At 68.7% G+C, this 384426-nt stretch carries 361 protein-coding genes and 3 tRNA genes (1 of these 364 only partly in view); 223 read left to right on the top strand and 141 right to left on the bottom strand.

Going from position 1 to position 384426, the window contains the following annotated elements:
* The 3 genes from BST38_RS00795 to BST38_RS00805 all read right to left on the bottom strand — a co-directional run.
* Nucleotides 1-1373, bottom strand: partial view of an AMP-binding protein gene (locus BST38_RS00795; RefSeq protein ID WP_083141326.1) — the 5' portion only. 196 nt of this gene lie to the left of the window's left edge; only the first 1373 of its 1569 coding nucleotides appear in the window; its start codon is at nt 1371-1373; the stop codon falls past the left edge of the window.
* 70 nt (nt 1374-1443) lie between these two features.
* Nucleotides 1444-2874 (bottom strand): FadR/GntR family transcriptional regulator, encoded by a 1431-nt coding sequence (locus BST38_RS00800; protein WP_083141327.1) that lies wholly within the window; start codon nt 2872-2874, stop codon nt 1444-1446.
* 4 nt (nt 2875-2878) lie between these two features.
* Nucleotides 2879-3727, bottom strand: a complete 849-nt coding sequence (locus BST38_RS00805; protein WP_083141328.1) for an enoyl-CoA hydratase/isomerase family protein — start codon at nt 3725-3727, stop codon at nt 2879-2881.
* 118 nt (nt 3728-3845) lie between these two features.
* On the opposite strand from BST38_RS00805, the gene BST38_RS00810 reads away from it, so the two are divergent.
* The 5 genes from BST38_RS00810 to BST38_RS00830 are packed head-to-tail and all read left to right on the top strand — an operon-like array spanning nt 3846 to nt 10788.
* Nucleotides 3846-5072, top strand: coding sequence for a cytochrome P450 family protein (locus tag BST38_RS00810; protein ID WP_083141329.1), 1227 nt, complete (start codon nt 3846-3848; stop codon nt 5070-5072).
* A gap of 19 nt (nt 5073-5091) precedes the next feature.
* On the top strand, nt 5092-6363 hold the full coding sequence (locus BST38_RS00815; protein WP_083141330.1) for an FAS1-like dehydratase domain-containing protein: 1272 nt from the start codon (nt 5092-5094) through the stop codon (nt 6361-6363).
* A complete protein-coding gene (locus tag BST38_RS00820) occupies nt 6360-7220 on the top strand; it encodes an enoyl-CoA hydratase-related protein (protein ID WP_083141331.1) in 861 nt (286 codons plus the stop codon). The genes BST38_RS00815 and BST38_RS00820 overlap by 4 nt, the downstream gene beginning before the upstream one ends.
* A complete protein-coding gene (locus BST38_RS00825; protein WP_083141332.1) occupies nt 7217-8656 on the top strand; it encodes a phosphotransferase family protein in 1440 nt (479 codons plus the stop codon). Before BST38_RS00820 ends, BST38_RS00825 begins: the two co-directional genes overlap by 4 nt.
* A complete protein-coding gene (locus BST38_RS00830; RefSeq protein WP_083141333.1) occupies nt 8620-10788 on the top strand; it encodes an acyl-CoA dehydrogenase family protein in 2169 nt (722 codons plus the stop codon). Before BST38_RS00825 ends, BST38_RS00830 begins: the two co-directional genes overlap by 37 nt.
* Here the strand turns inward: BST38_RS00830 and BST38_RS00835 are convergent.
* On the bottom strand, nt 10781-11218 hold the full coding sequence (locus tag BST38_RS00835) for a Zn-ribbon domain-containing OB-fold protein (protein ID WP_420872529.1): 438 nt from the start codon (nt 11216-11218) through the stop codon (nt 10781-10783). The two genes, BST38_RS00830 and BST38_RS00835, sit on opposite strands and share 8 nt — an antisense overlap.
* A gap of 50 nt (nt 11219-11268) precedes the next feature.
* On the opposite strand from BST38_RS00835, the gene BST38_RS00840 reads away from it, so the two are divergent.
* The 7 genes from BST38_RS00840 (at nt 11269) to BST38_RS00870 (ending at nt 21374) form a co-directional block, all read left to right on the top strand.
* Entirely contained in the window at nt 11269-12429 is a 1161-nt protein-coding gene (locus tag BST38_RS00840; RefSeq protein WP_083141334.1) for a thiolase family protein, read from the top strand.
* On the top strand, nt 12423-13967 hold the full coding sequence (locus BST38_RS00845; RefSeq protein WP_083141335.1) for a class I adenylate-forming enzyme family protein: 1545 nt from the start codon (nt 12423-12425) through the stop codon (nt 13965-13967). Before BST38_RS00840 ends, BST38_RS00845 begins: the two co-directional genes overlap by 7 nt.
* A gap of 26 nt (nt 13968-13993) precedes the next feature.
* A complete protein-coding gene (locus BST38_RS00850; protein WP_083141336.1) occupies nt 13994-14848 on the top strand; it encodes a mycofactocin-coupled SDR family oxidoreductase in 855 nt (284 codons plus the stop codon).
* Nucleotides 14849-14855: 7 nt separating this feature from the next.
* Nucleotides 14856-15860 (top strand): LLM class flavin-dependent oxidoreductase, encoded by a 1005-nt coding sequence (locus tag BST38_RS00855; RefSeq protein ID WP_083141337.1) that lies wholly within the window; start codon nt 14856-14858, stop codon nt 15858-15860.
* On the top strand, nt 15857-16882 hold the full coding sequence (locus BST38_RS00860; RefSeq protein ID WP_165761539.1) for a spirocyclase AveC family protein: 1026 nt from the start codon (nt 15857-15859) through the stop codon (nt 16880-16882). Before BST38_RS00855 ends, BST38_RS00860 begins: the two co-directional genes overlap by 4 nt.
* A 2-nt stretch (nt 16883-16884) precedes the next feature.
* Nucleotides 16885-18405, top strand: a complete 1521-nt coding sequence (gene fadD4 / locus BST38_RS00865; RefSeq protein WP_083141338.1) for a fatty-acid--CoA ligase FadD4 — start codon at nt 16885-16887, stop codon at nt 18403-18405.
* Between the two features lie 125 nt (nt 18406-18530).
* Nucleotides 18531-21374: an MMPL/RND family transporter gene (locus BST38_RS00870; RefSeq protein WP_083141339.1), complete on the top strand. Its 2844-nt coding sequence runs from the start codon at nt 18531-18533 to the stop codon at nt 21372-21374.
* On the opposite strand, the gene BST38_RS00875 is transcribed toward BST38_RS00870, so the two are convergent.
* The gene (locus BST38_RS00875; protein ID WP_083141340.1) at nt 21358-22053 is read right to left on the bottom strand and encodes an HAD family hydrolase; all 696 of its coding nucleotides are present in this window, start codon (nt 22051-22053) and stop codon (nt 21358-21360) included. The two genes, BST38_RS00870 and BST38_RS00875, sit on opposite strands and share 17 nt — an antisense overlap.
* A gap of 5 nt (nt 22054-22058) precedes the next feature.
* Entirely contained in the window at nt 22059-22484 is a 426-nt protein-coding gene (locus tag BST38_RS29295; protein ID WP_237160624.1) for a hypothetical protein, read from the bottom strand.
* A gap of 155 nt (nt 22485-22639) precedes the next feature.
* Here BST38_RS29295 and BST38_RS00885 point away from each other — a divergent pair, with 155 nt between their 5' ends.
* Complete coding sequence (locus tag BST38_RS00885; RefSeq protein ID WP_083141342.1) at nt 22640-23572, top strand: DUF808 domain-containing protein; 933 nt, start codon at nt 22640-22642, stop codon at nt 23570-23572.
* Here the strand turns inward: BST38_RS00885 and BST38_RS00890 are convergent, their stop codons facing one another.
* Both BST38_RS00890 and BST38_RS00895 read right to left on the bottom strand, forming a co-directional pair.
* Nucleotides 23573-25399, bottom strand: coding sequence for a DUF1214 domain-containing protein (locus BST38_RS00890; RefSeq protein ID WP_237160625.1), 1827 nt, complete (start codon nt 25397-25399; stop codon nt 23573-23575).
* A 75-nt stretch (nt 25400-25474) separates the two neighbouring features.
* Nucleotides 25475-25669 (bottom strand): hypothetical protein, encoded by a 195-nt coding sequence (locus BST38_RS00895; protein ID WP_083141344.1) that lies wholly within the window; start codon nt 25667-25669, stop codon nt 25475-25477.
* Between the two features lie 30 nt (nt 25670-25699).
* Between BST38_RS00895 and BST38_RS00900 the strand changes: the two genes are divergently transcribed.
* Nucleotides 25700-26125 (top strand): hypothetical protein, encoded by a 426-nt coding sequence (locus BST38_RS00900; protein ID WP_083141346.1) that lies wholly within the window; start codon nt 25700-25702, stop codon nt 26123-26125.
* 34 nt (nt 26126-26159) lie between these two features.
* Complete coding sequence (locus BST38_RS00905) at nt 26160-26759, top strand: GNAT family N-acetyltransferase (protein ID WP_083141348.1); 600 nt, start codon at nt 26160-26162, stop codon at nt 26757-26759.
* A 52-nt stretch (nt 26760-26811) separates the two neighbouring features.
* Here BST38_RS00905 and mbtN read toward each other — a convergent pair whose 3' ends face one another.
* The 6 genes from mbtN to crcB (BST38_RS00935) are packed head-to-tail and all read right to left on the bottom strand — an operon-like array spanning nt 26812 to nt 31690.
* Complete coding sequence (mbtN, locus tag BST38_RS00910) at nt 26812-27993, bottom strand: mycobactin biosynthesis acyl-ACP dehydrogenase MbtN (protein WP_083141354.1); 1182 nt, start codon at nt 27991-27993, stop codon at nt 26812-26814.
* Complete coding sequence (gene mbtM, locus BST38_RS00915; protein WP_083141356.1) at nt 27990-29570, bottom strand: long-chain-fatty acid--ACP ligase MbtM; 1581 nt, start codon at nt 29568-29570, stop codon at nt 27990-27992. The genes mbtN and mbtM overlap by 4 nt, the downstream gene beginning before the upstream one ends.
* Complete coding sequence (gene mbtL, locus BST38_RS00920; protein WP_083141357.1) at nt 29567-29845, bottom strand: mycobactin biosynthesis acyl carrier protein MbtL; 279 nt, start codon at nt 29843-29845, stop codon at nt 29567-29569. The genes mbtM and mbtL overlap by 4 nt, the downstream gene beginning before the upstream one ends.
* Before the next feature lie 50 nt (nt 29846-29895).
* Nucleotides 29896-30930: a putative PII-like signaling protein gene (locus tag BST38_RS00925; RefSeq protein ID WP_083141358.1), complete on the bottom strand. Its 1035-nt coding sequence runs from the start codon at nt 30928-30930 to the stop codon at nt 29896-29898.
* Nucleotides 30927-31295: a fluoride efflux transporter CrcB gene (gene crcB, locus BST38_RS00930; RefSeq protein ID WP_083141359.1), complete on the bottom strand. Its 369-nt coding sequence runs from the start codon at nt 31293-31295 to the stop codon at nt 30927-30929. Before crcB (BST38_RS00930) ends, BST38_RS00925 begins: the two co-directional genes overlap by 4 nt.
* Complete coding sequence (gene crcB / locus BST38_RS00935; RefSeq protein ID WP_083141361.1) at nt 31292-31690, bottom strand: fluoride efflux transporter CrcB; 399 nt, start codon at nt 31688-31690, stop codon at nt 31292-31294. Before crcB (BST38_RS00935) ends, crcB (BST38_RS00930) begins: the two co-directional genes overlap by 4 nt.
* Before the next feature lie 63 nt (nt 31691-31753).
* Between crcB (BST38_RS00935) and pgm the strand changes: the two genes are divergently transcribed.
* The 9 genes from pgm (at nt 31754) to BST38_RS00980 (ending at nt 40637) form a co-directional block, all read left to right on the top strand.
* A complete protein-coding gene (gene pgm, locus BST38_RS00940) occupies nt 31754-33388 on the top strand; it encodes a phosphoglucomutase (alpha-D-glucose-1,6-bisphosphate-dependent) (RefSeq protein WP_083141362.1) in 1635 nt (544 codons plus the stop codon).
* Nucleotides 33385-34653, top strand: a complete 1269-nt coding sequence (locus BST38_RS00945) for an MFS transporter (protein ID WP_083141363.1) — start codon at nt 33385-33387, stop codon at nt 34651-34653. Before pgm ends, BST38_RS00945 begins: the two co-directional genes overlap by 4 nt.
* A gap of 53 nt (nt 34654-34706) precedes the next feature.
* Nucleotides 34707-34782, top strand: a tRNA-Ala gene (locus tag BST38_RS00950).
* Between the two features lie 90 nt (nt 34783-34872).
* Nucleotides 34873-35130, top strand: coding sequence for a DUF3297 family protein (locus BST38_RS00955; RefSeq protein ID WP_083141364.1), 258 nt, complete (start codon nt 34873-34875; stop codon nt 35128-35130).
* 73 nt (nt 35131-35203) lie between these two features.
* Nucleotides 35204-36319: an LLM class flavin-dependent oxidoreductase gene (locus BST38_RS00960; RefSeq protein ID WP_083141365.1), complete on the top strand. Its 1116-nt coding sequence runs from the start codon at nt 35204-35206 to the stop codon at nt 36317-36319.
* Entirely contained in the window at nt 36316-37467 is a 1152-nt protein-coding gene (locus BST38_RS00965) for a sulfotransferase family protein (RefSeq protein WP_083141366.1), read from the top strand. Before BST38_RS00960 ends, BST38_RS00965 begins: the two co-directional genes overlap by 4 nt.
* Entirely contained in the window at nt 37467-38711 is a 1245-nt protein-coding gene (locus BST38_RS00970) for a DUF1214 domain-containing protein (protein ID WP_083141367.1), read from the top strand. The genes BST38_RS00965 and BST38_RS00970 overlap by 1 nt, the downstream gene beginning before the upstream one ends.
* A 1-nt stretch (nt 38712) precedes the next feature.
* Nucleotides 38713-39210, top strand: a complete 498-nt coding sequence (locus BST38_RS00975) for a VOC family protein (protein WP_083141368.1) — start codon at nt 38713-38715, stop codon at nt 39208-39210.
* Nucleotides 39207-40637, top strand: coding sequence for a carboxylesterase/lipase family protein (locus BST38_RS00980; protein ID WP_083141369.1), 1431 nt, complete (start codon nt 39207-39209; stop codon nt 40635-40637). Before BST38_RS00975 ends, BST38_RS00980 begins: the two co-directional genes overlap by 4 nt.
* Before the next feature lie 10 nt (nt 40638-40647).
* Here the strand turns inward: BST38_RS00980 and BST38_RS00985 are convergent, their stop codons facing one another.
* From BST38_RS00985 to BST38_RS00995, 3 genes are all read right to left on the bottom strand, one after another.
* Nucleotides 40648-42111: an HNH endonuclease signature motif containing protein gene (locus BST38_RS00985; RefSeq protein WP_083141370.1), complete on the bottom strand. Its 1464-nt coding sequence runs from the start codon at nt 42109-42111 to the stop codon at nt 40648-40650.
* A gap of 86 nt (nt 42112-42197) precedes the next feature.
* Entirely contained in the window at nt 42198-44078 is a 1881-nt protein-coding gene (locus BST38_RS00990) for a S9 family peptidase (RefSeq protein ID WP_083141371.1), read from the bottom strand.
* A 97-nt stretch (nt 44079-44175) separates the two neighbouring features.
* Entirely contained in the window at nt 44176-44811 is a 636-nt protein-coding gene (locus tag BST38_RS00995) for a TetR/AcrR family transcriptional regulator (protein ID WP_237160626.1), read from the bottom strand.
* Between the two features lie 122 nt (nt 44812-44933).
* Between BST38_RS00995 and BST38_RS01000 the strand changes: the two genes are divergently transcribed.
* Entirely contained in the window at nt 44934-45458 is a 525-nt protein-coding gene (locus BST38_RS01000) for a DUF2243 domain-containing protein (protein WP_083141372.1), read from the top strand.
* Here the strand turns inward: BST38_RS01000 and BST38_RS01005 are convergent.
* On the bottom strand, nt 45404-46834 hold the full coding sequence (locus tag BST38_RS01005; RefSeq protein ID WP_083141373.1) for an NAD(P)/FAD-dependent oxidoreductase: 1431 nt from the start codon (nt 46832-46834) through the stop codon (nt 45404-45406). The two genes, BST38_RS01000 and BST38_RS01005, sit on opposite strands and share 55 nt — an antisense overlap.
* Before the next feature lie 90 nt (nt 46835-46924).
* Between BST38_RS01005 and BST38_RS01010 the strand changes: the two genes are divergently transcribed.
* A complete protein-coding gene (locus BST38_RS01010; RefSeq protein WP_083141374.1) occupies nt 46925-47650 on the top strand; it encodes a TetR/AcrR family transcriptional regulator in 726 nt (241 codons plus the stop codon).
* Nucleotides 47651-47678: 28 nt separating this feature from the next.
* Here the strand turns inward: BST38_RS01010 and BST38_RS01015 are convergent, their stop codons facing one another.
* Nucleotides 47679-48020, bottom strand: coding sequence for a DUF6319 family protein (locus BST38_RS01015; RefSeq protein ID WP_083141375.1), 342 nt, complete (start codon nt 48018-48020; stop codon nt 47679-47681).
* A gap of 214 nt (nt 48021-48234) precedes the next feature.
* Between BST38_RS01015 and BST38_RS01020 the strand changes: the two genes are divergently transcribed.
* Nucleotides 48235-49683 (top strand): aldehyde dehydrogenase, encoded by a 1449-nt coding sequence (locus tag BST38_RS01020; RefSeq protein WP_083141376.1) that lies wholly within the window; start codon nt 48235-48237, stop codon nt 49681-49683.
* Between the two features lie 9 nt (nt 49684-49692).
* Nucleotides 49693-50172: a MaoC/PaaZ C-terminal domain-containing protein gene (locus tag BST38_RS01025; RefSeq protein WP_133057201.1), complete on the top strand. Its 480-nt coding sequence runs from the start codon at nt 49693-49695 to the stop codon at nt 50170-50172.
* Here the strand turns inward: BST38_RS01025 and BST38_RS01030 are convergent.
* The 8 genes from BST38_RS01030 to BST38_RS01065 form a co-directional block, all read right to left on the bottom strand.
* Nucleotides 50169-51689, bottom strand: a complete 1521-nt coding sequence (locus tag BST38_RS01030) for a class I adenylate-forming enzyme family protein (RefSeq protein WP_083141378.1) — start codon at nt 51687-51689, stop codon at nt 50169-50171. The two genes, BST38_RS01025 and BST38_RS01030, sit on opposite strands and share 4 nt — an antisense overlap.
* Before the next feature lie 33 nt (nt 51690-51722).
* Complete coding sequence (locus tag BST38_RS01035; RefSeq protein ID WP_083141379.1) at nt 51723-52889, bottom strand: thiolase C-terminal domain-containing protein; 1167 nt, start codon at nt 52887-52889, stop codon at nt 51723-51725.
* Entirely contained in the window at nt 52886-53641 is a 756-nt protein-coding gene (locus BST38_RS29840; RefSeq protein WP_083141380.1) for a Zn-ribbon domain-containing OB-fold protein, read from the bottom strand. Before BST38_RS29840 ends, BST38_RS01035 begins: the two co-directional genes overlap by 4 nt.
* Complete coding sequence (locus BST38_RS01045; protein WP_083141381.1) at nt 53638-54534, bottom strand: hypothetical protein; 897 nt, start codon at nt 54532-54534, stop codon at nt 53638-53640. The genes BST38_RS29840 and BST38_RS01045 overlap by 4 nt, the downstream gene beginning before the upstream one ends.
* Nucleotides 54535-54541: 7 nt before the next feature.
* Nucleotides 54542-55723, bottom strand: coding sequence for an aromatic ring-hydroxylating oxygenase subunit alpha (locus tag BST38_RS01050; protein ID WP_083141382.1), 1182 nt, complete (start codon nt 55721-55723; stop codon nt 54542-54544).
* Nucleotides 55724-55727: 4 nt separating this feature from the next.
* Nucleotides 55728-56990 (bottom strand): cytochrome P450, encoded by a 1263-nt coding sequence (locus tag BST38_RS01055; RefSeq protein ID WP_083141383.1) that lies wholly within the window; start codon nt 56988-56990, stop codon nt 55728-55730.
* Between the two features lie 18 nt (nt 56991-57008).
* Nucleotides 57009-57875, bottom strand: coding sequence for an SDR family NAD(P)-dependent oxidoreductase (locus BST38_RS01060; protein ID WP_083141384.1), 867 nt, complete (start codon nt 57873-57875; stop codon nt 57009-57011).
* 174 nt (nt 57876-58049) lie between these two features.
* Complete coding sequence (locus BST38_RS01065; RefSeq protein ID WP_083141385.1) at nt 58050-58244, bottom strand: ferredoxin; 195 nt, start codon at nt 58242-58244, stop codon at nt 58050-58052.
* Between the two features lie 193 nt (nt 58245-58437).
* Here BST38_RS01065 and BST38_RS01070 point away from each other — a divergent pair, with 193 nt between their 5' ends.
* The gene (locus BST38_RS01070) at nt 58438-60006 is read left to right on the top strand and encodes an aldehyde dehydrogenase family protein (RefSeq protein ID WP_083141386.1); all 1569 of its coding nucleotides are present in this window, start codon (nt 58438-58440) and stop codon (nt 60004-60006) included.
* A gap of 86 nt (nt 60007-60092) precedes the next feature.
* Nucleotides 60093-60746, top strand: a complete 654-nt coding sequence (locus BST38_RS01075) for a TetR family transcriptional regulator (protein WP_083141387.1) — start codon at nt 60093-60095, stop codon at nt 60744-60746.
* Between the two features lie 14 nt (nt 60747-60760).
* On the opposite strand, the gene BST38_RS01080 is transcribed toward BST38_RS01075, so the two are convergent.
* From BST38_RS01080 to BST38_RS01120, 9 genes are read right to left on the bottom strand one after another with little or no spacing between them, the layout of a single operon-like run.
* On the bottom strand, nt 60761-61225 hold the full coding sequence (locus BST38_RS01080; RefSeq protein ID WP_083141662.1) for a CAP domain-containing protein: 465 nt from the start codon (nt 61223-61225) through the stop codon (nt 60761-60763).
* A gap of 50 nt (nt 61226-61275) precedes the next feature.
* Entirely contained in the window at nt 61276-62718 is a 1443-nt protein-coding gene (locus tag BST38_RS01085) for an MCE family protein (protein ID WP_083141388.1), read from the bottom strand.
* A gap of 1 nt (nt 62719) precedes the next feature.
* Nucleotides 62720-63862 (bottom strand): MCE family protein, encoded by a 1143-nt coding sequence (locus BST38_RS01090; RefSeq protein ID WP_083141389.1) that lies wholly within the window; start codon nt 63860-63862, stop codon nt 62720-62722.
* Nucleotides 63859-65103 carry an MCE family protein gene (locus BST38_RS01095; protein WP_083141390.1) on the bottom strand — a complete coding sequence of 415 codons (1245 nt, stop codon included), beginning with the start codon at nt 65101-65103 and terminating at the stop codon, nt 63859-63861. The genes BST38_RS01090 and BST38_RS01095 overlap by 4 nt, the downstream gene beginning before the upstream one ends.
* Nucleotides 65100-66380, bottom strand: a complete 1281-nt coding sequence (locus BST38_RS01100) for an MCE family protein (RefSeq protein WP_083141391.1) — start codon at nt 66378-66380, stop codon at nt 65100-65102. The genes BST38_RS01095 and BST38_RS01100 overlap by 4 nt, the downstream gene beginning before the upstream one ends.
* Nucleotides 66377-67408 (bottom strand): MCE family protein, encoded by a 1032-nt coding sequence (locus BST38_RS01105; protein ID WP_083141392.1) that lies wholly within the window; start codon nt 67406-67408, stop codon nt 66377-66379. The genes BST38_RS01100 and BST38_RS01105 overlap by 4 nt, the downstream gene beginning before the upstream one ends.
* Before the next feature lie 22 nt (nt 67409-67430).
* Nucleotides 67431-68783 carry an MCE family protein gene (locus BST38_RS01110; protein WP_237160627.1) on the bottom strand — a complete coding sequence of 451 codons (1353 nt, stop codon included), beginning with the start codon at nt 68781-68783 and terminating at the stop codon, nt 67431-67433.
* Between the two features lie 9 nt (nt 68784-68792).
* Nucleotides 68793-69647 carry an ABC transporter permease gene (locus BST38_RS01115; RefSeq protein WP_083141394.1) on the bottom strand — a complete coding sequence of 285 codons (855 nt, stop codon included), beginning with the start codon at nt 69645-69647 and terminating at the stop codon, nt 68793-68795.
* Nucleotides 69644-70354: an MlaE family ABC transporter permease gene (locus BST38_RS01120; RefSeq protein WP_083141663.1), complete on the bottom strand. Its 711-nt coding sequence runs from the start codon at nt 70352-70354 to the stop codon at nt 69644-69646. Before BST38_RS01120 ends, BST38_RS01115 begins: the two co-directional genes overlap by 4 nt.
* A 786-nt stretch (nt 70355-71140) precedes the next feature.
* Here BST38_RS01120 and BST38_RS01125 point away from each other — a divergent pair.
* Nucleotides 71141-71413, top strand: coding sequence for a fibronectin-binding protein (locus BST38_RS01125; RefSeq protein ID WP_133057202.1), 273 nt, complete (start codon nt 71141-71143; stop codon nt 71411-71413).
* A 61-nt stretch (nt 71414-71474) separates the two neighbouring features.
* On the opposite strand, the gene BST38_RS01130 is transcribed toward BST38_RS01125, so the two are convergent.
* Entirely contained in the window at nt 71475-72815 is a 1341-nt protein-coding gene (locus BST38_RS01130; protein WP_083141396.1) for a hypothetical protein, read from the bottom strand.
* 304 nt (nt 72816-73119) lie between these two features.
* Between BST38_RS01130 and BST38_RS01135 the strand changes: the two genes are divergently transcribed.
* Nucleotides 73120-75927 (top strand): helix-turn-helix transcriptional regulator, encoded by a 2808-nt coding sequence (locus BST38_RS01135; RefSeq protein ID WP_083141397.1) that lies wholly within the window; start codon nt 73120-73122, stop codon nt 75925-75927.
* On the opposite strand, the gene BST38_RS01140 is transcribed toward BST38_RS01135, so the two are convergent.
* Both BST38_RS01140 and BST38_RS01145 read right to left on the bottom strand, forming a co-directional pair.
* Nucleotides 75884-76561 (bottom strand): Crp/Fnr family transcriptional regulator, encoded by a 678-nt coding sequence (locus tag BST38_RS01140; RefSeq protein ID WP_083141398.1) that lies wholly within the window; start codon nt 76559-76561, stop codon nt 75884-75886. The two genes, BST38_RS01135 and BST38_RS01140, sit on opposite strands and share 44 nt — an antisense overlap.
* A 120-nt stretch (nt 76562-76681) precedes the next feature.
* Entirely contained in the window at nt 76682-77248 is a 567-nt protein-coding gene (locus tag BST38_RS01145) for a hypothetical protein (protein WP_083141664.1), read from the bottom strand.
* Between the two features lie 61 nt (nt 77249-77309).
* On the opposite strand from BST38_RS01145, the gene BST38_RS01150 reads away from it, so the two are divergent.
* Nucleotides 77310-78077: an endonuclease/exonuclease/phosphatase family protein gene (locus BST38_RS01150; protein WP_083141399.1), complete on the top strand. Its 768-nt coding sequence runs from the start codon at nt 77310-77312 to the stop codon at nt 78075-78077.
* A 30-nt stretch (nt 78078-78107) separates the two neighbouring features.
* Here the strand turns inward: BST38_RS01150 and BST38_RS01155 are convergent, their stop codons facing one another.
* A complete protein-coding gene (locus BST38_RS01155) occupies nt 78108-79268 on the bottom strand; it encodes a sulfotransferase family protein (RefSeq protein ID WP_181792017.1) in 1161 nt (386 codons plus the stop codon).
* A gap of 112 nt (nt 79269-79380) precedes the next feature.
* Here BST38_RS01155 and BST38_RS01160 point away from each other — a divergent pair, with 112 nt between their 5' ends.
* Both BST38_RS01160 and BST38_RS01165 read left to right on the top strand, forming a co-directional pair.
* Nucleotides 79381-79956 carry a TetR/AcrR family transcriptional regulator gene (locus BST38_RS01160; protein WP_083141401.1) on the top strand — a complete coding sequence of 192 codons (576 nt, stop codon included), beginning with the start codon at nt 79381-79383 and terminating at the stop codon, nt 79954-79956.
* On the top strand, nt 79953-81062 hold the full coding sequence (locus tag BST38_RS01165) for a DUF1214 domain-containing protein (protein WP_083141402.1): 1110 nt from the start codon (nt 79953-79955) through the stop codon (nt 81060-81062). The genes BST38_RS01160 and BST38_RS01165 overlap by 4 nt, the downstream gene beginning before the upstream one ends.
* On the opposite strand, the gene BST38_RS01170 is transcribed toward BST38_RS01165, so the two are convergent.
* Nucleotides 81034-81726, bottom strand: coding sequence for an alpha/beta fold hydrolase (locus BST38_RS01170; protein ID WP_165761540.1), 693 nt, complete (start codon nt 81724-81726; stop codon nt 81034-81036). The genes BST38_RS01165 and BST38_RS01170 overlap by 29 nt on opposite strands.
* Nucleotides 81727-81969: 243 nt before the next feature.
* Here BST38_RS01170 and BST38_RS01175 point away from each other — a divergent pair, with 243 nt between their 5' ends.
* Nucleotides 81970-82854: a universal stress protein gene (locus BST38_RS01175; protein ID WP_083141403.1), complete on the top strand. Its 885-nt coding sequence runs from the start codon at nt 81970-81972 to the stop codon at nt 82852-82854.
* Nucleotides 82851-83501, top strand: a complete 651-nt coding sequence (locus BST38_RS01180; protein WP_083141404.1) for a hypothetical protein — start codon at nt 82851-82853, stop codon at nt 83499-83501. Before BST38_RS01175 ends, BST38_RS01180 begins: the two co-directional genes overlap by 4 nt.
* Here the strand turns inward: BST38_RS01180 and BST38_RS01185 are convergent.
* Both BST38_RS01185 and BST38_RS01190 read right to left on the bottom strand, forming a co-directional pair.
* Nucleotides 83470-84612, bottom strand: a complete 1143-nt coding sequence (locus tag BST38_RS01185; protein ID WP_083141405.1) for an acyl-CoA dehydrogenase family protein — start codon at nt 84610-84612, stop codon at nt 83470-83472. The two genes, BST38_RS01180 and BST38_RS01185, sit on opposite strands and share 32 nt — an antisense overlap.
* Complete coding sequence (locus BST38_RS01190) at nt 84613-85845, bottom strand: acyl-CoA dehydrogenase family protein (protein WP_083141406.1); 1233 nt, start codon at nt 85843-85845, stop codon at nt 84613-84615.
* A 204-nt stretch (nt 85846-86049) separates the two neighbouring features.
* Here BST38_RS01190 and BST38_RS01195 point away from each other — a divergent pair, with 204 nt between their 5' ends.
* On the top strand, nt 86050-86820 hold the full coding sequence (locus BST38_RS01195) for a hypothetical protein (RefSeq protein ID WP_237160628.1): 771 nt from the start codon (nt 86050-86052) through the stop codon (nt 86818-86820).
* 28 nt (nt 86821-86848) lie between these two features.
* On the opposite strand, the gene BST38_RS01200 is transcribed toward BST38_RS01195, so the two are convergent.
* Genes BST38_RS01200 through BST38_RS01210 form a run of 3 tightly spaced genes read right to left on the bottom strand, consistent with a single transcriptional unit; the run spans nt 86849 to nt 91573 of the window.
* Nucleotides 86849-88669 (bottom strand): putative bifunctional diguanylate cyclase/phosphodiesterase, encoded by a 1821-nt coding sequence (locus tag BST38_RS01200; protein WP_272818835.1) that lies wholly within the window; start codon nt 88667-88669, stop codon nt 86849-86851.
* 34 nt (nt 88670-88703) lie between these two features.
* Nucleotides 88704-90824 (bottom strand): Rv1355c family protein, encoded by a 2121-nt coding sequence (locus tag BST38_RS01205; protein ID WP_083141408.1) that lies wholly within the window; start codon nt 90822-90824, stop codon nt 88704-88706.
* Nucleotides 90821-91573, bottom strand: a complete 753-nt coding sequence (locus tag BST38_RS01210) for a hypothetical protein (RefSeq protein WP_083141409.1) — start codon at nt 91571-91573, stop codon at nt 90821-90823. The genes BST38_RS01205 and BST38_RS01210 overlap by 4 nt, the downstream gene beginning before the upstream one ends.
* 837 nt (nt 91574-92410) lie before the next feature.
* Here BST38_RS01210 and BST38_RS01215 point away from each other — a divergent pair.
* From BST38_RS01215 to BST38_RS01225, 3 genes are all read left to right on the top strand, one after another.
* Nucleotides 92411-92863 (top strand): MaoC family dehydratase, encoded by a 453-nt coding sequence (locus tag BST38_RS01215; RefSeq protein ID WP_083141410.1) that lies wholly within the window; start codon nt 92411-92413, stop codon nt 92861-92863.
* Nucleotides 92864-92959: 96 nt separating this feature from the next.
* Nucleotides 92960-94300, top strand: a complete 1341-nt coding sequence (locus BST38_RS01220) for a flavin-containing monooxygenase (RefSeq protein ID WP_083141667.1) — start codon at nt 92960-92962, stop codon at nt 94298-94300.
* Entirely contained in the window at nt 94297-95187 is an 891-nt protein-coding gene (locus tag BST38_RS01225; protein WP_083141411.1) for an alpha/beta hydrolase, read from the top strand. Before BST38_RS01220 ends, BST38_RS01225 begins: the two co-directional genes overlap by 4 nt.
* Here BST38_RS01225 and BST38_RS01230 read toward each other — a convergent pair.
* Both BST38_RS01230 and BST38_RS01235 read right to left on the bottom strand, forming a co-directional pair.
* Nucleotides 95181-96002: a mycofactocin-coupled SDR family oxidoreductase gene (locus tag BST38_RS01230; RefSeq protein ID WP_083141412.1), complete on the bottom strand. Its 822-nt coding sequence runs from the start codon at nt 96000-96002 to the stop codon at nt 95181-95183. The genes BST38_RS01225 and BST38_RS01230 overlap by 7 nt on opposite strands.
* Nucleotides 95999-97222, bottom strand: coding sequence for an acyl-CoA dehydrogenase family protein (locus BST38_RS01235; protein WP_083141413.1), 1224 nt, complete (start codon nt 97220-97222; stop codon nt 95999-96001). The genes BST38_RS01230 and BST38_RS01235 overlap by 4 nt, the downstream gene beginning before the upstream one ends.
* A gap of 125 nt (nt 97223-97347) precedes the next feature.
* On the opposite strand from BST38_RS01235, the gene fabG reads away from it, so the two are divergent.
* From fabG to BST38_RS01260, 5 genes are all read left to right on the top strand, one after another.
* Nucleotides 97348-98097 carry a 3-oxoacyl-ACP reductase FabG gene (gene fabG / locus BST38_RS01240; protein ID WP_237160629.1) on the top strand — a complete coding sequence of 250 codons (750 nt, stop codon included), beginning with the start codon at nt 97348-97350 and terminating at the stop codon, nt 98095-98097.
* Complete coding sequence (locus BST38_RS01245) at nt 98094-99308, top strand: acetyl-CoA C-acetyltransferase (protein WP_083141414.1); 1215 nt, start codon at nt 98094-98096, stop codon at nt 99306-99308. The genes fabG and BST38_RS01245 overlap by 4 nt, the downstream gene beginning before the upstream one ends.
* A 33-nt stretch (nt 99309-99341) precedes the next feature.
* Complete coding sequence (locus tag BST38_RS01250; protein ID WP_083141415.1) at nt 99342-100535, top strand: acyl-CoA dehydrogenase family protein; 1194 nt, start codon at nt 99342-99344, stop codon at nt 100533-100535.
* Between the two features lie 4 nt (nt 100536-100539).
* Entirely contained in the window at nt 100540-101208 is a 669-nt protein-coding gene (locus tag BST38_RS01255) for a GntR family transcriptional regulator (protein WP_083141416.1), read from the top strand.
* 79 nt (nt 101209-101287) lie between these two features.
* Nucleotides 101288-102472: a CaiB/BaiF CoA transferase family protein gene (locus BST38_RS01260; protein ID WP_083141417.1), complete on the top strand. Its 1185-nt coding sequence runs from the start codon at nt 101288-101290 to the stop codon at nt 102470-102472.
* Between the two features lie 33 nt (nt 102473-102505).
* Here the strand turns inward: BST38_RS01260 and BST38_RS01265 are convergent, their stop codons facing one another.
* The 7 genes from BST38_RS01265 to BST38_RS01295 all read right to left on the bottom strand — a co-directional run bounded on the left by BST38_RS01265 (nt 102506) and on the right by BST38_RS01295 (nt 110497).
* Entirely contained in the window at nt 102506-103057 is a 552-nt protein-coding gene (locus tag BST38_RS01265; RefSeq protein ID WP_083141418.1) for a DUF5994 family protein, read from the bottom strand.
* Nucleotides 103058-103573: 516 nt separating this feature from the next.
* A complete protein-coding gene (locus tag BST38_RS01270) occupies nt 103574-105082 on the bottom strand; it encodes a class I adenylate-forming enzyme family protein (protein ID WP_083141419.1) in 1509 nt (502 codons plus the stop codon).
* The gene (locus tag BST38_RS01275; protein ID WP_083141420.1) at nt 105075-106634 is read right to left on the bottom strand and encodes a class I adenylate-forming enzyme family protein; all 1560 of its coding nucleotides are present in this window, start codon (nt 106632-106634) and stop codon (nt 105075-105077) included. Before BST38_RS01275 ends, BST38_RS01270 begins: the two co-directional genes overlap by 8 nt.
* On the bottom strand, nt 106631-108073 hold the full coding sequence (locus tag BST38_RS01280) for a class I adenylate-forming enzyme family protein (RefSeq protein WP_083141670.1): 1443 nt from the start codon (nt 108071-108073) through the stop codon (nt 106631-106633). Before BST38_RS01280 ends, BST38_RS01275 begins: the two co-directional genes overlap by 4 nt.
* On the bottom strand, nt 108073-108855 hold the full coding sequence (locus BST38_RS01285) for an enoyl-CoA hydratase/isomerase family protein (protein ID WP_083141669.1): 783 nt from the start codon (nt 108853-108855) through the stop codon (nt 108073-108075). The genes BST38_RS01280 and BST38_RS01285 overlap by 1 nt, the downstream gene beginning before the upstream one ends.
* An 8-nt stretch (nt 108856-108863) precedes the next feature.
* The gene (locus BST38_RS01290; protein WP_083141421.1) at nt 108864-109676 is read right to left on the bottom strand and encodes an enoyl-CoA hydratase/isomerase family protein; all 813 of its coding nucleotides are present in this window, start codon (nt 109674-109676) and stop codon (nt 108864-108866) included.
* A 14-nt stretch (nt 109677-109690) separates the two neighbouring features.
* Nucleotides 109691-110497: an enoyl-CoA hydratase/isomerase family protein gene (locus tag BST38_RS01295; protein ID WP_083141422.1), complete on the bottom strand. Its 807-nt coding sequence runs from the start codon at nt 110495-110497 to the stop codon at nt 109691-109693.
* A gap of 162 nt (nt 110498-110659) precedes the next feature.
* On the opposite strand from BST38_RS01295, the gene BST38_RS01300 reads away from it, so the two are divergent.
* The 3 genes from BST38_RS01300 (at nt 110660) to BST38_RS01310 (ending at nt 113526) form a co-directional block, all read left to right on the top strand.
* Nucleotides 110660-111385, top strand: a complete 726-nt coding sequence (locus tag BST38_RS01300; RefSeq protein WP_181792018.1) for a FadR/GntR family transcriptional regulator — start codon at nt 110660-110662, stop codon at nt 111383-111385.
* An 11-nt stretch (nt 111386-111396) separates the two neighbouring features.
* A complete protein-coding gene (locus tag BST38_RS01305; RefSeq protein ID WP_083141423.1) occupies nt 111397-112272 on the top strand; it encodes an enoyl-CoA hydratase/isomerase family protein in 876 nt (291 codons plus the stop codon).
* 78 nt (nt 112273-112350) lie between these two features.
* A complete protein-coding gene (locus BST38_RS01310; protein ID WP_083141424.1) occupies nt 112351-113526 on the top strand; it encodes a thiolase family protein in 1176 nt (391 codons plus the stop codon).
* Between the two features lie 78 nt (nt 113527-113604).
* Here BST38_RS01310 and BST38_RS01315 read toward each other — a convergent pair whose 3' ends face one another.
* Nucleotides 113605-114342 carry a TetR/AcrR family transcriptional regulator gene (locus BST38_RS01315; protein WP_083141672.1) on the bottom strand — a complete coding sequence of 246 codons (738 nt, stop codon included), beginning with the start codon at nt 114340-114342 and terminating at the stop codon, nt 113605-113607.
* 253 nt (nt 114343-114595) lie between these two features.
* Between BST38_RS01315 and BST38_RS01320 the strand changes: the two genes are divergently transcribed.
* From BST38_RS01320 to BST38_RS01360, 9 genes are all read left to right on the top strand, one after another.
* Nucleotides 114596-115357, top strand: a complete 762-nt coding sequence (locus BST38_RS01320; RefSeq protein WP_083141425.1) for a crotonase/enoyl-CoA hydratase family protein — start codon at nt 114596-114598, stop codon at nt 115355-115357.
* A gap of 18 nt (nt 115358-115375) precedes the next feature.
* Entirely contained in the window at nt 115376-116173 is a 798-nt protein-coding gene (locus BST38_RS01325) for an SDR family NAD(P)-dependent oxidoreductase (protein WP_083141426.1), read from the top strand.
* Between the two features lie 21 nt (nt 116174-116194).
* Complete coding sequence (locus tag BST38_RS01330) at nt 116195-117202, top strand: dihydrodipicolinate synthase family protein (RefSeq protein ID WP_083141427.1); 1008 nt, start codon at nt 116195-116197, stop codon at nt 117200-117202.
* 76 nt (nt 117203-117278) lie between these two features.
* Nucleotides 117279-118127, top strand: coding sequence for an enoyl-CoA hydratase (locus tag BST38_RS01335; RefSeq protein ID WP_083141428.1), 849 nt, complete (start codon nt 117279-117281; stop codon nt 118125-118127).
* On the top strand, nt 118124-119350 hold the full coding sequence (locus tag BST38_RS01340) for an amidohydrolase family protein (protein WP_083141429.1): 1227 nt from the start codon (nt 118124-118126) through the stop codon (nt 119348-119350). Before BST38_RS01335 ends, BST38_RS01340 begins: the two co-directional genes overlap by 4 nt.
* 31 nt (nt 119351-119381) lie before the next feature.
* On the top strand, nt 119382-121007 hold the full coding sequence (locus BST38_RS01345) for an acyl-CoA synthetase (protein ID WP_083141673.1): 1626 nt from the start codon (nt 119382-119384) through the stop codon (nt 121005-121007).
* Nucleotides 120956-121843: an amidohydrolase family protein gene (locus BST38_RS01350; protein WP_420872530.1), complete on the top strand. Its 888-nt coding sequence runs from the start codon at nt 120956-120958 to the stop codon at nt 121841-121843. The genes BST38_RS01345 and BST38_RS01350 overlap by 52 nt, the downstream gene beginning before the upstream one ends.
* Nucleotides 121844-121845: 2 nt before the next feature.
* Nucleotides 121846-122895: an acyl-CoA dehydrogenase family protein gene (locus BST38_RS01355; protein ID WP_083141431.1), complete on the top strand. Its 1050-nt coding sequence runs from the start codon at nt 121846-121848 to the stop codon at nt 122893-122895.
* A gap of 3 nt (nt 122896-122898) precedes the next feature.
* Nucleotides 122899-124068 carry an acyl-CoA dehydrogenase family protein gene (locus tag BST38_RS01360; RefSeq protein ID WP_083141432.1) on the top strand — a complete coding sequence of 390 codons (1170 nt, stop codon included), beginning with the start codon at nt 122899-122901 and terminating at the stop codon, nt 124066-124068.
* A 48-nt stretch (nt 124069-124116) separates the two neighbouring features.
* Here the strand turns inward: BST38_RS01360 and BST38_RS01365 are convergent, their stop codons facing one another.
* Nucleotides 124117-125262: a thiolase family protein gene (locus tag BST38_RS01365; protein ID WP_083141433.1), complete on the bottom strand. Its 1146-nt coding sequence runs from the start codon at nt 125260-125262 to the stop codon at nt 124117-124119.
* Nucleotides 125263-125281: 19 nt separating this feature from the next.
* Nucleotides 125282-126091 (bottom strand): thioesterase family protein, encoded by an 810-nt coding sequence (locus BST38_RS01370; RefSeq protein ID WP_083141434.1) that lies wholly within the window; start codon nt 126089-126091, stop codon nt 125282-125284.
* Between the two features lie 88 nt (nt 126092-126179).
* On the opposite strand from BST38_RS01370, the gene BST38_RS01375 reads away from it, so the two are divergent.
* On the top strand, nt 126180-127406 hold the full coding sequence (locus BST38_RS01375; RefSeq protein ID WP_083141435.1) for a cytochrome P450: 1227 nt from the start codon (nt 126180-126182) through the stop codon (nt 127404-127406).
* Here the strand turns inward: BST38_RS01375 and BST38_RS01380 are convergent, their stop codons facing one another.
* Nucleotides 127407-127781 carry an NYN domain-containing protein gene (locus tag BST38_RS01380; protein ID WP_083141436.1) on the bottom strand — a complete coding sequence of 125 codons (375 nt, stop codon included), beginning with the start codon at nt 127779-127781 and terminating at the stop codon, nt 127407-127409.
* 46 nt (nt 127782-127827) lie between these two features.
* Between BST38_RS01380 and BST38_RS01385 the strand changes: the two genes are divergently transcribed.
* Nucleotides 127828-130023 carry a molybdopterin-containing oxidoreductase family protein gene (locus BST38_RS01385; protein ID WP_083141437.1) on the top strand — a complete coding sequence of 732 codons (2196 nt, stop codon included), beginning with the start codon at nt 127828-127830 and terminating at the stop codon, nt 130021-130023.
* A gap of 79 nt (nt 130024-130102) precedes the next feature.
* Here the strand turns inward: BST38_RS01385 and BST38_RS01390 are convergent, their stop codons facing one another.
* Nucleotides 130103-131314, bottom strand: coding sequence for a CaiB/BaiF CoA transferase family protein (locus BST38_RS01390; RefSeq protein WP_083141674.1), 1212 nt, complete (start codon nt 131312-131314; stop codon nt 130103-130105).
* A 119-nt stretch (nt 131315-131433) separates the two neighbouring features.
* On the opposite strand from BST38_RS01390, the gene BST38_RS01395 reads away from it, so the two are divergent.
* Nucleotides 131434-132975: an aldehyde dehydrogenase family protein gene (locus tag BST38_RS01395; protein WP_237160630.1), complete on the top strand. Its 1542-nt coding sequence runs from the start codon at nt 131434-131436 to the stop codon at nt 132973-132975.
* A 57-nt stretch (nt 132976-133032) separates the two neighbouring features.
* Here the strand turns inward: BST38_RS01395 and BST38_RS01400 are convergent, their stop codons facing one another.
* On the bottom strand, nt 133033-134238 hold the full coding sequence (locus BST38_RS01400) for a cytochrome P450 (protein ID WP_083141439.1): 1206 nt from the start codon (nt 134236-134238) through the stop codon (nt 133033-133035).
* Nucleotides 134239-134385: 147 nt separating this feature from the next.
* Between BST38_RS01400 and BST38_RS01405 the strand changes: the two genes are divergently transcribed.
* Both BST38_RS01405 and BST38_RS01410 read left to right on the top strand, forming a co-directional pair.
* Entirely contained in the window at nt 134386-135189 is an 804-nt protein-coding gene (locus tag BST38_RS01405) for a coniferyl-alcohol dehydrogenase (protein WP_181792019.1), read from the top strand.
* Nucleotides 135176-136648 (top strand): coniferyl aldehyde dehydrogenase, encoded by a 1473-nt coding sequence (locus tag BST38_RS01410; RefSeq protein WP_083141441.1) that lies wholly within the window; start codon nt 135176-135178, stop codon nt 136646-136648. Before BST38_RS01405 ends, BST38_RS01410 begins: the two co-directional genes overlap by 14 nt.
* On the opposite strand, the gene BST38_RS01415 is transcribed toward BST38_RS01410, so the two are convergent.
* Together BST38_RS01415 and BST38_RS01420 are read right to left on the bottom strand one after the other, a co-directional pair.
* Nucleotides 136635-138287 (bottom strand): medium-chain acyl-CoA ligase Mig, encoded by a 1653-nt coding sequence (locus BST38_RS01415; RefSeq protein ID WP_083141442.1) that lies wholly within the window; start codon nt 138285-138287, stop codon nt 136635-136637. The two genes, BST38_RS01410 and BST38_RS01415, sit on opposite strands and share 14 nt — an antisense overlap.
* A 95-nt stretch (nt 138288-138382) precedes the next feature.
* The gene (locus BST38_RS01420; RefSeq protein WP_083141443.1) at nt 138383-139399 is read right to left on the bottom strand and encodes an aromatic ring-hydroxylating oxygenase subunit alpha; all 1017 of its coding nucleotides are present in this window, start codon (nt 139397-139399) and stop codon (nt 138383-138385) included.
* A gap of 91 nt (nt 139400-139490) precedes the next feature.
* On the opposite strand from BST38_RS01420, the gene BST38_RS01425 reads away from it, so the two are divergent.
* The 6 genes from BST38_RS01425 (at nt 139491) to BST38_RS01450 (ending at nt 145673) form a co-directional block, all read left to right on the top strand.
* Nucleotides 139491-141131 (top strand): flavin-containing monooxygenase, encoded by a 1641-nt coding sequence (locus BST38_RS01425; protein ID WP_083141444.1) that lies wholly within the window; start codon nt 139491-139493, stop codon nt 141129-141131.
* Nucleotides 141128-142258 (top strand): alpha/beta hydrolase, encoded by a 1131-nt coding sequence (locus BST38_RS01430; RefSeq protein WP_083141445.1) that lies wholly within the window; start codon nt 141128-141130, stop codon nt 142256-142258. The genes BST38_RS01425 and BST38_RS01430 overlap by 4 nt, the downstream gene beginning before the upstream one ends.
* Nucleotides 142255-143307 carry a phosphotransferase gene (locus tag BST38_RS01435; protein WP_083141446.1) on the top strand — a complete coding sequence of 351 codons (1053 nt, stop codon included), beginning with the start codon at nt 142255-142257 and terminating at the stop codon, nt 143305-143307. The genes BST38_RS01430 and BST38_RS01435 overlap by 4 nt, the downstream gene beginning before the upstream one ends.
* A complete protein-coding gene (locus BST38_RS01440) occupies nt 143304-143678 on the top strand; it encodes a nuclear transport factor 2 family protein (protein WP_083141447.1) in 375 nt (124 codons plus the stop codon). The genes BST38_RS01435 and BST38_RS01440 overlap by 4 nt, the downstream gene beginning before the upstream one ends.
* On the top strand, nt 143675-144724 hold the full coding sequence (locus tag BST38_RS01445) for a TIGR03857 family LLM class F420-dependent oxidoreductase (protein WP_083141448.1): 1050 nt from the start codon (nt 143675-143677) through the stop codon (nt 144722-144724). The genes BST38_RS01440 and BST38_RS01445 overlap by 4 nt, the downstream gene beginning before the upstream one ends.
* 91 nt (nt 144725-144815) lie before the next feature.
* A complete protein-coding gene (locus BST38_RS01450) occupies nt 144816-145673 on the top strand; it encodes a type IV toxin-antitoxin system AbiEi family antitoxin domain-containing protein (RefSeq protein ID WP_083141449.1) in 858 nt (285 codons plus the stop codon).
* Between the two features lie 44 nt (nt 145674-145717).
* On the opposite strand, the gene BST38_RS01455 is transcribed toward BST38_RS01450, so the two are convergent.
* A complete protein-coding gene (locus BST38_RS01455; protein ID WP_083141450.1) occupies nt 145718-147214 on the bottom strand; it encodes an acyl-CoA carboxylase subunit beta in 1497 nt (498 codons plus the stop codon).
* Between the two features lie 80 nt (nt 147215-147294).
* Here BST38_RS01455 and BST38_RS01460 point away from each other — a divergent pair, with 80 nt between their 5' ends.
* Together BST38_RS01460 and BST38_RS01465 are read left to right on the top strand one after the other, a co-directional pair.
* A complete protein-coding gene (locus BST38_RS01460) occupies nt 147295-148332 on the top strand; it encodes an LLM class F420-dependent oxidoreductase (RefSeq protein WP_181792020.1) in 1038 nt (345 codons plus the stop codon).
* Entirely contained in the window at nt 148329-149567 is a 1239-nt protein-coding gene (locus BST38_RS01465) for a cytochrome P450 (RefSeq protein WP_083141451.1), read from the top strand. The genes BST38_RS01460 and BST38_RS01465 overlap by 4 nt, the downstream gene beginning before the upstream one ends.
* Before the next feature lie 16 nt (nt 149568-149583).
* Here BST38_RS01465 and BST38_RS01470 read toward each other — a convergent pair whose 3' ends face one another.
* From BST38_RS01470 to BST38_RS01490, 5 genes are all read right to left on the bottom strand, one after another.
* The gene (locus tag BST38_RS01470) at nt 149584-150990 is read right to left on the bottom strand and encodes an MFS transporter (RefSeq protein WP_110781471.1); all 1407 of its coding nucleotides are present in this window, start codon (nt 150988-150990) and stop codon (nt 149584-149586) included.
* 63 nt (nt 150991-151053) lie between these two features.
* The gene (locus BST38_RS01475; RefSeq protein ID WP_318268588.1) at nt 151054-151191 is read right to left on the bottom strand and encodes a CstA-like transporter-associated (seleno)protein; all 138 of its coding nucleotides are present in this window, start codon (nt 151189-151191) and stop codon (nt 151054-151056) included.
* Nucleotides 151191-153497, bottom strand: a complete 2307-nt coding sequence (locus BST38_RS01480; protein WP_083141453.1) for a carbon starvation CstA family protein — start codon at nt 153495-153497, stop codon at nt 151191-151193. The genes BST38_RS01475 and BST38_RS01480 overlap by 1 nt, the downstream gene beginning before the upstream one ends.
* A gap of 99 nt (nt 153498-153596) precedes the next feature.
* A complete protein-coding gene (locus BST38_RS01485) occupies nt 153597-155159 on the bottom strand; it encodes an ATP-dependent DNA ligase (RefSeq protein ID WP_083141454.1) in 1563 nt (520 codons plus the stop codon).
* Nucleotides 155160-155260: 101 nt separating this feature from the next.
* Nucleotides 155261-156790, bottom strand: a complete 1530-nt coding sequence (locus BST38_RS01490; RefSeq protein ID WP_083141455.1) for a molybdopterin-dependent oxidoreductase — start codon at nt 156788-156790, stop codon at nt 155261-155263.
* Nucleotides 156791-156906: 116 nt separating this feature from the next.
* Between BST38_RS01490 and BST38_RS01495 the strand changes: the two genes are divergently transcribed.
* The 3 genes from BST38_RS01495 to BST38_RS01505 all read left to right on the top strand — a co-directional run bounded on the left by BST38_RS01495 (nt 156907) and on the right by BST38_RS01505 (nt 160635).
* Entirely contained in the window at nt 156907-157677 is a 771-nt protein-coding gene (locus BST38_RS01495) for an SDR family NAD(P)-dependent oxidoreductase (RefSeq protein ID WP_083141456.1), read from the top strand.
* Between the two features lie 82 nt (nt 157678-157759).
* Nucleotides 157760-159496, top strand: coding sequence for a ubiquinone-dependent pyruvate dehydrogenase (gene poxB / locus BST38_RS01500; RefSeq protein ID WP_083141677.1), 1737 nt, complete (start codon nt 157760-157762; stop codon nt 159494-159496).
* Nucleotides 159497-159582: 86 nt separating this feature from the next.
* Nucleotides 159583-160635 (top strand): phosphotransferase family protein, encoded by a 1053-nt coding sequence (locus BST38_RS01505; RefSeq protein ID WP_083141457.1) that lies wholly within the window; start codon nt 159583-159585, stop codon nt 160633-160635.
* Here the strand turns inward: BST38_RS01505 and BST38_RS01510 are convergent, their stop codons facing one another.
* Nucleotides 160636-161397: a sulfite exporter TauE/SafE family protein gene (locus tag BST38_RS01510; RefSeq protein ID WP_237160632.1), complete on the bottom strand. Its 762-nt coding sequence runs from the start codon at nt 161395-161397 to the stop codon at nt 160636-160638. It abuts the gene before it with no gap.
* 272 nt (nt 161398-161669) lie between these two features.
* Between BST38_RS01510 and BST38_RS01520 the strand changes: the two genes are divergently transcribed.
* Nucleotides 161670-162140, top strand: coding sequence for a 2-isopropylmalate synthase (locus tag BST38_RS01520; protein ID WP_083141459.1), 471 nt, complete (start codon nt 161670-161672; stop codon nt 162138-162140).
* 75 nt (nt 162141-162215) lie between these two features.
* On the opposite strand, the gene BST38_RS01525 is transcribed toward BST38_RS01520, so the two are convergent.
* Entirely contained in the window at nt 162216-163697 is a 1482-nt protein-coding gene (locus tag BST38_RS01525) for a cytochrome P450 (RefSeq protein WP_083141460.1), read from the bottom strand.
* A 117-nt stretch (nt 163698-163814) separates the two neighbouring features.
* On the opposite strand from BST38_RS01525, the gene BST38_RS01530 reads away from it, so the two are divergent.
* A complete protein-coding gene (locus BST38_RS01530; protein WP_181792022.1) occupies nt 163815-164435 on the top strand; it encodes a TetR/AcrR family transcriptional regulator in 621 nt (206 codons plus the stop codon).
* 33 nt (nt 164436-164468) lie between these two features.
* Nucleotides 164469-165341, top strand: coding sequence for an SDR family oxidoreductase (locus BST38_RS01535; RefSeq protein WP_083141462.1), 873 nt, complete (start codon nt 164469-164471; stop codon nt 165339-165341).
* A 3-nt stretch (nt 165342-165344) separates the two neighbouring features.
* On the opposite strand, the gene BST38_RS01540 is transcribed toward BST38_RS01535, so the two are convergent.
* Genes BST38_RS01540 through BST38_RS01555 form a run of 4 tightly spaced genes read right to left on the bottom strand, consistent with a single transcriptional unit; the run spans nt 165345 to nt 168972 of the window.
* The gene (locus tag BST38_RS01540; RefSeq protein WP_083141463.1) at nt 165345-166511 is read right to left on the bottom strand and encodes an AAA family ATPase; all 1167 of its coding nucleotides are present in this window, start codon (nt 166509-166511) and stop codon (nt 165345-165347) included.
* A gap of 4 nt (nt 166512-166515) precedes the next feature.
* Nucleotides 166516-167229: a GAF domain-containing protein gene (locus BST38_RS01545; RefSeq protein WP_083141464.1), complete on the bottom strand. Its 714-nt coding sequence runs from the start codon at nt 167227-167229 to the stop codon at nt 166516-166518.
* A 52-nt stretch (nt 167230-167281) separates the two neighbouring features.
* Entirely contained in the window at nt 167282-168355 is a 1074-nt protein-coding gene (locus tag BST38_RS01550; RefSeq protein WP_083141679.1) for a DNA polymerase IV, read from the bottom strand.
* Nucleotides 168352-168972: a TetR/AcrR family transcriptional regulator gene (locus tag BST38_RS01555; protein WP_083141465.1), complete on the bottom strand. Its 621-nt coding sequence runs from the start codon at nt 168970-168972 to the stop codon at nt 168352-168354. Before BST38_RS01555 ends, BST38_RS01550 begins: the two co-directional genes overlap by 4 nt.
* A gap of 85 nt (nt 168973-169057) precedes the next feature.
* Here BST38_RS01555 and BST38_RS01560 point away from each other — a divergent pair, with 85 nt between their 5' ends.
* The 5 genes from BST38_RS01560 to BST38_RS01580 all read left to right on the top strand — a co-directional run bounded on the left by BST38_RS01560 (nt 169058) and on the right by BST38_RS01580 (nt 173537).
* Nucleotides 169058-169609, top strand: a complete 552-nt coding sequence (locus BST38_RS01560; protein ID WP_083141466.1) for an NAD(P)H-dependent oxidoreductase — start codon at nt 169058-169060, stop codon at nt 169607-169609.
* Between the two features lie 581 nt (nt 169610-170190).
* The gene (nrdH, locus tag BST38_RS01565; RefSeq protein ID WP_083141467.1) at nt 170191-170445 is read left to right on the top strand and encodes a glutaredoxin-like protein NrdH; all 255 of its coding nucleotides are present in this window, start codon (nt 170191-170193) and stop codon (nt 170443-170445) included.
* A gap of 80 nt (nt 170446-170525) precedes the next feature.
* Complete coding sequence (gene nrdI, locus BST38_RS01570) at nt 170526-170972, top strand: class Ib ribonucleoside-diphosphate reductase assembly flavoprotein NrdI (RefSeq protein ID WP_083141468.1); 447 nt, start codon at nt 170526-170528, stop codon at nt 170970-170972.
* Nucleotides 170939-173107: a class 1b ribonucleoside-diphosphate reductase subunit alpha gene (gene nrdE / locus BST38_RS01575; RefSeq protein ID WP_083141469.1), complete on the top strand. Its 2169-nt coding sequence runs from the start codon at nt 170939-170941 to the stop codon at nt 173105-173107. Before nrdI ends, nrdE begins: the two co-directional genes overlap by 34 nt.
* Nucleotides 173108-173297: 190 nt before the next feature.
* Complete coding sequence (locus BST38_RS01580) at nt 173298-173537, top strand: hypothetical protein (protein ID WP_083141470.1); 240 nt, start codon at nt 173298-173300, stop codon at nt 173535-173537.
* A 118-nt stretch (nt 173538-173655) separates the two neighbouring features.
* Here the strand turns inward: BST38_RS01580 and BST38_RS01585 are convergent, their stop codons facing one another.
* Nucleotides 173656-174039: a DUF5997 family protein gene (locus BST38_RS01585; protein WP_083141471.1), complete on the bottom strand. Its 384-nt coding sequence runs from the start codon at nt 174037-174039 to the stop codon at nt 173656-173658.
* A 28-nt stretch (nt 174040-174067) separates the two neighbouring features.
* On the opposite strand from BST38_RS01585, the gene BST38_RS01590 reads away from it, so the two are divergent.
* The 7 genes from BST38_RS01590 to BST38_RS01620 all read left to right on the top strand — a co-directional run bounded on the left by BST38_RS01590 (nt 174068) and on the right by BST38_RS01620 (nt 178691).
* On the top strand, nt 174068-174772 hold the full coding sequence (locus BST38_RS01590; protein ID WP_083141472.1) for a LysR family substrate-binding domain-containing protein: 705 nt from the start codon (nt 174068-174070) through the stop codon (nt 174770-174772).
* 101 nt (nt 174773-174873) lie between these two features.
* A complete protein-coding gene (locus tag BST38_RS01595) occupies nt 174874-175368 on the top strand; it encodes an MTB12 C-terminal domain-containing protein (protein ID WP_083141473.1) in 495 nt (164 codons plus the stop codon).
* On the top strand, nt 175365-176066 hold the full coding sequence (locus BST38_RS01600) for an ABC transporter ATP-binding protein (protein WP_083141474.1): 702 nt from the start codon (nt 175365-175367) through the stop codon (nt 176064-176066). Before BST38_RS01595 ends, BST38_RS01600 begins: the two co-directional genes overlap by 4 nt.
* Nucleotides 176063-176845, top strand: a complete 783-nt coding sequence (locus BST38_RS01605) for an ABC transporter permease (RefSeq protein ID WP_083141475.1) — start codon at nt 176063-176065, stop codon at nt 176843-176845. The genes BST38_RS01600 and BST38_RS01605 overlap by 4 nt, the downstream gene beginning before the upstream one ends.
* On the top strand, nt 176838-177638 hold the full coding sequence (locus BST38_RS01610; RefSeq protein WP_083141476.1) for a class I SAM-dependent methyltransferase: 801 nt from the start codon (nt 176838-176840) through the stop codon (nt 177636-177638). Before BST38_RS01605 ends, BST38_RS01610 begins: the two co-directional genes overlap by 8 nt.
* 12 nt (nt 177639-177650) lie before the next feature.
* Nucleotides 177651-178322, top strand: a complete 672-nt coding sequence (locus BST38_RS01615) for a helix-turn-helix transcriptional regulator (RefSeq protein ID WP_083141477.1) — start codon at nt 177651-177653, stop codon at nt 178320-178322.
* Between the two features lie 24 nt (nt 178323-178346).
* The gene (locus BST38_RS01620; protein WP_083141680.1) at nt 178347-178691 is read left to right on the top strand and encodes a cupin domain-containing protein; all 345 of its coding nucleotides are present in this window, start codon (nt 178347-178349) and stop codon (nt 178689-178691) included.
* Between the two features lie 3 nt (nt 178692-178694).
* Here BST38_RS01620 and BST38_RS01625 read toward each other — a convergent pair whose 3' ends face one another.
* Nucleotides 178695-179111 carry a VOC family protein gene (locus tag BST38_RS01625; RefSeq protein ID WP_083141478.1) on the bottom strand — a complete coding sequence of 139 codons (417 nt, stop codon included), beginning with the start codon at nt 179109-179111 and terminating at the stop codon, nt 178695-178697.
* Nucleotides 179112-179188: 77 nt separating this feature from the next.
* Between BST38_RS01625 and BST38_RS01630 the strand changes: the two genes are divergently transcribed.
* Both BST38_RS01630 and BST38_RS29300 read left to right on the top strand, forming a co-directional pair.
* Nucleotides 179189-180559 (top strand): OFA family MFS transporter, encoded by a 1371-nt coding sequence (locus BST38_RS01630; protein ID WP_083141681.1) that lies wholly within the window; start codon nt 179189-179191, stop codon nt 180557-180559.
* Nucleotides 180556-180705, top strand: coding sequence for an MFS transporter small subunit (locus tag BST38_RS29300; protein ID WP_165761541.1), 150 nt, complete (start codon nt 180556-180558; stop codon nt 180703-180705). The genes BST38_RS01630 and BST38_RS29300 overlap by 4 nt, the downstream gene beginning before the upstream one ends.
* Here the strand turns inward: BST38_RS29300 and BST38_RS01635 are convergent.
* The gene (locus tag BST38_RS01635) at nt 180677-181231 is read right to left on the bottom strand and encodes an SMI1/KNR4 family protein (RefSeq protein ID WP_083141479.1); all 555 of its coding nucleotides are present in this window, start codon (nt 181229-181231) and stop codon (nt 180677-180679) included. The two genes, BST38_RS29300 and BST38_RS01635, sit on opposite strands and share 29 nt — an antisense overlap.
* 1 nt (nt 181232) lies before the next feature.
* The gene (locus BST38_RS01640; RefSeq protein ID WP_083141480.1) at nt 181233-182414 is read right to left on the bottom strand and encodes a geranylgeranyl reductase family protein; all 1182 of its coding nucleotides are present in this window, start codon (nt 182412-182414) and stop codon (nt 181233-181235) included.
* A 153-nt stretch (nt 182415-182567) separates the two neighbouring features.
* Between BST38_RS01640 and BST38_RS01645 the strand changes: the two genes are divergently transcribed.
* The 4 genes from BST38_RS01645 to BST38_RS01660 all read left to right on the top strand — a co-directional run bounded on the left by BST38_RS01645 (nt 182568) and on the right by BST38_RS01660 (nt 185809).
* Nucleotides 182568-183308: a TetR/AcrR family transcriptional regulator gene (locus BST38_RS01645; protein WP_083141481.1), complete on the top strand. Its 741-nt coding sequence runs from the start codon at nt 182568-182570 to the stop codon at nt 183306-183308.
* Nucleotides 183309-183376: 68 nt separating this feature from the next.
* Complete coding sequence (locus BST38_RS01650) at nt 183377-184189, top strand: Atu4866 domain-containing protein (RefSeq protein WP_435404607.1); 813 nt, start codon at nt 183377-183379, stop codon at nt 184187-184189.
* Nucleotides 184190-184265: 76 nt separating this feature from the next.
* Nucleotides 184266-185228: a class 1b ribonucleoside-diphosphate reductase subunit beta gene (nrdF, locus tag BST38_RS01655; protein ID WP_083141482.1), complete on the top strand. Its 963-nt coding sequence runs from the start codon at nt 184266-184268 to the stop codon at nt 185226-185228.
* Between the two features lie 104 nt (nt 185229-185332).
* The gene (locus BST38_RS01660; RefSeq protein WP_083141483.1) at nt 185333-185809 is read left to right on the top strand and encodes a glucose-6-phosphate dehydrogenase; all 477 of its coding nucleotides are present in this window, start codon (nt 185333-185335) and stop codon (nt 185807-185809) included.
* A 4-nt stretch (nt 185810-185813) separates the two neighbouring features.
* Here the strand turns inward: BST38_RS01660 and BST38_RS01665 are convergent, their stop codons facing one another.
* A complete protein-coding gene (locus tag BST38_RS01665) occupies nt 185814-188039 on the bottom strand; it encodes a glycoside hydrolase family 3 C-terminal domain-containing protein (RefSeq protein WP_110781446.1) in 2226 nt (741 codons plus the stop codon).
* A gap of 162 nt (nt 188040-188201) precedes the next feature.
* Between BST38_RS01665 and BST38_RS01670 the strand changes: the two genes are divergently transcribed.
* Complete coding sequence (locus BST38_RS01670; RefSeq protein WP_083141682.1) at nt 188202-189002, top strand: PTS sugar transporter subunit IIAB; 801 nt, start codon at nt 188202-188204, stop codon at nt 189000-189002.
* Between the two features lie 7 nt (nt 189003-189009).
* Nucleotides 189010-190602 (top strand): PTS ascorbate transporter subunit IIC, encoded by a 1593-nt coding sequence (ulaA, locus tag BST38_RS01675; RefSeq protein ID WP_083141485.1) that lies wholly within the window; start codon nt 189010-189012, stop codon nt 190600-190602.
* Nucleotides 190603-190854: 252 nt separating this feature from the next.
* Here ulaA and BST38_RS01680 read toward each other — a convergent pair whose 3' ends face one another.
* The gene (locus BST38_RS01680; protein ID WP_237160633.1) at nt 190855-193062 is read right to left on the bottom strand and encodes a PAS domain-containing protein; all 2208 of its coding nucleotides are present in this window, start codon (nt 193060-193062) and stop codon (nt 190855-190857) included.
* 72 nt (nt 193063-193134) lie between these two features.
* Between BST38_RS01680 and BST38_RS01685 the strand changes: the two genes are divergently transcribed.
* Nucleotides 193135-193506 carry a response regulator gene (locus BST38_RS01685; protein WP_083141486.1) on the top strand — a complete coding sequence of 124 codons (372 nt, stop codon included), beginning with the start codon at nt 193135-193137 and terminating at the stop codon, nt 193504-193506.
* Here the strand turns inward: BST38_RS01685 and BST38_RS01690 are convergent.
* Nucleotides 193484-194137 (bottom strand): response regulator, encoded by a 654-nt coding sequence (locus BST38_RS01690; protein WP_083141487.1) that lies wholly within the window; start codon nt 194135-194137, stop codon nt 193484-193486. The genes BST38_RS01685 and BST38_RS01690 overlap by 23 nt on opposite strands.
* Nucleotides 194138-194235: 98 nt before the next feature.
* Nucleotides 194236-195825: an APC family permease gene (locus BST38_RS01695; protein ID WP_083141488.1), complete on the bottom strand. Its 1590-nt coding sequence runs from the start codon at nt 195823-195825 to the stop codon at nt 194236-194238.
* Nucleotides 195826-196040: 215 nt separating this feature from the next.
* On the opposite strand from BST38_RS01695, the gene BST38_RS01700 reads away from it, so the two are divergent.
* A complete protein-coding gene (locus tag BST38_RS01700) occupies nt 196041-196379 on the top strand; it encodes a DUF3349 domain-containing protein (protein WP_083141489.1) in 339 nt (112 codons plus the stop codon).
* A 3-nt stretch (nt 196380-196382) separates the two neighbouring features.
* Here BST38_RS01700 and BST38_RS01705 read toward each other — a convergent pair whose 3' ends face one another.
* Nucleotides 196383-197429, bottom strand: coding sequence for an NAD(P)-dependent alcohol dehydrogenase (locus tag BST38_RS01705; protein WP_083141490.1), 1047 nt, complete (start codon nt 197427-197429; stop codon nt 196383-196385).
* Between the two features lie 173 nt (nt 197430-197602).
* Nucleotides 197603-198754, bottom strand: a complete 1152-nt coding sequence (locus tag BST38_RS01710; protein ID WP_083141491.1) for an iron-siderophore ABC transporter substrate-binding protein — start codon at nt 198752-198754, stop codon at nt 197603-197605.
* 205 nt (nt 198755-198959) lie between these two features.
* Between BST38_RS01710 and ctaD the strand changes: the two genes are divergently transcribed.
* Nucleotides 198960-200705: an aa3-type cytochrome oxidase subunit I gene (gene ctaD, locus BST38_RS01715; protein WP_083141684.1), complete on the top strand. Its 1746-nt coding sequence runs from the start codon at nt 198960-198962 to the stop codon at nt 200703-200705.
* Nucleotides 200706-200743: 38 nt separating this feature from the next.
* Nucleotides 200744-202024: a phosphoserine phosphatase SerB gene (serB, locus tag BST38_RS01720; protein ID WP_420872531.1), complete on the top strand. Its 1281-nt coding sequence runs from the start codon at nt 200744-200746 to the stop codon at nt 202022-202024.
* Nucleotides 202025-202039: 15 nt separating this feature from the next.
* Here serB and yczR read toward each other — a convergent pair whose 3' ends face one another.
* Nucleotides 202040-203482, bottom strand: coding sequence for a MocR-like transcription factor YczR (gene yczR / locus BST38_RS01725; RefSeq protein WP_083141492.1), 1443 nt, complete (start codon nt 203480-203482; stop codon nt 202040-202042).
* 54 nt (nt 203483-203536) lie between these two features.
* Here yczR and BST38_RS29305 point away from each other — a divergent pair, with 54 nt between their 5' ends.
* The 8 genes from BST38_RS29305 (at nt 203537) to BST38_RS01760 (ending at nt 209780) form a co-directional block, all read left to right on the top strand.
* Nucleotides 203537-203698 carry a hypothetical protein gene (locus BST38_RS29305; protein ID WP_165761542.1) on the top strand — a complete coding sequence of 54 codons (162 nt, stop codon included), beginning with the start codon at nt 203537-203539 and terminating at the stop codon, nt 203696-203698.
* A 65-nt stretch (nt 203699-203763) separates the two neighbouring features.
* Nucleotides 203764-204402 carry a membrane protein YczE gene (yczE, locus tag BST38_RS01730; RefSeq protein WP_237160634.1) on the top strand — a complete coding sequence of 213 codons (639 nt, stop codon included), beginning with the start codon at nt 203764-203766 and terminating at the stop codon, nt 204400-204402.
* Nucleotides 204374-205249 (top strand): ABC transporter ATP-binding protein, encoded by an 876-nt coding sequence (locus tag BST38_RS01735; RefSeq protein WP_083141494.1) that lies wholly within the window; start codon nt 204374-204376, stop codon nt 205247-205249. The genes yczE and BST38_RS01735 overlap by 29 nt, the downstream gene beginning before the upstream one ends.
* On the top strand, nt 205246-206097 hold the full coding sequence (locus BST38_RS01740) for an NUDIX hydrolase (RefSeq protein WP_083141495.1): 852 nt from the start codon (nt 205246-205248) through the stop codon (nt 206095-206097). The genes BST38_RS01735 and BST38_RS01740 overlap by 4 nt, the downstream gene beginning before the upstream one ends.
* Nucleotides 206094-206810 carry an enoyl-CoA hydratase gene (locus tag BST38_RS01745; protein ID WP_083141496.1) on the top strand — a complete coding sequence of 239 codons (717 nt, stop codon included), beginning with the start codon at nt 206094-206096 and terminating at the stop codon, nt 206808-206810. The genes BST38_RS01740 and BST38_RS01745 overlap by 4 nt, the downstream gene beginning before the upstream one ends.
* Before the next feature lie 9 nt (nt 206811-206819).
* Nucleotides 206820-207797 carry a class I SAM-dependent methyltransferase gene (locus tag BST38_RS01750; protein ID WP_083141497.1) on the top strand — a complete coding sequence of 326 codons (978 nt, stop codon included), beginning with the start codon at nt 206820-206822 and terminating at the stop codon, nt 207795-207797.
* On the top strand, nt 207755-208960 hold the full coding sequence (locus tag BST38_RS01755) for a class I SAM-dependent methyltransferase (protein ID WP_237160646.1): 1206 nt from the start codon (nt 207755-207757) through the stop codon (nt 208958-208960). Before BST38_RS01750 ends, BST38_RS01755 begins: the two co-directional genes overlap by 43 nt.
* An 85-nt stretch (nt 208961-209045) precedes the next feature.
* On the top strand, nt 209046-209780 hold the full coding sequence (locus BST38_RS01760) for an esterase (protein WP_083141498.1): 735 nt from the start codon (nt 209046-209048) through the stop codon (nt 209778-209780).
* Here BST38_RS01760 and BST38_RS01765 read toward each other — a convergent pair.
* Complete coding sequence (locus BST38_RS01765) at nt 209770-211317, bottom strand: alanine/glycine:cation symporter family protein (protein ID WP_083141499.1); 1548 nt, start codon at nt 211315-211317, stop codon at nt 209770-209772. The two genes, BST38_RS01760 and BST38_RS01765, sit on opposite strands and share 11 nt — an antisense overlap.
* Before the next feature lie 120 nt (nt 211318-211437).
* Nucleotides 211438-212727, bottom strand: a complete 1290-nt coding sequence (locus BST38_RS01770) for a BamB-related PQQ repeat family beta-propellar protein (RefSeq protein ID WP_083141500.1) — start codon at nt 212725-212727, stop codon at nt 211438-211440.
* A 115-nt stretch (nt 212728-212842) separates the two neighbouring features.
* Here BST38_RS01770 and BST38_RS01775 point away from each other — a divergent pair, with 115 nt between their 5' ends.
* Entirely contained in the window at nt 212843-213583 is a 741-nt protein-coding gene (locus tag BST38_RS01775) for an acyltransferase (RefSeq protein WP_083141501.1), read from the top strand.
* Between the two features lie 18 nt (nt 213584-213601).
* On the opposite strand, the gene BST38_RS29310 is transcribed toward BST38_RS01775, so the two are convergent.
* Genes BST38_RS29310 through BST38_RS01795 form a run of 4 tightly spaced genes read right to left on the bottom strand, consistent with a single transcriptional unit; the run spans nt 213602 to nt 217437 of the window.
* Nucleotides 213602-213850, bottom strand: coding sequence for a hypothetical protein (locus tag BST38_RS29310; protein ID WP_165761543.1), 249 nt, complete (start codon nt 213848-213850; stop codon nt 213602-213604).
* A 7-nt stretch (nt 213851-213857) separates the two neighbouring features.
* Nucleotides 213858-215084, bottom strand: a complete 1227-nt coding sequence (locus BST38_RS01785) for a glycosyltransferase family 4 protein (protein WP_181792118.1) — start codon at nt 215082-215084, stop codon at nt 213858-213860.
* Nucleotides 215085-215086: 2 nt separating this feature from the next.
* A complete protein-coding gene (locus tag BST38_RS01790; RefSeq protein WP_083141503.1) occupies nt 215087-216664 on the bottom strand; it encodes a 1,4-alpha-glucan branching protein domain-containing protein in 1578 nt (525 codons plus the stop codon).
* Nucleotides 216661-217437 (bottom strand): class I SAM-dependent methyltransferase, encoded by a 777-nt coding sequence (locus BST38_RS01795; RefSeq protein ID WP_083141504.1) that lies wholly within the window; start codon nt 217435-217437, stop codon nt 216661-216663. The genes BST38_RS01790 and BST38_RS01795 overlap by 4 nt, the downstream gene beginning before the upstream one ends.
* A gap of 207 nt (nt 217438-217644) precedes the next feature.
* Between BST38_RS01795 and BST38_RS01800 the strand changes: the two genes are divergently transcribed.
* The 6 genes from BST38_RS01800 to mnmA all read left to right on the top strand — a co-directional run bounded on the left by BST38_RS01800 (nt 217645) and on the right by mnmA (nt 223613).
* Nucleotides 217645-218436, top strand: a complete 792-nt coding sequence (locus BST38_RS01800) for an electron transfer flavoprotein subunit beta/FixA family protein (RefSeq protein WP_083141505.1) — start codon at nt 217645-217647, stop codon at nt 218434-218436.
* 41 nt (nt 218437-218477) lie between these two features.
* Nucleotides 218478-219434 carry an electron transfer flavoprotein subunit alpha/FixB family protein gene (locus BST38_RS01805; RefSeq protein ID WP_083141506.1) on the top strand — a complete coding sequence of 319 codons (957 nt, stop codon included), beginning with the start codon at nt 218478-218480 and terminating at the stop codon, nt 219432-219434.
* A 158-nt stretch (nt 219435-219592) separates the two neighbouring features.
* On the top strand, nt 219593-220429 hold the full coding sequence (locus BST38_RS01810; RefSeq protein WP_083141507.1) for a GNAT family N-acetyltransferase: 837 nt from the start codon (nt 219593-219595) through the stop codon (nt 220427-220429).
* The gene (locus tag BST38_RS01815; RefSeq protein ID WP_083141508.1) at nt 220426-221286 is read left to right on the top strand and encodes a lysophospholipid acyltransferase family protein; all 861 of its coding nucleotides are present in this window, start codon (nt 220426-220428) and stop codon (nt 221284-221286) included. The genes BST38_RS01810 and BST38_RS01815 overlap by 4 nt, the downstream gene beginning before the upstream one ends.
* 51 nt (nt 221287-221337) lie before the next feature.
* Complete coding sequence (locus tag BST38_RS01820) at nt 221338-222537, top strand: cysteine desulfurase family protein (protein WP_420872532.1); 1200 nt, start codon at nt 221338-221340, stop codon at nt 222535-222537.
* A 2-nt stretch (nt 222538-222539) separates the two neighbouring features.
* Nucleotides 222540-223613, top strand: coding sequence for a tRNA 2-thiouridine(34) synthase MnmA (gene mnmA / locus BST38_RS01825; RefSeq protein ID WP_083141510.1), 1074 nt, complete (start codon nt 222540-222542; stop codon nt 223611-223613).
* Nucleotide 223614: 1 nt separating this feature from the next.
* Here the strand turns inward: mnmA and BST38_RS01830 are convergent, their stop codons facing one another.
* Nucleotides 223615-224253 (bottom strand): sensor domain-containing protein, encoded by a 639-nt coding sequence (locus BST38_RS01830; protein ID WP_083141511.1) that lies wholly within the window; start codon nt 224251-224253, stop codon nt 223615-223617.
* Nucleotides 224254-224288: 35 nt separating this feature from the next.
* Here BST38_RS01830 and BST38_RS01835 point away from each other — a divergent pair, with 35 nt between their 5' ends.
* Both BST38_RS01835 and BST38_RS01840 read left to right on the top strand, forming a co-directional pair.
* Complete coding sequence (locus BST38_RS01835; protein ID WP_083141512.1) at nt 224289-225299, top strand: uroporphyrinogen decarboxylase/cobalamine-independent methonine synthase family protein; 1011 nt, start codon at nt 224289-224291, stop codon at nt 225297-225299.
* A gap of 99 nt (nt 225300-225398) precedes the next feature.
* Entirely contained in the window at nt 225399-227147 is a 1749-nt protein-coding gene (locus BST38_RS01840; RefSeq protein WP_237160635.1) for a sensor domain-containing diguanylate cyclase, read from the top strand.
* Here the strand turns inward: BST38_RS01840 and BST38_RS01845 are convergent.
* Both BST38_RS01845 and BST38_RS01850 read right to left on the bottom strand, forming a co-directional pair.
* Nucleotides 227144-228772 carry a 4-coumarate--CoA ligase family protein gene (locus BST38_RS01845; protein WP_083141514.1) on the bottom strand — a complete coding sequence of 543 codons (1629 nt, stop codon included), beginning with the start codon at nt 228770-228772 and terminating at the stop codon, nt 227144-227146. The genes BST38_RS01840 and BST38_RS01845 overlap by 4 nt on opposite strands.
* A gap of 37 nt (nt 228773-228809) precedes the next feature.
* The gene (locus BST38_RS01850) at nt 228810-229211 is read right to left on the bottom strand and encodes an MmcQ/YjbR family DNA-binding protein (RefSeq protein ID WP_083141515.1); all 402 of its coding nucleotides are present in this window, start codon (nt 229209-229211) and stop codon (nt 228810-228812) included.
* Between the two features lie 115 nt (nt 229212-229326).
* On the opposite strand from BST38_RS01850, the gene ligA reads away from it, so the two are divergent.
* A complete protein-coding gene (gene ligA / locus BST38_RS01855; protein WP_420872568.1) occupies nt 229327-231417 on the top strand; it encodes an NAD-dependent DNA ligase LigA in 2091 nt (696 codons plus the stop codon).
* On the opposite strand, the gene BST38_RS01860 is transcribed toward ligA, so the two are convergent.
* Complete coding sequence (locus BST38_RS01860; protein WP_181792026.1) at nt 231414-232082, bottom strand: ACT domain-containing protein; 669 nt, start codon at nt 232080-232082, stop codon at nt 231414-231416. The two genes, ligA and BST38_RS01860, sit on opposite strands and share 4 nt — an antisense overlap.
* A gap of 147 nt (nt 232083-232229) precedes the next feature.
* On the opposite strand from BST38_RS01860, the gene gatC reads away from it, so the two are divergent.
* The 5 genes from gatC to BST38_RS01885 all read left to right on the top strand — a co-directional run bounded on the left by gatC (nt 232230) and on the right by BST38_RS01885 (nt 238100).
* Nucleotides 232230-232568 carry an Asp-tRNA(Asn)/Glu-tRNA(Gln) amidotransferase subunit GatC gene (gatC, locus tag BST38_RS01865; RefSeq protein ID WP_083141688.1) on the top strand — a complete coding sequence of 113 codons (339 nt, stop codon included), beginning with the start codon at nt 232230-232232 and terminating at the stop codon, nt 232566-232568.
* Nucleotides 232565-234049 carry an Asp-tRNA(Asn)/Glu-tRNA(Gln) amidotransferase subunit GatA gene (gene gatA, locus BST38_RS01870; protein ID WP_083141517.1) on the top strand — a complete coding sequence of 495 codons (1485 nt, stop codon included), beginning with the start codon at nt 232565-232567 and terminating at the stop codon, nt 234047-234049. Before gatC ends, gatA begins: the two co-directional genes overlap by 4 nt.
* Before the next feature lie 18 nt (nt 234050-234067).
* Nucleotides 234068-235099 carry an ATP-dependent 6-phosphofructokinase gene (locus tag BST38_RS01875; protein ID WP_083141518.1) on the top strand — a complete coding sequence of 344 codons (1032 nt, stop codon included), beginning with the start codon at nt 234068-234070 and terminating at the stop codon, nt 235097-235099.
* A 101-nt stretch (nt 235100-235200) separates the two neighbouring features.
* Nucleotides 235201-236712 carry an Asp-tRNA(Asn)/Glu-tRNA(Gln) amidotransferase subunit GatB gene (gatB, locus tag BST38_RS01880; protein WP_083141519.1) on the top strand — a complete coding sequence of 504 codons (1512 nt, stop codon included), beginning with the start codon at nt 235201-235203 and terminating at the stop codon, nt 236710-236712.
* 17 nt (nt 236713-236729) lie between these two features.
* Nucleotides 236730-238100 (top strand): sensor histidine kinase, encoded by a 1371-nt coding sequence (locus BST38_RS01885; RefSeq protein WP_083141520.1) that lies wholly within the window; start codon nt 236730-236732, stop codon nt 238098-238100.
* A 19-nt stretch (nt 238101-238119) separates the two neighbouring features.
* Here BST38_RS01885 and BST38_RS01890 read toward each other — a convergent pair whose 3' ends face one another.
* Complete coding sequence (locus BST38_RS01890) at nt 238120-239241, bottom strand: PQQ-dependent sugar dehydrogenase (RefSeq protein WP_181792027.1); 1122 nt, start codon at nt 239239-239241, stop codon at nt 238120-238122.
* Nucleotides 239242-239328: 87 nt separating this feature from the next.
* Here BST38_RS01890 and BST38_RS01895 point away from each other — a divergent pair, with 87 nt between their 5' ends.
* Nucleotides 239329-240222 carry a DoxX family protein gene (locus tag BST38_RS01895; RefSeq protein ID WP_083141521.1) on the top strand — a complete coding sequence of 298 codons (894 nt, stop codon included), beginning with the start codon at nt 239329-239331 and terminating at the stop codon, nt 240220-240222.
* Between the two features lie 3 nt (nt 240223-240225).
* Here BST38_RS01895 and BST38_RS01900 read toward each other — a convergent pair whose 3' ends face one another.
* A complete protein-coding gene (locus BST38_RS01900) occupies nt 240226-240621 on the bottom strand; it encodes a PH domain-containing protein (RefSeq protein ID WP_181792028.1) in 396 nt (131 codons plus the stop codon).
* 275 nt (nt 240622-240896) lie between these two features.
* Between BST38_RS01900 and BST38_RS01905 the strand changes: the two genes are divergently transcribed.
* The 4 genes from BST38_RS01905 (at nt 240897) to BST38_RS01920 (ending at nt 245092) form a co-directional block, all read left to right on the top strand.
* Nucleotides 240897-242759 (top strand): acetolactate synthase large subunit, encoded by a 1863-nt coding sequence (locus BST38_RS01905; RefSeq protein WP_083141522.1) that lies wholly within the window; start codon nt 240897-240899, stop codon nt 242757-242759.
* A 64-nt stretch (nt 242760-242823) separates the two neighbouring features.
* Nucleotides 242824-243324, top strand: coding sequence for an acetolactate synthase small subunit (gene ilvN / locus BST38_RS01910; protein WP_083141523.1), 501 nt, complete (start codon nt 242824-242826; stop codon nt 243322-243324).
* A 38-nt stretch (nt 243325-243362) separates the two neighbouring features.
* The gene (ilvC, locus tag BST38_RS01915) at nt 243363-244376 is read left to right on the top strand and encodes a ketol-acid reductoisomerase (RefSeq protein WP_083141524.1); all 1014 of its coding nucleotides are present in this window, start codon (nt 243363-243365) and stop codon (nt 244374-244376) included.
* Between the two features lie 92 nt (nt 244377-244468).
* A complete protein-coding gene (locus BST38_RS01920) occupies nt 244469-245092 on the top strand; it encodes a DUF3159 domain-containing protein (RefSeq protein ID WP_083141525.1) in 624 nt (207 codons plus the stop codon).
* Between the two features lie 45 nt (nt 245093-245137).
* On the opposite strand, the gene BST38_RS01925 is transcribed toward BST38_RS01920, so the two are convergent.
* Nucleotides 245138-246568, bottom strand: a complete 1431-nt coding sequence (locus BST38_RS01925) for a phytoene desaturase family protein (RefSeq protein WP_181792029.1) — start codon at nt 246566-246568, stop codon at nt 245138-245140.
* 32 nt (nt 246569-246600) lie between these two features.
* Here BST38_RS01925 and serA point away from each other — a divergent pair, with 32 nt between their 5' ends.
* From serA to BST38_RS01940, 3 genes are read left to right on the top strand one after another with little or no spacing between them, the layout of a single operon-like run.
* Nucleotides 246601-248187 (top strand): phosphoglycerate dehydrogenase, encoded by a 1587-nt coding sequence (gene serA, locus BST38_RS01930; RefSeq protein WP_083141527.1) that lies wholly within the window; start codon nt 246601-246603, stop codon nt 248185-248187.
* Nucleotides 248184-249194, top strand: a complete 1011-nt coding sequence (locus tag BST38_RS01935; RefSeq protein WP_083141528.1) for a 3-isopropylmalate dehydrogenase — start codon at nt 248184-248186, stop codon at nt 249192-249194. Before serA ends, BST38_RS01935 begins: the two co-directional genes overlap by 4 nt.
* 38 nt (nt 249195-249232) lie before the next feature.
* Nucleotides 249233-249784 carry a hypothetical protein gene (locus BST38_RS01940; protein ID WP_237160636.1) on the top strand — a complete coding sequence of 184 codons (552 nt, stop codon included), beginning with the start codon at nt 249233-249235 and terminating at the stop codon, nt 249782-249784.
* A 40-nt stretch (nt 249785-249824) separates the two neighbouring features.
* Here the strand turns inward: BST38_RS01940 and BST38_RS01945 are convergent, their stop codons facing one another.
* Complete coding sequence (locus BST38_RS01945; protein ID WP_083141529.1) at nt 249825-251006, bottom strand: MFS transporter; 1182 nt, start codon at nt 251004-251006, stop codon at nt 249825-249827.
* Nucleotides 251007-251147: 141 nt separating this feature from the next.
* Here BST38_RS01945 and BST38_RS01950 point away from each other — a divergent pair, with 141 nt between their 5' ends.
* From BST38_RS01950 to BST38_RS01965, 4 genes are all read left to right on the top strand, one after another.
* Nucleotides 251148-251936 carry a fumarylacetoacetate hydrolase family protein gene (locus tag BST38_RS01950; protein WP_083141530.1) on the top strand — a complete coding sequence of 263 codons (789 nt, stop codon included), beginning with the start codon at nt 251148-251150 and terminating at the stop codon, nt 251934-251936.
* Nucleotides 251933-253408: a glutamate--tRNA ligase gene (gene gltX / locus BST38_RS01955; protein ID WP_083141531.1), complete on the top strand. Its 1476-nt coding sequence runs from the start codon at nt 251933-251935 to the stop codon at nt 253406-253408. The genes BST38_RS01950 and gltX overlap by 4 nt, the downstream gene beginning before the upstream one ends.
* 127 nt (nt 253409-253535) lie before the next feature.
* Nucleotides 253536-253610: transfer RNA gene (locus BST38_RS01960), tRNA-Gln, on the top strand.
* Nucleotides 253611-253672: 62 nt separating this feature from the next.
* Nucleotides 253673-253745 (top strand) — tRNA-Glu (locus BST38_RS01965).
* An 84-nt stretch (nt 253746-253829) separates the two neighbouring features.
* On the opposite strand, the gene BST38_RS01970 is transcribed toward BST38_RS01965, so the two are convergent.
* A complete protein-coding gene (locus tag BST38_RS01970) occupies nt 253830-254531 on the bottom strand; it encodes an IclR family transcriptional regulator (protein WP_083141532.1) in 702 nt (233 codons plus the stop codon).
* A 38-nt stretch (nt 254532-254569) separates the two neighbouring features.
* Here BST38_RS01970 and leuC point away from each other — a divergent pair, with 38 nt between their 5' ends.
* The 3 genes from leuC to BST38_RS01985 all read left to right on the top strand — a co-directional run bounded on the left by leuC (nt 254570) and on the right by BST38_RS01985 (nt 257490).
* Entirely contained in the window at nt 254570-256015 is a 1446-nt protein-coding gene (leuC, locus tag BST38_RS01975) for a 3-isopropylmalate dehydratase large subunit (RefSeq protein WP_083141533.1), read from the top strand.
* 20 nt (nt 256016-256035) lie between these two features.
* Nucleotides 256036-256629: a 3-isopropylmalate dehydratase small subunit gene (gene leuD / locus BST38_RS01980; protein ID WP_083141534.1), complete on the top strand. Its 594-nt coding sequence runs from the start codon at nt 256036-256038 to the stop codon at nt 256627-256629.
* A gap of 201 nt (nt 256630-256830) precedes the next feature.
* Nucleotides 256831-257490, top strand: a complete 660-nt coding sequence (locus BST38_RS01985; RefSeq protein ID WP_083141535.1) for an HU family DNA-binding protein — start codon at nt 256831-256833, stop codon at nt 257488-257490.
* A gap of 124 nt (nt 257491-257614) precedes the next feature.
* Here the strand turns inward: BST38_RS01985 and mutT1 are convergent, their stop codons facing one another.
* From mutT1 to cofC, 3 genes are all read right to left on the bottom strand, one after another.
* Nucleotides 257615-258514, bottom strand: coding sequence for an 8-oxo-(d)GTP phosphatase MutT1 (gene mutT1, locus BST38_RS01990; protein WP_083141536.1), 900 nt, complete (start codon nt 258512-258514; stop codon nt 257615-257617).
* 39 nt (nt 258515-258553) lie between these two features.
* Nucleotides 258554-260731 carry an RNA degradosome polyphosphate kinase gene (locus BST38_RS01995; RefSeq protein WP_083141537.1) on the bottom strand — a complete coding sequence of 726 codons (2178 nt, stop codon included), beginning with the start codon at nt 260729-260731 and terminating at the stop codon, nt 258554-258556.
* Nucleotides 260732-260807: 76 nt separating this feature from the next.
* The gene (gene cofC, locus BST38_RS02000) at nt 260808-261452 is read right to left on the bottom strand and encodes a 2-phospho-L-lactate guanylyltransferase (RefSeq protein ID WP_083141692.1); all 645 of its coding nucleotides are present in this window, start codon (nt 261450-261452) and stop codon (nt 260808-260810) included.
* 53 nt (nt 261453-261505) lie between these two features.
* Between cofC and BST38_RS02005 the strand changes: the two genes are divergently transcribed.
* Genes BST38_RS02005 through BST38_RS02015 form a run of 3 tightly spaced genes read left to right on the top strand, consistent with a single transcriptional unit; the run spans nt 261506 to nt 264749 of the window.
* Nucleotides 261506-262501, top strand: a complete 996-nt coding sequence (locus tag BST38_RS02005; protein ID WP_237160637.1) for an NAD(P)H-dependent glycerol-3-phosphate dehydrogenase — start codon at nt 261506-261508, stop codon at nt 262499-262501.
* Nucleotides 262502-262505: 4 nt separating this feature from the next.
* Nucleotides 262506-263633 (top strand): cystathionine gamma-lyase, encoded by a 1128-nt coding sequence (locus tag BST38_RS02010; RefSeq protein WP_083141538.1) that lies wholly within the window; start codon nt 262506-262508, stop codon nt 263631-263633.
* A gap of 12 nt (nt 263634-263645) precedes the next feature.
* Entirely contained in the window at nt 263646-264749 is a 1104-nt protein-coding gene (locus tag BST38_RS02015; protein WP_083141539.1) for a D-alanine--D-alanine ligase family protein, read from the top strand.
* Here the strand turns inward: BST38_RS02015 and BST38_RS02020 are convergent.
* Both BST38_RS02020 and BST38_RS02025 read right to left on the bottom strand, forming a co-directional pair.
* Complete coding sequence (locus tag BST38_RS02020; protein WP_083141540.1) at nt 264746-265294, bottom strand: DUF3515 domain-containing protein; 549 nt, start codon at nt 265292-265294, stop codon at nt 264746-264748. The two genes, BST38_RS02015 and BST38_RS02020, sit on opposite strands and share 4 nt — an antisense overlap.
* A 10-nt stretch (nt 265295-265304) precedes the next feature.
* On the bottom strand, nt 265305-265547 hold the full coding sequence (locus BST38_RS02025) for an Lrp/AsnC ligand binding domain-containing protein (RefSeq protein ID WP_083141541.1): 243 nt from the start codon (nt 265545-265547) through the stop codon (nt 265305-265307).
* A gap of 75 nt (nt 265548-265622) precedes the next feature.
* Here BST38_RS02025 and BST38_RS02030 point away from each other — a divergent pair, with 75 nt between their 5' ends.
* Both BST38_RS02030 and BST38_RS02035 read left to right on the top strand, forming a co-directional pair.
* Nucleotides 265623-266582 (top strand): thiamine-phosphate kinase, encoded by a 960-nt coding sequence (locus BST38_RS02030; RefSeq protein WP_083141542.1) that lies wholly within the window; start codon nt 265623-265625, stop codon nt 266580-266582.
* Between the two features lie 25 nt (nt 266583-266607).
* Nucleotides 266608-267285: a uracil-DNA glycosylase gene (locus tag BST38_RS02035; RefSeq protein ID WP_083141543.1), complete on the top strand. Its 678-nt coding sequence runs from the start codon at nt 266608-266610 to the stop codon at nt 267283-267285.
* Nucleotides 267286-267315: 30 nt separating this feature from the next.
* Here the strand turns inward: BST38_RS02035 and rpmB are convergent, their stop codons facing one another.
* Nucleotides 267316-267510, bottom strand: a complete 195-nt coding sequence (gene rpmB / locus BST38_RS02040; protein ID WP_083141544.1) for a 50S ribosomal protein L28 — start codon at nt 267508-267510, stop codon at nt 267316-267318.
* A gap of 247 nt (nt 267511-267757) precedes the next feature.
* Between rpmB and BST38_RS02045 the strand changes: the two genes are divergently transcribed.
* The 3 genes from BST38_RS02045 to BST38_RS02055 are packed head-to-tail and all read left to right on the top strand — an operon-like array spanning nt 267758 to nt 272392.
* Nucleotides 267758-269413 (top strand): fatty acid kinase ATP-binding subunit FakA, encoded by a 1656-nt coding sequence (locus tag BST38_RS02045; protein WP_083141545.1) that lies wholly within the window; start codon nt 267758-267760, stop codon nt 269411-269413.
* Nucleotide 269414: 1 nt separating this feature from the next.
* Nucleotides 269415-271685, top strand: a complete 2271-nt coding sequence (gene recG / locus BST38_RS02050) for an ATP-dependent DNA helicase RecG (protein WP_083141546.1) — start codon at nt 269415-269417, stop codon at nt 271683-271685.
* Complete coding sequence (locus BST38_RS02055) at nt 271682-272392, top strand: HNH endonuclease family protein (RefSeq protein ID WP_083141547.1); 711 nt, start codon at nt 271682-271684, stop codon at nt 272390-272392. The genes recG and BST38_RS02055 overlap by 4 nt, the downstream gene beginning before the upstream one ends.
* A gap of 5 nt (nt 272393-272397) precedes the next feature.
* On the opposite strand, the gene BST38_RS02060 is transcribed toward BST38_RS02055, so the two are convergent.
* The 5 genes from BST38_RS02060 to BST38_RS02080 all read right to left on the bottom strand — a co-directional run bounded on the left by BST38_RS02060 (nt 272398) and on the right by BST38_RS02080 (nt 277045).
* The gene (locus BST38_RS02060) at nt 272398-273591 is read right to left on the bottom strand and encodes a Dyp-type peroxidase (RefSeq protein ID WP_083141694.1); all 1194 of its coding nucleotides are present in this window, start codon (nt 273589-273591) and stop codon (nt 272398-272400) included.
* Nucleotides 273584-274087: a copper chaperone PCu(A)C gene (locus BST38_RS02065; protein ID WP_083141548.1), complete on the bottom strand. Its 504-nt coding sequence runs from the start codon at nt 274085-274087 to the stop codon at nt 273584-273586. The genes BST38_RS02060 and BST38_RS02065 overlap by 8 nt, the downstream gene beginning before the upstream one ends.
* Nucleotides 274080-275507, bottom strand: coding sequence for a PepSY-associated TM helix domain-containing protein (locus BST38_RS02070; protein ID WP_083141549.1), 1428 nt, complete (start codon nt 275505-275507; stop codon nt 274080-274082). Before BST38_RS02070 ends, BST38_RS02065 begins: the two co-directional genes overlap by 8 nt.
* A 150-nt stretch (nt 275508-275657) precedes the next feature.
* Nucleotides 275658-276197, bottom strand: coding sequence for a hypothetical protein (locus BST38_RS02075; protein ID WP_083141550.1), 540 nt, complete (start codon nt 276195-276197; stop codon nt 275658-275660).
* Between the two features lie 8 nt (nt 276198-276205).
* Entirely contained in the window at nt 276206-277045 is an 840-nt protein-coding gene (locus BST38_RS02080; RefSeq protein ID WP_083141551.1) for an aldo/keto reductase, read from the bottom strand.
* Between the two features lie 155 nt (nt 277046-277200).
* Between BST38_RS02080 and BST38_RS02085 the strand changes: the two genes are divergently transcribed.
* The 5 genes from BST38_RS02085 (at nt 277201) to rsmD (ending at nt 283853) form a co-directional block, all read left to right on the top strand.
* A complete protein-coding gene (locus BST38_RS02085) occupies nt 277201-278313 on the top strand; it encodes an alpha/beta hydrolase (RefSeq protein WP_083141552.1) in 1113 nt (370 codons plus the stop codon).
* A 32-nt stretch (nt 278314-278345) separates the two neighbouring features.
* Nucleotides 278346-279116 (top strand): DsbA family protein, encoded by a 771-nt coding sequence (locus tag BST38_RS02090; protein WP_083141553.1) that lies wholly within the window; start codon nt 278346-278348, stop codon nt 279114-279116.
* Complete coding sequence (locus tag BST38_RS02095) at nt 279113-279748, top strand: vitamin K epoxide reductase family protein (protein ID WP_083141554.1); 636 nt, start codon at nt 279113-279115, stop codon at nt 279746-279748. The genes BST38_RS02090 and BST38_RS02095 overlap by 4 nt, the downstream gene beginning before the upstream one ends.
* 92 nt (nt 279749-279840) lie before the next feature.
* The gene (locus tag BST38_RS02100; protein ID WP_083141555.1) at nt 279841-283287 is read left to right on the top strand and encodes a pyruvate carboxylase; all 3447 of its coding nucleotides are present in this window, start codon (nt 279841-279843) and stop codon (nt 283285-283287) included.
* Nucleotides 283284-283853 (top strand): 16S rRNA (guanine(966)-N(2))-methyltransferase RsmD, encoded by a 570-nt coding sequence (gene rsmD, locus BST38_RS02105; protein WP_083141695.1) that lies wholly within the window; start codon nt 283284-283286, stop codon nt 283851-283853. Before BST38_RS02100 ends, rsmD begins: the two co-directional genes overlap by 4 nt.
* Here the strand turns inward: rsmD and BST38_RS02110 are convergent.
* Nucleotides 283843-284934: a helix-turn-helix transcriptional regulator gene (locus BST38_RS02110; RefSeq protein ID WP_083141556.1), complete on the bottom strand. Its 1092-nt coding sequence runs from the start codon at nt 284932-284934 to the stop codon at nt 283843-283845. The two genes, rsmD and BST38_RS02110, sit on opposite strands and share 11 nt — an antisense overlap.
* 126 nt (nt 284935-285060) lie before the next feature.
* On the opposite strand from BST38_RS02110, the gene BST38_RS02115 reads away from it, so the two are divergent.
* The 10 genes from BST38_RS02115 (at nt 285061) to smc (ending at nt 295044) form a co-directional block, all read left to right on the top strand.
* A complete protein-coding gene (locus BST38_RS02115) occupies nt 285061-286428 on the top strand; it encodes a cytochrome P450 (RefSeq protein WP_083141557.1) in 1368 nt (455 codons plus the stop codon).
* A 40-nt stretch (nt 286429-286468) separates the two neighbouring features.
* Nucleotides 286469-286951, top strand: a complete 483-nt coding sequence (gene coaD, locus BST38_RS02120; RefSeq protein ID WP_083141558.1) for a pantetheine-phosphate adenylyltransferase — start codon at nt 286469-286471, stop codon at nt 286949-286951.
* 89 nt (nt 286952-287040) lie between these two features.
* Nucleotides 287041-287607, top strand: a complete 567-nt coding sequence (locus tag BST38_RS02125) for a hemerythrin domain-containing protein (RefSeq protein WP_083141696.1) — start codon at nt 287041-287043, stop codon at nt 287605-287607.
* Between the two features lie 112 nt (nt 287608-287719).
* Nucleotides 287720-288457 (top strand): cell division protein SepIVA, encoded by a 738-nt coding sequence (sepIVA, locus tag BST38_RS02130; RefSeq protein WP_083141559.1) that lies wholly within the window; start codon nt 287720-287722, stop codon nt 288455-288457.
* A 32-nt stretch (nt 288458-288489) separates the two neighbouring features.
* Nucleotides 288490-289080, top strand: a complete 591-nt coding sequence (locus BST38_RS02135; protein WP_083141560.1) for a YceD family protein — start codon at nt 288490-288492, stop codon at nt 289078-289080.
* Entirely contained in the window at nt 289077-289781 is a 705-nt protein-coding gene (rnc, locus tag BST38_RS02140; RefSeq protein WP_083141561.1) for a ribonuclease III, read from the top strand. Before BST38_RS02135 ends, rnc begins: the two co-directional genes overlap by 4 nt.
* The gene (mutM, locus tag BST38_RS02145) at nt 289774-290637 is read left to right on the top strand and encodes a bifunctional DNA-formamidopyrimidine glycosylase/DNA-(apurinic or apyrimidinic site) lyase (protein WP_083141562.1); all 864 of its coding nucleotides are present in this window, start codon (nt 289774-289776) and stop codon (nt 290635-290637) included. The genes rnc and mutM overlap by 8 nt, the downstream gene beginning before the upstream one ends.
* A 111-nt stretch (nt 290638-290748) precedes the next feature.
* Nucleotides 290749-291165, top strand: coding sequence for an OsmC family protein (locus tag BST38_RS02150; RefSeq protein ID WP_083141563.1), 417 nt, complete (start codon nt 290749-290751; stop codon nt 291163-291165).
* Nucleotides 291152-291433, top strand: a complete 282-nt coding sequence (locus tag BST38_RS02155; protein WP_083141564.1) for an acylphosphatase — start codon at nt 291152-291154, stop codon at nt 291431-291433. The genes BST38_RS02150 and BST38_RS02155 overlap by 14 nt, the downstream gene beginning before the upstream one ends.
* Nucleotides 291434-291459: 26 nt before the next feature.
* Nucleotides 291460-295044 (top strand): chromosome segregation protein SMC, encoded by a 3585-nt coding sequence (gene smc, locus BST38_RS02160; protein WP_083141565.1) that lies wholly within the window; start codon nt 291460-291462, stop codon nt 295042-295044.
* A gap of 6 nt (nt 295045-295050) precedes the next feature.
* On the opposite strand, the gene fni is transcribed toward smc, so the two are convergent.
* Nucleotides 295051-296079 (bottom strand): type 2 isopentenyl-diphosphate Delta-isomerase, encoded by a 1029-nt coding sequence (fni, locus tag BST38_RS02165; RefSeq protein WP_083141566.1) that lies wholly within the window; start codon nt 296077-296079, stop codon nt 295051-295053.
* Between the two features lie 28 nt (nt 296080-296107).
* Between fni and ftsY the strand changes: the two genes are divergently transcribed.
* The 6 genes from ftsY (at nt 296108) to BST38_RS02195 (ending at nt 304780) form a co-directional block, all read left to right on the top strand.
* Nucleotides 296108-297523: a signal recognition particle-docking protein FtsY gene (gene ftsY / locus BST38_RS02170; RefSeq protein ID WP_083141567.1), complete on the top strand. Its 1416-nt coding sequence runs from the start codon at nt 296108-296110 to the stop codon at nt 297521-297523.
* 186 nt (nt 297524-297709) lie between these two features.
* Nucleotides 297710-299062, top strand: a complete 1353-nt coding sequence (locus BST38_RS02175) for an ammonium transporter (RefSeq protein ID WP_083141568.1) — start codon at nt 297710-297712, stop codon at nt 299060-299062.
* A gap of 33 nt (nt 299063-299095) precedes the next feature.
* Nucleotides 299096-299434: a P-II family nitrogen regulator gene (locus BST38_RS02180; protein WP_083141569.1), complete on the top strand. Its 339-nt coding sequence runs from the start codon at nt 299096-299098 to the stop codon at nt 299432-299434.
* Nucleotides 299435-299515: 81 nt separating this feature from the next.
* Nucleotides 299516-302002 carry a [protein-PII] uridylyltransferase gene (locus BST38_RS02185; RefSeq protein WP_083141570.1) on the top strand — a complete coding sequence of 829 codons (2487 nt, stop codon included), beginning with the start codon at nt 299516-299518 and terminating at the stop codon, nt 302000-302002.
* A gap of 124 nt (nt 302003-302126) precedes the next feature.
* On the top strand, nt 302127-303692 hold the full coding sequence (gene ffh / locus BST38_RS02190) for a signal recognition particle protein (protein WP_083141571.1): 1566 nt from the start codon (nt 302127-302129) through the stop codon (nt 303690-303692).
* 2 nt (nt 303693-303694) lie between these two features.
* Complete coding sequence (locus BST38_RS02195) at nt 303695-304780, top strand: metal-dependent hydrolase family protein (RefSeq protein ID WP_083141572.1); 1086 nt, start codon at nt 303695-303697, stop codon at nt 304778-304780.
* Nucleotides 304781-304819: 39 nt separating this feature from the next.
* Here the strand turns inward: BST38_RS02195 and BST38_RS02200 are convergent, their stop codons facing one another.
* Both BST38_RS02200 and BST38_RS02205 read right to left on the bottom strand, forming a co-directional pair.
* Nucleotides 304820-305599 (bottom strand): D-alanyl-D-alanine carboxypeptidase, encoded by a 780-nt coding sequence (locus BST38_RS02200; protein WP_420872569.1) that lies wholly within the window; start codon nt 305597-305599, stop codon nt 304820-304822.
* Between the two features lie 141 nt (nt 305600-305740).
* Nucleotides 305741-306631 carry a D-alanyl-D-alanine carboxypeptidase family protein gene (locus tag BST38_RS02205; protein WP_083141574.1) on the bottom strand — a complete coding sequence of 297 codons (891 nt, stop codon included), beginning with the start codon at nt 306629-306631 and terminating at the stop codon, nt 305741-305743.
* 45 nt (nt 306632-306676) lie between these two features.
* On the opposite strand from BST38_RS02205, the gene BST38_RS02210 reads away from it, so the two are divergent.
* The gene (locus tag BST38_RS02210; RefSeq protein WP_083141575.1) at nt 306677-307102 is read left to right on the top strand and encodes a nuclear transport factor 2 family protein; all 426 of its coding nucleotides are present in this window, start codon (nt 306677-306679) and stop codon (nt 307100-307102) included.
* Here BST38_RS02210 and BST38_RS02215 read toward each other — a convergent pair whose 3' ends face one another.
* Complete coding sequence (locus tag BST38_RS02215) at nt 307103-307597, bottom strand: nuclear transport factor 2 family protein (protein ID WP_083141576.1); 495 nt, start codon at nt 307595-307597, stop codon at nt 307103-307105. It lies immediately after the preceding gene.
* Between the two features lie 103 nt (nt 307598-307700).
* On the opposite strand from BST38_RS02215, the gene mgtE reads away from it, so the two are divergent.
* The 5 genes from mgtE (at nt 307701) to trmD (ending at nt 311215) form a co-directional block, all read left to right on the top strand.
* The gene (mgtE, locus tag BST38_RS02220; protein WP_083141577.1) at nt 307701-309059 is read left to right on the top strand and encodes a magnesium transporter; all 1359 of its coding nucleotides are present in this window, start codon (nt 307701-307703) and stop codon (nt 309057-309059) included.
* Between the two features lie 164 nt (nt 309060-309223).
* Complete coding sequence (gene rpsP / locus BST38_RS02225; protein ID WP_083141578.1) at nt 309224-309700, top strand: 30S ribosomal protein S16; 477 nt, start codon at nt 309224-309226, stop codon at nt 309698-309700.
* Nucleotides 309697-309939 carry an RNA-binding protein gene (locus BST38_RS02230; RefSeq protein ID WP_003928628.1) on the top strand — a complete coding sequence of 81 codons (243 nt, stop codon included), beginning with the start codon at nt 309697-309699 and terminating at the stop codon, nt 309937-309939. The genes rpsP and BST38_RS02230 overlap by 4 nt, the downstream gene beginning before the upstream one ends.
* A 19-nt stretch (nt 309940-309958) precedes the next feature.
* Nucleotides 309959-310495, top strand: a complete 537-nt coding sequence (gene rimM, locus BST38_RS02235) for a ribosome maturation factor RimM (protein ID WP_083141579.1) — start codon at nt 309959-309961, stop codon at nt 310493-310495.
* A gap of 3 nt (nt 310496-310498) precedes the next feature.
* Nucleotides 310499-311215 (top strand): tRNA (guanosine(37)-N1)-methyltransferase TrmD, encoded by a 717-nt coding sequence (gene trmD / locus BST38_RS02240; RefSeq protein ID WP_083141580.1) that lies wholly within the window; start codon nt 310499-310501, stop codon nt 311213-311215.
* Here the strand turns inward: trmD and BST38_RS02245 are convergent.
* The gene (locus BST38_RS02245) at nt 311212-312150 is read right to left on the bottom strand and encodes a serine hydrolase (RefSeq protein WP_083141581.1); all 939 of its coding nucleotides are present in this window, start codon (nt 312148-312150) and stop codon (nt 311212-311214) included. The two genes, trmD and BST38_RS02245, sit on opposite strands and share 4 nt — an antisense overlap.
* Nucleotides 312151-312501: 351 nt before the next feature.
* On the opposite strand from BST38_RS02245, the gene rplS reads away from it, so the two are divergent.
* From rplS to BST38_RS02265, 4 genes are read left to right on the top strand one after another with little or no spacing between them, the layout of a single operon-like run.
* Complete coding sequence (rplS, locus tag BST38_RS02250) at nt 312502-312843, top strand: 50S ribosomal protein L19 (RefSeq protein WP_083141582.1); 342 nt, start codon at nt 312502-312504, stop codon at nt 312841-312843.
* Nucleotides 312844-312903: 60 nt separating this feature from the next.
* A complete protein-coding gene (gene lepB / locus BST38_RS02255) occupies nt 312904-313749 on the top strand; it encodes a signal peptidase I (protein WP_083141583.1) in 846 nt (281 codons plus the stop codon).
* A 16-nt stretch (nt 313750-313765) separates the two neighbouring features.
* Complete coding sequence (locus BST38_RS02260; RefSeq protein ID WP_083141584.1) at nt 313766-314515, top strand: ribonuclease HII; 750 nt, start codon at nt 313766-313768, stop codon at nt 314513-314515.
* Nucleotides 314512-314817 (top strand): DUF2469 domain-containing protein, encoded by a 306-nt coding sequence (locus BST38_RS02265; protein ID WP_011895015.1) that lies wholly within the window; start codon nt 314512-314514, stop codon nt 314815-314817. Before BST38_RS02260 ends, BST38_RS02265 begins: the two co-directional genes overlap by 4 nt.
* A 33-nt stretch (nt 314818-314850) precedes the next feature.
* Here BST38_RS02265 and BST38_RS02270 read toward each other — a convergent pair whose 3' ends face one another.
* Nucleotides 314851-316194: a TetR/AcrR family transcriptional regulator gene (locus BST38_RS02270; RefSeq protein ID WP_083141585.1), complete on the bottom strand. Its 1344-nt coding sequence runs from the start codon at nt 316192-316194 to the stop codon at nt 314851-314853.
* Nucleotides 316195-316252: 58 nt separating this feature from the next.
* A complete protein-coding gene (locus BST38_RS02275) occupies nt 316253-317224 on the bottom strand; it encodes an SDR family NAD(P)-dependent oxidoreductase (protein ID WP_083141586.1) in 972 nt (323 codons plus the stop codon).
* A gap of 172 nt (nt 317225-317396) precedes the next feature.
* On the opposite strand from BST38_RS02275, the gene BST38_RS02280 reads away from it, so the two are divergent.
* The 9 genes from BST38_RS02280 (at nt 317397) to BST38_RS02320 (ending at nt 328197) form a co-directional block, all read left to right on the top strand.
* Nucleotides 317397-319040: a nitric oxide reductase activation protein NorD gene (locus BST38_RS02280; protein ID WP_165761547.1), complete on the top strand. Its 1644-nt coding sequence runs from the start codon at nt 317397-317399 to the stop codon at nt 319038-319040.
* Between the two features lie 51 nt (nt 319041-319091).
* Nucleotides 319092-319952, top strand: a complete 861-nt coding sequence (locus tag BST38_RS02285) for a CbbQ/NirQ/NorQ/GpvN family protein (protein WP_083141588.1) — start codon at nt 319092-319094, stop codon at nt 319950-319952.
* 94 nt (nt 319953-320046) lie between these two features.
* Nucleotides 320047-321162 carry an ABC transporter substrate-binding protein gene (locus tag BST38_RS02290; RefSeq protein WP_083141589.1) on the top strand — a complete coding sequence of 372 codons (1116 nt, stop codon included), beginning with the start codon at nt 320047-320049 and terminating at the stop codon, nt 321160-321162.
* Nucleotides 321163-321167: 5 nt separating this feature from the next.
* Nucleotides 321168-322295 (top strand): spirocyclase AveC family protein, encoded by a 1128-nt coding sequence (locus BST38_RS02295; protein WP_083141590.1) that lies wholly within the window; start codon nt 321168-321170, stop codon nt 322293-322295.
* Nucleotides 322292-323293 carry an SDR family oxidoreductase gene (locus tag BST38_RS02300; protein WP_181792031.1) on the top strand — a complete coding sequence of 334 codons (1002 nt, stop codon included), beginning with the start codon at nt 322292-322294 and terminating at the stop codon, nt 323291-323293. The genes BST38_RS02295 and BST38_RS02300 overlap by 4 nt, the downstream gene beginning before the upstream one ends.
* Nucleotides 323286-324776, top strand: coding sequence for an aldehyde dehydrogenase family protein (locus tag BST38_RS02305; protein WP_083141592.1), 1491 nt, complete (start codon nt 323286-323288; stop codon nt 324774-324776). The genes BST38_RS02300 and BST38_RS02305 overlap by 8 nt, the downstream gene beginning before the upstream one ends.
* A gap of 27 nt (nt 324777-324803) precedes the next feature.
* Nucleotides 324804-326030 carry a cytochrome P450 gene (locus tag BST38_RS02310; protein ID WP_083141593.1) on the top strand — a complete coding sequence of 409 codons (1227 nt, stop codon included), beginning with the start codon at nt 324804-324806 and terminating at the stop codon, nt 326028-326030.
* Nucleotides 326027-327322 (top strand): cytochrome P450, encoded by a 1296-nt coding sequence (locus tag BST38_RS02315; RefSeq protein ID WP_083141594.1) that lies wholly within the window; start codon nt 326027-326029, stop codon nt 327320-327322. Before BST38_RS02310 ends, BST38_RS02315 begins: the two co-directional genes overlap by 4 nt.
* Nucleotides 327319-328197 carry a mycofactocin-coupled SDR family oxidoreductase gene (locus BST38_RS02320; protein ID WP_083141595.1) on the top strand — a complete coding sequence of 293 codons (879 nt, stop codon included), beginning with the start codon at nt 327319-327321 and terminating at the stop codon, nt 328195-328197. The genes BST38_RS02315 and BST38_RS02320 overlap by 4 nt, the downstream gene beginning before the upstream one ends.
* Nucleotides 328198-328203: 6 nt before the next feature.
* Here the strand turns inward: BST38_RS02320 and BST38_RS02325 are convergent, their stop codons facing one another.
* Complete coding sequence (locus tag BST38_RS02325) at nt 328204-328863, bottom strand: TetR/AcrR family transcriptional regulator (protein WP_083141596.1); 660 nt, start codon at nt 328861-328863, stop codon at nt 328204-328206.
* Nucleotides 328864-329014: 151 nt separating this feature from the next.
* Between BST38_RS02325 and BST38_RS02330 the strand changes: the two genes are divergently transcribed.
* The 5 genes from BST38_RS02330 to BST38_RS02350 are packed head-to-tail and all read left to right on the top strand — an operon-like array spanning nt 329015 to nt 333873.
* On the top strand, nt 329015-329803 hold the full coding sequence (locus tag BST38_RS02330) for a spirocyclase AveC family protein (RefSeq protein ID WP_083141597.1): 789 nt from the start codon (nt 329015-329017) through the stop codon (nt 329801-329803).
* Between the two features lie 12 nt (nt 329804-329815).
* Nucleotides 329816-331009 (top strand): cytochrome P450, encoded by a 1194-nt coding sequence (locus tag BST38_RS02335; RefSeq protein WP_083141598.1) that lies wholly within the window; start codon nt 329816-329818, stop codon nt 331007-331009.
* A 47-nt stretch (nt 331010-331056) separates the two neighbouring features.
* On the top strand, nt 331057-331830 hold the full coding sequence (locus tag BST38_RS02340) for an HAD-IIA family hydrolase (RefSeq protein ID WP_083141599.1): 774 nt from the start codon (nt 331057-331059) through the stop codon (nt 331828-331830).
* A gap of 25 nt (nt 331831-331855) precedes the next feature.
* On the top strand, nt 331856-333064 hold the full coding sequence (locus BST38_RS02345; RefSeq protein WP_083141600.1) for a CoA transferase: 1209 nt from the start codon (nt 331856-331858) through the stop codon (nt 333062-333064).
* Complete coding sequence (locus BST38_RS02350) at nt 333061-333873, top strand: acyl-CoA thioesterase (protein ID WP_083141601.1); 813 nt, start codon at nt 333061-333063, stop codon at nt 333871-333873. The genes BST38_RS02345 and BST38_RS02350 overlap by 4 nt, the downstream gene beginning before the upstream one ends.
* Here BST38_RS02350 and BST38_RS02355 read toward each other — a convergent pair.
* The 7 genes from BST38_RS02355 to BST38_RS02385 form a co-directional block, all read right to left on the bottom strand.
* The gene (locus tag BST38_RS02355) at nt 333828-336329 is read right to left on the bottom strand and encodes an AMP-binding protein (protein ID WP_083141602.1); all 2502 of its coding nucleotides are present in this window, start codon (nt 336327-336329) and stop codon (nt 333828-333830) included. The two genes, BST38_RS02350 and BST38_RS02355, sit on opposite strands and share 46 nt — an antisense overlap.
* Nucleotides 336330-336366: 37 nt before the next feature.
* Nucleotides 336367-337212 carry a DUF1206 domain-containing protein gene (locus tag BST38_RS02360; protein WP_083141697.1) on the bottom strand — a complete coding sequence of 282 codons (846 nt, stop codon included), beginning with the start codon at nt 337210-337212 and terminating at the stop codon, nt 336367-336369.
* 99 nt (nt 337213-337311) lie between these two features.
* Nucleotides 337312-338013: a DUF4344 domain-containing metallopeptidase gene (locus tag BST38_RS02365; RefSeq protein ID WP_165761544.1), complete on the bottom strand. Its 702-nt coding sequence runs from the start codon at nt 338011-338013 to the stop codon at nt 337312-337314.
* A 314-nt stretch (nt 338014-338327) separates the two neighbouring features.
* Nucleotides 338328-339104 carry an aquaporin Z gene (gene aqpZ, locus BST38_RS02370; RefSeq protein WP_083141604.1) on the bottom strand — a complete coding sequence of 259 codons (777 nt, stop codon included), beginning with the start codon at nt 339102-339104 and terminating at the stop codon, nt 338328-338330.
* 126 nt (nt 339105-339230) lie between these two features.
* Entirely contained in the window at nt 339231-340049 is an 819-nt protein-coding gene (locus tag BST38_RS02375) for an HTTM domain-containing protein (protein ID WP_133057203.1), read from the bottom strand.
* Nucleotides 340040-340609: a hypothetical protein gene (locus tag BST38_RS02380; protein WP_133057204.1), complete on the bottom strand. Its 570-nt coding sequence runs from the start codon at nt 340607-340609 to the stop codon at nt 340040-340042. The genes BST38_RS02375 and BST38_RS02380 overlap by 10 nt, the downstream gene beginning before the upstream one ends.
* Before the next feature lie 25 nt (nt 340610-340634).
* Nucleotides 340635-340931, bottom strand: a complete 297-nt coding sequence (locus tag BST38_RS02385; RefSeq protein WP_083141607.1) for a hypothetical protein — start codon at nt 340929-340931, stop codon at nt 340635-340637.
* A 205-nt stretch (nt 340932-341136) separates the two neighbouring features.
* Here BST38_RS02385 and BST38_RS02390 point away from each other — a divergent pair, with 205 nt between their 5' ends.
* The 7 genes from BST38_RS02390 (at nt 341137) to BST38_RS02420 (ending at nt 348059) form a co-directional block, all read left to right on the top strand.
* Complete coding sequence (locus BST38_RS02390; RefSeq protein ID WP_083141608.1) at nt 341137-341508, top strand: YraN family protein; 372 nt, start codon at nt 341137-341139, stop codon at nt 341506-341508.
* Nucleotides 341508-343016 (top strand): YifB family Mg chelatase-like AAA ATPase, encoded by a 1509-nt coding sequence (locus BST38_RS02395; RefSeq protein ID WP_083141609.1) that lies wholly within the window; start codon nt 341508-341510, stop codon nt 343014-343016. The genes BST38_RS02390 and BST38_RS02395 overlap by 1 nt, the downstream gene beginning before the upstream one ends.
* Complete coding sequence (dprA, locus tag BST38_RS02400; protein WP_083141610.1) at nt 343016-344143, top strand: DNA-processing protein DprA; 1128 nt, start codon at nt 343016-343018, stop codon at nt 344141-344143. The genes BST38_RS02395 and dprA overlap by 1 nt, the downstream gene beginning before the upstream one ends.
* Nucleotides 344144-344206: 63 nt before the next feature.
* Nucleotides 344207-345052: a siderophore-interacting protein gene (locus tag BST38_RS02405; protein WP_083141611.1), complete on the top strand. Its 846-nt coding sequence runs from the start codon at nt 344207-344209 to the stop codon at nt 345050-345052.
* A gap of 36 nt (nt 345053-345088) precedes the next feature.
* Complete coding sequence (locus BST38_RS02410) at nt 345089-346249, top strand: lactate 2-monooxygenase (protein WP_083141612.1); 1161 nt, start codon at nt 345089-345091, stop codon at nt 346247-346249.
* Between the two features lie 32 nt (nt 346250-346281).
* The gene (locus BST38_RS02415) at nt 346282-347184 is read left to right on the top strand and encodes a tyrosine recombinase XerC (RefSeq protein WP_083141613.1); all 903 of its coding nucleotides are present in this window, start codon (nt 346282-346284) and stop codon (nt 347182-347184) included.
* Nucleotides 347181-348059 carry an alpha/beta fold hydrolase gene (locus BST38_RS02420; protein WP_083141614.1) on the top strand — a complete coding sequence of 293 codons (879 nt, stop codon included), beginning with the start codon at nt 347181-347183 and terminating at the stop codon, nt 348057-348059. The genes BST38_RS02415 and BST38_RS02420 overlap by 4 nt, the downstream gene beginning before the upstream one ends.
* Here BST38_RS02420 and BST38_RS02425 read toward each other — a convergent pair.
* Both BST38_RS02425 and BST38_RS02430 read right to left on the bottom strand, forming a co-directional pair.
* Nucleotides 348043-349005, bottom strand: coding sequence for a TIGR03621 family F420-dependent LLM class oxidoreductase (locus tag BST38_RS02425; RefSeq protein ID WP_083141615.1), 963 nt, complete (start codon nt 349003-349005; stop codon nt 348043-348045). The genes BST38_RS02420 and BST38_RS02425 overlap by 17 nt on opposite strands.
* Nucleotides 349006-349033: 28 nt before the next feature.
* Nucleotides 349034-349522 carry a peptidoglycan DD-metalloendopeptidase family protein gene (locus BST38_RS02430; protein ID WP_083141616.1) on the bottom strand — a complete coding sequence of 163 codons (489 nt, stop codon included), beginning with the start codon at nt 349520-349522 and terminating at the stop codon, nt 349034-349036.
* Nucleotides 349523-349819: 297 nt separating this feature from the next.
* On the opposite strand from BST38_RS02430, the gene rpsB reads away from it, so the two are divergent.
* The 9 genes from rpsB to BST38_RS02475 all read left to right on the top strand — a co-directional run bounded on the left by rpsB (nt 349820) and on the right by BST38_RS02475 (nt 361194).
* Nucleotides 349820-350638 carry a 30S ribosomal protein S2 gene (gene rpsB, locus BST38_RS02435; protein ID WP_083141698.1) on the top strand — a complete coding sequence of 273 codons (819 nt, stop codon included), beginning with the start codon at nt 349820-349822 and terminating at the stop codon, nt 350636-350638.
* Between the two features lie 33 nt (nt 350639-350671).
* The gene (gene tsf, locus BST38_RS02440) at nt 350672-351499 is read left to right on the top strand and encodes a translation elongation factor Ts (RefSeq protein WP_083141617.1); all 828 of its coding nucleotides are present in this window, start codon (nt 350672-350674) and stop codon (nt 351497-351499) included.
* A gap of 384 nt (nt 351500-351883) precedes the next feature.
* Nucleotides 351884-353371, top strand: a complete 1488-nt coding sequence (locus BST38_RS02445) for a sugar transferase (protein WP_083141618.1) — start codon at nt 351884-351886, stop codon at nt 353369-353371.
* 20 nt (nt 353372-353391) lie between these two features.
* Entirely contained in the window at nt 353392-354798 is a 1407-nt protein-coding gene (locus BST38_RS02450; RefSeq protein WP_083141619.1) for an amidase, read from the top strand.
* Nucleotides 354799-355208: 410 nt separating this feature from the next.
* Complete coding sequence (locus BST38_RS02455; protein ID WP_083141620.1) at nt 355209-356384, top strand: ABC transporter permease; 1176 nt, start codon at nt 355209-355211, stop codon at nt 356382-356384.
* The gene (locus BST38_RS02460; RefSeq protein ID WP_083141621.1) at nt 356384-356965 is read left to right on the top strand and encodes an FtsX-like permease family protein; all 582 of its coding nucleotides are present in this window, start codon (nt 356384-356386) and stop codon (nt 356963-356965) included. The genes BST38_RS02455 and BST38_RS02460 overlap by 1 nt, the downstream gene beginning before the upstream one ends.
* Nucleotides 356966-356967: 2 nt before the next feature.
* Nucleotides 356968-357693, top strand: coding sequence for an ABC transporter ATP-binding protein (locus BST38_RS02465; protein ID WP_083141622.1), 726 nt, complete (start codon nt 356968-356970; stop codon nt 357691-357693).
* Nucleotides 357694-357715: 22 nt separating this feature from the next.
* Complete coding sequence (locus BST38_RS02470) at nt 357716-359227, top strand: APC family permease (RefSeq protein WP_083141623.1); 1512 nt, start codon at nt 357716-357718, stop codon at nt 359225-359227.
* A complete protein-coding gene (locus BST38_RS02475; protein ID WP_083141624.1) occupies nt 359224-361194 on the top strand; it encodes a primary-amine oxidase in 1971 nt (656 codons plus the stop codon). Before BST38_RS02470 ends, BST38_RS02475 begins: the two co-directional genes overlap by 4 nt.
* Nucleotides 361195-361209: 15 nt before the next feature.
* On the opposite strand, the gene BST38_RS02480 is transcribed toward BST38_RS02475, so the two are convergent.
* Nucleotides 361210-361632 (bottom strand): carboxymuconolactone decarboxylase family protein, encoded by a 423-nt coding sequence (locus BST38_RS02480; RefSeq protein WP_083141625.1) that lies wholly within the window; start codon nt 361630-361632, stop codon nt 361210-361212.
* A 265-nt stretch (nt 361633-361897) separates the two neighbouring features.
* On the opposite strand from BST38_RS02480, the gene pyrH reads away from it, so the two are divergent.
* Genes pyrH through rlmN form a run of 4 tightly spaced genes read left to right on the top strand, consistent with a single transcriptional unit; the run spans nt 361898 to nt 365242 of the window.
* Nucleotides 361898-362641, top strand: coding sequence for a UMP kinase (gene pyrH, locus BST38_RS02485; protein ID WP_083141626.1), 744 nt, complete (start codon nt 361898-361900; stop codon nt 362639-362641).
* Nucleotides 362642-362672: 31 nt separating this feature from the next.
* Nucleotides 362673-363230 carry a ribosome recycling factor gene (gene frr, locus BST38_RS02490; protein ID WP_083141627.1) on the top strand — a complete coding sequence of 186 codons (558 nt, stop codon included), beginning with the start codon at nt 362673-362675 and terminating at the stop codon, nt 363228-363230.
* Between the two features lie 2 nt (nt 363231-363232).
* The gene (locus BST38_RS02495; RefSeq protein ID WP_083141628.1) at nt 363233-364111 is read left to right on the top strand and encodes a phosphatidate cytidylyltransferase; all 879 of its coding nucleotides are present in this window, start codon (nt 363233-363235) and stop codon (nt 364109-364111) included.
* 33 nt (nt 364112-364144) lie between these two features.
* Nucleotides 364145-365242 (top strand): dual-specificity RNA methyltransferase RlmN, encoded by a 1098-nt coding sequence (gene rlmN / locus BST38_RS02500; RefSeq protein ID WP_083141629.1) that lies wholly within the window; start codon nt 364145-364147, stop codon nt 365240-365242.
* Here rlmN and BST38_RS02505 read toward each other — a convergent pair.
* The 4 genes from BST38_RS02505 to BST38_RS02520 form a co-directional block, all read right to left on the bottom strand.
* Nucleotides 365233-365682, bottom strand: a complete 450-nt coding sequence (locus BST38_RS02505) for a nuclear transport factor 2 family protein (RefSeq protein WP_083141630.1) — start codon at nt 365680-365682, stop codon at nt 365233-365235. The genes rlmN and BST38_RS02505 overlap by 10 nt on opposite strands.
* A 4-nt stretch (nt 365683-365686) precedes the next feature.
* Nucleotides 365687-367174 (bottom strand): aldehyde dehydrogenase family protein, encoded by a 1488-nt coding sequence (locus tag BST38_RS02510; protein WP_083141699.1) that lies wholly within the window; start codon nt 367172-367174, stop codon nt 365687-365689.
* A gap of 52 nt (nt 367175-367226) precedes the next feature.
* Nucleotides 367227-367772 (bottom strand): TetR/AcrR family transcriptional regulator, encoded by a 546-nt coding sequence (locus BST38_RS02515; protein WP_083141631.1) that lies wholly within the window; start codon nt 367770-367772, stop codon nt 367227-367229.
* Between the two features lie 97 nt (nt 367773-367869).
* Nucleotides 367870-368985, bottom strand: a complete 1116-nt coding sequence (locus BST38_RS02520; protein WP_110781452.1) for a phosphotransferase — start codon at nt 368983-368985, stop codon at nt 367870-367872.
* 95 nt (nt 368986-369080) lie between these two features.
* Between BST38_RS02520 and BST38_RS02525 the strand changes: the two genes are divergently transcribed.
* The gene (locus BST38_RS02525) at nt 369081-370271 is read left to right on the top strand and encodes a CaiB/BaiF CoA transferase family protein (RefSeq protein ID WP_083141633.1); all 1191 of its coding nucleotides are present in this window, start codon (nt 369081-369083) and stop codon (nt 370269-370271) included.
* Here BST38_RS02525 and BST38_RS02530 read toward each other — a convergent pair.
* Complete coding sequence (locus tag BST38_RS02530) at nt 370247-371476, bottom strand: sulfotransferase family protein (protein WP_083141634.1); 1230 nt, start codon at nt 371474-371476, stop codon at nt 370247-370249. The two genes, BST38_RS02525 and BST38_RS02530, sit on opposite strands and share 25 nt — an antisense overlap.
* A 74-nt stretch (nt 371477-371550) precedes the next feature.
* On the opposite strand from BST38_RS02530, the gene BST38_RS02535 reads away from it, so the two are divergent.
* On the top strand, nt 371551-372699 hold the full coding sequence (locus BST38_RS02535) for a DUF1214 domain-containing protein (protein ID WP_083141635.1): 1149 nt from the start codon (nt 371551-371553) through the stop codon (nt 372697-372699).
* On the opposite strand, the gene BST38_RS02540 is transcribed toward BST38_RS02535, so the two are convergent.
* Nucleotides 372692-373306: a TetR/AcrR family transcriptional regulator gene (locus BST38_RS02540; RefSeq protein WP_083141636.1), complete on the bottom strand. Its 615-nt coding sequence runs from the start codon at nt 373304-373306 to the stop codon at nt 372692-372694. The genes BST38_RS02535 and BST38_RS02540 overlap by 8 nt on opposite strands.
* A 9-nt stretch (nt 373307-373315) precedes the next feature.
* Nucleotides 373316-373858: a TetR/AcrR family transcriptional regulator gene (locus BST38_RS02545; RefSeq protein ID WP_181792032.1), complete on the bottom strand. Its 543-nt coding sequence runs from the start codon at nt 373856-373858 to the stop codon at nt 373316-373318.
* 44 nt (nt 373859-373902) lie between these two features.
* Here BST38_RS02545 and BST38_RS02550 point away from each other — a divergent pair, with 44 nt between their 5' ends.
* Nucleotides 373903-374094 carry a ferredoxin gene (locus BST38_RS02550; protein WP_083141638.1) on the top strand — a complete coding sequence of 64 codons (192 nt, stop codon included), beginning with the start codon at nt 373903-373905 and terminating at the stop codon, nt 374092-374094.
* 16 nt (nt 374095-374110) lie between these two features.
* Here the strand turns inward: BST38_RS02550 and BST38_RS02555 are convergent, their stop codons facing one another.
* Nucleotides 374111-374917 carry a thioesterase family protein gene (locus tag BST38_RS02555; protein WP_083141639.1) on the bottom strand — a complete coding sequence of 269 codons (807 nt, stop codon included), beginning with the start codon at nt 374915-374917 and terminating at the stop codon, nt 374111-374113.
* 22 nt (nt 374918-374939) lie between these two features.
* The gene (locus BST38_RS02560) at nt 374940-375779 is read right to left on the bottom strand and encodes an SMP-30/gluconolactonase/LRE family protein (protein WP_083141640.1); all 840 of its coding nucleotides are present in this window, start codon (nt 375777-375779) and stop codon (nt 374940-374942) included.
* 75 nt (nt 375780-375854) lie between these two features.
* On the opposite strand from BST38_RS02560, the gene BST38_RS02565 reads away from it, so the two are divergent.
* The 7 genes from BST38_RS02565 to BST38_RS02595 are packed head-to-tail and all read left to right on the top strand — an operon-like array spanning nt 375855 to nt 382659.
* On the top strand, nt 375855-376559 hold the full coding sequence (locus tag BST38_RS02565) for an NIPSNAP family protein (RefSeq protein WP_083141701.1): 705 nt from the start codon (nt 375855-375857) through the stop codon (nt 376557-376559).
* A gap of 26 nt (nt 376560-376585) precedes the next feature.
* Entirely contained in the window at nt 376586-377758 is a 1173-nt protein-coding gene (locus BST38_RS02570; RefSeq protein ID WP_083141700.1) for a cytochrome P450, read from the top strand.
* Between the two features lies 1 nt (nt 377759).
* Complete coding sequence (locus BST38_RS02575; RefSeq protein ID WP_083141641.1) at nt 377760-378728, top strand: zinc-binding dehydrogenase; 969 nt, start codon at nt 377760-377762, stop codon at nt 378726-378728.
* A gap of 1 nt (nt 378729) precedes the next feature.
* A complete protein-coding gene (locus tag BST38_RS02580; RefSeq protein WP_083141642.1) occupies nt 378730-379485 on the top strand; it encodes an HpcH/HpaI aldolase family protein in 756 nt (251 codons plus the stop codon).
* Nucleotides 379485-380210 carry an SDR family NAD(P)-dependent oxidoreductase gene (locus BST38_RS02585; protein WP_083141643.1) on the top strand — a complete coding sequence of 242 codons (726 nt, stop codon included), beginning with the start codon at nt 379485-379487 and terminating at the stop codon, nt 380208-380210. The genes BST38_RS02580 and BST38_RS02585 overlap by 1 nt, the downstream gene beginning before the upstream one ends.
* A gap of 8 nt (nt 380211-380218) precedes the next feature.
* Nucleotides 380219-381730 (top strand): flavin-containing monooxygenase, encoded by a 1512-nt coding sequence (locus BST38_RS02590; RefSeq protein WP_083141702.1) that lies wholly within the window; start codon nt 380219-380221, stop codon nt 381728-381730.
* Nucleotides 381730-382659: an alpha/beta hydrolase gene (locus tag BST38_RS02595; RefSeq protein WP_165761545.1), complete on the top strand. Its 930-nt coding sequence runs from the start codon at nt 381730-381732 to the stop codon at nt 382657-382659. The genes BST38_RS02590 and BST38_RS02595 overlap by 1 nt, the downstream gene beginning before the upstream one ends.
* Here the strand turns inward: BST38_RS02595 and BST38_RS02600 are convergent.
* Nucleotides 382651-383136 carry a polyketide cyclase gene (locus tag BST38_RS02600; protein WP_083141645.1) on the bottom strand — a complete coding sequence of 162 codons (486 nt, stop codon included), beginning with the start codon at nt 383134-383136 and terminating at the stop codon, nt 382651-382653. The two genes, BST38_RS02595 and BST38_RS02600, sit on opposite strands and share 9 nt — an antisense overlap.
* Nucleotides 383137-383231: 95 nt before the next feature.
* Here BST38_RS02600 and BST38_RS02605 point away from each other — a divergent pair, with 95 nt between their 5' ends.
* Nucleotides 383232-384371 (top strand): acyl-CoA dehydrogenase family protein, encoded by a 1140-nt coding sequence (locus BST38_RS02605; protein WP_083141646.1) that lies wholly within the window; start codon nt 383232-383234, stop codon nt 384369-384371.
* The last annotated feature ends 55 nt before the right edge of the window (nt 384372-384426 follow it).

The raw sequence follows: 384426 nt of genomic DNA on the forward strand, positions 1-384426 counted from the left end.
ACCACCGCCTTGACCTGCTCACCCCACTCGGGGTCGGGGATGCCGATGACGGCCGCGTCGGCGATCGCCGGGTGGCTCGAGAGCACCCCCTCGACCTCGGCGGGGTAGATGTTGACCCCACCGCTGATGATCATGTCCTTGGCGCGGTCGCAGATGAACAGGTAACCGTCCTCGTCGAGATAGCCGACGTCGCCGATGGTGAACGCGGCGCCGCGGTGTACCGACGCGGTGAGCTCGGCGTCGTCGCGGTACTCGAACCGCTGCCCGTCGGTGCGCTCGATGTAGACGTTGCCGACCGTGCCCGCGGGTACCTCCGCGCCGTCGTCGTCGAGGACCGCGACCCGCACCCCGCGGACCGGGCGGCCCACCGTGCCCGGCTTCTCCAGCCAGCGATGCGGTTTGGCGATGGTGGCCGCGCCCTCGGTGCCGCCGTAGGTCTCCCAGATCACCGGGCCCCACCACGCCAGCATCTCCTTCTTGACTTGCATCGGGCACGGCGCTGCCGAGTGCACCACCGAGTGCAGGGTGGACACGTCGTAGCGCTCCCGCACGGCCGCGGGCAGTTTCAGCATGCGCACGAACTGCGTCGGCACCATGTAGGCCGTCGACACGCCGTGGTTTTCGATGGCGGCCAGCGTCTGCTCGGCGTCGAACTTGCCGAGGATCGCCAGCGGCTGCCCGACGTGCAGCGCACCGAGGTAGAACGTCTGGCAGCCGGCGTGATGCATCCCGGTCGAGACCAGGTGGGCACCGTCGAATGGGCGAAAGTCGAAGGCACGCCCGAAGATCGCGAGGGCGTTGGCGGCCACCGACGGGTCGCGGCCGTCGAGCGGACGGACGATGCCCTTCGGTTTGCCGGTGGTGCCCGACGAATACCGGATCGCGTCGCCCTGGCTGCGGCGCTCCGGTGGTGTCGACGCAGACCCCGCGAGGAACTCGTCTTCGGGGACGAAGCCCGGCGGCAGTGATGCGCACTGCCCGACGGCGATCCGCAGCCCGGCCCCGGGCGGCGGCGACGGAAACCGGTCCAGATAATCGGCGTGGCTGACCAGCGCCACGGCCCCGGAGTGGTCGAGGATCACTGCGAACTCGTCGGCCGACAGCGCGGTGTTCAGTGTCAGATGGCGCAGCCCGATCTCGGTGGTGGCCAGCTGCCAGATCACCGTGTCGACACCGTTGGGCAGTGCGTAGGCCACCACGTCGCCGTCCTGTAAGCCGTGGCTGCGCAACGCATTCGCGACTCGGTGGGCAGCGGCGGCCAGCTCGCCGAACGTGAGGGTGCGTCCGTCGGGCGAGGTCACGATCGCCGGCGCGTCGGGATGGTCGTCGGCGATCCACCACACCCCGAGGCGGCGGTCCCACGGATGCTGCATCTGCTCTCCTGCACGTCGTCGAATGAGATAGAACAGTATCCTCAATCAACGGTGCGCAAAAGGCCACCAGTCAGGGGCCGGTTGCCGCCATGTGCGCCCGCATCCGCATCACCGCGAGCTCGGTGTCCCCCGCGAGCAGCGCGTCGGCGATCCCTTCGTGCGCGGGACCGACCTTGGCGGCCAACCCCTCGGAGAATGCCGCGACCTGCGGGTCGTCGGCGGCGACCTCGGTGAAGAACTGCCAGCCGACGCGCATCGTGACACTGTGCACGAGCTGCAGAGCCCGGTTGCCGGTCAGGCCCGCCAGCACGGAGTGGAAGTCGTTGCCGTGCCCGAAGGCCAGCGCCATGCCCTCCTCGGTCTCGGCCCGCAGCGCATGTTCGACGGCGCCGGCGTCGTGCTCGCCCGCCCGCAACCGGGCCGCGGCGCGTTCGACGACCGCGAGCTCCAGCCCGGTCCGCAGCTCACCGAGGTGAGCAGGGGTGACACCACGACGGCGCAGGTAGATCACGATGATGTCGACCAGCGCCGAAATGTCCGGTTCGGTGACGAACAGTCCGCCGCCCGGTCCGCGGCGGGTTACCGCGATCTGGTGGTACTCCAGGATGCGGGTGGCCTCCCGGACGACGGCGCGGCTGGCCCGGTGCTTCGACATCAGCGTCGCCTCTGAGCCGACGAAACTGCCGGGCTCGGCACCGGACTTCACGATCTCGGTGAAGATCTGGCGCGCAAGGGCTTCGCCACGTTTGTCGCCCAGGGTGCCCGCCAGGGCGACCGCGGGATCGAGATGCTGGACGGTTGCGGGCTGCCGGGAGATGAAATCCGCCTCGGCGCGCAGGTGCCGTCGCATGCGTTCGCGTGCCAGCCCGGCGTTGTTGGTCATGATCGCCTTGGCGATGCTGTCGTGGGCGCGGCCGACCTCCCGGTCGAACGACTCCGGCAGTGCGGCCGCGTCGTTGAAATGGAAGTTCGCGACGCGGGTGAAGGTCTCTACGAACAGCTCCAGGATCGGGTTGGCGGTCAGCTCGGCGAGCTGGATGTGCAGCAGCCGGAAGTTGGAGATGGTGCCCGCCGATTCGCGGTCCAGGGTCTCGCGGATCGCGGCGATCCCGGCCTCGCCGACCCGCTGTGAGGCGACCTCGGCGACCAGTTCCTCGAGCACGATCCTGGTGTCGAAGATTTCGTCGAGCGTGGCCTCGACCCGCAGCAGATAGATCACCGCCGGGCCGATCACCGCGTCGACATCGGGTTCGTCGATGACCAGGCCGCCGCCGGTGCCGCGGCGCATCCGCGCCACCCGCTGATGCTCGACGAGGCGGATCGCTTCGCGAAGCACCGCGCGGCTGACTCCGTAGCGGGCCAGCAGCTCGCTCTCGGAACCGAGCACCTGGCCGACCGGCCAGCCCAGTTCGATCACGTCGGCGATGATCTGCTCGGCGGCGCGGCCTGCGAGTTTGGCTTGGCGCGAATCGACGCGCGGCGCGATGACCTCGGGGTTCACCGCGTCACCGGTACACCGGGGGGCCGTTGCGACGCGGTGCGCTGCGACGCTCGGCCAGCGGCGGATTGCCGATGTGGGTGTAGGCCATCCCGTTCTGCAGCGCAGTCGACCGGGTCATGTCCAAAGACTCCCATATCGCGCGGATCGTGCCTTGGATGGCCACCGTGTTGCGTTCGGCGATCGACTCGGCGATCGCCTGCGCGCGGTCCCACAACCGCTCGCGCTCGACGACCTCGGACACCAGACCGATGCGCAGTGCGGTCTGTGCCGAGATGCGCTCCTCGGTGCCCATCAGCGCCCACCGCAGCACCTCGCCCAGGGGTACGCCGCGGTGCAGCATGCCGATCGGCTCCAGCGCCGACACGATCGACGCGTTCGCGTGCGGATCGAAGAACGCCGCGTCGTCGGAGCAGATGATGATGTCGGACTCGTTGAGCAGGTACTGGGCCCCGCCGGCGGCCAACCCGTGCACCGCGGTGACCACGGGCTTCCAGCAGCGGTGGTGGACCTTGGGGGAGATGATCATCCCGGGGTCGAAGGTGTTCCACACGTTCGGCCGGAAGAACCAGCTCCCGTCGCCCTTCACGTCGACCCCGGTGCAGAATGCGCGGTCCCCGGCCGCGCGCAGCACCACGGCGTGGATGTCGTCGGTGTCCCGGACGGTCTGCCACGCCCACGCCAGTTCGGCCGCCATTCGGCCCGAGATCGCGTTCAATGCGTCCGGGCGGTTCAGCGTGATCGTCGCGACGTGCCGGTCGTCGACTCCGAACGCGATGTCCTGCAAGCGGACTGCCCCGTCGACGTCGGTGTCGAGATTTCCGGCGAGGTTTCCCGAAGGGCTAGCGAGAATCATAGAAATCAGTGTACTAATAAAGCGGACTTGCAATGGACTAAAGAGGAAGTCGACATGTGCCGTCTCGACCGACACGCTCCGGGGCGTGAGCCGGGCGTGAGGATCGATGGGAGCCGCGATGTCCAAAGTCATTGAGGCGCTGCAGCGGACGAACCTCGGCACCCGGCAGATGCTCGACGACCCGTACGCGCGGTTCGCCGACCTGCGGGCCAACCAGCCGGTGTCGTGGGCGACGGCCAAGGGCCTCCTCCAGGGCAAGGGCGGCTATCTGCTCACCCGCCACGACGACGTGATGCTCATCCACAGCGACGACAGGTTCTCGACCGATGTCGTGAAGCACTCACCGGCGGGCAAGTTCATTCTGCTGCTACCGCCGAGCCTGCGGATGCTGGCCCAGACCATGGTGTTCAAGGACGATCCGGACCACAAGCGGCTGCGGACGCTGGTGCACAAGGCGTTCACCCCGAAGCTGGTCTCGACGATGGCCGCCGACATCGTCAAGATCGCCGAACAACTCGCCGACGAACTGGCGGCTGAACGCGAAGCCGACCTGGTGCACGCGTACGCCGTCCGGCTCCCGCTGACCGTGATCGCGACAATGCTCGGCGTCGCGGACTCCGACCGCGACATGTTCCACGTGCTGGTCGAGCGGATGGGCAACCAGCAGAGCAACATGGCCCGCCAGTACTTGACCGCGCGCAAACTCGGCAAGCTGTTCGAGGAGCTGATCGAGGACAGCCGGCTGCATCCTGACGAACGGTTGATCTCCGAACTGGTGCGCGCCAACGAGGGCGGCGACCGGCTCAGCCACCGCGAGCTGGTGTCGATGGTGTTCCTGTTGCTGCTGGCCGGTCACGACACCACCGCGAACCTCATCGGCAGCAGCGTGCTCACGCTGATCGAGCACCCCGACGAGCTCGATCTGCTGCGGGCGCGACCGGAGCTGCTGGAATCCACCGCGATCGAGGAGCTGCTGCGGTTCACCTCCCCGGTCGCCGACGGGGCGGCCCGCTTCGCCCTCGAGGACCTGGAGATCCGCGGCGTCCCGATCCCGCGCGGCTCGCAGCTGCTCGGCTCGATCACCTCGGCCAACCGCGACGAGGCCGTCTTCGACGATCCCGACGCGCTCGATCTGACCCGGAAACCGAACCGGCACTTGGCGTTCGCGTTCGGAATCCACTACTGCCTCGGCCACCAGCTGGCCCGCCTGGAGGGCCGGATCGCACTGCAGACGCTGCTGGAGCGGTTCCCGAACTGGGAGCTCGCCGCACCCAGGGAGTCCCTGCACTACAAGCCCACCATCTCGCTGCGCGGGCTGACCAAACTGCCGACCCGGATGTACTGACGACAGGGAAGTTGCGACGATGACACAGACCGACCAGACCCACGACTTCGACCACGCGATCAAAGACGAGGACATCGAGCGGTCCAAGCTGCTGCTGGGCATCGACGCACCGATCAGCATCGACGAGCACCACCGCGAGTGCAGCGTCGACACCATCCGCCAGTTCGCGATCGGGTACGGCGACGACAACCCGCTCTACGTGGACCCCGATTACGCGGCGGGCACCCGGTGGGGAGGCCCGATCGCGCCGCCGATGATCCACAGCTCGCTGTCGCGCAAGATGCTCGGTGACCCGATCCCCGAGGACATCCGCAAGGCCACCAGGGGCCTGTTCTCCGGCATCCACCTGTTCGTGTCGGGCCAGGACACCGAGTGGTACCAGCCGGTGCGTCCCGGCGACGTGCTGTACGGATTCGGCGGCATGGAGTCGACGGAGGTCAAGACCAGCGAGTACGCCGGGCGCTCGGTGATCCGGGTGCGGCGCGCTTTGCGGGTGAACCAGCGCGCCGAGATCGTCGCGATCGAGCGAACGATCCTGATCTCCACCGAACGCAAGCGGTCGCGCGAGCGCGGCAAGTACATGGATCTCAAACCGGCCAGCTACACCGACGAGCAGATCGCCGAGATCGATGAGATCTACGCCAACGAGGGGCCGCGCGGTGCGCAACCGCGGTGGTGGGAGGACGTGCAGGTCGGTGACACGCTGCCGAAGATGGTCAAGGGGCCGCTGACGCTGACCGACATGATCAGCTTCCACGCCGGCGGTTACGGCTTCGGTCCGTACGGGATCGGCGGTGCCCGTGTCGGTTACAAGAATCGGCAGCGGGTGCCCAAGTTCTACATCAAGAACGCCGCGGGAATCCCCGATGTCGCGCAGCGTCTGCACTGGGAGAACGAATGGTCCCAGTCGATCGGCAACCCGATGGCCTACGACTACGGCATCATGCGGGAATGCTGGCTGACGCACTACCTCACCGACTGGATGGGTGACGACGGCTGGCTCGTGCGCCAGCACGACGAGATGCGCAAGTTCAACTACATCGGCGACACCCAGTTCATCACCGGCGAGATCGTCGGCAAGCGCGTCGAGAACGGCAACGGCGTCGTCGACGTCGAATTCCGCGCCACCAGCCAGCGCGGCGAGGTCACCGCGCCGGCCACCGCGACCGTCGCACTGCCCAGCCGTGAGCTCGGCATGGTCGTGCTGCCGCAACCCGACGGGGAACTGCGCCGCAAGTCCGTCGCGATGATGGCCCGGCACAACGAACTGGTCCGCGGTCGGAAACGGTGACCGGGGCCGGCTCCGTGCACGTGGACACCGGCACCGACACCGTGCTGGCAGCGGTCACCGACGGTGTCGCGGTGCTGACCTTGAACAGGCCGCAGCGCCGCAACGCGTTGCATCCGGAGATGTACGAGGCGCTGCCGCGACTGCTGGAGCGGTTCGCGGCGGACGACGATGTCGGGTGCGTGCTGCTGACCGGCGCCGGGGGCGTGTTCTGCGCCGGCGGCGACGTCCGCGACGGCGGATCCGCACGCGGACTGCCCGACGGCGACCGCGAAGCCCAGATTCGTTACCGTGCAGGACTTCTGACGGAGAACGCGCGCATCGTGACGTTGCTGCACACGATGCCCAAGATCACGGTGGCGGCGCTACCGGGCGCGGCCGTCGGCGCGGGTATGAGCATCGCGCTGGCCGCCGATCTCCGTATCGCGGCGCGCTCGGCGCGGTTGATCCCGGGCTGGGCCGCGCTGGCGTTCTCCGGGGACTTCGGCGGTGCATGGTTCCTGAGCGGGCTGGTCGGTCCGGCGAAGGCCCTCGAGCTGCTGATCGCCGACAAACCCGTCGACGCGGACACCGCGCTGGGCCTCGGTGTGTTCAACCGGGTCGTCGACGACCCCGACCTCGCCGCCGCGGCGATGGACTGGGCGCGCGTGATCGCGGCGGGTCCGACCTATGCGTTCGCCGGTACCAAGGCCAATGTCGCCGATGCGCAGCGACTTCCACTGCCGGAGGCGCTCCTGTCGGAGAGCGAGCGAATGGTGCGCTGCAGCCTGACCGAGGAACACCGCAACGCGGTCAAGGCGTGGTTAACCGCGGCGAAGACGCGCAGTGGCGTGAACCGCGAAGTAAGCGAACTGACATGAGCGGCGAGCGTCCCGAGGTCACCGCCGAGGTCCGGCAGTGGATCACCGACGTGACCGGGGCCGACGACCTCACCTTGACCCAGGTGTCCGGCGGGGCCAGCAGGCAGGCCTGGTTCGTCGACGCGCACACCGGCGCCGGAAGCCGCGAGCTGTTCCTGCGCTACGACCCGCGAGAACCCGACCCGCACAGCGTGTTTCACCCGTTGCAGGTCGAGGCCGAGATCATGGCCGAACTGCATCGACACGGGGTGACCGTGCCGAAGGTGATCGCCGCCCATCCGGTGCGGCAGGCGGTGCTGCTGGAACGCGCCGGCGGCGAGACCTGGTTCCGGCTCATCGAGGATCCCGACGAGCAGGTCCGCACCGCCCGCGACTTCATCGCGAAACTCGCGGCGCTGCACCGCATCGACGCCGCCGACCTGACGATCCCGAGCCTGGGGACCGCCGGCCCGGTTGCCGGGCACGTCCGCGATGAGATCGCCGCCATGCGTCGCCGCGTCGCCGCCTACCCGAAACCCGCTCCGCTGCTGACGTTCTGCATCGACTGGCTGGAGCGCAACATTCCCGACTACGACGGTCCCGCGGTGATGGTGCAGGGGGACACCGGACCCGGCAACTTCATGTACGCCGACGGCATCGTCACCGCGGTCGTCGATTGGGAGCTCGCGCATTTCGGGGACCCGATGGACGACATCGCATGGCTGTCGCTGCGCACGGTGCAGGACACCTTCACCGACTTCCCGGCGCGACTGGCCGAGTACGCGCAGCTGTCCGGGCACCCGATCGACGAGGGCCGGGTCTGGTACTACCGGCTGTTCGCCGAGACCCGGCTCGCGTCGATGAGCCCGGGCAGCATCGATACCAGGGCCTCGGTGCCGCCGCGCTCACCGGACGCGGGCAACAGCCTGATCTACGGCATGCTGCACCGCCGGTTGCTGGTGGAGGCGCTCGCGCACGTCGTCGGGATCCCCGAGGTGCACGTCGACCTGCCCGACGACGGCACCGCCTCGCAGTACTCCCATGTCTACGACGCCACCGCGGCGGCGCTGTCGGCTTCGGTGGACCGGAGCTCGGATGCGCTGGCCCAGCGTTATGTCAAAGGTGCCGCGCGGCTGGTGAAGTACCTCGCCGAGGTGGACCGCGCCGGCGCGATCGTCGATGCGGAGGAGATCGCCGAGATCGCCGCGCTGCTCGGTGCGACACCGGCGTCGGTGCAGCAGGGTAGGGCCGCGCTCGCCGATGCCGCCGGGCGCGGCGCCGTCTCCGAGGCGGACTACGTCGCGGCGGTGTGGCGCGGCATCAAACGCGACGACTACCTGACCCGGACCGCATCGGGTGCACTGGCCCGGCGCACCTGGCCGGCCCTGACTCACCCCACCGACGAAGGAGGCCGAGACCGTTGGGTATCGCCATCAGTGACGACCACCGGGAACTAGCCCGCGTCGTCCGTTCCTTTCTCACCGCCCGCGAGGCGCGCGCGGCGACCCGCGCCCTGCTCGACGGCGGCGGTGACGCGCGCCCGCCCTTCTGGGCCGAGACGGCCGAACTGGGCTGGCTCGGTCTGCACGTCCCCGAAGAGCTCGGGGGATCGGGATGCGGGCTGCCCGAATTGCTGGTGGTGGTCGAGGAACTCGGCCGCGCAGTAGCACCCGGACCGTTCCTGCCGACGGTGATCGCCGCGGCTGCGATCACCGCCGCGGGCAGCGACGCACAGCGGCGGCGCTGGCTGCCGACACTGACGGACGGGTCCAGGACGGCGGCGTTCGCGGCCGGCGGGGACCTCGTCGCCGATGGGCGGACGGTCACCGGTGACGCCGGAGTGGTCCTGGGCGCGGGCGCGGCGGATCTGCTGGTGCTGCTCGCGGGCGACGACGTCCTCGTCGTATCGGCGGACACCCCCGGGATCACGGTCGACGTACCGCCCAACCTGGACCCGAGCCGTCTGTCGGGGCGGATCACCCTCGACGGTGTCGAGGTGGCCGACGACGATGTGCTGCCGGGCGCGGCGGCACTGGCGCTGGCCTACGCCCGCGCGATCGCCGCCGCGGAAGCCGTTGGCGGAGCGCAGGACTGCCTGGAGGCCGCCGTCGGCTACGCGAAGGTGCGGGAGCAGTTCGGCCGCACCATCGGCACCTTCCAGGCGATCAAACACCATCTGGCCAACATGCTGGTCGCCGCGGAGTCGGCGACCGCGACGGTGTGGGACGCGGCGCGCGCGGCTGCCGACGACGAGGACCAGTTCCGGCTGATGGCGTCGTGCGCGGCGAGCCTCGCGTTCGACGCGTACGTGCACAACGCCGAGCTGAACATTCAGGTACACGGCGGCATCGGGTTCACCTGGGAACACGACGCGCACCTGCATCTGCGCCGGGCGCTGACGCTGCGCGGCCTGTTCGGCGGCAGGGGGGCGCCGGCCGACGTCTTCGCGCTCACCGCCAAAGGGGTGGTGCGGCAGAACTCGATCGACCTGCCCCCGGAGGCCGAGGCGCTGCGCGCGGACATCCGCGCCGAGATCGCGACGTGGTCGGGCCTCGACCCGAAGGCATTGCGGGAGCGCATGATCGGCACCGGATACCTGATGCCGCACTGGCCGAAGCCGTGGGGGCGGGCCGCCGATGCGGTCGAGCAACTGGTGATCGAACAGGAGATGGCCGCGGCCGAGGTCAAACGGGTGGACCTGGGGATCACCAGCTGGGTGGTACTGACCCTGATCCAGCACGGCACCGACGACCAGATCGAACGGTTCGTCGAGCCCGCCCTGCGCGGCGACCAGGTGTGGTGCCAGCTGTTCTCCGAACCCGGCGCGGGCTCGGACGCCGCGGCCGTGGCGACCAAGGCCGTCCGTGTCGACGGCGGCTGGACGGTCACCGGACAGAAGGTGTGGACCAGCGGCGCGGCGCACTGTCAGCTCGGACTGGCCACCGTACGAACCGATCCGGACGCCCCCAAGCACGCGGGCATCACCACGGTGATCGTCGACATGTCCGCCCCGGGGGTCGAGATCCGGCCGCTGCGGCAGATCACCGGGGCCTCGGAGTTCAACGAGGTGTTCCTGACCGACGTGTTCGTGCCCGATCACGACGTGGTCGGCACGCCGAACGACGGATGGAAGGTCGCCCGCGCCACGCTCGGCAACGAGCGGGTCAGCATCGGCGGCGGCGGGGTGTCGGCCAGCCGGGGTGCCGTGAACACGATCGTCGACCTGACCCAGCGGTTCGGGGACCGGATCGCGGGGGGACCCGAGCGGGCGGGCAGGTTCCTCGCCGACGAGCACGCCCTGCGGCTGCTGAACCTGCGTCGCGCCGCACGAAGCGTGGCGGGCGGGGAACCCGGACCGGAGGGCAACGTGACCAAACTGCTGATCGCCGAGCACGTGGTGAACCGGGCCGCGCTGTCGGCCGAACTTCTCGGCGCCGACGTCGCGCTGCTCGCCCCGCCGGCGAAGGTGGCCGGACTGCTGGTGCTCGGCTCCCGCGGGATGACGATCGCCGGCGGTACCTCGGAGGTGACCCGCAATCAGATCGCCGAACGCATCCTCGGCCTGCCGCGCGACCCGCTGATCAAGTGAGTGCGGGTGCGAACACCGGCACGAACACCGGTGTCTCGCCGCGTCGGTGCTCCTCGAAGCGCACCCGCAGCGCCATGCCGCAGGCCAGCGCCTCCGGGTCGCAGTCGACGATGTTGGTGACCAGGCGCAGCCCGGGCTGTTCGGCCAGCTCCACCAGTGCGATCACGAAAGGTGTTGGCACGGCGGGATTGAACTGTTGATGCGCGACGGTGTAGGTGAACAGCGTCGCATCGCCGGACACCGCGCGGAATTCGAGCGGCCCCGCGCAGTCCGGACATTCGGGGCGGGGCGGATGAATATAGCGACCGCAGGCCGCGCAGAACGCGATCCGCAGCTCGCCGTCGGCGCCTGCCGTCCAGTACTGCCGTGCCGTGTCGTCGATCTCGGGAAGGATCCTGGGCGGAGTGCCGGAAACCGGTGTCTGCGTCACCGCGTAATAGTACACTCATTAAGCGATTTGATGAGCGGAAGGCGGACGTAGTGGCAGGTGACGCCAGGGCGGTGATCTCGGGTACTGGTATCTCCCAGATCGGCCGGCGCACCGGTGTTCCGGCCGTCGAGTTGACCGAACAGGCCGCGACCGCCGCGATCGCCGACGCCGGGCTCACGCCGGCGGACATCGACGACGTGATCTCCCTCGGTGACGTGCCGCCCTCCGAGGTCGCCGCGCACCTCGGCGTCACCGCGGTCATCGATCGCGCGACACCTTTCGGCCCCCGTGGCCTTCTGGAACCGGTCGCGCTGGCCTGTGAGGCGGTGCTCGACTTGCGCGCCCGCCACGTGCTGGTCTACCGCACCGTGCAGATGATCGGCGGCACCGTCGAATCCACACCGGACAGCCCGCCGCGGAAATCGAAGGGTGCCCCGAGCGTGATGTCCGATCCCGAGATCGGGCACCTGCTCGCCGCGCACGCATACTCCGCGGCGAACTGGCTGGCGATGCACTGCCGTCGGCACATGGACCGGTACGGCACCACCAAGGAGCAGCTCGGCTGGCTGGCACTCACCGCGCGCCGCAATGCCGGCCGTAATCCTCGTGCGGTGTACCGGGATCCGATCACCATGGACGACTATCTCGGGGCCCGGCCCATCTCGTCGCCGTTCGGGTTGCTCGACTGCGACGTCCCGGTCGACGGATCGATCGCGATCGTGGTGTCGGCCGCGGGACACCGGCCCGACGCCCCGCACGGCGTCGTCGCCGTCGAGGCCTACGGCGGTGCCTCCGGTGCGGGTGGCTGGACCCGCCGCCCGGACTATCCGACGATGGCCGCCGCCGACGCCGCGGCCGACATGTGGTCGAAGACCGCACTGACCCCCGCCGACGTCGACGTGGCCGAACTGTACGACGGCTTCAGCTTTCTGACGCTGTCCTGGCTGGAGGCGCTGGGTTTCTGCGACGAGGGGGAGTCCGGTCCGTTCGTCGAGGGCGGGCACCGCATCGCACCGGACGGCGAGCTGCCGCTGAACACCTACGGAGGCCAACTGTCCGCGGGCCGTATGCACGGCTACTGGGTGCTGCACGAGGCATGTCAGCAGCTGCGCGGACTCGCGGGCCCGACCGCGCTGCCCACCCGCCCCGAGGTCGCGGTGGTGTCGGCAGGCGGTGGCCCGATCGCCGGATGTGTGCTGCTGACATGCTGACCGGAACCGTGTGTGACGAGATCACCGCGGCGGTGCGCGCCGCGCCGGACACCCGCGTGGTGATCAACAGCGACACCGCGCCGGATTCGACGACGGTCGGCGAGCTGTTCGACGAAAGCTCCCGCGTCGCAGCGGGTCTGCGGGCCCTCGGCGTGGGCCCCGGTGACGTGGTCGCGGTGCAGTTGCCGAACCGGCGCGAGTGCTTCACCGCGCACGCGGCGATCTGGTTGTGCGGTGCGGTGGTGCTGCCGATCGTGCCGATATACGGGCCTGCCGAGGTCGCGTTCATCGCTCGCCAGTCCGGGGCCAAGGCGATCGTCCTGGCGCGGTCCATCCGGAACCGCGACGCCGGCCCGACTCTGACCGCGTTGGCCGACATCCCCGGGCTGGACCTCGTGATCCTGGCCGGCGACCCTCTGCCGGGCACGGTGTCCTACCGCGAACTCACCGACTCCGCCGCACCCGGGTTCGCACCCGCCGCGACAACTGCGCGGGACCGCTGCCTGCTGGTGTACACCTCGGGCACCACCGCGCAGCCGAAAGGAGTGCAGCACAGCCACGCCGGGCTGCTCGGCGAGATGGCGTCGATGGACGAGATGCGCGGACACCCGTCCGAGACGCCGATGCTGTCGGTGTTCCCGGCGGGCCATATCGCGGGCACCCTCGGGATCCTGCGGATGTTCTGCCGTGCCGGCACCACGGTCACGATGGACGCGTGGAACCCCGAACAGGCCGCCCGGCTCATCGCGAAGTACGGAGTCGGGTCGTCGGCCGGTGCGCCGATCCACCTCGGCGGGATCCTCGACGTCGCCCAACGTGACGGGCTGGACCTGTCCTGTCTGGCCGAGTACACGACCGGGGCCGCCGGGGTGGCCGGCGCCCTGATCCGCCGAGCCGCGGACTTCGGCATCGGCGCATTCCGCTGCTACGGGTCGTCCGAACACCCCACGATCAGTTCGGGCCGGCCCGAGGATCCGCTGGACAAGCGTGCCGACACCGACGGCCGCATCACCCCCGGAACCGAGGTCCGCATCGTCGACGACGACGGCCGCGACGTCGAAGCCGGTGCCCCGGGGGAGATCTGGACGCGAGGACCGGAGCTGTTCGACGGCTATACCGACCCCCGGCACACCCGCGCGGCGCTGGCCGACGGCTGGTTCCGGACCGGCGACGTCGGCCGCCTCGACACCGACGGCTACCTGACCATCACCGACCGCAAGAAGGACATCATCGTGCGCGGCGGCGAGAACATCTCGTCCAAAGAGGTCGAGGACGTGCTCAGCACCCACCCGGCGATCGCCGAGGCGGCGGCGGTCGGAGCCGCCGATGAGACCTACGGCGAGCGGGTCTGCGCGTTCGTCGTGGTCAGAGACGGTGGCCACTTCGACCTCGCTGCCGCCGCGGCGCATTTCACGGCCGCCGGGCTGGCCCGGCAGAAGACCCCCGAACGGATCGTGATCGTCCCCGAGCTGCCGCGCACTGCCAGCGGCAAGGTGCAGAAACACGTTCTGCGTGAACGGCTCGGCGAACACCACTGACAGGGCAGGCGACGAAAGGAACAGGCATGGGCCGGGTAGAGGGCAAAGTGGTTCTGGTCACCGGGGGAGCCCGCGGTCAGGGTCGCAGACACGCGGTGCGGCTCGCCGAAGAGGGCGCCGACATCATCCTGTTCGACGTGTGCGGCGACATCGAACACAACAGTTATCCGCTGGCACGCCAACACGATCTGGACGAGGCCTGCCGCGAGGTCGAGAAGTCGGGGCACCGCGTGGTGTCGGCCGCGGTCGACGTCCGCGACCGTGCTGCCGTCGAGGCGGCACTGGCGTCCGCCGTCGGCGAACTGGGCAGGCTCGACGTAGTGGTCGCCAACGCCGGCATCTGCCCGCTCGGCAACGAGCTCCCGATCGGCGCGTTCGTCAACGCGTTCGACGTCGATTTCGTCGGCGTGGTCAACACGGTTCACGCTGCACTGCAGTACCTTTCGGCCGGCGCCTCGATCATCACCGTCGGCTCGGTGGCCGGGTTGCTGGCCGAGAAGGCCGGTCCCGGTGGCGCCATGGGCCCGCAGGGCGCAGGCGGCGCCGGGTACAACCTCGCCAAGCAGTTCATCGACCGCTACACGATGGCGCTGGCCGGCCAGCTCGCACCACAGTCGATCCGCGCCAACGTCATCCACCCCACCAACGTCAACACCGACATGTTGCACAACGAGGCGATGTACAAGATGTTCCGCCCCGACCTGGAACATCCCGCACTCGACGACGCGCTGCTGGTCTTCCCGATGATGCAGGGCATGCCAATCCCGTACGTCGAGCCCGACGACATTTCGCACGCCGTCACCTACTTGGCGTCCGACGAATCCCGCTATGTCACCGGGGTCCAGCTCAAAGTCGACGCCGGCGCCACCCTGAAGTTCTGAGTCCGTGATGCGATGGGGAATGCCCTGGCCCGGAGTCGAACTCGCGCACCGCTGCGAGGACGCCGGCGCCGAGGCGTTCTGTGCCGGCGAGTTCGCCGACACCGGCGCGTACGTGACGGCCTCGGAGATGGCACACACCACCACCCGGGCGAGCTCCGGGCCGGGAATCGCCTACGCGTTCGCCCGGTCCCCGTTCGTGCACGCCGCAGCGGTGCGCCACCTGAACAAGATCGCGCCCGGCCGGATCTTCCTCGGGCTCGGTGCGGGCACCGCGCGGATGAACCGCGACTGGTTCGGCGTGGACTCCTCGCATCCGGCGCGGCGGATGGCCGAGCTGGTCACCTGTATCCGGACCTTCCTCGACGCGCAGGACTACCAGAAGATCAGCTTCTCCGGCGACTTCTACTCGATCGACGCCGACATCCGCGCCCCGGTGATGGGACCGATCGACGTGCCGATCCTTCTGGGCGCGTTCAACATCCACATGATCCGCACCGTCGGCGCGGTAGCCGACGGCATCCTGGGCCACGGCCTGTTCACCGACCGGTGGTGGGACGAGGTCGTCGGCCCGCAGCTGAGGATCGGCGCCGAGCGGGCGGGGCGCGACCCGGCCGGCCTGCTGCGCTGGGGCTGGGTGATCACCGCGATCGACAACGAGAACCCGCAGCGCGCGGTCGAGGAGGCCAAGCGCCAGATCGGTTTCTATCTGACCGTCAAGACCTACGACGCGCTCGTCGATCTGCACGGCTGGCAGGACGAGGTCGCCGCGATCCGCGCCGAGTTCCGCGACGGCAATCCGCGCAACCTCGGCGACCACGTCACCGACGAGATGCTCAACGCGATGGCGGTCTGCGGTGACTTCGACCAGGCGCAGGACATGCTGGCCGCGCGCCGCTGCCTGCCCGACCTCGGATTCGTCTCTCCACCAGGATTTCTGGTGAGCCCGCGGCGCCGTCACCACTACGGCACGCAGATCGCCGAACTGTTTCCAACGATGGGAGCCCTGTTGTGACCGCAGATCAGAGCACCAGGACCGAGTCGGAGAACTTCGACCGGCTCTGGACCGGTGCCAAGGATTCCCCACCGATCGTCTGGCTCGCCCGCCTCGGCGCGGTGTTCGTGGTCTTCCAGGCCTACGTGTACCTCCGCTGGATCTTCTCCGACAGCTTCGCACCGTCGCCGAACGGCCCCGACGAGATCCCGGGCTCCACCATGGCCTGGATCCGGTTCTGGGAGATCGGTTGTCTGGTGCTCGGGGTGGGCTTGTTCTGGTTCATCATCGCCAAGATGCGCCGCGAGCGGCAGTTCCCGACGCTCGGGGTGTTCGTCTTCGCGTGGCTGCTCGCGGCCTGGCAGGACGTCGGGGTCAACGCGGTACGGCCGGTATTCGGCTACAACGGCGGCTTTTTCAACATGGGCACCTGGGGCGAGTTCATACCCGGCTGGGTGGAGAAGGGCTCGGAGAACCCGCAGCCGATCATCTACTTCCTGGCCAGCTACATCGTGTTGACCCCGCTGGCGATCGTGGGCATCGACAAGCTCATCGAGACGGTGCGTAAACGATTCCCGCGGATCAACAGGGCCGGCGTCATCGTGTTCATGATCGGGCTGTTCACCTTCCTGTGCATCACGCTCGAGCAGTTCTTCCACCGGATCGGCGCGTGGCACTATCTGCGGGTCAACGAAGACTGGTCGATCTTCCCCGGCACACTGCACCAATTCCCGCTCTACGAAGGCATTTTCTTCGGCGGCGTGGTCACCGTGTTGTCGATCGGCATCTACTGCTTCCGGGACAACAACGGTCTGATGATCACCGACAAGGGCATCGAGAAGCTGCGCCCCACCAGGTGGCTTCCGGTGATCCGCATCCTGGCGCTGACGGCGGTGTTCAACCTGATCATGATGGTGTTCATGCTGGGCTTCAACTTCGTCAACGTGCACGCCGACGTCCAGCCCGCCGAGAGGGTGCCCAGCTATGTCCACCACGGCATGTGCGGCATCGACCCGAATCCACCCTGCCCGCCGCCGGCGTAGAGGTGGAGATCCGACAGTGGGCCGACTCGGGGCGGCCGGCGCTGATCATGCACCCGTCCGGGATCCGGATCAGCTTCGCGGAGCTGGAATCCGCGGCCAACCGGCTGGCGCACCACTTCCGCACCGCCGGGCTGGGCGAAGGCGACGTGGTGGCGGTGCTGATGGACAACACCGAACACAACCACGCCGTGCTGTGGGCGGCGCGCCGGGCCGGGCTCTACTACGCGACGGTCAACACCCACCTGACGCCGGCGGAGGCGGCCTACATCATCGGCGATTGCGGAGCCAAGGCCATCGTCGCGTCCCGGACGCTGCGCGACGTGTGCGTCGCGCTCGAACCGCACTTGGGTCGCGGTCTGCCGGCACTGCGGCTGATCGCCGACACCGATGTCGATGGGTGGCAGCGCTATCCGGACTGCGTGGCGGACTGCCCGGACACGCCGCTGCCCGACGAGCGCGAAGGCGACCTGCTGCAGTACTCGTCGGGAACCACGGGTAAACCGAAGGGCATCCGCAGGCCGCTGCCGGCGTGTTCCCCGCGAGACGCCGGCGTGATGCTGGCACCGTTGCTCCGTGCGATCGGAGTCGACGACCGCGCGGTGTATCTGAGCCCGGCGCCGCTGTACCACACGGCACCGTCGTTCTGGTCGATGTCGGCGCAGGCGCTGGGCGCGACCGTGGTGGTGCTGGACAAGTTCGATCCACTGGCCACACTCGAGGCGATCCAGACCCACCGCGTCACCCACGGTCAGTTCGTCCCGACCATGTTCGTGCGGATGCTCAAGATGCCCGCCGAGGCGCGCGCCGGATATGACGTGTCCAGTCTGCGGCGCGTGGTGCACGCCGCCGCGCCATGCCCGCCTGAGATCAAGCGCCAGATGATCCAGTGGTGGGGGCCGATCGTCGACGAGTTCTACGGCTCGTCCGAAGGGGTCGGGGTCACGTTCATCCGCGCCGACGAATGGCTGGCCCATCCCGGGTCGGTCGGCCGCCCGGTCGCCGGCGTCGCGCACATCGTCGGAGACGACGGTCGCGAGCTTCCGCCGGGGACTCCCGGCGACATCTACTTCGAGGGCGCGGGATCCTTCTCGTATCTCAACGACCCCGTCAAGACCGCCGCCGCGCACAACGACCGCGGCTGGGTCGGCGTCGGCGACATCGGCTACCTCGACGACGACGGCTATCTGTACCTGACCGACCGTCGCCACCACATGATCATCAGCGGCGGGGTGAACATCTACCCGCAGGAAGCCGAGGACCTCCTGATCAGCCACCCCCGGGTGCTCGACGCCGCGGTGTTCGGGGTCCCCGATGCCGCGATGGGGCAGACCGTGAAGGCCGTGGTGCAGGCGCTCGATCCGGCCGAGGCCACCGATGCGTTCGCCGACGAACTGATGGGTTGGCTGCAGGACCGGCTCGCGCACTACAAATGTCCGCGGTCGCTGTCGTTCGCACCCGAGCTGCCCCGCACCGCGGTCGGCAAGCTCGACAAACGTCACCTCATCAGGCACCACAGCCTGTGAAAACGCTGTCAGACCGCGATTGACAGCGAAAGGTTTGACGGACTAGATGTATGACACGCGACACTACAAGTGTCGCGCGAAGTGTCACGCCCGCGGCTTCTGACGGGCCGATGTCGGGGGCGGGGATGGCAGCAGCGGGGCGGTCCGGTATCGCCAGGATGATCCGCATCCTGGCGGTGCCCATCGTGGTGGCCTGGGTGCTGCTGACCGTCGTCACCAATGTCGCGGTGCCGTCGCTGGAGAAGGTCGGCGAAGACCGCACCGTCGGGATGAGTCCCAAGGACGCCCCGTCGATGATGTCGATGGCGCGCGTCGGGGCGAACTTCGAGGAGTTCGACTCCGACAGCAGCGCGATGGTGGTGATCGAAGGCGACCAGCCGCTCGGCGACGCCGCGCACCGCTACTACGACGAACTGATCGACAAGCTCGAGGCCGACACCGCCCACGTCCAGCATGTCGCCGATTTCTGGGGTGACCCGCTGACCGCGTCGGGTGCCCAGAGCACCGACGGCAAGGCCGCTTACGTCCAGGTGTACCTACAGGGCAACCAGGGCGAACCGCGCGCCAACGACGCCGTGGCCGCGGTGCGCGAGATCGTCGACGCGACCCCGGCGCCGCCGGGGATCGAGGCGTTCGTCACCGGAGGTGCGCCGCTGATCGCCGATCAGCACAACGCCGGCGACAAGAGCGTCCTGCGGGTCACGCTGATCACGATCGCGGTCATCGCGATGATGCTGCTGATCGTGTTCCGGTCGGTGGTCACCATGGTGCTGATCCTGTTCATGGTGTTCGCCGAACTCGGCGCCTCGCGTGGGATCGTCGCGTTCCTGGCCAACGCCGAGATCATCGGGCTGTCGACGTTCGCGACCAGCCTGCTGACGCTGGTGGTGATCGCCGCGGGCACCGACTACGCGATCTTCGCGATCGGCCGTTACCAGGAGGCGCGCGGCGCCGGCGAGGACCGGGAGACCGCGTACTACACCATGTTCCGGGGCACCGCGCACGTCGTGCTCGGCTCCGGGCTGACCATCGCCGGCGCGATGCTGTGCCTGAGCTTCACCCGGTTGCCGTACTTCCAGACGATGGGCGTGCCGTGCGCTGTCGGCGTGCTCGTCGCGGTGCTCGCGGCGCTGACGCTCGCCCCGGCGGTGATCGTGATCGGCAGCCGCTTCGGGCTTTTCGACCCGAAGCGCAGCATCAGTTCCCGCGGCTGGCGCCGGATCGGCGTGTCGGTGGTGCGCTGGCCGGGCCCGGTGCTGGTGGCGACGCTGGCGCTCGCGCTGGTCGGCCTGGTTACGCTGCCGGGGTACAAGACCAACTACGACGCCCGCGACTACCTGCCCACGGACACCCCGGCCAACATCGGGTACGCCGTCGCCGACGAGCATTTCGGTAGCGCCCGGATGAATCCCGAGCTGCTGATGGTCGAAAGCGACCACGACCTGCGCAACCCGGCCGACTTCCTGGTCATCGACAAGATCGCGAAGGCGATCTTCCGGGTGCCGGGGGTCGCCCGGGTGCAGACGATCACCCGGCCCGACGGTAAACCGATCAAGCACACGACGATCCCGTTCCAGATGAGCATGCGGGGGACCACGCAGCGGCTCAACGAGAAGTACATGCAGGACCGGATGGCCGACATGCTGATCCAGGCCGATGCGATGCAGACCAACGTCGAGACGATGACGAAGATGCAGAGCGTGATGACCCAGATGTCGGCCACCACCCACGACATGGTCCTCAAGACCAAGAAGACCGCCGTCGACATCACCGAGGTGCGCGACTACCTCGCCAACCTCGACGACTTCATCCGCCCGGTGCGCAACTACTTCTATTGGGAGCCGCACTGTTACAACATCCCGGTGTGCTGGACGGTCCGGTCGGTCTTCGACACGCTCGACGGCATCAACCCGCTGACCGAGGACATCCAGGAACTCATCCCTGATCTGGAACGCCTCGACGCGCTGATGCCGCAGCTGATCGAACTGCTGCCCAGCCAGATCGAGACCATGCGCAACATGCAGTCGATGATGCTGACGATGTACCAGAGCCAGCGGGGGATGCAGGACCAGATGGCGTCGCAGTCCGAGGACTCCGACGCGATGGGCGAGGCGTTCGACGACTCGATGAACGACGACTCGTTCTACCTTCCGCCCGAGGCCTTCGACAACGAGGACTTCAAGCGCGGTATCGAGAACTTCATCTCTCCGGACGGCCGATCGGTGCGCTTCATCATCGCCCACGAGGGCGATCCGGCCACCGTGGAGGGGATTTCGCGGGTCAAGCCGATCAAGACCGCCGCCAAGGAGGCCATCAAGGGCACCCCGCTGGAGGGGTCGCGCGTGTATCTGGCCGGCACCGCCGCGACCTACAAGGACATGAGCGACGGCGCGTTCTACGACCTGCTGATCGCCGCGATCGCCGCGGCCACACTGATTTTCGTCATCATGCTGATCATCACCCGCAGTGTGGTGGCGGCCGCGGTGATCGTCGGCACCGTCGTGCTGTCGTTGGGCGCGTCGTTCGGGCTGTCGGTGTTGGTGTGGCAGCACATCATCGGGTTGCCGCTGCACTGGATGGTGCTGCCGATGGCCGTGATCCTGCTGCTGGCCGTCGGCTCGGACTACAACCTGCTGCTCGTGTCGCGGTTCAAAGAGGAACTCGGCGGCGGGCTCAAGACCGGCATCATCCGCGCGATGGCGGGCACCGGCTCGGTGGTGACCTCCGCCGGGCTCGTATTCGCTTTCACCATGGCGTCTTTCGCGTTCAGCGACCTGAAGGTGATGGCGCAGGTCGGGACGACGCTGGCGATGGGTCTGCTGTTCGACACGCTGATCGTGCGCTCGTTCATGACACCGGCCGTGGCGGCGCTGCTCGGCCGCTGGTTCTGGTGGCCGCAGCGGGTCCGCAGCGCGGCGTCGCAGCGCCGGCTGGCCCGCATCCGCCCGGTGGCTACCTCGGATTCGTGAGCCGCGCGGCCAGATCGCCGATCAGCGTCGACTCCAGGTTCGCCAACAGGTCACCGGCGTTCTCGAACACATCCGACGCACCGGCCTCCCGTAGCTCGCCGCGCGACACGCCGCCGCTGAGCAGCCCGATCGACGACAGCGAGGCCCGTGCCGAGGCCTCGCAATCCCACACCGCGTCGCCGACGAACACCGCGTCCGCGGCGCTCACCCCGGCACGTTCCAGCGCGACGTTGACGATGTCCGGTTGAGGTTTCGCGGTGTCGACGTCGGACGACGACGTCATCGCCGCCACGACGTCGTCGCAGTCGAGAACCTCACGCAGGATGGCCAATTCGTCCTCGGGGGCCGACGTCGCCAGCACCACCTGAAGCCCCGTTCCCGCGACCCGCCGCAGCAGGTCGCGGGCACCGGGCAGTGGGGCGAGCAGCGACGTGGTCTCCTTGTAGAACCGGCTGTGGGCATCCTTCAGGCGGTCCAGCACGTCCTGATCGGCGTCCTCGGCGAGGCTGCGCACCAGCGTGGCGCCGTCCATCCCGATGCACCGGTGAATCCGCCAGCTTTCGACGTGCAGCTTCTCCTCGTCGAACGCGCGCAGCCACGCGTACACGTGCAGGTAATTGGAGTCGACAAGGGTGCCGTCGATATCGAAAAGGACGGCCGGAGTGACGTTTTCGCTCACGGAGGTCAGGGCGCCGGGATGTTGATGGTCGGCCCGCCCGGGATCATGCCGCTGCCGCCTTCGGGTCCGCCGCTGCCGGTGGGGCCGCCCGGGATCATGCCGCCGCCGCCCTCGGGTCCGCCGCTGCCGGTCGGCCCGCCGGGGATCATGCCGCCGCCGCCCTCGGGTCCGCCGCTGCCGGTGGGGCCGCCGGGGATCATGCCGCCGCCGCCGGGGGCCTCACCCGGCGCGGGCTCGCCCGTCGGCGCGGGCTCGCCCGTCGGCGTCATCGTCGTGGTGACGACGCTGGTGGTGGTCTCGCTCGTTTCTGACGTCGTGGTGGATGTCGTCGTGGTGGACGTCGTGGTGGACTCGTCGCCGCCACTGCCGCCGCAGCCGACCGCGAGCACCAGCAGGGCCGCACCGCTCGAGGCGATGAGCGTTCTTCTCATGGGAGAGTTCATTGATCAACCTGACTGTCGAGGAACCCTCGGCTTTTACCCGCGGCCCGGATGCCCAAACGTCGCGGCCGCAACCGGCTGCGACCTGGTATGCCCCCCGGTGTGGCGTTGTACCCTTCGGGCATGACCGCCGACGCGAGCGCCCGATGAGCGGGGGCCTATTCGCGCTACTCGATGATGTCGCCATGCTGGCGCGCCTTGCGGCCGCGTCGATCGACGACATCGGCGCGGCGACCGGCAAGGCCACCGCGAAGGCGGCCGGTGTGGTCATCGACGACACCGCGGTGACCCCGCAGTACGTGCACGGGCTGGCGGCCGAGCGGGAACTGCCGATCATCAAGCGGATCGCGATCGGCTCGCTGCGCAACAAGATCGTCTTCATCCTGCCCGCGGCACTGCTGCTGAGCCAGTTCCTGCCCGTGCTGCTGACCCCGATCCTGATGCTGGGCGCGACCTATCTGTGCTTCGAGGGCGCCGAGAAGGTGTTCGGGATGTTCTCCAAGGGCGGGCACGACTCTCACGCCGCGCCGGCCGCCGCGGGCGAGGACGCCGAGAAGTTCATGGTCACCGGCGCGATCCGTACCGACTTCATCCTGTCTGCCGAGATCATGGTCATCGCCCTCAACGAGGTGGCCGACCAGCCGTTTGTTCCGCGGCTGATCATTCTGCTGGTCGTCGCGCTCGTGATCACCGCCGCCGTCTACGGCGTTGTCGCGGCGATCGTCAAGATGGACGACATCGGGCTGCGTTTGGCCCAGCGGTCGTCGGCCTTCGTCGCGAAGATCGGCCGCGGTCTGGTGGCCGGAATGCCGAAGCTGCTCTCGGCGCTGTCGGTGATCGGCACCGTCGCGATGCTGTGGGTCGGCGGGCACATCCTGCTGGTCGGCACCGACGAACTGGGCTGGCACGGGCCGTATTCGCTGGTGCACCACGCCGAGGAGCTGGTGCACCATGTGGCCGGGGCAGGGGCGATTCTGGCCTGGCTGGTCAACACCGCCGCCTCAGCGGTGATCGGCCTGGTGGTCGGCTCGGTCGTCGCCGGCGTCGTGCACATTCTGCCGTTCGGCAAGAAGCACTGATCAGACCGGGAAGCGCTGCCCGAAGCCCGCTCTCCGGATCGCGAGCAGTTCCTGACGCTGCTGTTCGGTGACGTACGGCGTCGTCGGTGGCAGCACCGCGTCCAATTCGGCGAGAGCCACCCGCCGCGCTGTCACGGTCGGTGTCACCGGCGAGCTCAGATCCAGATCCTGGAACCGGATCGACACCGTGCCGCGGTTCAGACCGCCCGTCGACACCCAGTTGCGCACGCCCGGATCGGTCGGCGACAGCACGAACGTGAAGCTGCCGTCCGGATTGGCCACGGCCTGGGCGTTGTTGAGGCTGGTCTGGGCGTCCCAGTAGTCGTCGGTGATGGTCCACAGGTTGGTGACCGGCACGACGAAGTACCGCGCGTTACCCGGTGTGATGGTGACGACGAGCGCCTCGTCGTCGGTGAGGTCGAAGTACCCGGCGCTCTGTAGTTGGGTCGCGAGGAACTCGGCGTTTCGCGTCGGCGGGCGCAACGTGTTCGCAGCGGTCCGCTCGCCGGTGTCCGGGTCGGTCGTCGCGACCTTGATGTACTTGGACTCCATGCCGAGCCCGAGCGCCATCACCACGGCGGTGAACGCACCGCGCAGCAGTATCGGGGTGCGCGACATCGGCGGCAGCGCCGACGCCAGCGCCGTCAGCACGGGGCTCTTGGTGACCGCGGGCCCCAGACCCGGGATCGCGAAGCCGCCGAGCTGGCTGAACAAACTGTTCCGCGGGCCCGACAGCCGTTCGATGGACAACGTCATCGGCGGCTGGGTGGTCCAGTCCGACAGCGTGTTGCGCGCCGCGATCAGCGTGGTGTCCGCGGTCAGCTGCAGATGGTTGCGCTGCCCCGGAGCGGGCGCCTGGTCGCTGACGGTGATGGTGAACGAGCCGTCCTCGTCGACGACGAGATCGCGACCGCTGAGGTTGTCGGCGGTGATCCCGGACAGCCCGGTGAGCACGCTGAAGTTGGTGTCGGCGGGCATCTCTCCGGTGAACCGGCCGTGGATCACGTAGGTGGAGGTCATATTCACGCCCATGAACCGGTAGACGGTGTCGGGGTTGTCGTAGAGGATCCGCGACCCCGCGACGTGCTGTCCGCCCCAGGTATGCGGCGGGGCGACCTGCGTGACCACCGTCGGCTGCATCGGGTTGAGCAGCTGCTGCTGGAACGCGGCGCCGAGGGCGTACTCGTCGACCGCCCGCTTCAGTTGCGCCCGGTTCTCGTCGTCCACCCCGCCGATCTCGCTGTACTCGCGCTGCGCGGCGGCCAGCCAGCCGGCGCGCAGCACCAGCTTCATCAGCCGCACCGGCCAGGTCTGGACCGTCGCGGCCGCGATCCGCTCGGCCTCGAGCTGTTCAGGGGTGGCGAGCGGGCTGGTCGCCGGGGCCGGCGTCTCCTGCGCCGGCGGCGGTTTCACGGGGGCGGCCGGCGTCCTGGACTCGGCTGGCGCGGTCACGGGCACATCGGGTTCGGCGTCGGGCAGGTCCTCCTCGGCGTCGACGCCCGTGTCGACCTGCGTATCGACCTTGATCCGGGTCGACCCGGACCTGCGGGTGGCCGGACGGTCCGCGGGCTCGGCGGTGTCGCCGGCTCGCGCGGAGCGTTCTGTCCGTGTCGCGTCGACGGCCGCGCGCGGCGGTTTGCGCGGACCAGCGCTGGTCTCCGATGCCGACGACGACGCGGCACCAGGGGTGTCCTCCGCCGCGGCGACGGCGGAGTTCTGCGCGATCGCCGCCCCGATGCCCAGCCCGACGGCGAGTGCGCCGACGCGTCCGATGAAGCGGGCGTGTGTGGCCACCGGGCCGACCGGTTGTGAGGGCCTGGTTGCCAAGGGCCTGTCCTTCCGTGCGTCCCCCGACCCGTACGGTAGCCCCGCCGGTGCGGCACGCACGCCGTTTCGGCGGAGTCAGTCCAGGTTGGAGGCACGTCCCCCGACGAACGCGAGCAGCCCCGGGTCGTTGCTGGTGAACCGGCCGACCTCCTCGCCGCCGTCGCAGGTCATCAGCGCCACGGTCAGCGTCGACGCGGTCCGCCCGACCACCCGCCACACCGCACCGGAGTCCTCCCAGCGCCGCAGTTCGGCCACCCGGTCCACGTCCATGGACCCACGATGTCACCTAAGCTCCGGCTGATGCAGGCAGCTCTGGCGGTCGCCGTCGCGGCGACGTGGGTCTGGTTGGGGATGGTGCTGGCGATCTCGTTCCTGGAGGCGCCGCTGAAGTTCCGCGCACCCGGGGTGACGTTGCAGCTCGGGTTGGGCATCGGCCGGCTGGTGTTCCGCGCGCTGAACACATGCGAGGCCGTGCTGGCCGTCGTCGTGGCCGCGGGGCTGGCCGTTGGCGGCGGGTCGGCGGGCACGTGGGTCGCGGCCGTGGTCGCCGCCGCGATGCTGGTCGGCCAGGTCGTGTTCGTCCGGCCTGCGTTGACCCGCCGCTCCGATCAGGTGCTCGCGGGTGCGGACGGGCCCAGGTCGCGCGCGCACTACGGCTACGTCGCGCTGGAGCTGGTCAAGGTGGTCGCGCTCATCACGACCGGCGTGCTGCTGCTGACAGGTTAGGCTCACCTACACTCCGGTAGGCTCTGCGCTCACGATGACTGATGTGCTGCCGATCCTGCCCAGGGAACTCACCGAGATCAGCGACGAGGTGCGCGCGGTGCCGGCGCCGCCGATCCCGCGGCTGGCCGACCCGTACTCGATCCGGCTCGTCGATCCCGACGCCGACGCCGCGATGATCTCGGAGTGGATGAACCGCCCGCACCTGGCCGAGGCGTGGGAGTACGACCGGCCCGTGGAGTGGTGGCACGGCTATCTGCGGGCGCAGTTGGCGGGCAACTACTCCCGGCCGTTGATCGGCACGTTCAAGGGTGAGCCGCACGGCTACGTCGAGGTCTACCGCGCGGCCAAGGACTCGATCGCGCCGCGGTATGACGCCGACCCGTGGGATCTCGGGTTACACGCCGCGATCGCGGATCTCGACATCGTCAACCGCGGATTCGGGCCGCTGCTGCTGCCCCGGCTGGCGGCCAGCCTGTTCGAGATCGAAGCGCGGTGCCGCCGCATCATGTTCGACCCGGACCACCGCAACACCGGTGCCCGGCGACTGTGTGAATACGCCAGGTGCGAGTTCCTCGGCGAACACCAGATGTCGAACCGCCGGATGGCGCTGTACGCGCTGCACCGGCCCGCGTGACTGTGGGGCCTGTGCACGCCACAGGCGCACACCGCGTGCACAGGGCCCACATTCAGGGCGCCGTGCCGCCGACCATCTCCGCGTAGCCGTCGAAGTCCGGCTTCATCGCCGCGGCGACGAGCTCCCACAGCACCTCGTCGGTGCCGCCGCCGACGCGTGCCAGCTTCATGTCACGCCACCAGCGGCCCAGCGGCGTCTCGTCGACCAGATACCCCGAGCCGCCGAAGATGTGCATGCACTCCGACAGCACCTCCTCGCCGAGCCGGGCGGCCGTGACCTTCACCGCGGCCGCCGCGCGCAGATCCAGACGTCCCTGTGCGGCAATGCCGTTGAGGCCGTGGCGGAGCAGATCCACCCGGGCCTGCAGATCGGCCATCCGCAGCCGCAGCGCCTGATGCTCGAACAGCGTGGCGCCGAACTGCTTGCGCTGCACCATCCTCGCGTGCGTGATGCCGAGGGCGCGCTGACACGACGACGCGACCTGACCGGCCACCGACATGCGTTCGTGCGCGAGGCCCCACGAGATCGCGGCCAGCCCGGTGCCCGCGCGCGCGACCAGATGGTCGGCGGGCACCCAGGTGTCGATGTGGACGGCGGCGGTGTCCAACGGCGCGGCGCCGACCTTGCGCCACGGGGTCTGCACCTGCACCTGTGACGTCGGCACCGCGATCACCAGCACGTTGCCGTGCCGACTGGACGGGTCGTGGTCGACGCTGCGGGCCACCACCATGATGTGGTCGGCGATCGGGGACAGCGACACGAACTTCTTCACTCCGCGGACCTCGAAACCGTCTCGCGCCGAACGGACTTCGGTCTCGACGATCTGCAGGTCGGATCCGCCGGACTCCTCGGACGCGGCGATGCAGAGCACCGCCTCGCCGTCGATGGCCTGTTCGCAGATCGTCTTGAGGTGCTCGGATTTGCCGAACCGGCGCAGGACCGCGATCGCCGAGTCGTGCAGGCTGACGCCGACGCCGATGCCCGCCGATCCGAGGTGGCCGAGCCGGAACGCGAGTTCGTTGAGTTTGGCGACGTCGGGATGCTGACCGCCCGCGGGTCCCCACTTGCTGCGGAACACGCCGCGGCTCCCGAGGTGTTCGATCAGCTTGCGCGGAAATCGTTCGGAGGCCTCGGCTTCGGCGGTCCAGTCGACCACGGTCTGGTCGAACACGTCGTCGAGCAGCGCGCGGTAGCCGGCGATGTCCTCGGTATGTGCGTCGATGGGTGCGGTCATACCCGCGTGGCCTCCAGATCTCGTTTGACGTCCAGGCGCCGCAGCTTGCCCGAACTGGTGCGCGGCAGTGATCCGGGGGAGAGGAACACCACATCGGCCGGAACGACACCGCACTGGGACGCGACCCGTTGCACGACCTCGCTGCGCGCGCCGGCCTCGTCGGGGCCGCGGAACTCGGCGGCGATGACGAGACCTTGCCGCGCCGAACCGTTTTCGCTGCCGACCGCGACGACGGCGCCCTCCCGGACACCACGGACCTGTGCGGCGACGCGTTCGACCTCGGTCGGGAAGATGTTGCGTCCGGCGATGGTGATCAACTCCTTGATCCGTCCGCACACCACCAGGCCGCGCTCGCTGCGGTACCCGAGATCGCCGGTCGGGAACCACTGTCCGGGCTCCAGCGGAGCCTCACCGAGGTACCCCGACATCATCGAGGTCCCGCGGATCTGGATCTCGCCGACCTCGTGGTCACCGGAGCGCCCGGCGTGCTCGGACGCCACGATGCGCAGCTCCATCCCCGGGATGGGATCGCCGAGCACGGCGTGGCGACGGACGGTTTCGGTTGCGGGATCGGCGACCTCGTCGATGAGCAGGCCCGTGCCGGGGCGCGGGGAGGTCACCGCGCATGTCGATTCGGCCAGTCCGTACGACGGGGCGGCCACTCCGGGGTCCAGGCCGAAGCGGGCCAGCTCGCGCAGGAATGTCTCGAAACCGTCGCAGTCGATCGGCTCACCGCCGTTGAGCGCGAACCGCAGATGGCTCAGATCGACCTCGGGCACCCGGCGGGCGTACTTGCCGATCACGGAGTACGCGAAATTCGGTGCGGCCGTGAGGCTTGCGCGACTCTGCGACAGCCACGTCAGCCACCGGAACGGCGATGCGGCGAACGCAGCCGTCGGCGCCAGCCACATCTCACCGCCGGTGATGAACCCGGTCAGCAGGAAGGTCAGCCCCATGTCATGGTAGAGCGGCAGCCAGGTCAGGCCGCGGTCGGCGGCCGGGTCGGTGCCCGTGTGCTGCAGCAGTGCGGTCACGTTGCTGCACACCGCCTCCGGGGACAACAGCGCGGTGCGCGGTGTCCCGGTGGACCCGGCCGTACCCTGCAGCACCGCCGGGGTGCCCGCGGGTGTCGGAACCAGCGGCAGCGTGGTGGAACGCCGCGCATGCCCGACCGACGCGACGTCGTGGACGGTGACGTCGAACATGTTGTCGCGCAGCAACTCCAGTAGCTCACCGTGTGAGAAGACCTGGGTCACCCCGATCGTGGCGAACCGCTCGGCCGTCGCGTGCGCCCACTGGCGCTCGTCGGCGCCGCGGACCGGGCTCGGCAGGATCGACAGCGAGCGCCCGGCCAGCCATGTGCCGTGGATCGCGGCGACGAACTCCGCGGTCGGTTCCCCGACCAGGCCGACGGCGCCGTCGCGAGTGTTCAGCACGCGGTCGGCGATGTTCTCGGCGCGGGTGTGCAGTTCCTGCCACGGGTGCCGGATCCACTCCCCGCTGGACCGGTCGAGCAGCACCAGGTCGGATGTCGACGCGGTCATCGCCTCCGACAACGCGGTCGCGAGCACGCTCACTGTCCTGCGGGGACCTTCGCCAGGATCGCCGCCTCCAGGTCGCCGACGGTGTCGCAGGTGAGCAGATCCTCTTCGTTCAGCGCCACCCCGAGCTTGTCCTCGATCGCGACCATACCGACCGCGAACGCCACCGAATCCAGGCCGACGTCGTCGATCAGGCGCGACTCCCGGGTCACCCGGCTGATGTCGACGTTCAAGTCCTCGCGCAGGATGTCGGCCAGCGCCGCGCTGATGCTGTCGGGGGTGGGCGCCGACGGTGCCGGGGATGTGGTCATGGCGGCAGAGGTTACTCGATCAGCTAAAGGTAGGCTACCCTCACCACCTGTCAGGTGGATGTGCCATCGCCGAGGTCAAGCGTGCCGTGCGCCTGCCCGGAGTGCCGTTCGAGCATGCCTGCCAGCGCACCGATGGTGACCAAACCCTCCTCGGCGGTCAGCTCGTCGACGATCGGATACGTCGCGGCGATGTTGGCCGCCGTGTCGACGATCACCGTGGTGACCGGAACGTGCCGCACCAGCTGCCCCAGCCGGTCGCCGTGCGGAGGCTCGGGGGCGCGGAACCCCCAGATCGCGCGCAGCGCGGTGGCCCCGCTGGCGTGATCGGACTCCTTGAGCCGCTGGATCAGTGCGCGGTGGATCGGGCGCCCGGCGTGGCGTGACGACTCCGAGGTGTGCACGGTCAGTGCGTGAAACGGGCCCTCGATGACGGGTTCGGTGACGGCGCGACCGCCGGTCTTGCACACGACCAGCGGTTCGGCGGTCCACGACGCGGCGGGCAGCAGTGCCGCCAGCTCGTCGACCACGGCGGCGGCCTGCGCGCCGGTGCCGACCCCGACAATCGACAACGGCACCTCGGCGTTGCGGCTGAAGAACCGGGCGCGGCGGCGCTCGTCACCCACCGTGCCGTCGACCCCGAGATACGCTTCGGCGCCGACGAACCCGTGCCGGTGCATCAGCTCGCACACCACGACGTATCCGGGCACCCCCGCGATGCGGTGACGCCGGGTCAGCTGTAGCGACAGCCGGACGGCGCCGTCGCCGCCGAGACCCGCCGGTGGTGCGAATCCGCGCTGCACCGTGACGACGCCGCGGCCGATCAACGTGGCGACCTCGTCGGCCACCGCCGTGATCCGGTCGGCGGTGTCCACCGCGGTGATCGTGACCGGGGGATCTTCGGACAGGCTCAGTGACCGGTCGCTGCGGCTGACCTGGGTGGGCCCGAAACTCGCGATGCCACGCAGCATCACGCTGGAGCCGACCCGGCGTCGCTCGATCAGGTCGAGGACCGCGTCGGCCAGGAACCGGTCGCCGCTGCGCTCCCGTTCGGCGAAGTACGCCGTCAGCGTCAGGACTGCGGTCACAGCAGGGCCCCCAACGTCTGGCCGAGCAGCGCGGCGCCGAGACCCAGCACCACGCTGACGACGATGTTGGCCGCCGCCGGCCAGAACTGGCGCTCCTCGGCAAGCCGGTGGGTCTCCAGCATCCACGTCGAAAACGTCGTATACGACCCGACGAACGCGGTGCCCGCGAGCAGTGCGACATGCGCGGGTAGCGCCAGCCCGGCCAGGAAGCCGAGCAGCAGCGCGCCGCTGACGTTGACCGCAAGCGTCCCGAACGGAAACGCGCCCCTGCTCCGCCGGGACACCGCCTTGTCGACCGTCAGCCGGGTCACCGCGCCCAGCCCACCGACCAGGAACACTCCGACCCAGACCAGGACGCCCGTCATGACCGGCCCACCCGGACCCGCCGGACCAGCACCGTGCCCAGATAGACCGCGCCGAAGCCGACCAGGATGCTGGTCACCACGTAGCCGACCGCCAGACCGTAGTGCCCGTGCTCCACCATCCTGAGGGTCTCGACCTGCATGGTCGAGAACGTCGTCAGCCCGCCGCACAAGCCGGTGCCCAGGAACGGCCGCCGGTAGCTCGACACCGGCAGTCGCTCCAGCAACCGCGTGACGAACACGCCGAGCAGGAACGCGCCGACGATGTTGACGGTGAACGTCGGCCACGGCCAGCGACCCGGGTCGGCGGCCGCGAGTTCCTCGAAGCCGGACCGCGCCAGGGTGCCGATCGCGCCGCCGGCAAAGACTGCGGCCAGTTCCCGCCGGTCGAGCGCCATGCTGTGAAAGTATGCCGACCCCAGGGCGTGCCGTGGGGGAGGTGGGCGAGCACAATCGAGGCCATGGCGGCGAATCCCCGAGCCGGTCAGCCGGCACAGCCCGAAGACCTCATCGACATCGCGTCGGTGGTGACGGCGTACTACGCCGTCGAACCGGATCCCGAGAACGTCGATCAGCAGGTGGCGTTCGGCACGTCGGGACACCGCGGGTCGAGCCTGGACGCCGCGTTCAACGAGGCGCACATCCTGGCCACCACGCAGGCCATCGTGGAGTACCGGGCCGCCCAGGGCGTCACCGGTCCGCTGTTCATCGGCCGCGACACCCACGCCCTGTCGGAGCCGGCGTGGGTGTCGGCGCTGGAGGTGCTGGCCGCCAACGACGTTGTCGCGATGATCGATTCGGCCGACCGCTACACTCCGACCCCGGCCGTCAGCCACGCGATCCTGACGTTCAACCAGGGGCGCGACAGCGACCTGGCCGACGGGATCGTCGTGACCCCGTCGCACAATCCACCCCGCGACGGCGGGTTCAAGTACAACCCGCCCAACGGCGGCCCGGCCGACACCGACGCGACCGGGGCCATCGCCAAGCGGGCCAACGAGATCCTGCGCGGTGGGCTCAAGGACGTCCGACGGGTGCCGCTGGCCAGGGCGCTGGGCATCGCGCAGCGCCACGACTACCTCGACGCGTACGTCGCCGATCTGCCCAATGTCGTCGACCTGCACGCGATCAGCGCCGAGGGCATCCGGATCGGTGCCGACCCGCTCGGCGGCGCGAGCGTCGATTACTGGGGCGCGATCGCCGAGCGGCACAACCTGGCGCTGACCGTGGTGAACCCACTGGTGGACGCCACGTGGCGGTTCATGACGCTCGACACCGACGGCAAGATCCGGATGGACTGCAGCTCGCCGAACGCGATGGCCTCCCTCATCGCCAACCGCGATTCCTATCAGATCGCCACCGGCAACGACGCCGACGCGGACCGGCACGGCATCGTCACCCCCGACGGCGGTCTGATGAATCCGAACCACTACCTCGCGGTCGCGATCGACTACCTGTTCGCGCACCGGCCGGAGTGGGCGGGCTCGACCGCCGTCGGCAAGACCGCGGTGAGTTCGTCGATCATCGACCGCGTCGTGGCCGGGCTGGACCGCAAGCTGGTCGAGGTGCCGGTGGGCTTCAAGTGGTTCGTCGACGGGCTGATCGGCGGCACGATCGGGTTCGGCGGCGAGGAGAGCGCCGGTGCGTCGTTCCTGCGCCGTGACGGCTCGGTGTGGACGACCGACAAGGACGGCATCATCTTGGCGCTGCTGGCGTCGGAGATCCTGGCGGTGACGGGGTCGACGCCGTCGCAGCGGTACGCGGAGCTGGCGGGGAAGTACGGCGCGCCGACGTATGCGCGCATCGATGCGCCGGCGAACCGGCAGCAGAAGGCGCGACTGTCGAAGCTCTCACCCGAGCAGGTGACCGCGACCGAGCTGGCCGGCGAGCCGATCACCGCGAAGCTCACGGCGGCACCCGGCAACGGGGCACCGTTGGGTGGTCTGAAGGTGACGACCGAGAACGCGTGGTTCGCCGCGCGGCCCTCGGGCACCGAAGACGTCTACAAGATCTATGCCGAATCCTTCCGTGGCCCCGAACATCTCGCCGAGGTCCAGGACGCGGCCCGCGAAGTGGTGGCGGCGGTCATTTCTTGAGTTCCACGAAAGAGGGCGACTGTCCGACGCGCGAGAAGCGTCGGCTGCCGCGCGAAGTCTGGGTCCTGGTCGTCGCCAACGTCGTCGTCGCACTCGGCTACGGCGTGGTGGCCCCCGTATTGCCGCAGTACGCCCGCCACTTCGGGGTGAGCATCGCGGCGGCGACGTTCGTGATCACCGCGTTCGCGGTGATGCGATTGGTCGGCGCGCCGCCCGCGGGGTTTCTGGTGCAGCGGATGGGGGAGCGGCGCGTCTACACCAGCGGTCTGATCATCGTCGCGGTGTCGACCGGGGCGTGCGCATTCGCCGAAACCTATTGGCAGCTGCTGCTTTTCCGATCGCTGGGCGGTATCGGATCGGCGATGTTCACGGTGTCGGCGCTGGGCCTGATGATCCGGATCTCGCCGACGGATGCGCGCGGCCGGGTGGCGGGATTGTTCTCGTCGGGTTTCATGATCGGCTCGGTCGGCGGTCCGATCCTGGGCAGCCTGACGGCCGGGTTCGGGCTGTCGGCGCCGTTCCTGATCTACGGGGCGGCGCTGCTGGTCGCCGCGACGGTGGTGTTCGTCAGCCTGCGGCACTCGCCGGTGGTGGGCCAGCCCGACGACGAGGCGCAGACGCCGGTGCCGTTCCGCACGGTGTTCCGGCACCGCGCCTACAAGGCGGCGCTGTTCTCGAATTTCGCGACGGGGTGGGCGTCGTTCGGACTGCGCATCGCGTTGGTGCCGCTGTTCGTCGTGGAGGTGCTGGGCCAGGGGCCGGGCGCGGCCGGGCTGGCGCTGACGGCGTTCGCGGTGGGCAACATCGCGGTGGTCATCCCGAGCGGGTACCTGTCGGACCGGTTGGGCCGACGGCTGTTGCTGATCGTCGGGTTGACGTTGGCGGCGGTGTCGACCGCGCTGGTGGGCTTCACCACATCGCTGCCGGTGTTCCTGGTCGCGGCGGTGGTGGCGGGCGCGGCGACGGGCATCTTCGTGTCGCCGCAGCAGGCCGCGGTCGCCGATGTGGTGGGCAACAAGTCGCGCGGCGGGACCGCGGTCGCGACGTTCCAGATGATGGCGGACTTCGGCTCGATCGGCGGATCGCTGCTGGTCGGCCTGATCGCGCAGTACACGTCGTTCGGGTGGGCGTTCCTGACCAGCGGCGTCATCCTGGGCGTCGCGGCGTTGTGGTGGGTTTTCGCGCCCGAGACGCGCCCGACGCCGTCGACCGAGCACACCCCGGCCCGTCCGCTCGGCCCCGAGGCGGGCGGGGAAGTCCCGTGACCAGCGATTTTGAGCGGCCACCCCTCGTGGTGTAATTTCGATGAGCACGACGAGGGGCTATGGCGCAGTTGGTAGCGCACCACACTGGCAGTGTGGGGGTCAGGGGTTCGAATCCCCTTAGCTCCACCACGAAACGAGCAGTTCAGGAACTCGGGACCGCGCCGGGTAGGTTCACAGCGATTCACGCCGAGACCGACGAAGGATCTAGCGAAAGCCATCATGTCTGAAGACCAGGTCGCCGACGTTCCCCCGAATCACCTCTCCATCGACCCGCGTAGCCCGTTCTATGACGAAGAGGTGCTCGTCCGCGACGTCGGAATCCGCTTCAACGGCTCCGAGAAGACCAATGTCGTCGAGTACGACGTGGCCGAGGGCTGGGTGCGTGTCGAGGTGCCCACGGCCAAGGATCGTCGCGGGAACCCGATGGTCATGAAGCTCAGCGGCACGGTCGAACCGTACTTCCGCTCGGCTGAGTAGCCGGCCCCGCGCGCTGAGCGAATGCTCAGCAATCTGAGGACGCGAGCCGCGTCCCCGGTGTAGCTTCCGCTGCATGCCCCTGGAGCTGGCCTCGTTCTTCCGGACGACGTTGCCGCTCGATCTCACCAAGCTCGACGCGGTCGATGACGGCCGCTACCACTCACTTTGGCTGCCCGACCACCTCGTGAGCTTCTGGCCGGACTCGATCTGGACACCCGAGTTCACCGACCTCGCCGCGGTCTCACCGTCACCGCATCGCTACCTGGACACCGTCGCGCTCGCCGGTGCCGTCGCGGCCCGCACCACCCGCGTCCGGCTCGCCACCAGCGTCCTCGACACGGTTCGCCGCCACCCGGTGATGCTGGCCCAGTCGGCGCTGACCCTGAGCCACCTCTCCGACGGCCGCTTCATCCTGGGTCTCGGCGCCGGTGAACGTGAGAACCTGGCCCCGTACGGCTTCGACGATCAGCGGACGGTGAGCCGCTTCGCCGAGGCGCTGCGGCTCATCCGGCTGCTCTGGAGTGCCGACGGACCGATCGACTTCACCGGACAGTTCTTCACCCTGGAGCGCGCCCGCCTGGACACCGATCTCCACCCCACCGGTCAGCCGCCGATCTGGATCGGCGCCAACGGCCCGCGCATGCTGCGTCTGGTCGGCGAGTACGGCGATGGGTGGTGGCCGACGGGCAGTGCAGGGCCCGAGACCTACGCGCGCCAGTTGGCCTGCATCCGGGAAGCGGCCGAGCAGGCCGGCCGCGATCCGGACGCGATCACCCCGGCCAAGATGGTGGTCTGCCTGATCGGCGAACCCGATGAACTGCGCGAGATCCTGCGGCGCCCGCTGGTGAAATCACTGGTGCTGCAATTGACCGCCGACGCTTTGGCCGCCGCCGGCCACCGCCATCCGATGGGCGAGCACTGGCGCGGTATCCAGGACATCGACCCGCGCGTGCTGACCCGCGACCGATTGCTGCGGCTCTTCGACCAGGTCGACCCGGCCGCGATCCTGTCCGTCGTCCCGCACGGAACGCCTGCGCACGTGGCCTCGCAGATCGCCGCATTCGGGGAGGCCGGGGCCCGCGTCGTATCGGTGCTCGACTACAGCGGGATGGCCGGGCAGGCCTACGCCGCCGACTCGGCACGCAAGGTCCGCGAGGTCGAGGCGCACCTGACAGGAAGTGCCGCATGACAATTCTGGATGCCGACGTCCTGATCGCCGACGCGCGGGAATCCACCGGGCTCACCGATTTCGGCGACGACACCCTTGCGGGCCGGGTCGGGCTGGTCGTCGACCGGGTGAACAGCGCCGGACTCGGCGACACCGGCGTTCGGGCCGCCGCGGACACGGCGTGCGGACTGCTGGCGAATCGCCTGCGGTTCATCGCCGACCGCGACCGCCTTCCGCTCGCCGAAGAACGGATCACCGCACCGCTTTTCGCCACCGGTGAGCCGCGGTCGGGGACGACGCTGCTGCACGCGCTGCTCGCCGAGGACGAGGACTCCCGCGCGCTGCGGTTCTGGGAGGTGATGTACCCGTCGCCGCCACCCGGTCCTGCCGCCGCCGACGACCCGCGCCGGGCGCAAGCCGACGCCGACTGGCGAGAGATCCTCGATCGCATTCCGCCGTGGATCGTCAGCCACCCGTACAACGATCTGCTCGGCGCAGGACTGCCCGAGTGTGAACGCACCTGGGCATTCGACTTCCGCGCGATGAACCCGAGCGCGTGGTGGCGAGTTCCCATGAAAATCCAGAACTTTCCGCAGGATCATCACGCGCAGTACACCCTGCACCGCATGATGCTGCAGCACATCCAGTACACCCGTGCGCCGAAGCGGTGGGTACTCAAGGGATTCCACGGGCGTCGGCTGCGGGCGTTGTTCGACATCTACCCCGACGCCCGCATCGTGTGGGTACACCGCGACCCGGTGCAGGTGCTCGCGTCGCAGATCGTCGCGTTCGGGCAGATCAATGAAAGCCTGGCCGGAACGCTGGACTGGACTAAGTACGCCAAGGACACGATCGAGGGGTCGCGAGCCAATTTCCATGCCTACCTGACCGACCCGCTCGTCGACGATCCGCGCATCCACCACATCCGCTACCGGGACTTCGTCGCCGATCCGGTCGCGACGATCGGCGGTTTCTACGACTTCGCGGGAGTTCCGTTCACTGCCGCCGCGGAGAAGGCGATGCGGGACTACCTGTCGACGAACCGCGGCGATCGCTACGGCAAATTCAGCTACTCCACCGACGTGCTGCCGGTACCCGTGGAGGAGTTGCACAACGAATTCGCGCCCTACCGGCAGAGATTCGGCATCGACATCGAGACGAGGCGCTGATGGCCTTCGGGGACTGCGCGGACGACGAGACGCTGCGTGCGGCGTGGCACGAGTTCTGCGACCGGCTCAAGGCCGCCGGTGACCTCGCGTTCAAGGACACTTCGCCGGCGAATGCGTTGCAGCGCGCCGACGCGTTCCGCTACCTGACCCAGAACCTCGGTCAGGCTTACGATCTGGCGCTGGAGACCAAGAACACCCGCTACCCGATGATCCACCCGTTCTGCGGACCGGCCCGCAAACTCGGCGGCGACAACGCCGATTTCGTGTATCTGCAGGCGTGGATCGACGGGGCGTCGACCTACCGGATCACCGGCGACCGTGGCACGGCACGGTTCATCAACTTCACCGTCCAGGGTGCGCGTCCCGACAAGGACGTGTACTACGGCGCCGATCACCCGAACCTGCACGAGCCGTTCGGTGACACCCCGGAGGCGAACATCACCGGCGACGAGCTGGTCACCGAGCGCGATGGAAGCTTCGAACTCTATATCGGGGGTTCGCGGCGCGGACCGAACTGGTTGCCCACCACGGCGGATTCCCGAAAGCTGTTCATGCGCCAGGGCTTCGATTCCTGGGCGGAACGGTCGGCGCAGTTCGGCATCGAGCGCATCGACATGGACGACCCGCGTCCGGTGCCGACGCCCCACGATCTGGTCGCATCCATGCGGTGGGCCGGCGATTTCCTGACCGGGGCGATGACCGACTGGCCGGACCGTGAACTACAGATCGGTTCGCTCTACGGCGAGCCCGAGCCGAATGTGTTCCCCGGCGCGCGTTTCGCCGGTACGGCCGAACAGCGCGACGCCCGCCGCGGCCGGTTGATCGTCACGATGCCGTGGCGGCTCCCGCCGGACGAGGCGCTGATCTTCGAGTTCCCCGACGGCGGGGAGTTCTGGATGCTGACCAACATGGGCGCGTTCTGGAACAGCATGGACTACCTGTATCGCCCGGTGAGCTACACGCCGAGCCGGTCAGCCGTCAACGCCGACGGCCGGGTACGGATGGTGCTCGCGCACGACGATCCGGGCGTGCACAACTGGATCGACACGCAGCGGTTCAGCGAGGGCTACCTGACGATGCGCGTGATCGGGAGCCGGGAGCTGCCCGAGGTCAGCACCCGGGTCGTTCGGTCAGCCGAGTTGGACGCTGTGCTGCCCGCCGACACCAGGCGCGTGACGCCCGACGAGCGGGCCGCGCACCTGCACGAACGCTTCGACGCCATCCGCCGCAGATACAGGATCTGACATGGACCCGAAACTCGAGACACTCGCCGCGTCAGCCTTCGACAACGTGTACCACGTGGGCCACGTCGTCCCGGACCTGCTGTCCGCCATGGCAGCTTTGACGGGCTCCCTGCAGATCACGTGGGCGGCGCCGTTCGAGATGCGCAGCGGGTTCACCCGTCCGGACGGCTTGCTCGACGATCAGCCGGTCCGCATCGCGTTCTCGATGTCCGGCCCGCCGTACCTGGAGCTGATCGAGGTCGTCGCCGCGACCGACTCGATCTTCGCCGAACCGGGCATCCATCATGTCGGCTACTACGCGCAGCGCTGGCGCGACGACACCGCGCGGCTGCAGAGCGAGGGTTGGGAGCTGGAGCGCACGGGCTCCGGCGTCGCGTTTCTGCGCGACCCCCGCAGCGGGCTCCGCGTCGAGGTGGTGAGCTTCAGGGGCCGCGACTTTCTGACGCAGGTGCTCAGCGGTGAGATGGGACGGCAGTGCCCGTTGACCGAGCGGCCATGACCGCGCTCGCGCACACGTCCTATGGAGTCCTTCGCGGCGCCGCTGGTGAAGGCGCCGCCGTCTTTCGTGGGGTGCCGTACGCGGCGCCGCCGACCGGCGAGCGGCGTTGGCGCCCAGCACAACCTGTGTCGAACTGGAGCGGCGTGCGGGACGCGACCGCGTTCGGGCCGATCGCCCCGCAGGACATCGCGCCCGTGCGGCTTGCCAAGCGGGGCCTCGCGATGGGCGAGGACTGCCTCACGCTGAACATCTGGACGCCCGCGGCCGACGACGCGCGTCGGCCGGTGCTGGTGTTCCTGCACGGCGGTGGGCAGGCGCAGGGCCACGGGTCGGCGCCGCTGCTCGACGGTGCGCGGCTGGCCTGCCGCGGCGACATCGTGGTGGTGACCGTCAACTTCCGGCTCGGTGTCTTGGGTTCGCTCTATGCGCCGGACTGGCACGGACCGGATTCCACGAATCTGGCGCTGCGCGACCAGAAGCACGCTCTGGGGTGGGTGCGCGACGAGATCGCCGCGTTCGGTGGTGACCCCGGTGCGGTCACGGTGGCGGGACAGTCGTCGGGGGCGGTCGCGATCGCGGCGTTGCTCGCCGGTGGGTGCGACCTCTTCGACCGGGCGATCCTGCAGAGCGGTGGCCTGGAGCGGGTGCGATCGCGCGAGGCGGCCTCTGCGGTGGCCGCGCAACTCGGGGCGCTGCGGTGTGGCGGTGAGCCCGGAGTCGACGAAATCCTCGCTGCGCAACGGGGTATCGACACCGGGTTCGTGCCGCCGCAGGGCCCGTTTCACCCGTGTATCGACGGCGATGTGATCGCCGAGCATCCGCTGGTGGCCGCGCGGACGCGCGCGATGCCGGCGATCCCGGTCCTCGCCGGGACGACGCGTGACGAGTGGCGGATCTTCGACGCGGCGCTGGACGAGAATGTGTTCACCGAGCAGTACGTGCGGGACCGGGCGCGGGCACTAGCCGGGGACGCGTGCGACGTCGACGCGGTGGTGACGGCGTACCGGGCGGGTCAGCAGACGTTGCGCGATGTCGCGAGTGCGATGGTCACCGACTACCACTTCACGGCGCCGACCGAGCAGTTCGTTCGCGCGCACGCCTCGCGTGACAATCCGGTGTTCCGTTACGAGCTGCAATGGCCCTCTCCGCGAATGGGATTCGGGGCCTGCCACGATTCGTGCCTGGCCCTGGTGTTCGGCAATCTGGAGGCGGCGCCCGCGCTGGCCGGTGCCGACGCGGCGGCGCGCCGGATGTCGGATGCCGTGCAGTCGCGGTGGCTGGAGTTCATCCGTGGGGGAGAACCCTGGGAACGCTACGACGGTGTCGGCGGTCCCACCATGCTGCTCGGCGCCGACAGCGCAGCCGTCCGCGACTACCGCGTTGAGCAACTCGCCCTGTGGGAGAATCGGTACCCCGCGTACGGTTGACCGTCGGACGTCAGGCCGCGTGGTCTTCGGGTGGTGCGGGGCCGCCGGGTTCGCCGGGGCTCGTATCGCGGTCCTCGGGTTCGGCTGCCGGACTGCTGTTTTCGGGTTCCTCGGGTGGCCGGAGTAGCCGTTCGGGGCGGTGGTAGGTGTTGACGCGGGCCTGGCCAGTGTCGAGGTGTTCGGGTGGGATCCATTCGACCTCGCCGCGGGTGTTCATCTGGGTGGTCCAGGCGGTGGGGTCGTTGTTGTTGACGCTGCGGTTGTCGGGTGGGCAGGCCAGGCCGAGGTCGTTGATGTTGGTGTTTCCGCCGCGGGCCCAGTCGTTGACGACGTGGTGGACCTGGGTGCCGTAGGCGCCGACGGGGCAGCATGGTTTGGTGCAGCCGCCGTCGCGGGCGATCAACATGATGCGTTGTTCTGGGGTGGCGATGCGTTTGGTGCGGAACAGATCCAGCGCCGACCCGGTGGCCTTGTCGAACACCGCCAGGTAGTGGTTGGCGTGTCCGGCCATCCGGATGACGTCTTTGATGGGCATCCTGGTGCCGCCGCCGGTGGTGCCGACCCCGGCGCGGGATTCGAGGTCTTGGAGGGTGGTGCGGATGATGATCGACACCGGCAGCCCGTTGAGTTTGCCCAGTTCGCCGCTCATCAACGCGATCCGCCCGACGGCGATCAGCGCGTCATGTTGGCGCTGGGCCAGGCTGCGGTCATCGCGGTCGATCTGGGCCTGTGACGGCGTGCCGCTGGTGCAGGGTTGTGGGTCGGCGGGGTTGCACATGCCTGGGGCGGCGTATTTGGCGAAGATCGCTTCCCAGACTGCGCGGGCTTCCGGGGTGAGGTGTCCGGTGATCGCGCTCATCGCATCGATGCCTTGGTTACCGAGCGAGACCCCGCGGCGGCGGGCACGTTCGGCGTCATCGGGTTCGGGGCCGTCCTGATCCAACAGAAACAAGGTCAGCTCGGCGGCGTCCTTCACCTCCTTGGGCCCGACCCCGACCGCGGTGCGCACCAGATCGACCTCGAACTGCTCACGAGTCACGGCATCGACCCAGGTAGGTAGTTTGTCGACCGCTTTGCGGATCACCTCGACGTGTTCGGGGTTGATCAATCCCCGCGACTGGGCGACCGCGGTCGCGGGCAGCAGCGGCGGCAGCGCCGGCCCGCTCACCGACGGTCGCGGCGCCAACACCGCAGCCTCGGTCAGCCGTCGGTTGGCTTCACTTGCGGAGATGCGCCACCGGATCCGCAGCACGTCTTTCCACGATTTCGCGCCCATCTCCCGGGCGGTGGTTTCGGTCTGCAACCGCGCCAACAACCGATGACCCAACCCGGGCAGCTGACACCCCAGGGCTTCGAGCTCGTCCATCACCTCGACGAGCTCATCGCGGGTCAGCAGGTCCAGATCGCAGCCGGCGACGGTGTCGAAGGCGGCGCGCAGCGCGCCGACCGCGTCCTGCAACTCCGCCCTCGCCATGCTTCGAACATACGTGCGACCACTGACAAATCCGGGCCCGAAACTCGCCAACAAGTTCAGACTCGACGCCGATCAGCGCCCAAACGTCACGCCCGTCCACCCAGATGCTTGGCGAAGAAGCGGGAGACCGCCTCCCACATCTCGACGACGTTCTCCGTGTTCACCGCACCGTGGCCCTCGTCGGCCTGCACCAGGTAGTCCACCTCGACGCCTCGCTCCCGCAACGCGTTCACCAGGTTGTCGGATTCCGCCTGGACGACGCGGACATCGTTGGCGCCCTGGATCACCATCAGCGGCGTGCGGATCCGGTCCACCATGGTGATCGGGGAGCGGGCCATCATGTCGGCGAGCTGCTCGGGGTCGTCGGGGTCTCCGACGTACGCATGCCAGTTGTTCGCCAGCTGCGGTCGAGCTATCGGCGGCAGCGTCCGCATGAAGTTCGCCAGATTCGAGATACCGACGTAATCCACTGCGGCGGCGAAGACATCGGGTGTGAACGTCACGCCGACCAGCGCGGCGTACCCGCCGTACGACCCGCCCAGGATCGCGACCCGGTCCGGGTCGGCATACCCCTGGTCGACTGCCCACTGCACGCCGTCGATCAGGTCGTCGTGCATCTTGCGGGCGAACTCGCCGATCGCCGCTTTCAGGAACGCCTTTCCGAACCCTGTCGACCCGCGAAAGTTGACCTGTAGCACCGCATAACCCCGGTTTGCCAACACCTGGACATGCGCGTCGAAGCCCCAGCTGTCGCGGAACCACGGACCGCCGTGCACGACGAGAACCAGCGGAAGCCCCTTCGGTTCCACCCCGAGGGGCAACGTCAGATACGACTGCAGCGCCAGACCGTCGCGCGCGGTGATCGTCACCGGGTGCATCGGCGCCAGGTGTTCGGGATCGATGTGCGGCAGCGGCCGATACAGCAACCGGCTCTCCCCGCTGCGGTGGTCGTACAGGTACGTCACACCGGGTTCGCGGTCGTGGTTGAACCCGACGATCCAGCGTTCGCCAGCCTCGTCCGACGACAGCATGCCGATGTCTCCGTCGGACAGCTTCCGCAGTTCGGCCAGGATGTCGCCGAACCGGGGATCGAGCGCCCGGATCTCCTGGCGCTCACCGTAATAGCGCACGGCCAGCAACTCGCCGGTGCGGCGGTCCTGGATCAACGGCGACGGGGCGACAGGGTTGACGCCTGCGCGCGGATCGACGTCGAACGTCGGGTGGCTGTCGACCTCGGTCTCTTCTCCGGTGGTCAGGTCCACATGAACCAATCGGGTCCGGTCGGAATCCCGATTGGATCCGATCCACACGCCGGTGCCGTCAGGCGTGATCACCATCGGATGGATGCCGACGGGGTAGTCGCTGCCATCGAATCGCGCGATCGGGCGCAGCGTCTCGGTGGCGACGTCCCACCGCGACAGCTCCAGGGCGCCGTCGGGCGCCAGCGCGGTCGCGAACACCTGTCCGTCGTCGGATGACAGCCAGTTGTTGACGTGGCCCGGATTCTTCGCGATCAGCGTGAGATACCCGGTGGCGACGTCGAGTTCGTAGATGTCCAGCAGTGTGACGTCGCGGGTGTTGAGCATCACCGTGGTCCTGCCTTGCTTGATCTCCCGCACGGGGAAGGCCATCGCGCCCGGGAACGGGGTGAGGTCGACGGCAGGCGCGTCGGGATCGTCGAGGTCGACGCGGTGGATGTGCCAGTTCTCGTCCCCGTTGGTGTCCTGCAGATAGATCAGCCACCGGGGATCGTCGGTCCACTCGAAGTGCAGGATGCTGCGGTTGCTGTCGTCGGTGACGCGCCGAGCGCCGGGCGACCCGGGATCGAGGTCCTCCACCCAGACGTTGAGACGCCCTTCCGACGGGCTCAGAAACGCGATCCGGGTGCCGTCCGGAGAGATCTTCGCGGCCGCGCGCGTCGGCGGGCGGAACAGATCCTCGACGGGGATCAAAGGGGGCAGTGTCATATCGGATGCCATGTCGGTCCTTCCGTGGTGCGGGCAGAGTTCATCGCACCGCCAGTCGCGGGGACTCGCAGTGGGATCGGTTGTCGGGCTTGTTATCTCACGGTGTGACTGGTCCGCCCAGCCGGCCGTTGGTGGCATCGCGTATCGCGCGGTCGACCAACGCGAGTGCCTCCTGCTGGGTGATCTTCTCTTTCTCGACGATCGCGCGGCGCCCGACGTCCTCGTCGACCACCCGAAACGCCGCGGTGACCGCCGCGGCGCACAGGCGCGCGGTGAGGTCGTCGTCGGCCAGTCGCAGGCGCTTGGCGACGACGGGCACGAAGGCTCGCTCCATCTCGTCGTGCACCATCAGGTACGCGGACCGCAGGGCCGGCTCGGTCGTCGACAGGGTGGCGATGCGCAATGCGGCGATCTCGTCGGCGATCTCCTGTTCGGTCAGCGGATTTCGCGCCATGTCGTCGGCCATGTGTTCGGCCAGGGAGAGGTCGTCCGGCCAGCGCTCGGCAAGCGCGATGAAGCGGCTCGCCGAGCGCGCCAGCACCGGTTCGACGCAACTTTCCTTGCAGCGGAAGTACCGCCATATCGTCCTGGTCGACAGACCCGCCGCCGCGGCGATGTCGTCACCGGTCGTCGCCGCGACACCCTTGTCCCAGAACAGTTCACAGGCATGACGCGACACCCGCAGGCGCGCCTGTGCCTGCTTGTCGTCCGCCGTGTCTGTCATCGTCGTCATGACGCCTCCGTACCTCCTGTCACTTAGTGACAGAACCACAGTGTCACTAAGTGACATCGCGGTCAAGCGGCCCTGGTCAGCGGCCCGCGTTTCCCGCCGATCTCGCCGGGTACCTGAGCGCGATGACCACTGCGACAGACAAGGACACCGTCACCGCGAAGATGCCCAGCGTTGCGCCGGGGCTGCTACTCGGCCTCGGGTTTGGTGGATTCATCGACGGCATCGTGATGCACGAGATCCTGCAGTGGCATCACATGGTCAGTCACGTCGACGAATATCCGACCGACACCGTCGCCGGCCTGGAGGTCAACGTCCTCGCCGACGGCTTCTTCCACGCCGTGACATGGCTTCTCGTCTGGGCGGGCACCATCACCACCCTGGTGTCTTGGCGACGTGGCCGCCTCGCGCCGAGTTGGTCGTTCCATATCGGCCTACTGCTCACCGGCTGGGGGATCTTCAACGTCGTGGAGGGAGTGATCGACCACCACATCCTGCAGATCCACCATGTCCGCGACGACCTCGGAGGCCCGCTGGTGTGGGACATCGGTTTCCTGGTGTTCGGCGCGTTCCTGGTGGCCGGCGGTTGGTTACTTCATAAGCGTGGTGCGCGCGCCATGGTCGCGGTCCCGGCCGACGCCGGGCCATAGTCCTGCGCCACCCGCGGTTCCGGTTCGTCGAAACACTGACGGTGTGACTGCGCCTTCCGGTGCTCGAACCTCCGGAACTCGGCGATGCGCTGGACCTCGCGGCCGACATCCCGGCGCAGTGTGCGCATCAGTGTGCGCCGGTCCACGCGCGGGTCGCGGGCGGCGGTGCTCACCCAGCGCGCCAGCCGCGCGGGCGTGAACACCTCTGTGGCAGACCGTTTGCGCGAGAACACATCCAGGATCTCCGTCGGGCCCCCGGGGCGTGACGCGAACCACCGGTACGCGACGTCCTCGATCGGTGACACGGTGTCGTCGCGGCCAAGGCCGTTGGCCCACTGGTACATCGGGAGGCACTGCCGGTCGCGGTCGTCCTCCCATGCCGCCAATGCCGAGTCGAGCGCGTGCTCGTCGTCGAGATACGGCGCGGCGGCCTCTCCGAGAAGTCGGCCGAATCGCAACGCGTCCCGGATTCCCTGCGCGGTCACGGGGTCCTTGAAGTGGCCGGCGTCCCCGGCCAGCGCCCACCCCGGACCGTGCGAATGCCGGAAGTACGACGGGTGCGATACCGACGTCCGGATCTTGCTCACCCGGGTGCATCCCCGCAGTCGTGCGCCGAATGCGGGAATGCGGTCGATCGTCGCGTCGAAGGCGGCCTCGGCGCCCGCGCGGAATTCGGCGGCCCTGCGCACCGGCGGCATCAACAGGGCGATCAACTGCCCACCGTCGCAGGGGAATACCGTGACCAGGTCGTCATCGGCGCGCCACTGCATCGCCACGTGCCGCTGGTCGAGATGGGTGTCCTCGTAGTACGCGTAGGCCATCATCCGCTGGTTCTGCCAGCTGTGGTGCTCGGTGGTGCCGACGAGGCGGGCAATGGTGGATCGCCGTCCGTCGGCTCCGATCACCAGCTTCGCCCGGATTTCTCCGGTCCCGCCGTCGCGGCCCGCGAATCGCACCCCGGTGACGCGGCCGGACGGTGCGGTGAGCAGGCCGGTGACCCTGACGCGCTCCCGGACCTCGGCGCCGGCCTCGCGCGCGGTTTCCACCAGCGCCAGATCCAGGCCCGGACGGCGCACGCAGCTCCCGGCGGCGATGCCGTCGTATGCGCTGTAGTCACCGACGACCTCCACGCCCGGCGAGCCCAGCCCGCCGCGGGTGTGCAGCGGGGGATCGAGCGCGAGGACGCGGTGCCGGGCGCCGAGCCGTTCAAGTTCGGCCCAGTGCGGAGGAAAGAACAGGTGGGTCGACAGGGTGTCGGACGGAAACGCCGCGCTGTCGAGCGCGACGACTGTGCGGCCGCGACGGGCCAGGGCGATCGCTGCGGCCGAGCCGGCGCATCTGCTGCCGACGACCACGACATCGACGTGTTCGGACATGGGGCAAAGTTTGACACCGGTGCCACGTTTTTAGAAGCCGATTCATAAAATGAACGAACATCAAAAACTGTGGCGTCCTATCCTTGGGCGATGTCCACCGGTGACGACTCTGTGCAGCGGCATCCGCGGGTCGACCGGCGCCGCGCCCGGACCCGCGCCGCGATCCTCGACGCCGCAGAGATCGTCTTCACCCGCGACGGCTACGACGGGGCGCGCATCGAATCGATCGCCGAGACGGCCGACATCTCGGTCGGCTCGATCTACATCCACTTCGGCGGTAAGCGCGACGTGTACCTGCACCTCGTGGAGCGGTCGCTGCAGCTGTTCGCCGAATACATGGCCCGCAGTGAGGATCCCGCACTCAGCCCGCTGCAGCGTGTCCTCGCCGGCGGCGACGCGTACCTCCAGTTCCACCTCGACCACCCCGGCGCGTTCGACTTCCTGGCGATGCGCAACGACGCCGGCTCCGCGAAGAGTGCGGAGATCGAGTCCCGCATCCAGGAGCGCGTCGGAGAACTGCTGTCCCGCTTCGCCTCCCATGTGCAGGCTGCCGTCGAGGCGGGGGAGGCCCGCCCGGTCGACGCGATGCGGCTGACCCGCTACCTGTGGGGTGCGTGGAACGGGGTGATCGCGTTGCGGCACCAGCCCGACGGACTGCGCGCCTCGGACGCGGAGATCGAGGATGCGCTCGAGCTCGCGCGATGGCTGTTGCGTGAAGGTTTGGCGACCGCGGCACTGCGCGACGCCGACGGTGAGGTCGGTGACCGTGTGCCACTGCCGCGGATCGCCCGGCCGAACCGGGATGCGGGCGGCTGACGCCGCGGCGCGCCGCCGGTGACAGTCCTCAGTCCAGGTTCGCCAGTGCCCGGCGGGCGGCTTCGAGCTCGGCCTCCAATGCGGCGACCTTGGCCGCCTGCTGGGCACGCGCTTCCTCGATGACGGCGTCGATCGGGGTGGCGAGGTCTTCGTGCAGTTCGGCGGCGGCCCTGGATACCGCGGCCGCCGCGACCGCGAGGTTGCGGACCAGGTGGGTGCTGCCCTGTTTGAGGTCGGCACGCCATTCGCCGTCGGCGGTACCGCTGACCGTGAGTGTCAGCTCGAGGGTCCTGGTCCTCTTGCCCGCCGAGCGTTTGGCGGGAGCCTTCGTAGCCGTATCGTCAACGACCGTCAGGGTGTCTACTGTCATCTCTGTCGGGCCTCCTCTCCATCCCGTCCGCCGAATGCGGACAGTCCACGAAGTAGAACACACGTTCGACTGCGGGATCAACGTCCGCCGTGCGCCGGAGTGGCTTAAACCTAACGAGATAAGGTAATCGTGGGCGGGGCCGTCGGCTGGTGACGGCGTCTGGTCTACTGGTAGCCGTGCGCACCTCGGCACCGATCGCGAAGGGTGACAAGCTATGACGCAGATCATCGACACCGGCCGGCTGTTCATCGGTGGGACGTTCCGCGACGCCGGGCAGACGGTCCCGGTGATCGAGGCCGCGACGGGCGAGGTGCTCGCCGACGGACCCAGTGCGACGATCGCCGACATCGACGACGCCGTGGCGTCCGCCCGGGGTGAGGGTGCGGCCCAGTGGCGCGCCGCCTCGGTCGACGAGAGGGCCGACGGGCTGAAGCGGTTCGCCGCCGCGCTGCGGGCCCGCGGACAGGACACCGCGACGCTGGTGAGCCGCGAGAACGGCATGCCGATCAGCCTGTCGCGCGCCGTGAACGGTGCGTTTCCGGCGGTGCTCGTCAACTACTACGCCAAACTGATCAGGGGCTGGCAGGCCGAAGAGGTGCGTCCCGCCCTGATCGGCCACACCATCGTGCGCCGCGAACCGATCGGCGTCGTCGCCGCGATCACTCCGTGGAACTATCCACAGGCCCTGGCTGTCATGAAGATCGCGCCGGCACTCGCCGCCGGATGTTCGGTGGTGCTCAAGGCATCCCCGGAAACCGCGCTGGACGCGCTGGTGTTCGCCGACGCAGCCGCCGAGGCAGGCCTGCCCGCGGGCGTGCTCAACGTGGTACCCGGTGATGCCGCCGCCGGGGCGCACCTGGTGACGCACCCGGGCGTCGACAAGGTCGCGTTCACCGGGTCGACCAACGCCGGCCGGGTGATCGGCGCCGAATGCGGCCGGCTCATCCGTCCCGTCACCCTGGAGCTCGGCGGCAAGAGTGCGGCGGTGATCCTCGACGACGCCGACCTCGGCGCGACCATCGAAGGCCTGCGCGCGGCGTCCTTCGTCAACAACGGGCAGACCTGCCACCTCAGCTCCCGGATCTTGGTGCCGACCTCCCGGTACGCCGAATTCGTCTCGGCGATCGGCGAACTGGCCGACAGCCTGACGGTCGGGGACCCGCTCGACGACAAAACCGAGATCGGACCGCTGGTCAGCGAGCGTCAGCGTGAGCGGGTGCTCGACTACATCCAGATCGGCCGGGACTCCGGTGCCCGGCTCGTCGCCGGCGGATCGGTGCCCGCAGACCTGGCCCGCGGGTGGTTCGTCGCGCCGACGGTGTTCGCCGACGTCGACAACAACGACCGGCTGGCGCAGGAGGAGATCTTCGGACCGGTCATCACCATCACCCCCTACGAGGACGAGGCCGACGCGGTGCGGTTGGCCAACGACACGGAGTTCGGGCTGGCCGGCACCGTCTGGTCGCAGGATCCGGCGCGGGCCACCGAGATCGCCCGCGCGATGCACACCGGATCAGTGGGCGTGAACCACTATCAACTCGACATCCAATCGCCTTTCGGCGGAGTGAAATCCAGCGGTCTCGGGCGCGAGCTCGGCCCCGAGGGCCTCGACGCGTACCTGATCACCAAGTCCGTCTACCGAGCCGACCCGATTCCGGAATAGCCGGTGGACGTGACCGAAGTGACAGGCGGGGCCCGAAACCTGAGCGAACTCGCCGACCAGAGTCCCTGGTACGCCGAGGATCTCGCGGTCGGCGACTGGATGGATGTCGGCAGCGTGCGCGTCGAGCTCGACGAGATCACCGAGTTCGCCGCCAAATACGATCCGTTGCCGATCCATCTGGACGCGACGGACTCCCCGTTCGGGCAGGTGATCGCCAGCGGCATCCACACGATGGCGCTGTTCTCCGGCATGGCGTCGCGCACGTTCATTCCCCGGCTCGCGCTCGTGGCGGGCAAGGGGATGGACCGGATGCGGCTGCCCGCGCCGGTCTATCCGGGCTCGACGCTGACGGGACGGGTCGAGATCACCGGCATCACGATGCGCGAGCGCCGCGCGGATCTGCTGCACCGGTCCACGCTGGTCGACCAGAACGACACCGTCGTCCTGAGTTTCGACGGCGTCGTCGTGATCTCGCGGCGAACCCGCTAACGCACCTTGTCGAACCGCGACGCCAGATCGCGGTACTCCGTGCGGATCGTCGGCTTGTCGAGCTTGCCGCTGGGCAGCCGCGGCAATGGGCTGTCGCGCAGCACGACATAGCGCGGCACCTTGTAGTCCGACAGCTGCGTCTCGCAATGCGCGATCACGGTCGACTCGTCCAACGTGGCGTCCGCCGGGGTGATGATCGCCGCCGGGGTCTCACCCCAGCGCTCGTCGGCGACGGCGATCACCGCGACCTCGGCGACCCCTGCCAGGGTGCCGATCACGCCCTCGAGTTCGACCGGCGAGATGTTGATCCCGCCCGAGATGATCAGATCCTTCTTGCGGTCGACGAACTTGACCCGGCCCTCGGCGTCTGTGACACCGAGATCGCCGCTGTGCAACCAGCCGTCGTGGATGGCCTGGGCGGTCGCGGCGGGATCATTCCAGTAGCCGGGGGTCACCAGCGGGCCGCGCACGACGATCTCGCCCAGCTCGCCGGGGCCGGCCAGTGTCCCGTCGTCGTTCATCACCCGGACCTCGGTGAAGATCGAACCGCTGCCACAGGAGTCCGGATGTTCCAGGGCTTCGGATTTCAGCGTCGCGGTCGCGACCCCGCCGGCCTCTGTCATCCCATAGATCTGGCGCAGCAGAACACCTTTGGCCGCCCAGCGGTGCAGCAGGTCGACCGGCACCGCGGCGCCGCCGACGATCGCCGTCTGCAGCGAGCTGAGGTCTGCGGTGTCGAACTCCGTTGCGCGAGACATGGCTTCGAAGATCAGCGGCACGCCGAACACCGTCTGGACGCCGTACTTCTCGATCAAGGTGACCGCGCGGGACGGGTTCAGCTCGGGCTCGACGATCAGCGAACCACCCAGGATCGTCGTCATCAGGACGCCGTACACCAGCCCCGGCGTGAAAGCCAAAGGCAACACCAGCAACGAGACGGCCCCGGGCCGGAACCCGTCTTCGATCAGCGTGTTCTCCAGCACGATGTTCAACAACGTCTGCGTCGTCAGGATCACGCCCTTGGACAGGCCGGTGGAACCGCTGGTGAAGATCACCGCGATCGGTTCGTCGGCCGCGCGGTCGATGTGGAAGTCGTCCGGGTCGCCGGCACGCAGACTGTCGACGACGGCGAAGCCCAGAACCGCGAAAGGCGCCCCGAGCCCGGCCGCGCGTTCGGCCGACTCCCGGAAGTCGGGGTGGGCGAGCACGACGGTGATGCCTGCATCGTCGGCGACCTTGCGGATCTCGGCGGGCTTGAGCCGGGAATTCAACGGCACCAGTACCGCCCCCGCCTTGATGACCGCCAGCGCTGCCGCGGGCCACTGGATCGCGTTCGGCGACAGCACGCCGACCCGGTCTCCGGGCCCGACGCCGCCATCGGCCAATCGGCGCGCCAGCCGGCTCGACCAAGCGGCGAGCTCGCGATAGGTCGTCACATCGTCGACGACCCGCACCGCCGGCTCGTCACCCTTGGTGCGTGCCCACCAGGTCAGCGCGGACCCCACGGTGGCGGCCATGTTCCTCCTTCGAAGACAGAGATGCGGCGAGGATCAGACCGTCGCCGGAGAACCGAAAATCGTCGAGCTGACCAGCGGTGCCATCGGCCCGCCGATGAGCAGCGAGACATCGGCGCGGGGAACAGGATTGGCTGAGTCGCCCCGGATCTGGCGCACCGCCTCGAGGACCAGGCCGATCCCGTGCACGAAACCCTCGGCGATGTTGCCGCCCGAGGTGTTGATGGGCAGCTTGCCGCCGGGCAGGGTGAGGTTGTCGACGGTGAGGATCTCACCGGCGGCGGGTCCGGGCGGGCAGAGGCCATGGTCGATCATTGCAGCCACCGCGGGCCCGGTGAAATTCTCGTAGACCTGAGTCACGTCGACGTCGTCCGGGCCGACGCCCGCGCCGTTCCAGAGACGCTGGACCAGCGCCGGATGGAATCCGGCCGAGGTGTAGTTCTGCTCGTTCTCGACGGACTCGGTCCAGCCTGCCGCGGCGCCCTGCACACCGGCCAGGATCACCGCCGGTGTGGTCTTGTAGTCGCCGACGCGATCGGAGCTGACCACCAGGACGGCCGCCGCACCGTCGTTCTCCCGTGAGCAGTCGTAAAGGCGCAGCGGCTCGGAGATGGGTCGGCAGCCCTGGTAGACCTCGTGGTCGATCGGCTTGCCGTAGGCGACGGCGTCCGGGTTGTTCTGGGCGTGGCGGTAACCCGCGAGCGCGATGGCCTCCATCGTGGACGCCGGGACGCCGTCGACCTCCAGCAGGCGTTGCGTGCGCAGCGCGCACACCTGTGGCGGCGTGAGGATTCCGTGTGCGGTGTACAGGGATCCGAGGTGGCCCTTGGAGAAGGCGCGCCGCCCGTCGTCGGCCTCGTTGAGCGCTCGATAGACGGCCACACACTCGGCCTGCCCGCTGTAGACGGCGGCGGCCGCGGCGTTGACCGCTGCGGCGATGCCGCCACCACCGCCACCCCAGATCTGCGTGGACCACCGCACCTCGTGGACGCCGAGCGCCGCGGCGACCCCGAGGCCCGCGTTCGCGTCGTCGCCGTAGGACACGAACCCGTCGACCTTGCGCGGGTCGGCGCCGGCGTCCTCGCAGGCGCGCAGGATCGCCTGCAGCACAAGCTGTGCCGAGCTCAACGGGCTGGTACCCCGCTTGTAGTACTCGGTGGTGCCGATACCGACCACAGCGGTGGCGCCGCGGAATCCGATCACGACGGGTGTCCTTCCAGATGCCACCGCATCAGCGGCCAATGCTCGTCGTCGGGCGGTTGTTCGATCTCTCCGTGCACGGTGCTGCCGATGCGCGGCGTGACGCCGTCGGCGTCGGCCAGCACCCCGAGTACGCGCCGGTTACCGGCGCCGGGCAGCTCCACCAACACCACCACGTACGGCAGGTGGCCGGTGGCCTCCTTGGTGAACGGTTGCCACGTCCGCGTCCATGAGTACACGGTGCCGACGGGATCGACTTGCTCCCAACTCATCTCGAAGCAGTGGCAGGCCGGACAGATCGGCCGAGGGGACCACACCCAGGTGCGGCAGTCGGAACACCGCTGCAGCAGCAGCTTTCCGGTGCGCAACCCGTCCCAGTGTGGCGCGTCCAGCCCGTCCGGTGACGGGCCGGTCAGATCCATCCACGGGGCAGTGTCCGGGATGTTGCGCACGCTGAACGTCCGCCAGACACCCTCGCCGTCGCGCACCCAGCGGCTGCGCAGCTCGAAGCACTCGTCGTCGGGCCTGGTGTAGCGGATCACCGCGTCGAAGAAGCCGTCTCCGGCGTCGGTGATCGACTGCACGTCGGAGCTTTTCAGCGATGTGGGCACATCGGCCGAGCCGATCAGCTGACCCACCCGGTCGGGTAAGAAGTCGGCCAGCACCGCGAGATTGTCCCCAGCGGCGACCGCTTTGCCATGGGCCTCAACGATACTGGCCAAATCTGCGGGCACCGAGGAATCGGTGCGTGTCATTGAGGTCCACCTATCTGGTAGCACACGTCGGTGCGGTCATGTTGGAAGCCGACCAGTCGGCAGGCGTTGACCAGCCGGGCATCGCCGGAGTCGACGTGCACGATCAGGCCGGTCAGGCCGTGCTCGAGCACGATCGCGGCGGCGCCGTCCAGCAGTTGGCGCAGGTCCGCGGGATCCGCGCCGGGGGTGCAGAGCACCTCGGTGGCCGTGGCGCACGCGCCGAACTCCTCGGAGTTGCGCGGGGCGAAGTCCAGGGCGACCAGTCCGGTGACGGACCCGCCGACGCGCAACGCGTAGATCGAGTCGGTCGCGGCCAGCGATCGTGGCCACTCCAGGTGGTCCAACGAAGCGGGGTCGATGGGCTCGAGAACCGGTGCCCCGGCGGTGAGGTGCACGGAGTCGCATGCGCGGATCAGCTTCCAGATCCGTCGCGTACGGGGGATCAGGAACCGATTGCTCAGCCGTCCCGTGGCGGGATGGTTGCCCAGCGCCCAGGCCGTGATGGTCCGAGCACCCGTGCCCAGCCATCCGTCGGGACCGCTGATGTCGAGTCCGACCTGCTCGACGAACAGGGTGATGATGCCGATCGAACGGAACCTGGGGTCCACCACCAGATATGCCCTCGCGGCACCGTCGTCGGCGATCTCGAGCCGCAGCAGTGCCGCGATCCGCTCGGGCTCGTCCGGTGCCACCATTGCCGTGGCGTGCGGCAGCATCCAGATCAGCAGGTGCCGGATGTGTGGATCACGACGCTCCAACGCCGCGGTCACGTCGGCGAAATCGATGGTGCTGTACTCGGGTTCGGCGTCGTAGGCCGTCGCGCGAGCCAGCATGTCTGCCAGCTCGGCGGCTTCCCGCGAGTCGATCTCGGTACGCCATTCGTACTTGATCACGATGCGATCACTTGGCGGCGGCTCGCCCCTCGGCGAGCAGTTTCTTGGTCTCCCGGCGGAAGAGCTGGTTGGCGGTCTCGTTGCGGCCCAACAGCATCTTGCCCGCATCGGCGCTGCCCATCCCGGTCTGCGAGTTACGCAGCAGTGGGAAGTCCTCGTTGTGCAGAACCGCGAGCAGGATGTCCCAGTTCTTCTCCCAGCGCCGGTTCCAGCGCTCCTCCTCCATGCCGGACTCCTCCAGCGGCGGCACCATCAGGCGCTGCTCCATGCGGGACTTCGTCGGATCTGTGGGATGCGGGCGGAACGTCAACAGCTGGAAGTGATCCGGTTGTCGCAGCAGCGTGCTGTTCGGCAACAGGAAGTGCGTCTCGGTGACATAGTCGTCCAGCGGGGTGTCGCCTGGATCCTCTTCGAGCCAGCGGTCGATCGTCTTGCGCGGGGCAATGAACCGCAGATGCCGGCCGAAGTCCTCGAACGCCATCACGTTGGTGTGGATGACCTTGCCCGCGGTGTTCGGGTGCGCGTACTGGATGTGGTAGCCGTCCAGGAACGCGTCCTGCATGATCTTCCAGTTGGTGGGCTCGTCGAAGCCCGCCGCGCGGAAGCTCACCAGCTTGTCCAATTGGTACCCCGCCAGGATGGCATCCATCTCGGGACCCAGCCACGACGCGACGTCGATGTCGGCGTGCGCGTTGTCGACGACCCAGATGAATCCGTGCCGTTCCTCGCAGGGGATCTCGACAAGACCGTGCTCGGTACGGTCGACCTCACCGAAGGTGTTGTCGCGGGTGATCGTCCGCAGCTTGCCATCGGGGTCGTACGACCACCGGTGGTACGGGCACGAGAAGAACCGGCAACGGCCCTTCTCCTGCGTCTCCAGCATCGCGCCGCGATGCCGGCACAGGTTGACGAACGTCCTGACCGAGCCGTCCTTCTGCCGCACCGCGATGATGTTGTTGCGCGGCATCGCGATGGTGATGAAGTCGTACGGCTTACCGATCTCGGTGCTGTGCGCGATGATCGACGGCACCCGGCCGAAGATGAAGTCGCGCTCCTCCTGCGCGAGCACCGGGTCGGTGAACTCGTGCGCCTCGAAGTCGACAACCTCGTCGAACTTGTCGGTGGTGTCGTTGCGCAACAACTCGATGGCGCGGCGGATCCGGTCCTGCCGCGGCAGCGACGTCGTCATGTCGTCACTTCCCTTCGGGGGTGAACTGAATGGGCATTCGATGGCAGCCGCGCACCTGGGTGGAGTGCCACGACGGCGGATCGCCGTCGACGAGGCGGTAGTCGGGGATGCGGCGGTGCAGTTCCTCGAGTGCGATCGTCAGCTCGATCCGGCCGAGATGCGAACCGAGACAACGGTGCACGCCCGCACCGAAGGACAGGTGCCGGTTCGGGTGGCGGTTGATGTCCAGGGTGTGCGGATCGGCGAACTGCCTGAGATCGCGGTTCGCGCCGCACAGCATCAGGATCAACTGGTCGTCCTTGGCGATCTGCACGCCGCCGATCTCGACGTCGCGGGTGGCGCGGCGGCCGGGGACGACGGCGGCCTCGATGCGCAGGATCTCCTCGACGGCCTTCGGGATCAGCGTCGGGTCGGCGATCAGCGCGGCACGCTGCTCGGGATTGCGCGACAGGTGCCACACGGTCCACGCCAGCGAGCCCTGCACGGTGTGCAGCCCGCCCATCAGCAGCAGGAAGAACATCCGGAACAGTTCTTCGTCGTTGAGCAGCCGCTTGCCGTCGGCGAGTTCGACCTCGGTGTGGATCAGCTTCGAGGTGGCGTCCTCACCCGGGTTGGCGCGCCGGTCGGCGATGACGTTGTTGAAGTAGCCGGCGACCGTCATCGCCGCCATCATCATGACCTGGTCGGACTCCTCCTTCGTGCCGCCGGGCTTGCCGAACAGCACCGCGTCGGTGACTTCGGTGAACATCGGGGCGTCCGCCAGCGGCCAATCCATCAGGGCCAGGAAGACCCGGGCGGGCAGTTCGTGGGCGAACGCCGAGATGAACTCGACCTCACCCTTGGCGGCGAATGCGTCGATGAGTTCGTTGACCTGCGACCGGATCTCATCGCCGAGCTTCTTCATGCGCTGCGGGCTGAACAGTGGCTGCAGTGCGTGCCGGTAGGAGGTGTGGTCCGGCGGATCCAGCTCCAGCGGGATGAAGCGGCCGAAGTCGGCGGGCGTCACCAGGTTGTTCGGGTAGCTGGAGAACGTCTCGGCGTCGGTGAGGATCTGGTGGATCTCGTCGTAGTGGGTGACGATCCAGTGCCCGCCGTGCGCGGTCGAATAGACGATCGGGCCCTTGGCGGCCAGTTCGGCGATTCGTTCCGGCATGACGTCGACGGGGCTGGCCAGCGCTTCGTCGTAGACGTCGAAGTCGACGGTGAGCGTGGCCGGTGCAGGATCGATGGAGGCCGGTTCAGTGGTGGTCGGTTCGATGGTGGTCATGGCGTGCTCCTGCGGTTCTCAGTTGGCGGCTTCGGGATTGAGGTCCTCTTCGAACCACATACCGACGCGCGCCAGGGTGCCGCCGTCGGCGGATCCGATCGTGGCGCCGGAGATGTACGCCGAGTCGTCGGAGACCAGGAACAGGGCGACCTTCGCGTTGTCCGACAGGGATGGCGGGCGCTGCAGTTTCAGCGGGATGGGCGACACCGTGGGGTTCCACGGGCCTGCGACCTCTTCGTAGGACTGGCCGACGACGGGGGTGCCGGGCGGCATCAGGAAGTTCGGGGACATTCCGTGGGTGGGGGCGATGGCGTTGACGCGGATGCCGTGGCGGCCCAGGTCCAGGCTCAGGCCGCGCACCAGGCCGTTGACTCCGGCCTTGGTGGCCGAGTACATCGCGATGTTGTGGTAGGCCACCATGGAAGCCGCCGACGAGGTGGCCAGAATCGTGCCGCCGCCGTTGGCCTTCAGGTGGGGGACAGCGGCCTGCGCCGTGTAGACGACGCCGGACAGGTTGACGCCCAGCACGTTCTGCCAGTCGGCCTCGGTCAGATCCTCGAACGCGACGAATTCGCCGCCGGCCACCGTCGGAACGCCGCCGCGCGAGACGATTCCCGCGTTGGCCCAGGCGATGTCGAGCTTGCCGAACTCTTTGACCGTCGCATCGACGGCGGCGGTGATCTGATCACGCTGCGCCACATCGGCGGTCAGGGCGATGGCCTCCCCGCCCTGTTCCTGCACGAGCTTGAGGGTCTGTTCGGCGCGGTCGGTGTCGATGTCGACGATGGCGACCTTGGCGCCCTCCGCGGAGAACAGCGCAGAGCAGTGGCGGCCCAGGCCGGAACCGGCACCGGTGATCAACGCGACTTTGTCCTTGAGCTTCATGCTTCTCCTTCAAAGGATGGTTCGAGGTGCGGGGCCGCCGATCATCGGTGCCCGGGCTGTTGGCGTGGCGGTGTGCTGTGACGTGTGCCACCCTGGCGCTAAACCTTACGACAATAGGTATAAGAGGTCAACGACGGATCTCGGGATGTGCGCCATCTGCCGTGGTGCGGGGCGTCAGTCCTCGTCGAGGATCAGTGCCAGCTCGGGGCACGCCGCGACACCAGCGCGCACCGTCTCCTCGTCGGCGGGGTCGACCGCGTGGGGCTCAAGGATCGAGTAACCCTCGTCGTCGATCGGGAACAGGTCGGGGTCCACTCCGTAGCACAGTGCGTGGCCGGCGCACTTCTCCCGTTCCAGGCGAATCCTCATCCGGGGTGACCTCTCGTCTTCTGCGAAATAACCTACTGTCTTTAGGCTAACTGGACTATAGGGCCCCGGTGCCCGGTGGTCCAGTACCGCAGCCGGTGGCCGTGCCGGCCAGGCCCGCCATTGCGGACGCCCGGAAGTAAATCTTATGGTGATAGATAAATGTTCCCCCGTGGTTCCCGATCGAGGAGATGCGATGACGCTCGACCACGCTGCGATCGCCGGTCAGCCTGACGGCTCCGACCTCGACAACCGCCGTATCACCGTGCGGTGTCCGGCCGACGGCCAGGTGGTGGGCGAGGTCGAGGCGCTCGGCGCCGACGAGGTCGCGGTCGTCTGCGATCAGTTGCGCGCCGCCCAGCCCGCCTGGGAGGCGCTCGGTCCGCGGGGGCGCAGCGCCCACCTGCTGCGCTGGCTGGACTGGCTGCTGGACAACGAGCGGCGGCTGCTGACCCTCGTACAGCGCGAGACCGGAAAGTCCTGGGCCGACGCGTCGCTGGAGATGTCGGTCGCCGTTGACGTGATCAACTACTTCACCTCCAACGCCGAGACCTTCCTGCAGGACCGCAACGTCAAGCCCGCGGGCCCGGCCAACGCCGTGCGTCGTCTGCGCGTCCAGGCCCGCCCGTATCCGCTCGTCGGGCTGATCACCCCGTGGAACGGGCCGTTGGCCGGTCCGATGATGGATGTGGTCGGGGCGCTGGTGGCGGGCGCCGCCGTGGTGTCCAAGCCGTCCGAGGTGACGCCGTTGACGTGGCGTGAGGTGGTGCGGGGCTGGCGCGAGGAGATCGGCGCCCCGCCGGTGCTGGCGGCGGTGACAGGTGGCGGTGCGACAGGTCAGGCCGTCGTCGACACGGTGGACATGGTGATGTTCACCGGCTCGGTGCGTACCGGCCGGGCCATCGCGGTGCGCTGTGCGCAGCGGTTGATCCCGTGCAGTCTGGAGCTCGGTGGCAAGGACGCCATGATCGTGCTCGCCGACGCGGACCTGGAGCGGGCCGCGAAAGCCGCTGTCTGGGGCGCGATGACCAATTCCGGCCAGGCCTGTATCAGTGTCGAGCGGGTGTATGTCGAGTCGCCGGTCTACGACCGGTTCGTGGAGCTGGTCACCGATCAGGTCGCGGCGTTGCGTCAGGGCACCGACGCCCCCGGCAGCTACACCACCGATATTGGGGCGATGGTGACCGGTGCGCAGCTCGACATCGTCGCCGACCACGTCGCCGACGCGGTGGCCAACGGCGCCCGTGTGCTGACGGGAGGCCAACGCGCAGAGGGCAACTGCTTCCAGCCGACGGTGCTCGTCGACGTCGACCACAGCATGCGGTGTATGCGGGAGGAGACGTTCGGGCCGACCCTGCCGATCATGCGGGTCGCCGACGAGGACGAGGCGATCGCACTGGCCAATGATTCCGAGTACGGCCTCAGCTCCAGCCTGTGGACCAGCGATCGGGCCAGGGCCGACCGTCTCTCACGCCGCATCGAGGCGGGTTCGGTCTCGGTCAACAACGCTTTGGTGGCGACCTTCCAGCTGCCGATCCCGATGGGCGGCTGGAAGAGTTCCGGTATGGGCGCGCGATTCGGTGGCGCGCACGGCGTCTTGAAGTACTGCAGGCAGCAGTCGGTGGTGGAGGAGAAGTTCTCGCTGAAGTCGGAGCCGCTGTGGTACCCGGTGGTGCCGGCCAAGTCCCGATTCATGTCCCGGGCCGTGCGGTTCCTGGGTGCGCACGACTGGCGCCGGAAGCTGGGACTGCGTGGCCGGGACTGAGGTACACGCCGGTAGGGGCTGCCGACTCTATACTGGCCGAATGTGCTGTGGTCGGAACCGCGTCGGCAGACGGGGAGGTTTCTGACATGGCTCGTCCGTCGAAGCCGCTGATCAGCAAGACCGCGGCGGTCGAGGCGTCGATCGAGATCATCGACGCCGAAGGCATCAACGCGTTCAGCCTCCCGAAACTGGCCGCGCACATGGGTGTGCGCGCGCCGTCGCTCTATCACCACTTCGCCGACAAGAACGAGATCATGACGGCGATCGCCCGGCACATCGCGGGCAAGTCGGTGATCAAGCCGCGGCGTACCCCGGGACCGGACTGGCCGGAGTACTTCGTCAGCCTGGCACTGAACTTCCGTCAGTCGGTGCTGCGGCACCGCAACGCCGCGACGGTGCTGATCGAGCACCTGCCGAGGGAGACGCTGGTCGGCAGCTTCGAAGATGCCGCCCGCTTCCTGCGCGATTCGGGGGTGCCGACACATCTGCACGTGCAGATTCTCGACGGTATGGAGACGCTGTGCATCGGTGCGGTGCTCGCCGAGGCCGCCCGCAGGCCGCGTAGCCGCTACGCGTTGTTCCCTCCCGTCGACGCCGAGGAGTATCCCTATCTCACCGAGGCTCTGGAACAGAACGAGTTCTCGGTCAAGGAACTGTTCGCCGCGCGGATCCGCAACTTCCTCTACGGCGTGATCCTCAGTGACGGCGGGATGCCCGAGATCGAAACCTCCTCTGCCTGACCGACGTTCCCGGATCAGTCAGGCGTCGGGCGCCCGTATACCGCGACCACCACGCTGCGGTCCAGGCTGTTCTCCGACCAGACCCCGATCTCGGTGTGCGCGCAGTCGGCCATGACCGCGTAGCTGACGGGGTCGAAGTACCACTGGCGCAGGATCTCAAGGCCGTTGATGGCCAGCGCGGGGTTGACCGCGACGGTCTGTGCGACGACGCCGGGGTAGCCCGCGGCACTGGCCCGGTCCTGGGCGGTGGACCCGTCGGAACCCAGGTCGCCGTGCAGACCGCGGTTGGTGAGGACATCGCGGGCATGCCATTCGGCCGCGAGTTGGAGCCGGGGGTTCTTCTTGACGTCGTTGGTGCAGCCCGCTTGGTGCTGCAGTGTGTAGACGTTGGTGACCACGCTGTCGTTGAGCCGTTTGTTGTCGGCGGTGGCCGGCGGTGAGGACGCCAGCATCGTCAGCGTGACGGCCGTACCCACCATGAGCACGGAAAACCGTTGGGGCATCGAGTATTCACCCACCTGTCGTGTGTTCACGGGCCGTAGGGTGCGGTCAGCATGCTCTGCCACGACCTGTCTCCGGCCGCGGTGGCGAGGTCGGCTTGTTGGTGGACCTGCCCGTCCGGTGCGAGGTACTTGCCGGTCGCGGGGTCGTAGAACGCGGTGCCGATCGCCGCGGGTGCCGTGCTCGCGGGTGGTGCCTCCGGGGGTCCCGGCGGGCGCTGCGGCACGTCCTGGCCGGACAGCGTCGCGTTCGGATCACCTTTCCAGTTGAACCCGTCGTTGAGCGGGACGTACTCTTCGTCGCTCCGGCACATCTTGGCGGTGGGTGCGCGCTTTCCCGGCTTCATCATGCAGGGCAGGTTGCGGGCGCCGCGGACGGCCATCCAGGAGTCCTGGGGGATCCGGCAGTACAGATCATCGACCGGCCGTTCGGGGGAGTCCACCATCGACGGGATGCGTTGTTGCTGTGCGGGAAGGTAACCGGTGGTGCACGGCGGAGGCAGGTTCAGGTTCAGGTTGAACGAGAGCACCAGACCGGGGTGCTTGCTGTCCCGGTTGGCCACCGTGCCCCCCGCCATCACCTGCACGCCCATCGGGATCAGCACCAAAAGCTGTTCGATGCCGGGGTGGTAGGTGAGCGCCAGTTGACCGATGCCCGCGAGGTTGGACATCAGGACGGGCAGCGTGGGCCGTACCCGGTCGATGAGCTGCCTGGCCTCGTCGGCGGCCTGCGGACCGTCGCGCAGGATGCCCGCGACCGCGGCATCGTTGTCCTTCACCTGACGGGTCAGGTCGGCGACGTCGGCCGCCCACGACTGGATGTCGGCGGCGGTGTCGCCCTGTGAGTCCATCAGAGGGCCGGACTTCTCGATCAGATCGATGATCGGGCCGATGTTGGCGCCCGCGTCGATCGCGAGTTCGGTGGAGCCCTCCACCAGCCGGGACAGCTCGGGCCCCAGACCCCCGACGGCCGTATAGCTTTCGTCGATCACGGTCTTGAGATTCTCGCGCGGGATCGCCTGCAGGCCGCGGTCCGTGGCGTCGAGCAGTTCGCCGATGTCCGGCGGAACGGAGGTGTCCGCCGACGCGATGACATCGCCGTCGCGCAGCGGCGGGGCGTCGCCGCTGCGCGGGATCAGCGCGACGTACTGCTCGCCGATCGCCGAGGTGGAGTGCACTTCCGCCTCGAGGTCCGACGGGATCTTGACACCGGAGCGCAACGACAGCTCCGCCTCGACCCCGTTCGGGGTCAGCCGGACGGCGGTGACCTTGCCGACCTCGGTGCCGCGGTAGGTGACATTCGCGGTGTCGTACAGGCCGCCTGCCCGGGGCAGCTGCATCGTCACGGTGTAGTGCCCGATCCCGAGCATCGCGGGGACCTTGATGTAACCGAACAGCATCACGAAGCCGGCCACCACCGCCACCGTCGCGAAGATGGACAGCTGGATCTTGATCCCTCTGGTCAGCCGCATGTCAGCGCCCCTGATCCAGTCGGTACGGCGCCACAAGGGGATTGCCCGCGGTGTACGGGCTGGGCAGCTGGCCGATCGTGCGGCCCCACTGCATCTCCAGCTCGGTCAGGTCGCCCTCCCACCGTGTCCCGGTGAACAGCGTGTTGTCGATGCGGCTCAGCGTCAGGTCGAGGATCGCGGTGATGTTCGCGTAGTCACCGCGGATCCAGTTGTCCAGCGGGCCCTTCGGCCACGGGAACGTCCCGATGAAGTCCAGGGAGCGGGTCAGGGCAGGACCTGTGTCGGCCAGTGACTGCAGGACAGGGCCGAGGTGTTCCAGCTCCTTGACGAGGTTCTCCTTGCTCCTGGTGACGGTGTCGGTGGTCAGTGCGCTGAACTTGCTCAGAGCGTCGGCAACCTCGACCAGGTGACCGCGCTGTTCGGCGAGCACCTGCAGCGCGTCGGGGATGGTGCGGATCGCGTTGTCCAGTACCGGTTTCTGGTCGGCGACCTGCCCGACGAGACTGTTGAAGCTCTCGGTGGCGGAGATGATGTCGCCGGTCTGCGCATCGAGGCGCCCGGCGAACTCGTCGAGCCCGCCGATCAGGCTCCGCAGATCGGCCTCGCGGTTGGCCAGCGCGTTGGCGAAAGCGACGGTGATGTCCTGCATCTCACCGATCCCACCACCGTTGAGCACCAACGACATCGCCGACAGCGTCTGGTCGGTGCCCGGATAGGAGCCCGCCCGGTCCAGCGGGATGAGGGAACCGTCGCCCAGCCTGCCGCGCGGCGGTTCGTCGGTGGGCGGTGCGAGCTCCAGGTGCAGGGAACCCAGAAGGCTGGTCTGGCCGACTTTGGCGGTCGAGTTGGCGGGCAGGTCGACGTCGGCGTTGAGGGTCATGGTGACCAGCGCATGCCAGTCCTGACGGTCGATCCTGGTGATCGTCCCGACGTTCGCGTCACCGACCCGAACCCGGGAGTTCTGCTGGATGTAGCCGACATCGGGGAGTTGTGCCTGCACGACGAACGAGCCCGGACCGCCGCCCTCCGTGCCCGGCATCGGCAGCGAGTTCAGCCCGCGCCATTCGCATGCCGACGTGCCCGCGGCGACGACGGCGAGGGCAGCGGCCACGATGGCCCGGCGACGTCGGGGTGCGCGCGTCACGATCCTGCGCCCGGGATCATCATGCCCGACAGCCCCGCCGCCGGGTCGGTCTGCTCTGCGGGCGGCGTCGGCCGGAAATCGGGCCGCAACCGGTCCTCGGAGTAGGTGAGTTCGTTGGGCCGTGCGCTTTCGCCGACGACGTAGTTGGCGCCGAGCGGAGGGAAGTTCCACTGCCGGTTCTTCACGATCGGGGCCAGGTACTGCACGCACAGCTTGGCCGCCTGCTCGCTGTTCAGTCGCGACGCCGCCTGGATTCCACCGCACAGGAACGAGATCGGATTCGCGAAGTTCTGCATCGTGAGCGCACCGGTGATGCCCTGTTGCGTGGGCTGGTAGATGTTGACGAAGTTCTGCAGCGTGTTCGGGAACAGGTGCAACGCCTGCTCGACGTCGTCGATGCTCTCGTTCACCGCGGTGGTGACCGATGCGAGCTGCGCGGTGGCGGTGCCGATCGACTCTTTGTTCTCGGCGATGAAGGTCGTGGTCTCGCCGACGATGTCGTTGACGTCGGTGAGTGCAGCGCCCACGGCGCCGGGGGTGGAACTGAGGGCCGCGGTCGCGGCGGCGAAGTTGCCGTTGAGCGCACGGAGCAGCGCGGAGCTGTCCTGGAGCGCGTTCACCACCACCGACAGGTTCTTGATGGTCGAGAACATGTCGTCGCTGTGGTCCCCGAGTGCCGAGAACGCCTGCGACATCGTCAGGATCGTGTTCCGCAGGTCCGGGCCTTGACCGCGCATGTTCTCCGCCGCGGTGTCGATGAACGCGCCCAGGGTGCTCACACCGCCGGGTTCGGTCGGCTGCAGGGCCGAGGTCAGTTCGGCGAGTTGATCGCGCAGGTCGTCCCATTCCATCGGAACCGCTGTGCGGTTCAACGGGATGACGTCGCCGTCGGCCAGCGCGGGCCCGCCGGTGTAGGCGGGGGTGAGCTGAATGGCCCGGGCCGTGACCAGTTGCGGTGCGATGATCGCGGCGCGGGCCTCGGCGGGCACCCGGTATCTGTCGTCCACCCAGAACGTGATCTTGACCTGCTCGGGTTCCGGTTCGATCGCGGTGATGCGCCCCACCCGCACACCGAGGACGCGGATCTCGTCGTCGGTGAACAGCCCGTTGCTGTCGTCGAAGTACGCCACCAGGTAGGTGCGGTGGAGGGTGCCGATCAGACCCGCCTGCACGGCGACCCCGGCGACCAGAAGCAGCGTGAAGGAAACGGCCAACGCGGCCCGCCACGTTCGTGACTTCATCGAGGCCCTCCGTCGGTGGGTTGCGCCTGCGCAGGCGGTCCGGGCGGGGGACCACCGGGAGGCGGCGCAGGCAGCGGCTCGCGGTACGGGTAGCAGCCCGGGCCGGGCGCCGGGGCGCCGGGAGGACCGCACGGTTGATCTCCGGGATTCCCGGTGATCGCGTCCGCCACCGTCATCCGAGGGGGACCACCCTGGCCGGTTCGCGGGAACGGCACCGGCATCGGCGGGGTCGCCTGCTGGCCGGTCTGCGGATCCGTCCGTTCGGACGGCAGCAGCACATTCGGGTCGAGCCCGAGGTCGGAGAACGCGGAGTCGATGAACGGCTGGATGAACTGTCCGGGAAGCAGGTTGGCGATGTAGGCCTTGAAGAACGGGCCGGAGGCGACCGACTCACCCAGTGACATCGCGTACTGGTTCAGGTATTTGATGGCCTGCTGGAGCCCGGCCTTGTGCTTGTCGACGATCGACAGCACCACGTTGAGCTTGTCCAGGGTGGGTTTGAGCTGGGCGCGGTTGTCGTCGATGAATCCGCGGATCTGGTGCGCCAGCGCGGACAGATTGGTCGAGATCTGCGCCAGCGCGTCGTTCTGGGTGCGTAGTTCGGCGAGCAGCGCGTTGCTGTTGGACACCAGTGTGGCGATATCGGCGGCGCGCTCGGACAGCACCGTGCTGGCGGTGTTGGCGTCGGCCAACAGGTTTCGCAGCGCGGCGTCGCGAGTGCTCAAGGTCTCGGAGAATCGGCCCACACCGTCGACGGCGGCGCGCAGCTGCGGCGGGGTGTCCTTGAAGGTCTCGGCCAGGGTGGCCAGTGAGCCGGACACGGTGTCGGTGTCGAGGTCCTCGATCGTGGCCGTCAGGTCCCCGAGGGCGTCGGGCAACTGGTACGGGGCCTTGGTGCGGTCGACCGGGATCGCCGCGCTCAGATGTCCGCCGCCGCGCGGCGTCACCTCCAGGACCTTGGCACCCAGCAGGCTCTTGGTGCGGATGTTGGCTTCGGTCTGCTCACCGAGGCGGATGTCGTCCTCGACGTCGAAGGTGATCAGCACACGGTCGCCGTCGAGGTCCACGGAGGACACCTCGCCGACCTGGTAGCCGGCCACCTGCACGGCGGCTCCCGCCTGAAGGCCACCGGATTCGCTGAAATAGGCTGCGTAACTGCGTGACCCGCCGAGAAACGGCAGGTTGTCGTATTGCAGTGCGGCCAGCACAGTGCCGGCGAGTGTGAGTACGCCGATCCCGCCGATGATCACCGGGTTGCGCTCGGAGAACGATTTCACTTCGGTTCGCACCGTCCCGAGTCCTGGCCCGCGAGTTTCACGTAGACCGGTTGTCCGCCTTTACCGTTGACCTTCAAGACCAGATCGCACAGGTAGAACGTGAAGAAGTCACCCATGATCCCTAGCCGGCTCAGCGTCTTGTAGGACTGCGGGATCGTCCGCAGGTAGTCGTCGACCCATTCGTGGTCGGCGGCCACGATCGAGGCGACACGGTCGGTCTGGGTGACGGTGTGTTTCAGCGGTTTCCGGGCCTGGTCGAGCATGTCGGCGATCGACGCGGCCGCGGCGTTGGTGTGCGCGACGGTGTCGGCGATGTCGCTGCGCCGCGCGGCCAGCCCGTCGATCAGTTGCGACATCGAGTCGACCGCCTTGGCGAATTGGGTGTGTTCCTCGCCGAAGGTGCTCATCACCGCGGTGAGGTTGTCGATCACCTCGCCGATCAACTCGTCGCGGTCGGCGAGAGTGCCCGTGACCGACGCGGCCTGGCTCAGGAACGAGTTGATCGTCGCCCCTTCACCCTGGAAGGCCCCGATCAGCTGGCTGGACAGCGTGTTGACCTGCTGCGGATCCAACGCCCGGAACAGCGGGCGGAATCCGCCGAGGAGGGTGTCGAGGTCCAGTGCGGGTTCGGTGTGAGAGACCGCGATGGTGCCGCCCGGGTCGAGGGGGTGCCGGCTTCGGCCCGGTCCGTCGGTGAGCGCCAGGTAGCGGTCGCCGATGGGGTTCTCCCAGCGCACCGCGGCGCGGGTGGCCGACGTCAGCACCACGGTCGGATCGACGGTGAACTCGACCAGCGCGATCGAGTCGTCGGTGACCGAGATGCCGCTGACCTTGCCGACTTCCACGCCGGCGATGCGGACGAAGTCGCCGTCGCCCAGGCCGCTGACGTCGGTGAACTCGGCCCGGAACGTCTGGGTTCCCGCGAACCGGTACTGCGAGAAGATCGCCAGCAGTGCGAACGTGCCCACCAGACAGACGATGACGAAGACCGTGAAGCTGATCGTGGCGCGGCGGAGATTGTCATTCATGTGCAGACCTCCTCCTTCGTGCTCATGGCGCCGGGGCCGCCGGCGCCGGCGGCGGTGGTTCGGGCAGGCCGGGGTAGAGCGGTGTGCCGTCTGCGGCGTACCAGGGCGCGCCGTACGGCGGGCCACCCGGGTACGGGGGAGGGGGTCCGGGCGCGGGTCCGGGCATACAGCGTCCGACGTGCGGGGGTTCGGGGACCGCGCGGGTGACGGGGAAGTAGTCGGCAGCGCATATCTGCCCGATCCCGGGATTCGGGCGCCAGTCCAGCCCCGACCCCCACCCGGTGTCGGTGATCAGTTGGCGGACAGGGAAATTCTTGGCGACGTCGGGCAGCGACCCGCAGCCGGGCTTTCCGCCGGGTCCACCCTTGGCGGCGACCTTCGGCAGGTTCTTCGGGTACTCGTACAGGTCGTCGCCGAATGCGATGCCCGCATCCAGATAGACGGTGCGGCCGTTGCCGCCGAACCATTCGTTGCCGGCCTTGTCCAGGAAGACCTTCGCGCCGTTGATGGTGCAGGCGTATTCCGGGTTGTACTTGAGCAGCAGTGCCGTGGTCGGCTCGAGGACGTTGACGGCGTCGACGAAGGTGTCGTGGTTTCCGGCCAGCAGGTCGGTGCCGCTGTCGGCGAACCCGGTGACGTTGAGCAGCAGTGTGTCGAGGTCGTCGGCCTGCGCGCTGATCGTGGTGCTGGTGGTGCTCGCCGCGTCGAGGGCCGCGAGGATGTCGGCGGCCGCGGGGCTGTACGCATCGCTGAAGCCGCGCAACGAGCGCCAGTCCGCGGCGATGGTGTCCATGCGCGGGTTCACCTCGCGCAGCACATGATCGGCAGCGGTGATGGCCTCACCCATTCGGTCGCCCTTGCCGCGCACGCCTTCGGCGACCGCCGAGAGCACCGCCTTGAGCTTGGGCACCTCGATCTGGTCGAGAATGCTGACCAGGCTGTCGAACACGGTGTTGACCTCGGTGCCGACGTTGCGTGACGCCAGCACCGCACCCGCGGTCAGCCTGGCGGGGCTCGGCTCGTCGGGCACGACGAAGTCGACGTACTTGGCGCCGAACGCGGTGGTGGCCTTGATCTCCGGCTCCACGTTCTCCGGGATCATGCCGACCTGATCGGGATAGATCTCCAGCCTCAAGCTGACGTTCTGCCCGCCGCCGGTGATGCCGGCGACACGACCCACCTCGACGCCGCGCATCTTCACCTTCGCGCCGGACTCCATCACCAGGCCGGTGCGTTCGGAGGTCACGGTGACCGGAAGGTAGTTCTGGAATGCCCCGGCGAACGACGCCGAGCACACCGCCACGAAGACGGCGATCGCGGCGAACAGCGCCGCCGCCCACCACATTGGGTGGATCCGGTCGATCCGCGGCCTCATACCCATGCGCTAACCCGACAGGTTGAAATTGCCGGACTGGCCGTAGATCGCCAGCGAGACGAACAGCACGACGAAGACGGCGGAGATCATCGAGGTGCGGACGGCGCGGCCGACGGCCTCGCCGACACCGGCGGGCCCACCGGAGGCGTTGAAGCCGTAGTACGTGTGCACGAGCATGATGACGACGGCCATCAGCACCGCCTGAAAGAAGGACCAGATGATGTCGGCCGGGTTCAGGAACGTATGGAAGTAGTGGTCGTACACGCCGCTGGACTGCCCGTAGATCACCGTCGTGCCGAACCGGGCCGCCAGAAACGCGGTGATCATCGCGACGCAGTACAGCGGCATCACGACGACCACACCGGCGATCACCCGGTTGGACGCCAGGTAGGCCACCGATCGCACGCCCATCACCTCGAGTGCGTCGATCTCCTCGTTGATCCGCATCGCCCCGAGCTGCGCGGTCGCGCCCGCACCGATGGTCGCGGCCAGCGCGATCCCCGCGATGACCGGGGCGATGAGCCGGACGTTGAAGAACGCCGATGCGAAGCCGGTCAGCGCTTCGACACCGACGTTGGCGAACTGGTTGTATCCCTGCACCGCGACCAGTGCCCCGGTCGACAGCGTCAGGAATCCGACGATCACCACCGTCCCGCCGACGATCGCCAACGCGCCTGTGCCCAGGCTCATCTGAGCGATCAGCCGCACGGTCTCGCCCTTGTAGTGGACCAGTGCATCGCGGATACCGGTGATGGTGGTGAAGTAGAACTGGGACTGGGTGCCGATCCGGTTCAGGCCTTCGATGCGCTTGCCGTAGGCGCGGCGCCACCGCGGGTGCAGCCCGGCCGGGATGCCCGCGCTCACAGGGTCGCCTTCACGCCCACCGCCGTGGCGATGATGTTGATCGCGAACAGGGCCATGAAGGTGTACACGACGGTTTCGTTCACGGCGTTGCCGACCCCGGCCGGCCCGCCGCGTACGGAAACGCCCTTGTAGCAGGCGATCAGCCCCGCGGCGAGCCCGAACAGGCTCGACTTGACCAACGAGATCACCACATCGGGGGCCTTGGTGATGACGGTGAGGCCACCGACGAATGACCCGGGCGTGACGTGCTGGATGAAGACCGCGAAGATGAAACTCCCGATCAGGCCGACCAGGATCACGACCGACGACAGCAGCGTGGCCACCACCGTCGCGGCCAACACCCGGGGAACCACCAGGGCCTGAATCGGGTTGACGCCCATGACTTTCAGCGCGTCGAGCTCTTCACGGATGGTCCGTGCGCCGAGGTCGGCGCACATCGCGGTGGCGCCGGCGCCCGAGACCACCAGAACCGTGACCACCGGACCGATCTGGGTGACCGTTCCGTAGGCCGCCCCGGTGCCGGAGTAGTCGGCGGCGCCGAATTCGACCAGCAGGATGTTGAAGGTGAAGACCATCAGCACCGTGAACGGGATGGCGAGCATCAACGTCGGCATCATCGACACACGTGCGACGAACCAGGCCTGCAGCAGGAATTCGCGCCACGCGAACGGCCGGCGGGGTATCAGCATCAGCACATCGAGCGCCATCGCGAAGAATCCGCCGAACGCGCGCAACGGCTTCGCGGCGGGGGTGGCCGAAAACCGGTTCAGTCCGTCGTCGAACCTGCTGCGGGGTGCCGCGCTGTCGGGCATCACCACATCCGTCTCCTCGGGCGGTGTCTGCCCGGACCGCGCGGGTGGGCACCGGGCCGCGGCGACGCGTCGCATCGTCCCACTCCGAGCATGGGGCGCGCCTCCATCTATCGAGCATGCGGTCGTACCCTCGGCCGTCGGTGGGCCGCGGGGAGCAGCGGAGCTGTCGTGTCCCGGGTGCGGATACCGAGCTACTGTGATCCAGGCCACCGGGGTGCGCAAACCTTACCCCTATAGATATAGATGGGTCAATCACTGCGACGTTCACACCCGTGTGGCGGCGTCCGAGCGGCGGGACCGTGGTGATCGCGCGCATCGATGTCCGTCGCTGTGGCAGCAGATCCGGCCTGGGTACGGTCGGGGTGCCGCGAGGGGTGGGCCGGCAGTTCTCGATGGTCGCCCGAGTGCGCTCAGATGGGCGATCCCGGGCAGATCTGCTGGACTGCAGCGATCATCGTGATGATCACGGCGCGTCGCCGCCTACGCCTCCGGCGGCGGCGCGGCCTCGGTCGTGCCGGCGGGCGGGAGTCGCCGCGTCTTCCGTCCTGTGGTTGCTGTGCGCCTCACGGACGGGGTTGGCATCGTACGGCCGGCGGAGTAGTTTCCTGGCGAGATAAACCGTGTGGTTATAGGTTTGTTGTCGGTTTGGCGGCGATGCCGCAGACGGTCAGGAGGGGTCACGTGACGTCATCGCAGCGACGACGCCGGATTTCCCGTGCGTTGGCCGCGCTGGGGGCGATCCTGTGCGGCGCGGTGAGCCCGGTTCCCGTCGCGCTCGCCCAACCGGGGGACGACCCGTGCCAACTGGGTGTCACGTTCCTGTGCCACTTCATGCCGATCGCCCCGGACTGGGAAGGCGACATCGACCTGACGCAGAACGCGCCCACCGACGCCGCCGCGGTGCGGCCCGACGAGCGCAAGCCTGCCGACTATTGCTTCAACGGGTGTATATGACGCTCGGCGACGAAAACGGGGCCCCTCCCAGCAATGGGAGGAGCCCCGCCGGCGACGCCGACTAGTCGTCGGCGCCCGCCTTCGACTCGTGGTGCGAGCCGGATTCGTCGCGGCGTGCGGTTCTCGGCTTGTGCGGCGCCCGGGACTCGCCGCCGGAGTCGGCCTTGCCGGAATCCGACTTCCCCGAACCGTCCGTCCCGGCACCGTCGTGTCCGGCGCCGTTGTTCGAGGCACTGTCGTGTGTAGCACCGTTGTTCGCGGCACCGTCGTTCCCGATGCTGTCTGCGTCGGTACCGTTCCCGGCGGCGTCGGACTCGGCTTCGGTCGAGTCCTCGACTGCCGCCGGGGAATCCTCGGTCGCCCCCGTGGCCGACTCCGAGGCAGCCGGCTTCGAGGGGGCCGGCTCCGACTCCGAGGCGGTCGGCGCTTCGGCCGTGGCCAAGGTGACGGTCGCCGATGCCGGCGCGGGGAGGCTGGCGACGGCTGCCGTCGACACGACGGCGGTGGTCGGCGCGGCCGGGGTGATCGCATCGGTGATCTTCGTGATGAGCTGCTGGAACGCGGCCAGCGGTCCGCCGGTGTTGACGAAGAAGCTGCCGTCGGGCAGGAACACCACGCCGGCCGAGCTCAACAGCCCACCGGCCTTGACGGGCAGTCCCGGGGATACCAGGGCGCCGAGATCGGGCCCGTACCCGCCGTTGAGGAAGCCGTCGATGATCGTCGCGGGTGCGGTCAGCAGCGCATCGACCACCGCCGACGGCGAGGTGCCGAACGCGTCGACGACGTTCTGGACCGCCGCGAAGATCGCGGCGGGTGTGCTGATCAGCGGTGCGATGAAGCCGCTGAGCAGCAATGTCGTCCCGAGGGTATCGGTGGCGAACGAGTTGACGATGTTCACGATGTTCTTCAGCGGTTTGGTGAGCACCTCCTGGAGCGCGGGCACCAGATCGGTGATCGGCAGGGCCACCGCCAGCGGAATCTGGACCAGATTGTCGAACGCCTCCGACAACTGTCCGGCCGCCAGCGCGGTGACCGCGGCCTGCAGCAGCTGGGGCACCTCCGTCTTCAACGCGTCGGCGATTCCGGATGCGGTGCCGCCGAGCCCGGCGGCCAGCGCGGTCGCACTCGCGATCTGGTTGTCGATGAACTGCTTGGGCAGTTGGCCGGGTTCGGCGTTGGCGATCAGGGCGTCGAGCCCGGCGCCGGCGTCGGCGAAGACCTTCTGGTAGACGGCCAGCACGTCACTGGACGCGAGCAGGTCGACCCCCGCCGAGTACAGGGCCGGCGGGTTGAGGGTGGCAAGCGAGAGGTCTTGTGCGGGCGTGACCGGCGAGATGGCGATCGCGCTCGCCCCGAGAAGTGCGACACCCGCGGCGACGGGGCGGCGGACGGCAGTGGACATGGGAACTCCTGGCTGGTGTGAGCAGTGACGCGCGGAACTTACTGAGGAGTAATGTCGCGCCGGGATGACTCAACCACCGCACGCTCCCGCTGCCCATCGCATGAACAGGTGAAATTTCCCCGTGCGTCAGGACGCCGACGAGCGGCGCGGCCCACCGGTTGTGCGGCGGCCATCACGCGTTCGGGCGACACGCGGCTGTGGCGCGGGTCACACTGACGAATACTTTCACCGCGCATCGGCGTTCTCTCCAGCGCCGACCCGCCCCGTTCTGGGCGCCGGTGATCGTGAGACGACAGGACTGGACATGACGCGGATCGTGCTCAGGGGGCGTGCGGAGGCGATGTCGCGCGCGTTGCGTGCGCTGCGGGACGCCGGGCGTACCGGGCAGGGGTCCGTGGTCGTCGTCAGCGGCGAGCCGGGTATCGGCAAAACGGCGCTGCTGCGCGAGATCATCGAACAGGCCACCAGGACGGGCTTCCGGGTGGGCAGCGGTAAGGCCGAGGATGGTGACCAGATCGCGCCGGGGGCGCCGCTACTCGTCGCGTTGCGGTCCGGTCCCGATCCGCTGCTGACCGGTGACGCGTTCGGCAGCCTCGCCCCGCTGTACGACAAACCGCTGTGGCTGGTCGACCGCATCGGCGCTCTGCTCGAGGAACTGGCCGCGGGCGGCCCGGTGCTGGTCACCGTCGACGATGTGCAGTGGGCGGATCGGTTGACCCGCTTCGCGTTGCGGGTGCTGCCCGCGCGGTTGTCCGGTTCGCCGGTGGTGTGGCTGGTCGCCAGTCGGCGGGCACCGGGAGAAGCGCTCGCCGAGATCCTCTCCGGCACCGACGATGTCACGGCGGTGACGCGTATCCCGCTCGGTCCGCTGACAGCCGCCGACATCGCCGCCATCGCCGCGGATCGGACCTCCGCCGAGCTCTCCCCGACGCTGCGGGAGCTTCTCGACGACACCGGTGGCAACCCGTTCTGGGCGGTGCAGATCGTCGACGGCCTCGCCGGCCGGCCGGACGCCCCGGCGAGCACCAGGAACTTCTACGCCGAACTGGGCCTGGGCATCCGGCGCAGGCTGGGTGCACTGTCGGTAGGCGGCGCGGAGCTCGTCCGACTGGTCGCGGTGTGGGGCAGGCCGCTGGGCATGTCCGACGCCGCAGCGATTCTCGCCGACACCTCGGAGAGCGAATTATCCTCTCTTGCAAGGGAAGACGTCGATCACGGGCTGCTCGCCGGCGACGACGGCGAGGTGCGCTTCCCGCACGATGTGCTGCGGGAGGCCGTCTACGCCGACATCGCCCCGGAGCGCCGCCGACTGCTGCACCGCGCGTGTGCGCGCCGTATCGTCGCCGCCGGAGGCGCCGCGCAGACGGCGGCCGGACATTACCGGTGCGGTGCGGGAATCGACGACGACGAGGCCATCTGCGCCCTCGTGCAGGCGGTGCGCGACGGTGCATCCCTGCCACTGCAGGCCGTCGACACCGCCCACGCCGCGTTCGCGTTGACGACGCCGGGCCACCGGCTGTGGTTCCTGACCGGAGAGGTCACCGTCGAAGCCCTGCTCGACGCGCAGCGTGAGGCCGAGGCGCTCGTTCTCGCCGACAGGCTGCGTGCCGCCGCGACCGACCCGGAGACCGTCGCCAGGCTCGAACTGCTGGCGTGCCGCGCGCTGTGGGTCACCGAGGACATCGTCGAAATGGACAGGCGCGCCTCGGTCGCGATGACACTCGACGGTGTTTCCGCGGTCATGCATGCCCGGCTCCGCTCGGCGCAGGCGCTCGCGGCGTCGCGGACGCTGCCCGCGAGCGGCACCCACGAGCTGGCCCGGCACGCACTTGCCGAGGCGGAACGACTCGGCGACCTGCCGGCTCAGCGGCTGGCAGTGCTCGCATCGATCGAAGGGGCCCGCAACGAGGGGCGCCACACGGTCGCGTTGGAGCTCTTCGCCGATCTGCGGCGGCTCTCCGACGACGGTCATCTCGCCGAGGAGATCCGCACGCTGCAGCATCTCGACCGTTTCGACGAGGCCGACGCCATGCTGACCAAGATCCGCGAGGCGGTCCACGACGTCGACCGCCAACTCCCGTCGATGCTGTACGCGCAGATGTGGCAGGACCTCGCCCTCGGCCAGTTCGACGCGGTGGAGGCCGGCGCGCGGACGCTGATACGCCTGACCGAGGAGACCGGCAACCATGCCTACCGGCTGAACGCGCGGATGGTGCTGGCGGTCGTGGCCGCCTACCGGGACGAGATCGTCACCGCCGTCACATTGTTGCGTCCCGGGGCCCGAGACGAGTCACCGCACGAACGTCGGTCCGCCCGTCTACGCCTGGTGCGCGGATGGCTCAGCGCGGCGACCGGTGACTACGACACCAGCCTGGCTCTGCTCGCCCCGCTACTGGACACGGCGGGGGAGTACCGCGATGCGTGGCCGTGGTCGCCGCCCTGGATGCGGATACTGGCCAGCATCGGTCTGCTCGCCGGCGACAGGACGTTCGCGGCACGTGCGGGCCATCTTGCCGACCTTGCCGCACAACGTAATCCGGGTGTGGCCAGCTTGCAGGGCGCCGCACTGCACATCCGGGCGTTGCTGGACGGCGACGGCGCGGTGATGACCGAAGCCGTGGCGGTGCTGCGAGAGTCGCCGCGTCCCATGCTGGTCGCCGATGCGCTGCGAGATCTGGGATCGCTGAACCTCGACCAGGGTTCGGCCGGCGCCGGGGTCGTCGCGCTGACCGAGGCGGCCGAGATCTATCACCGGATCGGCGCGGTGGCGGGCACCCGCGCGGTATCGGCGGTGCTACGCCGCCACGGGGTGCACGGAGTGCGGATCGACGCCCCGTCCCACCGCCCGGACAGCGGGTGGGAGTCCCTGACGCCGACCGAACTGCGGGTGGTCGGACTGATCAGTTCCGGGCATACGAATCGTTCTGCCGCAACCGAGTTGAGCGTATCTCCGAACACCGTGAACACGCACCTGCGATCGGTGTTCCGGAAGCTGGGCGTGCGGTCCCGCGTGCAGTTGACCAACGCGTTCCGGGAGCACTCCGGCTCGCAGCACTCGGGGTCGGGCGCTACCTTTGCGCGCGGCGTGCCAAGCGGGCGGGATCGTGGATGATCGTCGTCTTGCCGCGCTGCTCGATCCACCCGCGTTGTGCGAAGTCGGCCAGTGCCTTGTTGATCGTCTCCCGCGACGACCCGGCGAGTTGAGCGATCTCCTCCTGGGTCAGTCCGTGGTCGACACGCAGTGACCCGTCCTGCTGGGTGCCGAATCGGCGCGCCAGATCCAGCAGCTGCTTGGCCACCCGCCCCGGGACGTCGGTGAAGATCAGGTCCGACAGCGTGTCATTGGTGCGGCGCAGTCGGCGTGCCAGCACGCGCAGCAACTGCTCGGCAATCTCGGGCCGCTCGGCGATCCAGAACCGCAACGCGTCACGGTCCATCATCACCGCGTTCAGTGCCGTCAGCGTGGTGACCGACGAGGTCCGGGGGCCCGGATCGAAGATCGCGAGTTCGCCGAACATGTCGGCCGGGCCCATCAGTGTCAACAGGCTCTCCCGGCCGTCGGGCGCCGTGCAGCCGATCTTCGCACGGCCCGCGGTGATGATATAGAGAGCGTCGCCTAGATCGCCCTCGCTGAACACGCGGTGTCCGCGAGGGAACGACACCTGTTGAAGCTGGCTGCACAGCGCTGCCACGGCGCCTGGATCCACGCCCTGGAAGATCGCGGCGCGCGCCAATACCTCGTCCACATAGTCCTTTCTGGGCGCCCTTTCAGGCTCCGCGTAGCCGGTCTCAGCCATCCCGGCCGGCCAGGCTGTACGCGATGTTCAGCATGCGTAAATTATCAGTTGCCGTCCTGCCGTGTGCGCTCAGGCGGTGATGCCCAGGCTGTCGCACAGCGAAAGGAACGCCACCGCGAACGGGTTCTCGGCCGTCATCTGCCGCAGCCGCGGCCAATCCAGTTGCTCACGTACGGCCCGTACCGGGGGGAACAGCGTGGCGAAGTCGCAGTGGTGTTCGTGCAGCGCGCGCAGTTTCTGGGTGAGCACCTCGGTCGGGGGCAGCACCGGGATCGCCAGGGCCAGCACATCCTGGGTCTCGGCCCGTTCCAGCAGCGCCCCGTCCACCGGTACCCGGTTGATCTGGTGCAGCACGTCGATCACGACGGGACCGTCGACGGACAGCGCCGCCTTGAACAACCACTCCTCGCGGGGCCGACGGATGTCGAAACCCGCCTTCGACAACGTCGCCACCGCGGCCTCCGCGTCGTGTTCTGCCACCACGAAGTCCACGTCGTGCACGGGCTCCGGGGCGCCGTGCACCCACAGCGCGTAACTGCCGGCGAGCGCGAACGGCGGGCCGTCGGCCTTGAGGGCCGAGGCCGCACGTTTGAGCGCCTCACGCAGGACGTCATGAGGCAGGCTCGGGTGGGACATGCTCACCGCCGTCGGTTCGGTCACAGGATGGGTTTCGGTCCAGGATGGGTAGTGCGTACCCATGAAGTTGGTGACGTTCAACATTCTGCACGGGCGCACACCCGGGCACGGGGTGGATCTGGACCGCTTCGCCGACTGCGTGGCCTCGCTCGACGCCGACATCCTCGCGCTGCAGGAGGTCGATTCCATCCAGCAGCGATCCGGGCTCGCCGACCTCACCGCACTGGCCGCCGAGGCGATGGGTGCCAGGAGCCACCGCTTCGTCGCCGCGATCGCCGGTACCCCTGGGGCGACCTGGATGGCCGCCACAGGTGAGGAGCAGCCGGGGACGGCCGCGTACGGGGTCGCACTTCTGTCTCGCTACCCCGCGGTGAGCTGGCAGGTGCTGCGGCTGCCGCGGATACCTTTCCGGTTCCCGCTGTACCTGCGCGAACCCGGGAAGGTGGTGGTCGTCGACGAGGAGCCGCGTGCGGCCGTGATCGGAGTGTTCGACACACCGATGGGCGAGCTCACCGTCGTCAACACCCACCTGTCCTTCGTCCCGGGGTGGAATCGATTCCAGCTGCACCGGTTGATGCGCGACGTGCGCGCGCTGCCCTGGCCGCGGATCGTCACCGGAGACCTGAACATGCCGGCGAAGCCCGCGCGGCGGTGGTCGCGGTTACGGCAGCTCGCGGTCGCGCCGACGTTCCCGGCCGACCGTCCGACCCGCCAGCTCGACCATGTGCTCACCGACGATCCCGCCCTCACCGTGCGGGCCTTCGAGACCCCGGAGCTGGCGATCTCGGACCATCGGCCGCTGGCCGTGCACCTGGAGCGTCTCAGCTGAGGGAGTGTGATCGGTTGTGGGCGAACGAATTCAGCTCAGGAATCGGGTGGTGTAGGACGCGAAGCGCTGCCGTAGGTCGTCGGGATCCAGGCCGAACATCTCGGCGGAGGTGTGTACCCGGCCGTGCCTGCCGCGCCGGTGGCTTTCCAGATAGTCCGACACCGCCGCGCGTGATGGGTCGTCGAACGTTTCGCCGGTCAGGCTGTAAATGGACTCGGCGACACCCATCTCGTCGGACATGAAATCGTCGAAACGGATGTCGAGTGAGCGGTCGGCGGCGATGACGTCGCGGTCGCGGACACACGCGGCGAGCATCTTCTCCAGCCGGTCCACCCACGCCGCGGCGACGGTCGCAACGTCGACCTTGTCGCGGTGCATCCGTTCGGAATACGTGATCATCGCGATCATCGACAGCGCGACCGGCACCGGATCGCGGTGTGTGAAGACGACTTTGGCCCCGGGCAGCACATTGTCGATCACCGGCAGCTGGGCCAGGTGCTGGGGTGATTTCAGTACCCAGCGACCGCCGCCGCGCAGGAACTGCAGGGCCTTGAGCTGGGTGGCCAGATACCGGTAGGTCGACGTCTGGTCGTGGCTCCAGTAGTACTCGGTCCAGCGCGGCACATGTGCGAGGGTCTCCATCAGCATCGTGGAGAAGTCGTTGGCGAGCAGCTGGATCTCTTCGTGCGCGTGGTCGGTGGTCATCTCGTGCATCAGCGCGAAATGCGGCATCAGCAGGTCCATCGTCTGCACCGCGAGATCCATTCGGCCGATCCTCGGATCAGGTTCGATGCCGGCCTCCGACGGCAGCGGGAACGGCTCGACGCTCTCCCAATACGGGAGGCTGCGGAAGGTGGGCGCGGCGGCGAGCAGGTTGTGCAGGTGGGTGGTGCCCGAGCGGGGGAGCCCGGCGATGACGACCGGCGCGACCAGCTCGATGTCCTCGATCTCCGGGTGGCGGGTCAGCAGATCGGTCAGCAGCAGCCGGTTCTTCAGCCACTGTTGAAGCTGGGCGTGGAAGTTCACGATCCCGGGGGCGTGCATGTCGATCTCGCGCAGCTCGGCCAGGTACAGGTTCAGGCGCTCGCGGTAGTCGTCGGGACCGAAGTCGTCCAGCCCGGTCGCCTCGCGGGCCCGCGCGTGCAGCACGTCGGCATCGAGCGGGCAGTCTGCGGCCAGCACCGCCATCATTTCCCGAAGCTGTTGTGCCTCAGTTGAATACCGCGGCTCTGCGAGGTCGTCTAGGTGAACCAGTCCGTCTGTGGTGTCCGTCACATCGGGTTATGTTACTTTGAGTATCGTAATGACGGCAGAGGTGGGACGGCCCCGGAATCAGGCGATCGCCGACGCGGTGCTGCACGCGACGACGGAGATGCTCGGCGAGTCGTCGTACGCCGAACTGTCGCTGGATGCCGTCGCCGCACGGGCGGGTACCAGCAAGCCGGCCATCTACCGGCGCTGGCGCAGCAAGGCCCACCTGGTGCACGAGGCCGTGTTCCCGATCGACGCGACCACCGAGATACCCCAAACCGGTTCCCTCGAAGGCGATGTGCGAGAGATGGTGCGGCGCACACACGCGATCCTGAACACGCCCGCCGCCCGCGCGGCGCTGCCCGGCCTCGTCGGGGAGATGGCCTCGGACCCGACCCTGCACACCGCTCTGCTGGAACGCTTTTCCGACATCCTGGTGCGGGATCTGGCCGGATACCTCGAGTCGGCGGCCGGGCGCGGTGAGGTTCGGCGCGAGGTTCTCGCCTCCGAACTGGCCGAGGTGATCGCCGGAATCACGCTGCTGTCGTTGATCACCCGCGGGGCAACCGCGGACGAGGACTGGATCGACCGGACCGCACGGCTCATCACGAAAGGAATCAGTGCATGACCGAAACCCACGAAGCGACAACGGCGTGGCGGGAGTTGCTCGACACGCTGCGCGAGCTCGATGCGTCGTTCATGACCGGGCCGAAGGCGGTCACCGACGATCGGCATGTCGCCGACGGCTACCGCATGCTCGCCACCACGCTCGGCGTCGCGTTCGACACCTATCTGTTCGCCGATCCGAGCCGCCCGCGCTGGGTCGAGGTGAACTCGCCGTTCCGGCCCGACCGGCGCTGGGGTGGCGACAACACCGACGCGCTCTACTTCATGTGCCCGGTCGATCCGTCCCGGCGATACCGCATCAGCGGCAATCGTGGTGACAGCGTGTACTTCTCGATCACCGCGTACAACGAGCCGTCGCCCGGGGCGTGGTCGGACCGCATCGTCGCGCTCGTCCGCGACGACGACCTCGACATCGACGAGGACGGCAACTTCAGTTTCGAATTCGGTCCGCAACCCGACGCCGCGGTGCTGATGACGCGGGACTACCAGGCCGATCCGCTGACCGGCAGGCCGGTCAGCTGGACTATCGAGGCGTTGGAACCGCCGGATCCGTTCCGGCACAGCGAGGCCGAGACCGCTGCCGCGCTGCGGGCCGGCGCGGCGTGGCTGCGGACCATGTTCGCGATCCTGCCGCTGGCGGTCGGCGTGAAGAACTCCGATGAGCACGAGTTCGGCCATGAGACCGCGATGGCGGCCAACGATTTCGCCGAACCGTATCAGGTGCCGGACGCCAACTTCGGGTGGTCTGCCCGCGACGCGTGCTACGCGTACGGCAGTTTCGACCTTGCTGAGGACGAAGCCCTGGTGATCACCCACCGCCCGCCGGCGTGCCGGTTCTGGAACCTGGTGGTGTGGAACCAGTTCATGGCGGTGCCCGGTGTCTCCGACGCGCGCAGCTCGGTCAACGGATTCACCGCGGCGCCGAACTCCGACGGTTCGGTGACGGTGGTGCTCTCCCGCGGTATGACGGCGCACCCGAATTCGCTGACCACGCTCGATTACCCGCGCGGAAATCTGGCGTTCCGCTGGTTCCTGGCCGACCAGGTGCCCGCCCGGCCCGAGGTGTCGCTGGTGAAAGTCACCGAGGCGCCGACGGAGCTGACGTAGTTTTCGTCAGCAGCGATCCGGTCAGCAGATCCGAGAGCAGCGCGGCCAATTCCGTTGGCTTCGACCACATCACCATGTGACCGGCGTCGATCTGTCTGCGGTCCACCGGCCCGGGCAGGTGGCGGGTCATCTGATCCCACAGCGTCGCGGGTACGGCCACATCGTCGGTCAGGCCGACGTAGGTCGTCGGTATGCCGTTCGGGTAACCACTGAGCCGAGCGTTCATCAGCCGCGGCGCCTCGGGGACGAAGCTGGGCCACCATGTCGCCCACTGGTCGTCGGTGAGGTCATTGCCGAACATGGCCCTGGCGACAGCCTCGTCGATCGTGGCGATCTCACCGGCGGGCCAGTCGGCCCCGTACGCGAGCCCGCACCCGCCCTGACCTGGCCCTGGGATCAGCGCGCCGACATACACGAGGTGGGTGATGCGGTCGGGACGGCGGTTGGCGGTCTCGGTGACGGTCACCCCGCCGAGCGAGTGCCCGACCAGGGCGAAGCGTCCCCATCCGGCGTCGTCGGCGTACTCGAGGACGGTGCGGACACAGTCGTCGAGGGTCACCTCCAGAAGGTCGCAACGCCGGCTTCCGCGGCCGGGCAGGTCGACCGCGATCACCGGCAACGCGAGACGCGCGGTGACCGGGCTCCAACACTGATCGGGCTCCAACGCGGCGACGTGCACATACCGCCGTGCACGAGCAGCACCCCGCCGTCCATGTGTCACCGCCTCCGGCGCAAGGATCGATGCGGCAAGTATCCGGGCCCGGGCGCGTGCGCACGGGCGTTCCACCGAAAAGGACTTTGGTCCTCGGGCCGCGTGACCGTCGACCACTGATGTGCGGGGCGCTCGGGGGGCTAGCGTGGAGTCATCGGGTGGCGCCGTTGCCACCCGCCGGTAGGAGGCTGCGACATGTCCACCACACCTGCACCCCTCGGCATCGTCGTCGGTGTCGACGGCTCGGCCGCATCGCGAGTGGCGATCGATTGGGCGGCCCGTGACGCCGCGATGCGGGAGGTACCCCTGACCCTCGTGCATGTGCTGCCCAGCGCGTCGATGCAATCGTGGGTCCAGGTGCCGTTGCCGGCCGCGTTCTACGAGGACGAGAGGAAGGAAGCGACACGGCTTCTGGCCGAGGCGCGCACCGTCGTCGAATCGGCCGTCCCCGATGCCCTTCCGGCCATCACCGAGAAGATTCTGTCCGGCCAGCCGGTGCCGACGATCGCCGACCTGTCGAAGGACGCCGCGATGATCGTCGTCGGCAGCCGCGGTCTGGGCAAGTGGGAACGCCGGTTGCTCGGCTCCGTCAGCTCGGGCCTGGTCCACCACGCACACTGCCCGGTCGTCGTCGTCTACGACGAGGACCCGCTGATCCCGCACCCGGCGCAGGCTCCCGTCGTGGTCGGGATCGACGGCTCTCCCGCCTCCGAGCACGCCACCGCGATCGCGTTCGACGAAGCCAGCAGGCGAGGTGTCGATCTGGTCGCGGTGCACACCTGGAGCGATGCCGGATACGAACTGCCCGGCACCACCTGGAGCGAGGTCCAGCCCGAAGAGGACATGCTGCTCGCCGAACGGCTGGCCGGGTGGCAGGAGCGCTATCCCGACGTGACCGTGCACCGGGTGGTCAAGCGTGACCAACCCGCGCGGCGGCTGCTCGAAGAGGGCGCGAAGGCGCAGTTGCTCGTGGTCGGCAGCCACGGCCGCGGCGGTTTCGCCGGAATGCTGCTCGGTTCGGTGGGCTCACAGGTCGTGCAGTCCTCCCGGACCCCGGTGATCGTGGCCCGGTCGTCGTGAACAGATACCGCGCCGTCGTCGCCGGAACCGCGGCGGCGGCGCTGGTGATCGCGTACCGCACCCGGCTGCGACCCTGGATCTACCGCTGGGGTGCGACCCACGAGGAATCGGTGGCCGGGCTACCGGGTGACGAACTCGTCGCCGGGGGAGCACGCACCACCAGGGCGGTCACCATCGACGCAGGTCCGGAAGACGTCTGGCCGTGGCTGGCGCAGATCGGCGAGGACCGCGGCGGGTTCTACAGCTACAGCGGGCTCGAACGGGCGGTGGGCGCCGACATCCACAACGCGACCACCGTCCATCCGGAATGGCAGGACCTCGCCGTCGGCGACACCGTGTGGCTGGCCCGCCGTGGCGGCGACCGCGGTCGGCAGGTCGTCGCGGCGCTGGAACCGAAGTCCCACCTCGTCCTGATGTCACCGGACGACTACGCACGCGTTCAGCGCGGCGAGAAGGCTTCGGGCAGTTGGTCATTCCACCTCAAGCCGACCGGGACCGGCACCCGGCTGCTGGCCCGGGGCAACGGCGGTTACGGCGGCAACGTGCTCTACGACATCGTGCACTTCGTGATGGAGCGCCGGATGCTGCTCGGTGTCCGGGAGCGCGCTGAGCGCGCTACCGCGTGGTCAGCCGGCCGTAGCGCGTGACGTGGTGGTCGGTTGACCCGAACTCGAACTGCAGCGCGGTCAGCCGCTTGAAGTAGTGGCCGATGGCGAGTTCCTCGGTCATCCCCATGCCGCCGTGCAACTGCACCGCCTGCTGGCCGACGAACTGGGCCGCCCGACCGATGGTCGCCTTGGCCGCCGACACCGCCCGCGCGCGGGTGGCCTCGTCCTCGTCGAGCTTGAGCACCGCCAGAAGTGCTGCGGCGGCGGCCTGTTCGACCTCCATGTACATGTCCACCATGCGGTGCTGGAGCACCTGGAAGCTACCGATCGGCTGACCGAACTGCTGCCGCTGCTTGCAGTATTCGACCGTGTCGGCGAGCACCTTGCGCATGCATCCGACGGCTTCGGCGGCGACCGCCGCGGCGCCCTCGTCGCGGGCGCGGGCCAGCGACGACCACGCGCCGCCCTCGGAACCCAGCAGCGCCGACGCAGGCAGCCGCAGGCCGTCGAGCACGATGTCGGACGCCCGGCGGTCGTCGATGGTGCGGTAGTGGTGCACCGTGATGCCGGTCCCGGCCGCGGCGAGATCCACCACGAACAGCGAGATCCCGGTGGTGTCGGTGCGTTCGCCGGCGGTACGCGCGGTGACCAGGACGTGCCCGGCCAGTGGCGTGGCGGAGGACACGATCTTCTCACCGGTGAGCACCCAGTCGTCGCCGTCGCGGACCGCCCGGGTGCTGACGTCCTGCCAGAAGTCCCCGGACGTCGGCTCGGCCGCTGCCAGCGAGACGATCGCGGAGCCGGCCACGATCTGCTCGAGCAGCGCGTCGGCGACCGCGCCGCCGGCGCGCAGCAGCAGCCCGGCCGCGACGACGGCGGTGTCCACGTACGGTTCGACGACCAGCGCGTGTCCCAGCGCCTCGGCGATCAGCATCATCTCGACCGGACCGCCGCCGATCCCGCCGTTGTCCTCGGGCAGCGTGGCGCCGAGGATGCCGAGCTCCTCGGCGAATGCGCGCCACACCTCGGGCTGCCAGCCCGCACCGGTTTTCGCTGCGGCGCGGCTCTTCTCGAGGTCGTAGCGAGTCGCGAGGAACCGGGTCAGGCCGCCGCGCAGCAGTTCCTGTTCGTCGGTGAGTTTGAAGTCCATTTAGAGCCCCAATGCTGCCTTGGCGAGGATGTTGCGCTGAATTTCGTTGCTGCCGGCGTAGATCGAGCCGGCCCGGTCGTTGAAGTACCGCAGCGGGGCGACGGCCTGCCAGGGCTGGCCACTGACGTAACCGTCGTGGGGCGGCTCGAACTCGGCGATCGGACCGCCGGGGAACGTCGCGTGGGGTTGGTACACGCGGCCGCGCGGTCCGGCCGCTTCCATCGCGAGTTCGGTGATGGTCTGGCTCAATTCGGTGCCGAGCACCTTGAGCATGGAGGATTTCGCCCCGGGGTTGCCGCCGTCGGCGACCACGGCGAGCACCTGGTACTCCAGGATCTCCAACACCTCGGTGCGGATGCGGGCGTCGGCCAGCTTGCGCGCGAACGCGGGATCGTCGAGTAACCGGCCGCCGTCGGGGCCTGGCTGTCCGGCGGCGACCTCGGCGATGTTCTCGGCCATCACCTGAAGGCCCGCTGCGACGGCGCCGCCGCCGCGCTCGAACTCCAGGAGATACTTCGCCACGGTCCAGCCGTCGTCGATCTGGCCGATGACGTTCTTCTTGGGCACCCGCACCTCGTCGAAGAAGACCTGGTTCTGCACCTCTTCGCCGGACGTCATGACCAGCGGGCGGATCTCGATGCCCGGGGTGGACATGTCGATGAGGAGGAACGTGATGCCGCGCTGCTTCTTCTCGTTGCGGGTGGTGCGCACCAGCGCGAACATCCAGTTGGCCTCCCGCGCGTGGGTGGTCCAGATCTTGCTGCCGGTGCAGACCAGGTGATCGCCGTCGTCACGGGCGGCCATCGACAGCGCCGCCAGGTCCGAGCCGGCTTCCGGCTCCGAGTAACCCTGGCAGAAGAACACCTCGCCGGTCAGGATCCGGGGCAGGAAGAAGTCCTTCTGCTCGTCGGTGCCGAACTTGATGATCGCGTGGGCTACCATCCTGATCCCCATCGGCGACAGCGACGGCGCTCCGGCCAACGTCGATTCCCGGCTGAAGATGTAGTGCTGGGTCAGGCTCCAATCACAGCCGCCGTGGGCCACCGGCCACGCCGGAGCCGCCCAGCCGCGCTCGTGGAGAATGCGCTGCCACTCCATGCTGGCGTCGTGGTCGGCGTACACGCTTGTCATCAACCGCCCGGCCCGCCGGAGTTCCGGGGTCAGCTTCTCGTCGAGGAATGCCCGCACTTCGTCGCGGAACGCGAGGTCGGTCGCAGACCAGCCCAAATCCATCGATCTCTCCTTTCCGCCACGCGCTACAGACACAGTAAACCTAGTTAGTTAAGTGGAAGCTACCCCAGGTTCCCTGCCAGAACCGCCGCACCTGGGCACGGCCGCCGGCGATTTTGGTCAGGTATCGGCGATGCCATAGCCTTGACCGGCCGGGAAAGTCCAGGTCGGGCTCTCTTTGCGGCATCTACAGCGAGGCAACTGAGCGTGAACGATCCCGAATGGGACGACGAAGTCGACGTCGTGTGCACCGACACCGGGCTGGCGGGTCTGGCCACGGCGATCTCGGCGGCCGACCAGGACGGCGAGGTCTTCCTCGCCAGTGCCCCGACCCCGGCGCGGCACGGCTGGTTCACGTTCGACTCCACGTTCGACGATGACGAGGCGACCGCTGACTACATCGGTTCGTTGACCTCCGACATCGACGTCTCGGCGCTCAGTCAGCACGACGCCGACCTGCCGGTGCGCGCCGCCGGCGAACCTGTTCCGGTGCGCCGCAGGCCGATTCCGGCATTCGACGGCGCGCGGCTGCGTGACTGGGCGGCGCGCTGCATCCCGTCACCCACGGGCTACCTCTACACGCAGGTCACCGACTGGACGTCGGCGACCATGGATCGCGGCGACGGTGACCTGGTCAAGGTGACCGAGATCGGGGAGGTGATCCCCGACATCGCCGACCCGATCGGTTCGGTCCGGCGATGGCTCACCGCCCAGGCCGAGGACCGGGACCTGTGGCCACAGCCGGTGACGCGGTTCGAGCGGTTGGTCTTCGAGGACCATGTGGTCACCGGCGCGGTCTTCGCCACCGCCGACGGGCCGCTGGCGGTCCGCGCGCGTCACGGAGTGCTGATCTGCCGCCATGAGGACGTCACCCGCGGACCGGCCAGCGACGGGCTGACCGGGCAGGATCGGCTTCGGGTCGCGCTCGTCGGCAAGGAGGCCAGCAGATTCGGTCGCGTCGAGCTGCTGACCGACTAGCGGTCAGTCGGTCCTGACCGGCCGGCGGTCAGGACTTCGAGAAGCTGACGGGGATGCGCCCTTGGGAGAACAGGGTTTCCATCGCCGCGCCGGGGATCGGGCGCGAGAGCAGGAAGCCCTGTGCCCGATGGCAGCCGTGCCGAAGCAGGGTCAGCGCCGCGGCGTCGGTCTCGACACCCTCGGCGACCAGTTCGAGGCCGAATGCCTCGGCGAGCGCGATGATGGCCCGCACGATCGCGAGATCGCCTGGGTCCGAACCGAGTTCACGCACGAAACTCTTGTCGATCTTCAGTGTGTCCACCGGCAGTGACTTCAGGTGCGACAGCGCGCTGTAACCGGTTCCGAAATCGTCGATGGCAACCAGCACACCGGCCTTCTTCAGCCCGTCCAGGGTCACCCGGGTCGTCTCGATGTCCTGCACCACCACGCTCTCGGTGATCTCAAGACAGACCGAACCGTGGTCGAGGCCGAACTCGTCGATGATGCCGGCCACCGTCTCGACGAAACCGTCGGTGACCAGTTGCACCGGGGAGACGTTGATCCGCATGATGGCGTCCCTGCCGATGCCGCGGGCCCGCCAAGCGGCGAACTCCGCGCACGCCGTCCGCATCACCCAGCGGCCCAGTTCGCCGGCGAAGTTGATCGACTCCGCCACCCCGATGAACGCGTCGGGGGACAGCAGACCGCGGGTCGGGTGCTGCCAGCGCACGAGCGCCTCGGCGGCGAGGATGTCGCCGGTGCGCATATCGATTTCGGGAAGGTAGTGAAGAAGCAGCGCACCGTTTTCGATCACGCCCTGCAGGTGCAGTTCGATGTCGTTGTCGAACTCGTTCTGCAGAGACATGTCCTCGGTGAACACGGTGATCTGGTTTCCGCCGGAACCCTTGGCGGCCAGCACCGCCTGGTCGGCGCGCCGGAGTAGATCCGACGTGGTGTCGCGCCCCGGAATGCCTTGTGCCACACCGATACTGACGGTCCTGGACAGGGTCTCGCCGTCGATCGAGACGCGTTCACGCAACGTCGACTGCAGCTGGTGGGCAAGCGCTTCGGCGGCGGCCACATCCATCGGTTCGGTGGGCACGACGACGAACTCGTCGCCGCCGAGGCGGGCGATCATGTTCGGGGTCTCAGCGCTCTCGCGAAGCCGCTCGGCCAGCACCCGGATGAACCGGTCGCCCGCGGTGTGACCGAGATAGTCGTTGATCGCCTTGAGCCGGTCCAGGTCGAAGAACAACGCGGCCACCGGACCGGGCTGGTCCTCGGCGAGACGCTCGTCGAGGTGGGCGAGCAGCGCGCGCCGGTTGCACAGGCCGGTCAGGTCGTCGTGCTCGGCGAGGTACCGGAGTTGCTCCTCGGCCTGCACCCGCGCTTGCACCTGGGCGAACAGGGAGGCGATCGCCTGGAGCGCGTTGAGTTCCTCTTCGGTCCAGTCGCGGTCGCCGAACTTGATGAAGCCGAGTACCCCGGTGGTGTCGTCCTCGGACAACAGCGGAACGCATGCCATCGACACCTGGGGAACCTGGCGGCTCTCCTCGATGGTCTTCTGATACTCGTCGGTGGCCGGTTCCGGGCGGAACACCAGCGGTTCCTTCTGGTGTTCGGCCAAGGCGAACACCGGATCGGCGTCGGCGAAGTAGACCACCGCGAGCGGATCGGGATCGGGGGTCTCGGGCCGTACCGGCCATTCGGCGACCAGGATCGATGCCCGGATCGAATGATCGTTACGCCGCAGGAAGCTGACATCGACGTCGAAGTGGGCCACCAGTTCGGCGAGGACACCCCGGCTGGCCTCCACCCAGGAAGCGGCACCGGCGCCCATGAGTTGTGCCGCCACCGACGTGACGAGCATGTCCAGACTCTCGGACACTGACCTCCGATCCAACCTAGGTCGGTGTCGAACGACCGGGTATCTGCCTTCGTCGGCTCGACACCGAGGGCCGGGGCGCGCGACAGATCCTGAGGATCAGGATCAGCGACTCGTCCGACTCGAGGTCGATCAACGTGTGGAAAGAGTATTGCAGGTCGGCGAGCCGCTTCGAGAACGCCGCGGACATGGCCTGCAGTTCACCGGCGCTCCGCGCGTACAGGAACGCAGGTGAGATGGGTTGGACGGCCTGACCGTGTTCTTGCGCACTGATCCAGATCGCCTCGACCGCGGCGCCGCCGCGGGCGTAGTCGACGAGCGTGTCCCCGCGCACCGACACCACGGCCAGCGCGGACGCGTCGCTGACCGCGGCCCGGGTGGGTTCGCCGAGCGCGGATCCGGCGTCCCACTCGGCGAGGTGGGCCATCACCGCACCACTGCGGAGCAGATCGAGCGACGCGAGGTTCGCCGCGTCGAGTTCGAGGCTGCGCACATCGATCCCGGTGTCCGGATCGGGGTCGCCGGGCCGGCGCAGCTCGCTCATCATCTGGGAGTGCAGCATCGGGGTCAGGTAGCGGATGCGGTCGGCCTCGGCGAACAGCGCCGCGGCCTTGTCGAGGCGGCCCGTGTCGGTCACCAGCCGCAGCCGGGCGCCCTCGGCGGCGGCCATCCGCTCCCACTCGGCGATCACCTCGGCGGGAATCTGCTCCGCGGTGCCGCTGTGCCGGTTGGTCTCGCGGGCCAGCATGGCCTCGTAGCGCTCGGCGAGGTCCGGGTCGCCACCGGTGGCCGCGGGGGCGGTGGTCACGACGGCGGCCAGTGGTGCCGATGACGGGGCCTCGCTGAACCTGACCTGCGCGCTCAGGCCGCGGGCCGCGGCGGCGACCCTGGCGTTGAACGTGGCCGCACCGACGGCGACCGCGCTCCCGCGGTACCCGACGTCCATCGCGGACGACAGGGTCGGATCGATCCGGATCGTCAGGGCGGTGTCACCGACGTCGATGCTCCACGGTTGGGTGTTGCCGCCCGACGGCGCCCGCGCCGCGGCCGCGGCGATGGTGGCGAGGTCACCGCGCCCGGGATCGGCGGTGACGGTTTCGGTGGCAGCCGGCGCGGACCGTTCGTCATCCGGGTGTGGGCGACGCGCGTCCCACGGATCGTCGACGTCGTCGAGCAGCGCCGGAACGTCGACCCGCACCCGCCCGGACCCGAGGTCCTCACCGAGGCCGATCCGGCGCACTGCCTCGGCGACGGTCGCGGCACCGATGGCGACCTCGGAGGACAACTGAGGCCACGTCGTGAGCGTCGCCCCGACCTCGATCAGCGACGCCTGCATCCGGGGCCGCAGCAGCGCGGCGTCGATGATGCGCATGACGTGCGGCACCTTCTCTTTGGAGCTGAGCCTGCCGAGTTCGTCGGCGTCGACATCTCCGAGCAGCCCGTGGAACACCGGCCGGTGCGGCTGCTGGTCGAACCGCTCGATGTCGAGCAGTCCGCCACTGCTGGTGGCCATCAGTACCGGCAGCCCACGGGCGCGTGCGCGCTCGCGTACCAACACCTTGACGTCCAGCGAGTCACATTCCTCGACGACGACGTCGAGCCCGTCGAGGAACGTCTCCACGTTGTCGGCGGTGACACCGTCGGCGACGACCTCGACCGGAAGATACGGATCCAGTTCGGCGATCCGCCGCGCGCACGCCACCGCTTTGTTCAGCCCGAGGTCGAGCACCGAGGCCGGCACCCGATTGAGGTTGGACAACTCCAGGACGTCGTAGTCGGCCAACCGCAGCAGACCGCAGACCCCTTCTGCCGCGAGCATATGGGCGATGGCGTGACCGACGCTCAACCCGACGACACCGACCCGCAGACCGGCGAGCCGGCGCAGTTCGTCGCCGGTCATCAGATTCCTGTTGCGGTCCAACCGGACCCGCCGGAACTCCTCGGGCACAGGCACATCGACCACGGCGCGCCGCCACGGATAGTGCACCCACCGGTGCGCGCCGGCCCCGTCGGGCGGTTCCGGCGCGCACTCGATGGCGGGGTCTGCCCGAAGCTGAGCCAGCCTCTGCTGGTGGGCGGGGTGGGCAGGGTCCAAGACCTCGGCCCGATGGTCGGCGGGCCGGTCGTCAGCGTCGGTCATCGAGCGGGTACGTCTCCTGCGACGGGAGCGGTCAGCTCGGGCAGCATGTCGGCGATCTGGCGCTGCTCGGCGAAGTACGACGAAACCTGGCTGGGATCAGCGTGGTTGGCGAAGGTGGTGCGATCCCACCACGCGAGCCGGGTGTCGTAACGCTCGTCGGGATAGGGCGTGGCGGGGATCTTCGAGGCCAGCACACCGCCCGAGGACAGCCAGCGCTTGAGGACATACGACGCCGCGGTCGCGACGATGAACTGGATGTCGAGGAGCGTCATCGCGTGCAACGGGGTACGCGCGATCGCCGTCGTCAGACGTCGGCTCTCGTCGGGGTCGTCGGTCACCCACGCCGTCTTCATTTCGGCCACACCGAAGGGTATGCGGTCGGCGACCATTTTGTGCACCGCGGCCTGGCCGGGCTGACCGTCCCACTCCCGGACCGCATGGCAGTCGTCGGCGGACAGGTACGGCCCGCGCGCACGCAGCCCACCGACCACCGCCCCGGCATCGTTGACGCACGCGGCGAACAGCACCGTGTCCTCGCCCGTACGCAGGGCGTCGAGATCCAGGGCCGCGGCGACGCCGTGCTTCTCGTAGTTCGTGATCGCGCCGCGTACGTAGTCGCGCCACAACTCGCGCTCGCCGGACGGCGTCGCGTAGACGACCGTGCATTCCGTTGCCGGGTCCCAGTAGCTCGGGCTCGCGGTCAGCGGGGCGTAATCGAGGGCGGAGGGACGGAACTCTGGCGTGGTCATATTTCATCCATTCATCAGGTGACAGCGTGGGTATTTAGCTGTACTTCGTTGGGGGATGCGTGTTTGTTATCTGCACGCAGATCGAGTATCTCGCCGCGTTCCGATCGGGATCGGGGATTTTGAACTCGTGATCGTTAATTCGAGAACAACAATCCATTCGCAAGAACGGCTGTCGAATGACGACAATGACGGGCTATCGACCGCCAAGATGTTGTTGCAGGTCAAATTGCTTTTAGCGGATCATCAGCGAACATCTGGGATCGTCTCGCCGATCAAGGTATTTGCCCGGCACGAAGTGACTATTGGTAATGGGTACGGCGGGAAAGGACCGCAAACGAAGCCTCAGGAGCGGTTACCGGCTGGTAACCCCGAATTGCCGGACCGTCCTAGACCCCCGGGAGAACGAGTGGCTGTATACCTAAAGTTGGACACCGAATTTGCTGAAATTGCAGCGGCGTGCAGAGTTCGGGCGTCTTCAGCGGTGCCGGCGCGCCCGCTGCGCGGCGGGTGGCGCGGTGCGTCGACGCGGGTTCCGCGGCGCTATTCATCCGGGCGGCGCACCGGCCGGCGCTATCGGGTGATTCGAATTCGCGCGGTGAATTGCCTCGGGGTAGCGCAGGCAATTGCCGGTGCGGCCCGGCCCCGCGGAGGTCCCGCGATTCGGGTGGGGGGTGCCCCCGAGGTTCGCGCCGGTGCGGTGAGGGTGGTATGGCGGGGATGGTGGTGTGGCACAGTGTGGTGGCGCCGGACTCTCGTGTACTGCAGTGTCGGTAACGACGGGGTCGATCCCGCGGGCCGTCCGGCACCAAGCAGTGATCACCCGAGGAGGATTCTGGCGTGAAGAAGTTCGAAAATCTGGCTGAACTCGTTGCGGCTCAGGGCACCCAGCTGGGCCCCACGGAGTGGATGGAGATCACCCAGGACCGGGTCAACCTGTTCGCCGACGCGACCGACGACCACCAGTGGATCCACGTGGATCCGGCTCGCGCCGCCGACGGGCCGTTCGGTGGCACCATCGCCCACGGCCTGCTGACCCTGTCGCTGCTTCCGCACTTCACCCATCAGCTGTACACGGTCGGCAACATCGCCATGGCGATCAACTACGGCTACAACAAGGTTCGGTTCATCACCCCGGTGCGCGTCGGGGCCAAGCTGCGGGCGCGTGCCGAGATCTCCGAGGTCAAGGAGCTCGACAACGCGGTTCAGGCGACGGTGACCACCACCGTCGAGGTCGAGGGCTCCGAGAAGCCTGCGGCCGTCGCCGAGTCGATCGTGCGTTTCATCGGCTGAGTCGCCGCCGCACGCGGGCGTGCCGTGGTAGAACAGGCGTCAGCGATTTCTGACAGACGTCAAAAGCGTGAACGTCCCACGGCGTGAGGAGTGACGGTGAGGCATGCGCAGCCGTATGTGGCGGTGATCGGCGCCGGTATCAGCGGGCTCACCGCGGGCAAGATGCTCAAGGACTACGGGGTCGACTACACCACGTTCGAGACCTCGGACCGGATCGGCGGGAACTGGGCGTTCGGCAATCCCAACGGGCACAGCAGCGCCTACCGGTCCCTGCACATCGACACGTCCAAGCACCGGTTGTCCTTCAAGGACTTCCCGATGCCGGAGCACTATCCGTCGTTCCCGCACCACTCACATGTCAAGGCCTATCTGGACGACTACGCCCGCACGTTCGGTCTGCTCGACCACATCGAGTTCGAGAACGGGGTGGTGCGCGCCGAGCGGACGGACGACGGCCGCTGGATCATTCGGGACCAGTCGGGCGCGGACCGGCATTTCGACATGCTGGTCGTCGCCAACGGGCACCACTGGGATCCGCGCCTGCCGGATTTCCCCGGGTCTTTCGACGGCGAGTCCATCCACTCGCATTCCTACATCGATCCGAGCACGCCGCTGGCCCTGACCGGCAAGCGCATCCTGGTGGTCGGCATCGGCAACAGCGCCGCCGACATCACGGTCGAGCTGTCGTCGAAGGCACTGGACAACCAGGTCACGTTGTCGACCCGGTCGTCGGCGTGGATCGTGCCGAAGTACATCGCGGGCCGGCCGGGGGACACGTTCTGGCAGACCTCGCCGTACCTGCCGCTGAAGTGGCAGCGCAAAGCGGTGCAACTGGTCGCCCCGATGCTCGGCACCGACCCGACGATGTACGGCCTGCCGCCTGCTGACCACAAACTGTTCGAGGCCCACCCCACGCAGTCGGTGGAACTGCCCCTGCGGCTGGGGTCCGGTGACGTGGCGCCCAAGCCGAATATCGCTCGGCTGGACGGTCATACGGTGCATTTCGTCGACGGCACCCACGACGAGTTCGACGTGATCGTCTACGCCACCGGCTACAACATCACCTTCCCGTTCTTCGATCCGGACTTCATCAGCGCCCCGGACAACGCGATCCGGCTCTACAAGCGGATGTTCCTGCCGGGCATCGAGAACCTGGTCTTCATGGGGTTCGCCCAGGCCGTGCCGACGCTGTTCCCGTTCGTGGAATGCCAGGCCCGGCTGCTGGCCGCCTACGCGATCGGGCGCTATGCGCTGCCCTCGGTCGACGAGATGGAACGCGTGATCGACGCCGACCAGCAGCTGCACGCCGGGCACTGCACCGACCGTCCACGCCACACCCAGCAGGTGGACTACTTCGTCTACGAACACGACATCCGCAAGAAGGAGATCCCCGCCGGTATGGCGCGGGCGCAGCGCGCGGCGGTGGTGGCGCGATGACGCGGACCGAGGTCGACTTCGCCAGCGGTGAAGACACCTGTAGCGCTTGGCATTTCGCCGCCGAGGGGTCCCGGCGGCCGGTCGTGGTGATGGCGCACGGGTTCGGCGGCACCAAGGACTCGGGTCTGGAACCGTTCGCGCAGCGGTTCGCCGCGGAGGGCTTCGACGTGTTCGCGTTCGACTACCGCGGGTTCGGCGCCTCGGGTGGGCAGCCCCGGCAGTCGCTGTCGGTGCGTCGACAGATCGACGACTACCATGCCGCCGTTCACGCGGCCAAACAACTCGACGGGGTCGACGCGGACCGGATCGCGCTGTGGGGAGCCTCGTTCTCGGGTGGGCACGTGCTCCGGGTGGCCGCCGACCGTCCCGACATCTCGGCGGTGCTCGCGTTGACACCGCTGACCAGTGGCCTGGCGGTCAGCCGTGCCGCGATGGCCTCGCGTGATCCGGTGTCGTCGCTGCGCTGGACGCTGACCGGGCTCAAGAGCCGGATCTCGGCGGCGCGCAACGCATCCCCGACCCTGATGCCGCTGGTGTCAGCGGTCGGCGGGAACGGTGCGCTCGCGCTGGAGGGCGCCTACGAGAGCTACACCGCGCTGGCGGGGCCGACCTGGCGCAACGAGATCGACAGCTCGATCGGCCTTGAGGTCCTCGGCGTGCGGACCACCGCGGCCGCCAAGAAGCTGCGCTGTCCACTGCTGGTGCAGATCGCCGATTTCGACCAGTACGTGCCCGCCGACGCGGTCGCCAGGACCGCGGCCCACGGCAGGGCGCAGGTGCATCACTACCCGTGTGACCACTTCGACGTGTGGCCGGGCAACGACTGGTTCGACAAGACGCTGACCGACCAGGTCGCATTCCTGCGCCAGACGCTGGCCGGTCAGTAGTGCGTCGAGCCCTGGTCGATTGAGATCGCGCTCGCGGTGACGAATTTCGACTCGTCGCCGGCCAGCCAGCACACCGCGTCGGCGATGTCCTCGGGTTCGACAGCCCAGGTCGGCAGGAACGGCGTCATCATGTTCTGCAGCTGAGGGTTGGTCTCCATCGCCTTGCCCAGCGCGGCGACCATGTCGCCGGTGCCCATCGCGGTGACCACGGGTCCGGGATGCACGCTGTTGACCCGGATCGAGTGCTTGCCCAGCTCCGCGGCGAACGCGCGCGCCATACCGGTCACCGCGTGCTTGCTCGCGGTGTAGTGAACCATGAACGGCTGCAACTTGATTCCCGCTGCCGAGCTGATCAGGATGATCGATCCACCGCGCCCGCCATCGATGATCCGATGTGCGCCCGCCATCACGGTGTTCCATGTTCCGGTGACGTTGATGTCCATCACGTCACGGAAATCGTCGGCGCTGATGTCGTCCCACGCCTGCGGGGCGGTGACGCCCGCGTTCGCGACGATGACGTCCAACCTGCCGAACTCGGCGACGCCGGCCTCGACGACCTCCTTGAGCTTCTCACCGTCGCGGGTGTCGGCTTCCGCGGCGACGATGCGGCGCCCTGTCTGCTCGACGAGCTTCACGGTTTCGGCGAGGTCGTCCGGGGTGGCGTGATCGTAAGGGACACAGGGCGGTAACGGCCCGGCGATATCGACGGCGATGATGTCGGCGCCCTCGTTGGCCAGTCGCACCGCGTGCGCCCGGCCCTGCCCGCGGGCAGCCCCGGTGATGAACGCGACGCGTCCCTGCAGTCTGTTGCTCATTTCTGGGCCTTCTGTGCTTTCTGGGCCGCCTTGACCAGACCGCCGCCGATGATCAGCCGCTGGATCTCGCTGGTGCCCTCGTAGAGTCGTAACAGTCTGACGTCGCGATAGATCCGCTCCACCGGCACTTCGCGCATGTAGCCGCTGCCGCCATGGATCTGCACCGCGAGATCGGCCACCTTGCCTGCCATCTCGGTGCAGAACAGCTTGGCGGCCGACGGCGCGAGGCGGCGGTCCTGCTCGGTGATCCACTGCTGCGCGGTGTCGCGGACCAGTGCCCGGCCCGCCATCACACCGGTCTGCTGATCGGCAAGCATCGCCTGCACAAGCTGGAACTCGCCGATCGGCGTGCCGCCCTGGGTCGCGGTCGCGGCGTAGGCCACCGACTCGTCGAGCGCGCGCTGCGCGGCGCCGACGGCGAGCGCGGCGATGTGCACCCGACCGCGCGCCAGCGAGGTCATCGCCGCGCGGTAGCCGATGTCCTCGGACCCGCCGACCAGCGCGCTGTTCGGTACCCGGACGTCGGTGAAGTTGACGTCGGCCGTCCAGGCGCCCTCCTGACCCATTTTCTTGTCCTTGGCGCCGACCTCGACCCCGGCGGTGTCGGCGGGGACCAGGAATACCGCGATCCCGGCGCCCAAGGCGTCGGCCGGGCGGGTCCGCGCGAACGTGACGAACAGATCGGCGTTCGGCGCGTTGGTGATGAATCGCTTCTGGCCGTTGATGATCCAATCGGGTTCGGGCCCGTCGCCGTCGCGGACGGCTTTGCTGCGCAGGCCCGACGGGTTCGATCCGGCGCCGGGTTCGGTCAGCGCGAACGACGCGACCACGTCACCGGACGCGATCCCCTCCAGCCACGTCTTCTTCTGCTCGTCGGTGCCGTAGCCGACCAGCACCTGACCGGCGATGCCGTTGTTGGTGCCGAACATCGAGCGCAGCGCCAGCGAGGTGTAACCGAGTTCCATCGCGAGCTCGACGTCCTGTGCCAGGTTCAGGCCAAGGCCGCCCCACTCCTGCGGGATCGCGTAGCCGAACAGGCCCATGGACTTGGCCTGTTCGCGCAGGTCGTCGGGAACCTGATCGGTGGCCAGGATCTCCTGTTCGCGTGGGACGACCGCGGTACGGACGAACTGGCGTGTCGCGGCCAGGATCGCCTGGAAATCCTCAGCGCTGACTTCGGTGGCGTTGACTTCTGTGGCGCTGACCTCGGCTGGTGCCATCGGGTGGTGCTCCTCGGGAAGGACGTCGGGAGGGAATGGTCGGCAAGTATGGCGGACAGGCCGCGAGCCAATATCGTATATGAAATACGATAGCGTGCCGATAGTTCCCGTCGACGTGAGGATTGGTGAATCAGGTGTCATTGCTGACTGGTCGGACCGCGGTAATCACTGGCGGAGCCCAGGGTCTGGGGTTCGCGATCGCGGAGCGTTTCATCGCCGAGGGCGCGCGGGTGGTACTCGGCGACGTGAACCTGGAGGCGACCCAGGCGGCCGTCGAGATGCTCGGCGGCGCGGACGTCGCCCACGCGGTGCGCTGCAACGTCACGGACTCCGGTGAGGTCGACGCGCTCGTCGCCGCGGCCACCGATGTCTTCGGCGGGCTGGACATCATGGTCAACAACGCGGGCATCACCCGGGACGCGACGATGCGCAAGATGACCGAGGCCGATTTCGACCAGGTCATCTCCGTCCACCTGAAGGGCACCTGGAACGGCCTGCGCGCCGCCGCGGCGGTGATGCGCGAGCAGAAGCACGGCGCGATCGTGAACATGTCCTCGATCTCGGGCAAGGTCGGCATGGTCGGACAGACCAACTACTCGGCGGCCAAAGCGGGCATCGTCGGCATGACCAAGGCGGCATCCAAGGAACTGGCCTACCTCGGCGTGCGGGTCAACGCGATCCAGCCCGGCCTCATCCGCTCGGCGATGACCGAGGCGATGCCGCAACGCATCTGGGACTCCAAGGTCGCCGAGGTCCCGCTGGGCCGCGCCGGTGAGCCCGCCGAGGTCGCCAACGTGGCGCTGTTTCTGGCGTCGGACATGTCGTCGTACATGACCGGTACGGTTCTCGAGGTCACCGGAGGTCGGCACCTGTGAGCCGCGAGGCGGTCATCTGCGAGCCGGTACGGACACCGATCGGTCGCTACAACGGCATGTTCACGTCCCTGACCGCCGTCGAACTCGGCGTCGTCGCCCTGAAGGGGCTGCTCGCGCGCACCGGCGTCGCCCCCGAGGCGGTCGAGGATGTGGTCGTCGGGCACTGCTACCCGAGCATGGAAGCGCCGGCGATCGGCCGCGTGATCGCGCTCGACGCCGGCCTGCCGGTCACCGTCGGTGGCATGCAGATCGACCGCCGCTGCGGATCCGGGCTACAGGCGGTGATCCAGGCCGCGATGCAAGTGGCAAGCGGCAACAACGATCTCGTCGTCGCCGGCGGTGCCGAGTCGATGAGCAACGTGGTGTTCCACTCCACGGACATGCGGTGGGGCGGGGCCAGGACCGGCATCACCGTGCACGATGCGCTGGCCCGCGGCCGCACCACCGCAGGCGGCAAGAACTACCCGGTGCCCGGCGGCATGCTGGAGACCGCCGAGAACCTGCGCCGCGACTACGCGATCTCCCGCGAGGAGCAGGACGAACTCGCGGTGCGCTCACACGCCCGCGCGGTGAAGGCGCAGCAGGACGGCTTGCTGGCCGAGACGATCATCCCGGTGACGGTGAGCAGCCGCTCCGGTGATCAGGTGATCGACACCGACGAACACCCCCGCGCCGACACCTCGATGGAGACACTGAGCAAGCTGAAACCTGTTCTCGGCAAGTCCGATCCGGACGCGACGGTGACGGCGGGCAACTCCAGCGGGCAGAACGACGCCGCGTCGATGTGCCTGGTCACCACCCCGGAGAAGGCCGCCGAACTCGGCCTGCGCCCTCTGGTGCGGATCGTGTCGTGGGGGGTGGCCGGCGTGGCCCCGAAGATCATGGGCATCGGCCCGGTCCCGGCCACCGAGGTCGCGCTGGCCAAAGCAGGCCTGGCATTGGCCGACATGGACCTGATCGAGCTCAACGAGGCGTTCGCCGCGCAGGCCCTCGCGTGCCTGCGGGAGTGGAAGTTCGCCGACGCCGATCTGGAGCGCACCAACGTGCACGGCTCGGGCATCTCGCTCGGTCATCCGGTCGGGGCGACCGGCGGACGGATGCTGGCCACGCTGGCGCGCGAGTTGGTGCGCCGCGACGGCAGGTACGGCCTGGAGACGATGTGCATCGGCGGCGGCCAGGGTCTGGCCGCGGTATTCGAGAAGGTGGCGTAATGACATTCAGCGAGAAGCGAAGCGGGATCGCGCATGAGTAGGCTTGCACAGACCCTGGGACTGACCGAGTTCCAGACCGAGATCGTGGCCACCGTGCGGCAATTCGTCGACAAGGAGGTCATCCCGACCGCCCAGGATCTGGAGCACTCCGACATCTATCCGCAGGCGATCGTCGACGCGATGCGGGAGATGGGCCTGTTCGGGTTGATGATCCCGGAGGAGTACGGCGGGCTGGGGGAGTCGCTGCTCACCTACGCGCTGTGTGTCGAGGAGCTGGCCCGCGGATGGATGAGCGTGTCGGGGGTGATCAACACCCACTTCATCGTCGCGTACATGATCCGCCAGCACGGGACCGACGCGCAGAAGAGTCACCACCTGCCGCGGATGGCCACAGGGGAGACCCGCGGCGCGTTCTCGATGTCGGAGCCCGAACTCGGCTCCGACGTCGCGGCGATCCGCACCCGCGCCCGCGACAACGGCGACGGCACCTACACCATCGACGGCCAGAAGATGTGGCTGACCAACGGCGGCAGCTCGACACTGGTGGCGACGCTGGTGCGTACCGACGAGGGCGCCGACAAGCCGCACCGCAACCTGACCGCGTTCCTGGTCGAAAAGCCCACCGGGTTCGGCGAAGTCGTTCCGGGCCTGACCATCCCGGGCAAGCTCGACAAGCTCGGCTACAAGGGCATCGACACCACCGAGCTGATCTTCGACGGATACCGGGCCAAGGCCACCGACATCCTCGGGGAGGCGCCCGGCCAGGGCTTCTTCCAGATGATGGACGGCGTCGAGGTCGGCCGCGTCAACGTGTCGGCGCGGGCCTGCGGTGTCGGGATCCGGGCGTTCGAGCTCGCGGTGCGATATGCCCAGCAGCGCAGCACCTTCGGCAAGCCGATCGCCGAGCATCAGGCCATCGCCTTCCAGCTCGCGGAGATGGCGACCAAGGTCGAGGCCGCCCATCTGATGATGGTCAACGCGGCCCGGCTCAAGGACTCCGGTGAGCGCAACGACGTCGCCGCGGGGATGGCGAAGTACTTCGCCAGCGAGGTGTGCGCCGAGGTGACCCAGCAGAGTTTCCGCATCCACGGCGGATACGGGTACTCGAAGGAGTACGAGGTGGAGCGGCTGATGCGCGACGCGCCGTTCCTGCTGATCGGCGAGGGCACCAGCGAGATCCAGAAGAACATCATCAGCAAGCGATTGCTGGCGGACTACCGGATCTAGGGCGTTGAGCATCCCCGACTTCGCGGCCAGGCCGCAGCTCGCCGAGGACGTCGCCCGGTTCGTCCGGCGGCGGATCTTCGAGGGCACCTACCCGCCGGGCCGCTACATCCGGCTCGAGCAACTGGCCGCCGAACTCGGCATCAGCGTGACCCCGGTGCGCGAGGCGCTGTTCGGGCTGCGTGCCGAGGGACTGCTGGCCCAGCAGCCGCGGCGGGGGTTCGTGGTGCTGCCGATCACCGAGCGTGACATCGCCGACGTCTCCGACGTGCAGGCCCACATCGGCGGGGTGCTGGCCAGCCGGGCGGCCGAGCTGATCACCGACGAACAGCTCGCCGAACTCGAACGGATCCAGGACGAACTCGAATCGGCGTATCACGCCGTCGATCACGAGGCCGCGGTGCGGCTCAACCACGCGTTCCACCGCGGGGTCAACCTCGCGGCCGGCTCGCCGAAGCTGGCCCAGCTGATGGGCCAGATCACCCGGTTCGCGCTGGAATCCGTGTACCCGACCGTCGAGGGGTGGCCCGCACACTCGATGCGCGACCACCGGCAGCTCCTGGACGCGCTGCGCAAGCGCGACGGTGCGGCGGCCAGGGATGCGATGTCGGAACACCTGTGCGCCGCCGCCGGTCCGCTGATCGACCACCTGACCCGCCGAGGCGTGATCGGATGACTCGCGAGCAGACACAAACTCGCACCTTTTCGCGCTGAATCGTGCGAGTTTGTGTCTGCTCGCCCAAGGGGAGGTAGGCATGGGGGTTCTCGACGGGATCCGCGTACTCGACTACGGGCGGTTCATCGCGGCTCCGTGGTGTTCGGCGCTGCTGGCCGACATGGGCGCCGACGTGATCCGGGTCGAGAAACGCGAAGGCGGCGAGGACCGCTGGGTGCAGTCGATCGCCGATACCGGTGAGGGCGGCACGTTCCTGCAGTGCAACCGCAACAAGCGCTCGCTGACGCTGGACACCACCACCGCCGAGGGGCAGGAGGTCACCCGCAAGCTGGTGGCCGGTGCCGACATCGTCGTCGCGAACATGCCCGCTGCCGGAATGCGGGCCAGCGGACTGGATTACGACACGCTGCGGGCGATCAGACCCGACATCATCCTGGCCAGCGCGACCGCGTACGGCGAGGGCGGACCGTACAGTGACCGGATCGGGTTCGACGGTGCCGGGCAGGTGATGTCCGGTGCGGTGTACCGGCAGGGTCTGCCGGAGCAGCCGATCCGCACCGTGGTCCCGTACGCGGACTTCGGCACCGCGCTGACGTTGACGATCGGGGTGATGATGGCGCTCTACCACCGCGACCGGACCGGGGAGGGCCAGCACGTCGAGGGTGCGCTGCTGCCGACCGCGATGATGCTGTCCAACGCATTCCTGATCGAGCGTGACCTGCTGGGCACCGACAAACCACGGATGGCCAATCAGGGCACCTCGGTGGCGCCGTGTGACCTGTACCGGACCGCCGACGACGGCTGGGTGCTGCTGCAGATCGCCGGGCCGTCGATGTTCAAGCGGTGGTGCAGGTTAGTCGGACGGCCGGAGTTGTTCGACGATCCGCGGTTCGCCGACGACGATCTGCGCTGGCAGCACGGCGACGAGCTGAACGCCATCATGGCGCGGTGGTGCGCCGACAAGACCAAGGCAGAGGTACTCGGGCTGTTGGAGGCGGCGAAACTGCCTGCCGCGCCCATGCATTCGACACAGGAAGCGCTCGACGACCCGCATGTGCGGGCTATGGGCTATCTCAAGCGGGTACCGTTTCCCGGCACCCCGAAGGAGGTGCCGCTGATCGAGACCCCGTTCCGGCTGTCGGCGACTCCGGGGGAGATCCGCCGGCGCGCCCCGCTGCTCGGAGAGCACACCGACGAGATCCTCGGTGAGGTCGGATACACCGCAGAACAGATCGACGGTCTGCGTGAGCGCGCGGTGGTGTGAGTGGCGCCTGCGCCCGCAGCGCCTCGGCTTGTTTCAGCAGGAGATCGGCGTCGGTCTCGGGAAAGTCGTCGTTCCGCCTTCGGACTCCCAGCGGTCTTCGGCCACGGTCGCCTGGGTTCGTCGGTCGCGTTCTCGTGGGCTCATCATGAGCAGCCCGTCGAGGGTGGCGGCGTTCTCCGCCTCGGCCGCCGCCATCATCGTGGTGTGGGCGTCGTCGGGATCGGTGCGTGGCGGGATCACCAGCAGGGTGAGGCGGGCGTGATTGCCGTCGAGGCCGAGAACTGTGATCGAGTTGAGCGGCTGAAGCCGGTATCCATCCAGGCGTACTGCCCGGCCGCCGGTCGTGAATTTCCGGGGGGCGTTCGCCCAGGCGCCCAGGTGGTACAACACTCGGTCGATGCGGCCCAGGCGTACCGACAGCACCGCCAAGAGGTCAGGCAGCTCCGTGGTGAGATCCTCGGTGCGCGGCCACCAGGCGCCGTCGACGTATCCGGTTCGTGGTGCCTTGCTCTTCAACCGTAGCCGCGGTGTGCGTGCAGGGACGGTCGTGTTCTGATCGTTCTTGCGTGTCATCTGTGGCGTCATGCGACGCTCCCGTCCCGGCCGCTAGGCCCCAATCCTGGAATCAGCAATGACATGCGCAATATGGTCGCGTGTACGAAAAACCGCTGATAGTCACCACTGTACGCGGATGTGTGCCCATGCGTTCGGCGAATCCGAGGTAGGCCTCAGGGATCGGTCGTCGGGCCGCCCCTGTCCGGGTGATCACACCGCTGTTGGTGTGCGAGCCTGGTGTCGCGGGAGCAGTCCGCGAATCGGTTTCGGCGGCGAATCCTGTCGATGGCCCACCGGCCGCTGGCGGCACGGCTGGCCGCAGGTTCTCCTGCCCTGAGCAGGTTCCGGATCGCGGCGGCGGGACCCATCACGGCCTCGCGCTCGCACGAGCCGAGGCATCAACATCGGCACTGGCGTCATGGACAATCATTGTGTGACCTCGTGATCTTCGAAGTCCAGTACACGCCCGTTCCGCAGGTCTGTCAACACAGCTCGCGAGGAGGTTCAGCTGATGCGCCGCAGCGGTTTTCGCGGCGCGTATCAGTACTAGCCGCCGCAACCGCACTCGAGAAGTTCCCGCAGCCGGACCGCGTCCACCTTACCCGTCGGACCGCGCGGGATCTTGTCCTCGTCCTCGACGAGCACCCACCCCGAAGGCACCTTGAAGCTGCTGAGCACCTCGCGGGCGGCCCGGTGCAGCCGGTCGGCGGTGATCGACGCATCGCACACCACCGCGGCCGCGACGCGATCACCTTCGGGGCCGGGCAGATTCGTCACAAACGCCGCGCGCACCCCGTCGAGGCTTCGCAGCGCCTCCTCGACCTCCGACGGGTAGACGGTCGCGCCGCGCACCTTGAACATGTCGTCGGCGCGGCCGTGCGAGAACAGGAACCCGTCGGCGTTCAAACGGCCGAGATCACCTGTGCGGTAGTAGCCGTCGGCGGTGAAGACGTCCTCGCGAGCGCGCCCGCAGATGCCCTGCATGACGGTGCGGCCGCGGATCTCGATCATCCCGATCGAGTCCGCAGGCAGCGCGGTGCCGGTGTCAGGGTCGGTGATGCGCACCTGCACCCCGTCGAACGGTCGGCCGCAGCTTCCCCATGCGGTGGCGGGCATATCGGTGTCGGCGCGGTAGCCGCAGTACGGGCCGAACGACTCGGTCATCCCGAACAGGTTCGCCCGGGCGCCGGGGGTGGACCGCAGATCGCGGGGGAGCAGGGCTTCCAGGCTGCCGGGGCGCAGCTCGAGCTGTACGCCGGAGCCGGGCAGGTGCCGGGCCAGCGCCACCGCCTGGTCGGGCCAGCCCCGGAACAGCGTCACCCGCTCGTCGGCCAGCAGCCGCAGCGTCGACGCGGGTTGGGGGACAGCCTCGGTGATCAGGGTCGCGCCGGCCACCAGCGCCGAGAGCAGCCCGCCGCCGAACCCGCCGACCCAGAACAACGGCATCGGCAGGTACAGGCGGGTCTGGGCGTCGATGCAGCGCTCGGCCAGGCCGGCACGGACGGCACCGATCGCGTTGCCGTGCGAATGCCGGACACCCTTGGGCGGGCCGCTGCTTCCCGAGGTGAACAGGATGGCCATCGGGTCGGCAGGTCTGACGCCGCGGGCCATCGCGTCCGCCACCGCTGCCGGGCCGGGCGGGAGCGCGTTTGTCTGGTCGGGTGTCCACACCGCACGCAGCGCGGGAAGATCCGCGGACAAGCGGTCGAGGTAGCGGTGCCCGCGGAACTCTTCGACCGCGATCAGGTACTGCACCGACGCGGTACGCAGCTGCGCATCGAGCTCGCGCGGGGTCAGCAGCGTGCTCAGCGGGACGAGCACCGCGCCGATGCGCATCAACGCCAGTGCGGTGCGCGCCCACCGCACACCGTTGGGCATCAGCAGTCCGACCCTGGTGCCCTTGCCGATGCCGACCGCGATGAGGGCGGCGCCGAGTTCTTCGGTGGCCGAGTCGAGTTCACCGTAGGTGATGCGCTCGCCGGGATCGATCACCGCATCCTCGGCGTGATGGGCGGCAGCGTGCTCGCGCAGCAGCGCGTCGATCGTGTCAGTCATCGAACAGCCCTCGCAGCGCGGCAAGATCGAGCTTGCCGCTGGACATGGTCGGGACGTCGGTGGGGCGAACCGTCACCACGCGGCGAGGAATCTTGTAGGACGACAGGGTGTCCCGCAGCGCGGAAGCGACGGTGCTCTGATCGAATACCGTGCCGCCGTCGGTCGCGATGACGGCCGCGACGATCTGTCCGCGCTCGGGATCGGGGAGGCCGACGACGTGTACCGCCACGTTCGGGTCGACGGTCGCCAACGCGGCGGTGAGCGCCTTCTCGACCTCGGCGGGCGCGACGTTGGCGCCGGCGGTCTTGATCATCGAACCCGCCCGGCCGGCGAAGTAGAACACCCCGTCGCCGTCGCGGCGCACCAGGTCGCCGGTGTGGAACCAGCCGTCGGCGTCGAAGCAGTCCTCCCGGGGGCGGCCGTGATAGCCCTGCATCAGATGTGGTCCGCGCAGCAGCAGTTCCCCGACCGCGCCGTCGACATCGCGCCCGGTCTCGGGGTCGACGATCCGGGCGTCGAAGCCGGGTGCCAGGAAGCCGTAGGAGCCGCGCCGGGATTCGGGCTGATCGGTGTCGTCGCCGGACAGCAGCACGACGCCGCCCGCCTCGGTCATGCCGAGCATGTTGTGCCGCAGCTCCGGATCGGCGGGCCGGGCGCCGGGGGCCATGATCGGGTACAGGTTGCCGCGCCGCATCGAGGACAGATCGCGGGTGGGAAAGCTGGGGTGACGGGTCAGGTGCGCGACGGCGGCCACGAATCCGTTGGTGACCGTGGGCTTCTCGGCTTCGAGCAGGTCGAGGGTCTGCCCGGCGTCGGTCGCGTTCGAGCAGATCAGCGTCGCGCCGGCGACGAGGGTGGCCAGGAGCCCGAACGCGAACCCGCCGATCCAGTAGAACGGCGAATTGCAGAACAGCCTGTCGTCCTCGGTGAGCCCACGGATCTCGTTGAGGTTGCGCTGGTGTGCCAACAACGACGCGTGCGTATGCACGACACCCTTCGGGTCGCTGGTCGAGCCCGAGGTGTAGATGATCGCGAGGACGTCGGATCCGTCGACGTCGTCTTCCAGGGCTTTCACGTCTCCGGCTGCGGGTGCGGGATCGACCACAAGGTCGAACACGATGCGGCGCAACACCGGAACCTCGGTGGACCACAGCGGTCCGTCCGGCACCGGTGCACCGACCGCGTCGCCGAGGGCCGCGACATAGTCGTGGGTGCGGTAGGTCCGGGCCGCGAGCAGCACGCCGACGTCGCTGTCGGCCAACTGTCTACGTAGCTCCGCGGCGGTGCTGAACGTCGAGAACGGTACGACCACCGCGCCGATGCGGGCCGCGGCGAGCATCGCGACGACGAACTGCGCCCCGTTCGGATACAGCAACCCGACGTGGCTGCCCTTGCCGACCCCGAGGGTGACCAGGTGTGCGGCCAGCGCCGCGGACCGGGAATCCGCGTCGGCGTAGGTGAGCCGCTCGTCGTCACAGATCAGCAGCGGCTTGTCGGCGTACCGGCGTTGCGCGCGCAGCACCTCGGCGACGGTGACCGGCGCGGTGCTCATCGTTGCGCGAAGTGTGACCGCACGGCGGTGAGGTCAGGCTTGCCCGACGGGGTGCGGGGGATCGCGTCGGTGAGCACCAGTGTTGTCGGGATCTCATACCGCGCCAGCCGGGTCTGCAGGTAGTCTATCAGCTCCTGCGGCGTCGCGGAATCGCCGGGGCGCAGTTCGACCAGCGCCGCCGGGGTCTCGCCGAGGCGCGGATCCGGCACCCCGACCACGGCCGCGCCGGCCACGGCGGCATGGGATTCCAGCGCCGACTTCACGTCGTCGGGCATCACCTTGAACCCGCCGCGGATGATCGCCTGGTCGGCGCGTCCGAGGATCCACAGGAACCCGTCCTCGTCGATGCGTGCGAGGTCGGTGGTCTGCATCCATTGGCCGGTTTCGGCGAGTTGGGCGGGGATCACCTCCAGCAGGCCGGCCTGGCCGGGTGGAACGGGTTCGCGGTGGTCGTCGACCACCCGCAGCCGGGCTCCGGGGTTGGCCCGCCCTACGCTGCCGCGCTTCTGGTGCCAGAACTGCTGGTGGTCGGCCAGCGTCCAGCTCGCCACACCGCCGCCGAATTCGGTGGCCGCGTATGAGGTGAGCACCGGGATGCCGAACTTCTCGGTGAACGCGTCGGCGTCATCGGCGGACAGCGGCGCGGTGCCGGACGTGACCACCTTGATGCCGGTCAGGTCTTCGCGGGTCAGGTCGGAGTGCAGCACCATGCGCAGTGCCGCGGGCACCAGGGACACCGCGCTCGGCCGGTGCTCGCGCACTGCGTCGGACCACCGCCCGAGATCGAACTTCGGCAGCAGCACGAACGGGCGGGCCTCGGCCAGGCACAACAGGATTCGGAACACTCCGCCGACGTGCACCAGCGGGGAGTTCACGATGGCCACGCCGCGCCGGAGCTCGGTGGGTGGCGGCGACGAGGCGGGGTCGCGGCCCATCACGCTGCGGGCCAGCATCTCGTAGGTCAGGTCGACCCGCTTCGGCGGGCCGGTGGTTCCGCTGGTCAGCATCCGCACCGCGACCCCGGGCCGGTCGTCGCAGGCGGCGGCGGTGCCGACGCTCACGCGCGGTGCGTCATCGAGGCCGCCGAGTGCCACCGTGGTCGCCGAGGTCTGCGGCGCCAGCGCCGCCAGATCCGCGGAGGTTCCGATCAGGATCGGCACCTGCAAGGCCGCGATGTCGGCGCGGGTGCGTTCGTCGCCGCGGGCCGGGTTGATCACCACCACGGTGCCGCCGCCCGCGAGCACACCGAGCAGTGCGGCGACGTGGACGGGCGTGTTGCGCAACATCATTCCGGCGGAGGCGGTGCCGACCTGGTCGCGGATCCGGTGGGCCAGCGTGCCGATCTGTCCCCAGCTGCTCCACTGCCCGTCGAACTGAATCGCCCGCGCCGACGGGTCCAGCGCCAGCACGTCGGTGATCCGCCGCGACAGCGGGTGCATCACCGGATCCTCGGCGCCGACTTCGGCACGGGGCGTTCGGCGAGTTCGTCGGTCGCGATGGGGTTCCCCAGCCGGGTGTAGATCAGCCCCTGGTCCATCGCGGCGCGGTAGGGCTTGTCGAGGGATTCCCAGATCGCCTTGACCGTGCCCTGGGTGGCGGTCGGCGGTTTGTTCGCGATCGTCCCGGCGATCTCGTGCGCGCGGTCCCACAGCGTGCTCTCGGGGACCACCTCGGTGACCAGGCCGATGCGCAGCGCGGTCTGGGCACCGACGCGTTCGTCGTTGCCCATCAACGCCATCCGCAGGGTGTCGCCGAGGCCGACCCGGCGCATCAGGCCGATGGGTTCGAGCGCGCTGACCAGACCGGCGCTGACGTGGGAGTCGAAGAACGTCGCCCCTTCGGAGCAGATCACGACGTCGGACTCGTTGACGAAGTACAGCGCACCCGCGGTGCACATGCCCTGGACCGCGCACACCACCGGCTTCCACATCTTCTGCCACTTCGGGCTCAGCAGCTCACCGGGATCCTCGTGGTTCCACACGATATCGGGTTGGCCGTAGCGAGATTTCACGTCCAGGCCGGCCGAGAAAGCCCGCTCGCCGGCGGCCCGTAGCACGACGGCATTGATGCCCTCGTCATCCTTGACGGTGTGCCAGGCGTCGCGCATCTCATGGCACATCGTGCGATTGAACGAGTTCAGTGACTCGGGCCGATTCAGGGTGATGGTCGCGACCCGGACGTCGTGGTCGAGGTCGAGCAGGATGGTCTCGAATGCGGTCATCGACATCCTCAGCGGCACTGCCAGTTCGGTGCGCGCTTCTCGATGAACGCCCGCGGGCCCTCCTGCGCGTCCTCGGTGCGCACCACGCGTTCGCGGAACGTCTCGGCCAGGATCTCGCCTTCGAGCAGCGGCAGGTCCAGCGTCTTCTGGATCGCGAGCCGGGTGCCGCGCACCGCCAGCGGCGCGTTCGAGTTCACCATGTCGGCGATCTCGTGAGCACGTTCCATCAGCTTCTCGTGCGGCACCACTTCGGTCACCATGCCGAGTTCGTAGGCTCGCTCGGCGCTCATCCGTTCGTGTTTGCCCGCCAACGCCATCCGCAGCGCGACCGTGCGGGGCAGCACCCGGGCGAGCCGGACCATCTCGCGCGCGGCGACCAATCCGATGCTGACATGCGGGTCGAAAAACGTCGCCTTGTCGGAGGCGATCACGATGTCCCCGGTGGTGACCCAGTCCAGCCCGGCGCCGCAGCAGATGCCGTTGATCGCCGCGAGCACGGGTTTGGCCATCCGCCGGAACGGGGGAGTGCCCTCCTGGGGCGCCTCCCACTGGTCGTAGGTGGACAGGTAGGGGCGTTCGTAGATCACCTTGCCGTCGTCGGGAATCTCCTTGACGTCGGCCCCCGTGCAGAACGCCCGGCCGGTGCCGGTGACGATCATCAGCCAGATGTCGTCGTCGTTCTCGGCCTCGTCGTAGGCGGCCCGCAGCTCGTCGATCATGTGCGGGGACAGCGCGTTGAGCGCGTCCGGCCGATTCAGCGTGATCGTCGCCGTGTGGCCGTCGACGTCATAGCCGATGGTGTCGTAACGGTGGGAACTCACGTGCCTTCTTTCGTCTATCTGCCGTGGAAGTCCGGTGCCCGGCGGGCGCGGAACGCCGCCAGGCCTTCCTTGAAATCAGCGGTGCGGCAGGCCAGTTCCAGATCGGCGAGCTCGTGGGCCATCGACTGCGGCAGCGTGGCGGTCAGCCCGAAGTTCACGGCCTGCTTGGCCAGCCCGATCGCCACGGTCGGTCCCGCGGCCAGCCTGCGCGCGAGATCGTCGGCCGCGGCGGTGATCTCGTCGGTTGCGACGGCCTGGTGGATCAGCCCCCAGTCGGCGGCCTCGGTCCCGCTGACCTTCTCACCGAGCAGCAGCATGCGTTTGGCCCGCGCCACCCCGGCGAGCCGCGGGAGCAGCCAGGTCGCGCCCGAGTCGGGGCTGAAGCCGCGGTCGATGAACGGCTCCCACAGGTTGGCGTCCGCCGCCGCGACGGTGAAGTCGGCGGCCAGCGCGAGGTTGCAGCCCAACCCGACGGCCCAGCCCTGCACGGCGCACACCACCGGGAGGTGGATGGTGGTGATCAGTTCGACGAGCCGGTTGGCCTGATGTGGGACGCGGCGGATCAGATTTCCCGGGCGGGGTTTGCGGTCACCGCTGTTGGTGGCGACCCAGTCGGCGCCCGAGCAGAAGTCGCGTCCCGCGCCGGTGAGCAGCACCGCGCGCAGCGAGTCGTCGGAGGCGGCCCGGGTCAGCGCCTCGACCAGGTCGTCGATCATGCTGTGGCTCAACGAGTTCCGTCGATACGGGCGGTCCAGGACGATGCGCAGCACGGAGTCGTCTGTGGTCAGCCGCACCGCGCCTGCGTCCGCGTCATCGCGCACAGGACACCGTCCTCCCGGGCCGGCAGAGGGCTATACAGATAGCCATACAGTTGGTACTACGATTACTATCCTGTACAAGTTAGCAAGGAAAGGCCGTCGACGGAACACGTGTCGTCTCAATCGCCGCCACCGCGTATACGCCAGCCCCGGGTCGCCGACCTCGTGGCGTCTCGGCTGCGCGAGGACATCCTGACCGGGCGACTCAAAGAGGGCGACGTACTACCGTCGCAGGAGGCGCTGTTCGCCGAGTTCGGGGTCAGCCCACCCGCGGTGCGCGAGGCGATCCACATCCTGGAGTCCGACGGCCTGATCTCGGTGCGGCGCGGCAACGTCGGAGGCGCGGTGGTGCATCTGCCGTCGGCCGAACGCACCGCGCAGATGATCGGCATGGTGCTGCAGACGCGCGCGGCGACCCCGGGAGACGTCAGCGAGGCACTGCTGCATCTGGAGCCGATCTGCGCGGGGATGTGCGCGGCCCGCGAGGACCGCGCAACCGAGGTACTTCCGTACCTGCGGGGGGCGATCGACGCGCAGGCCGAGCAGTTCGACACCCCGTCGCGGTACGTCCCGAACGCCCGCCGGTTCCACGAGGCCATCGTCTCCCGCTGCGGCAACGAGCCGATGATCCTGCTGATCGGTTCGCTCGAGGTGATCTGGTCGGCGCACGAATCCGCGGTCTGGAGCGACGAATTCCACCCCGAGGACCCGATGAGGCCTACGACGATGCGCGCGGCCCTGCGTGACCACCACCGACTGCTCGAGGCGATCGCCGACGGGAACTCGGCCAAGGCCGTGCGACTTGCCCAGGATCACCTGGCGGCCGCTCGCCGCAACACACTCGCCGCCGGGTCGGACAAAACCATTGACGCCAAACTGATCTCGACCTGAAAGGCTCACCCATGACCACCACCGCCGACGACCGCGTGTTGTTCGAGGTCGACCGCGACAAGCGCATTGCCACCATCACGCTGAACAACCCCAAGCAGCGCAACTCCTATGACGCGTCGATGCGCAACCTGATGGGCCGCTACCTCGACGAGGTCGCCGAGGATGACGACATCACCGTGGTGCTTCTGCGTGGCGCCGAAGGAGTGTTCAGCACCGGGGCCGATATGAACAACGCCTACGGGTGGTACGGAGAGGGTGAAAAGCCCGCCGCGAAGTCCCGGCCCAGTCAGCGGCGGCGGTTGACGGTGGACCGCAAATCGTTCGGCTTCTACCACAACCTGATGGGCTTCCCGAAGGTCACGGTCGGCGAGATCAGCGGGTACGCGCTCGGCGGCGGGTTCGAGATGGCGCTGATGACCGACATCTCGGTGATCGCCCGCGACACCCGCATCGGCATGCCCGCCACCCGGTTCCTGGGTCCCGCGCTGGGCAGCCTGCACATGTTCTTCCACCGGCTGGGTCCGGTGCAGGCCCGCCGGCTGCTGCTCACCGGCGACATCATCCCCGCCGGCGACGTCGAGCACCTCGGCGTGTTCACCGAGACCTGCGAGCCGGGGAAGGTCACCGCGCGCGCCCGGTATTGGGCCGAGAAGGCGGCCAAGATGCCCGCCGACGGCGTGGTGATCGCCAAGGAGGCGTTCCGGCTCGTCGAGCAGAGCCAGGCGTACCAGGGCGAGGAGGTGGCGAGCTATCTGTTCCATGCGTACGGCACGAACCTGCAGTTCGCCGACGGCGAGTTCAACTTCGTGAAGACCCGCGCCCAGCACGGCACCAAGGAGGCGTTCCGGCTGCGTGACGAGCATTTCTTCGTGCCGGAGCCGGAGTGACTCGGGTCACTTGCGGTCGGCGCTACATTATCTGTTAGTTTTGTAACGTTCGTCTGTCGAGAAACCGAGGTCGAGAGCATGCCTACACCCGTCATCGTCGGTGCTGCCAGGACGGCCATCGGCCGCTCGTTCAAGGGCACACTGGTCAACACCCCGCCCGAGACGCTGATCACCACGGTGCTGCCCGAGGTCGTCCGCCGCTCCGGCGTCGACCCTGCCGACATCGACGACATCATTTTCGCCGAATCCCATTACGGCGGCGGCGATCTCGCGCGCTATGCCGCCGATGCCGCGGGCCTGCAGCATGTTCCCGGACAGTCGGTGAACCGGCACTGCGCGGGCAGCCTGACCGCAATCGGCAATGCCGCGGCGCAGATCGGCTCCGGGATGGAGCGCGTGCTGATCGCCGGCGGCGTGCAGTCGCTGTCGATGACGCCGCTGACCAACTGGCGCATCCCCGGTCCCGAGCTGAAGTTCGAGGAGCGCTGGATGCCGCCCACCCACGTCGAGACGCCCGACGCCCCGACCAAGGACATGTCCATCACCGTCGGCTGGAACACTGCGCAGGCCGCGGGCATCACCCGCGAGGACATGGACGCCTGGGCCGCCCGTTCCCACCAGCGCGCCGTGGCCGCCCAGGACGCCGGCAAGTTCCTCGACGAGATCGTGCCGCTGAAGGTCGAGCAGTTCGACGGTTCGGTGATCGACTTCAGCGTCGACGAGCACCCGCGCCGCGACACCACCGTCGAGAAGCTCGCCGGCCTGAAGGTGTTGCACCCCGAGATCGAGGGCTTCTCGATCACCGCGGGCAACAGCAGCGGCACCAACGACGCGGCGGCCGGTGTGGCGCTGGTGGAGGCCGACTACGCCGCGGCGAACAACCTCACCGTGATGGCCAAGGTCCGGGCCTGGGGCGCGGTCGGCGTCGCCCCGCGCGACACCGGGCTCGGTGGTGTCAAGGTCATCGGCCGGGTGCTCGACAAGGCCGGCCTCAAGCCGTCCGATGTGACGCTGTGGGAGATCAACGAGGCGTTCGCGTCCGTGCCGATCGCCGCGGTGCGCGAGTACGGCATCGACGAGGAGTTGGTGAACTTCTCCGGTAGCGGCTGCAGCCTCGGCCACCCGATCGCGGCGTCCGGCGCCCGGATGGTCACCACCCTGATCTACGAACTGCAGCGTCGTGGCGGCGGCATCGGTGTCGCCGCGATGTGCGCGGGTGGCGGTCAGGGCGGCGGCGTCGTCATCGAGGTCTAGTCACCACCCATCGCCGAAATTGCGTTCCAGCAGGGATCTACTCGAACTTCTGCTGCTGGAACGCAATTTCGGCGGGGACTAACGCTTACGCGCAGGGGCCTTGCGGGCCGGCTTCTTGTTCTGCTCGATCAGCCGGGCGGCGTTCTCCAGGATGCAGTCCAGCCCGAACTCGAAGTTGCGGTCGTCGGACGCGCTCAGGTGATGACCCTGCTGCGTCACCGCCGCCAGCAGCGGGGCGGTCTCGGGGTCGAACGCCATCGTGTCGTCGATGTCGCCGTGGCCGTCCTCACCGGCGAGGTTCTTCTCGCGCAGTCGCTGCAGCACCACCGATCCGCGGACGTGCACCGACATCGCCGAGTAGGTGTCGAACGCGTCCTCGGGGGACAGCCCCGCCTCGACGAGGCTGCTGATCGCCTTCTCGACCTCCTTGACGCCGACCTTGGCCGCGCGCGGGCTCAGCGCGGAGCGGATCAGGATCAGGTCGCACAGGATCGGATTGCCGTTGAACGTGTTTCGCATCGTCCGCGCGTGGTTGGCCAGCGTTTCGCGCCAGTCCTTGGCCTCCACGTACGGGGTCGCGAACGCGTACTGGCGCAACGCCCGATCGGTCATCGCGTTGAGCAGATCGTCCTTCTTGCGGAAGTACCAGTAAATACTCGTGACGCCGACGCCGAGATGCTTGCCCAGCAGCGGCATGCTCAGGTTGTCGATGCCGACCTGTTCGGCGAGTTCGAACGCGCCCTTGATGATGTCATCGGGGTTGATGGAACCGCGTTCGCGGCGTTGACGCTTCTCCGCGGTCGCCTGCTTTGCCACTGGAGGCACCTCCATCATCTCGACGGTGTCCACGGAGCCCGCCGAGACGGAATCGTGGTCGTGAATGTATCGGCGGCGCATACTCTGAACTGCGTCTTTGCATCGTTGCCGGAGTATCGCCGTGAGCGCGACCTTACCGTCTGGGCTGCGGTGGGCCGTCGCCACGGTTGTTTCACCCTTTTACTGTAAGTCCTATAGTAAGCTTTTCCACCGTTGGTCGGCGATATCCCACACGAAAGGTGAAGGGCGACAAGTGTCTGACGAGGTTCTGGTAGAGCGCCGAGACCGGGTGCTGATCATCACCATCAACCGTCCCGAGGCGCGCAACGCCTTCAACCTCGCCGTGGCCCAGGGGCTGGCCGACGCGATGGATCAGCTCGACGACACCCCCGAGTTGTCGGTGGGCATCATCACCGGCGCGGGCGGCAACTTCTGCGCCGGAATGGACCTCAAGGCGTTCATGGCCGGCGAGGTCCCGGCCATCGAGGGTCGCGGCATCGGCTTCACCGAACGCCCGCCTCGCAAGCCGCTGATCGCTGCGGTCGAGGGGTACGCGCTGGCAGGCGGCACCGAGATCGTGCTGGCCACCGACCTGATCGTGGCCGCCAAGAACGCGAAGTTCGGTATCCCCGAGGTCAAGCGCGGGCTGGTCGCCGCCGGCGGTGGACTGCTGCGGCTGCAGAAGCGCATCCCGTACCAGAAGGCCCTCGAGCTCGCGCTGACCGGCGACAGCTTCACCGCCGAGGAGGCCTCGGCGTGGGGCTTCGTCAACGTGCTCACCGAGCCGGGCGGCGCGCTCGACGGCGCGCTGGCCCTCGCCGAACGCATCACGGCCAACGGCCCGCTGGCCGTCGCGGCGACCAAGGAGGTCATCGCGAAATCGGCGGACTGGACCGAGGCCGAGATGTGGAAGAAGCAGGGCGAGATCGTGTTCCCGGTGTTCTCGTCCAAGGACGCGATGGAGGGCGCGACAGCCTTCGCCGAGAAGCGCAAGCCGAACTGGACGGGATCCTGACCCGGAGGATCGGACGCGATGGACCTGGGTCTGCGTGACGCCACCGCCGTCGTGGTCGGCGGCGGCCGCGGGATGGGCCTGGCGGCCGCGCACTGTTTCGCCGACGACGGGGCGCGGGTGGCGGTCATCGGCCGGACCCGGCAGGTGCTCGACGACGCCGTCGCGCAGCTGCGCGAGCGCGGCAGCCCGGACGCGGTGGGTCTGGTCGCCGACTGTGCCGACGACACCGCCGTGCAGCAGGCATTCGCCGAGATCGCGCAGCGGTGGGGCGGGGAGCTGAACATCCTGGTCAACGCGGTCGGCCCGACCGTGCGCGGCACCTTCGACGAGCTCAGCGACGCGGACTGGCGCCAGGCCGTCGACGAAGGCGCGATGGGGATGGTGCGCTGCGTGCGCGCTGCGCTGCCGCTGCTGCGCGCCGCGGGATGGGCGCGCATCGTGAACTTCTCCGCGCACTCGACCCAACGCCAGAGCGTCATCCTGCCCGCCTACACCGCGGCCAAGGCGATGGTCACCAGCATCTCGAAGAACCTGTCGCTGCTGCTGGCCGCCGACGAGATCATGGTCAACATCGTCTCTCCCGGCAGTATCGCGTCGGAAGCCCTTGTCGGATGGGCGGATTCGGTCGGTGTCGACGGGAACGACCCGTATGCACTGATGGCCGCGATCGACGAGCACTTCGGCCATCCCGCGCATCTGCCGCGCGCCGGGCTGCCCACCGAGATCGGGCCCGTCGTCGCGTTTCTGGCGTCGCGGCGCAACTCGTACATGACCGGCGCCAACATCAACGTCGACGGCGGTAGCGATTTCACCTGAGCCCGTCTGAAGGGAAGCGTCATGGCGACAGCTGCAGAAGCCCGAGACTGGGCGCGGGTCGCCCTGCGCGGCATCGGCGACTCGCTCTACACACCGTTCAGCGGAGCCGACGGTGACGACATCGACTGGGACGCCTACCAGGCGCTGGTGCGCTACTGCGTCGGCGATCTGGGTCACCCGCTGCTGTGGTGCACCAGCGGCGTCGGGGAGTTCTGGGCGCTGACGCTCGACGAGCGAAAACGACTGCTGGAGATCGCAATCGAGGAGGGTCGCGCGGTCAACCCGGACGTGGTGATCCAGGCCTGTACGGCGGCGATGTCGGTGAAGGACTGTCTCGAACTCACCCGGCACGCGCAGCAGGCGGGCGCGGACATCGTCTACATCCAGACCCCGATGATGGAGACCCACGGCGGCGAAGGCGTGCTGCGGTTCTTCCGCTACATCGCCGAACGCACCGACATCGCACTGGGCATGTTCAACTCGCCGTCCTCGGGATACGTGCTGACCCCGGCCGAAGGTGCCCGCATCTACGACGAGATCCCGGCGGTGTGCGCGACCAAGGAGGGCGCGTTCCGGCCGGCCGCCAGTCGCATGCTGCATGACCTCGCACCGGACCTGGTGCTGTGGGAATGCGACAAGACCGTCTACCGCGCCGGCTGGTTGCGCGACGGTATCGTGTGCGCGGCCCAGCTCGGTACCGCCGGCTACCTGTTCGAGACCCCCGAGCGGCCAATCTTTTCCGAGTACTGGGACCTGATCGTGGCAGGCGAGCTGATCGAGGCCATGGACCATGCGCGCGAGTCCGGGCTCGACCGGTTCGACATGGACATGGGGTCCTGGTTCACCTGCTATCCCGGCCGTGCGGACTACTTCACGCACTGGGGTGGGACGTTCAAGTTCGCGGCGTCGGTACTGGGTCTGCCGATCGGTTCGCATCCACACTCGCGACCACCGCAGGCGGAGCTTCCTGAGTTGGCGCAGAAGCAGATTCGCGCCGCGTACACCAACCTCGGGCTGATCGGCCGGTAGGGGCTCCGCGGCATTGCAAAAGCCGCTACCGATAGGTGTACAGTATGGGCATCCATGAAGGTGAGGAGGTTCGCCGGTGAGCGCTGTCGGACACACCGTCGATCGCTCTGCCGAGCCGGTCCTGTTCGACGTGCGCGACAGTGGCGTCGCGGTGGTGACGCTCAACCGGCCCGACCGGATGAACGCGTGGGGCGGCGGTCTCGCTCAGGCCTTCTACCGATCGATCGACCGTGCCGAGGCCGACCCGGACGTCCGCGTGATCGTGTTGACCGGCAGCGGCCGCGCGTTCTGCGCCGGGGCGGACATGGGCGATCTCGACTCGATCAGCGGAGCCTCTGAATCGTCGGGAGAGACCGACGTGACCCAGCTCGTCGGCGAACGTCATCCGCACTTCCTGACCCAGCTGCGCAAGCCGCTGATCGCGGCGATCAACGGGGCCTGCGCCGGCATCGGGCTCACGCACGCGCTGATGTGCGACGTCCGGTTCGCCGCCGCCGGCGCCAAGTTCACCACCGCGTTCGCCCGCCGTGGCCTGATCGCCGAATACGGCATCTCCTGGATCCTGCCGCGCATCGTGGGCTGGGGTGCCGCGCACGATCTGCTGCTGTCGGGGCGCACGTTCTATGCCGAGGAGGCCAAGACGCTCGGCGTGGTCAACGACGTCGTCGCCCCCGATGCGCTGATGGCGCATGCCCTGGCCTACGCCGAGGACATGGCCCGCAACTGCGCACCGAGCTCGCTGGCGGTGATCAAACAACAGATCTACCGGGATGCTTTGCGAAACGTGCCCGAGGCCAGCGCCGAGGCGGAGACACTGATGCACGAGTCGATGCTTCGGCCCGATTTCATCGAGGGCATCACCGCCTTCTTCGAGAAGCGCCCGCCCAGCTTTCCGCCATTGAGCACTCAGGAGGAGACGCCATGACGATCCAGCACGAGGAGCGCATCGCGCCACAGCGCCTGGACTACCGCGCGATCGACGTCGACAACCACTACTACGAGCCGATCGACGCGTTCACCCGGCACCTGCCCAAGGAGTTCCGCAGCCGCGGCGTGCAGATGCTCACCGACGGCAAGCGCACCTACGCGGTGTTCGGCGGCGTGATCAACCACTTCATCCCGAACCCGACGTTCGACCCGATCATCGAGCCCGGCTGCCTGGATCTGCTGTTCCGCGGGGAGATCCCCGAGGGTGTGGACCCCGCCTCGCTGATGAAGGTCGACCGGCTCGCCGACCATCCCGAATACCAGAACCGCGACGCCCGGGTGAAGATCCTCGACAAGCAGAACCTGGAGACGGTGTTCATGTTGCCGACGTTCGCGTGCGGCGTCGAGGAGGGCCTCAAACACGACATCGCGGCGACGATGGCCTCGGTGCACGCGTTCAACCTGTGGCTCGACGAGGACTGGGGATTCAACCGTCCCGACGGGCGGGTCCTGTCCGCGCCGATCATCTCGCTGGCCGACGTCGAGAAGGCCGTCGAGGAGGTCGAGTTCGTCCTGAGCCGGGGCGCGAAGATCGTCTGCGTGCGGCCCGCCCCGGTGCCCGGCGAGGTCCGGCCCCGCTCGCTCGGCGACCCGGTGCACGACCCGGTGTGGGCGCGGCTGGCCGAAGCCGGTGTCCCCGTGGTGTTCCACCTGTCCGACTCGGGCTATATGGCGATCCCCGCGCTGTGGGGCGGCAGCGCGGTGTTCAAGGGCTTCGGCAAGCGCGATCCGCTCGACATGGTCATCATGGACGACCGCGCCATCCACGACACCATCGCGTCGATGATCGTGCACCAGGTGTTCACCCGGCACCCCACGCTCAAGGTGGCCAGCATCGAGAACGGCTCCTACTTCGTGTACCGGCTGATCAAGCGACTCAAGAAGTCCGCCAACAACGCGCCGTACCACTACAAGGTGGATCCGGTCGAGCAGCTGCGCAACAACGTGTGGATCGCGCCGTACTACGAGGACGACGTGAAGCTGCTCGCCGACACGATCGGTGTGGACAAGATCCTGTTCGGATCGGACTGGCCGCATGGCGAGGGCCTGGCCGATCCGACGTCGTTCACCGCCGACATCCCGCAATTCCCGGAGTTCAGCTACGAGGACACCCGGATGGTCATGCGCGACAACGCCCTCACCCTCCTCAGCGGCGCCTGACCCGCATGACGCGGACGCGAGGAGCATGACGGTGTCAGAGTGGACCATCGGCGGTGTCGTCGACGCCATCGCCGAGGCGATACCGGACCGGCTGATGACGGTCTGCGGTGACCGGCGGAGCACGTACGCCGAGACCGCCGAGCGTACCCGGCGACTCGCGAACTTCTTGAGCACCAACGGAATCGGCGCACACCGGGAACGCGACGGCCTCGACGGCTGGCAGTGCGGGCAGGACCGGGTCGCGCTGATCATGCACAACGACCTGTACCCGGACATGGTGATCGGCGCGCTGAAGGCCCGTGCGGTGCCGGTGAACGTGAATTTCAACTACACGCCGCGCGAGGTCGACGAACTGCTGGCGTACCTACAGCCCCGCGCGGTGATCGTGCATCGCTCGCTGGGCGCGAAATTCGCCGATGTACTGCCCCGTGCCGGGGTGGAGGTGGTGATCTCGATCGACGACGGCAGCGATGCGCCGGAGCCGACCGGCGCGATCAGCCTCGACGACGCACTGGCCGCCGGCGACGTCGACCAGCCCATCACGCCGTCGCCCGACGACGTGATGATGATCTGCACCGGCGGCACCACCGGCCGCCCGAAAGGCGTGATGTGGCGCCAATCCGACACCTATGTGGTGTCGATGAACGGTGCCGACCACGACTCCGTCGACGAGATCCACGCCAAGGTGGCGCACGCCGGGCCGCCCTGGTTCGCGGTGTCCCCCCTGATGCACGCCGCCGGCATGTGGACCGCGTTCGCGGCGCTGCTCAACGGCCAGACCGTGATCCTGTACGACAAGCCGACACTCGACGCCGCCGCGGTGCTCCAGACCGCCGAACGCGAGAAGGTCGGCCTGATGACGATGGTCGGTGATGCCTACGCCCGGCCGTTGATCGCCGAACTGCGCCGCCGTCCCTACGATCTGTCGTCTCTGTTCGCGATCGGCACCGGTGGTGCGGCGACCAACCAGCGCCACCAGGATGCGCTGCTGGAGCTGCTCCCGCAGATCACGCTGATCAACGGCTACGGGTCCTCGGAGACCGGGAACATGGCGTTCGGCCGCAGCCTGCGCGAGGACCGCAAGGACACCTTCGAACGGCGGGACGGGGTGGTGCTGCTCTCCGAGGACCGCACCCGGTTCCTGGAACCCGGTGACGACGAGATCGGTTGGGTCGCGCGCGAGGGCCGGATCCCGTTGGGCTACTTCGACGATGCCGACGCGACCGCGCGGACGTTCCCTGTGGTCGACGGCCGGCGGGTGGTGATCTCCGGGGACCGCGCCTCACTGGAGGCCGACGGCACCATCCGGCTGTACGGCCGCGACTCACTGGTGATCAACACCGGCGGGGAGAAGGTGTTCGTCGAGGAGGTGGAGGAAGTGCTGCGCGCCCACCCCGGTGTCGCCGACGCGCTGGTGATCGGCCGCGACAGCGAACGCTGGGGTCAGGAGATCGTCGCACTGGTCCAGAGGCAACCGGACAGCGACGTCGACCCGGATGCGCTGCGGCAGGCGTGCCACGCCGCGCTGGCCCGCTACAAGGCGCCCAAGGAGTTCCTCTTCGTCGAACGGGTGCGCCGGCTGGGTAACGGAAAGGCCGACTATCGATGGGCGAAAATCCAAGTGGCGCCGCAGGACACGCTGGCGGGTCAGCCGTGACCCACCGAGCGATTGATTGTCTGGTCAACGTGCACTTCGGCGAGACGGCCAAACAACCCGAGTTCATGCTCAAGGTCCGCGACGACTACTTCAAGGGCCCGAAGTCGCTCTACGACCAGGTCGAACTGCCGGAACTGCTCGACGAGATGGCCGAGCACGGCGTCGAGAAGGCCATCCTGATGGACAACCTCGTCAAACCGTCGATGACCGCCCGCAAGTTCGTCGAGGAGCGGCCGGACAAGTTCGCGCTGGCGATCGGCGGGGTCAACCTGCTGCGCCCGATGCCGTCGCTGCGGGAGCTGAGCGCGGTCGTCGCCGACCTGCCGGTCGCGTACGCCGCTGTCGGACCCAGCTTTTGGGGCGACGGTATGTACCCGCCGAGCGACGCGGTGTACTACCCGCTCTACACCAAATGCGCCGAACTCGGCCTGCCGCTGTGCATCAACACCGGTCTGCCCGGACCGCCGATCCCCGGTGAGGTGCAGAACCCGATCCACCTCGACCGGGTCTGCGTGCGCTTCCCCGAGCTGAAGCTGTGCATGATCCACGGCGCCGATCCGTGGTGGGATGTCGCGATCCGCTTGCTGATCAAGTACGCGAACCTGCGCATCATGACCTCGGCGTGGTCGCCGAAACGGCTGCCGGACAGCCTGCTCCACTTCATGCGCACCCGCGGCAAGAACAAGGTGATCTTCGCTTCAGACTGGCCGGTGCTGCGGCAGAGCCGCGTCGTCCCCGAGGCCCTCGCGCTCGACCTGCCGGCCGACGTCCTCGACAACTACCTCTACAACAACGCCAACGACTTCTTCTTCGGCACGGACGAACAGGAGATCTGACCGTGGACCGGTACGAACTGCGCAGGCTGGACTACAGCCTGTCCGAGGATCACCAGGCGCTCCAAGCCGCCTACAAGGACTTCTTCTCGACCCGCTGCACCATCGACACGGTGCGCGCGGCCGAGGAGTCCGGGTTCGACAAGAACCTGTGGGAACGCCTGTGCGCCATGGGTGCGACGACGATGGCGCTGCCGGAGTCCGTCGGCGGTGACGGGGCGACGCTGGTCGACCTGACGCTGGTCGCCGAGGAGATCGGGCGCTCGCTGGCTCCGGTCCCGTGGATCGATCACGTGGTGGCCGCTCGGCTGTTGGCCCGGCTCGGCGCCATCGATGCGGACATCGACGCCGACATCGTGAATGGCAAGCAGCTCGTCGCGCTGGACCCGGCGCTCGACAGCACCGGCGTGCGGTTGATCCCGGCCGGGTCGATCGCCGACCGCCTGCTGGTACGTGACGGTGACCAGATCGTGGCACTGAGCTTCGCGTCGCGGCCCGCGCGCGTCGACAACATCGGCAAGCTGCCGATGGCGTGGGTGGATCCGGCCGCCGCCGACAACCGCACCGTGCTGGCCGAAGGCGCCTCGGCGGTGGCCGAATACCAACGGGCGCTCGACGAATGGCGGCTGCTGACCGCCGCGGCCCTGGTCGGTCTGGTCGAGGAGACCATGACGATCGCCGCCGAGTTCTCGAAGACCCGCTACACCCTGGGCGTGCCGATCTCGACGCTGCAGGCCATCTCGCATCCGCTGGCCAACATCGCGATCGTCGTGCAGGGCGGCCGCAACCTGGCCCGGCGGGCGGCGTGGTTCGCCGACAACGAACCCGACGAGCGCCGCGAACTCGCGCCGTCGGCGTTCGTGTTCATGGCCGAGGAGGCGGCCAAGGCCGCGACGATGGCGGTGCACGTGCAGGGTGGACTCGGGGTGTCCGCGGAGGCGGCCGCCACCGCGTATCTGGTCCGCGCCCGTGGCTGGGCGATCGCCGGCGGAGATCCCGGCGTGACGGCCACCTACCTCGCCGGGATCGTCGCCGAACGCGAAGGACGGAGCTAGACAATGGATTTCTCACGGGTCGAGCTGTCCGACGAGGAGCACAAGTTCCAGGACGAGGTCCGGACGTTCCTGCGCGAGATCGTCACCGAGGAGGTGATCCGGCGCGATCGCGAGACCGGCGACAACTTCGACGAGGGTGTGCACCTGGCGCTCGGCGCGGCGGGCTATCTGGACCGGGACTGGAATCCGGCCACCGAGAAGCCGTTCTCGCGGGTGGAGCGGCGGATTTGGGAGCTGGAGAAGCGCCGCGCCCACGTGCCGTGGGTGACCTCGGGCACCACGGCGATGATCACCAAATCGGTGGAGAAGTTCGGCTCGCCGGAACTCAAAGAGGAGGTGCTGCCGCGGGTCTACAGCGGGCACGTCCGGTTGTGCCTCGGCTACACCGAACCCGAGGGCGGCTCCGACGTCGCGACCTGCAAGACCCGCGCCGTGCGAGACGGCGACCAGTGGGTGATAAACGGGTCGAAGATGTTCACCACCGGCGCGCACAACTGCCAGTACGTCTTCCTGATCACCAACACCGACCCGAGCGCGCCGAAACACAAGAGCCTGACCATGTTCCTGGTTCCGCTCGACACCCCCGGCATCGAGATCCAGGGCATCCGCACCGTCGACGGCGACCGCACCAACATCGTCTACTACAGCGACGTCCGCATCGACGACCGCTACCGCCTCGGCGAGGTCAACGGCGGCTGGACCGTGGTGCGCGAACCGCTCAACGCCGAGCACGGTGACGTCGCCGCCGCCGACGACGGCCTCGCCGACGTGTCGATCATGATGCACCAGGCGATGTTCATGGCCAAGGCCGTCGACACAGCCGCCGAGAAGTCGGCCATCCCGGATCCCAACGGCCGCAGGCTGATCGACGACGGGGCCGTCGCGTACCGGTTGGGCCGCAGTGTCGCCCGGCTGGAGGCGTCGCTGTCTGCGCCGAGCATCTTCGGCCGGGTCGCGCTCGCCCAGACCATGCGCGACATCTCGCCCGACCTGATGGACATCCTGGGGACGGCCTCGGCGCTTCCGGTCGGCACCGACGGCGCCGCCGACGACGGGGCGTCGGAATATGTCTACCGGTTCGCGCCGCTGGTGGGCATCTACGGCGGCACCCTTGAGGTGTTCCGCAACATGATCGCCCAGTACGTGCTGGGCCTGGGCAAGCCGAGCTATTGATTTCGGCGTAGTTGGTCACACCTGGGTTGACCAACTACGCCCAAATCGCTAGGTGGTGACGATCGTCGCGCCCGCGGTGCCGGGGGCGCCGTAGAGCTGGGCGAAGCCCACCTTCGGCTCCCCGGGGATCTGCCGGTCGCCGGCCTGCCCGCGCAGCTGCAGCACGATCTCGTGCAGCTGGCGCAGCCCGGACGCGCCGATCGGCTCACCGTTGGCCAGCAGGCCACCGTCGGTGTTGACCGGCATGGACCCGCCGATCTCGGTGGCGCCGTCGGCGATCAGCCGCTCCTGATCGCCGTCGGCGCAGAAGCCGGCCTCGGCCATGTGGATGATCTCGGCGCCGGCGTCGGTGTCCTGCAACTGGATCACGTCCACCTCTGACGGTTCGATACCGGCCTTCTCGAACGCCGCGCGCGACGCGTACACCGTCGGCGCGACGTCCTCGTCGACCGGCGCGAACGTCGTGTTCACCTCGTAGGCACCGTACTTGCGGGTGCGGACCTCGACCGCGCGGACGTAGACCGGCTTGTTCGTGTACCGGTGCGCGATGTCGGCCCGGCACATCACCACCGCGGCAGCCCCCTCGTCGGGGGAGCAGAACATGTACTGCGTCAACGGGTAATTGAGCATCGGCGAGTTCAGGATCGCGTCCTCGTCCATCGGCTTGCGGCGGAACGCGTTCGGGTTCAGCGCCCCGTTGCGCAGGTTCTTGTTGACCACCTTGGCCAGGGTGCGGTGGTCGATGCCGTGGTTGTGCAGGTACCGGTTGGCCTTCATGCCGAAGAACTGGGTGGTCAGGTACTGCCCGTTCTCGGCGTACCAGCTCGGCATCCCGACCAGACCGGGGTCCTCGGTGAACGCGCCGCGCGGATGCTTGTCGAGACCGACGGCGATACCGATGTCGTAGTCGCCCAACCGGATTCCGTCCGCACACGCCTTGGTGGCGCTGGCCGCGGTCGCGCACGCGTTGAACACGTTGGTGAACGGGATCCCCGACAACCCGACCATGCCGACGATCGCGTCCGGGTTGGCGACCGTCCAGCTGCCGCCGACGCCGAACTGGATGTCGTTCCACGACACCCCGGCATCGGCGACCGCGGCGGTGATCGCGTCGACGCCCATCTGCATCGCGGTCTTGCCCTCGAACCGCCCGAACGGGTGGATCCCGACCCCGATGATCGCCACATCGTGCATGTTCAGTCCCTTTCCACGGTTACCGGCGCGGCCGTACCAGCTGCGCCTGCTGGATCGCGGCCACCGGTCCGTCCTCGTCGAACAACGTCCCACGCGACACCCCGACACCGTCGGCGCCGTAGTGACTTTCCGAACGCACCCCGATCCAGTCACCGTCCGGCACCCGATGGATGTGCACGGCGAGATCGGTGTTGAGGAACGTGAAGTCGGCCGGGTCGAGCCGGCTGCCCATCCCGTTGGCGATGTCGGCGACCGCGAACAACCGCTGCGTGGGTGTCATCTGCTCGCCGACGACCAGGTCGACCAGTGGGGTGGCCCAGCACTCGGCCTGGACGCTGTGCAGGATGTCGTTGAGCCAGAGCCAGTCCAGGCTCTGGATGTAGGTGCGGTCGGCGCCGTCGTCGGGCATCCGGCGGGTGCCCTCGGCGACCGGCCGCATCGGCTCCACCGGGGTGTCGGGCAGGGTCTCGGTGTGGGCGCGCTGGAAGCGCCACGTCGACGCGGTCGCGACGACCCGGGGCGTCCCGTCCGGTCCGGGTGCGGTCATGTCGGCGCCGAGCAGCTCGATCTGTTTTCCGGGCCGGGCCACGTGGGCCCGCACCCACAGCTGATCGGTCATCGGTACCGGTCCGAGAAGGTCCACCACCACCCGGCTGATGCGGGTGTCCTCGCGCGGCGCGCACCGCTCGATCGCGCGGACCAGCAGCGCCGAGACAGGCGCGGCGTTCTGCATCGACGCGCCCCAGGTGCTGATGACGTGGTCGGACGGCGCGAACCTGTCGCCACGGGGATCGCCGGCGTCGACGAGTTCGTAGTAGGCGTCCGTCACGTCCGTCCTGTCTTGTGCCGCGGGTGGCCATCAGCAGGATATGGTGACTCTTATCGAAAGCACAACCGGATGCCTTACAGGAGTGAGAATGGATGTCGCGGGGCAGTCGGTCGCCGAGGTTCACTTCGATCCGTTCTCGGCGGACTTCTACGCCGACCCGCACGCGTTCTATCCCCGGCTGCGCGCCGAGGCGCCGGTGTACTACAACGAGACCTACGAGTTCTACGCGCTGAGCAGGCATGCCGACGTCGCCGCCGGGCTCAAGGACTTCGCGACCTACTCGTCGGCCTACGGTGTCGACTTGGCGATGGTGCGGCGCGGTAAGCCGGTGCCGGCCAAGATGATCATCTCGATCGACCCGCCCGAGCACCGGGTGATGCGCAGCCTGGTCAACAAGGTGTTCACCCCGCGTGCGATCGGCGCGTTGCAGGCGATGATCACCGAGACCATCGACGGCTTCCTGGCCGACGCACTGGGCGGGGGCACCGAGTTTGATGTGGTGCAGGACTTCTCGGTGTACTTCCCGGTCGACGTGATCACCAAGATGCTCGGGGTGCCCGCCGAGTACCGCCAGCAGGTGCGGCTCTGGATCGACGAATCGCTGCACCGTGAGCCCGGGCAGATCGAGATGTCGAAGTCCGGTATGCAGGCGATGACCGAGATCTGGCTGATGTACTACGAGCTGATCAAACAACGCCGCGCCCATCCGCGCGACGACATGATCAGCGCGCTGATCGCCGCCGAGGTGGGCCGCGACGACGGATCGACCAGCACGCTGGACGACGCCGAGATCGCCGGCTTCGCCACGCTGCTCGGCGGGGCCGGGGCCGAGACGGTGACCAAGCTGATCGGCAGCGCCGCGGTCACCTTCGCCCGCCATCCCGAGCAGTGGCAGCAGTTGCTCGACGACCGCGGGCTGGTTCCCGTCGCGATCGAGGAGCTGTTGCGCTACGACGCCCCGGTGCAGTACAACGTCCGCCGGTCCAACACCGACGTGACGTTGCACGGCGTCACCATTCCCGCGGGGGCGCCGGTGTTCCTGCTGGGCGCCTCGGCCAACCGGGACCCCGACGCGTGGACCGCCCCGGACGTCTTCGACATCAACCGGGACCGGACCGAGGCGCAGAACCTGGCGTTCGGGTACGGCATCCACAGCTGCCTCGGCGCCGCGCTGGCGCGGATGGAGGCCAAGATCGCCCTGGAGCGGTTACTGGAGGTGATGCCGCGCTACGAGGTCCGCTGGGACGGCTGCCAGAAGGTCAGCATGCAGAACGTCGCGGGCTGGTCCCATGTCCCGGTGCGGATCCTGACGTGATCAGCGGGCTTCGATCATCTCGCGCAGCCGCTCGGCCGCGCACACCGTCGCGTGTGCCGAGCGGGCACGCTCGGCGAGCGTGCGATCCGAGGTCGCGACCACGATCTGCTCGGGATGCGGGTCGGAGGCGATCAGCCTGACGATCTCGTCGTCCGCGGAATTCGGCGCCGGCGCGGCAGCGTGGGCGACGGTGATCACCGCCGAGGTGATCGGCGGGGTCGGCGGACGTTCGAAAACGACTGCGACGTCGGCTTCCTCGGTCAGCGCCCAACGCTCCAGACGGCGCACCAGCGTCGTCATCGCCGCATGTCGGTCCCGCCACCAGCCGTCGGGCCGGCATCCGATCACGTTCATCCCATCGACAATCCAGCGCACCCGCCGCAGACTAGCGAACTAGTGCCATGAGAAAGGCAGCTCCGCGATGGTGACCACCGAACACACCGGGATCGAACACAGAGCGACGTTCTGCAGGATCTGCGAACCGCTGTGCGGCATGATCGCCACCGTCGAGGACGGCAGGCTGGTCGCGCTGCGTCCGGACAAGGACCACCCGCTGTCCACCGGGTTCGCCTGCCAGAAGGGCATCGCGTTCAGCGAGGTGGTCAACGACCCCGACCGCGTCACCACGCCGCTGCGGCGCACCGCCGACGGATTCGAACCGGTCAGCTGGGACGACGCGATGAGCGACATCGCCGACCGGCTGGACCGGGTGGTGCGCACACACGGCCCCGGCGCGGTCGGCTGGTACATGGGTAACCCGGGCGCGTTCAGCTACGCCCACGTGATGGCGATCATGGCGTTCATCAAGGGCATCGGGCCCGGCACGCACTTCTTCACCGCGTCCTCGCAGGACACCAACTGCCGGCTGATGGCCAGCCAGCTGCTCTACGGCACGCCGACGTCGGTGCCCATCCCGGACCTGACCCGCACCGACCTGCTGGTGATGATGGGTGCCAATCCCGTGGTGTCACATGGCAGTTTCCTGACCGCGCCCCGCATCAAGGACCGCATGCACGACATCGTCAAGCGTGGCGGCCGGGTGGTCGTGATCGATCCGCGTAAGACCGAGACCGCCGCACAGTTCGAGTGGTGCGGCATCGTCCCCGACACCGATGCGCTGTTGCTGCTGTCGCTGTTGCAGGTGATGTTCGCCGAAGGCCTCGCGCACACCCGCGAGATCGACACCGTCGCCGACGGATCGGGCTGGCTGCGCGCGCAGGTCGCGCCGTTCACCCCGGAGGTGACCCAGGCGCACACCGGGGTGGGCCCGGACACGGTGCGGGATCTGGCCCGCGACCTGGCCACGACGCCGCGCGCGGCGGTCTACGGCCGGCTCGGCACCTGCGTCGGCCGCTACGGGACCCTGACCTCGTATCTGATCGACGTCGTCAACCTGGTTGCCGGCAACCTGGACAAACCGGGCGGTTCGGTCATCGTCGGGATGGGGATGCCCGCGCAGCGGCTGGTGAACATCGGGATGGGCGCGGCGCTGCGGCGCACCTACCAGCGCACACGGTCACGCATCGGAGGATTCCGCGCGATCATCGGCTCCGAACCGGCCGCGCTGATGGCCAAGGAGATGACCACACCGGGACAGCGCCAGATCCGGGCGATGTTCGTCAGCGCGGGCAACCCCGTGTTGTCGGTGCCCAATGGTGATGAACTGGAGGACGCGCTCGATTCCACCGACCTGGCGGTGGGGCTGGACTTCTACCTGACCGAGACGACGGCGCACTGCGACTACGTGTTGCCGGTGACCACGATGTACGAGCGCGACGATTTCGCGTTGGTCTTCCAGCAGTTCCAGGCCACCCCGTTCCGCCAGGTCACCGACGCGGTGATCGCGCCCGTCGGGCAGGCACGGCAGGAATGGGAGATCATCGGCGAGCTGATCACCCGGATGGCGGGGCAGTCGCGGGTGTTCTCCGGTCTGACGGCGGCCGGAAAAGCGCTGCGCCGCTTCGGGGTTCCGTTCACGCCGCGGATGTTCGCCGACGTGGTCATCCGCACCGGCGCGGGCGGGGACTGGTTCGGGCTGCGCCGCGGCGGCCTGAGCCACCGCAAACTCGCCCGCGACCTCCCGCACGGGAAGGTGCTGTCACCGCACCTGGCGACCGGCACGCTGAAGTCCGCGATCGCCTATCTGCGGGGCCGGATCCGGTTGGAACACAGCGACATCGCCACCGAGATCGCATCACTGCTGCGCACCGACCAGCCGGACTCGTACCCGCTGCGGATGATCGGGATGCGCGAAGCTCGTTCGGAGAACTCCTGGATGCACAACTCTGCGCTGCTGATGCGCGGAGACCGCGGACACCACGGGTTGATGAACGCCGACGATGCGGCCGAGCTGCAGATCGCCGACGGCAGCGAGGTGTGCGTCAGCTCGCCCCACGGCAGCATCACGGTGCCGGTGACGCTGACCAAGGACATCATGCCGGGGGTGATCGCGGTGCCGCACGGCTGGGGGCACAAGGGAACCGGCGGATGGCGGCTGGCCAACCAGGCCGGCGGCGCGAACGTCAACCGGCTGACCTCCAGCGATCCCGACGACGTCGAATCGCTGGCGGGCATGGCCTGGCTGACGGGGGTGCCGGTGCGCGTCGAACCCGTCTAGGGGCGGCCGCCGAAATTGCGTTCCAGCAGACGTCCACTCGAAGTTCTTCTGCTGGAATGCAATTTCGGCGAGAAAAGGGTCAGGCGATGGCGCCCTTGTCCTTGAGCTCCTCGATGCGGTCCCACTCTAGGCCGAGCTCCATCAGCACGATCTCGGTGTGCTCGGAGGCCTGCGGCGCGCGGGTGGTCTCCAGCGGTTCGTGGTTGAACTGCACCGGACCGCGGACCACCTTGAACGGCTCGCCGCCGTCGGCGGCCTCCACCTCGACGACCATGTCGTTGGCGAGGGCCTGCTCGTCGGTGGCCAGGTCGACGAGGCTCTGGAACGGCGCCCACTGACCCTTCATGGTCTTGAGGTGCCGGCGCCAGTACTCGAAAGGCTTGGCGGCGATGGCCTCGGTGATCAGTCGCACGCCTTCTTCGGCGTTCTGGATCAGCGGCATCACATCGGAGAAGCGAGGATCGTCGGCGAGTTCCGGCAGCCCCAGATGCTCCCACGTGTCGCGGATGTAGCCGGTCGGGCTGACGATGCACAGGTTGATGGTGCCGCCGTCGGAGGTCTGGTAGTTCGCCATGAACGGGTTGACCGACGTGGTGGTGCCCGGCATCAGCGACCGCATCGTCTCACCGGTCTCCATGCCCTGCGTGACGCTCGCCCCCGCCGCCCACCATGCGGTGCTCAGCAGCGACACGTCGAGCTCGACCGCCTCGCCGGTGCGCTCGCGGTGGAACAGCGCCGCGGAGATCCCGCCCGCGATGTTCATCCCTCCGATGGAATCACCGAATGCCGGAATGCCCTGGGGGAGAGCGCCACCCAGCTCCTCCGGGGTCAGTGCGTGGCCGACGCCACTGCGGGTCCAGAACGCGGTGCCGTCGAACCCGCCGACCAGGCGCTCGGGGCCCTTGTCGCCGTAGGCGCTGCCGCGGGCGTAGATGATGTTCGGGTTCACCGCGCGGATGTGCTCGATGTCGAACTTGTTCTTCTGCCGCGCCTGTGGCATGTAGTTGGTCAGGAACACGTCGGCGGTCTTGGCGATCTCGTAGAGCACCTCCTGCCCCTCATGGGTGGACACGTCGATGCCGACGCTGCGCTTGCCGCGGTTGGGGTGCTCGATCAGCGGGTGGCGGTTCGGGTCGAGCTGGAACCCGCCCATGTTGATGAACCCGCGCTGGGCGTCGCCCCGCACCGGATGCTCGACCTTGATGACGTCGGCGCCCCAGTCGGCCAGGATTGCGCCCGCCGCGGGCACGAAGGTGAACTGTGCAACCTCGAGGACTCGCACGCCCTCCATCACCTTGATCAAGTCTGGTACCCCTTCCGCTGGCCGGCTCTTGTCGGGGAGTGTAGCGGAGCGTTAATACTGTAATGTTTACCGTTGATCATCCGAGAAAATGCCACCGGAGGTGTCAGGTGAGCTCCACCGCCGCGGAACGTGCCGACACGAGCGTGCAGTGGGGCGAGCGCGCGGCGCGGCACGCCGAAAGCCGCATGCTGATCGACGGGGAACTGGCCGGGGCCGCCTCCGGTGCGACGTTCGACAACCACAGCCCGGCGACGGGGGCACTGCTGGGGGTCACGGCCGCCGCGGACGGCGACGACATGGACCGGGCGATCGCCGCCGCCCGCCGTGCGTTCGACACCACCGACTGGTCCACGAACAGGGAGTTGCGCAAGCGCTGCCTGCAGCAGCTACAGGCAGCCATCGAGGGTGAAAAAGAGGACCTGCGAACCGAACTCGTCGCCGAGGTCGGCTGCCCGGTGATGACCACCGAGTCGGCGCAGCTGGATTGGCCGCTGGCGGAATCGCTGCGCTATCCGGCGGGTCTGATCGACGACTTCGAGTGGGAGCGCGTCCTCGACGGCGGCGGCCTGTTCGGGGACCGGAACGTTCGCACTGTGGTCAAGGAGGCCGTCGGGGTGGTCGCGGCGGTGACACCGTCGAACTTCCCGATCGAGGTCATCCTGAACAAGCTCGGTCCCGCGCTGGCGGCGGGCAACACCGTCGTCCTCAAACCCGACCCGCACACACCGTGGAACGCGACCCGGTTGGGACGCCTGATCGCCGAGAAGACCGACATCCCCGCCGGTGTCGTGAACGTGGTGACGACGCCGTCCAACGATGTCGCCGGCCTGCTGGGCACCGATGCGCGGGTGGACCTGGTGTCGTTCACCGGCTCGACGGCCGTCGGGAAGTTGTTGATGCGCCAGGGCGCGGAGTCGATGAAGCGGATGTTCCTCGAGCTCGGCGGGAAATCGGCGGCGATCGTGCTCGACGACGCGAACCCCGCCGTGATCGTGCCGACCGCGGTCGGGGTCTGTGTGCACGCCGGGCAGGCGTGCGCGGCGACCAGCCGGATGCTGGTCCACCGGTCGCTCTACGACCAGGCCGTCGCCGAGATCGCCACCGCGTATCAGTTTGTGCCGGTGGGGGATCCGGTGAACTCGGGTACGCTGGTCGGGCCCCTCATCAGTGCCGCGCAGAAGGAGCGGGTGTTGGCCGCGATCGACGGTGCCCGCCGCGACGGCGCCGAGATCGTGGCGGGCGGGGGAGAGGTGGCCGGGCTGCCGGAGCATCTGGCCGGCGGGCACTACGTCGCGCCCACCGTGATCACCGGAGTCGACAACAGCGCCGCGATCGCACAGCAGGAGGTGTTCGGACCGGTGCTGGTGCTGTTGCCGTTCGACGATGACGACGACGCGGTGCGACTGGCCAACGACAGCGCGTTCGGCCTTGCCGGAGCGGTGATGTCGCGCTCGGCCGAGCGCGGTATGGCGATCGCGCGGCGGATTCGCACCGGCGCGTTCGGCGTGAACGGTGGCATGTTCTACGGCGCCGACGCACCGTTCGGCGGCTACAAGAGCAGCGGTATCGGACGTCAGTGCGGCATCGAGGGGTTCGCGCAGTATCTGGAGACCAAGACCATCGCGCGTCGTGAACGGCGGCAGGGCTGAGCCCCCGCGAGTGTGAAGCCAGGGTGGTGATGTGGGGTCCGAGCGCAACCCGGAATGCTATTTCGCGGGGGTGAACCGCACCGGGATCGCGGTCGGGGACCGGAATGGCTGACCGTGGATGTGCGGATCGCCGTCGGTGCGCAACTCGATGTCGGTGAGGCGGGTCAGCAGCGTCTCGACGGCCACCCTCGTCTCCATCCTGGCCAGGTGCAGCCCCATGCAGGTGTGTTCCCCCGCGGCGAACGAGAGGTGCGGCACGCGCGTGCGGAAGATGTCGAACCGCTCGGGATGTTCCCAGCGCGCGTCGTCCCGGTTGGCCGCACCGATGCACACATCGATCACCGAACCAGCCGGGATCTCGACGCCGTCGATCTCGGTGGCCTCGGTCGCGAACCGCTGCACGGTGGTCAGCGGCGTCTCGTAGCGCAGCCCCTCCTCGATCGCGGGTGCGATCAGTTCGTGGTCCGCGCACACGGCGTCGAACTGATCGCGGTGCGTCAGCAGCAGATACAGCAGGTTGCCCGACGACCGGTAGGTGGTCTCCAGGCCCGCGGGCAACAGCAGTCGCAGGAACGAGTAGATGGCCTCGTCGGACAGTCGTTCACCGTCGATCTCGGCCGACACCAGGTCGCCGATGATGTCCTCGGTCGGTGCGGACCGGCGTTTGTCGATCTGCGTCAGGAAATACTCCTTCAGCGCCGCGGACGCCTCGAACGCGCGCTTGTACCTGACCGTGTAGCTGATCAGCTCCACCGCGCGCTTGCGGAACCACGGCAGATCCTCCTCCGGCAGCCCCAGCAGCCGGGAGATGACGCGGGTGGGGAACTCGAAGGTGAAGTCGCGCACCAGGTCCGCTTCACCCTTGTCGATGAACTCGTCGACCAGGCCGTTGACGACGGGGCGCACGATCTCGGGTTCCCAACGCGCCAGCGAACGCGACTTGAACGCCGCCGAGACGAGGTTGCGGTGCTCCCAGTGCGGTTTGCCCTCCATCGCGAGGATCGTCGGCCCGATGAAGAGTCCGATGGTGGAGTCGTAGATCTTCGAATTGAACGTCTTGCCGTCCCGGAAGACCCGGTTGACCGCATCGAAGGACATTGCGGCATAGAGGTTCTCGGGTTTGAGAGACTCGGGGGTCTTCGACCAGTCCATCACCGAACCCCGGAACACACCGCCCTCGCCGCGCCGGCGGGCGAACATCGGGTAGGGGTCGCGCAGGTCGATGGGCTCGTCCTTCGCGACATCCTGAACCGGAGTCTCCATCCCGATACTGTAACGCTTACAGTATTGGCTGTACAGCGCTGTTTCAGCCTGCCGAACCATCCCGGCGGCAAAACTGTAAGAATTACAGTAGAAGTCACTAGACTCTGCTGCGGCCGCTGCGCAGCGGATCGGCAGGAGGGCTCAACGATGTCCGTAGAAGCGTTGTCCGCAGATGCGCGCCGCGTCGTGGTGGTCGGTGCCGGCTCGGGAATCGGCGCCGCGACGGCGCGGTGGTTCCAGGCCCGCGGCGATCACGTGCTGGCCGTCGACGCCAGGCCCCGCAGCCTTCCCGTCGCCGAATGGCTGGTCTGCGATCTGCGCGACCACGACCAGGTCGACGCGGCGCTCGCACAGATCGGCACCGGCTGGGATGTGCTGGCACACGTCGCCGGGATTCCCGGCACCGCCGATCCCGGTGACGTGCTGACGGTCAACTACCTGGGCGCCCGGCTGATGCTCGACGGCATGCTGCCACGGATGAACCGCGGCGGCGCCATGGTCGCGGTGGCCTCGACGGCGGCGCTCGGCTGGGAGAGCAACACCGACCTGCTGGCCGGACTGCTCGACGCGAAAGACGCCGCGTCCGTGCAGCGTTGGCTCGCCGCGCAGGAACCTGCGATGGCCTATTACCTGTCCAAACAGGCGTTGGTGCTGTACGCCAAGCGCCTGTCCGGCCTCGCGTGGCGCGAGCACGGGGTGCGGGTCAACACCGTCAGCCCCGGCCCCACCGAGACACCGATTCTCGGTGATTTCGAGAAGGCGATGGGCAAGGAGATGCTCGACGGCGTGCGCGCCACCATCGGGCGGCACGGCACGGTCGACGACATGACCCCGGCCATCGGCTTCCTGGCGTCACCGCAGGCGCGCTGGATCAACGGTCAGGACATTCAGGTCGACGGCGGATTCAACACCGCACTCGTGCATCCGATGCCGGTGGATGCGCGGGTCTGAGATGGCCGACCCGATGGCAGCGGTGCTGGCACGCCAGCGGGCGGCGTTCCTGGGCGACGGACCCCCGGATGTCGCGTTGCGGCGCAACCGCATCGACCGCCTGCTGGCGCTGGTTCTCGACAACGCCGACGCGTTCGCCGACGCGATGGCCGAGGACTTCGGCACCAGGCCGCGAGCCGCGACCCTATTCACCGAGATCATGGGCATGATCTCGGTGATCGAGCACACCAGATCCCATGTCCGGCAATGGATGAAGCCGACCAGGCTGATGCGCCCCGCCGGCCGGCTCGGCCTGCGCGCCGAGGTGCAGCCGTGCCCGCTGGGCGTCGTCGGCATCATCGGACCCTGGAACTTCCCGCTGAACCTGGTGATCCTGCCCGCCGCGGCGGCGTTCGCCGCGGGTAACCGCGTGATGATCAAGATGTCGGAGGTCACCCAGCGCACGGCCGGGCTGATGGCCGAGTTGGCGCCGACGTATTTCGACCCGGCCGAACTGGCCGTGATCACCGGCGATGCACAGGTCGGCGCCGCGTTCGCCGCGCTGCCGTTCGACCATCTGTTCTTCACCGGTTCGCCGACGGTCGGGGCCCTGGTCGGACAGGCCGCGGCGGCCAACCTGGTGCCGGTGACGCTCGAACTCGGCGGGAAGAACCCGGTCGTGGTCGGCCCCGACGCCGACATCGGCCGCGCCGCGACCCGAATCGCCCAGGGCCGCATGATCAACGGAGGCCAGGTGTGCGTGTGCCCGGACTACGTGTTCGTGCCGGCGAAACACGCCGAACTGTTCGTCGCCACGGTTCGCGACACCTGGCGGGCGATGTTCGCGACCGTCATCGCCAACGACGACTACTGCTCGTCGGTGAACGAGGCCAACTTCGACCGTGTCGTCGGGCTGGTCGAGGACGCGCGCGCCAAAGGCGCACGGGTCGAGACGGTTTCGCCGCCGGGGGAGACGCTGCCCGACCGGGCCACCCGCAAGATCGCCCCGACCCTGGTGCGCGACGTGGACGACGGCATGCGCCTGGCCGACGAGGAGACGTTCGGGCCGGTGCTGACGATCCGCACCTACGAACGGCTGGCCGAGGTGGTCGACTACGTCAACGCGCGGCCCGCACCGCTGGTGGCGTACTGGTTCGGGCCCGACAGCGCCGATTTCCGGTCGTTCGTCGCCCGTACCCGCAGCGGCGGCGTCGCGCGCAACGACTTCGCCGCGCAGATGATCCCGTCGGCGGCACCGTTCGGCGGGGTGGGCCGCAGCGGGATCGGGGCCTACCACGGCAAGGCGGGATTCGACGCGTTCAGCCACTACCGCACGGTGGTCGGCAGCGACCTTCCGTTCACCATCACCGGCCGGGCGGCACCGCCGTTCCCGCCGTCGATGCGGTTGACCACCGCGTTGGCGCTGCGCATGGCGCACCGCCGGACGCACAAAAGGCTCAGTCGGCTCAGGAGGCGCTGACCGCCTGTTCGCGGGCCCACCGGTAGTCGGCCTTGCCTGCCGGGCTGCGCTCGATGACCGGCCGGAACACCACGGCTTTCGGCAGTTTGTAGCGCGCGATCACCGTCGACGCATGCTCGATGAGGTCCTCGGCGGTGGCCTGCGCGCCGGTGGCCAGTGCGACGACGGCGACCACCTCCTGTCCCCAGCGCTCGCTGGGGCGGCCCGCGACCACCACGTCGGCGACGGCCGGATGCGACGCGATCGCCGACTCGACCTCCTCGGCGAAGATCTTCTCGCCGCCGGAGTTGATCGTGACCGAGTCGCGGCCCAGCAGTTCGACGGCCCCATCGGCGAGGTGGCGCGCGCGGTCGCCGGGGATCGAGTAGCGCACCCCGTCGATGACGGGGAACGTCGCCGCGGTCTTCGTCGCGTCACCCTTGTAGCCGAGCGGAACGTACCCGCGCTGCGCCAGCCATCCCATGTCCTCGTGACCGGGGCTCAGGATCGAGCCGAGATCCTCTGCCGCGACGAAGGTGTCGGGGCCCGCGGTGAACTTGCCGGTCGACACCGCACCGGGGGCCGACAGGTGCGTCATCTGCGCGCCGGTCTCCGAGGAGCCGACGCCGTCGACCACCATCAGGTTCTCCTTGACGTCGATCAGACGCTGTTTGGCCGTCGGGGTCAGTTGGGCGCCGCCGTTGGCCACCACCGCCAGCGACGACAGGTCGGCGCTGGTGCGCTCGAACGCGTCGGCCAGTGGGCGCGCCATCGCGTCACCGACCACGGTCACGGCCAGCACCTTCTCCCGCTCGATCGTCGCGACCACGTCGTCGACGTCGAGATGGTCGGCGACCGCCGAGAACACCACGGTCTGGCCGGTGTTCATCGCGGTGAAGACGGCCCACTGGGCGGCGCCGTGCATCAGCGGCGGCAGCACCATCAGTGTCGACGTGGGAGCGTCGGCGCAACGGGTGGCGATGTCGTCGAGGGTCGAGACGAGCTCGCCGGTGTAGAGGCTGCGCCCGCCGAACGAGGTCATGAAGATGTCGTGCTGGCGCCACAGCACGCCCTTGGGCATGCCGGTGGTCCCGCCGGTGTAGAGCACGTACAGATCGTCGGGGGACGGCTCCACCGGCGGCGGGTCGGTGGGCCCGTCGGCCACGATGGATTCGTAATCGACTGCGCCGGGCAGCAGTTCGTTGCCGGAGTCGTCGGCGATCTGGATCAGCACCTTGAGCGCGGGAAGGTCGGGCAGCACCTCGGCCAGCCGGGGTGCGAACGCGGCGTGGTAGAGCAGCGCGGTCGCGCCGGAGTCCGACAGCAGGTACTGCAGCTCGCTCTTGACGTAGCGGTAGTTCACGTTGAACGGCGCGACGCGGGCCCGCCAGGCGCCCAGCATGCCTTCGACGTACTCGGGGCCGTTGTGGGCGTAGATGCCGAGCAGGTCCTGCCCGGTCTCATGCCCCTGCAGCGCGCCGCGCTCGACATGGCAGCCGAGGCCCTGGGCGTGCAGGAACGTCGCCAGCCGATTCGAGCGCTCGATGATCTGCGAGTAGGTGAAGCGGCGCGATCCCTGGACGATGAACTCCCGATCGCCGATCACTGCGGCGATGGCATCGGCGGCGGCCGGGACGGTGAACTGAGTCGGCTCGGTCATGCGATGGACTCTAGACTGCCGCGTGCACGCCAGGTAGACAGATAGCGCAAAGTTGTATGGTCAAGGGCGCGCCCCGGGCTGGGCGAGCGGAATGCTCACCGGGTGGCCACGGGATCGCCGACCGGCGGCACCTCGTAGAACTGCTGGGCCCACTTACGCATCGCCATATAGGGTTTCGCGTCGATCTTGGCCAGCGGCGGGTTCTCGATGTACTTCTGGTGCTCCCAGATGTCGACGTCCTCCCACACCGTCTTGAGGAACTGGCGTTCGACCTTCTCGCGGACCTCCGGCGGGGGCACGTCCGACGTCTCGCCGGCCACCTTGGGCCACCAGATCGAATAGAACATGTCCGACACCTCGTCGTCGACCGGGGTGCACGCGAAGATCAGGCGGTGGTTAGACGAGCCCTCGAACGCGCTCATCGCGAACCCGAGACCGCTGTAGTGGCTGTGGATCTTCAGCGCCATCTTGTCCGGGTCGTCGCTGCGTACATCGGGCCAGCCGGTCAGGAACCGCCACTCCTCGTCGACGTGCTCCCAGTGCAGACACACCGGGGTGACCGTCGCCTTGTGCACATACCGGAAATGCGAACTGTCCGGGCCGTTCTCGGCGACGATCTGCGGGTGCACGGGGATTCCGTCGGCACGCCGGGAGAACTCCGGGTACGGGCGGTAGTACGCGGCGGGGTCGGTCTCGAACTGCGGGAACTTCAAGAAGATGTCCGGCATCTCCCACCGCGGCGGGTCACCGTTGGGCTGGTACCAGATGAAGATGCAGCCGTACTGCTCCCTGACCGGATAGGACCGAAGTCTGAGGCCCTTGTTGGGCCGGTCGGGCTGGTACGGGATGTAGGTGTTGTCGCCGTCGGGGCCCCAGCGCCAACCGTGGAACGGGCACTCGACGCAGTCGCCGACCACCGTGCCGCCGTGCCCGATGTGCGCGCCGAGGTGCTTGCAGTGCGCCTCCAGCACATGCAGAACGCCGGATTCGTCGCGATAGACGGCCAGATCCTCACCGAAGTACCGGAGCGCCTTGACGTCGCCGACCTCGTACTCGGCGGACCACCCGATCATGAACCATCCGGTGACCTTCCACGTGAACGGGACTTTCATGTCGACTCCTCGCCGATCGGCCGGATCTACTCACGCGTATCTGCGGACATCGTTACTGTAACAGCGACAGTATGTCGAGCCCGGAGGAACAGTGACGATCGAACCAGGCCCTGCGCGTTACGACGCGATCGTCGTCGGCGCCGGTTTCTCCGGCCTCTACGCGCTGCACCATCTGCGTGGACTGGGCCTGCGCGTCCGGGTGCTCGAGCGCGCGCACAACGTCGGCGGCACCTGGCTGTTCAACCGGTATCCGGGCGCGCGCTGCGACATCGAGAGCATCGAGTACTCGTACAGCTTCTCCGACGAGATCCAGCAGGAGTGGGTGTGGACCGAGACCATGCCGACCCAGCCCGAGATCGAGGCGTATCTGAACTTCGTCGCCGACCGGCTCGATCTGCGCCGCGACATCGCGTTCGACACCGACGTCGTCGCGATGACCTTCGACGAGACCGCGTGCGAATGGCTGGTGGCCACGGCGGCGGGCGAGTCGTACGCGGCGCCGTTTCTGATCGCGGCCACCGGCATCCTGTCCGTCCCACTGGAACCGACGATCCCCGGCATGGACACCTTCGCAGGCACGTCGCTGTTCACCAGCCGCTGGCCCGAGGCCGGTGCGGACCTGCGCGGCCGGCGTGTCGGCGTGGTCGGCACCGGATCCACCGGGGTGCAGCTGATCCCGGTGGTCGCCGAGGAAGCCGGCCACCTCACCGTGTTCCAGCGGTCACCGGCCTACACGCTGCCGTGGACGGTGCGTCCCTTCGCCCCGGGTGAACTCGACGAACTCAAGGCGCAGTACCCGCAGATCCGGGCCGCCCAGCGCGAACACCCGGTCGGCGCCGCCCGGCTCAGCGCGTTCTCGGTGCTGCTGGAGATGCTGGCCAAACCGCCGCTGAAATCCGCATCGCGCGAGGACCGGATCCGCGCCGTCGAGGAACGCGGCATCATGGGCGCGCTGGACTGGGGCGATCTGTTCTTCGACATCGAGGCCAACCGGATGGCCGCCGAACTCTACGGCGAAGCGGTCGCCCGCATCGTCACCGATCCCGCCACCGCGCGGGCGCTGACCCCGAGCCATCCGTTCGCGTGCAAGCGGCCGATCATCGACCAGGGCTACTACCAGACCTACAACCGCGACAACGTGACGCTGGTCGACCTGCGCACCGACCCGATCGTGTCGGTGTTGCCCACCGGCATCAAAACCGGCAGCGAAATCGGGAGCGGCGTCCACGAACTCGACGTGATCGTGTATGCGACCGGCTTCGACGCGATGACCGGTGCGCTGAGCCGCATCGACGTCCGCGGACGCGACGCCGCATCGCTCGGCGAGTTCTGGGCGACCGAGGGGCCGTTGAGTTATCTCGGGTTGGCCGTCGCCGGCTTCCCGAACCTTTTCACCATCCAGGGGCCCGGGAGCCCCTCGGCGGCAGCGAATTTCGTCGCCGCGATGGAGCAGAACGTGGAGTGGATCGGCGCGTGTGTCTCCTATCTGCGCCGGCACGGCTACCGGACCATCGAAGCGCAGCCCGACGCGCAACAGAACTGGATGGATCAGGCTGCCGCGATCGTCGAATCCACCGTGCTGGTGCATCCGTCGTGCAACTCCTGGTACAACGGCGGCAACGTGCCGGGTAAGAAGCGCCGGTACATGGGCTACACCGCCGGCATACCCGAATACCGCAGGCAGTGCGACGAGATCGCCGCGCAGGACTACGCGGGGTTCACCCTCGCGTGAAGACCTCCGAGCGTCTCTTGCGGATCGGCGCCGACCTCGCAGGGGTGCTGCCCCGCGCACACGGCGCAGTCGTCGCATCCGGATCGTGGAACCCGTTGTCGGTGGCGGGAATCCGGCAACTCGGCGAGGTGGCCCTCGACGAACTGGCGCTGACCGGGATGACGTTGACCGCACCGCCGCCGAAACTGGAACGCTCGGTCGCCTCGTGTGCGGCGGCCGCAGAGGAGCTGGCCGCCCTCGGCGTGGCCGGCGCCAACGCCGAACCCGATCCCGTCGACATCGGGTCGCTGCGCCGGCGCCGGTTCGGCCGGCACCGCTACGAGCAGCTCACGTTCGACCACGATCCGCACCTGCCGGGCACGCTGGCCGCGGAGGGATTCGGCGGCAAGGCGACGGCGGTCGTGCACGTGTGCCGCAGCGACTCCGAGCGCAGACCCTGGTTGGTGTGGGTGCATGGTGCGGGTCAGGGCCAGCCCTTCGATCTGCTGGTCTCACGCGCCCGGTGGATCCAGCAGGAACTCGGCTTCAACGTCGCGCTGCCGGTACAGCCCGGCTGCGGGGTGCGCGCGAACGCGTGGCCGGAATACCCGAACATGGACCCGCTGGCCAACGTCGCCGGCATGCTGCGGGTCGTCTCCGAGGTGCGGGCTCTGGTGCGCTGGCTGCGCCCGCAGGCCACCGCGCTCGCCGTCGCCGGGGTGTCGATGGGAAGCCCGGTGGCCGGGCTGGTCTCCCACCTCGAGCCGGTCGACGCGGTCGCGGTGTACACGCCGATCTTCGGGCTCAACGCGATGATCGCCGCGCATCTCGGCCGGTGGGGAGCCGCGGTCGACGACACCGTCGCGCTGCTGAGCTCTGACGTCGTCGCGCGGTTGTCGTCAGCCGTCGACTACCAGGCCGTCGAGCCGTCGGCGGCCCCGCGGCGGCGGCTGATCGTCGGCGCCTGGCACGATCAGATGGCGATGCGCGAACCCGCGCTCGCACTGCACGAGCGATGGGGTGGGCAGCTGTACTGGCACCAGGGCAGCCACGTCGGGCATCTGTTCGCACCGGGCGTGCACGCGGCCTCCTCGGAGTTCCTCCGCGGAGTCGCTGCGCGCCAGCCGGATTCGGGAGGCGGGCGGTGACGGTGCCCGGCGGCGTCGACGACCTGACGCCGGACTGGCTCACCCAGGCGCTGCGCGGCGACACCACGCTGCCCGCCGACCTGTGCGTGTCCGGGGTGCGGGCCGAACGGATCGCCGCCGACTCGGGGTTCTCGTCGCTGCTGTACCGGCTGCACCTGACCGGTGACGGCGTGCCCGAGACGATCATCGCCAAGCTGCCCGCCGAATCCGAGGCGCGCGGCGCGATGGAACTGCTCGGCGGATACCGGCGCGAGCTGGCGTTCTACCGACACGTGGCCGGCCGCGCCCCCCTGGACACCCCGCATGTCCACGTGGCGCGGATCGCCGAGGACGCGGTCGACTTCGTGCTGTTGCTCGAAGACCTGAGGGAGTGGGACAACGCCGACCACCTCGCCGGGCTGACCATCGAGCAGACGCGGATGGCCGTCGCACACCTGGCAGGCTTGCACACCTGGTCCGTCGACCCGGCCAACTGCGCTGCACTGCAGCACTTTCCGAGCCTGTCGACGCCGATCGTGCGGGACCTGCTGGTGCCAGCGTTCGCGGCGGGCTGGCAGATCTACCGCGACAAGTCGGGCGCGTCGGTGCCGCGGCGGGTCGCGCGGTTCGCCGACCGGTTCGCCGAGCTGGCCCCGCAAGCACTGGCGGCCCTGGTGGAGCACTCGATGCTGCTGCACGGCGACATCCGCGCGGACAACATGTTCTTCGCCGGTGACCGGCTCAAGATCGTCGACTTCCAGTTCGCGTCCGTGGGCAGCGGGGCCGCCGACATCGCCTATCTCGTCAGCCAGGGGTTACCGACCGGTGTGCGGCGCGGTCACGACGAGGCCCTGGTGCGCGAGTACCTCGGATTGCTCGGCGTGCCTTACCGGTTCGACGACGCGTGGCGGCATTACCGCTTCGCGGTGGGGTACCTGATGGTGCTTCCGGTGATCACCCTGGTCGGATGGGACGCGCTGCCGGAGCGGTCCCGGGCGTTGTGCCTCGAGCTGACCTCACGCGCCATCGCCGCCGCCGACGACATCGATACCGTGGAGGTGTTCGCATGACCCGCACTGCCCGTGAGGTGGTCGAGCAGTACAACCTGGTGGTCTGGAACGAGCGCGACTTCGCCCTCGCCGACGAACTGCTCGGTGACACCGTGATCCGCCACGACGTGGGGGAGTCCACGACACTGACCCACGAGCAGGCGGTGGCCCGGGTGGTCGACCACTGGGCGATGTTCGAGTCCATCCGCTTCGACCTGAACCTGGTGGTCGCCGGCGACGACGGTGAGCACGTCGCGATCGTGTACCAGTCCCCGATGAAGCTCAAGGACGGCACGGAGACCACGATCGGCAGCATGGAGATTTTCCGGGTCGTCGATGGCAGGATCACCGAGGTCTGGAATTGCGGCTACAAACAAGGGATCTGGGCATGACGCGCAGCGGCGTGACGAACACATTGGACGAACTGGGCTACTACCTGCTGGCCGGCGCCGGAGGTGAGGGCCCGGCAACGCTGATGGACGAGGCGCGCCGCGGTGAGGAACTGGGCTTCGGCACCGGTTTCATCTCCGAACGCTGGAACGTCAAGGAGGCGTCGTCGCTGACCGGCGCGGCACTCGCGGTCACCAGCCGGATGCGGATCGCGACCGCGGCCACCAACCACAACACCCGCCATCCGCTGATCACCGGCTCCTGGGCGACCACGATGCACCGGCTGTCGGGCGGGCGCTTCACCCTCGGCATCGGCCGGGGTATCGGCGCGATCTACAACGCGTTCGGCATCCCGGCGGTGACCACCGCGCAGATGGAGGACTTCGCGCAGGTGATGCGCAAGCTCTGGCACGGCGAGATGATCTTCAACCACGACGGACCGCTCGGCAAATACCAGATATTGTTCCTCGATCCCGAGTTCCGCGAGGACATCCGGCTGGCGATCGTCGCGTTCGGTCCGCAGACCCTGGCGCTCGGCGGCCGCGAGTTCGACGACGTCATCCTGCACACCTACTTCACCCCGGAGACACTGCAGCGCGCCGTCAAGACCGTCAAGGACGCGGCCGAGAAGGCCGGCCGGGACCCGGCGTCGGTACGGGTGTGGTCGTGCTTCGCGACCGTCGGCGACCACCTGCCCGAGGAGTTGCGGCTGAAGAAGACCGTGGCCCGGCTGGCCACCTACCTGCAGGGCTACGGTGATCTGCTGGTCAACACCAACGGCTGGGATCCCGCTGTGCTGCAACGGTTCCGCGACGACAAGGTAGTGCAGTCCGTCCCCGGCGGCATCGACCACAAGGCGACCGCCGAGCAGATCGAGCACATCGCGACGTTGATCCCCGACGAGTGGCTGGAGCCCTCGGCGACCGGTTCAGCGCAGCAGTGCGCCGACCGGGTGCGCAAGGAGTTCGACTACGGTGCCGATGCGGTGATCATGCACGGCGCCACCCCCGACGAGCTGGAACCGATCGTCGCCGCCTATCGGGCGTGATTTGGGCGTAGTCGGTCAACGTCAGATTGGCGAACTACGCCGAAATCGCGAGGAACGGAACCTGCCGGCTCTGTCGCGCGTCTGATCCGGTGTGCTCAACGAATTGCTCCGCTCCCACGACGGGGTTATCACCTTGGCGCAGGCGAACCGGGCAGGCCTGAGCAGGCAGTCGGTGCACCAGCGTGTGAACGCCGGGGCGTGGCGCCGGTGTGCGCGTGGTGTCTACTTCGTCGACGACCGCCCGTTCACCGACGCGGCGCGTATCCGGTCCGCGGTGTGGTCCTTCGGCGAATGTGCAGCCGCCAGCGGACTGGCCGCAGCGTGGTGGCACGGGCTGACCCGCTTCGCGCCCGATGTCGTCGAGGTGACGGTACCCCGCAGCAGCAGCGGGCGTCAGCGTGACGGTGCGCGCCCGCGCCGACGCGATCTCGCAGCAGCCGACGTGGTCGAGCGCAGGGGACTGCGGGTGACGTCGCTGCCCCTGACGGCGATCGAGGCGGCGGTGCGTGGCCGCGGCAACCGCGGACTCATGGACCGCGCGCTCCAGGGTGACTCGACACTGCCGCAGCTGTGGACCGCCCACCTGCGCAACACGGGGCGCCACGGTTCGCCGGCGGCGCGCATCCTGCTGCGGGCCGCCGCCGACGGCGCACACTCGGAAGGCGAGCGGATTCTTCTGAAACTGTTGCGAGCAGCCGATATCAGCGGATGGCGCAGTAATGTGCGACTTGGGAAATATGTCGTCGATGTGCTCTTCCGCGATGCACGGGTGGTGATCGAAGTGGACGGCTGGGCTTTCCACGTCGACCAGACGACCTTCCACAGCGACCGAACACGACAGAACGCCATCGCGCTGAACGGCTGGCAGGTGCTGCGCTTCACCTGGCTGGATCTCACCGAGTATCCCGAACAGGTGATCGCCACGATCCGTGCCGCGATTCGGGCGTAGTTGGTCAACCAGCCGTTGGCGAAGTGCGCCGAAATCGCAACGGGCTAGGGCGTGATGACGGTGCGGGCGACCGGCTGCGCGACCGCCTGACGGCTGTAGAGCCCCCGCTCCAGTGCGTCGATCAGCACGTCGCGGGTCTCCTCGGGATGGATCAGGTCGTCGAAGCCGAGATGGCCGGCAGACCGGAACGACGCGTCCACCTCGGCCTGGCGCAGCTTGGCCTCGAGATCCTCGGTGGCGTGTGAGGCCTTGCTCAGCGCCGCGGCGCTCATGGCCCCCATCGTCGCCCCCGGATAGGCGAACGTCGCGCTCTGGTTGTCGAAGCCGAGCAGCGACATCACCATCGAGCCGAAGCCGTACGCCTTGCGCAGCGTCACGTGCAGCTTGATCGTCGTCGCGGCCGTCTGGGCGGCGAACATCCTTGCGCCGCTGCGCAGTACACCGGTCTTCTCGGAGCGGCTGCCGGGCAGCATGCCCGGGTTGTCGGCGAGGAACACGATCGGCAGGTGGAACGCGTCGGCGACCGTGATGAAATGCGCGGCCTTGTCGGCGGCGTCGGCGTCGATGGACCCGGCGAGCACCTTGGGCTGGTTGGCCACCACCGCGACGGGGTGGCCGCCCAGATGCGCCAGCGCGGTGATCATCGCCGGGCCGAACTTCGGCTGCACCTCGAACCAGTCGGTGTCGTCGAACACGACGTCGAGCACCTTGCGGATGTCGTAGACCTGACGGTTGCCGCGCGGCACGATGTCGAGCAGTTCGGGGGTGGCCCGCCGGCCCGCGGTCTCATCGGTGGGCGCCGGGACCGGATACGACCACGCACTGGACGGGAAGTACGACAGGTAGCGGCGGATGTCGTCGAGCACCGCGGCGTCGTCGGCGCCCAGGTTGTGGATCACGCCGCTGGCCAGCGCCACCGACGGGCCGCCGAGGTCCTCCTTCGAGATCTCCTCGCCGGTGGACTCTTTGACCACCGGGGGACCGGCGGTGAAGATCGCGCCCTGGTTGGTCATGATCGTCCAGTCGCAGACCGGGGCGACGAGCGCGCCGTGCCCGGCCGACGGCCCGAACAGGCCCCCGACGGTCGGAACCTTGCCCGAGCACTGCGCCTGGGCCAGCAGATCGGTCGGGGTGCGGCCGTAATGCTCACCGCTGGGCCGGAACCCGGCGCCCTCGAGCAACATCACCAGCGGGATCCGGTCGCGCAGCGCGAGTTCGGCCAGCCGGTAGCGCTTCGCGTTGCCGCCCGGGCCGATGCTGCCCGCGAGCGTGGTGAAGTCCTCGGCGCCGACCATCACCGGGCGGCCGTCGATCAGTCCCGAGCCGGTGACGATCCCGTCGGCGGCGATGTCACCGCCGACCAGCGTGCCGAACTCGCGGAACGAGCCCTTGTCGAGGAGATGCTCGATGCGGCCGCGGGCGTCGAGCTTGCCCTTGCCGTGATGCTTGGCAAGCCGTTCGTCGCCGCCCATCGCGCGCGAATGGTCACGGCGGCGCGTCAACTCGTCGAGGGTTTGCGCCCAGTCCTCGGCCTTGGCCATCCACGGTCTCCTGTTCTGTAGCGACGCGCGACGCTCGCAACGTTGACCTTACTGAATTGCTTACTGTAGCTTCATCCAGCATGGGTGCGGGAGGTGGCCTCAAGGTGGACGCTGCCGTCGTCAGCCAACTTTCCCACGTTCCCGCCGCCGCGAGAACCCTGGAACAGCGCGGCTACGACGGCTGCTGGACGGCCGAGATCAACCACGATCCGTTCCTGCCGCTGACGTTGGCCGCCGAGCACACCGAGCGCATCGAACTGGGCACCAGCATCGCGGTCGCGTTCGCGCGCAACCCGATGACCGTCGCGCAGATCGGCTGGGACCTGCAGGACTATTCGCAGGGCCGGCTGCTGCTCGGACTCGGGTCGCAGATCAAGCCGCATGTCGAGAAGCGGTTCAGCATGCCGTGGAGCCGTCCGGTGGCCCGGATGCGCGAGTTCGTGCAGGCGCTGCACGCGATCTGGGCGTGCTGGCGCGAGGGCACCCGGTTGCAGTTCGACGGCGAGTTCTACACCCACACCCTGATGACGCCGATGTTCGTACCGCAGCCGCACCCCCACGGCGACCCCAAGGTGTTCGTCGCCGCGGTCGGTGACCGGATGACCGAGATGTGCGGGGAGGTCGCCGACGGGCTGCTCGCACACGCGTTCTCGACGCAGCGCTACGTCCGTGAGGTCACCATCCCGACGCTGGAGCGCGGCATCGCGCGGGCCGGCCGCGCGCGCGGCGACGTGGTGGTGTCGAGCCCGCTGTTCGTGGTCACCGGCCGCGACGAGGACGAACTCGCGGCCAACGCGGTGGCCACCCGCAAGCAGATCGCGTTCTACGCGTCGACCCCCGCCTACCGCGGGGTGCTCGAGCTGCACGGCTGGGGCGACCTTCAGACCGAGCTGCACCGGCTCTCGCGCGAGGGCGAGTGGGACACGATGGGCACGCTCATCGACGATGCGATGCTCGCCGAATTCGCCGTCGTGGCACCCGTCGACGAGGTGGTGCACAAGATCCGTGCCCGCTGCGACGGTCTGATCGACCGTGTGCTGGTGGGTTTTCCGCCGTCCATCGACGAGTCGACGGTCGTCGGCATCGTCTCGGAACTGCAAGCTGAGGAGACGTCATGAGCGTTCGAGTTGCCGACGAAGCCGGCAAGGTCTTCGCCGACCCGACGGCCTACGCCGACGAGAAGCGCCTGCACGCCGCCATGACCCACCTGCGAGCCAACGCGCCCGTCTCGTGGGTCGACGTCGAGGGCTACAACCCGTTCTGGGCGATCACCAAGCACGCCGACATCATGGCGATCGAGCGGGACAACGAGGTGTTCACCAATTCGCCGCGGCCGGTGCTGACCACCGCCGAGGGGGACGCCCAACACGCCACCATGGGGGTCAGCACGCTGATCCACATGGACGACCCGCAGCACCGCAAGGTGCGCGCCATCGGCGCCGACTGGTTCCGGCCGAAAGCCATGCGCGCGTTGAAGGTCCGCGTCGACGAACTCGCCAAGACCTTCGTCGACCAGATGTACGACCGCGGCGGCGAATGCGACTTCGTCCAAGAGGTCGCGGTGAACTTCCCGCTGTACGTGATCATGTCACTGCTGGGCATCCCCGAATCCGACTTCGGGCGGATGCTGACCTACACCCAGGAACTGTTCGGCAGCGACGACGCCGAACTGCAGCGCGGCACGACCATGGAGGAGCGTGGGCTCGCGCTGTTCGACATGTTCACCTACTTCAACGAGCTCACCGCGGCCCGGCGCGCGAACCCGACCGAGGACCTGGCGTCGGCGATCGCGAACGCCCGCATCGACGGTGAGCCGCTGTCCGACATCGACACGGTGTCCTACTACCTGATCGTCGCCACCGCGGGACACGACACCACCAGCGCGACGATCTCCGGTGGCCTGCAGGCACTGATCGAGAACCCGGACCAACTGGCGCGCCTGCAGCAGAATCCGGATCTGCTGCCGCTGGCAGTCGAGGAGATGATCCGCTGGGTCACCCCGGTCAAGGAGTTCATGCGAACCGCCCAGCGGGACACCGAGGTTCGCGGTGTCCCGATCGCGGCGGGGGAGTCGGTGCTGCTGTCCTACCCGTCCGGAAACCGTGACGAGGAGATCTTCACCGATCCGTTCACCTTCGACGTCGGCCGCGACCCGAACAAGCACGTCGCGTTCGGCTACGGCGTGCACTTCTGCCTCGGTGCGGCGCTGGCGCGCATGGAGATCAACAGCTTCTTCTCCGAGCTGCTGCCACGCCTGACATCGGTCGAGCTGGCCGGAAAGCCCGAGCACATCGCCACCATCTTCGTCGGCGGGCTCAAGCACCTGCCGATCCGCTACCAGCTGACACGCTGACCTTCGGCGAGTTCGGCTACGGGGTGGGCTCGACGCGGTCCACGCTGTCGAGGGAGGCGTCCCTGGTCTCCCGCATCACCAGGATCGCGACGAACGTCAGCGACGCCGCGATGAACAGGTACAGCCCGACCCACGAGACACCGTAGGACGTGGCGAGCCACGTCGCGATGAACGGGGCCACGGCCGCACCGAGGATGCTCGACGCGTTGTAGGCGATACCCGATCCTGTGTAGCGCACATTCGTCGGGAACATCTCGGGAAGCACCGCGCTCATCGGGGCGAACGTGAACCCCATCAGCGTCATGCCGATGATCAGGAACACCAGCATGGTGCCGAACGAGGTGTCGGACGACCCCAGCATCGGCGCGAACAACGCGCCGTAGGCCATGATCCCGGCCGTGACGAACAGCAGCAGCCGCCGCCTGCCGACCCGGTCGGCCAGATAACCCGACAGCGGTAACGCCGCGGCGAAGAACAGCACCGCGATCAACTGCATCTGCAGGAAGTCGACGTACGGGAACCCGAGCCCGGTGCCCTCAGGTGGCTTCTTGCCGGTGCCGAAGCTCAGCACCCACGTGGTCACGATGTAGAACAGCGTGTAGGTCGCCAGCATCACGAACGTGCCGATGATCAACTGCCGCCAGCTGCTCCGGAACACCTCGGCCAGCGGCGTTTTGACCTTCTCGCCGCGCTCGACGGCCCGGGTGAACACCGGCGTCTCCAGGATGCGCAGCCGCACGTACAGGCCGATGATCACCATCACCGCGCTCAACAGGAACGGCACCCGCCAGCCCCAGGTCAGGAACGCGCCGTCCAGTTCGGGGCTGACGTTGCTGTGGCCGAGGATCAGGATCAGCGTGATGAACAGGCCGTTGGCCAGCAGGAACCCGAACGGTGCGCCGAGCTGCGGCCACATCGCGGCCCAGCCGCGTCTGCCCGGGGCGGCGGTCTCGGTGGCCAGCAGCGCCGCGCCGCTCCACTCGCCACCGAGCGCCAGGCCCTGGCAGAACCGCATCAGCGCGAGCAGAGCGGGGGCGATGATGCCGACCTGCGCGTACGTCGGCAACAGCCCGATCGCGAACGTCGCGATCCCCATCAGCAGTAGCGAGGCCACCAGCGTGGTCTTGCGGCCCGCGCGATCACCGAAGTGCCCGAACAGGATCGAGCCCAGCGGGCGCGCCACGAACGCGAGGCCGAACGTCGCCAGCGAGGCCAGCAGCGCGGTGGTGGAGTCGCCCTTCGGGAAGAACAGGTGCGGGAACACCGACACCGCCGCGGTCGCGTAGATGTAGAAGTCGTAGAACTCGATCGTCGTCCCGACCATCGACGCGACGACGATCCGTCGGCGCGGAACCCCGTCGACGACATCGTGCGCTGTGACCGCGTTGCTCACGGCTGAACCCCCTTTTTCGGCAGGGGTCATCATGCCAGCGCCGATCTTGTCGCGCCGGTTGTGCACGGAGAAGTGCTCAGTGCGCGTGTCGGGTCAGCAGCAGCGAACCCCCGGCGCGGCATCGGCCTGGGCGTGGCGGTGCCGCCAGTACTCACGCTCCGTCATCGGGGTCCCGCCGTCGTGCACCCGGGCGTGGTGTTCCAGATAGCGCTGGTAGTGGTTGTCGCCCATCAGGGATTTCCAGTACCAGCCGATGTGGCCGAGGACCCGGCGGGTGTTTTCGGTCGCGCGTCCCATTGCTTCTGCACCTCCTTCTCGGCTGAGGTCATCAACATCCCCGACGGGGCGAACATCCGCGACGGCACCGGGTCGTCCTCGGACAACGGGCTGCCCTGTCCGCGCAGGACGCGCACCGCGACCACCACGCCCGCGGCGAACACGATGATCACCAGTACCGCGAACACGATCGACAGCGTGCCCTGGATGAACGTGTTGCGGATGACCGCGTCGAGCTGCCCGGCGTCCTTGGCCGCGCCGAAGCTGGTCTGGCCGGCGTCGCGGGCGTTGCGGTACTGGAAGTGCTGGGTCCAGTAGCCCACCTTGGGATCGCCGGAGAAGATCTTCTGCCAGGACGCCGTCATCGTGACCGTGAGGTCCCACAGCAGCGGAATCCCGGGTATCCACGCCCATTTCAGCAGTCCGCGTTTGATCACGACGACGGTGACCACGGTCAGCGCGATCGCGGCGAGCAGTTGGTTGGCGATGCCGAACAGCGGGAACAGCGTGTTGATGCCGCCGAGCGGATCGGTGACGCCCATCAGCAGGATCGACCCCCACGCCGCGACGACGATCACGCTGCAGATCCACGCGCCGACACGCCAACTCGGGTTGCGCAGCTTCTTGAGCGGACCGCCCAGATTGGCCAGGCCGTCGGAGAGCATGAAGCGCGCGACGCGGGTGCCGGCATCGACCGTCGTGAGGATGAACAGCGCCTCGAACATGATCGCGAAGTGGTACCAGAACGCCTTGAGGCTTTCACCGCCGAAGACCTTGTGCAGTACCTCCGACATCCCGAACGCCAGTGTCGGGGCGCCGCCGGTGCGCGAGACGATGGAGTTCTCGCCGACCCCGCGGGCGGCGTCGTCGATCTCCTGCGCGGTGATCGGCGCCCCGGACAGCCCGAGCCCGTTGACGTAGTCGGCCGCGCTTTGGGCGGTGGTGCCCGTCGACGCGGCCGGGGCGTTCATGACGAAGTACAGGTGCTGGTTCAGGATCGCGGCGGTGATCAGCGCCATGATCGCGACGAACGACTCGGTCAGCATGCCGCCGTAGCCGATCAGCCGCATCTGGCTTTCCTTCTCCAGCAGCTTCGGGGTGGTGCCCGAGGAGATCAGCGCGTGGAATCCCGACAGCGCGCCGCACGCGATGGTGATGAACAGGAACGGGAACAGCGAGCCGGCGAACACCGGCCCGGTTCCGCTGGCGGCGAACTGCGAGATCGCGGGGGCTTCCATCACCGGGCGGGCGATCAGGATGCCGACGGCCAGCAGCGCGATCGTGCCGACCTTCATGAACGTCGACAGATAGTCACGCGGGGCCAGCAGCAGCCACACCGGCAGCACCGACGCGGCCAGGCCGTAGATGATGATGCACCACGACAGCGTGACCTTCGAGAGGGTGAACCACTCGGTGCCCCAAGAGGTCCCGGCGACCCAGCCGCCGGCCACGACCGCCAGCAGCAGCAGTGCCACCCCGATCAGCGACACCTCCGACACCCGGCCGGGCCGCAGGAACCGCAGGTACAGACCCATGAAGATCGCGATCGGGATCGTCATCGCGATCGAGAACACGCCCCACGGGCTCTCGCCGAGCGCGTTGACGACGACCAGCGCCAGCACCGCGAGCAGGATCACCATGATCACCAGCACGCCGACGATCGCGGCGATGCCGCCGACCGCGCCGAGTTCGTCGCGCGCCATCTGCCCCAGAGAGCGGCCCCGGCGCCGCACCGAGATGGCCAGCACCAGGTAGTCCTGCACGCAGCCGGCGACGACGGCGCCGATGATGATCCAGATCGCGCCGGGCAGATAGCCCATCTGGGTGGCCAGCACCGGTCCGACGAGCGGACCCGCCCCGGCGATCGCGGCGAAGTGGTGGCCGTAGAGCACCCTGCGATCGGTCGGCAGATAGTCGGTACCGTTCTCGAAAACCTCTGCGGGCGTTGCGTTGTCGTCGCGGGGGCGGACGATCTTCATCTCGATCAACCGGGCGTAGAACCGGAAGCCGAGCACATAGGTGCAGATCGCGGCGATCACGAACCACACCGCGTTGACGGTCTCCCCTCGGAAGAACGCGATCATCGCCCACGCGACGGCGCCGAGCACGGCGACGACGCCGAAGATGATCCGGTGTTTGACGGTGATCGGCGATCTGTCGATGATCGCGACCGGCGGCAGGTCCTTGTCGGTGCGGATGTAGGTGATGTCGCCGACCGTCTCTTCGATTCGGTCCGATGACGCGGCGGTGGGTGTGGCCACGGTTCTCCCTCGTCGGCTTGACTGTGTGCCCTGGATCACATGCCTCTAGCCGATACTTCCACCGCGCAAACGGCGGGTGTGGGAAATTCCGGGATCGATTCAGTCGGCGCTGGTGTAGAGCTCGCGGACCGTGTCGATGGTGTCGGCCTCGGCGGCGGTCTTGTCGTCGCGGTAGCGCAGCACCCGTGCGAAGCGCAGTGCCATCCCGCCCGGATACCGGGTCGAGGTCTGCAGGCCGTCGAACGCGATCTCGACGACCTGCTCGGGGCGCACCGTCACGACGTACCCGTCGGCGGGGGTTCGACCTGCGGTCGCGCCCGGAGCCGCTCCGTCGGCCAGCTCGAGGAACCGCTGCGTCTGCCATGCCAGCATCTCGTCGGTCATCCCCTTGAACGTCTTGCCGAGCATCACGAAGCCGCCGGTCTCGGGGTCGCGGGCGCCGAGGTGGATGTTCGACAGCTTGCCGGTGCGCCGGCCCGATCCCCACTCCACGGCCAGCACCACCAGGTCGAGCGTGTGCACCGGTTTGATCTTGAGCCAGCCGGCGCCGCGCCGGCCCGCCTCGTACGGCGCTTCAGGGGATTTCGCCATCACCCCCTCGTGGCCGGCGGCCAGCGTGCGCTCCACGAACGCCTGCGCGGCCGCCGCGTCGGAAGTGAGGAGACGGTCCACCCGCTGGGTGTCCGGCGTGACCGCCTCGAGCCGGGCGATGCGTTCGTGGGCCGGCAGGTCCAGCAGGTCGTCGCCGTCGAGGTGCAGCAGGTCGAAGAAGAACACCGACAGCGTGTGCGTGGCCGGACCGGTCGTGGCGCCGCGGCGGCCGAACCGGGACGCGGTGATCTGGAATCGGTGCGGGCGGCCGTCGGGGCGCAGCGCGATGGTTTCGGCGTCGGCGATCAGGTCGGTGACCGGCAGCGCCAGCGTCGCGTCGACGACCTCGGGCAGCCGCGCGGTGACGTCGTCGAGGCTGCGGGTGTAGACCGACACCTCGTCGCCGCGCCGGTGGATCTGTACGCGCGCGCCGTCGAGCTTGGCCTCGAACATCGCGGTGCCGCCGAGCCGGTCGAGCGCATCGCCGACGCCGGTGGCGGTCTGGGCGAGCATCGGCCCGACCGGGGTGCCGACCCGCAGGGTGAACTCCGCCAGCGCCGCCTCGCCGCCGCGCAGCGCCGCGCGGGCCACCGCGGGAAGTTCGCCGCCGAGCATCGCGGCCCGGCGCACCGCAGCGACGGGAACCTCGGTGGCCTTGGCGACCGCGTCGGCCATCACGCCGAGCAGGGCGCCCTGGCGCAGCTCACCGGTGAGCAGCCGGCGCAGGAACGTCTGTTCGCCGTCGGTGGCCGCCGAGAACAGTTCGGCGAGCAGTTCGGCGCGGCGGGCCTGTGACCCTGTGCCGGTGGTCGCCTTGATCTCGTCGAAGCGCCGCTCCACGTCGGCGACGGCCAGGGTCGGCTGGGTGGCCGGGGCGGGGACGGCGCGCAGCGACGCCCAGCCGACCCCGATCTGGCGCTGGGTCAGCACGCCCGACAGCCAGGACACCACCGTCGGGACGTCCTCGGGTCCGGCGGAGCGCAGCAGGTCGGCGAGCCGCCCGATCTTGGCCGACCGGGCAGACGTGGCGGCCACTTCCCGGGAGGCATCGGCGACGTCGACGAGCAGCACGTCAGAATCCTCTCAAACCCGTCTACCGCTCAAGCCCGGCGAAATTGCATTCCAGCAGGGAAAGTTCGAGTGAGGACCTGCTGGAACGCAGTTTCGGCGGATCACTTCACCGCGAAGGTGACCGAATGCCAACCGGTCGCGCCGTCGGGAACGGGATCGGCGCGATCGGGCGTCTGGGTGTAGCCGCTGTTGTCGGTGGCGCGGACGGTGATGGTGTGCATGCCGGTCTCGGTGGCCTCCCACGGGAAACTCCACAGCCGCCAGGTGTCGTCCGAGTAGCTCTGACCCAGCGTCGCGCGCTGCCATGCGGTCGTCCCGCCCGGACCTTCGATCTGCACTTCGACGTCGCGGATCCCGCGGCGCTGGGCCCACGCGACCCCGCCGAACGTCACCGGGCCGACGGCGACGTCCTGGCCGCTGCGCGGGACGTCGATCCGCGATTCGGTCTTGATCGGCCCGCGTGCCGACCAGCCCAGCCGTGTCCAGTACGCCTCGGCGCGGTCGAAGCGGGTCAGCTCCAGCCCGGTGACCCATTTGGTGGCCGAGACGTAGCCGTACAGCCCCGGCACCACGAGCCGGGCCGGGTAGCCGTGCTCGACCGGCAGCGGCTCGCCGTTCATGCCAATCGCCAGCAGTGCATCACCCGCGGTGAGCGCTTCGACGGGGGTTCCCGCCGTCCACCCGTCGACCGAGCGTGACAGCACCATGTCGGCGTCGGCGTGCACGCCTGCCCCGGCGAGAATGTCCGCGACCCGGTAGCCGGTCCAGACCGCGTTCGAGATCAACTCACCGCCAACAGGATTGGACACACACGTCAAAGTGACGGCCTGCTCGACGACCTCGAAGCGGTCGAGATCGGAGTAGCTGAGCGTGATCTCGCGGTCCACCATGCCGTGGATACGCAACCGCCAGTCGGCCCGGCTCAGTTGGGGGACCGTCAACGCGGTGTCGATCCGGTAGAAGTCGGCGTTGCTGGTCACGAACGACGGCAGCGCGACGCCCTCGGGCTGCACCGTCGGTGGGATCGGCGGGGCCGGTTCGGCGATGCGGGGCAGCGCGTAGGCGTCGCGGTCGCCGGCCACCGAGGAGGCCAGCCGGCTGATCACCACCCCGACGACCCCACCGGCCACGCCCACACCGAACAGTCCGAGGGTCACCAGCGAGCGCCGCCGGTCCGGATCGGTGCCGCGTTCAGGCGTCTGGTCGTCGAGCCGGTGCGATGTCAGCAGCCGTAGTGCCGCGACCCCGCACGCCGCACCGATCACCGTCGGGATGACATCGGCCGGGCCGGCGCCGGCGCGCGACAGCACCGCCGCGCAGCCGACCCCGCCGGCCACCACGATGATCGTGGAGCCGATCGGCCTGCGCCGGGACTCCGCGATACCGGCCAGCGCGGCGATCGCGGCGATCGCCAGCAGCACCATCACGGTCAGGAAGAGCTTGTCGGCCGTGCCGAACGTCGCGATGGCCCATTCCTTGACCGGGCCGGGGGTGTTGTCGATGACGGCCGATCCGACGGCGGTGCGCACGTCGGCCTCGGGTCCGAACGCGGCGCCGACGAGCTGTGCGACCCCGACGGCCACGGCCGCGGCGGCGACGCCACCCAGGGCCTTCGTGCCGAGTGGGGTCATAGAGCCAAGTTACCGCCGCACGGAGCCCGAAATCCTTACCGAACGATGTCATCGGCTAGGTTGCATGTGGGCTTTACACATCGAGCGCCAATTGGAAAGTTGCGAAAGGGAGGCAGATGGAGATCGAGGGCAAGAAAGCCATCGTCGTCGGCGGGGCATCGGGCTTCGGCCGGGCGACCGCGGAGGCGCTGGCCAAGCGCGGCGCGAGCGTCGCGATCCTGGACCGTCCGCAGTCCAAGGGCAAGGAGGTGGCCGACCAGATCGGTGGCTCCTTCCACGAGGTCGACATCACCGATTTCGACGGCACCGAGTCGGTGCTCGGCAGCGCGGTCGAGGCGCTGGGCGGCAACCTGCACATCGCGGTCACCACCGCGGGCGGCGGCATCGCCGAGCGCACCGTGAAGAAGGACGGGCCGCACAGCCTGGAGTCGTTCCGCAAGAGCATCGACCTGAACCTGATCGGCACCTTCAACATCAGCCGGCTGGCCGCCTGGCAGATGAGCAAGAACGACCCGGTCGACGACGAGGCCGAGGAGCGCGGCGTCATCATCAACACCGCGTCGATCGCGGCGTTCGAGGGCCAGATCGGCCAGCTCGCCTACACCGCGTCCAAGGCCGCCATCGCCGGCATGTGCCTGACCATGGCGCGCGACCTCGGCAGCCTGGGCATCCGCGCGCTCGCGATCGCGCCGAGCCTGTTCGCGACCGGCCTGACCGAGGGCATCCCGGACGAGTTCGCCACCGTGCTGACCAAGGACGCGGCGTTCCCGAAGCGTCTCGGCAAGCCGGAGGAGTACGCCAAGCTCGCCGTCGCGATCGTCGAGAACCCGATGCTCAACGGTCAGTGCCTGCGCCTGGACGCCGGGCAGCGCTTCGCCCCGAAGTGATTCACCGGATCGGGCGCGTCAAGTGACGATGAGAGTCGCTTGACGCGCCCGATTCGCCGTTTTCGCCATTACGGTGGTGAGCATGGCCACCGTCGCAGACCACGTCATCGCGACCCTTCGAGCCAGTGGGGTGCGGCGGGTCTACGGCCTGCCGGGTGACAGCCTCAACGGGTTCACCGATGCGCTCCGCCGCTCCGGCGCGATCTCGTGGGAACACGTGCGCCACGAGGAGACCGCGGCGTTCGCCGCCGCGGCCGACGCCGCGCTGACCGGCGAGCTCGCCGTGTGCGCGGGCAGCTGCGGGCCGGGAAACCTGCACCTGATCAACGGGCTGTTCGACGCCCAGCGCAGCCGGGTGCCGGTGCTGGCGATCGCCGCGCACATCCCGCGCACCGAGATCGGCTCCGGATACTTCCAGGAGACGCACCCACAGGACATGTTCCGCGAGTGCAGCGTCTACGTCGAACTGGTCAGCACCCCGGAGATGCTGCCGCGCATCCTGCACATGGCGATGCGCGCCGCCGTCGAAGAGCGCGGCGTCGCCGTCGTGGTGATCCCCGGCGAGATCTTCTCGGCCAAGGCCGATCCGACGCCCTGGCAGACCAAGCCCGTCGTCGCGACGCGTACGCTGGCCCGCCCCGACGACGCGTCGCTGCGCGCGGCCGCCGCGATCCTCAACGACGCGCACGCGGTCACGATCCTCGGCGGTGCGGGCGTGGAAGGTGCGCACGACGCGCTGGTCACCCTCGCGGCGACCTTGAAAGCGCCTGTCGTGCATGCGTTACGGGGCAAGGAGTTCATCGAGTACGACAACCCCTACGACGTCGGGATGACCGGGCTGCTCGGTTTCGCATCCGGCTACAAGGCCATCAAAGAGGCCGACACGCTGTTGATGCTCGGCACCGACTTCCCGTACCAGCAGTTCTATCCCGACCACGCCAACGTCATCCAGGTCGACATCCGCGGACGAAACCTGGGCCGGCGCACACCGATCGACCTCGGTCTGGTCGGCACCGTCGCCGACACCCTGGCCGCGTTGCAGCCGCTGCTGCGGCCCAAGAGTGACAGCGCCCATCTGGATCGCGCGCTGCGGCATTACCGCAGGACCCGCAAGACCCTCGACGACCTCGCGGTCAACGACCGCGACCGCACCCCGATCCGGCCGGAATACGTTGCGGGACTGGTCAACACGCTGGCCGCCGACGATGCGGTGTTCACCGTCGACGTCGGGTCGCCGGTGGTGTGGGCGGCGCGCTACCTGTCGATGAACGGGCGGCGCCGGCTCATCGGGTCGTTCAACCACGGCACGATGGCCAACGCGCTGCCGCACGCGATCGGCGCCCAGACCGCGTACCCGCGCCGCCAGGTCGTCGCGCTGGCCGGTGACGGCGGGCTGACGATGCTCTTCGGGGAGCTCATCACCCTCGTCCAGAATCGGCTGCCGGTGAAGATCGTGGTGTTCAACAACTCGTCGCTGAACTTCGTCGAGCTGGAGATGAAGGCCGCCGGAATCGTCAACTTCGGCACCGACCTGACCAACCCGAACTTCGCCGACGTCGCCCACGCGTTGGGCATCTTCGGGCGCCGGGTCGAGCGACCCGACCAGCTCCAGGCCGCGCTCGCCGACGCGTTCGCCGTCGACGGACCGGCCGTCGTGGACGTGGTGACCGCCCGCCAGGAGTTGTCGATCCCGCCCGCGATCACGGCCGAACAAGCCAGGGGTTTCTCGCTGTACGCGATCAGGACGATCCTCGCCGGGCGCGCGGACGAACTGCTCGACCTCGTGACCACCAACGTCGCCCGGCGCATCCTGGACTGATCCGGCGACGCGGCATGACAACGTGGATGATGTTGCAACCCTGGGTTCTACGACCACCGGCGCTCAGAACCTGACACGATGACGGCATGCCTGTCGACGTGACCCTGACCGACGCCGAGATCGACGCGCTGCAGACCTGGGTCCGTACGACACGGATCGGGTCGACGGTCACCGACGTCGAGCCGTTGACCGGCGGTTCGCAGAACATCGTCGTGCGTCTGCTGCTCGACGGGCGTCCGGTGGTGCTGCGGCGCCCGCCCGAACATCCGCGCCCCACCAGTGACAACACCATGCGCCGCGAGATCGCGGTGCTGAAGACGCTCAAGGGCACCGACGTGCCCCACCCCGAACTGATCGCCGGCTGCGAGGACCTCGACGTGCTCGGCGTCGTGTTCTACCTGATGCAGGCCGTCGACGGGTTCAATCCCGGCACCGACACCGCCGAGCCCTATGTGCGCGATGCGGGCATGCGCCACCAGGTGGGGCTGTCGTACGCCGCCAGCCTGGCGCGACTGGGCCGGGTGCCGTGGGAGGGCAGTCCGCTGGCGGCCATCAAACGTCCGGGATCCTTTCTGGCACGCCAGGTTCCGCAGTTCATGAAGCTGCTGGAGAGCTACCGCCACGACAACTACGCACCCGAGTCGTTCCCATCGGTGCACACGTTGGCCGACTGGCTGGACTCGCACCGGCCGCCGGACGACGAACCGGGGATCATGCACGGCGACTGCCACCTGAACAATGTGCTGCTGCGTCGCGAGGTTCCCGAACTTGCCGCGTTCATCGACTGGGAGATGTGCACCGTCGGCGACCCGCTGCTCGACCTCGGATGGATGCTGGTCTGCTGGCCGGACGGCCCGAACCCGATCGACGCAGGATCCGCGCTCGCGGCGCTCGGCGGACTCGCCACACGCGCCGAGCTGATCGAGGCCTACCGCGCCGCCGACGGCCGCCGCACCGAGCACCTGGACTGGTACGTCGCGATGGCCTGCTTCAAGCTCGGGATCGTCATCGAGGGCACCTGGTCGCGCTATCGCGCAGGGCAGGCCAGCGCCGAGGCGGGGGAGCGGTTGCACGCGTCCGCTGAGAACCTCGTCGCGCTGGGAACCCGGGTGACCAAGGGCGACAACCCATTCGTGTGATCAGCGGTAGGCGTCGAACCCGAGCTTGACCGCCAGCGCGATCCCGGCCAGCCCGATCGCGATCCGCAGCGGCCGGTCCGGCGCGTGCCGTACCACCACCGGTCCGAGCCGGCCACCCACCAGGCACCCCAGCCCGAGCGTCACCGCCGCCGTCCACTGCACGGGGGCCAGCACCGCGAAGACCAGCGCGGCAACACCGTTGGAGATGCCGAGTACGACGTTCTTGATCGCGTTGGCGTGTGCCAGCGTCTCGTGTCCCATCCGCAGGAACAGCGCCAGCAGCAGGACGCCCGCGGCGGCGCCGAAATATCCGCCGTAGATACAGATCGCTAACACCGCACCGCCCTGCAACAGCCTGGTGGCGACGCGCGGGCCGCCGTCGGCGTTGCCGTCGCGAGGCGGGCGCACCGGCAACAGGATCGCCATCGCCGCGAACCCCAGCAGCACCGGCACCGCCCGTTCGAAGCCCTCCGCCGGGGTGGTCAGCAGCAGTGCGGCGCCCGCGACGCCACCGACGGCCGCGAACGGCAATGTCCGCAGCAGCAGCCGGCCCTGACCTTTGAGTTCGGGTCGCGACCCCCACACCGAGCCGACCCCGGTGAACACCAGTGCCGCGGTGTTGGTGACGTTGGCGGTGACCGGCGGCAGGCCGGTGAGCAGCAGCGCCGGATAGGTCGCCACCGACGCGAGCCCAGCGATGCTTCCGGTCAGGCCGCCGAGGATTCCGGCCGCGAACAGCAGCACCGTATGCGACCAGGACACCCGGACAGTCTGCCCGCCCCGGCGGTGCGCGGCGCGCCGGGCATCAGCGCGCGGGGATAAGTGTTTGCGCATCCCGAGCGGGCAGGTCTAGCATCGCTGACGTGCCGAGGCGACTCGTAGTAGCAACCCGCAGCGGGGTCTGATCCTGACCGACCCCTCGCTGTGGGTCGGTTGCTATTTCGTCGGTCACTTCCACTTCACCGCAGAAGGCCCGGCACATGAACTCCCGAATCGCCACCCCCGCGTCCCCGTCCACGTCCACGACGACGAACATGACGGATGCGTCGCCGTTCGCCACTTACGTCGACGGCCGGATGCCGCGCGCGCTGCGCGAATCGGCCGAGGAGAAGTCCTTCGACGAGTTCCTCGCCGAGTACTCGGCGTCGACCGGTCCGCTGCGGCTGCGGCAGTGGGCCTGCACCGACGGTGACCGTCCCGCTGCGAAGCTCGGCCCGCAGGCCCGCACCTATCAGGCCACGCTGGCGCTCGGGGACCGCATCGGCACCGCCCGCGCATCGGCGTGCGGCCCGGTGGCCGCGCTGACCGAGATGCTCTACGAGCGCGGGATCGGCGTCGAGATGACCGCCTTCCACCAGCTGCCCGCGGGCGAGCACACCGCGACGTTCATCCGGGGCAGCCGGGGCGACGGCAGCGACCGCTGGGCGATGGGCTGGTCCGACGATCCGATCGACTCGGCGCTGCATGCCGTCATCGCGTGCGCGAACCGGCTGCTGGCCGGATAAGAACCCGCCCGAACGAAAACCGCCGGGACCGCGTGCCAGCGGTGTGCTGGAGCGCGATCCCGGCGGTGAACAGCGTCAGTGCAGCGGGCGCAGCACGATCGGCATGCCGTCGACCGGGACCGACATGCCGCCGTGGTCGTACCACGGCTTGTAGCCCGGATGCGGCAGTTCGAGGCGGTACTTGCGCAGCAGGCGGTGCATCACCGTCTTGATCTCCAGCTGGCCGAACACCATGCCGATGCACTTGTGGGCGCCGCCGCCGAACGGTGCGAACGCGTAGCGGTGCTTCTTGTGCTCGCTGCGCGGCTCGGAGAAGCGATCCGGGTCGAACTTCTCCGGGTCGGTCCACAGCTCGGGAAGCCGGTGGTTCAGCGCGGGCCACGTCATGATCGCGGTGCCTGCCGGGATGAAATAGCCGAGAAGGTCGGTGTCGCGCACGGCCTGGCGGAAGTTGAACGGCAGCGGGGTCATCATCCGCAGCGCCTCGTTGATCACCAGGTCGTAGGTCTCGAGCTTCTCCAGCGCCTCGATGTCGAGCGGGCCGTCGCCGATCCGCGCGGACTCGTCGCGGCAGCGTTCCTGCCATTCCGGGTTGGCGGCCAGGTGGTAGGCCATCGTGGTCATCGTCGAGGTCGACGTGTCGTGGGCGGCCATCATCAGGAAGATCATGTGGCTCACGACGTCCTGGTCGGTGAAGCTGCCGCCGTCCTCGTCCTGCGCATGGCACAGCACGCTGAACATGTCGGTGCTCTCCGACCGCCGCTTCTCGGCGATGCGGGCGTAGAAGTAGTCCTCCAGCGTCTTGCGGGCCTGGATGCCGCGCCACCAGGTCAGCGGCGGCACCGGCTTGCGCACGATCGCGTTGCCGGCCCGGGTGGTGGTGGTGAACGCCTCGTTGACGGTGGTCACCAGCTCCTTGTCGGTGCCGGCCTTGTGGCCCATGAAGACCACCGACGCGATGTCGAGGGTCAGTTCCTTGACCCGGGGATGGAACAGGAAGCGCGGATCGTTGGCGACCCAGTCGTTGGCGATCACCTTCGTGGCCACCGAGTCGATGTGCTCGACGTATCCGGTCAGCCGGGTGCGGGTGAACGCCTCCTGCATGATCCGGCGGTGATACATGTGGTCGTCGAAGTCGCGCAGCATCAGGCCGCCCTCGAAGAACGGGCCGATCACCGGATCCCAGGCACGCTGGGAGAAGTCCTTGTTGCGATTGGTGAACACCGCCTGGGTGGCGTCGGGGCCGAGCGCGCCGACCGCGGGCAGCACCTGCGAACCGGAGTAGTAGACGGGTCCGTACTTGCGGTACTGGTGCAGGATGAAGTCCGGTCCGCCCCGGAACATCTCGATCATGTGCGCGATGATCGGCAGTCCGTTGTCGCCCCGGACCGCCTTGAGTCCGCTGCCGGCGGGGGGTTCGGCCAGGATGATCTCGTCAAAGTTGTGCTTGAGCAGGCGCTTTTCGATCGCCCCCATCCCCGGCAGGGTCACCGGTGTCGGCTTCAGCCGCCTTTTGGCCTGGTCAAGCAAGTAATCGGCGGTGCTGATCGTCGGCATCTGAGCACTCCTGGGGGTGAAGGGTTGTGGTAGATGTCACTCCACCGATATCCTGATGACAGTCTTGACGCATGTCAAGTTTGTGCTTGAGGTGGCGCAATGCCAAGGTTTACTGCCATGACGGCCGAACCCGCCCCCACCGACCTACGTCGTAGTCGAGGCGACCGGCAGCGGGACGCGATCGTCACCGCGGTGCGTGAGCTGTTGCACGAGCGCCCGTTCGCCGAACTGTCGGTCAGCACGATCAGCGAGCGTGCCGGTGTCGCCCGGTCGGGGTTCTACTTCTACTTCGACTCGAAGTACGCGGTGCTGGCGGTGATCATCGCCGACGCGATGGCCGAACTGGACAAGCTCACCCACGACTTCGCGCCGCGCGAGGCCACCGAGTCCCCGGCCGAGTTCTCCTCCCGCATGGTCGGCTACGCCAAGACGGTGTTCGCGTCCAACGACCCGATCATGGCCGCCTGCAATCTCGCACGGAACACCGACGCGCAGATCCGCGAGATCATGGACGACTTCCAGGACGGGGTGGTCGACAAGATCGTCGGGCTCGTCGATCAGGACTCCGGCGCCCGTCCGATCTCCGACGACCTGCCCGCCCTGGTGCGGATGATGATCGCGGTGACGTCGTCGACGCTGGCCCACGACAGCGCGTTCGTCGGCCGCGGCCAGGATCAGGCCCGCGCGCTGGAGGTGCTGGAACGGCTGTGGCAGAGCAGCCTGTGGGGCGGCGACTAGATCGGTCCGTCTGCGCCGGTAGTGTCGCCTCACATGGCGCAGCGCAACGGTTCTGACGTGTTCGCGGGCAAGCGGTGTCTGCTGACCGGGGCCGCCAGCGGCATCGGGCGCGCCACCGCGCTGAAGCTGGCCGCCCAGGGTGCCGAGCTGTATCTGACGGACCGTGACGCCGACGGGCTGGCACAGACGGTCGCCGACGCCCGCGCTCTCGGCGGGGTGGTGGCCGAACACCGCGCGCTCGACATCTCCGACCACGACGCGGTGGCCGCGTTCGCCGATCACATCCACGCCGGGCACCCGCCGATGGACATCGTGATGAACATCGCGGGGATCTCGGCCTGGGGGACCGTGGACACGTTGTCGCACCAGGACTGGATGTCGCTGATCGACATCAACCTCAAGGGCCCGATCCACGTCATCGAGAGCTTCGTGCCGCCGATGATGAAGGCGCGCCGCGGCGGCCACCTGGTCAACGTGTCCTCCGCCGCGGGCATCGTCGCGCTGCCCTGGCACGCCGCCTACAGCGCCAGCAAGTACGGGCTGCGGGGGCTGTCGGAGGTGCTGCGGTTCGACCTCGCGCGCTACCGGATCGGGGTGTCGGTGGTGGTGCCCGGCGCGGTGCGCACGCCACTGGTCGACACGGTCCGCATCGCCGGCGTCGATCGCGACGACCCGCGGGTGCAGAAGTGGACGTCGCGGTTCGCCGGGCACGCGGTGTCCCCGGAGGTGGCCGCCGACAAGATTCTCGCCGGGGTGGCCAAGAACCGCTACCTGATCTACACCTCGCCCGACATCCGGGCGCTGTACCTGTTCAAGCGCACGATGTGGCTGCCCTATGCCGTCGCGATGAAGCAGGTCAACCCGATCTTCAGCCGCGCCCTGCGGCCGAAACCCAAGCGGCGCTGAGGGTCAGCGCCTGCCCCAGTCCCACGGCGGCATGGTCGAGAGGTCCTGGCCCACCACTTTCGTCTCACCCCAGTCCTTGTAGAGCTCGATCTCCCACGCGTCGGCGTCGGAGCCCAGTGGCTGCGCCCCGAGACGTTCCCGCAAGGTCGGCGAGTGGGTCACCACGACGACCTGGGTCCGGGTGGCGGCCTCGGCGATCAACGAGGCCAGCGGCGCGACCAGGTCGGGGTGCAGCGACGTTTCGGGCTCGTTGAGCACCATCAGCGACGGCGGCTGCGGGCTCAGCAGCGCCGCCGCCCAGAGCAGGAACCGCAGTGTGCCGTCGGAGATCTCGGCGCTGCGCAGCGGGCGCAACATACCCTGCTGGTGCAGCTGCAGGTCGAACAGGCCGTCGGTCACGGCAACCGAGACGCCGGCACCGTCGAACGCATCCGCCACGGCGCGCGGCAGGTCCTCGGTGCCGGTCTCCAGGATCGTCTGGATCGCCGCGGCCAGGTCGGCACCGTCGTCGGCCAGCACCGGCGTCCTGGTGCCCACCTGCGGCAGCCGGGCCGGAGCGGTTGCGTCGGCGCGGAACCCGTCGTAGAACCGCCAGTTGCGCAGCCGTTCCCGCACCATCACCAATTCCGGTGCGGCGCCTGCCCAGTCGGCGAGCACGCTGCGGTGAGCAGGCACGTTGCGGGCCAGCTCGTCGAAGCCGCGCCCGGATTCCGCGGCGACCTCGACCATGCCGCGTACCCGTCGCACCAGTGTCGTCGTGGGACGGGCCACCGGCCCGGCGAAGACCAGCTCGCGCTTGACCTCCGGATCCCGGCCGAACGCTGACTGCTGGGCCTGTGGTAGACCGAGATCGATCAGGTAGCCGAAATCGTCTGAGGCGTAACCCAGTTCAATCGACACCGACCTCGTCCGCGGACCGCCCTGCGCCGTGCCGGTGCGCCGGGCACCACCGAGATGCTCGGGGCCCGCCCACATCGCCGACGCAACCCCGCCCTCGCGCGCGAACGACGCGATCACCTCGCCGCGGCCACAGTCGGCGAGCAGTCGCAGCGCGCGGTACAGCGAGGACTTTCCGGTCCCGTTCGCCCCGGTGACGACGGTCAGCCTGCGCAGCGGCAGGACGAGCTCACGCAGCGAGCGGTACCCGCGGATCGCGACGGTATCGAGCATGCGGTCAGTCGGTGGAGGTGTTGAAGATCCGGCCGCAGATGATCGCGGTGAAGTCCTCGAGGATCTGAAGGTGGCCGTGCGTCCAGGGTCTGGGTTTGGAGTCCCACACCGCCAGTGCGCCGATGGTGTGGCCGTCGGGGTTGGTGATCGGCATCGCGGCGAACCCGACCACGTAGCCGTCGAGCACCATCGGGTGGTTCATCAGCGCCGGATGGGTCCGGGCGTCTTCGGCGATCACCGCCGCGCCGGTGGTGACGATCGGCCTGGAAATCGAACGCTCCAAAGGGATCTGGCGCAGGGCCGCGATCTCATGCGGCAGCCCGATCGCGCTCGGCACGTACATCGTGTCCTGATCGACGAGGGAGACCGCCGCGGACGGGACGGCCAGGGCCCCGACCGCCATCTCGACCACACGATCCAGGATCGAGCCGCTGCGGGCGTTGAGCAGCCCGGTCTCGTGGAGCGCCTGCAGGCGTTCGGGATCGGCGATCACGGTGCCGGTCTCGATACGCATACCCGGCTTCGGAGGTGCCAGCTCCATCGACCGGATCCGGTCCAGGATGTCGTCGAGGGCCGGGTCCCTGCGGCGGGCCATCTCGATGGCGATGCGGGCGGCCACGGCCCTGGCGACGAACACGTCGACCGGCTCACGGGCACGCGCCGCCTCGTCGTGCAGCGCGGCGTCGAGTCGCTCGTCGAACCCGGGAACCCGCGCCATGACGCCACCGTAACCTGGCTGACCGACGAGCGAGGACGTTCCGGCCCCGCGGTCAGCGCGGCTGTGCCGTCGTTGCCGGCATCGCGAGCTCCAGCCGGACCCCGAGCAACCGGATCGGGCGGTCCAGTTCGAACCGTCCGAGCAGGTCGAGGGCGGTGGCGATGACCGGTGCCGCGTCGGTGGTCGGTTCGCCCAGTTTGCGGATCTTGGTGCGCGTGTAGAACGTGGCTGTGCGTACGGTGACTGCGACGTGGGTCACGGTGCGTTGTTGTGCGACAACCTCGGCCAGGGTCCGCTCGGCGAGGTCGGTCACCGCGGCGTCCATCTCGGCGCGATCGGTCAGATCGTGGGCGAACGTGACGACGTGGCTGCGGGATCGCGGGACCCAGGGTTCGGCGCTGACCGTGCTGTCCCCGCCGCCTTTGGCCAGCAACAGAATCCACAGTCCTGTCGACGGCCCGAACGCGGCGGTGAGCTCGGCCGAATCGGTGCGCGCGAGATCCGCGACGGTGGTGATGTCCATCGTCGCAAGCTTTTTCGCGGTCTTGGGGCCGACACCCCACAGCGCCTCGACAGGACGGTCGCCCATCGTGGCCATCCAGTTGTCGTCGGTGAGCATGTGGATCCCCGCCGGCTTGCCGAAACCGGTGGCGACCTTGGCGCGCTGCTTGTTGTCGCTGATCCCGACCGAGCACGACATCCCGGTCTCGGAGGAGACCACGTCCTGGATCCGGCGGGCCAGCGCGACCGGATCGGCCACGCGCGCGCCGACGTACGCCTCGTCCCACCCCCACACCTCGACAGGATGTCCGAGATCGCGGAGAAGGCCCATCACGCGCTCGGAGGCCGCGTCATAGGCCTCGGGGTCCGACGGCAGGAACGTCGCGTCGGGGCAGCGGCGCGCCGCGGCGCGCAACGGCATCCCGGCGTGCACCCCGAAGGCGCGGGCCTCATAGGAGGCGCAGGTGACGACCTTGCGGGCTTCGGTGGGGTCGCCGCCACCGCCGACGATGACGGGCAGCCCGACCAGGTCGGGGCGGCGTTGTAGCTCCACCGAGGCGAGGAACTGATCCATGTCGACGTGCAGGATCCAGTCCCGTTCCTCTGCCACGCCGGACTCGGTCATGTGCCGCAGAGCTTGCGCGCCACCGTCTCCCACGCGTCGCCGATGTGTTGCTCGGACAAGCCCAGATCGGTCAGTTGGTGGTAGACGTGGTCGGCGTCGAGCAGTGCGGTCAACGCGGTCGCCTGGGCGTCGAGATCTCCTGTGGTCCCGGCGGATTCGAGGAGCAACCGGACGTGGTGGTGGTGCAGGCTCATCGGTGCGTTGTAGCGCATCTGGGGGTCGCGGACCGCGTTGGACAGCAGCTCGTGATGGATCTGGACGAACTTGAGCCGCTCCCGGCCGTAGGCGAGGAGGCGCTCCAGTGGTGGTGCGCCGGGGCCCAGTGGGGGAGGCCCGAACAGGACGGCCTCCTGTAGCGCCTTCTCGTCCTCGTCGAGGAGCACGACCATCAGGCCGGCGCGGCTGCCGAACCTACGGAACAGCGTGCCCTTGCCGACGCCCGCGGCGGCCGCGATGTCGTCGGTGGTCACGCAATCCGCGCCGTGTTCGTCGATCAGGCGTCGTGCCGCGTCGAGAAGCAACGCCCTGTTGCGCGCGGCGTCGCCGCGCTCGGGTGCCGAGGCGGCATCGACGACCGGCAACACCGGCAGCTCGTTGCGTCCCTCGACTGCGCTCACCTGGCAACTTTAACCCGGCGGAATAGAGCGGACTATAGTCCGGTTAGACGGTGCGGGACCGTTGGAACAACCTCGAAGGAGAACGATGTCCGAGACCGTCAGCAGCAAGGTACTTGTGCTCGTCGGAAGCCTGCGCGCGGCGTCGGTGAACCGCCTGCTCGCCGAGCTCGCCGCGGAGGTGGCGCCGGAGGGTGTCATCCTGGAGCGGTTCGACCGCCTTGGGGAACTGCCGTTCTACAACGAGGACCTCGACACCGAGGACGCCCCCGAGCCCGTGGTCGCGCTGCGTGCCGCGGCCGCAGCCGCCGGCGCGGCGCTGGTCGTCACGCCGGAGTACAACGGGTCGGTGCCGGGAGTGCTGAAGAACGCCATCGACTGGCTGTCGCGGCCCTACGGAAACAGCGCGCTGAAGGACAAGCCGGCCGCGGTGATCGGCGTCGCGCTGGGACAGTACGGCGGCGTGTGGGCCCACGACGAGACGCGCAAGACGCTCGGTATCGCCGGTCCCCGGATCGTGGACGGTCTTGAGCTGTCGATTCCGGGCGCCTCGCTGGGTGATAAGCATCCGCGAGAGAACGCCGAGGTGACCGAGCGGCTGCGCGACGTCATCGGCAAGCTGGTCGCCGAGATCGGCTGAGCCGCGTTGCCCGGACCGCCGGGCCTGGCAACGTCCGCGGCCGGTGTGCCTGCTGACACGGACGTGGCCGTTGTGAAAACTGAGGAAGCGCCCCGTGGTGCTGCCGGGCGAGCCCGTTGCCGGGTTTGCTGGCAGCCGCGACGGGGCGCTTTTCTGTTTGCTGGAGCGCGGGCGCGCGCCGCGCCGGCGATGCGGTGTTGTCGGTGGGCCCTGATAGATCTGGGGCCGTGCCGGCGCCCTGGGCGTCGACACGCCGTGTGAAACGCGACACGCCGGTGTCAGGAGGCGCGAAACGGTTACGACCTGGGAATTTCAGAAATGTTATTCAGAACATCTTGTATCTCTTCTGAATGTCGGACACTAGGTGTAGTGTTTCGAACACCAACAGACCCCCAAGATCTAGGGATCTGTAGGGACCAGAGCTTCCGGCGAAGTCGGTGTCACCACCCACCGGCTTCGGACCCGGACAGCCTGGAATTACCGGAATTTTCAGTGCCCTCCGGGGCGCTGATACATAGCGACCAGAACAATCTCAGCAGTTGCCAGCCACCCCGTCTTCTCGATTAGGAGCCGTACCGCAGATGACTCAGCCCGCAACCGTCACCGTGTACACCAAGCCGGCCTGCGTGCAGTGCAACGCGACCTACAAGGCCCTCGACAAGGCGGGCGTCGCCTACGACGTCATCGACATCAGCGTCGACGACGAGGCCCGCGACTACGTGATGGCGCTCGGTTACCTGCAGGCCCCGGTCGTCGTGGTCGGCAACGAGCACTGGTCGGGCTTCCGCCCCGACCGCATCAAGGCGCTGGCCGGCGCGGTCACCGCCACCGCGTAGGCCCCGGCTTATTCGGCCGCTGGCGGCCGGACGGCCTTTCAGCCACTGCTGAGCAACAACGATTCGTGGGAGGAGTAACCGTGGGCAATATCGTCTACTTCTCCAGCGTCTCGGAGAACACGCACCGATTCGTCCAGAAGCTGGAACTGCCCGCCATCCGGATCCCGCTGAAGGACCGGATCCGGGTGGACGAGCCCTACGTGCTCGTCCTTCCGACGTACGGCGGCGGGCATGCCAACGGTCCCGATCCCGATCGCGGGGGCTACGTCCCCAAGCAGGTGATCGCGTTCCTCAACGATGAACACAACCGGTCGTTGATCCGCGGCGTCATCGCCGCGGGCAACACCAACTTCGGCGCCGAGTTCGGCTACGCGGGGGTGGTGGTGTCGCGCAAGTGCGGCGTCCCCTTCCTCTACAGGTTTGAACTCATGGGAACAACGGACGACGTCTTCGCCGTCCGAGCAGGATTACAAGACTTCTGGAAGGACCAGTCGTGCCCCCAACCGTCACAGCTGCAGAACCTGTAACCACCGGCGCGCACGCGCTTCCGGGGGAGATGGACTACCACGCCCTGAACGCGATGCTGAATCTGTATGACGCAGACGGCAAGATTCAGTTCGAGAAGGACGTGCAGGCGGCGCGGGAGTACTTCCTGCAGCACGTCAACCAGAACACGGTCTTCTTCCACAGCCAGGACGAGAAGCTCGACTACCTGATCGAGAAGAACTACTACGAGCGCGAGGTGCTCGACCAGTACTCGCGCAACTTCGTCAAGGAACTGCTGGACCGCGCGTATGCGAAGAAGTTCCGGTTCCCGACGTTCGTCGGCGCGTTCAAGTACTACACCTCCTACACGCTGAAGACCTTCGACGGGAAGCGCTACCTGGAGCGCTTCGAGGACCGCGTCGTGATGGTCGCGCTGACGCTGGCCGCCGGTGACACCACGCTCGCCGAGCAGCTGGTCGACGAGATCATGGACGGCCGGTTCCAGCCGGCCACCCCGACCTTCCTCAACTCGGGCAAGAAGCAGCGCGGCGAGCCGGTCAGCTGCTTCCTGCTGCGCATCGAGGACAACATGGAGTCCATCGGCCGGTCCATCAACTCGGCGCTGCAGCTGTCCAAGCGTGGCGGCGGAGTCGCGTTGCTGCTGACCAACATCCGTGAGCACGGCGCGCCGATCAAGAACATCGAGAACCAGAGCTCGGGCGTCATCCCGATCATGAAGCTGCTGGAGGACTCGTTCTCCTACGCCAACCAGCTCGGTGCCCGCCAGGGTGCCGGTGCGGTGTACCTGCACGCGCATCATCCCGACATCTACCGGTTCCTCGACACCAAGCGTGAGAACGCCGACGAGAAGATCCGCATCAAGACGCTGAGCCTGGGCGTGGTGATCCCGGACATCACCTTCGAGCTGGCGAAGAAGAACGAGGACATGTACCTGTTCTCGCCGTACGACGTCGAGCGCGTGTACGGGGTGCCGTTCGCCGACATCTCGGTCACCGAGAAGTACTACGAGATGGTCGACGACGCGCGGATCCGCAAGACGAAGATCAAGGCGCGCGAGTTCTTCCAGACGCTGGCCGAGCTGCAGTTCGAGTCGGGCTACCCGTACATCATGTACGAGGACACGGTGAACCGGGCTAATCCTATTGATGGCAAGATCACCCACTCGAACCTGTGCTCGGAGATCCTGCAGGTCTCCACGCCGTCGGAGTTCAACGAGGACCTGTCCTACAAGAAGGTCGGCAAGGACATCTCCTGCAACCTCGGCTCGCTGAACATCGCCAAGGCGATGGACTCGCCGGACTTCGCGCAGACCATCGAGGTCGCGATCCGGGCGCTGACCGCGGTGAGCGATCAGACCCACATCTGGTCGGTGCCGTCCATCGAGCAGGGCAACAACGATTCGCACGCGATCGGCCTCGGCCAGATGAACCTGCACGGCTACCTCGCCCGGGAGCGGATCTTCTACGGCTCCGACGAGGGTGTCGACTTCACCAACATCTACTTCTACTGCGTGGTCTACCACGCGCTGCGCGCGTCGAATCGCATTGCGATCGAACGCGGTAGGGCGTTCGGCGGGTTCGAGAAGTCGAAGTACGCCTCGGGCGAGTTCTTCGACAAGTACACCGAGCAGGTGTGGGAGCCCAAGACCGACAAGGTGCGTCAGCTGTTCGCCGATGCCGACATCCGCATCCCGACCCAGGAGGACTGGAAGCGGTTGAAGGAGTCGGTGCAGAAGCACGGCATCTACAACCAGAACCTGCAGGCCGTGCCGCCGACGGGCTCGATCTCCTACATCAACCACTCGACCAGCTCGATCCACCCGATCGCCAGCAAGGTCGAGATCCGCAAGGAAGGCAAGATCGGGCGCGTCTACTACCCGGCGCCCTACATGACCAACGAGAACCTGGAGTACTACCAGGACGCCTACGAGATCGGCTACGAGAAGGTCATCGACACCTACGCCGCGGCCACCCAGCACGTGGACCAGGGTCTGAGCCTGACGCTGTTCTTCAAGGACACCGCGACCACCCGCGATGTGAACAAGGCGCAGATCTACGCCTGGCGCAAGGGAATCAAGACGCTGTACTACATCCGGCTGCGCCAGATGGCGCTGGAGGGCACCGAGGTCGAGGGCTGCGTCAGCTGCATGCTGTAGCGCCGAGAGACGTTGCAGGCCAGGGAGATTACTCCCTGGCCTGCTTCTTGTTCGGGCCGTTCGACCGCGGCGCCGGCGGTAGGGGGTGCGGCAATGGTGATCAGTGATTTCGTCTGCGGCGCAAGGGGTATCGCTGGTGGCGCTACAATTTCGCTCCGTACAGGCATCGGGTGACTGGAAGGTAGGCGACGTGGCGCGCAGGTCCTGGAAACAGCTTTCCCCGGCGGGTAAGGCAGCTGTCATCGTCCTCGCGGTTCTCGATGCGGGCTTGCGGGCCGTCGCATTGCGGGACCTTTCCCGGCGAGACGGCGCCGACGTCAACGGTCCGCGATGGCTGTGGAAGGCGGCGTTGGGGGTGGTGACGTCGTCGGGTGTCCTGCCGGTGGCGTACCTGCTGTGGGGCCGCAGGACCGGGGTCGACGGCCGTTGAGGTCGTGCTGATCACCGCCCTGGTGTTCGGCATCCGGAGCGGCCGCAAGTGTGGGGGTTATGCACGCTAATCCACGATTACGCGTGCACAACCCCCACAGTTGTACGCGTGAGCGGGCTCAGTCCCCGGCCTGGTCGGCGCGCGCTGACTTCAGCCGGCGCTCCTCGCGCAGCACCTCCTGGTAGCTCTCGCGCTCGGCGACCAGCCAGTCCGGTTTCTCCTCCAGTAGCCGGTTGATCTCCTCGGTGGTCAGCGCGGTCTCGACCCCACCGCGCTTGAGGCCTCCGATCGAGATTCCGAGCTTCGCGGCGACGAGGTTCTTCGGGTGCGGGCCGTTCTTGCGCAGATCCTTGAGCCACTGCGGCGGATCTTCCTGCAGCGCGGCGAGTTCGGCGCGGGTGATCGGGTTCTGCTGAAACTCCTGCGGCGTCGCCGGCAAGTACACGTCCAGCTTCTTCGCCGCGGTGGCGGGTTTCATGGACTGCGCGTTCGGCCTGCTCATGGCCTGAGCTTATCGGTAGCCTGAGGCCGTGACGCCCTCGCTGACCCTCGGGTACGTCCCCGGCGGAACACCCGCGAAGTGGGCCCGTATCTGGGAGCAACGCCACCGCGACGCCGAGCTGACGCTGATTCCGGTCGCCGCGGCCGATGCCACCACCGCGGTGCGTGACGGCGACGTCGACCTCGCGCTGATCCGGTTGCCGGCCGACACGAGCGGGTTGGCCGTCATCCCGCTCTACGACGAGACCACCGTGGCCGTGGTGCCGACCGATCACCTGCTGAGCGCCGCCGACGAGCTCGGCGCCGCCGACCTCGACGGTCAGCCCGTGCTGATCCCAGCCGACAACGTCGTCGTCTGGCCCGACGCTCCCGGCCTCCCTGTCGAGCACCGCCCCGAAACCACCGCCGCCGCAATCGAACTCGTAGCGGCCGGGGTCGGCGTCCTGATCGTCCCGCAGTCGCTGGCACGTCTGCACCACCGCAAGGACCTGACCTACCGCCCGATCTCCGACGCGCCCGCCTGCCCGGTGGCGCTCGCCGTCCCCGCCGGGCAGCAGCCGCCGCTGATCGAGGAGTTCATCGGCATCGTGCGCGGCCGTAAACCCGGCTCGTCGCGCGGCCACAGTGAGCCCGCGCCGAAGCGCACCGCGCGGGAGAAAACCCTCGCCAAACAGGCCGCCCGCGCCGCCGCGGGCAAGGTCGCCCGGAAGCCGGGCCGTCCCAAGCGCCGCTGACCCCCGAAAGGTAAGGCTTGCCATTTCAAGGTAAGCCTTGCCTATTCTCCCAGAAGCTCCTACATTTACCGGAAAGTTTTCCTGTTAATTAGGAGCGATCGATGATGCGATGGAGTCGCGGTGCGGCGGCCACGGGGCTCGCGGCGGCGATGACGCTGCTGGGTCTGGCGCCGAATGCCGCGGCCGACCCGGAGCTGCCTGCCGACCCGCTGAACGTCGACAACTTCGCCATCACCTCCGAGGTGCCGACCCTGGCCGAGCTCGACGCCCAGATCCGGCTGCTGGTTGCCACCCCGGCCCCGGACTGGGTCAAGGCCGATCAGCTCGAGGGCGGCTCACGGGCGGTCGTGGTGCCGAAGATGATCTACCGCGTCGGGTTCTTCCGGCCGCCGAAAGGCTCCAGTGTGGTGACCGGACCCGAGACCCACGAGCCCGACCGGCACACCGCCGTGATCAACGCCAGCCGGCAAGGTTCTCCGACGGTCCAGGTGGTCGCCGAATGGCGCCGTATCGACGGGCGATGGAAACTGGCCAGCAAGTCGCTGTGCAACGGCATCAAGACGATCGGCCTGCCGATCCCGTGCAACTTCGAATGATCGAAACCCACGGTCTGGCAAAGTCTTTCGGCGGTAATCGGGCACTCGACGACATCACGGTCACCATCCCTGCCGGCGCGGTGACCGCGCTGCTCGGTCTCAACGGTGCGGGCAAGACCACGCTGCTTCGCCTGATCGCCGGGCTGGACCGGCCCGATACCGGTCGCGTCACGGTCGATGGCCGGACACCGTTCGGTGACCCGCATCTGGTCGGCGTGCACCTCGGGCCCGGCGCTCTGAACCCGCGCCACACCGTGACCCGTCACCTGCGCTGGTTGGCCGCACTGGCCGGCGTCGACGCCGTCAGGGTCGACGAGGTGCTCGACGAGGCGGCGCTGGCGTCGCGGCGCCGGGAACGCATCGGCGCGCTCTCGCTCGGGGCGCGCCAGCGCGTCGCGATCGCCGGCGCGCTGCTGTGCCGGCCGCGGGCGCTGCTGTTCGACGAACCGCTCAACGGTCTCGACGTGCCGGGCATCGTGTGGTTCCGGGACCTCTTGCGCCGCCTGGCCGACACCGGCTGCGCCGTCGTCGTGGCCACCCATCTGCTCTCCGAGGCCGTGCTGTCCGCCGACCGGGTGCTGATGGTGCAGGCGGGCCGCGTACACGTCGACGGCGCCCTCGCCGACGTGGTGCCCGCCGGTGCGCAACCGCGCGACTGGCTGGAGTCCACCCTGCTCGATTGTGTGGCGTGCGCATGAGCGCCGCGCTGGTGACCCGCAGCGTGCGCGCCGAGATGGTGCGCACCGCCGGCCGAAGCCGGCTGTGGACCGTCCTGGTGCCCGCCGCCGTCGCGGTGCCGGTGCTGATCACGTTCGCGATCGCCGCGGCCGCCGAGGCGTTCGCGCGTATCCCCGGTCAGATCTCCGTACTGCAGGTGCCGACGTCGAACGCGGCCTACTGGGTCATCACCATCACCACCGTCGTGGTCGCGATCGCCGCGTCCGACGGGCAGGCCAGCGAGAGCCGTTACCGCGCAGGCGAATACGTTCGGCTGGCGATGCGCAGGCAGTGGCCCGCGCTGCTCGGGCGCTGGGTGTTCTACGGATCGCTCGGCGCGGTGGTCGCCGTGGTCGCGCTGCTCGCCGTGCTGATCCTGCTGCCGGTGCTCTCGCCGCACGTGTACGGATCGGTGTCGGCCACCGACCCGGTCGCGCTGCGCCTGCTGTGGACCGTGCCGCTGCTGAGCTTCTTCGCCGCAGGCGCAGGAGTCGGGATCGGCGCGCTGATCCCATCCCCGCTCGGCGCCGCCGCGGTGATCCTGTTGTGGGTCTACGCCTTCGAGTCCGCGGCGGGCTACCTGCCGAGCGGCGCGTTCCTGCAGCGCTTCATGCCCGTTCTCAATGGCGTTTTCGCCACCGGCCAGGACGCCGTGCTGACACCTCCGTGGGGTCAGAACGTCGCCCTGCTCTATGTGTGTTCCCTGTTCACGGCGATATTCCTGGTCGCCACCGTCGAAAGGACTGTCCGCCATGGCTGATGCACCACTTCCGCTCGCCGAGCGATCCGATGCCGACCTGCCCGGCCACTGGCTGCTCGCTCGCCTCGGCAAGCGCGTGCTGCGCCCGGGGGGTCTGGAGCTGACCAGCCGCCTGCTGTCGGCCGCCCGTATCGACGGTGCCGACGTCGTCGAGCTCGGCCCCGGGCTGGGCCGCACCGCGACCGACATCATCGCCAAGAAGCCGCGCTCCTACGTCGGGGTGGACGACACCGCCGCCGCGACCGAGAACGTCCGCGCCATCGTCGCACCGGTCAACGGTTCGGTCGTGGTCGCCGACGCCGCCGCGACGGGTCTGCCCGATGACAGCGCCGACGTGGTGGTCGGCGAGGCGATGCTGACGATGCAGGGCGACAAGGCCAAACGCGCCATCATCGAGGAGGCGTTCCGGGTGCTGCGTCCCGGCGGCCGCTACGCGATCCACGAGCTCGGCCTTGAGCCCGAGACGCTGTCGCAGGACATCAAGGACGACATCCGCCGCGACATGTCCCGGGCGATCAAGGTCAACGCACGTCCGCTGACCACGGCGGAGTGGAAGCAGCTGCTCATCGACGCCGGCTTCGAGATCGAGACCGTCGACCGCGCCCCGATGGCCCTGCTCAACCCGGCGCGGGTGCTGGCCGACGAGGGACTGCTCGGCGCCCTGCGCATCGTCGGCAACCTGATCCGCAGGCCCGCGGCGCGGCGCCGGGTCCTCGGGATGCGCAGCACATTTCAGCGGTACCGGCGCTCACTCACCGCGGTCGCGGTCGTCGGCGTCGTCCCGGGGCAATGACACACTGATCTCATGCCAGAGCAACGCCACGACGCGACGGCGGATCGCGGGGTGGGCCGACAGCGCGAGAAGGTGCTGGGTCTGCTGCGCGAGTCGCGGCGTCCGGTGGACGCGCAGGGCATCGCCGACTCGCTCAACATCCACGTGACCACCGCGCGGTTCCACCTGTCCGCGCTGGAGTCGCAGGGATATGTGCGACGGGGCAGCAGTCCGCGCGGGGCCCGGGCGGGCCGGCCCAAGCTCACCTACGAGCTCGCGCCGCGACTGGACTACGCCGACATCGTGGCGTTGTTCGCCGCCCATCTGGGCGGCACCGTCGAGGAACGCGAATCACGGGCACGCCGCATCGGTGCCGACCTCGCGCACCGCGTCAGGCTCGCCCGCCCGCGCGACGAGACGACCATCGCCGACCTGGTGGTGGCCACGTTGGGCGAGTTGGGTTTCCAGGTGCGCTCGGTGCTGTCGTCGTTCGGGGAGACGACCGTGCAGCTGTGCACGTGCCCGCTCGCCGAAGTCGCCAAGACCGCGCCCGAAGTGGTCCGTGGCATTCAACAGGGTCTGATCCAGGAAGTGATCGACCTCAACACGGCGACGATCGGCGGGAGCTACCGCGTCGCGGTGACGCCGGATCCGCACGGCGGTTCCTGCGAAGTGGGCCTGCTTCTTCGGCCGGCCCGAGACTGAAGATTGATCGGAAAGGAAGACATCGTGGACGCGATTCAGGACGCCGTGTCGTTGCGGGCGCTCGGTGACGAGCAGCTCGAGGCGGCGCGCACAGCACGCGCGGGGCGTTCCGCGCACACCATCTACGGTGGCTCGGAGCGCACCCTGCGCCAGACCGTGCTCGCGCTGACGGAAGGCAATCGGCTCGACGACCACAAAAGCCCCGGTGAGGCAACGCTTCTGGTGCTGCGCGGCAAGGTGCAGATCGGCACGGCGACCACCACCGTCGGAGGGTCCGAGGGCGACTATCTGGTGATCCCGGACGAGATCCACAACCTGGTCGCGCTCGAGGATTCCGTCGTCCTGCTGTCGGTGGTCGCGCGCCGCTGACAGTCAGATGGTCAGCGTCCCGTCGTCGTTGATCGTCCAGTGCGGGTTGAGGGCCACCTCCCAGACGTGCCCGTCGGGGTCGGCGAAGTAGCCCGAGTAGCCGCCCCAGAACACCTTCTCGGCGGGTTTGAGGATCGTCGCGCCCGCCGCCTCGGCCTGGGACAGCACCGCGTCGACGTCGGCTTCGGTGCGCTGGTTGATCGCGATCGTGATCCCGCTGAAGCGGCCGTCGACCGGGTGGCGGGCGTCCTCGGCGAGATCGTCACGGCCGAACAGCGCCAGCGCGATACCGGGGAGCTGGTAGAACACGACGCCCTCGGGGGCGTCCTTGGGCGCCCAGCCCAGGCCCTGCTCGTAGAACCGGCGGGCCCGGGCGAGGTCGTCGACGCCGAGGGTGATGAGGCTGATGCGCTGCTCCATGCGGTCACGGTAACTCTGGGCCCTGACATCCGGAGATCCACGTCACACTCGCCGGTGAAGTAGGTATGCCCCGTTTCATGACCGCGCCGTTTTTCAGCAGAGAACGCATCGTCGCCTCGCCCGGATGGAGTCGATGGCTGGTCCCACCGGCGGCGTTGTCGATCCACCTGTCGGTCGGCGCGGCCTATTCGTGGAGCGTGTTCAAGCTCCCGCTGCAGGAATCCCTCGGGATCTCCGGCACGTTGAGCGCATTGCCGTTCACCGTCGGCATCGTCGTGCTGGGGCTGTCGGCGGCGCTGTTCGGCACCTGGGTCGAGCGCGCGGGCCCACGCGCGGCGATGTTCGCCGCGACCTGCTGCTTCTGCGGGGGCTGGCTGGTCGGCTCGGCGGGGCTGCTGATCGGCCAGTTCTGGCTGGTGCTACTCGGCTACGGACTGCTCGGCGGGATCGGCTGGGGGATCGGCTACATCTCGCCGGTGTCGACGCTGATCAAGTGGTTCCCGGACCGGCCCGGGATGGCAACCGGCCTGGCCATCATGGGGTTCGGTGGCGGCGCGCTGATCGCATCGCCGTGGTCGACGGCCATGCTCGACATGTTCGGCACCGACACCGCGGGCATCGCGAAGACCTTCGCGGTGCACGGCGCCGTCTACGCGGTGTTCATGTCGCTGGGCTGGCTGCTGATCCGGGTCCCGCGACCGGACTGGAAACCGTCGAACTGGACACCGCCGCCGGTGCAGGCCGACTCGATCGTCACCGGGGGACAGGTCTCAGCCGGCAACGCGATCAAGACCCCGCAGTTCTGGCTGCTGTGGATCGTGTTGTGCTTCAACGTGACTGCCGGCATCGGCATCCTGGAGAAGGCGTCGCCGATCTACCAGGACTACTTCCCGGCCGCCGGTACGGCCGCAGCCGGGTTGGCCGCCGCGGCGGCCGGATACGTCGCGATGCTGTCGCTGGGCAACATGCTCGGGCGCATCGGGTGGTCGAGCCTGTCGGACAAGATCGGCCGCAAGAACGCCTACCGGCTCTACCTCGGGGCCGGCGCGCTGCTGTACCTGACGATCACGCTGATGGAGAACTCCAACAAGCTCGTCTTCCTGATCGCGACGATCCTGATCCTGTCGTTCTACGGTGCCGGCTTCGCGACGGTGCCGGCCTACCTGCGCGACCTGTTCGGCACCTTCCAGGTCGGCGCGATCCACGGCAGGCTGCTCACCGCGTGGTCGGCGGCCGGGGTGCTCGGTCCGATCATCGTCAACTTCGTCGCAGACCGGCAGGCGGAGGCGGGCAAGGAGGGTCCCGAGCTGTACACGCTGTCGTTCTCGATCATGATCGCGCTGCTGGTGATCGCGTTCGTCGCCAACGAACTGATCCGGCCGGTCGACTCCAAATGGCATGAAGCCGACAAGGCGGGGGCCACCGACAGAGAGGGGGCGGTCCGATGACCGACCAGTCCGCCGACGAACTGCACGAGTACACCCCGACGGTGCCGAAGATCTACATCCTGCTGGCCTGGGCGTGGGTCGCCGTCCCGTTCGGGTACGGCCTCTACGAACTGCTGATCAAGGCGGGCCGGCTGTTCGGGGCGTGAGCTCCGACCAGAACGCCACGGTCGCGACGGCGTCGGTGACGCGGGGTTGCCCGGAGCCGAACTCGACCTCGACGAAGTCCGCCAGGTCCGCACCGCGCACCGCGACCTCGGTCGAGACCACCGACAGCACCGGCTGACCCGACGAGCCCCGCCCGGCCGGCAGGTAGTGGTGGCTGTGGACCGGGATCAGTTGCGGCACACGATCCAATCGGTATCGCGCGGTGCGCAACGCGTCCTTCATCCGCGCCGGACGCGGCCCCCAGTCCGCACCCCAGAACTGCCGCCATTCCACCGCGAACAGCACACCGTCGGCGGGCAGCTGCAGGCGTTTGGCCAGACTGCGACGGCCCTCGCCGCGCCAGTTCGGCCACGATGGGCCGACCGGGAGCCCAGCCTGAAGGAACGCGCGGTGATCGTCGGCGAACTCGATACCGAAATCGCGTTCCGCACGGTCGATCTCGTCGTCCGTCAGGCCGGGCTCGATCGGCACCGTGCCGAGCTCGGCGAGGCGCGCAGCGGCAGACACGTCAGAACGTGTGCTGCGGGCCCTGAGCCTTCTTGTACAGCGCCTTGAGCATCCGGTCGCGGAACGCCGCGTTGTCGATCAGCCTGACACCGGCGTCGGCCAGCTTCGGCTGCCCGATCAGCTTGTGCATGAGCCGACCCCGCCGGTACTCCCGGCCCCACGCCGCTTCCATCCGCTGCGCGTAGTTGGTGAAGTCGTCCGGCCCACCGTTCGTCAACGCTGCCACCGCGCATTCGCCTGCGGCCAAACCGGATTCGAGCGCCTTGGAGATGCCCGCACCCGAGGCCGGCTTGCCCGCGCCCAGCGAGTCGCCGGTGAACAGCACGCCGGGCCGCCACGGCGGCCACGCGGTGAAGCCCATCGGCAGCCGCCACGCGCGCACGCTCTTGTTCTTCTTGAGCTCCTCGATGGGCGGCAGCTCCCACTCACTGGGCAGCGAGCGCAGGAACTCGCCGAGGAACTGCGTCGCGTTGATCGACTGCCAGTTCTTGTAGCTGTTGACGTAACCGAGCCCGATGTTGAAGATCCCGTTGCCCATCGGGAACACCCAGCCGTAGCCGGGCAGCTGGTCGCCCTCGAAGATCAGCTTGAGATAGATGTCCAGCGAGTCGGTGTCCGGGCGGTTGGCCGGCATCTCGGAGCGGATCGCGATCGCCGAGTAGCCGTTGTAATCGGAGTCGATCTTGAGCGCGCGCTTGATCGGGGAGTAGGCGCCGTCGGCCGCGATCACCGCGTCGCCGTACACCTTCTCGCCGCTCTTGAGCACGACCCCGATGACGCGGCCACTGGCGTCGAGTTCGGGGCCGGCCACCTCGGCGCCCTGGCGGATCTCCGCGCCGACGGACTCGGCGTGCTTGAGCAGCGTCGTGTCCAGGTGCTCGCGGCTGACCGTGTGACCGTGGTCAGGCATGCCGGGGCGCTTCGGGAACGACAGCTCCCAGCGGCTCGGGCTGAACACCGTGACCCGGTTCACCCGGTGGTAGGTGGCGACCTCGTCGGCCAGGCCCATCTTCTGCAGGTAGCTGACCGCGCGCGCGGTCAGGCCGTCCCCGCAGGGTTTGGCGCGGGGGAACTGCGCCTTGTCCAGCACCACCACTTTGGCGCCGGTTTGTGCGGCCTGCCATGCGGCGGCGGACCCGGAGGGGCCTCCACCTGCGATGACCACGTCGTATCGCTGCGTCATAAATCTCTCTCGTTGAGCCGCGCTGTCGCAGGAGATAGTACCCAAATCCGCTGAACGCGCGCGCCGAGCGATTTTGCCCACACCTTGGCCGCGAGCGGCGTCGACGACGCGGTCTGAGCAGGTCAGCGACGCCCTTGCGGGTACAGTGATCGGGTGCGACGAGGGTCGAGGGCGCGCGTGAGCGGCGAACCGGGTGTCAAGGTGGACGCCCGCAGTGAGCGCTGGCGCGAGCACCGCAAGAAGGTGCGCTCCGAGATCGTCGACGCCGCGTTCCGGGTCATCGACCGTCTCGGCCCCGAGGTGTCGCTGCGCGAGATCGCCGAAGAGGCCGGAACCGCCAAACCCAAGATCTACCGGCACTTCACCGACAAGGCCGACCTGTTCCAGGCCATCGGCACCCGCATGCGAGACATGCTGTGGGCGGCGATCTTCCCGTCGATCGACATCGCCACCGACCCGGCCCGCACCGTGATCTTCCGCGCGGTGCAGCAGTACGTGCGGCTGGTCGACGAACACCCCAACGTGGTGCGGTTCCTGATGCAGGGCCGGTTCGCCGAACAGGGCGAGTCGGCGATGCGGGCGCTCAACGAGGGCCGCGACATCACCCTGGCCATCGCCGACATGTTCAACAACGAGCTCAAAGAGATGGAGCTCGACTACGCCGCGTTCGAGCTGGCCGGCTTCGCCACCTTCGGCACCGCCGCCTCGGCGACCGACTGGTGGCTGGGTTCCGAGCAGGACAGCCCGCGGCGGTTGCCGTCGGAGAAGTTCATCGACTACCTGACGACGATCATGGTGGGCTCGATCAACGGCACCTGCGAGGTGCTGGGCATCAAGATCGACCCGGACGTGCCGCTGCACGAAGGCGTCAAGCGCCGCGAACAGGTCGCCTGAACCCGGCTCGCGGTCCTAGGAGTACTGGGTCCTGCCAGGTGCCGCCGTGCGCTCCTAGCGTCGGATGGATGACACCGAAATCTTTGCGCCGCACCGCAACAGCCATCGTCTCTGCATTGGCCGCCGCCGCGATGGTGGGTTGCGGTGCGGTCGGCACCGCCGACGGCTCGCCGGGAAGCGAGCAGGAACGGCGGAACACCGAACTGGTCCGCGACGCGTTCACCCGCGGCGTCAGCGGGCAGGACAGTTTCTACGCGATCCTGGCCGAGGACGTGCGGTGGACCGTGGCGCGCGCCGAGCAGCCCAGGACCTACACCGGCCGGGCCGAATTCCTGCGCGACGGTGCCGGCCCGATCGTGTCGCGGCTCGACGGCCCGATTCACGCCGAGGTCCACGAGCTGGTCGCCGACGGGGACACCGTGGTCGCGCGGTGGCGCGGTGTCGCAACCGCCCGCGACGGGATGCCATACGTGAACGAGTACGTCTGGGCGATGACCCTGCGCGACGAACGCGTGGCCCGGGTCGACGCGTATCTGGACTTCGTCGCGCTCGACGAGTTGCTGCACAGAGTGACCCCGGCGCACCCCTACGTGGGAATGTGGGTGACGACGGACGGCCACATCCGCCAGGAGTTGCGGCCCGACGGTCGCTACGACGAGGCCAGGGGTGAGCGTGCCGGCGCCTACACCGGCCGCTACGAGGTGCGCGGGACCCGCATCGACACTGGGACGACAGTGGGTTCACCGCCGACGGGACGTTCGTCTCCGACGACGAACTGCACCACGGCGGAATGGTCTTTCACCGCGAGTCCTGAGGAAACCGCCGCGACACGCCAGACACAACATCTCGTAGAGCGCGGGGATGTCGCACACCAGTTGTAGTGTTGACCTCGCCGCGGGAGTTTCCTCGGCGACAGCAGAAACAGCCAGGTGAAATGGGGTTCTCGTGAGCGATGGCATGAAACTGATCGACCGTGTCTCGGCCATCAACTGGAACCGTCTGCAGGACGACAAGGACGCCGAGGTGTGGGACCGCCTCACCGGGAACTTCTGGCTGCCCGAGAAGGTGCCGGTGTCCAACGACATCCCGTCCTGGAACACGCTGACCGACCACGAGAAGCAGCTGACGATGCGGGTCTTCACCGGCCTGACGCTGCTCGACACCATCCAGGGCACCGTCGGCGCGGTCAGCCTGATCCCCGACGCGCTCACCCCGCACGAAGAGGCGGTGTACACCAACATCGCGTTCATGGAGTCGGTGCACGCGCGCAGCTACTCCAACATCTTCTCGACGCTGTGCTCGACCTCGGAGATCGACGACGCGTTCCGCTGGTCGGAGGAGAACCCCAACCTGCAGCGCAAGGCCGAGATCGTCATGCAGTACTACAAGGGTGACGAGCCGCTGAAGCGCAAGGTGGCCTCGACCCTGCTGGAGAGCTTCCTGTTCTACTCGGGCTTCTACCTGCCGATGTACTGGAGCAGCCGGGCCAAGCTGACCAACACCGCCGACATGATCCGGCTGATCATCCGCGACGAGGCCGTGCACGGCTACTACATCGGCTACAAGTTCCAGAAGGGGCTGGCGCTGGCCGACGAGGCGACCCGCCAGGAGCTCAAGGACTACACCTACGAGCTGCTCTTCGAGCTCTACGACAACGAGGTCGAGTACACCCAGGACCTCTACGACGAGGTCGGGCTGACCGAGGACGTCAAGAAGTTCCTGCGCTACAACGCCAACAAGGCGCTGATGAACCTCGGCTACGAGGCGCTGTTCCCGCGCGACGAGACCGATGTGAACCCGGCGATCCTGTCGGCGCTGAGCCCCAACGCCGACGAGAATCACGACTTCTTCTCGGGCTCGGGGTCGTCCTACGTGATCGGCAAGGCCGTCAACACCGAAGACGAGGACTGGGACTTCTAAGTCCAGTTCCGTCCTCGCGCAGTTCTGTGACGTCTGCGCGACGGTTCTGGCGTGGCGGTGTTTCGCGGCGCACACTCGAGGCGATGTCGAGTTGAGGAGCCGCGATGAGCGAGCGTCTGTACGACTTCTTCGGCGAGGTCTTCCGAAGCTATTTCCGACCGCCGATCGACTTGTCCCCGTGGCTGGGTGGGCGGCGCGTCGACCGGATCTTCTCGCTGACCGACGCGGTCCAGGATCCGTTGGAGCAGAGCCACCGCGCCGCCGAGGCCTGGTGCCGGTCCGAAGCCGGTGACGCGCGGTTCGGTGCCGAGCTGTTCGTCATCACCCAGCAGGGACTCCTCTACGCGGCTGAGCTCAACAGCCCACACCGGGCGCTGTACTACCTGGCCACACCGCCGGCGCTGTTCGACTCCTTCGTCGACGAGATGGACAGGACCGAGCTGCCCGACGCGGCGGTGGCAGTGGTGGACAGCCGGTTCGGTCGTGACCTCGCCGCCGCGCGTCCGATGGACGCCGCGTTGCGCCATATCCTCGACGAGCACTCATCGCTGAGGGTCGACCTGCCGGTGCCGACCGGCTGACCGGTCAGGGCCGCAGCAGGTCGTCGAGCGCGTCGGGGTCCAAGCCGAAGAGGCGGAGCCGATTGAGCGGGATCGACGCGATCATCCGCAGCGCATCGGTGCCCGCCGGGCCGTCCCCGACCCCGGCCGGCGCGTACTGCTGGAACATCGTCACCAGCCGGGGTCCGACGACGGGGTGCGCCAGCGCCTCGGCGATGGTCGACGCCGCGGTCACCCCGAGGACGGGCAGGTCGCCGTCGAGGCGAATGATCGTGGTGACGCGGATATCTCGGCTCGACGCGCCGACGCTCAACGTGTACGCGCCACCTTCGACCACCCAGTTGTCCACGCGATCGTCCCAATAGGCGAATTCGCGGCGGGGGACCCGGATGACCGCGCGGCGCGTGCCCCCGGACGGGATGTCGACCACGGTGAATCCGCGTAACTCCCGTGGCGCCCGCGCGATCACCGAACCGTGCTTGGCGGCGTAGAGCTGGACCACGTCGCGGCCGTCGCGCGCGCCGGTGTTGCTCACCTCCACCTCGACGACGACGGTGTCGCCGTCGAGGTGCACCTGCACGTCGTCGTAACTGAAGGTGGTGTAGGACAAGCCATGTCCGAAGGGATAGGTGACCTCGACCGCACGGGCGTCGTAACCGCGGTACCCGACGAAGATGCCTTCGCCGTAGAGCACGCGGCCGTGTTCGCCGGGAAAGTTCAGGAATGACGGTGCGTCTGCGAGCCGGAGCGGGACGGTCTCGGCGAGGCGGCCCGACGGGTTGACCACGCCGAAGAGCACATCGGCGATTGCCGCACCGGCCCCCTGGCCGAGCAGAGCACCGTCGACGACGGCCGCGGCCAACCGGTCCACTTCTTCCAGGCGCACCACCCCGCCGTGGGACAGGACCGCCACGGTGCGTGACTGCACCGCGGTGACGGCGCGCAGCACGTCCAACTGGTCCGCGGGCAGGTCGATGTGGGTGCGGTCGGCTCCCTCGGCGTCGTCGCCGTCGGGAAGGCCGAGGAACACCACGGCGACGTCGGCGACAGCCGCGGCGACCACTGCCTCATCGAGCGGGGAATCGTCGCCGTAGCCCGGCGTGTAGACGACCTCGGCGGTGGTGCGCGCGCGGATCTCGTCGAGCGGGATGTCCAGTCGCGCCGCGTTGACGCGAGAACTCCCGCCGCCCTGGTAGCGCGGCTGTACGGCGAGTGTCCCGATGACCGCCAACCGCGCGTCGCGGCGCAACGGCAGCACAGCGAGGTCGTTCTTGAGCAGGGTGACGGCGCGGGAGGCGGCCTCGCGGGCCAGCATGTGGTGGGCGTCGAGGTTGACGGGCCCGCCCGGTTCGGCGGTGTCGGCGGCGCGCGCGAGCAGGTCCAGAATCCTGCCCACCGAGTCGTCGAGGACGGCCGGATCGAGCACCCCCGACTCCACGGCCGCGACGACATCGTCGTCCTGGGTCGGGTCGCCGCCGGGCATCGTCAGGTCCAGACCCGCCCGCACCGCGGCCACCCGGTCGGCGACCGCGCCCCAATCGCTGACGACCGCGCCGGCAAAGCCCCATTCACCGCGCAGCACATCGCTCAGCAGCCAACGGTTCTCGGAGGCGTAGACGCCGTTGATCTTGTTGTAGGAGCACATCACCGTCCACGGCCGCGACTCGGTGACCACCCGCTCGAAGCTCCTGAGATAGATCTCCCGAAGCGCGCGCGGTTCCACGAGGGAGTCCGACCGCATGCGGTCGGTCTCGGCGTTGTTGGCCGCGAAATGCTTGACCGAGGCGCCGACGCCGCGGGACTGCACCCCCCGCACCCAGGCCGAACCCAGGGTGCCGCTCAACAGCGGATCCTCGGAGTAGTACTCGAAGTTCCGTCCGCAGCGGGGGTCGCGCTTGATGTTGACGCCCGGGCCGAGCACGACGCCGACGCCCAGTGCCCGGGCTTCGTCGCCGATCGCGGCAGCGACCCGCTCGACCAGTGTGGCGTCCCAGGTCTGCGCCAGTGCCGCGGCGGGTGGAAAACACGTCGCCTGAACGCTTTCGGCAAACCCGACGCCCTCTGCCAGATCCGTTTGTGCCCGCAACCCGTGCGGTCCGTCGGTGAGCGTTGCGGCCGGGAATCCCGCCGCGGTCTTGGTCTGCCAGAACGACTCGCCGCTTCCCAGCCCGGCCTTCACGGCCAACGGCAGAGCCGAACCCGCCCCGTCCGTCGCGGACCGGCCGGCAGCGGGGGAGGAGAGCCTACTCATACCTGACCGTACCGCGACGGATTCACCGTCCGCGTCAAACTTCATGACGCCTGATCCCCAAAGTGCATGGCGCGTAAACATTTACCCGGATCCCTCGCCCCCGGGCGGCCGGAGCCGGCGAATCCCTCACGGGCAGAGTGCGGCGTGGCTAGGGTGGAGGTCATGGCGGAGTTGGCCGAGTTGCTCTCCGAAGACCGCGTCGTCCTCGACGCGTCCGCCGCCACGTGGCAGGACGCCATCAAGGTGGCCGGCCGGCCGCTGGAGCAGGACGGTATCGCGGAACCCGCCTACACCGAGTCGATGATCGCCAACGTCGAATCCAACGGTCCCTACATCGTGGTGGCGCCGGGCTTCGCGTTCGCGCACGCGCGATCCTCCTCTGCCGTGCATCGCACGGGTATGTCCTGGGTGCGGCTGGCGCATCCCGTCGAATTCGGGCACAAGACCAACGATCCGGTGACGCTGGTGGTCGCGCTGGCTGCGACCGACGCCGGGGCGCACACCGCGGCGATGGCACAGCTGGCGAAGGTGCTCGGCGATCCGGCGCGGCGCTCTGCGCTGGATGCGGCCACCACGCCGGCCGAGGTGATGAACCTGCTCGGTGCGACGCCCACCGCGGCGCAGACCCCCGCCGCCACGTCACCCGGATCCGGCGCGGCGCAGACGCCGGCCAAGACCAACAACCTGATCCTGACCGTGTGCGGAAACGGCCTGGGCACCAGCCTCTTCTTGAAGAACACCTTGGAGCAGGTGCTGCAAACCTGGGGCTGGGCGCCGTTCATCACCGTCGAGGCCACCGACACCATCTCCGCCAAGGGCAAGGCCAAAAGCGCCGACCTGATCCTGACCTCCGGCGAGATCGCGCGGACGCTCGGCGACGTCGGTGTACCGGTCAAGGTGATCGACAACTTCACCTCCACCGCCGAAGTGGACGACGCCCTGCGCGATTCCTACGACGTCTAGGAGTGCGATGAACTGGCTGGTCGGCATCGCCGAATTCCTGGTCAACGAAATACTGGCGGTTCCGGCCTACCTGATCGGCATCATCACCGCGGTCGGTCTGGTCGCACTGCGTAAATCCGCCGGACAGGTGATCGGCGGGGCGCTGAAGGCCACGCTGGGATTCCTGTTGGTCAGCGCCGGCGCCACCCTGGTGGTCGCCTCGCTGGATCCCCTCGGCGTGATGATCCAGGGCGCCGCGGGGACGCAAGGGGTGGTGCCGACCAACGAGGCCATCGTCGGAATCGCGCAGGACGAGTACGGGGCCCAGGTCGCGTGGCTGATGATCCTCGGCTTCGCCGTCAGCCTGTTGCTGGCCCGCTTCACCCCGCTGCACTACGTGTTCCTGACCGGCCACCACACGTTGTTCATGGCGACGCTGCTGACGATCGTGTTGGCCACCGCCGGGCTGGACACCCCGGTGGTGATCCTGCTCGGTGGGTTCCTGCTGGGGGTGGTGATGGTGTCGCTGCCCGCGTTGTCACAGCCCTGGACCAAACGGATCACCGGCGACGACAGCATCGCCATCGGTCACTTCGGCACCGTGGGATACATCGCCTCCGGTATCACCGGCCGGCTGGTCGGGGGGTCCAAGAGCCGCTCCACCGAAGACCTCAAGCTGCCCGAAACGTTGCGCTTCCTTCGGGATTCGATGGTCGCGACGGCGCTGTCGATGGTGCTGATGTATCTGGTGGTCTCGCTGATCTACCTGAACAGGGCCGGGCAGGAGACCGCGTTCGCGGCGTTCGCCGACGACACCGGAGCCGGTGCGGCCGTCGACGTCGGCAACTACCTGATGAAAGGGGTCACCGAGGGGTTGAGCTTCGGTGTCGCCGTCGCGGTGATCCTGTTCGGCGTCCGCACCATCCTCGGGGAACTGGTGCCGGCCTTCCAGGGCATCGCCGAGCGGGTGGTGCCCGGTGCCGTGCCCGCGCTGGACGCACCGATCGTGTTCCCCTACGCGCAGAACGCGGTGCTGATCGGGTTCGTCTCCAGTTTCGTCGGCGGTCTGCTCGGGCTCGCGGTGCTGTCGGTGTGGCTCGGACCGGCCTTCGGGTGGGTGCTGGTGCTCCCGGGCCTGGTGCCGCACTTCTTCACCGGCGGTGCGGCGGGGGTGTACGGCAACGCCACCGGCGGCCGACGCGGCGCGATCGCCGGCGGCTTCGTCAACGGCCTGTTGATCACCTTCCTGCCCGCGCTGCTGGTGCGGGTGCTGGGCGCCTTCGGATCCGAGAACACCACCTTTGGCGACGCCGACTTCGGTTGGTACGGAATACTTCTGGGCAATGCCGCCAAGCTCGGCACGGTGTGGGGCACGGTGTCGATGCTGATGATCGGCATCATCCTGCTCGCCCTGGCGATCCTGGTGCAGCGGCGCCTGGTCGACACCGACTGGGATCCGTCACCAGGACGCCCACTGCCCGCGGGCGTCGGCGGCGGATCGACGGCCGACGCCGGAACCGTCACCGGGCGCAGCTACCCGAAGATCCCGCCGCCGGCCGGCGCGCCCCCGCCACCCCCGCGCCCGGTCGCGGCGGCCGAAGACACCCGGTCGAACCGTTAGCCGGAGGCGGAGCGTCAATTCTGGGCTGCCGCCCGTGGTGATTTCGTAAAGATCCTCTGGCCCGCGGTGCTCCCGCGGGTGAAATGGATTCGTGAACATTGCGATACGAGGCCGCTGAGGTGGCGATGACTGCTGTGCTGACCAACCTGATCGCAGTGCTGCTGGTGCTGGCGATACCGAGCGCCGTGTTGTGCGCGTGCCGGGTACTCAACCGGCGCTGGGACCGGGCCGCCGGAGCGCAACCCGTATTGACTAGGCCCTCGCGGCGTCGGGGACCGGAATAGTCGCCGCAACGCTGGTGCCGTCACCCGGGTGGCTGGTCACGGTCAACGACCCCGACAACGCTTCCACCCGGTCGCGCAGACCGACGAGCCCGGAACCGCCGTCCGCGGACGCCCCGCCGGCCCCGTCGTCGGTCACCGACAGGTGCAGCACCCGGCCGCGGTCACCGGTGTCGTCGACCCCGAGCCGGACCGTGACCGACTCGGCACCGGAGTGCTTGGCCACGTTGGTCAACGCCTCTGCCACAACGTAATACGCGGCCACCTCGACCGGCTCGGGAAGGCGGTCCTCCACCGCGACGTCCAGCTCGACGGGCACCGTCGAGCGGCGGGCGAGATTGCGCATCGCCGGTTTCAGCCCGCCCCGGGACAACACCGCGGGGTGCAGGCCGCGGGAGAGCTCCTGCAGATCGGAATGCAGCCCGGCCAGACCGTCGACCGCGGCGGAGAGCTGGGCGCGCAGGTCCTCGTCTGCGTCGGCCGCGGCTTCGGCGGCCCGCAGCTGCAGACTCAACGACACGATGCGCTGCTGGGCGCCGTCGTGCAGGTCGCGTTCGAAGCCGCGCCGGGCCTCGTCGGCGGCGGCGACGATACGCGCCCGGGAGGCGGTCAGCTCGGCCCGCGTCTCGGCATTCGAGATGGCGGTCGAGACGAGGTCGGCGAAATCGCCGATGTGAGCTTCGGCGCTTTCGGGAATCCCTTGCCGGACATGAGAACCCACCACCAGTGCGCCGCGCACCCGGCCGTCCACGATCAGCGGGGCGCCCGCACCCTCGCAGACACCGAGGGTGCGCAGCCGTCGGGTTATCTCTCCTGAGGTGGTGCTGTAGTCCTCGACCCGGGCCGGCGCGCCGGTGCGCTGAACCTGCTCGCAGACGCTGTCGTCGTCGAGGGTGAATCGCTCGCCGAGCGCCCAACCGGGTTGGTCCCCGACATTCAGCGCCGCCAGCACCACCCCGGTCTTCTCGGCTTCGAAGCCGATCAACGTCACATGGTCGACGCCGAGGCTGTGCGCCAGTTCGGCGACGGCGACGGTGTAGACGTCGGACAGCGCGCCCCCGCGCGCGACGAGGGTCGCGACCCGGCGCAGCGCCGCCTGCTGGGTGCGCGCCACCCGCAGCCGGTCCTGTTCCTGCCTGCGTTCGGTCACGTCGCGCGCGCCGCCGAGCAGCACATCACCGTCGACGACGATGTTCCACTCCAGCCAGCGCACCGCCCCGTCCCGCCGCAGGCAGCGGTTCTCGAACTGCGCGGCGCCGTCACCATCGGGTACCGCCGCCAACGCCGCGCGGGTGAGGTCCCGGTCGTTGGGGTGGATGAACTCCAGGAGCGGACGTGCCATCAGCTCGGCCGCCGAATACCCCAGGGCCCGTTCGAAAGCCGGATTGACCCGGGTGAGCCGCGCCGCGCCGTCGTCGGTGCTGCCGATGAACAGCAGGTCGGTCGCGACGGCGAAGAAGCGCTCCAGTTCGCGGCGGCTGACTTCCAGCTCGGCCGTCATCGCCTCCCGGTCACATGCCGCGGCCAGCAGCGCCTGGAGAGCGGGCACGATGCGATGGATCCGCAGCACCGTGGCCACTGGTACGTCCTTGGGCACAAGCAGCGTGCCGGTGTGTTCGGTTCCGTATTTCAGCGCGATGGCCATCTGCTCGGGGCCGGGCTGGGCCTCGCCGACCGACAGGGTCGCGTACGGCACCCCCAGCACACCGGCGAGCCTGTCGCCGCCGTCGTCGAGCGCCGACGCCAGTGCCGGCGCGCGCAGCATCACGCGCGCCAGATCGGCGGAGAGGTCCGCCTCCCGGCGCCGCTGCTCCGCCTCGGCGGCGCGCAGCCGCGCCTGACCGACAAGCGCATTGGTCAGGAAAGCCAGCGTCAGGAAGATCGCCAGCGCAGGGGCCAGGCTGTCGCGACCCTCCAGATGCAGATACGCATACACCGCGGCGCTGGCCAGCGAGGTCGCGATCGACAGCCCGAAACCCCAGCCGGCCGAGACCACCAGCACGCCCAGCAACAGCAGCGCGCCGAACGCATTCTCTGGGGCGACGAGCTTGAGTGCGTACACCGCCAGGACCTCGGCGGTGAGGAAGCCGACCGCCACGACGATGCCCTGGCCCAGAGGCCGGGCCGGGGACCGCACCACTTGCTCCAGGAAGCGGGTGGGCACCGATTGCCAGGTCACGGGCCGATGGTAGACCGGAACTTTCCCGTTAACAGGAATGACGACCACGGCCGCTGATGCCAAGCTGGAGACATGACTGGTCCGCGCTGCCTGATCGTCGACGACAGTGCCGCATTCCGCGACGCCGCCCGCTCCATGCTGGAGCGCGGGGGAATCGAGGTGGTCGGCATCGCCTGCGACGGCAGCGAGGCGATGCGCCGGGCCGAGGAACTACATCCCGACGTCGCCCTGGTCGACGTCGACCTCGGCGCCGAGAGCGGATTCGACGTCGCCGAGCGGCTCGGCGGTATCCCGGTGATCCTGACCTCGACCCATGATGAGCAGGACTTCGCCGACCTGATCGCCGCCAGTCCCGCCCTCGGCTTCCTGTCGAAGTTCGCGCTGTCTCCCGGCGCGGTCCGGGATCTGCTCGCCGCGCGGACTAACGCGTCTCCAAATACATGATCACCGCGCGCACCCGGCGGTGATCGTCTCCGGTCTCCGGCAGGTTGAGTTTCGTCAGGATGCTGCGCACATGCTTTTCCACGGTGCCCTCGGTGACCCACAGGCGCCGCCCGATCCCGGCATTGGACAGTCCCTCGGCCATCAACGTCAGCACCTCGCGCTCGCGGGTGCTCAGCGTGCCCAGTGGGTCGTCGCGCTTGCGCGCCGAGACGAGTTCGGCGACCAGGGCGGGATCGACGACAGAGGCGCCGTTGGCGATGCGCTGCAGCGTGTCGACGAAATCGGCCACGTCGGTGACACGGGTCTTGAGCAGATAGCCGATCGCGTGACCGCCGGCCAGCAACTCCATCGCGTGGTCGACGTCGACGTGGGCCGACAGCACCACGATGCCGACTTTCGGTGACTCCTCCCGAATCACCTTGGCCGCGTCGAGCCCCTCGCTGGTGTGGGTCGGCGGCATGCGGATGTCGACCAGGGCGAGGTCGGGCTGTTCGTCACGGACCAACTGCAGCAGCGCATCCCCGTCACCGGCCTGGCCGGCTATCTCGAAACCGGAGCGTTCCAGCAGGCTGGCCAGCCCTTCGCGCAGCAGCACGTCGTCGTCGGCGACGACCACCCTCAGCGCGCACATAGCGTCACATTGTTGCACCGGGACCCCGATTTGCGCGGGCCAAGACGCCGATTGGTGCTACCGGCAGGCCGGCTCCGGTCACCGGCAGGCATCTGGCGTCAGCGGCGTTCGTGGCTGTCCTCGATCACGGTGCGGCCGATCTCGGCGTAGATCTGCGGCCGTGCGGTGCGTAGCCACAGGGCGTAGACCAACCCGACGAGGAACACCGCCAAGATCAGGTAGGGACCCACCTTGAACACCTGCGAGTTGGCCGCCAGGCCCGCCGCGAACGCCCGGTTGTCCCACAGCAGCCACACCACGTAGAGCATCGCCAGCCCGCCGATCAGCGGACAGATCAGCGTGGTGATCACGTTGCCGCGGTGCACTTTCCGCGCCCAGAAGTACGAGATGACGGCCGCCGAGCAGATGGCCTGCACGAGCAGGATCGCCGCGGTCCCGATCAGCGCGAGCAAGCCGTAGATGTTGACGTAGGGCACCAACGCGGGGGTGTCGACGGGGACACCGTCGGCGTCGGGCACCTGCACCGCGGTGAACCCGGCGAACAGCACCACGATCACCAGCGTGATGGCGCTCTGCAGCGTCGAGGCGACATAGGGCGACCCGTGCTTGGGGTGCGCGGCGCCGATCGTGTTGCGGGCCTTGGGTGACGGGATCTCACGGCCCAGCGCGAACAGGTAGCGCGACGCGGCGTTGTGGAAGGCCAGCGCGCATGCGAAGGAGCCGATGACGAGCAGGATCTTGTAGACATCGAGGAGCACCCCGCCGAGATTCTTCTCCACCAGCCCGAAGAACAGGTCCAGCGGCGATGCGCTGATCGACGCCTCGACCGAGGCCTTCGCGCCGTTGCCCGCCAGCACCATCGCCGAGATGAACGTGTAGAACAGGCCCAGTCCGATCACCGCGATCAACGTCGCGCGCGGGATGATCCGCTTCGGGTTGCGCGACTCCTCGCCGTAGACGGCCGTGGTCTCGAAGCCGACCCAGGACCAGAACGCGAAGAACAGCCCGATCGCCATCGATCCCGCCGCGGCCGCGGTGCCGAACGCCCCCGCGGGCAGGCCCTCGAACGCGTTGTTCAGCAGCACGGTCTGATCGAGCATGAAGCCGTCGGGCCCACCGCCGTTGGCGATCACGGTCATCGCCAACCCGAACAGGATGAGCACCTCGGCGACCAGTGTCACCCCGAGGATGGCCGCGGTGAAACTGATGTGGAAATAGCACAGCACGGCGATGATCACGATGGCCACCACCGCGAACACCAGCCATGGAATATCGACGCCCAGAAGCGAATTGACCGCATCGTTGGCGAAGTAGGCGCATCCGCCGATCAACGATCCTTCGAAGACCACGTAGGCGAACGTGGCCAGCAAGCCGCTGGCCATGCCCCAGATCTGCCCGAGACCGTGGGAGATGAAGCCGTAGAACGCGCCGGTGGTCGTGATGTGCCGTGCCATCGCGACATAACCGAGCGCGAACAGGGTCAGGATGATGGTGGCGAACAGGAAACCCGCGGGCGCGCCGAGGCCGTTGCCGTAGCCGACCGCGATCGGGGTGTTGCCCGTCATCGCGGTGATCGGCGCGGCATTGGCGACCGCCATGAAAATGACCGCGACCATTCCGATCGCGCCCTTCTTCAAACCGGGCGGGGCTTCAGGGGCGGGGTGAACAGCTGCGGATTCAGTTGCCATCGAGGGTCTCCTGCTTCGGATCTCAGTCCGCGACGCACTGGCGCAGGACGAACCGAGCGTCGCACCGGACACCCGAGCCGACAAGCGGGGTCATCCACTCTTAACGGAACTTCCAGCGACCTCCCAGATTCGACAGCTGGTGACGGTGGGCCAGCAGGGCCACAGTTCGGCCTCCCGATGGCCGCGGGACCCCGGGCGGGGGGCACACTAACGGGGTGAACGTGACGTCGAAGCTGCAATCGATCCTGGACTGGCTGCGTGCGGGCTACCCGGGCGGGGTGCCCGGCCCGGATCGTGTTCCGCTGCTGGCACTGTTGCGCGCGACGCCGCTCACCGAAGACCAGATCAGGGAAGTGGTGCGGCATCTGACCGAGCCAGGTACGCCCGCGGCTTCCGGGCAGCCGATCGCCGTCGACGAGATCGAGGCGTTCATCCAAGACGTCACCCATCACGACGCCGGACCCGAGAACGTGGCGCGGGTCGCGGCGATACTGGCCGCGGCGGGCTGGCCGCTCGCCGGGGTGGAAGACCCGGGAGCGGCCGGCACCGGTTAGCGGCTACCGCAGCGACGCGGTGTCGATGACGAACCGGTAGCGCACGTCGCTGGCGATGGTGCGCTCGTAGGCCTCGTTGATGTAATCCGGTGTGATGACCTCGATTTCGGGGCGCACATCGTGCTCGGCGCAGAAATCGAGCATCTCCTGGGTCTCGGCGATACCGCCGATCAGCGACCCCGAGATGCTGCGCCGCCCGAAGATCAGCGAGCCGGCGGGCACCTGCATCGGATGCTCGGGCATGCCGAGTTCGACGAGGGTGCCGTCACGCTTGAGCAGGTTCAGGTAGTCGGCGAGGTTCAGGTTCGCCGACACCGTGTTGATGATCAGATCGAAGCGACCGTGCAGTTCCTTGAAGGTTGCGCGGTCGCTGGTGGCGCGATAATCGCTGGCGCCCAATCGGATTCCGTCTTCCATCTTCTTCAGCGACTGGCTCATCACGGTCACCTCGGCGCCCATCGCCGCGGCCAGCTTGACCGCCAGATGGCCCAGGCCGCCCAGGCCGATCACCGCGACCTTCTTGCCCGGTCCGGCGTTCCAGTGGCGCAGAGGCGAATACGTGGTGATGCCGGCGCACAGCAGCGGCGCCGCCTCGTCCAGTCCGACCGAGTCGGGGATGCGCAGCACGTAGTTCTCGTCGACGACGATCGCACCGCTGTAGCCGCCCTGGGTGGGTTCGCCGTCGCGGCCGACGGCGTTGTAGGTGCCGACCATGCCGCCGCCGGTGCAGTACTGCTCCTCACCGGCCCGGCAGGACTCGCAGTCGCGGCACGAATCGACGAAGCAGCCGACCCCGACGCGGTCGCCGACTTTGTACTTCGACACCTCGGATCCGACTTCGGTGACGATGCCGGCGATCTCGTGACCCGGTACGACGGGGTAGGCCGGCTCACCCCATTCGCCGCGCACCGTGTGGATGTCGGAGTGACAGATGCCGGCGAAGTGGATGTCGAACGCGACATCGTGCGGGCCCACGTCACGGCGGGTGATCGTCGTCTTGGTCAGCGGCTCGGTCGCGGACGTTGCTGCGTAAGCGGAAACAGTTTTCATCGAATACCTCTTCTTCGTCATCTACTAGGTGCGATAGGCGCGCTGCTCCGGATACCCGGATGGCGCCACGGCGCGACGCCGTCTGTGCGACGACTCCGTCTGTCCAACGTCGAGCCCGGTGGGATAGTCCCGGGGCTACCTGTGAGGTTGCGCCCAATCGGCTGCGCCGGTTCTCAGTTGATGGGGGAGTTGACCCACCGCAGATCGGCGAGGATGCCGCGCGCGGCCACGACGCTGCCGGAGCCGTCGTTGCCTGCCCACACCTCGTTGTTGACCGCGAACACCCGGTCGTCGCGGGTGGCCGACAGCCTCTTCCACGCGTCGCTGCCGAGCACCTCGGGCGCGCGGTCGCGAGCCTGCGGGGTGGCGAACATCACGTACACGAGGTCGCCGTCGGCCATCGAGAAGTCCGGCGAATCGCCGAGGTCCTCGTCGGTGATGCCGATCTCGACGTACGGCTTGTCCCTGAACCGCTGCGATGCGGGACGGTCCACGCCGACGTCGGCGAGGACGCTGCCTGCGAAGTTGTCGACGCCGAACACCTTCATCGTGGTATCGGTGAACTGCACGACGGACGCCTGGTAGTGCGTCGCGTCGTTGTCGACGCCGGTCCTTTCGGCGGCCCGGTCGAAGTCGTCGAGGACCGCGTTGGCGGCCTCGGTGCGGCCGGTGGCGGCGCCGACGGCGCGCAGGTTGTCCTTCCACCCCGCTCCCGGCGCCCCGGTGAACACCGTCGGCGCGATCTCGGCCAGCGCCTCGTGGTGCTGCCCGGACAGCGCCGCCGAGGCGAGGATCAGATCCGGTTGCGCGTCACGGATCGCGTTCACATCGGGGGAGGTCCGGCTACCCACGACGGGAACGTCATGGATGACGGCGCCCAGGTAGGACGGCGGGGCGTCGGCCCCGTCGGCCAGGGCCGTGCCGACGATGCGGGACTGCAGGCCCAGCGCACACAGCGCGTCCAGCTGGTCACCCGAGAGCGCGACGATGCGCTGCGGATCGGCACGCACCAGCGTCGTCTCGGGGATCGGGGGAGTGACACCGTGGCCCGTCGCGTTGCGCACTTCCCGGTCCGGCGGACCCTCGTCCAGCCGGGCCGGCTCCGCGGCACAGGACTCATCGGGCCTGCGGTCGTTGCCCAGCACCCCGGCACTCGCGATCCGGGTCGTACTGGTCTGCACCGTCGCGGCCGGGTCCTGCCCGGGCGCCGGTTCGGCGTCCGATCCGCACCCGCTCAGGGAGAACACGACCACGGCGGTGCCGACGGCGGCCAGCCCCGTCGTCCGGGGCACCCAACGGCGCGCCCGCGCTCCGGTGAACAGCACGCGAAGACGGTAACACCCGCCGTGTCACGCCAGGTCAGGGCATATCCTCGTAGCGAAACTGTGACGATCGGCCGTCAAATACGACCGTTTGTAGGACCTCCCCGCCCGCACCGGTGCGGGGCAGCTAGGATTCATACCGATCCGTCGCTCATCGGGCGGTTCTAACCGGGAAACCGGTCAGCGACATGGAAGGTTGGAGGACCAGTTGGTAGCCGAAGCGCCCCCAATCGGTGAACTTGAGGCCAGGCGCCCTTATCCGGCGCGGATCGGACCCAAGGGCAACCTGCTCTACAAACTGATCACCACCACCGATCACAAGCTGATCGGCATCATGTACTGCGTCGTCTGCTTCGCCTTCTTCCTCATCGGCGGGCTGATGGCGCTGTTCATGCGTACCGAGCTGGCCGTACCCGGCCTGCAGTTCTTGTCGAACGAGCAGTTCAACCAGCTGTTCACCATGCACGGCACGGTGATGCTGCTGTTCTACGCGACGCCCATCGTGTTCGGATTCGCGAACCTGGTGCTGCCGCTGCAGATCGGCGCCCCTGACGTCGCCTTCCCGCGGTTGAACGCGTTCTCGTTCTGGCTGTTCCTGTTCGGCGCGCTGATCGCCACCGCGGGCTTCATCACCCCCGGCGGCGCCGCGGACTTCGGCTGGACCGCCTACTCGCCGCTGACCGACGCCATCCACTCGCCCGGTGCGGGTGCCGACCTGTGGATCATGGGTCTGGCCGTCGGTGGTCTGGGCACCATCCTCGGTGGCGTCAACATGATCACCACCGTGGTCTGCATGCGCGCCCCCGGTATGACCATGTTCCGGATGCCGATCTTCACCTGGAACATCCTGGTGACCTCGATCCTGGTGCTGCTGGCCTTCCCGATCCTGACCGCCGCGCTGTTCGGCCTCGCCGCCGACCGCCACCTGGGCGCCCACGTCTACGACCCGGCCAACGGCGGCGTCCTGCTGTGGCAGCACCTGTTCTGGTTCTTCGGCCACCCCGAGGTCTACATCATCGCGCTGCCGTTCTTCGGCATCGTGTCCGAGATCTTCCCGGTGTTCAGCCGCAAACCGATCTTCGGCTACACCACGCTGATCTACGCGACGCTGGGCATCGCCGCGCTGTCGATCGCCGTGTGGGCGCACCACATGTACGCCACCGGAGCCGTTCTCCTTCCCTTCTTCAGTTTCATGACGTTCCTGATCGCCGTCCCGACGGGCATCAAGTTCTTCAACTGGATCGGCACGATGTGGAAGGGCCAGTTGACGTTCGAGACACCGATGCTGTTCTCGGTCGGCTTCATCATCACGTTCCTGCTCGGTGGCCTGTCCGGCGTGCTGCTGGCCAGCCCGCCGCTGGACTTCCACGTCACCGACAGCTACTTCGTGATCGCGCACTTCCACTACGTGCTGTTCGGCACCATCGTGTTCGCGACCTACGCCGGTATCTACTTCTGGTTCCCGAAGATGACCGGACGCCTGCTCGACGAGCGTCTCGGCAAGCTGCACTTCTGGCTGACGTTCATCGGCTTCCACACCACGTTCCTGGTGCAGCACTGGCTGGGCGACGAAGGTATGCCGCGCCGCTACGCCGACTACCTGCCGTCGGACGGGTTCACGACACTGAACATCGTGTCCACGATCGGGGCGTTCATCCTCGGCCTGTCGACGCTGCCGTTCCTGTGGAACGTGTTCAAGAGCTGGCGTTACGGCGAGGTCGTCACCGTCGACGACCCGTGGGGCTACGGCAACTCCCTGGAGTGGGCCACCAGCTGCCCGCCGCCGCGGCACAACTTCACCGAGCTGCCCCGGATCCGTTCCGAGCGACCGGCCTTCGAGCTGCACTACCCGCACATGATCGAGCGGATGCGCCGCGAAGCCCACGTCGGCCGGGCCCACGGCCCCGAGGACGGCGACGTGACCCGTCTCGATGAAGCTGACGTCCGCACCTGACGGTGACAACCCGCGACACCCGGGAGTGAGCACTCGCCGTGACTGAACCGTCCGGCTCCTCGCGCGAGCGCTCGTCGGAACCCCTCGGCTCCTCGCGCGAGCGCTCGTCGGTCCTCATCACCGTGACCGGACGCGATCAGCCCGGCGTCACCTCGGCCCTGTTCGAGGTGCTGTCCCGGCACCGGGTCGAGCTGCTCAACGTCGAACAGGTCGTCGTCCGCAACCGGCTCACCCTCGGGGTGCTGGTCGCGGCCGCGCCGGAGGTGGCCTCCGGGACGCAGTTCCGGTCCGAGGTCGAAGCCGCCATCCACGGTGTCGGCCTCGAGGTCACCATCGAGGGCAGCGACGGCCTGCCGGTGATGCGGGTCCCGTCCACGCACACCATCGTCGTGCTCGGGCGGCCCATCACCGCCGAGGCCTTCGGTGTCGTGGCCCGCGAAGCGGCCGCGCTCGGTGTGAACATCGACTTCATCCGCGGCGTGTCCGACTATCCGGTCACCGGGCTCGAACTGCGCGTCTCGGTGCCCTCGGGCGTATACGGCGAACTGCAGGCCGTGCTCGCCCGGGTCTCCGTCGAGGAAGGCGTCGACATCGCCGTCGAGGACTACAGCCTCGCGCGGCGTGCCAAGCGGCTCATCGTGTTCGACGTCGACTCCACGCTGATCCAAGGCGAGGTCATCGAGATGCTGGCCGCGCACGCCGGCGCCGAGGCCGCCGTCGCCGAGGTCACCGAAGCCGCGATGCGCGGCGAACTCGACTTCGCCGAATCCCTGCACCGCCGCGTCGCCACCCTGGAAGGCCTGCCTGCCGAGGTCGTCGACGAAGTCGCCGCCAAGCTGGAGCTGACCCCGGGCGCGCGCACCACCATCCGCACCCTGCGACGTCTCGGCTACTACTGCGGCGTGGTGTCGGGCGGGTTCCGGCAGGTGATCCAGCCGCTGGCCGAGGAACTCATGCTGGACTACGTCGCGGCCAACCATCTCGAGATCGTCGACGGGAAACTCACCGGCAGGGTGATCGGGCCCGTCATCGACCGGCCGGCAAAAGCCAAGGCGCTACGCGATTTCGCCGCCCAGGTCGGGGTGCCGCTGCAGCAGACCGTCGCCGTCGGTGACGGCGCCAACGACATCGACATGCTCTCGGCGGCCGGGCTCGGGGTGGCGTTCAACGCCAAACCGGCGCTGCGCGAGGTCGCCGATGCGTCGCTGAGCCACCCTTACCTCGACACGGTGCTGTTCCTGCTGGGGATCACCCGCGGCGAGATCGAGGCGGCCGACGCGCTCGACGGCGTGGTGCGCCGCGTCGACATCCCCGACTGATCCCACCCGACCGGTTCACACCACAACCGTCACCGGCTCCGGCGCCGTCAGCCCCGTGACGCTGCGCCACGCCCGCGCCAGCAGTTCGATCGCCTCCACGAGTTGATCGTCGGGCAACGTGAACGGCACCCGGATGAAGCGCTCCAGCGTGCCGTCCACCCCGAACCTCGGCCCGGGCGGAATCTCCAGCCCCATCCGCGACGCCGCCGCCGACAGTGCCGAACTCATCGGTGCGGGCAGCCGCACCCACACCGACATCCCACCCTTGCCGGGCATCGGCTGCCAGTCCGGCAGATGCTCGGCAAGCAGCCTCAGCAGCAGCGCCCGCCGCGACCGCAGGATCTCCCGCCGTTCCGGCAGCACATCGGCCTCGGAGGCCAGAAGCCTTGCGGCCGCGAGCTGTTCGAGGATCGGGGTGCCCATGTCGATGGCGGGCCGCATCGCCGCGATCGTCGCCAGCGTCGCGCGCTCGGCCCTGATCCAGCCGATCCGCAGCCCACCCCAGAACGACTTCGACATCGATCCGACCGTCATCACCAGATCGCGGCGGGCGGTCATCGCCGACGCCAGCGGGGCGGGCACCTGCTCGTCGAGCCACATGTCGGTGATCGTCTCGTCGACGATCGTGCGGGTGCGGGTCTCGGCGATGATGTGGGCGAGCCGGTTGCGGTCCGCGACGGGCATGGTCAGCCCGGTCGGGTTCTGATTGTCCGGGATCAGGTAGGCCAGTTTGGGGGCCAGTTGGCGGATCGCGGCCTCGACCGCGTCCAGCTCCCAGCCGTCCGGGGTCATCGCGACCGGAACGGGACGCAGTCCGCGGTTGGCCATCGCGGCCAGCGCCCCGTGGTAGGTAGGTTGCTCGACGAGCACCCGGTCGTCGGGCTGGGTGTAGGTGGCCAGGATCAGCCCGATCGCGTGCAGCGCCCCGGTCGTCACCATGATCTCGTCCGGGTCGGTGGGAAGTCCTCGTGCGCAGTACTTTTCGGCGATCGCGGCGCGCAACGGCGCAACCCCGGTGAGGTCGATGCCGATGTCCTGAAGATACGGGGGCACCTGCTCGGCGGCCTCGGAGAACGCCCGGGCGGCCACCGATGCCGGGGCGGCGAGGGTCGCGGCGGCCAGATTCGCGGCCACCACGACCGGCGGGGCGACCAGGGTCGGGCCCAGCGGCAGCGCCGTGGTGCTGCGGGCACCGCGGCGCGCATGGAGGTAGCCGTCCTCGCGCAACTGGCTGTAGGCGGCGGTGACGGTGGTCCGGGAGACCCGCAGGGCATCGGCCAGTGCCCGCTCGCTGGGCAGACGCGCCCCGACGGGCACCCGGCCGTCGACGATCAGCAGCCGGATCGCGTCGGCCAGCCCGTGGTAGGCGGGGCCGCTGCGACTGGAGGTCCGCCAGTGCCCCAACTCGCGGGCCAGTAAGTCCACATCGAGCGATCTGGTTGCCAGTGCCTCAGTCATTGCGGCCAGTATTGCCCAACTGGCTATTGATAGGCAAGCCACTTCGATCGGATCATGGCCTCTATGACGCACTGGATATCTCGGCTGGGCCGGCGGCTGGCCGATCTGTACTACCTACCGTCCATGGGCAGTGCCATCGACGAGCGCGATTCCGATGCACGCCGGATCCGCAGCGAGCTGGACGCCATCCGGATGCATTTCCCGGATCACTCGTGAGGCTCGGCGCAGGCGCCCTGCGCGGTGCCGCGCTGTTGACCGGTCTGTGTGGCTATGGAGTCTCGATGGCCATGATGGTCCGCGCCGGCCTCGGCCTGGACCCGTGGGACGTGTTTCACCAGGGCCTGGCGCTGCGCACCGGCATGAGCATCGGGGCGGCGTCGGCGGTGGTCGGCGTCGCGGTCCTGCTCGCCTGGATCCCGCTGCGCAACCGGCCTGGCATCGGCACCGTCGCCAACGTCATCGTCATTGCGGTGACGGTCGACGCCGCGCTCTGGATTCTCCCGGCGCCGGAGACCCTGCCGGTTCGGATCGCACTGATGACCTCGGCGGTGGTGCTCAACGCGTTCAGCACCGTGCTCTACATCGGCGCCGGGCTGGGTCCGGGACCTCGCGACGGTCTGATGACCGGGCTGGTGGTCCGCACCGGACGCTCGGTTCGTCTGGTCCGCACCACGATCGAGGTCGCGGTGCTGACCGTGGGCTGGCTGCTCGGCGGCACGGTGGGGGTCGGCACCGTGGTCTACGCATTCGGCATCGGACCGCTGGTGCAGCTGTTCGTGCGCCTGACCCCGCGGCGGCTGCTGGCGGCGAGTGGTTGGGCGCCGGTGGATACTGCACAGCGCGGCACGGGCGAGCCGGCCGCGTTGCCGGCGGGATCGGTGTCGCCTGCGGATGAGGCCGACACGGGCTGTCTACGATGAGCGGGTGCCTGTCGAGGAAGTAGAAGCAGCAGATCCTGACCTACTGATCGACTTCGCCGAAGTCACCCTGCGCCGCAATGGCCGGGTCCTGGTCGGGCCGGTGACCTGGGCCGTCGAGCTCGACGAGCGGTGGGTGGTGATCGGCCCCAACGGTGCCGGCAAGACATCGCTGCTGCGCATGGCCGCGGCGATGGAGCACCCGTCGTCGGGAACGGCGTATGTGCTCGGCGAGCGGCTGGGTCGGGTCGACATGGCCGAGTTGCGGTCCCGGGTGGGGCTCAGCAGCGCCGCCCTGGCCCAGCGCATCCCCGACGAGGAGACCGTGCGCGATCTCGTGGTGTCCGCCGGGTACGCGGTCCTCGGCAGGTGGCGGGAGACCTACGACGACGTCGACTACGAGCGGGCCGTCGACATGCTGGAGAGCGTCGGCGCCGAGCATCTCGCCGAGCGCACCTACGGCACGCTGAGCGAAGGCGAGCGTAAGCGGGTGCTGATCGCGCGAGCCCTGATGACCGACCCGGAACTGCTGCTGCTCGACGAGCCGGCCGCCGGACTCGACCTTGGCGGGCGCGAGGAACTCGTCGCGCGGATGAGCGATCTGGCCGCCGACCCCGACGCACCGGCCCTGGTGCTGGTCACCCATCACGTCGAGGAGATCCCGCCGGGGTTCTCGCACTGCCTGATCCTGTCCGAGGGTGCGGTGGTCGCCTCCGGTCTGCTCGGCGACGTGCTGACGGCGGAGAACCTGTCCACCGCGTTCGGGCAGTCGATCGCGCTGGACGTGATCGACGGACGCTATTTCGCGCGGCGGGTCCGTAGCCGTGCGGCGCACAGGAGGCGGCAATGAGCGAACTGAAGACCGAGAGCGCGCCGGATCCGCTGGTGCCGCGGCCGGCCGCGACGGTGATGCTGGTGCGCGACACCCCCGAGGGCATCAAGATCTTCCTGATGCGCAGGCATTCGGCGATGGACTTCGTCGCAGGTGTGATGGTGTTCCCCGGGGGCGGGGTCGACGACCGCGACCGCAACGCCGACGTGGCCTGGCACGGCCCCGACCGGCAGTGGTGGGCCGAGCGGCTCGGGGTGGATTCCGACCTGGCCGAGGCGCTGGTCTGTGCGGCGGCGCGGGAGACGTTCGAGGAGTCCGGCGTGCTGTTCGCCGGCGCCGCCGACGATCCGGACCTGCTGGTCGACGACGCATCGGTGTACCGCGAGCAGCGGGCCGCGCTGGAGAACAAGTCACTGTCCTTCGGCGAGTTCCTGCGCTCGGAGAACCTGGTGCTGCGCGCGGATCTGTTGCGGCCGTGGGCCAACTGGGTGACCCCGAAGGAGGAGCGCACCCGCCGCTACGACACCTACTTCTTCGTCGGCGCGCTGCCCAAGGGGCAACGTGCCGACGGTGACAACACCGAGACCGACAAGGCCGACTGGGTGACCCCGCAGGCCGCGCTCGACGACTTCGCCGAGGGCCGCAGCTTCCTGCTGCCGCCCACCTGGACGCAACTCGACGCGCTCAACGGCCGCACCGTGTCCGAGGTGCTCGCCGTGGAACGCAAGATCGTCGCGATCGAGCCGTCCCTGTCGGCGAAACGGGGCGGCAACTGGGAGATCGAGTTCTTCGACAGCGACCGCTACAACGCCGCTCGCAATCGCCGCTCACCCCAGGGCTACACCGACGGGGCACCGCTGGCGTGAGGGAATTCGTCGCCATCGTTGTGCCAGAGGAAGCCGTAGTTCCAGAGGAAGCCGTCGTTCCCGAGGAGGAAGCCGCGCCCAGGCACGGGCGGATCGCGACTCTGCTGCTGTCGCGGCCGCCCCGCAACGCGCTGACCCGGCAGGTGTACCGGGAGATCACCGAGGCCGTCGCCGAGCTGGCCGAGCGTGACGACGTGTCCGCGGTGATCGTGTTCGGCGGCCACGAGATCTTCTCCGCCGGCGAGGATCTGCCCGAGCTGCAGACGCTGAACCGCGCCGAGGCCGAAGCCGCCGACGAGGTGTGCGCGCAGGCCGTCGCCGCGGTGGCCGCGCTGCCCAAACCGACCGTCGCGGCGATCACCGGGTACGCGCTGGGGGCCGGCCTCACGCTGGCGCTGGCGTGCGACTGGCGGGTCAGCGGCGACAACGTGAAGTTCGGCGCGACCGAGATCCTGGCCGGCCTGGCGCCCGCCGGTGACGGCGCCGCGCGGCTGGCCGCCGCGATCGGCTCCAGCAAGGCCAAGGATTTGGTGTTCAGCGGGCGGTTCGTCGACGCCAGGGAGGCCCACGACGTCGGCCTGATCGACGAGATGGTGGCACCCGACACCGTCTACGACGCGGCGCACACCTGGGCGAGCCGTTTCACCGACTATCCGGCCGACGTGCTGGCCGCGGCGAAGGCATCGTTCTCCGGGCCACGGGACGGGCGTTAGGCTGCCCTGATGACGACTTCAGATGTCACCGATCCCGCGCCGCAGCCTCGCGCGACCAAGGAGCAGGTCGAAGCCGCGATGCACGACACCAAGCTCGCCCAGGTGCTCTATCACGACTGGGAGGCCGAGACCTACGACGAGAAGTGGTCGATCTCCTACGACCAGCGCTGCGTGGACTACGCCCGCGGCCGCTTCGACGCCGCGGTCCCCGAAGAGGTGCAGCGCGAGCTGCCCTACGACCGCGCCCTCGAGCTCGGCTGCGGCACCGGGTTCTTCCTGCTCAACCTGATCCAGGCCGGTGTCGCCCGGCGCGGGTCGGTCACCGACCTGTCGCCCGGCATGGTCAAGGTCGCCACCCGCAACGGCCAGTCGCTCGGGCTCGACATCGACGGCCGGGTCGCCGACGCCGAGGGCATCCCGTACGAGGACAACACCTTCGATCTGGTGGTCGGGCACGCCGTGCTGCACCACATCCCCGACGTGGAGCTGTCGCTGCGCGAGGTCGTGCGGGTGCTCAAGCCGGGCGGGCGCTTCGTGTTCGCCGGCGAGCCGACGACCGTGGGGAACCGCTACGCCCGCGAGCTGTCGACGCTGACCTGGCACATCGCGACCAACGTGACGAAGCTTCCGATGCTGGCCGGCTGGCGCCGCCCGCAGGAAGAGCTCGACGAGTCCTCGCGCGCTGCGGCTCTGGAGGCCGTCGTCGACCTGCACACGTTCGACCCCGCGGATCTGGAGCGGATGGCCACCAATGCCGGGGCCGTCGAAGTGCGCACCGCCAGCGAGGAATTCACCGCCGCGATGCTCGGCTGGCCGGTCCGCACGTTCGAGGCAGCCGTGCCGCCGGGCCGATTGGGTTGGGGCTGGGCGAAATTCGCGTTCAACAGCTGGACCACCCTGTCCTGGGTCGATGCCAACGTCCTGCGCCGGGTCGTCCCGAAGGGCTGGTTCTACAACGTGATGATCACCGGGGTCAAGCCGTCGTAGCCTTCGGCCTCGACGATGTGCGGTACCTGCGCAGCGGCACCGGACGTCTGGCATTGGCCGAGGTCGCGCGGTACGCGCTGACCGACTCCTCCCTGGTATCCGACATCGCCTCGGCGAGAAAGGATTACGGGGATCGCACCGCGGTGCTCGTGGAGACGGTGCGGCTGCGCCGCAAGGCGGCCGCGAAGTTCGCCGATGCCTCACAGTGGTTGTTCACCGACGAGGCGCTGCAGCAGGCCACCGCCGCACCCGTCGCCGAGCATCGCGCCCGGCGACTCGCCGGTGCCACGGTGCACGACGCCACCTGCTCGATCGGCACCGAGTTGGCGGTGCTGCGTGACCATGCGGCGGTCGTGCTCGGCAGCGACATCGACCCGGTACGCGTCGCGATGGCCCGCCACAACCTCGGGCCGGACGTCATGCTGTGCCGGGCGGATGCGTTGCGGCCCATCACAAGAGGCGCCGTCGTCATCGTGGATCCGGCCCGCCGCACCGGTGCGCGGCGCCGGTTCGACCCCCGCTCCTACGTTCCGCCGCTCGACGCCCTCCTTGAGGTTCTCGCCGATCGCGAGTACGCCGTGAAGTGTGCTCCCGGAATTGATTTCGCCGTGCTGGCGCAACTCGGATTCACCGGCGAGATCGAGGTGACCTCGGCCGGCGGCAGCGTCAGGGAAGCCTGCCTGTGGTCACCGGGTCTGGCCGGCGGGGGAGTGCACCGGCGCGCGACCGTACTCGACACCGGTGAGCAGATCACCGACGCCGACCCGCACGAGTGCGCGGTCGCGCCGGCCGGCCGGTGGATCGTCGACCCCGACGGCGCGGTGGTGCGCGCCGGGCTGGTGCGTCATTACGCCGCCAGGCACGGCCTGTGGCAACTCGATCCCGACATCGCCTACCTGTCCGGGGACGCATTGCCCTACGGGGTGCGCGGGTTCGAAGTGCTGGACCAGGTGCCGTTCAGCGAACGTGTCCTGCGCCAGGAACTTTCGGCGCGTGACGTCGGGGTGCTGGAGATCCTCGTGCGCGGCGTCGACGTCGATCCCGACACGCTGCGCACCCGGCTGCGGCCGCGTGGCACCACCGCACTGACCATCGTCATCACCCGGCTGGGCACCGGAGCGGCAAGCCGGGCAACGGCATTCCTATGTCGTCCGTCACGTTGAATTCATCCCGTACCCTGGGCGGTAACGGCATCGACACCGACGCCGAACTTTCCTACGTAGCCCCTGATTCCTGAGGACGTCGACGATGCGCATTCTCGCTGCTGCCCTGACGGCTGCCGCCGTCTCGGCGAACCTGATGGCCGCCCCGGCGGCCGTCGCCCAGCCGACGGCCGCCGCCACCGTGTCGGCGTGCGGCGAGCTCGGGGGCACCGTCGACGCCGACGACATGTGTCGCGTGCACGTCGAGAACCCGACCTATCGGCTGGATTACAGCTTCCCCGCCGACTACCCGGACCAGCAGGCGCTGACCGACTACCTGACCCAGACCAGGGACGGCTTCGTCAACGTCTCCGGGATGCCGGGCTCGTGGAACCTGCCCTACGTGCTCGACGGCCGCGGCACCGGTTACCGCACCGGCCCCGACGACGGCGGGACCCGCAGCGTCGTTTTCGAGATGTACGAGAATGTCGGCGGCGCGCACCCGCAGACCTGGTTCAAATCCTTCAACTGGGACGTCACCAAGAACGCGCCGATCACGTTCGACACGCTGTTCAAGCCCGGCACCGAGCCGCTGACGGAGATCTTCCCGATCGTGCAGTCGGAGATCTCCCGCCAGCTCGGCATCGACGCGCCGATCTCACCGTCCGACGGGCTCGACCCGGCCAAGTACACCGAGTTCGCGATCACCGACGACGCGGTGATCTTCTACTTCGGTCAGGGCGAGATCATGCCCGGAGCCGGTGGCGCGCTGCAGGCGACGGTCCCGCGCCAGGCGATCGCGTCGACGCTGGCGCTGGAGCCGCCGCGCGTCACCCCCTAGCCGACGGCTGCAGTTCGTGGGAGGCCTTCGGGTCGTAGTTCTCCCAGAACGTCGCGTTCTTGATCCCGAGCGCCACCGGATCGAACACCGGGTCCAGACCCGCCTTCTTCTGCTTCTCGTAGTCCCACAGCGCCTTGTAGGCGGGTTTCTGCAAAATCAGGATTCCGATGATGTTCAACCAGGCCATCAGCCCGACACCGATGTCACCGAGCACCCACGCCTCGGTCGCGGTCGAGACACACCCCATCACGACCGACACCAGGATCAGCGCCTGCAGCAGCATGGTCAGCGTCGCGCCGATCGTTCCGGGCAGGAATCGGACATCGATGGTGGCGAAGCGCCCGAGCATGAACCGCAGATTGGTCTCGGCCATGTAGTAGTACGCGACGATCGTGGTGAAGCAGAAGAACGCCAGCGACACCGCGATGAACGTCGAACCGGCGCCGTTCCAGAGGCTGTCGAAGCCCGCCTGCGCGTACGCGGGCCCGACCTCGACCGTCGTCGCGAGCAGTCCGCCTTCCGACAGCACCGCCCCCGACTCGCTCTCACCCTCGAACACCCGGTACGCGCCGGTCGACAGGATCAGGAAGCCGGTGGCCGAGCAGATGAACAGCGTGTCGACGTACACCGCGAACGCCTGCACCAGACCCTGCTTGGCGGGGTGTGACACCTCGGCGGCCGCGGCCGCGTGCGGTCCGGTGCCCTGGCCCGCCTCATTGGAGTAGACGCCGCGTTTGACACCCCACATCACCGCGGAACCGAGGATGGCGCCGAACGTGGAGTCCAGGCCGAACGCGCTGGAGAAGACCAGCTGGATCACCCCGGGCAGCGCGTCGATGTTGACCACGACGATGACCAGCGCGAGCACGATGTAGACGACGGCCATGAACGGCACCACGATCGACGCGAACGCCGCGATGCGCTTCACCCCGCCGATGATCACGAAGCCGAGCACGATCACGGTGCCGACGGCGACCCACCACTTGGAGAAGCCCCACGCCGAGTTCATCGCCGAGGCCATCGAGTTCGACTGCACGCTCGGCAGCAGCAGACCACACGCCAGGATCGTCACCGCGGCGAACAGCAGACCGTACAGCTTGAAGAACGGCCGCGCCGCGGTGTGCTCGAACGCCTTGCTGAAGTAGTAGGCCGGTCCGCCGCGGTACTCGCCGGTGAGTCGGTCACGCGTCTTGTAGATCTGGCCCAGCGTGCACTCCACGAACGACGTGGACGCGCCGAGGAACGCCATCATCCACATCCAGAACAGCGCCCCTGGACCGCCGAACGCGATGGCGGTCGCGACACCGGCGATGTTGCCGGTGCCCACGCGTCCGGCCAGCGACATGGTCAGCGCCTGGAAGCTGGAGACCCCCGACGGGGACTTCTCGCCCCGCAACATCAGGCGGATCATCTCGGGAACCTGTCTGACTTGGACAAGTCTGCTGCGGACGGAGAAGTAGATTCCGGTGGCCAGACAGAGATAGACGAGCGCGTTGCTCCATACGTAACTGTTGACGGCGTCCAGGAATTCTGACACGTAAACGACCCCTCTTCGTCGATTTTTCCGGCGATCCCCGCGTCCCCATGCTCGCAGGTACGGCGCCGGACCGTGTTGCCCTCAGGTGAATTGGTCGTTAGTTACCCGGGCATCAAACGGTCATGCAGGGTCGAACCCGTAGACCTGTCCGTCGGAGGTGGCCACGACCACGCGCCGGTCGTGCCCGACCGACACACCGACCGGCCAACCGCTGGCGTTGGGCAGGCGGTAGGTGTTGACAGGGTTGCCGTCGCCGAGGGTGAAGATCCGCAGGGCCAGGCCCGCCGACTCGCCCTCACCGTCCGGGATCACCGTGTAGCCGAGGCCGGCCAGGCTGGACGTCGTCAGCGGCGTGGTGTCCTCGCGGGTCCACACCTCCTCGCCGCCGGATGCGGTGTCGCGGATCGCGGTCAGCCGGGAACCGGGCCCGCCACCGGCGATGATCAGCCCATCGGGGGTCACCGACGGCGGGGTCTGCGCCAAATAGTCCAGCGGCACGGACCACTTCTCGGTGCCGTCGGCAGCGTTGATGGCCCACAGATGCTCGTCGCGGCCGTTGACGTACACCGTCGACCCGTCGGCCGACATCACCGGGCTGGCCAGCGGGCCACCACCGACCGCGTCGCTGGTCCACTCCCGGGTCAACAGTGGGGTCTGGCCCTGCTGGTAGCGCAGACCGACCAAAACCGGCTTCTCGGCGCCGGGCTCCCACAACGACAGCACGATCATGCCGGTGGTTTCGGAGAACGCCGGCGCCGCCGCCACCGGGCACTCCGGACGGCCGAGACGGCAGTCGGCGAGACCGCGCTCGGAATCCCTCGGATCCACCCCGTCGACCAGGTCGAGGGAGGTGCCGGACACGGTGCCGCGGTGCGCGTCGAAGACCAGCACCTGGCCCAGATGCGTGACGGCCAGGAGCTGGCCCGGCGCCACCATCCGCGTGGTCAGCGGCAGGCCGATGACCGGTCGGCGCCACCGCACCCACTGGGTCGGGGGGAAGGACTGCAGCAGGCCGGGCTGGCCGATGTAGAGGTTGTCGAAGCCGTCGAACAACGGGCTCGCGATGCCGCCGCCCAGCACCAGCCGGGTGCACCAGCGCTGCCGGCCGCGGTTGTCGACCTCCCAGACCATCAACGAGCAGCCGCCCTCGGTCTGGGCGTTGACGGCCAGGTAGTTGCCCGAGCCGAGCGCCACCTGCGCGCCCAGGCTGCCCTTCACCGAGCGGCCCCAGTCCAGCTGCAGCGCTTCGGCCCCCTCGACTGGGGAGAAGCTGCTGTTGGCGGCGTCGTGGTACTGCGCCGACCAGCCGGTCGCCGCGCGGGCCTGCACCCAGGAATCGGTGTTGCCGCAGCCGGCGAGTACGACGGCGAGCATCGCCGTCCAAGCCACCACGATGATTCGCCGGAGCACGGGATCCCTTCTCATCACGTCGACGTCGAGCCCTCGTGAGGGTAACCGGTGGGTCCGGCGGAGGCCGGAAGCCGGGCCCCGGGATGTCACAGCCGAGCGCGTAGGCTCTTCGGCCATGACGACGATGTGGGGTGCACCGCTGCACAAACGCTGGCGGGGGTCGCGCTTGCGGGATCCACGTCAGGCCAAGTTCCTCACCGCGGCATCGCTGAGATGGGTGATCGCCAACCGCGCCTACACCCCGTGGTACCTGGTGCGGTACTGGCGGCTGCTGAAGTTCAAGCTGACCAACCCGCACATCATCACCAGGGGCATGGTGTTCCTCGGCAAGGACGTCGAGATCCAGTCGACGCCGGAGCTGGCGCAGATGGAGATCGGCCGCTGGGTACACATCGGCGACAAGAACACCATCCGCTGCCACGAGGGGTCGCTGCGCATCGGCGACAAGGTGGTGCTCGGCCGCGACAACGTCATCAACACCTATCTGGACATCGAGCTCGGCGACTCCGTGCTGATGGCCGACTGGTGCTACATCTGCGACTTCGACCACAAGATGGACAGCATCGAGCTGCCCATCAAGGACCAGGGCATCGTCAAGGGACCGGTCCGCATCGGACCCGACACCTGGGTCGGTGTCAAGGTCAGCGTGCTGCGCAACACCACGATCGGCCGCGGCTGCGTGCTCGGCTCCCACGCCGTGGTGCGCGGTGACATCCCGGACTTCTCCATCGCCGTCGGCGCCCCCGCCAAGGTGGTCAAGAACCGCAAGCTGTCCTGGGAGACCTCGGCGGCCGAGCGGGCCGAGCTGGCGGCTGCGCTCGCGGACATCGAACGCAAGAAGGCCGCGCAGAAGTAACCGCTGTCGACGCGAGGATCAAGCGCTCATCAGTTGTTTCCTCTTCGCGCAAGCGCTCATCAGTTGTTTCTTCTTCGCGCAAGCGCTCATCAGTTGTTTCTTCTTCGCGCAAGCGCTCATCAGTTGTTTCTTCTTCGCGCAAGCGCTCATCAGTTGTTTCTTCTTCGCGCAAGCGCTCATCAGTTGTTTCTTCTTCGCGCAAGCGCTCATCAGTTGTTTCTTCTTCGCGCAAGCGCTCATCAGCGCTGTCTTTTCCTCTTCGCGCAAGCGCTCATCAGCGCCCTGGCAGCGGGCGCTCCACGATCGGCCTCCTCGACTGCGGCCGGCGCACCGCCCGCTTGGCCGCCAGATACACCTGCGCGGTCTCCGCGGCCACGGTATGCCACGCGAAATCTGAGGTCAGCCGCGCCCGTGCCGCGGCCGCGCGGTCCTGGGCGGCCTGCGGGGAATCGAGCACCGCGCGGATCGCGGTGGCCAGCGCGGTGACATCACCCGGGGGATAGGACATCCCCGTGACGCCGTCGATCACGGCCTCGCCGAGCCCACCGGCCGTCGAGGTGACCAGAGGTGTGCCTGCTGCGGCGGCTTCGAGCGCGACGATGCCGAACGGTTCGTAGTGCGACGGCAGCACGGCAACGTCGGCCTGATGGAGGAGGCGCAGCAGCTCCTGATGATCCACGCGGCCAACGAAATTGGTCGCCTTGACCACCTTGTGCTTGCGGGCCTGCTCGGTGAGGAAATCCAGTTGGGTGCCGTCTCCGGCGATGGTCAGCGTGGTGCCGGGATGGGTGCGGCGAATCTTGGGCAGCGCCGCGATCGCGTCGTGCACGCCCTTCTCGTACTCCAGGCGGCCGAAATACAGCAGCTCGGCAGGGCCCGCGTGGGACCGCCGCGGCGCGAACGGCCAGCCGTCGGTGTCGATGCCGTTCGGGATCACCGCGATGTCGGCGAGTTCCGGACCGAACAACGTGGTGATCTCGTCGCACATCGACGCCGAACAGGTGATCAACGAGTCCGAGTCGCGCACCAGCCAGGACTCCAGCGCGTGCACCTGACGGCTCACCGGACCGGACACCCAGCCGGAGTGCCTGCCGGCCTCCGTCGCGTGGATCGTGGAAACCAGTGGCACGTCGAAGAACTGGGCCAGCGCCACCGCCGGATGGGCGACCAGCCAGTCGTGGGCGTGCACGAGGTCGGGACGCCAGTCACCCAACGCGAACCCGGCGCGGATCATCGCGTGCCCCATCGCCAGCACCCAGGCCATCATGTCGGTGCCGAACGCGAACTCGTGCGGGTCCTCGGCGGCCGCGATCACCCGCACGCCCTCGCAGATCTCGTCGGTGGTCGGGTGGCTCTGCGGGTCGGTGCCCGTCGGGCGGCGGCTGAGCACGACAACCTCGTGGCCCGCATTCACCAGCTCGGTGGCCAGGTGGTGCACGTGGCGTCCGAGACCGCCGATCACCACCGGCGGGTACTCCCAGGAGACCAGCAGGATCTTCATCTTCATGGGCCGGGCAGCCTCCGTGCGTCGAGCGCGCCGAACAGTCCGTCGGCGCGGTTCCAGCCCTCGGCGAGCCGCTGGGCCTGATCACGGCGACCCGCCGCCAGCGCCGCCGAGATCTCCCGCGTCGCATGGGCGTGCAGGTGTGCGCGGTAACGCGCGTAATCGGCCGCGGAGTCCTTGCTGACCATGAACGGCCAGTCGCTGGACACCGTCAACAGGGTCTCGCGCAGGATCTGGTCGGCGACGAAATCCCTTGGCGTCGGCGCATCCAGCGACGCCCGGTGGGCGAGTGCCTTGTCGACGGTGCTCAACGCGGTGTCGACGACCTCGTTGTTGAGCCGCACCAGATCGGCAACCTTCTCGCCCGACCAGACCTGCCAGTCCTTGCCCGAACCCCAAGAGCTGGGCGGCAATTCGACCGGTGCGCCGACGTAGCCCGCGGTGATCGCATCTGAGAGCGTGCCGACCCGCACCCCGGCGGCGGGCAGCGCCCGCAACACCCGTTCCAGCCACAGCGGACCCTCGTACCACCAGTGGCCGAACAGTTCGGTGTCGAACGCGGCGACCACGTGCGCGGGACGCCCGATGCGGGCACTCTCGGCCGTCAACCGGTCGCGCACCGTCTCGACGAAATCGGCCACATGGACGTCGACGGCGGCCGATGCACGGTCGAAGTCGTAGGGCGCCTTGGCATTCGAGGGCACGCTGCGACCCGTCACGCGCGCCGGCTTGAGGCCGGTGGCGTGGTCGTAGGTGTGGAAGTCGCGGTACGCCGCGTGACCCGGATAGCCGGACTTCGGCGACCACACGCGGTAACTGACCTGAAGATCCCGGCCGAACGCGACCACATCGGAGTCACCGACCGGCCGGCCCAGTGCGGTGTCGCCGCGCAGGGACGGCCCGTCGACCATGAAGTGGCTGACACCCGCTGCCGCGTAACCGGCCTCCATGCCGGGGGCGTACGCGCATTCGGGTGCCCAGATCCCGGTGGGCGAGTGGGCGAACCGCGCCCCGGCGTCGGCCAGTCCCTCGCGCAACGCGAACTCCCGCAGACGAGAGTTCAGCAACGGTTGGAACGGATGCGCCAGCGGGCCGCCGAGCAGTTCGATGACCTCGCCGTCGAGCAGTTCACGGAACACCGGGCTGCCGCCGTGACGCCACAGCGTGTCGAACTCGTCGAGCTCGCGTTCGGCCTCGGCGTACTCGCGGGCGCCGAAGCGGCGCAGCGCATCCGGTTCGGACGCGGGTGAGGCGCCCGGCTCCGCGCTGCGGGTGGACGCCGCCTCAAGGGCCCGCAGCTGCCAGTTCGCCAGCCAGTGGTGCATGCCCTGCAGGCAGTACGGGTCATCGAGCTGGGCGGCGACCACCGGTGTGACGCCGAGGGTCACCAGGTGGCGCCGGTTCTCGGCGGCCAGCGTGCGCAGCACCCGCACCAGCGGTAGGTACGCCGCCGACCACGACTGGTAGAGCCACTCCTCACCGACGGGCCAGCGGCCGTGATGGGCCAGCCACGGCAGATGGGTGTGCAGGACCAGCGTGAAGAGCCCGGGGACGGGCTCCGCCGTCGAATCGGTCACGGCCGCACCGCGATCGCGACCAGATCCAGGCTGTCGTCGATCGGCCGGGTCTCGGACCCGGGGGCCAGGTCGAAGTGGTCGATGGTCACCGACTCCACGTCGGCGAGCAGCTCGGCCGGCCACGGGGCGTCGGCCAGGGCGCGCGCGATCTGCGCGTCGATGATCGAACCGCCGTGGCGCGCGTCGAGCTCGGCGAGCCCGGGACCGTGGTACACCCCGAGCATGGCCTCCATCCGGAACCCGGCGGCCTCCAGCAGTTCGGTCAGCTCCGCGGCGTTGAGCTCGCGGGTGTGGAACGGATTGACCGGGGTGTCGCGCCCGGGGGAGAAGGTGATGCGGTTCGGGGTCGACATCAGCAGCGTCCCGCCCGGGCGCAGCACCCGGGCGCACTCGGCGACGAACTGGCCCTGATCCCACAGATGCTCGATCACCTGGAAGTTGACCACCACGTCGACCGCGCCGTCCGGCAGCGGAAGCTCGGCCAGGTTGCCGTGACGCATGTCGACGCGCGGATACCGGGCCCGCACGTGCGCGACCGCGCTCTCGTCGTAGTCCAGGCCGATCACGCTGCGCGCCACGTCGGCGATCAGGTCGGCGCCGTAACCCTCACCGCTGCCGGCCTCCAGCACGTCGCGGTCACGGCAACGCTCGACCAGTCGTCGGTACACCACCTCGTGGCGGCGGAACCAGTAGTTCTCCTCGGCCAGGCCGGGGATGGTTCGTTCGCCGGTGAGAGGTAGTCCCGGATCGTCGTCGGTCACAGATGCGCTCATCAGAAAGGCAGGCTAACCCGTAACCGACCGTAGGCGAACTCTTCGCATCGTCGTTGTGGTCGCCGCGCCGACAGATCGCAAACTTCGACCAGTTATGGTGTTCCTGCGTAGCGCCTGAAGTTACCCGTGGGTAACATGGGGTTGATTGCATCAATCGTGGTATTGCAGGCCGGCCAACGGCCTCATCGAGGAGGACGAACCAGAGTCATGACGAATATCGTGGTCCTGATCAAACAGGTCCCTGACACGTGGTCCGAGCGCAAGCTGTCCGAGGGTGACTGGACGCTCGACCGGGAGGCCGCCGACGCCGTACTCGACGAGATCAACGAGCGCGCCGTCGAAGAAGCGCTGCTCATCAAGGAGCGGGAAGGTGGAGACAGCACCGTCACCGTGCTGACCGCCGGTCCCGAGCGCGCCACCGAGGCCATCCGCAAGGCCCTGTCCATGGGTGCCGACAAGGCCGTGCACCTGCTCGACGACGGCCTGCACGGCTCCGACATGGTGCAGACGGGCTGGGCGCTGGCCCGCGCGCTGGGCACCATCGAGGGCACCGAGCTGGTCATCGCCGGTAACGAGGCCACCGACGGCACCGGCGGCGCCGTGCCGGCGATCATCGCCGAGTACCTGGGCCTGCCGCAGCTGACCCACGTGCGCAAGCTGTCCGTCGAGAACGGCAAGGTCACCGCCGAGCGCGAGACCGACGACGGCGTGTTCACCCTCGAGGCATCGCTGCCCGCCGTGGTCAGCGTCAACGAGAAGATCAACGAGCCCCGCTTCCCGTCCTTCAAGGGCATCATGGCCGCGAAGAAGAAGGAAGTCACCACCCTGACGCTGGCCGAGATCGGCGTCGAGGCAGACGAGGTCGGCGTCGCCAACGCCGGTTCCAAGGTGCTGTCCTCGACCCCGAAGCCGCCGAAGACCGCAGGCGAGAAGGTCACCGACGAAGGCGACGGCGGCACGAAGATCGCCGAGTACCTGGTCGGTCAGAAAATCATCTAGCAGATCATTCCTTCTGGACTTGAGAAACGAGAGACATTTACATGGCTGAAGTACTCGTGCTCGTGGAGCACGCCGAAGGTGCGCTGAAGAAGGTCACCGCCGAACTGATCACCGCGGCCCGCGCGCTGGGTGAGCCCTCCGCCGTCGTGGTGGGCAAGCCCGGCACCGCCGAACCCCTGGTGGACGGTCTGAAGTCGGCCGGCGCCGCCAAGATCTACGTCGCCGAATCCGACGACGCGGAGAACTACCTGATCACCCCGTACGTGGACGTGCTGGCCTCGCTGGCCGAGTCGGCGTCGCCCGCGGCCGTGCTGCTGGCCGCCAGCGCCGACGGCAAGGAGATCGCGGGACGTCTCGCCGCCCGCATCGGCGCAGGCATCCTCAGCGACGTCGTCGACGTCAAGGACGGCGGCAAGGCCGTCCACTCGATCTTCGGCGGTGCCTACACCGTCGAGGCCGAGGCCGTCGGCGACACCCCGGTGATCACCGTGCGTCCCGGTGCGATCGAGGCGGCGCCGTCCGACGGCGCCGGTGAGGTCGTCAACGTCGAGGTGCCCGCACCCGCGGAGAACGCCACCAAGATCACGTCGCGGGAGCCCGCCGTCGCCGGCGATCGTCCGGAACTCACCGAGGCGAGCGTCGTCGTGGCCGGTGGCCGCGGTGTCGGCAGCGCCGAGAACTTCGGCATCGTCGAGGAACTCGCCGACTCGCTGGGTGCCGCCGTCGGCGCGTCCCGCGCCGCGGTCGACTCCGGCTACTACCCGGGCCAGTTCCAGGTCGGTCAGACCGGCAAGACCGTGTCCCCGCAGCTGTACATCGCGCTGGGCATCTCCGGTGCGATCCAGCACCGGGCCGGTATGCAGACGTCGAAGACGATCATCGCGGTCAACAAGGACGAAGAGGCGCCGATCTTCGAGATCGCCGATCTCGGCATCGTCGGTGACCTGTTCAAGGTCACCCCGCAGCTGACCGAGGCGGTCAAGGCCCGCAAGGGATAGTCCGCAGCGCAGGCAACCGAGGCCCCCATCTCACAGCGAGGTGGGGGCCTCGTGCGTGCCGGGTCAGGCCCGACACGTCCCGAACCGTCATCTGACGCTCACGAACACGTCACGCGCCGATTGCCGGGCCGCCGGACGGCTGCACCACCGTGACGGCCATGAGCACTGCATCCGTACTCATCCCCGGCGAGACGTTCCTGCCATCCGGCCCGGCGCCGCGCTACAGCCTGTTGCTGTGCACCGACCCGGGCTCCATCGAGGCCGCCCAGCGGCTGCGCCACGACGTGTTCAGCGCCGAGCCGGGATTCACCCTGCGCGACGCCGGTTCGGACGGCCGCGACGCCGACCGCTTCGACGACTACTGCGATCACCTTCTGGTCCGCGACGACGGCACCGGCGAGTTCGTCGGCTGCTACCGTATGCTGCCCCCGCCGGCGGCGATCGCCGCCGGCGGCCTCTACACCGCAACGGAATTCGACGTCTCGGCGCTGGACCCGCTGCGCCCGTCGCTGGTCGAGATGGGTCGCGCGGTGGTGCGTGACGGGCATCGGCACGGCGCCGTGGTGCTGCTGATGTGGGCCGGCATCCTGGCCTATCTGGACCGCAGCGGCTACGACTACGTCGCAGGCTGTGTCTCGGTTCCCGTCGTCGATCCCACTGGTCTGACCCCGGCCGGCAGCCGTCTGCGCGGTGTGCGCGACGCGGTGTTGCGCCGGCATGCCGCGCCGCCCGAGTGGACCGTGCACCCGCACCGCCCGGTGGTGGTCGACGGCCGTCCGCTCGACGACATCGCTGCCCCGGCACGGGTGACGCTGCCGCCGCTTCTGCGCGGCTACCTGAGGCTGGGCGCGCAGGTGTGCGGCGAACCCGCCCACGATCCGCAGTTCGGGGTCGGCGACTTCCCGGCGCTGCTCGACAAACGCCGCGCCGACGTCCGGTACCTGCGCCGGCTGCGGTCGGCCGGCGCCGCCGCCGCGGCCGGGGCACGCTCGTGACTCTCGCCGCCCGGCACGCGTGGGTGCAGGCCGCACCGTGCGGCCCCGGCTGTGTGCGCTCCGGCGCCGACGAACCGGGCCGCCGGTGGGTGGTCGCGCTGCGGACCGCGCTGCGGGTCACCGCGGCGGTGACGCTGCTGGCCGGGGTCTGGCTGCTCGCGCTGCCGTTGCCCGGCCGGGTAACGCTGCAGCGCGGCTACTGCCGGTTGATGCTGCGCAGCCTCGGCGTGCGGATGCGGGTCTCGGGCGGCCCGATCCGCAACCTTCCGGGTGTGCTGGTCGTCAGCGGCCACGTGTCCTGGCTGGACGTCTTCGCGATCGGCGCGGTGCTGCCGGGGTCGTTCGTCGCGCGGGCCGACCTGCTGCGCCTGCCCGCCCTCGGCCAGGTCGTGCGGATGATGAGGATCATCCCGATCGAGCGCGACCGGCTGCGTCGACTCCCGGAGGTGGTGGCCGCCGTCAGCGCCCGCCTGGCCGCCGGTCACACGGTGGTCGCGTTCCCCGAGGCCACCACCTGGTGCGGGCTGAGCCACGGCCGCTTCCGGCCGGCGATGTTCCAGGCCGCCGTCGACGCGGGCCGGCCGGTGCAGCCGGTGCGGCTTCGCTACCGCCACCGCGACGGCCGACCGTCCACGGTGCCGGCGTTCGTCGGTGACGACAGCCTGCCTGCGTCGATCGCGCGGGTGATCACCGCCCGCCGCACCGTGTGCGACCTGCAGGTCGAGTCGCTGCAGCTGCCCGGCCGCGACCGCAGGGACCTCGCCGTCCGGTGTGAGGCCGCGGTGCTCGGCCACCCGGCGCCGCGGCGGCAGGCCAGCCCGGCCGGCTGCGACGCGGCCTCGGCGCTGTCCGCCTGAGCGCGATACGGGCCTCGGGCCGACGACGGCTATCCTGGAACGGTTATGTCTGTGTCCGGGCCCTCTGCCAGGCCGGTCTACCTCGACCACGCCGCCACCACCCCGATGCGCCCTGCCGCCATCGAGGCGATGACGGCCGTGCTGTCCACGGTCGGCAACGCGGCCTCGCTGCACGGCTCCGGCCGGGCCGCCCGGAGGCGCCTGGAGGAGTCGCGCGAAGAACTCGCGCAGCTACTCGGCGCCCGGCCGTCCGAGGTGATCTTCACCGCGGGCGGCACCGAGAGCGACAACCTCGCCGTCAAGGGCATGTACTGGGCCCGCCGTGATGCCGCGCCGACGCGGCGCCGGATCATCACCACGCCCATCGAGCACCACGCCATCCTCGACGCGGTGGAATGGCTGGTCGAGCACGAGGACGCCGAGGTGACCTGGCTGCCGGTCGACCGGCACGGCACCGTGCGCGCCGCGGATCTGCGCGCCGCCCTCACCTCGGCCGACGACGTCGCACTGGTCTCGGTGATGTGGGCCAACAACGAGGTCGGAACGATTCAGCCGATCGCCGAACTCGTCGCTGTCGCAGCGGAATTCGGAATCCCGATGCACAGCGACGCGGTGCAGGCCATCGGCCAGCTGCCGATCGACTTCGCCGCCAGCGGGCTCGCGGCGATGAGCGTCACGGCGCACAAGTTCGGCGGGCCCACCGGCGTCGGGGCGTTGTTCCTCCGCCGTGACGCGGCCTGTGTCCCGCTGCTGCACGGCGGGGGCCAGGAACGCGACGTGCGTTCCGGCACGCAGGACGTCGCCGGGGTCGTCGGGATGACCGCCGCCGCGCGCGCCGCCGTCGAGACCATGGATGCGGTGACCACCCGGGTGCGGGAACTGCGCGACCGGCTCGTCGACGGTGTCCTCGACAGAATCGACGACGTCGACGTCAACGGGGCGCCCGGCACGGGCCGGCTTCCCGGCAACGCGCACTTCACCTTTCGCGGGTGCGAAGGCGACTCGCTGCTGATGTTGTTGGATGCCAAGGGAATCGAGTGCTCCACCGGATCGGCGTGCACCGCAGGGGTGGCGCAGCCCTCGCACGTGCTGACCGCGATGGGCGCCGACCCGGCGAACGCGCGAGGCTCGCTGCGGCTGTCGTTGGGCCACACCAGCACCGAGGCCGACATCGACGCGGCGCTCGACGTGCTGCCCGCGGCGGTGGAACGTGCCCGGCAGGCGGCCCTGGCCAGTTCGGGACGGCACTGACCATGCGGGTACTGGTCGCGATGAGCGGTGGCGTGGACTCCTCGGTGGCCGCCGCCAGGATGGTCGACGCCGGACACGATGTCGTCGGCGTGCATCTGGCGCTGTCCTCGACGCCGGGGACGCTGCGCACCGGGTCCCGCGGCTGCTGCTCCAAGGAGGACGCCGGCGATGCGCGCCGGGTCGCCGACGTGCTCGGAATCCCGTTCTACGTCTGGGATTTCGCCGACCGGTTCAAAGAGGACGTGATCGACGACTTCGTCGAGGCCTACGCGCGCGGCGAGACGCCCAACCCGTGTGTGCGCTGCAATGAGCGCATCAAGTTCTCCGCGTTGGCATCTCGTGCGCTCGCGCTCGGCTTCGACGCGCTGGCCACCGGTCACTACGCCCGCCTGGAGAACGGCAGGCTGCGTCGCGCCGTCGACCACGACAAGGACCAGTCCTACGTGCTCGCGGTGCTGACCGCCGAACAGCTGCGCCACGCCCTGTTCCCGATCGGCGACACCCCGAAGGCCCAGATCCGCGAGGAGGCCGCGCGCCGCGGCCTGGCGGTGGCCGACAAGGCCGACAGCCACGACGTCTGCTTCATCCCGTCCGGCGACACGCAGGCCTTCCTCGGCGCCCGAATCGGGGTGCGCCGCGGCAGCGTGGTGGACTCGGCGGGCACGGTGCTCGCCGAACACGACGGCGTGCACGGCTTCACGATCGGGCAGCGCAAGGGCCTGGGTATCCCCGGTCCCGGTCCTGACGGGCGCCCGCGCTATGTGACCGGGATCGACGCGCAGACCGGCACCGTCCAGGTCGGCACCGTCGACGACCTGGAGGTCGGCACCCTGGAGGGCGATGCACCGGTGTTCACCGCCGGCGTCGCGCCGCACGGGCCGGTCGAGGGCGTGGTCCAGGTCCGTGCGCACGGCGGCATCGCCGACGCGGTCGCCGAACTGCGCGGCGACACCCTGCACGTGACGTTGCGCAGCCCGCTGCGCGGGGTGGCACCCGGTCAGACGCTGGTGCTCTACCGTCCCGACCCCGACGGCGACGAGGTGCTGGCCAGCGCGACGATCCGCACCGCGCGCTGACTCAGCCCGGGATGTTGGCCACGATGTTGGTCATCACGATGTCGGGCACCGAATCGGGGAACGCGCAGAACGTGACCTCGACGAGCACCGCGGACTTCACCCGGTAGTCGCGCCCGCAGTCGCCGGGCCTGGTCTGGATCGACTCCGGGGTCGCCGACACCTCACCGACCATCGCCGCACCGGCGCCGGTGTCACCGCACCGCGCGATCTGCGCGACCACCGAATCGAAGGCGCCCTGCGCGGCGGCGGCGTCGCGGTATCCGGCGGCCGCCTGCGAGATCAGCCCCCCGCGGGGCGGATGCTGGTAGGTGGTCTTGTGGAACTCCTCGACCTCGCTACCGAACAGCCGGGTCTCGGCGTAAACCCACTGGCATTGCGGTGCAACGGTTTCCATCAGGAACTCGATATCCACCGGGGCTTTGGTGTCGGTACCGGGGATCACCGTCAGGTCCGCACCGGCTCCGGTGACGGCCTGCATCTGCGCCCGGTCGAGCAACACCGACTCGACGTCGACCGGTGAGCGGGAGTCCTCGTCGATCCCCGGTATCGCACGGACCGCGACGCCGGACACGCTCTGCGTGCACCCGGCGGCCAGAATCGCCGTGGCGCACATCAGCGAGGCGCATGCGCGGCCCGTCATACCGGAACCCTAGCCCGTCGCATATCGTCGGGCGAGTGAGTGTTTTCGCGACGGCGACCGGCATCGGATCCTGGCCCGGCACCGCTGCCAAGGAGGCGGCCGAGATCGTCGTCGGTGAGTTGCATCATCTGCCGCATCTGGTCGAGTTGCCCGCCCGCGGTGTCGGCGCCGACCTGATCGGGCGGGCCGCCGCGCTGCTCGTCGACATCACGATGGACACGGTGCCGCGCGGATACCGTGTCGCCTCCGGGCGGACCTCCGTGACCCGGCGGGCCGTCAGTTTCCTCGACGAGGATCTCGACGCGCTGGAGGAGGCGTGGGAGAAGGCCGGCTTGCGCGGCGGCGAGCGGGCGGTGAAGCTGCAGGCGCCCGGGCCGATCACGCTGGCCGCGCACCTGGAGCTGGGTGGCGGGCACCGGGCCATCACCGACGCCGGAGCGGTCCGGGATCTGAGCGCGTCACTGGCCGAAGGGGTGGCCGAGCACCGCAGAAATCTGGCGCGCCGGCTGGAGAGCCCGGTGGTGGTCCAGTTCGACGAGCCGACGCTGCCTGCCGCGCTGGCCGGCAGGCTGACCGGGGTGAGCAGCCTGAACCCGGTCCACCCGGTCGACGAGTCGCTGGTCACGGTGCTGCTCGACGAGTGTGCGGCGGCGGTCGGCGGTGAGGTCGCGGTGCACAGCTGCGCCCCCGACCTGCCGTGGAAACTCTTGCAGCGCAGCACGATCAGCGCGGTTTCGGTGGATCTGCACACGCTGTCCGCCGCCGACCTGGACGGGATCGGCGAGTTCGTCGACTCGAGCCGGACCGTGGTGCTCGGCGCGGTACCCGCCGCGGCGCCGGCGGCGCGCACGTCGGCCGAGCAGATCGCCGCGGCCGTCGCCGGCGTCACCGACCGCCTGGGCTTCGCCAGGGCGGTGCTGCGGGAGCGGATCGGGATCAGCCCGGCGTGTGGGCTCGCCGCAGCGACCGGCGAATGGGCCCGCAGAGCGGTCGAACTGGCGCAGCGCGCCGCCGACGGTCTGGCCGAGGATCCGGACGGCGTTTGACGCTGATCCGGTGTGCAACGTGGGCTAGTGTCAGTCTTCGAAGGATGCCGGCGCGGGGGTGCGGGGGTGCGAGTACGCACAAGTCACGGGGTTGATGCAGTGTCGGGGAAGCTCTCGAGTCGAGGGTCATCGCCTGAGTACGACGAGACCGCGCGCCTTCGTGCGCTCGCGTCGTTCGAGATTCTCGACACCGCGCCCGAGGAGTCTTTCGACGGACTGACCGAGCTCGCGGCGGCGGTGTGCGACGTCCCGATGGCGTTCATCGGGTTCGTCGACGCCGACCGGCAGTGGATCAAATCCGGTCACGGCGTGGGCCTTACCGACGTCGCCCGCGAGATGTCGTTCTGCGCCATCGCCGTCGAGGACGGTGCGCTGGTCGAGATCGGCGACACCCACGCCGACGCCCGGCTCGCCGGCCATCCGATGGTCACCGGTGCGCCGCACCTGCGGTTCTGCGCGGCCATGCCGATCGTCACCGCCGACGGCCACCGGCTCGGGGCGGTCTGTGTCCTGGACCGCCGCCCGCGGACCCTGACCGACGCGCAGCGCCGGCACCTTCACACCCTGGCTCGTCAGGTGCTGGTCCTGCTGGAGTTGCGAAGCCGGGCAAAGGAACCCGACTCCGAACTCGCACGCCAACGGCAGCGCATGCTCAGCGGGGTGCTCGACCACCCCGACGTGCTGGTCTTCGCCAAGGATGTCGACGGCCGCTTCGTGATGGCCAACCGCGCGCTGCAGGACGTCACCAACGCGGGCCGCTCACTGGTCGGCGGCACCGATGACGACTTCTTCGAAAAGGACATCGCCGAGCACTATCGACGCAACGACCGGCAGATCATGACGACCCGGGAACGGCAGGTGTTCAGCGAAGAGGTGGTCCACCCGGACGGCTCGGTGCACATCTACCGCTCCACGAAGTTCCCGCTCACCGACGAGTTCGGTGAGGTGATCGGCGTCGGCGGCGTGTCGACCGATGTCACCGAGCTCGCCGCCGCCCGCGCCGCGCACGCCGCGGCCGAGGAACGTTGGCGCGCGCTGGTCGAGCAGTCCCAGGATCCGGTCGTCGTCGTCGACACCGAGGGCAGGATCGCCTACGTCAACCCCGCCGGGGTCGCGCTGCTCGGGGTGGCGTCGGCCGAGGACGTCGCGCTGGTCTCGGCGATGGATTTCGTGCCCGAGCGCATCCGCTCCGTGACGCAGGCCCTCCTCGACGAGACGCTGTCCACCACCGGCATCGTGCGCTCGCAGCGCGGCGTACTACGCAGGCATGACGGCACCGAGCTTCTGGTCGAGTTCAACGCGACGGTGGTCAAGCACTCGGGGGAGCGCAGCGTCCAGCTCGAGGTGCGCGACGTGTCGGAGGCGGTGGCCGCGCATGCGGCGCTGAAACACTCGGCGTCGACCGACCCGCTGACCGGGGTGCTCAACCGCAGCGCCTGGGACGCCCAGGTGACCCCGCTGCTGGCGAGCGTCTCCGAGGCCTCACCGCTGACGGTCGCGGTGATCGACCTCGACAACTTCAAGGGTTACAACGACACCCGGGGCCACACCGCCGGGGATCTGCTGCTGCAGCAGTTCGCCGGGGCCGCGGGCGCGTCGATTCGCCAGCAGGACATCTTCGCCCGGTGGGGCGGTGAGGAATTCATCCTGGCGTTGCCGGGCACCGACCCGCAGCGGGCACAGACGATGCTCAACCGGATCCGGGCCTGCGTGCCGTTCGGGCAGACCTGTTCGATCGGGTACACCGGCCACAGACCAGGAGACACCCTCACCGAGACGGTGGTGCGCGCCGACAAGGCGCTGTACGAAGCCAAGAGCCGCGGCAGGGATCAGCTCGCGCGCCGCTAGGGGGTCCGCAGATCCTTGCGAAGAATCTTGCCGGAGGCCGACTTCGGGATCGCGTCGATGAACGCCACCTGGCGGACCTTCTTGTACGGGGCGACGTGTCCGGCCACGAACTCCATCACCTCGGACTCGGTCAGCTGCGCGCCGGCCTGCGTCACCACGAAGGCCTTCGGCACCTCTTCACCGTCGGCGTCTGGCGCGCCCACCACGGCGGCATCGGCGATGTCGGGATGCGACAGCAGCACGGCCTCCAGTTCGGCGGGCGGCACCTGATAGCCCTTGTACTTGATCAGTTCCTTGAGCCGGTCGACGATGTAGACCAGCCCGCGGGCATCGACCCGCGCCAGGTCACCGGTGTGCAACCAGCCGTCCTCGTCGATCGTCTCCTTCGTCGCGGCCTCGTTGTTCAGGTATCCGGCCATCACGTTCGGTCCCTTGAACCACAACTCGCCGGTGTCGCTGACCCCCTCGTCCGGGACCTGGATCTCGCGGCGGGTTTCCGGGTCGACGAGCTTGGACGCGGCGTTGGAGACCGTCCAGCCGACCGAACTCAGCGGGGCGTCCTCGTGCATGTTGACCCGGCCGCCGTCGAACGGGGTGATGTGGCTGACCGGGCTGAGCTCACTCATGCCGTATCCCTGAACCACCTTGCAGTCCAGGCGTTTCGCGACGGCGTGCCCGAGGTCGGCGTCCAGCGGCGCCGCTCCGGACATCACGACCTTCAGCGAGGACAGATCGTGGTCGTCGACCAGCGGATGCTTCGCCAGTGCCACTGCGACCGGCGGGGCGATGAACGCGATCGTGCACTTGTGTTCGGCGATGTTGCCGAGGAACTCGCCGAGATCGAAACTCGGCATGATCACCAGCTTCGCCCGCGCGTGCACCGCGGCGTTGAGCAGCACCGTCATCCCGTAGATGTGGAAGAACGGCAGCACGGCGAGCACCACATCGTCGGCGACCATGCCGTGCAGCGGCCGGATCTGCGCGACGTTGGCGACGAGGTTGCGGTGGGTGAGCATCACACCCTTCGGGTTGCCGGTCGTCCCGGAGCTGTACGGCAGCGCCGCCAGATGCGACGACGGGGCGAAATGCACTTGTGGCGCAGCCGTTCCCGACGCATGGATGTCGGCGGCGTTGGGATGGCCGGCGCCGTCGCCGGAACCGTCGCGGCCTGGCCCGTCGAGCACGATCAGATCCTCGTCGGACAGACCCGCCAGCACGGCGCCCTCCTTGGCCTGCGCCAGCAACGGCGACACCGTGATGAGCGTCTTGGCCTTGGAATCGGTGAGCTGCTTGGCGATGTCCTTGGCGGTGAACAGCGCGTTGATGGTGGTGGCCGTCGCGCCGGCGCGCAGGATCCCGTGGAAGGCCACCGCGAACGCCGAACTGTTCGGGGCCAGCAATCCGACGACGTCGCCGACACCGACGCCGCGGGCGGCCAGCGCCCCGGCGAACGCGTCGATGCGGGCGATCATCTCCCGATAGGTCGTCTCGCGGCCGGACTTCGCGTCGATCAGCGCCACCCGGTCCAGGTGGGGATCGTCGGGGCCGGACAGGCCGGCGAACAGATAGTCGTAGACGCTGGCGGTGGGGATGTCGACTTCGGGGAAGGGGCTAGAGAAGCTCATGGTGTCTCCGATCGAATCACGGCACGGGGGCCCGGGGTCAACGTTGGTCGAGTTGCTTGATCAATTTCTTGGCCGCCACCATGCGGAAGGACGCGTCGACCAGTTCGGTGACCTCCGTCCAGTCCACCTTCGCCGCGGTCAGATCCAGGCCCAGCCAGCCGAAGGGGCCGAGGTAGGCCGGGAAGAAGAACCGGCGATCCTGCTCAAGGGCCCTGCGGTCGCTCTCGTCGACCTTCACCAGAACCGAGTGCGGGTACTGGGTGTACTCGCCCTTGCGTTCACCCTTGACGCTGCCTCCGAAGATCGCGAACATCTTCGGCGCGCAGAAGCACGGCCTGCCCCACGAGATCTTCTCGAACGCCGTCGGGAATCCGAGGGCGATCTCCCGCACTTCTGCCAGCCCCATGTCGTCGTCGCGAAACATGATCGGATGCGGCATGGACAGCAGCCTACGCAGCCGTCCCGACCGGGTCCGGCGAACCGCGGCCGACTCTGTCGGCGCCCTTCGATAGCCTTCCAGGGTGAGTCCCGAGGCGATCCCGGATCCCGAGTCGGTGCTGGCCGAGCAGGCCGACGATGCTCTCGACGCCGACATCCGCCGTCGGTGGCAGGAGCTCGCCGACGAGGTTCGCGAACACCAGTTCCGCTACTACGTCCGTGATTCCCCGACCATCACCGACGCCGAGTTCGACGAGATGCTGCGCACGCTGCAGGCACTCGAGGACGAGTACCCCGAGCTGCGCACGCCCGATTCGCCGACCCAGCTGGTCGGCGGTGCCGGGTTCGCGACGGACTTCACCCCCGCCGAGCATCTCGAGCGCATGCTCAGCCTGGACAACGTGTTCGATCCCGACGAGCTGGCGGCGTGGGCGGCACGGATCAGCGGCGAGATCGGCCAGGATGCGCAGTACCTGTGCGAGCTGAAGATCGACGGGGTCGCACTGGCGCTGGTGTACCGGGACGGCCGGCTGGAGAGCGCTTCGACCCGTGGCGACGGGCGCACCGGCGAAGACGTCACGCTGAACGCGCGAACGATCGAAGACATCCCCGAAAGGCTCACCGGCACAGACGAGTTCCCGGTGCCGACGGTGCTCGAGGTGCGCGGTGAGGTGTTCTTCCGGGTCGCCGACTTCGAGGACCTCAACGCCGGGCTGGTGGCCGAGGGCAAGGCGCCGTTCGCGAACCCCCGCAACAGCGCGGCCGGGTCGCTGCGCCAGAAGAACCCCGCGGTCACCGCGCGCCGCCGGCTGCGGATGATCTGCCACGGGCTGGGCCACATCGAGGCACCCGGAGGGTTCCCGTTCAAGACGCTGCACGACGCCTACCGCGCGCTGAAGGCGTGGGGCCTGCCGGTGTCCGACCACACCGCGCAGGTCAAAGGCCTCGACGCGGTCACCGAACGCATCGCGTACTGGGGTGAGCACCGCCACGACGTCGAACACGAAATCGACGGTCTGGTCGTCAAAGTCGACGATGTGTCGTTGCAGCGCCGGCTCGGCGCCACCTCGCGGGCGCCGCGCTGGGCGGTGGCGTACAAATATCCGCCGGAAGAAGCCCAGACCAAGCTGCTCGACATCCGCGTCAACGTCGGGCGCACCGGCCGGGTGACCCCGTTCGCCTACATGGAGCCGGTGAAGGTGGCCGGCTCCACCGTCGGGCTGGCCACGCTGCACAACGGCTCGGAGGTCAAGCGCAAGGGTGTGCTGATCGGCGACACCGTGGTGATCCGCAAGGCCGGGGACGTGATCCCCGAGGTGCTGGGCCCGGTCGTGGATCTGCGCGACGGCACCGAGCGCGAGTTCGTGTTCCCGACCCACTGCCCGGAATGCGGCACCGAGCTGGCCCCGGCCAAGGAGGGCGACGCCGACATCCGCTGCCCGAACTCGCGCAGCTGCCCAGCGCAGTTGCGGGAGCGGGTGTTTCACGTCGCCGGCCGCGGCGCGTTCGACATCGAAGGCCTCGGCTACGAAGCGGCCACCGCGCTGCTGCAGGCCGGCGTGATCGCCGACGAGGGTGATCTGTTCACCCTGACCGCCGAGGATCTGCTGCGCACCGAGCTGTTCACCACGCAGAAGGGTGAGCTGTCGGCCAACGGCAAACGGCTGCTGGCCAACCTCGGCAAGGCCAAGGCGCAGCCGCTGTGGCGGGTGCTGGTCGCGCTGTCCATCCGCCATGTCGGGCCGACCGCGGCGCGGGCGCTGGCCACCGAGTTCGGCAGCCTGGACGCGATCGAGGCGGCGTCGGAGGAACAGCTCGCCAACACCGAGGGCGTCGGCCCGACGATCGCGGCCGCGGTGATCGACTGGTTCACCGTCGACTGGCATCGCGCCATCGTCGACAAATGGCGCGAGGCCGGGGTGCGGATGGCCGACGAGCGCGACACCAGCATCGAGCGCACGCTGGAGGGCCTGTCGATCGTGGTGACCGGATCCCTGACCGGGTTCAGCAGGGATCAGGCCAAAGAGGCCATCATCGCCAGGGGCGGCAAGGCGGCGAGTTCGGTGTCGAAGAAGACCGCCTACGTGGTGGCCGGGGACGCCCCGGGATCGAAGTACGACAAGGCGATCGAACTCGGGGTGCCGGTGCTCGACGAGGACGGGTTCCGCAGGCTGCTCGCCGACGGTCCGGCCGCGCCGGAGAGTTAACCGACGATCGTCGCGACGATCCCGGCCAGGTAGCCGAGCCGGGCCACTTCGCTGGGCCGAAACGCGGGTCCGCCGGGCCGTCCCAGCACCACCGCGGTCGTCGGGCCGTCGAGCGGCGCCGCGGCCAGCGTGGTGTCCATGTCGCGCCACACCTGCGGCACCCAGTCGGCGGTCGCGTCGAGCGCCGCGGCGCGTTCCAGCGGTAACCACGGCGTCTCGGTGGCCGGGGTCTCCGGTGCGCCGGAGCTGCCCACCACCCGCCGCGGGCCCGAATCGGTCAGTTCCACCACCGTGGACCACCCGACCCGCAACACCTTGGGGGCCTCGTCGACGAGCACCTGCAGGCGCTTGAGCTTTCCGTCGGCGGCGGCGACGTGGTCGATCAACTCCAGTTCGCGGTGGGCTTCCAGCAGCCCGGTGTGCGGGCGGATGCTGTCGACGTACACCCCTTTGAGGGCTTCGGCGGCGGTGATCAGCATGTCGGGCATCGCGCCGGGTGGCAGCTCGACCACGAGGTCGTCGATCGCGTAGCCCACGGAACGTTCCACCACGTCGAGGGACAGGATGTCGGCGCCTACCGAACCCAGGGCCACGGCCAGGGAGCCGAGGCTGCCCGGGCGGTCCTCGAGTTGGACTCGGAGTAGATACGAAGGCACGGCCAACACTTTTTCACGGAGAGGCGACCCCCGGCGACTTGGGCGGCGGGCCGCCCCGACTGTTGGGCGGCGGGCCGCCCCGACAGTCGGGCCGTGAGCCGCCGAAGCAGTTCCGCCGAGTTGGACGCGTGAGCGGCTGGACTAGGCTTTGTGGTCGTGTCACAGATCTCCCGAGACGAGGTTGCGCACCTTGCGCGCCTCGCGCGACTGGCCCTGACCGACAGCGAGCTGGATGGCTTCGTCGGTCAGCTCGACGCCATCCTCAACCACGTCGGCAAGATCCAGGCGGTCGACGTCACCGGCGTCGAGGCAACCGACAACCCGCTGGTTCGGCGGTCAGGAGCGGAGCGACCCGGGGAATCGGCCGGGGTCGTCAATGTGTTCCGCTCCGACGAGCAGCTGCCGAGCCTGACCCAGGACGAGGCGCTGGCCGCCGCGCCCCGGGCCGAAGACGGCCGTTTCGCGGTGCCGCGGATTCTGGGAGAAGCCGAATGAGTGAGCTGATCAGACTCGACGCCGACACCCTCGCGACCAAGATCGCGGACAAAGAGGTGTCCTCCACCGAGGTGACGCAGGCGTTCCTCGACCAGATCGCCGCGACCGACGGCGACTATCACGCGTTCCTGCACGTCGGTGCCGACGAGGCGCTGGCCGCCGCAGCCGCGGTCGACAAGGCCGTCGCGGCGGGGGAGCGTCCGGCCTCGCCGCTGGCCGGCGTCCCGCTCGCACTGAAGGACGTGTTCACCACCACGGACATGCCGACCACGTGCGGCTCGAAGATCCTGGAGGGGTGGACGTCGCCGTACGACGCGACCGTCACCGCGAAGCTGCGCGCCGCGGGCATCCCGATCCTGGGCAAGACCAACATGGACGAGTTCGCGATGGGCAGCTCGACGGAGAACTCCGCCTACGGCCCGACGCGCAACCCGTGGGACGTCGAGCGGGTGCCGGGCGGTTCCGGCGGTGGCAGTGCCGCCGCGCTGGCGGCGTTCCAGGCGCCGCTGGCCATCGGCACCGACACCGGAGGCTCCATCCGCCAGCCGGCCGCGCTCACCGCTACCGTCGGCGTGAAGCCGACGTACGGAACGGTGTCGCGCTACGGGCTGGTCGCGTGCGCGTCGTCGCTGGACCAGGGCGGTCCGTGCGCGCGCACCGTGCTCGACACCGCGCTGCTGCACCAGGTCATCGCCGGACACGATCCGCGCGATTCGACCTCGATCGACGCGCCCGTGCCCGACATCGTCGCCGCGGCCCGCGCCGGCGCCGCCGGTGACCTCAAGGGGGTGCGGATCGGGGTGGTCAAGCAGCTGCGCAGCGGCGAGGGTTACCAGCCGGGTGTGCTGGCGTCGTTCAACGCGGCCGTCGAGCAGCTCACCGCGCTCGGCGCCGAGGTCAGCGAGGTCGACTGCCCGCACTTCGACTATTCGCTGCCCGCCTACTACCTGATCTTGCCGTCGGAGGTGTCGTCGAACCTGGCGAAGTTCGACGGCATGCGTTACGGCCTGCGCGCCGGCGACGACGGCACGCACAGCGCCGAGGAGGTCATGGCGATCACCCGCGCCGCGGGCTTCGGTCCTGAGGTCAAGCGCCGCATCATGATCGGCACCTACGCGCTGTCGGCCGGCTATTACGACGCCTATTACAACCAGGCGCAGAAGGTGCGAACGCTGATCGCCCGCGACCTCGACGAGGCGTACCAGAAGGTCGACGTGCTGGTCACGCCGACGACGCCGTCGACGGCGTTCCGGCTCGGTGAGAAGGTCGACGACCCGCTGGCGATGTATCTGTTCGACCTGTGCACGCTGCCGCTGAACCTGGCCGGGCACTGCGGGATGTCGGTGCCGTCGGGGCTGTCCGCCGACGACAACCTGCCGGTAGGGCTGCAGATCATGGCGCCGGCACTGGCCGATGACCGGCTGTATCGCGTCGGTGCGGCCTACGAAGCCGCACGGGGTTCGCTGCCAACTGCGCTCTGACAGGGGAGGATGGGTCGCATGCGTATCGGAGTGCTGACCGGAGGCGGCGACTGTCCTGGCCTGAACGCGGTGATCCGGGCGGTGGTCCGGACCTGTGACGTCCGGTACGGCTCCTCGGTGGTGGGTTTCCTGGACGGTTGGCGCGGGCTGCTGGAGAACCGCCGGATCCAGCTGCGCAACGACGACCGCAACGACCGGCTGCTCGCCAAGGGCGGGACGGTACTGGGCACCGCGCGCGTCAACCCGGACAAGTTGCGCGCCGGTCTGGACCAGATCAAGCAGACCCTCGAGGACAACGGCATCGACGTGCTCATCCCGATCGGAGGCGAGGGCACGCTGACCGCCGCCCACTGGCTGTCCGAGGAGAACGTGCCCGTCGTCGGTGTGCCCAAGACCATCGACAACGACATCGATTGCACCGACGTCACTTTCGGCCACGATACCGCGCTGACCGTGGCGACCGAGGCGATCGACCGGCTGCACAGCACCGCCGAATCACATCAGCGCGTGATGCTGGTGGAGGTGATGGGCCGCCACGCCGGCTGGATCGCGCTGAACGCCGGCCTGGCCTCCGGGGCGCACATGACGCTGATCCCCGAGCAGCCCTTCGATGTCGAGGAGGTCTGCCGGCTGGTCAAAGAACGCTTCGTGCGCGGAGATTCACACTTCATCTGTGTGGTCGCCGAGGGGGCCAAACCCGCCGAGGGCTCGATGCAGCTCAAACAGGGCGGGGTCGACGAGTTCGGCCACGAGCGCTTCACCGGCGTCGCCCAGCAGCTGGCGCTGGAAGTGGAGAAGCGGATCAACAAGGACGTCCGCGTCACGGTGCTTGGCCACGTGCAGCGCGGTGGCATCCCGACCGCGTACGACCGGGTGCTGGCCACCCGGTTTGGCGTCAACGCCGCGGACGCCGCGCACGCCGGCGAGTACGGGATGATGGTGTCGCTGCGTGGCCAGGACATCGGCCGGGTGGCGCTCGCCGACGCGGTCCGCCAGCTCAAGCTCGTCCCGCAGAGCCGCTACGACGACGCCGCCGAATTCTTCGGCTGACGGTTCCTTCGCGAGCAGTCACAAACTCGCACGAATCGCCGCCCGAGCGTGCGAGTTTGTGTCTGCTCGCCGCGGAAAAGTGACCCACTAGGATCAGTGGCATGTCTACCGCGACCTCGGCTTCCGCGTCACTGCTCGACTACGACGAGGTCATCGCCGCCTACGAGCCCGTCATGGGCATGGAGGTGCACGTCGAGCTGAATACGGCCACCAAGATGTTCTGCGGCTGCGCCAACCGGTTCGGTGCCGAACCCAACACGCTGGTGTGTCCGGTCTGCCTCGGATTGCCCGGCTCCCTACCGGTGCTCAACCGGTCCGCCGTCGAGTCCGCGATCCGCATCGGTCTGGCGCTCAACTGTGACATCGCGCCGTGGGGCCGGTTTGCGCGGAAGAACTACTTCTATCCGGACCAGCCGAAGAACTACCAGATCTCCCAGTACGACGAGCCGATCGCGGTCAACGGCCACCTCGACGTGCCGCTCGACGACGGCACCACGTGGCGTATCGAGATCGAGCGTGCCCACATGGAGGAGGACACCGGCAAGCTGACCCACATCGGCAGCGACACCGGGCGCATCGCGGGAGCGACCACCTCGCTGGCCGACTACAACCGCTCCGGCGTCCCGCTGATCGAGATCGTCACCAAGCCGATCGAGGGTGCGGGTGCGCGTGCCCCCGAGATCGCCCGCGCCTATGTGACCGCGTTGCGAGACCTGTTGCGCGCGCTCGGTGTTTCCGACGTCCGGATGGACCAGGGGTCGATGCGGTGCGACTCCAACGTCTCCCTGAAGCCGATCGGTGCGGCCGAGTTCGGCACCCGAACCGAGACCAAGAACGTCAACTCGCTCAAGAGCGTCGAGGTCGCGGTGCGCTACGAGATGCGCCGCCAGGCCGCGGTGCTGAAGTCCGGCGGCACGGTGACCCAGGAGACCCGGCACTTCCACGAGGACGGTTTCACCTCGCCGGGGCGCAGTAAGGAGACCGCGCAGGACTATCGGTACTTCCCGGAGCCCGATCTGGAGCCGGTGGCGCCCGGCGCGGAACTCGTCGAGCAGCTGCGGACCACCATCCCCGAGTATCCGTGGCTGTCGCGCAAGCGAATCCAGCAGGAGTGGGGCATCGCCGACGAGGTGATGCGCGACCTGGTCAACATCGGTGCGCTGGATCTGATCGCCGCGACCGTCGAGCACGGCGTCTCCAGCGACGCCGCCCGCGCCTGGTGGGGCAACTTCCTGGTACAGAAGGCCAAGGAAGGTGGGGTAGAGGTGTCCGATCTGCCGATCACGCCTGCGCAGGTCGCCGCGGTGATCAAGCTCGTCGACGACGGCAAGCTGTCCAACAAGCTGGCCCGCCAGGTCGTCGAGGGCGTGTTGGCCGGTGAGGGCGAACCCGAGCAGGTGATGAACGACCGCGGGCTGGTGGTCGTGCGTGACGACTCGCTGATCCAGGCCGCCATCGATCAAGCTCTCGAGGCGCACCCCGACATCGTCGAGAAGATCCGCGGCGGCAAGGTGCAGGCCGCCGGTGCGATCGTCGGCGCTGTGATGAAGGCGACGAAGGGCCAGGCCGACGCCGCGCGGGTGCGCGAACTTGTCATGGCCGCGTGTAGCTAGCCCTTACAGTCGACGCGATGACGCGAATACAGGACCTGGTTTTCCGCGTCCTTGCACGCCCGCTGCGGTGGTTGTCGCTGCGCTCCATCGTCATCCTCTCGCAGCTCGGGGTCACGATCCTCGTGCTGACCCTCGGTGTGTGGGTGTGGGTGGGCGTCACCAACGACCAGTACGACCAGCTCGACCGGCGGCTGGATTCGCTGTCGAGCCTCGGTGATGTGAACACCCTGCTGCGCAGCGCGCAGGAGGGCGTGGGCCCCGAACCCACCGAGGGTGGCCTCGTGCGGACCGCCCGCTGGGCGGGTAGCACCGTCTCCATCCCGTCCGACATCGTGCTGCCCGATCTGGCGAACGGGTACTCCGACGCGACCATCGACGGTGTCGAATACCGGATCCGCACCATCAAGACCGGCAACGCGTCGATCGCGCTCGGCGCACCGATGGCCGAAACCCAGGCGCGCATCGACTCGCTGCACTGGCGGGTGTTCTGGATCTGCTCCGGGGTGATCCTGACCACGATGCTGGTCGGTTGGGTGATCTCGCTGATCATGGTCAACCCGTTCCGGCTGCTCGCCCAGCAGGCGCGGGCCATCAACGCCCAATCCGCCCCCGACGAGGTCCAAGTGCGCGGCGTATGGGAAGCCGTCGAGATCTCCGAGGCGGTGGAGGGCATGCTCGCGCGCATCGGCGATGAACAGCAACGCACCAGGGCCGCGCTGGAGTCGGCGCGCGACTTCGCCGCCGTCGCGTCGCACGAACTGCGCACCCCGCTGACCGCGATGCGCACCAACCTGGAAGTGCTCTCGACGCTGGATCTGGGCGCCGAGCAGCGCCAGGAGGTTCTCGACGACGTGATCCGCACGCAGTCGCGGATCGAGGCGACGCTGACCGCACTGGAGCGGCTCGCCCAGGGCGAGCTGACCACCGTCGACGACTTCGTGCCCGTCGACGTCGCCGAACTGCTCGACCGGGCCGCCCACGACGCGATGCACCACTATCCCGGTATCGACGTGTCGCTGGCGTCGTCGACGACGGTGCTGATGCTCGGCATGCCTGCCGGGCTGCGGCTGGTCATCGACAACGCGATCGCCAATGCCGTCAAACACGGTGGCGCGACCCAGATCCGGCTCAGTGTGGTCAGCTCGCAGGACGGTGTCGAGATAGCGGTCGACGACAACGGCTCCGGGGTGCCCGAGCAGGAGCGCACCGAGGTGTTCGAGCGTTTCCACCGCGGCACCACCGCGTCCCGGTCGGGATCGGGCCTCGGTCTGGCGCTGGTCGCCCAGCAGGCCGAGATCCACGGCGGGACGGCGTCATTGGAGGTCAGCCCGCAGGGCGGGACCCGCCTGATGCTGCGGCTGCCCGGACCGGGGCCGGGACCGGGCTGACATCGCCGGGTGATACCGGCTACGTGAGATCGTTGTTGCTGCGCGGGAATCCGCCGCCGTTCGGGAACAGCGGGAAGACGACGTCGTCGAGGTTCATCGCGTCGCCGGTGGTCTTGTTGACCGTCGCGCCCCACACGTTGCCGTCCGCGGAAGTCTGAAGCGCCCACGCGTGGCCGTGATTGTCCTGACGGACCACCTCCGGGTCACCGGTGACCGCGCCGGTCTCGGGCGCCATCCGCACCGCGACGGTCTGCTTGGTGTCGACCAGATTCACCAGCACGGTGCCGTCGAGCGCGGCGCACCCGGCGACGCCCGGCCGGTCCGGCCACGTCCACACCGTCGACACCGTGGAGTCCTTGGTGATCCGCTGCAACCGGTCGGCGGTAGGAGTGCGGTCGGTCACGTACAGCGACTCGTCGGACGGGTCGATGCACATCCCGCCGCCGGGACCCAGCCCCGACAGCGCCGTGGTCAACGGCGCCTGGTTGACCGTCGTCGGCTGCTCGATGCGCAGCAGCTTGCCGGCCAGCGACCCCGGGTCGGAGGCCTGCGCCGGGTCGCCGGCGTCGCCGGTCTGCACCACCAGGGTGGTCGGGCTGGTGAAGATCAGCGATCCGGTGTTGCCGGTCGCGCCCTTCGGGATCCCGGTCAGGATCGGTTTCGGCGGATCACCCTCGGCCACCCGCACCACCCGGTTGTCCGTCGGGGTGCTGATGTAGGCGTACATCAGCCGGTCCTGGGCGTAGGTGGGGGACAGCACGATGTCCATCAGTCCGCCGTCGCCGCTGGGATCGACCGGGATCGACATCTTCTCGACCGGCTCGGCGCGCACCGCGACCCTCTTGATCACGCCGGTGAGCCGCTCGGCGACCAGCGCCGACTGGCTGTCGGGCAGCATGATCAGCCCGCTGGTGCTGCCCAGGCAGCCCTGCATCACCCCGGGGGCGGGGCACTCCTTCGGGAACGGTTTGGCGGGCAGTGGCGGCGGAGGCGGGGGCGTGGTCTTCGGTCCGGGCGCCAGCTGCGGTTCGGTGGTGAACGGCTGCGACTGTGCGGAATCGAACCGGGCGCAGCCCGCACCGGCGAGCACCGTGGCGCACAGCAGCGCGACCAAAGCACCGGAGGACACACGCTCGCTCATGCAGGCCAGATTACGGATGCCGCGAAGGTACTCGCCACGGCTCCCCGCGGACGACCGCTCCCGACCTGCGCCGCTTCGGGAAAACCCGTGCTCAACGCGCCGCACGAATTCCCGGCGTGCAAAGGACTTGCACTTACCCTGGCTGTCGTGACGAGTCCCCAAGATCCTTGGCAGCGGCCCGACGACTCGGCTGGGCGGCCAGCCTCGGCGAGCCTGGTGGACCCCGAAGACGATCTCCCGTCGGCGAATTACAGCGGCGACTTCGAGACCACCGCGATCCCGCGCTACGACTCGGCGAAACCGGCCGACCAACAGCAACCGTTCGCGTTGCTCAACGATCCGGAGCCGTTGCCCTATGTGCAGCCGAGCACCGGCCTGGCTCCGGGCGCCTACGGCACCCCGGCGGCGGCGGCGCCCACTGAGATCGGTGTGGACCCCGAGCGCAGCGTCGAACACCGCAGGGGCACCCAGGACCTCGGTCTGCTGTTGCTGCGTGTCGCGGTCGGCGTCCTGTTCATCGGCCACGGCCTGCAGAAGGTGTTCGGCTGGTGGGGCGGCCCGGGCCTCGACGGTTTCCGCGACCAGCTGACCGACGTCGGGTTCCGCAACGCCGACATCCTGACCTACGTCGCCGCCGGCGGGCAGATCGCCGCGGGCATCCTGCTGGTGCTCGGGCTGTTCACCCCGATCGCGGCGGCGGGCGCGCTCGGTTACCTGGTCACCGCGACGCTGGCCGAGGCCACGCTCGCCCATAACGAAGCCAGGCTGTCGTCGTTCCTGGCCGACGGTCACGAATACCAGATCGTGCTGCTCGTCGCCGTCGCCGCGATCGTGCTGGTGGGCCCGGGCAAGTACGGCCTCGACGCCGGTCGCGGCTGGGCCAGGCGGCCGTTCGTCGGTTCGGCTGCCGCGCTGATCCTCGGCGCCGGCGCCGGGGTGGCGATCTGGGTCCTGCTCAACGGCACCAACCCGCTGGGCTGAGCGCTACTCGTACGGGTTCGGCACCCGTCCGCCGCTGGCGGCGGTCAGCTGCGGCAGCGTCGCGAACGTCACCGCGGGCAGCGGCACCTCGGAGCCGTCGTGCAGCCGCGCCACCGCCCACGCCCGGCGCCCGAAACGCAGCCCGTCGATGTCCTCCCAGCGCACGGTGTGGTGCCCGAACAGCGTCCGCGCGACCACCTTCTCGTAGTCGGCGGTCGTCCGGTAGCGCATCACCACATACGACAGCGCCACCGGGATCAGGAACAACACGACGAACCACGCCGGCCCGGCGAACACCACCGCCATCAGCCCGATGAACATGAAGCCGATCGCCACGTGGGCCATCGGCGAGATCCTGATGACGACCGGTGAGGACTTCGGCGCGGGCGGGGTTCGCATGCCGCCATCATCGCATCGCCGGGTCTGCGGGCTCCGCGCGCGAGCGGTCGTGGGGTCAGATTTGACCTTTGACCAGTCCGGCGGCTACCGTCGTGTGCTATGCAGACCCTGCTCGTAGTAATTGGCTCGCGCGTTGATGCCGCGCTGGCCCTGACCCGGGCATAGCAAAACCGCATCAACGCGCACCCTCGTACAGCCATCGGCTGACGGGGGTTTTTTGTTGCCGGAACACCGATTTGAGAAGATCAGCCGAGCGAGAAAGACCAGAGGACACCGTGAGCGCACCCACCAAGCGACCGCCCGAGTCGTCGGCGACCCCGACGAACGGGACAGCGGCCGGCGCGAAGCACAACTCCGCGACGACCCAGGCGCAGCCGAATATCATTGCCCCGCAACAGCTCACCGGAGCGCAGGCGGTCGTCCGCGCGCTCGAAGAGCTCGACGTCGACGTCATCTTCGGCATTCCCGGCGGCTGCATCCTGCCGGTCTACGACCCGCTGTTCGACTCGCAGAAGCTGCGGCATGTGCTTGTTCGCCACGAGCAGGGCGGTGGTCACGCCGCCAGTGGCTACGCCCACGCCACCGGTCGGGTCGGGGTGTGCATGGCCACCTCGGGTCCGGGTGCGACCAACCTGGTGACCCCGCTGGCCGACGCGTACATGGACTCGATCCCGATGGTCGCGATCACCGGCCAGGTCGGGCGCCCGCTGATCGGCACCGACGCGTTCCAGGAAGCCGACATCTCCGGCATCACGATGCCGGTCACCAAGCACAACTTCCTGGTGCGCAACGGTGACGACATCGCCAGGGTGCTCGCCGAGGCGTTCCACATCGCCTCCAGCGGACGGCCGGGCCCGGTGCTCGTCGACATCCCCAAGGATGTGCTGCAGGCCCAGTGCACCTTCGCGTGGCCGCCGCAGTTCGAGCTGCCCGGCTACAAGCCGAACACCAAGCCGCACAACCGCCAGATCCGCGAGGCCGCCAAACTGATCGCCGAGGCCCACAAGCCGGTGCTCTACGTCGGCGGCGGCATCATCCGCGGCGAGGCCTCCGAGCAGCTGCTCGACCTGGCCGAGCTGACCGGCATCCCGGTGGTCACGACGTTGATGGCGCGCGGCGCGTTTCCCGACAGCCACCCGCAGAACCTCGGCATGCCGGGTATGCACGGCACCGTGGCCGCGGTGGCGGCACTGCAGCGCAGCGACCTGCTGATCGCGCTCGGCACCCGGTTCGACGACCGGGTGACCGGCAAGCTGGATTCGTTCGCCCCCGAAGCGAAGGTCATCCACGCCGACATCGACCCGGCGGAGATCGGCAAGAACCGGCACGCCGACGTGCCGATCGTGGGCGACGTCAAGAACGTGATCACCGAGCTGATCGAGGTTCTGCGCCGCGACGGCCTCGGCGCGACCAACCTCGACACCTGGTGGGAGTACCTGCGGGGCATCGAGACGACCTATCCGCTGAGCTACGGCCCGCAGAGCGACGGCAGCCTGTCCCCGGAATTCGTCATCGAGACGCTGGGCAAGATGGCCGGTTCGGACGCGGTCTACGTGGCAGGCGTCGGTCAGCACCAGATGTGGGCCGCCCAGTTCATCTCCTACGAGAAGCCGAAGACGTGGATCAACTCCGGCGGTCTGGGCACGATGGGCTTCGCGGTTCCGGCCGCGATGGGCGCCAAGATGGGCCGCCCGGAGACCGAGGTGTGGGCGATCGACGGTGACGGCTGCTTCCAGATGACCAACCAGGAGCTGGCCACCTGCGCGATCGAAGGCGTGCCGATCAAGGTCGCGCTGATCAACAACGGCAACCTCGGCATGGTGCGCCAGTGGCAGACGCTGTTCTACGAAGAGCGGTACAGCCAGACCGATCTCGCCACCCACACCCGTCGCATCCCGGATTTCGTGAAGCTGGCCGAGGCGCTGGGTTGCGTCGGATTGCGTTGCGAGCGTGAGGAAGATGTGGCCGACGTGATCGCCCAGGCACGGGCGATCAACGACCGGCCGGTGGTGGTCGAGTTCGTCGTCGGCGCCGACGCCCAGGTGTGGCCGATGGTCGCCGCAGGCACCAGCAATGATGAGATTCAGGCGGCACGCGGGATCCGTCCGCTGTTCGACAACGAAGAGGGGCACGCGTGATGAGCGCTTGCGCGAAGAACATCGAAGCGGGCATGAGCGCTTGCGCGAAGAACGGAGCACCCCAGTGACCACCACGCATACGTTGTCGGTGCTCGTCGAGGACAAGCCCGGCGTCCTGGCCCGCGTGGCGTCGCTGTTCTCGCGGCGTGGCTACAACATCCAGTCGCTGGCCGTCGGTGCCACCGAACACAAGGACCTCTCGCGGATGACCATCGTGGTCGACGTCGAGGAATCCCCGCTGGAGCAGATCACCAAGCAGCTCAACAAGCTGATCAACGTGATCAAGATCGTCGAGCAGGACGAGGAGAACTCCGTCTCCCGCGAGCTCGCGCTGATCAAGGTCCGCACGGATGCCAACACCCGCGGCCAGGTCATCGAGGCGGTCAATCTGTTCCGCGCCAAGGTCGTCGACGTCTCCACCGAGTCGCTGACTGTCGAGGCCACCGGCACGCCTGAGAAGATCGAGGCGCTGCTGCGGGTGCTCGAGCCCTACGGGGTCCGGGAGATCGTCCAGTCCGGTGTGGTGTCGCTGTCCCGCGGGCCGCGCGGTATCAGTACCAAGTAGTTATCCAAAAGCAAAGAATAGAAAGAAGATTCACGACAATGGCAGTTGAGATGTTCTACGACGCCGACGCGGACCTGTCGATCATCCAGGGTCGCAAGGTCGCCGTCATCGGCTACGGCAGCCAGGGCCACGCGCACTCGCTGAGCCTGCGCGACTCCGGCGTACAGGTCAAGGTCGGTCTCAAGGAGGGCTCGAAGTCCCGCGAGAAGGTCACCGAGCAGGGCCTCGAGGTCGACACCCCGGCCGAGGTCGCCAAGTGGGCCGACGTGATCATGCTGCTGGCGCCCGACACCGCGCAGGCCGAGATCTTCACCAACGACATCGAGCCCAACCTCGAAGACGGCAATGCGCTGTTCTTCGGTCACGGTCTCAACATCCACTTCGGCCTGATCAAGCCCCCGGCCAATGTCACCATCGGCATGGTCGCCCCCAAGGGGCCCGGCCACCTGGTGCGTCGCCAGTTCGTCGACGGCAAGGGTGTGCCCTGCCTGATCGCGGTCGACCAGGACCCCAAGGGTGAGGGCCAGGCGCTGGCGCTGTCCTACGCCGCCGCGATCGGCGGTGCGCGCGCCGGCGTCATCAAGACCACCTTCAAGGAAGAGACCGAGACCGACCTGTTCGGTGAGCAGGCCGTGCTGTGCGGTGGCACCGAGGAACTGGTCAAGACCGGTTTCGAGGTCATGGTCGAGGCCGGCTACGCCCCCGAGATGGCCTACTTCGAGGTGCTGCACGAGCTCAAGCTGATCGTCGACCTGATGTACGAGGGCGGCATCGCGCGGATGAACTACTCGGTGTCCGACACCGCCGAGTTCGGCGGCTACCTGTCGGGCCCGCGGGTCATCGATGCCGACACCAAGAAGCGGATGCAGGACATCCTCAAGGACATCCAGGATGGCACGTTCGTCAAGCGCCTGGTCGCCAACGTCGAGGGCGGCAACAAGGAGCTCGAGGCGTTGCGCAAGGAGAACGCCGAGCACCCGATCGAGGTCACCGGCAAGAAGCTGCGCGACCTGATGAGCTGGGTGGATCGGCCGATCACCGAAACGGCCTAACTCTTTTTCGCCGAACTGGGGTTCCCGGTCGTGATCGCTGCGCGATCCACGACCGGGAACCCCAGTTCGGCGTTTAGGTACTCTCGGCGAGCATGACGGGCAGTTCCACACCGGCCTCCGCACTGCTCGCTCGGGCGGGCGGCATCCGGGGGCTGGTGTACACCGCGCTGCCGGTGACGACGTTCGCGGCGCTGAACGCGATCGCGGGTCTGATGCCCGCGCTGATCGCCGCGACGGCGGCCGGCGCGCTGGTGCTGACCGTGCAGCTGGTGCGACGGGAATCGACCCGGCCCGCGCTGTTCGGCTTCGTCGGCGTCGCGGCCGGGGCGGGCCTGGCCCTGGTCACCGGTCAGGCCAAGGACTTCTATCTGCCCGGCATCTGGATGTATCTGGCGCTCACGGTGGTGTTCACCGCCTCGGTGCTGGCCCGGCGTCCGCTGATCGGCGTCATCTGGGCGTGGATGACCGGCCGCGACGACACCTGGCGCCGCACGCCACGGGTGCGCCGGGCGTTCGATCTGGTGACGCTGATGATGGCGGCGGTGTCCGCGACGCGGTTCGCCGTGCAGTTCCACCTCTACGACACCGACCAGGAGGGCCTGCTCGCGGTCGCGCGGATCGCGATGGGGTGGCCCGTCTTCCTCGTCACCTCGACGCTGATCTACCTCGCGATCCGGACGGCGATGCGCACGCTGCCGCGCGTACTCCCCGAGTGACTTCGGCGTAGTTGGTCAACCTCACAGTGACCAACTACGCCCGAATCACGGTGAAAGCGGCGGCAACTCCTTGATCCCGAATTCGCGTCGCAACACGGTGCGCGCCGCGTAGTAGCCGGCCATGCCGTGCACACCGCCGCCGGGCGGGGTCGCCGACGAACACAGGTACGCGCCCGGGATCGGGGTGGCCCACGGATTCCACTGCAGCGCCGGGCCCGTCAGCGCGCTGAACATGTTGTTGCCGCCGACCCCGATGTCCCCGCCGACCAGGTTGGCGTTGTGATCGGCCAGCCGCGCCGCGGGCACGCTGCGCACGCCGACGACGAGGTCGCGGAATCCGGGTGCGAACCGTTCGAACAGCGCGGTGATCGTCTCGGCCATGTCGACGGTCGACCCGGCGGGTACGTGCGCATACGTCCACAGCGGGCGGCGGCCCTGTGCGTCGATGCGGCCCGGGTCGGCGAGGTGGGGCAGCGAGGCCAGCACCATCGGCCACGCGGCGTGGCGGCCGTGCGCGATCTCCTTCTCCGCGAGCGCCATCGTGGCCCGATCGCCGCCCATGTGCAGCGTCGGGGCGTTGGCCAAACGCTCGTCGCTCCACGGGATCTCGCCCGACAGCACGAAGTCGACCTTCGCGACACCCGGACCGTAACGGTAGCGGCGCAGCGTGCGCGCGTAACGCGGCGGCAGTCGGTCGCCGTAGATGCGCAGCAGCGCCGTCGGCGCGGTGTCGTAGAGCACGACGCCAGCCGGGGGACCGGTGACCTCCTCGCCGAGCACGAGTTCACCGCCGTGGGCGCGCAGATCGGCGATCAGCGCGCCCGGGATCGCCTGTGACCCGCCCACCGGGATCGGCCAGCCGACCGAGTGGGCCAGCGTCGCCAGCATCAGCCCCGCGCCCGCCGCCACCAACGACGGCATCCGCGAAATCGTGTGTGCCGCAACGCCGGTGAACAACGCCCGGGCATCCTCGCCGGCCAGCGTGTTCCAGGCCGGGCTGCCCTGGGCCAGCAGGCGCGGGGCGACGCGCAACGCGGCGGGCAGGCTGGGCGGGATCGAGCGTTTGTCGCCGAGCAGCAGCCCGACCACCCCGTCGCTGCCCGCCGACAGCGGGCCCAGCAGCCGCCGCCACGACGCCCCGTCCTCCAGTTCGGCGCAGGTGCGGTCGATGTCGTGGTAGCCCAGCGCGGCGGGACGGCCGGGCAGCGGGTTGGCATACGACACCTCGGGCACCGCCAGACGCACCCCGCGGGCGGGCAGATCGAACGCCGTGAAGAACGGCGAGGCCAGCGCCAGCGGATGCACCGCCGAGCAGATGTCGTGGCTCACATCGGCGAACTCCGGGTCCGCCAGCGTGCGCGCGCCGCCGCCCGCGGTGTCCTGCGCTTCCACGACGCGCACCGAAACCCCTGCTCGGGCGCAGATCACGGCCGCGGCCAACCCGTTGGGGCCACTCCCGACGACGGTCAATTCCACCTGGCCATTACAGCCCATTAGGCTGAGGCCTCGTGAGTCTTCCTGTTGTACTGATCGCCGACAAGCTGGCCCAATCCACCGTGGAGGCCCTGGGCGACCAGGTCGAGGTCCGCTGGGTGGACGGCCCGGACCGCGAGAAATTGCTGGCCGCCGTCGCCGACGCCGACGCGCTGCTCGTGCGCTCGGCCACCACGGTCGACGCCGAGGTGCTCGCCGCGGCGCCGAAACTCAAGATCGTCGCCCGTGCCGGCGTCGGGCTCGACAACGTCGACGTCGACGCCGCCACCGCGCGCGGCGTCCTCGTGGTCAACGCGCCGACGTCGAACATCCACAGCGCCGCCGAGCACGCGCTCGCACTGCTGCTGGCCACGGCGCGCCAGATCCCGGCCGCCGACGCCACGCTGCGCGAGCACACCTGGAAGCGGTCGTCGTTCTCGGGCACCGAGATCTTCGGCAAGACCGTGGGTGTCGTCGGGCTGGGCCGCATCGGACAGCTGGTCGCGCAGCGGCTGGCCGCGTTCGGCGCGCACATCACCGCCTACGACCCGTATGTGTCGCAGGCCCGGGCCGCGCAGCTGGGTATCGAGCTGCTGACCCTCGACGAACTGCTCTCCCGCGCGGACTTCATCTCGGTGCACCTGCCCAAGACCAAGGAGACCGCCGGGCTGATCAACGAGGAGGCGCTGGCCAAGACCAAGCCGGGCGTCATCATCGTCAACGCCGCGCGCGGCGGGCTGATCGACGAGCAGGCGCTGGCCGACGCGATCACCAGCGGCCACGTCCGCGGTGCCGGCCTCGACGTGTTCTCCACCGAGCCGTGCACCGACAGCCCGCTGTTCGAGCTGCCCCAGGTCGTCGTGACGCCGCACCTGGGTGCCTCGACCGCCGAGGCGCAGGACCGGGCAGGCACCGACGTGGCCGCGAGCGTGAAGCTCGCGCTGGCCGGCGAGTTCGTCCCGGACGCGGTCAACGTCGGCGGCGGGACCGTCGGCGAAGAGGTCGCCCCGTGGCTGGACCTGGTGCGCAAGCTCGGCCTGCTGGTCGGCGTGCTGTCGGCCGAACTGCCCACCAACCTGTGCGTGCAGGTGCGCGGTGAGCTGGCCTCCGAAGATGTCGAGGTGCTGCGTCTGTCGGCGCTGCGGGGTCTGTTCTCCGCCGTCATCGAAGACCAGGTCACGTTCGTCAACGCCCCGGCGCTGGCCGCCGAGCGCGGCGTCGAAGCCTCCATCGACACCGAGCCGGAGAGCCCGACGCACCGCAGCGTCGTCGACGTGCGCGCGGTGGCCGCCGACGGGTCGACGGTCAACGTCGCCGGTGCGCTGGCGGGCCCGCAGCTGGTGGAGAAGATCGTCCAGATCAACGGCCGCAACCTCGATCTGCGGGCCGAGGGTGTGAACCTGATCATCAACTACGACGACCAGCCCGGTGCGCTCGGCAAGATCGGCACGCTGCTGGGCGCCGCGAGCGTCAACATCCTGGCCGCCCAGCTCAGCCAGGACGCCGACGGCGACGGAGCGACGATCATGCTCCGGCTCGACCGCGAGGTTCCCGACGACGTGCTCGCCAACATCGGACGTGAAGTCAACGCTGTGACCCTGGAAGTGGTGGACCTGACATGAAACTCGCGGTGATCGCCGGCGACGGCATCGGACCGGAAGTCATCGGCGAGGCGCTCAAGGTGCTCGACGCCGTCCTGCCCGGCGTCGAGAAGACCGAGTACGACCTCGGGGCACGGCTCTACCACCGCACCGGCGAGGTGCTGCCGGACTCGGTGCTCGACGAGCTCAAGGGCCACGACGCGATCCTGCTCGGCGCGATCGGCGATCCGTCGATGCCCAGCGGTGTCCTCGAACGTGGGCTGCTGCTGCGCATCCGGTTCGAACTCGACCACCACATCAACCTGCGCCCCGGCCGGCTCTACCCGGGTGTGCAGAGCCCGCTGGCCGGTGATCCGGAGATCGACTTCGTCGTCGTGCGCGAGGGCACCGAGGGGCCCTACACGGGCAACGGCGGCGCGATCCGAGTCGGCACGCCGCACGAGATCGCCACCGAGGTCAGCGTCAACACCGCCTACGGCGTGCGCCGGGTGGTCCAGGACGCGTTCAAGCGGGCCCAGCAGCGACGCAAGCATCTGACGTTGGTGCACAAGAACAATGTGCTGACCAACGCCGGCTCGCTGTGGTGGCGCACCGTGCAGGCCGTCGCCACCGAATACCCGGACGTCGAGATCGCCTACCAGCACGTCGACGCCGCGACGATCCACATGGTCACCGATCCCGGCCGGTTCGACGTCATCGTGACCGACAACCTGTTCGGCGACATCATCACCGACCTCGCCGCCGCGGTGTGCGGCGGCATCGGTCTGGCCGCCAGCGGCAACATCGATGCGACGCTGACGAATCCGTCGATGTTCGAACCGGTCCACGGCAGTGCGCCCGACATCGCCGGCCAGGGCATCGCCGACCCGACGGCCGCGATCATGTCGGTGTCGCTGCTGCTGGCGCACATGGCCGAGATCGACGCCGCCGCGCGCGTCGACCGGGCGGTCGCCGAGCATCTGGCCACCCGAGGCGACGAGAAGCTGTCGACCACCGAGGTCGGCGAGCGGATCCTCGTGAAGCTGTAGCCATTTCCGGTTTCGCGTCACTGACACGGCAGTGTTGGTTGTTCGCGATCGGCTCCACGTTGTTCGCGCTGGCCACCGCCCCGGGCTTTCCCGGCTGGGCCGGCGCCGCGACGGCGGACACACTGTGCTTCACCGGCTCGTGGTTCTTCACGACCGCGGCGTGGATTCAGCTGGTGCGCAGCGACCGGACCCGGTGGTTCGACCGGGCGGCCGCGGCGACCCAGTTCGCGGGCACGCTGCTGTTCAACCTCAGCACCGGTGCGGCGGTGTGGGCCCACGCGGTGACCGAGCAGCGCGACTACGTGTGGACTCCCGACGCGACCGGCTCGGCACTGTTCCTGATCAGTGGCGTGCTCGGGATGGCCGCGGTGGGCATGCCGGATCTGCGATCGCGGGATTGGTGTGCCGGCGCCATCAACTTGGCCGGCTGTGTTGCGTTCGGTGTCTCGGCGCTCGCCGCGTTCATCCGTCCCGACGGTGTGACGGCCGACGAGTGGCTCGCCAACTTCGGCACGTTCCTCGGCGCGCTGTGCTTCCTGGCCGCCGCGTTGATCGTGTTGCCGCGGTTCGCCCGACGGGTGCGCGCCTAGCGCCACTCGCTTGCGGGGGTCCTAACGAGCTCCCCGGGTCCTAACGATCTGCGGCCTTCGGTACGGCCGGGATCGCCAGCAGCGGGAACAGCGCGCACACCGCGAACGCGACCGGATAGCCGACGGCGGCGATCAGCCCGCCGAACAGCGGTGGGGCGACGCCCTGGGCGAACAGCTGGCTGGTGTTCTGGGTGCCCAGCGCCCGGCCGCTCCAGAAGGGTCCGGCGTACTCGGCGATCAACGTGAAGGCCAAACCGTTGTCCGACACCGTGATCACCGATGCGGCGAGCATCACCGCGATGCTCAGCGGGGAATTCAGCCAGTCGGTGACGGCGAGCAGTGCCATCGCCGCGGCGGCGGACGCCGCGATCAGCCGGATCGGGCGCAGCCGCGATGCGATGACCTCGCCGGAGCGTTTGACGTACGCGTCCGACCAGCGGCCCGCGGCGATGCGGCCTGCGGCACCGCCGATCTGGGCGATCATCACGAGGATTCCGGCCGACTCGGGCGACCAGTGGCGTTCGCTGATCAACCAGACCAGGGTGAACGTCCACACCACCACCTGGGGGACGACCAGCAGCACCGACGTCAGGTGGATGCGCCACAGCATCGCCGAACCGCGGTACGGATTGGCCAGCGCGGCACTGTCGGCCTCGGCGCGGGGCGGACGCGGCGGATCGATCACCGCGACCAGGCACACCAGCGCGGCGACCGCGCACACGATCGTGGGGAACAGCAACGCCGCTGCCGCTCCGTGGGATTCGGCCAGGCGCGGGATCACCAACGCGCCGACTCCGACCCCGAGGGGTTGGGCGGTCTGGCGGATGCCCATCACCAGCCCCCGCTGTTCGGCGTCGAACCATCCGACCACCAGCCGGCCGCTGGCGGTGTTGCTGCTCGCGGCCGCCATGCCGCCGAGGAACAGGAAGACACCGGTGACCACGAGCGAGTCGACCGACGCCGCCGCGAACGCCGCGGCGGCCGTCAGCGCCGATCCCAGCGCCAGCACCACCCGCTCGCCGAACCGGTCCACCACATAGCCCCACGCGATCAGCGTCACCACCATGCCGAGGCTGGGCAGCGACGACATCAGGGCCGCGGATGCGAGATCCAGACCGCGCTCGTCGTGCAGTGTCGGGATCAGGAAGGCCACACCGTTGATGAACACGTTGGCGCACAGGGTCGCCCCGAGGCCGATCACCAGCATCGACCAGCGCCGCATCGGGGTTATCGACCGGGTGCCCACGCCGCCATGCTTCCACGGCCGTCCCAAAATAACGAACAACTATCTCAATATATAAGACGCATCGACCGCTCCGGCGGCGGTGACCGGCACCGATGGGGCGGGCACTAGGCTGAGGACATGCGTCTCGGTCGAATCGCCAGTCCCGACGGGGTTGCCTTCGTCTCCATCGAGGGTCCGCCCGACGACCCGGCGGCAGCGGTCGCGCGAGAGATCGCCGAGCACCCGTTCGGCACCCCGACGTTCACCGGCAGGCAGTGGCCGCTCGCCGACGTACGTCTGCTCGCGCCGATCCTGGCCAGCAAGGTCGTGTGCATGGGGAAGAACTATCTCGCCCACATCGAGGAGATGGGTGGCGGCACGTTCGAGGACCCGATCATCTTCCTCAAGCCCAACACCGCGATCATCGGTCCGTACACGCCGATCCAGCTGCCGGCCGACGCCAACCCGGTGCACTTCGAGGGTGAGCTCGCCGCTGTGATCGGCAGGCCCTGCAAGGACGTTCCCGCCTCGCGTGCCGCCGAGAACATCCTCGGCTACACGATCGCCAACGACGTGTCGGCCCGCGATCAGCAGAAGAAGGACGGACAGTGGATGCGGGCCAAGGGGCACGACACCTTCTGTCCGGTCGGTCCGTGGATCGTCACCGATCTGGACCCGTCGGATCTGGAGATCCGCACGGAGGTCAACGGCGAGGTCAAACAGCGCAGCCGAACGTCGTTGATGATCCACGACATCGGGGCGATCATCGAGTGGATCTCGGCGGTGATGACGCTGCTGCCCGGCGATCTGATCTTGACCGGTACCCCGGAGGGGGTGGGCCCGCTGGAGCACGGGGACAACGTCAGCATCACCATCGAAGGCATCGGGACATTGTCGAATCCTGTTGTGCGGAAGGGTAAGTCGTGAAAGTTCGGGTCAGGTTCTGTCCGTCGCCGACGGGCACGCCGCACGTCGGGTTGATCCGGACGGCGCTGTTCAACTGGGCCTACGCCCGCCACACCGGCGGCGACTTCGTGTTCCGCATCGAGGACACCGACTCCCAGCGCGACAGCGAGGAGAGCTACCTGGCGCTGCTGGACGCGCTGCGCTGGCTCGGCATGGACTGGGACGAGGGCCCCGAGGTCGGCGGACCCTACGCGCCGTATCGCCAGTCCGAGCGCCGGGAGATCTACCTCGACGTGATCCAGCGACTGCTGGACGCCGGCGAGGCGTACGAGGCCTTCTCGACCGCCGAGGAGGTCGAGGCGCGCCATCTCGCTGCCGGGCGCAACCCGAAGCTGGGCTACGACAACTACGACCGCGAGCTGACCGACGAGCAGCGCGCGGCGTTCCTGGCCGAGGGCCGCAAGCCGGTGGTGCGGCTGCGGATGCCCGACACCGATCTCACCTGGGTCGACCTGGTCCGTGGCGAGACGACGTTCCCCGCCGGATCGGTGCCCGACTTCGCGCTGACCCGTGGCAGCGGAGATCCGTTGTACACGTTGGTCAATCCGGTCGACGACGCATTGATGAAGATCACACATGTGCTGCGCGGTGAGGACCTGCTGCCGTCCACGCCGCGTCAGCTCGCGCTCTACGCCGCGCTGATCCGCATCGGTGTGACGGATATGACACCGGCGTTCGCGCACCTGCCCTCGGTGCTCGGGGAGGGCAACAAGAAGCTGTCCAAGCGCGACCCGCAGTCCAACCTGTTCCTGCACCGCGACCGGGGATTCATCCCCGAGGGTCTGCTGAACTATCTTGCGCTGCTGGGCTGGTCGATCGCCGACGACCGGGACATCTTCAGCCTGGAGGAGATGGTCGCGGCCTTCGACGTCGCCGACGTGAACTCCAACCCGGCCCGCTTCGACCAGAAGAAGGCCGACGCGATCAACGCCGAGCACATCCGGCTGCTCGAACCCGCGGAGTTCGCACGCCGGCTCGCCGCGTTCTTCGATGTGCACGGCCACCGCACCGGCCTGGACGACGCGAGCTTCGCTGAGGCGGCCGCGTTGGTGCAGACGCGGATCGTGGTGCTCGGTGACGCATGGGAGCTGTTGAAGTTTCTCGACGAGTCGTCGTTCACGCTCGACGAGAAGTCCGCGGGTAAGGAACTCAAGGCCGCGGCCGTTCCGGTGCTCACAGCGGCTCTGGAGGCCCTAGAAGGCGTCGCGCAGTGGCGGACCGCCGACATCGAGGAGGCGCTGAAGGTGGCGCTGATCGATCGCCTCGAGCTCAAACCCCGCAAGGCGTTCGGTCCGGTCCGGGTCGCCGCCACCGGCTCCTCGGTCAGTCCGCCGCTGTTCGAGTCCCTCGAACTTCTCGGCCGCGAACGCAGCCTGGAGCGGCTGCGCGCCGGTCGCGACCATGCCGCAACCGCCGCCGCACCGGAGGCGTGAAAACCACTCCGAAATCTTTGGTAGTCTGCTCGTCGGCCCACGAGATATCGCGCAGCGGCCCGCAGAGATGCGACTGAGGCGCGAAGGGTCGAAAAGCGGTCTGTGACCTGCGGTTACAGGCAGCTAATGGGGTATGGTGTAATTGGCAACACAGCTGATTCTGGTTCAGCCATTCTAGGTTCGAGTCCTGGTACCCCAGCCAACGCGACCGATTAGGTCAGCAATCTCAACTGAGCTATGCTGACCAACCGGAAAGCAGTTCTAGCCCCCGTCGTCTAGCGGCCTAGGACGCCGCCCTCTCACGGCGGTAGCGTGGGTTCGAATCCCATCGGGGGTACAGATCGAAAACTCCGGGCCTCGTCGAGGCCCGGAGTTTTTTCATGGGCATGCGCGCCGGGGCTGTCGTGTCCCGGGCGTCTTGTCAGAGGCGCCGGGTCAACGCGTCGGCGGCGGCGACGAGATCGGCTGCCCAGCGCGCGCCGGGACGCCGGCCCATCCGGTCGATCGGACCCGACACCGACACCGCCGCGATCACCGCGCCGCGCCCATCGCGCACCGGAGCCGAGACGCTGGCCACCCCGGGTTCGCGTTCGGCGGCGCTCTGCGCCCACCCGCGCTTGCGTACCTCGGCCAGTGTGCGGTCGGTGAACTTCGCCGCGGGCAACACCGCCTGCTGGGTGCTCGCATCGGCGAAGGCGAGCAGCACCTTGGCCCCGGATCCGGCCGTCATCGGCAGACGGGTGCCGATGGGCACGGTATCCCGCAGTCCGGCAGGGGGTTCCAGGGCTGCCACGCAAATCCGGGTGGTGCCCTCGCGGCGGTAGAGCTGGACGCTCTCGCCGGTCAGTTCGCGCAGCCGCGGAAGCACCACCGCGCCCGCGGCGAGCAGCGGGTCGTTGACCTGACCGGCCAGTTCGGTGAGCGCGGGGCCGAGCAGCCACTGCCCGTCGCCGCCGCGGGCCAGCATCCGGTGCACCTCCAGGCCCACCGCCAGACGGTGCGCGGTCGCGCGTGGCAAGCCGGTGCGTTCGCAGAGATCGGCCAGCCCGCACGGGGACTCGGCCACCGCGTGCAACACGGTGAGCGCTTTGTCCAGAACGCCGATGCCGCTATTCTGTCTCACAAGGAGATACTAGCTTTCCAGAATGTGAGACAGTCAAGATGGCCGTTGCGAATCAGCCCCGCACGCTCGCCGAGAAGGTCTGGAGCGATCACGTCGTCGTCGCCGGGACCGGAGAGGGCGCGGCACGCGAGCCCGACCTCATCTACATCGACTTGCACCTCGTCCACGAGGTCACCAGTCCGCAGGCGTTCGACGGCCTGCGCCTGGCCGGGCGCCCGGTGCGCAGGCCGGATCTGACGATCGCGACCGAGGATCACAACGTCCCGACCGTCGACATCGACAAGCCGATCGCCGATCCCGTCTCGCGGACGCAGGTGGAGACGTTGCGGCGCAACTGTGAGGAATTCGGCATCCGGTTGCACCCGATGGGGGACGCCGAGCAGGGCATCGTGCACATCATCGGACCGCAGCTGGGACTGACCCAGCCCGGGATGACGGTGGTGTGCGGCGACAGCCACACCTCCACCCACGGTGCGTTCGGCGCGCTGGCGATGGGCATCGGCACCTCTGAGGTGGAGCACGTGATGGCCACCCAGACGCTGCCGCTGCGGCCGTTCAAGACGATGGCGGTCAACGTCGACGGCGAATTGCCGCCCGGTGTCAGCGCCAAGGACATCATCCTGGCCGTGATCGCGAAGATCGGGACCGGTGGCGGCCAGGGGCACGTCATCGAATACCGCGGCAGCGCCATCGAATCGCTGTCGATGGAAGGCCGGATGACGATCTGCAACATGAGCATCGAGGCCGGGGCGCGCGCCGGCATGATCGCGCCGGACGAGACCACGTTCGAGTTCCTGCGCGGCCGTCCGCATGCCCCGAAGGGCGCCGACTGGGACGCGGCTGTCGAGGCGTGGAAGCAACTGCGCACCGACGAGGGCGCGACGTTCGACACCGAGGTCTACATCGACGCGGCGACGTTGAGTCCGTTCGTCACCTGGGGAACCAACCCCGGCCAGGGGGTGCCGCTGTCGGACTCCGTTCCGGACCCGGAGATGATCTTCGACGAGGGGGAGCGCCAGGCCGTCGAAAAGGCGTTGACCTACATGGACCTTCGGCCGGGCACCCCGATGCGGGACATCCCGGTCGACGCCGTGTTCGTCGGGTCGTGCACCAACGGCAGGATCGAGGATCTGCGGGTCGTCGCCGAGGTGCTGCGGGGCCGCAAGGTGGCCGACAACGTGCGGATGCTGGTCGTGCCGGGTTCGATGCGCGTGCGCGCGCAGGCCGAATCCGAAGGCCTCGGTGAGATCTTCACCGCCGCGGGCGCCGAATGGCGGCAGGCGGGATGCTCGATGTGCCTTGGAATGAATCCAGATCAGTTGGCGCCGGGGGAGCGGTGCGCCTCGACGTCGAACCGCAATTTCGAGGGCAGGCAGGGCAAGGGCGGTCGTACGCACCTGGTCTCGCCGGCGGTCGCCGCCGCGACGGCCGTGCGCGGGACGCTGTCCTCGCCCGCCGATCTGGCCCCCGTGGCCGCTCACTGAAACCTGACAGGAGACTTGTGATGGAAGCCTTTACGACCCACACCGGGATCGGCGTCCCGCTGCGCCGCTCCAACGTCGACACCGACCAGATCATCCCGGCGGTGTACCTGAAAAGGGTGACCCGAACCGGATTCGAGGACGGGCTTTTCGCCGCCTGGCGCAACGATCCGTCGTTCGTGCTCAATCAGCCGCCTTTCGACAAAGGCTCAGTGTTGGTCGCCGGACCCGATTTCGGCACCGGATCCTCGCGCGAGCATGCGGTCTGGGCGCTGATGGACTTCGGATTCCGGGTAGTCATCTCGTCGCGTTTCGCCGATATCTTCCGTGGCAATGCGGGCAAGGCGGGTCTGCTCGCGGCTCAAGTGGCACAGGATGACGTCGAATTGTTGTGGAAGGCCATCGAGCAGCATCCCGGGACGGAAATCACTGTAAATCTTCAAGATCGGTCGATCGTCGCCGGAACCATCATGGTGCCGTTCAACATTGACGACTACACCGCCTGGCGACTGCTCGAAGGACTCGACGATATAGGCCTTACGCTGCGCAAACAGGATGAAATCAGTGCTTTCGAAGAGCGTCGCCCGGCCTGGAAACCGCGCACATTGCCCGCCTGAACGGCGGTCGAAATCACCGAAATCCCGCCCCGGTAACCCCCTTTTCACGCACCGGCGCAGGACGGCAAGTGGGCCAACCGGATTGAAAAAAGTTCGCTGAGCTGGCCTGAAATTGCGCGTGGCTCTTGGAAATCAGGAGCAAATGGGTTTACCGTGTGCACTAGTCGGTCCAAGGAGGACCACTGGTTTCGGAGGTTTTGCATGAACAAAGCAGAGCTCATCGACGTACTCACGGAGAAATTGGGCTCGGATCGTCGGCAAGCGACTGCGGCGGTGGAGAATGTCGTTGACACCATCGTTCGCGCGGTGCACAAGGGCGAGAGCGTCACGATCACCGGCTTCGGTGTTTTCGAGCAGCGTCGTCGTGCCGCCCGTGTGGCGCGCAATCCCCGCACTGGCGAGACGGTGAAGGTCAAGCCCACCTCCGTCCCGGCGTTCCGTCCCGGCGCTCAGTTCAAGGCCGTTGTGTCTGGCGCGCAGAAGCTTCCGGCCGAGGGGCCGGCGGTCAAGCGTGGCGTGACGGCTGCGAGCACGGCCCGTAAGGCCGCCAAGAAGGCCCCGGCCAAGAAGGCCGCGGCCAAGAAGGCAGCTCCCGCCAAGAAGGCCACCGCCGCCAAGAAGGCAGCGCCGGCCAAGAAGGCCGCGCCGGCCAAGAAGGCCGCGACCAAGACCGCCGCCAAGAAGGCGGCACCGGCCAAGAAGGCAGCGCCGGCCAAGAAGGCCACCGCCGCCAAGAAGGCAGCGCCCGCCAAGAAGGCTCCGGCCAAGAAGGCAGCGCCCGCCAAGGCCGCCGCCAAGAAGGCAGCGCCCGCCAAGAAGGCACCCGCGAAGAAGGCTCCGGCCAAGCGCGGACGCAAGTAGTCAGTTCACGCGAGTACGCCGCGGATCCCTCGGGATCCGCGGCGTATTTCGTGCGTGGTCCCCACCGGGACAGAACAGCGCCACCTGAGTTTTGAATTCAATTGCGCGGTCGGTTATTCGGGAGTCACTTCTGCGGCGGCAGCGCACTGGCCATGTGATCGGCGGCGACCAGCCGCCCGTCGGCCAGCGACAGCACCCAGGTACTTCCCTTGCGGTTGCGCGACTTGTCCGGCCGCACACCGTCGCGTTCGCACCACCAGGCGATCAGATCGGGGATCACCTTGCCCTGGGTGCAGATCACCGGGGTGCGGGCGCTCGCGGCGATCTCGAGCACACGCCGGCGTGCGGCTTTGTGGTCTTCGGCATACGCCTCTTCGGTCAGCGCCGGCTCGGTGGTGATCGACGCGCCGAGCTCCTCGGCCAGCGGTTCGAGCGTCTGATGGCATCGCACCCGATCGGCGGCGAACAGCTCCCCGGCGCCGAACGCCAGCAGTTGAGCCACCAGTGACTCCGCCTGTGCGCGGCCGCGCTTGTCCAGCGGGCGCTTTCGGTCGTCGCCCCGGTAGCGCTTCTTGTTACCCGCGACGGCGTGCCGCACGATCAGGACCGTCTTGGTGTCCGCGGGAAGCTTGAGGAACCGGCGCAGCACCTTGCGGTCGTGGGGGTAGCCAAGCTGTGCCATCGCCTGATCGGGCGGCAGCCACTTCAGTTCGTCGACTTCGTCGTTGGCGGCAAAGTCGCCGCCGGCCACCCGTGCCGCCCAGTACCGCACCTTCTTCGGGCCCTGTTCGGTCGGATACGACACACTGGGCAACCGTCGGCCGAGCTGGGCCCGAAAGCCGGTCTCCTCCGCGATTTCACGGACCGCGGTGACCGGCTCGGTCTCGCCCGGATCCACCTTTCCCTTCGGCAGGGACCAGTCGTCGTAGCGGGGGCGGTGGATCACCGCGATCTCCGGGGCGCCTGTGCCGTCCTGTGGACGCCACAGCACGGCGCCGGCGGCCAGGATCGGGGACTTCGTCACCTCAACTCCCGTGTCTCACAAAGCCGGTATCGCACGCCGTCACGGGTGCCGATGGCGCTGCATGAGCGTTATCTGATGGTCCAGCACGGAGTGCCCCTCCTGAGGTAGGGCGGTCCAGTGGCCGTCGCTGTTGAGCTGCCAGCACCGGGTCCGGGGATCGGCCGCGGATTCGAAGATGTCGTTCAACTGTCCGGTCAGTCGCGGATCCTTAACCTGCGCCATCACTTCGACGCGGCGGTCGAGGTTGCGGTGCATCATGTCCGCGCTGCCGATCCAGTACTCGTCGATGGCCCGGAAATGGATGATGCGCGAGTGTTCCAGGAACCGGCCGAGGATCGACCGGACCACGATGTTCTCGCTGAAGCCGGGCACACCCGGCTTCAGCGCGCAGATGCCGCGCACGACGACCTCCACACGCACCCCGGCCTGGGATGCCCGGTACAGCGCGTCGATCACCTGCTCGTCGACCAAAGCATTGGCCTTCAACCGGATCCGGCCCTCCGCACCGTCGAGGGTGGCGGCGATCTCGCGTTCGATCCGCTCGATGATGCCCTTGCGCACCCCGAACGGCGCGACCAGCAGATTGCGGTAGGTCTCCTTGCGGGAGTAACCGGTCAGCGAGTTGAACAGGTCGGTCAGGTCGGCGCCGATGTCGGGGGCGGCCGTCAGCAGCCCGATGTCCTCGTAGAGGCGGGCGGTTTTCGGGTTGTAGTTGCCGGTACCGATGTGGCAGTAGCGCCGGATCGTCGACCCCTCGCGGCGCACCACAAGACAAGTCTTGCAATGTGTCTTCAATCCGATGAGCCCGTAAACCACGTGCACACCGGCTTGTTCGAGGGCGCGGGCCCACTTGATGTTGGCCTGTTCGTCGAACCTCGCCTTGATCTCGACCAGTGCCACCACCTGCTTGCCTGCCTCGGCGGCGTCGATCAGCGCGTTGACGATCGGCGAGTCACCGGAGGTGCGGTACAGCGTCTGCTTGATGGCCAGCACGTTGGGGTCCGCGGCCGCCTGCTCGATGAAGCGCTGCACCGTCGTGGAGAACGAGTCGTACGGGTGGTGGACCAGCACGTCGCCGTCGCGCAGTGCGGCGAAGATGCTCTTCGGGGTCTCGCGCTCACCGAACGCCGACGGGGTCGCCGGCACGAACGGCGGATCCTTGAGCGCGGGCCGGTCCACGCCGTAGATCTGCCACAGCGACGAGAGGTCCAGCAGTCCCGGCACTTCGACCACGTCGCCGGGAGCGACGTCGAGCTCACGCAGCAGCAGCTCCAACATGCTCTCGGTCATGTCGTCGGAGACCTCCAGGCGCACCGGCGATCCGAAACGCCGGCGGGCCAACTCCCGCTCGAGGGCCTGCAGCAGATCCTCGTCGCGGTCCTCCTCGACCTCGAAGTCTGCGTTGCGGGTGATCCGGAACGCGTGGTGCTCCACGATCTCCAGTCCCGGGAACAGCACCGGCAGGAACGCCGCGATCAGCTCCTCCATCGGCAGGAAACGGACCACACCGGGCAGGTCTTCGCGCGGAGACAGCTCCACGAACCGGTCGACGTTGTCGGGCACCTTGATTCGCGCGAAATGCTGGCCGCCGTCGGGATGCTTGACGGTGATCGCGAGGTTCAGGCTCAGCCCGCTGACGAACGGGAACGGGTGGGCCGGGTCGACGGCCAGCGGGGTGAGCACCGGGAAGACCTGCTCGTGGAAGTAGGTCGACAGCTTCAGCCGCTCGGCGTCGTCGAGTTCGGCCCACGTCACGATCACGATGCCCTCGTCGGCGAGCGCGGGGCGAACCGCATGAAGGAACACGTGTGCGTGCCTGCTGGCGATCTGCTGAGTGCGTTCGCTGATCCGGCGCAGTTGCTCACGGGGCGACAGGCCGTCCGCCGAACGCACCGACAGACCCATCTCGTCGCGACGCTTCAGACCGGCCACGCGCACCATGTAGAACTCGTCGAGGTTCGACGCGAAGATGGCAAGGAACTTCAGGCGTTCCAGCAGCGGCAGCGACGGATCGGCGGCCAGGGCCAGCACGCGCGCGTTGAAATCCAGCCAGCTCAGCTCGCGATTGAGGTAACGGTTGTCGGGCAGCGGGTTCTCGACGGTGGGCGCGGTGGTCGCCGGCGGCGCCTCCGGCGCCGAATCCGGGCCCGCGACCGCGGGCAGCACCGACGCCGCCGAGGAGTCCTGTTGGTCGGTGCGGGCCTGCGCTTCGGTCATGGTCCCGATGATTCCCTATCGGCGGGTCGTCATGCCACCGTGGCGACCAACGTCGGGCGAAATGCCGACGTCTGACTCACGTCGCCGACATGGCCCGCAGGGTCGCCGGGCCGACGCCGAGTCGGCGTGCCGCGGCGAGGTCGTCGGGGGTGTCGATGTCGGAGCGCAGCCCGGGCCAGTCACCGATCAACTCCACCGCCCCGGAGTCGCGGTGGCGTTGCGCGGAATCGGTCCCGAAGAGCGGCCGTAGCGGGGCGCCGAAACCGAACAGCGCCGCGGTGCCGGTGCCGTGCCGATCGGTGACGAAGCTGCGCGGGTGCGCGCGAGCGGCCGCCAGGGCGGCGGCGAACTCCTCGGTCTTGAGGGCCGGGAGATCACCCTGCAGCACAACGACATTGGTGTTCTCCCTGCGGCTGACCGCCTCAGCGGCGGTCAACGCGTTGTTGAGCGGGTCGCGATGTCCTGGCGGCGTCGGATCGGCCAGCACCTCGGCGCCGAGGTCGCGCGCGGCCGCCGCCGCGGCGTCGTCGGGGGTGACGATGAGCACCGACCGCAGCGCGGGCACCGCCATCGCGGCGCCGATCGTGTCGACCAGCATCGCCAGCACGACGTTCTCGCGGGCGGTCGCCGAAAGCACCGGAGCCAGCCGTGTCTTGGCCGCGGTGAGCCGCTTGACCGCGATCACCAGTCCGATGTCGGCGTCCGGAGCGCTGTTCCTCATGCCGCTCACGAGCGCCATCCTGCCAGTCGATTATTCCCGGCTAGGCTGAAGCCGTGGTTGACGCGGCGGTGATGGGGGCCGGGGCATGGGGAACGGCACTGGCGAAGGTATTGGCAGACGCCGGGAACAACGTCACGTTGTGGGCGCGCAGGCCGGAGCTCGCCGACACGATCAATCGCACCCACCGCAACGAGAACTACCTCGAGGCCCCGCTGCCCGAGTCGATCCGCGCCACCAGTGACGCCGCCGAGGCGCTCGACGGTGCCTGCACCGTGTTGCTCGCGGTGCCGTCGCAGACCCTGCGCACCAATCTGGAGCAGTGGAAAGGACATCTGGGTCCCGACAGCACGTTGGTGAGCCTGGCCAAAGGCATCGAACTGGACTCGCTGATGCGGATGAGCCAGGTCATCGCCCAGGTCACCGGTGCCGACGCGGGACGTATCGCGGCGATCACCGGGCCGAACCTGGCCAGCGAGATCGGCGACGAGCAACCCGCGGCCACCGTGGTCGCCTGCACCGACTCCGGCCGGGCGGTGGCGCTGCAGCGCGCGCTGGCCACCAAGTACTTCCGGCCTTACACCAACTCCGACGTCATCGGCGCCGAGATCGGCGGTGCGTGTAAGAACGTCATCGCGCTGGCCTGTGGCATGGCAGCCGGGGTCGGGTTGGGGGAGAACACCGCCGCGGCGATCATCACCCGCGGCCTGGCCGAGATCATGCGGCTCGGAATCGCCTTGGGCGCCAAGCCGACCACCCTCGCGGGTCTGGCGGGCATCGGCGATCTCGTCGCGACGTGCACGTCGCCGCAGTCGCGGAACCGCTCGTTCGGGGAACGCCTGGGTAAAGGGGGCACCATGGAGGCCGCGCTCGACGCCACCGGCGGTCACGTCGCCGAGGGGGTGACCTCGTGTCAGTCGGTGCTCGCGCTCGCGTCGAGCTACGACGTCGAGATGCCGCTGACCGAGGCGGTGCACCGGGTGTGTCACAAGGGCCTGTCCGTCGACGAGGCGGTCGTGCTTCTTCTCGGCCGCACCACCAAGCCCGAGTAGCCCCGTGTCCGGCACTTACGGCGACTCCACCCGCAGCGTCAAAGCCGTTGCTTCCGAAGAGATTCCGGGCCAGCCGGTGATCGCCCCGCCGGTTCCGGCCGCCACCTATCACCTGTCCGCCGACGAGGGTGACGCGCTGGACAGCTATGGCCGCAAATCGAATCCGACGTGGCGCAGACTCGAATCGGCGCTCGCCGCTCTGGAAGGGGCCGCTGCCGCACTGTGTTTCGGCTCCGGGATGGCGGCGCTCACAGCGGTGCTGCGGGTGCTCGCCGAACCCGGCCGCACCCTGGTGGTCCCCGCCGACGGCTACTACCAGGTGCGCGCGTACGCCGAGGAGTTCCTCGCCCCGCGCGGGGTGACGGTCGTCGAGGCGCGGTGCGCCGAGATGGCCGAGGCCGCCGCACGCGCGGATGTCGTGCTGGCCGAGACACCGTCGAATCCCGAACTCGACGTGGTGGATCTGCACCAGCTGGCGATGGACTGCCGGTCGCGCGGCACCGTGCTCGTCGTCGACAACACCACCGCGACCCCGCTGGGTCAGCAGCCGCTGTCGCTCGGCGCCGACCTGGTGGTGGCCAGCGCCACCAAGGCGCTGTCCGGACACAGCGACGTCCTCGCCGGCTATGTCGCGGGCAGCCACCCCGAGTTGATGGCGCGGGTGGAACGGGAACGACTGCACGCGGGCCCGATCCTCGGCGCGTTCGAAGCGTGGCTGGTGCTGCGCAGCCTCGGCAGTGCGGGCCTGCGGTTCGAGCGGCAGTGCCAGAACGCCGCGGCCGTCGCGCTGATGATGCGCGACCATCCCGCCGTGCGGTCGGTGCGCTATCCCGGCCTCGCCGACGACCCGTCCCACGGGGTCGCGGCCAAGCAGATGCGCCGGTTCGGCGGCATCGTGTCGGTGGAACTGGCCGACGCCGGCGCGGTCCACGACCTCGTCGCGCGCAGCGAACTGCTGGTGGCCTCGACGAGCTTCGGCGGGATCCACACCTCGGTGGACCGGCGCGCGCGATGGGGTGACCGGGTGGCCGACGGCTTCGCGCGGATCTCGCTGGGCATCGAGGACACCGACGATCTCGTCAAGGACCTGCAGCGGGCACTCGGACCGGGCACAACAACGCCGAGCCGGTAACGTCTCCAGCTTGTGAGTCCCCGCATCCGCGTCGCCGTGATCTACGGCGGACGTAGCTCCGAACACGCGATCTCGTGTGTTTCCGCAGGCAGCATCCTGCGCAACCTCGACCCGGAACGCTTCGAGGTGACCGCGGTCGGCATCACCCCGGGCGGGGCCTGGGTGCTCACCGACGCCCGGCCGGAGACGCTGGCCATCACCGACGGCAGGCTGCCCGGCGTGACCGGCGAGTCGGGCACCGAACTCGCCCTGACCGCCGACCCCGCGCGCCGCGGCCAGCTGCTGTCGCTCGGCGAGGCCGCCGGCGACATCCTTGCCGCCGTCGACGTCGTCTTCCCGGTGCTGCACGGGCCCTACGGGGAGGACGGCACCATCCAGGGGCTTCTTGAACTCGCAGGCATCCCGTACGTCGGGGCCGGGGTGCTGGCCAGCGCGGCGGGCATGGACAAGGAGTTCACCAAGAAGCTGTTGACCGCCGCGGGCCTGCCCGTCGGCGATCACGTCGTGCTGCGGGCCGGCGACACCACGGTGGCGCTGGAGGACCGCGAGCGGCTCGGGCTGCCGGTGTTCGTCAAACCCGCGCGCGGCGGCTCGTCGATCGGCGTCAGCCGCGTCACCAGCTGGGATCAGCTGCCCGCCGCGGTCGAGCTGGCCCGTCGCCATGACCCGAAGGTGATCGTCGAAGCCGCGATCCCCGGCCGCGAACTCGAATGCGGCGTGCTGGAATTCCCGGACGGGCACCTCGAAGCCAGCACGCTCGGGGAGATCCGGGTCGCCGGGGTGCGCGGGCGCGAGGACGGCTTCTACGACTTCGAGACGAAATACCTCGACGACGCCGCCGAACTCGACGTGCCCGCCAAGGTCGACGACGCCGTCGCCGACGAGATCCGGGCGCTGGCGATCCGCGCGTTCACCGCGATCGACTGCCAGGGGCTTGCCCGCGTCGACTTCTTCCTCACCGAGAACGGGCCGGTGATCAACGAGATCAACACGATGCCCGGGTTCACCACGATCTCGATGTATCCGCAGATGTGGGCGGCCACCGGGGTGGACTATCCGACGCTGCTGGCGACGATGGTCGACACCGCCGTCGCCCGCGGCACCGGCCTGCGCTAACCGATCGGCGCCGGCTCCGGACGGCGACGCTCCAGCGTGTCCGCGATCGCCTTCGACAGCGCCTGGATCGGCGCCGGACCCGCGCCAGGGGGCAACGTCAGCGCGACGTAGACGGGCCGGTCCACCGCGAACCACGTGCTGCGATCGGGCTCCGTGACATCGCCCACCCGGAACCATGACACCGCGTCCACCACCTGCAGCGGTGCCCCGGCGACAAACTCGGCCGGCCGGTCCAGTCCGCACCGCAGGATCACCGCCTCACCGCCGTCGGTGCGCCACGCGGCGGTCCCGGCCGGCGCCGGGTCGACGAGCGGCACGCGCCGGTAGTCGCCCAACTGCTCGGGCAGCGCCTCCACCAGCGCCCGGCAGTCCGGGCTTGCGGCCTGCGGCGCAGGCACTCCGGTGATCGCGACGGCCTCCTGTGCCGGTGTGCGTTGCGACACCGCCGCGACGACCAGCACCGCGAGCACCGCGACGACGGCGACCACGAGTGCGGCGATCAGTGCTGCGCGCGGCGGTCCGTCTCCGGCCTGGCTGTCGTCCACACGCCAGACTCTAGGACGCGGCTTCCCCGGCGATCGGGCAGGTCAGCGTCCGGGTGATACCGGCGACCTGTTGCACGCTGGGCACCACCGTGGACCGCAGTTCCTCCAGCGACGGCGCCTCGGCGCGAACCACGACGTCATAGGGCCCGGTGACGTACTCGGCGGACAGCACACCGGACAGCCCGCCGAGCTGTTTGGCGATCACCTCGGCGCGGCCGACCTCGGTCTGGATCAGAACGAAAGCCTCGACCACGCCGTAACCCCTCCATCTGGCTGCATAGACTCCACGCCGCAGGGACCAAACGTACCGCAGGTGAAAGGAACTGACATGGCGGCCGATGACGCCGGCGCGACACTGTCGGGGCTGGGGGAGTTCGCCGTCATCGACCGTCTGGTCGCCGGCCGAACGCAACCGCCGATCGTCAGCGTCGGGCCCGGTGACGACGCCGCCGTGGTCGCGGCCGCCGACGGCAGGACCGTCGTGTGCACCGACATGCTCGTCGAGAAGCGGCACTTCCGGCTGGACTGGTCGTCACCGTACGACATCGGCCGAAAAGCGATCGCACAGAACGCCGCCGACATCGAGGCGATGGGTGCGCGGTCGACAGCCTTCGTGGTCGGATTCGGCGCCCCGGCCGACAGCCCCGTCGCGGGCGCGGTCGAGTTGGCCGACGGCATGTGGCACGAGGCCGGCCTGATGGGTGCCGGCATCGTCGGCGGTGACATGGTCGCGGCCCCGCAATGGGTGATCTCGGTGGCCGCGCTCGGTGATCTCGGTGGCCGCGAGCCGGTGCGGCGCGGCGGCGCGCGGCGCGGGGACAGCGTTGCCGTGGCCGGGGTGCTGGGCCGCTCCGCTGCGGGATATGCGTTGTGGCGCAGCGGTATCGGTGGATTCGACGACATCAGGCGCGGGCATCTGGTGCCTGAGCCGCCGTACGGGCAGGGTGCCGCCGCGGCGCAGGCCGGGGCGAGCGCGATGACCGATGTCTCGGACGGGCTGCTCGCCGATCTGGGTCACATCGCGACGGCCTCGGGCGTGCACATCGACCTGACCGCCGACGCACTGCGCGCGGACGTCGCCGCGGTCGCCGACGCGGCCGCCGCGGCCGGCGTCGATGCAGGCCAGTGCGTGTTCGGCGGCGGCGAGGACCATGCGCTCGTGGCCACGTTCCCCGGTCCTGTGCCGCCGGGCTGGCGCGTCATCGGCACCGTCGCGGGCGACGGCGCGGCGCGGGTCACCGTCGACGGCGCGGACTGGCGCGGAGACCCGGGCTGGCAGTCGTACTGAACCGGCTGGGCTAAGTTGGCCTCTCGTGACAACACGTCCTCTCAATGAGTTGGTGGAGGCGGGGTGGGCTCGCGCCCTCGCGCCGGTCGAGTCCCAGGTGACGCAGATGGGGGAGTTCCTGCGCGCAGAACTGGCCGCGGGGCACACCTATCTGCCTGCGGGCCCGAACATCCTGCGCGCGTTCACCTTCCCGCTGGAGAAGGTCAGAGTGCTGATCGTGGGGCAGGATCCGTACCCGACACCGGGACACGCGGTCGGGCTGAGCTTCTCGGTGGCGCCCGAGGTGCGGCCGCTGCCGCGCAGCCTGGACAACATCTTCAAGGAGTACTGCGAGGACCTCGGTTACCCGAAGCCGTCCACCGGGGATCTCACGCCGTGGTGCGAGCACGGCGTGATGCTGCTGAACCGGGTGCTGACGGTGCGGCCGGGCACCCCGGCGTCACACCGCGGAAAGGGCTGGGAAGCGGTCACCGAGTGCGCGATCCGTGCGCTGGTGGCACGCGGCACGCCGATGGTGGCCGTGCTGTGGGGCCGCGACGCGTCGACGCTGAAGCCGATGCTCGGGGACACCGCGACGATCGAATCGCCCCATCCGTCGCCGCTGTCGGCGTCGCGGGGCTTCTTCGGCTCCCGGCCGTTCAGCCGGGCCAATGACCTGCTGACGACGGCAGGCGCCGAGCCTGTCGACTGGCGCCTGCCGTAGCGGAAGAAGTGGTGCTGGTCTGGACGCGAACTAGCCGCGCGAGACCTTGCCGGCCTTCAGGCACGACGTGCACACGTTGACGCGGTGCTTGTTGCCACCGGGGGCGGACACGGCGCGCACCGACTGGATGTTCGGGTTCCACCGACGGCTGGTCCGGCGATGGGAGTGCGACACCGACTTTCCGAAGCCGGGGCCTTTCCCGCAGATCTCGCACACGGCAGCCATAGTTGAAACTCCTCGAATCGGTACTTAAAGGTCTTGGTCGGGGTCTGGGCCCGTTCGGCCACCCTACTGACTCGGCAGGTGACACGGACCGACCCGACAACCTGATCAGAATACCGGCCGCGGCATCGATCGCCAAAACCGCCCGAACACGGTGACCGGGGTGTCCACAACCTCGGCCGGATGGTCTTCGGCGCTGTCGGCGGCAGTGGCTAGGCTGACGCCGACGGCGGCGGCGTGTGGAGGTGTGATGTCGGCTGGGCAGCTCGATGCGTCCACCCTGCGCCGCTGGGCCCATGACGCGGTCGCGGCGTTGATCAGCCACACCGACGAGATCAACCAGCTCAACGTGTTCCCGGTGGCCGATGCCGACACCGGGACGAACATGCTGTTCACCATGCGCGCGGCGTGGGCCCAGGCCGACGCCGTGACCGGTGACGACGTCACCGCGGTCGCCGCCGCGCTGGCCGCGGGCGCCCTGCGGGGGGCGCGCGGCAACTCGGGGGTGATCCTGTCCCAGATCCTGCGCGCGATCGCCGAGGTCACCGCGGCGGCCGCCGATGAACAGGGCGGCCCGTTGCGCGACATCGGCCCGGAGCTGTTCAGCACCGCACTGCGGCACGCCGTCACCCTCGTGGTCGCGTCGATGGGCCAGCCGGTGCCGGGCACGATCGTGTCGGTGCTGCACGATGCGGCCGCCGCGGCCGAGGACGCCGCGGCGGGCGGGGCCGGCCTGGCCGGGACTGTCGATGCGAGCACCCAGGCCGCCGCGACGGCCCTGGACCGCACCGTCACCGAACTCGACGTGCTGGCCGACGCCGGTGTCGTCGACGCGGGCGGGCGCGGTCTGCTGGTGCTGTTGGATGCGCTGACCCTGACCATCACCGGCCACAGCACCCACCGGCCGGTGTACACGCCCGCCCCGAAACAGGGGGCACCGGCGCGGCCCGGGCCGGAGCAACCGCCGCCACCGCGCTTCGAGGTGATGTATCTTCTCAGCGACTGCGCCGCCGAACACATCGAGACACTGCGCGCACGCCTCGACGAGCTCGGTGACTCGGTCGCGATCGCCGCGTCCGGCTTCGGTCAGAGCGGCTCCGGGGACGGCCACTACTCGGTGCACGTGCACGCCGATGACGCCGGCGCCGCGGTCGAGGCCGGCCTGGCGGTGGGCACCCTGAGCCAGATCCAGATCACGTCGCTCACCGGTGACTCCGACCGGCACGGGCCACGCAGCTGGAGCCGCGAACGGGCCGTGCTGGCCGTCGTCGACGGTGACGGCGCCGAGGACCTGTTCGTCGGAGAGGGCGCCGAGGTGCTGCGCCCCGAACCCGACGTGCCGATCAGCGCCCAACAACTGCTGCACGCGCTGGTGAAGACCGGCGCCGGGCAGGTGATGGTGCTCCCCAACGGCTACGTCGCGGCCGAGGAGATCGTCGCCGGGTGTGCGGTGGCCTCGGACTGGGGGATCGACATGGTGCCGGTGCCCACCGGCTCGATGGTGCAGGGCCTCGCCGCGCTCGCGGTGCACGACGCGCAGCGGCGTCTGGTCGACGACGGCTACACGATGGCCCGGGCGGCGGCCGCGGCCCGCTTCGGTTCGGTGCGGATCGCCGCCGAGGAGGCGCTGACGTGGGCCGGGGCCTGTAGACCCGGTGACGGCCTGGCCATCGCCGGCGACGAGGTGGTGATCGTCGGCGATGACGTCGTCGCCGCCGCGGCCGGCCTGATCGATCTGCTGCTCGCCGCCGGGGGGGAACTGGTCACCGTGCTGACCGGGGAGGCCGCCGGCGAGGACGTCGCCGCGAGGCTGGCCGACCATGTGCACCACAAGCACCTCGGCGCCGAACTGGTCACGTTCCACACCGGCCACCGCGGTGACGCGCTGCTGATCGGGGTGGAGTGAGATGGCCACGATCGACGACCGCCTGGACTACGTGCTCGGCAAGAAGGCCGCCGACCCATTGGAGGAGCAGTTCGGGCTGCGCACCGTCGGCGACCTGCTGCGGTACTTCCCGCGCAAGTACAGCGACGCGATGACGGTGCGCGGCGAGGGCGAGGAACTCGACCTCGAAGAGGGTGAGCACGTCACGTTCGTCGACGTGATCGCCAAAGCCGAGGTCAAGTGGGCCAAGAATCAGCGGTCGCGCGAGTACCTCGTCGTCACGCTGCGCGACCGGCGGCCGAAGGTCACCGCGACGTTCTTCAACCCGAAGTATCTGAAGAAGACCCTCATCGAGGGCACCAAGGTGATGTTGTCGGGGGAGGTCGGCTACTTCCGCGGCACCATGCAGCTGACCCATCCGGCGTTCATGGTGCTCGATTCGCCGTCCGGTAAGACGTTCGGCACGAAATCGCTGACGTCGATCGCGGCCGCCACCGACGCCACTGGCGACGACCTGCTCGCCGAGTTCGAGAAGGACTTCTTCCCGATCTATCCGGCGAACTCGAAGGTGCAGACGTGGGACATCTACGCCTGCGTCCGGCAGGCCCTCGCGGTGCTCGACCCGGTTCCCGAGACGCTGCCCGAATGGTTTGTGCGCGAACACGATCTGATGTCCGAGGACCAGGCGTTGAGGGCGGTCCACGTCAGCGTCAACGAAGCCGAGCGCAACCGCGCGATCGAGCGGCTGACGTTCGACGAGGCGGCCGGTCTGCAGTGGGGGCTGGTGAGCCGCAGGCACAGTGCGCTCGCGGCGTCGGGGCCGCCCGCCGCCCGCCGGGACGGCGGGCTGGTCACCCAGATGACGGCTCAGTTGCCGTTCGAACTGACCGCGGGGCAACGCGAGGTCCTCGCCGTGATCTCCGAGGAGCTCAGCGCCACCAGGCCGATGATCCGGATGCTGCAGGGTGAGGTCGGCTCGGGCAAGACCGTCGTGTCACTGCTGGCGATGCTGCAGATGATCGACGCCGGCTATCAGTGCGCGTTGCTCGCGCCGACCGAAGTGCTTGCGGTGCAGCATGCTTCGTCGATGAGGGCGATGCTCGGTGCGCTCGCCGGCGCCGGTGAGCTCGGCGGCGCCGAGAACGCGACCCGGGTGGCGCTGCTGACCGGGTCGATGTCGGCGGCACAGAAGCGTGATGCCCGCCGGGAGATCACCTCCGGGGCGGCGGGCATCGTGATCGGCACGCATGCGCTGCTGCAGGACGCCGTCGAATTCGACAACCTCGGCATGGTGGTCGTCGACGAGCAGCACCGGTTCGGTGTCGAGCAGCGAGACCGGTTGCGCGCCAAGGCACCCGAGGGCATCACACCGCATCTGCTGGTGATGACGGCGACCCCGATCCCGAGAACGCTGGCGTTGACCGCCTACGGAGACCTGGAGACCTCGACGCTGCGCGAACTGCCGCGCGGACGCCAGCCCATCAAGACCAGCACGATCTTCCAGACCCAGAAGCCGACCTGGTTGGCCAGGGCGTGGGAACGCATCAACGAGGAGGTCGCGGCCGGGCGACAGGCCTACATCGTCGCGTCACGCATCGACGAGGACGACGAGGACGAGAAGGCGGGCAAGGCCAAAGCGAAGAAGGCGACCGCGAAAGTACGCGACAGCGATGACGACGACAGGCTGCCGCCACCGGTCACGGTGGTGGACCTCCTCGCCGGGCTGCAGCGCGGCCCGCTGAAGGATCTGCGGTTGGGGCTGATGCACGGCCGGCTCTCCGGCGACGAGAAGGACGCCGTGATGGGCGCGTTCCGCGCCGGGCAGATCGACGTGCTGGTGTGCACCACGGTGATCGAGGTCGGCGTCGACGTGCCGAACGCGACCGTGATGGTCGTGATGGACGCCGACCGCTTCGGGATCAGCCAGTTGCACCAGCTACGCGGCCGGATCGGCCGCGGACAGCACCCGAGCCTGTGCCTGCTGGTCACCAGGCTGCCCGAGGAGTCGAAGGCGGGGCAGCGGTTGACGGCGGTCGCGGGCACCCAGGACGGCTTCGAGCTCGCCGATCTGGACCTGCGGGAGCGCAGCGAGGGAGACGTGTTGGGGCTGTACCAGTCCGGGCGCCCGATCACCCTGAAGTTCCTGTCGCTGGCCCAGCATCTCGAGGTCATCCTGGCGGCCCGCGAACTGTGCGAGACGGTCTACGAGTCCGATCCACTGGACTCCGGGATGGCGGCGCTGTCGGCACCGTTCACCGAAGACGACAAAGTGCAGTTCCTGGACATGTCGTGAGCCGCCGAAACACCGTATGGCTGGCGCTCGCGGCGCTGCTCGCGATCATCGTCGCCTACCAGACCGTCGAGCACTCGGCCCAGCGGTCCGCGCAGTACGTGGCCGACGCCGACGTGCCCACCGTCGTTCCCGGAGCCGACGTGCTTGCCGGCATCGCCGAGGTACCCGCGCGGATCCGCACGGGCGACTACCGGCGCGACGCGTTCGGGGATGCCTGGACCGACGACACCACCGCCCCGGGCGGACGCAACGGCTGCGACACCCGCAACGACATCCTCGACCGGGACCTGATCGAGAAGACCTACGTCGCGATCTCGCGGTGCCCCACCGCGGTGGCCACCGGTGTGCTGCTCGATCCGTACACCAACGCCAGCGTGGCATTCACCCGTGGTGCGCAGGTCGGCGCCGCGGTCCAGATCGACCACATCGTGCCGTTGGCGCTGGCGTGGGATCTGGGCGCGCGCAATTGGACTCAGGAGATGCGGGTGCGGTTCGCCAACGATCCGGCCAATCTGCTCGCCGTCGCGGGCGGCGCGAACCAGGACAAAGGAGACAAGCCCCCGGCGTTGTGGATGCCGCCGAACGGGGCGTTCCATTGCCAGTACGCGATGCAGTTCGTCGAGGTGCTCCGCGGTTACGGACTGCCGGTCGACGCGCCGTCGGCGCCCGTGCTGCGCCAGGCCGCCGAGACGTGCCCCCGCGGCTGAGCCGGCTATTCGAGCAGCGACTGCCCGAGGTATCGGCCCTCGGGCACCCCGGGAAGGATCGCGAACACCGCCGACCCGATGGTGGTGATCCACGGGTTGAGAGCGTCGGATTGCGCCAATCGCCGTTGCACGGGCACGAACTGGCGTGCTGGATCGCGCTGGTACGCGGCGAAGATCAGCCCGGCGTCGGTGGTGCCGTGCTCGGGTGGATCGTCGTAGTTGTAGGCGCGCCGCAGGAACTGTTCGTCCTCGTTGCGGTGCCGGGCCAGCGCCACATGCGAATTCGGCGGAATCACAAGGATTCCGTTCTCCGATGCTTCGAGGTCCGGTTCGTCGAACTCGTTGCGGCCGGTCAACGGGGCGCCGTTGTCCAGACGCCGTCCGACGGTCAGTTCCTTGCTGTCACGGTCGAGTTCATCCCAGGTGTCGAGTTCCGCCCGGATCCGCCGCAGCACGAGTACGGTGCCGCCGGCGAACCACGGGTGCACCGACCCGTCATCCCACACGTGACGCGCGAACTGCGCGGGTTCGCGCAGGTTCACGGTGCCGTCGATCTGACCCATCAGGTTGCGCATCGTCGTGCCGTCGGCAGCGGCGCCCCGTGCGGTCCGGAATCCGCTCTGCCGCCACCGCACCACGGTCATCGCGCGGACGTTCTTGAGCAGCACCCGCGCGGCGTGTGCGACGACGATCGGGTCGTCGGCGCAGATCTGCACCAGGATGTCGCCACCGCTGAAGCGCGGTTCCAACCGGTCGGTGCGGAACTCGGGCAGGTCGTCGACCGGGCACCGATGCCGCAGCCCGATCCGGTCGAATCCGCTGGGCCCGATCCCTACCGTCACGGTCAGTCGCGCCGGCCGGTGAGCGAGTTCGGGTTCGGTGTCGGCCAGCGCCGGCTCGCCGCGGGTCAACCTCGCCGCGTCGGTGCTCCACAGCTTCAGCACCGCCGCCAGCGTGTCCCGGGCCGATCGGGTCCCGTCCGGCACCAGGTCCAGGGCGACGAACAGTGCGTGCGCCTGCGGGGAGGTCGCGACACCCGCCTGGTTCGGGCCGTGGAACGGCTCCGTATCCGTCCCGAACTCCGTTGTCGGCGAGGCGGATTGCGCGGAGCCGCACTGGGTGAGCACGGATGCGGCCGCCACGGCGGCGCCTCCGGTGAAGAGGCGCCGCCGGTTGACCGTCCAGCGGTCGTCAGCCATGGCCGTGCCCACCGGGGGCGTACTCTTCGTCGGCGCCGACGAAGTCCCGCACCTGCGCTGTGACCGGTATCCGCGTCCCGTCCTCGAAGAGCACCGTGACGGACACGTCGTCGCCCGGTCGAAGCGGCGCCGTCAGATCCATCAACATCAGGTGATCGCCGCCGGGCGTCAGTTCGTGCGAACCTCCGGCCGGGATGGTGATGCCGCCGAGTTTGGGGCGCATCGTCGCAACCCCGTCCGGACCGGCGGCCACCTCGTGGACCTCGACCCGGCCGGCTGTGGGTGAATCCCCGCCGATCACGACCGCATCCCGATCTCCGGCATTGGTCAGGTTGCCGAACATCGCCGTCATGCCGGTATCGGTCGCGGCTGCCCACGGATCTTCGACGGTCACGGCGGCCGCCGGGGTCGGGGCGCCGCTGTCGCCGCCCGCGGTGCACCCGGTGAGCACCACCGCGGCGGCCACGATCAGGGCCGTGATCTTGTTGTCACGCATGAGAATTCTCCTTCCGCCGCTTGGTCGCGGCCAGTGTGAGATCGACGACGAGGAACGCCGCCAGAGACAGACCCAGCAGCGGCAGGAACCACCCGATCGCGACGGCCGCGGCGACGATCCCGACCCGCGCCGGGACGGGGAGACGCCGGAACCCGCCGCGGCGCGGCGCTCTGCCCACCGCCCAGCCGGATCCACGAGTGGGCCTGCGCTGCCACCACATTCGATAGCCGCGCACGATCACCGTGAGCAGTCCGACCGCGACGGCGAGCAGCAGCGCCTGGTTCAGCCAGCCGAACAGGACGCCCATGTGCGCACGGATGCCCCAGTCGGCGAGCTTGGCCATCGTCGAGTAATCCCGGCGGTAGTCGACCACCGCGGTGACGCCGAGATCGACGGCGTCCACCGCCGCGGCGTTGGTGGTCCACCGGTACGGCCGGTCGATCTCGGTGACGGTGACGGCCTCGCCGTGGGCGGCGGGCAGGGTGAGCTCGACGGGACTGCGCACCCCGGCATCGGCGGCTGCCGACAGCACGCCCGCGTAATCGACCGATGCCGCATCGATGGCCGGGTGCGTCGCCGGGCCACCGTGCCCGGCGTGCCCACCGTCTCCTGTGATCACGGTATCCAGTTGCGGCCGTTGCCAATTCATGGCGGCTCTGATGTCGCTGACATGCGCCCCGGCGTACGTCGACCAGGTGATCCCGGTCGCCGACAGGAACAGCAACCCGGCCAGCAGCCAGACCCCGGTCGCGCCGTGCCAGCTCAGCGTCCGGGAGCGGCCGCGGGCCGTGAGATCCGGCATCACCACGCGGTGCGTGCGTCCGGGCCGGCGATCACGGGCGGCTCTGATCAGCCACAACCACAGCCCGCCCAGCGCAACCACCCACAGCCACGACGCCGCGAGTTCGCTGTAGATGCGCCCCGGCTCACCGAGGTTGAGATGGCGGTGCAACCCGTCGAGCCAGGTGCTCACCGGCAGGTACCCGAGCCAGGTCTGCTCGTCGCCGAGTACCCGTCCGGTGTACGGGTCGACGAACACCGCGCGCAGCAGGTCGTCCGCGAGGGCGGGGTCGGCGAAATAGACACGCGTGGAGTCCGCAGGCTCGGCGGCGGGCCGCAGGCCGGTCATCGTCAGCTGCGGGAACGCCGCTCGGGCCGCGGCCACCTGCTCCTGCAGCGGCAGCGCCGCGGGCGCGGGTGGCACCGACAGCAGGTCGCGGTACACCACGCGCTCGATCGTCGGCGCCGCCGCGTACAGCGCGCCGGTGACCGCGGCGACCGCGAGGAACGGCCCGATCAGGATGCCGGCGTAGAAGTGCAGACGCACCAGCAGCGCCCGCCGGTGGTGCGGTGGGGGCGGCGCGTGCCGCGGAGGCGCCGCGGCGGCGCGGGTTTCATGGATGTCATCGGGAATGGTCATGGAGGAATGAACCTTTGGGGACGAGAAAGATGGGGTCGGCGACACAGGCCGACAGAGGATGCCGTCAGCGCGCGACGGCGCGGCGGCGCAGGCACGACGGCCGCGACGGCACGTCGCGGTCCGGTGAGAGTGTGGTGACGGGTAGGTCCGTCAGACGGCGGCAGGCGCCGGGGGAGCGCGCATTCCGAGCCCGGTGGTCAGAACGGGCCGGGCGACAACGACTTTCGTGACGCGGCGGCGTACCCGCACCGTGGGCCGGGCCGCGCGCAGCGCGAACAGGCGCAGCCAGCACAGCACTGACGCGCAGACGGCGTACAGGTATTCGACGGCCGCGATCGCGGCGCCGAGCAGTACCGCGGCGGCGAGATGGGCGGCCAGCATCGGCGCGCCGGGGATCAGGTCGACGGACGCATGGTGGTGGCCCGTGACCGAAAGCGCCATGTGGCCGAGGTATTGGGCGGCGAACAGCGCCGCGGTGGGCGCGGCGAAACGGGCCACGTGGCCGTCGGTGCGGGGCCGGCACGACACCGCACCGACCGTCGCGCACAGCAGCAGGGTCAGCACGAGCGCGCTGCCCTGCGGGAGCATGCCTCCCGCCGCGGCGTGCGCGCCGAGGGTGGTGACCGCCGAAGACACCCCCACGAGGGTGCCGCGCACCCACCGGGCGCGAGTCTTCGGCGGCGTGGGCATGGATCGGGTCAGGCGCCGGTGTAGGTCTCGGGGTCGGGACGGAACCGGGTGCCGTCGTCGAGCCCGTTGAGCGTCGCCATCTCCGCGTCGGTCAGTTCGAAGCTGAACACGTCGAAGTTCGACGCGATGCGCTCCGGCGACGACGAACGGGGGATGACGATGTTGCCCAGCTGCAGGCTCCACCGGATCAGCACCTGCGCGGGCGTCCTGTCGTGGGCTTCGGCGATCGGGGTGACCGCGGGGTGGCTGAGCAGGTTACCGACGCCGAGCGGACCGTAGGCCTCGGTGGCGATGCCGTGTTCGGCGTTGACGGCCCGCAGCGCCGCCTGGTTCAGCAGCGGGTGCAACTCGATCTGGTTCACCGCGGGGGTGAAGAAGGACAGACCGATCAGGTCGTCGAGATGATGCTCGTGGAAGTTGGCCACACCGATCGAGCGGGCGAGACCGATCTCCTTGAGCTTCATCATCCCGCCCCAGCTGTCGACGTACTTGCCCTGCTCGCCGACGGGCCAGTGGATCAGGAACAGGTCCACGTAGTCCATCCCCAGCCGCTCCAGGCTGACCCGGATCGCATCCTGGGCGGACTGGAAACCCGCGTCTGCGGGCGCCAGCTTGGTGGTGATGAACAGTTCGTCGCGGGGGATACCCGACGCGGCGACGGCGCGCCCGACCGCGGCCTCGTTGCCGTAGGCCGACGCGGTGTCGATCAGCCGGTAGCCGGTCTCCAGCGCCGCCGAGACGGCCTGTTCGGTCTCTGTCTCAGACAACTCGCCCACACCGAGGCCGATGACCGGCATGGTGTTGTCGTCGTTGAGTGTGACGGTGGGGATAGCTGCCGCCGACGTCATGTCACCTTCTTTTCTGAAGTGGAATGCTGGCGAAGACCATATCCGTTAGCTCTTTCGATTACAGGTTGCACCCACCCCCGGCCGATATGCCAACCGGCACGCCGCGTCGGCGCTCCCGGCCGGGCACGCCGACGAACACGGACAGGAGTTTCCCGATGACCCAGGTGACTGCGAGTCCCGCCCTCAAGACGTCGAAAAAACGCGGCGGCCGGGCGGCCGAGAAAGCGCTCACCACGATCTCGGGGGCCACGCTGCGCGCGCTGCCACACATCCCTGACCGGCTCAAACGCGTGATGCTGGGCGGTCGTTCGACCACCGTCGACGGCAACACGCTCGACACCACGCTGCAGCTGATGCTGACCGGTCAGCAGATGCTCGGCCTCAACGGGCTCGTCGCCGACGACGACCCCGTCGTCGCCCGCACCCAGCTGGAGGTGCTCGCCGCGGGATTCCAGAAACACATCCCGGTGGCGTCGGTGACCAACCTCACCGTCGACGGCGCGGACGGGCCGATCAACGCCAGGCACTACCGCACCGACGCCGAGGACGCCGCGCTGCTGGTGTTCTTCCACGGCGGCGGTCACGTGATCGGCAGCATCGACAGCCACGACGACCTGTGCCGCGAGATCTGCCGGTCCGCGCGCATCCACGTGCTGTCCGTGGACTACCGGCTGGCCCCCGAACACAAGGCGCCTGCCGGCGCGCAGGACGCCTACGCCGCCTACCTGTGGGCCCGCGAACACGCCGCCGAGCTCGGCGCCGATCCGGACCGCATCGCCGTGGGCGGGGACAGCGCCGGCGGCAACCTGTCCGCGGTGCTGACGCAGCGGGCCCGTGACGAGGGCGTACCGCAACCGGCGCTGCAGGTGCTGCTCTACCCAGCCACCGAGGTCGGCATCGAGACCCGATCGCAGACGTTGTTCTCCGACGGCTTCTTCCTGACCGCGCGTGACATGGACTGGTTCATGTCGCAGTTCCTCGACGGCAGCGGCGTCGACGCGACCGACCCGCGGGTGTCGCCGTTGCGCGCCGGCGACCTGTCCGGGCTGGCGCCCGCGCTGGTGGTCACGGCGGGGTTCGACCCGCTGCGCGACGAGGGCCGGCTCTATGCCGAGGCGATGCGCGCGGCGGGCACTCCCGTCGACTACCGCGAGTACGGCAGCGTCGTGCACGGTTTCGCGAACTTCTTCCCGCTCGGCGGGGACAGCGCGACAGCCACCGCCGATTTCATCTCCGCGATCCGCGCGCATCTGACCCGCACCGGCTAAGCCGCCCCGGCCGCGCCGGTAATGTGTCACCCGTGGCCACCAAACCCAAGAAGAACGCGCGTTACGACCTGAAGGCAGCGGACCGTAAGCGCAACCTGCTCATCCAGATCGGTCTGACCGCGGTCGTCGTGCTCTTCGCGGTCGCGTTGGTGCTCTACATCGTGGCCTCGGCCGACGACAAGCCCACCGCCGGGGAGTCCCGCGGGATCCGGGTCGAGGCGGCCAGCGTGATCAAGAAAGAGGGCACCGACGAGCCCAAGGCGGTCCTGAGCATGTACGAGGACTTCCTGTGCCCGCACTGCGGTGTGTTCGAGCAACAGTTCGGCCCCACCATCTCCAAGATGATCGACTCGGGTGCGATCGCCGCCGACTACTACATGGTCGGCATCCTGGACCGCCCGCAGAACCAGAACTACCCGGCCCGTGCCGGTGGCGCCGCGTACTGCGTGGCCGATTCCTCCACCGACGCGTTCCGCCGCTTCCACGCGGCGCTGTACGCACAGCAGCCCAGCGAGACCGGCTCGGCCTACCCGGACAACGCCCGGCTGATCGAGATCGCCCGCCAGTCCGGCGTGGCCAACGACGAGGTCGCCGAGTGCATCAACAAGGGCACCTATGTCGACATGGTCGGCGGGCTGGCCAAGGCCACCGGCATCCAGTCCACCCCGTCGGTGCGGATCAACGGTGAGGACTACCAGTACTCCACGCCGGACGCGCTGGTCGCCAAGATCAAGGAGATCGTCGGCGACGTGCCCGGCCTCGAGGCCGCCCCGCCCGCACCCGCACCCGCGCCCGCGTCATGACCGCCACCGCGGCCGACTCGATCGAGCACACCGGTCCGTCGGACGGTGAGCCGACGGAGGTCGCGGTCGCCCGCAGCAGCGCGCTGTGGGTGCTCATCGCCGGGATCGCCGGGCTCGCCGCCGCGTTGACGCTGACGGTCGAGAAGATCGAACTGCTGATCAACCCGGACTACGTGCCGTCCTGCAGCATCAACCCGGTGCTGTCCTGCGGCTCGGTGATGATCACCCCGCAGGCGTCGCTGTTCGGTTTCCCGAACCCGCTGATCGGCATCGTCGCGTTCACCGTCGTGGTGGTGACCGGTGTGCTCGCCCTGGCCCGGGTGAACCTGCCGCGGTGGTACTGGGCCGGCCTGGCCGTCGGGACGCTGCTCGGCGCGGTGTTCGTGCACTGGTTGATCTTCCAGAGCCTGTATCGCATCGGCGCGCTGTGCCCGTACTGCATGGTGGTGTGGGCCGTGACGATCCCGCTGTTGGTGGTCACGGCCTCGATTGTGGCGGCCCCGCAGCGCAGCGGCAGCGCGGTGCTGCGCACCCTGCACACCTGGCGCTGGTCGCTGGTGACGCTGTGGTTCACCGCGGTGGTGTTGCTGATCCTCGAACGGTTCTGGAACTACTGGTCGACGCTTCTGTGACCAACACTGCTCTGACGGCACGTGAACGCACCCGCGTGATCACAGCGCTCAGTCCGGCGGTGTGAGAAAGACCAGCAAGGTTAAGGTGAACCGTGGCCGGTCGGATAACCAAAGTCCTCGTCGCCAACCGCGGTGAAATCGCGATCCGTGCGTTCCGCGCGGCCTACGAGATGGACATCGCGACGGTGGCGGTCTACCCGTACGAGGACCGCAACTCGCTGCACCGTCTCAAGGCCGACGAGTCGTATCAGATCGGCGACGTCGGTCATCCTGTGCGCGCCTACCTGTCGGTCGACGAGATCATGCGGGTCGCGCTGGAGGCCGGTGCCGACGCCGTGTACCCCGGGTACGGCTTCCTGTCCGAGAACCCCGAGCTGGCGGCCGCGTGCGCGTCGGCGGGCATCACGTTCGTCGGGCCCAGTGCGCACGTCCTCGAGCTGACCGGCAACAAGGCGCGGGCGATCGCGGCGGCCCGTGCCGCGGGCCTGCCCGTGCTGGCGTCCTCCGCGCCGTCGGCGTCGGTCGACGAGCTCGTCGAGGCCGCCCGCGACATGGAGTTCCCCTTGTTCGTCAAGGCCGTCTCCGGCGGCGGCGGGCGCGGGATGCGGCGGGTGGAAGAGCGCGACGCGCTGGCCGAGGCCGTGGAAGCGGCCAGCCGTGAGGCCGAGTCGGCGTTCGGCGACCCGACCGTCTACCTCGAGCAGGCCGTCCTCAACCCGCGCCACATCGAGGTGCAGATCCTCGCCGACTCCACCGGCAACGTGATGCACCTGTTCGAGCGGGACTGCAGCGTGCAGCGACGGCACCAGAAGGTCATCGAGCTCGCCCCGGCCCCGAATCTTTCCGAGGACCTGCGGCAGCGGATCTGCGCCGACGCGGTCGCGTTCGCCCGTGAGATCGACTACACCTGCGCGGGCACCGTGGAGTTCCTTCTCGACGAACGCGGCCACCACGTATTCATCGAGTGCAACCCGCGCATCCAGGTCGAGCACACGGTCACCGAGGAGATCACCGACGTCGACCTGGTGGCCAGCCAGCTGCGCATCGCGTCGGGGGAGACGCTGGCCGATCTGGGACTGAGCCAGGACGATCTGGTCATCCGGGGTGCGGCCCTGCAGTGCCGGATCACCACCGAGGATCCCGCCAACGGCTTCCGCCCGGACACCGGGCGGATCACCGCCTACCGCTCACCCGGCGGCGCCGGGATCCGCCTGGACGGCGGTGCCGTGCTCGGCGGTGAGATCGGTGCGCATTTCGACTCGATGCTGGTCAAACTCACCTGCCGCGGCCGCGATTTCGGCACCGCGGTGGCCAGGGCGCACCGGGCGCTGGCCGAGTTCCGGGTCCGCGGGGTCACGACCAACATCCCGTTCCTGCAGGCCGTCATCGACGATCCCGACTTCCGGGCCGGGAAGGTGACCACGTCGTTCATCGACCAGCGGCCCCACCTGCTCACCTCGTACACCCCCGCCGACCGCGGCACCAAGATCCTCAACTATCTGGCCGACGTCACGGTCAACCAGCCGCACGGCCCGCGCCCGTCGACGGTGTACCCGCAGGACAAACTGCCCCAGATCGACCTCAACACGATGCCGCCGCGCGGCAGCAAGCACCTGCTCTCCGAGGTCGGTCCAGAGGCGTTCGCCCGGTGGATGCGGGAGTCGAAGTCGGTGGGGGTCACCGACACCACCTTCCGCGACGCGCACCAGTCGCTGCTGGCGACCCGCATCAGGACGTCGGGCATGCTGATGGTCGCGCCCTACGTGGCACGGATGACCCCGCAGCTGCTCTCCATCGAATGTTGGGGTGGCGCAACCTATGACGTCGCGCTGCGGTTCCTCAAGGAGGACCCGTGGGAGCGGCTGGCCGCGCTGCGCGAGGCGGTCCCCAACATCTGCCTGCAGATGCTGCTGCGCGGCCGCAACACCGTCGGCTATACGCCGTACCCGGAGTCGGTGACCCATGCGTTCGTGCAGGAGGCGACGGCCACCGGGATCGACATCTACCGGATCTTCGACGCGCTCAACAACGTCGACTCGATGCGGCCCGCGATCGACGCGGTGCGCGAAACCGGTACGGCCGTCGCCGAAGTCGCGATGTCCTACACCGGGGACCTGTCGGATCCGGCGGAGAACCTCTACACCCTCGACTACTACCTCAAGCTGGCCGAGCAGATCGTCGAGGCCGGTGCGCACGTGCTCGGCATCAAGGACATGGCGGGCCTGCTGCGCCCGCAGGCGGCGGCCACGCTCGTCGGTTCGCTGCGCAGCCGGTTCGACCTGCCGGTGCACGTACACACCCACGACACCCCCGGCGGGCAGCTCGCGACCTACCTGGCGGCCTGGCAGGCCGGCGCCAGTGCTGTCGACGGTGCCTCCTCACCGCTGGCCGGCACCACCAGCCAGCCCGCGCTGAGCTCGATCGTCGCCGCGACCGCGCACACCGAGTTCGACACCGGACTGTCCCTCGGCGCGGTCTGCGACCTGGAGCCGTACTGGGAGGCGCTGCGAAAGGTCTACGCCCCCTTCGACGTCGCGGCGGCGGGCCCGACCACCCCGACGGGGCGGGTGTACCACCACGAGATCCCGGGCGGCCAGCTGTCGAATCTGCGCCAGCAGGCGATCGCGCTGGGACTCGGGGACCGCTTCGAGCAGATCGAGGCCAGTTACGCGGCCGCCGACCGGATCCTGGGCCGGTTGGTCAAGGTCACACCGTCGTCCAAGGTGGTCGGTGACCTCGCGCTGGCACTGGTCGGTGCCGGCGTGTCCGCCGACGAGTTCGCCGCCGACCCCGAGCGATTCGACATCCCCGATTCGGTGATCGGGTTCCTGCGCGGAGAACTCGGCGACCCGCCCGGCGGCTGGCCGGAACCGCTGCGGTCCAAGGCGCTCGCCGGACGGGCGCCGGCCAAGCCGCAGGCCGACGTGTCCGCCGAGGACGCCGACGCACTCGCCGAACCGGGCCCGAAACGGCAGGCGACGCTGAATCGGCTCCTTTTCCCCGGTCCCACAAAGGAATTCGAGGCGCACCGGGAGCAGTACGGGGACACCTCGAGCCTGTCGGCCAACCAGTTCTTCTACGGGCTGCGCCACGGCGACGAACACCGGGTCACCCTTGAACGTGGTGTCGAGTTGCTGATCGGGCTGGAGGCCGTCTCCGACGCCGACGAACGCGGGATGCGCACCGTGATGTGCATCCTCAACGGCCAGCTTCGTCCGGTGGTGGTCCGCGACCGCAGTGTGGCCAGCGATGTCCCCGCCGCCGAGAAGGCCGATCGCACCAACCCGGACCACGTCGCCGCACCGTTCGCCGGTGTCGTCACCGTCAACGTCGCCGCGGGGGACAAGGTCGAGTCCGGGCAGACCATCGCGACCATCGAGGCGATGAAGATGGAGGCGGCGATCACCGCCCCGAAGGCCGGCACCGTCGGCCGCGTCGCGGTCAGCGCCACCGCCCAGGTCGAGGGCGGAGACCTGCTCGCGGTGATCGGTTCGGGGGGCGCGGACGTCTCCGGCGACACGTCCGGGGAGTCGTCCTGACCCGGATCGTCGCGGGCGCTTTCGGGGGCCGCCGGATCACCGTGCCCCAGCAGAAGTCCGGCCTGGGCACCCGCCCGACCACCGATCGCGTGCGCGAAGCGCTGTTCAACCTGCTGGCCGCCCGCATCGACTTCACCGGCATCAGCGTCGTCGACCTGTTCGCCGGGTCCGGCGCGCTCGGCCTCGAGGCGCTGTCCCGCGGTGCCCGGTCGGTGCTGTTCGTCGAATCCGATCCGCGTGCCGTCGCGGTGATCGAACGCAACGTCGCCGAGTTGGGGGCGCGCGGTGCCACCGTACGTCGCGGCAGCGTCGCCACGGTGCTGGCCGGGGGTGCGTCGCGGCCCGTGGACCTGGTGCTCGCCGATCCGCCCTACGAGGTCGATTCGGCCCAGATCGCCGAGTTGATCGACACGCTGGGCAGCGCAGGGTGGACCGCGGCGGGCACTGTCGCGGTGGTGGAACGCCCCGCGTCAGCCCCCGAGATCGCGTGGCCGGACACGTGGTCGGCGTGGAAGCCGCGGCGGTACGGGGACACCCGGCTGGAGATGGCCACGGTCAGGGACTGACCGATAGCAACAACCGCACCAGTTCGGCCTGACGGTGCGTGCCGGTCTTGTCGAAGACGTGCTGCAGATGGGTCTTCACCGTCGACACCGACAACGCCATCTCCTCGGCGATCGCACGCACCCCGTCGCCGCGCAGAACCCGGGCGGCCACAATCGCCTCGGCGCGGGTGAGCCCGAACAGCCGGCACAGCACCGACATCGCCGGCTCCGGGACACGTTCCGGGTCGAGGATCACCATCAGTGCCCCCGGCGCCGTGTCGTCGCCACCGGCGGGCGGCACGATGTGCACCACATACGGCCGGCGACCCGACGGCCGTGGGCACAGCAGCGAGGTGCCGGCGGGGGCGGTGGCGCCGGTCAGGCCGTGGGCCTGGGCGAGCGCCCGGACCAACCGTTTGCCGGTGGCCGGGTCGGTGGCGGCGACGGCGCCGGCGCGCAGCTCAAGTCCGTCGTGCGCGCGCAAGATCGCCGAAGCGGCGCGATTCATCTGCACCACAGTTGAATTCGTGTCGACGGTGGCGATACCGTGCTCGACACAGTCGATCATCATGTGCAGGGTTTCGCGGCTGACGGAGTGCGCGCGCAGGGACCGCTCGGTGCGTAGCGCCTGCTGCAGGTGCGGGATCAGGTTGGTGAGAAGCCTCGCGCGGTCGGGCGAGTCGAATTCCTCGGCCGCGCAATCCCCGGCGACGAGGAAGCTCGTCGTGCGATCCGCCCCGCAGAGCCGGACGAATAGCCCGTCGTTGAGCCGGTGCGGGCGCATCCAGTCGGCGTCGAACTCCGAACGAGGCTGTAGCGCGATGAGCTCACGGCCACCGCGCACCAGACCGACCGGGCTGTGTTCCACGGCGGCCAGGACGTAGTCGATCTTGCGGTAGTAGCCCGCATACTCGGAAGCCGCGTCGCCGGAGAGATTGGCGCTCTTGACAGCGCGGATGCCGCCGTCGATCTCGATCAGCGCCGCGGCGAGACTGCCGAACACCGTGCGGATGTCGGCCATCGCATCACCCCAGGTTTCGGGTGCGGTGGCTGCGCCGTACACCCGCGACACCATGCGGGAGAAGTCCTCGATCGTGGCCACGCAGAACCCCCCGGGACTGCTGATAGTGACTCGACTCTAAAACGTCTCGGCCGTTGCGGTGCCGAAAGCGCGATCTCAGCCGAACGGATGAGGATCGCGGCGCCTTCCGGGGGTTGGGTAGAGGCCATGACCACCCTGCGAACGGGGGCGACGCCGGAGGTGAGGTCTCTGCCACCCGCGCCGCTGAACCCGCTGCCCCGTCGAGAACAGATCCGTGCTCTGCGCCGGTTCCACACCGGATGCGAGACGCTGCGTAATGCCGGCGGTCCGGTGACCCGGCTGCAGCTGGCGCCGCGCTGGCTGATGCCGCCGGTGGTCGTGGCGACCTCGCCGGGGGCCGTGCATGACGTCCTGAGCCGGCACGGCACGCTGGTGGACAAGACCGTCGTACACGCCGAGATGCGACATCTCATGGGGCGCAACCTCTTCGACCTCCAGCACGAGGACTGGACGCCGAGGCGCCGCGCACTGCAGCCGGTGTTCACGAAGAAGCGGGTCGAGGAGTTCTCCGGGCACATGGCCGCCGCCGCGGAGTCGGTCACCGACAGCTGGGCCGACGGTGCCGAGATCGACCTCGACACCGAGAGCCGCCGCCTCACACTGCGTGCGCTCGGGCGGGCGGTGCTCGGCGTCGACCTCGCCGAGCAGGCGTCGTCGATCGGTGCGCCGATGCAGATCGCGTTGTCGCACATCGCGGATCGCACCGGGGCCCCGGTCAAGCCGCCGCGGTGGTTCCCGACGCCTGCGCGGCACCGGGCCCGTGCGGCGGCCGCCGAACTGCAGCGCATCGCTGACCGCATCGTGCGTGCCTGCCGGGCCGATGCCGGGCGGGACGCGCCCTTGGTGCGCGCGATGATGGCCGCCGTCGACCCGCAGACCGGGGCGCCGCTGACCGATCGCGAGATCGCCGACGACCTGATCGCGTTCCTGATCGCCGGGCACGACACCACCGCGACGACGCTGGCCTATGCGCTGTGGCAGCTGGGCCGTCGTCCGGACCTGCATGAGAGGGTGCTGGCCGAGGTTGTCGCGGTGCGCGAGCGTGGCAGTCTCGGGCCCGCCGACGTGCCGGCACTCGGCTACACGGTGGCGGTGCTGCACGAGGCGTTGAGGTTGTGCCCGCCGGCGCCCGCCACCAGCCGGGAAGCGGTGTGCGACATCGACGTCGGGGGTCACCTCGTGGAGGCAGGCAGCATGCTCGTCGTCGGCATCTATGCGCTGCACCGCGATCCGCAGCTGTGGGCCGATCCGCTGACCTTCGACCCCGACCGCTTCACCGGGGGCAAGCGCCCGGACCGCTGGCAATATCTGCCGTTCGGTGCCGGTCCGCGGTCGTGCATCGGAGACCACTTCGCGATGCTCGAGGCCACCCTGGCGCTGGCGACCATCGTCAGGACGGTCGAAATCGTCTCCACGACAGCCGAGTTCCCGGTCGAGGTGCCGTTCACCGCGGTCGCGGCGGCCCCGGTCACCGCACGGGTGCGGCACCGCTGATCCGCCTGGGCCGCGACCCGCCCTGCTACGGTCAGCTCTCATGAGCGGAGCCGTGTGCCCGGGATCCTTCGATCCGGTGACCCTCGGTCACATCGACGTCTTCGAACGGGCGGCCGCCCAGTTCGACGAGGTCGTCGTCGCGGTGATGGTCAACCCGAACAAGAAGGGCATGTTCACCCTCGACGAGCGGATCGCACTGATCGAGGAGTCGACCACCCACCTGTCCAACCTGCGCGTGGAGTCGGGGCGGGGTCTGATCGTCGACTTCGTCAAGGAGCGCCGGCTGACCGCGATCGTCAAGGGGCTGCGGACGGGCACCGACTTCGAATACGAACTGCAGATGGCGCAGATGAACAAGCACGTCGCCGGCGTCGACACGTTCTTCGTGGCGACCACACCGCAGTACTCGTTCGTGTCCTCGTCGTTGGCCAAGGAGGTAGCGATGCTCGGCGGCGACGTGACGGCGCTGTTGCCGCCGGTGGTCAACGCGCGGTTGAAGGAGAAGCTGGCCGAACGCGGTTGAGCCGGACCCGCCGGGGTATCCCGGGGGACGACCGGCGCACAGCCCCTTCGCGCCGCCCGTCCACGACTCCCTACCCGGAGGTGCCGACCGTGCCGAAAACCTTTGTCCAATCCACCGACGACGTCGTCTCGTTCCTCAAGGATCAGCACAACCTGATCAAGGACATGTTCGACGACGTGCTCTACGCGACCGATCCGAAGGCGCGGGAGAAGGCGTTCACCGAACTGCGTCAGCTGCTCGCCGTGCACGAGACCGCCGAGGAGATGGTCGTGCATCCCCGCATCCGCCGCGAGGTCGACGAGGGCGGCGAGATCGCCGATGCGCTGCTGCACGAGGAGCACACCGCCAAGGAGCAGCTGGCCGCGCTGGAGGATCTCGACATCGCCTCCGACGAGTTCATCGAGGAGATCACCAAGTTCCGCGAGGTCGTGCTGGCCCACGCCGAGCACGAGGAGATCGACGAGTTCACCAAGCTGGCCCGCGAGGTCGACGCCGAGGATCTCAAACGGATGGCCGGTGCGGTGCAGGCGGCCGAGGCGATCGCCCCGACGCGGCCGCATCCCGGTGTGGAATCGGCGACGCTGAACTTCGCCGTCGGCCCGTTCGCGTCCATGCTGGACCGCGCCCGCGACGCGATCGCCGCCGCCCTGCGCTGATTCCGCGCCTGATTCGTCGATTTTCGACGCGACACACCGGCGACGGAACACCAGTCACAGGCGTAACACCAGGCACACTGGTCACTAACAACTACGCCTGGAGGGTGTCGCCGTGTACCGAGTGTTCGAAGCTCTCGATGAGTTGGGTGCGATCGTCGAAGAAGCGCGCGGCGTGCCGATGACGGCCGGATGCGTGGTGCCGCGCGGCGACGTCCTGGAGTTGATCGACGACATCAAGGACGCGATCCCGGGTGAGCTCGACGACGCCCAGGACGTGCTGGACGCGCGCGACACGCTGCTGCGCGAGGCCAAGGACCACGCCGAGTCGACCGTGTCCACGGCCAACGCCGAGGCCGACTCGATGGTCAACCACGCCAGGGCCGAGGCCGACCGGCTGCTGGCCGATGCGAAGGCCCAGGCCGACCGCATGGTCGCCGAGGCGCGCCAGCACAGCGAGCGGATGGTCGGTGAAGCCCGCGAAGAGGCCGCGCGCATCGCCGCGACGGCGAAACGGGAGTACGAGGCCAGCACCGGACGCGCCAAGTCCGAGGCCGACCGCTTGATCGAGAGCGGCAACCTGGCCTACGAGAAGGCCGTCCAGGAGGGCATCAAGGAACAGCAGCGCCTGGTGTCGCAGACCGAGGTCGTCGCGACCGCGACGGCCGAGGCCACCCGCATGATCGACTCGGCGCACGCCGAGGCCGACCGGCTGCGCGGCGAATGCGACATCTACGTCGACAGCAAGCTCGCCGAGTTCGAGGACTTCCTCAACGGCACGCTGCGGTCGGTCGGGCGGGGCCGTCACCAGCTGCGGACCTCGGCCGGCACCCACGACTACGCCGCGCGGTAAACCACTCGCGGAGCTGACCGTACGATACGGACATGGCGACGCACGTTAGCGCGGCGGCGCACCGCTCGTCACGGTCGCCGCTCGTGATCGACATCTCTCGGCTCGGCCGGCGACCCGGCTCGATGATCACCGTGGACACCACCGTGCCGAGCCCTCTGCGGATCGGCGTCGAACTGATCGCCGTCGAAGAGGGCGCACCATTGACGATGGACCTACGGCTGGAGTCGGTGTCCGAAGGCGTGCTCGTCACCGGGACGGTGTCGGCCCCGACTTCGGGGGAGTGCGCACGCTGCCTCAAACCGATCACCGGCGAGGTCGAGATCGACCTCACCGAGCTGTTCGCCTACCCGGACAGCGCCACCGACGAGACCACCGAGGCCGACGAGGTTCCCCGGGTCGGCCATTACCGTGGTGCCGAGACCATCGACCTCGAGCAGACGGTGATCGACGCGATCGGGCTGGTGCTGCCGTTCTCACCGGTGTGCGGCCCGGATTGCCAGGGGCTGTGCCCCGACTGCGGGATCGCCCTGGCGGACGCCGAACCCGGGCACCATCACGAGAAGATCGACCCACGCTGGGCCAAATTGGCCGATTTCCGCGACGGCGGCGAGGACGACAAGTGACGACAGACCGGGCGCCCCTGCTCAAAGCGCTGGGGATCGACCTGTCCGAGGATCTGCTGACCATCGCGCTGACCCACCGCAGCTACTCCTACGAGAACGGCGGCGTGCCGACCAACGAACGGCTGGAGTTCCTCGGCGATTCGGTGCTCGGCCTGACGATCACCGAAGAGCTCTACCACCGTCACCCCGACCGCTCCGAGGGCGATCTGGCCAAGCTGCGGGCGAGCATCGTCAACACCCAGGCCCTGGCCGATGTCGGCCGCAACCTGTCCCCGGACGGGCTCGGCGCCTACCTGCTGCTCGGCAAGGGCGAGGAGAACTCCGGCGGGGCGGACAAGTCCAGCATCCTCGCCGACGGTGTCGAATCCCTGCTCGGCGCAATCTATCTCGAACACGGCGGGCCCGCGGCGCGCGAAGTCATCCTGCGTCTGTTCGCCGACCTGCTGGACACCGCGCCGACGCTGGGGGCCGGGCTGGACTGGAAGAGCAGCCTGCAGGAGCTGACCGCGTCGCTGGGGCTGGGTGCGCCGTCCTATCAGGTCACCTCGACCGGACCCGATCACGACAAGGAATTCACCGCCGTCGTGGTGGTCGGCGAGAAGGTCTACGGCACGGGCGTCGGCCGCACCAAGAAGGAAGGCGAACTCAAGGCCGCCTCGGCCGCCTGGAACGCGCTGAAGTCCGCGCACCCGGATGCCTGAACTCCCCGAGGTCGAGGTCGTCCGCCGGGGCTTGGCCGCCCACGTCGTCGGCAGGACGATCACCGCGGTGCGGGTGCACCACCCACGGGCGGTGCGCCGGCACGAGGCGGGCCCTGCCGATCTGACGGCCCGGCTGCTCGACATGACGATCACCGGGACCGGGCGGCGGGGGAAGTATCTGTGGCTCACCGTCGGGGACGCGGCCGATGAATCCGGTGCCGCGGTCGTCGTGCACCTCGGGATGAGTGGGCAGATGCTGCTCGGCGGCGTGCCGAACGAGAACCATCTGCGCATCGCGGTGCTGCTCGACGACGGTACGACGCTGAGCTTCGTCGACCAGCGGACCTTCGGCGGGTGGATGGTCGCCGATCTGGTGACCGTCGACGGCACCGATGTGCCCGTACCCGTCGCGCATATCGCCCGTGACCCGCTGGATCCGCTGTTCGACCGCGACGCCGTCGTGAAAGTGTTGCGCGGCAAGCATTCCGAGATCAAAAGGCAGCTGCTCGACCAGACCGTGGTGTCCGGGATCGGCAACATCTACGCCGACGAGGCGCTGTGGCGGGCGAAGGTCAACGGCGCCCGGCTGGCCTCGAAGCTGACGAGACCGAAGCTGGCCGAACTGCTCGATGCCGCGGCCGCGGTGATGACCGATGCGCTCGGGCAGGGCGGCACGTCGTTCGACTCGCTGTATGTCAACGTCAACGGCGAGTCCGGGTACTTCGACCGCTCGCTGGACGCGTACGGCCGCGAGGGTGAGCCGTGCCGGCGCTGCGGGGCGATCATGCGGCGCGACAAGTTCATGAACCGCTCGTCGTTCTACTGCCCGCGCTGCCAACCCCGCCCCCGGGGCTGATCGCCCGCCCGGCTTCGCCGAACTGGGATTCCTGGCTGTGATCGGCGCCGAAACCACGACCGGGAATCCCAGTTCGGCGGGGCGCCGCGGCCAACGCTGTAGAAATAGGGCGTGACCGAACTGTGGGTGGAGCGCACCGGGGTGCGTCGCTATACGGGGCGCAGCTCGCGCGGCGCCGAAGTGCTGGTGGGCTCGGAGGACGTCGAGGGCGTCTTCACACCGGGTGAGCTGCTGAAGATCGCACTGGCCGCGTGCAGCGGGATGGCCAGCGATCAGCCGCTGCGCCGGCGCCTCGGCGACGACTACGACACCACGATCCGGGTGTCCGGGCCGCCCGACCGTGAGCACGAGGTCTACCCGCTGCTCGAAGAGGTGCTGGAGGCCGACCTGTCGGCGCTGTCCGACGACGAGAAGGCCCGGCTGCTCACCGTCGTCGAGCGGGCGATCGACCAGGTGTGCACAGTGGGACGCACGTTGAAGCAGGGCACCAAAGTGACATTTGAGGTGAAAGACCTTGGGGGAAAGTGACATCCGCCTGACCGCCTGGGTGCACGGCCACGTGCAGGGCGTCGGTTTCCGCTGGTGGACGCGGTCGCGGGCGCTCGAACTGGGCCTGACCGGCTATGCGGCCAACAAACCCGACGGCCGCGTCCAGGTGGTCGCGCAGGGCCCGCGGGAGGCGTGTGAACGCCTTCTCGCGCTGCTCACCGGCGGTGACACGCCCGGTCACGTCGACAAGGTGATCTCCGACTGGTCCGAACCGTCCGACGCGCTCTCGGGCTTCACCGAGCGCTGAGCCCCGCGGCGGTAGGGTAACGCGTCATGCATCTGAAGAGTCTGACGCTGAAGGGCTTCAAGTCCTTCGCCTCGCCGACGACTCTGCGCTTCGAGCCGGGCATCACGTGCGTCGTGGGCCCGAACGGGTCGGGGAAATCCAACGTCGTCGACGCGCTGACCTGGGTGATGGGCGAACAGGGTGCCAAGACCCTGCGCGGCGGCAAGATGGAGGACGTCATCTTCGCCGGGACGTCCTCGCGGGCCCCGCTGGGCCGCGCCGAGGTGACGCTGACCATCGACAACTCCGACAACGCGCTGCCGATCGAGTACTCCGAGGTGTCCATCACCCGCCGGATGTTCCGCGACGGCGCCGGTGAGTACGAAATCAACGGCAGCCGTTGTCGTTTGGCCGATGTCCAGGAGCTGCTCAGCGACTCCGGCATCGGCCGCGAGATGCACGTGATCGTCGGCCAGGGCAAGCTGTCGGAGATCCTGGAATCTCGGCCCGAGGACCGGCGTGCGTTCATCGAGGAGGCCGCAGGCGTCCTCAAACACCGGAAGCGCAAAGAGAAGGCCGTCCGCAAGCTCGACTCGATGGCCGCCAACCTGGCCCGACTGACCGACCTGACCACCGAGCTGCGCCGCCAGCTCAAACCGCTGGGCCGCCAGGCCGAGATGGCCAGGCGCGCCCAGACCATCCAGGCCGACCTGCGGGACGCCCGGTTGCGGCTGGCGGCCGACGACCTGGTCACCCGCAAGGCCGAGTTCGACAACACCAACCACGCCGAGACGACGCTGCGCAGGGAACACGAGGAGCTCACTGAGCGGCTGGAGATCAGGGCCGCCGAACTCGACGAGCACGAGCGCGCGGTCGGCGAGCTCAGCGAGCGCGCCGATGCGGCCCAGCAGCGCTGGTTCCGGCTCTCGGCGCTGGCCGAACGCGTCGGCGCGACGGTGCGGATCGCCACCGAGCGTGCCCAGCACCTCGACGCCGAGCCGGATTTCTCGGCCGGACCCGATCCCGACGAGCTCGAAGCGCAGGCCGACGCGGTCGCCGAGCAGGAAGAGCAGCTGCTCGAAGAGCTCGCCGAATCCCAGGCACGGCTGGAGTCCGCGCGTGCCGAGCTCTCCGAACGCGAGCAGGTCGCCGCGGAGGCCGAACGCGCGCACATGGCCGCGGCCCGCGCCGAGGCCGACCGGCGCGAGGGGCTGGCCCGGCTGTCCGGTCAGGTCGACACGATGCGCACCCGCGTCGAGTCCGCCGACGAGACGCTGGCCCGGCTGACCGCGGGCATCGACGACGCCGCGGCCCGCGCGCAGCAGACCCAGGCCGAGTTCGAGACCGTGCAGGGCCGGGTGGCCGAGCTCGACGCCGGCGAGGTCGGGCTCGACGAGCAGCACGACCGCAGCGTGACCGCGCTGCGACTGGCCGACGAGCGCGTCGCCGAACTGCAGGCCGCGGAGCGCGCCGCCGAGCGGCAGGTCGCGTCGCTGCAGGCCCGCATCGATGCCCTGTCGGTGGGCCTGGACCGCCGCGACGGTGCCGCGTGGCTGCAGCAGAACCACAGTGGCGCAGGACTATTGGGCTCCATCGCGAACCTGGTGAAGGTGCGGCCCGGCCACGAGGCGGCGATCGCCGCGGTGCTGGGGGCGGCCGCCGATGCGCTGGCCGCCGAGGACTCGACCGCGGCCCGCGCCGCCGTCGCCGCGCTCAAGGAATCCGACGGTGGCCGCGCGGCGCTGGTACTCGGCGACTGGCCGGCCCAGGAGCCGGTGGCCGGACAGCTCCCCGCCGGTGCGGCGTGGGCGGTGGAACTGGCCGAGCCCGCCGCCCGGGTACACGGCGCGGTGACAGCGATGCTCGCGGGCGTCGCGGTGGTCGCCGACCTGGCTGCTGCGCTGGATCTCGTTGCGGCGCAACCTCATCTGCGTGCCGTGACCGCTGACGGCGACTTGGTCGGCGCCGGCTGGGTCAGCGGCGGGTCCGACCGCAAACCCAGCACGCTGGAGATCCAGTCCGAGGTCGACAAGGCCCGCGCCGAGCTCACCCGCGCCGAACGCCAGGTCGGCGAACTGTCCGCGGCGCTGTCCGGCGCACTGGACGAACAGGCCGCCCGTCAGGACGCCGCCGAACAGGCGCTGGCCGCACTCAACGAATCCGATGCCGCGATCTCGTCGATCTACGAGCAGCTGGGCCGCCTCGGTCAGGATGCGCGCGCGGCCGACGACGAATGGCAGCGACTGATCCGGCAGCGCGACGAGATGGAGGCCGCGCGCAACCGCACGGTCGCCGAGCTCGCCGAGCTCGAACAGCGGCTGCATCTGGCCCAGCAGGAGCCGATGTTCGACGTCGAGGTCGTCGACCGTTCGGAGTCGACGGCCGCCGCCGAGGCCGCGCGGGCCGCGGAGGTGGAAGCACGGCTGGCGGTGCGCACCGCCGAGGAACGCGCCAATGCCGTTCGCGGACGGGCAGATTCGCTGCGCCGCGCCGCTGTGGCCGAACGGGAGGCGCGGGCCAGGGCGCTGCGCGCCCGGGAGGCGCGGGTACACGCCGCCGCGGTCGCCGCCGCCGTCGCCGACGCCGGTCGGCTGGTCGCCCAGCGCCTTGCGGCGGCGGTCGAGGTCGCATCGCGGGTGCGCGACGAGGTCGCCGCCGAGCGGCAGGTCCGCGCCGGTGCGCTGACGAAGACACGCGAAGAGGTCAACGAACTGACCACGCGGATCACCGCGCTGACCGACGCGCTGCACCGTGACGAGGTGGCCAAAGCGCAAGCGGCCCTTCGTATCGAGCAGCTCGAAGAACAGGTGCTCGAGCAGTTCGGCATGGCGGCCGACGACCTGGTCGCCGAATACGGTCCCGACGTCGCGTTGCCGCCGTCGGAGCTGGAGATGGCCGAGTACGAGCAGGCCAAGGAGCGCGGCGAGCATGTCACCGCACCGGCGCCGATGCCGTATGACCGGCCGACCCAGGAACGCCGGGCCAAGCGCGCGGAGAAGGAGCTCAAGGAACTCGGCCGGGTGAATCCGCTTGCGCTGGAAGAGTTCGCCGCGCTGGAAGAGCGCTACAACTTCCTGTCGACCCAGCTCGAGGACGTCAAGGCCGCCCGCAAGGATCTGCTCGACGTGATCGCCGACGTCGACACCCGGATCCTGCAGGTGTTCACCGAGGCCTACATGGACGTGGAGCGCGAGTTCACCCAGGTGTTCTCCACGCTGTTCCCCGGCGGTGAGGGCCGGCTGCTGCTGACCAACCCCGCCGACATGCTGACCACGGGCATCGAGGTCGAGGCCCGTCCGCCGGGCAAGAAGATCAAGCGGCTCTCCCTGCTCTCGGGCGGCGAGAAGTCGCTGACCGCGGTGGCCATGCTGGTCGCGATCTTCCGGGCCCGCCCCTCTCCGTTCTACGTGATGGACGAGGTCGAGGCGGCGCTCGACGATGTGAACCTGCGCCGGTTGATCAGCCTGTTCGAGCAGCTGCGGGAACGCTCCCAGCTGATCGTGATCACCCATCAGAAGCCGACGATGGAGGTCGCCGACGCGCTGTACGGCGTCACCATGCAGGGCGACGGCATCACCACGGTGATCTCGCAGCGGATGCGGGGTCAGGAACTGGTCGCCAGCTCGTCCTGACGGCTCTCAGCCGAGCTCGGTGACGCCGCGCTCGCGCAGCGCGGCCAGGTCGGCGGCGCCGGACCCGTGCAGGCATACGAGCAGCTCGTCGATGAACCGTTCCAGCCAATCCACCACCGCGTCAACGGATTCCACGGCAGGGGCGAGCAGCGGCCGGGCGACCGCGACCACCTCGGCGCCCATCGCGAGGGCCTTCGCGGCGTCCATCCCGGTGCGGATGCCGCCCGAGGCGACCAGCGGGACACCGGGCAGTACCCGGCGCACCTCGGTCAGCGCCTGCGCGGTCGGGATGCCCCACTCGGCGAGCGCCGGGTAGCGCACCTCGCCGTAGCGCACGAACTGTTCGATGCGCGCCCATGACGTCCCGCCCGCACCGGCGACGTCGACGGCCGCGACGGGGCAGTCGACGAGTTGGGCGGCGGCGGCCGCACCGATGCCGTGGCCGACCTCTTTGAGCATGACCGGATACCCGATCGATTCGACCACCCCGCGCAGCCGGGCCATCGACCCCGAGAAGTCGGTGTCACCGTGGTGCTGCATCGCCTCCTGCAGCGGGTTGGTGTGCACGGCGAGCCCGTTGGCGCCGACGCGGTCCAGCACCGCCGCCAGCGCCGGCAGCATCGTCGGCTGCACCTGGGCCAGCCCGATGTTGCCGATCACCAGGATGTCGGGCGCGACCCCGCGCACGTCGAAGCTCTTCGCCGCGACCGCATCGTCGATCATCACCCGCTGTGACCCCAGCATCATCCCGACGCCGAGCCGCTGCGCAGCCGCCGCGAGGTTGCGGTTGATGGTCCCCGACAGTTCGGCGCCGCCGGTCATCGCGCCGATCAGCACCGGTGCGCGAAGTCGGGCGCCGAAGAACTCGGTGCCGAGGTCGACGGTGCCGAGGTCGGTCTGGGTCAGCGCGTTGTAGGGCAGCTGGTAGCGCTCCAGCCCGGTCGTCACGGTCTGGTAGTCGACGGGCTCGGTCAGGCAGACGTCGATGTGGCGGCGCTTGCGATGCTGCAGGGCTGATGCGGGGTCGGGCGTCACCGGTTATGTCCCCTGAGACAATGGCACGGTGAGTGAAGGTCTCTGGATCGCGATCGCGGTCATCGCCGTTCTGCTGGTAGTCGCGCTCGTCGTCGGTCTGGTGCGGTACCGCCGCCGCCAGATCAAGCTGTCGGCTCCAGACACTGCCACTCCCGTCGATCGGTCGGGCGGCTATACCGCCTCGTCAAGTATCACGTTCTCGCAGTCGGCTCCGCCTGAAGCCACGCCCAAAGCCCCGCCCAAGGCGCCGGCGCCGCCGAAGGCGCCCGAACGGATCGACACCACCGGCTTACCCGCCGTCGGCGATGATGCCACCATTCCGCGCGATGCGCCGAAACGTCCGATCGCCGACGTCAGGCTCCCCGAGCCCCCTGTCGAGGACCGCACTCCGGCGCCGCCCGTCGAGCGCCCGGCCCCGCCCGCCGAGCCGACGCCCGAGCCCGAGCCCGAGCCCGCACTCGAACCCGAGCCAGAGCCCGAACCCGTCGCCGCGGCGCCCGCGGCCCCCGACCTGGACAGCATCGCCCCGACCGAGGGGCGCCTGGACCGGCTGCGCGGCCGGCTGGCCAAATCCCAGAACACCCTCGGGCGCAGCATGCTGGGCCTCATCGGCGGGGGCGACCTCGACGAGGATTCCTGGGAGGAGGTCGAGGACACGCTGCTGATCGCCGACCTCGGCCCCGTCGTCACCGAATCGGTGATCGCCGCGCTGCGCGAGAAGATGGCCAGCAGCCGGGTGCGCACCGAAGCCGATGCCCGCGCCGTGCTGCGTGAGGTGCTGATCTCCGAGCTGCATCCCGACCTCGACCGCTCGATCAGGGCGCTGCCGCACGCCGACAAGCCGTCGGTACTGCTGGTGGTCGGCGTCAACGGCACCGGCAAGACGACCACCGTCGGCAAGCTCGCCCGCGTACTCGTCGCCGACGGGCGGCGGGTGGTGCTCGGCGCGGCGGACACCTTCCGCGCCGCGGCGGCCGATCAGTTGCAGTCGTGGGCCTCGCGCGTCGGCGCGCAGGTGGTGCGTGGACCCGAGGGCGCCGACCCCGCGTCGGTGGCGTTCGACGCGGTCGACAAGGGCATCGCCGACGGCGCCGACGTCGTGGTCATCGACACCGCGGGCCGGCTGCACACCAAGACCGGCCTGATGGACGAACTCGGCAAGGTCAAGCGGGTCGTCGCCAAGCGCGCCGAAGTCGACGAGGTGCTGCTGGTGCTGGACGCGACGATCGGGCAGAACAGCCTGCCGCAGGCCCGGGTGTTCGCCGACGCGGTGCACATCACCGGCGTGGTTCTGACGAAGCTGGACGGGACGGCCAAGGGCGGCATCGTGTTCCGCGTCCAACAGGAACTCGGGGTGCCCGTCAAGCTGGTCGGGCTCGGTGAGGGCCCCGACGATCTGGCGCCGTTCGAGCCCGCCGCGTTCGTCGACGCATTGCTCGGCTGAGGCCCGAATCGCGGTGAACGGCACGGTGTTTTTGCTGGTCGGCGACGGCGAAACACGAGCGTAACGACATCCGCGTGTCCGTTCACACCGGCGAAACACAACAGAATCACAGGTGAAACGCTCGCAAAAGAGTCTCTTCGGGAGGCCGATCATGATCGGCCGCCATCCCAAGGAGGTTCACACAAAGTGCTTTTAGCCTTGCCAGACGAAGCGTTTCTGCCGTTCGGGCCTGACGGCCTGAGCGCAGGAGATACGGCGTGGGTGCTCACGTCGGCGGCGCTGGTGTTGCTCATGACACCGGGCCTGGCGTTCTTCTACGGTGGTTTGTCCCGTCAGAAGTCCGTCCTCAACATGATGATGATGTCGTTCGGCACGATGGGTGTCGTCAGCGTCATCTACGTGCTCTGGGGTTACTCGATGTCGTTCGCCTCCGGTCACACCGGTGAGAGCGACTTCTTCGGAGTCTTCGACAACCCGTTCTCGCTGTTCGGTCTCAGTCAACTGACCGAGGTCCGCGAGATCGACGGGGTCGACACCTTCGTCTCCGGCGGGTTCGGCACGGTGCCGGCCATCGTCTGGGTGGCCTTCCAGCTGACCTTCGCGGTCATCACCGTCGCGCTGATCAGCGGCGCGGTGGCCGAGCGCATGAAGTTCGGCACCTGGCTGGTGTTCGGCGGCATCTGGGTCACGCTGGTGTACTTCCCCCTGGCACACATGGTTTGGGGCGGCGGCCTGCTGTCGGGTTCCGAGAGTGGAATCGCGGCAAAGATTTTCGGTGTCGACGATGAGGGTGTGGCGAACGTGTCGCCGATCGACTTCGCCGGTGGCACCGTGGTCCACATCAACGCCGGTATGGCGGCGCTGGTGCTGGCGATCCTGCTCGGCAAGCGCGCCGGCTTCGGCAAGACCCCGTACCGCCCGCACAACATCCCGTTCGTGATGCTGGGTGCTGCGCTGCTGTGGTTCGGCTGGTTCGGCTTCAACGTCGGCTCCGAGGGCGCCGCGGACATGCTCGCCGGCTCGGTGTGGGTCAACACCACCGCCGCGACGGCCGCCGCGATGCTCGGCTGGCTTCTGGTGGAGCGCATCCGCGACGGTCACGCCACCAGCGTCGGTGCCGCCTCCGGTATCGTCGCCGGCCTGGTCGCGATCACCCCGGCCTGCGGGTCGCTGAGTGCGATCGGCTCGTTGATCCTCGGTGCGGTCGCGGGTGTGCTGTCCGCGCTTGCCATCGCGCTGAAGTACAAGTTCGGTTACGACGATTCGCTCGACGTCGTCGGCGTGCACCTGGTCGCCGGTCTGTGGGGCACCGTGGGCATCGGCTTCCTGGCTCTGGAGACCGGTCTGTTCTACGGCGGCGGCTTCCAGCAGTTGGTGGTCCAGATCGTCATCGCGGTGGTTGCCGTAGTGTTCACCGCAGTCATGACCGCCATCATCGCCTTCATCGTCAAGCCTCTGGGTTGGCGAGTGTCCAAGGAGGACGAGGACACTGGCATCGATGAGACCGAACACGCCGAAACGGCTTACGAGCTCGCCTGACCGGCGACAATTTCATCGGAAGGGATCAACTACATGAAGCTGATAACCGCGATCGTCAAGCCGTTCACGCTCGAAGATGTCAAGACCGGTCTGGAGCAGTCGGGCATCCTGGGAATGACCGTCAGTGAGGTCCAGGGCTACGGCAGGCAGAAGGGTCACACCGAGGTCTACCGCGGCGCGGAGTACTCGGTCGACTTCGTGCCGAAGGTGCGTGTCGAGGTCGTCGTGGACGATGCCGCCGTCGACAAGGTGGTGGACGTCATCGTCCAGGCAGCCCGCACCGGCAAGATCGGTGACGGCAAGGTCTGGGTGAGCCCGGTCGAGACCGTGGTCCGGGTGCGCACCGGTGAACGTGGGGCAGACGCCCTTTGATCCGTATCGAGGAATGAGAGGTCGTCTCCCGGCGGTTGCGTCGTGTGAGTACTGGATCGTCAAGTGCCGGGAGGACAACTCATGAAGGATTCGACATCGAAGCCCGCCGCCGGCGCTTCCCGTTGGGAGCGTCCGGCGGCGGTGTCTTCCCGCCCTGCAACCGATCTCGTGGCCGCTGCCGAACAGCTGCTGTCCGGCAGTGGTCGCCAGCTCGACTCCGCCGCGCTGCGTGACGCGCTGCTCGATCTGCACGACTTCTGGCTCACCACCAAGGCCGCCGAGATCGGGATCACCGCGACCAGCGGTTTCGCGATCGTCGCGACCGGAGGCCTCGGCCGAGGTGAGCTGCTGCCGTACTCCGATCTCGACCTGATGCTGTTGCACGACAACATGCCTGCCGACGTCGTCAGTGAGGTCGCCGAGCTCTTGTGGTATCCGTTGTGGGACGCCAACATTCGCCTCGACCACAGTGTGCGCACGGTGCCCGAGGCGCTGCGGGTGGCGGGCGAGGACATCTCCGCCGGGTTGGCCATGCTGGAGGCCAGGCACATCGCGGGCGACGCCGACCTGTCGTCATTGCTGATCGGCGGTGCGCGCAGGCAGTGGCGCACCGGGATCGCCTCGCGCTTCGACGAACTCGTCGAGCACACCAAGGCGCGCTGGGAGCGCAGCGGCCAGATCGCCCACCGCGCCGAACCGGATCTCAAGTGCGGCAGGGGAGGGCTGCGCGACGTCCAGCTGCTCAACGCGCTCGCGATCGCCCAGCTCGCCGACGTGTACCCGAGCCGTTCGCTGGCCTCGCCGACCGAGACGCTCGGGGAGGCGAACCTCGCGCTGCTCAACGTTCGCACCGAACTGCACCGGGTGGCCGGCCGCGGACGGGAACTGCTGCTGGCCCAGCACGCCGACGAGATCGGGTCGTCGCTGCGTATCGGTGACCGCTTCGACCTCGCCCGCACCCTGTCCGATGCGGCGCGCACCGTCAGCTACTACGTCGACGCCGGAATCCGCACGGCGGCAAACGCTTTACCGCGCCGGGGGCTGGCCGCCCTGCGCCGGCCGGTGCGGCGCCCGCTCGACGAAGGCGTCATCGAATTCAACGGCGAGGTGATCCTGGCCCGCGACGCCCGCCCCGAACGCGACCCCGGGCTGATCCTGCGGGTGGCCGCGGCGTCGGCCACCACCGGGTTGCCGATCGCGGGATCCACGCTCAGCCGTCTTGTCGAGGCCGCCCCCGAACTGCGCACCCCGTGGCCCCGGCAGGCGCTCAAGGATCTGCTCGTGATGCTCGCGGCCGGGCCGTCGGCGGTCGGCACCATCGAGGCGCTCGATCGCACCGGGTTGTGGGGCCGGCTGTTCCCGGAATGGGGCGCGGTACGTGACCTGCCGCCCCGCGACGTCGTGCACATCTGGACCGTCGACCGCCACCTGGTCGAGACCGTTTCCCGGGCAAGCGCTTTCACCACCCGGGTGTCGCGCCCCGATCTGCTTCTGCTCGGTGCTCTGGTGCACGACATCGGCAAGGGGCGCGGTGGCGACCACAGCGTCATCGGTGCCGAACTGGCCCACCAGATCGGCAGCCGGCTCGGCCTGTGGCCTTCGGACATCAAGATCCTCGCCCAGGTGGTGCGCCACCACCTGTTGCTGCCGCACACCGCCACCCGTCGCGATCTGCAGGATCCCGACACCATCGCCGCGGTCGCCGAGGCGCTCGACGGTGATCTCGTGGTGCTCGAGCTGCTGCACGTGCTCGCCGAGGCCGACTCGCTGGCCACCGGTCCCGGGGTGTGGGGCGACTGGAAGGCCTCGCTGATCGGCGAACTGGTGCGGCGCTGCCGGCTGGTGATGGCCGGTGAGCCGCTTCCGCATCCCGATCCCGTCGACCCCCGGTTCATCGCGCTGGCGGGCGAGGTGGGCGTGCACGTCGAGCTGACACCGGCCGACACCGCGCACATCTACCAGGTCACGATGATCGCGCCGGACCGCCGCGGTGTGCTGTCCAAGGCCGCCGGGGTGCTGGCGCTGAACTCGCTGCGGGTGTACTCCGCGTCGGTGAACGGCCATGAGGGTTCGGCGATCAACAGTTTCGTGGTGGCACCGCATTTCGGCTCGCCGCCCGCGGCCGAACTGCTGCGCCAGCAGCTGATCCTGGCCATCGACGGTGAACTCGACGTGATGGCCGCACTCGAGAAGAAGGAAGCCGAGAGCATCGCGCTGGGGCGCGCCGGTGAGATCAAGGCCGCCGTCCCGATCAACCCGCCGACCGCGCCGCCGAAAGTGCTGTGGCACGAGGGATCCAACCCCGGCCAGCTCGTCGCCGAGATCCGGGCCACCGACCGGACCGGACTGCTCGCGGTGCTGACCCGGGTCTTCGAACGGTCCGGGGTGGACATCGCCTGGGCCAAGGTCACCACGATGGGGTCCTCGGTGATCGACGCGTTCGGGATCGAGCTGCCCGCCCATGACGAGGGTGCGGAGGACGGCATCCGGCAGAGGCTCGAACGCGAACTGTTCGCGGTGTTGCCCGCCCCGCCCGCGCCGAAGCAGGTTCACGACGAGGCCAGCTGACCGGTGCTCTTCACCTGTGCGGGGGACCGGCGCGGCGCCGCCACCAGCGGCACCGACGCGGCGACGCCGGCCCGCGGACCGGCGCTGGCCGAACGCGCCCGCCGACCCACGATAGGCTGGCCGCGTGTTTGAATCCCTGTCCGATCGGTTGACCGGTGCCCTGTCGGGCCTGCGGGGCAAGGGTCGGCTGACCGACGCCGACATCGATGCCACCGCGCGTGAGATCCGGCTGGCGCTGCTTGAGGCCGACGTCTCGCTGCCCGTCGTCCGCGCGTTCATCTCGCGCATCAAGGATCGCGCCAAGGGTGCCGAGGTGTCGGCAGCGCTGAACCCGGCGCAGCAGGTCGTCAAGATCGTCAACGAGGAGCTCGTCGCGATCCTCGGCGGTGAGACCCGTCAGCTCGCGTTCGCACGGAACCCACCGACGGTCATCATGCTCGCCGGCCTGCAGGGATCCGGTAAGACGACGCTTGCCGGCAAGCTCGCGAAATGGCTGAAGGCGCAGGGCCACACCCCGCTGTTGGTCGCGTGTGACCTGCAGCGCCCGGGCGCGGTCAACCAGCTCCAGATCGTCGGCGAACGCGCAGGCGTGCACGTCTTCGCCCCGCACCCGGGCGTCTCGCCGGACGGCGCGACCATCGAGCAGATGACCGCGGGCGACCCGGTCGCCGTGGCCGCGGCCGGTCTCGCGGAGGCCAAGAACAAGCTCTACGACGTGGTGATCGTCGACACCGCCGGTCGCCTCGGCATCGACGAGGAGCTGATGGCGCAGGCCGCGGCGATCCGCGACGCGGTCAACCCCGACGAGGTGCTGTTCGTCCTCGACGCGATGATCGGCCAGGACGCGGTCACCACCGCCGACGCGTTCCGTGAGGGCGTCGGGTTCACCGGTGTCGTGCTGACCAAGCTCGACGGCGACGCCCGCGGTGGCGCCGCGCTGTCGGTGCGCGAGGTCACCGGCCAGCCGATCCTGTTCGCGTCGGCGGGGGAGAAGCTGGAGGACTTCGACGTCTTCCACCCCGACCGGATGGCCAGCCGCATCCTGGGCATGGGCGATGTGCTCACCCTCATCGAGCAGGCCGAGCAGGTCTTCGACGCCGAACAGGCGGAGGCGACCGCGGCCAAGATCGGCAGCGGCGAGCTCACACTCGAGGACTTCCTCGAGCAGATGCTCGCGATCCGCAAAATGGGTCCGATCGGCAACCTGCTCGGCATGCTTCCCGGCGCCGGCCAGATGAAGGACGCGCTGGCCGCCGTCGACGACAGCCAGCTCGACCGCGTGCAGGCGATCATCCGCGGCATGACCCCGCAGGAGCGCGCGGATCCGAAGATCATCAACGCGTCGCGCCGGCTGCGCATCGCCAACGGCTCGGGTGTGACGGTCGCCGAGGTCAACCAGCTCGTCGACCGGTTCTTCGAGGCCCGCAAGATGATGTCGCAGATGGCCGGCCAGATGGGGATGCCGTTCGGCCGGAAAAACTCTCGCAAGGCGGCCAAGGGCAAGAACAAGCAAAAGGGCAAGAAGGGGAAGGGCCCGACGCAGCCGAAGACCCGCAGCCCGTTCGGCCCCGGCATGCCCGGTATGCCGGCCGGCTTCCCTGATCTGTCCAATATGCCCAAGGGCCTCGACGAGCTGCCGCCCGGCCTCGCCGACATCGACCTGTCGAAGCTGAAGTTCCCGAAGAACTAGCGATGACGGCGCGTCTGCATGTTCGCGGCCGCGGCCTGCCGGACGGCGAACCCGTCGACTGGTGGATCGTCGACGGGCGGCTGTCCGCCGAACCGGTCGCCGATGCCGAGACGGTGTTCGGTGCGGACACCGATGACGGCTGGGTGCTGCCCGGCCTGGTCGACGCGCACTGCCACGTCGGTCTGGGCGCACACGGGGAGATCCCGCTGGACGAGGCGGCCACGCAGGCCGAGACGGACCGCGACGCCGGTGCGCTGTTGCTGCGCGACGCCGGATCGCCGACCGACACCCGCAGCTTCGACGACCGCGCCGACCTGCCGCGCATCATCCGGGCGGGCCGCCATCTGGCCCGCCCGAAGCGGTACTCGCGCGGTTTCGCCGCCGAACTCGAGGACCCGTGGCAGTTGCCCGACGCCGTCGCACAGCAGGCCCGCTGGGGCGACGGCTGGGTGAAGCTGGTCGGGGACTGGATCGACCGCGACACCGGCGACCTGGCGCCGCTGTGGCCGGACGACGTGCTGGAGGCGGCCATCGACGCGGCCCACGCCAACGGCGCCCGGGTGACCGCGCACGTGTTCAGCGAGGACGCGTTGCCCGGTCTGATCACCGCGGGCATCGACTGCATCGAGCACGGCACCGGGCTGACCGAGGACACCATCGACCTGATGGTCGAACACGGAACGGCGCTGGTCCCGACACTGATCAACATCGAGAACTTTCCCGGAATCGCCGACGGGGCAGACCGCTTCCCGGCCTACCAGAAGCACATGCGCGCGCTGTACGAGAGCTGCCCGGCCCGGATCGGGGCGGCGCGCGAAGCCGGTGTGCCGATCTTCGCGGGCACCGATGCGGGCAGTGCCGTCGCACACGGCCGGATCGCCGACGAGGTCGAGGCGCTCAAGGGCATCGGTATGACGCCCACCGAGGCGCTCGGCGCGGCGTGCTGGGATGCCCGCGAGTGGCTGCGGCGCCCCGCGCTGCGGCACGGTGCGTCAGCGGATCTGGTGTGCTTCGCCGACGATCCGCGGTCCGGTCCCGAGGTGCTGGCCCACCCGACCGTGGTGATCCTGCGCGGCATCGTCCATTAGTCGGCCAGGTCTACCAGCCGGCAGGTTTCAGCCCCGCCGCTACGGCTGGCTGAAGCCGTAGTCCAGCAAGCGGATTGCCTGTCCGTAGAGATCGCCGGTGCCGTACATCTGCACCACGACGAGGCGACGGTTGCCGCGCTGGGCGGCCCCCACGTAGGTCTTGCGAGCCAGATTGGTGAAGCCCGTCTTGCCGCCGAGGTCCCCGGGGTAGCGGGACAACAACTCGTTCTGGTTGTGCAGCGTCTTGCCGGGGAACGGCGCGGTCGGTGAGCGCATGATCTGGGCGATCAGCGGATACTTCAGCGCCGCCCGCATGATCACCGCGAGGTCGTGCGGCGTGGTCACCGATTCCCAGCCCGGCCCGTCGAGCCCGGACGGCGACGACGCCTTGGTGCTGCGCGCGCCGACGAGCGCGGCCTTGCGGTTCATCTTCGCCACGGCCATCTGCTGCCCGCCGAGCATGTCGCCCAGCATGTTCGCCGCGTCGTTACCCGACACCATCAGGATCGCGGAGAGCAGTTGGGTGGTTGTGTAGGCCTGGCCGGGTTTGAGCCCCACGCAGGAACATTCGACCCGGGTGTGCGATTCGTTGGCCCTGGCGAAGTTGTCGGGTCGCAGGTGGTCGAGCACCGTCATCGCCAGCAGCACCTTGATCGTGCTGGCCGGGGCGTAGGTGCCGTACGGGTCGCGGCTGGCGAGCACCCGGCCGGTGTCCAGGTCGGCGACCAGCCACGCCTTCGCCGGTCCGTCCGGAATCGGTTGGGCGGCAGCGGGTTCCACGGGCTGGCCGGGCTGGGCATTCGCCGGTGCGGCCGACATCGACGCGGGCAGCAGCGCACTCAGGGCGAGCGCCAGCCCCGCGAGTCGTATTCGCACGAGGGCCGACGCTAGTCGCGCCAGGACTCGGCCAGGTCTCCGTCAGATATCGACTTCGAGCGAATTCGGCGTGTCGACCGACGCTCAGAGCGGGCTGATCCCTGGGTTGGGTCCCAGCGCGAAACCCCAGTCCAGCAGCGCCGACGCCTGATCCCAGTACGTCGGGCCGCCTTCGGTGACCAGGCCGTACATCATCGCGACCACGAGATGTCTGCCGCCCCGCTCGGCGCCGGCGACGAACGTCTTGCGCGCCAGATCGGTGTAGCCGGTCTTGCCGCCGAACGTGCCGGGGTAGCGGTGCAGCATCTCGTCCTGATTCACCAGCACCCGATCCCCGGTTCGGGTCGGGAACACCGCCGTGGGCTGCGCGGTGATCTGCGCGAACACCGGATAGCCCATCGCCGCGCGGAACAGCACCGCGAGATCGTGTGGGGTGGACCAGATGTCGATGCCCGGACCGTCGATCCCGGACGGCGAGCCGGCCCGGGTGTTGTGGGCGCCCACCGCCGCGGCCTTGGCGTTCATCTTCGCCACCGCGACGTCGCGCCCTCCGAGCATGGTGGCCAGGGTGTTGGCGGCGTCGTTGCCCGACACCAGCAGCAACCCCTCCAACAGCTGGCGGGTGGTGTAGGTCAGGCCGGGGGCGACGCCCGCGCAGTTGCACTCGACCTTCGTGTCGGCGTCGTTCGCGACGATCGTCGCGTCCAGCGGCAGTTCGTCGAGCGCCACCATCGCGAGCAGGATCTTGATCGTGCTCGCCGGCGCATAGCGGCCGTGCTCGTTACGGGCGGCCAGCACCGTGCCGGTGTCCATGTCGGCGACGATCCACGCCTGCGCGGGCCCGTCGGGTGCGGGCACCGAGCCGGTGGGTTGCACGACGCCGGGCACCGGCACGGCGGTCGCCGCCGGGCCGGTGAGGAATCCGCCGGCGAGCAGGCACAGCGCGGTGCCCAGGCACGCGAGAAGCCGTGTCATGTCGGGTGAGCCTATCGGCGGGGATGATCGTGTTCAATCGATGTCATGCTCAGCCTCGAAGAGATCTCCGACCGGCTGGAGATCCAGCAACTGCTGATCGACTATTCGACGGCGATCGACGGTAAGCGGTTCGACGACCTCGATGCGGTGTTCACCCCGGACGCCTACATCGACTACCGCGTCAGCGGCGGCGTCGACGGCCGGTTCCCGGAGGTCAAGGCGTGGCTGAAAGAGGTGCTCCCGAACTTCCCGGCGTACTACCACATGCTCGGCAACGTCGACGTGCGCATCGGCGCCGACGGGAACACCGCGACGTCACGGGCGATCTGCTTCAACCCGATGGTGATGGGTGGCGATGCCGGGCAGATCTATTTCGTCGGGATCTGGTACGTCGACGAGTTCGTCCGCACCGAGGCGGGCTGGCGGATGAGTAAGCGGGTCGAGGAGAAGGCGTTCGACAAGCTGGTGTGACTACCGCACCGCCCGCCCGGCCAACCGGCCCGCGGCGCGTTTGATGCGATCCGACAGATACAGCGAGAACGCCACGTTGAAGATGTCCTCGCGCAGCCGGGTCAACGTGGACTCGGTGATCAGCCAGCGTCCGTCGCGCTTCTGGTAGGTCTCGCGGTAGTGCCCGTAGCCGCGCAGGTTCAGGCCGGGCGCCAGGCGCACGACGTCCTCGAGCGCCCAGATCCCGTCCGCGGTGGTCGCCGACGTCAGGGTGATCTCCGGCGCGTGCACCTGATGCACCGTGGCGTTGTTGCGCAGGCTGCGCCGGGTGAACGCGACGAAGTCGTCGGCGCCGACGATGACCTTGCCGCCCGCCTGCGAGGTGTCGCTGCGGAAGTCGTCGCTGAACAACGTCCGCCACGCCTCCCAGTCCTTGGTGTCGAGATAGCGGCAGTAGCGCGCCTTGAGCTGTTTGATCGCCTCGATCTCGTGCGCCTCCACCGCGGTGTCCGTCATCGGTGAAGCGTGACATCCGACGCATGGACTGTAAAGCGTCCGACGGTCGTGCCGTGCTCGCGGCGCCCGGAGTTCACCTCGATGGTGTAGAGCTGTCGTCGACATGGCCGATATCACCGCCCCGCCCTCCGAAGCCCAGCTCAAGGAGATTCTGCGGGCCCTCGACAACCTCGACCTACCGGCAGTGACCGCCTTGCTGCGACCGCTGTCGTCGATCCAGATCGTCGACGTGCTGGAACGCCTCGACCGTCAGGACCGGGCGGTGCTCTACCGCGTCCTGCCCAAGGACCAGGCGCTGGAGGTCTTCGAGATCCTCGCCCCCAGCCTGCAGGGCGACCTCGTCGGCGCGTTGCAGGACGACGCCGTCGCCGCGCTGTTCGCCGACCTGGATCCCGACGACCGGGTGGAACTCCTCGACGAGTTGCCCGCGACAGTGGCCGGGCGGCTGATGCGTGGCCTGCCGCCCGGCGAACGCGAGCTGACCGCTGCGGTGCTGGGCTATCCGCAGCGCTCGATCGGACGTCGGATGAGTCCGGAGTTCGTGTCGGTACGCCCGGCGATGACGACGGCCGAGGCGCTCACCCGGGTCACCGCCGGCTTGGACGACGCCGAGACCATCTACACGCTGCCGGTGGTCGACGACGAACGCGTGCTGATCGGGGTGGTCAGCCTGCGGCGGCTCCTCGCCGCCGCGCCGGGCACGACGATCGCCGAGGTGATGCGCCCGCCGCACTGGGCGCGCGCCACCGAAGACGCGGAGAAGGCTGCCCGGCGGTGCGCCGATCTGAGGATGCTGGCACTTCCGGTCGTCGACAATGAGACGCGGCTGGTCGGCATCCTCACCGTCGACGACGCACTGCAGATCCTGGAAACCGCCGAGTCCGAGGACCAGGCGCGCATCAGCGGCACCGAACCGCTGCGCCGGCCCTACCTGACCGCGCCGGTGGCCGACCTCGTCCGGTCACGCGTCGTCTGGCTGCTGGTGCTCGCGATCGGTGCCACGCTGACGGTGCAGGTGCTCGAAGTCTTCGAGGCGACGCTGGCCGAGGTGGTGACCTTGGCGTTGTTCGTCCCGCTGCTGATCGGCACGGGTGGCAACACTGGAAACCAGGCCGCGACGACCGTCACCCGTGCACTGGCGCTCGGCGACGTGGGGCCCCGGGATCTGGGCAGAGTGCTGTTCCGCGAACTGAGGGTCGGGCTGTCGCTGGGTCTGCTGCTCGGCGGCCTGGCGTTCGCGGTGACCAGCCTGGTGTACGACCGCTCCATCGGCATCGTGATCGGGTTGACCCTGGTGAGCCTGTGCACGATGGCCGCGACGGTCGGCGGCGCGATGCCGTTGATCGCCCGGGCGATCCGCGTCGATCCCGCGGTGTTCTCGAACCCGTTCATCTCCACGTTCGTCGACGCGACCGGGCTGCTGATCTACTTCCTGATCGCCAAGGCCGTGCTGGGGATCTAGCGCGATTTCCGCGGCACGTGCGTGTTCTGGCACAATGGGCGGCTGTCTGCCGCAGGACTCCGGCTCTGCGTCGGTCACACGCGTAAGGCAAAACCGGGTCCCGGCATCCCGCCGGAGATCGCTCGAATTGCAAACGCGGCAATCACAGGAGAGAACGCTCAACCATGGCTGTCAAGATCAAGCTCGCCCGCTTCGGCAAGATCCGCAATCCCCAGTACCGCATCGCCGTCGCCGATGCGCGCAACCGCCGCGACGGTCGCGCCATCGAGGTCATCGGCCGGTACCACCCGAAGGAAGAGCCGAGCGTCATCGAGATCGACTCCGAGCGCGCACAGTACTGGCTGGGCGTCGGCGCCCAGCCCACCGAGCCCGTGCTGCAGCTGCTGAAGATCACCGGTGACTGGCAGAAGTTCAAGGGCCTGCCCGGCGCCGAGGGCACCCTGAAGGTCAAGGAGCCCAAGCCTTCCAAGCTGGATCTGTTCAACGCCGCGCTCGCCGAGGCCGAGGGTGGCCCCTCGACCGAGGCCACCACGGCCAAGAAGAAGAAGGCCCCGGCCAAGAAGGAAGAGGCTCCTGCCGAGCAGGCTGCCGACGCTCCGGCTGAGGCCGCCGCCGAGTCCGACGCTCCCGCTGCCGAATGAGCTCGGTCGTCGTCGACGCCGTGGAGCACTTGGTCCGCGGAATCGTCGACAATCCTGACGACGTCCGCGTCGACATGGTGACCAACCGCCGCGGCCGCACCGTCGAGGTGCACGTCCACCCCGACGACCTGGGCAAGGTCATCGGGCGCGGTGGCCGCACCGCGACCGCGCTGCGCACCCTCGTCGCCGGTATCGGCGGGCGGGGGATCCGCGTCGACGTGGTGGACACCGACCAATAGCGGATCCGAGGCCGGCCTGATGGATCTCGTCGTCGGGCGAGTCGCCAAAGCACACGGCGTCACCGGAGAACTGTCCGTCGAGGTTCGCACCGACGATCCCGGCGGACGGTTCGTTGCCGGCGCCACGCTGCGCGCACGTGCGCCGCGCGGCGGCTCCGACCGCAATGTCTCCGACCGCAATGTCGTCGTGGAATCCGTTCGCCCGCACGGCGATCGGCTGCTGCTGCGGCTGGAGGGTGTCGGTAGCCGCGATGCCGCCGAGGCGCTGCGGGGGACCCTTTTCCTCGTCGACTCCGGCAGTCTGCCGCCGATCGAGGATCCCGACGAGTTCTACGACCACCAGCTCGAAGGGCTCAAGGTCGTCACGACCGCGGGGCACGACGTCGGCACCGTCGCCGAGGTGTTGCACACCGCCGCAGGCGAACTGCTCGCCGTCCGCGACGCGGACAACGCCGAGGTGCTGGTGCCGTTCGTGTCGGCGATCGTGGTGTCGGTGTCGCTGCAGGACCAGCTCGTGACCATCGACCCGCCCGAGGGTCTTCTCGAGCTGGGCTGACACATGCGCATAGACGTGGTGACGATCTTCCCCGCGTTCCTCGATGCGCTGCGGCAGTCGTTGCCGGGCAAGGCCATCGAGTCGGGGATCATCGAGTTCGCCGTGCACGATCTGCGCCGGTGGACCCACGACGTGCATCGCTCCGTCGACGACGCGCCGTACGGCGGGGGACCGGGAATGGTGATGAAGGCGCCGGTGTGGGGGCCCGCGCTCGACGAGATCTGTTCGCCGGAAACGCTTCTCGTGGTACCCACGCCCGCAGGCCGGTTGTTCACCCAGAGCGTCGCCCAGCGCTGGACGCAGGAGAAGCACCTGGTGTTCGCGTGCGGGCGCTACGAGGGCATCGACCAGCGGGTGATCGACGACGCGGCCACCCGGATGCGGGTGGAGGAGGTCTCCATCGGCGACTACGTGCTGCCGGGCGGCGAATCGGCCGCGGTGGTGATGATCGAGGCCGTCGCGCGGTTACTTCCCGACGTGCTCGGCAACCCGGAGTCACATCAGGACGACTCACATTCCGATCACGTGGGCGGGCTGCTGGAAGGGCCGAGCTATACGCGGCCGGCGACCTGGCGGGGACTCGACGTACCCGAGGTGCTGCGGTCCGGCGACCACGCGCGCATCGCCGCGTGGCGGCGGCAGCAGGGGTTGGAACGTACCCGGGAACGCCGCCCGGATCTGCTGCCCGACGAGTTCCGATCCCCGCCCGGGGAAGGCTAGATCGCACCGTCCGGGAACATCGTCCGTACCGCGTCGGTGATGGTCCGGCGGGCGGCGTCGTCGCCGGCGGCCTGCATCGAGGCGATCACCACCACGTACCGGTGGTCGGCGCCGACGACGCCGGTGGACACATGCATCCAGTCGGCGCCGACGCAGCACATCCAGCCCTGTTTGACTGCCACCGGTTCGGCGTAGAGCCCTTCAGGAATGCCGAACCGTTGCGGGTACACCCCGCCCGGCGCCATGCCGTCCGGGGCGGTGGGGGTCGACGCGGCGAGGTTGGACACGATGATGTCGACCTGCTCGGCCGGCAGTCCGCCGGCGCCCGAGAGCAGCATGTCGTAGTAGCGGACCAGATCGGCGGCTGTGCTGGTGGTGTTGAACCACCGGCCGTCACCGGGTTGGCCGGTCGACTTCAGGCCGTAGCGCCGGACCACCCGGTCGATGATGTCGCTGCCGCCGCTGCGGTTCCAGAACACCTCGGCGGCGCTGTCGTCAGAGGCCCGCAGCATCACGTCCAGCGCCTCACGGTCCTCGGGTGAGAGCGTGGTGCGCCCCTCTGCCACCTGCAGCAGCAGGTCGTCGGCGATGAACAGCTTGACCACCGACGCGATCGCGAACGGGCGGTCGTTGCCGTTGGTGATCAGCACGCCGGTGTTGCGGTCGAGGACGGCGGTGGTGATATCGGCTCCGGCATCAGCGGCGCGCGCGGTCGCGAGTGCCTCACGGTCGGCCAGGCCGAGGAACGACGCCGGCGGCTCGTCGGGCGGGATCTCCGGGACCGGGGCCATCGCTCCCAGCGGTGCGATCACCGTCATATGCGGACCTTCGGAGACCGGGGGAGCGCTGCTGCCCGTTGCGGTGCAGCCTGCAGCGACGGCGACCAGAGCAGACATCGCCGCCTTGGTGGTGAACAGCCGCAACGGCCGTCGCATCGCTGGATCCTCCAAGTTGTGGGCCGGTGAAGAAACGTGGCGTGTAGAAACCCTGCGTGTAGAACCGTGCCCCCGAATCCGGGCACGCGCAGCACGCAGCCCGGTGAGACAAGGGTAGCCCCTGAATACCCGTCGCGTTGCTCACGAACCCCACCAGCCCCACGACCCGATCCGCCGATTTCGGGGATCAGCACTCCGTCTGGCACAATTGGGCAGTTGTCTGTGCACGGCTGGGGTGGCATGCCCCGGTATCAGGCGCACGACAAGCCTAAGACGCCCGAATAACACATCGGCTCCGCCACGTCATCAGGACGCGGGTGCGACGCCGCGAACAGCAAGGAAGTGTCACCGATGAACACGCTGGATTTCGTCGACCAGGCATCGTTGCGCGACGATGTGCCGACTTTCGGCCCCGGCGACACCGTCAATGTGCACGTCAAGGTCATCGAGGGCTCCAAGGAGCGCATCCAGGTCTTCAAGGGCGTCGTGCTGCGCCGCCAGGGCGGTGGCGTCCGCGAGACCTTCACGGTGCGCAAGGAGAGCTACGGCGTCGGTGTCGAGCGCACCTTCCCCGTGCACTCGCCCAACATCGACCACATCGACGTGCTCACCCGTGGTGACGTGCGTCGCGCGAAGCTGTACTACCTGCGCGAGCTGCGCGGCAAGAAGGCCAAGATCAAGGAGAAGCGCTGACCCAGGCGCTGACCCTTGGTGGTCGCACAGGCGCGGCGTCGCGCTGACTAGTCTGATCACGTGACGTCGCCCTCTGAGCCCGCAGGGGCCCCTGGCCAACCCCAGCTTCCGGACGATCAATCCGCCGATCCCACTGTCGAAGACCCCGGCGAACGCGCGGACGACAAGAAGGCCGGAAAGAAGCGGGGCGCGCTTCGCGAAGCCGCGATCCTCATCACCATCGCGTTGGTGATCTACTACGTGATGCTGACGTTCATCGCGCGGCCCTATCTGATTCCGTCGGAGTCGATGGAGCCGACGCTGCACGGCTGCAACGGCTGCGTCGGCGACCGGATCATGGTCGACAAGCTGTCGTACCGCTTCGGTTCGCCGCAGCCCGGCGATGTCGTCGTGTTCAAGGGCCCGCCGAACTGGAGCATCGGCTACAAGTCGATCCGGTCCGACAACGCCGCGGTGCGCTGGGTTCAGGATGCGCTCTCTGTCGTCGGCTTCGTCCCGCCCGATGAGAACGATCTGGTCAAACGCATCATCGCCACCGGCGGCCAGACGGTCCAGTGCCGCGTCGACACCGGCCTGACCGTCGACGGCAAACCGCTCAACGAGCCTTACCTCGATCCCGAGACGATGATGGCCGACCCGGCCGTCTACCCGTGCCTCGGCAACGAGTTCGGGCCCGTCACCGTGCCGGAGGGCCGGTTGTGGATGATGGGTGACAACCGCACCCATTCGGCGGATTCCCGCACGCACTGCACCAACGAACCGGCCGACGTGCAGAAGGGTCTGCTGTGCACCGGCGACCCGACGGCCGGGACGATCCCGGTGGAGAATGTCATCGGTAAGGCCCAGTTCATCGCGTGGCCGCCCGGTCGCTGGGGCGGTGTGCACTCGGTGAACCCGCAGAGCTGACAGGAGGCGCGCACACTTGCCGGCTGCTTGGCCCCCGCGAACGGTCATCCGCAGATCGTCGGGCCTGCGCACCCTGGAATCGGCGCTGTACCGCGCCGGTCTGGGACCCGTCGCCGGTGTCGACGAAGTCGGCCGCGGCGCGTGCGCGGGACCGTTGGTCGTCGCGGCATGCGTCCTCGGACCGAACCGCTTGGAGAGCCTGTCCGCCCTCGACGATTCCAAGAAGCTCAACGCGAGCGAGCGTGAGCGGCTGTTCCCGCTGATCCGGCGCTACGCGCTGGCGTATCACGTGGTGTTCATCCCATCGCAGGAGGTCGACCGTCGTGGTGTGCACGTCGCCAACATCGAGGGCATGCGCCGCGCGGTCGCGGGCCTGTCGGTGCGCCCGGGCTATGTGCTCTCCGACGGCTTCCGGGTGCCCGGCCTGCCGATGCCGTCGCTGCCGGTGATCGGGGGTGACGCGGCGGCGGCCTGCATCGCGGCCGCGAGCGTGCTGGCCAAGGTGAGCCGCGACCGGCTGATGGTCGCGATGGACGCCGACCATCCCGGATATGGCTTCGCCGACCACAAGGGTTACAGCACCCGGGCGCATTCCGCGGCGCTGAACCGGCTCGGGCCGTCGACCCAACACCGGTTCTCTTTCATCAATGTGCGACGTTTGGTCGTCGACGGGGAACCCGGGGAGCATGCCGAACTCGAGTGCGGGAAAATATTCGATGACGTCCAGGGAGACGGCGGACTACGTGAAGGACAGCTGAGCCGATGAGTGCCGAAGATCTCGAAAAGTATGAAACCGAGATGGAGCTGTCGCTGTACCGCGAGTACAAGGACATCGTCGGTCAGTTCAGCTACGTGGTGGAGACCGAACGGCGGTTCTATCTGGCCAACAGCGTGGAGATGATCCCGCGCAACGCCGACGGCGAGGTCTACTTCGAACTGAGGCTCGGCGACGCCTGGGTGTGGGACATGTACCGGCCCGCGCGGTTCGTCAAGCAGGTGCGGGTGATCACGTTCAAGGACGTCAACATCGAAGAGGTGGAGAAGCCCGAGCTGCGGCTTCCCGAGTAGCCGGGTCGGGGCCCGAGGTCCGGCCTGGCGCGGTCATGCCCCCCGGACGGCGACCCCGCGGAGCACGGTGTCGCGCGCGAGGATCAGCGCGCTCCGCACGCCGATCTCCTGCAGGATGTTCTCCGGAATCCACTGCTCACCGATGATGCACCGGGTCAGCATGTCGGTTCCGGCGTTGTCGACGTGGATCTCGCCGCTGCGTATCCCCTCGGACAAAAGCGCTTTCATCTGACGGATCCGGGTGGTGAACGACCACGCGGGGTTCGCTGAGTCTGGGGGCGACTGCCGCAACCATGCCAGCTGGATGCGGAACTCGTCGGGAAAATGGTCGAGCGCGTTGATGTTGAGCCAGCTCAGGGCGTCGAGTTTCTCCAGGGTGCTGGACTCCGAGCGGACGATGTCGGTCCACGCGCCGCCGACCTTGAGGCCGAACTCGAGCATGATCGACATCAGCAGCTCGTCCTTGGAGCCGATCACTCGATAGACGGTGCCGGTGCCCAGCCCCGCGGCCGAGGCGATATCGCGGATCGTCGTCATCTCGTAGCCTCGGCGGCCGAACTCGGAGCGGGCGACCGCACGCACGTGCGCGGCCTTCAGATCGGTGTCGCCCTCGGCGTCGTCCCAGCCGGCGATGACCTTCTCGGCGACCGCGAACGCTGCCGATCGGTCGAGGTCCTCATCGGAGGGCGGTTCGGCGGCGAGCCCCTGCAACGCGATCCGGCACTTGAGGGTGGCCAGTTGGTCGACGGGGGCGTTGTGCCGGATGACGTCGAGGCCGACATGCAACATGCTCTGGCACAGGCGATCGGCCAGCGTGGGCAGGTCGACGTCGGAGCGGATGTCGCCGCTCCAGCGGCCTGCCCGCAACGTCTGCAGCATGGCGGCCTGGATCTTCGTCGGCTGGCGCGCGGTCAGTTCGATCAGTTCGGGATCGTTGCTCGGGGCCTCATAGAACGACATCTGCAGCGCAGCGCGATGTTCGACCGCGCACCGGGCGATCGCGCACCCCAACTCGGTGATCCGGTCGGCCACGGTGCGAGAGTCGGCATCGTCGATCCGTTGCAGCGCGAGATCCCCGATCCGGTCCAAATCCGTGTGGTAGAGCCGGATCAGCTCGATGAGGATGGCCTCTTTGGAAGCGAAGTGGTGGTACAGGCTGCCGGCGAGAATTCCTGCGGCATCGGCGATCTGCTGGAGTGAACTGCGCAGCCCGGAGGTGGCGAAGACGGTGTTCGCCGTTTTGAGGATCTCCGTGCGCCGGGTCGCATCTGCGGCCGGTGAATCGGACACCGCGGCGAGGTGGGCAGAGGGTTGCCGCTTCCTGGGGGCGGGACGCCCCCGCTTGGAGTTAGGCCCTGCGTTGTCGGCGCCGGCCATGCCTAGCGGACGCTGCCCGAAGATTGCTGCACGGTGTCCGATCCTACCGAGTCCACGGTCATTTCCCCGGTTCGGGGAACGCGACTTCGGCATCGTCGGGCATGGCGCTGATTCCGCGCCGGTGGCACACCTGCAGCACCTCGTCGACGATTGAGTCGGGCACGATGAACTTCTCTGTCGACGACACCGCGTCCAGGTTCGCCTCGATGTCCTCGGCTTTCGGTTCGGCGCCGTCGCCGGCCAGCCATCCGTCGCCGAGACCGACGAACACCCGTGCGTACCGGCCCGCGCAGGCCGAGTAGTTGCGGTGGCTGAACGGGCAGTTCCGGCTGGCCAGGAAGGTCACCAGTGGGACGACCAGTTCGGGGCGGATGGCGCGCATGAAGCCGGACTCGGCGAGAAACCTCTCGTCCCTGACCGTCTCGCTGACCATTCGCGAAAAGCCAGTCGGCAAAACCGCATTGGATGCGATGCCGTGCGCCGCGCCCTCGATGGCGATGACGTTGGAGAGGCCGACCAGACCGGTCTTGGCGGCGGCGTAGTGTGCCTCCATCGGCTGGCCGAAGTTGCCCGCCGACGAGGAGATGAATACGAACCGGCCGTACCCCTGTTTCCTCATTACGGTGTAGGCCGGCCGGCTCAGAAAGAACCCCCCGTCGAGATGGACGGCGAGCATACGGCGCCAATCGTCGGCCGAGAGTTGTTCGAAAGGAATCGAATTGAAGATGCCTGCGTTACTGATGACCACGTCGAGCCGCCCGAAAGTCGCGACGGCACAGTCCACGATCGCCTGGCCCCCCTCGGGGCTGTCCACCGAATCGCAAGAGGCGACGGCCCGGCCGCCGGCGTCGATGATCTCGTCGACCACGTGATCGGCCACGGCGGCGTCCGAACCGGCCCCGTGCATGGTGCCGCCGAGGTCGTTGACCACCACCGCAGCTCCCCGCCTCGCCAAGTCGAGAGCGTAGAGGCGTCCCAGCCCGCGCCCGGCGCCGGTGACCACCGCGACCTGGCCGGTGAAGTCGATCATCTGTGCGCCTCCACCAGTCGTCGCCCGGCACTCACCCGGCGACCTCACCGTTGATTGACTCCGATGGGTCCGAACCTTACGGTGGAACGAATATTTGGTCAACGACGACGAGGCGGACGCGGAGGCGCGAGTGGCCGACGAGCCGGATCACAAGGGGTATCCAGGTCTGACGATGCTGGCCTCCGCGCTCGCCGGGCGGCCGATGTCGGTGGCGGCCACGCCGCCGGGGCAACCGCCGTGGACCGACGGTCAGACGGTCTTCGTGGACCCCGCCGCCGCGCCGCGGGACACACTGCGCACGGTCGCGGTGCAGGCCTCGCTGATCGCGGCGGGCAGCCTCGACCCCGACGTGCTCGGTGCGCTGACGCGACGGCCCAAGACGGCGACGCGCTATCTGGCGGTCGAGGGTCACCGCGCACTCGTGGCCAACGAGGATCTGCTGCCGGGCCTCGTCGGCGGCCTCGCCGACCACCGCGTCGCGGCCCGCAGTGATTCGGCGGCCGCGTCGCTGGCGATCGCATCGGGTAAAGACCTCGTCGACGAGCCGCCCGGGGTTTTCGGCGTGCTGGCGCCCAAGAAGGTGCTGTCCGCGGGGCGCACGGGCAGGCAGGTCGATCACGAGGCCGCCGGACACGTGCCCCGCAACCGCGACGACAAGCGTGCGCTCGAGGAACTCGACGACGGCGAGGTCGACGACACCGACGATCCCGACCTGTTCAGCAGCCCGGTCGGCGGCGGCGGATTCATCGGGAAGTGGCTGAAGAAGATGCTGTCGTCGTCGCGTAAGACGGGCAGCGGCGACGGTCCGCCCGGCGCCGATTCGCCGACGCACCGGGTCAACTCGGTGCGGCGCGGGGCGAACGCGGTGGCCTCGTTGGCGTCGGCCCCGTCCGAGTCGGGCGCCGACGCCGAGAGCCCCGGCTTCAGCTATCCGGAATGGGATGTCGGGCGCAGGGCCTACCGACTGGGCTGGTGCACGGTGCGTGAGGTGCCGCCTTCGGTGAAACCCGCTGCGGCCCAAGACATCGATAGGGTGATCGGGGTGCGCAGGCCGCTCGCGCGGCTCGGGATGGGACTGCATCGCCGTCACCGGCAGTCGCAGGGCGACGACATCGACATCGACGCGGCGGTCGAGGCACGGGTGGAGGTCAGGGCCGGTTCGACACCCGAGGAGAACGTGTACCTCGACAGTCTCCGCCGTCGCCGTGACCTGTCGGTCCTGCTGTTGCTCGACATCTCCGGATCCACCGCCGAGGCCGGCTCGGCGGGCCGCACCGTGCACCAGCAGCAGCGTGAGGTGGTCGCCCACCTCGCCGTCGCGCTGCACGACCTCGGTGACCGGGTCGCGCTGTATGCGTATTACTCGCAGGGTCGCAAGGACGTCACGGTGGTGCCGGTCAAGCGCTTCGACGAGCACCTCGACGCCGCGGTCAGCAGGCGTTTGAACAGCCTTGAACCCGCGGCATATTCGCGTCTCGGGGCGGCGATCCGGCACGGGTCCGCGGTGCTCGAGGCGCGTGGTGGCACCGCCAGGCGCCTGCTGGTGGTGCTCTCGGACGGGCTGGCCTACGACCACGGATACGAGCGGGCCTACGGCGCCGCCGATGCGCGGCGGGCATTGACCGAGGCGCGCAGGCGGGGTGTGGGCTGTGTGTGCCTGACCGTCGGTGCGAGCACCGACACCGCGGCGCTGCGCTCGGTGTTCGGTAGCGCGGCGCACGCGATGATCGGCCACCCCGACCAGCTCGCCGGGGTGATCGGACCGATCTTTCGGTCCGCGTTGCGCGCCGCCGAGGTGCGGCGCCGCGTCGCGTGACGCCGAACGGACTCAGTGCACCGCAACGACGCGGGCGAGGGAAGGAACACGATGGGCAGCGACACCCGGTATGAATCCGCGATCGCCGACAAGAACGGCGCGTCCACGCGGGCACAGAACCGGCCGTACTACACGCCGGTGGGCAACGAGGAGGCGGTGTTCCGGGCCGCCTACCGGCAGGGCCTATCGATCGTGCTGAAGGGCCCGACGGGCTGCGGCAAGACGCGCTTCGTCGAGGCGATGGCCCACGACCTCGGCAGGCCGCTGATCACCGTCGCATGCCACGACGATCTGACCACCGCCGACCTGGTCGGGCGGTACCTGCTGCGCGGCGACGAGACCGTGTGGGTGGACGGCCCGCTGACCCGCGCCGTGCGCGAGGGTGCGATCTGTTATCTCGACGAGGTGGTCGAGGCCCGCCAGGACACCACCGTGGTGCTGCATCCGCTCGCCGACTACCGCCGCCAGCTCCCGATCGAACGGCTCGGCGTCACGCTGGACGCCGCGCCGGGATTCGGTCTGGTGGTCTCCTACAACCCGGGCTACCAGAGCGTGCTCAAGGATCTCAAGGACTCCACGCGCCAACGCATGGTCGCCATCGAGTTCGGTTTCCCCGCACCGGAAATCGAGGAGTCCATCGTCGCCCACGAGGCTGGTGTCGGACGCGAGACCGCCGCCGCACTGGTGCGGTTCGGGCAGGCGATCCGCAGGCTGGAGACAGGGGGGCTGCGTGAGGTGGCCTCCACCCGTGTGCTGATCGCGGCGGGCCGGCTGACCGCCGAGGGGCTGAGCCTCGGCGAGGCGGCACTGGCCGCGATCGCGGGCCCGCTCACCGACGACGCGACGGTGGGCCGCGGGCTCGCCGAGATGATCGATGTCTATCTCGATACCGGGACCGGCGCCGGTGATTGACGCTGCCCGACCGCGCCGCTAGGGTCTGAACAAATATTAGGTTTCTGGCCGGGGTATCGGTCCTGACCGAAAACGCGTCTGCCGAGGAGGCCGGATGTCCTACGAGAGCACCGCGGAGCCCATCAAGGTCGGCTATCTGATGGACTTCACGCTCCCGCCGGGATTTCCCGACGAGTTGTTCGCGTCGTTCACCCGGACATTCGAGTTGGTGTTCGCCGAGGCGGTCGAACAGGGCCTGATGGACCGCCCGGTGCAGATGATCTACCGCGAGGTCGAAGGGCTGCCGAAGGGTTCGGTGAAGGCGGTGATCGACGCCTACGGCGAACTCGTCGACGAGGGTGCCCTGGTGGTGTTCGGGCCGAACATCACCGACAACTGCGTGCCGCTGCGCGAGGCGATCGAGGAGCGGTTCAAGGTGCCCGCGATCAGCGTGACCGGAACCGACGACTGGCTCGGCGAGTGGACGTTCGCGTTCCCGCAAGGGTCGATGACCGATGAGCCGATCTTCCTGGCCGACCTCGTCGCCAAGCGCGGCCTCAGCGAGATCGGCGTGCTCGTCGAACAGAGCCTGATCGGTGAAAGCTATCTGAAGAACCTGCGAACCGCATGCCGACGCAAGGGAATTCGCATCGTCGCCGAGGTCGAGATCGCACAGACCGCGCAGGACACCGACGCCGCCGTACAGACGCTGCACGAAGCCAAGGCCGAGGCGATCGTCCACCTCGGTTTCGGTTTCGGCGTCGTGTTCGTCAACCCCGCCCTGGAGAGCCTCGGCTGGGATCCGCCCCGGTTCACCACGACGGCGTTCCAGAACGCATGGGTCAACCCGATCATGTGGAACGCGTTCATGGGGTGGGTCGGCGTCGACCAGTACGACGAGGAGAACCCGATCGGGCAGGCGTTCCTGGACCAGTACGCCGCGGCCTACGACGGCAGCCGGCCCGAGTACTGCGTGACCGTCGTGAACCGCGATGTCGCCGCGACCCTGGTGCGGGCCTTCACCGACGCCCATCCACTGAGCCCCCGCGGGGTCAAGGAGGCACTCGAGCGGGTCAAGATGCTTCCCGCCGCGTCCGGAGCGCCGGGAACCCGCGTGTCCCTGGGTAAATGGACCCGGCGCGCATGGATGGGCGCCGGCTATCTGGTGGCCCGCACACTCGACGCCGACGGGGTGAACTCGCACCTGGTCGACCGGTTCGGGCAGGCGTAGCGGCGATGACGACCCGGGAGGAGGTCGACACCGCAAACACCGAGACCACCCCGCGGAAGCGGCCCAACTGGGGGCGCTGGATCTCGCTGCTCGCGTGGCTCGGCTTCCTCGGGTTGTTCGCCGCGGTCGGGCGCACCGAGGTCGATCCCCGGGTGGCCAACCCGAACGTCGAGGGACGGCCGCGCCCGGTCGAGTTCCTGACCGGCTTCGACCACTGGCAGATCATCCCCCAGGTCGGCGCGCTGCTGATGGTCGTGGTGCTGACCATCGTGTTCATCCGCGGCTGGCGCAAGAACCCGGGCAGCCCGGTGCTGTTGATGATGCTGGTGACCACGCTGATCGTGTGGCAGGACCCGATCATGAACTGGGCGCCGTACGCGGTCTACAACCCGATCCTGGTGCACTGGCCGGAGAACTGGCCGCTGATCATGATGTCGCCGACGGTCGAGCCGTTCATCGTGTTCGGCTATGTGACGTTCTACTTCGGCCCGTACTTCCCGGCGATCTGGATCCTGCGCAAGTTGCAGGCCAAACACGGCCCGGAGTCGTTCGCCAGCAGGCACCCGCTGGTCAGCCTCGGCGGGCTGGTGCTGGTGATCGGCTTCATCTTCGACGCGATCCTCGAGATCAGCCTGGTCCGCACCGGCCTGTACATCTACTCGCAGGCCATCCCGTTCGGAACGCTGTTCCCCGGCACCACCTTCCAGTTCCCGCTGCTGTGGGAATCGCTGTCGGTGACGTTCGTGATGATCCCGGCGGCGATCCTGGTCTACCGCGACGACACCGGTAAATCGGTGGCGGAGAAGCTCGCCGCGAAGGCGCGGCTGTTCCCGAAGCGACCGGTGCTGGGCACCTTCCTGGTGATGTTCGCGATCATCAACGTGTCGTACTTCGCGTACGGCTCCTGGTTCTGGGCGATCAAGGCCAGCGGGCTGGCCACCGCCGTCGCGTGCCCGTGGCCCTATCCCGAGGCGAAAGTCTTCGACCCGCAGGGCTATTTCGAGGAGAACGGCGCCGAGGGACCGTATTCGGTGGGCAAGTGGTCGACGTGGCAGTACGCGCTGCCCGACGGTCGACCCGACGTGGAACGGGGATCCAAGAGCATGAAATGCGCGACCGAGGGCAACGAATGACCGGGCAGCGCACGGTGCTGATCACCGGCGCGTCCCGTGGGCTCGGCTTCGCGTCGGCGGTTCGCCTGTATCGCGAGGGCTGGCGGGTGGTCGCCGCGATGCGTACCCCCGACCGCGGAATGCCGTTGCTGCGCGAGGCGACCGGCGCGGCCGAGGACGACGACCGGCTGATCGGTGTCACCCTCGACCTGACCGACGCGTCGTCGATCGTCGCCGCCGCCAAGACGATCGACGAGACGGTCGGGGCGCCCTATGCGATCGTGCACAATGCCGGGATCTCGGCGACCGGGGTGGTCGAGGACACGGATGTCGCCCTGTGGCAGCAGATGTTCGCCACCCATGTGCTGGGTCCGGTCGCGTTGACGAAAGCGCTGCTGCCGTCGATGCGGGAGGCGGGCGAGGGCCGGATCGTGCTGGTGTCCAGTGCCAGTGGCGTGCGGGGTCAGCCGTCGATCGCACCGTATTCGGCGGCCAAGGGGGCGCTCGAACGCTGGGGCGAATCGATGGCCGGTGAGATCGCCCCGTTCGGTCTCGGGGTGACCGTTCTGGTCACCGGCACCTACGACACCGACATCATCACCGACGCGGGCACCACCGACGACCGCAACTTCGCCGGCCCGTATGCCCGGATCTACCAGACGATGGATTCGCGGGGCCGGCTCGCGATGCGGATGGCCCGCCCCCCGCAGCGGTTCACCGACGGTCTGCTCAAGGCGTTGCACGACGACGGGTCGTTTCGCCGGCGCGCCGTCGGCCCCGACGCGGCGATGCTGGTGGTGTGCAACCGGGTGTTGCCCGCCGCCGGCATGCACCACATGTCGCGGCTCGTGATGGGGATCCCGAAGCAGGGCGCGATGCGCGGCGGGGCGTGGCCGCTGACGACCGCACAGCGCGCGATGGTGGCTGCGGCGAAAGTCGTTCCGCAGCCGGTGATGACGCGGTTGGCCTACGTCGCAGCGCGGCGAGTCGCGCGACAGAAGGGTACGACCGATGGCTGAGGGCGCCCACGAGCCGAGGATGCTGATCGACGGCAAGCTCGTCGACGGCAAGCTGGTCGACGGCAAGGCGGGCACATTCGTCAACATCAACCCCGCGACCGAGGAGGTCCTCGGCGAGGTCGCCGACGCGTCGAAGGCCGATATGCTCCGCGCGATCGACGCCGCGCGGCGGGCGTTCGACGAGACCGACTGGTCGACGAATCACCAGCTGCGCAAGCGGTGTCTCGAGCAACTCCACGACGCCCTGGAGGCCGAGAAGGAGGAACTGCGTGAGGAACTGATCCGCGAGGTCGGCGCCCCGCGGGCGGTCACCCACGGCCCGCAGCTCGACGCCCCTCTGGCCGACGGGCTGCGATATCCGGCCCGGCTGATCGAGACCTTCCCGTGGGAAACCGATCTCGGCGACATGGTGGTCTCGGTCACCGGTGTGAACACCACCAGAAAGGTGTGGCACGAACCCGTCGGTGTGGTCGGCGCGATCACCCCGTGGAACTTCCCGTTCGAGGTCGCGGTCAACAAGCTCGGCCAGGCGCTGGCGGCGGGAAACACCGTCGTGCTCAAACCCGCCCCGGACACCCCGTTCAACGCCACCAGGATCGGGCGGCTGATCGCCGAGCAGACCGACTTCCCGGCCGGGGTCGTCAACATCGTCACCGCGTCGGACCATCTCGTCGGCGAGGAGCTGACGCTCTCGCCGAAGGTCGACATGATCTCGTTCACCGGCTCCACCGCGGTGGGCAAGCGGATCATGGAGAAGGGTGCCGCGACGATGAAGCGGCTCTTCCTCGAGCTCGGCGGAAAGTCCGCGACGATCGTCCTCGAGGACGCGGATTTCAACACCGCCTGCCTGATCGGTATCGGCCCGCTGATGCACGCGGGCCAGGGCTGCGCCGCGCCCACCCGAATGCTGTTGCCGCGCTCGCGGTATGACGAGGGCGTCGCGATCCTGAAAGGTATCTACGAGAACATCAAAGCGAGCGACCCGCACGATCCCGGCACCCTGTGCGGACCGGTCATCTCGGCCAAACAGCAGGCCCGCATCCTCGGCTACGTCGGCAAGGGCGTCGAGGAGGGGGCGACGCTGCTGGTCGGCAGCACCGAGGCCCCGGCCCGGTTCGACAAGGGCTTCTGGGTCGACCCGACCCTGTTCACCGACGTCGACAACTCGATGACCATCGCGCAGGAGGAGATCTTCGGACCCGTGCTGGCGGTGATCCCGTACGACGACGAGGACGACGCGGTCCGGATCGCCAACGACAGCGTCTACGGCCTGGCCGGCAACGTGATGTCGAGCTCGCTGGAGCGGTCGCTGAGCGTCGCACGCCGGTTGCGAGCGGGGTTCATCGGCCTCAACGGCACCGCGGGCTACGGCGCGGACACGCCGTTCGGTGGCTACAAGGACAGCGGGGTCGGCCGCCAGAACGGCGTCGTCGGGTTCGGCCAGTACACCGAGATCAAGTCCGTCGCCCACCCGGCCCAGTAGCGGCTCAGCGGATATTCAGGAGGAACCGTGTCCCAATTGTTCGACGATCTGGAGGATTTCGGGTCGTTCGACGACGCCGTGTCCGGCGACGTGCGCGACCCGTACCCGGAACTGGCCCGGCTCCGGCGCGAGGAACCGATCCAGCGCATCGACATGTCCGCGATGCCCGGACAGGCCGGTCTACCGGTGTTCATTGTCTACCGCTACGAGGACGCGCAGCAGATGCTGCGCGACAACGAGACGTTCTCGTCCTCCGGGGTGATCGCGGCATTCGGTCCGGTGCTCGGCGACCGGGTGATGCTCGGCATGGACGAGCCGGTGCACGGCCGGCTGCGCTCGCTGATATCGGCGGCGTTCTCGCAGAAGTCGCTGGCCAGACGGCAGGACGAACTGGTCGCCCGAGTCGGCAACGAACTGATCGATACGTTCGCAGACAACGGGAAAGCCGATCTGGTCAAGCAATTCACCTTCGACTACCCGAGCCGGATCATCGCCGGGCTGCTCGGGCTTCCCGAGCGGGACTACCCCCAGTTCCAGCGCTGGTCCATCTCGCTGCTGGGGTGGGTGGTGAATCCGGAGCGCGGGCTGGCCGCGTCGGCGGCGCTGTGCGAGTACTTCGCGCCGATTCTGGAGGCGCGCCGAACGGAACCCAGGGACGACCTGATCAGTCTGTTGGCCGCGGCCGAGATCGACGGTGAGAAGCTGACCGACGAGGAGATCTACTCGTTCCTGCGGCTGCTGCTGCCCGCCGGCGTCGAGACGGTTTACCGGTCGCTGGGCAATCTGCTGTTCGCATTGCTCACCCACACCGCGCAACTGGACGCCGTCCGTGCCGACCGGTCGCTGATCCCGCAGGCCATCGAGGAGGCGGTGCGCTGGAATCCGCCGCTGCTGACGATCACCCGCACCACCACGTGCGACACCGTGCTCGGCGGGGTGGAGATCCCGAAGGGGTGTTCCGTGCTGCCGATGCTGGGTTCGACGAACCGGCAGGAGGACCGCTGGGAGAACCCCGACGACTTCGACCTGTTCCGGACGGCGAAGGCGAACCTCGGCTGGGGGTACGGCGTGCACGTCTGCCTCGGCATGCACCTGGCCCGGCTGGAGATGCGCACCGCGGTGAACCTTCTGCTCGACCGACTGCCCGATCTGCGGATGGACCCCGACGGGGACGATCCGCACATCCGGGGCCAGATCTTCCGGTCACCGACGTCTCTGCCGGTTCTGTTCGACCCGGTGAGGAGTGCGGTATGAGTGACCTGACCGGCGCCCGGGTCGTTTTCGAGACCGTCGACTACTTCACCGACGTCGCCCTGGTGCCCGACCCGTACCCGTACTTCGACCACCTGCGGTCGAAATGCCCGGTGGCTCCCGCCACCCCGTTCAATGTGCTCGCGGTGACCGGGTACGCCGAAGCGCTGTCGGTGTACAAGAATCCGGCGTTCTCGTCCTGCAACTCGGTGGCCGGGCCGTTCGCCGGGATGCCGTTCGGCCCGGGCGAGAGCGACGACGTCACCGATCTGATCGAGCAGCACCGCGGCGCGGTGCCGATGGCCGAGCACATCACCTCCCAGGACCCGCCGTTGCACACCCGCACCCGCGGTCTGCTGAGCCGGCTGATCACGCCGAAGCGCCTCAAGGAGAACGAGGACTTCATGTGGCGGCTGGCCGACCGACAACTCGACACGTTCATCGACAACGGCAGTGCCGAGTTTCTCGCCGACTACGCAAAACCGTTCTCGCTGCTGGTGATCGCCGACCTGCTGGGGGTGCCGGCCGAGGACCACGAGGAGTTCAAGGCGGCGTTCGCGCTGGAGACGGTCGGCGAACTCGGCAAGGAGGCGCCGACGTCGCACAACCCGCTGGAGTGGCTCAACGACAAGTTCCACGGCTACATCGAGGACCGCAGGCGCAGCCCGCGCGAGGACGTGCTGACCGAACTCGCCCAGGCCAAACACGAGGACGGGTCGACGCCGGACATCGAGGACGTGATGAACCTGTCGACGTTCCTGTTCGCCGCGGGCACCGAGACGACCACCAAACTGGTCAGCTCGGCGGTGCGGTTCCTCGGGGACAACCCGGGTTACGAGGCGATGCTTCGCTCCGACCGCAGCAGGATCCCGGCGTTCCTGGAGGAGACGCTGCGGATGGAGAGCCCGGTCAAATCGCATTTCCGGATGGCGAGCACGACGACGACCGTCGGGGGCGTGACCGTGCCCGCGGGCACCACGGTGATGGTGCTGCCCGGCGCGTGCAATCGGGATGCGCGAAAGTTCCAGAACCCGAACGAGTTCCAGCCGGACCGACCCAATGTGCGCGAACAGATCGCGTTCATCCGGGGCGCCCATTCATGCCCCGGGGCGCCGCTGGCGCGCGCCGAGGGACGGATCTCGCTGGAACGGATCCTCGACCGGATGGAGAACATCGCGATCTCCGAGGAACATCACGGCCCCGCCGGCAACCGTCGCTACACCTACGAGCCGACGTTCATCATGCGCGGCCTGTCCGAGCTGCACATCACGTTCACCACGAAGGAGAACCAATGACCGGCAAACTGGAGGGCAAGGTCGCGTTCATCACCGGCGCCGCCCGTGGCCAGGGCCGTGCGCATGCGATCGCGATGGCCCGGGAGGGCGCCGACATCATCGCGGTGGACATCTGCCGTGACATCCCGTCCAATCCGTACCCGCTGGCCACCCCCGAGGATCTCGCCGAGACCGAGCGTTCGGTCAAGGAAGCCGGCCGCCAGGTTCTGGCCCGCGTCGCCGATGTCCGTGAGCGCCACGAACTTCGGGAAGCCGCCGAGGCCGGCGTCGCCAACTTCGGCAAGATCGACATCGTCGTAGCCAACGCGGGCATCCTGCCGATGGCGATGGGCAACCCCGACCCGATGGGCTTCGTCGACGCGTCCGACGTCGACCTCGTCGGTGTGATGAACACCGTCGCGGTCGCGATCCCGCATCTGCCGGACGGCGCGTCGATCATCGTCACCGGCTCCACCGCGGGGATGATCCGTGGCACCACCACGAGCCCGGACATGGGCCCCGGCGGTGCCGGATACGGGTGGAGCAAGCGCATCGTCATCGAGTACGTCGAGGAGATGAGCCTGCACCTCGCCCCGCGGATGATCCGCGTCAACGCGATCCACCCGACCAACTGCAACACCCATCTGCTGCAGAACGAAGGCATGTACGGGGTTTTCCGGCCCGACCTGAAGGCCGAGGGCAAGACCCCGACCCGTGAGGACGCCGAACCGCTGTTCTCACTGTTCCAGGCGATGCCGATCCCGTACATCGAGCCTGAGGACATGGCCAACCTCGGGGTCTTCCTGGCCAGTGACGACAGCCGCTACATCACCGGCCAGCAGATCCGCGTCGACGCCGGTTCACTGCTGAAGTGGCCCAACGGTCCCGGGGGATAGGCGTTCTCATTCCGGGCGGTGCAGGAACCCGTGCAGGACGGCCTGCACCAGCTCGTCGACGATCGCCTCGCGCGGCGGCGGGGTGTTGCCGTAGAACGTCGACCGCAGTGCCACCATTCCGACGATCATCGCGACGGTGGAGTGCGCGGGCAGATCCGGCTGGGCCGACCGCATCCCGCGCAGCTGCATCCCCTCGGCGCTGATCTGGCCGAGCACGCTGAGTGAGCGCCGGATGTCGGCGATACCCAAGGCCTCGATGTCCTCGTCGCTGAGTCCGTCGGCGGCCACCAGGGTGAGCAGCAGGCCCCGGTGTTCGACGAGGACGTCGTAGAGCCGTCCGACGAACTGCCGGGACAGTTCCTCCTCGTCGGTCTCCTCCGGGACGACCGCCTGCCAGGTGCCCCGGAACTCGTCGAGGAAGCCGGTGAACGGGGTGACGAGGGCTTCGCGAAACAGCCCGGCCTTGGAGCCGAAGTGGCGGAACAGCAGATACTCGCTGACGCCGGCGGCCTCGGCGATCTCACGGGTCGTGGTGGCGCGATAGTCCCTGCGCGCGAAGAGATCCCGCGCCGCGTCCAGCAGGAGACGGCGCGCTTCGCCGCGAGGCCGGCGGGGGCTGCGGGCCTCGGGGTCGGGCTGGTTGCTGGATGAATGTCGCTGGGGCACTGGACCTCAGCGTAGTCGGGCCTTGACCCGGACCTATTTAATAGTGTCCACTATTAAATGTGGGAGCACTCATCATGATCGGCAGCCTGGTCGCGATCGCCGCGCTCATCTTCGGGCTGGTCCTCCACTTCGATCCGGAGGCGCGCAACCGGTGAGCGGCGAACTCTCACCAGGGCTCATCGCGGGCCTGTCGTTCGCCTACATCGGCGGAATCCTGTTCCTGGCGCTCGGGGTGTACCTCAGCATCCGGCGTGGACGGTTGCATCCGCTGCTGCTGGTCTCGATCTCGGCGATCTCGTTCTCGTGGATCGAGGCCCCGTACGACTGGGCCGTATACGCCCAGTTCCCGCCGGAGCTGCCCCGGATGCCGTCGTGGTGGCCGCTGAACATGACCTGGGGCGGCGGGTTGCCGTCGGCGGTGCCCATCGGCTACATCGCCTACTTCGTGCTCCCCGCCGTCATCGGCGCGGCGCTGGGCCGGCGCGCGGTACACCGCTTCGGGTGGCGCAGGCCGCAGACGCTGTTGATCGTCGGGTTCCTGGTCGGCTTCTGCTGGGCGTTGCTGTTCAACGGGTTCTTCGGTCCGCGGCTGGGGGTGTTCGTCTACGGCTACGTGATCGACGGTCTGGCGATCTTCGAGGGCAGCAGGTATCAGTACCCGGTCTATGACGCGGTCGCGATGGGTCTGCAGATGATGGTGCTCACCTACCTGCTGGGGCGCACCGACGAGCAGGGCCGCAACGTCATCGAGATCTGGTCGGACAGGCGCTCGTCGAGCAAGCTCGGGTCGGCGCTGCTGTCGATCGCGGCGGTGGTGGTGGTCGGGCACGCGATGTACCTGGCGGTGTTCGCGCCGCACCTGGCCACCAAGCTGGGCGGCTGGGTGACCGTCGGCCCGACCGAACAGTTGTGGCCCGGTATCGAGAACCAGCCGAGGTAGGGAGTCGTCAAGGTGGCCAACCATACCGTCGAGTTGTATTACGACCCCTACGATTACGCGATCGACGACGACCCGTACCCGGTGTGGCGACGGCTGCGCGAAGAGGCTCCGCTGTACTACAACGACAAATACGGTTTCTACGCGCTGAGCCGATACGACGATGTGTCGCGGGCACTTCCGGACTGGGAGACCTACCGCTCGGGCAGGGGCACCACCGCCGACATCCTGTTCAACAACATCGAGGTGCCGCCCGGCATCCTGCTGTTCGAGGACCCGCCGCTGCACGATCTGCACCGGCGGCTGCTGTCGCGGGTGTTCACTCCGCGCCGCATGCTCGCGGTCGAGGACCTGGTCCGCGGATTCTGCGCACGAGCCCTCGATCCGCTGATGGACCGGGACGGCTTCGATTTCGTCGCCGACCTCGGCGCGATCATGCCGATGCGCACGATCGGCTATCTGCTCGGTATCCCGGAGGAGGGGCAGGAGCAGATCCGTCAGCGCACCGACCAGAACATCACCGTCGGTGATGCGGCCGGTGATGTCAGCGCGACGGTGTTCGCCGAGTCGCTGGCCCTGTTCGCCGAGTACATCGAGTGGCGGGCCTGCCATCCGTCCGACGACCTGATGACCGAGCTGCTCAACGCGCAGGTCGAAGAGCCGGACGGCTCGCACCGCAAACTCGAACGCACCGAGGTGCTGGCCTACACGGCGATGATCGCGGGCGCCGGCGGTGAGACCACGGCCCGTCTGATCGGGTTCATGGGGGAGTTGCTCGGAAACCATGCCGATCAGCGCCGTGAGCTCATCGCCGATCCGTCGCTGATCCCGTCGGCGGTCGAGGAGACGCTGCGGTTCGAGCCGCCGTCGCCGGTGCAGGCCCGCTATGTGGCGCGTGATGTCGAACTCCATGGGCAGACGGTGACCGAGGGCTCATTCATGTTGCTGCTCAACGGGTCCGCCAACCGCGACGATGCCCGCTACACCGATCCCGACCGCTACGACATCCACCGCAAGGGCGGACATCTGAGCTTCGGGCAGGGGCTGCACTTCTGCCTCGGGTCGGCGCTGGCGCGGCTGGAGGCCCGGGTCGCGTTCGAAGAGGTGTTCAAGCGATGGTCGGACTGGGAGGTCGACTATCAGAACGCAAGTAGGGCAAGGACGTCGAGCGTGCGCGGGTGGGCGCGCATGCCGGTACGTACGCGATGACGGGTGGGACGGATGACGGGGCTCGGAGTTCCTGACACACTGGACGGATGCGCACCTCACGGCAGTGCTGGCTCACCGACATGGACGGCGTGCTCGTCCGTGAAGAACACGCGCTGCCCGGGGCCGCGGAGTTCCTGCAGCGCCTGACCGACCGCGAACGGCCGTTTCTGGTGCTGACCAATAATTCGATCTTCACACCGCGCGACCTGGCGGCCCGGCTGGCCAGGTCGGGTCTGGGCGTCCCGGAATCGGCGATCTGGACCTCGGCGCTTGCCACCGCGGCGTTTCTGGCTGATCAGCTTCCCGGCGGGTCGGCGTACGTGATCGGCGAAGCCGGGCTGACCACCGCGCTGCACGAGGCCGGGTACACGCTGACCGACATCGACCCCGACTTCGTGGTGCTCGGTGAGACGCGTACGTACTCGTTCGAGGCGATCACCAAGGCAGTGCGGCTCATCCTGGGCGGCGCCCGGTTCATCGCCACCAACCCCGATGTCACCGGCCCGTCGGCCGAGGGCCCGCTGCCGGCGACCGGATCCGTTGCGGCGATGATCACCAAGGCGACCGGCCGCGAACCGTATTTCGTCGGAAAGCCGAACCCGATGATGTTCCGTAGCGCCCTGAACCGCATCGAGGCGCACTCGGAGAACACGGTGATGGTCGGCGACCGGATGGACACCGACGTGGTCGCCGGAATTGAAGCCGGACTCGAAACCATCCTGGTGCTCACCGGCTCGACCACGATCGAGGACGTGGACCGCTACCCGTTCCGGCCGAGCCGGGTGTTGCCGTCGATCGCCGAGGCCATCGACCTCATCTGAGGGTGGCGCTTGCTAGCTTGAGCGGATGACCGAACCTGCGCCCGATCCGACGCGGCCCCTGGCCGGCGTCCGGGTCATCGAGATCTCCAGCTTCGTCGCGGTCCCGTTGGCCGGCATGACCCTGGCGCAACTCGGCGCCGACGTGCTGCGCGTCGACCCGGTCGGCGGCGCCGCCGACTACCACCGCTGGCCGCTGACCGAATCCGGCGACAGCATCTACTGGGCCGGCCTCAACAAGGGCAAGCGCTCGCTGGCGGTCGACATGCGCGCCGAGCAAGGCCAGGCCCTGGTCACCCGGTTGATCGCCGATGCCGGCGTGTTCATCACGAATGTCGCTGGCCGCCAATGGCATTCCTATGACACACTGCGCGAGACCCGTCCCGACCTCATTCACGCCGAGGTATGCGGGCGCGGGGACGGCGGCACCGGCGTCGACTACACCGTCAACGCGGCCATCGGATTTCCGCTCGTCACCGGCCCCGCCGGGCTCAGTACCCCGGTCAACCACGTCCTGCCCGCATGGGATGTCACGTGCGGGCTGTACACCGCGCTGTCCGTGGTCACGGCGCTGCGGCACCGCGACGCGACCGGCGACGGCCAGCGCATCAGCATCCCGCTGGAGAACGTCGCGCTGGCCACCGCGGGCAACCTGAGCCTGCTCACCGAGGCGATGATCAACGGCACGTCGCGCCAGCGCATCGGCAACGCCGTCTACGGCACCTACGGGCAGAACTTCACCAGCAGCGACGGGGTGTCGTTCATGGTGGTGGCGCTGACCGGTCGCCACTTCCGGGATCTGAACACACTGACCGGCACCACGGAATCGGTTGCCGCGCTGGCAGAATCGCTGGGGGCGGACTTCTCCGACGAGGGTGAGCGGTTCCGGCACCGGGACGCGCTCAGCGCGCTGTACGCGGAATGGTTCTCCGCGCACACCGGCGCGGAGATCTGCGCGGCGCTGTCGGCGACCTCGGTGCTGTGGGAGCGCTACCAGACGTTCGCCGAGACCGCGGCGGACCCGCGGGTCACCGACAACCCGTTGTTCACCGAACTCGACCAGCCCCGGATCGGGTCGTATCTGGCCGCGGGCCTTCCGGTGTCGATCGACGGCGCGTACCCGAAGGCCGTGCCCGCGCCCGTGCTCGGCGACGACACCGACACGGTGCTCACGGACTGGCTGTCCCTGGACCGCCTCCAGATCGACGAGCTGCGGGCCGCGGGCACGGTGGCATGAGCACGCTGCTCGGGCTGCTCGACGTCACCGCCACCGCAACGCAGACCTGGCGCGGTGCGGCCAGCGGTCCGGAGGGCAAACGGGCCTACGGGGGTCAGTTGGCCGCGCAGAGCCTGGCCGCCGCGGCCCGCACCGTGGACGCTCCGAAGGCACCCACGGCGATGCACCTGCAGTTCCTGCGTGGCGGCGCCGCCGGTGACCCGATCGACTACACCGTCGATGCCGTCTACGACGGACGCACCGCCGCGTCGCGCCGCGTCGACGCCCACCAGGACGGGCGTCTGCTGACCACCGCGACCGTGTCGTTCTCGGCGCCCCTGCCCGGTCCCGAGCACGGCCGTCGCACGCTGCCCGCCGATCCCGAATCGTTGCCGAGGACCGGCCCGCCGGGGCCGGCGCCATCTCTGCCGCTCGACGAGCTCGACCTGCGCTACGTCGACGACGGCACCGGCGACGCGTTCGTCCGCAGGTTGTGGTGGCGAGCCGTCGTGGACCTCCCCGAGGACCCGTTGCTGCACACCCTGATCGCGGTCTACGTCACCGACGTGTACCTGATCGACCCGGCGCTGCAGGTGCACGGGCATTCGATGCGGGCCCGGACGCACCGCAGCGGCACCACGGATTCGTCGATGTGGTTCCACCGCACGGTGCGCGCCGACGAGTGGAACCTGCTGGAGTGCCGCTCGCCCGCGGCGGGGCGCGGACGCGGCGTCGTCACCGCGAGCCTTGTCGGTAGCGACGGCGACATCGCCGCCACGCTGGTTCAGGAAGGGCTCATCGCCGAGCGAGATCCCGCGCCGACGAGCTGAGCCTGCGTGCGCAGCTTCTGCCGCGCCAGCGTGACCGCCGCCGACACGGTGATGCCGACGACGATCGCAGCGACGACACCGACCAGTTCGTGGCTGCCGAACAGCGGATAGACCTGGTAGTGCGTCAGGTAGATGTACAGCGATGCTTCGGCGATCACCCCGGCCACCACGGCCACGCCGGCCGGGCAGCGCACGGCGGGCAGCCAGATCAGCAGCGCCAGGCCGGTGAGGACCAGGATCAGGCGCCACATGTCGTCGAAGTAGCCGAGCAGACCCACGGCGAGCACCGCGCTCACCGCGGCGCGCTGCCACACCGTCTGGGCCTTGGCCGCCGCCCAGCCGGCCGCGAAGAACCAGAACGCCAGCATCGAGAACATCGCGTCGTTGCCCATCGTGATCCCGAGCAGGTCGTAGCGCAGCACCATCCCCAGCGCCAGGAATCCCATCGCGAGTGTGAACGGGTGCGCCCGTTCCAGCCGGTCCATCGCCGGGATCCAGAACAGCACCGCCAGCGCGAGCAGCGTCCACACCAGCACCTCGACGAACCACAGCCGGCCCGCGGTCATGCTGTCGTCGGGTCCGAGGATCTTGTTGGCCAGCAACAGATTCGTCGCGTGGTAGTCGTCGGTGACGACAAGCGCGAACGCCACCCACAGCACCGACGGGATCGCGATCCACGCGACCGTGTTGCGCAGGTGGCGGACACGTACCCGTCGCGGCAGCGGGGTGAGGCAGAACCGGGCGAAGTTGTAACCGGCCACGCCGAGCAGGATGTGGGCACCGCCCCACAGTTCGAACAGTTCGGCGTGTGAACCGACGACCAGCACGATGGCGATCGCGCGGAGGGCGACGCTGGTTTCCAGCGTCGAGCCCCAGGACGTCCACCTGCGGGCCTTCGGTGCGGGCAGGTTCTGCAGTTCGCGGATCGAGCGCCGGGGCCAGTCGGTGGGCAACTGGCCGAGGGCACGTTCGAGGCGCAGCGACATCGTCACGTAGGTCAGCGAGTTGCCGCCGAGATCGACGAAGCTCGCGTCGTCGTCGATGCGGGCGGGGTCGGTCTGCAGCACCTCGGCGAACAGCGAGCGCAGATCGCCGTCGGCGCGAGCAGATTGCCGAGTCGAGGTCGCCAGTGCCCGGCCGGCGGGATAGTCGGGTTTGCCGGACGGCAGCGTCGGCAGCTCGTCGACGACGACGGTGTCGACGGCGCCTGCCGGGACACCCGCGGCCGTCGCGCAGAGCCGGCGGACCTCGGTGGCGTCATGCGCGCCTGCGGCGACGACCGCGAGCCGCTCCCCGGCATCGGTGCACATCGCGCGCACACCGGAGTCGCGCAGCGTGGTCTCCAACTGCGCCAGATCGATGCGCAGGCCGAACATCTTGACGAATCGGCTTCGGCGGCCGAGGACTTCGTACAGGCCGTCGTCGGCCTGCCGGGCGATGTCGCCGGTGCGCAGCGCGCTGAGGGTGTGCCCGGCGGCGAGGTCGGCGACGGAGTGGGCGTAGCCCATCATCACGTTGTCCCCGCGGTACACCAGTTCACCGGTGCCTTCCTCGGTCCATTCGTCGAGGGGCTCGATCGAGAACTCGCCGCCGGGGATCGGGATGCCGATCGAGTTCGGCCGGTGGTAGGCCAGATGTGCCGGGAGATACGCCATCCGGGCGGTCGCCTCGGTGGCGCCGTACATCACGTACAACCGCCAGCCCTGGCGCTCGGCGACGGCGGCGTAGTCCCTGACCCGTTCCGGCGGCATCCTGCCGCCGGCCTGGGTGACGTAGCGCAGGTGCGGTAGGTCCATCGTCGCGAACCCGATCCGGTCGAGCAGCTCGAAGGTGTAGGGCACGCCCGCGAACGACGTGCCGCGGTGGCCGCGGAACAGGTCCCAGAAGCCGTCGTCGGCGACGGACCGCTCCGTCAGGATCAGCGCGGCGCCGACCAGCAGGTGGCTGTGCACGACGGACAGCCCGTAGCAGTACGACATCGGCAACGTGGTTGCCGCGCGGTCGGTTTCGCGGATGTCGAGATACTCGGCGATGGAGCGGGCGTTGGCGATGAGGTTGGCGTACGAGAGCCGGACGAGTTTCGGGGAGCCGGTGCTGCCCGAGGTGGACATCAGCACGGCGAGATCGTCGTGCAGCCGATGGCCGCCGTCGGCGCGGACGTGGACGCCCGAGCCGTCGGCGACGATGTCGGGGCGGTAGGTCTCGACGATGTGGCGGTTGTCACGGCCCGGTGGGACGGGGAGCACCACGTGGTGACCGGCGAGAGCGCCGAGATAGCGGACCAGCGTCGTGACATCGTTGCGGGTCTCGAGCAGCACCAGGCGGCGGCGCGGTCCCAGCTCGGCGGCGAACCCTGCCACGAGTTCGGCCAGCTCGGCGTAGGTGAGCTGCGTCGATTCGGTCAGGACGGCGGTGCGGTCACCGTGATTGCGCAGGTGATCGACCAGCGAGCTCATTCGGTGAGGATAACCTCACCCGTGTGGGCCGCCCAGTTCACATCCGGCCGTAGCGGCTCCTGACGAAGCTGTACAGGCCGTACGCGGCGATCCCGGCCGCGGCCGCGATCAGCAGGAACTTGCCGAACGGTGCCTCTCCGAGCGTCTTGACCGCGGCGTCCAGACCGGAGGCCTTGGCCGGGTCGGCCTTCAGCGTCGCGAAGATGACCAGCAGGCCGGCGCCGCCGAGCACGATGCCCTTGGCGACGTAACCGGTGACGCCGATCGCGGTCACGGACGTGCCGTGGGATCCGCGAAGTTCGTCGAGGAACTTCTCGGAGGCGCCCTTGTACACGTGGTAGGCGCCGACCGCGACGACTCCGATGCCGATGGCGATCAGCAGGGCCTTGCCCCAGCCCGACTGCATGAGCTGAGCCGACATCCCGGCGTTCTGCTGGGCGTTGGACTGCCCGCTTCCCATGGCGAACCTGGCGGCCGAGAACGCGATCGCGAAGTTGACCACCGCGAGACCGAGGGGCTTGAGCCGTTTCCAGCCGGTCTTGTCCTCGCCCCGCTCCTTGGGCTTGGAGCCCAGGATCGCCTCGGCGAGGTACCACAGCCCGAGCGCGACCAAGCCCACGGCGATCACCCACAGCATCACCGCGCCGCCGGTCTGACCGGCCACGGTGGCCAGCGCCCCGGACTGATCGGCGTTACCGCCCCCGCCGGCGCCGGCGCCGAGGAAGGCCAACCGGGCGATGATGAACGCGACCAGAAGGTGGAGCACACCGCTGGCGGCGAACCCGGCCCGGGCCAGCTTCTCCAGCGCGCTGCTGTCGGTGGCGCGGTCGGCGGCGCCGTGCAATGAGCGGGGCATCGACCCGCCTGAACTCCGGACGGCCATCATGTCCTCCTGGTCGGCTGATGCTGCCGGGTACCCCAGAGTTGACGATGGCGAAACCGGTTTCCGCGGGACGTCCGCGAGTGGTCCGGGGCGGGTGCGCTACTCCTTGAGATGCGGTGCGAGCAGGGTTATCCAGGAGTTGTTGATCTGATCGAACTCGCCCTCGCATTTGACGGCCCGGTCCTCGGGCAACCAGCCTTCGTCCACGATCACGGCATTGCCGTCGGTGTCGGCCCCGAACGCCCAGCACAGCAGGTTGTACACCCGGACCTTGTCCGGTGAGTGCTCGTCGGCGTAGGCGGCCTCGTCGGGGTCACCGGCGGCTTGGCCCCACATGTCGAACAGATCCGCCATCGCCAACAGCACGTTGACCGACTCCGCGTCGACTCGGTCGTCTTCGCCCGGCTGCAGAAGCATAAAGGCCGCGACCTGATCGGCCACGTCCTCTTCCCGCCCGGTGATGGGCAGATCGTAGATGTCGATGACCATGTGGCCCATCTCGTGGAAGAACACCGCGACGGTGGCATCGGTCGCCCTCTGCAGCGGGTCCGGTGCCCCGGCCGCGGCGAACGTCTTCTCGGCGTCGTCGATGAACTCGTAGCACATCACCAACTGCTGAAGTTCCGGATTCCAGGAGGCGTTGACCGCGTCACACTGCATTCCGACGATGGGGATGTCGTAGGGCAGCTCGAGCAGGAAGTTCATCCCGTCGGCCATGTCCTCGAGCATCTTCTGGTCCTGGTAGATCTTCTTGCCGGCGATTGCCTCCGGGCTCGTCGCGTCCTGGTACTGGACGATCATTTGCCCGGAACCCGTAGTCTCGCCGGCCTGTCCTGCCGCTGCAGCCGTCGTCGAGGTCGACGAGCCGGCTCCGTCGGACGGCGGTTGACCCTGATTCGACGATCCGCACGCCGCAACCACCATCGCGCACAGTGTTATTGGTGCCCACCGGGCAAACGTCATAGCCATTTCGGTTCCCCCCGAACGCGGACGGCCGCATCATCACCGCCCAAAAAGTACTTACGTTAGAGAAAGATACGGCGGCTAACGGGTTTGCGCAGTGAAACCGTTGATGTGCTGTGAAGCTGCTGTCACCCGAGGGGTCCGTCGACTCCTCAGGCGGTCCCGCCGCCATCGAGGCTGTCGTCGCGCACCGGCCGATCGGCGAGTTCCTCGCGCCGGCCGAACAGGTACGGATACGCCACCCCGGCGATCGCCGCCCCGGCCAACGGAGCGAGCCAGAACGCCCACAACTGAGCCGGCGCACCGTCGCCGTTGAAGAACGCGACGCCGGTCGATCGCGCCGGGTTGACCGACGTGTTCGAGATGGGGATGGAGATGAGGTGGATGAGTGTCAACGTCAGTCCGATCGCCAGCCCGGCGAATCCTTTGGGTGCGCGGTCGTCGGTGGCGCCGAGAATGACCAGCAGGAAGATGAACGTCAGGACGATCTCGGCGATGATCACCGCGGCCAGCGTGTATCCGCCGGGCGAGTGTGCGCCGTACCCGTTGGCCGCCATGTTCCCCGCTGCCGTCCAATCGGCCTTTCCGCGGGCCACGACATAGATCACCGCACCTGCCAGCAGGCCGCCGAGGACCTGCACGATCCAATAGGGTGCGAGGACCTTCCATTCCACGCGGCGCGCCAGCGCCGCCCCGAGCGTGACCGCCGGGTTGAAGTGGCCGCCCGAGATGGTGCCGAACGCGTAGACGCCGGTGAGTACGGTCAGGCCGAACGCGAGCGCCACGCCGGCGAACCCGATCCCCAGTGGAAATCCGGAATCGTCGGTGAAACTCGCTGCGAACACCGCGCTTCCGCAGCCGCCGAAGACCAGCCAGAACGTGCCGATGAACTCGGCGGACAATCGATGGAACAGTGTGGGCTCGCTCATGGTGCCACCGCATCTTCTCCAGAAGGTTCAGATCTTTTCAGCGTGACACCCGCGCAGCGCCGGCGGGGACGATAGGCAAGAAACGTCCTCTCACAGAAATTGTGGGTTCCTACAACACCCGCCGCCCTAGAGGTACGACCGGACCGTCTCGTTGAGGAAGATCACCGCGGGATAGGTCGACACGAATGCCCAGAAGAACCCGTTCAGACCCATGACCACCGCGACCGTGGCGTGGAACCCCGCCGCGACCACGAGCAGAATCACCAGGAGGTGCAGCGGAAGAATGGGCGCCAGCACAAATGCCGATTCGAAACTGATTGTGGCCCAGCACAACACGTAGCCCAGGGCGGGTGATCTCTCGACGATGCGTGCCACCGACCTCATCCCGTGACTGCGCGTCGCCAGCACGCCGTACACAGCGGCGCCGTGACGCCACACCGGGCAGTGAAGCTTGGCGAATCCTGCGGTGACATACGACAGGACGCTCTGAGCTCCGACGAACAGCATGCCCGCGACGAGTGCTCCTTCGCAGAATCCGAGGACGAGGGAGATCGCGAACGCGATCGACATGATCGCGAGCAGTTGGTCGGACCCGTCCTCACCGCCGAGGCGGTGCCGCTCCTGGACGGCGACCGTCGTCAGGGCCACGAGAACCCAGCAGATCGCCATCTGCGCAAAGGTGTTGGGGCCGAGGACCAGAGCACACGCGGGGGCCAATCGCAGCACCGGCCAGGCGATGTGAAATCCCGGGCGCTCGAGGGTGATCGTCCGCCGGCGCGAGTCGTCACCGTGGCGCCGCAGCGCCGCGTCGATTCTGCTGAGGTCGTACACGCCGCCGGCGGCAAAGTGCTTGTGCAGCGAGATCTCCTCCAACGAGCTGATGATCAGGGCGATGCCGGCGATCCGGCTCGTCAGTTGGTAGGCCTGCAAGACATCTAGGTACATGGTTCGTCGACCCTGGAGAAGGCGTGAAACTTGCTGACGAAACCGACCTCGGGATGTCGGTCAGGCGAGAAGGGCTGGTCGTTGATGATCACGAACTGACGCGCCACCGACGTCTCGGGACGGCGTGCGTGCATGACGATGTGCAGGAGCGCGATGTAGGGAACGGTCAGCATCAGCGATTGCCCGGCGAAGTCATGGTGCTCGATATCGCGTTTCTGCACTGCCATCGCGGCCATCAGGTCGTCGACGACCTTGGTGTGAAACTTGTTGGGATTCCACACCGCATGGAACCACCGCCGGGACTCCGGGCTGGTGACAGGTACCAGTGGTCCGATGGTCCCGAAGGAGTCCCGGTCGCGGTACATGAGGTGGGTGTCGTGGGTGGCGGGCCGGGGCGCGAAGAAGGCCCACCGTGGAATCAATCCCGCGCCGCTCAGCGCCGGCATACGTGCCTGCACATCGTCTCTGAGCTGAGCCGCCACCGAGATGAGGAACCACGCGGCGAACAATCCGGCGAGCGCGAAATCGATTGTCGTGCAGAGTAGGTGTGAAGAATCCACCGCGTGCTCCTAGGGTGCCGCGCGACTATTCGAGTCCACGCCGAAGCTCGAGCAGCCGCTCCAGCGACACCTCGTGGCCCTCGAGTTCACCGAGGGTCACGCTCCCGATCTCCCGGCCCTCTGCCCTGAGCAGGGCGAAGGCGGGCCTGCCCCACCGGAGCGTTGCCTGGGCCTGCTTGTAGCGCTCGTACGGGCTTCCCACTATCCCGCGAATCAGGTCCAGCGCGTTGACCGATTCCAGTTCGGACTCTTGCATGTACTCGATCAGAGAATCGATCTCGATCTTCTCGTCGAACGAAATACCTTCTTGGGGTTCTGACATGGCGGTCCCTCCATCGCTTGGTGGTCGGCGAACTTCTCGATCCGACGCTAAGTGGGTCTGCGCGTCGAGGCGTGAGTAGTGCACTACGCAAGTTCACGGCGCCGATACGCAATGCGGGTGCGCAACGCCGAGGAGCTGCTGTGGACGGATTCGGGTTTGGGGATGAACGTCCGGTCGTGTCGGCGCGCTGCCGCAGGGTGGCGGTATGACCAGAACAGAGAGTCGCGCCGAGATCGGGGCGTTGGGCGAACAGTTGGCGGCCGACTACCTCCAGGGGTTGGGGCTGCGGGTGCTCGACCGCAACTGGCGGTGCCGCCACGGCGAGTTGGACATCGTCGTGGCCGACGATGCCGCGCGGGCGGTGGTGTTCGTCGAGGTGAAGACGCGCACCAGCGATCGGTTCGGCGGTGTCGCCGAGGCGGTGACGGTGGCGAAGGTGCGTCGGTTGCGACGACTGGCCGGGCTGTGGCTCGCGGGGCAGAGCGTCACCTGGGAATCGGTGCGTATCGACGTCGTCACCGTCCGGATCGGGCGTCGCCGCGCTCCGGAGCTCACCCACATCGAGGGGGTGGGGTGATGGCGCTCGGGCGGGCGTTCTCGGTGGCGGTGCGCGGGGTCGACGGGGAGCTGGTCGAGATCGAGGCCGACATCGGCAATGGGCTACCGGGCGTGCATCTGGTCGGTTTGGGGGATGCGGCGCTCAAAGAGTCGCGGGACCGGGTGCGCGCGGCGATCACCAACTGCAAGTTCAGCTGGCCCCAGGCGCGGCTGACGCTGGCGTTGTCGCCGGCGACGCTGCCCAAGGCGGGGTCGCTGTACGACATGGCGCTGGCCGCCGCGGTGCTCTCGGCCCAGGTCAAGGAGGACTGGCCCCGGTTGGAGAAGACGGTGCTGCTGGGCGAGCTCGCGCTCGACGGGCGGGTGCGGCCCGTGCACGGGGTGTTGCCCGCGGTGCTCACGGCGGCGCATCAGGGCTGGCCCGCGGTGGTGGTGCCGGTCGAGAACCTGGCCGAGGCCAGCCTGGTGGACGGGATCGAGGTGTGGGGGGTGCGCACACTGAAGCAGTTGCACGCCTGGCTGGCGGGCAACGGAAAGCTGGCGGGGCGTGTCGACAGCCGGCTGCCCGAGCCGGAGGTACCGGCGGATCTCGCCGACGTCGTGGGTCAGTCGCAGGCACGGTTCGCAGTGGAGGTGGCCGCTGCCGGCGGGCACAACCTGATGATGACCGGGCCGCCGGGGATCGGTAAAACGATGCTGGCGCAACGCCTTCCCGGGCTGCTTCCGCCGCTGTCGCACCAGGACGCGTTGGAGGTGACCGCGATCCATTCGGTCGCCGGGCTACTGGCCGGTGATACCCCGCTGATCACCCGGCCGCCGTTCGTCGCGCCGCACCACACCTCCAGCGTCGTCGCGCTGGTCGGCGGTGGCTCCGGCATGGCGCGACCGGGAGCGCTCAGCCGTGCCCACCGCGGTGTGCTGTTCCTCGACGAGTTCCCGGAGATCAACAGCGGCGCACTGGAGGCACTGCGAACGCCGTTGGAAGACGGCGAGATCCGGCTCGCGCGTCGCGACGGCGTCGCGCGCTACCACTGCCGCATCCAGCTGGTGCTCGCGGCCAATCTCTGCCCGTGCGCACCGCCGGACCCGCGTGACTGCGTGTGTGGCGCCGCCGAACGGCGGCGCTACCGCACCAAGTTGTCGGGCCCGCTGGTCGACCGGGTGGATCTGCGCGTCGAGATGCACGCGTCCCGGGAGGGCACCTTCAGCGACGAGGAGGGCGAGTCCACCGCCGTTGTCCGCGAACGCGTCTGGGCCGCCCGTGAGGCCGCGGCCGAACGGTGGCGCCCGTACGGGTTCAGTACCAACGCCGAGGTCAGCGGTGCGCTACTGCGACGTGAGTTCCGATTGGGTGCCGACGCGATGAAGCCGCTGCGGACCGCCGTCGACCGGGGACGACTGAGCATCCGCGGCCGGGACCGCACCTTGCGGGTCGCGTGGTCGTTGTGCGATCTCGCCGGTCGGGTGGCGCCGACCAAGGAGGATGTCGCCACCGCGATGAGCTTCCGCGGCGTGGGGGAGTCGTGATGGACGAGTCCGAGCGGCTGGCCTGGGCGTACCTGTCCCGCGTCGCCGAACCACCCAACCCGAAGCTGTCCGAGTTGGTCGCCGCCGAGGGTGTGATCGGGGCCGCTGAGCGCATCCGCCGGCGGGATGCCGACCCGAAGCTGCTGCGCTCTACCGAGGCGAGATATGAACTCGACTGCGCCCGTGCCGATCTCGACGTCCTGGATCGGATGGGTGGGCGCCTGGTCACCGACCGGGACGACGAGTGGCCGCACGCCGCGTTCGCCGCGTTCCAAGGTGCGGACCGCGACAGACGGCCGGACGCCCGGGCTCCGCTGGTGCTGTGGGTGCTGGGGCCCTCGCAGCTGTGCGACATCGCCGAACGCAGCGCGGCGATCGTCGGGACCCGCGCGGCGACGTCCTACGGCGAGTACGTCGCCTCCGATCTGGCATCCGGGCTGATCGACCGTGACTTCGCGGTCATCTCGGGCGGCGCGTACGGGATCGACGGCGCCGCCCACCGCGCCGCGCTGTCCTGCGACGGCGAGACGGTCGCCGTGCTGGCCGCCGGACTCGACATTCCCTATCCCGCAGGACATTCCGCGCTGCTGCACCGGGTCGGCAAGCACGGTCTGCTGGTCAGCGAGTACCCGCCCGGCATGCGACCGACGCGCAGGCAGTTCCTCACCCGCAACCGGCTGGTCGCCGCGCTGGGCAGGGCGACGGTCGTCGTCGAGGCCGGCGTGCGCAGCGGCGCCGCCAACACCGCGGGCTGGGCCCACGCGCTGGGCCGGCCGGTGTGCGCGGTGCCCGGACCGATCACGTCCTCGTCCTCGGTGGGATGTCACGAACTGCTCAAGCGAGAAGACGTCACGCTCGTCACCCGGGCCGCCGACGTCGTCGAGGTGGCGGGCCGGTGCGGTGAGCTCGCTCCGGACCTGGACCGTCCGACCACCGGGTTGGACGACCTCAGCGATGAGGAACTCACGGTGTTCGAAGCATTGCCCGGACGCGGGATGCGCACGGTGGACGAGATCGCCGTCACCGCCGGGATACCCGCGACCGAGGTGCTCGGACCGCTGACCATGCTCAACGTCCGCGGACTGGCCACCCAGGAGAACGGATGCTGGAAGCTCGCCAAACGCTAGCGCCCTGCGCCGCGACCACCGCTCGTATAGTCGACCCCAGAGCTGAGCAGTGGAGGAAACCAAGTGGCAGGACGTCCCGTACACACCTTCGAGGTGGTACGCACCGAGCAGTTGACCCCGCATGTGATCCGAGTGGTGCTGGGTGGCAACGGTTTCGACACCTTCACGCCCAACGGCCATACCGACGCCTACGTCAAGCTGGTGTTCGTCGACGACGACATCGACGTGTCCTCGCTGGAGCAGCCACTGACGCTGGACAGCTTCACCGCGCTGCCGGAGCACCAACGGCCCACCGTGCGCACCTACACGGTCCGCAAGGCGGATGTCGAGCGGCGCGAGATCACGATCGATTTCGTCGTCCATGGTGAGCACGGGGTCGCCGGACCCTGGGCCGCCTCGGCCACACCGGGCCGGCGGCTGTTCGTGATGGGACCCAGCGGGGCGTACTCGCCGAGTCCCGAGGCCGACTGGCATCTGTTCGCCGGGGACGAGTCCGCGGTACCGGCGATCAGCGCCGCGCTGGAAGCCTTGCCCGTCAACGCGATCGGCAAGGTGTTCATCGAAGTCGCCGGCCCCGAGGACGAAATCGAGCTGACCGCCCCCGACGGGGTCGAGGTGTCGTGGATCTACCGGGGCGGTCGCGCCGACCTGGTCTCCGAGGAATTCGCAGGCGACCATGCTCCGCTGATCGACGCGGTCAAGCAGGCATTGTGGTTGCCCGGCCAGGTGCAGGTCTTCATCCACGGCGAGGCCCAGGCGGTGATGCACAACCTGCGGCCCTACATCCGCAAGGAGCGCGGGGTGGAGGCCAGATGGGCGTCGTCGATCTCGGGGTACTGGCGGCGTGGGCGCACCGAGGAGACGTTCCGGGAATGGAAGCGCGAACTCGCCGCAGCCGAATCGAAATAGCCCGGGATCGGCCCGCGTCGATGGCAGGCTGAGGCCATGACGTTCGGCAACTACCAGCTCGAGATCTACCTGCAGGGCCTCTCGGGTGTGCTGCCCGGTTTCCCGATGGACTTCGCGGGCTGGGAATCCAGAGCGCAGGCCGCGATGGCACCGTCTGTGTGGTCGTACGTCGCGGGTGGCGCCGGTGACGAGCACACCCAGCGCTCCAACCGCACCGCGTTCGACCGCTGGGGTCTGATGCCGCGGATGCTGGTCGGGGCCAAGGAGCGAGATCTGACGGTCGATCTGTTCGGGCTCACCCTGCCGTCTCCGGTGTTCATGGCACCGATCGGCGTCGCCGGAATCTGTTCACAGAGCGGGCACGGCGATCTGGAGGCGGGCCGGGCCGCGGCGCGCACCGGGGTGCCGTTGGCCGTGTCGACGCTGACCGAGGATCCGCTCGAAGACGTCGCCGCCCAATTCGGCGACACCCCGGGCTTCTTCCAGCTGTACACCCCGACCGATCGCGATCTGGCCGCGAGTTTCGTCGACCGCGCGGAGAAAGCGGGCTACCAGGCGATCATCGTCACCCTCGACACGTGGATCCCCGGATGGCGCCCCCGCGACCTGTCGACCTCGAACTTCCCCCAGCTACGCGGCCGTTGTCTGGCCAACTACACCAGCGACCCGGTGTTCCGCGGCATGCTGGCACAGCCGCCCGAGGAGAACCCCCAGGCCACCGTGCTGGAATGGGTCGGGCAGTTCGGCAACGCACTGACCTGGGATGACCTGCCCTGGCTGCGGTCGCTGACCGATCTGCCGCTGATCCTCAAGGGCATCTGCCACCCTGACGACGTCCGCCGCGCCAAGGACGGCGGTGTCGACGGGATCTACTGCTCCACCCACGGGGGCCGCCAGGCCAACGGCGGACTGCCCGCGCTCGACTGCCTACCCGGCGTCGTCGAAGCCGCCGACGGATTGCCGGTGCTGTTCGACTCGGGCATCCGCAGCGGCGCCGACATCGTCAAGGCCCTCGCCCTCGGTGCCACCGCGGTCGGCATCGGCAGGCCGTATGCATACGGGCTGGCGATCGGGGGAGAGGACGGCCTCGTCCACGTGCTGCGATCGCTGCTCGCCGAGGCCGACCTGATCATGGCCGTCGACGGCTATCCGACCCTGGCAGATCTCACTCCGGACACGCTGCGGCGCGTCACGTGAGTCTTGTCGCCGCGGTCTGCCACCTTAGGGGCGTGGAGGCGGTGCTCGAACAGTTCGACCAGTACCTCGCGCTGGAACGCGGCCGTTCCGAACACACCCGGCGCGCATACCTCGGCGACCTGCGCTCGCTGATGGACTACCTGGCCGAACGCAGCCCCGGCGCCGGGCTGCGCGCCCTGTCGCTGCCGGTGCTGCGGTCGTGGCTGGCGGCCCAGGCGACAGCCGGAACCGCCCGGTCGACGCTGGCCCGGCGCACCTCGTCGGTGAAGACCTTCACCGCCTGGGCATTGCGACGCGGCCTGATCAGCGAGGACCCCGCGGCCCGGCTGCAGGTCCCGAAAGCGCGGCGCACGCTACCGGCGGTGTTACGCCAAGATCAGGCGCGCGATGCGTTAGAGGCCGCGAAATCCGGGGCCCAACAAGGTGATCCACTCGCCCTGCGTGACCGCCTGATCGTCGAGATGCTCTACGCGACCGGTATCCGCGTCAGCGAGCTGTGCGGCCTGGACATCGACGACGTCGACGCCTCCCGACGACTGCTGCGCGTCCTCGGCAAGGGCAACAAGCAGCGCACGGTGCCCTACGGGGAGCCCGCCCAGACCGCGCTGAGCGCGTGGCTGTCCGCCGGCCGGCCCGCCCTGGCCACCGCGGATTCCGGCCCCGCGCTGCTGCTCGGCGCGCGCGGCAGGCGGCTGGACCCACGCCAGGCACGCACCGTGGTGCACCAAACCGTCGCGGTCGTCGACGGTGCGCCCGACATCGGACCGCACGGGCTGCGCCACAGCGCCGCGACGCACCTGCTCGAAGGGGGCGCGGATCTGCGGGTCGTCCAGGAGGTGCTCGGCCATTCCAGTCTGGCCACCACACAGCTGTACACCCACGTGACGGTCGCGCGGCTGCGCGCCGTGCACGATCAGGCCCACCCCCGCGCGTGACGAGGTCGACCGTCCAGCTGCCGTGGGGCGAGGTCAGCTACCTGACGTGGGGCGGTGCCGCGGACCCGGCGGTGGTGCTGCTGCACGGCGGCGGGGTCGACAGCGCATCGCTGTCCTGGGGTGAGCTCGGGCCACGGCTGGCGGCCGGCGGTTACCGGGTGATCGCCCCCGACCATCCCGGCTACGGGCACACGAGACCCGCGCCGTGGCCGTCGACGCAGGAGCGGCTGGTCGCCTACGTCGGCGAGTTCGTCGACGCGCTGGATCTGGACCGCTACGCGGTCGGCGGCCTGTCCCTGGGTGGCGGGCTGACGATCGGGCACGTCCTCGACCATCCCGAAAAGGTCACCGGCGCAATGCTGCTGGCGAGCTACGGCGTGATGTCCCGATTGTCCGACGGGCCACTGTCCGCGCTGCGGCAGGCTGTGACGGCGGCGATGCTGCGCGGCGGGTTGCTCGGCGCGGCGACCCGATGGTCGGGTCGCAGCAGAACCCTGATGACACGGCTGATGCCTGCGCTGATCCACGACCCCGCCCGGCGCCCACCCGAACTCGTCGACGAGATCCTGGCCGCGGCCCGGGCCGAGCACGCCTTCGACGCGTGGGAACAGTGGCAGCGCGACCAGGTCGGGTTCGGCGGCCTGCGCACCGACTACCGCAGCCGGCTCACGTCGTTTCCGCGCCCGGCGCTGATCGTTCACGGCGATCGCGACACCAGCGTCCCACTGGCAGCGGCGCGCGATGCCGCCGGCCGGATACCCGACGCGCGGTTGGAAGTCGTTGCCGGGGCTGCACACTGGGTGCAACGGGACCGGCCCGACGTCGTCATGGCGGTCATGCGCGAATTTCTGGGTGGGCTCACCGCAGGAGCTTGATGACCTCGGCGATATCGGGCATCGTCGACGGCCGGCCCGGCAGTTCGTCGAACACCGTCCAATAGCTGACGCCGAACTGCCTTTGCCGTCTGGTGAGCTGTTCTGCCATCTGTTCGTGGGTGCCGAACAGCGCGAACGGCGAGTCCCGCAGCGCGGCCGGGGAGACCCCGATGGCCGACGCCAGCTCTTCGGCTGCGCGCACCGGCTCGGTGGTCGCGACCACGGCCTGGATCAGCGCGTTGAGCTCTATGTGCTCGAACCGCCCACCGGCGGCTTCGGCGACCACCGCGATCCGGTTCTGCAGTCCCTCCGGCCCGAAATGGGTCAGCCGCACCTCGGTCGCATCATGGTTGTGAGTGATGCCGGCCAGACCGGCGATGTCGGCGACACGGCCCGCCAGACGCAAAACCCGCCGGCCGTTGCCGCCGATCAACAGCGGTACCCGGCCAGGAGGCGGCGGAAGCAGCTGGTACGGCGCCGCATGCACGCGGTAATGGGCGCCGTCGACGTCCACCGGCGCGCCGTCGAGTAGCGCGCGGATCAGCTCGGCGGCCTCCTCCAGCCGCGACACCCGCACCCCGCCCGCGTCGAACCCGATCCCCGCCGCGTCGTACTCGGAGCGCATATGCCCGGCCCCGAGGCCGAGTTCGAACCGGCCGTCGGAAACGACTGCCAGACCGGCGGTTTCGCGCGCGGTGTCGACGGGATGACGGAAATCGTTGTTGAGCACCAGGGTTCCGACGTGCAGGTGCTCGGTGGCCGCCGCGGCGGCGGCCGCGCTGGTGAACGGTGGCGCCATCGGCACGAGATGATCGGCGAAGGTGAGCACGTCGAATCCCGCGGCCTCGACGCCGCGCGCGAACCGGCGCATCTGCGCGCCGGACCGCGGGGTCGCGGTCGTGAGGCCGAACCGTGGTGTCCGGGATCGGTGAGCGTCGGTGGCCACGCTTCGACGGTAGGGCACGCCCGCGGGGTCAACCGAGGGGTTTGAGACGGATCGGGGTGGTCGCCACCAGTTTCGTCGGGTCGACGTAGTCGGCGCGCTTGGCCGGACCCCACATCGCGCCCCAGTGCAGGCACGCCGATGACGGACAACCGGGATGGCCGGCGGCCAGTCCGCCGAGGGCGGTGCCCGCCGAGACCGCCTGCCCCACCCGCACCGACGGGTGCACCGGTTCGTAGGTCGTGCGCAGACCGCCGGGGTGGGCCACCGAGATCAGCGGTCGGCCGGCCAGTTCACCCGCGAAGACGACCGTCCCTGGCGCCGCGGCGTAGACCGCCTGACCGGCGGCCCCCAGCAGATCGACCCCGCGGTGTCCGCGCTGCCAGTTCGGCGCCGGGGCGTCGAACGCCCGCACCACCGCCGGGCGGGGCTGCATCGGCCACCGCAGACGCCCGGTGTCGGCGCCCGCGGGCGTCGCAAACAGCACGCTCAACACCACTCCGACCGCCAGAATCCGCATCTGTCCAGTTCAGCGCAGCGCAACAGGTCCGCGGTAGCCTCGGTACGTCCTCCTGTGGATGCTCTCGCGCGATGGTAAAAGCACCGTTATCCAGCGTGTAAACTCCTATCCGCAGCTCGTTTGCGCGGGCTGACTTCGCGCGTCCGCGAACGCGGCTCTCGTAGTTCAAGAGCCACGTGACCTCGCAAGCCGGATGGTCCCGCCTCGAAAGAGACGGGTCCGGCTTCGAAGCAGACGCCAGGGTCCGGCTCACCCGATGCCGGACGACAACCGACAACACAAAGAGGTATGGCCATCATGGCTGTTGTAACCATGAAGCAGCTGCTCGACAGCGGCGCCCACTTCGGGCATCAGACCCGTCGTTGGAATCCCAAGATGAAGCGGTTCATCTTCACCGACCGCAACGGCATCTACATCATCGATCTGCAGCAGACGCTGACCTACATCGACAAGGCCTACGAGTTCGTGAAGGAGACCGTCGCCCACGGCGGGACCATCATGTTCGTCGGCACCAAGAAGCAGGCTCAGGAGTCCATCGCCGAAGAGGCGACCCGGGTCGGCATGCCCTATGTGAACCAGCGCTGGCTGGGCGGCATGCTCACCAACTTCTCCACCGTCCACAAGCGTCTGCAGCGCCTCAAGGAGCTCGAGGCGATGGAGCAGACCGGTGGCTTCGAGGGTCGCACCAAGAAGGAAATCCTGATGCTGACGCGCGAGAAGAACAAGCTCGAGCGCAGCCTCGGTGGTATCCGCGACATGGCCAAGGTGCCGTCGGCGATCTGGGTCGTCGACACCAACAAGGAGCACCTCGCCGTCGCCGAGGCCCGCAAGCTCAACATCCCGATCATCGCGATCCTCGACACCAACTGCGATCCCGATCTCGTCGACTACCCGATCCCGGGCAACGACGACGCGATCCGCTCGGCCGCGCTGCTGACCAAGGTGGTGGCCTCCGCCGTCGCCGAGGGTCTGCAGGCCCGGTCCGGTGCCGACAAGCCGGAGGCTGCTGCCGCCGAGCCGCTCGCCGAGTGGGAGCAGGAGCTGCTGGCCGGTGCCACCACCGCCGCCCCCGAGGCTGCCGCCGGCGAGACCGCCGCCGCTCCCGAGCAGTCCTAATCCGTTTCGCGACGCCTCAAAGGAAACACTGCAATGGCTAACTACACCGCAGCCGACGTCAAGCGCCTCCGGGAGCTGACCGGCGCCGGAATGATGGATTCGAAGAACGCGCTCGTCGAAGCCGAGGGCGACTTCGACAAGGCCGTCGAACTGCTGCGCATCAAGGGCGCCAAGGACGTCGGCAAGCGTGCTGAGCGCGCCACCGCCGAGGGCCTGGTCGCCGCCAAGGACGGCGCTCTGATCGAGCTCAACTCCGAGACCGACTTCGTCGCCAAGAACGCCGAGTTCCAGGCGGTCGCCGACCAGGTCGTCGCCGCCGCGGCAGCCGCGAAGGCCACCGACGTCGACGCGCTCAAGGCCGCCAAGCTCGGCGACACCACGGTCGAGCAGACCATCGCCGAACTGTCGGCCAAGATCGGCGAGAAGCTCGAACTGCGTCGGGTCGCGTACTTCGACGGCCAGGTCGAGACCTACCTGCACAAGCGGGCCGCCGACCTGCCGCCCGCGGTGGGCGTGCTCGTCGAGTACGAAGCGTCGGACGCCGCGAAGGGCAAGGAGGCTGCGCACGCGGTCGCCCTGCAGATCGCCGCGTTGAAGGCCAAGTACCTCAGCCGTGAGGACGTGCCCGAGGAGATCGTCGCCAACGAGCGCCGCATCGCCGAGGAGACGGCCAAGGCCGAGGGGAAGCCCGAGCAGGCGCTGCCGAAGATCGTCGAGGGCCGGGTCACCGGTTACTACAAGGACGTGGTGCTGCTCGACCAGCCGTCGGTGTCCGACAACAAGAAGACCGTCAAGGCGCTTCTGGACGAGGCCGGCGTGACCGTCACGCGGTTTGCCCGCTTCGAGGTCGGCCAGGCCTAGCCAGACCGTCGCACGCGGAAGGTTCCCGCCCGCGAGGCGGGCGCCACCGAACATCGCGAAGCCCCCGAGACCATCGGTCTCGGGGGCTTCGTCCATTCCGGGTTCCGGCGCGGCGGAAATGCTCCCGATTGCAAAATCTAGATAAGTGCAATGATCGCGGCAGATTGTTGCTGAAATCGTTCTGTAGGTAATGAGTGCGACGTAAAACGCGCTTTACTGCTGCCGGCGACCTGTGCCAAGTTTGCGGAACAGTCAATTTTGGCAAATTTTGTAGCTAACACCGTCGTTTATTGACGAAGGCGTAGGGTCGGCAATCGTCATCGATACCCACCCCGTCGAGTTAATCTGTCTGCATGGCGGCTTGCGGGAAGTGTTCTGGTCAACGTGACCGACACCGTTGACACCGCCCGATCGGCAAACACTGTCGATCACGGGGCAGTTCCAGAGGTAGCTCGGGTCGAGCTGAGCCAGCGAAAGAAGCCCAAGGGCTGGGAGCCGTACCTTGCGGCGGCGATCGACCTGTCGACCGGCTCGCTTGCCGTTGCCGTCGGGATGACGTGGGCGACCGCTGACGGTCTGCAGCTCCCTCCGACGTGGATGCTGTTCCTGTTCGCCCCGACGGTGGTGACCCTGAGTGCGCTGCGCGGGCTCTACCGGCGGTCGCTGCGACGGACGTTCCTCGACGAGCTCCCGACCGTCGAGGCGGTCACCTCGCTGGCCGCGATGCTGCTCCTCAGCGGCCTGGTGCTCAATCCGTTCGTCGACGGCTCCCGCGGATCCGCTGTCGCGCGGTTGTGGATGTGCGCCGCGGTCCTGGTGCCGCTAGGACGGCTGCTGTGGATCACGATCAGGAACTACCACTACCGCAACAGCCGGTTGACCGCGCCGACGGTGATCGTCGGCAACGGCATGGTGGCGGCCAAAGTGGTCGACCGTCTCAAGATCACACCGGAATACGGGCTCGAGCCCATCGGGCTGATCGACGACGACGAGCCGATGATGGGCATCGATCGGGACAAGCCGGCCAGCATCCCGTATCTCGGCAAGCTCGGCGACCTCGACGACGCCCTCACCAGCACCGGCGCCGAGTGCATGATCATCGCGTTTTCCCGCACCAGGGACGATGCGATGGCCGCGGCGGTCAAGGTGGCCCATGAGCGCGGGCTCTCGGTGTGGATCGTTCCCCGGATCTACGACACCATCGGCGTGCGGTCCCGCATCGACCACATCGGTGGGCTGCCGCTGATCGCGGTGGCGCACACCAACCCCCGCGGTTGGCAGTTCACCGCCAAGCACCTGTCGGACCGGATGATCGCGGCGGTCGGGCTGGTGCTGATCTCGCCGCTGTTCCTGACCCTGATGCTGCTGGTGCGGTTGAGCTCGCCGGGCCCGATCTTCTTCGGCCAGCCCCGGATCGGGCGCGACGGGCGCGAGTTCAACTGCCTGAAGTTCCGCTCCATGCGCCCGCCCAAGGAATCCGATGCGCAGTTCGTGCGCGGCGCGGACTCCGCGCCCGGCGGGGTCGAGGGCGAGGACCGGCGCACCCCGATCGGCAAGTTCATGCGCAAGACGTCGCTGGATGAACTCCCGCAGTTGCTCAACGTCGTCAAGGGGGAGATGAGCCTGGTCGGCCCTCGACCCGAACGGCCCGAGTACGTCGACCTGTTCAACATCCAGATCGCCCGCTACGGCGACCGGCATCGGGTCAAGGCCGGGATCACCGGGTGGGCGCAGGTGCACGGTCTTCGCGGTCAGACCTCGATCGCGGACCGCGCCGAATGGGACAACTACTACATCGAGAACTGGTCGCTGTGGCTGGACTGGAAGATCCTGGCGATGACCGTCGGCGCCGTCCTTCGCCCCGCTGAGTGACGAATCGGTACCGTCGCGGCATGACCCGTATCGCTGCGTTCGACGACGACGCCCTTGCCGATCTCGACGCCGTGGGCCTGGCGCAGGCGCTGGGTGCGGGGACCGTCTCGGCGGCCGAACTCGTCGAGGCCGCGATCGCCCGCGTCGAGAAGGTCGATCCGGCGCTCAACGGTCTGGTGTACCGGGCTTTTGACCGGGCCAGGGCGCGCAGCCGCCAGCCCCGCCCGTACGGCGGCTTCTTCGATGGGGTGCCGACGTTCGTCAAGGACAACGTCGCGGTGGCCGGGATGCCGACGATGAACGGCACCGATGCGTGGGATCCGGTTGCCGAGCGTGCCGACGGCGACTTCGCCCGCGCGTTCCTCGGCACGGGCCTGGTGCCGTTGGGCAAGACCCGGCTGTCGGAGTTCGGGTTCAGCGCCGCAGCCGAGCACCCGCGGCTCGGACCGGTGCGCAACCCGTGGAACACCGATCACACCGCGGGTGCGTCGTCGTCGGGGTCGGGAGCGTTCGTCGCCGCCGGTGTGGTCCCCATCGCCCATGCCAACGACGGCGGCGGTTCGATCCGGATCCCGGCCTCCTGCAACGGGCTTGTCGGTCTCAAGCCGTCGCGGGGTCGGCTGCCGCTGGACGCCGATGTGCGGCGGATGCCGCTGCGCATCGTCGCCAACGGCGTCGTGACCCGCTCGGTGCGCGACACCGCGGCGTTCTATCGCGAGATGGAGAGGATCACCGCCAACCCGGCACTGCCGCCGATCGGTGACGTCACCGGTCCGGCGCGGCAGCGGCTGAGGGTGGCGGTGTGCACCCACTCCATCTCGCGGGAGGCCGGCGTCGAGGTCGTCGAGGCCACCCTCAAGACCGCGGCGCTGCTGGAACGGCTCGGCCACCAGGTGACCGTGATCGACAACCCGGTGCCGCAGCGATTCCTCGACGACTTCCTGCTCTATTGGGCTTTCCTGGCGTTCGCGCTGGTGCGCGGGGGCAAGCGCACCTTCGGTCCGAGCTTCGACCGCACCCGGCTCGACAACCTCACGCTCGGTCTCGACCGGCACGCCGCACGCAACCTGCACCGGGTGCCCGCCGCGACGGCACGGCTGGCCCGCGTGCGGCGGGTCACCACAGCGCTGTACACGGCGCACGACGTGCTGCTTACCCCGACACTGGCCGACCCTCCGCCGCGGGTCGGGCACCTGGATCCGACCGCATCCTATGAGCAGATCATCGAGCGCCTGGTGGACTGGGTCGCGTTCACGCCACTGCAGAACGCGACCGGGGAACCGGCGATCTCGCTGCCGCTGGCGCAGTCAGCCGCCGGGCTTCCGATCGGAATGATGTTCGCCGCGCCCGTGGGTCGGGAAGCTCGCCTGCTGGAACTCGCGTTCGAACTCGAAGAGGCGCAACCCTGGCCGCGCCTGCCCGCCTGACGCCAAGCGCCCTGCGGCCCGAGGGGGTCAGACCGCAGGGCGCAGTACATGGCCGCAGATGCCGCCGTTTCGAAGCATATGCTGCTGATACGCGCCCAGCCTAAATTAACTGCTCGGAAAATAGAAGAGCCGGATGTGTCCTAATTCCCGGACGCCGTCTTATGGCTCACAGCCGCTGCTCCGGCCCCTAACGAAAACTATTGACGAACAAGTCTTTTGGTGCACATTCCGGACATCCCGGCGTCGCCGTGGTGCGCCGGGCGTGGCGGAACGAATTTGCTGCGCCCGATTGCGCGGTCGCCTCGGTCAAAAAGCGTGACATCCCGACGTAACCGGTACCGCCACGAGTTAACGTGTCCGAGACCGCGCGCTCCTGTGGGTGAAACTTTTGACTCCCACCATCGCTTCTCGTGGAGACCAGTCGGGCCGGCACCGTGCCCACGGCAGCGCGCTCACCGCAGATCCCGGTCGGATCCGGTAATACCTTCACATGCCTGATTCGGTTCGCACTGGCCAACATTCGGCGCCGTCCCGAACGCTTCGTGCTGGCCGTGCTCGGAATCGCGCTGGCGATCGCGTGTGTGACGGTCGTGCGCACCATCTCGGCGAGCTTTGCGACGACGGGGGAGGAGTCGGTGGCCGACGTGCTCGGCGACGCCGCACTGTGGGTGGTGCCCGCCGCCGGGGTGCGCTACGACCCCACCGCGCAGGCACTGGTCGCCGACGGGCCCGTCCCCGCGATCACGGTTCCGGCAGGATGGAGCGCGACCCGGGTCGCCTCCGGGGTGATCGATCTCGACGGCGAATCGGTGGCATTGCGCGGATCCGACGAGATTCCGAGCGGCCGAGCGGAGTTGGGCAGCGCACTGGCCGATCGCCTCGCGGTGTCGGACGGGGATGTGCTCACCGTCGGCGATCAGCATCTCACCGTGGCGATCACCGGCGACGGCCAGTCCATGACGGTGCCGGCGGTGCCGGCACGCTCGCTCGTCGGCGACAACGGATGGTGGGTCGTGCACGCACCCCCGGGACTGGAACAGCGCCGCGATCTGGGGGCGACGTTCGGTGCCGCGGTCGGGCTGCCCTCGACACCGGATCCCGCGGTCCGGCCGGACCCGGGCGGTGAAGGGCTGATCTACGACACAGTCGGAGGATCGGGGCCGCTGACCTTCGCCCAGAAGTACTCCGCGTTGTTCTCCGGGAAGGTCACCGGGTCGACGCTCGGCCTGATCTCGACGATCGGCCTCGGCCTGGGATTCGTCATCGCGGTCTCGTCGTTCCTGGCCGCGGTCACGGAGCGACGCCGGGAGTTCGGGATCATGTCCAGTATCGGGCTGGCCGACGAAGTGCTGTACTTCTTCCTCGTCGAATCCGCCGTGGTCTTCCTGGCCGCCTACCTCATCGGTGTGTGCGCTGCCGGAGTTGCTGTGGCACTGGTCATTCCGAGTATCGCCTCGCTCGGTGCGTGGCTGCAGGGCGCTGCGCTGACGGCGATGTTCCTGCCTGCGATGGCCATCGTCGGTGCGCTGGTCCCGGTGCACCGGCTGCTGCAGCAGCGGCCGGTGGCACTGCTGGAGGACAGGTGATGAGCGCCCGCGCGGGCGCCCGTCGCGGGCTCGCCTACGGCTGGCTGGCGGCGCGCCGCCGGGCCCGGGACATGGTGCTGCCCGCTGTCACCACGGCCACCGGCGCGTTCCTGGTCGTGCTCGTCTTCGGGATGTCCGCCGGCATCCGCGCCCAGTCGGCGTCTCTCGGCCACGCCGCCGAGATCTCGCGCGCCGTGCTGCTGATCGCGGTCACCGTGCTGCTGGTCGGTGTCGCCGAGGTCGCCGTGGCCACCACCCGTACCGTCGCCCATCGCACCCGCGAACTCGGGGTGCTGGCGGCCACCGGTGTGCCCCGGGCCCCGGTCGTGGCCGCGCTACTCGTCGAACCCGTCGTGTCCGCCGTCGTGGGTGCCCTGGCCGGGGCGGCACTGGCGGTCGGCACCGGTGCGGCGCTCGGAATGACCGGGCTGGTGGCCAGCGGCGTGTCGTATCCGGGGCTGGCGTACGGCGCCGCCGTCGCGACCGCCGTCAGTGTCGTGGCCGCGCTCGCCACCAGCATCATCCCGACCTACAGGGCCGCCTCCCGGCCACCGGTCCGATCCCTCGCCCAAGGAGGCTGACCATGACCACGCTCGACGAATCAGCCCGCACGCCAACCGAAGACGGTGCCGCGGGCACACCGGTGATCGAGATCTCGGACGTCTGGAAGCTGCACAAACTCGGCGACGAGGTCGTCAAAGCTCTGATGGCGGCCGAATTGACCGTGATGCCGGGCGAATTCGTGTGCCTGATGGGTCCGAGCGGCAGCGGGAAGTCCACGCTGCTCAACATCATCGGCGGACTCGACCGCCCCACCAAGGGCCGCGTCACGATCGCGGGCACCGACACGGCCACGCTGACCGAGAGCCAGTACGCGGCGCTGCGCCACGACACCATCGGGTTCATCTTCCAGAGCTACAACCTGATCCCGTTCCTGTCGGCCGTCGAGAACGTCGAGCTGCCCCTGATGTTCGAACCGTATGACCGAAAAGCTCTGCGCCAGAGGGCCGTCGATCTCCTCGAGCTGGTCGGCCTGGGCCACCGGATCAACCACCAGCCGACCAAGATGTCCGGCGGCGAGCAGCAGCGCACCGCGATCGCGCGGTCCCTGATCAGCAACCCGACCCTGGTGCTCGCCGACGAACCGACCGCCAACCTCGACCACCGCACGGGCGAGACGGTGGTGCGCATGCTGCGCGACCTGTGCTCCACCATGGGCGTCACCGTGGTCGCGAGCACCCATGACCCCACGGTGGCCGACGAAGCGAGCCGTGTCGTCCGGATGAAAGACGGACAGATCGTCAACTGACCGAGCAAGGGGGAGTTACGACATGACACAAACGGAGCCCGTGCCGCCGACGGCCGAGCGTGACAAGCTGATGACCACCGAGCTGGTTCCCGAGCAGATCCTGCCCAAGGTGATGACCACGTTCGGGCTCACCGCCGCGTACGTGTTCATCATCTGCTGGATCACCGGTTCCTCGGTGATGGCGGGCGGCGGCTGGACCGCGATCCCGATGTGGGTGCTCGGCATCCTCACCTTCCTGGTCCCGGCGGGCATGGCCGTCGTCGAGCTCGGCAACCTGTGGCCGGGGCAGGGCGGGGTGTACATCTGGGCCACCCGGACGATGGGCGAGACGTGGGGTTTCATCGGCGGATACCTGTCCTGGGTGCCGGTGATCCTCAACGCGGCATCCTCGCCCGCGGTGGTGCTGCAGTTCCTGCTGCTGGCCTTCCACGCCGAGCTCGGCCTGACGGTGAGCATCATCCTGCAGCTGGTGATCCTGTGGACGGTGATCGGGCTGGCGCTGGCGAAACTGGCGGCCAACCAGAAGATCATGAACATCGTCTTCGTCGTCTACGGCATCCTGACGTTGACGATCTTCATCTCGGGGCTGCTGTTCGCGGTCGACAACGGCTCGGCCACGCCGTTCAGTTGGGCCGAGGCGACCATCCCGAACTTCGCGGTGGCCGGCTTCCTGTACGGCACGGTGCTGCTGTACCTGCTCGGCGTCGAGACCCCGTACAACATGGGCGCGGAGTTCCTGTCGGTGCGCAAGAGCGGGCCGAAGATGATCCTGTGGGGGTCGGCCGCACTGGTGGCCATCTACCTGCTCACCACGCTGGGCACGATGATGGCGTTGCCCGGCGACCAGATCGATCCGGTGACCGGTGTGGTCGGCATGCTCGACGTCGCCGGATTCCCCGGCCTGATGGAGATCTGCGCCGTCGTGCTGGCGTTCATCGTCGTGGTCGCGCTGATGACCTACCAGGTCGCGTACTCCCGGCTGATCTTCGTGTCCGGGCTGGAACGCCACCTGCCACGCATCTTCACCCACCTCAACCCGCGGACCCGCAACCCGGTGACCGCCGTGCTGATCCAGGGCGTGATCTCGTCGCTGATCCTGGTTGGCCTCTACTCGCAGAGCAGCATGGCCAACGTGACGGTCTACCTGCAGGGCGGTCTGTCCACGGTGTGGCTGATCTCCGGGTTCTTCTTCCTGATCCCGGTGGTCATCGCGCGCAAGAAGTACGCGGATCGCTATGCCAACGAACAGTTCTGGCGCATTCCCGGCGGCATGACCGGCGTCTGGATCACGGTCGTCGTCGGCACGCTCGCCACCATCGGCGGAATCTATTACTCGTTCGTCACGCCGTGGATCGACGTGCCGCAGGCCACCTGGATGACCTGGGTGGGCCTGATCAGCCTGGGCATGTTCGCCCTCGGGCTGACGGTCTACATCTTCGGCAGGCGTTCGGCCCACAAGGTGAGCCAGGAGGACGCGCTCGCCCACCTGGCGGTTTTCGACATCGACAAGAAAGCAGAGGAATCAGCGAAATGACACTCGAGGACACCAGGCTCGGCGCGGACCCGGCCACCGGCCATGGTCGCCATCCGCTCGACCCGCTCACCGGCGCGGAGATCGAAGCGGCGGCGGCGGTGGTGATGTCCTCCGAATATGCCACGCAGACGTTGCGATTCGTGATGATCCAGCTGGCCGAGCCGGCCAAGACCCCGACGCTGACCTTCGATCCGGACGTTCAGGTGCCGCGCCGGGCGTTCCTGTCGATGTACGACGCGAAGACCATCTACGAGGCCGTCGTGGATCTGAGCGCCCGCGTCGTCGAGAGCTGGACCGCGGTGCCGGGCCGGTTCCCGTCCTACCTCGTCGAGCACATGACCGGCGTCGAGGAGAAGGTCCGCGAGGACCCGCGCTGGCAGGAGGCGATGCGGCGACGTGGTGTCACCGACTTCAGCCTGGCGATGATCGACCCTTGGCCCGCAGGCTATTACGGGCCGCAGGACGACTACGAGAACTCAGCGCTGATCTGTCGGCCGCTGACGTTCGTGCGGGCCGCGCCGGGGGAGAACGGCTACGCGCGGCCCGTCGAAGGCCTGATCGTGAGGTTCAACCTCGACACGATGTCGGTCATCGACATCGAGGACCACGGCGTGGTGCCACTTCCCCCGAAAGCGGGCAACTACACGTCGGAGTTCATGTTCGACACCGACAACCGGCCGGCGTTCGGCGAATTCCGCGACGGCGTCAAACCTCTGGAGATCGTGCAGCCGGACGGGCCCAGCTTTTCCGTCGACGGCTGGCGTGTGACGTGGCAGAAGTGGTCGCTGCGCATCGGCTTCAACCCTCGCGAGGGTCTGACGCTGCACGACGTCAGCTACACCGACCGCGGCACGGTCCGCCCGATCATGTACCGCGGCGCGCTGTCGGAGATGGTGGTGCCCTACGGTGATTCGTCGCCGACGCACTGGAACAAGAACGTCTTCGACATGGGCGAGGTCGGAATGGGCTTCTCCGCCAACCCGCTGCGGCTGGGCTGTGACTGTCTCGGTGAGATCCACTACTTCGATGCCACGGTCAACGACTCCGACGGCAACGCGGTGACCATCCCGAACGCGATCTGTATGCACGAGGAGGACTACGGGATCTCCTGGAAGCACACCGATTTCCGCACCGGGGAGGTCGAGGTGCGGCGCTCACGGCGACTGGTGATCTCGATGATCTGCACCGTCGGCAACTACGAATACGGATTCTTCTGGTACTTCTACAACGACGCGTCGATCGAAGTCGAGGTCAAGCTCACCGGCGTGCTGACCACCGGTGCGGTGCCCGACGGAGAGACACCGCGGTGGGGCAAGATGGTGGCGCCCGGCATGTACGGGCCGAACCATCAGCACTTCTTCAACTTCCGGCTCGACATGAACGTCGACGGCCCGGGAAACAGCGTGTACGAGGTGGATTCGATTCCCGAGCCGGATCCGGAGCTCAACCCGCACCACAACGCGTGGATCACCCGCGACACCCTGGTCGCCTCGGAGGCCGAGGGGGCGCGGAACTGGGAGCACTCGACGGGCCGCTACTGGAAGGTCGTCAACCCCAGCAAGCTCAACGAACTCGGCAGCCCGGTCGGCTACAAGATCATGCCCAAGGACGTCGTCCCGGTGATGGTGCAGGAGGGGTCGGTGATCTACGACCGCGCCCGGTTCGTCCAGCACAACCTGTGGGTGACGCGCTACGACCCGGACGAGCTGTACGCCGCGGGCGACTACATGTACCAGTGCGCCGAGGCGCAGGGACTGCCGCAGTACGTCGCCGATGACGCGCCACTGGAGAACACCGACGTGGTGCTCTGGTACACCGTGGGCGCACACCACGTGGTGTGCCCGGAGGACTGGCCGGTGATGCCGTGCCACTACACCGGGTTCAAGCTCAAGCCGGTCGGCTTCTTCGACGGCAACCCGGCGCTGGACCTGCCGCCGTCCCCGCCGAAATCCTGCCACGCCGGGTAGCCGCGCCCGCCGCGGTCAGGGTTTGACCGTGTAGTGACTGGAGATCGCGACGCGGTTGAGCGCGTTGATCGCCACCGCGACCCAGCGCAGCGTGGCGGCCTGCTGTGCGCTGACGGCGCTGGTGTCGTCGTCGCGCGCCGGCGCGGCGATGTGGGTGATGTCCTCGGCGATCGCCAGCGCCGCGCGCTCGGCGGGGGAGAAGTAGCCCGTCTCCCGCCACGCCGACAGCACGGCCAGCCGATCGGCCGTCTCCCCTTTGGTCACCGCGTCGCGGGTGTGCATCCGCAGACAGAAGGCGCACCCGTTGAGCTGTGAGACCCGGATCCGGACCAGTTCCAGGGTCAACGGGTCGACGCCGGCGGCCAGTGCGGCCGCGTCGGCCTGCTCGGACAGCAGGATGGCGGTCTTGTACGCGTTGGGTGCGGCGTTGCTCAACATGGTCCGGGGCTCAACATGGTCCGGGTCGCCATGGCGGTCTCCTTCGGTGGGCGTCGGTCACAGAGAAGACGAGACAAGCGGCACGAACGTGACGGTGGGCGGCGACGAGCGTGCGCGGACTGCCGAGGCGCGCGGCGTGTCGGGGCGCAGACACGCGCGCTCGCGGTGCAACGGGCCCCAATTGCCAGCGGATGGCGCGGGGTTTGGCAGGATTGGGGTGTCGTCTTGTCGAGGGCAACCTCGTCTGCGGACCGGAAGGAGCCCGATGGCGGAACCAGTCGCCGACCAGACCCCCGTGCACAGGCCCGGCTTTTCCAGGGTGCTGCTCAAGCTGGGCGGTGAGATGTTCGGCGGCGGCCAGGTCGGACTCGATCCCGACGTGGTGGCCCAGGTCGCGCGCCAGATCGCCGAGGTGGTGCGCAGCGGTGCCCAGGTCGCGGTGGTGATCGGCGGCGGGAACTTCTTCCGCGGCGCCCAGTTGCAGCAGCGCGGTATGGAGCGAACCCGCTCCGACTACATGGGCATGCTCGGCACGGTGATGAACAGCCTTGCACTGCAAGACTTCCTGCAGAAGGAAGGGATCGACACCCGCGTGCAGACCGCCATCACCATGGGGCAGGTCGCCGAACCGTACATCCCGCTGCGCGCGGTGCGGCATCTGGAGAAGGGCCGCGTGGTCATCTTCGGTGCGGGCATGGGCCTGCCCTACTTCTCCACCGACACCACCGCGGCGCAGCGCGCGCTGGAGATCGGTGCCGAGGTGGTGCTGATGGCCAAGGCCGTCGACGGCATCTACACCGACGATCCGCGGATCAACCCGGACGCGGAACTGCTCACCGCGATCACCCACCGCGAGGTCATCGACCGCGGTCTCAAGGTGGCCGACGCGACGGCGTTCAGTTTGTGCATGGACAACGGAATGCCGATTCTGGTGTTCAACCTGCTCACCGATGGCAATATCGCTCGCGCGGTCGCAGGTGAGAAGATCGGAACGCTGGTCACCACGTGACCGGCGGGCGACAGCGACGGGAGATTACACAGTGATCGACGAAACCCTCTTCGATGCCGAGGAGAAGATGGAGAAGGCCGTGTCGGTGGCACGGGACGACCTGGCGTCGATTCGTACCGGCCGTGCCAACCCGGCGATGTTCAACCGGATCCACATCGAGTACTACGGCTCGCCGACCCCGATCACGCAGCTGTCCAGCATCAACGTGCCCGAGGCGCGCATGGTGGTGATCAAGCCCTACGAGGCCAACCAGCTGCGGCCCATCGAGGACGCCATCCGCAACTCCGACCTCGGCGTGAACCCGACCAACGACGGCAACATCATCCGGGTGTCCATTCCTCAGCTCACCGAGGAGCGCCGCCGCGACCTGGTCAAGCAGGCCAAGTCCAAGGGCGAGGACGCCAAGGTGTCGATCCGCAACATCCGCCGTAAGGCGATGGAGGAGCTGGCGCGCATCAAGAAGGACGGCGACGCCGGCGAGGACGAGGTGACCCGCGCCGAGAAGGACCTCGACAAGAGCACCCACCAGTACACCAGCCAGGTCGACGAACTGGTCAAGCACAAGGAAGGCGAGCTGCTGGAGGTCTGAGGATGACCGACCAGCACTCGACTCCCGTGGAAGCCAAGCCGGTCGACGAGCCGCCGAAAAAGTCGTCGCGCGCTGGCCGCGATCTGCCCGCAGCAATCGCCGTCGGCGTCGCCCTCGGCGGCGGACTCATCGCGATCCTGCTCTTCGCGCCGTACCTGTGGCTGGCCCTGGTCGCGGCCGCGGTCGCGATCGCCACCTTTGAGGTCTGCAGCCGCCTGGGTGAGGCCGGCTACCGGATACCGATGATCCCGCTGCTGGTCGGCGGGCAGGCCACCCTGTGGTTGACCTGGCCGTTCGGCCCGACCGGCGCGCTGGGTGCGTTCGCCGCCACCGTCGTGGTGTGCATGATCTGGCGGCTGGTCGGACAGGGCCTCAACCACACCCCGCAGAACTACACGCGCGACATCTCCGCCACGGTGTTCGTCGCTACCTGGGTACCGCTGTTCGCGAGCTTCGGCGCGCTGCTGATCTATCCCGACGACGGCGCCAACCGGGTCTTCTGCCTGATGCTCGGCGTCGTGTTCTCCGACATCGGCGGCTACGTGGCCGGGGTGCTGTTCGGGAAGCACACCATGGCCCCGGCGATCAGCCCCAAGAAGTCCTGGGAGGGGCTGGCCGGATCACTGCTGTTCGGCGTCACGGCGTCGGTGGTGGCCGTGGTCTTCCTGCTGGACAAGCCGTGGTGGGCCGGCGTCGCGCTGGGCCTGATGCTGGTGCTCACCGGAACGCTCGGCGACCTGGTGGAATCGCAGTTCAAGCGCGATCTCGGCATCAAGGACATGAGCAACCTGCTGCCCGGCCACGGCGGCATGATGGACCGCATCGACGCGATGCTGCCGTCGGCGGTCGCCACCTGGATCGTGCTCACGCTGTTGGCCTGAGCGCCCGTCAGCAGGGGATACTGGAGCGCAGTCATGCCGAATCCACTGCCGCTCGTCTTCGATGCCCCGCGCCGCGCGCTGCCGCCGCGGCACTTCGCCGACCTCACCGACGCCGAGCGCGCGTCGGCCGTTTCCGACCTCGGGTTGCCGGCGTTCCGGGGCAAACAGCTGGCCAACCAGTATTTCGGCCGGCTGATCGCCGATCCGCAGCAGATGACCGACCTGCCCGCGGCGGTCCGCGACCAGGTGGGTGCCGCGCTGTTCCCGCCGCTGCTGGAGCCCGCTCGCGAGATCGAATGCGACCGCGGCGAGACCCGCAAGGTGCTGTGGCGGGCCAACGACAAGACGACGTTCGAGTCGGTGCTGATGCGCTATCCCGACCGCAACACCGTGTGTATCTCGTCACAGGCCGGCTGTGGGATGGCCTGCCCGTTCTGCGCGACCGGCCAGGGTGGTCTGAAGCGCAACCTGTCGACCGCCGAGATCCTCGAACAGGTCCGCTTCGCCGCCGCGGAACTGCGCAACCGCGACGGTGGCAGGCTGTCGAACATCGTCTTCATGGGCATGGGCGAACCGCTGGCCAACTACAACCGGGTGGTCGCCGCCGTGAAGCGGATCATTGCCCCGGCACCCAACGGCTTCGGCATCTCGGCACGCTCGGTCACGGTGTCGACGGTCGGGCTGGCGCCGGCGATCCGCAAGCTCGCCGACGAGAAGCTCAACGTGACGCTCGCGCTGTCGCTGCACACCCCCGACGACGAGCTGCGGGACACGCTGGTGCCGGTGAACACCCGCTGGAAGGTCGACGAGGTCCTCGACGCGGCGCGCTACTACGCCGATGTGACCGGGCGCCGGGTGTCGATCGAGTACGCGTTGATCCGCGACGTCAACGATCAGCCGTGGCGCGCGGATCTGCTCGGTAAGAAGCTGCACGGCAAGCTCGGCCCGCTGGTGCACGTGAACCTGATCCCGCTGAACCCGACCCCGGGCAGTGAATGGGACGCCAGTCCCAAACCTGTCGAGCGTGAGTTCGTCCGCCGGGTCCGCGAGCGCGGGGTGTCCTGCACGGTGCGCGACACCCGCGGTCGCGAGATCGCGGCCGCGTGCGGGCAGTTGGCCGCTCAGGGCTGAACCGCGCCCGGCCTGTTGACGAACCAGACGTTGTCCTCGCGCAGATGGCGGCTGCGCCAGCCGTCGGGCGTGCGCACCAGGTCATGGAAGTAGTAACCGCCACAGCTGCTTTGCTCGGACATGCCGGGCAGTTGCATCGGGTTGTAGAACATCGCGCGCACGGTGGCGGTGTCGCCGTCGGGATCCGCTGTGAAGCCGGTGATCTCGACGTTGGTGATGTAGTGCATCGTCCACGGGATCGCCTCGAACGCCTTGCTGAAAAGGTCGGCGATCTCGTCGCGTGAACCCGGCGGGATACCGGCCGACGAGTAGTCGATCCGCGCGTCCTCGGTGAACACCGAGCGGTACAGCTCCCAGTCCTTGGTGTCGACACCGCGGGCATAGCGGCTCAGCAGTGCCCGGATCTCCAGTTCGTCGGCGACCGTCGGAACCTCGCTCATCCGATCACTGATCCGGCATGCCAATGGTTTTGGCGTCGAGGTACTCCTTGTAGCCCTCTTCGCCGTTGCGGTAGCCCAGGCCGGACTGCTTGGTGCCGCCGAACGGGCTGCCGATGCCGAAGTGGCTCTTGCTGTTGATGGTCACGTTGCCGGTGCGCATGCGGGTCGCGATGTTGAAGGCCCGCTCCAGGTCCCCGCCGCTGACCTCGCCGGACAGGCCGTAGATCGTGTTGTTGGCGATCGCGACGGCCTCGTCGTCGCTGCCGTAGGGGGTCACGGTCAGCACCGGGCCGAAGATCTCCTCCTGGGCCACCTGCGAATCGGGATCGACGTCGGCGAGCAGCGTCGCCTGCGTGTAGTAACCGACCGGCAGGTTCTCCGGGATCCCGCCGCCGGTGACCAGACGTGCCCCCGAATCGACACCGGATTTGATCAGGCCCAGCACCTTCTGGCGCTGGGTGTCGCTGATCTGCGGGCCCTGCATGACGCCCTGGGTCCACGGGTCGCCGACGGGGAAGTTCTCCATCATCGTCTTGAGGATCTCGATGCCCTCGTCATAACGACTGCGCGGCAACAGAATCCGACTCGGCAGGATGCAGGACTGGCCCGACATCACGCATGCCATCATCGCGGCCATCGACAGCGCGGTGTTGAAGTCGGCGTCGTCGAGCACGATGTGGGCGGACTTGCCGCCGAGCTCGAGCAGCGTCTTCTTCACCGTCGGCGCGCCGGCGGCCAGGATCGCCCGCCCGGTCGCCGTCGAGCCGGTGAACGTGATCATGTCCACCCGCGGGTCGGCCGACAGCGCGGCACCGACCTCGTTGGCGTTGGAGACCACGACGTTGAACACCCCGGCGGGAATGTCGGTCTCCTCGGCCACGATGCGGCCGTACTCGGTGCCTGACCACGGGGTCAGCTGAGCGGGCTTGAGGACCACGGTGTTTCCGGCCATCAGCGCGGGCACCGTCTCGGCGATGTTGAGGTAGAACGGCACGTTCCACGGCGTGATCGCGCCGACGACGCCGACGGGCTCGTAGTGGATCTTGCGCCGGGCCGGGCCGAGCGGGGTGTCGTGCAGGCCGTTGTCGACCAGGTAGTCGAAGTTCTTGCCGTGCTCGGCCCAGTGCTTGACTTCCTCGATCGGGCTCTCGATCTGGCTGCCGGTCACCGTCACCGGGCAGCCGACCTCGGTGATCAGGATGCGGCGCAGGCGTTCCTTGTTGCGCTCCAGCGCGTCGTGCAGCTGGGTCAGGCAGTGGTAACGGAAGTCCAGGTCGCGCGACCAGTCGGTCTCGTCGAACGCGCGGCGCGCCGCCCCGACGGCGCGGGCCATGTCGTCGACGGTGCCGTCGGTCGCCGTGCCCGCGACCTGCTCGCTGGCCGGGTGGATCACGTCGAATGTGGCGCCACTGCCGGTCAATTGCAGTTCGCCGTCGATCAGCATGCGCTCGTCGCCGGCGAGCACCCCGGTCTCGGTCTCCGTTGTCGTCATCGCCACAGCATTACAAATTTTGGGCTGACTGTCAGCCCGTTTGGTCGATCGATCAGTCGGTGGGGCGGATGCCGACCGCATGCCGCAGCTGGGCCAGGAACTGGTCGTCGTCGTCGGCGCGCACGATGTAGTGGCAGACCGCGACCCGGACCGCGGTGGCCGCCTTGACCGCGCCGTTGGCGCCGGGCAACAGCTTCTCCAACTGCGCGCGCATCAGCGGGATGATGTGGGACAGCCGGGCGATGACGACCTCGGGCTCGATGTCGACGAGCCGGACACCGGAATAGGACTGCTGGTACTCGACGATGAAGCGCATCGCCGCGTCGACGCGTTCGGTGCCGCGCAGGCCCGCGGTCGCCTTCAGGATCCCGGTCTCGAACATCTCGCGCTCGTACACGCCGAACGCCTCCAGCAGGGCCGCCTTGTCGGCGAACCAGCGATACAGCGTGGGGCGCGAGACACCGGCCTGTAGCGCGACCTCTGACAGGCTCAGTTTCGTCTGCCCGCTACGGCCGAGTACCTCGGCCGTAGCCACCAGGATGCGTTGTCGCGTCGAGATGTCGTCGGTGCCGTTGGTGTCACTGACAGGTTGGTTCACGTACCGGCCTCACTTACGGGTTCGGTGTCGATCGTAAAGCGTGGCCCGCCCCGCTGCGGACGGCGCGCGGCGCGGTGTCGGTCACAAGCGGTGTCGGTCACAAGCTCTTCTGCAACAGTGCGGTGGTCTCAAGGTCGTCGAGCGCCTCCAGCGCCCGTGCGAGTCCCTTGAGCGCGATCGTCTCGTCCTGCATACCGCCCATACCCGCGGTGATCAGCGCCGCCACGTACGGGTACAACGCGCTCTGCCGGTACCGGTCCCACAGCTCGTCGCGGTCGAGGTCGGGGCCGCCCGCGGCCGACAGCGCGCCGCGGTACACGTCGAGCAGGTCGCGCTGGGTATCTCGTCGGCTCTCGGCGGTCATGCTGGTGATCAGGGTGTAGGCGAGCTCCCGGCTGGGGTGGCCACGCCGGACGGCCTGCCAGTCCAGCAGCCCGGGCTGCCCGTCCCGGAAGTACAGGTTGCCGGGGTGGGCGTCTCCGTGCATCACGGTGTGCGGTGCCCGGTCGATCAGCGCCGCGGCCGCCCGGTAGTTCTCGTCGATGAAGCGGCCGCGCCCGATCGGCAGGTCGGTGCGCTCGGCGAGCCTGCGGGCCGAGGTTTTCAGCAGTGGCGCGGTGAGCAGGGACGCACTGTCCTCCGACGCCGCGTACAGCCAGCCGGGAACTCTGCCCCAGAACGTCGCGTGCAACCGCGCGAGCAGTTCGACGACCTGTGCGGCCCGGTCGGCGTCGATCGGGTGCAGGGTGTCGGGAAACTCGCAGCCGCTGACCGCCAGGTCTTCCAGTATCAGTACGTAACGACCGGTGACCGGGCTGAACCGGCCGCCGTAGCAGCGGGGCAGCCCGGCCAGCTCCGGCGCGAGCAGGCGGTAGAAGCGGGTCTCGGTGTGGGCCAGGTTGCCCAGTTCTCCCATCAGCCGGGTCGCGACCGTCTCGGCGGCCATCTTGACGAACACCGTCGACGGGACGTCGCGTCCGGTCAGGGCCAGGCGCGCCCGCGACGACGTTCCGGCGTCCCCGTCCAGAACCGAGACCGCGGTCACCGACCGGCCCAGCAGGGCCGACATCGCCGCCGGGTCGAGATCGGCGACGGTGCGCGGCATCGACAGCAGCCGCCCGATGAGCGTGTCGGTGCCGATTCGGCGCACCCCGCGACCAAGATGCGAGGCGAGGCCCAGCGCAGGTGCGATCCGATGGGTCAGGGCGGGCAACGCGAGCCTCCTAGGCTTGGGCCGGCAACATGGGTTTGCTTTACAAGATAGCGATGGACTGTAAAGCATCCCGTACTTTCGGAAGGGAAGACGGTATGGCGGGTCCACTGGAGGGCGTCCGGGTCGTCGAACTCGGGGTGTGGGTGGCCGGCCCGGCGGCCGGCGGCATCCTCGCGGACTGGGGTGCCGACGTCGTCAAGATCGAGCCCCCGGCCGGTGACCCGGCCCGCACCTTCGGCCGGATGCTCGGGATCCCACCCGCCGACCGCCACCACGTGAGCCCGCCGTTCCAGATGGACAACCGCAACAAGCGCAGTGTGGTGCTGGACCTGACGACGCCGGAGGGCCAGGACAGCGCGCGGGCGCTTCTCGAGGACGCCGACGTGTTCGTGACCAACATCAGGGCCGCCGCGCTGCAACGCATCGGGCTGGATTTCGAGGCCGTCGCGCGGATGAACCCGCGCCTGGTGTACGGGCTGATCACCGGGTACGGCGACGAAGGCCCCGACGCCGACCGGCCGGCCTACGACGTCGCGGCATTCTGGGCCAGGGCCGGCCTGGCCCACCTGTTGACGCGGCCCGGGCAGACACCGCCGTTCCAGCGTGGCGGCATGGGCGACCACACCGCGGGCACGACACTGGCGGGCGCGATCTGCGCCGCGCTCGTCGCCCGCGCGCGCACCGGGCAAGGGCAGCTGGTGACCACGTCGTTGTATCGGCAGGGCGCCTACACCGTCAGCTTCGACCTGACCACGTTCCTGATCACCGGCGCGCCGATCGCGATCGGCCAACGCGAGTCGATGGGTAACCCGTGCATGAACAACTACACCGCCGGCGACGGCAGGCGGTTCTGGCTGGTGGGCCTGCAGGGTGAGCGGCACTGGCCTGCGCTGTGCGCCGCGGTGCAGCGCACCGACTGGCTCGCCGACGAACGGTTCGCCACCGGGCGGGCGCGGGCGGCCAACGCGCACACGCTGATCGCCGAGCTCGACGAGATCTTCGCGACCAGGACCCTCGACGAGTGGGCCGAGGTGTTCGCCGCGCACCCGGACGTGTTCTGGGCGCCGATCAACTCGATGGAGGACGTGCTCGCCGACGAGCAGTTCCACGCCGCGGGCGGGATCGTCTACGTGCCCGACGACGAGGCCGGCAGCGTGCCGATGGTGGCCACCCCGGCGGACTTTCACGGTACCCCGGTCGAGATGCGCGCCAGCGCACCCGAACTCGGGCAACACACCGATGAGGTGCTCGCCGAGATCGCTCAGCGGACGAACCGGTCCACGTAGGGCGCGAACCGCGCGCGCAGCTCGTCCTTGTCGAGCCCGAGATCCTCGGCGCGGTAGTCCACGGTGCCCAGCCGGCCCCGGGTGTGCCCGGTGAGATACTCGGCCACGGCCGCGCGGGACTCGTCGGTCGGGGAGTAGCCCGCCGTGTCCCAAACCCGTTGCACCATCGCCAGATCGTCGGACATGAACTCGTCGAAGCGCACGTCGATGGTGCGTTCGGCAGGTAGCTTGTCGTGATCGCGCAGGCACGCCGACAGCATCTCGTCGATGCGGTCGATCCAGTACCCGGCCACGGTGGGCACGTCGACCTCGTCGACGCTCATCCGCATCGTGTAGGTCATCATCGTGGCCATCGACACCGATACGTCGACCGGATCGCGGTGGGTGACGATGAATGTCGCGTCCGGGAACACGTTCATGATCGGGACGAACTGCTCGAGGTGCTGCGGGCTCTTGAGCACCCACCGCCGCGCCCTGCCGTCCTGGTGCAGGAGTACCTGCAGCATCATGCGCAGGAACTGGTAGCCGGGCGTCTGATCGTTGTCGCGCAGGTAGTCCGACCACCGCGGCAGGTGGGTGAGGGTGGTGAAGAAGCCGCTGGCGAAATCCTGCACCATCAGCCCGATGTCCTCGTGGATGTGGTCGATCGTCATCTCGTGCATCAGCTGGAAATAGGGCATCAGCGTGTTCGAGATGTTCAGCGCGTCGCCGGTACGCTGCCGGCGTGGTTCGCTCGTGCCCTCCTCGCCCGGCGGGGGTAACGGTTCCTGCGCCTCCCAGTACGGGAGTGAACGCAGCGCCGGGTCGGCGGCGAGCAGGCTGTGCAAATGGGTGGTGCCGGTTCTGGGTAACCCGGCGATGATCAACGGCGCGGTGACGTCGATGTCGAACACCTCGGGGTGACGCTTGAGGTGGTCGACGACCTGTAGCCGGCCCTTGAGAAAGGTCAGCATCAGTGAGAACGCGTAGGTGCGCCCGAACGCGGTGAACCGGGGGAGTTCCTCGAACGCCTGCAGCAGCACCGCCATTCGTTCCCGGTAGCCCTGGTCGCCGAAATCGGTCAGGCCGGTCTGTGCGGCCGCCTGCTCGTGCAGGGCGTCGGCGGTGAGCGGGCAGTACGGCGCCATCGCGGCCATGCCGTCGATGATCTGCCGGGCCTCCGGCGTGAACGTCGGGCGGGCCAGGTCGGTGATGTGCACGGCCACGGCGGGGACGCTACTCGACCATTACAGAACTTACAAGTAGTGTTGCGTTGTAAATTTGTCGATATCATGCGGTCATGTCCTCCTCCGAGAGCGCGGCCGCATGGCGCGAATTGCTTTCCGCCTTCGCCGATTTCGACACGCTGTTCCTCGACGGGCCGAAGGCGGTGCGCGGTCAGGCCGCGGTCGCCGAGGGCTACCAGAACCTTGCCACCATGCTGGCACTGTCGATGGACATGCACTTCTTCGCCGATCCGGTGGCGCCGAGGTTCATCGACACGCTGACCCCGTTCCGGCCCGACCGGCGCTGGGGTGGCGACAACACCGACTGTTACTACGGGTACGCCGTGGTCGACCCGCGCCGGACCTATCGCGTCAGTGGCGTCCCGAACGACAGCGTCATGTACTCGATCACCGTGTACAACGAACCCGAGCCGGGTGCATGGCCGAACCGCACGGTCGGGCTGCTCTACGACGCGGACATGCCGATCGGTGAGGACGGGCGGTTCACCTGCCTGCTCGGCCCGCGCCGGCTGGACGGCTACACCGGACCGTTCATCGAGTTGGCTCCCGACGCCCGTGGCATCATCACCCGCGACTACCACGAACACCCGGAGGCCGGTGCCAGGGTGCAATGGGACATCGAGGTCGTCGACCACGCCGGGCTGCCCGTCGTGCCGGCGAAAACCGATGCCGACGTGGCGAAGTCGCTGCGGGCCACGCTGCGATTCGCCCAGGACATGTATGCGCTCATTCCGCTGATCTTGATGGAACGCACACCCGTCGAACTGGCCGACGGGCAGTCGCTGAGCCTGAACACCCTGGCTCCGCCGTACCGGGCCGGCGCGGCGACCCACGGCTTCTCGATGCAGGACGCGTGTTACAGCCTCGGTGGGTTCTCGCTGGAACCCGGCGAGGCGCTGGTCATCACGTCCACCCACCCGAAGTGCCGGTTCTGGAACCTGACCCTGTGGAATCAGTACATGGCCGCCCTCGACGTCGAATACGGCAGAGCCGGAATCAATTCCGGCTCTGCTGTGCCGAATTCCGATGGTTCGGTGACCATCGTCGTCAGCATGGAACAGCTCACGCATCCGAACGCGCTGTCGACCAAGGGGCATCCGGAGGGTTTGATGTCGTTCCGCTGGTTCCTCGCCGACGACCTGCCCGAGCACCCCGCCACGACAGTGGTGCCGGTCGACCAGGCGCCCACCGGCGTCAGCTGACGCCGTCGGTGCCCGCGGCGAGCACCGGCGCGATCCACTGCCGCAGATAGGAGCGCAGCGCCGCCGGCCCGCGCGGCGGGTCCGGCGGTGCGATCACCATCGACTGGATCATCCGGAGCAGGAATTCCACCAGATCGTCGAGCCGGCGGCCGGTGAAACCCAGGGCCGCCCAATCGAACCGGGTCTGCACGAGCATGCTCTTCGAACGCCGGACCGCGGCGGGCATCACCATCTGTCTGCTCATCACGCGCATCCGGTCGGTCTCGAGCATCATCGCCAGCAGCGGTTCGCCGGGCAGCTTCTCGATCAGATACGCGACCGCGTCGACGAGAAAATCCGTAGGGTCCTCCCGCATTTCCGCCATCCGGCCGATCCGCGCCGTCCAGTGACCCAGCGCGATCTCGGCTGCGGCGGCCAGGAGTTCGTCGGTCGAACCGAAGTGACGGTAGACGGTGGGCCGGGTGATGCCGAGGTCGGCGGCCACCTCTGTCAGGGTGGTCAACGCGGGCCCGCGGCGTTCGATGCTCGCCAGTGCGGCGGCGAGGATGCGTTGGCGCGCTTCGGTGTCGTCGGCCGGCGGTACGCCGCCCCACCCCTTGCGCCCCATGGCAGCACCTTACCGATCGGGCTTGACCCTCGCGGCGTGGCGTAACTGGGCGAGGAAGTCGTCGGTGTCGTCGCTGCGCACCAGGTACTGCGAGATCGCGACGCGCACAGCGGTGGCCGCCGCCAGTGCCGCGTCGGGGCCGGTGCACAACCGCTGCAGGCGCTCCCGCATCAGCGGCAGGACCTCGGCCATCCGCCGGATCACCTGGTCGGGTTCCACGTCGATCATGCGCAGCCCGGGGTACGACAACTGGTTCTCGACGATGATCCGCAGCGCGGCGTCGAGGCGCTCGTGCCTGGGCAGCTCCGCGGTGGCCTCGGCGATCGCGCGCTCGTAGTACTGCCGCTCCCACACGACGAACACGTCGAGCAGGTCGCGTTTGTCGGCGAAGTACCGGTACAGGGTCGGGCGCGACACTCCGGCCTGGCTGGCCACCTCGGACAGCGACAGTTTGGCAGTGCCGTTGCGGCCCAGCACCTCTGCGGTGGCGACCAGAATGCGCTGGCGGGTCGCGTTGTCCGGATCTCGGGGATCCGGCACCGGCTGCGGCATGGATATAGCTTTACAAATTATCCGTCGAGTGTCACGCTGTTCGGGTGAAGGTCGTGGTAGATCTCGCCAAGTGCACTGGCCATGGCATCTGTGAATCCATCGCCGAGGACGTGTTCGAGGTGCAGGACGACGGCACCCTCGTGATCCACGGCGCCGAGCGTCCCGGATCGGACCGCGACCGCATGCGGCAGGCGGTCACCCAGTGCCCCGCGGCCGCACTCACCCTGCTCGACTGATGCCTCCGCGGCCCGGTCAGCGCGGGCGCACCAGCACGGACTGCTGGATCGCCCCGATCGCGCCGGTCTGGTCGAAGAGCCGGCCCAGCGTGCTGCCGATTCCGTCCGGGCCGTAATTGGTTTCGGCACGGATCCCGATCCACTCGCCCTCGGGCACCCGGTGGATGTGCACCGCGAGATCGGTGTTCAGGAACGTCCACTTGCGGATGTCGAGTTTGGTGCCGATGCCGTTCGCGTCGTCGGCGACGGCGAACAACCGCTGCAGCGGCGTCATCGTCTCGCCACTGACCAGGTCCACTTCGGGTTTGATCCACGACTCGCCCGGCCCGTCGCCCATCGGGACGGTCAGCCACCGCCAGTCCAGGCTGTGGACGTAGTTGCGGTCCCAGTCCTTCTTCATGTCGCGGCTGCGGGCCTCCTCGACGGGGCGCAGCGGCTCGGCCGGGGCGTGCTCCACGGCCGCGGTGTCGAGGGTCTGCAACCGCCAGCCACTGGCCTTGGCGACCGGCCGGGGAGCGCCGTCGGGCCCGGGCGCGAGCATCTCGGCGCTGACGAGCTCGATCTGCTTGCCGGAGCGTTCCCGGCGGGTGCGCACCCAGAAGTCGCCCTCGGCGGGCACCGGGCCGAGCAGGTCGACCAGGACCCGGCTCAACCGGGTGTCGTCGCGGCGCTCGCAGTGCTCCAGCCCGCGCACCAGCAGCGCCGAAACCGGTGCCGCGTGCTGGATCGCCGCCGACCACGTGCTGCGCACGAAATCCGTCGCGGCGAACTTCTCGCCGTGCTCGCCGTCGGCGTCGACGAGTTCGTAATAGGAATCGGACACGGCCAACCCTTTCAGTACCTGGTCAGTGGTGATGCGCGTCGGCGACGAAGCCGGCGGCCGGGACGTCGACGGTGGTGGCGTCGAGACGGGACAACCGCGTGCCGCGGACCCGATCGGGGTACGCGTCCGGGGTCGTCACCAAGAACAGCGTGCGGCCCTCGGGTCCGCCGAGCGCGCACGCGATCGCGGTGCGCTCACCGATGTCGATGCGATCGGTGACCTCGCCGCCGTCGACGATCCGCTCGAACTGGTGGGCCAGCGTCATGCCGGCCCACACACCGCCGTCGTCATCCAGGCAGATCCCGTCCGGCGGGCCGTCGAGTCCGTCGGCGAACACCCTGCGGCCGCGCAGCGTTGCGTCCTCGGCCACGTCGAAGGCCGTCAGTCGCCGGCCCGTCGACTCGGCGACGATCAACGTCGCGCCGTCGGGCGTCAACGCCATCCCGTTCGGGAACTCCAGGTCGCCGGCGACCACCTCGGACGTCCCGTCCGACGGATCGACACGCACGATCACCCCGCCGTCGCGGGCCTGCGAGCCGACGTACGCGCACCCGTGCCGGTCGATCACCATGTCGCCGAGGGTGGCGGGGACGATGTCGGCCAGGTCGGCGACCGTCACCACGGACTCGCCGTCGTACCCGAGGATCTGGCGGCGTTCGGTGGACACGATCAGCAGTGTCCCGTCGGGGCGAAAGCCCAAGCCCGACGGCGCATGCCCGGGAAGCGCCAGGGTGCTCATCTCGCGGTCGAGGGTCACGGTGTGTACCGCCTCGCCGAGCATGTCGGAGAACCACACCAGGCCTTCGAACCAGCGGGGGCCCTCACCGAAGCAGAAACCGTCCGCCAACGAGGTCAAGGTCATTTCGTGACTTTACAAAACACGCGACAAGTGTCACGCTCGCTGGGTGCAGCTGTCAACCAGGAGCATGTCGTGAACATGAAGAAGTACCACAGCCACACTCTGCTCTATCTGCACGAGACCATCGATCTCGGATCGGCGCGCGGCGACGAGTTCGTCGCAGAGTTCAGCGCCGTGTACCACCCGATGATGAGCGAGCTCGGCGCCAGGCTGTTCGCGATCTGGGAGACGACCCCCTACAACGGGCACTGGCCGCAGGTCACGATCATCTGGGAGATCGACGCGTTCGCCGATTACGCCCGGATCGGGCGGGCCCAGGCGCGCGGCGGCAGCCACGAGTCCGCCGCGGCGAAGTGGTCGACCTTCCTGCGCGAGACCGGAGCCCGCGGTGAAGGCCGCATCATGTACGCCGGGCGGGCCAACAAGACGCTGGCCCAGCTGCAGGCCGCGGATTTCAAGGCCGGGTTGGTGATCCAGGAGATCATGCAGACCAAACCCGGCAGGCAGGACGATTACATCCGCGAGCTCGAACGCCTCTACGTGCCGTGGTCGGAGTCCACCGGGAAGCGCTGGCTCGGCTCGTTCATCACCACGTTCAGGTTCAACGAGGTGATTCATTACTGGGCGCTGGAAGGGGATTGGGACGTCTTCGAGAATCACTACCCGTCGTGGAAGGACAGCCCGCCCGCCGAGATCGTCACGTGGATGAGCGTGGCTCCCGCGCTGCGCGACGGGTGGGAGGACTCGATCCTGGCCGCTCTGCCCCCGTCGCCGCTGCAGTGACGTACGACCCCTTCGATCCGGCGGTGATGGCCGACCCGCTGCCGTACTACCGCGTGCTGCGCGACCAGCACCCCGTCCACTACCTCGAGAAGTGGGACACCTACGCGCTGTCGCGGTTCGACGACATCTGGAACGTGTTGGAGATCAACGACGGAACGTTCGTCGCATCGGAAGGGACGCTGCCCGCCGCGACGGTGCTGGCCACCCACAACGACGGCCCGGTGCCGGATCCGCCGCTGCATCCGATGCCGTTCCACGCGAACTTCGACACCCCGATCTACGACGAGGTGCGCCGCTGCACGGCAGCACCGTTCCGGCCCAAGAACGTCACCAGGCTCGGCGAGCGGATCCGGGTGCTGGCGAACGAGCGCCTCGACGAGCTGCTGCCCAAGGGCCGGTTCGATCTGACACAGGACTACGGCGGGATCGTCGCGGCGTCGATCGTGTGCGAACTGGTCGGCCTGCCAACGGATCTGGCCGACGACGTGCTCGCCACCGTCAATGCGGGCAGCCTCGCGCAGCCGGGCAGCGGGGTGGAGGTGGCCAATGCGCGGCCGGGCTACCTGGAGTACCTCACCCCGGTGGTCCAGCGGGCCAGGGCCGAGGGGCCCGGCGGTCTGCCCATCGTGGACAACCTGCTGGCCTACCGGCTGCCGGACGGTTCCGAGCTCTCCGACACCGAGGCCGCGGTGCAATTGCTCGGAGTGTTCATCGGCGGCACCGAAACCGTGCCGAAGATCGTCGCGCACGGGCTGTGGGAGCTCACGAGCCACCCCGATCAGCTCGCCGAGGTCCGGTCCGACCTCAGCGCCAACGTCGCGGTCGCCCGAGAGGAGATGATCCGGTACTGCGCACCCGCCCAGTGGTTCGCGCGAACCCTGCGTAGGCCGTTCACCCTGCACGACACCACGATCCGGCCAGGACAGCGGATCATCTCGCTCCTGGCATCCGCCAACCGCGACGAGCGCGAATACGACCGGCCGGACGAGTTCGTGTGGAACCGTCCGATCCCGCGGCTGCTGGCTTTCGGCAGGGGGCAACACTTCTGCCTGGGCGCACACCTGGCCCGCCTCGAGATCACGACCATGGTGACCGAATTCCTCAACCGGGTCCCTGACTTCACGGTCGACACCGCCGCGGCGTCGCGGCCGCCGTCGAGCTTCCAGTGGGGCTGGAACTCGCTACCCGTGGAGGTGTGACGTGTGGGCCTACCGACTCGTCGCGCCGTACACCTTCGAGAAAACCGATGTGCCGCAGCGCTCCCCGGAATCGCTGGGCGACGGTCAGGTGCTGCTGAGGTTCCTCGCCGCAGGCATCTGCGGAAGCGATCTGCCCGGGTTCCGCGGCGTCAAGGGCCGACTGCCGTTCGACACCGGCACGCAGGCCGCCGGGAAGGACGGCTTCCCGATCCACGAGATCGCCGGAGAGGTAATGGCCAGCCGCCATCCGGACCATCGGCCCGGCGACCGCGTCGTCGGCTGGGCGTCGGGGTTCGACGGGCTGATGGAACAGGTGGCCGCCGACGGCGACGGCCTGGTCTCCTACGACCGGTCGCTGAGCCCGGCGCACGCTGTCGCGCTGCAGCCGCTGGCGTGCGTGCTCTACGCCGTCGAGCAGATGCCCGACCTGACCGGTCGCCACGTCGCCGTGCTCGGCCAGGGCTCGATCGGCCTGCTGTTCTCCTACGTCGCCAAGGTGGCCGGGGCCTCGCACGTCACCGGGGTGGACCCCGTGGACCGCAGCGACATCGGGCCCGCGTTCGGCGTGGACACCGTCGTGCGGGCCACCAGCGACCGGTGGGTGAGCCACCTGAGCGCCGGCGCCAAACCCGACGTCGTGATCGAGGCGGTCGGGCATCAGGTCGCGACGCTCTCGCACGCGGTGGAGGCCGCCGCGTTCGGCGGGTTCGTCTTCTACTTCGGTGTGCCCGATGATGATTCGTATCCGATCAGCATGCGCACGATGCTGCGCAACAACCTGACCCTGAAGTCCGGTGTCACGATGGACCGCCGCCGAATGCTGCGACAGGCCGGCGAATTCACCGCCGCGCATCCCGGCCTGCTCGACCGCTACCTGACGCACACCTACGGCGTCGACGAGGTACCGGCCGCCTTCGAGCTGGCGTCGCGGCCGGTGCCCGGGCGGATCAAGATCGCGATCGTGGAGTGACATGACCAGCAGACTGCAGGACGCGCTCGCCGGGAAACCCCACGTGTGGGGCGGCTGGGTGGTGGGGCCGACGGTGATCGGACCCGAGGAGTACGCCGCGGCGGGTTACGACTACGTCGGATTCGACGTCCAGCACGGGTATCTCAGCGATGCCGACGTCGCGCTGATGCTGCGCCGGCTCGAGCACGTGCCGATCGCGACGCTGGTGCGACTGCCCGATGCGGCACCGGCGCCGATCGGGCGGGTACTCGATGCCGGAGCCGACGGAGTGATCATCGCGATGGTCGAATCCGCCGCTGCGGCCGCGGCCGCGGTCGCCGCCAGCCGCTACGTCCCGGACGGAATCCGCAGCTTCGGCCCGTTGCGGGCGAGCCTCGGGCTGGACCCCGTGGAGTTGCAGCAGCGCGCGTCGGTGTTCGCGATGATCGAGACGGCCGCGGGACTCGCCGCCGTCGACGAGATCTGCGCGGTGGACGGGCTGGCCGGGATCTACGTCGGCCCGGCCGATCTCGCGCTGTCGATGGGACACGGCCCGACGCAGGCGTTCTCGACCCCCGAGGTGCTCGACGCGATCGGTCGTATCCAGCGGGTCGCGACCGAGGCCGGTGTGGTCAGCGCGATCCACGCCAACGTGGGCACGGTCGGCAAAAGCGTGGCGCAGAAGGGATTTCAGATGATCACGCTCGCCTCCGAATCGCAGGCGCTGCGCCGTGGCGCCGCCGCGCATCTCGCCGACGCGCGAGGGGAGACGCCCTGATGACGCCCGTCGCGCTGGTGACCGGCGCCGCCCGCGGGCAGGGCGCGGCGATCGTGCGCAGGCTGCTGCAGGACGGCTATCGGGTCGCGGCGTGTGACCTCCTCGTCGAGGACGTCACCCGCACCGTCGCCGACCTGGGCACGGACCGAGCCGTCCCGGTGGAACTCGACGTCACCTCCGCCGAGCAGTGGGCGCGGGCGGTCGACGAGGTCATCGGGCACTTCGGGGAGATCACCGCGCTGGTGAACAACGCCGGTGTGCTGCACCGTGCCTCGATCGCCGACGAGACACCGTCGGGCTTCGAGGGAAGCTGGCGGGTGAACTGTCTCGGCCCGTTCCTCGGCATCCAGGCCACTCTGCCGCACCTGCGTGCGGCCGAGGGCGCGGCGATCGTGAACACCTGCAGCACCGGAGCGGTCCGCCCGTTCCCGAACCACGCCGCGTACGGATCGTCCAAGTGGGCGCTGCGCGGGCTCACCCAGGTCACCGCCGTCGAGCTCGCCACGTCCGGGATCAGGGTCAACGCGGTGTTCCCCGGGCCCGTCGAGACGCCGATGCTCGACGACACGACCCAGACCCGGCTCGCCGAGCGGGCACTGATGGGCCGGATCGGCAAGCCGATGGAGATCGCCGACGCGGTGGCCTTCCTGCTGTCCGAGCACGCCAGCTTCATCACCGGATCCGAGCTCATCGTCGACGGTGGGCAGTCCCTGCAGATTGGATGACGACCGTCATGGCCAGAGCTATGTCCGTGGGCATCATCGGTGCCGGTCCCGGTGGGCTGGCGCTCGGGATCTTCCTGCGCAAGGCGGGGTTCGACGATTTCACCATCTTCGACCGCGAGGACGGCGTCGGCGGGACCTGGCGGATCAACACCTATCCCGGCCTGGCCTGCGATGTGAAGTCGCACCTGTACTCGTACTCGTTCGACCTGAACCCGCACTGGTCGCGGCTGTGGTCCGGCCAGCCGGAGATCCTGGAGTACTTCGAGCGGTGCGCACAACGCTACGAGCTGTCCGACAAGCTCCGGTTGAACACCGAGATCGTCTCGGCGACATGGCTTTCCGAACAGCACCAGTGGGTGCTGACCACGTCGACCGGTGAGGAACGCCGATTCGACATCGTCGTCTCGGCGATCGGGCTGTTCACCCAGCCAGTGATGCCCGACCTCGTCGAGGAGGAGCCGTTCACCGGGACGATCATGCACACCGCGAAATGGGACCACTCGGTGGATCTGAGCGGCGCCCGCGTGGCGGTGCTGGGGACGGGTTCCACCGCGGCCCAGCTGGTTCCGGAAGTGGCCAAGAAGGCGGCCAAGGTGTACTCGGTGCAGCGGTCCCCGACGTGGGTGCTGCCCAAGCCCGACCGCCCGTACACCGCGCGGGAGAAATGGATGTTCGCCCACATCCCGCTGGCGAAGAAGATCTACCGGACCCGGTTGTGGCTGCGCAGCGAGTCCAACATCTCGGTGATCGAGCACGGCAGCGACAAGACCGAGGAGTTCAAGAACATCGCGCTGCGCACGCTGGAGGCGACCGTCCCCGACGACGAGCTTCGCGCCAAGCTGACGCCCGACCATCCGCTCGGGTGCAAGCGGCTGGTGTTCGCGACGGACTACCTGCAGGCGCTGACGAAACCACACGTCGAGGTCGTGTCCAGCCCGGCACGTGCGCTGCGGTCGCGGACTCTGGTCACCGAGGACGGCACCGAACTCGACGTCGATGTGGTGTTGTGCGCCACCGGATATGCCGCGGCCGATTATCTCGGGCAGATCGACGTCCGCGGCGTCGACGGTGCCGCGCTGGGTGAGACGTGGCGCAACGGTGCCTATGCCTATCTCGGGATGACCGTCCCGGGCTACCCCAACTTCTTCATGCTCTACGGACCCAACACCAACGTCGGCTCCAACAGCGTGATCTTCATCCTGGAGGCCCAGGCGCACTACATCGTGCGGGCGCTCGCCCACATGCGGCGCAGGAACAGGTCCTACGTCGAGGTGCGGCCGGACGTGATGAAGCGCTACCTCGACAAGATCGACACCTGGATGCAGGGCACCGTCTGGCTGACCCGGTGTAGCAGCTACTTCCGCGCACCCAACGGCCGCGTCGTCACCCAGTGGCCCCGCAGCGCGCGGGACTTCTGGGCGCTGACCCGATGGTTCCGCCCCGGGGACTACGAGTTCAGCGAAACCTCCTGCCGGCGCGCACCGATCGACGTCGGCGCCCAGACCGCGGCGCAGCAGTGATGCGCGACATCGCCGAACGTCTGGACCCGGCGCTGCGGCACCTGATCGCCGCGCGCACCGATCTGTCCCCGCCCGTGCTCGGGGCGGTACGGGACTCACTGAATCAGCGCAGGGCCGAAACGGCCCGCACCGCGGACCTCATCGGCGTCGAGGTCGAACAGCGCGATGTGGCGGTGCCCGCCGGGCATGCGATCACGGTGCGGATCTACCGAGGCGGGCCGCCGCAGTCCCCAGCGGTGATCTACTGCCATTCCGGGGCTTTCGTGCTGGGCAACCTCGACACCGACCACCGGCAGTGCATCGAGCTGGCTCGCCGGGGCCGCTGCACCGTGCTGTCGATGGATTACCGGCTGGCACCCGAGCATCCATATCCAGCCGCGCAGGAGGATGCGGCGGCGATCCTGGAGTGGGCTGTGCGCTGCGCGGCCGAACTGGGCATCGACGCGTCGGTGATCGCCGTGGCCGGAAGCAGCGCGGGCGCGGCGTTGGCGGCCGGGTTGGCGCAGCGCTCGGCGGCGGGGGAGGCGCCGCCGGTGGTGTTCCAGCTGTTGCACCAGCCGGTGCTCGACGACCGCGCGACCCCGTCGAAGCAGGAGTTCACCACCACGCCGGGTTTCGACGCCGAAGCGGTCGCGTGGATGTGGCGGCATTACGCCGGCGACGTTCCGCTGCCCGACTCCGCGGTGCCGTCACGCATCACCGAGATGGCGTCGCTGCCGCCGGCGCTGATCACGTGTTCGGAGTTGGATCCGCTGCGTGACGAGGCGATCGACTATGCGCTGCGGCTGATGTGGGAAGGCGTGAGCGCCGAGCTGCACGTGATCAGCGGAACCTGTCATGGTTTCGATTCGCTGGTTCCGGAATGGGAGATCAGCACCCAGCTGTTCGAGATCCAGGGCGCGGCGCTGCGCAGGGCATTCCTACGCTGAGCTCTCCAGCTCCGCGAGCTCACGGGCGACCGCGGCGTGGTAGGCGTCGATGTTGGCGGGGTTCACGGTACGGAAGAAGCCGTCGGGTAGCGGTGAATCACGGTACGCCTCAACGGTCATGGTGCGGCTGAACAGCGTGACGCCGGGGCCGGGCTCGGTGAACTTGTACTGCACGGTGATGCGGCCCGGCATCCCGCCGTTGCCGCCGGCGTCGTGGCCGAGGTTGCCGACGGAGTTGAACATCCACAGTTTGGGGCGCATCGCGATCGCGAGGTGCCAGGTGAAGATGCGGGATCCGTCGGGCCCGGTCTCGGTCCAGGTGTCGCCGACCTCCAGGGGCAGCTTCCCGGGGGTCGTGCCGACGTGCGCGCTGCCCGGATACGTCTTCGTCCAGTTGACCGGATTGGTCACGAAGTCATAGATCACCTCAGGGGCCTGGGTGAACGCTGTCTCCGAGGTCGTCGTCACGATTCCCACGCTGGTCCGCCTTTCGCGGTCACTTTACAAAGCATCGTCATAATGTCACGCTCCGGGGTACGCGCCAAGCGGATGTGCCGGATGGGGGTGTGACGATGGACTTCTCGGAAGTGACTCTGTCCGACGAGGATCGCGCGTTTCGTGACGAGGTGCGTGAGTTCCTTGCGTCGGTGGTCACCGACGATGTGCTGCGCCGCGATCGGGAGACCGGGGACAACTTCGACGAGCAGGTGCATCTCGCGTTGGGGGCGGCGGGGTATCTGGAGCGGGACTGGCGTGCGGAGGCCGACGGCGGGTTCACCGCGGTGCAACGGCGGATCTTCGAGCTGGAGGTCAGCCGGGCGCATACTCCGTGGTTCCACTGGCCCACCACGGCGATGGTGGCGAACGCGGTCGACCATTTCGGTTCGGAGGAGCTCAAGGCCGAGGTGTTGCCGCACGTGCTGGCGGGTAGGTGCCGGCTGTGTCTGGGATACACCGAACCCGAGGGTGGGTCGGATATCGCGACGTGCAAGACGCGGGCGGTGCGGGACGGTGACGGTTGGATAGTCAACGGATCCAAGATGTTCACGTCGAACGCGCACCACGCGCAGTACGTGTACCTGGTCACCAACACCGATCCGAACGCGCCGAAACACAAGAGCCTGACGATGTTCCTGCTGCCGCTCGATTCGCCGGGGGTCGAGATTCAGGCGCTGCGCACGGTCGACGGGGACCGGACCAACATTACGTATTACAGCGATGTGCGGGTTCCTGATCGGTACCGCATCGGGCCGGTCAACGGGGGATGGGGTGTGTTGCGGGAGGCGCTCAACGCTGAGCACGGCACGGGGGAGCGGGCCACGGACGGGCTGCAGAAGCTCGCGGTGATGACCGAACATGCGTTGCTGCTCGCCGAGGAGGTGGACCGGATCGCGGGGACGGTCGGCGAGCGGCTCGACGATGGTTCGGTGGCGTATCGGCTGGGACGCAGCATCGCCCGGCTGGAGGCGGCGCTGAGCACACCGGAGATGTTCGGTCGGGTCGCCATTGCGCAGACGATGCGGGACATCACGCCGGAGCTGATGGACATCGGCGGCACGAGGTCTGCGGTGCCCGAGGGGTTGAATGCCGAGTACCTGTTCCGGCTTTCGTTGCCGACAGGCATCTACGGCGGCACGCTCGACGTGTTCCGCAACATGATCGCGCAGCACGCGCTCGGGCTCGGCCGCCCGAACTACACACCGGGACGCTAAAACGGTGGTGGGTCGTTGCCGCGGGGTGTGTCGCCGCGGTGGTCGGCGTTGTGTT

Origin of the sequence: Mycolicibacterium parafortuitum (assembly GCF_002086815.1) — a bacterium.
Taxonomy (GTDB): domain Bacteria; phylum Actinomycetota; class Actinomycetes; order Mycobacteriales; family Mycobacteriaceae; genus Mycobacterium; species Mycobacterium parafortuitum.

Coding starts and splice junctions, on each gene's coding strand:
- BST38_RS01455 (WP_083141450.1), bottom strand. CDS start 147,214: ATGGCCAAGGCCGAGGACTGGGCGCAAACCCTCGACGAGTTGACGCGC.
- BST38_RS01250 (WP_083141415.1), top strand. CDS start 99,342: ATGAGTAGGCTTGCACAGACCCTGGGACTGACCGAGTTCCAGACCGAG.
- BST38_RS02185 (WP_083141570.1), top strand. CDS start 299,516: ATGAAGGATTCGACATCGAAGCCCGCCGCCGGCGCTTCCCGTTGGGAG.
- BST38_RS01630 (WP_083141681.1), top strand. CDS start 179,189: ATGACCGCGCCGTTTTTCAGCAGAGAACGCATCGTCGCCTCGCCCGGA.
- BST38_RS01070 (WP_083141386.1), top strand. CDS start 58,438: ATGACGCTCGACCACGCTGCGATCGCCGGTCAGCCTGACGGCTCCGAC.
- BST38_RS01095 (WP_083141390.1), bottom strand. CDS start 65,103: ATGAAGTCACGAACGTGGCGGGCCGCGTTGGCCGTTTCCTTCACGCTG.
- BST38_RS01595 (WP_083141473.1), top strand. CDS start 174,874: ATGATGCGATGGAGTCGCGGTGCGGCGGCCACGGGGCTCGCGGCGGCG.
- BST38_RS01055 (WP_083141383.1), bottom strand. CDS start 56,990: ATGACCACCATCGAACCGACCACCACTGAACCGGCCTCCATCGATCCT.
- BST38_RS01540 (WP_083141463.1), bottom strand. CDS start 166,511: ATGCTCGATACCGTCGCGATCCGCGGGTACCGCTCGCTGCGTGAGCTC.
- BST38_RS02350 (WP_083141601.1), top strand. CDS start 333,061: ATGAGCACGCTGCTCGGGCTGCTCGACGTCACCGCCACCGCAACGCAG.
- BST38_RS01230 (WP_083141412.1), bottom strand. CDS start 96,002: ATGAGCAACAGACTGCAGGGACGCGTCGCGTTCATCACCGGGGCTGCC.
- BST38_RS01735 (WP_083141494.1), top strand. CDS start 204,374: ATGAGGCCGACACGGGCTGTCTACGATGAGCGGGTGCCTGTCGAGGAA.
- BST38_RS00900 (WP_083141346.1), top strand. CDS start 25,700: ATGCAGGCAGCTCTGGCGGTCGCCGTCGCGGCGACGTGGGTCTGGTTG.
- BST38_RS02525 (WP_083141633.1), top strand. CDS start 369,081: ATGGCGGGTCCACTGGAGGGCGTCCGGGTCGTCGAACTCGGGGTGTGG.
- ilvC (WP_083141524.1), top strand. CDS start 243,363: ATGGCAGTTGAGATGTTCTACGACGCCGACGCGGACCTGTCGATCATC.
- BST38_RS01145 (WP_083141664.1), bottom strand. CDS start 77,248: ATGTCCCACCCGAGCCTGCCTCATGACGTCCTGCGTGAGGCGCTCAAA.
- BST38_RS00955 (WP_083141364.1), top strand. CDS start 34,873: ATGTCTGAAGACCAGGTCGCCGACGTTCCCCCGAATCACCTCTCCATC.
- rplS (WP_083141582.1), top strand. CDS start 312,502: ATGAACACGCTGGATTTCGTCGACCAGGCATCGTTGCGCGACGATGTG.
- BST38_RS01330 (WP_083141427.1), top strand. CDS start 116,195: ATGGCGACAGCTGCAGAAGCCCGAGACTGGGCGCGGGTCGCCCTGCGC.
- BST38_RS01670 (WP_083141682.1), top strand. CDS start 188,202: ATGGCGGAGTTGGCCGAGTTGCTCTCCGAAGACCGCGTCGTCCTCGAC.
- mnmA (WP_083141510.1), top strand. CDS start 222,540: ATGCGGGTACTGGTCGCGATGAGCGGTGGCGTGGACTCCTCGGTGGCC.
- BST38_RS02210 (WP_083141575.1), top strand. CDS start 306,677: ATGCTCAGCCTCGAAGAGATCTCCGACCGGCTGGAGATCCAGCAACTG.
- BST38_RS01235 (WP_083141413.1), bottom strand. CDS start 97,222: ATGGCACCAGCCGAGGTCAGCGCCACAGAAGTCAACGCCACCGAAGTC.
- BST38_RS01390 (WP_083141674.1), bottom strand. CDS start 131,314: ATGGAGGGCGTGCGAGTCCTCGAGGTTGCACAGTTCACCTTCGTGCCC.
- BST38_RS01280 (WP_083141670.1), bottom strand. CDS start 108,073: ATGCACCCGCTGTCGCGGCGGATCACCGACGTGCTGGCGCTGGACCCG.
- BST38_RS02305 (WP_083141592.1), top strand. CDS start 323,286: ATGGCTGAGGGCGCCCACGAGCCGAGGATGCTGATCGACGGCAAGCTC.
- BST38_RS01075 (WP_083141387.1), top strand. CDS start 60,093: ATGGCTCGTCCGTCGAAGCCGCTGATCAGCAAGACCGCGGCGGTCGAG.
- BST38_RS02075 (WP_083141550.1), bottom strand. CDS start 276,197: ATGCCCACGCCGCCGAAGACTCGCGCCCGGTGGGTGCGCGGCACCCTC.
- BST38_RS02570 (WP_083141700.1), top strand. CDS start 376,586: ATGGCCGACCCGCTGCCGTACTACCGCGTGCTGCGCGACCAGCACCCC.
- BST38_RS02045 (WP_083141545.1), top strand. CDS start 267,758: ATGTCGGCTGGGCAGCTCGATGCGTCCACCCTGCGCCGCTGGGCCCAT.
- BST38_RS01945 (WP_083141529.1), bottom strand. CDS start 251,006: ATGCGGCGCTGGTCGATGCTGGTGATCGGCCTCGGGGCGACCCTGTGC.
- BST38_RS01440 (WP_083141447.1), top strand. CDS start 143,304: ATGACCCGCACTGCCCGTGAGGTGGTCGAGCAGTACAACCTGGTGGTC.
- BST38_RS01265 (WP_083141418.1), bottom strand. CDS start 103,057: ATGACGCCACAGATGACACGCAAGAACGATCAGAACACGACCGTCCCT.
- BST38_RS01805 (WP_083141506.1), top strand. CDS start 218,478: ATGGCTGAAGTACTCGTGCTCGTGGAGCACGCCGAAGGTGCGCTGAAG.
- BST38_RS29295 (WP_237160624.1), bottom strand. CDS start 22,484: ATGAGAAGAACGCTCATCGCCTCGAGCGGTGCGGCCCTGCTGGTGCTC.
- BST38_RS01800 (WP_083141505.1), top strand. CDS start 217,645: ATGACGAATATCGTGGTCCTGATCAAACAGGTCCCTGACACGTGGTCC.
- BST38_RS00985 (WP_083141370.1), bottom strand. CDS start 42,111: ATGGCGAGGGCGGAGTTGCAGGACGCGGTCGGCGCGCTGCGCGCCGCC.
- BST38_RS01750 (WP_083141497.1), top strand. CDS start 206,820: ATGACGACTTCAGATGTCACCGATCCCGCGCCGCAGCCTCGCGCGACC.
- BST38_RS02430 (WP_083141616.1), bottom strand. CDS start 349,522: ATGCGGATTCTGGCGGTCGGAGTGGTGTTGAGCGTGCTGTTTGCGACG.
- BST38_RS02135 (WP_083141560.1), top strand. CDS start 288,490: ATGGCGACGCACGTTAGCGCGGCGGCGCACCGCTCGTCACGGTCGCCG.
- nrdF (WP_083141482.1), top strand. CDS start 184,266: ATGAAACTGATCGACCGTGTCTCGGCCATCAACTGGAACCGTCTGCAG.
- BST38_RS01760 (WP_083141498.1), top strand. CDS start 209,046: ATGCGCATTCTCGCTGCTGCCCTGACGGCTGCCGCCGTCTCGGCGAAC.
- BST38_RS00980 (WP_083141369.1), top strand. CDS start 39,207: ATGACCGCGCTCGCGCACACGTCCTATGGAGTCCTTCGCGGCGCCGCT.
- BST38_RS02410 (WP_083141612.1), top strand. CDS start 345,089: ATGACGTTCGGCAACTACCAGCTCGAGATCTACCTGCAGGGCCTCTCG.
- BST38_RS01270 (WP_083141419.1), bottom strand. CDS start 105,082: ATGACTGACACGATCGACGCGCTGCTGCGCGAGCACGCTGCCGCCCAT.
- BST38_RS02290 (WP_083141589.1), top strand. CDS start 320,047: ATGTCCTACGAGAGCACCGCGGAGCCCATCAAGGTCGGCTATCTGATG.
- BST38_RS02320 (WP_083141595.1), top strand. CDS start 327,319: ATGACCGGCAAACTGGAGGGCAAGGTCGCGTTCATCACCGGCGCCGCC.
- BST38_RS29305 (WP_165761542.1), top strand. CDS start 203,537: ATGGCCTCTATGACGCACTGGATATCTCGGCTGGGCCGGCGGCTGGCC.
- dprA (WP_083141610.1), top strand. CDS start 343,016: ATGGACGAGTCCGAGCGGCTGGCCTGGGCGTACCTGTCCCGCGTCGCC.
- BST38_RS01845 (WP_083141514.1), bottom strand. CDS start 228,772: ATGAGCTTCTCTAGCCCCTTCCCCGAAGTCGACATCCCCACCGCCAGC.
- BST38_RS01920 (WP_083141525.1), top strand. CDS start 244,469: ATGACGGGCAGTTCCACACCGGCCTCCGCACTGCTCGCTCGGGCGGGC.
- BST38_RS00805 (WP_083141328.1), bottom strand. CDS start 3,727: ATGATTCTCGCTAGCCCTTCGGGAAACCTCGCCGGAAATCTCGACACC.
- BST38_RS01275 (WP_083141420.1), bottom strand. CDS start 106,634: ATGAGCACCGCGCCGGTCACCGTCGCCGAGGTGCTGCGCGCGCAACGC.
- mgtE (WP_083141577.1), top strand. CDS start 307,701: ATGGCCGATATCACCGCCCCGCCCTCCGAAGCCCAGCTCAAGGAGATT.
- BST38_RS02285 (WP_083141588.1), top strand. CDS start 319,092: ATGGGCAGCGACACCCGGTATGAATCCGCGATCGCCGACAAGAACGGC.
- BST38_RS01110 (WP_237160627.1), bottom strand. CDS start 68,783: ATGAGGCCGCGGATCGACCGGATCCACCCAATGTGGTGGGCGGCGGCG.
- BST38_RS00990 (WP_083141371.1), bottom strand. CDS start 44,078: ATGACACTGCCCCCTTTGATCCCCGTCGAGGATCTGTTCCGCCCGCCG.
- BST38_RS02505 (WP_083141630.1), bottom strand. CDS start 365,682: ATGAGCGAGGTTCCGACGGTCGCCGACGAACTGGAGATCCGGGCACTG.
- BST38_RS02295 (WP_083141590.1), top strand. CDS start 321,168: ATGACGACCCGGGAGGAGGTCGACACCGCAAACACCGAGACCACCCCG.
- BST38_RS02065 (WP_083141548.1), bottom strand. CDS start 274,087: ATGCGTGACAACAAGATCACGGCCCTGATCGTGGCCGCCGCGGTGGTG.
- rpsB (WP_083141698.1), top strand. CDS start 349,820: ATGGCTGTTGTAACCATGAAGCAGCTGCTCGACAGCGGCGCCCACTTC.
- BST38_RS01795 (WP_083141504.1), bottom strand. CDS start 217,437: ATGAGCGCATCTGTGACCGACGACGATCCGGGACTACCTCTCACCGGC.
- BST38_RS01120 (WP_083141663.1), bottom strand. CDS start 70,354: ATGGCGCTCGATGTGCTGATGCTGATACCCCGCCGGCCGTTCGCGTGG.
- crcB (WP_083141359.1), bottom strand. CDS start 31,295: ATGACGGGCGTCCTGGTCTGGGTCGGAGTGTTCCTGGTCGGTGGGCTG.
- recG (WP_083141546.1), top strand. CDS start 269,415: ATGGCCACGATCGACGACCGCCTGGACTACGTGCTCGGCAAGAAGGCC.
- BST38_RS01155 (WP_181792017.1), bottom strand. CDS start 79,268: ATGATGGCGGTGCTGGCCGCAGACTGCCCGCTCGATGCCGACGTGCTG.
- BST38_RS01385 (WP_083141437.1), top strand. CDS start 127,828: ATGGTGACCACCGAACACACCGGGATCGAACACAGAGCGACGTTCTGC.
- aqpZ (WP_083141604.1), bottom strand. CDS start 339,104: ATGAGCGAGCCCACACTGTTCCATCGATTGTCCGCCGAGTTCATCGGC.
- BST38_RS02580 (WP_083141642.1), top strand. CDS start 378,730: ATGACCAGCAGACTGCAGGACGCGCTCGCCGGGAAACCCCACGTGTGG.
- BST38_RS00855 (WP_083141337.1), top strand. CDS start 14,856: ATGCGATGGGGAATGCCCTGGCCCGGAGTCGAACTCGCGCACCGCTGC.
- BST38_RS01150 (WP_083141399.1), top strand. CDS start 77,310: ATGAAGTTGGTGACGTTCAACATTCTGCACGGGCGCACACCCGGGCAC.
- mbtN (WP_083141354.1), bottom strand. CDS start 27,993: ATGACCGCACCCATCGACGCACATACCGAGGACATCGCCGGCTACCGC.
- BST38_RS29300 (WP_165761541.1), top strand. CDS start 180,556: ATGACCGACCAGTCCGCCGACGAACTGCACGAGTACACCCCGACGGTG.
- BST38_RS01065 (WP_083141385.1), bottom strand. CDS start 58,244: ATGAGGATTCGCCTGGAACGGGAGAAGTGCGCCGGCCACGCACTGTGC.
- BST38_RS01175 (WP_083141403.1), top strand. CDS start 81,970: ATGTCCACCACACCTGCACCCCTCGGCATCGTCGTCGGTGTCGACGGC.
- BST38_RS01060 (WP_083141384.1), bottom strand. CDS start 57,875: ATGAAGCTCAAGGACAAAGTCGCGTTGATCACCGGTGCCGGTTCCGGC.
- BST38_RS01200 (WP_272818835.1), bottom strand. CDS start 88,669: ATGCTCGTCACGTCGGTGGCGGCACAACTCATGGGCGCCGGTGCCGCT.
- BST38_RS01080 (WP_083141662.1), bottom strand. CDS start 61,225: ATGGTGGGTACGGCCGTCACGCTGACGATGCTGGCGTCCTCACCGCCG.
- BST38_RS01505 (WP_083141457.1), top strand. CDS start 159,583: ATGCCTGTCGACGTGACCCTGACCGACGCCGAGATCGACGCGCTGCAG.
- BST38_RS02315 (WP_083141594.1), top strand. CDS start 326,027: ATGAGTGACCTGACCGGCGCCCGGGTCGTTTTCGAGACCGTCGACTAC.
- BST38_RS01525 (WP_083141460.1), bottom strand. CDS start 163,697: ATGCCGACGATCAGCACCGCCGATTACTTGCTTGACCAGGCCAAAAGG.
- BST38_RS00995 (WP_237160626.1), bottom strand. CDS start 44,811: ATGACGACGATGACAGACACGGCGGACGACAAGCAGGCACAGGCGCGC.
- BST38_RS01020 (WP_083141376.1), top strand. CDS start 48,235: ATGACGCAGATCATCGACACCGGCCGGCTGTTCATCGGTGGGACGTTC.
- BST38_RS01550 (WP_083141679.1), bottom strand. CDS start 168,355: ATGACCGAGTCCGGCGTGGCAGAGGAACGGGACTGGATCCTGCACGTC.
- BST38_RS00845 (WP_083141335.1), top strand. CDS start 12,423: ATGCTGACCGGAACCGTGTGTGACGAGATCACCGCGGCGGTGCGCGCC.
- BST38_RS02360 (WP_083141697.1), bottom strand. CDS start 337,212: ATGGCCGTCCGGAGTTCAGGCGGGTCGATGCCCCGCTCATTGCACGGC.
- nrdH (WP_083141467.1), top strand. CDS start 170,191: ATGACTCAGCCCGCAACCGTCACCGTGTACACCAAGCCGGCCTGCGTG.
- BST38_RS01360 (WP_083141432.1), top strand. CDS start 122,899: ATGGATTTCTCACGGGTCGAGCTGTCCGACGAGGAGCACAAGTTCCAG.
- BST38_RS02300 (WP_181792031.1), top strand. CDS start 322,292: ATGACCGGGCAGCGCACGGTGCTGATCACCGGCGCGTCCCGTGGGCTC.
- BST38_RS02070 (WP_083141549.1), bottom strand. CDS start 275,507: ATGACCATTCCCGATGACATCCATGAAACCCGCGCCGCCGCGGCGCCT.
- BST38_RS01050 (WP_083141382.1), bottom strand. CDS start 55,723: ATGACGACGTCGCTGCCGCGGCAGGACCGGATCCGCCGCGCCATCGAG.
- BST38_RS01535 (WP_083141462.1), top strand. CDS start 164,469: ATGGCGCAGCGCAACGGTTCTGACGTGTTCGCGGGCAAGCGGTGTCTG.
- BST38_RS02450 (WP_083141619.1), top strand. CDS start 353,392: ATGACCCGTATCGCTGCGTTCGACGACGACGCCCTTGCCGATCTCGAC.
- mbtL (WP_083141357.1), bottom strand. CDS start 29,845: ATGACCACATCCCCGGCACCGTCGGCGCCCACCCCCGACAGCATCAGC.
- BST38_RS01415 (WP_083141442.1), bottom strand. CDS start 138,287: ATGACCGAGCCGACTCAGTTCACCGTCCCGGCCGCCGCCGATGCCATC.
- BST38_RS01775 (WP_083141501.1), top strand. CDS start 212,843: ATGACGACGATGTGGGGTGCACCGCTGCACAAACGCTGGCGGGGGTCG.
- BST38_RS02340 (WP_083141599.1), top strand. CDS start 331,057: ATGCGCACCTCACGGCAGTGCTGGCTCACCGACATGGACGGCGTGCTC.
- BST38_RS01605 (WP_083141475.1), top strand. CDS start 176,063: ATGAGCGCCGCGCTGGTGACCCGCAGCGTGCGCGCCGAGATGGTGCGC.
- BST38_RS02510 (WP_083141699.1), bottom strand. CDS start 367,174: ATGACGACAACGGAGACCGAGACCGGGGTGCTCGCCGGCGACGAGCGC.
- BST38_RS01305 (WP_083141423.1), top strand. CDS start 111,397: ATGACCACCACCGCCGACGACCGCGTGTTGTTCGAGGTCGACCGCGAC.
- BST38_RS01495 (WP_083141456.1), top strand. CDS start 156,907: ATGGAGATCGAGGGCAAGAAAGCCATCGTCGTCGGCGGGGCATCGGGC.
- coaD (WP_083141558.1), top strand. CDS start 286,469: ATGAGCGGAGCCGTGTGCCCGGGATCCTTCGATCCGGTGACCCTCGGT.
- BST38_RS01325 (WP_083141426.1), top strand. CDS start 115,376: ATGGACCTGGGTCTGCGTGACGCCACCGCCGTCGTGGTCGGCGGCGGC.
- BST38_RS00825 (WP_083141332.1), top strand. CDS start 7,217: ATGAGCGGCGAGCGTCCCGAGGTCACCGCCGAGGTCCGGCAGTGGATC.
- BST38_RS01105 (WP_083141392.1), bottom strand. CDS start 67,408: ATGAATGACAATCTCCGCCGCGCCACGATCAGCTTCACGGTCTTCGTC.
- BST38_RS01850 (WP_083141515.1), bottom strand. CDS start 229,211: ATGCCGCATCCGATCATGTTTCGCGACGACGACATGGGGCTGGCAGAA.
- BST38_RS01785 (WP_181792118.1), bottom strand. CDS start 215,084: ATGAAGATCCTGCTGGTCTCCTGGGAGTACCCGCCGGTGGTGATCGGC.
- BST38_RS02495 (WP_083141628.1), top strand. CDS start 363,233: ATGACCGACCAGCACTCGACTCCCGTGGAAGCCAAGCCGGTCGACGAG.
- tsf (WP_083141617.1), top strand. CDS start 350,672: ATGGCTAACTACACCGCAGCCGACGTCAAGCGCCTCCGGGAGCTGACC.
- BST38_RS02585 (WP_083141643.1), top strand. CDS start 379,485: ATGACGCCCGTCGCGCTGGTGACCGGCGCCGCCCGCGGGCAGGGCGCG.
- BST38_RS02060 (WP_083141694.1), bottom strand. CDS start 273,591: ATGGCTGACGACCGCTGGACGGTCAACCGGCGGCGCCTCTTCACCGGA.
- BST38_RS01460 (WP_181792020.1), top strand. CDS start 147,295: ATGGGTGCGGGAGGTGGCCTCAAGGTGGACGCTGCCGTCGTCAGCCAA.
- BST38_RS01695 (WP_083141488.1), bottom strand. CDS start 195,825: ATGGCAACTGAATCCGCAGCTGTTCACCCCGCCCCTGAAGCCCCGCCC.
- BST38_RS02545 (WP_181792032.1), bottom strand. CDS start 373,858: ATGCCGCAGCCGGTGCCGGATCCCCGAGATCCGGACAACGCGACCCGC.
- BST38_RS00870 (WP_083141339.1), top strand. CDS start 18,531: ATGGCAGCAGCGGGGCGGTCCGGTATCGCCAGGATGATCCGCATCCTG.
- BST38_RS01030 (WP_083141378.1), bottom strand. CDS start 51,689: ATGGCCGCCACCGTGGGGTCCGCGCTGACCTGGTGGGCACGCACCAAG.
- BST38_RS01615 (WP_083141477.1), top strand. CDS start 177,651: ATGCCAGAGCAACGCCACGACGCGACGGCGGATCGCGGGGTGGGCCGA.
- BST38_RS01585 (WP_083141471.1), bottom strand. CDS start 174,039: ATGAGCAGGCCGAACGCGCAGTCCATGAAACCCGCCACCGCGGCGAAG.
- BST38_RS01410 (WP_083141441.1), top strand. CDS start 135,176: ATGCGCGGGTCTGAGATGGCCGACCCGATGGCAGCGGTGCTGGCACGC.
- BST38_RS02475 (WP_083141624.1), top strand. CDS start 359,224: ATGACACTCGAGGACACCAGGCTCGGCGCGGACCCGGCCACCGGCCAT.
- BST38_RS02535 (WP_083141635.1), top strand. CDS start 371,551: ATGTCCTCCTCCGAGAGCGCGGCCGCATGGCGCGAATTGCTTTCCGCC.
- yczR (WP_083141492.1), bottom strand. CDS start 203,482: ATGACTGAGGCACTGGCAACCAGATCGCTCGATGTGGACTTACTGGCC.
- BST38_RS01000 (WP_083141372.1), top strand. CDS start 44,934: ATGACCACTGCGACAGACAAGGACACCGTCACCGCGAAGATGCCCAGC.
- gatB (WP_083141519.1), top strand. CDS start 235,201: ATGTCTACCGCGACCTCGGCTTCCGCGTCACTGCTCGACTACGACGAG.
- BST38_RS01465 (WP_083141451.1), top strand. CDS start 148,329: ATGAGCGTTCGAGTTGCCGACGAAGCCGGCAAGGTCTTCGCCGACCCG.
- BST38_RS01875 (WP_083141518.1), top strand. CDS start 234,068: ATGCGTATCGGAGTGCTGACCGGAGGCGGCGACTGTCCTGGCCTGAAC.
- poxB (WP_083141677.1), top strand. CDS start 157,760: ATGGCCACCGTCGCAGACCACGTCATCGCGACCCTTCGAGCCAGTGGG.
- BST38_RS02245 (WP_083141581.1), bottom strand. CDS start 312,150: ATGCGACGGCCGTTGCGGCTGTTCACCACCAAGGCGGCGATGTCTGCT.
- BST38_RS00815 (WP_083141330.1), top strand. CDS start 5,092: ATGACACAGACCGACCAGACCCACGACTTCGACCACGCGATCAAAGAC.
- leuC (WP_083141533.1), top strand. CDS start 254,570: ATGGCCGTTGCGAATCAGCCCCGCACGCTCGCCGAGAAGGTCTGGAGC.
- BST38_RS01520 (WP_083141459.1), top strand. CDS start 161,670: ATGACGGATGCGTCGCCGTTCGCCACTTACGTCGACGGCCGGATGCCG.
- BST38_RS01405 (WP_181792019.1), top strand. CDS start 134,386: ATGTCCGTAGAAGCGTTGTCCGCAGATGCGCGCCGCGTCGTGGTGGTC.
- BST38_RS01470 (WP_110781471.1), bottom strand. CDS start 150,990: ATGACCCCTGCCGAAAAAGGGGGTTCAGCCGTGAGCAACGCGGTCACA.
- BST38_RS01085 (WP_083141388.1), bottom strand. CDS start 62,718: ATGCGGCTGACCAGAGGGATCAAGATCCAGCTGTCCATCTTCGCGACG.
- ulaA (WP_083141485.1), top strand. CDS start 189,010: ATGAACTGGCTGGTCGGCATCGCCGAATTCCTGGTCAACGAAATACTG.
- BST38_RS02395 (WP_083141609.1), top strand. CDS start 341,508: ATGGCGCTCGGGCGGGCGTTCTCGGTGGCGGTGCGCGGGGTCGACGGG.
- leuD (WP_083141534.1), top strand. CDS start 256,036: ATGGAAGCCTTTACGACCCACACCGGGATCGGCGTCCCGCTGCGCCGC.
- BST38_RS01530 (WP_181792022.1), top strand. CDS start 163,815: ATGACGGCCGAACCCGCCCCCACCGACCTACGTCGTAGTCGAGGCGAC.
- BST38_RS01475 (WP_318268588.1), bottom strand. CDS start 151,191: ATGGGCGACAACCACTACCAGCGCTATCTGGAACACCACGCCCGGGTG.
- BST38_RS01005 (WP_083141373.1), bottom strand. CDS start 46,834: ATGTCCGAACACGTCGATGTCGTGGTCGTCGGCAGCAGATGCGCCGGC.
- BST38_RS02385 (WP_083141607.1), bottom strand. CDS start 340,931: ATGTCAGAACCCCAAGAAGGTATTTCGTTCGACGAGAAGATCGAGATC.
- BST38_RS02365 (WP_165761544.1), bottom strand. CDS start 338,013: ATGATCGTCCAGTACCAGGACGCGACGAGCCCGGAGGCAATCGCCGGC.
- BST38_RS02095 (WP_083141554.1), top strand. CDS start 279,113: ATGACCGCCACCGCGGCCGACTCGATCGAGCACACCGGTCCGTCGGAC.
- BST38_RS01660 (WP_083141483.1), top strand. CDS start 185,333: ATGAGCGAGCGTCTGTACGACTTCTTCGGCGAGGTCTTCCGAAGCTAT.
- pgm (WP_083141362.1), top strand. CDS start 31,754: ATGGCGGCGAATCCCCGAGCCGGTCAGCCGGCACAGCCCGAAGACCTC.
- BST38_RS01340 (WP_083141429.1), top strand. CDS start 118,124: ATGACGATCCAGCACGAGGAGCGCATCGCGCCACAGCGCCTGGACTAC.
- BST38_RS01640 (WP_083141480.1), bottom strand. CDS start 182,414: ATGACGCAGCGATACGACGTGGTCATCGCAGGTGGAGGCCCCTCCGGG.
- BST38_RS00850 (WP_083141336.1), top strand. CDS start 13,994: ATGGGCCGGGTAGAGGGCAAAGTGGTTCTGGTCACCGGGGGAGCCCGC.
- BST38_RS01950 (WP_083141530.1), top strand. CDS start 251,148: ATGCGTCTCGGTCGAATCGCCAGTCCCGACGGGGTTGCCTTCGTCTCC.
- BST38_RS00965 (WP_083141366.1), top strand. CDS start 36,316: ATGACAATTCTGGATGCCGACGTCCTGATCGCCGACGCGCGGGAATCC.
- BST38_RS02280 (WP_165761547.1), top strand. CDS start 317,397: ATGCTGGCCTCCGCGCTCGCCGGGCGGCCGATGTCGGTGGCGGCCACG.
- BST38_RS02470 (WP_083141623.1), top strand. CDS start 357,716: ATGACACAAACGGAGCCCGTGCCGCCGACGGCCGAGCGTGACAAGCTG.
- BST38_RS01190 (WP_083141406.1), bottom strand. CDS start 85,845: ATGGATTTGGGCTGGTCTGCGACCGACCTCGCGTTCCGCGACGAAGTG.
- BST38_RS02590 (WP_083141702.1), top strand. CDS start 380,219: ATGGCCAGAGCTATGTCCGTGGGCATCATCGGTGCCGGTCCCGGTGGG.
- BST38_RS01400 (WP_083141439.1), bottom strand. CDS start 134,238: ATGGAGACTCCGGTTCAGGATGTCGCGAAGGACGAGCCCATCGACCTG.
- BST38_RS02230 (WP_003928628.1), top strand. CDS start 309,697: ATGAGCTCGGTCGTCGTCGACGCCGTGGAGCACTTGGTCCGCGGAATC.
- BST38_RS01810 (WP_083141507.1), top strand. CDS start 219,593: ATGAGCACTGCATCCGTACTCATCCCCGGCGAGACGTTCCTGCCATCC.
- BST38_RS02030 (WP_083141542.1), top strand. CDS start 265,623: ATGGCGGCCGATGACGCCGGCGCGACACTGTCGGGGCTGGGGGAGTTC.
- BST38_RS00885 (WP_083141342.1), top strand. CDS start 22,640: ATGAGCGGGGGCCTATTCGCGCTACTCGATGATGTCGCCATGCTGGCG.
- BST38_RS01830 (WP_083141511.1), bottom strand. CDS start 224,253: ATGACGGGCCGCGCATGCGCCTCGCTGATGTGCGCCACGGCGATTCTG.
- smc (WP_083141565.1), top strand. CDS start 291,460: ATGCATCTGAAGAGTCTGACGCTGAAGGGCTTCAAGTCCTTCGCCTCG.
- rpsP (WP_083141578.1), top strand. CDS start 309,224: ATGGCTGTCAAGATCAAGCTCGCCCGCTTCGGCAAGATCCGCAATCCC.
- BST38_RS02355 (WP_083141602.1), bottom strand. CDS start 336,329: ATGAGCTCGCTGGTCGATCACCTGCGCAATCACGGTGACCGCACCGCC.
- BST38_RS01690 (WP_083141487.1), bottom strand. CDS start 194,137: ATGTGCGCGCTGAGGGTGGTCGTCGCCGACGACGACGTGCTGCTGCGC.
- trmD (WP_083141580.1), top strand. CDS start 310,499: ATGCGCATAGACGTGGTGACGATCTTCCCCGCGTTCCTCGATGCGCTG.
- BST38_RS01685 (WP_083141486.1), top strand. CDS start 193,135: ATGACTGGTCCGCGCTGCCTGATCGTCGACGACAGTGCCGCATTCCGC.
- BST38_RS00895 (WP_083141344.1), bottom strand. CDS start 25,669: ATGGACGTGGACCGGGTGGCCGAACTGCGGCGCTGGGAGGACTCCGGT.
- BST38_RS02465 (WP_083141622.1), top strand. CDS start 356,968: ATGACCACGCTCGACGAATCAGCCCGCACGCCAACCGAAGACGGTGCC.
- BST38_RS02200 (WP_420872569.1), bottom strand. CDS start 305,599: ATGTCGGCCGCACCGGCGAATGCCCAGCCCGGCCAGCCCGTGGAACCC.
- BST38_RS00905 (WP_083141348.1), top strand. CDS start 26,160: ATGACTGATGTGCTGCCGATCCTGCCCAGGGAACTCACCGAGATCAGC.
- BST38_RS01420 (WP_083141443.1), bottom strand. CDS start 139,399: ATGAAAGTCCCGTTCACGTGGAAGGTCACCGGATGGTTCATGATCGGG.
- BST38_RS01995 (WP_083141537.1), bottom strand. CDS start 260,731: ATGACCGAAGCGCAGGCCCGCACCGACCAACAGGACTCCTCGGCGGCG.
- BST38_RS02375 (WP_133057203.1), bottom strand. CDS start 340,049: ATGTACCTAGATGTCTTGCAGGCCTACCAACTGACGAGCCGGATCGCC.
- BST38_RS01610 (WP_083141476.1), top strand. CDS start 176,838: ATGGCTGATGCACCACTTCCGCTCGCCGAGCGATCCGATGCCGACCTG.
- BST38_RS01010 (WP_083141374.1), top strand. CDS start 46,925: ATGTCCACCGGTGACGACTCTGTGCAGCGGCATCCGCGGGTCGACCGG.
- BST38_RS02560 (WP_083141640.1), bottom strand. CDS start 375,779: ATGACCTTGACCTCGTTGGCGGACGGTTTCTGCTTCGGTGAGGGCCCC.
- BST38_RS02595 (WP_165761545.1), top strand. CDS start 381,730: ATGCGCGACATCGCCGAACGTCTGGACCCGGCGCTGCGGCACCTGATC.
- BST38_RS00975 (WP_083141368.1), top strand. CDS start 38,713: ATGGACCCGAAACTCGAGACACTCGCCGCGTCAGCCTTCGACAACGTG.
- BST38_RS00960 (WP_083141365.1), top strand. CDS start 35,204: ATGCCCCTGGAGCTGGCCTCGTTCTTCCGGACGACGTTGCCGCTCGAT.
- BST38_RS01900 (WP_181792028.1), bottom strand. CDS start 240,621: ATGCGAACCCCGCCCGCGCCGAAGTCCTCACCGGTCGTCATCAGGATC.
- BST38_RS01890 (WP_181792027.1), bottom strand. CDS start 239,241: ATGAGCGAGCGTGTGTCCTCCGGTGCTTTGGTCGCGCTGCTGTGCGCC.
- BST38_RS02195 (WP_083141572.1), top strand. CDS start 303,695: ATGACGGCGCGTCTGCATGTTCGCGGCCGCGGCCTGCCGGACGGCGAA.
- cofC (WP_083141692.1), bottom strand. CDS start 261,452: ATGAGGAACAGCGCTCCGGACGCCGACATCGGACTGGTGATCGCGGTC.
- BST38_RS01365 (WP_083141433.1), bottom strand. CDS start 125,262: ATGCACGATGTGGCGATCATCGGGGTCGGGATCCACCCGTTCGGGCGG.
- BST38_RS02115 (WP_083141557.1), top strand. CDS start 285,061: ATGACCACCCTGCGAACGGGGGCGACGCCGGAGGTGAGGTCTCTGCCA.
- BST38_RS01185 (WP_083141405.1), bottom strand. CDS start 84,612: ATGGACTTCAAACTCACCGACGAACAGGAACTGCTGCGCGGCGGCCTG.
- BST38_RS01260 (WP_083141417.1), top strand. CDS start 101,288: ATGGGGGTTCTCGACGGGATCCGCGTACTCGACTACGGGCGGTTCATC.
- BST38_RS01650 (WP_435404607.1), top strand. CDS start 183,377: ATGACACCGAAATCTTTGCGCCGCACCGCAACAGCCATCGTCTCTGCA.
- BST38_RS01935 (WP_083141528.1), top strand. CDS start 248,184: ATGAAACTCGCGGTGATCGCCGGCGACGGCATCGGACCGGAAGTCATC.
- BST38_RS02085 (WP_083141552.1), top strand. CDS start 277,201: ATGACCCAGGTGACTGCGAGTCCCGCCCTCAAGACGTCGAAAAAACGC.
- BST38_RS01350 (WP_420872530.1), top strand. CDS start 120,956: ATGGGCGAAAATCCAAGTGGCGCCGCAGGACACGCTGGCGGGTCAGCC.
- BST38_RS02275 (WP_083141586.1), bottom strand. CDS start 317,224: ATGATCGACTTCACCGGCCAGGTCGCGGTGGTCACCGGCGCCGGGCGC.
- BST38_RS01985 (WP_083141535.1), top strand. CDS start 256,831: ATGAACAAAGCAGAGCTCATCGACGTACTCACGGAGAAATTGGGCTCG.
- BST38_RS29840 (WP_083141380.1), bottom strand. CDS start 53,641: ATGACACGCACCGATTCCTCGGTGCCCGCAGATTTGGCCAGTATCGTT.
- pyrH (WP_083141626.1), top strand. CDS start 361,898: ATGGCGGAACCAGTCGCCGACCAGACCCCCGTGCACAGGCCCGGCTTT.
- BST38_RS01130 (WP_083141396.1), bottom strand. CDS start 72,815: ATGTCCACTGCCGTCCGCCGCCCCGTCGCCGCGGGTGTCGCACTTCTC.
- BST38_RS01885 (WP_083141520.1), top strand. CDS start 236,730: ATGACGCGAATACAGGACCTGGTTTTCCGCGTCCTTGCACGCCCGCTG.
- BST38_RS01225 (WP_083141411.1), top strand. CDS start 94,297: ATGACGCGGACCGAGGTCGACTTCGCCAGCGGTGAAGACACCTGTAGC.
- BST38_RS02480 (WP_083141625.1), bottom strand. CDS start 361,632: ATGTTGAGCAACGCCGCACCCAACGCGTACAAGACCGCCATCCTGCTG.
- BST38_RS02205 (WP_083141574.1), bottom strand. CDS start 306,631: ATGACACGGCTTCTCGCGTGCCTGGGCACCGCGCTGTGCCTGCTCGCC.
- BST38_RS02345 (WP_083141600.1), top strand. CDS start 331,856: ATGACCGAACCTGCGCCCGATCCGACGCGGCCCCTGGCCGGCGTCCGG.
- BST38_RS01285 (WP_083141669.1), bottom strand. CDS start 108,855: ATGACCGCATTCGAGACCATCCTGCTCGACCTCGACCACGACGTCCGG.
- rlmN (WP_083141629.1), top strand. CDS start 364,145: ATGCCGAATCCACTGCCGCTCGTCTTCGATGCCCCGCGCCGCGCGCTG.
- gatA (WP_083141517.1), top strand. CDS start 232,565: ATGAGTGAGCTGATCAGACTCGACGCCGACACCCTCGCGACCAAGATC.
- BST38_RS01740 (WP_083141495.1), top strand. CDS start 205,246: ATGAGCGAACTGAAGACCGAGAGCGCGCCGGATCCGCTGGTGCCGCGG.
- rimM (WP_083141579.1), top strand. CDS start 309,959: ATGGATCTCGTCGTCGGGCGAGTCGCCAAAGCACACGGCGTCACCGGA.
- BST38_RS01205 (WP_083141408.1), bottom strand. CDS start 90,824: ATGACCGACGCTGACGACCGGCCCGCCGACCATCGGGCCGAGGTCTTG.
- BST38_RS01625 (WP_083141478.1), bottom strand. CDS start 179,111: ATGGAGCAGCGCATCAGCCTCATCACCCTCGGCGTCGACGACCTCGCC.
- crcB (WP_083141361.1), bottom strand. CDS start 31,690: ATGGCGCTCGACCGGCGGGAACTGGCCGCAGTCTTTGCCGGCGGCGCG.
- mutM (WP_083141562.1), top strand. CDS start 289,774: ATGCCTGAACTCCCCGAGGTCGAGGTCGTCCGCCGGGGCTTGGCCGCC.
- rpmB (WP_083141544.1), bottom strand. CDS start 267,510: ATGGCTGCCGTGTGCGAGATCTGCGGGAAAGGCCCCGGCTTCGGAAAG.
- BST38_RS02565 (WP_083141701.1), top strand. CDS start 375,855: ATGAAGAAGTACCACAGCCACACTCTGCTCTATCTGCACGAGACCATC.
- BST38_RS02605 (WP_083141646.1), top strand. CDS start 383,232: ATGGACTTCTCGGAAGTGACTCTGTCCGACGAGGATCGCGCGTTTCGT.
- BST38_RS02265 (WP_011895015.1), top strand. CDS start 314,512: ATGAGTGCCGAAGATCTCGAAAAGTATGAAACCGAGATGGAGCTGTCG.
- BST38_RS00970 (WP_083141367.1), top strand. CDS start 37,467: ATGGCCTTCGGGGACTGCGCGGACGACGAGACGCTGCGTGCGGCGTGG.
- BST38_RS01375 (WP_083141435.1), top strand. CDS start 126,180: ATGGATGTCGCGGGGCAGTCGGTCGCCGAGGTTCACTTCGATCCGTTC.
- BST38_RS02080 (WP_083141551.1), bottom strand. CDS start 277,045: ATGACGTCGGCGGCAGCTATCCCCACCGTCACACTCAACGACGACAAC.
- BST38_RS02460 (WP_083141621.1), top strand. CDS start 356,384: ATGAGCGCCCGCGCGGGCGCCCGTCGCGGGCTCGCCTACGGCTGGCTG.
- BST38_RS01165 (WP_083141402.1), top strand. CDS start 79,953: ATGACCGAAACCCACGAAGCGACAACGGCGTGGCGGGAGTTGCTCGAC.
- BST38_RS01210 (WP_083141409.1), bottom strand. CDS start 91,573: ATGACCACGCCAGAGTTCCGTCCCTCCGCCCTCGATTACGCCCCGCTG.
- yczE (WP_237160634.1), top strand. CDS start 203,764: ATGGCCATGATGGTCCGCGCCGGCCTCGGCCTGGACCCGTGGGACGTG.
- BST38_RS01665 (WP_110781446.1), bottom strand. CDS start 188,039: ATGAGTAGGCTCTCCTCCCCCGCTGCCGGCCGGTCCGCGACGGACGGG.
- BST38_RS02390 (WP_083141608.1), top strand. CDS start 341,137: ATGACCAGAACAGAGAGTCGCGCCGAGATCGGGGCGTTGGGCGAACAG.
- BST38_RS02180 (WP_083141569.1), top strand. CDS start 299,096: ATGAAGCTGATAACCGCGATCGTCAAGCCGTTCACGCTCGAAGATGTC.
- BST38_RS02540 (WP_083141636.1), bottom strand. CDS start 373,306: ATGGGGCGCAAGGGGTGGGGCGGCGTACCGCCGGCCGACGACACCGAA.
- BST38_RS00810 (WP_083141329.1), top strand. CDS start 3,846: ATGTCCAAAGTCATTGAGGCGCTGCAGCGGACGAACCTCGGCACCCGG.
- BST38_RS01600 (WP_083141474.1), top strand. CDS start 175,365: ATGATCGAAACCCACGGTCTGGCAAAGTCTTTCGGCGGTAATCGGGCA.
- BST38_RS01445 (WP_083141448.1), top strand. CDS start 143,675: ATGACGCGCAGCGGCGTGACGAACACATTGGACGAACTGGGCTACTAC.
- BST38_RS01705 (WP_083141490.1), bottom strand. CDS start 197,429: ATGAAAACTGTTTCCGCTTACGCAGCAACGTCCGCGACCGAGCCGCTG.
- BST38_RS02270 (WP_083141585.1), bottom strand. CDS start 316,194: ATGGCCGGCGCCGACAACGCAGGGCCTAACTCCAAGCGGGGGCGTCCC.
- BST38_RS01545 (WP_083141464.1), bottom strand. CDS start 167,229: ATGGCGCGGGTTCCCGGGTTCGACGAGCGACTCGACGCCGCGCTGCAC.
- BST38_RS01135 (WP_083141397.1), top strand. CDS start 73,120: ATGACGCGGATCGTGCTCAGGGGGCGTGCGGAGGCGATGTCGCGCGCG.
- BST38_RS01160 (WP_083141401.1), top strand. CDS start 79,381: ATGACGGCAGAGGTGGGACGGCCCCGGAATCAGGCGATCGCCGACGCG.
- BST38_RS01490 (WP_083141455.1), bottom strand. CDS start 156,790: ATGACCCCACTCGGCACGAAGGCCCTGGGTGGCGTCGCCGCCGCGGCC.
- BST38_RS01015 (WP_083141375.1), bottom strand. CDS start 48,020: ATGACAGTAGACACCCTGACGGTCGTTGACGATACGGCTACGAAGGCT.
- BST38_RS01310 (WP_083141424.1), top strand. CDS start 112,351: ATGCCTACACCCGTCATCGTCGGTGCTGCCAGGACGGCCATCGGCCGC.
- BST38_RS02215 (WP_083141576.1), bottom strand. CDS start 307,597: ATGACGGACACCGCGGTGGAGGCGCACGAGATCGAGGCGATCAAACAG.
- BST38_RS01560 (WP_083141466.1), top strand. CDS start 169,058: ATGTCCGAGACCGTCAGCAGCAAGGTACTTGTGCTCGTCGGAAGCCTG.